The sequence below is a fragment of the Pacificoceanicola onchidii genome, assembly GCF_004804335.1.
In the GTDB taxonomy this organism is placed as follows: Bacteria; Pseudomonadota; Alphaproteobacteria; order Rhodobacterales; family Rhodobacteraceae; genus Pacificoceanicola; species Pacificoceanicola onchidii.
Window position 1 is genome coordinate 11,306 of record NZ_SRXY01000002.1, and the last position, 457,623, is coordinate 468,928.

General features: G+C 61.3%; 419 protein-coding genes, 6 tRNA genes, 1 other RNA gene and 4 pseudogenes (1 of these 430 running past the window's edge). 180 read left to right on the forward strand and 250 right to left on the reverse strand.

Going from position 1 to position 457,623, the window contains the following annotated elements; all coding sequences use genetic code 11:
• From E4662_RS24295 to E4662_RS05390, 17 genes are all read right to left on the reverse strand, one after another.
• The coding region (locus tag E4662_RS24295) for a hypothetical protein (RefSeq protein ID WP_240705130.1) at positions 1 to 331 on the reverse strand (331 nt) is incomplete at its 3' end.
• Between the two features lie 73 nt (positions 332 to 404).
• Positions 405 to 1,658 carry a phage major capsid protein gene (locus tag E4662_RS05315; RefSeq protein ID WP_136440312.1) on the reverse strand — a complete coding sequence of 418 codons (1,254 nt, stop codon included), beginning with the start codon at positions 1,656 to 1,658 and terminating at the stop codon, positions 405 to 407.
• 11 nt (positions 1,659 to 1,669) lie between these two features.
• Positions 1,670 to 2,356, reverse strand: coding sequence for an HK97 family phage prohead protease (locus E4662_RS05320; RefSeq protein ID WP_420819258.1), 687 nt, complete (start codon positions 2,354 to 2,356; stop codon positions 1,670 to 1,672).
• A complete protein-coding gene (locus tag E4662_RS05325; RefSeq protein WP_136440314.1) occupies positions 2,349 to 3,542 on the reverse strand; it encodes a phage portal protein in 1,194 nt (397 codons plus the stop codon). Before E4662_RS05325 ends, E4662_RS05320 begins: the two co-directional genes overlap by 8 nt.
• Positions 3,542 to 5,266: a terminase large subunit gene (locus E4662_RS05330; protein ID WP_136440316.1), complete on the reverse strand. Its 1,725-nt coding sequence runs from the start codon at positions 5,264 to 5,266 to the stop codon at positions 3,542 to 3,544. Before E4662_RS05330 ends, E4662_RS05325 begins: the two co-directional genes overlap by 1 nt.
• Positions 5,247 to 5,771, reverse strand: coding sequence for a hypothetical protein (locus E4662_RS05335; protein ID WP_168797900.1), 525 nt, complete (start codon positions 5,769 to 5,771; stop codon positions 5,247 to 5,249). Before E4662_RS05335 ends, E4662_RS05330 begins: the two co-directional genes overlap by 20 nt.
• A 102-nt stretch (positions 5,772 to 5,873) precedes the next feature.
• Positions 5,874 to 6,239, reverse strand: a complete 366-nt coding sequence (locus tag E4662_RS05340) for an HNH endonuclease (RefSeq protein WP_136440320.1) — start codon at positions 6,237 to 6,239, stop codon at positions 5,874 to 5,876.
• A gap of 2 nt (positions 6,240 to 6,241) precedes the next feature.
• Positions 6,242 to 6,496 (reverse strand): hypothetical protein, encoded by a 255-nt coding sequence (locus E4662_RS05345; RefSeq protein ID WP_136440323.1) that lies wholly within the window; start codon positions 6,494 to 6,496, stop codon positions 6,242 to 6,244.
• 135 nt (positions 6,497 to 6,631) lie between these two features.
• A tRNA-Met gene (locus tag E4662_RS05350) sits at positions 6,632 to 6,710 on the reverse strand.
• Positions 6,711 to 6,942: 232 nt separating this feature from the next.
• Positions 6,943 to 7,650, reverse strand: coding sequence for a hypothetical protein (locus tag E4662_RS05355; RefSeq protein WP_136440325.1), 708 nt, complete (start codon positions 7,648 to 7,650; stop codon positions 6,943 to 6,945).
• A gap of 472 nt (positions 7,651 to 8,122) precedes the next feature.
• On the reverse strand, positions 8,123 to 10,027 hold the full coding sequence (locus tag E4662_RS05360; RefSeq protein ID WP_168797901.1) for a DNA primase family protein: 1,905 nt from the start codon (positions 10,025 to 10,027) through the stop codon (positions 8,123 to 8,125).
• Positions 10,024 to 10,710 (reverse strand): hypothetical protein, encoded by a 687-nt coding sequence (locus E4662_RS05365; protein ID WP_136440329.1) that lies wholly within the window; start codon positions 10,708 to 10,710, stop codon positions 10,024 to 10,026. The genes E4662_RS05360 and E4662_RS05365 overlap by 4 nt, the downstream gene beginning before the upstream one ends.
• The gene (locus E4662_RS05370; RefSeq protein WP_136440331.1) at positions 10,710 to 11,849 is read right to left on the reverse strand and encodes a DUF7146 domain-containing protein; all 1,140 of its coding nucleotides are present in this window, start codon (positions 11,847 to 11,849) and stop codon (positions 10,710 to 10,712) included. Before E4662_RS05370 ends, E4662_RS05365 begins: the two co-directional genes overlap by 1 nt.
• On the reverse strand, positions 11,846 to 12,034 hold the full coding sequence (locus E4662_RS05375; protein ID WP_136440332.1) for a hypothetical protein: 189 nt from the start codon (positions 12,032 to 12,034) through the stop codon (positions 11,846 to 11,848). The genes E4662_RS05370 and E4662_RS05375 overlap by 4 nt, the downstream gene beginning before the upstream one ends.
• Positions 12,027 to 12,353, reverse strand: coding sequence for a hypothetical protein (locus tag E4662_RS05380; RefSeq protein WP_136440334.1), 327 nt, complete (start codon positions 12,351 to 12,353; stop codon positions 12,027 to 12,029). The genes E4662_RS05375 and E4662_RS05380 overlap by 8 nt, the downstream gene beginning before the upstream one ends.
• The gene (locus tag E4662_RS05385) at positions 12,350 to 13,057 is read right to left on the reverse strand and encodes a DNA-methyltransferase (protein WP_136440336.1); all 708 of its coding nucleotides are present in this window, start codon (positions 13,055 to 13,057) and stop codon (positions 12,350 to 12,352) included. The genes E4662_RS05380 and E4662_RS05385 overlap by 4 nt, the downstream gene beginning before the upstream one ends.
• A complete protein-coding gene (locus E4662_RS05390) occupies positions 13,054 to 13,278 on the reverse strand; it encodes a hypothetical protein (protein WP_136440338.1) in 225 nt (74 codons plus the stop codon). The genes E4662_RS05385 and E4662_RS05390 overlap by 4 nt, the downstream gene beginning before the upstream one ends.
• 923 nt (positions 13,279 to 14,201) lie before the next feature.
• On the opposite strand from E4662_RS05390, the gene E4662_RS05400 reads away from it, so the two are divergent.
• Positions 14,202 to 14,978 carry a helix-turn-helix domain-containing protein gene (locus E4662_RS05400; RefSeq protein WP_136440342.1) on the forward strand — a complete coding sequence of 259 codons (777 nt, stop codon included), beginning with the start codon at positions 14,202 to 14,204 and terminating at the stop codon, positions 14,976 to 14,978.
• Here E4662_RS05400 and E4662_RS05405 read toward each other — a convergent pair.
• Positions 14,914 to 15,639, reverse strand: a complete 726-nt coding sequence (locus E4662_RS05405) for a hypothetical protein (RefSeq protein ID WP_136440344.1) — start codon at positions 15,637 to 15,639, stop codon at positions 14,914 to 14,916. The two genes, E4662_RS05400 and E4662_RS05405, sit on opposite strands and share 65 nt — an antisense overlap.
• Positions 15,640 to 15,865: 226 nt before the next feature.
• Between E4662_RS05405 and E4662_RS24005 the strand changes: the two genes are divergently transcribed.
• The 8 genes from E4662_RS24005 to E4662_RS05445 all read left to right on the forward strand — a co-directional run bounded on the left by E4662_RS24005 (position 15,866) and on the right by E4662_RS05445 (position 20,625).
• On the forward strand, positions 15,866 to 16,333 hold the full coding sequence (locus tag E4662_RS24005; RefSeq protein WP_168797902.1) for a hypothetical protein: 468 nt from the start codon (positions 15,866 to 15,868) through the stop codon (positions 16,331 to 16,333).
• Between the two features lie 114 nt (positions 16,334 to 16,447).
• Positions 16,448 to 16,963: a hypothetical protein gene (locus E4662_RS05420; RefSeq protein ID WP_136440350.1), complete on the forward strand. Its 516-nt coding sequence runs from the start codon at positions 16,448 to 16,450 to the stop codon at positions 16,961 to 16,963.
• Positions 16,960 to 17,247, forward strand: a complete 288-nt coding sequence (locus tag E4662_RS05425; RefSeq protein WP_136440352.1) for a hypothetical protein — start codon at positions 16,960 to 16,962, stop codon at positions 17,245 to 17,247. The genes E4662_RS05420 and E4662_RS05425 overlap by 4 nt, the downstream gene beginning before the upstream one ends.
• Positions 17,244 to 17,441: a hypothetical protein gene (locus E4662_RS05430; protein WP_136440354.1), complete on the forward strand. Its 198-nt coding sequence runs from the start codon at positions 17,244 to 17,246 to the stop codon at positions 17,439 to 17,441. The genes E4662_RS05425 and E4662_RS05430 overlap by 4 nt, the downstream gene beginning before the upstream one ends.
• A 292-nt stretch (positions 17,442 to 17,733) precedes the next feature.
• Positions 17,734 to 18,606 (forward strand): hypothetical protein, encoded by an 873-nt coding sequence (locus E4662_RS05435; RefSeq protein ID WP_136440356.1) that lies wholly within the window; start codon positions 17,734 to 17,736, stop codon positions 18,604 to 18,606.
• Positions 18,607 to 18,621: 15 nt separating this feature from the next.
• Positions 18,622 to 19,185 (forward strand): ASCH domain-containing protein, encoded by a 564-nt coding sequence (locus E4662_RS24210; protein ID WP_206080257.1) that lies wholly within the window; start codon positions 18,622 to 18,624, stop codon positions 19,183 to 19,185.
• A gap of 122 nt (positions 19,186 to 19,307) precedes the next feature.
• Positions 19,308 to 19,433: a hypothetical protein gene (locus E4662_RS24405; RefSeq protein ID WP_276606300.1), complete on the forward strand. Its 126-nt coding sequence runs from the start codon at positions 19,308 to 19,310 to the stop codon at positions 19,431 to 19,433.
• Positions 19,434 to 19,644: 211 nt separating this feature from the next.
• On the forward strand, positions 19,645 to 20,625 hold the full coding sequence (locus E4662_RS05445) for a tyrosine-type recombinase/integrase (protein WP_136440358.1): 981 nt from the start codon (positions 19,645 to 19,647) through the stop codon (positions 20,623 to 20,625).
• 156 nt (positions 20,626 to 20,781) lie between these two features.
• Here the strand turns inward: E4662_RS05445 and E4662_RS05450 are convergent, their stop codons facing one another.
• The 4 genes and pseudogenes from E4662_RS05450 to E4662_RS05465 form a co-directional block, all read right to left on the reverse strand.
• Positions 20,782 to 21,411 (reverse strand): HEPN domain-containing protein, encoded by a 630-nt coding sequence (locus tag E4662_RS05450; protein WP_136440360.1) that lies wholly within the window; start codon positions 21,409 to 21,411, stop codon positions 20,782 to 20,784.
• Positions 21,395 to 22,582 (reverse strand): DUF262 domain-containing protein, encoded by a 1,188-nt coding sequence (locus tag E4662_RS05455; RefSeq protein WP_206080258.1) that lies wholly within the window; start codon positions 22,580 to 22,582, stop codon positions 21,395 to 21,397. Before E4662_RS05455 ends, E4662_RS05450 begins: the two co-directional genes overlap by 17 nt.
• Before the next feature lie 610 nt (positions 22,583 to 23,192).
• Positions 23,193 to 23,929: pseudogene (locus E4662_RS24460) on the reverse strand (IS5 family transposase).
• Positions 23,930 to 24,007: 78 nt separating this feature from the next.
• Complete coding sequence (locus E4662_RS05465; RefSeq protein WP_240705133.1) at positions 24,008 to 24,685, reverse strand: GntR family transcriptional regulator; 678 nt, start codon at positions 24,683 to 24,685, stop codon at positions 24,008 to 24,010.
• A gap of 128 nt (positions 24,686 to 24,813) precedes the next feature.
• On the opposite strand from E4662_RS05465, the gene E4662_RS05470 reads away from it, so the two are divergent.
• From E4662_RS05470 to E4662_RS05485, 4 genes are all read left to right on the forward strand, one after another.
• Positions 24,814 to 25,812: a TRAP transporter substrate-binding protein gene (locus E4662_RS05470; RefSeq protein ID WP_136440366.1), complete on the forward strand. Its 999-nt coding sequence runs from the start codon at positions 24,814 to 24,816 to the stop codon at positions 25,810 to 25,812.
• 77 nt (positions 25,813 to 25,889) lie between these two features.
• Entirely contained in the window at positions 25,890 to 26,375 is a 486-nt protein-coding gene (locus tag E4662_RS05475; RefSeq protein ID WP_136440368.1) for a TRAP transporter small permease, read from the forward strand.
• Positions 26,376 to 26,385: 10 nt separating this feature from the next.
• Positions 26,386 to 27,669, forward strand: a complete 1,284-nt coding sequence (locus E4662_RS05480) for a TRAP transporter large permease (protein WP_136440370.1) — start codon at positions 26,386 to 26,388, stop codon at positions 27,667 to 27,669.
• Positions 27,670 to 27,716: 47 nt separating this feature from the next.
• Positions 27,717 to 28,862, forward strand: a complete 1,146-nt coding sequence (locus E4662_RS05485; protein ID WP_136440372.1) for an alpha-hydroxy acid oxidase — start codon at positions 27,717 to 27,719, stop codon at positions 28,860 to 28,862.
• Between the two features lie 51 nt (positions 28,863 to 28,913).
• Here E4662_RS05485 and E4662_RS05490 read toward each other — a convergent pair whose 3' ends face one another.
• The 13 genes from E4662_RS05490 to E4662_RS05550 all read right to left on the reverse strand — a co-directional run bounded on the left by E4662_RS05490 (position 28,914) and on the right by E4662_RS05550 (position 39,613).
• Positions 28,914 to 29,312, reverse strand: a complete 399-nt coding sequence (locus E4662_RS05490; protein ID WP_136440374.1) for a methylglyoxal synthase — start codon at positions 29,310 to 29,312, stop codon at positions 28,914 to 28,916.
• On the reverse strand, positions 29,290 to 29,808 hold the full coding sequence (locus tag E4662_RS05495) for a 2,4'-dihydroxyacetophenone dioxygenase family protein (protein WP_136440376.1): 519 nt from the start codon (positions 29,806 to 29,808) through the stop codon (positions 29,290 to 29,292). Before E4662_RS05495 ends, E4662_RS05490 begins: the two co-directional genes overlap by 23 nt.
• Positions 29,809 to 29,820: 12 nt before the next feature.
• Positions 29,821 to 30,522 carry an SDR family NAD(P)-dependent oxidoreductase gene (locus E4662_RS05500; protein ID WP_136440378.1) on the reverse strand — a complete coding sequence of 234 codons (702 nt, stop codon included), beginning with the start codon at positions 30,520 to 30,522 and terminating at the stop codon, positions 29,821 to 29,823.
• Positions 30,519 to 31,145: a 2-dehydro-3-deoxy-6-phosphogalactonate aldolase gene (locus tag E4662_RS05505; protein WP_136440392.1), complete on the reverse strand. Its 627-nt coding sequence runs from the start codon at positions 31,143 to 31,145 to the stop codon at positions 30,519 to 30,521. Before E4662_RS05505 ends, E4662_RS05500 begins: the two co-directional genes overlap by 4 nt.
• Entirely contained in the window at positions 31,142 to 32,062 is a 921-nt protein-coding gene (locus E4662_RS05510; protein ID WP_136440394.1) for a 2-dehydro-3-deoxygalactonokinase, read from the reverse strand. The genes E4662_RS05505 and E4662_RS05510 overlap by 4 nt, the downstream gene beginning before the upstream one ends.
• Complete coding sequence (locus E4662_RS05515; RefSeq protein WP_136440396.1) at positions 32,043 to 32,732, reverse strand: RraA family protein; 690 nt, start codon at positions 32,730 to 32,732, stop codon at positions 32,043 to 32,045. Before E4662_RS05515 ends, E4662_RS05510 begins: the two co-directional genes overlap by 20 nt.
• Before the next feature lie 12 nt (positions 32,733 to 32,744).
• Positions 32,745 to 33,776 carry a C-terminal binding protein gene (locus tag E4662_RS05520; RefSeq protein WP_136440398.1) on the reverse strand — a complete coding sequence of 344 codons (1,032 nt, stop codon included), beginning with the start codon at positions 33,774 to 33,776 and terminating at the stop codon, positions 32,745 to 32,747.
• Positions 33,769 to 34,263 (reverse strand): lactoylglutathione lyase family protein, encoded by a 495-nt coding sequence (locus E4662_RS05525; protein WP_136440400.1) that lies wholly within the window; start codon positions 34,261 to 34,263, stop codon positions 33,769 to 33,771. The genes E4662_RS05520 and E4662_RS05525 overlap by 8 nt, the downstream gene beginning before the upstream one ends.
• 21 nt (positions 34,264 to 34,284) lie before the next feature.
• Positions 34,285 to 35,073 (reverse strand): SDR family NAD(P)-dependent oxidoreductase, encoded by a 789-nt coding sequence (locus E4662_RS05530; RefSeq protein WP_136440402.1) that lies wholly within the window; start codon positions 35,071 to 35,073, stop codon positions 34,285 to 34,287.
• Between the two features lies 1 nt (position 35,074).
• The gene (locus tag E4662_RS05535; protein WP_136440405.1) at positions 35,075 to 36,076 is read right to left on the reverse strand and encodes an ABC transporter permease; all 1,002 of its coding nucleotides are present in this window, start codon (positions 36,074 to 36,076) and stop codon (positions 35,075 to 35,077) included.
• Positions 36,073 to 37,596: a sugar ABC transporter ATP-binding protein gene (locus E4662_RS05540; protein ID WP_136440407.1), complete on the reverse strand. Its 1,524-nt coding sequence runs from the start codon at positions 37,594 to 37,596 to the stop codon at positions 36,073 to 36,075. Before E4662_RS05540 ends, E4662_RS05535 begins: the two co-directional genes overlap by 4 nt.
• An 86-nt stretch (positions 37,597 to 37,682) precedes the next feature.
• Entirely contained in the window at positions 37,683 to 38,717 is a 1,035-nt protein-coding gene (locus E4662_RS05545; RefSeq protein ID WP_136440409.1) for a sugar ABC transporter substrate-binding protein, read from the reverse strand.
• A 26-nt stretch (positions 38,718 to 38,743) separates the two neighbouring features.
• Complete coding sequence (locus tag E4662_RS05550; protein WP_136440411.1) at positions 38,744 to 39,613, reverse strand: SMP-30/gluconolactonase/LRE family protein; 870 nt, start codon at positions 39,611 to 39,613, stop codon at positions 38,744 to 38,746.
• Between the two features lie 110 nt (positions 39,614 to 39,723).
• On the opposite strand from E4662_RS05550, the gene E4662_RS05555 reads away from it, so the two are divergent.
• From E4662_RS05555 to E4662_RS05585, 7 genes are all read left to right on the forward strand, one after another.
• Positions 39,724 to 40,395, forward strand: coding sequence for a GntR family transcriptional regulator (locus tag E4662_RS05555; RefSeq protein WP_136440412.1), 672 nt, complete (start codon positions 39,724 to 39,726; stop codon positions 40,393 to 40,395).
• Positions 40,396 to 40,548: 153 nt separating this feature from the next.
• Positions 40,549 to 42,111 carry a sugar ABC transporter ATP-binding protein gene (locus E4662_RS05560; RefSeq protein WP_136440413.1) on the forward strand — a complete coding sequence of 521 codons (1,563 nt, stop codon included), beginning with the start codon at positions 40,549 to 40,551 and terminating at the stop codon, positions 42,109 to 42,111.
• 2 nt (positions 42,112 to 42,113) lie between these two features.
• On the forward strand, positions 42,114 to 43,100 hold the full coding sequence (locus E4662_RS05565) for an ABC transporter permease (protein WP_136440416.1): 987 nt from the start codon (positions 42,114 to 42,116) through the stop codon (positions 43,098 to 43,100).
• Positions 43,101 to 43,150: 50 nt separating this feature from the next.
• On the forward strand, positions 43,151 to 44,146 hold the full coding sequence (locus E4662_RS05570) for a substrate-binding domain-containing protein (RefSeq protein WP_136440418.1): 996 nt from the start codon (positions 43,151 to 43,153) through the stop codon (positions 44,144 to 44,146).
• A 57-nt stretch (positions 44,147 to 44,203) separates the two neighbouring features.
• A complete protein-coding gene (locus tag E4662_RS05575; RefSeq protein ID WP_136440420.1) occupies positions 44,204 to 45,094 on the forward strand; it encodes a hypothetical protein in 891 nt (296 codons plus the stop codon).
• Positions 45,082 to 45,891, forward strand: coding sequence for an NAD-dependent epimerase/dehydratase family protein (locus E4662_RS05580; protein ID WP_136440422.1), 810 nt, complete (start codon positions 45,082 to 45,084; stop codon positions 45,889 to 45,891). Before E4662_RS05575 ends, E4662_RS05580 begins: the two co-directional genes overlap by 13 nt.
• A gap of 835 nt (positions 45,892 to 46,726) precedes the next feature.
• The gene (locus E4662_RS05585; protein WP_168797903.1) at positions 46,727 to 47,224 is read left to right on the forward strand and encodes a VPLPA-CTERM sorting domain-containing protein; all 498 of its coding nucleotides are present in this window, start codon (positions 46,727 to 46,729) and stop codon (positions 47,222 to 47,224) included.
• A gap of 241 nt (positions 47,225 to 47,465) precedes the next feature.
• Here the strand turns inward: E4662_RS05585 and E4662_RS24310 are convergent, their stop codons facing one another.
• From E4662_RS24310 to E4662_RS05610, 6 genes and pseudogenes are all read right to left on the reverse strand, one after another.
• Positions 47,466 to 47,618 (reverse strand): hypothetical protein, encoded by a 153-nt coding sequence (locus E4662_RS24310; protein ID WP_338113499.1) that lies wholly within the window; start codon positions 47,616 to 47,618, stop codon positions 47,466 to 47,468.
• Positions 47,619 to 47,664: 46 nt separating this feature from the next.
• Positions 47,665 to 48,489, reverse strand: a pseudogene (locus tag E4662_RS05590) (class 1 fructose-bisphosphatase); the annotation flags it as partial.
• A gap of 106 nt (positions 48,490 to 48,595) precedes the next feature.
• On the reverse strand, positions 48,596 to 49,873 hold the full coding sequence (locus E4662_RS05595; protein WP_136440426.1) for a TRAP transporter large permease: 1,278 nt from the start codon (positions 49,871 to 49,873) through the stop codon (positions 48,596 to 48,598).
• A gap of 1 nt (position 49,874) precedes the next feature.
• Complete coding sequence (locus E4662_RS05600; RefSeq protein WP_136440428.1) at positions 49,875 to 50,438, reverse strand: TRAP transporter small permease; 564 nt, start codon at positions 50,436 to 50,438, stop codon at positions 49,875 to 49,877.
• 62 nt (positions 50,439 to 50,500) lie between these two features.
• The gene (locus tag E4662_RS05605) at positions 50,501 to 51,484 is read right to left on the reverse strand and encodes a sialic acid TRAP transporter substrate-binding protein SiaP (RefSeq protein WP_136440430.1); all 984 of its coding nucleotides are present in this window, start codon (positions 51,482 to 51,484) and stop codon (positions 50,501 to 50,503) included.
• A gap of 46 nt (positions 51,485 to 51,530) precedes the next feature.
• On the reverse strand, positions 51,531 to 52,628 hold the full coding sequence (locus tag E4662_RS05610) for a mandelate racemase/muconate lactonizing enzyme family protein (protein WP_136440432.1): 1,098 nt from the start codon (positions 52,626 to 52,628) through the stop codon (positions 51,531 to 51,533).
• Positions 52,629 to 52,765: 137 nt separating this feature from the next.
• Between E4662_RS05610 and E4662_RS05615 the strand changes: the two genes are divergently transcribed.
• The 3 genes from E4662_RS05615 to E4662_RS05625 all read left to right on the forward strand — a co-directional run bounded on the left by E4662_RS05615 (position 52,766) and on the right by E4662_RS05625 (position 55,757).
• Positions 52,766 to 53,500, forward strand: coding sequence for an FCD domain-containing protein (locus E4662_RS05615; protein ID WP_136440433.1), 735 nt, complete (start codon positions 52,766 to 52,768; stop codon positions 53,498 to 53,500).
• A 448-nt stretch (positions 53,501 to 53,948) separates the two neighbouring features.
• Positions 53,949 to 54,983, forward strand: a complete 1,035-nt coding sequence (locus tag E4662_RS05620) for a zinc-dependent alcohol dehydrogenase (RefSeq protein WP_136440435.1) — start codon at positions 53,949 to 53,951, stop codon at positions 54,981 to 54,983.
• Positions 54,984 to 54,986: 3 nt separating this feature from the next.
• Complete coding sequence (locus E4662_RS05625; RefSeq protein ID WP_136440437.1) at positions 54,987 to 55,757, forward strand: SDR family oxidoreductase; 771 nt, start codon at positions 54,987 to 54,989, stop codon at positions 55,755 to 55,757.
• Positions 55,758 to 56,006: 249 nt separating this feature from the next.
• Here the strand turns inward: E4662_RS05625 and E4662_RS05630 are convergent, their stop codons facing one another.
• From E4662_RS05630 to E4662_RS05645, 4 genes are all read right to left on the reverse strand, one after another.
• Positions 56,007 to 56,510 carry a TetR/AcrR family transcriptional regulator gene (locus E4662_RS05630; protein ID WP_136440439.1) on the reverse strand — a complete coding sequence of 168 codons (504 nt, stop codon included), beginning with the start codon at positions 56,508 to 56,510 and terminating at the stop codon, positions 56,007 to 56,009.
• Between the two features lie 102 nt (positions 56,511 to 56,612).
• On the reverse strand, positions 56,613 to 57,677 hold the full coding sequence (locus E4662_RS05635; protein WP_136440441.1) for a flavin monoamine oxidase family protein: 1,065 nt from the start codon (positions 57,675 to 57,677) through the stop codon (positions 56,613 to 56,615).
• A 3-nt stretch (positions 57,678 to 57,680) separates the two neighbouring features.
• Positions 57,681 to 58,364: an SDR family NAD(P)-dependent oxidoreductase gene (locus E4662_RS05640; protein ID WP_136440443.1), complete on the reverse strand. Its 684-nt coding sequence runs from the start codon at positions 58,362 to 58,364 to the stop codon at positions 57,681 to 57,683.
• Positions 58,364 to 59,032 carry a cupin domain-containing protein gene (locus E4662_RS05645; RefSeq protein ID WP_136440445.1) on the reverse strand — a complete coding sequence of 223 codons (669 nt, stop codon included), beginning with the start codon at positions 59,030 to 59,032 and terminating at the stop codon, positions 58,364 to 58,366. The genes E4662_RS05640 and E4662_RS05645 overlap by 1 nt, the downstream gene beginning before the upstream one ends.
• Positions 59,033 to 59,413: 381 nt before the next feature.
• Here E4662_RS05645 and E4662_RS05650 point away from each other — a divergent pair, with 381 nt between their 5' ends.
• The 3 genes from E4662_RS05650 to E4662_RS05660 all read left to right on the forward strand — a co-directional run bounded on the left by E4662_RS05650 (position 59,414) and on the right by E4662_RS05660 (position 62,062).
• Positions 59,414 to 60,760 carry an aminotransferase class III-fold pyridoxal phosphate-dependent enzyme gene (locus E4662_RS05650; RefSeq protein WP_136440447.1) on the forward strand — a complete coding sequence of 449 codons (1,347 nt, stop codon included), beginning with the start codon at positions 59,414 to 59,416 and terminating at the stop codon, positions 60,758 to 60,760.
• 11 nt (positions 60,761 to 60,771) lie between these two features.
• A complete protein-coding gene (locus E4662_RS05655; RefSeq protein WP_136440449.1) occupies positions 60,772 to 61,497 on the forward strand; it encodes a haloacid dehalogenase type II in 726 nt (241 codons plus the stop codon).
• Between the two features lie 73 nt (positions 61,498 to 61,570).
• Positions 61,571 to 62,062, forward strand: coding sequence for an Lrp/AsnC family transcriptional regulator (locus tag E4662_RS05660; RefSeq protein ID WP_136440451.1), 492 nt, complete (start codon positions 61,571 to 61,573; stop codon positions 62,060 to 62,062).
• Between the two features lie 64 nt (positions 62,063 to 62,126).
• Here E4662_RS05660 and E4662_RS05665 read toward each other — a convergent pair whose 3' ends face one another.
• The gene (locus tag E4662_RS05665; protein WP_168797904.1) at positions 62,127 to 65,150 is read right to left on the reverse strand and encodes a VWA domain-containing protein; all 3,024 of its coding nucleotides are present in this window, start codon (positions 65,148 to 65,150) and stop codon (positions 62,127 to 62,129) included.
• A gap of 166 nt (positions 65,151 to 65,316) precedes the next feature.
• On the opposite strand from E4662_RS05665, the gene E4662_RS05670 reads away from it, so the two are divergent.
• From E4662_RS05670 to E4662_RS05690, 5 genes are all read left to right on the forward strand, one after another.
• Positions 65,317 to 67,038 (forward strand): sensor histidine kinase, encoded by a 1,722-nt coding sequence (locus E4662_RS05670; RefSeq protein WP_136440455.1) that lies wholly within the window; start codon positions 65,317 to 65,319, stop codon positions 67,036 to 67,038.
• Complete coding sequence (locus E4662_RS05675; protein ID WP_136440458.1) at positions 67,035 to 68,324, forward strand: sigma-54-dependent transcriptional regulator; 1,290 nt, start codon at positions 67,035 to 67,037, stop codon at positions 68,322 to 68,324. The genes E4662_RS05670 and E4662_RS05675 overlap by 4 nt, the downstream gene beginning before the upstream one ends.
• Positions 68,325 to 68,446: 122 nt before the next feature.
• Complete coding sequence (locus E4662_RS05680; RefSeq protein ID WP_136440460.1) at positions 68,447 to 69,457, forward strand: C4-dicarboxylate TRAP transporter substrate-binding protein; 1,011 nt, start codon at positions 68,447 to 68,449, stop codon at positions 69,455 to 69,457.
• Positions 69,458 to 69,524: 67 nt separating this feature from the next.
• Entirely contained in the window at positions 69,525 to 70,148 is a 624-nt protein-coding gene (locus E4662_RS05685; RefSeq protein WP_136440462.1) for a TRAP transporter small permease subunit, read from the forward strand.
• A complete protein-coding gene (locus tag E4662_RS05690) occupies positions 70,148 to 71,548 on the forward strand; it encodes a TRAP transporter large permease (protein ID WP_136440464.1) in 1,401 nt (466 codons plus the stop codon). The genes E4662_RS05685 and E4662_RS05690 overlap by 1 nt, the downstream gene beginning before the upstream one ends.
• Positions 71,549 to 71,613: 65 nt before the next feature.
• On the opposite strand, the gene E4662_RS05695 is transcribed toward E4662_RS05690, so the two are convergent.
• From E4662_RS05695 to E4662_RS05760, 14 genes are all read right to left on the reverse strand, one after another.
• Complete coding sequence (locus E4662_RS05695) at positions 71,614 to 71,916, reverse strand: nitrile hydratase accessory protein (protein ID WP_136440466.1); 303 nt, start codon at positions 71,914 to 71,916, stop codon at positions 71,614 to 71,616.
• On the reverse strand, positions 71,903 to 72,559 hold the full coding sequence (gene nthB / locus E4662_RS05700; RefSeq protein ID WP_136440468.1) for a nitrile hydratase subunit beta: 657 nt from the start codon (positions 72,557 to 72,559) through the stop codon (positions 71,903 to 71,905). The genes E4662_RS05695 and nthB overlap by 14 nt, the downstream gene beginning before the upstream one ends.
• Positions 72,556 to 73,167: a nitrile hydratase subunit alpha gene (gene nthA / locus E4662_RS05705; protein WP_136440470.1), complete on the reverse strand. Its 612-nt coding sequence runs from the start codon at positions 73,165 to 73,167 to the stop codon at positions 72,556 to 72,558. Before nthA ends, nthB begins: the two co-directional genes overlap by 4 nt.
• 69 nt (positions 73,168 to 73,236) lie before the next feature.
• Positions 73,237 to 74,931, reverse strand: coding sequence for an ABC transporter ATP-binding protein (locus E4662_RS05710; protein ID WP_136440472.1), 1,695 nt, complete (start codon positions 74,929 to 74,931; stop codon positions 73,237 to 73,239).
• On the reverse strand, positions 74,928 to 75,869 hold the full coding sequence (locus E4662_RS05715) for an ABC transporter permease (protein ID WP_136440474.1): 942 nt from the start codon (positions 75,867 to 75,869) through the stop codon (positions 74,928 to 74,930). The genes E4662_RS05710 and E4662_RS05715 overlap by 4 nt, the downstream gene beginning before the upstream one ends.
• A complete protein-coding gene (locus E4662_RS05720) occupies positions 75,866 to 76,837 on the reverse strand; it encodes an ABC transporter permease (RefSeq protein WP_136440476.1) in 972 nt (323 codons plus the stop codon). Before E4662_RS05720 ends, E4662_RS05715 begins: the two co-directional genes overlap by 4 nt.
• Positions 76,838 to 76,896: 59 nt before the next feature.
• On the reverse strand, positions 76,897 to 78,453 hold the full coding sequence (locus E4662_RS05725) for an ABC transporter substrate-binding protein (RefSeq protein WP_136440478.1): 1,557 nt from the start codon (positions 78,451 to 78,453) through the stop codon (positions 76,897 to 76,899).
• Positions 78,454 to 78,582: 129 nt separating this feature from the next.
• Positions 78,583 to 80,163 (reverse strand): ABC transporter substrate-binding protein, encoded by a 1,581-nt coding sequence (locus E4662_RS05730; RefSeq protein WP_136440480.1) that lies wholly within the window; start codon positions 80,161 to 80,163, stop codon positions 78,583 to 78,585.
• Positions 80,164 to 80,431: 268 nt separating this feature from the next.
• Complete coding sequence (gene otnK / locus E4662_RS05735) at positions 80,432 to 81,652, reverse strand: 3-oxo-tetronate kinase (RefSeq protein ID WP_136440482.1); 1,221 nt, start codon at positions 81,650 to 81,652, stop codon at positions 80,432 to 80,434.
• Positions 81,649 to 82,446, reverse strand: coding sequence for an N-acyl homoserine lactonase family protein (locus E4662_RS05740; RefSeq protein WP_136440484.1), 798 nt, complete (start codon positions 82,444 to 82,446; stop codon positions 81,649 to 81,651). The genes otnK and E4662_RS05740 overlap by 4 nt, the downstream gene beginning before the upstream one ends.
• Complete coding sequence (locus tag E4662_RS05745; protein WP_136440486.1) at positions 82,443 to 82,733, reverse strand: putative quinol monooxygenase; 291 nt, start codon at positions 82,731 to 82,733, stop codon at positions 82,443 to 82,445. Before E4662_RS05745 ends, E4662_RS05740 begins: the two co-directional genes overlap by 4 nt.
• Positions 82,730 to 84,244, reverse strand: coding sequence for a tripartite tricarboxylate transporter permease (locus E4662_RS05750; RefSeq protein WP_136440488.1), 1,515 nt, complete (start codon positions 84,242 to 84,244; stop codon positions 82,730 to 82,732). The genes E4662_RS05745 and E4662_RS05750 overlap by 4 nt, the downstream gene beginning before the upstream one ends.
• A gap of 1 nt (position 84,245) precedes the next feature.
• A complete protein-coding gene (locus tag E4662_RS05755; protein ID WP_136440489.1) occupies positions 84,246 to 84,989 on the reverse strand; it encodes a hypothetical protein in 744 nt (247 codons plus the stop codon).
• Between the two features lie 77 nt (positions 84,990 to 85,066).
• A complete protein-coding gene (locus tag E4662_RS05760; RefSeq protein ID WP_136440491.1) occupies positions 85,067 to 86,074 on the reverse strand; it encodes a Bug family tripartite tricarboxylate transporter substrate binding protein in 1,008 nt (335 codons plus the stop codon).
• 129 nt (positions 86,075 to 86,203) lie between these two features.
• Here E4662_RS05760 and E4662_RS05765 point away from each other — a divergent pair, with 129 nt between their 5' ends.
• The 3 genes from E4662_RS05765 to E4662_RS05775 are packed head-to-tail and all read left to right on the forward strand — an operon-like array spanning position 86,204 to position 88,997.
• On the forward strand, positions 86,204 to 87,295 hold the full coding sequence (locus tag E4662_RS05765) for an isocitrate/isopropylmalate dehydrogenase family protein (protein WP_136440493.1): 1,092 nt from the start codon (positions 86,204 to 86,206) through the stop codon (positions 87,293 to 87,295).
• Complete coding sequence (locus E4662_RS05770) at positions 87,292 to 88,323, forward strand: Gfo/Idh/MocA family protein (RefSeq protein WP_136440495.1); 1,032 nt, start codon at positions 87,292 to 87,294, stop codon at positions 88,321 to 88,323. The genes E4662_RS05765 and E4662_RS05770 overlap by 4 nt, the downstream gene beginning before the upstream one ends.
• Complete coding sequence (locus E4662_RS05775) at positions 88,320 to 88,997, forward strand: GntR family transcriptional regulator (protein ID WP_136440497.1); 678 nt, start codon at positions 88,320 to 88,322, stop codon at positions 88,995 to 88,997. Before E4662_RS05770 ends, E4662_RS05775 begins: the two co-directional genes overlap by 4 nt.
• Before the next feature lie 368 nt (positions 88,998 to 89,365).
• Here E4662_RS05775 and E4662_RS05780 read toward each other — a convergent pair whose 3' ends face one another.
• On the reverse strand, positions 89,366 to 90,301 hold the full coding sequence (locus E4662_RS05780) for a hydrogen peroxide-inducible genes activator (protein ID WP_136440499.1): 936 nt from the start codon (positions 90,299 to 90,301) through the stop codon (positions 89,366 to 89,368).
• A 149-nt stretch (positions 90,302 to 90,450) separates the two neighbouring features.
• Between E4662_RS05780 and E4662_RS05785 the strand changes: the two genes are divergently transcribed.
• The 5 genes from E4662_RS05785 (at position 90,451) to E4662_RS05800 (ending at position 93,296) form a co-directional block, all read left to right on the forward strand.
• A complete protein-coding gene (locus E4662_RS05785) occupies positions 90,451 to 90,687 on the forward strand; it encodes a YdcH family protein (RefSeq protein WP_136440501.1) in 237 nt (78 codons plus the stop codon).
• An 11-nt stretch (positions 90,688 to 90,698) separates the two neighbouring features.
• Entirely contained in the window at positions 90,699 to 90,860 is a 162-nt protein-coding gene (locus E4662_RS24010) for a hypothetical protein (RefSeq protein ID WP_168797905.1), read from the forward strand.
• Positions 90,861 to 90,967: 107 nt separating this feature from the next.
• Entirely contained in the window at positions 90,968 to 91,768 is an 801-nt protein-coding gene (locus E4662_RS05790) for a fatty acid desaturase (RefSeq protein ID WP_136440503.1), read from the forward strand.
• A gap of 85 nt (positions 91,769 to 91,853) precedes the next feature.
• Positions 91,854 to 92,162, forward strand: a complete 309-nt coding sequence (locus tag E4662_RS05795; RefSeq protein WP_136440505.1) for a non-heme iron oxygenase ferredoxin subunit — start codon at positions 91,854 to 91,856, stop codon at positions 92,160 to 92,162.
• A 30-nt stretch (positions 92,163 to 92,192) separates the two neighbouring features.
• Positions 92,193 to 93,296 (forward strand): glycine cleavage T C-terminal barrel domain-containing protein, encoded by a 1,104-nt coding sequence (locus tag E4662_RS05800; RefSeq protein ID WP_136440507.1) that lies wholly within the window; start codon positions 92,193 to 92,195, stop codon positions 93,294 to 93,296.
• A gap of 296 nt (positions 93,297 to 93,592) precedes the next feature.
• On the opposite strand, the gene E4662_RS05805 is transcribed toward E4662_RS05800, so the two are convergent.
• Positions 93,593 to 96,733, reverse strand: coding sequence for a PAS domain S-box protein (locus E4662_RS05805; protein ID WP_136440509.1), 3,141 nt, complete (start codon positions 96,731 to 96,733; stop codon positions 93,593 to 93,595).
• A 622-nt stretch (positions 96,734 to 97,355) separates the two neighbouring features.
• On the opposite strand from E4662_RS05805, the gene E4662_RS05810 reads away from it, so the two are divergent.
• Positions 97,356 to 97,907 carry a thioredoxin family protein gene (locus E4662_RS05810; RefSeq protein WP_136440511.1) on the forward strand — a complete coding sequence of 184 codons (552 nt, stop codon included), beginning with the start codon at positions 97,356 to 97,358 and terminating at the stop codon, positions 97,905 to 97,907.
• Positions 97,907 to 98,578, forward strand: coding sequence for a phosphoglycolate phosphatase (gene gph / locus E4662_RS05815; RefSeq protein ID WP_136440513.1), 672 nt, complete (start codon positions 97,907 to 97,909; stop codon positions 98,576 to 98,578). The genes E4662_RS05810 and gph overlap by 1 nt, the downstream gene beginning before the upstream one ends.
• Before the next feature lie 12 nt (positions 98,579 to 98,590).
• Here the strand turns inward: gph and E4662_RS05820 are convergent, their stop codons facing one another.
• The 6 genes from E4662_RS05820 to E4662_RS05845 form a co-directional block, all read right to left on the reverse strand.
• On the reverse strand, positions 98,591 to 99,256 hold the full coding sequence (locus tag E4662_RS05820) for a hypothetical protein (protein WP_136440515.1): 666 nt from the start codon (positions 99,254 to 99,256) through the stop codon (positions 98,591 to 98,593).
• Between the two features lie 10 nt (positions 99,257 to 99,266).
• Positions 99,267 to 100,664 carry a selenium-binding protein SBP56-related protein gene (locus tag E4662_RS05825; protein ID WP_136440517.1) on the reverse strand — a complete coding sequence of 466 codons (1,398 nt, stop codon included), beginning with the start codon at positions 100,662 to 100,664 and terminating at the stop codon, positions 99,267 to 99,269.
• Positions 100,665 to 101,008: 344 nt separating this feature from the next.
• On the reverse strand, positions 101,009 to 101,995 hold the full coding sequence (locus E4662_RS05830) for an oxidoreductase (RefSeq protein WP_136440519.1): 987 nt from the start codon (positions 101,993 to 101,995) through the stop codon (positions 101,009 to 101,011).
• Positions 101,996 to 102,012: 17 nt separating this feature from the next.
• Positions 102,013 to 103,116 carry a dimethylsulfoniopropionate demethylase gene (locus E4662_RS05835; protein WP_136440521.1) on the reverse strand — a complete coding sequence of 368 codons (1,104 nt, stop codon included), beginning with the start codon at positions 103,114 to 103,116 and terminating at the stop codon, positions 102,013 to 102,015.
• A gap of 21 nt (positions 103,117 to 103,137) precedes the next feature.
• On the reverse strand, positions 103,138 to 103,767 hold the full coding sequence (locus tag E4662_RS05840; RefSeq protein WP_136440523.1) for a DUF1326 domain-containing protein: 630 nt from the start codon (positions 103,765 to 103,767) through the stop codon (positions 103,138 to 103,140).
• A 16-nt stretch (positions 103,768 to 103,783) separates the two neighbouring features.
• Positions 103,784 to 104,515 carry a DUF2182 domain-containing protein gene (locus tag E4662_RS05845; RefSeq protein WP_136441033.1) on the reverse strand — a complete coding sequence of 244 codons (732 nt, stop codon included), beginning with the start codon at positions 104,513 to 104,515 and terminating at the stop codon, positions 103,784 to 103,786.
• Positions 104,516 to 104,610: 95 nt separating this feature from the next.
• Here E4662_RS05845 and E4662_RS05850 point away from each other — a divergent pair, with 95 nt between their 5' ends.
• Positions 104,611 to 105,375 carry a FadR/GntR family transcriptional regulator gene (locus E4662_RS05850; RefSeq protein ID WP_136440525.1) on the forward strand — a complete coding sequence of 255 codons (765 nt, stop codon included), beginning with the start codon at positions 104,611 to 104,613 and terminating at the stop codon, positions 105,373 to 105,375.
• Between the two features lie 22 nt (positions 105,376 to 105,397).
• Here E4662_RS05850 and E4662_RS05855 read toward each other — a convergent pair whose 3' ends face one another.
• Complete coding sequence (locus tag E4662_RS05855) at positions 105,398 to 105,868, reverse strand: PaaI family thioesterase (protein ID WP_136440527.1); 471 nt, start codon at positions 105,866 to 105,868, stop codon at positions 105,398 to 105,400.
• A 491-nt stretch (positions 105,869 to 106,359) separates the two neighbouring features.
• Here E4662_RS05855 and E4662_RS05860 point away from each other — a divergent pair, with 491 nt between their 5' ends.
• Positions 106,360 to 106,755, forward strand: coding sequence for a (R)-mandelonitrile lyase (locus E4662_RS05860; RefSeq protein ID WP_136440529.1), 396 nt, complete (start codon positions 106,360 to 106,362; stop codon positions 106,753 to 106,755).
• Between the two features lie 77 nt (positions 106,756 to 106,832).
• Here the strand turns inward: E4662_RS05860 and E4662_RS05865 are convergent, their stop codons facing one another.
• Complete coding sequence (locus E4662_RS05865; RefSeq protein ID WP_136440531.1) at positions 106,833 to 109,625, reverse strand: bifunctional aconitate hydratase 2/2-methylisocitrate dehydratase; 2,793 nt, start codon at positions 109,623 to 109,625, stop codon at positions 106,833 to 106,835.
• Between the two features lie 527 nt (positions 109,626 to 110,152).
• On the opposite strand from E4662_RS05865, the gene E4662_RS05870 reads away from it, so the two are divergent.
• Positions 110,153 to 111,769 (forward strand): c-type cytochrome, encoded by a 1,617-nt coding sequence (locus E4662_RS05870; protein ID WP_136440533.1) that lies wholly within the window; start codon positions 110,153 to 110,155, stop codon positions 111,767 to 111,769.
• On the opposite strand, the gene E4662_RS05875 is transcribed toward E4662_RS05870, so the two are convergent.
• The 7 genes from E4662_RS05875 to doeA all read right to left on the reverse strand — a co-directional run bounded on the left by E4662_RS05875 (position 111,766) and on the right by doeA (position 119,949).
• On the reverse strand, positions 111,766 to 112,740 hold the full coding sequence (locus E4662_RS05875; RefSeq protein WP_136440535.1) for a hypothetical protein: 975 nt from the start codon (positions 112,738 to 112,740) through the stop codon (positions 111,766 to 111,768). The two genes, E4662_RS05870 and E4662_RS05875, sit on opposite strands and share 4 nt — an antisense overlap.
• Before the next feature lie 214 nt (positions 112,741 to 112,954).
• Positions 112,955 to 114,040, reverse strand: coding sequence for a GNAT family N-acetyltransferase (locus E4662_RS05880; protein ID WP_136440537.1), 1,086 nt, complete (start codon positions 114,038 to 114,040; stop codon positions 112,955 to 112,957).
• Positions 114,037 to 115,218, reverse strand: a complete 1,182-nt coding sequence (locus E4662_RS05885) for a hypothetical protein (RefSeq protein ID WP_136440539.1) — start codon at positions 115,216 to 115,218, stop codon at positions 114,037 to 114,039. The genes E4662_RS05880 and E4662_RS05885 overlap by 4 nt, the downstream gene beginning before the upstream one ends.
• A gap of 10 nt (positions 115,219 to 115,228) precedes the next feature.
• A complete protein-coding gene (locus tag E4662_RS05890) occupies positions 115,229 to 116,101 on the reverse strand; it encodes a HesA/MoeB/ThiF family protein (RefSeq protein WP_136440541.1) in 873 nt (290 codons plus the stop codon).
• Entirely contained in the window at positions 116,098 to 117,051 is a 954-nt protein-coding gene (locus tag E4662_RS05895) for a hypothetical protein (protein ID WP_136440543.1), read from the reverse strand. Before E4662_RS05895 ends, E4662_RS05890 begins: the two co-directional genes overlap by 4 nt.
• A 134-nt stretch (positions 117,052 to 117,185) precedes the next feature.
• Entirely contained in the window at positions 117,186 to 118,697 is a 1,512-nt protein-coding gene (locus tag E4662_RS05900) for a malonate--CoA ligase (RefSeq protein WP_136440545.1), read from the reverse strand.
• Positions 118,698 to 118,764: 67 nt separating this feature from the next.
• Positions 118,765 to 119,949 carry an ectoine hydrolase DoeA gene (gene doeA, locus E4662_RS05905; protein WP_136440547.1) on the reverse strand — a complete coding sequence of 395 codons (1,185 nt, stop codon included), beginning with the start codon at positions 119,947 to 119,949 and terminating at the stop codon, positions 118,765 to 118,767.
• Between the two features lie 170 nt (positions 119,950 to 120,119).
• Between doeA and E4662_RS05910 the strand changes: the two genes are divergently transcribed.
• A complete protein-coding gene (locus E4662_RS05910; protein WP_136440549.1) occupies positions 120,120 to 120,884 on the forward strand; it encodes an SDR family NAD(P)-dependent oxidoreductase in 765 nt (254 codons plus the stop codon).
• Positions 120,885 to 121,088: 204 nt separating this feature from the next.
• Here E4662_RS05910 and E4662_RS05915 read toward each other — a convergent pair whose 3' ends face one another.
• Entirely contained in the window at positions 121,089 to 122,039 is a 951-nt protein-coding gene (locus E4662_RS05915) for a 2-hydroxyacid dehydrogenase (RefSeq protein ID WP_136440551.1), read from the reverse strand.
• 13 nt (positions 122,040 to 122,052) lie between these two features.
• Positions 122,053 to 123,222, reverse strand: coding sequence for a pyridoxal phosphate-dependent aminotransferase (locus E4662_RS05920; protein WP_136440553.1), 1,170 nt, complete (start codon positions 123,220 to 123,222; stop codon positions 122,053 to 122,055).
• 216 nt (positions 123,223 to 123,438) lie between these two features.
• Between E4662_RS05920 and E4662_RS05925 the strand changes: the two genes are divergently transcribed.
• The 3 genes from E4662_RS05925 to E4662_RS05935 all read left to right on the forward strand — a co-directional run bounded on the left by E4662_RS05925 (position 123,439) and on the right by E4662_RS05935 (position 125,842).
• Positions 123,439 to 123,924, forward strand: a complete 486-nt coding sequence (locus E4662_RS05925; RefSeq protein WP_136440555.1) for a MarR family winged helix-turn-helix transcriptional regulator — start codon at positions 123,439 to 123,441, stop codon at positions 123,922 to 123,924.
• A 43-nt stretch (positions 123,925 to 123,967) separates the two neighbouring features.
• Positions 123,968 to 125,242, forward strand: a complete 1,275-nt coding sequence (locus E4662_RS05930; protein WP_136440557.1) for a flavin-dependent oxidoreductase — start codon at positions 123,968 to 123,970, stop codon at positions 125,240 to 125,242.
• 168 nt (positions 125,243 to 125,410) lie between these two features.
• Positions 125,411 to 125,842 carry a CBS domain-containing protein gene (locus E4662_RS05935; protein WP_168797906.1) on the forward strand — a complete coding sequence of 144 codons (432 nt, stop codon included), beginning with the start codon at positions 125,411 to 125,413 and terminating at the stop codon, positions 125,840 to 125,842.
• Positions 125,843 to 125,885: 43 nt separating this feature from the next.
• Here the strand turns inward: E4662_RS05935 and E4662_RS05940 are convergent, their stop codons facing one another.
• Together E4662_RS05940 and E4662_RS24215 are read right to left on the reverse strand one after the other, a co-directional pair.
• Positions 125,886 to 126,539, reverse strand: a complete 654-nt coding sequence (locus E4662_RS05940; protein ID WP_136440561.1) for a VPLPA-CTERM sorting domain-containing protein — start codon at positions 126,537 to 126,539, stop codon at positions 125,886 to 125,888.
• A gap of 111 nt (positions 126,540 to 126,650) precedes the next feature.
• Positions 126,651 to 128,714 carry a PIG-L family deacetylase gene (locus tag E4662_RS24215; protein ID WP_206080259.1) on the reverse strand — a complete coding sequence of 688 codons (2,064 nt, stop codon included), beginning with the start codon at positions 128,712 to 128,714 and terminating at the stop codon, positions 126,651 to 126,653.
• Between the two features lie 463 nt (positions 128,715 to 129,177).
• Here E4662_RS24215 and E4662_RS05960 point away from each other — a divergent pair, with 463 nt between their 5' ends.
• Positions 129,178 to 129,801 (forward strand): nucleoside triphosphate hydrolase, encoded by a 624-nt coding sequence (locus tag E4662_RS05960; protein ID WP_136440568.1) that lies wholly within the window; start codon positions 129,178 to 129,180, stop codon positions 129,799 to 129,801.
• A gap of 100 nt (positions 129,802 to 129,901) precedes the next feature.
• Positions 129,902 to 130,660, forward strand: coding sequence for a substrate-binding periplasmic protein (locus E4662_RS05965; RefSeq protein WP_168797907.1), 759 nt, complete (start codon positions 129,902 to 129,904; stop codon positions 130,658 to 130,660).
• A 105-nt stretch (positions 130,661 to 130,765) separates the two neighbouring features.
• Here the strand turns inward: E4662_RS05965 and E4662_RS05970 are convergent, their stop codons facing one another.
• Both E4662_RS05970 and E4662_RS05975 read right to left on the reverse strand, forming a co-directional pair.
• Positions 130,766 to 131,593 carry an avidin/streptavidin family protein gene (locus E4662_RS05970; RefSeq protein WP_136440572.1) on the reverse strand — a complete coding sequence of 276 codons (828 nt, stop codon included), beginning with the start codon at positions 131,591 to 131,593 and terminating at the stop codon, positions 130,766 to 130,768.
• Complete coding sequence (locus E4662_RS05975) at positions 131,590 to 132,759, reverse strand: pepsin-like aspartic protease (RefSeq protein WP_136440574.1); 1,170 nt, start codon at positions 132,757 to 132,759, stop codon at positions 131,590 to 131,592. Before E4662_RS05975 ends, E4662_RS05970 begins: the two co-directional genes overlap by 4 nt.
• Before the next feature lie 163 nt (positions 132,760 to 132,922).
• On the opposite strand from E4662_RS05975, the gene E4662_RS05980 reads away from it, so the two are divergent.
• The 3 genes from E4662_RS05980 to E4662_RS05990 are packed head-to-tail and all read left to right on the forward strand — an operon-like array spanning position 132,923 to position 136,265.
• Positions 132,923 to 134,602: a sensor histidine kinase gene (locus E4662_RS05980; RefSeq protein ID WP_136440575.1), complete on the forward strand. Its 1,680-nt coding sequence runs from the start codon at positions 132,923 to 132,925 to the stop codon at positions 134,600 to 134,602.
• A gap of 2 nt (positions 134,603 to 134,604) precedes the next feature.
• Positions 134,605 to 134,991 (forward strand): response regulator, encoded by a 387-nt coding sequence (locus E4662_RS05985; protein WP_136441034.1) that lies wholly within the window; start codon positions 134,605 to 134,607, stop codon positions 134,989 to 134,991.
• Between the two features lie 5 nt (positions 134,992 to 134,996).
• Entirely contained in the window at positions 134,997 to 136,265 is a 1,269-nt protein-coding gene (locus E4662_RS05990; RefSeq protein ID WP_136440577.1) for an adenylate/guanylate cyclase domain-containing protein, read from the forward strand.
• A 12-nt stretch (positions 136,266 to 136,277) separates the two neighbouring features.
• On the opposite strand, the gene E4662_RS05995 is transcribed toward E4662_RS05990, so the two are convergent.
• Positions 136,278 to 137,258 carry an SLAC1 anion channel family protein gene (locus E4662_RS05995; protein WP_136440579.1) on the reverse strand — a complete coding sequence of 327 codons (981 nt, stop codon included), beginning with the start codon at positions 137,256 to 137,258 and terminating at the stop codon, positions 136,278 to 136,280.
• 172 nt (positions 137,259 to 137,430) lie between these two features.
• On the opposite strand from E4662_RS05995, the gene E4662_RS06000 reads away from it, so the two are divergent.
• Complete coding sequence (locus E4662_RS06000; RefSeq protein ID WP_136440581.1) at positions 137,431 to 137,793, forward strand: hypothetical protein; 363 nt, start codon at positions 137,431 to 137,433, stop codon at positions 137,791 to 137,793.
• A 113-nt stretch (positions 137,794 to 137,906) separates the two neighbouring features.
• Here the strand turns inward: E4662_RS06000 and ychF are convergent, their stop codons facing one another.
• The 4 genes from ychF to E4662_RS06020 form a co-directional block, all read right to left on the reverse strand.
• Positions 137,907 to 139,004 carry a redox-regulated ATPase YchF gene (gene ychF, locus E4662_RS06005; protein WP_136440583.1) on the reverse strand — a complete coding sequence of 366 codons (1,098 nt, stop codon included), beginning with the start codon at positions 139,002 to 139,004 and terminating at the stop codon, positions 137,907 to 137,909.
• 97 nt (positions 139,005 to 139,101) lie between these two features.
• Entirely contained in the window at positions 139,102 to 140,070 is a 969-nt protein-coding gene (locus E4662_RS06010) for a LysR substrate-binding domain-containing protein (RefSeq protein WP_136440585.1), read from the reverse strand.
• 18 nt (positions 140,071 to 140,088) lie between these two features.
• Entirely contained in the window at positions 140,089 to 140,934 is an 846-nt protein-coding gene (locus E4662_RS06015; protein ID WP_136440588.1) for a fumarylacetoacetate hydrolase family protein, read from the reverse strand.
• A gap of 49 nt (positions 140,935 to 140,983) precedes the next feature.
• A complete protein-coding gene (locus tag E4662_RS06020) occupies positions 140,984 to 141,670 on the reverse strand; it encodes a GntR family transcriptional regulator (RefSeq protein ID WP_136440590.1) in 687 nt (228 codons plus the stop codon).
• A gap of 226 nt (positions 141,671 to 141,896) precedes the next feature.
• On the opposite strand from E4662_RS06020, the gene E4662_RS06025 reads away from it, so the two are divergent.
• The 10 genes from E4662_RS06025 to E4662_RS06070 all read left to right on the forward strand — a co-directional run bounded on the left by E4662_RS06025 (position 141,897) and on the right by E4662_RS06070 (position 153,011).
• Positions 141,897 to 142,916 carry a TRAP transporter substrate-binding protein gene (locus E4662_RS06025; RefSeq protein ID WP_136440592.1) on the forward strand — a complete coding sequence of 340 codons (1,020 nt, stop codon included), beginning with the start codon at positions 141,897 to 141,899 and terminating at the stop codon, positions 142,914 to 142,916.
• 104 nt (positions 142,917 to 143,020) lie between these two features.
• A complete protein-coding gene (locus E4662_RS06030) occupies positions 143,021 to 143,839 on the forward strand; it encodes a TRAP transporter small permease subunit (RefSeq protein WP_136440594.1) in 819 nt (272 codons plus the stop codon).
• Positions 143,839 to 145,470 carry a TRAP transporter large permease gene (locus tag E4662_RS06035; protein WP_136440596.1) on the forward strand — a complete coding sequence of 544 codons (1,632 nt, stop codon included), beginning with the start codon at positions 143,839 to 143,841 and terminating at the stop codon, positions 145,468 to 145,470. Before E4662_RS06030 ends, E4662_RS06035 begins: the two co-directional genes overlap by 1 nt.
• A gap of 109 nt (positions 145,471 to 145,579) precedes the next feature.
• Entirely contained in the window at positions 145,580 to 146,665 is a 1,086-nt protein-coding gene (locus tag E4662_RS06040) for a mandelate racemase/muconate lactonizing enzyme family protein (protein WP_136440598.1), read from the forward strand.
• Positions 146,662 to 147,612, forward strand: a complete 951-nt coding sequence (locus E4662_RS06045; RefSeq protein ID WP_136440600.1) for a phytanoyl-CoA dioxygenase family protein — start codon at positions 146,662 to 146,664, stop codon at positions 147,610 to 147,612. The genes E4662_RS06040 and E4662_RS06045 overlap by 4 nt, the downstream gene beginning before the upstream one ends.
• A gap of 92 nt (positions 147,613 to 147,704) precedes the next feature.
• The gene (locus E4662_RS06050; protein ID WP_136440602.1) at positions 147,705 to 149,195 is read left to right on the forward strand and encodes a UxaA family hydrolase; all 1,491 of its coding nucleotides are present in this window, start codon (positions 147,705 to 147,707) and stop codon (positions 149,193 to 149,195) included.
• A gap of 121 nt (positions 149,196 to 149,316) precedes the next feature.
• Positions 149,317 to 150,381, forward strand: a complete 1,065-nt coding sequence (locus E4662_RS06055; protein ID WP_136440604.1) for a Gfo/Idh/MocA family protein — start codon at positions 149,317 to 149,319, stop codon at positions 150,379 to 150,381.
• Between the two features lies 1 nt (position 150,382).
• Positions 150,383 to 151,273, forward strand: coding sequence for an NAD(P)-dependent oxidoreductase (locus E4662_RS06060; protein WP_136440606.1), 891 nt, complete (start codon positions 150,383 to 150,385; stop codon positions 151,271 to 151,273).
• Positions 151,270 to 151,992 carry an SDR family oxidoreductase gene (locus tag E4662_RS06065; protein ID WP_136440608.1) on the forward strand — a complete coding sequence of 241 codons (723 nt, stop codon included), beginning with the start codon at positions 151,270 to 151,272 and terminating at the stop codon, positions 151,990 to 151,992. The genes E4662_RS06060 and E4662_RS06065 overlap by 4 nt, the downstream gene beginning before the upstream one ends.
• Before the next feature lie 107 nt (positions 151,993 to 152,099).
• Complete coding sequence (locus tag E4662_RS06070; RefSeq protein WP_136440610.1) at positions 152,100 to 153,011, forward strand: DMT family transporter; 912 nt, start codon at positions 152,100 to 152,102, stop codon at positions 153,009 to 153,011.
• Positions 153,012 to 153,041: 30 nt separating this feature from the next.
• Here the strand turns inward: E4662_RS06070 and E4662_RS06075 are convergent, their stop codons facing one another.
• Together E4662_RS06075 and E4662_RS06080 are read right to left on the reverse strand one after the other, a co-directional pair.
• Entirely contained in the window at positions 153,042 to 153,776 is a 735-nt protein-coding gene (locus E4662_RS06075) for an SDR family oxidoreductase (protein ID WP_136440612.1), read from the reverse strand.
• Positions 153,777 to 153,871: 95 nt separating this feature from the next.
• The gene (locus E4662_RS06080; RefSeq protein WP_136440614.1) at positions 153,872 to 155,653 is read right to left on the reverse strand and encodes an IlvD/Edd family dehydratase; all 1,782 of its coding nucleotides are present in this window, start codon (positions 155,651 to 155,653) and stop codon (positions 153,872 to 153,874) included.
• Between the two features lie 271 nt (positions 155,654 to 155,924).
• Between E4662_RS06080 and E4662_RS06085 the strand changes: the two genes are divergently transcribed.
• Entirely contained in the window at positions 155,925 to 156,626 is a 702-nt protein-coding gene (locus tag E4662_RS06085; RefSeq protein WP_136440616.1) for an RraA family protein, read from the forward strand.
• A gap of 343 nt (positions 156,627 to 156,969) precedes the next feature.
• Here E4662_RS06085 and E4662_RS06090 read toward each other — a convergent pair whose 3' ends face one another.
• The 5 genes from E4662_RS06090 to E4662_RS06110 form a co-directional block, all read right to left on the reverse strand.
• A complete protein-coding gene (locus E4662_RS06090; protein WP_136440618.1) occupies positions 156,970 to 158,013 on the reverse strand; it encodes a DUF2332 domain-containing protein in 1,044 nt (347 codons plus the stop codon).
• Positions 158,014 to 158,080: 67 nt separating this feature from the next.
• Positions 158,081 to 158,977 carry a phytanoyl-CoA dioxygenase family protein gene (locus E4662_RS06095; protein ID WP_136440620.1) on the reverse strand — a complete coding sequence of 299 codons (897 nt, stop codon included), beginning with the start codon at positions 158,975 to 158,977 and terminating at the stop codon, positions 158,081 to 158,083.
• A gap of 149 nt (positions 158,978 to 159,126) precedes the next feature.
• Positions 159,127 to 160,047: an NAD(P)-dependent oxidoreductase gene (locus E4662_RS06100; protein ID WP_136440622.1), complete on the reverse strand. Its 921-nt coding sequence runs from the start codon at positions 160,045 to 160,047 to the stop codon at positions 159,127 to 159,129.
• 10 nt (positions 160,048 to 160,057) lie between these two features.
• Positions 160,058 to 161,434 (reverse strand): FAD-binding oxidoreductase, encoded by a 1,377-nt coding sequence (locus E4662_RS06105; RefSeq protein ID WP_136440624.1) that lies wholly within the window; start codon positions 161,432 to 161,434, stop codon positions 160,058 to 160,060.
• Entirely contained in the window at positions 161,431 to 162,030 is a 600-nt protein-coding gene (locus E4662_RS06110) for a LysE family translocator (RefSeq protein WP_136440625.1), read from the reverse strand. The genes E4662_RS06105 and E4662_RS06110 overlap by 4 nt, the downstream gene beginning before the upstream one ends.
• Before the next feature lie 217 nt (positions 162,031 to 162,247).
• Between E4662_RS06110 and E4662_RS06115 the strand changes: the two genes are divergently transcribed.
• The 4 genes from E4662_RS06115 to denD are packed head-to-tail and all read left to right on the forward strand — an operon-like array spanning position 162,248 to position 166,043.
• The gene (locus E4662_RS06115; protein ID WP_136440627.1) at positions 162,248 to 163,009 is read left to right on the forward strand and encodes an SDR family oxidoreductase; all 762 of its coding nucleotides are present in this window, start codon (positions 162,248 to 162,250) and stop codon (positions 163,007 to 163,009) included.
• Positions 163,010 to 163,018: 9 nt separating this feature from the next.
• On the forward strand, positions 163,019 to 164,170 hold the full coding sequence (locus tag E4662_RS06120; protein ID WP_136440629.1) for a fumarylacetoacetate hydrolase family protein: 1,152 nt from the start codon (positions 163,019 to 163,021) through the stop codon (positions 164,168 to 164,170).
• Positions 164,167 to 165,084 (forward strand): sugar kinase, encoded by a 918-nt coding sequence (locus tag E4662_RS06125; protein ID WP_136440631.1) that lies wholly within the window; start codon positions 164,167 to 164,169, stop codon positions 165,082 to 165,084. The genes E4662_RS06120 and E4662_RS06125 overlap by 4 nt, the downstream gene beginning before the upstream one ends.
• A complete protein-coding gene (gene denD, locus E4662_RS06130; protein WP_136440632.1) occupies positions 165,081 to 166,043 on the forward strand; it encodes a D-erythronate dehydrogenase in 963 nt (320 codons plus the stop codon). Before E4662_RS06125 ends, denD begins: the two co-directional genes overlap by 4 nt.
• A 460-nt stretch (positions 166,044 to 166,503) precedes the next feature.
• On the opposite strand, the gene E4662_RS06135 is transcribed toward denD, so the two are convergent.
• Entirely contained in the window at positions 166,504 to 167,088 is a 585-nt protein-coding gene (locus E4662_RS06135) for an HNH endonuclease (RefSeq protein WP_136440634.1), read from the reverse strand.
• Positions 167,089 to 167,354: 266 nt separating this feature from the next.
• On the opposite strand from E4662_RS06135, the gene E4662_RS06140 reads away from it, so the two are divergent.
• The 4 genes from E4662_RS06140 (at position 167,355) to E4662_RS06155 (ending at position 172,438) form a co-directional block, all read left to right on the forward strand.
• Positions 167,355 to 168,446 carry a carboxynorspermidine decarboxylase gene (locus E4662_RS06140; RefSeq protein WP_136440636.1) on the forward strand — a complete coding sequence of 364 codons (1,092 nt, stop codon included), beginning with the start codon at positions 167,355 to 167,357 and terminating at the stop codon, positions 168,444 to 168,446.
• Positions 168,447 to 168,484: 38 nt separating this feature from the next.
• Complete coding sequence (locus tag E4662_RS06145) at positions 168,485 to 169,732, forward strand: saccharopine dehydrogenase family protein (RefSeq protein WP_136440638.1); 1,248 nt, start codon at positions 168,485 to 168,487, stop codon at positions 169,730 to 169,732.
• A 473-nt stretch (positions 169,733 to 170,205) separates the two neighbouring features.
• Entirely contained in the window at positions 170,206 to 172,245 is a 2,040-nt protein-coding gene (locus E4662_RS06150; protein ID WP_136440640.1) for a DEAD/DEAH box helicase, read from the forward strand.
• Positions 172,246 to 172,362: 117 nt separating this feature from the next.
• Positions 172,363 to 172,438: transfer RNA gene (locus E4662_RS06155), tRNA-Thr, on the forward strand.
• 941 nt (positions 172,439 to 173,379) lie between these two features.
• Here the strand turns inward: E4662_RS06155 and E4662_RS06160 are convergent.
• Positions 173,380 to 174,033, reverse strand: coding sequence for a GntR family transcriptional regulator (locus E4662_RS06160; protein WP_136440642.1), 654 nt, complete (start codon positions 174,031 to 174,033; stop codon positions 173,380 to 173,382).
• Between the two features lie 171 nt (positions 174,034 to 174,204).
• On the opposite strand from E4662_RS06160, the gene E4662_RS06165 reads away from it, so the two are divergent.
• The 12 genes from E4662_RS06165 (at position 174,205) to E4662_RS06220 (ending at position 188,489) form a co-directional block, all read left to right on the forward strand.
• Complete coding sequence (locus E4662_RS06165) at positions 174,205 to 175,284, forward strand: Gfo/Idh/MocA family protein (protein ID WP_136440644.1); 1,080 nt, start codon at positions 174,205 to 174,207, stop codon at positions 175,282 to 175,284.
• 101 nt (positions 175,285 to 175,385) lie between these two features.
• Positions 175,386 to 176,393 (forward strand): TRAP transporter substrate-binding protein DctP, encoded by a 1,008-nt coding sequence (gene dctP / locus E4662_RS06170; RefSeq protein WP_136440647.1) that lies wholly within the window; start codon positions 175,386 to 175,388, stop codon positions 176,391 to 176,393.
• A 32-nt stretch (positions 176,394 to 176,425) separates the two neighbouring features.
• Positions 176,426 to 176,986: a TRAP transporter small permease gene (locus tag E4662_RS06175; protein ID WP_136440649.1), complete on the forward strand. Its 561-nt coding sequence runs from the start codon at positions 176,426 to 176,428 to the stop codon at positions 176,984 to 176,986.
• Positions 176,983 to 178,278 carry a TRAP transporter large permease gene (locus E4662_RS06180; RefSeq protein ID WP_136440651.1) on the forward strand — a complete coding sequence of 432 codons (1,296 nt, stop codon included), beginning with the start codon at positions 176,983 to 176,985 and terminating at the stop codon, positions 178,276 to 178,278. The genes E4662_RS06175 and E4662_RS06180 overlap by 4 nt, the downstream gene beginning before the upstream one ends.
• Positions 178,275 to 180,161: a bifunctional sugar phosphate isomerase/epimerase/4-hydroxyphenylpyruvate dioxygenase family protein gene (locus E4662_RS06185; protein WP_136440653.1), complete on the forward strand. Its 1,887-nt coding sequence runs from the start codon at positions 178,275 to 178,277 to the stop codon at positions 180,159 to 180,161. Before E4662_RS06180 ends, E4662_RS06185 begins: the two co-directional genes overlap by 4 nt.
• Entirely contained in the window at positions 180,158 to 180,970 is an 813-nt protein-coding gene (locus tag E4662_RS06190; RefSeq protein WP_136440655.1) for a citryl-CoA lyase, read from the forward strand. Before E4662_RS06185 ends, E4662_RS06190 begins: the two co-directional genes overlap by 4 nt.
• Entirely contained in the window at positions 180,963 to 182,147 is a 1,185-nt protein-coding gene (locus tag E4662_RS06195; RefSeq protein ID WP_136440657.1) for a Gfo/Idh/MocA family protein, read from the forward strand. The genes E4662_RS06190 and E4662_RS06195 overlap by 8 nt, the downstream gene beginning before the upstream one ends.
• On the forward strand, positions 182,144 to 182,803 hold the full coding sequence (locus E4662_RS06200) for a hypothetical protein (protein WP_136440659.1): 660 nt from the start codon (positions 182,144 to 182,146) through the stop codon (positions 182,801 to 182,803). Before E4662_RS06195 ends, E4662_RS06200 begins: the two co-directional genes overlap by 4 nt.
• A 3-nt stretch (positions 182,804 to 182,806) precedes the next feature.
• Positions 182,807 to 183,985 (forward strand): Gfo/Idh/MocA family protein, encoded by a 1,179-nt coding sequence (locus tag E4662_RS06205; RefSeq protein ID WP_136440661.1) that lies wholly within the window; start codon positions 182,807 to 182,809, stop codon positions 183,983 to 183,985.
• A gap of 389 nt (positions 183,986 to 184,374) precedes the next feature.
• Positions 184,375 to 185,253, forward strand: coding sequence for a sugar phosphate isomerase/epimerase family protein (locus tag E4662_RS06210; protein WP_136440663.1), 879 nt, complete (start codon positions 184,375 to 184,377; stop codon positions 185,251 to 185,253).
• Positions 185,254 to 185,286: 33 nt separating this feature from the next.
• Positions 185,287 to 186,696 (forward strand): aldehyde dehydrogenase family protein, encoded by a 1,410-nt coding sequence (locus tag E4662_RS06215; RefSeq protein ID WP_136440665.1) that lies wholly within the window; start codon positions 185,287 to 185,289, stop codon positions 186,694 to 186,696.
• Positions 186,696 to 188,489 (forward strand): thiamine pyrophosphate-binding protein, encoded by a 1,794-nt coding sequence (locus tag E4662_RS06220; protein ID WP_136440667.1) that lies wholly within the window; start codon positions 186,696 to 186,698, stop codon positions 188,487 to 188,489. Before E4662_RS06215 ends, E4662_RS06220 begins: the two co-directional genes overlap by 1 nt.
• Before the next feature lie 65 nt (positions 188,490 to 188,554).
• Here E4662_RS06220 and E4662_RS24505 read toward each other — a convergent pair.
• A pseudogene (locus tag E4662_RS24505) lies at positions 188,555 to 188,815 on the reverse strand (site-specific integrase); the annotation flags it as partial.
• 1,315 nt (positions 188,816 to 190,130) lie between these two features.
• Between E4662_RS24505 and E4662_RS06230 the strand changes: the two are divergent.
• The 3 genes from E4662_RS06230 to E4662_RS06240 all read left to right on the forward strand — a co-directional run bounded on the left by E4662_RS06230 (position 190,131) and on the right by E4662_RS06240 (position 193,877).
• Positions 190,131 to 191,705 (forward strand): inorganic phosphate transporter, encoded by a 1,575-nt coding sequence (locus tag E4662_RS06230; RefSeq protein ID WP_136440669.1) that lies wholly within the window; start codon positions 190,131 to 190,133, stop codon positions 191,703 to 191,705.
• 15 nt (positions 191,706 to 191,720) lie between these two features.
• A complete protein-coding gene (locus E4662_RS06235) occupies positions 191,721 to 193,553 on the forward strand; it encodes a Na/Pi cotransporter family protein (protein ID WP_240705134.1) in 1,833 nt (610 codons plus the stop codon).
• A gap of 69 nt (positions 193,554 to 193,622) precedes the next feature.
• Positions 193,623 to 193,877: a hypothetical protein gene (locus E4662_RS06240; RefSeq protein ID WP_136440671.1), complete on the forward strand. Its 255-nt coding sequence runs from the start codon at positions 193,623 to 193,625 to the stop codon at positions 193,875 to 193,877.
• Between the two features lie 47 nt (positions 193,878 to 193,924).
• Here the strand turns inward: E4662_RS06240 and E4662_RS06245 are convergent, their stop codons facing one another.
• From E4662_RS06245 to E4662_RS06280, 8 genes are all read right to left on the reverse strand, one after another.
• A complete protein-coding gene (locus tag E4662_RS06245; RefSeq protein ID WP_136440673.1) occupies positions 193,925 to 195,106 on the reverse strand; it encodes an OsmC family protein in 1,182 nt (393 codons plus the stop codon).
• A gap of 64 nt (positions 195,107 to 195,170) precedes the next feature.
• Positions 195,171 to 195,638 carry a cupin domain-containing protein gene (locus E4662_RS06250; protein ID WP_136440675.1) on the reverse strand — a complete coding sequence of 156 codons (468 nt, stop codon included), beginning with the start codon at positions 195,636 to 195,638 and terminating at the stop codon, positions 195,171 to 195,173.
• On the reverse strand, positions 195,635 to 196,390 hold the full coding sequence (locus E4662_RS06255) for an SDR family NAD(P)-dependent oxidoreductase (RefSeq protein WP_136440677.1): 756 nt from the start codon (positions 196,388 to 196,390) through the stop codon (positions 195,635 to 195,637). Before E4662_RS06255 ends, E4662_RS06250 begins: the two co-directional genes overlap by 4 nt.
• Before the next feature lie 17 nt (positions 196,391 to 196,407).
• The gene (locus E4662_RS06260) at positions 196,408 to 197,229 is read right to left on the reverse strand and encodes a glutathione S-transferase family protein (RefSeq protein WP_240705135.1); all 822 of its coding nucleotides are present in this window, start codon (positions 197,227 to 197,229) and stop codon (positions 196,408 to 196,410) included.
• Positions 197,226 to 198,665 carry an aldehyde dehydrogenase family protein gene (locus tag E4662_RS06265; protein WP_136440681.1) on the reverse strand — a complete coding sequence of 480 codons (1,440 nt, stop codon included), beginning with the start codon at positions 198,663 to 198,665 and terminating at the stop codon, positions 197,226 to 197,228. Before E4662_RS06265 ends, E4662_RS06260 begins: the two co-directional genes overlap by 4 nt.
• 20 nt (positions 198,666 to 198,685) lie before the next feature.
• Positions 198,686 to 200,047: a TRAP transporter large permease gene (locus tag E4662_RS06270; protein ID WP_136440683.1), complete on the reverse strand. Its 1,362-nt coding sequence runs from the start codon at positions 200,045 to 200,047 to the stop codon at positions 198,686 to 198,688.
• Positions 200,044 to 200,580, reverse strand: a complete 537-nt coding sequence (locus tag E4662_RS06275) for a TRAP transporter small permease (protein WP_136440685.1) — start codon at positions 200,578 to 200,580, stop codon at positions 200,044 to 200,046. Before E4662_RS06275 ends, E4662_RS06270 begins: the two co-directional genes overlap by 4 nt.
• 203 nt (positions 200,581 to 200,783) lie before the next feature.
• Positions 200,784 to 201,794 carry a TRAP transporter substrate-binding protein gene (locus E4662_RS06280; protein ID WP_168797908.1) on the reverse strand — a complete coding sequence of 337 codons (1,011 nt, stop codon included), beginning with the start codon at positions 201,792 to 201,794 and terminating at the stop codon, positions 200,784 to 200,786.
• Positions 201,795 to 201,987: 193 nt separating this feature from the next.
• Between E4662_RS06280 and E4662_RS06285 the strand changes: the two genes are divergently transcribed.
• Complete coding sequence (locus E4662_RS06285) at positions 201,988 to 202,743, forward strand: GntR family transcriptional regulator (protein ID WP_168797909.1); 756 nt, start codon at positions 201,988 to 201,990, stop codon at positions 202,741 to 202,743.
• Positions 202,744 to 202,814: 71 nt separating this feature from the next.
• On the opposite strand, the gene E4662_RS06290 is transcribed toward E4662_RS06285, so the two are convergent.
• The gene (locus E4662_RS06290) at positions 202,815 to 203,231 is read right to left on the reverse strand and encodes a nuclear transport factor 2 family protein (RefSeq protein WP_240705136.1); all 417 of its coding nucleotides are present in this window, start codon (positions 203,229 to 203,231) and stop codon (positions 202,815 to 202,817) included.
• 109 nt (positions 203,232 to 203,340) lie between these two features.
• A complete protein-coding gene (locus tag E4662_RS06295; protein WP_136440691.1) occupies positions 203,341 to 204,183 on the reverse strand; it encodes a nuclear transport factor 2 family protein in 843 nt (280 codons plus the stop codon).
• On the opposite strand from E4662_RS06295, the gene E4662_RS24550 reads away from it, so the two are divergent.
• Together E4662_RS24550 and E4662_RS06305 are read left to right on the forward strand one after the other, a co-directional pair.
• Positions 204,182 to 204,742 carry a hypothetical protein gene (locus tag E4662_RS24550; RefSeq protein ID WP_476703881.1) on the forward strand — a complete coding sequence of 187 codons (561 nt, stop codon included), beginning with the start codon at positions 204,182 to 204,184 and terminating at the stop codon, positions 204,740 to 204,742. The two genes, E4662_RS06295 and E4662_RS24550, sit on opposite strands and share 2 nt — an antisense overlap.
• Positions 204,735 to 205,649, forward strand: coding sequence for a LysR family transcriptional regulator (locus tag E4662_RS06305; protein ID WP_136440693.1), 915 nt, complete (start codon positions 204,735 to 204,737; stop codon positions 205,647 to 205,649). The genes E4662_RS24550 and E4662_RS06305 overlap by 8 nt, the downstream gene beginning before the upstream one ends.
• A 7-nt stretch (positions 205,650 to 205,656) precedes the next feature.
• On the opposite strand, the gene E4662_RS06310 is transcribed toward E4662_RS06305, so the two are convergent.
• The 7 genes from E4662_RS06310 to E4662_RS06340 all read right to left on the reverse strand — a co-directional run bounded on the left by E4662_RS06310 (position 205,657) and on the right by E4662_RS06340 (position 213,778).
• Positions 205,657 to 206,280 (reverse strand): DedA family protein, encoded by a 624-nt coding sequence (locus E4662_RS06310; protein ID WP_136440694.1) that lies wholly within the window; start codon positions 206,278 to 206,280, stop codon positions 205,657 to 205,659.
• Positions 206,277 to 206,681: a hypothetical protein gene (locus E4662_RS06315; protein ID WP_136440695.1), complete on the reverse strand. Its 405-nt coding sequence runs from the start codon at positions 206,679 to 206,681 to the stop codon at positions 206,277 to 206,279. Before E4662_RS06315 ends, E4662_RS06310 begins: the two co-directional genes overlap by 4 nt.
• A gap of 70 nt (positions 206,682 to 206,751) precedes the next feature.
• The gene (locus E4662_RS06320) at positions 206,752 to 207,312 is read right to left on the reverse strand and encodes an RICIN domain-containing protein (RefSeq protein ID WP_136440696.1); all 561 of its coding nucleotides are present in this window, start codon (positions 207,310 to 207,312) and stop codon (positions 206,752 to 206,754) included.
• 279 nt (positions 207,313 to 207,591) lie between these two features.
• The gene (locus tag E4662_RS06325; protein WP_136440697.1) at positions 207,592 to 208,542 is read right to left on the reverse strand and encodes an ABC transporter substrate-binding protein; all 951 of its coding nucleotides are present in this window, start codon (positions 208,540 to 208,542) and stop codon (positions 207,592 to 207,594) included.
• Positions 208,543 to 208,578: 36 nt separating this feature from the next.
• Positions 208,579 to 210,402 (reverse strand): ABC transporter permease, encoded by a 1,824-nt coding sequence (locus E4662_RS06330; protein WP_136440698.1) that lies wholly within the window; start codon positions 210,400 to 210,402, stop codon positions 208,579 to 208,581.
• Positions 210,399 to 211,457, reverse strand: a complete 1,059-nt coding sequence (locus E4662_RS06335; RefSeq protein WP_136440699.1) for a quaternary amine ABC transporter ATP-binding protein — start codon at positions 211,455 to 211,457, stop codon at positions 210,399 to 210,401. Before E4662_RS06335 ends, E4662_RS06330 begins: the two co-directional genes overlap by 4 nt.
• On the reverse strand, positions 211,454 to 213,778 hold the full coding sequence (locus E4662_RS06340; RefSeq protein WP_240705137.1) for a DUF1989 domain-containing protein: 2,325 nt from the start codon (positions 213,776 to 213,778) through the stop codon (positions 211,454 to 211,456). The genes E4662_RS06335 and E4662_RS06340 overlap by 4 nt, the downstream gene beginning before the upstream one ends.
• Positions 213,779 to 213,882: 104 nt before the next feature.
• Between E4662_RS06340 and E4662_RS06345 the strand changes: the two genes are divergently transcribed.
• The 12 genes from E4662_RS06345 to E4662_RS06400 all read left to right on the forward strand — a co-directional run bounded on the left by E4662_RS06345 (position 213,883) and on the right by E4662_RS06400 (position 227,566).
• Positions 213,883 to 214,911, forward strand: a complete 1,029-nt coding sequence (locus E4662_RS06345; RefSeq protein WP_136440700.1) for a LacI family DNA-binding transcriptional regulator — start codon at positions 213,883 to 213,885, stop codon at positions 214,909 to 214,911.
• Positions 214,912 to 215,157: 246 nt separating this feature from the next.
• On the forward strand, positions 215,158 to 215,994 hold the full coding sequence (locus E4662_RS06350; protein WP_136440701.1) for a bestrophin family protein: 837 nt from the start codon (positions 215,158 to 215,160) through the stop codon (positions 215,992 to 215,994).
• A gap of 205 nt (positions 215,995 to 216,199) precedes the next feature.
• Positions 216,200 to 217,480, forward strand: a complete 1,281-nt coding sequence (locus E4662_RS06355) for a metal-dependent hydrolase family protein (RefSeq protein WP_136440702.1) — start codon at positions 216,200 to 216,202, stop codon at positions 217,478 to 217,480.
• Between the two features lie 35 nt (positions 217,481 to 217,515).
• The gene (locus E4662_RS06360) at positions 217,516 to 218,646 is read left to right on the forward strand and encodes a substrate-binding domain-containing protein (protein ID WP_136440703.1); all 1,131 of its coding nucleotides are present in this window, start codon (positions 217,516 to 217,518) and stop codon (positions 218,644 to 218,646) included.
• A gap of 67 nt (positions 218,647 to 218,713) precedes the next feature.
• Positions 218,714 to 220,231, forward strand: coding sequence for a sugar ABC transporter ATP-binding protein (locus E4662_RS06365; RefSeq protein ID WP_136440704.1), 1,518 nt, complete (start codon positions 218,714 to 218,716; stop codon positions 220,229 to 220,231).
• On the forward strand, positions 220,228 to 221,172 hold the full coding sequence (locus E4662_RS06370; RefSeq protein ID WP_136440705.1) for an ABC transporter permease: 945 nt from the start codon (positions 220,228 to 220,230) through the stop codon (positions 221,170 to 221,172). The genes E4662_RS06365 and E4662_RS06370 overlap by 4 nt, the downstream gene beginning before the upstream one ends.
• Positions 221,169 to 222,137: an ABC transporter permease gene (locus E4662_RS06375; protein ID WP_168797910.1), complete on the forward strand. Its 969-nt coding sequence runs from the start codon at positions 221,169 to 221,171 to the stop codon at positions 222,135 to 222,137. Before E4662_RS06370 ends, E4662_RS06375 begins: the two co-directional genes overlap by 4 nt.
• A gap of 14 nt (positions 222,138 to 222,151) precedes the next feature.
• On the forward strand, positions 222,152 to 223,501 hold the full coding sequence (locus E4662_RS06380; protein ID WP_136440707.1) for a substrate-binding domain-containing protein: 1,350 nt from the start codon (positions 222,152 to 222,154) through the stop codon (positions 223,499 to 223,501).
• Positions 223,498 to 224,127 (forward strand): IclR family transcriptional regulator, encoded by a 630-nt coding sequence (locus E4662_RS06385; protein WP_136440708.1) that lies wholly within the window; start codon positions 223,498 to 223,500, stop codon positions 224,125 to 224,127. The genes E4662_RS06380 and E4662_RS06385 overlap by 4 nt, the downstream gene beginning before the upstream one ends.
• Positions 224,128 to 224,129: 2 nt before the next feature.
• On the forward strand, positions 224,130 to 224,912 hold the full coding sequence (locus E4662_RS06390; RefSeq protein ID WP_136440709.1) for an alpha/beta hydrolase: 783 nt from the start codon (positions 224,130 to 224,132) through the stop codon (positions 224,910 to 224,912).
• On the forward strand, positions 224,909 to 226,057 hold the full coding sequence (locus E4662_RS06395) for a fumarylacetoacetate hydrolase family protein (protein ID WP_136440710.1): 1,149 nt from the start codon (positions 224,909 to 224,911) through the stop codon (positions 226,055 to 226,057). Before E4662_RS06390 ends, E4662_RS06395 begins: the two co-directional genes overlap by 4 nt.
• A gap of 12 nt (positions 226,058 to 226,069) precedes the next feature.
• Positions 226,070 to 227,566 (forward strand): aldehyde dehydrogenase (NADP(+)), encoded by a 1,497-nt coding sequence (locus E4662_RS06400; protein WP_136440711.1) that lies wholly within the window; start codon positions 226,070 to 226,072, stop codon positions 227,564 to 227,566.
• A 188-nt stretch (positions 227,567 to 227,754) separates the two neighbouring features.
• Here the strand turns inward: E4662_RS06400 and E4662_RS06405 are convergent, their stop codons facing one another.
• The 5 genes from E4662_RS06405 to E4662_RS06425 all read right to left on the reverse strand — a co-directional run bounded on the left by E4662_RS06405 (position 227,755) and on the right by E4662_RS06425 (position 233,637).
• A complete protein-coding gene (locus tag E4662_RS06405; RefSeq protein WP_136440712.1) occupies positions 227,755 to 228,075 on the reverse strand; it encodes a carboxymuconolactone decarboxylase family protein in 321 nt (106 codons plus the stop codon).
• Positions 228,076 to 228,098: 23 nt separating this feature from the next.
• Positions 228,099 to 229,109: a GTP 3',8-cyclase MoaA gene (moaA, locus tag E4662_RS06410; RefSeq protein ID WP_136440713.1), complete on the reverse strand. Its 1,011-nt coding sequence runs from the start codon at positions 229,107 to 229,109 to the stop codon at positions 228,099 to 228,101.
• Complete coding sequence (locus E4662_RS06415) at positions 229,099 to 229,626, reverse strand: DUF2478 domain-containing protein (protein WP_136440714.1); 528 nt, start codon at positions 229,624 to 229,626, stop codon at positions 229,099 to 229,101. Before E4662_RS06415 ends, moaA begins: the two co-directional genes overlap by 11 nt.
• Positions 229,623 to 230,882: a molybdopterin molybdotransferase MoeA gene (locus E4662_RS06420; RefSeq protein ID WP_136440715.1), complete on the reverse strand. Its 1,260-nt coding sequence runs from the start codon at positions 230,880 to 230,882 to the stop codon at positions 229,623 to 229,625. Before E4662_RS06420 ends, E4662_RS06415 begins: the two co-directional genes overlap by 4 nt.
• 85 nt (positions 230,883 to 230,967) lie before the next feature.
• Complete coding sequence (locus E4662_RS06425) at positions 230,968 to 233,637, reverse strand: molybdopterin-dependent oxidoreductase (RefSeq protein ID WP_136440716.1); 2,670 nt, start codon at positions 233,635 to 233,637, stop codon at positions 230,968 to 230,970.
• Positions 233,638 to 233,747: 110 nt separating this feature from the next.
• Between E4662_RS06425 and E4662_RS06430 the strand changes: the two genes are divergently transcribed.
• Positions 233,748 to 234,452, forward strand: coding sequence for a response regulator (locus tag E4662_RS06430; RefSeq protein ID WP_136440717.1), 705 nt, complete (start codon positions 233,748 to 233,750; stop codon positions 234,450 to 234,452).
• Here the strand turns inward: E4662_RS06430 and E4662_RS06435 are convergent.
• Positions 234,422 to 237,247 (reverse strand): ATP-binding protein, encoded by a 2,826-nt coding sequence (locus E4662_RS06435; protein ID WP_136440718.1) that lies wholly within the window; start codon positions 237,245 to 237,247, stop codon positions 234,422 to 234,424. The genes E4662_RS06430 and E4662_RS06435 overlap by 31 nt on opposite strands.
• Between E4662_RS06435 and torT the strand changes: the two genes are divergently transcribed.
• A complete protein-coding gene (gene torT / locus E4662_RS06440) occupies positions 237,201 to 238,238 on the forward strand; it encodes a TMAO reductase system periplasmic protein TorT (RefSeq protein WP_168797911.1) in 1,038 nt (345 codons plus the stop codon). The two genes, E4662_RS06435 and torT, sit on opposite strands and share 47 nt — an antisense overlap.
• A 520-nt stretch (positions 238,239 to 238,758) precedes the next feature.
• Here the strand turns inward: torT and E4662_RS06445 are convergent.
• The 8 genes from E4662_RS06445 to E4662_RS06480 form a co-directional block, all read right to left on the reverse strand.
• Complete coding sequence (locus E4662_RS06445; protein WP_206080261.1) at positions 238,759 to 241,086, reverse strand: S8 family peptidase; 2,328 nt, start codon at positions 241,084 to 241,086, stop codon at positions 238,759 to 238,761.
• 97 nt (positions 241,087 to 241,183) lie between these two features.
• Positions 241,184 to 242,200, reverse strand: a complete 1,017-nt coding sequence (locus E4662_RS06450) for an AAA family ATPase (RefSeq protein ID WP_136440721.1) — start codon at positions 242,198 to 242,200, stop codon at positions 241,184 to 241,186.
• A gap of 112 nt (positions 242,201 to 242,312) precedes the next feature.
• Entirely contained in the window at positions 242,313 to 242,714 is a 402-nt protein-coding gene (locus tag E4662_RS06455; protein WP_136440722.1) for a hypothetical protein, read from the reverse strand.
• Positions 242,715 to 242,771: 57 nt separating this feature from the next.
• A complete protein-coding gene (locus E4662_RS06460; RefSeq protein ID WP_136440723.1) occupies positions 242,772 to 243,347 on the reverse strand; it encodes a recombinase family protein in 576 nt (191 codons plus the stop codon).
• A gap of 224 nt (positions 243,348 to 243,571) precedes the next feature.
• On the reverse strand, positions 243,572 to 246,520 hold the full coding sequence (locus E4662_RS06465) for a hypothetical protein (RefSeq protein WP_136440724.1): 2,949 nt from the start codon (positions 246,518 to 246,520) through the stop codon (positions 243,572 to 243,574).
• A 97-nt stretch (positions 246,521 to 246,617) separates the two neighbouring features.
• Entirely contained in the window at positions 246,618 to 247,730 is a 1,113-nt protein-coding gene (locus E4662_RS06470; RefSeq protein WP_136440725.1) for a tyrosine-type recombinase/integrase, read from the reverse strand.
• Between the two features lie 12 nt (positions 247,731 to 247,742).
• On the reverse strand, positions 247,743 to 248,069 hold the full coding sequence (locus E4662_RS06475) for a helix-turn-helix transcriptional regulator (RefSeq protein ID WP_240705138.1): 327 nt from the start codon (positions 248,067 to 248,069) through the stop codon (positions 247,743 to 247,745).
• Complete coding sequence (locus E4662_RS06480) at positions 248,066 to 248,611, reverse strand: hypothetical protein (RefSeq protein ID WP_136440726.1); 546 nt, start codon at positions 248,609 to 248,611, stop codon at positions 248,066 to 248,068. The genes E4662_RS06475 and E4662_RS06480 overlap by 4 nt, the downstream gene beginning before the upstream one ends.
• A gap of 111 nt (positions 248,612 to 248,722) precedes the next feature.
• On the opposite strand from E4662_RS06480, the gene E4662_RS06485 reads away from it, so the two are divergent.
• Entirely contained in the window at positions 248,723 to 249,616 is an 894-nt protein-coding gene (locus E4662_RS06485) for a hypothetical protein (protein WP_136440727.1), read from the forward strand.
• 8 nt (positions 249,617 to 249,624) lie between these two features.
• Here E4662_RS06485 and E4662_RS06490 read toward each other — a convergent pair whose 3' ends face one another.
• The 4 genes from E4662_RS06490 to E4662_RS06505 are packed head-to-tail and all read right to left on the reverse strand — an operon-like array spanning position 249,625 to position 257,367.
• Positions 249,625 to 252,282: a DUF1064 domain-containing protein gene (locus E4662_RS06490; RefSeq protein ID WP_136440728.1), complete on the reverse strand. Its 2,658-nt coding sequence runs from the start codon at positions 252,280 to 252,282 to the stop codon at positions 249,625 to 249,627.
• The gene (locus E4662_RS06495) at positions 252,275 to 254,026 is read right to left on the reverse strand and encodes a DNA-methyltransferase (protein ID WP_136440729.1); all 1,752 of its coding nucleotides are present in this window, start codon (positions 254,024 to 254,026) and stop codon (positions 252,275 to 252,277) included. Before E4662_RS06495 ends, E4662_RS06490 begins: the two co-directional genes overlap by 8 nt.
• A 12-nt stretch (positions 254,027 to 254,038) precedes the next feature.
• Positions 254,039 to 256,927, reverse strand: a complete 2,889-nt coding sequence (locus tag E4662_RS06500) for an ATP-dependent helicase (protein WP_136440730.1) — start codon at positions 256,925 to 256,927, stop codon at positions 254,039 to 254,041.
• Positions 256,924 to 257,367 carry a helix-turn-helix domain-containing protein gene (locus E4662_RS06505; RefSeq protein WP_168797912.1) on the reverse strand — a complete coding sequence of 148 codons (444 nt, stop codon included), beginning with the start codon at positions 257,365 to 257,367 and terminating at the stop codon, positions 256,924 to 256,926. Before E4662_RS06505 ends, E4662_RS06500 begins: the two co-directional genes overlap by 4 nt.
• 611 nt (positions 257,368 to 257,978) lie before the next feature.
• On the opposite strand from E4662_RS06505, the gene E4662_RS06510 reads away from it, so the two are divergent.
• Entirely contained in the window at positions 257,979 to 258,782 is an 804-nt protein-coding gene (locus E4662_RS06510) for a heparin lyase I family protein (protein WP_136440732.1), read from the forward strand.
• A gap of 76 nt (positions 258,783 to 258,858) precedes the next feature.
• Positions 258,859 to 259,203 (forward strand): hypothetical protein, encoded by a 345-nt coding sequence (locus E4662_RS06515; RefSeq protein WP_136440733.1) that lies wholly within the window; start codon positions 258,859 to 258,861, stop codon positions 259,201 to 259,203.
• Positions 259,204 to 259,479: 276 nt separating this feature from the next.
• On the opposite strand, the gene E4662_RS06520 is transcribed toward E4662_RS06515, so the two are convergent.
• The 3 genes from E4662_RS06520 to E4662_RS06530 form a co-directional block, all read right to left on the reverse strand.
• Positions 259,480 to 259,665 (reverse strand): hypothetical protein, encoded by a 186-nt coding sequence (locus E4662_RS06520; protein WP_136440734.1) that lies wholly within the window; start codon positions 259,663 to 259,665, stop codon positions 259,480 to 259,482.
• Positions 259,666 to 259,745: 80 nt separating this feature from the next.
• Positions 259,746 to 260,501, reverse strand: a complete 756-nt coding sequence (locus tag E4662_RS06525) for a hypothetical protein (RefSeq protein WP_136440735.1) — start codon at positions 260,499 to 260,501, stop codon at positions 259,746 to 259,748.
• 165 nt (positions 260,502 to 260,666) lie between these two features.
• Positions 260,667 to 260,741 (reverse strand) — tRNA-Phe (locus tag E4662_RS06530).
• A 146-nt stretch (positions 260,742 to 260,887) separates the two neighbouring features.
• Between E4662_RS06530 and mnmH the strand changes: the two genes are divergently transcribed.
• Positions 260,888 to 261,967 carry a tRNA 2-selenouridine(34) synthase MnmH gene (mnmH, locus tag E4662_RS06535; RefSeq protein ID WP_136440736.1) on the forward strand — a complete coding sequence of 360 codons (1,080 nt, stop codon included), beginning with the start codon at positions 260,888 to 260,890 and terminating at the stop codon, positions 261,965 to 261,967.
• Here the strand turns inward: mnmH and selD are convergent.
• From selD to E4662_RS24020, 37 genes are all read right to left on the reverse strand, one after another.
• Positions 261,928 to 264,087 carry a selenide, water dikinase SelD gene (gene selD, locus E4662_RS06540; protein ID WP_136440737.1) on the reverse strand — a complete coding sequence of 720 codons (2,160 nt, stop codon included), beginning with the start codon at positions 264,085 to 264,087 and terminating at the stop codon, positions 261,928 to 261,930. The two genes, mnmH and selD, sit on opposite strands and share 40 nt — an antisense overlap.
• 109 nt (positions 264,088 to 264,196) lie before the next feature.
• Positions 264,197 to 264,730 carry a chemotaxis protein CheD gene (locus tag E4662_RS06545; protein ID WP_136440738.1) on the reverse strand — a complete coding sequence of 178 codons (534 nt, stop codon included), beginning with the start codon at positions 264,728 to 264,730 and terminating at the stop codon, positions 264,197 to 264,199.
• Positions 264,727 to 265,785, reverse strand: a complete 1,059-nt coding sequence (locus tag E4662_RS06550; protein WP_136440739.1) for a CheB methylesterase domain-containing protein — start codon at positions 265,783 to 265,785, stop codon at positions 264,727 to 264,729. Before E4662_RS06550 ends, E4662_RS06545 begins: the two co-directional genes overlap by 4 nt.
• Before the next feature lie 70 nt (positions 265,786 to 265,855).
• Positions 265,856 to 266,218: a hypothetical protein gene (locus tag E4662_RS06555; RefSeq protein ID WP_136440740.1), complete on the reverse strand. Its 363-nt coding sequence runs from the start codon at positions 266,216 to 266,218 to the stop codon at positions 265,856 to 265,858.
• Positions 266,215 to 266,601 (reverse strand): response regulator, encoded by a 387-nt coding sequence (locus tag E4662_RS06560; protein WP_136440741.1) that lies wholly within the window; start codon positions 266,599 to 266,601, stop codon positions 266,215 to 266,217. The genes E4662_RS06555 and E4662_RS06560 overlap by 4 nt, the downstream gene beginning before the upstream one ends.
• Positions 266,602 to 266,613: 12 nt before the next feature.
• Entirely contained in the window at positions 266,614 to 267,492 is an 879-nt protein-coding gene (locus tag E4662_RS06565; RefSeq protein WP_136440742.1) for a CheR family methyltransferase, read from the reverse strand.
• A complete protein-coding gene (locus E4662_RS06570) occupies positions 267,492 to 267,956 on the reverse strand; it encodes a chemotaxis protein CheW (RefSeq protein WP_136440743.1) in 465 nt (154 codons plus the stop codon). Before E4662_RS06570 ends, E4662_RS06565 begins: the two co-directional genes overlap by 1 nt.
• Entirely contained in the window at positions 267,949 to 270,114 is a 2,166-nt protein-coding gene (locus tag E4662_RS06575; protein WP_136440744.1) for a chemotaxis protein CheA, read from the reverse strand. Before E4662_RS06575 ends, E4662_RS06570 begins: the two co-directional genes overlap by 8 nt.
• Positions 270,114 to 270,488, reverse strand: a complete 375-nt coding sequence (locus tag E4662_RS06580) for a response regulator (RefSeq protein WP_136440745.1) — start codon at positions 270,486 to 270,488, stop codon at positions 270,114 to 270,116. The genes E4662_RS06575 and E4662_RS06580 overlap by 1 nt, the downstream gene beginning before the upstream one ends.
• Positions 270,485 to 270,769: an STAS domain-containing protein gene (locus E4662_RS06585; RefSeq protein ID WP_136440746.1), complete on the reverse strand. Its 285-nt coding sequence runs from the start codon at positions 270,767 to 270,769 to the stop codon at positions 270,485 to 270,487. The genes E4662_RS06580 and E4662_RS06585 overlap by 4 nt, the downstream gene beginning before the upstream one ends.
• A 575-nt stretch (positions 270,770 to 271,344) precedes the next feature.
• Positions 271,345 to 274,221 (reverse strand): hypothetical protein, encoded by a 2,877-nt coding sequence (locus E4662_RS06590; protein ID WP_136440747.1) that lies wholly within the window; start codon positions 274,219 to 274,221, stop codon positions 271,345 to 271,347.
• Between the two features lie 11 nt (positions 274,222 to 274,232).
• On the reverse strand, positions 274,233 to 276,407 hold the full coding sequence (locus E4662_RS06595) for a hypothetical protein (protein ID WP_136440748.1): 2,175 nt from the start codon (positions 276,405 to 276,407) through the stop codon (positions 274,233 to 274,235).
• Position 276,408: 1 nt separating this feature from the next.
• Complete coding sequence (locus E4662_RS06600; protein ID WP_168797913.1) at positions 276,409 to 279,072, reverse strand: putative baseplate assembly protein; 2,664 nt, start codon at positions 279,070 to 279,072, stop codon at positions 276,409 to 276,411.
• Positions 279,069 to 281,603: a baseplate J/gp47 family protein gene (locus E4662_RS06605; protein ID WP_136440750.1), complete on the reverse strand. Its 2,535-nt coding sequence runs from the start codon at positions 281,601 to 281,603 to the stop codon at positions 279,069 to 279,071. Before E4662_RS06605 ends, E4662_RS06600 begins: the two co-directional genes overlap by 4 nt.
• Complete coding sequence (locus E4662_RS06610; protein ID WP_136440751.1) at positions 281,600 to 281,962, reverse strand: GPW/gp25 family protein; 363 nt, start codon at positions 281,960 to 281,962, stop codon at positions 281,600 to 281,602. The genes E4662_RS06605 and E4662_RS06610 overlap by 4 nt, the downstream gene beginning before the upstream one ends.
• Positions 281,959 to 282,285, reverse strand: a complete 327-nt coding sequence (locus tag E4662_RS06615; RefSeq protein ID WP_136440752.1) for a hypothetical protein — start codon at positions 282,283 to 282,285, stop codon at positions 281,959 to 281,961. Before E4662_RS06615 ends, E4662_RS06610 begins: the two co-directional genes overlap by 4 nt.
• Positions 282,285 to 282,785, reverse strand: a complete 501-nt coding sequence (locus E4662_RS06620; protein WP_136440753.1) for a phage baseplate assembly protein V — start codon at positions 282,783 to 282,785, stop codon at positions 282,285 to 282,287. The genes E4662_RS06615 and E4662_RS06620 overlap by 1 nt, the downstream gene beginning before the upstream one ends.
• 3 nt (positions 282,786 to 282,788) lie before the next feature.
• Positions 282,789 to 283,925, reverse strand: coding sequence for a hypothetical protein (locus tag E4662_RS06625; RefSeq protein ID WP_136440754.1), 1,137 nt, complete (start codon positions 283,923 to 283,925; stop codon positions 282,789 to 282,791).
• A gap of 4 nt (positions 283,926 to 283,929) precedes the next feature.
• Complete coding sequence (locus E4662_RS06630) at positions 283,930 to 284,223, reverse strand: LysM peptidoglycan-binding domain-containing protein (RefSeq protein WP_136440755.1); 294 nt, start codon at positions 284,221 to 284,223, stop codon at positions 283,930 to 283,932.
• Between the two features lie 6 nt (positions 284,224 to 284,229).
• Positions 284,230 to 284,874 (reverse strand): CIS tube protein, encoded by a 645-nt coding sequence (locus E4662_RS06635; protein WP_136440756.1) that lies wholly within the window; start codon positions 284,872 to 284,874, stop codon positions 284,230 to 284,232.
• Between the two features lie 14 nt (positions 284,875 to 284,888).
• The gene (locus E4662_RS06640) at positions 284,889 to 290,126 is read right to left on the reverse strand and encodes a phage tail protein (protein WP_136440757.1); all 5,238 of its coding nucleotides are present in this window, start codon (positions 290,124 to 290,126) and stop codon (positions 284,889 to 284,891) included.
• Entirely contained in the window at positions 290,123 to 290,359 is a 237-nt protein-coding gene (locus tag E4662_RS06645) for a hypothetical protein (RefSeq protein WP_136440758.1), read from the reverse strand. The genes E4662_RS06640 and E4662_RS06645 overlap by 4 nt, the downstream gene beginning before the upstream one ends.
• Positions 290,356 to 292,260, reverse strand: coding sequence for an ATP-binding protein (locus E4662_RS06650; RefSeq protein WP_136440759.1), 1,905 nt, complete (start codon positions 292,258 to 292,260; stop codon positions 290,356 to 290,358). Before E4662_RS06650 ends, E4662_RS06645 begins: the two co-directional genes overlap by 4 nt.
• On the reverse strand, positions 292,260 to 293,531 hold the full coding sequence (locus E4662_RS06655) for a Pvc16 family protein (protein WP_136440760.1): 1,272 nt from the start codon (positions 293,529 to 293,531) through the stop codon (positions 292,260 to 292,262). The genes E4662_RS06650 and E4662_RS06655 overlap by 1 nt, the downstream gene beginning before the upstream one ends.
• Before the next feature lies 1 nt (position 293,532).
• The gene (locus tag E4662_RS06660) at positions 293,533 to 294,276 is read right to left on the reverse strand and encodes a hypothetical protein (protein WP_136440761.1); all 744 of its coding nucleotides are present in this window, start codon (positions 294,274 to 294,276) and stop codon (positions 293,533 to 293,535) included.
• Positions 294,273 to 294,935 carry a hypothetical protein gene (locus E4662_RS06665; RefSeq protein ID WP_136440762.1) on the reverse strand — a complete coding sequence of 221 codons (663 nt, stop codon included), beginning with the start codon at positions 294,933 to 294,935 and terminating at the stop codon, positions 294,273 to 294,275. Before E4662_RS06665 ends, E4662_RS06660 begins: the two co-directional genes overlap by 4 nt.
• A gap of 1 nt (position 294,936) precedes the next feature.
• The gene (locus E4662_RS06670) at positions 294,937 to 295,464 is read right to left on the reverse strand and encodes a phage tail protein (protein ID WP_136440763.1); all 528 of its coding nucleotides are present in this window, start codon (positions 295,462 to 295,464) and stop codon (positions 294,937 to 294,939) included.
• Positions 295,465 to 295,487: 23 nt separating this feature from the next.
• Positions 295,488 to 297,554, reverse strand: coding sequence for a phage tail sheath C-terminal domain-containing protein (locus tag E4662_RS06675; protein ID WP_136440764.1), 2,067 nt, complete (start codon positions 297,552 to 297,554; stop codon positions 295,488 to 295,490).
• 23 nt (positions 297,555 to 297,577) lie between these two features.
• Positions 297,578 to 297,784: a hypothetical protein gene (locus E4662_RS06680; RefSeq protein WP_136440765.1), complete on the reverse strand. Its 207-nt coding sequence runs from the start codon at positions 297,782 to 297,784 to the stop codon at positions 297,578 to 297,580.
• A gap of 63 nt (positions 297,785 to 297,847) precedes the next feature.
• Positions 297,848 to 298,693: an AfsR/SARP family transcriptional regulator gene (locus E4662_RS06685; RefSeq protein WP_168797914.1), complete on the reverse strand. Its 846-nt coding sequence runs from the start codon at positions 298,691 to 298,693 to the stop codon at positions 297,848 to 297,850.
• A 172-nt stretch (positions 298,694 to 298,865) separates the two neighbouring features.
• A complete protein-coding gene (locus E4662_RS06690; RefSeq protein WP_136440767.1) occupies positions 298,866 to 299,378 on the reverse strand; it encodes a DUF3299 domain-containing protein in 513 nt (170 codons plus the stop codon).
• On the reverse strand, positions 299,375 to 300,625 hold the full coding sequence (locus E4662_RS06695) for an ABC transporter permease (RefSeq protein ID WP_136440768.1): 1,251 nt from the start codon (positions 300,623 to 300,625) through the stop codon (positions 299,375 to 299,377). Before E4662_RS06695 ends, E4662_RS06690 begins: the two co-directional genes overlap by 4 nt.
• Positions 300,622 to 301,314 (reverse strand): ABC transporter ATP-binding protein, encoded by a 693-nt coding sequence (locus E4662_RS06700; protein ID WP_136440769.1) that lies wholly within the window; start codon positions 301,312 to 301,314, stop codon positions 300,622 to 300,624. The genes E4662_RS06695 and E4662_RS06700 overlap by 4 nt, the downstream gene beginning before the upstream one ends.
• Before the next feature lie 3 nt (positions 301,315 to 301,317).
• Positions 301,318 to 302,010 carry a zinc uptake protein ZrgA gene (zrgA, locus tag E4662_RS06705; protein ID WP_136440770.1) on the reverse strand — a complete coding sequence of 231 codons (693 nt, stop codon included), beginning with the start codon at positions 302,008 to 302,010 and terminating at the stop codon, positions 301,318 to 301,320.
• Between the two features lie 67 nt (positions 302,011 to 302,077).
• Entirely contained in the window at positions 302,078 to 302,335 is a 258-nt protein-coding gene (locus E4662_RS06710) for a DUF6525 family protein (RefSeq protein ID WP_136440771.1), read from the reverse strand.
• 186 nt (positions 302,336 to 302,521) lie between these two features.
• A complete protein-coding gene (gene hemP / locus E4662_RS06715; RefSeq protein WP_136441039.1) occupies positions 302,522 to 302,680 on the reverse strand; it encodes a hemin uptake protein HemP in 159 nt (52 codons plus the stop codon).
• Positions 302,681 to 302,685: 5 nt separating this feature from the next.
• Complete coding sequence (locus E4662_RS24020) at positions 302,686 to 302,862, reverse strand: hypothetical protein (protein ID WP_168797916.1); 177 nt, start codon at positions 302,860 to 302,862, stop codon at positions 302,686 to 302,688.
• Positions 302,863 to 303,106: 244 nt separating this feature from the next.
• Between E4662_RS24020 and E4662_RS06720 the strand changes: the two genes are divergently transcribed.
• Both E4662_RS06720 and E4662_RS06725 read left to right on the forward strand, forming a co-directional pair.
• The gene (locus E4662_RS06720) at positions 303,107 to 303,265 is read left to right on the forward strand and encodes a chitin-binding domain-containing protein (RefSeq protein ID WP_136440772.1); all 159 of its coding nucleotides are present in this window, start codon (positions 303,107 to 303,109) and stop codon (positions 303,263 to 303,265) included.
• 166 nt (positions 303,266 to 303,431) lie between these two features.
• Positions 303,432 to 304,490, forward strand: coding sequence for a flagellar motor switch protein FliG (locus tag E4662_RS06725; protein ID WP_136440773.1), 1,059 nt, complete (start codon positions 303,432 to 303,434; stop codon positions 304,488 to 304,490).
• Positions 304,491 to 304,538: 48 nt separating this feature from the next.
• On the opposite strand, the gene E4662_RS24410 is transcribed toward E4662_RS06725, so the two are convergent.
• Together E4662_RS24410 and acnA are read right to left on the reverse strand one after the other, a co-directional pair.
• Entirely contained in the window at positions 304,539 to 304,667 is a 129-nt protein-coding gene (locus tag E4662_RS24410; protein WP_276606301.1) for a hypothetical protein, read from the reverse strand.
• A gap of 223 nt (positions 304,668 to 304,890) precedes the next feature.
• Positions 304,891 to 307,641 (reverse strand): aconitate hydratase AcnA, encoded by a 2,751-nt coding sequence (acnA, locus tag E4662_RS06730; RefSeq protein ID WP_136440774.1) that lies wholly within the window; start codon positions 307,639 to 307,641, stop codon positions 304,891 to 304,893.
• A gap of 204 nt (positions 307,642 to 307,845) precedes the next feature.
• On the opposite strand from acnA, the gene E4662_RS06735 reads away from it, so the two are divergent.
• Entirely contained in the window at positions 307,846 to 308,565 is a 720-nt protein-coding gene (locus E4662_RS06735) for a DUF1223 domain-containing protein (protein ID WP_136440775.1), read from the forward strand.
• Here the strand turns inward: E4662_RS06735 and E4662_RS06740 are convergent.
• Positions 308,529 to 309,467, reverse strand: a complete 939-nt coding sequence (locus E4662_RS06740; protein ID WP_240705139.1) for a lysophospholipid acyltransferase family protein — start codon at positions 309,465 to 309,467, stop codon at positions 308,529 to 308,531. The genes E4662_RS06735 and E4662_RS06740 overlap by 37 nt on opposite strands.
• 112 nt (positions 309,468 to 309,579) lie before the next feature.
• Positions 309,580 to 311,232 carry an ABC transporter permease gene (locus E4662_RS06745; RefSeq protein WP_136440776.1) on the reverse strand — a complete coding sequence of 551 codons (1,653 nt, stop codon included), beginning with the start codon at positions 311,230 to 311,232 and terminating at the stop codon, positions 309,580 to 309,582.
• Positions 311,233 to 311,351: 119 nt separating this feature from the next.
• Between E4662_RS06745 and E4662_RS06750 the strand changes: the two genes are divergently transcribed.
• Positions 311,352 to 312,233, forward strand: coding sequence for a hypothetical protein (locus E4662_RS06750; RefSeq protein WP_136440777.1), 882 nt, complete (start codon positions 311,352 to 311,354; stop codon positions 312,231 to 312,233).
• A gap of 13 nt (positions 312,234 to 312,246) precedes the next feature.
• On the opposite strand, the gene E4662_RS06755 is transcribed toward E4662_RS06750, so the two are convergent.
• The 5 genes from E4662_RS06755 to E4662_RS06775 form a co-directional block, all read right to left on the reverse strand.
• Complete coding sequence (locus E4662_RS06755) at positions 312,247 to 313,644, reverse strand: FAD-binding oxidoreductase (RefSeq protein WP_136440778.1); 1,398 nt, start codon at positions 313,642 to 313,644, stop codon at positions 312,247 to 312,249.
• Positions 313,641 to 314,432, reverse strand: a complete 792-nt coding sequence (locus tag E4662_RS06760) for a DUF4198 domain-containing protein (RefSeq protein WP_136440779.1) — start codon at positions 314,430 to 314,432, stop codon at positions 313,641 to 313,643. The genes E4662_RS06755 and E4662_RS06760 overlap by 4 nt, the downstream gene beginning before the upstream one ends.
• A gap of 137 nt (positions 314,433 to 314,569) precedes the next feature.
• Positions 314,570 to 315,031: an SRPBCC family protein gene (locus tag E4662_RS06765; RefSeq protein ID WP_136440780.1), complete on the reverse strand. Its 462-nt coding sequence runs from the start codon at positions 315,029 to 315,031 to the stop codon at positions 314,570 to 314,572.
• 61 nt (positions 315,032 to 315,092) lie between these two features.
• The gene (nudC, locus tag E4662_RS06770) at positions 315,093 to 316,064 is read right to left on the reverse strand and encodes an NAD(+) diphosphatase (protein ID WP_136440781.1); all 972 of its coding nucleotides are present in this window, start codon (positions 316,062 to 316,064) and stop codon (positions 315,093 to 315,095) included.
• Positions 316,065 to 316,228: 164 nt separating this feature from the next.
• Positions 316,229 to 317,335: a THUMP domain-containing class I SAM-dependent RNA methyltransferase gene (locus E4662_RS06775; protein ID WP_136440782.1), complete on the reverse strand. Its 1,107-nt coding sequence runs from the start codon at positions 317,333 to 317,335 to the stop codon at positions 316,229 to 316,231.
• Positions 317,336 to 317,415: 80 nt separating this feature from the next.
• Here E4662_RS06775 and ffs point away from each other — a divergent pair.
• The 10 genes from ffs (at position 317,416) to ilvD (ending at position 328,032) form a co-directional block, all read left to right on the forward strand.
• Positions 317,416 to 317,514: signal recognition particle sRNA small type (gene ffs, locus E4662_RS06780), an RNA gene on the forward strand.
• Between the two features lie 211 nt (positions 317,515 to 317,725).
• Complete coding sequence (locus E4662_RS06785; protein WP_136440783.1) at positions 317,726 to 319,066, forward strand: protein kinase domain-containing protein; 1,341 nt, start codon at positions 317,726 to 317,728, stop codon at positions 319,064 to 319,066.
• Positions 319,067 to 319,068: 2 nt separating this feature from the next.
• Positions 319,069 to 320,007 (forward strand): FHA domain-containing protein, encoded by a 939-nt coding sequence (locus E4662_RS06790; RefSeq protein WP_136440784.1) that lies wholly within the window; start codon positions 319,069 to 319,071, stop codon positions 320,005 to 320,007.
• On the forward strand, positions 319,994 to 320,887 hold the full coding sequence (locus E4662_RS06795) for a PP2C family protein-serine/threonine phosphatase (RefSeq protein WP_168797917.1): 894 nt from the start codon (positions 319,994 to 319,996) through the stop codon (positions 320,885 to 320,887). The genes E4662_RS06790 and E4662_RS06795 overlap by 14 nt, the downstream gene beginning before the upstream one ends.
• Positions 320,884 to 322,026, forward strand: coding sequence for a hypothetical protein (locus E4662_RS06800; protein WP_136440786.1), 1,143 nt, complete (start codon positions 320,884 to 320,886; stop codon positions 322,024 to 322,026). The genes E4662_RS06795 and E4662_RS06800 overlap by 4 nt, the downstream gene beginning before the upstream one ends.
• Before the next feature lie 34 nt (positions 322,027 to 322,060).
• Positions 322,061 to 324,061 carry a dynamin family protein gene (locus E4662_RS06805; RefSeq protein WP_136440787.1) on the forward strand — a complete coding sequence of 667 codons (2,001 nt, stop codon included), beginning with the start codon at positions 322,061 to 322,063 and terminating at the stop codon, positions 324,059 to 324,061.
• Positions 324,061 to 324,897 (forward strand): dynamin family protein, encoded by an 837-nt coding sequence (locus tag E4662_RS06810; protein WP_136440788.1) that lies wholly within the window; start codon positions 324,061 to 324,063, stop codon positions 324,895 to 324,897. The genes E4662_RS06805 and E4662_RS06810 overlap by 1 nt, the downstream gene beginning before the upstream one ends.
• Before the next feature lie 119 nt (positions 324,898 to 325,016).
• Positions 325,017 to 325,331 carry a hypothetical protein gene (locus tag E4662_RS06815; protein ID WP_136440789.1) on the forward strand — a complete coding sequence of 105 codons (315 nt, stop codon included), beginning with the start codon at positions 325,017 to 325,019 and terminating at the stop codon, positions 325,329 to 325,331.
• Positions 325,328 to 326,083 carry a hypothetical protein gene (locus E4662_RS06820; protein WP_136440790.1) on the forward strand — a complete coding sequence of 252 codons (756 nt, stop codon included), beginning with the start codon at positions 325,328 to 325,330 and terminating at the stop codon, positions 326,081 to 326,083. Before E4662_RS06815 ends, E4662_RS06820 begins: the two co-directional genes overlap by 4 nt.
• A gap of 119 nt (positions 326,084 to 326,202) precedes the next feature.
• Positions 326,203 to 328,032, forward strand: coding sequence for a dihydroxy-acid dehydratase (gene ilvD / locus E4662_RS06825; RefSeq protein ID WP_136440791.1), 1,830 nt, complete (start codon positions 326,203 to 326,205; stop codon positions 328,030 to 328,032).
• 86 nt (positions 328,033 to 328,118) lie between these two features.
• Here the strand turns inward: ilvD and E4662_RS06830 are convergent, their stop codons facing one another.
• Complete coding sequence (locus E4662_RS06830) at positions 328,119 to 329,000, reverse strand: DUF1353 domain-containing protein (protein WP_136440792.1); 882 nt, start codon at positions 328,998 to 329,000, stop codon at positions 328,119 to 328,121.
• 167 nt (positions 329,001 to 329,167) lie between these two features.
• Here E4662_RS06830 and E4662_RS06835 point away from each other — a divergent pair, with 167 nt between their 5' ends.
• A complete protein-coding gene (locus tag E4662_RS06835) occupies positions 329,168 to 329,347 on the forward strand; it encodes a CTP synthetase (RefSeq protein WP_136440793.1) in 180 nt (59 codons plus the stop codon).
• On the opposite strand, the gene E4662_RS06840 is transcribed toward E4662_RS06835, so the two are convergent.
• The gene (locus tag E4662_RS06840; protein ID WP_136440794.1) at positions 329,338 to 329,784 is read right to left on the reverse strand and encodes a low molecular weight protein-tyrosine-phosphatase; all 447 of its coding nucleotides are present in this window, start codon (positions 329,782 to 329,784) and stop codon (positions 329,338 to 329,340) included. The genes E4662_RS06835 and E4662_RS06840 overlap by 10 nt on opposite strands.
• Positions 329,785 to 329,830: 46 nt before the next feature.
• Here E4662_RS06840 and E4662_RS06845 point away from each other — a divergent pair, with 46 nt between their 5' ends.
• Positions 329,831 to 330,517: an NAD-dependent deacylase gene (locus E4662_RS06845; RefSeq protein WP_136440795.1), complete on the forward strand. Its 687-nt coding sequence runs from the start codon at positions 329,831 to 329,833 to the stop codon at positions 330,515 to 330,517.
• Between the two features lie 54 nt (positions 330,518 to 330,571).
• Here the strand turns inward: E4662_RS06845 and E4662_RS06850 are convergent, their stop codons facing one another.
• The 4 genes from E4662_RS06850 to meaB form a co-directional block, all read right to left on the reverse strand.
• Positions 330,572 to 331,045, reverse strand: a complete 474-nt coding sequence (locus E4662_RS06850) for a copper chaperone PCu(A)C (protein WP_136440796.1) — start codon at positions 331,043 to 331,045, stop codon at positions 330,572 to 330,574.
• 86 nt (positions 331,046 to 331,131) lie between these two features.
• Positions 331,132 to 331,485, reverse strand: a complete 354-nt coding sequence (locus E4662_RS06855; RefSeq protein ID WP_136440797.1) for a hypothetical protein — start codon at positions 331,483 to 331,485, stop codon at positions 331,132 to 331,134.
• Positions 331,486 to 331,637: 152 nt separating this feature from the next.
• Entirely contained in the window at positions 331,638 to 331,925 is a 288-nt protein-coding gene (rpmB, locus tag E4662_RS06860; RefSeq protein ID WP_136440798.1) for a 50S ribosomal protein L28, read from the reverse strand.
• 148 nt (positions 331,926 to 332,073) lie between these two features.
• Positions 332,074 to 333,051: a methylmalonyl Co-A mutase-associated GTPase MeaB gene (meaB, locus tag E4662_RS06865; protein WP_136440799.1), complete on the reverse strand. Its 978-nt coding sequence runs from the start codon at positions 333,049 to 333,051 to the stop codon at positions 332,074 to 332,076.
• Between the two features lie 170 nt (positions 333,052 to 333,221).
• On the opposite strand from meaB, the gene hrpB reads away from it, so the two are divergent.
• Positions 333,222 to 335,666, forward strand: a complete 2,445-nt coding sequence (hrpB, locus tag E4662_RS06870; RefSeq protein WP_136440800.1) for an ATP-dependent helicase HrpB — start codon at positions 333,222 to 333,224, stop codon at positions 335,664 to 335,666.
• 1 nt (position 335,667) lies between these two features.
• Here hrpB and gndA read toward each other — a convergent pair whose 3' ends face one another.
• Positions 335,668 to 337,068, reverse strand: a complete 1,401-nt coding sequence (gene gndA, locus E4662_RS06875; protein ID WP_136440801.1) for an NADP-dependent phosphogluconate dehydrogenase — start codon at positions 337,066 to 337,068, stop codon at positions 335,668 to 335,670.
• Between the two features lie 133 nt (positions 337,069 to 337,201).
• Between gndA and E4662_RS06880 the strand changes: the two genes are divergently transcribed.
• Positions 337,202 to 337,396 carry a hypothetical protein gene (locus tag E4662_RS06880; protein WP_136440802.1) on the forward strand — a complete coding sequence of 65 codons (195 nt, stop codon included), beginning with the start codon at positions 337,202 to 337,204 and terminating at the stop codon, positions 337,394 to 337,396.
• Between the two features lie 9 nt (positions 337,397 to 337,405).
• Here E4662_RS06880 and argF read toward each other — a convergent pair whose 3' ends face one another.
• Both argF and E4662_RS06890 read right to left on the reverse strand, forming a co-directional pair.
• Positions 337,406 to 338,332 carry an ornithine carbamoyltransferase gene (gene argF, locus E4662_RS06885; RefSeq protein ID WP_136440803.1) on the reverse strand — a complete coding sequence of 309 codons (927 nt, stop codon included), beginning with the start codon at positions 338,330 to 338,332 and terminating at the stop codon, positions 337,406 to 337,408.
• Between the two features lie 93 nt (positions 338,333 to 338,425).
• Positions 338,426 to 339,601, reverse strand: coding sequence for an aspartate aminotransferase family protein (locus E4662_RS06890; protein ID WP_136440804.1), 1,176 nt, complete (start codon positions 339,599 to 339,601; stop codon positions 338,426 to 338,428).
• Positions 339,602 to 340,091: 490 nt separating this feature from the next.
• On the opposite strand from E4662_RS06890, the gene E4662_RS06895 reads away from it, so the two are divergent.
• From E4662_RS06895 to E4662_RS06905, 3 genes are all read left to right on the forward strand, one after another.
• A complete protein-coding gene (locus E4662_RS06895; protein WP_136440805.1) occupies positions 340,092 to 340,709 on the forward strand; it encodes a hypothetical protein in 618 nt (205 codons plus the stop codon).
• A gap of 88 nt (positions 340,710 to 340,797) precedes the next feature.
• Positions 340,798 to 341,778, forward strand: coding sequence for a membrane dipeptidase (locus tag E4662_RS06900; protein ID WP_136440806.1), 981 nt, complete (start codon positions 340,798 to 340,800; stop codon positions 341,776 to 341,778).
• A gap of 154 nt (positions 341,779 to 341,932) precedes the next feature.
• Positions 341,933 to 342,271 carry a hypothetical protein gene (locus tag E4662_RS06905; RefSeq protein ID WP_136440807.1) on the forward strand — a complete coding sequence of 113 codons (339 nt, stop codon included), beginning with the start codon at positions 341,933 to 341,935 and terminating at the stop codon, positions 342,269 to 342,271.
• A gap of 15 nt (positions 342,272 to 342,286) precedes the next feature.
• Here the strand turns inward: E4662_RS06905 and tdh are convergent, their stop codons facing one another.
• From tdh to E4662_RS06930, 5 genes are all read right to left on the reverse strand, one after another.
• The gene (tdh, locus tag E4662_RS06910; protein WP_206080275.1) at positions 342,287 to 343,312 is read right to left on the reverse strand and encodes an L-threonine 3-dehydrogenase; all 1,026 of its coding nucleotides are present in this window, start codon (positions 343,310 to 343,312) and stop codon (positions 342,287 to 342,289) included.
• An 8-nt stretch (positions 343,313 to 343,320) separates the two neighbouring features.
• On the reverse strand, positions 343,321 to 344,511 hold the full coding sequence (locus E4662_RS06915; protein ID WP_136440809.1) for a glycine C-acetyltransferase: 1,191 nt from the start codon (positions 344,509 to 344,511) through the stop codon (positions 343,321 to 343,323).
• Between the two features lie 127 nt (positions 344,512 to 344,638).
• Positions 344,639 to 345,655, reverse strand: a complete 1,017-nt coding sequence (locus tag E4662_RS06920; RefSeq protein ID WP_136440810.1) for an ABC transporter substrate-binding protein — start codon at positions 345,653 to 345,655, stop codon at positions 344,639 to 344,641.
• Positions 345,625 to 347,001, reverse strand: coding sequence for a sensor histidine kinase (locus E4662_RS06925; protein ID WP_136440811.1), 1,377 nt, complete (start codon positions 346,999 to 347,001; stop codon positions 345,625 to 345,627). Before E4662_RS06925 ends, E4662_RS06920 begins: the two co-directional genes overlap by 31 nt.
• Positions 346,998 to 347,663 (reverse strand): response regulator transcription factor, encoded by a 666-nt coding sequence (locus E4662_RS06930; RefSeq protein WP_136440812.1) that lies wholly within the window; start codon positions 347,661 to 347,663, stop codon positions 346,998 to 347,000. The genes E4662_RS06925 and E4662_RS06930 overlap by 4 nt, the downstream gene beginning before the upstream one ends.
• Positions 347,664 to 347,772: 109 nt before the next feature.
• Here E4662_RS06930 and E4662_RS06935 point away from each other — a divergent pair, with 109 nt between their 5' ends.
• The 3 genes from E4662_RS06935 to E4662_RS06945 all read left to right on the forward strand — a co-directional run bounded on the left by E4662_RS06935 (position 347,773) and on the right by E4662_RS06945 (position 350,842).
• A complete protein-coding gene (locus E4662_RS06935) occupies positions 347,773 to 348,753 on the forward strand; it encodes a Bug family tripartite tricarboxylate transporter substrate binding protein (protein ID WP_136440813.1) in 981 nt (326 codons plus the stop codon).
• Positions 348,754 to 348,828: 75 nt separating this feature from the next.
• Positions 348,829 to 349,320 (forward strand): tripartite tricarboxylate transporter TctB family protein, encoded by a 492-nt coding sequence (locus tag E4662_RS06940; protein ID WP_136440814.1) that lies wholly within the window; start codon positions 348,829 to 348,831, stop codon positions 349,318 to 349,320.
• Position 349,321: 1 nt separating this feature from the next.
• Positions 349,322 to 350,842 (forward strand): tripartite tricarboxylate transporter permease, encoded by a 1,521-nt coding sequence (locus E4662_RS06945; RefSeq protein WP_136440815.1) that lies wholly within the window; start codon positions 349,322 to 349,324, stop codon positions 350,840 to 350,842.
• On the opposite strand, the gene truA is transcribed toward E4662_RS06945, so the two are convergent.
• The gene (truA, locus tag E4662_RS06950) at positions 350,839 to 351,615 is read right to left on the reverse strand and encodes a tRNA pseudouridine(38-40) synthase TruA (protein WP_136440816.1); all 777 of its coding nucleotides are present in this window, start codon (positions 351,613 to 351,615) and stop codon (positions 350,839 to 350,841) included. The genes E4662_RS06945 and truA overlap by 4 nt on opposite strands.
• Before the next feature lie 125 nt (positions 351,616 to 351,740).
• Between truA and E4662_RS06955 the strand changes: the two genes are divergently transcribed.
• The 6 genes and pseudogenes from E4662_RS06955 to E4662_RS24510 all read left to right on the forward strand — a co-directional run.
• Positions 351,741 to 353,156, forward strand: a complete 1,416-nt coding sequence (locus tag E4662_RS06955; RefSeq protein WP_136440817.1) for a YcjX family GTP-binding protein — start codon at positions 351,741 to 351,743, stop codon at positions 353,154 to 353,156.
• Positions 353,153 to 353,614, forward strand: a complete 462-nt coding sequence (locus tag E4662_RS06960) for a GNAT family N-acetyltransferase (protein WP_338113496.1) — start codon at positions 353,153 to 353,155, stop codon at positions 353,612 to 353,614. The genes E4662_RS06955 and E4662_RS06960 overlap by 4 nt, the downstream gene beginning before the upstream one ends.
• Positions 353,607 to 354,623: a YcjF family protein gene (locus E4662_RS06965; protein ID WP_136440818.1), complete on the forward strand. Its 1,017-nt coding sequence runs from the start codon at positions 353,607 to 353,609 to the stop codon at positions 354,621 to 354,623. The genes E4662_RS06960 and E4662_RS06965 overlap by 8 nt, the downstream gene beginning before the upstream one ends.
• A gap of 73 nt (positions 354,624 to 354,696) precedes the next feature.
• Entirely contained in the window at positions 354,697 to 357,384 is a 2,688-nt protein-coding gene (locus tag E4662_RS06970; RefSeq protein ID WP_136440819.1) for a DUF2339 domain-containing protein, read from the forward strand.
• A gap of 64 nt (positions 357,385 to 357,448) precedes the next feature.
• Entirely contained in the window at positions 357,449 to 358,168 is a 720-nt protein-coding gene (locus tag E4662_RS06975) for a VIT1/CCC1 transporter family protein (RefSeq protein WP_136440820.1), read from the forward strand.
• Positions 358,169 to 358,288: 120 nt separating this feature from the next.
• Positions 358,289 to 358,537 (forward strand): annotated as a pseudogene (locus tag E4662_RS24510) (CBU_0592 family membrane protein); the annotation flags it as partial.
• Positions 358,538 to 358,580: 43 nt separating this feature from the next.
• Here the strand turns inward: E4662_RS24510 and E4662_RS06985 are convergent.
• The 3 genes from E4662_RS06985 to E4662_RS06995 form a co-directional block, all read right to left on the reverse strand.
• Positions 358,581 to 359,753 carry an FAD-dependent oxidoreductase gene (locus E4662_RS06985; protein ID WP_136440821.1) on the reverse strand — a complete coding sequence of 391 codons (1,173 nt, stop codon included), beginning with the start codon at positions 359,751 to 359,753 and terminating at the stop codon, positions 358,581 to 358,583.
• A 48-nt stretch (positions 359,754 to 359,801) separates the two neighbouring features.
• Positions 359,802 to 360,233 carry a group III truncated hemoglobin gene (locus tag E4662_RS06990; protein WP_136440822.1) on the reverse strand — a complete coding sequence of 144 codons (432 nt, stop codon included), beginning with the start codon at positions 360,231 to 360,233 and terminating at the stop codon, positions 359,802 to 359,804.
• A gap of 63 nt (positions 360,234 to 360,296) precedes the next feature.
• Entirely contained in the window at positions 360,297 to 360,644 is a 348-nt protein-coding gene (locus E4662_RS06995) for a hypothetical protein (protein ID WP_136440823.1), read from the reverse strand.
• A gap of 257 nt (positions 360,645 to 360,901) precedes the next feature.
• Between E4662_RS06995 and ileS the strand changes: the two genes are divergently transcribed.
• Both ileS and E4662_RS07005 read left to right on the forward strand, forming a co-directional pair.
• Positions 360,902 to 363,802 (forward strand): isoleucine--tRNA ligase, encoded by a 2,901-nt coding sequence (gene ileS, locus E4662_RS07000; protein WP_136440824.1) that lies wholly within the window; start codon positions 360,902 to 360,904, stop codon positions 363,800 to 363,802.
• Between the two features lie 381 nt (positions 363,803 to 364,183).
• Positions 364,184 to 364,663 carry a histidine phosphatase family protein gene (locus E4662_RS07005; protein WP_136440825.1) on the forward strand — a complete coding sequence of 160 codons (480 nt, stop codon included), beginning with the start codon at positions 364,184 to 364,186 and terminating at the stop codon, positions 364,661 to 364,663.
• A gap of 3 nt (positions 364,664 to 364,666) precedes the next feature.
• On the opposite strand, the gene E4662_RS07010 is transcribed toward E4662_RS07005, so the two are convergent.
• The 3 genes from E4662_RS07010 to E4662_RS07020 form a co-directional block, all read right to left on the reverse strand.
• A complete protein-coding gene (locus tag E4662_RS07010) occupies positions 364,667 to 365,323 on the reverse strand; it encodes an SDR family NAD(P)-dependent oxidoreductase (protein WP_136440826.1) in 657 nt (218 codons plus the stop codon).
• Between the two features lie 84 nt (positions 365,324 to 365,407).
• Positions 365,408 to 366,301 carry an alpha/beta hydrolase gene (locus tag E4662_RS07015; protein ID WP_206080263.1) on the reverse strand — a complete coding sequence of 298 codons (894 nt, stop codon included), beginning with the start codon at positions 366,299 to 366,301 and terminating at the stop codon, positions 365,408 to 365,410.
• 27 nt (positions 366,302 to 366,328) lie between these two features.
• Positions 366,329 to 366,880 carry a nuclear transport factor 2 family protein gene (locus E4662_RS07020; RefSeq protein ID WP_136440827.1) on the reverse strand — a complete coding sequence of 184 codons (552 nt, stop codon included), beginning with the start codon at positions 366,878 to 366,880 and terminating at the stop codon, positions 366,329 to 366,331.
• A gap of 104 nt (positions 366,881 to 366,984) precedes the next feature.
• Here E4662_RS07020 and E4662_RS07025 point away from each other — a divergent pair, with 104 nt between their 5' ends.
• Positions 366,985 to 367,899 (forward strand): LysR family transcriptional regulator, encoded by a 915-nt coding sequence (locus E4662_RS07025; protein ID WP_136440828.1) that lies wholly within the window; start codon positions 366,985 to 366,987, stop codon positions 367,897 to 367,899.
• Here E4662_RS07025 and E4662_RS07030 read toward each other — a convergent pair.
• Positions 367,890 to 369,200, reverse strand: a complete 1,311-nt coding sequence (locus E4662_RS07030) for a serine hydroxymethyltransferase (protein WP_136440829.1) — start codon at positions 369,198 to 369,200, stop codon at positions 367,890 to 367,892. The genes E4662_RS07025 and E4662_RS07030 overlap by 10 nt on opposite strands.
• 100 nt (positions 369,201 to 369,300) lie before the next feature.
• On the opposite strand from E4662_RS07030, the gene E4662_RS07035 reads away from it, so the two are divergent.
• Positions 369,301 to 370,173, forward strand: coding sequence for a LysR family transcriptional regulator (locus E4662_RS07035; RefSeq protein WP_136440830.1), 873 nt, complete (start codon positions 369,301 to 369,303; stop codon positions 370,171 to 370,173).
• Between the two features lie 553 nt (positions 370,174 to 370,726).
• Here the strand turns inward: E4662_RS07035 and E4662_RS07040 are convergent.
• From E4662_RS07040 to E4662_RS07070, 7 genes are all read right to left on the reverse strand, one after another.
• Positions 370,727 to 371,641, reverse strand: a complete 915-nt coding sequence (locus E4662_RS07040) for a LysR family transcriptional regulator (protein ID WP_136440831.1) — start codon at positions 371,639 to 371,641, stop codon at positions 370,727 to 370,729.
• A 73-nt stretch (positions 371,642 to 371,714) separates the two neighbouring features.
• Positions 371,715 to 373,301 carry a hypothetical protein gene (locus E4662_RS07045; protein WP_136440832.1) on the reverse strand — a complete coding sequence of 529 codons (1,587 nt, stop codon included), beginning with the start codon at positions 373,299 to 373,301 and terminating at the stop codon, positions 371,715 to 371,717.
• A 31-nt stretch (positions 373,302 to 373,332) separates the two neighbouring features.
• Complete coding sequence (locus E4662_RS07050; protein ID WP_136440833.1) at positions 373,333 to 374,343, reverse strand: Hint domain-containing protein; 1,011 nt, start codon at positions 374,341 to 374,343, stop codon at positions 373,333 to 373,335.
• 731 nt (positions 374,344 to 375,074) lie between these two features.
• Positions 375,075 to 375,149: transfer RNA gene (locus E4662_RS07055), tRNA-Glu, on the reverse strand.
• 174 nt (positions 375,150 to 375,323) lie between these two features.
• Positions 375,324 to 377,069 (reverse strand): single-stranded-DNA-specific exonuclease RecJ, encoded by a 1,746-nt coding sequence (gene recJ, locus E4662_RS07060; RefSeq protein ID WP_136440834.1) that lies wholly within the window; start codon positions 377,067 to 377,069, stop codon positions 375,324 to 375,326.
• 81 nt (positions 377,070 to 377,150) lie between these two features.
• Complete coding sequence (gene glpX / locus E4662_RS07065; protein WP_136440835.1) at positions 377,151 to 378,116, reverse strand: class II fructose-bisphosphatase; 966 nt, start codon at positions 378,114 to 378,116, stop codon at positions 377,151 to 377,153.
• Positions 378,117 to 378,205: 89 nt separating this feature from the next.
• Positions 378,206 to 379,492 carry a homoserine dehydrogenase gene (locus E4662_RS07070; RefSeq protein ID WP_136440836.1) on the reverse strand — a complete coding sequence of 429 codons (1,287 nt, stop codon included), beginning with the start codon at positions 379,490 to 379,492 and terminating at the stop codon, positions 378,206 to 378,208.
• Positions 379,493 to 379,696: 204 nt separating this feature from the next.
• Here E4662_RS07070 and E4662_RS07075 point away from each other — a divergent pair, with 204 nt between their 5' ends.
• Positions 379,697 to 380,125, forward strand: coding sequence for a cupin domain-containing protein (locus tag E4662_RS07075; protein WP_136440837.1), 429 nt, complete (start codon positions 379,697 to 379,699; stop codon positions 380,123 to 380,125).
• A gap of 424 nt (positions 380,126 to 380,549) precedes the next feature.
• On the opposite strand, the gene E4662_RS24220 is transcribed toward E4662_RS07075, so the two are convergent.
• Complete coding sequence (locus tag E4662_RS24220) at positions 380,550 to 380,885, reverse strand: hypothetical protein (RefSeq protein WP_206080264.1); 336 nt, start codon at positions 380,883 to 380,885, stop codon at positions 380,550 to 380,552.
• Positions 380,886 to 380,963: 78 nt separating this feature from the next.
• Here E4662_RS24220 and E4662_RS07085 point away from each other — a divergent pair, with 78 nt between their 5' ends.
• Entirely contained in the window at positions 380,964 to 381,551 is a 588-nt protein-coding gene (locus E4662_RS07085) for a TetR/AcrR family transcriptional regulator (protein ID WP_136440838.1), read from the forward strand.
• A 122-nt stretch (positions 381,552 to 381,673) separates the two neighbouring features.
• Here the strand turns inward: E4662_RS07085 and ykgO are convergent, their stop codons facing one another.
• Positions 381,674 to 381,799 carry a type B 50S ribosomal protein L36 gene (gene ykgO, locus E4662_RS07090; protein ID WP_007792261.1) on the reverse strand — a complete coding sequence of 42 codons (126 nt, stop codon included), beginning with the start codon at positions 381,797 to 381,799 and terminating at the stop codon, positions 381,674 to 381,676.
• Positions 381,800 to 381,886: 87 nt separating this feature from the next.
• A tRNA-Val gene (locus tag E4662_RS07095) sits at positions 381,887 to 381,961 on the reverse strand.
• A gap of 268 nt (positions 381,962 to 382,229) precedes the next feature.
• Between E4662_RS07095 and E4662_RS07100 the strand changes: the two genes are divergently transcribed.
• The 4 genes from E4662_RS07100 to E4662_RS07115 all read left to right on the forward strand — a co-directional run bounded on the left by E4662_RS07100 (position 382,230) and on the right by E4662_RS07115 (position 384,894).
• Positions 382,230 to 383,090: an N-formylglutamate amidohydrolase gene (locus E4662_RS07100; protein WP_136440839.1), complete on the forward strand. Its 861-nt coding sequence runs from the start codon at positions 382,230 to 382,232 to the stop codon at positions 383,088 to 383,090.
• 42 nt (positions 383,091 to 383,132) lie between these two features.
• A complete protein-coding gene (locus E4662_RS07105; protein WP_136440840.1) occupies positions 383,133 to 384,248 on the forward strand; it encodes a pyridoxal phosphate-dependent aminotransferase in 1,116 nt (371 codons plus the stop codon).
• Between the two features lie 96 nt (positions 384,249 to 384,344).
• Positions 384,345 to 384,584 (forward strand): histidinol phosphate aminotransferase, encoded by a 240-nt coding sequence (locus E4662_RS07110; protein ID WP_136440841.1) that lies wholly within the window; start codon positions 384,345 to 384,347, stop codon positions 384,582 to 384,584.
• 94 nt (positions 384,585 to 384,678) lie between these two features.
• Positions 384,679 to 384,894, forward strand: a complete 216-nt coding sequence (locus E4662_RS07115; RefSeq protein WP_136440842.1) for a histidinol phosphate aminotransferase — start codon at positions 384,679 to 384,681, stop codon at positions 384,892 to 384,894.
• Here the strand turns inward: E4662_RS07115 and E4662_RS07120 are convergent, their stop codons facing one another.
• On the reverse strand, positions 384,895 to 386,100 hold the full coding sequence (locus E4662_RS07120) for a pyridoxal-phosphate-dependent aminotransferase family protein (protein WP_136440843.1): 1,206 nt from the start codon (positions 386,098 to 386,100) through the stop codon (positions 384,895 to 384,897).
• A 129-nt stretch (positions 386,101 to 386,229) separates the two neighbouring features.
• On the opposite strand from E4662_RS07120, the gene E4662_RS07125 reads away from it, so the two are divergent.
• Positions 386,230 to 386,955, forward strand: a complete 726-nt coding sequence (locus tag E4662_RS07125) for a phosphatase domain-containing protein (protein ID WP_136440844.1) — start codon at positions 386,230 to 386,232, stop codon at positions 386,953 to 386,955.
• Positions 386,952 to 388,721, forward strand: coding sequence for an ABC transporter ATP-binding protein (locus E4662_RS07130; RefSeq protein WP_136440845.1), 1,770 nt, complete (start codon positions 386,952 to 386,954; stop codon positions 388,719 to 388,721). The genes E4662_RS07125 and E4662_RS07130 overlap by 4 nt, the downstream gene beginning before the upstream one ends.
• A gap of 124 nt (positions 388,722 to 388,845) precedes the next feature.
• On the opposite strand, the gene E4662_RS07135 is transcribed toward E4662_RS07130, so the two are convergent.
• The 5 genes from E4662_RS07135 to E4662_RS07155 form a co-directional block, all read right to left on the reverse strand.
• Positions 388,846 to 389,790 carry a dihydroneopterin aldolase gene (locus tag E4662_RS07135; RefSeq protein WP_136440846.1) on the reverse strand — a complete coding sequence of 315 codons (945 nt, stop codon included), beginning with the start codon at positions 389,788 to 389,790 and terminating at the stop codon, positions 388,846 to 388,848.
• Between the two features lie 94 nt (positions 389,791 to 389,884).
• Entirely contained in the window at positions 389,885 to 390,442 is a 558-nt protein-coding gene (locus tag E4662_RS07140; RefSeq protein ID WP_240705140.1) for a cell wall hydrolase, read from the reverse strand.
• 167 nt (positions 390,443 to 390,609) lie between these two features.
• Positions 390,610 to 391,788 (reverse strand): BaiN/RdsA family NAD(P)/FAD-dependent oxidoreductase, encoded by a 1,179-nt coding sequence (locus E4662_RS07145; protein ID WP_136440848.1) that lies wholly within the window; start codon positions 391,786 to 391,788, stop codon positions 390,610 to 390,612.
• Between the two features lie 98 nt (positions 391,789 to 391,886).
• Complete coding sequence (locus tag E4662_RS07150; RefSeq protein WP_136440849.1) at positions 391,887 to 393,260, reverse strand: L-serine ammonia-lyase; 1,374 nt, start codon at positions 393,258 to 393,260, stop codon at positions 391,887 to 391,889.
• Positions 393,261 to 393,356: 96 nt separating this feature from the next.
• Positions 393,357 to 394,082 carry a glutathione S-transferase family protein gene (locus tag E4662_RS07155; protein WP_136440850.1) on the reverse strand — a complete coding sequence of 242 codons (726 nt, stop codon included), beginning with the start codon at positions 394,080 to 394,082 and terminating at the stop codon, positions 393,357 to 393,359.
• A gap of 129 nt (positions 394,083 to 394,211) precedes the next feature.
• Here E4662_RS07155 and E4662_RS07160 point away from each other — a divergent pair, with 129 nt between their 5' ends.
• The 3 genes from E4662_RS07160 to E4662_RS07170 all read left to right on the forward strand — a co-directional run bounded on the left by E4662_RS07160 (position 394,212) and on the right by E4662_RS07170 (position 395,987).
• The gene (locus tag E4662_RS07160) at positions 394,212 to 394,631 is read left to right on the forward strand and encodes a hypothetical protein (RefSeq protein ID WP_136440851.1); all 420 of its coding nucleotides are present in this window, start codon (positions 394,212 to 394,214) and stop codon (positions 394,629 to 394,631) included.
• Between the two features lie 88 nt (positions 394,632 to 394,719).
• On the forward strand, positions 394,720 to 395,499 hold the full coding sequence (gene rpiA, locus E4662_RS07165; RefSeq protein WP_136440852.1) for a ribose-5-phosphate isomerase RpiA: 780 nt from the start codon (positions 394,720 to 394,722) through the stop codon (positions 395,497 to 395,499).
• Complete coding sequence (locus tag E4662_RS07170) at positions 395,499 to 395,987, forward strand: hypothetical protein (protein WP_136440853.1); 489 nt, start codon at positions 395,499 to 395,501, stop codon at positions 395,985 to 395,987. The genes rpiA and E4662_RS07170 overlap by 1 nt, the downstream gene beginning before the upstream one ends.
• A gap of 124 nt (positions 395,988 to 396,111) precedes the next feature.
• Here the strand turns inward: E4662_RS07170 and E4662_RS07175 are convergent, their stop codons facing one another.
• The 5 genes from E4662_RS07175 to E4662_RS07195 all read right to left on the reverse strand — a co-directional run bounded on the left by E4662_RS07175 (position 396,112) and on the right by E4662_RS07195 (position 402,574).
• Positions 396,112 to 397,203: an ABC transporter ATP-binding protein gene (locus E4662_RS07175; RefSeq protein ID WP_136440854.1), complete on the reverse strand. Its 1,092-nt coding sequence runs from the start codon at positions 397,201 to 397,203 to the stop codon at positions 396,112 to 396,114.
• Between the two features lie 12 nt (positions 397,204 to 397,215).
• Complete coding sequence (locus E4662_RS07180; protein WP_136441043.1) at positions 397,216 to 398,856, reverse strand: alpha-glucosidase; 1,641 nt, start codon at positions 398,854 to 398,856, stop codon at positions 397,216 to 397,218.
• Positions 398,857 to 398,963: 107 nt separating this feature from the next.
• Positions 398,964 to 400,127: a carbohydrate ABC transporter permease gene (locus E4662_RS07185; RefSeq protein WP_136440855.1), complete on the reverse strand. Its 1,164-nt coding sequence runs from the start codon at positions 400,125 to 400,127 to the stop codon at positions 398,964 to 398,966.
• 49 nt (positions 400,128 to 400,176) lie between these two features.
• Positions 400,177 to 401,178 (reverse strand): carbohydrate ABC transporter permease, encoded by a 1,002-nt coding sequence (locus E4662_RS07190; RefSeq protein ID WP_136440856.1) that lies wholly within the window; start codon positions 401,176 to 401,178, stop codon positions 400,177 to 400,179.
• Between the two features lie 130 nt (positions 401,179 to 401,308).
• Positions 401,309 to 402,574, reverse strand: coding sequence for an ABC transporter substrate-binding protein (locus tag E4662_RS07195; protein WP_136440857.1), 1,266 nt, complete (start codon positions 402,572 to 402,574; stop codon positions 401,309 to 401,311).
• A gap of 336 nt (positions 402,575 to 402,910) precedes the next feature.
• Between E4662_RS07195 and E4662_RS07200 the strand changes: the two genes are divergently transcribed.
• The 7 genes from E4662_RS07200 (at position 402,911) to E4662_RS07230 (ending at position 411,570) form a co-directional block, all read left to right on the forward strand.
• Entirely contained in the window at positions 402,911 to 403,936 is a 1,026-nt protein-coding gene (locus E4662_RS07200) for a LacI family DNA-binding transcriptional regulator (protein ID WP_136440858.1), read from the forward strand.
• 8 nt (positions 403,937 to 403,944) lie between these two features.
• Positions 403,945 to 405,264 (forward strand): GH1 family beta-glucosidase, encoded by a 1,320-nt coding sequence (locus E4662_RS07205; protein WP_136440859.1) that lies wholly within the window; start codon positions 403,945 to 403,947, stop codon positions 405,262 to 405,264.
• A 1-nt stretch (position 405,265) separates the two neighbouring features.
• Positions 405,266 to 406,228 carry a glucokinase gene (locus tag E4662_RS07210; protein WP_136440860.1) on the forward strand — a complete coding sequence of 321 codons (963 nt, stop codon included), beginning with the start codon at positions 405,266 to 405,268 and terminating at the stop codon, positions 406,226 to 406,228.
• A gap of 111 nt (positions 406,229 to 406,339) precedes the next feature.
• Positions 406,340 to 407,536 (forward strand): bZIP transcription factor, encoded by a 1,197-nt coding sequence (locus tag E4662_RS07215; protein WP_136440861.1) that lies wholly within the window; start codon positions 406,340 to 406,342, stop codon positions 407,534 to 407,536.
• A 104-nt stretch (positions 407,537 to 407,640) separates the two neighbouring features.
• Positions 407,641 to 408,906, forward strand: a complete 1,266-nt coding sequence (locus tag E4662_RS07220) for a hypothetical protein (protein ID WP_136440862.1) — start codon at positions 407,641 to 407,643, stop codon at positions 408,904 to 408,906.
• 37 nt (positions 408,907 to 408,943) lie between these two features.
• The gene (locus E4662_RS07225) at positions 408,944 to 410,173 is read left to right on the forward strand and encodes a hypothetical protein (protein ID WP_136440863.1); all 1,230 of its coding nucleotides are present in this window, start codon (positions 408,944 to 408,946) and stop codon (positions 410,171 to 410,173) included.
• Positions 410,174 to 410,397: 224 nt separating this feature from the next.
• Complete coding sequence (locus E4662_RS07230; RefSeq protein WP_136440864.1) at positions 410,398 to 411,570, forward strand: hypothetical protein; 1,173 nt, start codon at positions 410,398 to 410,400, stop codon at positions 411,568 to 411,570.
• A gap of 57 nt (positions 411,571 to 411,627) precedes the next feature.
• Here the strand turns inward: E4662_RS07230 and ndk are convergent, their stop codons facing one another.
• Both ndk and E4662_RS07240 read right to left on the reverse strand, forming a co-directional pair.
• Positions 411,628 to 412,050: a nucleoside-diphosphate kinase gene (ndk, locus tag E4662_RS07235; protein WP_136440865.1), complete on the reverse strand. Its 423-nt coding sequence runs from the start codon at positions 412,048 to 412,050 to the stop codon at positions 411,628 to 411,630.
• Between the two features lie 86 nt (positions 412,051 to 412,136).
• Entirely contained in the window at positions 412,137 to 413,297 is a 1,161-nt protein-coding gene (locus E4662_RS07240; protein WP_168797918.1) for a multidrug effflux MFS transporter, read from the reverse strand.
• Positions 413,298 to 413,364: 67 nt separating this feature from the next.
• On the opposite strand from E4662_RS07240, the gene E4662_RS07245 reads away from it, so the two are divergent.
• From E4662_RS07245 to E4662_RS07265, 5 genes are all read left to right on the forward strand, one after another.
• On the forward strand, positions 413,365 to 415,221 hold the full coding sequence (locus tag E4662_RS07245) for an ABC-F family ATP-binding cassette domain-containing protein (RefSeq protein ID WP_136440867.1): 1,857 nt from the start codon (positions 413,365 to 413,367) through the stop codon (positions 415,219 to 415,221).
• A gap of 51 nt (positions 415,222 to 415,272) precedes the next feature.
• A complete protein-coding gene (locus tag E4662_RS07250; RefSeq protein WP_136440868.1) occupies positions 415,273 to 415,824 on the forward strand; it encodes a hypothetical protein in 552 nt (183 codons plus the stop codon).
• 166 nt (positions 415,825 to 415,990) lie between these two features.
• Complete coding sequence (locus tag E4662_RS07255; protein WP_136440869.1) at positions 415,991 to 417,037, forward strand: metallophosphoesterase family protein; 1,047 nt, start codon at positions 415,991 to 415,993, stop codon at positions 417,035 to 417,037.
• A gap of 91 nt (positions 417,038 to 417,128) precedes the next feature.
• Complete coding sequence (locus E4662_RS07260; RefSeq protein ID WP_136440870.1) at positions 417,129 to 417,755, forward strand: MarC family protein; 627 nt, start codon at positions 417,129 to 417,131, stop codon at positions 417,753 to 417,755.
• A gap of 54 nt (positions 417,756 to 417,809) precedes the next feature.
• A complete protein-coding gene (locus E4662_RS07265; RefSeq protein ID WP_136440871.1) occupies positions 417,810 to 418,391 on the forward strand; it encodes a retropepsin-like aspartic protease family protein in 582 nt (193 codons plus the stop codon).
• 343 nt (positions 418,392 to 418,734) lie between these two features.
• On the opposite strand, the gene E4662_RS07270 is transcribed toward E4662_RS07265, so the two are convergent.
• Positions 418,735 to 419,193: a DNA polymerase III subunit chi gene (locus E4662_RS07270; protein WP_136440872.1), complete on the reverse strand. Its 459-nt coding sequence runs from the start codon at positions 419,191 to 419,193 to the stop codon at positions 418,735 to 418,737.
• A gap of 214 nt (positions 419,194 to 419,407) precedes the next feature.
• Positions 419,408 to 420,877: a leucyl aminopeptidase gene (locus tag E4662_RS07275; RefSeq protein ID WP_136440873.1), complete on the reverse strand. Its 1,470-nt coding sequence runs from the start codon at positions 420,875 to 420,877 to the stop codon at positions 419,408 to 419,410.
• A 158-nt stretch (positions 420,878 to 421,035) separates the two neighbouring features.
• Between E4662_RS07275 and lptF the strand changes: the two genes are divergently transcribed.
• The 5 genes from lptF to pdxA all read left to right on the forward strand — a co-directional run bounded on the left by lptF (position 421,036) and on the right by pdxA (position 428,030).
• On the forward strand, positions 421,036 to 422,151 hold the full coding sequence (lptF, locus tag E4662_RS07280) for an LPS export ABC transporter permease LptF (RefSeq protein ID WP_136441044.1): 1,116 nt from the start codon (positions 421,036 to 421,038) through the stop codon (positions 422,149 to 422,151).
• Entirely contained in the window at positions 422,148 to 423,242 is a 1,095-nt protein-coding gene (gene lptG / locus E4662_RS07285; RefSeq protein WP_136440874.1) for an LPS export ABC transporter permease LptG, read from the forward strand. The genes lptF and lptG overlap by 4 nt, the downstream gene beginning before the upstream one ends.
• A complete protein-coding gene (locus E4662_RS07290; RefSeq protein WP_136440875.1) occupies positions 423,239 to 425,410 on the forward strand; it encodes an LPS-assembly protein LptD in 2,172 nt (723 codons plus the stop codon). The genes lptG and E4662_RS07290 overlap by 4 nt, the downstream gene beginning before the upstream one ends.
• Positions 425,398 to 426,636 carry a peptidylprolyl isomerase gene (locus E4662_RS07295; RefSeq protein WP_136440876.1) on the forward strand — a complete coding sequence of 413 codons (1,239 nt, stop codon included), beginning with the start codon at positions 425,398 to 425,400 and terminating at the stop codon, positions 426,634 to 426,636. Before E4662_RS07290 ends, E4662_RS07295 begins: the two co-directional genes overlap by 13 nt.
• Positions 426,637 to 427,049: 413 nt before the next feature.
• Complete coding sequence (gene pdxA / locus E4662_RS07300; protein WP_206080265.1) at positions 427,050 to 428,030, forward strand: 4-hydroxythreonine-4-phosphate dehydrogenase PdxA; 981 nt, start codon at positions 427,050 to 427,052, stop codon at positions 428,028 to 428,030.
• Here pdxA and E4662_RS07305 read toward each other — a convergent pair.
• On the reverse strand, positions 428,027 to 428,704 hold the full coding sequence (locus E4662_RS07305; RefSeq protein ID WP_136440877.1) for a TIGR04283 family arsenosugar biosynthesis glycosyltransferase: 678 nt from the start codon (positions 428,702 to 428,704) through the stop codon (positions 428,027 to 428,029). The two genes, pdxA and E4662_RS07305, sit on opposite strands and share 4 nt — an antisense overlap.
• Positions 428,705 to 428,776: 72 nt before the next feature.
• Here E4662_RS07305 and ygfZ point away from each other — a divergent pair, with 72 nt between their 5' ends.
• Complete coding sequence (gene ygfZ / locus E4662_RS07310) at positions 428,777 to 429,514, forward strand: CAF17-like 4Fe-4S cluster assembly/insertion protein YgfZ (RefSeq protein WP_136440878.1); 738 nt, start codon at positions 428,777 to 428,779, stop codon at positions 429,512 to 429,514.
• A 263-nt stretch (positions 429,515 to 429,777) separates the two neighbouring features.
• Here the strand turns inward: ygfZ and E4662_RS07315 are convergent, their stop codons facing one another.
• Positions 429,778 to 430,245 (reverse strand): GNAT family N-acetyltransferase, encoded by a 468-nt coding sequence (locus E4662_RS07315; protein ID WP_136440879.1) that lies wholly within the window; start codon positions 430,243 to 430,245, stop codon positions 429,778 to 429,780.
• Between the two features lie 92 nt (positions 430,246 to 430,337).
• Positions 430,338 to 430,901, reverse strand: a complete 564-nt coding sequence (gene efp, locus E4662_RS07320) for an elongation factor P (protein WP_136440880.1) — start codon at positions 430,899 to 430,901, stop codon at positions 430,338 to 430,340.
• 216 nt (positions 430,902 to 431,117) lie between these two features.
• Between efp and E4662_RS07325 the strand changes: the two genes are divergently transcribed.
• Positions 431,118 to 431,441, forward strand: a complete 324-nt coding sequence (locus E4662_RS07325; protein ID WP_136440881.1) for a DUF6280 family protein — start codon at positions 431,118 to 431,120, stop codon at positions 431,439 to 431,441.
• Positions 431,442 to 431,641: 200 nt separating this feature from the next.
• Here the strand turns inward: E4662_RS07325 and E4662_RS07330 are convergent, their stop codons facing one another.
• Together E4662_RS07330 and E4662_RS07335 are read right to left on the reverse strand one after the other, a co-directional pair.
• Complete coding sequence (locus tag E4662_RS07330; RefSeq protein WP_136440882.1) at positions 431,642 to 433,141, reverse strand: prolipoprotein diacylglyceryl transferase; 1,500 nt, start codon at positions 433,139 to 433,141, stop codon at positions 431,642 to 431,644.
• A gap of 135 nt (positions 433,142 to 433,276) precedes the next feature.
• Positions 433,277 to 433,930 carry a protein-L-isoaspartate O-methyltransferase family protein gene (locus tag E4662_RS07335; protein ID WP_136440883.1) on the reverse strand — a complete coding sequence of 218 codons (654 nt, stop codon included), beginning with the start codon at positions 433,928 to 433,930 and terminating at the stop codon, positions 433,277 to 433,279.
• 170 nt (positions 433,931 to 434,100) lie between these two features.
• Here E4662_RS07335 and E4662_RS07340 point away from each other — a divergent pair.
• Positions 434,101 to 434,174 (forward strand) — tRNA-Cys (locus E4662_RS07340).
• A gap of 153 nt (positions 434,175 to 434,327) precedes the next feature.
• Here E4662_RS07340 and E4662_RS07345 read toward each other — a convergent pair.
• Genes E4662_RS07345 through E4662_RS07355 form a run of 3 tightly spaced genes read right to left on the reverse strand, consistent with a single transcriptional unit; the run spans position 434,328 to position 437,422 of the window.
• Positions 434,328 to 434,879: an OsmC family protein gene (locus E4662_RS07345; protein ID WP_136440884.1), complete on the reverse strand. Its 552-nt coding sequence runs from the start codon at positions 434,877 to 434,879 to the stop codon at positions 434,328 to 434,330.
• Positions 434,879 to 436,195 (reverse strand): trans-sulfuration enzyme family protein, encoded by a 1,317-nt coding sequence (locus E4662_RS07350; RefSeq protein WP_136440885.1) that lies wholly within the window; start codon positions 436,193 to 436,195, stop codon positions 434,879 to 434,881. The genes E4662_RS07345 and E4662_RS07350 overlap by 1 nt, the downstream gene beginning before the upstream one ends.
• Positions 436,196 to 436,216: 21 nt before the next feature.
• On the reverse strand, positions 436,217 to 437,422 hold the full coding sequence (locus E4662_RS07355; protein ID WP_136440886.1) for a methionine gamma-lyase: 1,206 nt from the start codon (positions 437,420 to 437,422) through the stop codon (positions 436,217 to 436,219).
• Between the two features lie 92 nt (positions 437,423 to 437,514).
• Here E4662_RS07355 and E4662_RS07360 point away from each other — a divergent pair, with 92 nt between their 5' ends.
• A complete protein-coding gene (locus E4662_RS07360; protein WP_136440887.1) occupies positions 437,515 to 437,994 on the forward strand; it encodes an Lrp/AsnC family transcriptional regulator in 480 nt (159 codons plus the stop codon).
• Here the strand turns inward: E4662_RS07360 and E4662_RS07365 are convergent.
• The 8 genes from E4662_RS07365 to dctP (E4662_RS07400) are packed head-to-tail and all read right to left on the reverse strand — an operon-like array spanning position 437,991 to position 446,530.
• Positions 437,991 to 438,680: a TetR/AcrR family transcriptional regulator gene (locus E4662_RS07365; RefSeq protein WP_168797919.1), complete on the reverse strand. Its 690-nt coding sequence runs from the start codon at positions 438,678 to 438,680 to the stop codon at positions 437,991 to 437,993. The genes E4662_RS07360 and E4662_RS07365 overlap by 4 nt on opposite strands.
• A 22-nt stretch (positions 438,681 to 438,702) precedes the next feature.
• A complete protein-coding gene (locus E4662_RS07370) occupies positions 438,703 to 439,311 on the reverse strand; it encodes a hypothetical protein (RefSeq protein WP_136440889.1) in 609 nt (202 codons plus the stop codon).
• A complete protein-coding gene (locus tag E4662_RS07375) occupies positions 439,304 to 442,096 on the reverse strand; it encodes an FAD-dependent oxidoreductase (RefSeq protein WP_136440890.1) in 2,793 nt (930 codons plus the stop codon). The genes E4662_RS07370 and E4662_RS07375 overlap by 8 nt, the downstream gene beginning before the upstream one ends.
• Positions 442,093 to 442,359 (reverse strand): sarcosine oxidase subunit delta, encoded by a 267-nt coding sequence (locus tag E4662_RS07380; RefSeq protein ID WP_136440891.1) that lies wholly within the window; start codon positions 442,357 to 442,359, stop codon positions 442,093 to 442,095. The genes E4662_RS07375 and E4662_RS07380 overlap by 4 nt, the downstream gene beginning before the upstream one ends.
• A 12-nt stretch (positions 442,360 to 442,371) precedes the next feature.
• Positions 442,372 to 443,625, reverse strand: a complete 1,254-nt coding sequence (locus tag E4662_RS07385) for a sarcosine oxidase subunit beta family protein (protein WP_136440892.1) — start codon at positions 443,623 to 443,625, stop codon at positions 442,372 to 442,374.
• 7 nt (positions 443,626 to 443,632) lie between these two features.
• Complete coding sequence (locus tag E4662_RS07390; protein ID WP_136440893.1) at positions 443,633 to 444,922, reverse strand: TRAP transporter large permease; 1,290 nt, start codon at positions 444,920 to 444,922, stop codon at positions 443,633 to 443,635.
• Positions 444,919 to 445,482, reverse strand: coding sequence for a TRAP transporter small permease (locus E4662_RS07395; protein ID WP_136440894.1), 564 nt, complete (start codon positions 445,480 to 445,482; stop codon positions 444,919 to 444,921). Before E4662_RS07395 ends, E4662_RS07390 begins: the two co-directional genes overlap by 4 nt.
• A 58-nt stretch (positions 445,483 to 445,540) precedes the next feature.
• Positions 445,541 to 446,530, reverse strand: coding sequence for a TRAP transporter substrate-binding protein DctP (dctP, locus tag E4662_RS07400; protein ID WP_168797920.1), 990 nt, complete (start codon positions 446,528 to 446,530; stop codon positions 445,541 to 445,543).
• 648 nt (positions 446,531 to 447,178) lie between these two features.
• On the opposite strand from dctP (E4662_RS07400), the gene E4662_RS07405 reads away from it, so the two are divergent.
• From E4662_RS07405 to E4662_RS07420, 4 genes are read left to right on the forward strand one after another with little or no spacing between them, the layout of a single operon-like run.
• Complete coding sequence (locus E4662_RS07405; protein WP_136440896.1) at positions 447,179 to 448,429, forward strand: sarcosine oxidase subunit beta family protein; 1,251 nt, start codon at positions 447,179 to 447,181, stop codon at positions 448,427 to 448,429.
• Positions 448,430 to 448,444: 15 nt separating this feature from the next.
• The gene (locus E4662_RS07410) at positions 448,445 to 448,732 is read left to right on the forward strand and encodes a sarcosine oxidase subunit delta (protein WP_136440897.1); all 288 of its coding nucleotides are present in this window, start codon (positions 448,445 to 448,447) and stop codon (positions 448,730 to 448,732) included.
• A complete protein-coding gene (locus tag E4662_RS07415) occupies positions 448,729 to 451,683 on the forward strand; it encodes a sarcosine oxidase subunit alpha family protein (RefSeq protein WP_136440898.1) in 2,955 nt (984 codons plus the stop codon). The genes E4662_RS07410 and E4662_RS07415 overlap by 4 nt, the downstream gene beginning before the upstream one ends.
• Complete coding sequence (locus E4662_RS07420) at positions 451,676 to 452,236, forward strand: sarcosine oxidase subunit gamma (protein WP_136440899.1); 561 nt, start codon at positions 451,676 to 451,678, stop codon at positions 452,234 to 452,236. The genes E4662_RS07415 and E4662_RS07420 overlap by 8 nt, the downstream gene beginning before the upstream one ends.
• 29 nt (positions 452,237 to 452,265) lie before the next feature.
• Here E4662_RS07420 and E4662_RS07425 read toward each other — a convergent pair whose 3' ends face one another.
• Entirely contained in the window at positions 452,266 to 453,264 is a 999-nt protein-coding gene (locus E4662_RS07425) for a GlxA family transcriptional regulator (protein WP_136440900.1), read from the reverse strand.
• Positions 453,265 to 453,432: 168 nt separating this feature from the next.
• On the opposite strand from E4662_RS07425, the gene E4662_RS07430 reads away from it, so the two are divergent.
• Positions 453,433 to 454,059 (forward strand): helix-turn-helix domain-containing protein, encoded by a 627-nt coding sequence (locus E4662_RS07430; protein WP_136440901.1) that lies wholly within the window; start codon positions 453,433 to 453,435, stop codon positions 454,057 to 454,059.
• A 54-nt stretch (positions 454,060 to 454,113) separates the two neighbouring features.
• Here E4662_RS07430 and E4662_RS07435 read toward each other — a convergent pair whose 3' ends face one another.
• The 4 genes from E4662_RS07435 to E4662_RS07450 all read right to left on the reverse strand — a co-directional run.
• Positions 454,114 to 455,181, reverse strand: coding sequence for a heme-dependent oxidative N-demethylase family protein (locus E4662_RS07435; RefSeq protein ID WP_136440902.1), 1,068 nt, complete (start codon positions 455,179 to 455,181; stop codon positions 454,114 to 454,116).
• A gap of 11 nt (positions 455,182 to 455,192) precedes the next feature.
• The gene (locus E4662_RS07440) at positions 455,193 to 456,179 is read right to left on the reverse strand and encodes a PDR/VanB family oxidoreductase (protein WP_136440903.1); all 987 of its coding nucleotides are present in this window, start codon (positions 456,177 to 456,179) and stop codon (positions 455,193 to 455,195) included.
• Complete coding sequence (dmmA, locus tag E4662_RS07445; protein ID WP_136440904.1) at positions 456,176 to 456,784, reverse strand: dimethylamine monooxygenase subunit DmmA; 609 nt, start codon at positions 456,782 to 456,784, stop codon at positions 456,176 to 456,178. The genes E4662_RS07440 and dmmA overlap by 4 nt, the downstream gene beginning before the upstream one ends.
• 62 nt (positions 456,785 to 456,846) lie before the next feature.
• Positions 456,847 to 457,623, reverse strand: the 3' portion of a protein-coding gene (locus E4662_RS07450) for an aminomethyl transferase family protein (protein ID WP_136440905.1). 375 nt of this gene lie beyond the right edge of the window; 777 of the gene's 1,152 nt are visible here — the last part of the coding sequence; its start codon lies beyond the right edge, outside the window; its stop codon occupies positions 456,847 to 456,849.

The following is a 457,623-nucleotide window of genomic DNA, read 5'->3' on the forward strand; positions in this document are numbered from 1 at the left end:
CAGCGGCCTTGTCAGCAGCGGCCTTGTCAGCAGCGGCCTTGTCAGCAGCGGCCTTGTCAGCAGCGGCCTTGTCAGCAGCGGCCTTGTCAGCAGCGGCCTTGTCAGCAGCGGCCTTGTCAGCAGCGGCCTTGTCAGCAGCGGCGCCGGTTTGGTCTTCGCCCAAACCGAGCGCCTCACGAACCGTCACCACGTCTTCTTCGCACAGATACCCAAGATCCAGCGCAGCTTTGGCAGCAACCGAGTTTGGCTTGAGCTCGCTTTCAGGGGTGAAGGTCACGGGATATGCCGAACCGGGGATAACTGCCCGGAAAGATTTGATTGGTTTGATCATGTCATTTCCTCACGAAAAACCCCGCGAAGACCGGCTTCGCGGGGCGGATGAACTTAGTTCCTTGGATGCCCGATCAGGCAGCGCATTTCAGGAACTTGGCGGCGTCGTCATTGGTTGGCGTGCCACCCAGACGCTGGCGGATATGCCACTTCTTGTATCCGGGTTTGGTGATTTCGTCCGGAGTGATGCGCAGATCGTGGCGTTCGACCAGGGTATAGGCCTTTTCGAAGTCACCAAACGCGATCGGCGTACTGTTTGCCGCGATATCGGGCATCGCTTCGGCGGTCGCGACCGGATAGCCCAGCAAGGAAGCCGGCTGGCCGACCACCAGGCTGTCGGTCCACAGAAAGCGGTCGTTGCCGTCCTTCATGGTGCGAACCTTGCGGGTGCTGAACGAATTCAGCAACCAGTTGGCGTTCATCCGGTATTGCGCCTTCAGCAGATAGACCAGCTCGATCAGTTTATCGGCCGTGCCGATATCGTCGGCCACACCGGACGCCAGGAACTGATACACCATGTCGGTGCGCGACCCGTCCGGATCGGCCACCGGCGCGGTGCCCAGCATGCCCAAGGGCTTTTTGGTGCCGTCGCCGTCGATGATGGCGACATCGCGGGCATTGGCGAAAGCCACACGAGCCGAATCCGCCAGCCAGTTTTCGATATTGAAGAACACGTCGTCCAGTTGTTCTTCTTGTGCTTCCGGATAGGCATAGACCGTGCCCATAGCCGGTTCGGCCTCGTAGACATCCGGCTTACCGGTGGCTGCGCGTGCATCGCCAGCGCCAACCCAGCCGAAGCCCATACCGCCCTTGTCAACGAGTTCCTTGTAATCGCTGGTGCCGACCTGAACCACTTTGACCAGGCCTGCCATGACGCTGTCGTCATTGGTCTTAGTCTGGATTTCTTCCGCAATCATTGTCGGAACGCCCACACCAGAACCCGAGCCGGTGGCCGACCCCAAGGCCTTCTTTTCGGCCTCTTTCACATCGGCTTCCAGCGCTGGCACACCGCGGCCGCGCATGTAGTCGATGAAGGCCGTCTTGTGGGCGATCTGATCTTCATTCGGGCCGTCATCAGTGCCGGCACCGCGGCGACCAGCTTTCAGAGATGCCTCTTCGGCCAGTTCCTTGGCTTCCTTCAGCTCCGCAAGATATTCGGTTTCCAACTTCTGGCGCTTTTCGTCCAGATCGGTCACCAACGCTTCCAGCTTGGCAAACGATTCCTTGTCCACGGAATCGCCTTGAAGCTTCTTCACTTCGTCGCGAAGGGTTTGCGTTCCAGAGGCCTGCGCTTCAATCGCGGCCTTCACTTCTGCAAGAGTTGCCATGTGTTTTCCTCCTATGACAACGAGTTCATGAGGCTGTCGGCCTGAACGGCTTCCAGCAGTTCCGAGAAGTCCTCATCGCCCGAGTCACTCAGGGCCTGAACACCTTTGAAGCCGTCCCGCATCAGGGCGCTGACGACACTGCGCGACATCTTCGAATCCCTCAGAAGTTGACGCTCAAATTCCCGTTGCGACATGGCTGCGGCCTTCACCGCGTCGATGGTCGCTTCGGGGTTCATCGGAAAGGTCACTAGCGACACTTCCCAAAGTTCTGCCTTTTCGATCACGCGGACCCAACGGTCATCCACCTTGGCTTCGCGGAATTCCAATGTGCGGTAGCCGATCGACAAACCGTCGATAGCTCCGGCTTTCACCAGTGCGGAAGCTTCGCGACCCCGTTCAACGTCGCCCAGAATCCGCCCCTTGACCCAAAGACCCTTGTCGTCCTCTTTGACCTCTTCCCACACTCCGATCGGATTGTATGGGTCATGCTGCCAAAGCATTTTGATCTTGGCACCACCGTTCAAACTCTCAGCGAACGCACCGGCTTCAACAATGTCATGCCCGCGGTCAATATTGCCGAAAATGGCACCGTACCCTTCCACGGTGCCATCCTTAGCGGCCTTGAATTCCGGGACTGCAAGTCCCTCAGCCACTTCAACGGCCGACTTGCTTTCCATCGGGTTACAACGATCAGTCATCTTCGTCGCCGTCCTTTTCTTCTTTGGGATTGGGGTTTGTCAAAAGCGGGAACGCTGGATCGTTGCTGACGCCTTGGGTTGGCAAGTCCTCAAGCTTGGCAACGGTCAGCGGTGACATCGCGCCGACCGTTCGAAGAGCAACGTAGAGTTTACCTCTTTCGGCCGGCGAACCCTGCAAGAGGCCCTGCAGAGCAACGTCGCAATAGTATCCCTCGCGCACTCGATTTTCGCCCAAAGCGTCCTTCTCAAACGTCTGCTTGAAGCGTTTTACCCAAGGCAAAACGCAGTCCTGCACATGAATGATGTTCCAGGTGTAGGCACTGGCGTTGTTGTGGTCGGTGATGGCGTGCATGAGGCGAGCAGGCTGCACCCGGTAGGCACTTGCAATTTGAGTTACGACCCGAGAGTAGGTTTCATCCTGCTGGAGTTCCCCGGGCGTCATGCTCAGACGGATGTAATTCAGTTTCCCAAGGTCAACGGGCATAAGACCGCCATCGCCAGACTGGCCGAAATAGCTTTTGATCCGGCGAACAAATGTGTCGGCCTTGTCCTGCGATGTCAGTCCTTCTGAACTGATAATTCCGTTTGGACGCCCTGCCTTCCTGGCGATGCTGGTCATCATCAGATCAAGGCGGCGGGCCAGATCAATGGATTGGCGCGCCGCCTGGGTGATGTTCAAACCCAGCTGCGGACCGCGCAACACGATAAGCTCGCTGCGCGGAACGTTTTCCCACTTCCCATTCTGAAGCCGGATAGACCATTGGTTCCTTTCACAGCGCCACGATCCGTGAGGAACCGGTGTTGCCTCACGGGCTTTCCCACCGACTCTGTTCAGATGCGTAACTCCAATGCCGTGGAGCGCTGCCGCCGCGACAAGCGCTTCGATCCACTCCATTGATGTGAAACCATCATCAACTTCATTGGCTTGTTTCCCAATTCGGCTCAGCAGGATGTGTTCCGGCTGGTCGTGGGCTGTCTCACTGCCCTCATCCGTTGATCTTTTGAGCTTTGCCGGCAGTTTCGCCACATCTTCGGATATCACACGCACCGCAGCAAAGACCGCCATCACGCCGAAGGCTTGACGAGCCGACACCTTGATGGCCGGCGCGCCGCCAGCCACACCATTGTCGATGGCCTCAAGGATTCGCGCCTCCACGGCTGATTTTCTCTGAAAAAAACGGAACATCAGACAAGCACCTCTTCCATGTCCAAGAGCAAGGAGCCGTTGCCTGCCGCCTTCGGGTGCCAAGACATCAATTCCGCTGCGTCCAAGGTCGACATCAACCCGTCGATTTTGCCCGCTCCACTCTCTTCTTTGGAGGGATACTGGGCGTTTCCGCGTTGATAGACGCGAGTGTTCTCGACGCACCACGCCATGATGTCTTGACCAGCATGTCGGAAAGTTCGTCCCTTCAACTTCACTGCTACGGTGCCTGCGATGTTGTTCAGCTTGTAGCCTTGCGAAACCCCCTGAAGGTCAGACGCTGCGTCAAAACCCGCGCTCTCCAAAGCGTCAACGGCCAGGTTGGCACCCCCGCCTGCGGCATCGACACCGATCTTTTTCCCTTCCGGGAAAAGCCCCAATGCTCTGATTTGTTTGCAAGTCTCCGCAATCTCCGCATAGGCTTCCGCCTCAAGATCGTGGACCATGACAAGGTCCTGCGCCTTTTCAAAGTCTTCCAAAGCCGAGGCGATCGACTTGCGCCGCTCCAAGACAATCCAATCCGCCCACAGCTTTGACCAGCTCAACCAGATGTCCGTCCCGGTCTTTCGGCCAACCAACGAAAACGCCAGCAAGTCATCCTGTCCGCCGGGATCAATTCCCGCCGTGATGACCTCGCATTCCGAAAGCAAACTCTCAAAGGTCAGATCCGGCTCCACCGCGCCAAGCCAAAAGTCCGCGCCAGTCCAACGATCATTGTGCAGACCAACACCGATCTCGATGTTCAAGTGCTGGCTGACCCAGATTTGCTCGGCTTCTTTCGATGCGGCGCCATTGTTTTCATAGTCCGCGACCAGACGCGCGAGGCTTATCGACTTGTGCAAATTCGGTAGGACCAGAGGCCAGTTTTTCTGATCCCGCCAAAATGTCTCGTCTTTCTGAAGTTGCACCGGAAACTCGTACAACACCGGCAACATAATCGGGTTCGGCCCCGACCTGCCGTCACGAATTTTCCGAGCCTTGTCGAGCTCCGCTCGCCAAATTCCCGCAGGGCGTTCATCAGACTGAGTTGTGATGAACAGCACTTGCCCGCCGGTCATGGTGATCCCACCGCCACGAATCTGCTGCATCACCTTCTGAGCCTTCGGCTTCTTTCCCAGTTCGTGAAGTTCATCAATGATTGTGAGAAGGGGAATTTCGCCGGTGATAATCCCTGTATCAAAGGTCTTCACCTGCAGCTCTGTTCCCGTCTTGCGGCGCTTGATCGACTTGACGTTGTCCGTGATGTGGAAAATGGCATCGAGGTCAGGATCCAACCTGATCATAGCCTGCGCCTGGTCAAAGCACCTTGCCGAGATGTTCTGGCTCGGCCCAATCAAGAGCATCTGCCCGTTCGGCGTTTCCTCCATGTAAAGTGCTGTGATCCCCAAGGCCGCACTATACGTTGATTTCGAACTCTTCTTTGGAACGAGACACAACAGTTCCCAGACCAGCCGTTCTTTCGTTTCCGGATCCTCGCTGGCCAGAAATGCCACCAAGACATCCCGGAACCATTCTCCGCACGCCTCGGACAAAGGAGGATTTCCTTGCACGTCAGGCAAACGCAGGCGGTTGAAGAAGGTCAAAGCCTTCGCGGCCCGCTCTTCATTCAAAGGGATTTCCGAAATCGGAGTTTCGCCGCGTTGGATTTTTTCCCACCAATCAGGGCAGGAAAAACGCGGCAAGGTTTCAGTGGCGTCGAGTGGCATTTGCCTCGCCCTGAATTTGCTCCAAGAGACGTTGTTCGGCATCCTGAGCAGCCTGTTTGTCTTGGTCTTTCTTTCCCAGTCGCTCTTGTTTTGCAGGGGCTTGCTTTTCCCCCAGCCCCGGTCGGCCCACCCTCGTCTCGGCCATCATCAAATCGTTCTTTTCGACCAGATTTTCGAAGAAGCGCATCGCACCAACGTTGCCTGAAGAAGCGGCAGAAAACGCCATCATCAATTGACGCGCCCGCAGCTGATCTCGGGCGAAATCCCGAGTTTGGAGCTCGGATCTAAAATGCCGTTTGAGCGTAGGTTCCGAGATGGTCTTGCCAGTGCGCGGATCCCGAATAACGGAAGCGATGCGCGAGTTCGACCAACCCATGGCCAGTAACATACTGACTTTATGCGCATTTTCCTCCGTCCTTTCAAAAGGCGGGCGTCCCTTCGTTCTAGGCTTGGCAAAAACGACATTCCCGAACAGGTCTACGCTGGTCGAATTTTCATCTGGCAAGAAAAAAATCTCCGAAAGCTAGGGATGCGGGTCTAGGGTCTGGCACCTTCCAGACTTTTGACCGCCCCCCCCCTTCATTGATGGTTGGTGATGCGCCGGGCGTCAGTATTGCCCGCGCTTCTCGATGCTTTGCTTGACCCTGTCATGGTAGTCCTTGGACACCGCATGCAGGTTGTCTTCGTCCCAGAACAGCTCCGGGTCGCCGCGATGGGGCCTCTTGTGGTCCACCACCGGGCTATTCGGCGCGGGATACTTGCCGACCAACGCCACACCGGTGGCTTGGCAAATGTATCCGTCGCGCTTCAGCACTTTGCGCCGCAGCTTCTGCCATCGCGCCGTCTTGTACCAGCTCCGCCACGCTTGGGTTTGATCCCGGTGGCGAGACCGTTCTGCCTCTGACTTCGGTGATCTGCCCAAGCGCGACGGCATGGAACCCAGACGCGGCTGTGCCGCAGACAAGCGACCCACCGTCAGACCGGGTCAGGCTCCGGGCCAACACTCAGCATCATCGGTGCTGGCGTCGTGCCGTCGATATGAACGTGGATCGCGGCACCGGCATTCAGAGCCTTCAGCTCTTCCGGAGACGGGAACCAAGCGCTGGTCATGGTTGGAACCTCGCCGCCGGCGACGTCGCAGTGTCGCGTCCCGTCACGCAATGGCAACCCAAGGAAGCCTTGGGACTTGCCGCAGATGCGGGTCACGCCTTCGATTGTTCCAATGTCCATTGTTGCCGTCCTCATTGTCGCAGCACAGCCCCTATCCCGATCAGGGCTGTGCCACTTGCCTGCGGTTTCAGCCGACTTACTGGCCCAGCGGTTATCTGGCTTCCGGTGTGATCCGGCGGGATGCCTCTCTGGTATTGGTTGCGCGGGCCGGATTTGAACCGGCGACCTCTTGGGTATGAACCAAGCGGGCTGACCAGACTGCCCCACCGCGACACACTTTCAGGTGGGCCGGACGCTAACCCGGCTATGATGGTTTAGGACAGGCGTTGCTCTCGGCTTACCGCCCTCATTCGTCTACCTCACGGCTCTGGTCCGTCCGTGACCGGCTCCATCTGCGATCCTGCGTGTCTGCTTTCCACGCCGCCACCTGAAACGAAAACGCGCCCGACAGTTTCCTGCGGGCGCAATTCGGTTCGCTGCCATAGAGTCAAGATATTGAACTTGTGTCAACGGTTATTTTGCCAAGGGGCCATCGGCGGCATGTGATCCGACAGGACGTAACGGCTCAACTCCACGCCTCTCAGACCCGCTGAGACCGCCAACAGCCCACCCCACCAATCCAGATATGCTCGCCGCGCACTGGCGATCTGGCAGGCGCTCGGCACCCAATGACACGGGACATAGAGTTCTTCGCGGCGACGGCGACGGCCTCGCAGGACGTATTCCACCACCTGAAGCACCGCAGTCTTGCCATGCTGCCCCGCTCGGGTTCGCTTGCCCCATTCCTTTGGCTGAAGACGCTGCTCCCCCAAATCCCAGTTTGGGATCGTGCAGGCGCGGGCCAGCTCCGCCATTCGGACAGCAAGATGAAACGGCACGGCGTTGCGCAGGATCGTCGCGACCAGTTCGGCATCATCATGTGGATTGCTTCGGCCGAACGAAGTGTCGGGACGCACGCCCTCTCCTCTTCGCCTCCCCAATGCCAACTGTTGTGACACCCGATATTCCGCCCCGGCGGCAGGCAAGCCTATCCCGAGGGCAGCGCCCACTTCATCGAAGTCGAGCGTGGCGCATTCCGTCGCGAAGGCCCATTCCAGCAGGCTGCGCACCGATATGATTTCCCGCCCGCTGTCATCTAAGGCCCGCGTTGGACCGTCCGCCAATTCCAGTGCGCGAAGCGCCGCTTCACCCTTCCCAACTGCTTGAAGCTTCATGCCTGCCCCCTTTTTACCAGATTTTGTTGTTTCGATTGATGAGGAAACGAGATGTTGATTCTCGATGGAATAGACAGGGTCGGACGGGTCTGAAACGCCAAAGACAGGGTCCGAAATGATCGGAACATGCAGCCCGCCAACCGCCTGACATTGCGTGACAATATGGGCGGATCACGGCCCGAACGGCCCGAACGGCCCGAGACGGCAGGTAACGCATGGGGCTGCTCTTTTTCCCCAAACCCCGGATTGTCAGTCGCGCGCGCGTTAGGCCGCATTTCGGACCGTTCGGGCCGGTCCAGCCGAAACCGACCGACAAGGCGTTGACTTGCAAAGATCTTCCCCAAACCCCGCATCCGAACTTTCGGACCCGACAAGGCAGTTTCAGACCGGTCGGACCGGCCTGTTTTCCGAAGGAAGGTAAAGGGGTGCGGGGTGCGGGCGGCGGCGCGGCCGAGGCTATGCCGCCGAAGCGTCATGTGGTGTAGTCCTCGCCACTCGACGAAGAGCCGCCGGACGATGCGGTGAATGCGACAGGGCGTCCCTGGTTGTTGCGCGGCGCGTCATCATAGGCGCGGCGGAACATGTCGGTGAAGCAAATGCCCCGATAGCCCGTCACGTCGCGCTTGCCCTTGGTAAAGGGGCGGTTCGTGGTCGGGTCGCGGTAGCGGCCTGCCTCGGCCTTGAACTTGAGCGATACGGTGCGCTGGCCCCACATGCCTTCGCCGCGCTGATCCATCCACAGATTGAATCCGTCGATCAGCTCGCGGGCAGACAGAAAGTCATCACTGGCGCCGCTGACAACGCAGCATTCGGCCAGGAAGGTGCCGATCGGGTCGCTGTCAGCGCGATAGTCCTGCGTTGCTTCCAGAACCTGATCGGGTTCCTGCAGGCCACCTTCAAGAAAGGCCATCAACCCTTCGATCAGCCAGTTCAGGATGCCGGCGCGCTCTTCCCACAGCTTGTCGATCAGCTTTTCGTCGCGCTCGGCCTCGGGGATTTGCACGTCGAAGGGCACCAGCAGCACCCGGCGCCAGATGCCGTCATCGGTGCCCCGGATATCGGGCTTGTGGTTGCCGCTGATCGTCAGCTTGAAATAGGGGCGCACTTCGATGAAGTCGGAATGCAGCTGGCGCACCAGGATCGGTTCGCCGCCCGTCATCTCTTTGATCATGCCTTCCTGCAGCCGGTCGCCTTCCTCGGGTTCCGACGCCAAGGCGGCACGCGCGCCCACCAGGGGCATCAGGTCGGGCGTGGCATCGGCCCCGCTCTTGTTGTTGCGCCCGGTCAGCGACTTGATCTTCACCGTGGTGGCATAATCCCCCAACAGGCGGTTCATCAGGTCCGACAGGACGGATTTGCCGTTCGCGCCCTTGCCATACTGGAACACGAATTTCTGCACCGGGGTCGCGGTCATACACAGACCCCACCAGCGCTGCAGGAAAGCCCGCATTTCGGGATCGGGCTGCACCCGCCGCATGAAGGCATCGAACCTCGGACAGGTCGCGTGCCTGTCGAATTCGGCCGGCATCAGCTTGGTGATGAACTGCGGATGGTTCCGCCCCTCGACCGGCACTTCGCGCGCATGATCGATGATTTCGACATCGGCCACCTTGCCGCTGCTTTCAGGTCGCAGATCGGTCACGCGAAACCGCAGAATGCCGCTTTCGGTGTTCACAGTCAGCGGGTCGGCGTCCAGGTCTTCGACCTCGCGGCCGAGACTGGTGGTTGCCTCTGTCAGCAGCGCATCGATCCGGCCTTTGTTGCCGGTCGATTTGGCGAAGCTGCGGTGGTCCGACTTCATGCCGGCCCGTCGATCTTTCAGCTTGTGAATCCACTTCATCTGCTGGTCGAGATCATCCAGTTCGATTTCCTCTTCGACGGTCAGCTTTTCGCCACCGTCACCCGCCTTGTCGGCCATCGCCTTTTTCAGGCGCAGCTGGTCAAGGCGCGGCCGCACGATGGATTCGCGCTCGATTTGCTCGAGCTGCCAATCTTCCAGCACCACATGCGGGATTTCTTCGATGATGCGGCGCTGGATCGACTGCGCGTGCCGGCGAACGGCGATGCCGTCAGGGTCCAGCTTCCAGCGCTTTTCATCCCAGATGTGCCAGCCGACGCGGGGCACATACATGGCGTGATCGCCGCAATAGAGCGCAAAGCGCGACCCGTTTCCGGTATCGTTCAGCGGAAGGCGCGCGCCCTCGATCGACGGGCCTTGATCGTCATCAGGGTCGGAATATCCGCCGAAATCATCCGGGGTGCGGGGCGGCGGGCCATCCATGTGGCCACCATCATCGGGCGGCGCAAGACCTTCGGCCGGCGAGATATCTTCGGCCGCATCGAAGGTCTTGCGGACATCATCAATATTGCCTGTCATGCTGCCACCTTCCTTGCGTGCAAGCCCCATTGTGCGGCCGCGGCCCGTGCCACACCGGGATAGGTCTTGCTGCGTAGCTTCGCCCGGTTTGGCCCCGGCGGCATGCGGAACACCTGTTGCCATTTTTTGTATTCGTCAGTGCCCCGCTTCGGCGGGGTCAACGCCCTGTCGGGCACCAGCTCGGGCAGACCGTGCAGATAGAACCCGGTCGCCTTGAACGCCGGATCGCCGAACTGGTGCGGCTGCACGATCTGCGGCTTCGGCAGGCCGCGAATGCGTTCCCGTGCCCATTTGTGCATGATCGGATTTTCGATCGCGCGCAGCGGGATCGGCGCGTGAAGACAGGCTTCGAACAGATCGCAGGCCGCATGGAACTCAGCAATCATGTCCGGCCAGGTCCGCCCCTTGGGAAGCTTCTTCGGATGCGTTTTATCGGGGCCATAAAGCCAGCGCTGGCCGGCCCGGCAAAGGCGGGTGCATGGCGGATGGGCGACGCACAGCAAGTGCCAGAACGGATCATCCAGCTGATCGCGGATGTCGCCCCGTATATGCCGGTTGGTCGGCGTGTCGGCCGGGTCTACGTCGCATGACCAGGCGTTGAACCCAAGCGCCCGGAAAGCCTCGCGCATTTCGCCACTGGTTTCGCAACCAATCAGCACGTTGATTTCCGAGGCATCGCGCATCAGTCGTCACACCCTTCGCCATCCGGCGCGCCGTCCATCAGCACGTCATTCAGATCGACCCCGGCGCCGGCATGCACGATCTGGCCCTGCAAGCCGGGGTTCAGCGCCATGGCCCGGCGAAGGCCGCATTCCAGCTTGGCGCGGGTCATTTTCGGATCGCTGTCGCCATCCATGATGAAGACCAGACGCTTGACCCAGAGCGGCGGCACGAAGGCGTCGGCGTCTGACATGTCGGGCAGACCGGAATAGCGCCTGCCCTTCACCCTCTGCATCCGGCCGGCCATGTTGCCCAAATCCACCCCGGCCCAATAGGCCGCATTGGCGAAAGGCTGTGCCGCCATGGCGGTCAACGTGGTCTCAACCCCTTCGCCCATGACCAGCGTGTCGGCGCCCTTTGGCGTAAGAAGCCGGATTGCACCGGACTTCTTCGACCCGCGGACCAGCTTGGCAGGCAGGCTTTCGCCCTCAAGGCTGATCCGGGCCTTGCCATGCGGCGGCGCGCGATCCACCCATGTCTGATGCACCGCGGTCAGCTCGCCGGCCGGCGACAGGATGCCCGCTACCATGCAGGGGCCGCGATGGGCCGTGACATATTCGCGGCCGACCTTTTTGACATAGGGGTGATCTACTATGAAGCGCAGGGCCTCGGGTATCTCAGGCAGCATGTCGGACGTGATGCCGCGCGCGAGCAGATAGGCCCGCACCACGCCCAGGCGACCGGGGCGCGCTTTCTTCCAGATCAAACGCGCGTCGGACACTGCCCGGCGACGGTAGCGATCCGCCTCTTCGCGCTGTTTCCGCTCAGCCTCGGCAGCAAGCTGGCGGCGGCGCTCCACTTCGCGCGGGTCCAACTCCGCTGGCTGGTCACCACAAAGCCACGACAGAGCGCCTTTGAAATCCAGGTTCAGCACCCCCATCGCCAGCGCGATTTGATCACCTCCGCGCAGATCGCACTTTCGGCACAGGAAAGCATTGGACCGCAGATTGATCCCGAACCGGTCGCGGCCGCCGCACAATGGGCACGGGCCAACCATTTCATTCGCCATCCGCTTCAGGCCCGCGATGCCCAAACGGTCGACCATTTCAGTCATCGGAATGGCCTTTGCTTCGATCAACCGCGGGTCTTCGGGGAAGCTCATTTCGCACCGCCTAATTCGCAACGTCGGCGCGCCAGGGCGGCTTGCTCATCGGCAGTCAAATTGCGGCTTTGCATCCGCAACCCGCCCACAAAACCCTGCCACTCGGCGATGGTCTCTAAACTGTTGATCTTGTCGGTAAGCGTGATCTTTTCGCCCCGGCGGAACTTGGCCATAAGGTCAACCATTGATGTCTGCCCTCCTCTGCCAAGCGAACAGGTCAACGGCATCCGAGCCAGCCAGTACCACTTCGGCTTCGCGCGGTGACACGCGATCGAGCCAGTCGGACAAAAACGCCTGCAGCTTTTCCGCCGCGTTGGCTGGGGCCAGCTCAACCGTCGCAAGGAATTCGGCGACCGCGTGGCAAGCCTCTTCGTCATGCGGCACCTGACGCAGCGCCGCGACGGCTAGGTCAATCCGGTCTCGCAATCCGCACTGGCCACATTTCGCCTTCATGGCCGCAGTGGTGACACACAGGCCGAAGGATATGACCGGGCTGTCGCTCATGTCAGCGCCTCGCGCACTCGCCTGCAGGCCGTGTCGAAATGCTCGCGCTCGATCTCGATGCCCAACCCGGCGCGCCCCGCCTCGATCGCGGCGACAAGCGTCGTGCCCGACCCCATGTAAGGATCCAGCACCACATCGCCGGGTTCACTGGAATTCTCGATATAGTGCCGCATCAGAGCGACCGGCTTTTCCGTCTTGTGGTTCCCAAGCCCCGGCCGATCAGCACGGAACAGCTGCTTTGATCCCAGGTTTCGGATCGGTCGCCCCTTGCCTTTCCAGAGATACAACACGAACTCGAGATGCTTCATATACCAGCGGTTCGGCGTCGGGCCGTGCTTGTCCCAGACCAGCAGATTATGGAACTTGAACCCAGCCCCCAAAAACGCACCAGCCGCCAGCATCAGGTTCTTGTCATTGACCATCACATAGGCGTCGGCATCGGGTTTTAACGCGCGATAGATCGGCCCGCCTGTGCGGTTCCATTCCGCCATCACCATCAGATCGCCAGAATTATCGTAGTCTTCGGGATCGAAGATCCCGGTCATGGTCTTGCCGTCAGTCTGACCTCGCCCGCCCGAAGTCAGGCGATAGGGATGATCTGTGCAAAGCAGATCAGCCGCGCCTCGATAGTCGGCCAAAACCTCTTGGGCATCGCCATGAATGAGTGTCACCGGCCCGATCTGAACCACGTCAGGCGCGCTCATCTCAGAACCTCAATCGCCTTTTCGCAGGCCCGGACGCGCCCGACATAAAAGCGCGCATATCGCCCACCATCCCGATCACGCAGCCCGCGATAGAATTTCAAACGGGACTGCCAACCGGCCAGATCAAGCTGTTCACTGTGATACCGCCCGGCTACGGTGACAAATCCCGAGCCTTCCGTGTGCAGGACGGAAAGCGGACCGATCTTGCAAACTTCGCTCACGCCGCACCCCCAAAAAAGAGAAAGGCCAGAAGAAAGGGGCGAACCTTCATGTGGCACCCCTTTCGCCAACGGAACGCCCTTGTCTTGGCTGCGGCCTTTGCTCGATGTTTCGGGTCGTTGGCGGGTCTTGTGTTTCTGTTTTGGTTTCGTGCACAAACTGTGCCGAGAAATGCTCCGGGCGCAAATCCACCCCACGCTCCCCAGCCTTAGCAAGAAGAGCTTTTTTGGCTGTCCGAGGAACCTCTCCATCGGTGCCGCCTTTTTCGGAGCCAAGCATCCACCGATACACGGAGGATCGGTTGCGCCCGGCCATCTCGGCGGTAGCGCCAACCCCCCCACATATCTTGATTACAGTTTTCGCAGGATCAAGCATGTTGCCTTTATTGCGATTATCGCGATAAATGGCAAGTATAGATTGTCGCGATTTTCGCGATAGAATGCTGATTGCGAATATCGCACATTGACCACTATGGACGTTATTGATGCAGAATGGATCAAGCGGCACTTGCCGAAAGAGCGTGGAGCGCAAGCAGCTCTAGCGCGGGCGACCGGCATTAGTCCGGATCACCTTTCTAAGATTCTTACTGGGGATAGGGCGGTTCAGGGACACGAAGTTCCGAAAATCTATCAGTACTTCTACCCCAATGAACAACCAGCTATCAGTGATCCCCGGCTTTCAGAACTCGTTGATCTATGGCACAAACTAGAGCCGGCAGAGCAGGATTTTCTGCGAAACGCTGCAAAAGCGCAGCTCGCTTCGCGGGATCCTTCTCGCGACTGATTGCTCTTAAGTCACTGACAATGTCTTCCAGATCAAACATCTTCAACCTACCTCTGGTTGAGGAACTTGATTGACGCCACCAATATCGTCAACTAATTTCCCCAGAAATTGTTTAAAAACCATTTCGCGGGAAAGAGAAGCTATGCCCAAGAAAGAAAAGCTAAGTCAGCTTGCCTTGAATCGTATCGCCTACTGCGCAGACGCGTCGGGCTTGGGGAAATCGTTTATTAGCGAGAGTGTGGGACAGGAGAAATCTTATCTCTCCGGCTTACTGCGTACAGGTCGAGAGCCTGGCGCTTCGACCCTTCATCGAATGGCTAAGCTGTTTGGTGTGTCTACTGACTTTCTATTGGGCTTCGACGACGAATTGAAAGTCTCAGCCAAAGAAACTACCGATCAATACGCTGCACGCCTGCTCTCAGACATCACTTCGGCCGCCGCGCGCTTAGCCGCAGCCAACGGGCAGCGACTGAATTTCAATCAAATACTTGAGTGGTGGCGGACTTCCGACCGGAAAATCAGCGGCTGTTCTGACGTGGAAGAACAGTTCGACCTGATCGAAGTTCCGGCTCAATGTGACGACTACGTAAAGCCACACAAAGTCGGCAAGCTATCCATGGCGGGCACTAGGGTTGGCCACACCGCAGACAGCCTGCAACGCGTAGTTTGGGCAATGCCTGAAGGAATGAGACGTCAACTTGTTGCGTCATACTATGACGCCTCCATCCAAGGCGAGAACTACAAAATCACCCCTCACCACATGGTTCTTGAAGTTCCGGAAATCGAAGCGACCATTCCTCTTTGCTACGACCGGTTGCTCTTGCCAGTAAGTGCTGGTGATGGCCGAAAATTCATCATCTCGCACTGCTATCCGGCGTCAGAAAACGGTGCAGAATTTCAGGGTCGCGTACGAATCTAGAAGCGATGTGCTCCAAGGTTCTTAAGTCATTTGCGACAAAGTATTCAGTCGAGAACCTTCTTTCGGGTGGGTCGCTCCAAATCTGTGCGCAAGGCACAATTGTGGTAAAGCCGTATTCACAAGGCTTACTTCTGTTTCCATCTTCCTCCCGGACAAAGGCGTGTATCCAATTCGGCCTCCAAAACAACGCAGAAAGCGCCTGAATATATAACAGAATTGCTCCAGAGACTCCGGGGATCCCCCGTGGTCCAACTGGAGCTTTCTCCAAGAAAAACTCGGCCAGATAAACGGTCGGTCCACGGATGGTGTCGGCGATCACAGGTGCCGGGTCCATCACATGCCCATGATCTTCCCCATACAACCTAAGGTAAGACGACTGCATGTGCCGACCGAGCGTGCGATCTCCAAGATCATAGAAATATGCACCGATGCCTCCTACGCATTTTCCGTTCATGTACGCGAGGATGCCGCCAGCGTCGTTCTCCCTGAAATCGAAAAATGCCGGATCAAACATGGGATGAGGCGGCAGTTTTCCAGCAGCCGTCATCAGTTCGTCAAATTCCGATACACTTTCAGAGTACCTTATTGAGATATCCAGATCGCCCAACCACTCACTGAGAAGAGCCAGGAGCGAGACCAAATCGTGTCGCTTCTTGGTCAAGGCGCGCACCTCTTTGTTGCGATCAAGGCGGCCTTCTGCCGCTCTCCATGTATGAACAATTTATTACCACGTTTGCAATGATGCGATTTTCGCAATTTTTGCTTTGACTTTATGTTGCGAATTTCGCAATAAATGTCTCGCGGTGCTGTACTTCGCTCACCACTCTCAGCTTTCAGCAGTTTGCGTAGACGAAAGCCGTGCCGCAGCGACCCCGATGGAGGCCCCCATGCAACACGATCCCCACACGCACACACCACGGCCGCTAAGTGACACCGGCCCCAACCAGCAGCTCAGCGCCAAAGGCACCGTCACCCTGACCGTCCAGCAGCTTACAGAAATCTGCACCAACGCCATGTTCGAGGCGCTGGCCAAGAAAGATCGGCAGGAGGCCATCGCAAGCACCCTGGCCGATGAACGGGAAATGGTCGAAGAAATCGCCAAAGCCGAGCGTGGGGAAACGCGCGGTCGGCATTCGCTGAGAGCGGAGATTGTCAGTAATCGTCTGGAATATCGAATCCTTCCGGCAAATCCCAGCTTTGAATTTCAGCGCGAAGAGCCTCCGGCACGTGTTCTTGGCATCGCCGCAGAAGCGCGGCGGCATCTTCAAGTTGACCTGTCAAGTTTTCTACCTGCTCGGATGCCTCGGAAAGCTCGGTCTCAAGACCTGAAACCTCCGTCTCAAGCCTCTGAGTGAACTCAAACAATTCGCTCTTGGGCCAAATCTTCAGCGCCTTCTGCCTCATACCTCTTCACCTTTCGAATCTGAAAACGCGGTCAGTTTGCGCCACAACTTGACGGGAGTCACCTCATGCATCACGACCCTCTAAACCTCGCCCAAACCGGCTTCAGAACCGCTGCCATGGCAGCGGCCACCGCGGCTGCAGTTCCGATCAAGCCACTTACCGCTCGCGAGGCTGTTCCAGACGACGCCCTGCGGCTCTTTGCAAAGGGAGAGCCATGCTGGTCGCAAGGCGTTATCTCGGAACAGTTCAGCGCCATGCTGGTCATGAGCCTCCCCGACATATGCGGCGAACTGCTGGCATGGCGCGCCGCCGGCCGCCGCGATCCGCAGCCCTTCCCCAACCCTCGCAACCACGCCGAAGAAATCGCAAACGCCCGCGCGGAAGCGGCGGCGGAGGTTGACGCCGATCCAATCGAACGGATCGAAGGGCTGGCCCAGCATGCCAGTGACGAACTCGCGGACACGAACCTGCACTTGGTCAACCTGACCGACGCCAGCATGCGGATTGAAGCCATGCTGTCCCAAGTGCTGACCGAGCTGACATTCAGGCAGGAAGGCAAGACGGACGGAGAAGTCGCATGATCCCGCATCAGGGCATCCCGCTGGACATCCCTCGCATTCAGGCCGCGTCAGAGCTGCTGTCCCAGATCAGCCCGGACGCCCAGCTGATCCAGCTTCAGAACCTTTGCGAAAACAACGGTATCTGGACGGTGCCCGACGATCACAGCCGCTATAGCCCGGTTCTGTTTGAGGTCTCGCTGTTTGGCGTTCCCGCCATCGCAGATACCGCCGAGGACCTGCCCAGAAACTGGCTGCGCGCGGCGGGCAACATCTTGAAAGACCAGCCGCAAGGATCCGGCCTATGAACGATGCGACCCGCCAAGCCCTCGCAAACGCAGCCGAGGAATGCGCACAGGTCGCGCAAACCTTCGCCAGCTCGACTGCCGAAAAACGGATCGCGCAGCTCTGCGAAGAGCGCATTCTCAACCTGATCACCGCCGCAGAACCAGCCGCAGTCTCAGCCGTCTCTCGGATCATCAACGAAAGAGACGCGCTATGAACAGTTGCTCCCCTCAGCGCCCTCGCAGCCCGCATGGCTGCGCCTCCGCCTCGGGCACTGAGAACCTGCCGGGGGCTTCAACCGCCCCCGGCCTTTTCTCTCTTCACCGCGGGCCGTTTGGGGACGGCCCGGCCGAGGCGCGCACGGTCGCCACCACTCACGACAAGAACAGACCGTGCGCGCCAAAACTTAGCCGCCGATTTCCCGCAGGTTGGTGGTTTCTGCCTTGCGTCATCACCGGCGCGGCCGGTTGGGCAACCGTCTTCGCGATTGCATTCTGAAAGGTACACAAATGGCTACTACCCGTCCGCGTGGCTTCATCAACACATGGTCGCCACAACGCGACACTCTCGAACTGGTTTCAAACGTGCAGGCGATCTTGCGCGAATACAGCGACATCACCCCTCTGACCCTGCGACAAATCTTTTACATGCTGGTCAGTGGCTATGGCTTCGACAAGACAGAGAAGGCCTATAAGCGACTGTGCGAGACCATGAACCGCGCCCGGCGCGCGAAGCTGATCGACATGGATGACATCCGCGATGATGGCCTGCGCCGGCAAACACCCCACGGGTGGGAATGCGAAGCCTCGATCCTGGCCACCTTCCGAAGCTATGGCCGGCGTTTCCGGCTAAACCGCCAGCAGAACCAGCCGGTGCATCTGATGGTCTGGTGTGAAGCCGGTGGCATGCTGCCCCAGCTCGCCAAATATTGCGAGGACTACGGCGTTCCCGTCTTGTCATCGGGCGGCTTCGACAGTGTCACGACCAAGCATAACTTCGCGCGCGAGGCCTGCGACTATGACGCGGTAGAAATTCTGCACATCGGCGATCATGACCCCTCTGGCGTGCATATGTGTTCCAGCCTTGACGAAGACCTGTCGGCCTTCGTCGATCACTATGGCGGCGACATCACCGTGACCCGTCTTGCTGTCACCCCGTCGCAAATCCGCCGGATGGACCTGCCGAAGGCACCGGCAAAGCGCACCGACAACCGGTCATTTAAGGGCCTGACCACTCAGGCCGAGGCTATCCCGCCTCGAAAGCTGCGCGAAATCGTACAGGACGCCCTGTCGGATCGGATCGACGCCGCAATCTACCAGGAAACGCTGGCAGAAGAGGAAGCTATTCGCGCTTCGCTCACCGAAAAGCTGGCCAGCCTTTAAACAAGAGGTCTGCTGATGCCCCGCAACATGTCATTCGCCCTGACGCTCGACCAGGTGCATAACCGGGAAAAGGACGTGACCCGCAGGTTCGGCTGGCGGTTCCTGAAACCCGGCGACGTGGTCAATGCCGTCGAAAAGGGCATGGGCCTGAAGCCCGGCGAAAAGATCAAGCGCATCTGCCAGATCGAAATCGTCAGCACCCGAACCGAGCCGCTGAACGCGATCACCCACGAAGACTGCGCCCGCGAAGGCTTCCCCGATTTCTACCCGGCCGATTTCGTCGGGATGCTGACTAGCCACTATGGATGCCCGGAAGACAAGACGGTCAACCGGATCGAATTCCGCTATCTGGGGGCGGATCAGCCGGGGGTCGTGGCTCAGATATTGGAAGCTTTGGGCAACGCGATCGAGAACGGCTACTCGCATGACTACGATCGACCAGCACGGGACATCGTTCTGGAAATTCACGACTGGTCGGGGATCGCAGGCTTTGACCATGACAGCCCCGTGGATGTCGAAACGGGCGTCGCGGGCGTTCTGCAATGGCGCCAGACCAACCCTCAGCCGTCAGAGACCTGAGAAGGGAACGCCTATGCCCAACAAATTCCTGCACGGCAACGGATACCACTGCCCCGCATGTCAGCTGCGCAGGGATGCGGCTGCGCGGGATTTTCCATGGGGCGGCAGGGGGGGGGGAATCAATGACCTGCAACCTGTGTAACGGCACCGGGCGGATCGCTCGGTGCACCACGGACATCATTGCCGAAACCGTCGCAGAAGCCGCCCGTTTTCACTGGAAAACAGACGACGAAAAGGGGGCAGCATGACGGCCGAAAGCAACATCGCTGCAGGTCAGAGCTGGGCCGCACCACCCCTGACCATCGTTCAGGCTGCGGCCGCGCTCGGCATTTCCCGAAGCACGCTGGACCAGCATTTGAAGGGGAAGGAAACCCGACCGGGCGTTCATTATGAGTTGCGCGGGAACAGAAAGGTCTTCTACCGTGAGAATATTTTACAGATGCGTAGGGTTTTGACGGAATGCGCTTGCAGATCAAATGGAACAACGGATGGGCCTATGCTCACGGCACCGGCCCCGATGGCAAGCGAATCCGACGCGCTCTTAAGACTAAGGACCATCGCCGCGCAGAGGAACTCCGAGCGCACCTAGAGGCGAAGCTGTGGGCCGTTGATCTATATGGCCCACAATCTGTCGTCACCTTCGATCAGGCGGCGCTAGCCTATGCCGAGGATGACGGCGACACCCGATTTCTGGTCAAGATGACGGAACAACTGGCCGGCCAGCTACTGCGCGAAATTACTCCCCGCGGTGTTAGGGAAGCCGCGAAAAGGGCCTATCCCACTGCATCAAACGCCACCCGCAACCGACAAGGCATCACCCCAGTTCGCGCGGTGATAAACTATGCTCATGATCAGGGCTGGTGTGCTCCGATCAAGGTGAGAGCCTTCCCGGTCGAAAAAGCGAAGCGCAAGGCGGTGGGTCATGACTATCTCGCCAAGCTACAGCCGCATCTGCCGATCAACCTCTTCGCACTAATGCTGTTCCTGAATACGACAGGACGGCGGGTCGGTGACGCAGTGGGCCTGACACCCGATGACATCGATTTCGGCGAAGCCACCGCGCACATCAGCAAAACGAAGAACGGTGAAGAGGCGACAGCGCACCTTGTTCCGATGCTGCTAGACATTCTGAAAGAGATCATGCCGGAAGACGAAGCCGCCCCTGTCTTTGGATACAGGGACAGACGCAGCATCTATGGCACGCTGAAACGGGCCTGCAAGAATGCTGGCGTTGAATATCTGGGCACCCACCAACCAGGCCGCCACAGCTTCGCTACATCGCTGGAACGCGAGGGCTGGTCGGCTCGCGCTATCGCCGATGCAGGCGGCTGGAAGTCCGTTAGACTGGTCGATGAAACCTATATCCACACCAACGACCCGGCCGGGCGCGCAGCTAGCGTCATTGGAGCAAAACTGGCCAAGACGATCCGAAAGAATTGACTGGCGAGTTTCCCTCGGCAGCAAAGGCCGCGATGCACAGGAGGCGGACTTCAAAAGCCTCAGCGAAGAGCCCTTCGCCCACTTTGAGCGATGCAAACAATGCTTCGCCCCCCCCATTGCCACCATTGGTACAACCAACGGCCTAAAAATCCGGACTTACTTCGACATTCCCTCTTGGAGCTGCAGGCAAGCGGCGGCATCAAATGCGGTCAAACCAGTAAGGATCTGAGTTGTCTCTGACAAAACAGAGCTTCGAGTTTCCGAAGTCTTCATTTTAACTTTGTGGGCGATAGAGCCTCTTTTAGTTCCAAAAGCATTCAACGCAGCCGATACGGTCAGATCAACGTCTTCGGGATCAATTCCGATTTGCAAAAGGAGCTTTCTCTGATCGGCAGTGGTGACCCCGTGGTTCGCTTGAACATCGAGGGTAAGGTTTGACACTGCGCTTGAAGCAAAGCCAAGTAGGTCGGACGCCACCGAAGATTTAATCTTCCGACGAGCTACATTGTCATCAACTTGTTGCATCGCCTCAGAGGCAACAAGGCTCAACATTGCACGACATACTCTATCGTCTTTTTTTAGTTGCGCGTGCGCTTCCCTAGATACAACCGTAACAATTTCTTCAATGTACTGCTCAAAGGCTGCATGCGCCAAAAGCACGTAGGACTGCACTTTCAGATGATCAAGCGGGCTAACGCATTCGTTCTCTGGTACTCGCGCAAGAATCTTTCGAACGTTGCCTAGAGACGCTTTGAGCGCTTTGTACGGCTTAGTTGGCGGCTTCATTTGCAATCGCCGGCACAATCAGTGGGATACCTGACATTTCAGTCACTTTGTCGTAAAAACTAGCGAACCTCGTCCGTGTAGACGTAACTGATTTAGTAGTTGTTTCAACTGCTCTTCTGAAGGCATCGGTTGAGGAGGTTTGCTCAAAACCATCAACAAATTCAGCTGGCTTCTCGAGTGCCCATTCTCGAACGGCAGGTTTTGCCAATGCTCCAACCAGGACATCAAAAAGCGCCCTGTTGAACCTCTTCTCGTATACTCCGTCAACAAATTTCCGACAAAATTTCTTATCAGGAAAAATACTCATACCAGCGTCAATAGCGGCATTCATGTTATTCAAACGTGACGTAACATCTTCGACAACGCCGCCGTTTTCAGCCATCGTCGCGTTGTAGCGAGTACATAATTCATCAAGAAATTTTTTGAGGTCGCCGGCGTAGACAAGATTTTGGTCAGAAAAAGCGAGAAATCGCGCCGCTAACTCGACATCGTTCATTCTCGGGTCAGGGCTCTTCTTGGAAATCAGCTTGTGCAGCGGTCCAACTTCCTCTGTCCATTGGATGATGAACTTCAAAAATTCTCCAGGATATAGAGACATCCGCAGTTCCATGGGGGACAACTTCACTGAGCCAGAATTGAGGCGATGAAAAATTTCATAGAGGATTCTGTCATCTTCCCACCCCCGGATAACTGCTGTTCGTTGAGTTTGGTTCAACAGTTCGAAACGCCAATCTTCGTTCTTTTCGATTTCTTCCCAAGTCTGCCCCTCAAGATCAGACAGCACTCGAAGATCCTTTAATCGGAATTTTTGCCCGCTAGGAAACTTTCCATCTATAAACTCTTTTATAGTCAAAAGCCTTTGCTTTCCGTCCAAAACTAAGAAAGACCTACTACTACCGCCACTGGCCGATAGCAAAATCTGCGGAATTGGAATCCCTAGAAAGAGCGACTCGATGAAGCTAATTTTTGCTTTAGGGGGCCAAACATTTCGGCGTTGAAATTCCGGAGAAAGGTTTATTTGGCTTCCGATCTGCCTATACAGAGTTTCGATTGTCCAGTCGGTCGGTGAGATCAAAAGTGACGAGAACTCCTCCGCGCTAACGTTCGAGCTTTCACCCTCTTCCGTTGGTTCCAAATCTTCGAACTGCTCGTCTCTGTCTTCGTAGGTCAAATCAACCTCCTGCGTGTTCGAAGTCACTCTAAATGTAACCGGCTATCAGTCAATCAACAGTCTTGATTATGCAATGTCGCGAACTTCTGCTGCGGGTGGCTGAGGTCTTAAAAAAATAGCATACGCTGCGAGTGACTGGTTTGCGCACGACGAGCAGACTCGTCATGATCGCTTCGGGCCGTGAACGAGCACATCCTATCTGCGAAAGGCTGGGTGAAAAGAGTGTCCATTCCTGTCACTGACAAAAAATTGGCGGAGAGCACCCAGCGCAACTGGCAAGTTATTGAAATAATTTTGCTATTCTGAGTCACCTTCTGCCCTGCTAAGGGAGTAGGCGGGAAACCGTCTCGAGGGTTCGAATCCCTTCGTCTCCGCCATTTGTTCGATCAATGCGTTGATTTCAAAATATCTTCGCGATTTTCGCCCAAGCCGAGAAACACTTCGGGCTGCTTTGTGCGCCTAGACGTGCGGTTCTGCCTCCAAAAGCTTGAAGCCGTGATGAGCTTCTCCATGAGCCGCTTCACGTCGAGCTATTCAAGCCCGTGGCGGAGATGGAACGAGACGGCATTCTTGCCAGCCCGGTCACGTTAGGGGCCAGACTCATTGAGTTTCATAGCCAGAAGATGACAAGCGCAGCGAGGGTGATGACCGAAAGGAACACCTTGGGGCATCGGTCATAGCGTGTTGCGACGCGTCGCCAGTCCTTGAGCCTGCCGAACATGATCTCGATGCGGTTGCGTCGTTTGAAGCGCCGCTTGTCGTATTACACGGCCTTCTTGCGCTGCTACCGTCCCGGGATGCGCGCGTATCCCTTTGCCTTTCAACGCGTCTTTGAACCAGTCAGCATCGTATCCGCAAACACCAAATAGCCAGTCAACCTTGGGCAAGCTGCTCACTATAGCGCGGGCACCGATGTCGTCACTGACCTGTCCCGCTGACACAAACAGGTTCAGTGGGCGGCTTTTGTTGTCGCAAATCGCATGAAGCTTTGTGTTCATGCCGCCCCTGGTCCGGCCCCTCTCGGGACATTGCTGCGCAATGCCCTGCGGGTCAGTGAACTAGGGGTCCATGCCCCCCCTTTTCGACGCCCATGCTGGTCGCTGTTCGGTGGGCCTTTAGATAGGTGGCGTCGATCATGACGGTCTTTTCTACGCCGTTCTCGGCAGCCAAACCGACCAGCATCGCAGCGAAGACACCCTCATCGCACCATCTCAACCCATTGCGATTGTTGAAAACAATGCCGCTCAACAGACGTCGACCATCAACGCATGGCTTACCGTGGGACTTGGGGAAGCAGGGTTCAAGTCGCGCCATCTGCGCATCCCTCAGCCAGAAAAGATCAGACATGTTCACCGCTCATTTTGCGAACCGTGAATCACGCTGCCAGTTACAACTCAATGGGTCCTGACCCTAGCACTGTGACGCTTAATTTCGCTTGTCGATATGTTCAGCACCGACCAAGTCCGAGTAAGAACGTTCGCCCCGCGTGATTTGCCGTTTCAAAACCGTCTTGGCAGCTTTGGCCTTTCCCTCGCGAAGGAGTGCCGCGATTGCCTGATGTTCTTTGAACGACTTTTCCGTTCGTTCAGGGCGCTTGGACAAATGCGTTCGCATGGTACGGACCATGTCGCTGACTTTTTGGTATCCGTCCTGCAAAAATCCATTGCCACAATGATCGAAAAAAGCGTCGTGAAAATCTGCGTCCAGTTCGAGGTAGTCATTAAACGCATCAGCCTCCCTGGCGACGGCCATTTTCGCAACAATGCCATCGAGCTCGCTGAGCAACTCCGTTCGATTTGCTTCAAGCGCCTGATCCACTGCGGCGGATTCAAGTATGAACCGGTAGCGGCAAAGCTGCGCCACATCCTCTTGCGACAGCGTGAAAACAAAGGCGCCGCGTTGAGGAATTATCTGGACGAGACCCTGGAGTTTCAGAGCTGAAAGCGCCTCGCGAATCGGCGTTTTACTGATGCCCATGGCCTTGCTCAACTTGGCTTCCTGTAGCGACTCGCCCAATTCGAATGTGCCATTTGCGATGGCTTCCCTGATGTGATCTTCAGCGATTTTACTTAATGATTTCGGTCGCTTGATCTGCATGCTCATGACCATCGTTCTCCTGTCGATCTCGCAATCTAACCACGAACTTCAGCCGCTGTCTTGATTTATATTTTGTATCTGATATCTCAGATCCCACGATGAATGTCTCATCACGCAATCTTTGGGAGGAAACTTTGCTCTATAAATCCACACTTGCGCTCGGCGCTGCCTTGTCCGCAGGGCTTGCGTTTGCGGCCTCAGCTGAAACTGTCATCAAAGTCGGTCACGGCGCTGCCGAAGCGTTTCACATGCATCGCGCATTGTTGAAATTCGAGGAGTTGGTCGAAGCTGGCTCGGATGGCGAAATTGACGTGCAGATTTTCCCGTCGTCGCAAATGGGTCCTGATCGCGAGATGATCGAAGGCGTCCAGACCGGCGTTCTCGAAATGGCGATCCCGCCATCCTCTTTCTTTGCTGGCTGGGATCCCGCATTTGCAGTTATCGAACTTCCCTACATGTACGCCTCCAAAGACATCGCCTTTGACGTGCTTGACAGCGAAGCGGGCGACGAGATGCTCGCGCGGATCGGCAATCAGGGTCTGGTTGGGCTTGGCTGGCTGGAATTGGGCGTTCGCAACGTGACCAACAACGTCCGGCCGATCGCTTCGCCGGAAGACCTCGACGGAGTGAAATTGCGCACCATGAAGGTCCCCGCCCATGTGGCGACTTTCGAAACGCTTGGCGCAAATCCGACCCCGATGAACTTCGGCGAAGTCTATTCAGCCCTGCAACAGGGTGTGATTGACGGACAGGAAAACCCACTCGCCATCATCACTTCGCAGCGTTTCTACGAAGTGCAGAAGTACCTCTCGACCACGGCTCACCTCTTTGCGGTCTATATTCCGGTCGTGTCCAAACCCTTCTTTGACGGGTTGTCCGAGGAGCATCAGGCCCTTGTGCGGGAATCCATGGCGGCGGCGCGTGTCTATCAGGCCGAACTGGTCGCAGCCGAAGACGCGGCACAGCTCGAACAAATCCGTGCTTCGGGTGTCGAAGTTCTCGAACTGACCGCAGAACAACGCCAGGCCTTTGCCGACAAGACCGAAAGCGTGCGGCTGCAATATCGCGACGAAGTCGGTGCCGATACCTTTGATCGCTGGGTTGCCGCAGTGAACGCTGCGAGCGGTATGTGATTGTCAGGCTGACGGAATAAGGCTGCGCCCGGACCATCAGGGTTTGGGCGCATGCCGACCTTTGGGAGGAGGAAAACATGGCGGCTTTGAAATGGCTCGACCGTAACGCAGAAAAAGCTCTTGCGAGCTTTCTTCTGGGGGCAATTGTTCTGCTGATTTTTGGCAATGTCTTCATGCGTTACATACTCAATGCATCGCTGTCGTGGGGCGAGGAATTGACGCTTTGGATGTTCGTCTGGTTCGTCTGGCTTGGCGTGAGCTATGCTTTTCACACCGGCGACCATGTGCGCATCACCGTCCTGCGCGATCAGCTGAGCGAACGCACGCGTCTTTTTGTGGACGTTGCCATTGCGCTTCTGGTCCTCATTTTTCTGCTGGCTCTCACCTATGAATGCATCAAGCTCATCAGAATGCCGTTTGTGGCAAGCCAGCGGTCCGTGGTTCTGGGGCTTCCCATTCCGATCCTGTATGCCTCTGCACCCGTCGGTGCCAGCCTGGCGGCAATCCGAGTCGTTCAGCATCTCAAACGATCCCTGCGACTAATCGCAGAAACCAAGTCGTGAGGACATTCCAATGATTGCAGCAACACTCTTTCTGACACTCTTCGCACTTCTGCTTTTCAGTGTGCCGATTGGCATCTGCCTTGGCCTTGCCACCATGATCGTGATGGTGTTTGTCGACGGAACACCGCCGATGGTGCTTCTTGCCCGTTCTGTGGTGACAGGGGCGGACTCCTTTCCCCTGATCGCCGTGCCATTGTTCATTCTGGCTGGCGATCTGATGCAGCACGGCGGCATGTCGCGCCGATTGGTCGGCTTTGCCAACGCGTTGATTGGCCACATTCGCGGCGGGCTTGCCTATGTGAATGTTCTGGCCTGCGTGTTCTTTGCCGCCATTTCCGGATCTTCGCCCGCGACCGTGGCGGCGATTGGGTCGAACATGATCCCCGAGATGGAAAAGGTTGGCTATACCCGCAAGTTCAGCGGTGCCCTTACCGCGTCTTCGGGCATGATCGGCGTGATGATCCCGCCGAGCATCCCCTTCATCATCTATGGCGTCACCGCCGAGGTTTCGATTGGCAAGCTTTTCCTTGCCGGTGTCATTCCCGGCGTCCTGTTCGCCGTGATGTTCATGCTGGTGGCCCGCTTCCTGCTGCGCAATGACAGCGTTGCTCAAGAGGCCGCAACCACCTTTTCCGGGCCGGGTGTCTGGAAGAGCTTTCGCACATCGATCTGGGCGCTTCTGGTGCCGGTGATTATTCTGGGCGGTATCTATAGCGGCGTGTTCACTCCGACCGAAGCCGGGGCCGTCGCCGTTGTCTACGCCGCCTTGATCGGGATTTTCGTCTATCGCGATATCACGGTCAAAGACCTGCCTGAAATCCTGGCAGGCAGCGCCAAAACAAGCGGAACCATTCTGGTTCTGGTCATCATGGCAACAGCCTTTGGCAGGCTGATTACCCTTGCCCGGATACCGGCAGATCTGGCCACGTCCATCACCAGCCTGTCCGACAATCCAATCATCATCTTGCTGTTGATCAACCTGCTGCTTCTGGTGATCGGGATGTTCATGGAAACGATCTCGTCGATCATCATTATGACGCCGATCCTGTTGCCGGTTGCCACGGCGCTGGGTGTTGATCCAATCGTGTTCGGGGTGATCCTGACGGTCAATCTGGCCATTGGGTTCTGTACGCCACCACTTGGTGTAAACCTGTTTGTGGCCAGCAGTATTTCGAATGTTTCGATCGAGAAGCTAAGCCACGCGATCCTTCCATTCTTTGTCGGCATGCTCATTCTGCTGATGCTCGTCACCTATGTGCCCGCAATTTCTCTGGCGCTGCCATCACTTTGGTAGCGTCCCGGAAACCGGCATTCTCAAGTCAACAAAAGTAGAGGAACCAGATGGATCTGGACCTGTCATACCCGTCGATAGAAGACTTGCGCCAAGCGGCCCGAAAACGGCTTCCGAAGTTCGCGTTCGAGTACCTCGACAGCGCAACTGGTCGCGAGCTGGGGCTCAAGGTGAACCGGGATGCACTCGACGCAATCGGTTTCATGCCCAGTGTTTTGTGCGGGCGCACCAAAGCCGACCTGCGGACATCGCTGCTTGGCCAAGACTATGATCTGCCCTTTGGAATAGCGCCAGTGGGCATGTCCGGCATGATGTGGGCGGGCGCAGAACGCAAGCTGGCCAAGGCCGCGGTCACGCATAACATTCCGTTTTCGCTGTCCAGCGTCGCGGTTGCCTCGCCCGAGGATGTCGCCCCCTACATTGGCAACAACGGGTGGTTTCAGCATTACCCGGTGAACTCGGCGGAGTTGCGACGCGCGATGTTGCCAAGGATCAAGGCTGCGGGCTTTCATACGCTCATCATCACCGTGGACGTTCCCGAAGAAAGCAGGCGCGAACGCCAGCGGCGGGCAAACCTGACTGTGCCGCCCAGAGCCGATCTCAGGACGCTGGTTGAGATGGCGAAATGCCCTGCATGGTGTCTTGCCCATCTGCGCGAAGGTATCGTTCCGCGGATGCGGTTTTTTGATGATTATGTGCCCCAGCGTGGCCGCGAGAGTTTCACCCACGCGGGCGCTCTGATCCGGGGCATTCCGGACTGGCAATACCTGCAGGAACTGCGCGAAGAATGGGACGGGCATTTGGTTGTCAAGGGGGTCTTGCGACCCGACGATGCCGAACGAATGGTTTCAGAGGGTGCCGATTGCATCTGGGTTTCGAACCATTCTGGACGTCAGTTCGAAGCCGGGCCTGCTGTGATTGATCAACTGCCGAAAATCCGCGACGCTGTCGGGCCGAATGTTCCGCTCATTTACGATTCCGGTGTGGCATGGGGTTTGGATATTATGCGGGCACTGGCAAAAGGGGCGGATTTTGTCATGGTAGGGCGCGCGTTTCAGTATGCGGTCGCCGCATTCGGAGCGCGCGGCATCGACCACCTGATCCATATCCTGAAAGCCGATATCGAGGCCAATATGAGCCAGCTTGGAGTCGAAAAGATCGACCAGCTTGCAGATTATCTTTTGAAGGATTCCTGACACGCGCCGTACAAGTGTGGCGCGCGTCGTTTTGGGCCCCTGCCCGTTGGCCTATTTGCCCAACAGCCCGTTTACAACTAAATCCGCAGTCGAACGCGAACAGGCCATTGGCAGGTCATAGACCGTTGCCAAGCGTGTCAGCGCTTTGACATCGACGTCATGAGGCATCGGCGACAGAGGGTCGACGAAAAAGATCAGGGCGTCCAATTCTGCTTCGCAGATCATCGCGCCGATCTGTTGATCGCCGCCAAGCGGGCCGCTTTTGAGACGGGTCACATCCAGCTCCGGATGTGCCGCCTTGATCCGGCCGCCAGTCGTGCCAGTGGAGACAATCTGCACACCCATCAGGCGGTCATGGTGGCGGCCAACCCATTCGACAATCTCGTCTTTTCGGGCGTCATGCGCCACCAGCGCAAACCGTGGTGTGCTATCGGATGAATTGCTCGACATAGTCCTCTCCAAGGCCGACTTCGGCAAAATGTTTGCGGCACAGGTCAATCTTGGTGAAGACATCCTCGTAGCCTTGCACCTTACCCCATGGGTCAACGTAGCACATCACGCCATTGACCTGGAAATAGGTGATCATCTCTTCGACATCATCGGGCACGACAAGTGTATGTGTTTCGCCGGGCGGTTCGTAGACATAGCCCCCTTCTTCAGCGACCCAATCGTGCTCCAGATAGTGCCAGCGCCCCTTGAGAACAAAGCCATGCACGGGCTGTGGGTGACGGTGGCGGGACAGAACGCCGGCTTTGCGCACCTTCAGAAGATTCATCCAATACCCCTGCGAGCGGTTCAGGCACAGCGGGCGAAACCAGACATTTTCAGCCTGCGGCACCCAAAGCCGTTCGTCTTCGGTCACTGCATTGGGGATCACGATCTCTTCCTGCGCATCCTTGGGGAATGGCAGCTGATAGGGCATGCGGGCGGTATCATCATCGGTCATGTGTTTCTCTCCTCATACGGCAAGATAGCCGCCGTCGACCGGATAGATCGATCCGGTCACAAAGCTGGCGGCGTCGCTTAATAGCCAATGCACCAGCGCGCCGACTTCCTCGGGTTTTCCCCAGCGTTTCATGGGTGTACGCGCCATGATGCCTTGGGTTCGGGCCGCATCATCGCGCAAGCCTTGCGTCATCTCGGTTTCAATCCAACCGGGGGCGATGGCGTTGACGCGAATACCCTGCTCTGCCCAATGGCCCGCAAGCGCCTTGGTCAGTTGCGACACGCCGCCTTTTGACGCGGAATAAGCCGGAACCAGAGGGCCACCGAACGTGCTGAGCATCGACGCGGTGTTGACGATTGCGCCGCCCGATTTCGCCAGGAGCGGCTGAGCGGCAAGGCAACAGCGCATCGTTCCCGTCAGGTTTACCTCGAGGACACGGGCGAACACGTCGATGTCGTATTCGTCTCCGCGCCGCAGGATTCCGGCGCTGTTCACCAGCGCATCCAAATCGGGTAAGCCGCCAAATACCGCATCAACCGATGCCTGATCGGTCACGTCCATGAGTTGCGTCGAGATGCCCTTTTGCGGGCGGAACCCTTCCAGTTCGGCTTGGGATGCAGAGACTGCGATAACCGCCCACCCCGCGTCGGCAAGCGCCCGCGAGACGCCAGCGCCAATCCCGCGGGTGCCTCCGGTGACAAGGGCGCGTTTCATTGCAAATCCTCCCAAGCAGAAGCGAAAGCGCTCGCGCGCGCGGCAATGTCTTCCAACGTGTAGCCCGGTTTGAACAGCGCCGAGCCAAGCCCGAAGCCATCCACGCCCACAGCGCGATACACGCCCATGGTACCCGGTGTGATGCCACCAACGGCGGCAACAATCGCGTCTTTCGGCAGGACGGCCCGCATGGCAGCAATGGCAGCAGGTGGCACCATTTCGGCAGGGAAGATTTTCAACACGCTTGCTCCTATATCCAGCGCGGCAAAAGCCTCGGTCGGGGTCATGACACCAGGACACCAATAGAGCCCGCGCGCAACAGCGGCGCGTCCTACGTCCGGGTTCATGTTTGGGGACACGATGACACGCCCACCAGCGTCTGCAACCGCTTTGACCTGATCAACCGTCAGCACCGTTCCGGCCCCGACAATAGCCTGCTCGCCATGGCTTTCAGAGATCCGGGTGATTGACGCAAGAGGGTCCGGCGAGTTGAGCGGCACCTCAATGATCCGAAACCCTGTCCGGATCAAAACATCTGAGACCGGCCCGGCCTGAGCAGGGTCGAGACCCCGCAGAATTGCAATCAGAGGGTTGGCGGCCATAGCCGTGACAAGATCAATCATTCCAGTAATCCAGCAGCTTTCGCGATCATGAAATGGCCCTTGGCGACAATGTTGTCAGGGGCCCGGCGACTTGCCAGACCTGCCGCGCGCAGGGCGATTTCGTAGAGGTCTGTCAAATCATTGCGCCCCACGATGGTCACAGCGGTTGCAATGTCCGTTTTGCGGGTGGCCGATGCGATTTCGGTGCCAATCAGAAGACCGGACAAATAATCGCCTGTGGCCGTCGTTGGGATTTTCTCCAGCAACGGAAGTGTCCGGACGTGGAACAGGTTATGGAGAAGGTCTTCGGGGTCTTGCAGGCCGGCTTTCACGCCCGCTTCAAATACCGCACCGTTGAAATCACCGTCTTCGATCTGCGTGCCCAGGATTGTGTGCCCCTTCAGCGCAGCGAAGATCTCGCCGGTCATATAGGTCGAGAAATCAGTGATCTTTCCGTCCGAGACCTGCACCCATTTGCTATGAGTTCCGGGCATCACGAAGAGGCCATCGTTCAAGCCCAACGTCGCTGCGCCGACAATCTGGGTTTCTTCCCCCCGCATCACGTCCGGCCCGCCCGAATGCTCGGCCGAGGCCCCGGTCACAAAGTGGATGAAGCGGCCGTTTGTCAGGGTGTGCGGCACAAGGCAGCGCGCAAGCCCATGGGCATCGAGCGGCATCTCTGCATAGTCCGTTTCGACCCAGCCATTGCGGCTTGTGATCATGCCGGAGGCGAGGATCGGAAGTGTGTTTTGCATGACCCAAGGGCCAATGAGGCGGTCAAGAACCGCCTCAAAGGAGTTGTCAGCCACCTGCATTATGCCCTCCGGGGACGATACGCCGTCAAGCACATTGCCCTTGGTATCGATCAGAAAGGCCCGCAGCGAAGACGTGCCCCAATCGACGCCGATGAGCGCTGGCTCAGATGCGGCCGAATTCATTCAACAGATCCTCGACCGTTTTGCCCTGTGCAACCCATTCGCGGGTCTTCTCTTCGCGGTCTGCCTGCTCCTGGGCAAGGCGCACGGTCTCTTCGGCGATCTCCTGCGGGATCACGACAACGCCCATCAGGTCAGCGACGATAAAATCGCCGGGATTGACGACCACGCCGCCACAAGCGATCGGCACGTTGATCGACAGTTCGTCTTTGCGTTCCGAGAACATCGTATGTGTACCGCGCGGGGTGATGGCGCGGGTCCAGATCGGCCAGTTGATGTCTTCCAGCTCATCCGTGTCGCGCCCTGTGCCATCGACAATCATGCCACGAATGCCACGGTTCTGGGCCAAGCCGCCCATCAGGCCACCACACACAGAAGTCTGCTGATCACCACCGGCGTCCACGACGATCACATCGCCGGGCTGCGCCATTTCCAGCGCCTTCAAAGGGTCGACCAGATCGCCCTTGGACAGTTGGACGGTCACCGCCTGCCCTGTGACCTTGGACCGGAACGCGGGCTTGATGGCGCTGTCCATCACGCCGGTGCGGTATTGCACATCGGCAAAGATGGCGGCGGCGGAATAGGCTTCCAGCACCTTGTCGAATTTCTTGAGCAACTCGGGCTTGCGCTCAAAGTCGTTAAAGACCCGTAGATCTGTGCTCACGTCTGGCATGGGTATCTCCTGTTATGCGGTTGTGACGGCCAATGCCTCGGCATTGACGGTGTAATCTGGTTTCTGTCCGGTCAGGACCTTGGCCACCTGCGTGGCTGCGGTGACACGCGCCGCGAGAATGGATTCCTCGGAGTAGTAGGCGGCGTGGGGTGTCACCAGAACGTTGGGCAGCGTGAAAAGCGGGTTATCGTCCGGTGTCCAATTGGCCCGTTTGGCGGGCTCTTCCTCGGGGTCATCAAGACCCGCGGCGGCCAGATGCCCTTTGGTCAGCGCACGAAAGAGCGCCTTGTTATCAACAGTCGGGCCGCGCCCGGTGTTCACAAGAATTGCCCCCGGCTTCATCGCAGCGAATTCAGCATCCGACAGAAAGTGATGCGTGTCCGGCGTCATGGGCGCCTGCATCAGGACGTAATCGGACCGTGCCAGCAATCCCGGTTTGTCCACCAACTCCACACCGATATTTTCGGCCACTTCGGCAGGGAGAAACGGGTCATAGGCAATGACTTTGACGCCAAAGGCCTGTGCCCGCGCGACGATGGCTTGCCCGATCTTGCCCAAGGACACCACGCCCATCGTGCGACCGCGCAGCCGATAGACCGGCTGACCGCTTTGCCACTGCCAGATACCGGCGTGGGTGGCACGGTCATAATCCGGAAGCTTGCGCGCAAGCGTCAGCCAAAGCGAAATGGCGTGGTCCGCGACTTCCTCGGTGCAATAGTTCTGCACGTTGGTCACAAGGATGCCTTTGTCCGTCGCTGTATCGACATCGACAATGTCCACCCCAACGCCGTACCGGGCGATCACCTCGCATTTCTGCATCCGCGTGATCGTGTCCCGGCCAATTTTGGCATATTGGTTCATCATCGCCGCGCAATGCGGTGCGACCTCAAACAGGTCTTCTTCACGCTTGGCCTGAAGTGCGATGACTTCCGCGCCGGCGGCTTCCAGAATTTCCGTCTCGACGCTGACATCGCCAAAATCGTAGTCGGTGATCACGACTTTTGGCTTGTCGGTCCTGGGTGCGACGTTGGCGCGATCAGTCATAAGCGCCTGCCGAATAGGTCAGCTCGTAGGAGTGGCTATAAAGCTCGAAAATATTGCCAAACGGGTCTTCCATATAGACCATGCGGTATGGCTTTTCGCCGGGGTAATACTTGCGCACCTGTTGCATGCGCTGCTTCCCACCCAGCGCTTCGATGATCTTGATGCGCCCTTCCAGATCTTCGTCCTGAACACAGAAATGGAACAGGCCGCGGCGCCAGTATTCAAAGGGGCGTTCTTCTTCGATGGTCTTGGGGAATTCGAACAACTCGATGCCGACACCATCGCCCATGGACAGGTGCGCAATGCGGAAACTGCCCCAGCCGGTCCCAAAGACGTCATCACACATCTGACCGATGGCGCTTTCGTCATGCAGGATTTCGGTGGGTTCCATCAACACATAGAGATCGAACGCCTTGGAGTAGAACTCGACAGCCTTTTCAAGGTCCGGAACCGTGATGCCGATGTGAGAGAATGTAAGTGCAACCATGGTTGGCTCCTTGCTTTAAAGTCAGAGAATGTTGCGAACGATGCCGCCTTCGATCCGGTGTGCTGCGCCGTTGGACGCTGTGCTGGCGGAAATCGTGACGATCATGCGGGCGACTTCGTCGGGCTGGACGAAACGCTGGATGAGAGATGTGGGCTCATCGGATTTGAAGTAGTTGTCGACGATCGCGCCCAGCGGTTCGCCTTTTTGTTCGGCGAGCCCGTCAAAATAGGCTTCGACCCCCTCGGTCCAAGTCGGACCCGGCAAGATCGAGTTGACGCGCACCTGTGTGCCCTTGGTCAGCTCCGCCATGCCCCGACTGAGACCTAACATGGCAGTTTTGGTCACCGAATAATGCACCATCTGGGGCAAAGGTTTGACCGCAGCTTCGCTGGCCATATTGATGATCGCCCCCTGCCCCCGTTTCAGCATGGCAGGCAGGAAAATCCGGCTCATCCGCACGGCGGACAAGACGTTGATGTTGAAATAATGCAGCCAATCGTCGTCTGTCAGATCTTCGAACGGTTTGACAGAGAAGATGCCGACATTGTTCACAAGCACATCAACGTCGCCCTGCGCCTGTGCAAATTCTGCCAATGCGGTTGCATCCTCGGATTTGCTGAGATCGGCGGCAAAGCCTGTGACATCGCCAAACTGCGAAAGATCATCAACGCAGGCCGCAACTTCGGCCTTAGTCAGCCCGTGCACAATCAATCGCGCGCCTTCGTCGAGATAGGCTCTTGCCGTTGCCTTGCCGATGCCAGAGCCGGATCCCGTCACGAGGACAAGCTTGTTTTGCAATCCCAAATCCATCTCAGGCCTCCTTTTTCACTGCGGATGTCTTGCCGGGTGATGCACGCCCAAAAACGCGGGCCATCAGGGCCGAAACCTCGGCACGCCACATGTCGATACCGACGGCGAGCAGGATGATCAGACCCAGCACGATGTTCTGGACGGATGAGGGCGCGGCGTTGAGGTTAAGCCCGTTCTGGACAATCACGATGGTCATCGCCCCCATGAGCGTCGCAAGGATATTGCCGCGTCCGCCCGCAAGGCTCGCCCCACCCACAACGGCGGCGGCGATGGCCTGCAATTCCAGTGTCTGGCCATAGTTCGGCGAGCCGGAGTTCAGGCGCGCTGACATCAGGATCGCGCCGACAGCGGTCATGAAACCGGCGATTACAAAGGTCGTCGTCTGCACCTTGCGCACGTTGATGCCTGTCAGGACGGCGGCAGCCGGGTTGCCGCCCACCGCGTATATCTCGCGCCCCAGTTTGGTGAAATTCATCGTGAACGCGGCCAGCGCATAGAAGAAGACGAGATAGAAAAACGGCAGCGGCACGCCGAGCAATTTACCGTAGAAAATGGGTTCCAGCGCCGGATCGAGCGAGAAGATAGGCGAGCCATTGTTGAAGGTCAGCGCCAACCCGCGAAAGGCAATCAGCGCGGCCAAGGTCGTGATGAAGGATGGGATGCGCCCATAGGCCGTGATCAGTCCGATCAGAAGCCCCAGCAAGCCGCCGGCAAACAGAATGAGCGGCAGCGCCAGCACCAGCGGAATGCCGATGAATTTCAGCATCTGCGCGAGGATCATGGTCAGCAAGGCCACCATCGACCCCGAGCTCAGATCAATGCCAGCGGCAAATATCACGATGGACGAACCAATGGCGATCAGCGCAACAATGCTGACTTGCAGCGACAGGTTCGAGAGGTTCCCCGGGTTCAGAAAGCGCTCTGTCGTCAGCGCGACGATCAAAGCAACGATAACCATGGCCGCAAAGGGCCCGATCAATTGCGTGTCAAAGATCCGCTTCATGCGAAAACCTCCGTGGGTTCGGTTTGGTGAGCCTCGGCAGAGGCACGCACTAGGTCGTTGTGGGTCAGATTAGCGGCATCAACGGTGCGCTTGATTGCGCCGTGCTGAACGATTGCGATCCGGTCGCTCATCGCCAGCAATTCGTCATGATCCGAGCTGATCAGAATGATGGATTTGCCCGCGCGCGTCAGTTTGTTGATCAGCCGGTACACGGCGATCTTGGCGCCGATATCGATCCCCTGGGTCGGTTCATCGAGGATCAGTATGTCCGAATCCGAGAACAGCCAACGCGCAATGACGATCTTTTGCTGGTTGCCGCCAGAGAGGAAATTGACAGTCTTTTCCTCGGCTTGCGATGAAATCTCCAAATCGCGGATCAGATCATGCGTTGCCTGTTCTTCGGTCCTCAGATTGAGCACACCAAATCGGGCCAATCCGCCAAGGCCAGCCGCCGTTATGTTGCCGCTGGCACGGAAGTTGAAGAACAAGCCATCGAATTTGCGGTTCTCAGGCACCAGCGCCAACCCGGCACGGATCGCGTCGATCTCGCGGCGGAAACGGACGGGTTTTCCCCTGAGCGTCAATTGCCCGGCGGTCAGCTCATCGGTGCCAAACAGGGCGCGTGCAATCTCGGTCCGCCCGCTGCCCAACACGCCGCCAAGCCCCAGAACTTCGCCTTGATGCAGGGTCAGAGACGCATCTATCACGCCTGCGTTGGTCGCCAGACCGCTCGCCTCAAGCACTGCGTCTTCGGTGGCGTTGCGCTCTTTTGGATAATGCTCGCCGATGTCTTCGCCAACCATGGCGCTGACAATCTCGCCAACGTTGATTTCGGTTTCGCCGCTGGCGCGCACAACGCGCCCATTGCGCAGGATCGTGACCTCGTCAACGATCCTCTCCACCTCATCCAGCCTGTGCGACACGTAAAGAATGGCCGTGCCGCGGCTGCGCATGTTGCGCAAAAGCTGGTGCAGACGTTCGATCTCGTCCTCACCCAAAGCCGCTGTTGGCTCATCCAGGATGATCATGCGGGCATCCATGGCGATGGCTTTGGCAATCTCGACAAGCTGTTGTTCGCCAACAGAAAGCGTGCCCGTGATGGCGTCGGGTGACACATCCACGTCCATTTCCGCCAGAACCCGCGCCGTGTCGCGGTGCACCTTGTTCCAGTCAATCACGCCGAGCCGGGACCGGGGCATGTTGCCCAGAAAGATATTCTCGCCAACGGACAGGGTCGGAACGATGGAGAACTCCTGAAAGACGGTGGCAATCCCGAAGTCCCGTGCCGCCTGCGGATCATTGATCGTGACTGGTGTGCCATTGTGCAAAATCTGGCCGCTGTCGGGCTGTTGTACGCCAGAAAGCGTTTTGATCATCGTGGATTTGCCACAGCCGTTTTCACCAAGCAGTCCGTGAATGGATCCGGGCATAAGCTTGATACAGACTTTGTCGTTCGCCAGAACGCCAGGATAAGCCTTGCTGATGTCGACAAATTCCCAAAGGGGTGCTGCGCGGGTCATGGCGGTTGCCTCGGTTAGAGTACGAAATCAAATGCATCGCGCCCCCGGCAGCACACAAAGGCGCCACCGGGAAGCAGGGAGAAAGCTCAGTACTCTTTGGACGGCTGCGGGAAGAGCTTTTCAGGCTCTTGCAGAACGCTGATGGCACCCTCTTTGTCTTCGATGGATGTGGGCGTTTCGATCCAACCACCGGGATAGGACCCGTTCAGGGCATCAATGGTGGCGTGCATCGCGGCCTTTCCCATCAGGAACGGCGAGGTGTTCACGGTGGCGGTGATGTTGCCCGCTGCGATTTCTTCAAGACCGGAGGTGTCGCCGTCATTGCCCAACAGAACAATGTCGCGACGGCCCAACGCCTTGGCAGCAAAGGACGCGCCAATGATCATGTAGTCATTGGCCGCAAAGATCATGTCGAGATCAGGGTTGGACTGCAGAATATCCATACCAGCAGTGTTGCCGCCTTCGACGTTCCATTTGCCGTCGATCGACACAACCACTTCAAAGTTCTCGTTGCCGTCGATGCCATCAAGGAACCCACCAACACGTTCGGTCGAATGATAGCCGGGCTGGCCTTCGATCACGCCAACCTTTACCGGCGCGTCGCCATAATTCTCGATGGCCCAATCCGCGATCTTATGGGTTCCGTTGCGCTGCGAGTATCCGACAACACCATGGATCGGCGTCGGAAAATTCGGGATGTCCGAATTGATCATCAGCACGGCCATACCCTTGTCGACCGCCTGTTTCAAAAGCGGCGCGGCGGCAAACTCATCATGGGTGCCAAAGATGATGGCATCGACGTTCTGGGTCAGCACGTCCTGGATCATGCCCATCTGGCCGTTGATGTCGGCGCCTGATTGTGGCGCAAGCATAAAGACGTCAACACCGGCTTCCGCGGCGACCGCTTTGATGCCTTCGCCGATAGCGATGTAGTAGTTGAATTCGGTCGCGGGTGGCATGTAGGCGACGCGGAAGGTCTCGTTCTTGGGCGCAATTGCGTCAATCGGGGCCTGTGCACCCTCCTGAAGCGGAACCGGGGTCGGATAGGTTTCGGCAACTGCGGCGGTCGCCAGAGCGGCAAAACCTGCGGCAATTGTCGTATTCATTAGGGCTTTCAACATGGTTTTCTCCTCCAGAAAGTCGTTGATTATCCGTTGAATGGCGTGTCGATCACGCCGCGTATTCCGGGTTTGGCGGCGAACAGTCCGCCTGATGTCGGCTCTTGTGCCAAAGCCGTCTCATCGCTCATCAAACGCGATGTGGTGATGAACAGCGTATCGAGATCGGGGCCGCCGAATGCGCAACAAGTGGGCTTCCAGACGGGTACATCTATGACGCGGTCTATGGTTCCGTCGGGGGCCACGCGCACCACGCGATGCCCCTCCCATTCGGCATTCCAAACGCCGCCGTCGGCATCAACGCAGGACCCGTCGGGCAATCCGGGCTCGCCCCTGAACCCGGCATGCACGCGCCGGTTGGCGACCATTCCGGTCTTGGTGTCGTAGTCATAAGCCACGATTTCCCGGTCCGGGGTGTCGGAAAAAAACATTGTGCGGCCGTCGGGCGAAAAGCAGGTGGAGTTAGCGCAGGACACACCCTTGATCAGGGTTCGGACAGAGAGATCTGTGTCGATGCAAATGACGGACGAACTGGCAGCGCCGGTCACTTCGTTCATGCCGCCAACAATCAGCCTGCCCTGACGATCAGTGCGGCCATCGTTCAACCGTGTCTCGGGATTGTCGTCTTCGAAACGCGCAACGAGCGTTTCCGACTTGGAGTCCGGATCGTGCAGAACAACCCGATCGGCATAGGCGATGATCAACCCGCCAGTGGCGCGCGGCGCAAAGCAGCAGACCCGCTCTTCCATCTTTTGACAATGGCTCTGTTTCGCTGCCGGGTCATAGGACCAAAGCGCGCGACCTTCGATGTCGGTCCACCAAACACGCCCGTCTCCCGGGTTCCAGTAGATCCCTTCGCCGTGTTCGTTTTTGCAATCGAGAACGAGCTCTGCACGCATGTCGATCCACTCCTCCCAGGTTGCATCTGGTATCTGATATTCCAGCTTGCGTTAGCTGGTGTATCAGATATCGTCATCCTTGCAACACTTTTTTTTGGGAGACCCGATTTATGGCGCTGGAACGACCGAAGTCTCTTCGAGAACTCGCCCTTGAGCATTTGAGAAATAGTATCGTCGACGGTTCGCTTAAGATGGGCCAAGTGCTGTCAGAGCGGAAAATCTCCGAAGAACTGGGTGTTTCAAAGTCACCGGTTCGCGAGGCCCTTGCCCAATTGCGCGACGAAGGATTGGTCAGCATTGAACCGCAAAAAGGCGCGCGGGTGTTTACGCTGTCTGATTCGGAAGTGACGCAAATCTGCGATTTCAGGCAGGCCATCGAAACGGCCGCTTTCGAGCTGGCGCTTTCCAGAGATTCGGACGGGCTCGCCTCCAATATGTCTCGCGTGGTGGAAGACATGGAGCGCGCGCGCGCGCGCGGCGACGAAAAAGAGTACCTGGCGCTGGATACGACCTTTCATCATCTGATCTTTCAGCATGCGGGCAATGATTACCTGACTGCCAGCTACACGCGTTATGTCGGCAAGATCGCCGCCCTGCGCACACATTTGGCCAAGCTGCCGCAACACACGAATCTCTCATTTGAAGAACACCAGAAAATCGCCGCTGCCGTCCGGCGCGGTGACATGACCGAGATCAGAAACCTTCTTATCGAACACATTGATCGCACCCGGCAGGCCTATAAAAGCGCGTCAATTGTGTTGGAAGGCATGGACGCGCCTTAATTCAATCCTCTGAAATCAAACAACAGTTTCCAAGGGCGGCCCAATATCGGGTCGCCCTTCTGCATTGCACGGGCGCGACCCTGTTCTGCGGTTCCCCTCAATACTAATTGACATCTGATATTTCAGATGCCACCTAGGCGATGGGAGGAAGACATGTCGACAAAAGAGAATCCTATTCAAAGGGATGCGCCGCCCCTGATCCAATTGCAGGGGGTCGGCAAAAGCTTCGGGGCCAATGACGTCCTGAAAGGCGTGGATTTCGAACTGCGTCCCGGTGAAATACACGCGCTTTGCGGAGAAAACGGTGCGGGCAAATCCACCTGCCTTGGCCTTTTGTACGGCCTGCACCAGCCGACAGCCGGGAAAATCCTGTTGGACGGCACGGAGAAAAGAATCGAAACACCGGCGCACGCGCAATCGCTTGGCATCAGCTGCGTTTTCCAGGAGCTCAGCCTCGCCGGCGCGCTTTCTGTGGCCGAGAACATCTATGCGGGACGGGCGCCGACAAGACTTGGCGTTGTGGACTGGCCCGAATTGCGCCGACGCGCAGAAGGACTTCTTGCTGAGTTCGGGTTGGATATTGATGTGTCCCGCCCCGTCGACAGCCTGCCGATCAGCTCCCGCCAGATCGTTGAAATCGCCAAGGCGCTTTCGCTCGATTCGCGTGTTCTGTTGTTGGATGAACCAACCTCTGCGCTGGCCCCCGATGAAGTCGATTCCTTGTTTGCCGTGCTGCGAAACCTGACGCGCCGCGGGATCGGGATTGTTTATGTCAGCCACCATATGGCGGAAATCTTTCGCATTTCCGACCGCGTGACCGTGCTTAGAGATGGTCGTCAGATCAGCATGTTGCCCGCTTCCGAAACCTCGCAGGACCGCGTTGTTGCAGAAATGATCGGCGGCGCGCACCCCGACGAGATCAGCCGCAACCGTGCAGCCGCCGGAGACGAGGTACTCGCCGTCGATGGCTTGTCCCATCCGGGTCACTTCGACGACATTTCGTTTTCCGTCAAAGCGGGTGAAATCGTTGGCATGGCCGGGCTCATGGGCGCACGGCGTAGTGAAATTGTCCGATCCATCGTAGGGCTCATGCCGGGGGCCACAGGCGAGATAAGGCTGAACGGCGAGACAGTTCGCTTTAAATCACTGCGCCACGCCATGCGTGCGGGCGTTGGCTTTGTCCCGGAAGAACGAAAGACCGAGGGTCTGTTTCTCGATCAGTCTCTCAGTGACAACCTGATTGCCGCCAGCCTGTCGGATCACACAACGCTTGGGGTCATGCGCAACGGGTCGATCAAACACGCCAGCGCAGCGGCCATCGATGCCTTTAGTGTCAAAGCCAGCAGCATCGACGAGGACGTGGGCGCGCTTTCCGGCGGCAATCAGCAAAAGATCATGTTGGGCAAATGGCTCAAGCGGTCGCCCGATTTGCTGATCATCGAAGAACCCACCAAAGGCGTTGACGTTGGCGCCAAATTTCAAATTCACACCGAACTCTTGCGCCGCGCAGCAGAGGGGATGGCCATCCTGATCGTGTCGTCCGATTTTCCCGAGCTGGTGTCGCTTTCTACCCGCATTCTCGTCGTTCACGAGGGCCGCCAGATGGGCGACATCCCAGCACGGGACGCAAGCGAAGAGGTGCTGCTGCAAATGGCGGCGGGCACATCCATTGCCCCGGCCTCTCACCCATCCACGTTCACAGGAGACGCGTTTTGACCATGAGTGTTCAAACCGAGATATCTGAAAACCTGCCGATCATGCGCCGTGTTCTGCAAGCCTTTGTTGACATTCGTGAACTCACGCTGGTCGTGCTGATCGCCGCGATTGTTATCGTTATGGCAAACGTGAACCCCTATTTTTTCAGCTTCTCCAACTTTCGCGCGGTCGCCGTGGGCATGGCCCCAACGGCAATTATCGTGATTGGCATGGCGATCCTATTGGCGTCGGGTGGATTCGACCTTTCGGTTGGCTCGGTCATGGCCTTGTCATCGACGGTGGTCGCCATGTTGCTGTTGGCTGGGCTGCCGATTCCGCTGGCGGTGATTTGCGGCCTGATCCTTGGCGCTTTGGTTGGGATCGTGAACGGGGTGCTTGTCACCGGTCTTGGCATCAATCCCTTGATCGCAACCCTTGGCACCATGTCGATTGCGCGCGGGATCGCATTGGTTCTGACCGAGGGCTTTTCGGTTTCCAGCCTGCCACCCTCCTTCGCCTGGATCGGTAAAGCCGACATCGGCGGTTTGCCGGTCATCGTCTTGCTGACGATCGTTTTGGTCATCCTGTTCGATCTGGCGGTGCGCCATACGCGTTTCTTCCGCCAAGTCTATTTCATCGGGGCTAACGAAAAGGCCGCGCTGCTGTCCGGCATCCATGTAACCCGCGTGCGTATCATACTTTATGCGCTAACCGGCGTCTTGGCTGCGCTGGCTGGCGTTCTGCTTGCCTCCCGCTTGATGAGCGGCACACCCACAGCCGGCAACGGGATCGAGCTGCAGGTGCTTGCAGCAGCCGTCATTGGCGGCGCATCGCTGCGCGGGGGAGAGGGCACCATTCTGGGTGCATTCCTTGGGGTCGTGTTCGTCGCGCTCATCAACAACACGATGACGATGCAAGCGGTGTCCATCTACTGGCAGATGATTGTCATCGGTGGCGTTCTCGTTTCCGCCGTTGCCCTCGACATGCTGATCCGAAGCAAGCGCGGTTGATCCAATTTCACGAAAATCAACAACCAACGATCCAAAACAGGGAGATCACGATGACTGAGATGAGTGTAAACCGGCGCAGGCTGTTGACGGCGGGCACGACCGCAGGACTGGCAGCCGCCTTTGGCCTGCCCGTGCTGTCCAAGGCCGCGATGGCACAAGCCGCTGGCAAGGAATATGTATTCCTCTCCATCGTCACGCAGGTGCCCTTCTGGGTCGATTACCGCAATGCGATGAAAGACCTCGAAGAGCTGATGGGCATCAAGGCCACCTTCACAGGGCCGCTCGACTTTGACATCGCGGCTCAGGCGCGGCAGCTGGATGAACTCATCGCACGCCGCCCTGCAGGCATCCTGATTTTCCCCGGCGATCCCGCCACATTGGCCCCCGGTGTGGAACGCGCCGTCGAAGCCGGTATTCCGGTTACATGTTGTATCGGCGACATTCCTGACAGTCCCCGGTCCACCTTCCTTGGCATCAACGGTGTTCAGGCCGGACGTGTTGGTGGTGAAATGCTGGCCGAGGCGATTGGCGGCAAGGGCAAGGTCATCCTTGGCACCTTCCCGGCACCGTCCACGCTGGAGCGCGTCGAAGGGTACAAGCAGATCTTTGCGGAAAAATACCCTGACATCGAAGTGGTCGATGTGGTCAACGACAAGGCCGACCCGTCTTATGCACCCACCGCCTATCTTCAAGCCATTCAGGCAAACCCGGATATTGTCGGCATTGGTGGCACCGATGGTGACAGCGGCAAAGGCGCGGCAATCGCGGTCAACGAAGCGGGCCGCAAGGACATCAAGATTGTCGCGATGGACCGCAACGACGATATGCTGCCCTATATCGAAGACGGCACGATCCATGGGGCTGTGGCACAGAAATCCTATCTGGAAATCTTCCTCGCCTTCCACATGATGCATTGGCAAAATACCGACGCGCTGAAGGTTTTGCCGGACTGGAAAGCCGCCGGAATCAATCCGCTGCCAGAACGTGTCGAAACCGGGGTCATGCCGATCACCGCTGCCAATGTCGACCAATTCAAGCACGTCTAATCAAGCTTTCCGGCGCGGTCAAACTGCGCCGGAACCCCGCCCGAGGAGCAAGACCTCATGTCTGATCGGTGGAGGCTTTTGCGGCTTCAAAACAACGAACTGGAACTGGTGATCCTGCCTGGCATCGGCGGGCGCTTGTGGGATGTGGTGTTTCACGGGCAATCCTTGTTGTTTCAGAACCCCGATCTGAACGGTATCGCGTTTGACGACACGGACCTTGCGGATTTGCCAACACGCGCGCCGCAGTATGGCTTTCCGCTTTGGGGAGGCGAAAAAACATGGATCGCACCGGACACACTTTGGCATAAGGGCAGCCCGTTTCCGGCACTCGACAGCGGCCCCTATCAGGTCACGTCACAGAGCGACTTACATGTCGAAGTCATCAGCACAATCTGCCCGATCTCTCAGCTTTCAGTTACGCGCCGCATCACGCTCACCTCATCCACCACATGGCGGATTGCGCACACGGTGACCAATCACGGCGCTGGCTCTCGCACCGCCGGCATTTGGTCGGTCATGATGATCGATACACCCGCCACAATCGGCGTTGCCATGGACAAGCCCGAAGTATCTCCAGTCTTTGGCGTGGCGGGCAGTCAGGTCATGCCAACCCCAACCGGCGTTGTCGCCCAATGTGCCGTCCCGCAGGAATTCAAGGTCGGGCTACCCTGCCCCGATGGCCAAACCTTCATCACGTTCGGCAAGACAGGCCCGTTATTGACCTGCACAACCCCACCTCCGATGCCGGAAGACAACTTTGCCCACGGCCATCCCGTCGAAGTCTTCAATTCGGGCGATTACCCCTATTGCGAAGCAGAGTGGCACTCACCAGCGCGCGACTTGAAGCCCGGTCAGCACCTTCAGTTTCGCCAGGACTTTGAACTTTGGCCCAATGACGCCCCGCCGTCCTCAACAAGGCACAAGGACCTTCTGTCATGCATGTTCTGATCACTGGCGCCGGTGGCCATCTGGGCCGCAAGCTTTTCGATGTGCTGGAAGCCGACCCGGAAATGTCGGTGTCCGGGGTCGACATCCGCCCCGTCGATCACCCGGACATTCACACGGCAGATTTATCGGGTGCGCCGGATTGGGCGAAGTTGCTCCATGGCGTCGATGTCATTGTGCATCTGGCCGGGGATCGCGAACCCGCCGCCTCCTGGAACTCAGCGATTGAACACAACATGGATGCCACGCTGTCGCTGTACCACCATGCCGCCGAACACGGCGTGAAACGTGTCGTTCTGGCAAGCTCGAACTGGATCCATGGCGACAAGCGGTTCACAAGCGACACTTTGAACAGCGCCACGCCCCCCGGACCGGTGAACGCCTATGGTGTGTCCAAACTGTTCTGCGAACGCACCGGGGCCTATTTTGCCAAACACCATGGTCTTTCCGTGATCTGCCTGCGCATTGGCTGGACGCAATGGACGCACGACAACCAGCCCGGCCCTCATATGGCCATGGGGCGTTGGGGGCAGGAAATGTGGCTAAGCGACCGGGACTTCCTAAATGGGGTGCGCGCGGCGGTGGACGTTAAAGACGTCCAGTTCGCGGCCCTGAACCTGATGTCGGACAATCCGGGGATGCGCTGGGACATTGAAGAAACAAGGCAGGTTATCGGGTACAATCCGCAAGATGGAAGCCCGGCAAAGATAACCCCAATGATCGCGATGAAATCGGCCTTCAAGGCGGTATTTTCCTTCAAGATCCCTCGCTTCCTCGAAAACCGATTTCCGCATTGGTGAGAAGATGCCAAAACGAACATCCGTTTGGTGACTAGCACTGCTACAAGAATGAAGGGCTGCCTCCGCTAAGAACAGCCCGAAGCTGAGTTTCATTAAGGTGGCTGCGGAGGTCCCAAGCGCGGGACGAGGCGGGCGTTTCCAGCGAGCGATCCCGATGTCGAAAGTGGCCTTGAGCGGCCCTTCATCTCACCTCGGGCGCGGAAACAAGGCCGCAGGCCGCCGCGCCCATCGACGGGCCGTCCCCGCGGCACGGCGATTGGGTTGTTGGCGGACGCCACACCAGCCTAGCGCGCTAGTGGTTGGGATAAATCGAGGGGATCAACAGTTGGATCGCCGCACCACGGCCCGTCGATAGGCGCGGCTTGTGCTCTAATACTGAGGTCCCGACGGGGTGAACTCAATGACTGCTCAAGGCCATTTGAGCCGGATCCTCCCAAACCCAAACTCGGCACTCTGGGCCCCAAGCGGTCTTAGGCTGCGCTCGATACCCATGACCGCTTCGGGCTGGCTACTGACCTAGGGGACACACGCGGCGCAGGTCGGGGCGGTGAAGGTTTTCTGATGCGGGCCAGAGTGCGCGTTTTCGGCTTGGCCTGAGTGTGGCCCGCGTTGGAAAATCTCTCAGCAAGGAAGCCGCGTGAGCCGGGCGTAGTCTCTGGGGAAAGTGCGGGCCCGGTTGGGCCTCAGGCCGTTTCGCGCGCGACTGTTCCCTGGTACCTTGGGCAATGGCGGTTCTTGCACGAGTCTTACGCGAAGTACTGATGTTTGCATTTAGTGCACGCCGCCACCTGCCGGCCAAGCGCCTCTGTTCGGCAGGTCCCTTTCCGGCGACGTGTTGCGGTTTTCAGCCGAATTCACCGCCATCGGGATCGAGAACCGCCTTGATCCTCTGATCTCCGACGCGCTGCCGCTGGAGGCTACGATCTGGATCGCCGACACCGCACAGGCTGGTCCGGTTCGCACGCCCTATACCATTTACGCGGAAACCTTCGAGATTCAGCCGCTCACGGCTTATGCGTACGGAGTCGAAAGCGTGGCCGCGGAGATGTTGCAACGGTTCAATGTTGCCGTGGAGGTCACGCCGGAAGACATCTTCCGTCCCGGGGACGTGTATCCCGATGGCTGGCCGCTGGTCTATCACGAACTGGAATATGGCTTTGCCGTCCGGGCTCAGGACAGTTTCAAAAGCACGATCTTTCTCGACCGACTGGCCTTTGAAAGCCTCTCTGAAAGCATTGCCCCGGTGCCGTTGCCCGCAGGCGCGGTGCTGTTGCTGACGGCCTTGGGTGGCTTGGTGTTCGCATCGAGATCGCACGCTCGCATTAGTCGCTAGCATAGAGCCTTCAACGCACTAGGGCGCACCGTCCTTGATGACGGTTTAGGTCTCTAGAATTCTACCGTCTCGGCGCTCGCCAATCCGGCCTTGAGTGCGTCAACACCATACCCTTCACCGCGCAATCGATTGGCGGCAAGGCAAAATCCAGGCGCGCCAAGATCACTTGAAAGGAAGGAACTCGTCCGGTTCGACCGTCATCGCGGTATCATTGATACTGAAATTCAAGCGACATCTCGCTTTACGGACTGTCCGAAGCCATCAAGCCCACCAGATAATCAACCTCGTTTCTTGAACCCAGGATCGTCCCGACCCGCTGGTGCGGGTCCTGTGGTTTCAGATCCAGAATGCGGCTGTGACCGTCGGATGCCGCGCCGCCGGCCTGCTCGATCAGCCGCGCCGCCGGCCTGCTCGATCAGCATCGCCATCGGGCTCGCTTCGTACAGCAGCCGCAACTTGCCGCCCGCGCTGCTGTTCTGGGAATCGACGGGGTACATGAAAATGCCGCCCCGCAGCAAAACCCGATGGACTTCCGCGACCATCGAGGCCACCCATCGCATGTTGAAATCCCGGCCACGTGGCCCCTCCCTGCCTGCCATGCAGGTTTCGACATAGGATTGAATTGCGCTGGGCCAGAAACGCATTCTGGCGGCGTTGATTGCAAATTCACTGGTGTCTTCTGGCACCCGGATGTTTGTGTTGGTGTGACGAAATTCGCCGATGCTCCCGTCAAAGGTGAAACCGTCAACACCATTCCCGGTGGTCAGCACCAGCATGGTTGACGGACCATAGAGGGCATAGCCCGCAGCCACCTGTTCGCACCCCGGTCTGAGCACCGTTTCATAGGTGATTTCGTCCGGCACCTCGTCGAGCCTGAGGATGGAGAAGATCGTGCCAACGGAGACGTTGACGTCGATGTTCGATGAGCCGTCCAGCGGATCGAAGAGCAGAACATAATGTCCTTTCGGGAAACGCTCCGGGATCTCGTAGATCTCGTCCATCTCTTCGGACACCATCGCCGCCAGAACGCCGGAGCATTCGCATCTGTGCAGGAAAATGTCGTTGGCAATCACATCTAGCTTCTTTTGTGTTTCGCCCTGAACGTTTTCGCTGTCGAGGCTGCCCAGAACATCGGCCAGGGCCCCGTTCTTCAGATTGTTGGAAATTGCTTTGCAGGCTGTCGCAATCGAATGCAGCAAGGTGGTCAGATCACGCGGGACTTTCCAGGAAGACGTGCAGGATCCTGATGCCGGGCCTTCGGGCATCCGTCCGCGCGTGCGCGCAGGTCTTCCTCCGAAGTCTTCCCGGGGGTGGCGACAGCCGCGAAACCGCGGCTGTGCCAATTTCTAATGAGCGGGCAACCGGCCTGCTCTAGCGGTACATCGCCGATGGCAACCATAGTGCGATTTCCGGAATGAAGGTGATCATCAGCAGAACAATCACCAACGGCACCAGGAAGGGCATCGTCGCCTTGACACATTGCTCGAACTTGACCCCCGACACGTCCGACAGGACGAACAGGACCATGCCAACCGGCGGGGTCAGCAGACCCAGCATCAGGTTCAGGATGAGCAGGATACCAAGGTGGACCGGATCAATTCCGGCGCTGATTGCGATGGGCATCAACACGGGCACAAGGATCGTGATTGCGGCAATCGTCTCCATGAACAGGCCGATCAGCAGAACGATGAACATCATGATCAGCAGCAGGATATGCTTGTTGTCCGTGATCCCCAGAAGGGCGTCACCCAGCAGGGTTGCGACTTGCTCTGCTGTCAGGATCCAGGCGAACACCGCAGCCGAGGCGATGATCATCAGGATCGCAGCCGAGGTCTGGATCGTGTCCATGGACACGCGCACAAGATGGCGCCAGGTCAGTGACCGATAGACCACAAGCCCCAGGAACAGCGCGTAACACACGGCGGCCACGGCGGCTTCTGTCGGGGTGAAGATCCCGGTGGCAATCCCGCCCACGATGATGATCGGTGTCATCAGCGGAAGCAGCGCGGCCTTGAAGGTTTCCCAGATGTAGCAGGGGTTGATCCGGTTATCGCGCGGATAACTCCGGCGCCACGAGTACCAGGCAACCATGATCATCAGCGAGAACGCCATCAGCAATCCCGGCACCAGTCCCGCCGTGAACAGCTCGCCGATGGATACGGACGCCATCACGCCATAGATCACCAGCGGCAGGGACGGCGGGATAATCGGGCCGATTGTGGACGAGGCCGCGGTCACACCAACCGAGAAATCGGTGTCATAACCCGCTTCGCGCATCGCCTTGATCTCGACGTTGCCCAGACCGCCTGCGTCGGCCACAGCCGCCCCGGACATGCCGGCAAAGATCACGCTTGCGCCGACATTCACATGGCCCAATCCCCCCGGCAGCCATCCGACGAGGGACCGCGCAAAGGCAAAGATCTTGGTGGTGATGCCGCCTGTGTTCATCAGGTGGCCCGCCAGGATGAAAAACGGAATGGCAAGCAAGGGAAAGCTGTCGATACCGCCGATCATGCGGTGAATGAGCAGCACATCTGGCAGTCCCTTGATCATGATATAGGCCAGCGATGCCGCGCCAAGCGCCACGGTGACATGAACCCCCATGATCAGGAACACGGCGAGCAGGGCAAGAAGAACGGTAAGAGCCATGTTATTGTGCCTCCGCAGCTTGCTGAAGTTTTTCGCGAACGATCTGTTCGGCCGGTTTTCTGGACTCGCGCAGCAGATTGCGCGCGGCAAACACCGCCATCAGGAAGCATCCAACAACCACCACGTAGTAGAGATACGCCTTTGGCATATCGATCGAGACCATGTTGGATTTGGTGCGTTCGGCCAGCTGGATGCCAAGGTATCCGGCATAGGCCCAGAACGCTGTCACGATGGTTTCGACGCTCAGGACAATGGGCTTGATCGTCTTCACCGGCAGGTAGTGATAGGCGAATTCCAGAAAGATGTGCTTGTTGTTCCGGACACAGGACACGCCACCGATAAAGCCCAGAAGGATCAGGAAATAGCGGGCGATTTCTTCTGTCCAGCCGAGGCTGTCATTCAAAACGTAACGCGTGAAAAACTGCAGCGCGACGATGAAAAACAGAGCGCTGAAGATGATCAGAACGGGGATGTCCATGACGCTGACATCAGAGATATCATCGGTGACTTCCTCCAGTTCCTCGATAAGTGCGGCGGTCTTGTCGACCGGGTCTTCGTCAGTCATTTTCTTCCTCCCAAGTCAAAAAGGGCCCGGCCGCGAAAGGCAGCCGGGCAAGGCGCGCCGACTTATTCGGCGTCCGGGAGGGTTTGGAGTGCGTTGTAGAGATCGGTCGGGAACGGCAGATCACCGGTTGTCAGCGCCGGAGCGACGGCTTCGATGAACGGGGCGCGGTCCACTTCGTTGACGTTCACGCCCTGATCGCGGAACCACCCGACAAGCTCGGCTTCCGAGGCAACGATGGCCTCCGTGACCATGTCCGCGGTTTCGTCCAGAACGGCATCGAGGATCTGCTTGTCCTCATCGCTGAGCATCGAAAGACGGATGCCGGACACAACCGTGTAGGTCGAGTTCGTGATATGGCCGGTCAGGTTGATGTCGGACTGAACTTCGTGGAACTTCTTGGCCTGAATGGTCGGCAGCGGGTTCTCCTGTGCGTCCACAACTCCTTGCTGCAGGGCCAGGTAAACCTCGGCAAAGGCCATCGGGGTCGGGTTGGCGCCAATCGCTTTCGGGAAGAGGACGTAGGCCGGCGCATTGGGCACGCGGATCTTCAGGTCTTCCATGTCGGCAGGGGAGTGGATCGGCTTGTTCGACGTCACGTGGCGCGAGCCGTAGTAGCTGACCGACGCGATTTCATTGCCGCCGCTGGCATCCGCATAGCCTTGCGCCACTTCGCCGAACACGTCGCTGTTGAAGTAGGCTTCCCAATGCTTGAGATTGCGCAGGGTGAACGGGAAATCGGTCATTGACGCCGGGCCGTAGATCGAGCCTGCAAAACCCGCGCCGGTGTAGATGATGTCGACGGTTCCAAGCGACAGGCCTTCGTTCAGATCCGCTTCCTTGCCAAGCGCCGAAGCCGGGAACACCGCGATGGAATGGCGGCCTTCGGTGCGCTCCTCAAAAAGCTCGGCCGCTCTTTCGGCTGCTTTGTGCAGCGGGTGGTTGACCTCGTAGACATGTGCGAACTTGAGCTCGTCGGCGTAGGACATGGTGCCAATGGCCAGGGCTGCGACCGAGACTGTCGGTTTGATTGCTTTGAAAAGGTTCATGGTTTCCTCCTATTGCTGAACCTGTGAATTGCGGTGCTGCGGCCGGTTAAGCGGCAGCGGTGCTCTCTTCTGTGAGCTTGTCCCAAAGGAACGTGACCCCGATGCCGGGGGTGTCGGGCGCGACAGCCATGTGATCCTCGATCACCAGGGGCCGTTGCGTGTATTCGTCGATCGGGAAGCTGTGCACCTCGATCCAGCCAGCATTCGGCTGGGCGGACACGAGGCTGACGTGCAACTCCTGCATGCCATGGCTGCAGACGGGAATCCCGGCTTTGCGCGCCATATGGGCCGCTTCGAGCCAGCCGGTGATGCCCCGGCAGTTCGACGCATCCGGCTGCAGGAAGGAAAGCTTTGAGCGCTCCATCGCGTGCTCGAACGCGCGTGCCGTGTGAAGGTTTTCGCCCATCGCCAGCGGGCAGCCGGTGGCCTCGGCGATCTTGCCATAACCGGCGTAGTCATCCGGATCGATGGGTTCTTCGAACCAGACGATGCCCAGCTCCATGAAGCCGCGCGCCGCCTCGATGGCCTGCTCAACCGACATGGAATAGTTGGCGTCGACCATGAAATCGACGTCCGGGCCAATCAGCGCGCGCACCGCACGCGCCCGTTGCAGATCTTCGGCCAGATCGGGTTTTCCGACCTTGATTTTCACGCCGTTGAAACCGTCGGCCAGATAGCCCCGGACATGATCGAGCAACTTCGGAAGCGGAAAATTCAGGTCGATCCCGCCTCGATACGCCCGGCAACGATCCGAAGTACCGCCGACGACCTGCCACAGCGGCTTGTTCAGCGTTTTGCAATGCGCGTCCCACAGGGCGATGTCGATTGCCGAGATCGCAAACGAGTCGATCCCGCCGCGCCCCACATAATGGATCAGCTGGCCCATCTCGGTGTTGAGCGCCTGAATCTGGCTGGCGTCCCGACTAATCAGCACCGGGGCGAGGTCGTGCTCGATCATCGCAAGGATCGCGTGGCCGCCGCGCCCGCCTGTGTAGGTGTAGCCGCAGCCCGAAAAACCGTCGCCCCGTTCCACGGTCACAACAACAAGTTCGAAATGCGTGTGATCCCCGTGCATGGCGTCGCTCAGAACTTCACGAAGCGGCAGCCGGAACAGCTGCGCGGAGATGTTGGTAATCTTTGGCATAAGTTTTCTCCTCACTTTTGGCCTTACCAAAATTGAAGATCAAGAGTCAATATTGCAATTTGCGCGTATAATTCTCAGTTTTGGTAAGTCCAAATATCCCTCTTGAGCTGACAATAAAAGCGTGGAATTCTCGGCGCATGAGTGAAAATCAGCGCCCCAAACCTGTGAGCGATGCGACCGCCCGAGATAGCGCGGTCGATCGTGTCGTGGCGGACATCGAGGGCAAAATTCTCTCTGGTGCCCTGAAAGACGGCGATTCGCTCCCAGCTGAGCGCAGCATTGTCGAGGCCATGGGAGTCAGCCGCCCCGTTGCGCGAGAGGCCATCAAGGTTCTGAGCAGCAAAGGGCTGGTTGAGGCGATCCCGCGCCATAGACCGATTGTGCGCCGCCCGAACGTAACCACTGTCATGGACGTGCTGGGCGGATTGGTGGGTCATCTGACAGGCCGCCCGGGCGGGATCCGTCAGATCTTTGATATCCGGATTTTCCTGGAAGCGGGTCTGGTTCGGATGGCCGCAACAAGCGCCACCAAACACGACATCACGCGGCTCAAGGAACGGCTGGCCGAAAACGAAGCCAGCATTTCGGATTCGCTGCTTTTCTACGAAACGGACAATGCGTTTCACGGCGCCTTCTACGAGATCCCGGGCAACCCGATTTTCCCGGAGGTTCATCGCGCGTTCAACGAATGGCTGGATGCCAAGTGGCGACAGATGCCGCGCCTGCCTGATCGAAATCGCCAGAACTTCGAAGATCACAAGGCCATTCTGGACGCCGTTCTGGAGCGCGACCCCGACAAGGCCGAAGCGGCGCTTCGTAACCACCTTGAAAAGGCGTGGCGGCAGGTCGAGAGCACGTTCAACGATCTGTAGGCCGAGGTCTGCGGGTTAACGCCTCGGAAAATCGCACCGCTTTGCGGAATGACCTCGCGGGCCAGCGCATGGGCTGCGGAAACGCCTGAGAACCGCCCGTGCGCCTTGATCGACGAACAGCGCCCTTTTGCCCTCATCAGAAGGCAGGGCGATGTTGCAGGCTCGCCAGAAGCGCGCGACCCACTGCCGGGCGGTGTCATGGCTTTCCGGAACACGCGGCAAGGCAATCCCGCGCCTCTGGCAGCTTCGTTGCGGCAACCTCAAATATGGACTTACCAAATAATGCTAAAACATGGCGAACGCCTCAAAACTTGACAATGAAGTCGGTTTTTGGTCTTACCAAATAAAGGATGCCGCTGAGTCGCCGAGAGCGCCCCTTGCGGCAAGACGGGTGCCGGACCTGAAGGTGCCCGGCATACGCACATTGTTGGATAGGGAGGCACACATCATGTCAGACACATCAATCTCGGCGGCCGTTTACCGAGGCGACCGGACATTCTCTGTTGAAACGAAGACGGCCCCGGCGCCCGGCCCCGGAGAGGTTTCCGTCCGCATCGCCTATTGCGGCATCTGCGGAACCGACCTGCATGTCTTCCATGGGAACATGGATGCGCGCGTGGGCTTTGAACGGGTCATCGGGCACGAGATGTCGGGAACCATTGATGCCATCGGCGCAGGTGTGAAAGATCTGGCAGTGGGGCAGAAGGTGGTTGTGCGCCCATTGGATCACTGCGGCAACTGCCCGGCCTGCAAGGCAGGACACACACATGTCTGTCACAATCTCAAGTTTCTTGGGCTCGATTCCGAAGGGGCCTTTCAGGAAATCTGGACCGTCCCGGATCACACGATCCATGTCTTGCCTCAGGACATTCGCCTCGATCATGCCGCGCTGATCGAACCGGTTGCCGTTGCAAGCCATGATGTACGGATGTCGGGTCTGCAACCCGGTGAAGATGTTGTGGTGATCGGTGGTGGCCCCATTGGCGTCCTCGTGGCAGCCGTGGCGCGCGAGGCTGGCGGCAACGTGGTCATTTCAGAAGTGAACGAGAACCGTCTGGCCATTGCCGAGACGCTTGGCTTTGCGACGGTCAACCCCGCCAGCGAAGACCTTGTTGCGGCCATCAATGACCGCACCGGCGACAAGGGGGCCGATGTGGTCTTTGAAGTGTCGGGATCGAAGCCCGGGGTTCAGGCGATGACCGATGTCGCCGCCACGAGAGGCCGCATTGTCATGGTTGCGATCCATGCAACGAAACCGGAGGTCGATTTGTTCCGGTTCTTCTGGCGCGAGTTGAAGCTCATCGGCGCGCGGGTGTACGAACCGGCGGACTATGAAAAAGCGATAGAATTGATTTCCAATGGCGCGATCGACGCCGATACCATCATCACGGATGTCAGCCCGCTCTGTGACATCCAGCAAGCCTTTGAGGCGCTTGATGCCTCGCCGACCGCTCTCAAATGCCTCATCAAAGTGGGAAGCTGATCCATGTCTTTTCTCGATACGTTTGATCTGAGCGGCAAGACCGCTCTTGTAACCGGCTGCAAGCGCGGCATTGGTCGCGGCATGGCCGAAGCGCTGGCCGCGGCAGGCGCGGACATCGTCGGCGTGAGCGCATCGCTGGAACCGACAGGCAGCGACGTTGAAAAAGCGGTTCGCAGCATGGGCCGCGCTTTCACGGCCTATCAGTGCGATTTCGGCGACCGTCAGGCGCTGAACGCCTTCATCGCCCAACTCGAAAAGGACGGCGTCGCGCCGGACATCCTCGTCAACAACGCCGGAACCATCAAGCGCGAACCCGCCGCCACGCATCCCGATGCGATGTGGGACGAGGTGATCGAGGTCAACCTGTCAGCGCAGTTCGTTCTGAGCCGGGAGATCGGACGAGGCATGATCGAGCGTGGCTCGGGCAAGGTTATCTTCACCGCGTCGCTGCTGACCTTCCAGGGGGGGATCACCGTGCCGGGATACGCCGCGTCCAAAGGCGGGATCGGTCAGCTGACCAAGGCGCTGGCCAATGAATGGGCCGGCAAGGGCGTGAACGTGAATGCCATTGCCCCCGGATACATCGCCACAGACAACACCGAAGCCCTGCGCAATGACCCTGATCGTTTCAAGGCCATCCTCGAACGCATCCCGGCGGGCCGTTGGGGCACGCCAGAGGACTTTGGCGGCCCTGCGGTGTTCCTCGCGAGCAAGGCCTCGGACTATGTCAACGGAGAGATCCTCACCGTCGACGGCGGTTGGATGGGGCGCTGAGCCATGACGACTATCCCTCTGCCGAACCCACGGCAGAGGGGATCTTCGCCGGTGCGCTCCGTCACGTGAGCTTTGACCAACCGGCGGTGTCAAACCGCAAAACCTGTTGGTCGCTTACGCCCCGCCAAACTTGACATACGTACTGGCCAGTCGGCTGGCACCCAAATGGCTGGTGTCTACAGGAGACCGGTCTTCAAGAAAGCACGCGGCAAAAGCCATGGCTCAGCCGCGCATCGGATTTGAAGGCGCCTAGGCCGCCACGAGATCCTCTGTCGCTTCGATGAAGACACGCGGGTCTCCGGCGGACCGGGCGATCAGCATGGCGCCTTCGAGCTGCGACAGGATTCGCACGCCCCGGCCCGGCTCTGCTTCGTTCAGGGACGCGATGCCGAACTGCAGGAAAGCGTAGGCTTCCGTAGCCACTTCGGCCGGAAGGCTGTCGCCTTCAGCCGCCAGAATTCCGCACAGACACATCAGCCCGTCATGCTCCAAAGCCTTCTGGAACAGCCCACGCCACGCCGTCACACGATCCGCGCCCCCTGCCTCTTCACGGTCAAGCGCGTCGGAAAACCGCTCCCGGTATCGTTTGGCGACAGCCGCAGCCAGATCCGGCTTTGTCGGGAAATGGTAGTGGACGCTGGCGGATTTTATCCCGACTTCATTGGCGACCTCTCGAAAGGAAAAGCCACTGTAGCCATGGGAGCGGATGAGCCGTTCGGCGACATCTAGAATAGCATCCCGTCGGTCTGACATCACAGCGCCCTCCGCACCCTCAAATCTGCTACCTGCCGATAGATAGAAAACCCCTACCCGTCAACGTCGACAGCCCCTGGCCCCTTCATGCCCGCAAGGCTTCTACAGCCCCGCTGGCGCTTCTTCATCAAGCCGCAACAGAGCCGCCTCCGCCGCCTCCAGCGCCCCTTCGATGTAGCCACCGAAGTCTTGCCCGACCTCGGTTCCTGCAAAGATCAGATTGCCGTCCCACAGATCCTGCATGGCCTTCGGCAGACCGTAGGCTGGATGGCTGTATTGCGGGGCTGCGTCGGCTGATGTGGCCGTGAACGGATCGGCTGCCCAGTCCTTTACGAAAAGCGCACGCGGCTCTGCCGCCGCTTCACCAAAGAGCCGTACCAACTGGTGTTGAACCGCCTGTTTCAATCGGTCCGTGTCGGCGCGCGCAGCGGGCGGCACACCAATGAACCCAAACAGGGCATAGGGCCCCTGTTCAGCCGGAGAGGCGTCGTGGATTTCAACCATCGGCCCCCGGCGGCTCATGGCGTCCCCCGAAAGCCCTGCCTCGCGCCAAAAGGGGCTGTCATAGACTGCCACGGCTTTGGCCTGGCCAGCCATCCATGTGGGCACATTGGCCATGGCTTGCGTGGCCCCCGCGGGCAAGGCCGGGGCAAAGGCCAAACCGGCGGCGATCCGGGGCGGCATTGCAAGCACTATGCGATCGGCCTCGACTACAGAGCCATCCTGCAACGTGGCACGGCACCGGCCGCCGCTGCGCTCAAGGCGCACAACAGGCGCGTTGAGACTGCGTTTCGCTTCGGGCACTCGCGTCGCGAGGGCCTCGGTCAGCCCGGTCAACCCGCCCACCAACCGCCAGGATCCTTCCATGGACGCAAACCCGTAGCCGCGTTGCACCCGGCCGTTTTCATCTTCAAAGCTCAGATCGCCCGCGGCGTATTGGTCGAACTTCCGCAGCCCCAAACGGTTTATGAGCGCGGCAATGCGCGGCTGACCGGGCCAGAACCAGGCAGGCCCCATGTCAAAGACGCCCTGCCCGGCCCGTTCGGTCATGATACGCCCGCCAAACCGGTCACGCGCCTCCAGCACGTGGTACGCGCGCCCCTGCGCCTCAAGGCGCTCGGCAAGATAGAGGCCGGAAAGACCACCCCCGATGATCAGTGTTTTCATGGTTCAAAAGCCTTCTGAAGCCGGACGCAGATCCAGTTCGTGGGTCCAGGTGGATTTGGGCTGATGGGCGAGTTGCCAATAGACCTCGGCAATCTCTTCGGGTCGCATCATCTTCTGAGGATCGAGGCTGTGCAGCGCCCGCGAGCGCGCCGTGTCGATAATCCCGTCAAGGATCACGTGGCTGACATGAACCCCGGCTGGCTGGAACTCGCGCGCCAGCGATTGGGTCAGGCCGCGCAGGGCGAACTTGGCGCTGGCAAAGGCTGAAAACCGGGCGCCGCCCCGCAAGGACGCCGTGGCACCCGACACGATGAACGCGCCGCCCCCGGCCCGCACCATGGGTTGCAGGGTTGCCTGCGCCAGCAGGATCGCGGACTGCACCATGGAGGCCCATGTGCGTTGATAATCGTCGAGGTGGCCATCCACGAACGGACGGATCACAAGCTCCGACGCATTGTGGATCACCACGCGCGGCGGGCCATGTTCGGCGATTATGGCCGCGAGGGTTGCAGGCATCGCCGCCTCGCCATCCAGATCAACCTGATGGAAAGCCCCGACAGGCGCCTCAGGTTTGCTGCGCCCAAGACCAACCGGGATGAAGCCGCCATCGCGAAACCGGGCGAGCAGCGCCTGCCCCAAACCCGCGCCCGCACCGGCCACGATCACAAGAGGAGGTCTGCCCGCCATCACAGAACCGGCGCACGAGCGTGGATGAGATGGCCCGTCTTGACCCAGACCTTTGCCCCCTCTTCGCCTGCGGTGGCCGAAAGCCTTTGCCCGGACGGCAGCCGCAACCATCCGCCCTTGCGCAGGACATCGCCCCCTTCGGTAAGACTGCCGGACAGCACAAGAAGCTCGGTTCCACCGTCCGCATCACTCGACAACGTCGCACCGGGATCGACGTGATGATACGTCACCGTTTCACGGGCATCTTGGTGAAGCAAAGCCGTCGCCACGCCGCCTACAGGCTCGCCAAGTTCCTCGGCCATGGTTTTTCGGAACTGGGTCCGGTCATCCATGTCGAACTGCCAGAGCTTTACAAAGATCGTGCAGCCGTCGTCCGAGCCCGGAGTATGCGCCGAGGTCGGCGGGTTGCGCACATAGGTGCCTTCCGGAAAATCGCCGTGTTCGTCCTGAAAGACCCCTTCCAGAACGATGAACTCCTCGCCGCCCGTATGCGTGTGTTCGGAGAAATGGCTGCCGGGCGCGTAGCGGACGATGGTTGTGGCACGCGCCACCTCATCCCCGATCCGGTCCAGCATACGCCGATCCACACCCGCCATGGGGGACTTGACCCAATGAAGGTCATCCGAATGAACCACGACGCGGGCCTCAAAATCTGCATTCAGTTCCATTGTGCATCCTGTGTTGATCGGCGGCGGGGTAAGTGCCGGCCTTTTGGGAGAACCCAGCCACGGCACAGCCGACTCGCCTTGCATGCCTATCTACCACTAGATAGACAAATAAGGCAACATCGAAGAAACCAGAGACACGCCGTTATAATCGAAGCCGACACCCCTTGGGGCACTGACCTCGCGCACTTCGTGAATCTGCTGCCTACCCCCCCTCCAGAGCCTGATCTTCTTTAAGCCCCTGAAAGACCGCCGATAACTCACGGCACATTATGCTGTGAATTTGCGTTTATCGGCTGAAAATGCTATTTCCACCGTTAAAACGCAGTTTCCTCTTGGCGCGTTCCCTTACCTTCGATGCAAAGCCAACACGAGGAACGACAGATGCTCTCGAACACACTGATCGAAAAAGATCGCGCCCATTACGTCCACCCCGTGGTGCCGATCCGCGCGCATGAGCGCCGTGGCGTGACGGTGCTGCAATCGGGCAAGGGTGTTTTCCTGACCGACATGGAAGGCAACGAACTGCTCGATGGATTTGCCGGGCTTTGGTGCGTGAACGCGGGCTACGGCCATGAAAGCGTGGTCGAAGCAGCGGCCGAGCAGATGCGCCGCCTGCCCTATGCCAGCGGCTTCTTCCACTTCGGCAGCGAACCTGCCATCGAACTGGCGGCCAAGCTGGCGGAGCTGTCGCCGGGTGATCTTGATCATGTCTTCTTCACGCTCGGTGGATCGGACGCCGTCGACACGGTTATTCGCATGGTGCGCTACTTTTTCAACGCGCGCGGCGAGACCGCCAAAAAGCACTTCATCGCATTGGAGAAGGGCTACCACGGGACCAGTTCAAACGGCGCGGGCCTGACCGCCATGCCCGTCTTTCACGCGCATTTCGACCTGCCCATGCCTTGGCAGCACCACATCCCGTCGCCCTACCCGTATCGCAACACGGCCAGCTCGGATGAGGAGATCATCGCGCAGGGTGTGGCGATGCTCAAGGCCAAGGTGGCCGAGTTGGGGGCAGAGACTGTCGCGGCCTTCATCATGGAACCGGTGCAAGGCTCCGGCGGCGTGATCGTCCCTCCCGAAGGCTATGCCAAGGCGATGCAGGACACCTGCCGCGCGCTTGGCATCCTGTTCATCGTCGATGAGGTCATCACCGGCTTTGGCCGCACCGGACCGATGTTTGCCTGCGAGCACGAAGGGCTGACACCGGATTTCATGACCACCGCCAAAGGGCTGACCTCGGGTTACGCGCCGATGGGGGCGGTTTTTGTCTCGGACCGGATTTATCAGGTCATGGCCGATGCGGTGCCCGATGGCGTGCCCTTCGGCCATGGTTTCACCTATTCCGGCCACCCGGTGAGCGCCGCTGTCGCGCTGGAGGTCATCAAACTCTACGAAGGCGGCATGATCGACAACGCCAGGACCGTCGGGGCCTATTTCGAGACACAGCTCAAAACGCTTCAGGATCACCCGCTGGTCGGCGACATCCGCTGCAAAGGCCTGCTCGCCGGGATCGAGATTGTGATCGACAAGGCCAACAAGACCAAACCGTCCAAAGACATGACCATCGCGGCCCGGCTTGCCAAGGCTGGTTATGAAAACGGTCTTCTGTTCCGCGCCTTCGCCGATGACGTGATCGGTCTGGCCCCGCCCATCTGTATCACCGAGACCGAGGTCGATTTGCTGATCACCCGGCTTCGTGCCACGCTCAACGCAATTTCCGCCTGAAAGGAAACCCGATGAAACTGTCCGATTTCAAAGCCCTGACCTTCGACGTCTATGGCACGCTGATTGACTGGGAAACCGGCATGGTCACGGGGCTCAAACCCCTGACCGACCGCGTCAGCCGCAGGCTGACCCGCGACGACATTCTCGAAGCCCACGCCTACTATGAAAGCACCACCCAGCGCTACACACCGTCCAAGAAATACCATGAACTTCTGCCCGTGGTGTATCGCCGCCTGGCAGAGGAATGGGGCGCCGAGGTGACATGGGAGGAATGCGACGCCTACGGCAAATCCGCCCGCCACTGGCCCGCTTTCGATGACACCATCGAGGCGCTGACCTACCTCAAACAGCACTTCAAACTGGTGGTTTTGACAAACACCGACAATCTCACCTTCTCCGGGGCCAACACCCGGCTTGGGGTGCATTTTGACGGGGTCTATACGGCGGAGGACATCGGCAGCTACAAACCGGCGGACCGCAATTTCGATTACATGCTGGAGACACTGGCGCGGCAGGGCATTCAGAAAGGCGACATCCTGCACACCGCCGAAAGCATGTTCCACGATCACGCCCCGGCCAACAAACACGGCCTCGCCAATTGCTGGATCTATCGCCGCCATGACAAGGAAGGCTTTGGCGCAACGATGAACCCCGGCGACATGCCAACCTATGACTTCCGGTTCAACAGCATGATCGACATGGCAAAAGCCCATCAGGCCGAATTGGCCGGGTCGTAAGCGCAATCCGAAAAGTGGGAACCGGTTTTCGGACCAAATTGCGCGACAAACAAAGTCGCAGGGAGGAAAGACTATGGTGGGAACGCCGAAACTCGACCGGATCGACATCAACATTCTTTCCACCCTGCAACAGCAGGGCAACATCACCAACGTGAACCTGGCTCAGGCTGTGGGACTGTCCCCCAGCCCCTGCCTTCAACGGGTGAAACGGCTTGAAAAAGCTGGATATATCCAGAACTATCGGGCGGTCATCAATGTCGGAAAACTGGCCGAACATGTGACCGTCTTCACCGAAGTGACCCTGGCCGATCACCGGCGCAAGGACTTCATCAAGTTCGAAACCGAAATCCGCAAACATGACAATGTCGTCGAATGCCACCTGCTCAGCGGTGGCTATGATTACCTGCTGAAATTCGTGGCGCGCGGCGTGTTGCAGTATCAGGAAATCATGGAAGGCCTGCTCGACGCCAACCTCGGGATCGACAAGTATTTTTCCTACATCGTGATCAAACCGGTGGTCGAGAAACACGCGGTTCCGATCCACGATCTGGTGAACCGGGACTGAACGGCAACAACGCCTCCTCCCCCCAAAAAAGCCCCCTCCGGCACTGCGCCGGAGGGGGCAGGGATCATTCCACGACGATGGAGACCGATCCGATTTCCTTGCGATCCTGGTTGAGGAAATAGCGGATCATGTAGGTGCCCGGCTCATCCGGCATTTTCAGCATCACCGGGTTGCCGTTCCGGGTATGGGCATAGTTGCGCCACTGGCCCGAGCCTGTCGCATCCGCCTTGCCGATCCCCAGATAGTCGTCCTTGTAGTTCGGCCCGGTCCAGCCCACCTCGATCTCGCTTCCCGCCGCCGCTTTGGCCGGGGCCGTGAGCTCCGCCGTGACGCCTGTGACTGTCATCCGGGTCACCGCCAGCGGCGTGCGATCCTGCGAGGCAAAGTAGGTCACAGTGTACGCGCCCGGCTCCACCGGCACCTTGATGTTCGCGGGCGCGCCATCCTTGGTGTAGGCAAAGGTCTCCCATTGGCCCGAGCCCGTCGCGCCGTCCCGTCCGATCCCGACATAGTCATTCTTGTAGTTCGGACCGTCCCAGGCCACCTCGATGGTCGATCCGGCAACCGCGCTGGCCGGGGCCGTCACGCTCGCCTCGACCGCCAGAACCTCCAGCGGCACGGTCGCCTTCGCGGTCCGGCCCTGCCCGATGAAGTAGGTCACCTCATAAGCCCCCGGCGTGATCGGCACCTGAATGTCCAGCACCGCGCCATCCTTGGTCGAGCCATAGCGCTCCCAGCGCGCGCCGCCCGTTGCCCCAACCTTGCCGATGCCCACGTAGTCACCGGCGTAGTTCGGCCCGGTCCAGGCCACTTCAATGGTCGAGCCCGCCGCCGCGCTGGCCGGGGCGCTGACAGAAATGGCGGGCTCCGTCACCGTCAGGGTCTCACTCACCAGCGCCTTGCGATCCTGGTTGGTGAAATAGGTGATCTCATACTCCCCCGCCTCAGCCGGAACACGGATCTTGAGCGGCGCGCCCTCGCTGGTGTGCGTGTAGGTCTCCCAACGCGCCCCGCCCGTGGCCCCCGCCTTGCCGATGCCGATGTAATCACGCGCATAATCCGGCCCGGTCCAGGCCACTTCGATGGTCGAGCCGGCCTCCACGCTGGCAGGCGCGGTGATCGACGCCACCACATCGGTCAGCGTGATCGTGGTCGAGGCCGCCGGCATACGGTCCTGATTGGTGAAGTAGGTGATCACATACTCGCCCGGTTCCGCCGGTGTCAGCAGGGTCAGCGGGCTGCCTTCGCGGGTCTGGGTATAGTTCTGCCAGCGCATCCCGCCACTCGCCCCCGCCTTGCCGATCCCGATGTAATCATTGTGATAATCCGGCCCTTCCCAGACCACCTCGATGCTCGATCCGGCCACGGCGGTTTCCGGCGCAGTGACGCTCACGGCAAAGTCGGTCACTTCGATCACCATGGAAGTGAGCGGCGTGCGATCCTGATTGGCGAAATAGGTGATCTGATACTGGCCCGGTTCGGGCGGCACCTGCAGATCCTGCACCTGCCCTTCGCGGGTTTGGAAATAGTTCTGCCACAACCCGGACCCCTTCGCGCCGACCTTGCCGATGCCCACATAATCGTTGTGGTAGTTCGGCCCTTCCCAGGCCACCTCGATGGTCGAGCCCGCCACGGCGGTCTCAGGCGCGCTGAGGCTGGCGGTGACCGGGGTCACCATGATTGGCGCCGTGCCAATCGGCTCGCGGCCATCGGCCTTGAAATAGGTGATCACATGCGCGCCCGGCGTCATCGGCACAACAAGATTCAACGGATTGCCCTTGTCTGTGCCTTCGTAGTTTTTCCACTGATCCGGGCCGCGGGCATCCGCAAGACCTATGCCCAGATAGTCGTGTTTCTCGTTCGGGCCGTTCCACGACACCTCGATGGTCGATCCGGCCACAGCCGTTTTCGGCGCAGTGATCGTGGCGGTATCCCTGGGCTCTTCAAAGACAATGACAATCTCGCGCGGGTTGGCGGTGGCGATGAACTGGCGCTCCGCCGAAACCTCCTGCGCGGTCCAATAGGCGGTGACCACATGGCTGCCCACGGTCAGCTCTGCCACATAGGGGTTGCCCGGCGCGTCCTCGCTCGCCTGCCCCGCATCGCTTGTCACGCTCCACAGCACAGGATCGGTGATCAACGGGCCATCTTCCGTGCCGATCCGAGCAGTAAAGGTCACCTCCGCCGTCTCCGGTTCCGGCTCGGGGAAGACAACCTCGACCCGCAAGCCATTGTTTTCCGTGACAGACGCCACAGTGAAGTCCAGCGTGGCCTCAACCCCGTCCTCGACACGGGTGCCGCGCACAGCACCCTGCCCGGCCATCAGGTCCAGCGCATAGCCCGGACCGCTGCCCTCTGCCGACTTGTCGCCAAGACGCACGGACCAGTTGATCTGATCGGTGATCTCCGCCCCGCCCGGTTCCAGCACCGCAACAATGCGCACGGTTTGCGGCACCGGCACGGGCTCTGGCTCGACCGTGACGGCGGCCAGCGCCGTGGTCAGCTCGGCTGCGTTGGATGCGGTGGTAAAGGTGCCGCCGGTCTCACCTGCAAGGCATTGCATCTGCGCCAGCGCCGCCGGATCGGTCACGTCAAAGCCCACCACATGGGCAGTAAAATCAACGCCGGTCTCTTCCAGCGCGCGCGCCGCGGCGCATGGGTCCGGGTGGCAGGTCTCGATGCCGTCGCTGACCAGAATGACCGTCGCCGCCTCTTCGGTGAACCGAAGCGCCTCTGCGGCGGCGATCACCGCATCAGTCATCGGCGTCTTGCCCTTGGGGCTGATCCCGTTGACCGCCTGTTCAATCGCCCCCGCAGTGCCAAGTCCCGGCGCCACAACCGTTTCAATATCCGCGCAATTGCCCTTTTCGCGGTGGCCATAGACCGTCAGCCCGAGGTTTTCCTCCGCCGGAAAGTCTTTCAAAATCTCGCCCACAACATCGCGCGCAATGACAATCTTGTTCACCCCGTCAATCTGCCCCCACATGGAGCCGGAGCCATCCATCACCAGAATGGTGTTTGGCCTCTCCTGCGCGCAAAGCGCGGCGGGAAACAGGAAAACGGCGGACAAAAGGGCTGTGAAACGCATCTGGGACCTCAAAGCTTTGGCAATATGGCGCATGATAAACACAAGGCGCTCGCGCGTGCAAAGTCAGCAATCCCACACCTTTTGAAGGTTTTTCTTATCGCCCTCTCCCCGGTGCCGCGCCCTCTACGGGATTGATTTCCCCGCCCGTTCCACGCCACAAACCAACATGCGCCTTGCCTACACCTTCACCCTCTTCCTTGTCCTTGCGGTATCGCTCGCCCTGTTTCAGGGGGCATTTCTCTACTTCACGGCCCAGCAATCGGAACAGGCCGCTGCCCGGCTGACAGTCTATCAGAACACGCTTGAATCGGAGATCCGCCACTTCGCGCACCTGCCATTCCTGCTGTCCCTCGACCCGATGGTCACCGAAACGCTCAAAGGCGCGGATACCGGCGCGCTCGACAAGCGGCTCGCCCGGTTTTCCCAAAGCGCCGGGGTGGATGCGATCTACCTGATGGATCACACCGGCCACACCCTGTCCGCCTCCAACGCCAGAAGCGCCGCCTCGTTCAAAGGCCAGAACTATGGCTACCGCCCCTATTTCAAAGCTGCGCAAAATGGCGAGCTGGGTGAGTTCTACGGCATCGGGGCCACCACCGGCGAGCCGGGGTATTTCTATGCCATTGCCGTGCGCCACCCGGACGGCGGGCCCGATGGCGTCATCGCCATCAAGGTGGACCTCTCGCCCATTCAGGACGTCTGGCAGGCCTCCGGCGAGCGCGTGCTGCTGGCCAACGCCGACGGTGTTGTGCTGCTGGCCTCCGATCCCGCCTGGCGCTACCGGACACTGACCGCGCTGAGCGCCGGGCAAAAGCAGCGGATTGACCTGTCGCGCCAATTCGCCGGCGAGGCTCTGGACCCGCTCGACTGGTCCACAAACGACGACGCCCAGACCGCTGACATCGGCGGTGACACGCTTTTGCACCTGAGCGCGGGCGGCCTGCCCAACAGCTGGTCGCTGCATTTCCTTGAGCCGCGCGACACCGCCATCACCCGCGCCGGGCTGACCACCGGCGGCTTTGTCATGCTGGCGATGATGAGCTTCATCCTGTTTCAGACCAACCGCGCCCGCCGGGTCAGCCTCGCCTTGCGAAAGTCCGAACGTGAAGAGGCGCTGCTGCGGCAGGCCAACGCCAAGCTGGCCATCGAGATCGAAGAGCGCCGCCTCGCCGAGCGTACCTTGCAGAAAACCCAGGCCGAGCTGGAACAGGCCGGGCGGCTGGCGGCGCTGGGGCAGCTGGCCTCCTCCGTCACCCATGAACTGGGCCAGCCGATCGCCGCGATGCGCAACCAGCTGACCGCCGCCGAGATGACCCAGGGCGCGACGCCGCTCAACGACAAGATGCAAGGCCTCGTGGCGCGGATGGAGAACATCACCAAGCAGTTGAAGTTCTTCTCTCGCAAAGGCCGCGACAAGTTCGAGCCGCTGGATCTGCGCGAGGTCGTCGCCGCCGCCCGGGACCTGAACGCACCCAACATCGCCCATATCGGCGCGCAGCTCACCATCGCGGAACCGGGCGCGCCGCTGATCCTGAAAGGCAACCGGATGCGCCTTGAACAGGTTGTCACCAATATCCTGCGCAACGCGCTGGATGCGGTCGAAATGCAGGCCGAAAAACGCATCGACATTGCCATGGGCGCGGGCGACGGTCAGGTCTGGCTTGAGGTCAGCGACAGCGGCCACGGGCTCGGGGATCAGTCCTTTGACGAGCTGCGCGAGCCTTTCGCCACCACCCGCGAAAGCGGGCGCGGCATGGGGCTGGGCCTGACCATTTCCGCCGGGATTGTCTCGGACCACGGCGGCACCATCACGGCGCAGAACCGCGCCTCGGGCGGCGCGGTGTTCCATATCGCGCTGCCCCAAGACAAAGAGGCCGCCCCCACATGACCAAGCCCCGCGTTCTGATCATCGACGACGATCTGTCGATGCGCAATTCTCTCGTCGATCTGGTCGAGGCGGCGGGCTGGACGGCCAAGGCGCTCGCCCGCGCCACCGAAGCCGCGCGCTGGATCACCCAGTTTCAGCCCGATGTCATCCTGACCGATCTGCGCATGCCGGAGATGTCGGGGCTTGACCTGCTGCGCAGTCTGGAGGCCGGGCCGCCTCTGGTGCTGATCTCGGCCCATGGCGACATTCCCGTCGCGGTCGAGGCGATGAGCGCCGGGGCCTACAGTTTTGTTGAAAAACCCTATGATCCCAAACGCCTGCTGCTGATCCTGTCGCACGCTGCCGAGCAGCACCAGATGCGCCAGAGCAACCACCGCCTGAAGGAACGCCTGCAGGAGCTGTCCGGGCTGGACCGGGTTCTGCTGGGCCAGACCACCGAAATCGTCGAGCTGCGCCGCACCATTGCCATGCTCGCCCAGGGCCCGATGCCGGTGCTGATCCGGGGCGAGACCGGGACCGGCAAAGACCTTGTCGCCCGTGCCCTGCACGACACCTCGGACCGCTGTGACGGCCCCTACACCGCGCTCAATGCCGCGCAGATCAGCGTGGCGCAACTGCCCGCCGTTGCGCAGGGAGCCTCCGGCGGGACGCTGTTCCTTGACGAGGTCTGCGCCTGCCCGCTGACCGTGCAGCCCGCCTTGCTCCGGCTCATCGAAGCGCAGGAAATCCTGCCCGAAGGGGCCGCGGTCCCCGAGAAAGTCGACCTGCGCATTCTCTCGGCCACCAATGAAAACACCGATCAGGCCATCGCGGAAGGGCGCCTGCGGCAGGACCTTTTGTTCCGGCTGGAAGGCTTTGCCCTGCACCTGCCGCCCCTGCGCGCGCGGCTCGATGACATCCCGCTGCTCGCCAACCGCTTCTTGCAGGAAAGCGCGGCCAGCATGGGCGGCGCGCCGGAGCTGTCGCAGGACGACATCAGCCTGCTGATGGGCCACGACTGGCCCGGCAACGTGCGCGAGCTGCGTTATGTGATCGAACGCTTTGCCTTTCTGTCGCGCATGGGCGCGGGCCGCATCTCCGATGCGCTCTCCAGCCTGTCGGATTTCACCGCCGCCCGCCCCGGCCTGCGCGAGGCTGTCGCGGCCTTCGAGCGGCAGATGATCGCCCGCGCCATTCAGGACCACGCCGGGCGCATGGACGAAGCCGCCGAGGCTCTGGGCATCGGGCGGCGCACCCTCAACGAGAAAATTGTCAAGCTGGGTCTGGACAAGGACGCCCTGCTCTAGCGCGCACCATACCCCTGCGGAAATCCGCAGGGCACCCCATCCGGGCCCCGCGTTTTTCTTCATGAGTCCTCCGCCTTGAAATCGGGTTTGCTGTGGCCACCGATTTTCAGGGAGGAAGACCTATGAACAAGTATCTCAGCCGCGCCGCCGTTGCGGGCCTCATTGTCGCCTTTGGCTCCGAAGCCATGGCTACCGAATGGAACGTGTCCCTCTGGGGCAAGCGCCGCGCCTTCACCGAACATGTAGAGAAACTGGCCGAGCTGGTCAGCGAAAAGACCGGTGGCGAATTTACCATGAACATCAGCTACGGAGGTCTGTCCAAGAACCGCGAGAACCTCGACGGCATCTCCATCGGCGCGTTCGAGATGGCGCAGTTCTGCGCGGGCTACCACCGCGACAAGAACCCCTCGATCACCGTGCTGGAACTGCCCTTCCTCGGTGTGACCACGCTTGAGCAGGAGGTTGCGGTGTCGATGGCCGTCTACGAGCACCCCGCCACCGTGGCCGATCTCGCCCGCTGGAACGCCAAACTGCTGATGCCCTCGCCGCTGCCGCAGTACAACATCGTCGGTGTCGGTGACGCGCCGTCGAGCCTCGCGGATTTCGACGGGCTGAGCGTGCGCGCCACGGGCGGTATCGGCGCAGCCATGGAAGCGGTTGGCGCGGTGCCGACCTCCATGTCCGCCACCGAGGTGCGCCAGTCCATGGACAGCGGTGTGATCAAGGCGGTCAGCTTTGCCCCCCATGCGCACATGTCCTTCGGCACCATCGAGAACGGCACATGGTGGACCACCAACCTCAATCCCGGCACGGTGAACTGCCCGGTGGTGGTGAACACCGATGCGCTGGACGACCTGAGCGATGCGCACCGCGAGGCGCTGATGAGCTCCGTCGGTGAGGCGCTCGACCACTACATCGCCAATTACAACGGGGCCACCATGGAAGCCTGGGGCCCGGCGCTGGAAGAACGCGGCATCACCAAGGTGACCTTCTCGGACGAAGAGCTCGCCGCCTTCAGGGACGCCGCCGCAGCGCCCGCCGCCGCCGCCTGGATCGAACAGAACACCAAGGCCGGTCTGCCCGCTCAGGAGCTGTATGATCTGGTCACCGGCGTGATTGCCGCCGGCAACTGACGCCCCTTCTTCTACAGGCCCCGCGCGCAATCCGTGCGGGGCCCTTTGCCTTCACAGGATTCCCACCATGGCCACCTCTTCGCTTGTGCTGCACGATGGCAGCGCACTCAGCAGGCTTGACCGCAAGCTTCTGACCCTCGAACGCTTTTTCGCCCTGCTCAGCGGCCTCGCCGTCTTTTCCCTGATGGTTCTGGCCGTGATTTCGGTTTCGGGCCGCAACGTGCTGAACGCGCCCCTGCCCGGCTACGTCGACTGGATCGAACAGGCCATGCCGCTCATTGCCTTCATGGGCATTTCCTTCGTCATGCGCGAAGGCGGGCACATCCGCATGGACATCCTCGTCGGCCAGCTACGCGGGCGCACGCTGTACCTCGCCGAACTGGTCACAACCTTGCTGATCCTGCTCCTGATGGTGCTTCTGGTCTGGGGGTCCTGGGCGCATTTCGCGCGAAGCTTCGACTTTGCCGCCCCGCTCTGGAGCCGCGACAGCTCCATGGACATCTCCCTGCCGATCTGGCCCGCCAAGCTTCTGGCCCCGGTCGCCTTCGGCCTGCTCTGCCTGCGACTGTGCCTGCAGGTCTGGGCCTACGGGCGCGGCGTTCTGACCGGAGACACCGTGGCCGTTCCGATCATCGCCGACGCCGCCAAACAGGCGCAGATGGAAGCCGATCAACTGGAAGGACAAAGCTGATGGAACCGATTGACATTGGTCTTTGGGTGACAGGCGGGCTGCTTGTCATGGTGATCCTTGGCATGCGCGTGGCCTTTGCCGCCGGGCTTGCGGGGATGATCGGGCTGATCTGGATCTTCTGGGCCAAGAAAAGCTATGGTCTGGACGATTTCGGCTGGGCGCTTGGCGTGGCGGTCAAGACCGCTGGGCAAGTGCCGCACTCCAAAGTCTCCTCACAGGCGCTCAGCCTGATCCCCACCTTCATCCTGATTGGCTACCTCGCCTATTATGCCGGTCTGACCAAGGCACTGTTCGAGGCTGCCAAACGCTGGATTGCCTGGGTGCCGGGCGGGCTTGCGGTCTCGACCGTTTTTGCCACCGCCGGGTTCGCCGCTGTCTCGGGCGCCTCCGTCGCCACCTCCGCCGTTTTTGCCCGCATCGCCATCCCGGAGATGCTCAAGATCGGCTATAACAAGCAGTTCGCGGCAGGCGTTGTGGCCGCAGGCGGCACGCTGGCCTCGCTCATTCCGCCCTCGGCCATCCTCGTGATCTACGCGATCATCGTGGAACAGGACGTGGGCAAGCTGCTGCTGGCGGGCTTCATCCCCGGCGCGTTCTCCGCGCTGATCTATGGCCTGCTCATCATCGGCATGGCGTTGACAATCAAGGACTTCGGCCCGCCGGTGCGCGGCTATACGTGGAAGGAACGGCTGGTCTCCCTGCCCCCGGCCCTGCCCATCGTCTTTGTCGTCGTCACGATCATCTGCTTTGTCTACAACCCGTTCGGCGGCGATGCCTGGGGCACGCCCACCGAAGGCGGCGCAATCGGGGCCTTTGTGGTCTTCCTCATGGCGCTCTATCAGGGCATGCGCTGGCCGCAGCTGCGCGATGCGCTGCTGGAGACCGCCAAACTCAGCGTGATGATCTTCACCATCATCTGGGGCGTGCTGATCTACGTGCGGTTCCTTGGTTTTGCCGACCTGCCGGGGGCCTTCTCCGAATGGATCACCTCGCTGACCATGTCGCCGATGCTGATCCTGATCTGCATCCTTCTGGCCTATGCGGTGCTCGGCATGTTCATGGATGCCATCGGCATGCTGCTGCTCACCCTGCCGGTGGTCTACCCTGCGATCATGGCGCTCAATGGCGGCGAGTTCGTCTCGGCGGCGGACAGCACCTTTGGCATGTCGGGGCCGATGTGCGCGATCTGGTTCGGCATTCTGGTGGTGAAAATGGCGGAGTTCTGTCTGATCACACCGCCCATTGGCCTCAACTGCTTTGTCGTGGCGGGTGTGCGGGATGACCTGACCGTGCAGGACGTGTTCAAAGGTGTGACGCCTTTCTTCATCGCGGACGCCATCACTATCGCGCTGCTCGTGGCCTTCCCGTGGATCGTTCTCTGGCTACCCAGCCTCGCCTGATCCCGGCCAGCCCTCAAGCCAAGCCGCCCGGTGCCCCGCGCCGGGCGGTTCTTCGTTGGAGGGCGTCAGGCCCCGCTTGCCGAAAGTTCAATCGGCGCGCCATGTGGCGTGGCCCGCGCGGCCTCCTGCCAGCGGGTCTTGAGCACTTCGACCGCGCCCATATCGGTGATCCCGCGCGCCTCCAGAAGCGCAATCAGCGCCTCCGACCAAACGTCCCAATACGCCTCTGCCGGGGCGTTTTGCACGCGCGGCCCAAAGGTCTCCGCCCAGTCAGGCCATGAAAACAGCCCGGCTTCGTTCAAGGCGACGGTCAGGCCAAACAGCTGCGCCTGCCACGGCGCGTCAAACGGGGCTTCAGGCTGGTTCAAGGTAAGGCTCCCAGGCTTCGATGCTGACGGTCAGATCCTCTTCCGCATCCGCTCCGAACAGCTCCACCGCGTCAAAGGCAATCGTGTAGAGCGGCTGCGGGTTTTCGCCCTCGAACCGCGCGTTGCTGTCGGGATAAACATGCGCGCCGTGCCGCGCCGTCACTACCCCGACCCGCCCCCGCGTATAGCCGGGAAGCCGCGTGTGCCCCGCGGGCTGATGGTTCGCCATGCGCACCTTGTCCCCGACACCAAATAGGGGCGCAGGCCCCTCCCGATCCGTCGGACCGCCCGATGCCAGCACCATAGGCACCGCCTCCGCTTTCAGACAGCGCTCGGGCCGAAGCCCCGGCACCTGCGCGTGCCCGGCAGAAAGCTCGTCCGGCGTGACCTCACCGGCGCGGGTCAGAAGCCCTTCCAAGGCCCTGAGCCAGATCTCGTAATAGCTGGAGCCATAATAGACCGCAGGCGGCAGGCTCTCGCGCGCGTGGCGCGAGGCATCAAGGTTCCAATGCCCCAAGGCCCCCGCCGCCAGCGTCACGCCCAGCACGCGCTTTTCCCAATCCGCGTGAAACCGCGTGGCTTCGTCCTCCGGGACCACCGCGCCAAACCCATGGCGACCGCCCACATCCTGCGGGCCGTTCATGCGGCACCCGGACGGCGGGCCAGACCGCAGCCAATCATGCTGTCCCGCGTCACCAGATCCGCCAAACCCGCCTCGTCCAGCCCTTCGCTGCCTTCCGGGCGCTGGGGGATCACCAGATAGCGCACTTCGGCGGTCGAATCCCAGACCCGCACCCGCATATCCTCGGGCAGGCTCACACCAAATTCCGCCAGCACCGCACGCGGCGTACGCACCGCGCGGGCGCGATAATCGGGTGTCTTGTACCACGCAGGCGGCAGGCCAAGCACCGGCCACGGGTAGCAGGAGCACAGCGTGCAGACGACAAGGTTGTGCTCTTCGGGCGTGTTGAAAACCGCCACCATGTGCTCCCCCTGCCGCCCGGCAAACCCCATGGAGGCAATCGCCTCTGTCGCATCCTTGCGCAGCCAGTCCGCAAACGCCGGATCGCTCCACGCCCGCGCCACAACCTCCGCGCCGTTGCGCGGGCCGACCTTGTGCTCATAGGTGTCGATGATCGCATCCACGGCCGCCGGATCAATCAGGCCTTTCTCGGTCAGAATGGTCTCCAGCGCCCGCACCCGCGCGGTCATCTCGTCCAGCTCGCTGCCGTGATGGGAATGATCGTGCATCTCGCCTCTCCTTGTACGCCCACTATGCCCGCGCGCCGCCCTCCGGCCAAGCGCCGCGTTGCCCCCGGCTCACGCCTCGTCCAGCTGTGCCAGATGCGGCATCAGGGTCAGAAGCTCTGCCGTATAGGGATGCTCCGGCGCTTCAAACAACGTCTCCGCGTCGTTCACCTCGATCAGCTGACCGCTCTTCATCACCGCCACCCGGTCGCACATCTGCCGGACCACCGGCAGATCGTGGCTGATAAACAGCATGGTCAGGCCGAGATATTCCTGCAAGTCCTTCAGAATGTTCAAAATCTGCGCCTGAATGGACACGTCCAGAGCCGAGGTCGGCTCGTCACAGATCAGGAACCGCGGCTGCGTGGCAATCGCCCGCGCGATGGAAATTCGCTGCCGCTGGCCGCCCGAGAATTCATGCGGATATTTCTGATCCGCGCCCCGCGCGAGGCCGACCTTGTCCAAAAGCTCGCGCACCCGCGCATCGGTCTGACCCTTGGGCAGGATCTTGTGGTGGATCAGTGGCTCTGCCACGATATCCCCCACCTTCATGCGCGGATTGAGGCTCGAAAACGGATCCTGAAAAATCATCTGGATCTGCTTGCGATAGCCCGCCAGTTGCTGCGCATCCATCGCCGTCACATCTTCGCCGTCAAACAGGATCTGCCCGCCGTCGGTCTTGTGCAGGGTTGCGATCATGCGCGCGACCGTGGATTTACCCGAGCCGCTTTCCCCAACAATCCCAAAAACCTCGCCATCCCTGATGTCAAAGCTCACGTTGTCGACGGCGGTGAAATAGGTTGTGCGGGACGGGATGATCGAGGATTTCTCGACAAAGCGCTTGGTCAGCCCTTTGACCTCCAGCATCTTGCCCGATTTCGACGGCTCCGATTGCGGCCAGTTGCGGGCGAGATCGTCGATCTTGAACACCGTCTCGCGCCCGCCATAGCTCACCTGCGGGAAGCGATGGCGCTTCTTGTGCGGGCGCGGCACGGCGGCGATCAGCGATTGCGTATAAGGATGCTGCGGCGCGCCCAGCACCTGATCGGTGGTGCCCATCTCCACCACTTCGCCCGCATACATGACCGTCACCTGCTCGGTCGTATCGGCAATGACACCCATGTCGTGGGTCACAAGGATCACCCCGATGGAACGCTCCCGCGCGAGGCTCTTGATCAGGTCGAGCACCTGCGCCTGAATGGAGACATCCAGCGCCGTTGTCGGCTCATCCGCAACAATCACCGACGGCTCCGAACAGAGCGCCAAAGCGATGACCACCCGCTGCCGCATCCCGCCGGAAAACTGGTGCGGGTATTGGTTGAAGCGCTCTTCGGGGTTCGGAATGGCCACCGCGTCCAGAAGCGCGATTGCGCGGGCCTTCGCCTCGCTCGCGCCAAGGTTCAGATGCAGCTGGATCGTCTCGACCAGTTGCTCGCCCACGGTGAACAGCGGGTTGAGCGAGGTCAGCGGGTCCTGGAAGATCATGCTGATCTCCTTGCCCCGGATCCGGCGTTTCTCCTCCGCTGGCAAGTTGTCGATGCGCCGCCCCTTCAGCCAGATTTCGCCCTCGGAAATATAGGCCGGATCATCCAGCAGCCCAATCACCGCATTGCCGGTCATCGACTTGCCCGCACCGCTCTCGCCGACCACACCCCGGATTTCACCGGGCTTGATGTCATAGCTGACGTTCTTGACCGGTTTGAAAATGCCGTGCCGCGTCGGGATTTCGACGGTCACGTTGCGGATGGACAGGATCGCTTCGGTCATTTCAACCTCGGGTTCAAAGCATCGCGCAGCCAGTCGCCCAGCAGGTTCACGCTGAGCGCCAGCACAAGCAGGGTGCAGGCGGGGAAGAAGAGGATCCACCACTCGCCCGAGAAGAGGAACTGCTGTCCAATGCGGATCAGCGTGCCGAGCGAAGGCTGTGTCGGCGGCGCGCCGACGCCGAGGAAGCTCAGCGTGGCCTCCGCGATGATCGCCAAAGCCAGCGAGATCGTGGCAATCACCAGAACCGGCGACAGCACATTCGGCAGGATATGGCGGAGCATGATCGACAGCGACGGCCGTCCGATCAGATGGGCGGCGGCAACATAGTCCTTGCCCTTTTCCACCATGGTGGCCCCCCGCACCACGCGGGCAAACTGCACCCAATCCGACAGGCCAATGGCCAGGATCAGCACCCAGATCGCCATCTGATCGCGGTACTCAATGGGGGTGATGCCCTTGGCAATACCAAAGATCAGCATGGCCACAAGGATCGACGGGAAAGTCAGCTGCACATCAGCAGCGCGCATGATGATCGTGTCGGTCCAGCCGCCGACATAGCCCGCCAGAAGCCCCAGAACGATGCCCAGCACCATGGCAAAGAGCACCGCCGTCACCCCGACAAACAGCGAAATGCGCATGCCATAGAGGATCGTCGAATAGACATCCCGCCCCTGATCGTCGGTGCCGAGCAGGAAGCTTTCCCCGGTGAAGGCATTGGGCTCCATCGGCGGGGTGAACCCGTTCATCAGGTTGAGGCTCGCCGGATCAAACGGGTTGGTCGTCGCCACCAGCGGCGCAAAGACCGCCGAAAGGATCAGCAAAAGCGCCACCAGAGTCGAGACCATGGCCACGGGCGAGCGGCGGAAGGCGTAAAACAGATCGCTGTCCAGCATTCGGCGCAGGCGCGATGGCGTTTCAATTTCGCTCAAGTCACTCATTTTCCAGCCACCCGCAGACGAGGATCAATAAAGGCATAGAGGATATCCACCAACAGGTTGATCCCCACGAACATCACGGAAATCAGCATCAGATAGGCCGCCATCACCGGGATATCGACGAACTGGATCGCGTTGATGAACAAAAGGCCCATGCCCGGCCATTGGAAGACCGTTTCGGTGATGATCGCAAAGGCGATGATCGCGCCAAGCTGCAGGCCGATGATGGTCACCACCGGCACCATGGTGTTCTTGAGCGCATGGCGGAAATGGATCACCCGATCGCTCAGGCCGCGCGCGCGGGCAAAGCGGATGTAATCCTGCCGCAGCACTTCCAGCATCTCGGAGCGGACCAGCCGCATGATCAGCGTCATCTGGTAAAGCCCCAGCGTGATCGACGGCAGCACCAGCGATTTGAGACCCGAAGCGGTGAGCAGCCCCGTGGTCCAGCCGCCCAGATCCACCACATCCCCGCGCCCGAAACTGGGCAGCCAGTTCAGCTCGACCGAGAACAGGTAAATCAGCAAAATGCCAATGAGGAAGGTCGGCAGGGACACCCCGATCAGCGACGTCGACATGATGAAATTCGCGATGAACCCATCGCGCCGGATCGCCGTGTAAACGCCCAGAGCGATGCCCAGAAGAATGGCGAAAATCGCGGAGACGGCAGCAAGCTCCAGCGTCGCAGGCGCGCGTTCGAGCAGGATCTCGGACACTTCCCGCCCCTGCCGATAGCTCACGCCGAAATTGCCCTGCACCGCCTCTTCGAGGAACTTGAAGTATTGCACCGGGAACGGCCGGTCGAGACCAAGCTGCTCCTTGAGGCGCTCCACATCCTCAAGCGTCCGCTCCTGGCCCAGCATATTGTCCACCGGATCGCCCACGAAGCGGAACATGGCAAAGGCCACAAGACCGACGATCAGCAGCACAAGCGCCGACTGCCCGATCCGTCGGAGAATGAATGTCAGCATGACGTCCCCAGTCCCTGTCGGGGCGCCACATGCGCCCCGATCTGATTGTTTTTATGCGATTATTCGACGGTAACCCAGCGCAGGATAAAGAAGTTATCCGGGCGCTGCGTCATAGAGATGTTGGAGCGTGTGCCCCAAACCAGCGGCTGTACGTAGAGCGGCACATAGGCCACCTCGTTCTGCATCGTGCTGGCCACCTCATCAAGCATCATCTGGCGCTTGCCATCGTCGATCTCTGACTGGATCATCGGCAGAAGTTCGTCGATGCGCGCGTTCGAATAACCGCCAAAGTTCCACGAGCCAAGCTTCTTCTCGCTGTTCGGCGTGGAGCCGAGGAAGCGGATCGGATGCTCTGCGTCAAGGGTGCCCGGCGACCAGCCAAGGAGGTACATGTCGAAATTGTCGGCCCGCAGTTCCGGCCAGTAGTTCTGCACCGGCATCGCGTCCAGAACCGGATCAAGCCCAACCTGCGCCAGCATGCTGGTGATCGCCTGACAGACGCTCTCATCGTTCAGATAGCGGTTGTTCGGGCATTTGAAGCTGATCTTCGTCCCCGCAAGCCCGGCCTCTTCAACCAACGCACGCGCCGCATCCGGGTCATAGGCATAAGGAGACACCGCGTCGGAATAGCCGCGCATCGCCGGGCTGACCAACTGGCTCGCCACTTCCGCATTTCCGCGCATGATGGTCTGCAGGATGGCTGGCACGTTCACTGCCTTGGCCACCGCTTCGCGCGCGCGCGCATCAAGGAAGACGTCAGAGCCGCCCTGCCCGCTTTCCGCAGCGCCCGCCTGCTGGTCAAAGCCCAGCATGATCACGCGCGCCTCGATCCCCTGGATCACATTGACGTTCGGGTCCTGCTGAAGACGCGCCACGTCCTGGATCGGCACCGGGTTGATGAAATCCACATCCCCGGAAATCAGCGCCGACAGCGCGGTGGCGGCGTTCTGGATCGGGGTGAGCTCGGCGCGGGTGATGTTGTGCTCTGCCTCATCCCACCAGCCGCCAAACGGCTCCAGCACCGTGCGCAAATCCGGCTCACGCGTGGTGACCATAAAGGCACCGGTGCCGTTGGTGTTGAGCGTGGCATAGTTGCCCGCCTCCTTGTCCGGCAGAGCCGCGTCATTCGCCGCCGCCCAATCGCTGTCCATCATCATCCAGTTGGCGATGCTGTCAGGGAAGATCGGGTTCGGGGCATTCGTCATGATGTCGACGGTATAGTCGTCTACCTTGATGACGTCCGAAACTGGCGCGAACCAGCTGCGCGTGTCCGAGGCTTCGCTGGAAGCGCGCTCGTAAGAGAAGACCACATCATCGGCGTTGAAGGCCGCGCCATCGTGGAAGGTCACACCCTCGCGCAACTTGAACCGCCAACCTTCACCGTCGCCGATCGGCTCCCAGCTGACAGCCAGAGCAGGCTCGATCGCCATATCCTTGCCGCGGCGCACGAGGCCTTCATAAACGTTGTTGAGAAACCCGAGAACCGGCGCAGAGTTGACCGCATGCGGGTCCATGGACTGCGGGTCCGTGGTGACGGCGAACTTGAATTCCTTGGCAATCGCTGGCGCCGCCAGCACGCTCATCAGCGCGGCGGTGGAACATAGTGTCTTGAACATGTCTTTCATCCCTGTTGCAGGTCTCAAACGCTAGGGCACGCGCCGCCCTGTGCAAAGCGGCGACCCCGGCGGATCGCAGTCATGTGATCAAAGCGGCCGCCCCGATGATCACCGGAGCGGCCAGCCCTGTCAGTTCATCGAGAAGTGCTTCACCTTCGGCTGATCGTTGGGATCAACGTCAATGCCAAGCCCCTCTTCCATCGCCCAGTTCAGAACCTGGTGGTGGATCGGGATGTAAAGCTGCTCGTCCTGAACAACACGCCAGATCGCGGCGATATCCGCATTGCGGGCGTCGAGATCGGTGTTGGAGGCAAGGCTCTTGATCTTGGCATCGAGGTCATCGTTGTCAAAACCGGTGCCGTTCCATGTGCCGATGTCGCTTTCGCGGCCATGCACGAGGAAGTTGAAGATGTACTCCGAATCGTAGGTCGGAACACCCCAGCCAAGCATGTAGAAATCGGTCTTGCCGTCGGTGATCTTCGGGAAGTGCTGCGCTTTCGGGATCGCCTCTAAGTTCACGGTGATGCCGATCTGGCCGAGCATGCCAACGGCGGCCTGACAGATCGGCTCATCGTTGATGTAGCGGTCATTCGGGCAGTCCAGTCGGATCGAGAAGCCGTCCCCATAACCCGCCTCGGCCATCAGCGCCTTGGCCCCGTCAATGTCGGTGCCGCTCTCGCCATCCATCTCCGCGGTCCAGCCGTTCACAAACGGCGGCGAGATCATGCCCGCCGGTTGCGACTGCCCGCGCATGACCACCTGTTGAATGGCGTCGCGGTTGATCGCCATGGCCATCGCCTTGCGCACCCGCACGTCCGCCAGCGGGTTGGCCCCGTCGATATTGTCGCCTTCAAGATCCGCCGCGCCCTGGTTCATGCCAAAGAAGATCACGCGGTTCTGCGCCGCCTGCTTGACCATCTTGCCGCCGGTGCCGTTCACACGCGTGATGTCCTGAACCGGCATGTCCTGCAGGAAGTTCACCTCGCCCGAGAGCAGCGCCGCGACGCGCGTCGCGTTGTTCTGGATCGGGGTATAGACGATTTCCGAAATGGCCAGCGGGAACTGATCGCGGCCCCAATAGTCTTCGTTGCGGGTCATGACGGTTTTCACGTCCGGCTCGCGGCTTTGCAGCACATAGGCCCCGGTGCCATTGGCATTTGTGGTGGCATAGGTGATCTCGCCGCCCTCGAAATCCTGCACGTTGACCGTGTTGTTCGCCTCGCTCCAGCCCTTGTCCATGATGAACAGGTTCGTCAGGTTGTTGGGCAGGATCGGGTTCGGGCCGTCGGTGACGATCTCAACGGTGAAATCATCCACTGCGCGCACTTCAGTGATCGAGTTGATCAGCTCTTTCATGTCCGAGTTCGGCTGCTTGGCGCGCTCGAAGCTGAACACCACGTCTTCGGCGGTGAAGTCCTCGCCGCCGTGGAATTTCACGCCCTCGCGCAGCTTGAACACCCAGACATTCGGGTCATCCGCCTTCGGCGCCCATTCGGTGGCCAGCGCCGCCTCAAACGCGCCGGTCACGTCGCGAATGATCAGGGGCTCATACATCTGGTGGCGCACCGTGTGTGTCGGCCCTTCGTTCTGGGCGTGCGGATCGAGCGTCAACGCATCACCCGAGCGCGCCCAGCGCAGGGTTTCGGCATGGACCAGAGCCGTCGACGACAACAGCGCCGCCGCGGCCAGCAGGGTTGTGGCTTTCTTCATGGTTCTCTCCTTGTTGGTCGGCGGATCGTTTGTGGTCCGCCCAAAGCGCCAATTGTTTTGGCTTGTCTTGTGGCGTGATCTTGCATCAAGCCGCGACCGCTAACAATGCAAAGTTTTACCAAGCGGTCACATTTCTTGAAATCGATTACGCAACGGAACAGCCATGGAACGGCAACGGAACAATCAAAGGCGCAGGCAAAAGAAACCCCCACACCTGACGGCGCGGGGGGCTGACGGCATGCGCCCGGCTCACGCCGGCCTCCGGGTATCAGTGATCCGTTTCCATCAGCGCGAGGGTCTCCCGGAAGAAGTCCGGGCCGCCGAAATTGCCGGATTTCAACGCAAGCGCGATCCCTTTCGCGCTGACCAGCGGCACGCCGGGCGCGGCGCGCGGTCCGATGGTGAGCGATGTCAGGCCCAGCGCCGTTGTCACCGCCCCCGAAGTCTCGCCCCCCGCCACCACAAGCCGCGTAAGCCCGCGCGCCACAAGGGTGGCCGCCAGCTCGGAAAACACCGCCTCGATGGCATCCGCCGCGCGGGTTCGGCCAAACGCGGCCTGCGCCGCGCGCACAACTTCGGGGTCGGCCGAGGAATAGACCAGCGGCGCGCGCTCCTGCGCCAGAACCCAGTCCGCCAACGCCGCGATGTCGATGCTTCCGTCAACGGCCTCCTGCGCCGTCACTTCGCGCGATGGGGCGTCTTGCAGATACCGCGCCACCTGCCCCCGCGTCGCCCGGCTGCACGAGCCGGACAGGACAACCCCCTTGCCCGGGGCCGCATGCCACGCAGGTTGGCGCGGGCCGAGACCAAAGTTGCCGGGCAGACCCAGCGCGATCCCCGACCCGCCGCACAGCAGGGGCATGCCCCGCGCCGCACGGCCGATCTCGATCAGGTTTTCGTCGGTGATGGCATCCACGATCACGAAGCCCGTCTGCGGCATCGCCGCCCGGATTGCATCCGCACCGGCCAACACCGTGCCAGCCGCCACATGCCCCACCGGGCGCGTGGTCTGCGCCGCCAGCACCCGCCGGATGTCCGCATCCTTCATCGGGGTCAGCGGATGGTCTTCCATGCCGCTTTCGTTCAGCAGCCGATCCGCGACAAACAGATGCCCCTGATACACGCTGCGCCCGTTTTCGGGAAAAGCCGGGCAGACCGGCACGGCCCCCGCCCCCAGCTTGTCTGCCAGCGCATCCAGCACCGGACCGATGTTGCCCGCCTCCGTGCTGTCAAAGGTCGAGCAGACTTTCGAGACGATCTGCGCCGCCCCCTGCCCCAACAGCCAGTCACAGGCCGCGAGCGACTCCGCCACGGCCTCCTGCACCGGCGCGGTGCGCGATTTGAGCGCTACAACGCCCGCATCCAGCCCCGCCGCCGCGTCGCCCTCCGGCACGCCGTTGAACTGCGCCACGCGCATGCCCGCTTCGGCCAGGGTCAGGGCAATGTCGGAAGCCCCGGTAAAATCATCCGCAATGACACCGATCTTCATGGCAGCACAGGTTTGCTCGGGCCAAGATCCAACCGATGAATGTCCGGCGCGATGGCCTGCGGAAAGTACGCCCGCACCAGCGGATCATGCCCCGGTATGATCAGCCCCGGCTCCGAGGCCAGCCGGTGCAGCGTTTTGAAACCGTCGAGCATGTTCTGCAGATCGACCACAATCGGGAACGGCTTTTCGGCAAAAACATTTTCATAGTAATGCGACGCATCCGAAGCCAGCACCAGCCAACCCGCCTGCGTGCGCACCCGCACGCACTGCAGCCCCCGGCTGTGCCCGCCGATGCAATGCACGGTCACGCCTTCCGCCACTTCCGCATCGCCCTCGTGGAAGATCACCTTGCCGCTGTAGAGCCGCTTGACCACTTCGCAGATGTGCCCGGCGGTAAAAGGTTTGCGCAAGGTCTCGTGGCACATGCAGGGGCCAGTGGCATAGGCCATCTCCGCCGACTGCACATGCAGCGTTGCGTTGGGAAACAGGTGCAGCCCGCCCGCATGGTCATAGTGCAGATGCGTGACAATCAGCTGCGTGATCTGCTCCGGCTTGATCCCCAGAGGCGCCAGCGCCATGACCGGATGGGTGCGGATGGGCCGTCCACGCGCGGCGGCCTCTTCCTCGTCATAGCCGGTGTCCACAAGGATCACCTCGTCGCCCCGCCGCAGCACCCAGATGAAATAATCCATCGCGTGGGGCGCATCGTGGTTGTCGTCAAAGATGAAACTGTCTGCCCGCGTCCGCGCATTCCGGTCCGCGTATTTGATCGCGTAGACTTCCCAGGCGCTCATTGCACAACCTCACCAAAAATCCGCACTGTCTTGTCCGCCACCATATCCGCCACCTGCGCGTCAAACGCCTTGAAATGCGCGGTGGCCAGATGATCGTCAAAGGCCGCGCGGCTGTCGTAAAGCTCGTAGAGGAACACCTCTCCCGGGCGCGCCGCATCATGACAGACATCGAACTGCCGGCACCCCGGCTCGTCCTCCAGCGAGGTGCGCGCATTGGCCTGAACCAGCGGCAGGAACGCCGCCTCCTGTCCTTGATGAAGCTCGAAGGTCACGGTGACTGCAATCATGAGACGGCTTTCCTTTTCAGTCTTTGAAACATCCGCTTGGCCAAGGGAATCTGGCTGGCGATCAACGCCAGGTTCAACCCTAGCAGGATCGCGGCCACGGGGCGCGAAACAAATACCGACAGATCGCCATTCGAGATCAGCAAGGACCGCCGGAAGGTCTCGTCAAACAGGCTGCCAAGGATCACCCCGATCACCAGCGGCGCAATCGGGAACTTCTGCAGGTTCATGAAATAGGCCACAAAACCCACCCCCAGCATCAGGTACAGATCGTTGATGCCGCCGCCCACGCTGAACGAGCCGATGGTGGTCAGCACCATGACGATGGGCAGGAACACCACCTTGGGGATCTGCAGGATCTTGATGAAAATCCGCGCGGTGAACAGCCCCATGACAAACATGGTCAGCGAGGCCAGCACCATGATCGCCACAACCCGCAGGATGATCTCCGGATCAATCGTCGGACCGGGGATGATGTTGTTGATCTTGAACGCCCCCATCAGCGCCGCCGCCGGAGGTGATCCGGGAATGCCGAGCACCAGAAGCGGGATCAGCGCGCCGCCGATGCAGGCGTTGTTGGCGGTCTCCGATGACAGCAGCCCTTCGAGCGAACCTTTACCGAACTTGTCGCCTTCGCGGCTCACCGATTTGCCGACGCCATAGCTGACCCAGCCCGCCACGTCCTCGCCCACACCCGGCAGCGCGCCCACGCCGGTGCCGATCACGCCGGAGCGCGAGATGGTCGGCAGATACCGGCGCACCTGCCGCAGGTTGGGCACGATGCGCCCTTTGAGTTCGGTGACCTGCCCCAGTTCCATGTGGCGCATGCCGTCCATGATCTGCGGCACCGCAAAGGCCCCCATCAGGACCGGCACCACCTGAAACCCGCTCAGCATGTAGGACCAGTCAAACGTGTAGCGCGGCTCGCTCAGCAGCGGGTCGAGGCCCACCATCGCCATGGCCAGCCCGATCAGCCCGGAAATCCAGCCTTTGACCACCAGATCTTCGGACATCAGCGTCCCCGACAGAAGGATACCGAACAGCGCCAGCAAGGCCTTCTCCGGGCTGGCAATGTTCTGCGACAAGAGCAGCAGCAGCCAGACAAAGATCAAAAGCGCCAGCGTCCCGATCAGCGTGCCGATGAAGCTCGCCGTGGTGGTCAGCCCGAGCGCCTCTCCGCCGCGCCCCGCCTTGGCCAGCGGATAGCCGTCCATCGCCGTGGCGGCGCTGGCGGCGGTGCCGGGAATGTTCAGCAGGATCGACGGGTAGGACCCGCCATAGATCGCCCCCACATAAGCACCCAGCAGGGCGATCAGCGAATAATCCAGCGGCACCTTGTTGCCGAAAAAGCCGGTGAGGATCGTCACCGCCAGCGTCGCCGTCAGCCCCGGCAAGGCGCCAAAGGTGATCCCGAGGAACACCGAAACGATCAGGTAGATGTAGGTCAGCGGGTCGATGATCAGCGCACTCATCGCAGAGCCGAAGCCCGCCAGTTGGGTCAGTACAAAGTCCAAGTCATGGCCTCCAGAGCGGGCGCAGGGTCACGTAGTAATGGTATTCGATCTGGGCAAAGATCAGCCCGCCGCGGTTCGGCACGTTCTGGCGAAATCCGAAGGCCATGGCACAGACCAGCAGCACCGGCGCGACGACGGCAATCACAGGCAGCGCTTTCAGCACCCTATCGCCCTTCGCCTGCATCGCCGCCCAGAGCGTCAGGCCCAGCCAGATCCCCAGCGCCAGCACATCATCGTCATGGGCGCGCCATTCCGCCTGCGGCAGATGCCGCAGCAGCGCGTAAGCCCCGCAGATCGCCACGGCGAGCGCCGACAGGATCATGCGGCGCGGCTCTCCCCTGTAGAAGCCAAAGGTCAGCGCAGTGATCAGAAGCCCGCTGCTGATGATAAAATCCACACGCGGCACCAATCCGATGATGTAGAAAAACAGGATCACGGCAATCGCGCCGAAACGCAGCGCCTCCGCCCCGTCCCAGCCAATCCCGATCCGGCTCAGGGCCGATCTGGCGCCACCAGCGCGGACCGCGATGACCATCAGGATCAGCGAGAGCACCAGCATCGCCGAGAAGATGCCCAGCGGCACGATGGCCGCCGAATTGTACCATTGCGCAGAGCTGACCCCCGCGCGGTTCTCACCCCAGAGCGGAATGTCAAACGTGCGCCAGAGGAAAAATAGCGAGAGCCCTGTCAGCACCAGGGATCCCCAGAAATCCCGGGCGCGCAGGGTGGCGATATCGTCTTGCATGGACAATGCCTCAAACAGTCGTTCGGGCCGTCATGCGGGCGCGCGCTGCGCCCGCATGGGGAACCCGTGATTGGGGATCAGGGCTTGTCGATGCCGAGCGAAGCCGGATCAACCGTGGTCGCACCCAGCTCCTTGAGCGTGTAGGCAAAGTTGGCTTCGAGCGTCTCGAACAGCGCCTGTGCCTCTTCGCCGTACTGGCCGCCCACGTCGTAGTTGTTGGCCGAGGCCCAGTCCGCCACCACGTCCGAGGCGATCGCCGCCTCGAAGGCCGTGCCAAGCGCCGATTTGACGTCATCGGACGCGCTGTTGTGCACCGCAAAGCCAATCGCTTGCTTGAGCGGCAGATAGGCGTCCAGCCCGTCATAGATGTCGAAAGCCGACGGCACCGTCATGCCCGCGATCTCGGCGGTTTCCGGGGTCAGCATGGCCAGCGGCTTGAGCTTGCCGCCTTCGATCAGCGCCGCCTGCTCCGCCAGCGAGGTCACCACAAGCGCCACTTCGCCCGCCAGCGCCGCTTCCTGTCCCGGCGCAGAGCCTTTGTAGGGGATGAAGTTGAAGGTCACATCCGCGCCGTTTTCGATCGCCAGCAGGTTCAGGTGGTGGATCGAACCCGCGCCGGAAGCGGCGGCGGGAATGGTGCCCGGCGCGGCCTTGGCCGCATCGACCAGCTCCTGCAACGTGCCATAGGGGCTGTCCGCCGGAACCGAGATCAGATCAGGCGAGCCGCCCACGATGAACGGATACCAGTAGTCGAACTTCTTGTCCCAGCCGCCCTGCACCGCGGCGGTCACGTTGGATTCCGACAGGCCAACCAGCGTGTAACCGTCGTCGGGCTGGTTCATCACGTAAACCATGCCGTTCGAGCCCGCCACGCCACCGGTCTGGTTGATCACGTTGATCGACACCGGCAGGTGCTTTTCCATTTCCGCCATGATCATGCGGTTGATGGAATCCGTGCCGCCGCCTGCGCCCCAGACCACCGCGGTGGTGATGTCGCGGTACGGGTAATCCTGCGCCGCAGCCGCACTCCCAAGGCCAATCATCATTGCCGCCACGGCGGTCAGCTTGCCAATTCCTCGTTTCATCCGTCTTCCTCCCAAAGGTTATGGATTCGTGTTTGCATTTATTTGCGTATGCATTAATACATCCATTGTCAACTTATGTTGCGAAACCTCTGAAAAACAGGCTTGATACGGCACGAAGGAAGGCCCCGAATGACACAGACTTTTGAGATCGCGGTTTTTGACGGGGATGGAATCGGCCCTGAAATCACAGCGCCGACAGTGAAAATCCTCGAACGGCTGGCCGGGGCATCGCCGGATTACGCGCTGAGCTTTACCGCCGCGCCTGCCGGGGCCAGCCTCTATGCCGAAACCGGCGAATCGCTGCCGGATCGCTCGATGGAGATCGCCCGCCGCGCCGATGCAATCCTGCTGTCTGCCATGGGCCTGCCGGATGTGCGCTACCCCGATGGCACGGAAATCTCGCCCCAGATCGACCTGCGCAAGGCGCTGACCCTGTTTGCCGGGGTGCGGCCCGTCTCCGTGCGCGCCGGACAACGCTCGCCCCTGAACCTGCCCGAAGGCCAGTCCATCGACTTTGTCCTGATCCGCGAAAGCACCGAAGGGCTGTTCTTCTCGCAGGGCAATGGCGAGGTCACCAAAGACGAGGCGCGCGAGACGCTGCTGATCACCCGCGACATCTCGGAAAAGCTCTTCCGCTTCGCCTTCTCCCTCGCCGCCTCCCGCAAGGCCACGGGGCGCGGGCCGGGCAAGGTGACCTGCGTCGACAAGGCCAACGTGTTCCGCGCCTTCGCCTTCTTCCGCGAGATTTTCGATGCCGAGGCCAGCCAGAATCCGGACCTGATCGCCGATCACGCCTATGTGGACGCCGTGGCGCTCTGGATGGTGCAGAAACCCTGGGCCTTCGACGTGCTGGTGACCGAAAACATGTTCGGCGACATCCTCTCCGATCTTGGCGCCGGTCTCATGGGCGGGCTCGGGCTTGCGCCATCTGCCGACATTGGCCTCGATCATGCGGTCTTCCAGCCCTGCCATGGCTCCGCGCCCGACATCGCGGGGCAAGGGCTGGCCAATCCGCTGGCCATGATCCTTTCGGCCGCGATGATGCTCGACTGGCTCGGCACCAAACATCTGAATACCGCGCTCAGCGCCGATGCCGCGCGCATCCGCGATGCGGTGGACCGCGTGGTCTCGGATGGCCAGAGCCTGACCCGCGATCTTGGCGGCACCGCAGGCACCGAAGAGGCCGCCCGCGCGGTCGCGGACATTCTGTTCGCCGCATGACCGCCGCCCCTCCCGTCCGCGTCGCCTGCGTCGGCGCCGGCTACTTCAGCCAGTTCCACTATGGCAGCTGGGCGCGCATGACGCGCGCCCGGCCCGTTGCCGCCTGCGATTCCGACATTGCCAAGGCACAGGCCACCGGCCTGCCCGCCTATGACGACCTCTCCGCCATGCTGGCCGCGCAAAAGCCCGATCTTCTGGACGTGATCCTGCCACCCGTGGCGCAGGCCGAGGCGCTGCGCACCGCGCTTGCCGCCGGGGTCAAATGGATCATCTGCCAAAAGCCGTTCTGCACCGGGCTGGACGAGGCCCGCACGATTGTCGCCGAGGCCGAGGCCGCCGGGGCCACCATCATCGTGCATGAAAACTTCCGCTTCCAGCCGTGGTATCGCCGGATCAAGCAAAGCCTCGACGCAGGCGAGATCGGCGCGGTGCATCAGATCACCTTCCGCCTGCGCCCCGGCGACGGGCAAGGCCCCCGCGCCTATCTTGACCGGCAACCTTACTTTCAGACCATGCCGCGCTTCTTGGTGCATGAAACCGCCGTGCACTGGGTGGATACGTTCCGCTACCTGCTGGGCGATCCGCTGTCGGTCTATGCGGACCTGCGGCGGCTCAACCCGGCCATCGCGGGCGAAGATGCCGGGCATATCCTGTTTGAACATCCGGGCGGGGCGCGCGCGCTGTTTGACGGTAACCGCCATCTCGACCACGCGGCGGACAACCTGCGCCGCACCATGGGCGAGGCCCTGATCGAAGGCACCGCTGGCACGATCCGGCTTTTGGGCGACGGCTCTGTCCGGCTCCGCCGCTTCGGCGAACAGGAGGAAGAGACGCTTCTGCCTCCCGACACATGGGACGGGTTTGGCGGCGATTGCGTGCATGCCTTGCAAAGCCACGTGATTTCTGGCGTTTTGGACGGAACACCGCTGGAAAACACGGCGGCGGATTACGTGACGGTCACGCGCATCGAACAGGCGATCTACGCGGCGCAGGAGACCGGCCAGAAACAAGAGGTGAGACAGACTTGAGCAAAGCGCCAGACAAGCCGGTTTCCAGTTCCCAACGCGCCCTGCATGAACTCCGCGAAAAGATCTTTGCCGGAGACCTGCCCGCAGGCTCCGACCATCTGGAATCCGAACTGGCTGGCCTGCTCAACATGTCCCGCACCCCGGTGCGCGAGGCGGTTCTGACGCTGGAAGGTCAGGGCCTTCTGGAACTGCGCCCGCGCAAGGGCGTGCGCATCCTGCCGGTTTCGCCCGAGGACATGGCCGAGATTTACGATGTGCTGACCGAGCTCGAAAGCCTCGCCGCCCAGCGCGCCGCCGAAGCGGGCTATGACGCGGACGCGCTGCGGCTGCTGACCGAGGCCATCGACGATATGGACGTGGCCATCGCCGAACAGGATCTCGAAGCCTGGGCCGCCGCCGATGACCGCTTCCACGCAGAACTGGTGCACCTGGGCGGCAACAGCCGGATCGCCGGGATCGTCGGCATGATGATCGATCAGGTCCGCCGCGCCCGCAAAACCACACTTTTCATGCGCCCGCTGCCGACCCAGTCGAACGAGGACCACCGTCAGGTGCTTCAGGCCATCGCCTCGGGCGATGCCACCCTCGCCCGCGCGGTCCACCGCCGCCACCGCCAGCACGCCAAGTCGATCATCGTCAGCCTGCTGGCCAAACACCGGCTGCGTTACCTGTGAGCGGCGGGGCCGGGCCCTAGGGGGCGTCTGCGTTTGCCACGCGCCGCCTGCGCGAGACGGATTTTGCTCTGAGCAAGGGTAGGCGGGTAAACAAACGATCCAGTGGATCGTTTGTCCGCCGTACGGCGCGCCGAAGTATCCATACTTTCAGCGACAGAAAACGCGGCGCAGGGCAAAATCCGCCGCGCCCTTACAGGGTTTCGCCAAGTTCAGCGGATCAGAAAACAGTCCGGGGGACTGTTTTCCCGCGCAAACGCCCCTCCCTGCGTTATTTGAGCTTGCATGTGCGGGCTCGTCCTGCGCTCGAATGCCTTGTGAGGAGCAATTTTGGACTGAAACAGGCGGCGCGTGGCAAATGCAGACGCCCCCTAACCTTCCGGCGTGACATGCCCGGCAAACACCTCGCGCACCACGGCGCCGATCACGTCCGACATATGGTGGATCACCCGGCGATGGGCAGACCGTTTGCGCCAGGCCAACCCGATGCTGCGCGTCACCGCATCGTTGCGGAACGGGCGCACCGCCACGTCCCCCGCCTCCTGTGAGGCCTCGGACCGCACGTAGAGCGCGGGCAGGAAGCTGACCCCCATGTTGAGCGCTGTCATCTGGCGCAGCGCATCAAGGCTGGTGCCCTCGTAGTCGCGCCTGAGCCGCGCGCCAAGTGTCTCACACAGCTGCGCCACCTGCGCGTGCAGCCGGAACGCATCGGGCAAGGACAGTACGTCCTGCCCCTCCAGATCCGCATCCGCGATGTCCGCCTTTGCCGCCAGCGGATGGTCGCGCGCCATGGCCAGTTTCAGTGGCTCGCGAAACAGCCGCAGCACCTCCGTATCGCCTGACGCCACCGGCAGCTGCGTCAGGATCAGGTCCTGCTGGCCGCTCAGCAGGTCCTCCTGCAACACCGCCGGGGCCGCATCGCGCACGATCACCTTCAGGTCCGGGAAGGCCCCGTGCAGCCTGCGCATCACATGCGGCAGCAGATACGGCCCGAGCGTCGGGGTCGAGCCAAGCCGGATCGTGCCGCTCACCCCGTCGCGCGCGTCCTGCGCCAGCGCCTGCAACGCGCGGGTCTCCTCCAGCACGCGCTGCGCCTGTGCCAGAATGGTCCGCCCCTGCGGCGTCAGAACCGCCCCGCGCTGGCCGCGCTCCACGAGGCTCACGCCCAGAGCCGCCTCCAGCCCGATGATCTGCTGGCTCAGCGACGGCTGGCTCACCCCCACCCGCTCTGCGGCGCGCCGGTAATGGCGCGCCTCGGCAAGGGCGGCGAAATAGGTCAGCTGGCGCAGGGTAATGTCACCGGACATGGCAGGCTCCTCGGGGTCTTTCCCTGCAATATAGGAAAAGCCGATCAAACTTTCAGGCTTCTCTGCCTTCTTCCGATCAACAAAAACACCCAGATCATGGGGGCAGGCCCGGTGGCCCGCCTTGTTCCGTACCGCAAAAGGAGTTCCCGATGGAAACGATCCCCGCCAGAAAAATTCACGCAATCGCGGCGAAAGTGGCAGAGCTGCGCCGCCGTCATCACAGCCTGGCGGTCAAGATCGACGACGAGCTGCAACGCCCCGTGCCCTGCAGTTCCGTCCTGCAAAGCCTCAAGCGCCAGAAGCTGCGGCTCAAGGATCAGATCGCCTATTACTCGGCCCTTGTGCGCAGCCCCGACCGCACACGCCTGCCGGTGCAAAGCGCATAAGGAGACCCAAGATGTTTACCTTTGTCTTCCGCAACAGCGGCTTGCGTCTCATGCACAGCCCGGATCTGGACGATATGCGCCGGGCGATGGAGGACGATGATCAGGCCGGACCGGACGGCGGCACCCCGCATGTCCGCCGCCAGCCCCCCTCTCATCCCGTGCTGGCGCCCTGATCAGCGTGGCGAAGGGGCTTCGGTCCCTTCGCCTTAATCATTCCCCGCCCGTTCCTCGGAGAGCCAGTCCTGAAACGCCCGTGACGCGTCGGTCTGGACAAAATCCGATGGCGAGAGCAGGAAATACCCTTCGGTTAGGGGCCGCGCGCTGGATCAATGAGACCGTGCTCTGGGTGACCTCGCTGATCTACATGGAAGAGCCGCTACATCGGCGTTTCACCCACACCAATCACCACACCCACACATGGCACGTGGGCAAGGACAGCCAGATGCCGTTTGACACGCCCATGGGCTTTGGCGGCTGGCTGGCGGAGATCAGCGGCTTTGCGCTGCTGCGCTTTCACATGCAGGTTTTTGTCAGCCTCGCCCTGCGGCGCTATTCGCAGACCATGCGTATGGTCACGCCCGAAGCGGAATTCCCGAAAATGACCCGCAATGCGCGCATCATGCTGGCCCTTTATGCGCTGATTGCCCTCTCGCCTTTTGCAGGCCTCTGGTGGCCGATCTGGTTCCTCGCCATCCCGCGCGTGCTCGGCGCGCCGGTGATGCTGCTGTTCACGCTCATCCAGCATGTGGAACTGCAGGAAAACGCGCCGTCCATTCTCGACAGCACCCGGTCCTTTCGGGGCCACTGGCTGAGCCGTTTTCTCTATATGAACATGAACAACCACGTCGAACATCACCTCTATCCCAACGTGCCGTTTCACGCGCTGCCCAAGCTGGCAGAGGCGGTGAAGGATCAGGTGCCGGAGCCGGATCCCGGCTTTGTCCGCACCAATTGGGAGGTGCTGGGGGTCACGCTGCGCCGCTCTCTGGGGCTGCCCACCAAAGCGGCCAGCATCCGGCAGGCCCCGCATATGATCACCAAAGGCGGGCCGGTGCAGCAGGTTGCCAAACGGACGATGTGAGATGCGCCGGACCCATGACCTCAGCCACCCGTCAGACACGCCCGGCTTAACCACGCCGACCCGCAGCCAACCTCAGGAGCCCATCATGCGCCAATGGATAGACGCCTGCGCCCCCGATGACATCGACACAGAAGACCTGATCGCCTGGGAATACGCGGGCCGCAGGATCGCGATTTACAACACCGACCAGGGTTTCTTTGCCACCGATCTGATGTGCACCCATGAGGATCAGAGCCTTGAAGACGGGCTGGTCATGGACTGCGTGATCGAATGTCCGCTGCATGGCGGGCGGTTCGACATCTGCACCGGCAAGGCTCTCTCCGCCCCCGCCTCCACCGATCTTGCCACCTACCCGGTCAAGGTTCACGGTGGCCGTGTCTGGGTTCAGATCTGATCTCCGTCGTTCCTACCGAAAGAAACGCCCATGTTCCAAGTTTTCCCCAACGCCCGCCTGAAGCCTTCGCCGTTCTATGACATCTGTGTCGAAGAGGGCATGACCTCGGCCTCGCTCTATAATTCGATGATCATGCCGTCGTCTTTCGGCGACCGGGAGGCAGAGTACTGGCGGCTGATCGAAGGGGTGTCGCAATGGGACGTGGGCGTGCAGCGGCAGGTGCAGCTCAAAGGCCCGGACGCCGCCCGCCTCGCCCAGCGCCTTGCCATGCGCGATCTGTCGACCTGCGCCATCGGGCAAGGCAAATACGTCGCCCTGTGCAATGCCAAAGGCACGATCCTGAACGATCCGATCATCATGAAACTGGCGGATGATCTCTATTGGATGTCCATCGCCGACAGCGACATGTGGCTCTGGTCCGAGACCATCGCCATGTCGGCGGGGTATGACGTGGAGGTCTCGCACCCGGATGTCTCGCCCATGGCGTTGCAGGGGCCAAAGGCAGAAGACGTGGTGGCGCATGTGCTGGGCGACTGGGTGCGCGATCTGAAATATTTCTGGTTCCGCGAGACCGAGATCGCGGGCATCCCGGTGGTGGTGCAGCGCTCGGGCTACTCGAAACAGGGCGGCTTCGAGATCTACCTCTGCGACGGCACCAAGGGCAGCCAGCTTTGGCGCATTTTCAAGGAGGCCGGGCAGCCCTGGGGGATCGGGCCGGGCAGTCCGCAAACGCCGGAGCGCACCGAAAGCGGGCTGCTGTCCATCGGCAGCGACACCGATGCCTTCACCAACCCGTTCGAGGTGCGCATGGCGCGGTTCACCGATCTGACCGTGCCGGAGGATACCATTGGCCTTGAAGCCTTGCAGCGGGTCCGCGAAACCGGCCCGGCGCGGCAACAGCTGGGGCTGGTGCTGGAGGGCGACACCCCGGCCCCGCTCGGCTTTGCCTGGGAAGGGATCACGCTGGACGGGGACAAGATTGGCGACATGACGAACTGCATCTGGTCACCGCGGATGAAAGCCAACATCGGCTTTGCGCTGATCTCTTCGCAGATCGCAGTTGGCACCACCGTCACCATCCAGCGCCCGAGCGGCCCCTGCGATGCCAAGCTGGTGACGCTGCCGTTCCTCTAGGACGTACCTGTCCGTGAGCAGAGACGCTCTGGGTTGGGGGCCGGAAGTTTTGAGCGCTTGGCAACTGTTCTCCGCACCTCGGGCGCGGAATCAAGGCCGCAGGCCGCCGCGCCATCGACGGGCCGTTCCCGCGGCACGGCGATTGGGTTGAGGTATCGAGCTACACATGGTTAGCGCGCCAGCGGCTGGGATAAATCAAGGAGAACTGAGGGAAGATCGCCGTACCACGGCCCGTCGATGACGCGGCTTATCTGCTGATCAAGAGGTCCCGGATCAAGTCCGGGACACCCCCGCAATCACGCTGCGACCAGCCTCAGAGCCTGTTCCACCGCATCAAGCAGCGCGGTCTTGGCCACCGGCTTCATCAGCCGCAGGCTGCCAGGCGGGACGGCCGGGCCGTCGCCCTGCGCGTGGGCGGCGTAGCCCGACAGGAAGATGATCGGCAGATCAGGGCGCCGCCTGTGCAGTTCCGCCGCAAGGTCCGTGCCCTGAAGCTTGCCCGGCATGACGATGTCCGTGATCACGAGGTCCACGGTTTTGATCTGCTCCCACTGTGCCAGCGCCTCGTCCCCGGATGTGGCGGTGGTGACGGTGTAGCCCGCCCGCGACAGCATCCGGGTCAGCACGTTCAGCACCTCCGCCTCGTCCTCCACAAGGAATATCCGCCCCGACGCGGCGCGGTGCGGCGGGGTTTCGGGCTTTGGCGCGCGGTCCACGCGCGGCTCTGCGCCCGTGGCAGGGAACAGCAGTTCAAACACCGCCCCCTTCCCCTTCGGGGAATAAGCCCGCACCGCGCCTCCGGACTGCTTCATGAAGCCATGTGCCAGCGACAGGCCAAGGCCGGACCCGGCACCGGGCGGTTTGGTGGTGAAGAACGGCTCGAACACCTTGCCAAGATCGGCGCGGCTGATCCCGCTGCCGGTGTCGCGCACGGTCAGGCGCACATAGCGGCCCGGCGCAATATCGTCGCCGTCCGCATCCTTCTCGGCTGTCTTGAGATGCACATTGCAGGTCTCGACAAAAAGCCTGCCGCCTTCGGGCATGGCATCGCGCGCGTTCAGGATAAGGTTCAGGATGACGTTCTGCGTCAGGGTCGGATCGACGCTGACCTCCCAGAGCGCCGGCTCCTGCCGGGTGTCGAGCGTGATGGTCTCGGGCAAGGTGCGCGTGACCCAGGAGGCGGTGTTGTCCAGCAGATCGTTCAGATTGACCTCTGCCGGTTGCAGCCGCGACTTGCGCGCAAAGCCGAGCATGTTGCGGACCAGATCCGCGCCGCGCTGGGTGGCGGTGATGCCCGCCTCCACAAGCTCGCGCGCTTCGGGCGCATCATAACATTCACGGATCAGTTCGAGATTGCCGAGGATAATGGTCAGCAGGTTGTTGAAATCATGCGCAACGCCGCCGGTCAGATTGCCGATCGCCTCCATCTTCTGGGCCTGCCGCAGCGCGTTCTGCAACTCGACCCGTTCGTGAATGTCGGTCAAAACGCCGGTGGAGCGCACGGATTTGCCATCGGCGTCGCGCTCCGTCTGCCCGATGGCGAGGAACCAGCGGTAATCGCCGTCCCGGGTGCGGAAGCGGTGTTCGTTCACAAAGGTTGAGGCCGGGTTCACGAGGTGATGTTCAAGCTTTTCGCAATAGCTCTCCACATCGTCGGGATGGATGATTGTTGACACGCTGTCAGCCTTGATCGCGGCAAATTCCTCGGCGCTGTAACCCAGCCGCTCGGCAAAGCCCGGCGACATGTACAGAATGTCCTCGTCAACATCCCAGTCCCAGATCGACAGCTGCTGGCTGGCCATCGCAAGGCGCTCTTCGCTGGCGCGCAGCGCGGCTTCGTTGCGTTTTTGCTGGGTGATGTCCTGACCGGTGGTGATGATCCCGCCTTCCGGCAGGCGCTGTTCGTTCAGCAGCAGAACGGTGCCGTCCGTCCGTTCAACCTCGAATGGCCCTGAATCCGGGGCATGGCGCCGGGCGAGGCTGTCGCGGATGAACTCTTCCTCGCAGCCTTCGAGATCGGGCATGTGACCGGCCTGCACCCCGGCGCGCAGGTAGTCTTCAAAGCGGGTGCCCGGCACCGTGACCTCCGGGATCGTGCTGTTCAGCTCTCGGAAAATGCGGTTGCCAAAGACCAGCCGGTCGTCTTCGTCCCACAGGCTGAACACCTCGTTTAACCCTTCCACCGCCATGGCCAGCCGTGCGTTGGCGGTCTCTGCCGCGCCGCGGGACCGCACCAGATCGGTGGTGTCAGAGCCAGCCCCCCGGTAGCCCTGGAAGGTGCCGGATCTATCGAACACCGGCACGCCGGACACCCGCACCCAGCGTTGCTCGCCGCGCACGCGGGTGGCGTAGATATAGTCACGGAAAGCGCGATGCGCCCGAAGATCCGCCTGATGCGCGGCCCAGGCTTCCTCGTCGTGACCTGCTTCCCGAACGTCCGCGCGGGTCTTGCCAATCAGAGCGTGCCGGGACTTGCCATAGAAAGCCTCGATACCCTTGGAGACCCAGGTGACGCGCCCTTGCACGTCCGTCTCCCAATACCAGTCCGAGCTGACTGAAGAGAAATCCCGAAAGCGGCTGCGGCTGTCGTGCAGCGCCGATTGCCGGGCGATCAGCATGTGGCTCAACATGCCGAGGAGCACCGCGAGCAGCGCGCCGCCCAGCAAGATAGCCTCATCCACGTAGCTGCCTGCCGGAGCGGCGGCGGCCGGGTTGCGGGCCACCTGCAACTGCCATGCGCGCCCCGCCACCGGGATCGTGCGGAGTGCGTAGGAGCCCGGCCGGAACATGGCCCGCCCGGAGGTGAACAGCGGCGCCTCGCCGTCCAGAACGCGCACCGCAAAAGCCCGCGCCATATCCGGCCCCACGGCGTTGCGGATCAGCGGCTCGGCGCGAAAGACAATATTGATGAAGCCTACACTGGCTTCGGCATTGGACACCGGCACGTACGCCACGAAACCGGTCCCACCCTGCGCCAGCGTGAGCGGCGGTGTGACCTGCAGGGTGCCGGTCTGCGCGGCGCTTGCGAGGGCCTGCGCGGGCACCGGCAGAAGCCGCAGGTTCAACCCGAGCGCCGCGCCATTGCCCTCTTCGGGCGTGACGATCCGGATGATCCCGCTCGAATCCACCCAGTTCAGGGCTTGGAAATCACGGAACAATTCATGCAGCAGAGCGGTTTCGGCACGGAAGGTCTCGGCGGTGGCGTCTTCCTTCTCAACAAAGCGGCGGCCAAGCAGTTGCCCGGCGTTCAGGCGCGCGGTGACATGGGTCTCCAGCCGCGCGGCAAAGCTTTCTGCCGCCACACGGACCTCAGCAGAGCGGCGCTCCTCCTGGATGCCGCGATAAGCCGTCTGAAACACCGCCGTGACCACGATGACGATGAGGAACACCCCGGCCGGAACGAGGCGTTCAAGGCTCATGTCTGGGCGTGTCGTCATCGATGCTCTGCCTCTCGCAACATGGGCGCGCCGGGTTAACGGACCCTGTTGCGGCGCAGCGGCTGCGCCTTGCCCAGGATCTCGCCCCGATCAGCGCCGCGCGCCTCAACCGGGCGTCGCGGGCGTGCCGTAGATGGGTGCCTCTGTCACGCAATGTCCTCCCCTGAAACCCGGATTTTTGGCCGACAAAAAGGTTAACACCGAAAAGGTTAACAAATCCTAACCGAACACTCTCAGAGCCATGCGCCGACGCCCGCCACGGCGATGCTCGCCGGACGGGGATTTGCCTGATTTTGATGTCAAAAGCCTGAAAAAGGCGGCCGCCAGTGACGGATCATCATGGCCGGGGGTGTTTATCTCCCGGCTTATTCGTCTGATCAGATCGAATATCCCCCTTTGGGGCAGCCCGCTTTGGCCTTGTCAGGGCCGATGCGGATCAATCCGAAGGTCTGTTGGTACCGATGCCAAACCTGCCGGGCAAAGGTTAACGCCCGCTTGCACCACCGTGCGGCCTTGCCCGCGCCGCCAAGGCCAAACCGGTTAACCGCTTGCCACCCCATGCCGCCCGGCTATACCGATTGTAGCCTGACACCCCACGCGTGTTCCCAGAAGGAGACCTGACATGGCCGCCACACCCCCCGTCTGTGATTTTGGCCGGAAAGCCCCGAGCTTTTCGCTGCCCGCAACCGATGGCCGGGTTCTGAGCCTGGACGAGATCAAAGGCCCGCGCGGCACGTTGGTGATGTTCATCTGCAACCATTGCCCCTTTGTTCTGAACACGCTGGACCGGATCATCCGCGATGCCCGGGACCTGGCAGAGATCGGCATTGGCGTGGCGGCGATTTCTTCGAACGATGCCACGCGCTACCCGCAGGACGGCTTTGACCGGATGCAGATGATGGCGCAGCAGCACAGCTTTCCTTTCCCCTATCTCTACGACGAAAGCCAGGAGGTGGCCCGCGCCTATGACGCGGTGTGCACGCCGGATTTCTTTGGCTTCAACGCCGATCTTGAGTTGCAATATCGCGGGCGGCTGGATGCGGCGCGCATGGGCGATGATCCGAGCACCGCGCGGCGCGATCTGTTCGAGGCGATGCAGCAGGTGGCCGAAACCGGGCGAGGCCCGGCGGAGCAGGTCCCGTCCATGGGCTGCTCGATCAAATGGAAACCATAATGCCCGGCGCGATTGTTTTTGACCTTGATGGCACGCTGATCGACACCGCACCGGACATTCACGCGGCGGCCAACCGGATGCTGGCCGACGCCGGAAGCGACCCGATTGATCTGGCCACGGCGATCAGCTTTGTCGGCCACGGCATTCCGAATTTCGTGCGGCAGGCCATGGCCCATTGCGGGCTCGATCCTGCGCGCGAAGAGGAATGGCGCGCCAGCATGCTGGCCCATTACACCGCGCATCCGGCGGATCTGTCGGCGCCTTTTCCGGGTGTTGTCACCGCCCTGGAGCAGTTGAAGGGGGCGGGATACAGCCTTGGGGTCTGTACAAACAAACCGCATGCGCCGTCGCTGCAGATCCTGGACCTGCTTGATCTGACAAGGTTTTTCGATGTGGTGATCGGAGGGGACAGTCTTGCGGTGAAGAAACCCGATCCCGCGCCGCTGCACGCCAGTTTCGACGCCCTGCCCGGCCAGCCAGTGCTTTATGTGGGTGACAGCGAGGTGGACGCGGAGACGGCGGTGCGGGCCAAGACGCCCTTTGCCCTGTTTGAACGCGGCTATCGCAAAACGGCGGTTGCGGACATGCCAAGCACGGTCAGCTTTGACGACTTCCATGCCTTGCCGGGGATCGTGCAAGGGCTTGGTCAACGCGTTTCAGGGTTGGCTTGAGGCGCCGTCAGGTCAGACGGCGCTGCCCCGGAGCGCCTCGAACAGCCCGATCCCGCCGACCACGCAGAGCGAGACCGCCCAGAGCAGATCGAGGTTGAACCACGTCTTCGACAGGAACTTCAGCCCAAGCCAGAGGTAGAACAAAACCGCCAAAGCGCCGCCTGCCACAACCATGGCGGCGGTGTGCACGGCGGCGACCATCAGGGCCGTGCCGACGTTTGAGGCCATCAGCGACAGGGCCGCCTGATGCCCGGTGTCGAGCGCGTCGATCTCGCACAGGCCAAGATACATCGGCACAAGCATCAGCCCCGCCCCATGCGCCAGCGCCGCCAGAAACGACCAGAGCGCAAGCTTGGAGGGCGGCACGCGCGACAGGAACTTCGGGTGCCGCCGATAAATCAGCAGGAACACCCCCATGCTGATCACCACCAGCGCCGCAACAATGCGGATCTCGCGTTCCCAGTCGATCAGCGCCACCATCAGCGAAAATGGCAGCAGGATCGCCGTCATCGACACGAAATGCCCGCCCGCCAGCGCCGCCAGTGCGCCGGGCAAGGCCGAGGCGCGGCGCTCCATCAAGGCCGAAGACACGGCCAGAGGCCAGCCCATGCCGGGGTTGATCCCGTGATATATTCCGATGCCGACGACGGCCCACCACAGGGCCGCCGTCTCTGTCATCCATTCCACGTCAAGCGGAGGGGTAGCAGAAGCTGTCGGTCGAGCAATCGCCGCCCTCAAGCCGGATCTGGTGGCTGCGGTAGCCTTCGGGGAACTCGACCCAGAACGCCGGATCAAGCGCAAAGCCGTCGCCGTCGTTCTTGGCCATCACCATCGCCGCGCCGCGCTCGCCCGGATAGAACTGATCGTCCCACGTGGAATAGAGCGAGTTGGTCCAGTAGACGCGGCTTCCGTCGCGGCTGATCTCGACCATCTGCGGGCCATAGCCGAACTCCTTGCCGTTCGGGTGTTTGGTCTTCTTGACGATGCCGCCAATCTCGACCTTGCCCGCCAGCACTGGATTCATCGGGTCGGAGACATCGTATTGATGCATCTCCCCCGTGCCCCAGCAGGCGACGTAGAGGTACTTGTCGTCCAGCGACAGGTCGATGTCCGTCACCAGAGGCGGCACCGCCGAAAAGCCCTTGAGCAGCTCCGGCAGATCGTCCGGGTCCGCGGGCTGCGGGTCGATGGTGATGGTCTTCTTGGCCTCGAAGGTGCCATCGTCATTGCGCCACCAGGTGAAGATCGCGCCTTGCAGGTTGGTTGTATCCACCACCACGCCGCAGAAGCCGTATTGCTTGGCCGGATCATGCGCCGGGCGGATTTCCAGCGCCATCTGGTGGTTTTCGCCCAAGTCGATGGTCTGCACGTTCTTGCGCCCGCGCAGGTCCCAGAAATGGATGGAATGGCCGTATTTGTTCGACAAGAGGTCTTCGGCGACAATGCCGTTTTCGAACTGCGGCGGCAGGCCCCATTCGGAGCTGACCATGTAGTCGCGTGGCAGGTTCCACCAGAAGTCATAGTGCTTGTCCTGAATACCCCGGTCCATCTCGTAGCGGCCAAGGATATCGAAGGTCTCGCAATCCATGATGAAGATGCCCGGAGGCCCGTCGGTGCCATCTTCGCCCGCGCCGCCGAGCGTGCTGACATAGATGCCTTCAGGACCGCAGTGGATGGTGTGCGGGCGGGAATATCCCGTCTTTTCAAACAGTTCTTCGGGCTCGATGATCTTGTGGATCTTCGCCTTGAGCGGCTCCTTGACGTCGATCACGTAGATCCGGCTGGAGCGGATGCCAGGAATGATCAGGTAGCGCCGTTCGAGGAAGGCGTGGCCGGTCAGCGGCGACAGGGCCGACGAACAGGCGTTCCAGCCGAAGTGATGAAATTCGTCTCCCTTGTTGGGCATGAAAAGCGAATGAACGATCTCGCCGTAGGTGTCCGAGGTCGGGTCCACGTCGACCACCGCAAGCCCATCGGGCTGGCTGCCATCGGGCGACAGCATGAGGGTAAAGGCCAGCGTTTCCGCCGGGGCTTCCATGGCGAGCTTGGGGGTCGCATGGAATGTCGGATCAGGTCTTAAATTCATTGGGTCCTCCCTTAATGGCGCGTGACTATTCTTGTCTTGAGGCCAGAGCCGCGCCGCCTCCGGTCCAAAAAAAGGCCCCCGGGGGGTGTCCCCCGGAGGCCGTCTTGTTCAATCCAGTCCCATGGCGGGCAGAAACGCCGCCTCTGCATCCCGCACCCGGCGGCTTGCCGCGCGGATGCTTGTGCAGAATGCGCCTTTGCGTCCCGTGACAGGCAAACCTGTCATCCTTCCCGGTATCCCGGCCATGGGTCTTCCTCCCTGTTGTCCCGCGGGTTTCTCCCGCTGGGGTTTGGTGTCGTTGGTCTTGTCTCCGTTTGTGTCCTCGGATTGGGGTTTGGCCGCGCTTACGCGGTGACGTCCACCACCACACGGCCTTTCACCTGGCCCTTGAGAATATCGCTGCCCAGTTGCGGCAGGTCGCCCAGCGTGGCGGGCTGGATCATGGCTTCGAGCACATCCATCGGCAGGTCAGAGGCAACCCGCTGCCACGCCGCCTGACGGTTCTCAAACGGCTGCATGACGCTGTCGATGCCCAGAAGGTTCACGCCGCGCAGGATGAAGGGTGTGATCAGCGCGCCGTCGATGGCCGCCCCGCCCGCAAGGCCGATGGCCGCAACAGAGGAGCCGTATTTCATCTGCTTGAGCACACGGCCCAGCATGGCACCGGCCACTGCATCGACGCAGCCGCCCCAGACTTCGGCCTCAAGCGGTTTGCGGGTCACTTCGGTCAGCTCTTCGCGCGCCACGATCTGGCTTGCGCCAAGGCTCTTGAGATAGTCGGCCTGATCGGGCCGCCCGGTGACAGCCGCCACCTCATGGCCAAGCTTGGCAAGGATCGCCGTTGCGACGGAGCCCACGCCGCCCGCCGCGCCTGTCACCAGAACCGGGCCATCCTTGATGCCCTGCTTTTCCAGCGCCATGATCGCCAGCATCGCGGTCAGACCGGCGGTGCCCACGGCCATGGCGGCACGCGTGGTCAGCCCGTCGGGCAGCGGCACCAGCATGTCGGCCTTGACCCGCGCTTTCTCGGCATAGCCCCCCCAACGGTTCTCACCCACGCGCCAGCCGGTCAGCACCACCTTGTCGCCGGGCTTGTAGCGGTCGTCATCGGAGGACTCGACGGTCCCGGCAAAGTCGATCCCCGGCACATGCGGGTAGTTGCGGACCAAACCGCCGCCCGGCCCGATGCACAGCCCGTCCTTGTAGTTCACGGTGGAGTATTCCACCGCAACGGTCACATCGCCTTCGGGCAGCTGGTCTTCGCTGACCTCTGTGACGCTTGCGGAGGTTTTACCCTCTTCGTTTTTCTCGACGAGCAGTGCTTTGAACATGGGGGCTTCCTTAGAGGTTAATTCCAGAATGTTTCGTGTACGGTGACGGGGCGCAGGCCATCGGGGGCCTCCACGATTAGCTCGGTGCCCGCGTCCCAATGGGTCATGCGGACCATGCCGATGGCGACATTGGTGTTGAAGTCCGGCGACCAGGCGGCAGAGGACACCCGGCCCACGGTTTTGGAGCCCGCCTTGATCGGCCACCAGCGGTCACAGCCGGGCACCGGCCCGCCGCCGATCTCCAGAGCGCGGATCTGCTTGACCGGGCCTTCGCTGGCCACGCGCAGCAGGGCGTCGCGCCCGATGCAGCCAATGGCGGTCTGCGTGTTGCAGAACTTGCCAAGCCCGCATTCGTGCGGCGTGTTGTCGTCGGTCATGTCATTGCCGTAGCTGAGCAGCCCGCTTTCGATGCGTTCGATCAGGTTCGGACAGCCCGCGTGCACATCAAGATCGCGGCCCGCTTCCATCAGCGCGTTCCAAAGGTCCATGCCGATGTCGCTGCCTTCGACGTAAATCTCGAAGCCGCCCTGCTTGGAGTAGCCCGAGCGCGCCACAACAAGCGTGCGGCCCTGGAAATCCAGCGGCATGAAGCGGAAGAAGCGGATGTCGCGCACCTGATCGCCAAAGACCCGCGCCATGAGATCATCCGACTTCGGCCCCTGAATGGCGAGCGGCGAGACGTCCGGCTCATCGACCAGAACATCAAGCCGATAGCCATAGGCCAAGCCTTTGATCCAATAGAGAAGATCGCTGTCCGCGATGGAAATCCACCAGCGGTCCTCGGCCAGTTTCACCGCCACCGGATCGTTCAGCATCCCGCCGGTCTCATCGACGATGGGAATGTAGTAACACTGCCCCGGCAGCATGGAACGCAGATCGCGCGGCGTGAGCAGCTGGACCAGACGCGCCGCATCCGGCCCGCGCAGTTCCACCTGCCGCTCGCAGGACACATCCCAAACCTGCACCGCCTCCTTGAGGTGGTGGTAGTCCTCCTCCACGCTGCGGAACATCGTGGGCAGCAGCATGTGGTTGTAGACGGTGAAGGCCTTTACCCCGGCGGCTTCGACGCCATCGGAGAAAGGGGTGCGCCGCAGGCGGCGCGAAGGCGATATCAGAGCCATGATCCTGCCCCCTCTTGCGCGTCAGCGCGGTCCGCGCCAGTCGATCTGGCAGATCTCGGCCGAACGGCCATCGAAATCCCAGACCCGGCCAAAGGCGCGCACGCGGCCCTTGGTGGCGGTGGCAACGGTGATGTCGGGACCCATCCAGTATTCGGTGTTGGTCACCACGATGTCTTCGCCGCCGTGGCCTTCGACCGGGACAACCTCACCCTGGATCTTCTTACCGACCATCAGACGGCGGGCCTTGCCTTCGGTCTCGAAAACCACCGGCGCGCGTTCGGCGCCGAGGAACTCGGACACGAGCAGCGAGAACAGCCCGGTGGTGCCGCGCGCCGCACCGGAGAAGATGGCGACCAGCGCATCATAGGCTTCGTCGCTGGCGCGATCGTCGATATAGGCTGCCGCTTTCCAGTTGCCGCGCGCCATCAGACCCGGAATTTCCAGCATCAACCCGACGTTCAGACCGGACAGGTCCACATCGCCGAACGTGCCTTCGTCGATGCGCACACCGGACCACGCCTGGCAATAGCCTTCGGTGGGCGGGTGTTTGCCGAGGCTGACCACGCAGGGGCAGAACACGGTGCAGTTGCAGTTCAGGATCAACTCGCCCTTGATGGACCAGTCGGGGATGCTTGCGGCGTCAAATGCCATGGGGTGTCTCTCCTCCCTAAGAAAACAGCGGCAGAGCAAGGCCCGATGCAATCAGCACCACGCCCAGCGGCCGGGTTATGTAGCGCCCGATATCGGGCAGTTTTTCCAAAGCCATCAGCAGCATGGCCAGCCCCATGAACATCAGGTTCATGGTGCCGCCGACGAAGGCCAGCGCCATTAGCGCCCAGCAGCAGCCGACGCAATCAAGGCCCAGCCGGACGCCGTTGCGGAACGGGCCTTCGTCCCAATGCTGCATGAAAAAGGTCAGCGGTGCGCGGCAGCGGGACAGGCAGGCGTCCTTGAGCGCGCTGAACTGGTAGAGCCCCGCGCCAACAAGCAGACCGGCGGTCAGCGGCACAGACAGGCTCTGCCCCAGCGCCCCGATCAACCCGGCGCGGTACAGCCCGACCTGCGCCAGCGCGGCCAGCGCGGACAGGCCAACCCAGACCAGCAGGTAGCCGCCCAGCAGCCGCCAGAAGCCGGTTGCGGTGACATGGCCGAGGTCTTCGTAGGTGGCCAGCGCGGGCAAGGCCGTCGGCGCCATCATCGCCGCGCTCATCAGCACCCACATGGCAAAGGCCCCGCCGAGATCCGAGGTGGCAAACAATCCAGAGCAGAGCGCCTCGATCAGTGCCCCGCCGTAGGTTGCTTCAAGCATGCGCAGCTCATCCGGCACCGCCATGAAAAACAGCAGCAACCAGCACACACCCAGCCCACCAAAGAACGCAATCCAGTGCGTGCGCCGCATTGATCTGATAGAGATGGCCAGCAAGTCGTTCCTCCCGCCCGGTTCCGCTGCCCGGGTCTTGAAACCAAAATGCCTGACATTTAAATGTAAGACAAATGAAAACAGACAAGCAAAAACAAGGCACTGACCTTCCTGCGCAAATTGCCAAGGCGCTCAGGGATGCGATTCTGACCGGGGAGCTGACGGCGGATGAGCGGCTGCCGTCCGAATCGGATCTGGCCGAGCGATTTGATGTATCGCGGCCCACGGTGCGGGAAGCCTTGAAGAAACTGGCGGCGCAATCGCTGATCCGCACGGAGCGCGGCGCGTTCGGCGGGGCCTTTGTGCGGCGCTTGTCCTACACCGAGGCGCAGGCCTTGCACGCCACGTCCTCGACACTGCTTTTGTCGATCAACGAAGTGAGTTTCGACGTCGCCTGCGAGGCGCGCTTTTCGCTCGAACGCGCCTGCACCGCGCTGGCGGCCGAGCGCCGCGACGACGGCGATCTGGCGCGGATGCGGGCGGAAATCACGCGGCAGAGCGCGCCGGGCCTGTCGGACGAGGCTTTCTGCGCCTCGGACGTGGCGCTGCACCGGGCGCTGGTGGATGCGGCCAAGAACCCGATCCTGTCCTACCAGCTCGCGGGCGCGGTTGAGGCGATGCAACCTCTTATGAACATGATCACTTTCTCTGCCCGTTCGCGCGAGCGCATCGTCGGGTTTCACACCGCGCTGACCGATGCCATCGCTCGCCGGGAACCGGCGGCGGCGGATGCGATCCTGGGCGAATTGGAGCTTTACACGCTGGCCCTGGGCAAAGGCATCATCGCCGCGCGCAAGGCGCGGGGCGGCATGTTCAAGGCGCAGGATCAGGCCGGATAGGCCCGCCCTCCCCTTTCAACCCTTACAAGATCAGACAGGTGGTTGTTCCAAAGGCCACCACACGCCCCTGATCGTCTGTCAGCTTTGCCTCTGACGTGGCGGTCCGGCGACCCAGCGTGATCAGACGCCCTTCGCAGCGATAGGTCTGGCCGATCTTCGGCGCGCGGGTCATATTGGTTTTGACCTCGACCGTGGTGTACCCCTGCCCCGCTTTCAGCGCCGAGTGCACCGCGCAGCCCAAGGCGCTGTCGAGCACCGTCATCGCCCAGCCGCCATGCACGCCGCCCATGGGGTTGGTGAAAGCTTCGGGCGGGCTGCATTCCCAGACCACGCGCCCTTCTTCGGCCTCGACCACCCATTGGTTCGACACGCCGCAGACCCCGGGCGCGGGCAGATCGCCGTTCATGATCTTGCGAAACAGGTCCATGCCGGACATCGACAGGATCACCTCCATCGGGATTGGGCCAAGGGCGGTTTTGTCAAACGGGGGCATGGCGGGGCCTTTTCGTGCTGGGCGCGCCCGCGTCTCGTGGCGCGCTGGTGTCTGGTGGCGGGTTGCACATGGCATTTGGGCCCCGGAACGCCGCGCCTTGGCAAGCCGAAACCCGCGATCTTCTGAAGTTCCGTTGTGTCACAAAACCGATCTGCGCCCCGCGATGGACAGACTGCGTTTGGGCGTGTTCTAGGGGGCGTCTGCATTTACCACGCGCCGCCTGCGCGAGACGGATTTTGCTCAGAGCAAGGCATCTGGCGCGCCGAAGTATCCATACTTTCAGCGCCAGATAACGCAGCGCGGGGCAAAATCCGCCGCGCCCCTTTGGGGTTTCGCCAAAATTGCCCCTCCCTGCGTTATTTGAGCTTGCATGAGCGGGCTCGTCCTGCGCTCAAATGCCTTGTGAGGAGCAATTTTGGGCTGAAACAGGCGGTGCGTGGTAAATGCAGACGCCCCCTGGTTTCGGCAGAGCAAGACGATGAGGACACCCCATGAAAATCACCCGTTCCGGCCAAGTGCCGTCCAGACGTGGCCCCGAAGACTGGTTCACCGGCGCGGTCCGCCTTGATCCGCTTTTTGACGGCGACGCGCCGAGCCGGGCGTCCGGTGTGCATGTCACCTTCGAGCCCGGCGCGCGCACCGCATGGCACACGCACCCGGCCGGCCAGACCCTGATCGTGACCTTCGGGCGCGGGCTGGTACAGCGCGCGGGCGGCCCGGTGGAGGAAATCCGCGCCGGGGATGTGGTCTGGTTCGAGCCGGACGAAAAGCACTGGCACGGGGCCGCGCCGGACACGGCGATGAGCCATATCGCCATCCACGAGTCCGTGGACGGCTCGGCTGTGACATGGATGGAGAAGGTGACGGAGGCGGAGTACGGGGGTTAGAGCTGCCCTTCTAGGCAGGCACAAAAAAACGCCCCCGCGAACTCGCGGGGGCGTCTTCATTTCAGATCAGGCGCTGATCAGAAGTGCGCGGACTTCGTGGTGCTCGGCACGGCCAGGGGCGGTGCGAACTTGGTCAGGTCGATGCCTTCCACGGCTTCCTTGTACTCGTCGAGCGTGGGCGTGCGGCCAAGGATGGCCGACAGAACCACAACCGGGGTCGAGCCCAGCAGGCTCTCGCCTTTCTTGTCCGGCGCATCGGCCACGACGCGGCCCTGGAACAGGCGGGTCGAGGTGGCCAGAACGGTGTCGCCCTTGGCGGCCTTTTCCTGGTTGCCCATGCACAGGTTACAGCCCGGACGCTCGAGGTAGAGAATGTTCTCGTACTCCTTGCGGGCCTGCTCTTTCGGGAAGAGATCGTCGAACTCGAAACCCGAATACTTGTGCAGGATTTCCCAGTCGCCCTCTTCCTTCAGCTCATCAATGATGTTGTAGGTCGGCGCGGCGACAACCAGCGGTGCCTTGAACTCGACCTTGCCGGTCTTTTCCTCAAGGTTCTTGAGCATTTGAGCGACGATCTTGATGTCGCCCTTGTGCACCATGCAGGAGCCCACAAAGCCCAGATCCACGTGCTTTTCAGCCTTGTAGAAGGAGATCGGACGGATCGTGTCGTGGGTGTAGCGCTTGGAGACATCGGCGTTGTTCACGTCCGGGTCCGCGATCATCGGCTCGACGATCTGGTCCAGATCCACCACCACTTCGGCGAAATACTTCGCGTTGTCGTCGGGCACCAGAGCCGGGTTCTCGCCGGACTTGATCTCGGCAATGCGCGCATCGGCCTTGTCGATCAGGCTTTGCAGCATGCCATTGTCATGCTCCATGCCCTTGTCCTTCATGATCTGGATGCGGGACTTGGCCAGTTCCAGCGAGCCGATCAGCGTCTCGTCGTTGGAGATACAGACGGAGGCCTTGGCCTTCATCTCCGCGGTCCAGTCGGTGAAGGTGAAGGCCTGGTCCGCGAGCAGCGTGCCGATGTGCACTTCGATCACGCGGCCCTGGAAGACGTTGTCCCCATGCTGGTCGAGCATCTGCGCCTGGGTGGCGTGCACCACGTCGCGGAAGTCCATGTGATCGGCCATCTGGCCTTTGAAGGTCACCTTGACCGATTCCGGGATCGGCATGGAGGCCTCACCGGTTGCCAGTGCCAGAGCGACGGTGCCCGAGTCCGCGCCAAAGGCCACGCCTTTGGACATGCGGGTGTGGCTGTCGCCGCCGATGATGATGTCCCAGTCGCTGACGGTGATGTCGTTCAGCACCTTGTGGATCACGTCGGTCATGGCGTGGTATTCGCCCTTCGGGTCACGGCCAGTGACCAGACCGAAGTCATTCATGAACTTCATCAGGCGCGGCGTGTTGGCCTGTGCCTTCTTGTCCCAGACCGAAGCTGTGTGACAGCCAGACTGATACGCGCCATCCACGCTCGGCGACACGACCGTGGCGGCCATGGCTTCAAGCTCCTGCATGGTCATCAGGCCGGTGGTGTCCTGAGAGCCCACGATGTTGACCTGAACGCGCACGTCGGACCCGGCGTGCAGGGTCTTGCCCGGCGTGGTACCTTTGGCGTTCTTGTTGAAGATCTTTTCGACGGCTGTCAGGCCTTGACCTTCGTGGCTGATTTCCTTCGACGGCGCAAAGACCAGCGGCGCTTCGACACCGAGGGTTTCGGCGGCAAATGTCTGGAGCTTCTTGCCGAAGACAATGGCGTAAGAGCCGCCCGCCTTCATGAATTCCATCTTTTGCGGGGTGAAGGAGCCTGCCATGTCCACCAGCTCTTCGGAGCTGTCTTCGTTGAACAGGGCTTTCTTCTTGGTGTTGATGGTCAGAACGGTGCCGGTCTCGACGGAGTATTTCTCTTCGAGGATCGGATCGCCATCGTTGTTGAGGATCGGGTTGCCGTCCTCATCGGTTTTCTTGACCCAGTTCTTGAGATCGACGCCGATCCCGCCGGTCACGCCAACGGTGGTCAGGAAGATCGGGGAGATGCCGTTGGTCCCGGCCACAACCGGGGCGTAGTTCACGAAGGGCACATAGGGCGATGCCTGCTTGCCGGTCCAGAGCGCCACGTTGTTGACGCCGGACATGCGGGACGAACCCACACCCATGGTGCCCTTCTCGGCGATCAGCATGACGCGGGCGTCGGGGTGCTTGACCTTCAGCGCTTCGATCTCTTCCTGAGCGGAGGGCGAGATCATACACTTGCCGTGCAACTCGCGGTCGGCGCGGGAGTGCGCTTCGGCACCCGGCGAGAGGAGGTCGGTCGAGATGTCGCCTTCGGCGGCGATGTAGGTGACAACCTTCACCTCTTCGTCAAGCTCGGGCAGCTTGGTGAAGAATTCGGCCTGCACGTAGCTTTCAAGGATGTCCTTGGCCACAGCGTTGCCTGCCTTGTAGGCTGCTTCCAGACGGTCGGTGTCGGCCTCGTAGAGGAAGACCTGCGTTTTCAGCACGTCGGCTGCCTTGGACGCGTTGGCCGCATCGTCGCCCAGCGCGAGATCCAGCAGGACGCGCACGGAGGGGCCACCCTTCATGTGGGACAGCAGTTCAAACGCGAAATCCGGGGTGATTTCCGCCACGGTGGCGCTGCCCAGGATGATCTCCTTGAGGAACTCTGCCTTCACGCCCGCCGCAGAGGTGGTGCCCGGCAGGGTGTTGTAGATGAAGAAGTTCAGCGAGTCGTCGCGGTGTGCGTTGCCCGCATCCTTGATCTGTTCGATCAGCTCAGCCACCAGCGCGCCGTCATCAATCGGCTTGGGGTGCAGGCCTTCGCCTTTGCGGGTTTCAATTTCGGCTAGGTAGTCGGTGTACAAGCTCATGACAGTCCCTACGGTTGCGTTCTCGTTTCACTTGCGGGCCGGACCAGAGGGGTCCCGGGCTGGCCGGATCAAGCAATTGTATGCGGCAGTATACCAAAGTTGTCCTTCGGGCAAGAGGGTCGCCAAACGCAATTGCCTCGGATTGCGGCGGTCTGACGTGCAAACCGCTTTGTGTCCAGTTGACACGGTGCCTCACCTCTTGATCCGCTTTACAGGACCGGGCGCGATTTCGCCACGGTCATTCCCGGCCCATGTCATTGAATTGCTTTGCTTTGCACATAGCTGTTTTGGCAAAGGCCATGGGTCATGAAGGTGCGTGTGTTGGAAAACCGGTTTGCGAAGAATGTGTTTGGGGCCTGTAGGCCGCCTTACGGCTCTGACGGCAGCAGAGGCGGCGTGGTTCCGGGCGCGCCGAGCGGGCTGGTGGAATATCGCCAAAACCGAAGCCGAGTGATTCCGCCGCTGGCCGGACGGTTACGGGAAAGCTTCAAGCACCCAGCCGGGGCCAGCCCTGAAAGGATCACGGGATGAAAACGCTTGTCGCTTTTACTGCCGGGATCGCCCTGCTGGCCACCGGGCTGTGGTTCGGTGCGAAACATGAAGCGGACACCCGCGCCGCGCCGCGGGTTGCAATGGACCCCGGGGCCTCTGCGCGCGGGGCGGCTGCCTTCGTCGGAGAAGACTTCGGCGGGCTGAGCCTTGCCGCGCTCGAAAGCCACGCCCTGCCCTGGAAGCTGGTTTCAGCGGCGCTGGTGCTGGAGGCGCAGGCGGATGATCCGGACCGGCCCGCCACGCGCGGCACGCTGAACGCACGGCTGGCGGAGTTCGGCCTGCTGCCCGGAGCGGCGGTGGTCAACCTGCCCGCAGGCACCGGCCCGCGCCCGCTCGCCAAACCGCTCGGCGTGACCTTCGGCGAGATCAGCCCCATCGCAGGCGCGCCCGTGGAGGTCGCCAACCTCGGCTGCGCCGCCTGCCACGCGGGGGTCACCTATGACGCAGAGGGCTTCCCGCGCCCGGAGGCGGCGTGGATCGGCATGCCGAACACCTCGCTCAACCTCGAAGCCTACACGCTGGCGCTCTTTACCGCGTTGAAAGCCCATGCGGACGCGCCGGAGCGGTTGCTTGGCATGGTGCAGACGCTCTACCCGGACACCGGCTGGCGCGAGCGTCTCACCTTGCGCTGGCTTGTGCTGCCGCTGGTGCAAAGCCGGCTGGCCGAGACGCCGGAAGACCGGCCCCTGCCCTTCCCGAACGGGGTGCCGGGGGCGACCAACGGGGTGGCCGCGCTGAAACATGTCTTTGGCTTGCCGCTGATCGGTGGCGGGGCGGCAGACGCAGGCATTGTCTCGATCCCCGATCTGGGACACCGGCACTGGCGCAGCAGCTTGCTGGCGGACGGAGCCTATGCGGTTCCGGGCGCGGCACGTCAGGTGGAGACAGGCCCGGCAGACAACACGCCTGAGAAGCGCGCGGCGCTGGCGCAGATCACCACTTTCTTCACCGTGCCGAGCATGGGCGTGCATCCGGGTGCCGCCAAGGCTTTCGCGCAAGAGGCCACGGACATCTTCGAGTTCCTGAATGCCGACTATGCACCGCAGGGTTTTCCGGGCCTCACGGACCCGGCGGCGGCGGCGCAGGGCGCGGCGCTCTATGCGGCGGAATGCAGCGCCTGTCACGGGTCCTATGAGATCACGGACGGGCGCGCCCGGCTTCTGTCCTTCCCCAACTGGATCGGCGATGTCGGCACGGATCCTCTGCGGGCCGAGGCTTTCTCCGAAGGTCTGACGGCCAGCATCGCGGGCACGCAATACGCCGAAACCATCGCTGTGGAGACCACCGGCGCTTACGTGGCCCCGCCCCTGACCGGCCTCTGGGCCTCCGCGCCTTACCTGCACAACGGATCTGTGCCGACGGTTTGGGATTTGCTCTCCCCTCAGGCCCGGCCAGACCGCTTTGACGTTGGCGGCCATGCGCTGGATTTTGACCGGCTTGGTCTGGCTTACCCCGGCGGCTACCAACCGTTTTCACGGCCCACCCTTTATGACACGCGTTTGCCCGGTCAGGGAAACGGCGGGCACGCGTTCGGCGCAGACCTCAGCGATGCGGAGAAGCGGGCGTTGATTGGGTTTTTGAAGGGGCTTTAGACAATCACCTCGTCCAAGCTCCTGCGCGCCCGTGCGAACGGTGTGTGGTCCGGACGCGGGCCGATGCGGAAGGCAGAGACGAGGCGGCGGTCTTCGGACAATCCGGCCTCGGCGCTGATCTGTTGGGCAGTCTGCGGGTCATCGGCCAATGCGGCCAGCACGGCGGCCCCGAAACCGGCGGCCTCGATCCTCAGCCAGGCGCGATAGAAGGCGCGGCCCGACGTGAAGGGGTCCTCGTCCTTCGGCCGGTGAAAGAGCAGGATGGCGGTCGCGGTTCTGGTCTTGGGGGCTTCGGCCATCAGCGTCTCGGCCAGACCAAAGCGATTGAGCAGGCCAAAGCCCGGCCCCATGACCACCCCTGCCCCGAGGCTCTCAAAGCGGCTGAGCCGCATGGCCTCCGAGTTCATCCCGTCCCGCGCCCAACGCGCATGCCCGCGCCGGAGCCGCATCCAGGCCAGCAGTTCCTTGCGAAACGCAGTCTGTTTGAGAAAGAGTAAGCTGGCCTTGTCCAGCACCTCCGCGATCTCGGCGATCTGGTGCGGGTCAGTGATGGCGGTGCAATCCTGCCCGTTGAGCGTTTCGGCGGTCTGTCTGTGGACATCTGTGGCAGGCGCAAAGCCTCCGCGCCAGCTTTGACGGGTGGGGACGTGCCTAGCCAGCGGATCGGGGTCCGCGCCTTTGCTCAGGCGCACCTCCGCGATGGGGCGCAGCGGGCCGTCCGTAGCGGCGGGCGGGGTTGTCTGAACGGTCAAGCCCGCCTCGGAGGCCGCGAGCGAGAACCCTTCAAACGCCGCGCCAAGGCTCTTGGCCACATCGGCCCCGGTGGGATCGGCGGCGGGCAGGCTGTGCCGCGTGTCCTGCAACAGCGTGACGGTCTCCCCGCTCAGCCGCCAACGCGCGGGCTGGACGTTGTGCACGCTTGGGGCCATGGCGGCTTTTTCGACGAGGGTGCGGAAGAGATCGGGTGTCATTTATTGGGGTCTCCCTGTTGAGGGAACGCAAGAAGCGCCCAGGGTCGCGCCCGACCTCGAGGGCGGGCCGTGCTTTGTGTGTTGCCGGTTCTCAAGAACGCTTTTGCCGCGACTATTCGGGTCGTCCCGCCATTTCGCGCCCGCCCTGGGGGGCGAGGTCGGGCGCGAACCGGATCGGCAAGCGATCCGGGGGAAAGATGCCCATGTGCCGCACTCATGACAGCCCCTTTCGAAACAAGTGCAGCCGGTGGAGCGGCTCTGCGCCGAGTTTCTCCATCATCCGCAAGGACCCGGCGTTCACGTCTGCGATCCATGTGATGCCAAGGCTCTCATAGCCCGCGCCTTTCAGAGCCGTGATCGTATGGGCCAGCATGGCGCTCATCAGCCCCTTGCCGTGGCTGCTTCGCGAGACCGAGTAGAAGATGATCACCGCCCGCCGCCGCCGGAGCCGGTAGCGCAGGAAATGCCATGGGGTCAGCAGCGAGAACCGGGAGCGTGAAGCCCGCAGGAAGCCGTTCAGGTCCGGGATGCAGATCACCACGCCAACCGGCGTCTCGCCGTCCTTCAGAACCGAGGACAGACGCGGGTCGATGATCGTCATCATCTCTCCCGCCTGAAAGGTGAACTCTTCGGGCGTGAGCGGCACGAACATCGGGTTCTCGGCGAAGCCGTCATTCAGCACCTGCCGCGCCTCTTCCATGCGGGGTTTGAAGGTGCGGCGTTTGACCGGGGCGAAGTGGTGGCCGTCGGGCAGCGCGGCCTGCGGCAGGCGCGCCTGAGCAAGGTCAAGCTCAAAGGTTGTAACCGGGAAGACGGGCGCGTAGCCCTGCCCGCGCAGAAGATCCGGGATATGCGGCGGGTTCAAAACCATATCCGTATAGCCGGGCCGGTCGAACCCGTCCGTCTGCACCCCCATCTGTTGCATGGCCGTGAGGTTGAAGTTCCCTGCGATCTCGTCAAAGCCGCGTGTCCGCGCCCATGTCTCAGCGCGGGTCAGGAGGGCCCCGGCCACCTCCGCATCATTGGCGCAATCAAAGAAGCCAAAGGAGGCGCGATTGGTGCCGTGCTTTTCGTTGGAGGCGGCGTGGGCATGGACCACGATCCGGCCCAAAGGCTGCCCGTGTTTGAAGGCGGTGAGATAGGTGAAGCTGTCTTCGCTGGGAAACAGCGGGTTTGTCCCGGCGGTCAGGAAGCGTTTGAGGTCCGATTTGAAAGGGGAGACGTAGGGCTGCTCCGTGCCGTAAGCCTCGAAGGGGACCGCAAAAAAGCTCTCGAAGTGCTTTTCCTTGAGGGTGATCATGGGCGCGCCTCATTGTCTTTGAGCAGGACCGCCATGCGCCGGGCGAGGCGGAATTCCTGCTCTTGTCGCTCGGATTGCGCCAGCCCCGGCACGGTGAGCGCCATGATCTGGAACGGGGACTCCGAGAGCAGAAAAGCGTGGGTTGCGCCGAATTTGGTGAAGAGCCAGTTGGCTTGTTCTTTCAGGCTTGCGTCCGCGATGGTGGGCACGTCCTGCGCGCGCAGGAGACCCGTCTCATTCAGATACGCGCGGAAGCGGGCGTCGAAATCAGTCAGGCTAGCGCCCTCCAGCCGGGTCATGCCTGCCGCCTCAAACGTTTTGACAAGATCGCCCAAAGTCTGAGCTTGAGACAGCTTGGCGAGGAGCGCGCCGCGCGCCTGCCTTCGTGCGCGTTTGGCGGCCACAAAGACCAAGGCGAGCATGGCAGCGGCGAGCGTGATGGCGACAACCTGAACCGTGGCGCGCGCGTCGAGCGTGGCGAGTGCGGATATGGCGAAGGCGGCGGCGAGCACGATCCCGGTGGTCACCGCGAGAACAGAGAACGACAGGCGGGACTGATCCGCGCCGCTGCGCAGGCTGAGCGCCAGCCAGCAAAGCGCGAGGATGGCGAGGCCCGACAGGCGGACCGGCATGTCCAGTGCGCCGATGCGGAAGTCGGTCAGGGCCAGCGGCAGGATCAGGGCAAGGGCCAGCAGCAACCGATCCAGTGTTCTGTTTTCCGATGGGGAGAGCGCGCTGCGGTCGCGGGTGAGGACCAGCGCCACAAGCGCGGCAAAGGTCAGCGCCTGATACGCCGCCATGATGACAAGCGCAGTGCCCGCGTGCTGGCCGGGCGTAAACAGGGCGGCCAGCGCCAGAAGCCCGGCCCCGCCGGCCGTCCAGAGTTTCAAGGGCGCAGGCGCATGACGGCGCATCAGCGCCTCGCTCACCAGAAGGGCTGCGAGCGGGATCAGCCCGGCGGCAAGGAAGGTCAGGCGTCCGATGCCCTCCCATCCGGTCAGCCATTGCACCAGACGCGCCGCGAGCATCAGTGCGACCACGCGGATGGCAAAGAGAAAGCGGCGCGTCACGGGCTCGCGCGGGTACTGGGCGCGCAGCACCTGTCCAAAGAAGAACAGCCCCAGGAGGCTGGACAGGCTGACAAAACTGTCAGCGATGATCTCTGGCGCTAAGGTCATGGCGAGAGGCTCATCCGGCCATCATCTTTTGCAGGAACCGCCGCACCAATGGGCGCATGAGGGCGCCGATCAAGGCGTTGCGCGGATGCTCCACTCGCGCCTTGTACGGGTTGAAAAACCAGCCGCGATGATCCGCGCCGGGCGGGCGGCTGAGGATGGCATTGGCCACCTCATAGGCCATGAGATTGCCGGTTGTGAGCACCATCGGGGCAAAGGACATGCGGCTGCGTTTGCCCGCTGCAACTTCCCCGGCGAGGTCCAGATCAATGTGGTGGCGCGAGGAAGAATGCAGGATGACGTAGAGCGCCTCCTGCAGGAAAGCCGCGTCGCGCTGCTCCTGTGACAGCGCATCCCACGCGGTGCCAAGGGTCGGATAGCTGAGCCGCTCTTCGGGCATCGGATCCCCGGCTTGGGTGACATAGACCGACGGCAGCGGCGAGGCGTAGGCGTCAATCACCGCGCGGCCCTGCGCTTTGGCGGTGCGGTAGAGCAGGAGTGAGGCCCCAAGATCGTCGGTGCCGTTGACCACGATTGCACTGTCCGCCACGGCGCGCTCCACGTGCTCCGGCCAGTCATCATGATAGACGGTGATCTCCATCTCCGGGTTGATCGTCAGGCACAGATCGCGCGTGGCGTCGGCCTTGTGACGGCCCACCGTATCCTGAAAGGCAAAGGCCTGGCGGTTCATGTTGGAGGTCTCGAATTCGTCGATATCCGCGAGGATCAGCCGCCCCACACCCATCCGCGCCAGCGCAAAGACACAGGCCCCGCCCATGCCGCCGGTGCCGCAGACAAAGACCTGCGCGCCGCGCAGCCTCTGCTGCTGCTCGGGCGTGACAAAGCCGATGTTGCGGTTTGTGAAATCAGCGTAATCGAAACTCATGGGGCGGGCTTTCGCGGTCTGAGAATGCCGAAATGGCGGCTGCTGTCGAACCAGTGCAGCACCGGCAAGACGAGGCGTTGCAGCATCAGCAGGACCACGGTCAGGCTGATCCCGGCGAGCGAGGCCTTGGGGACTTGCGTGCGCAGGTAGCCTGTCCCGGCCACGAGGTCGATCTGGCCGATCTGCAGGATGTCGTCGCCGCGCTCGTAATCGAGCGCGTCTCGGCAGAAGGCGTTGTACTGATCGTCGCGGTGCTTTTGCGCCTGATCAAAGGTCTTTTTCAGATCATCCGAGCCGCCGGTGTAAGCGTTTGTGATCACAAAGCGGTCCTCGTCAAACCCCGCCTCCGCGCCGACCCCGAAGACATGGCGATGCTGGGCCATGATCTGCCGGGCGAGCAGCAGGTGGCGCAGGGCGCGTTCCCTGGGGCGCGCGGGCGTGGGAAAGACGTCAGAGAAGGTTTCACTGACCATGCCAACCACCGCAGGCACCTGTGTGACGTTGGAAATATGCAAGGGACGCAATTGGTTGCGGAACAAAAGCAGTAGGCAGGTCAGACCGTAGAGCACCCAGCTGAGCCCGCGCGATTGCTGATCCGGATCGACCATGACAAGGCCGAGATGCAGCACCTCTGTCGGCTCGGGCATATCCGCAATGTCCATGATGGCGAGCGCGTTGAAGGCCACGGGCTGGCCGGTGTCCTTGCGCCGCACAAGCGTGACAATGGTGGCTTTCATCCGCTCCGGATCGCCGGAGAAGACGCCGTAATTGAGCGAACCACGCGCGAGGGTCTTGGCGGCGATGTCTTTCAGGTCTTCGGTCAGGGCGGCGAGATCCTCGGGGGCCATCCACAGGCCGGGGCGCTCGACAATCCGCGTCTCGAACTGCGCGCCGGTGGCAAGGGTCAGGTCAAGATGCGTCTGAAACAACGCGCGGATCAGTCCGGCCATGCTCACCCCTTAATGAAATTTACCAGTTCTGACAGAGGTAATGCCCCATTTGGTCAACTCCAAGAGGAAATGGCGGATGGCCAGCCGGTTGCGCCGCGTTTTCCCAAAGGCTGCCGGGATCCGCATCAAAGCGGCTACCCCTCAAACGCGCCCTGATAGGCCTCGCGCAGCACATTCTTTTGCACCTTGCCCATGGTGTTGCGCGGCAGTTCCGGCAGGACGACAAACTTGCGCGGATGTTTGAACCGGGCCAGTTCCTTTTTGCACAGAGCCGCCAATGCGGCCTCATCCGGGGAGGCCCCCGCTTCCGGCACCACCACCGCAATGACGCTTTCGCCGAAATCCGGGTGCGGCGCGCCGATCACCGCACTTTCCAGCACCCCCGGCGCATCATCCAGCACCAGCTCGATTTCCTTGGGATAGATGTTGAAGCCGCCCGAAATGATCAGATCCTTGCCCCGGCCCACGATGGTCACATAGCCATCTTCCCCCTGGGTGGCCAAATCCCCGGTGATGAAGAAGCCGTCCGTCCGCAGTTCCGCCGCTGTCTTCTCCGGCATCTGCCAATAGCCCTGAAAGACGTTGTCGCCGCGCACTTCCAGAATGCCAACCTCACCGCGCGGCAGTTCCGCGCCGGTTTCCGGATCGCAGACCTTCACCTCAACCCCCGGCAACGCCAGACCAACCGTCCCGGCCCGGCGCTCGCCGTCATAGGGGTTCGAGGTGTTCATATTGGTTTCGGTCATGCCGTAGCGCTCAAGGATACGGTGCCCGGTGCGCTCTTCAAACCGCACATGTGTCTCTGCCAGCAGCGGCGCCGAGCCGGAGATGAACAGACGCATGCCTTTGGTCAGATCCCGGTCAAAGCGCGCATCCCCCAGCAGGCGGGTGTAGAAAGTCGGCACACCCATCAGGCTGGTCGCGCGCGGCATCTGCGCAATCATCTGATCGAGATCGAATTTCGGCAGGAAGATCATCGCCCCGCCCGACAGCAGCAGGATGTTGGTCGCCACAAACAGCCCATGCGTGTGGAAAATCGGCAAGGCGTGCAGCAAGACGTCCTCTGCCGTGAACCGCCAATGCGCCAGCAGGGTTTCGGCATTCGACAGCAGGTTTTTCTGGCTCAGCATCGCGCCTTTGGAGCGCCCCGTGGTGCCGGAAGTATAGAGGAAAGCGGCCAGATCATCCTCGCTGCGCGCCACGGTCTCGAACGCTTCTGGCTGACCTTCGGCCTCAGCCATCAAGGTGCCGGAGCCGTCCCCGCCCAGCGTCATCAGAGCCGCGCCAAGGCTCTCGACCATCGTCTTCAGATCTTCCGCGCGGCCCGGATCCCCTACGACCAGCTTCGCCCCGGAGTTCTCGATGAAATAGGACAGCTCGCCTTCGGTATAGGCGGTGTTCAGCGGCAGAAAGACCACCCCCGCCTGCGCGCAAGCGGCATAAAGCGCCAGCGCCTCGGGCGATTTCTCGATCTGCGCCGCCAGCCGGTCACCGGGCGCAAGCCCCTGCGCGACCAGTACATGCGCCAGCTTTGCGGCCATGCGCAAAAACGCATCATGGGTGATGGTCTCGCCCCCGGCCAGATGCAGAAACGGGGTGTCCTTGCCGGCGTGAATGCCAAAGAGGCGATCATAAAGCGGGTTCATGGCAGGGTCCTTCCGGCAATACAGCGTCACAGGGGTTTTGCGATACGCGGAGCCGATGGTAAAGACCTCAGTCCTTGATCAGCATCTTCCTCGGCACATCGCAGAATATCTCCGGTGCGCCGTGCGTAATGGCAATGGATTCCGTGGTCTCATAACCCCAGTTCTCCATCCACAGCCCGGTCATGAAATGGAAGGTCATGCCGGGTTTCAGCTCTGTCCTGTCGCCGCGCCGCAAGGACATGGTGCGCTCGCCCCAATCGGGGGGGTAACTCAGACCAATGGGATAGCCGCAGCGGTTGTCCTTCACGATGCCGCGCGCCTCAAGCGCGGTGAAGAAGGCGTCAGCCATGTCGTGGCAGGTGTTCCCGGCCCGCGCCGCCTCCAGCCCCGCTTCCATCCCTTCGAGCACCGCCTCTTCCGCATCGAGAAAATCCTGCGGCGGCGTGCCAAGGAAAACCGTGCGCGAGAGCGGCACATGATAGCGATGCACGCAGCCCGCCACTTCGAAAAACGTCCCCTGCCCGGCCTGCATCGGCGCGTCATCCCAGGTCAGATGCGGCGCGGCGGCGTCAGGGCCGGAAGGCAACAGCGGCACAATCGCCGGGTAATCGCCGCCAACCCCCAGCGCCGCGTCATAGCGCAGCCCGGCGTCATAAATTTCCGCCACCAGATCACATTTGCGCAGGCCAACCTCGGCTTTTTCGGCGATCCTTTGGTGCATCCGTTCGGCAATGCGCGCGGCCTGTCGCATGTAGGCCAGTTCCTGATCCGACTTGACCGCCCGCTGCCAGTTCACAAGGCTGGCGGCATCCTTGATCGTGGCATTCGGCAGGCCATGGCTCAGCCGTTCATGGGCCCGGGCGGAGTACCAGTAGTTGTCCATTTCAACCCCGATGGTGCCCTTGGCCAGTCCCCTGTCGGTGAGCTGCTGACACAGGTACTCCATCGGGTGGCGCTCGTTCGATTGCACGTAATGATCCGGGTAGCCGATCACTTGATCCGCAGGCATCCAGACGGTCCGATACGCGCCCTGCGCATCCTGCCCTCGCCCGAACCAGAACGGCTTGCCGCTGGACGGGACGATCACACATTGATGCACGTAGAAAGACCAGCCATCATAGCCGGTAATCCATGCCATGTTTGACGGGTCGGACAGGATAAGCAGATCCAGCCCCTGTTGCGCCATCGCGGCCTGTGTACGGCCGAGGCGCGCCTGGTATTCCTCTGCGGCAAAGCGGTTTTGTCGGGTCATGATGCGGGCCTTTGTTGAGGGTTCCGCGATCCTGACGCGCCCGGCGACACAGCGCAAGCGCGCCGTTCGAAACGGGTGCGTACTCAATACCCGATATTCGACCTATTCCCCCTTCCCAACCGCACTCGCCTGCCCGACTATGTCCAAAACCATCCGCCCGGACACCCGCCATGACCGAATTTGCCACCTACCCCAGCCTCAAAGACCTGCCGGTCCTGATCACCGGCGGTGCCTCGGGCATCGGCGCAGCAACGGTCGAAGCCTTCGCCCGGCAAGGCGCAAAAGTCGGCTTTGTCGATTTTGATGAGACGGCCGCGCAAACGCTCCTGGCCCGGCTCGCCCCGCTGAACGCTCAAATCGCCTTCGCTGCCTGCGATCTGCGGGACCTGGACAACATGAAGGCGGCTTTTGCCGAGATCAAAGCCCGCATCGGCGCACCGCTGGTTCTTGTCAACAACGCCGCCCGCGACGACCGGCACGGCTGGGAAGACGTCACGCCCGACTATTGGGACGAGCGCATGAACACGAACCTGCGCCACCAGTTCTTTGCCATCCAGGCGCTGGCTCCGGGCATGATCGCGGCAGGGCAAGGCTCGATCATCAATCTGGGCTCGATCAGCTGGATGCTCTCCATGGGCGGCATGCCCGCCTACACCACGGCCAAGGCCGCGATTCAGGGGCTGACCAAAAGCTTCGCCGCCGATCTGGGCAAACACCACATCCGCGTCAACTGCATCGCGCCGGGCTGGATCATGACCGAGCGCCAGAAGGCGCTCTGGCTGACCCCGGAGGCCGAAGCGGCCTACCGCGAAAAGCAGATCCTGCCGGAGCTGATCGATCCGGTCTATCTCGCCAACATGGTCCTGTTCCTCGCCTCCGCCGATTCCGCGATGTGCACGGCGCAAACTTTCATCGTTGACGGCGGTATGGTCTGAGGAAGGGTTTCGCCCCGCTGCGCGGGACGACCAACGCGCCTGCGGCGCGAATTTGGGGCGCTGCCCCCGCCCCGTTGGGGCGTCCCCGGGATATTTTTGGCACAAAGAAAGTGCCTCGGCGCCTTGTTTTCTTTGTGCCTGAAATATCCCGGGGGAGGCTCAGGGAGCCGTGGGGGCAGCGCCCCCGCACAGGCGCAGCCTGTTCTAGTTGACCGGTGTTTTCAACGGCTGGCCTTCGAGGCAGGCGGTGACGTTCGCCAGCTGCAGCATTGCCATGGCGCGGCGGGTTTCCACGGTGCCGGAGCCCTGATGGGGCTGGAGATGAACGTTGTCCAATGCGAAGAAGCGCGGGTTGACCTCGGGCTCCCCTTCGAAGACGTCGAGCCCGGCGCCGGCGATGGCGCCTGCTTCCAGAGCGTCCAGCATGGCCGCTTCGTCGATGGTGGTTCCGCGCGAGATGTTGACGATCACGCCGCGCGGGCCGAGCGCCTCGATGGCCGCGCGGCTGACAGTTTTCTCCGTCTCGGGTCCGCCGACGATGGCCACCACCAGGAAGTCCACCGCGCGGGCGAGGCTGACCACGTCGCTGCCGTGGTAGGTCCAGCCCGGTGTCTCTTTCTCGGTGCGCGACGTGTAGTGGATCTCCATCTTGAAGGCCGCAAGCCGGTCGGCGATCTCGCGTCCGATGCGCCCCAGTCCGACGATCCCGGCGGTGGATCCGGTGACCTTGCGGTTCAACGGCAACTCGCCTTTCGCAGGCCATTCGCCGTTGCGCACCCGAGCGTCCCCGGCGACCATGTTGCGGCATTGCGCCAGCAGCATCGCCACCGCCAGATCCGCCACGTCGTCGTTCAGAACATCCGGCGTATTGGTCACTTTCACGCCGCGCGCGGTGGCGTCGGAGACGATGATCTGATCGTAGCCAACCCCGAAGTTGGCAATCACTTCGAGGTTCGGCAGCAGGTCCATGCCGGTGCCATCAAAGCGGTAGTGGCCACGGTAGGCCACGGCGCGGATGCCTGCGCGCGTCTCGGCATCCAGCGCGGCCAGTTCGTCAAAGTTCGACGCAAAAACAGAAGGATGCGCGGCTTCCAGCCGGGCGCGGTCTTCGGCCGTGGTGCCGCCGCCCATGATCAAAAGAGGGGTGCGTGTCATGATCGGTCCTTTCTCAGAGAAGGCTGGCGATGCGGCGCAGCGCCTCGCGGATGTTGTCAGCGGAATTGGCGTAGGAGAAGCGCAGATAGCCTTCCCCCCAGGCCCCGAAGGACGTGCCCGCCACGGTGGCTACCCCGGCCTCTTCGAGGAAGCGGTCCTGCGCCTCGGTCGCGGAGAGCCCCGTGCCCTCGATGTTCGGGAAAGCATAGAACGCCCCTGCTGCATCGGCGCAACGCACGCCCGGCAGAGCGTTCAGCCCGTCCACGATGATCTGACGCCGTTCGTCAAAGGCCCTGAGCATGTCATGCACCGCATCCTGCGGCCCTTCCAAAGCGGCAATCCCGGCGAATTGCGTGGGCGCGTTCACACAGGAATGATCGTTGATGCAAAGCCGCGTGACGGGGTCGACGCAAGGCTCCGGCCAGACGGCGTAGCCCAGCCGCCAGCCTGTCATGGCGTAGGTCTTGGACCAGCCATCGAGCACAATCAGCCGGTCCCGGATTTCCGGGTATTGCAGCAGCGAGACATGTTCGCGCCCGCCGTAGAGCATGTTGGAATAGATCTCATCCGACATCAGCGCCACAGACGGATGCGCCTCCAAGCCTTTGACCAGCTTGTCAATTTCCTCGCGCGGGGTAACACCTCCCGTCGGATTGGCCGGAGAGTTGATGATGATCAGGGAGGTCCGCTCGGTGATCTGCCCCAGCACCTCTTCGGCGGAAAAGGCGAAGCCGTTTTCCTCCCGGAGGGCAATCGGCACCGGTGTCGCGCCGGAGTATTTGATCACCGATTCATAGATCGGAAAACCGGGGTTGGGGTACATGATCTCCGCCCCCGGCTGGCCGAACATCAGGCAGGCAAAGAACATCGTCGGCTTGCCGCCGGGCTGGACCACCACGTTGTCCGGGTTCACCTCGACCCCGTGCCGCCGGTTCAGGTCGGCCGCAACCGCTTCGCGCAGCTGCGGCAGCCCGTTGGCGGGCGTATAGCCGTGATGGCCGTCGCGCAGCGCCTTGATCCCGGCCTCGACGATATGCTCGGGCGTCTGGAAATCCGGCTGGCCAATGCCGAGGTTGATGATGTCCCGCCCTTCCGCCGCGAGCTTGCCCGCGCGGGCGAGCACCATGAAGGCGGATTCCGTGCCGAGCCGCGACAGGCTGTCGGCGAATTTCAGTTGTGTCATTGATACCCTCCCCGCGCCTGTTCCGGCGGTCTGGAATTTTGGTATACCAAACGGAAGGGGCGTTCCAGTGCGAATGCAATCTGGTCCGGGATCGGAGGCCGGATTGCCGGGAACAGCCTCGGTCTGCGCCTTGGGCTGCGTTGACTCGAGGTGGTCATTTTGTTTACTTGGAAACAATATGCGCCCTCTGGATCGCCGGACGGGAGGAAGGTTTCAATGACGCAGAACGCGGGCAAGGACAGCGGCGCCCAGACCGGGGAGGCCATGGACCTCGGGGCGATGACCGGATCTTTGGGGTTTCTGCTGCGCCTGTCCCAGCTCAAAAGCTTTGATACGTTCTTTCATGAAATGAAGGGGTTGGAGATCCGCCCCGGCGAGATATCCGTGCTGATGCTTCTGGACCGGAACCCGGGAATCCGGCAAGGCGTGCTGGCCCGCGCGCTGATGATCAAACGCGCGCATATGACCAAGATGGTGCACGCCATGGAAGGCGCTGGCCTTGTCTGCCGGACCGTGCCGGACGCGGATCGCCGGTCGGTGCAGCTCTGGCTGACCGATGCCGGTCGTGCGCGGCTTGAGACGGTGCAGGGCCCGTTTCTGGCCTTTGAAAACCGCAACACCTCGGGGCTGAGCGATGCGGATGAGGCCATGCTCAAGACACTTCTGCGCCGCTATCTCGGCCTCGACAGGCCCAATGCCTGACCCGGACACACAAAACCCCAAGGCCCAAGCAAAAGGACATCCCATGACACAGCCACGCGTTTTGATTGCCGGAGGCGGCATTGGCGGGCTTGCAACCGCGCTCACGCTGCACCAGATCGGCGTGCCGGTTTCGGTCTTTGAAAGCGTGCGTGATCTCAAGCCGCTTGGGGTCGGGATCAATCTGCAACCCAACGCGGTGCGCGAACTGTTCGATCTGGGCATTACCGCAGAGCAGCTTGATACGGTGGGTGTCCCGGCGCGGGAATGGGCGCTGGTCGGGCTGAATGGCAATGACATTCACGCAGAGCCGCGCGGCACGGAGGCCGGGTACAACTGGCCGCAATACGCGGTGCATCGCGGCGGCTTTCACATGCTGCTGTATCGCGTGCTTTCGGACCGCATCGGCGCAGAGAACATCCACCTCGGGCACCGTGTCACCGGCTATGTCAAAAACAGCGATGGTACGGTGACGGCGCAGATGCAGACCGAACAGGGGCCGGTTCAGCACAGCGGCACGCTCTTGATTGACGGCATGGGCATTCACTCCCCGATCCGCGCCCAGATGCATCCCGATCAGCCCCCCATCCACTGGGGCGGCGCGCTGATGTGGCGGGGCACAACGCGGGCGAAGCCCATCCGCACCGGCTCCAGCTTTGTCGGGCTTGGCACGCACCGCCACCGCATGGTGATCTACCCGATCTCGCATCCTGATGCGGAGGGTCTCGCCCAGATCAACTGGATTGCGGAATACACGCTCGACGACACCAGCGGCTGGGAAAAGACCGGCTGGTTCCGCCCGGTGGAGATCGACAGCTTTGCCCACCATTTCGACGCCTTCCGCTATGACTGGCTGGACGTGCCCCAGATGCTGCGCGGGGCGGAAATCGCCTATGAAAACCCGATGATCGACCGCGATCCGGTGCCCACATGGGTGGACGGGCCGGTTGCGCTGATGGGCGACGCGGCCCATGCCATGTATCCCACCGGCTCCAACGGCGCATCGCAGGCGGTGATCGACGCGCGCACCATTGGTGCGGCGATGCTGGAGCATGGCGTGACCCCCGCCGCCCTTGCCGCCTATGACGCCGCGCTCTGCGGGCCGGTGTCGGACCTGATCCTGCGCAATCGCGGCGCGGGTCCCTTTGGCCTTTTGAACATGGTGGACACGCGCTGCGGCGGCCTGTTCGACGACATCGATGCGGTTATCCCCGCCGCCGAGCGCGCCGAGTTCATGGCGAAATACAAGGCCGCGGCGGGCTTCGCCAAGGACACGCTCAACGCCGCCCCGCGCCGCATTCCACAAGGCGCGCGGGTCTGAACCCTGCGGACTCGGCAAGTTTACGTAATCTGACGCAGCGTCACTGTTTTACAACGCACGGGTGCGTGTTTACGACCGGTTTTCCCCATGTCCGGGCCGGGCGCGGGCCTTAGCTACGCTCCATCGCCCGGTTCATTGAGACCGCTGTCAGAAAAAGGGACGCCCGCAATGCAGGCCAAGGACATCATGACCTCTCGGGTCATCAAAGTCAGGCATGACGCCGCCATTTCAGAGGCGATCAGCCTGATGCGGCAACATCACATCGGCTTTCTGCCGCTGGTGCGCGATGGCTGGATCAGCGGCGTTGTCACGGACCGGGACATCCTTGTGCGGGGCATGACCCATGCCACGCTCGACACCTTTGCGCGGGTCTCTGCCGTGGCCACGCAGCCGGTGCAGTTCGTTGATCCTGAAACGCCGCTGGCCGAGCTGGCCGCCACGATGGTCCGGCACAAGCTGCGCCGCCTGCCGGTCTGCGATGCGCTTGGCTATATCGTCGGGGTCATTTCGCTGACCGATCTGGCCCGGCACGGCGCGCGCGACGCCCTGACCCAGGTCTATGCTGCCATGACCGAAAACACCGCCCCCGCCACGGCCTGACGCGGCAAGCCCTGCCCTGCCGCGCCTTTCGTTCTGTTCTTGATCAGCCGCGCTTGCGACGGCGCAGCGCCGCGAGGCCACCCAGCCCGGCGAAAAGCAGGCCCGCGCTTGCGGGCAGCGGCACCGGCGCGGTGTGTTCAGGGTCCGGCGGCGGGGCCGGAATGGCATTGGTCAGGGCAAAGCTGTTCAGAAGCAGTGCGCCCGGGAAATACGTTCCGTCGCCGCTCGTATAGAGCACTTCAAAAGACAGCGATGTAAAGCTGCTCCCGGTCCAAATCATGGTACCGGCACCGAGATCGTCTCTTCTTGTGGTGCTCACTCCTAAAAGCCCGGGCCCCGACAGATCTCCTGTCACGCTGTCCGGGTCAGCGATACTGCTACGCGTGACGCCGTCGATTGTGAATCGGTCGATGTATTCACCAAGATTGATGTAAGACACATCAATGGTGAACTCCGTGATGGCCGTATCAAACGTGAACGAAACCGTCGCCCATTCATTGGCGGCTGTCGGCCCATTCCAGATGCTTGTTGTCCCATGCGCCGCGAAACCGGTCGTGGTGAGCGTCACGCCCACCCGATCCACCGTCGTGGTCCCACCGATTGTCGTGCCATGTGCAAAGGAAAAGTTCGACGCCGTGAGCGCCTGTGCCGCCGGAGCCAGCAGAGCCAGGCCCATGGTCAGAATTGCAGATTTCATATACACCCCCAAAATAACATACATTCGAAGGTTTTTTTAAAATTCGGATATATCGTCAAGAGCCGCGCACGCTTACGTAACGTGAGCCTGCGCCGCACCCAGCCGAGCCGATCAGGCAAACGCCGCGTCGTCTTCCTCCGCCTCATCCTCTTCAGCCTCCAGATACTCTGCCTCCAGCGCGTCCAGGATCCCGTCTGTCAACATGTGCTGAAACGCAGACGCCGGCTCCGCAGCCTGTTCATAGACGGTTTCCGACTGCACATATTCGCGCATCATCCATTCGCGGTAGGCGTCGATCAGCGTGCCGTCCGGGGCAAAGACCTTGTAGTCATAGGAGGCATACTCAAGGAACGCCGAGCGCACCGCGTCCAGCGTGTCGCCCTCGACGTTTTCCTCGAAACCCCAGGTGGCATAGCCGGTGTAGCTGGTCAGGGTGAAATCCGCCGCATAGCTCTCCGCCGCCTCCACCGCGAAATGCGCGCCAAAGACGTGATCGGAGTGTTCCAGATCCGTGTGCGGCGAGTCGAAATCCTGAATGTGGATGTGGTCAGGCTGGTGCAGCGCCATCAGCCCGGCGGTCAGCGCGGTCATGTCCTCGGCGGTATAGGTCGCGGCCCCGTCCACCGTGGTGACCTCGGGGATGGTGCCTTCCCAGAGCTTTTGCAGGCTCTGCCCGTCCTGCGCCTCCGAGCCGCTGCCATCGCCAAAGCCATCGGGCGTGCGCAGGAAATAGAGCCGCACCTGCGGCGCGTCTTCGAGGTAGGAACTGGCCAGCGCATAGGTCTGCCCGTCCTGCGAGACCTCGACCGTCTCGTCGATCCAGGCGTTCTCGACCCCGGCCATATTGGCATAGGCCGCCTTCATCCCCGCTTCGCGCGCGGACCAATACGCCTCGTCCTCGCCCGCATCGCCAGCGGTCTGGTAGACGGTTGTCACCGCCTCGCCGGATTCAATCTGCGCCAGCAGCGTTGGATTCATGAAGAGCAGATCGTCATCCTGATGAGCCACGATGAACATCTCGCCGCCGGTGCCGATCGGGCCGGGCGCTGTAGGGTCCTCCGGCTCTTCCGGATCCTCAGGATCTTCCGGCTCCTCCGGGTCTTCTGGATCTTCCGGCTCTTCGGGGTCCTCTGGATCTTCCGGCTCCTCCGGGTCTTCAGGATCCTCCGGATCTTCCGGCTCTTCGGGTTCTTCCGGCGGCGGGGCGGTGGCCACGCTGATGTCCAGAACCGCGCCAATCAGCGGCGAGTCCTCGGGCCAGTTGCTTTCGCCGACGAGCATCCCCTGCCGCACGGCCTCTTCCGGCACGATGCCCTGCGCTTCGGCCAGCCGGACGCCATCCTTTTCGATGTACATCACGCCATGCGCATCCACGCCGGACACCCACTCTGCCTCTTCGCCTTCCACAATGGCGCCCTCGGCGACCACGCGGTAGGCCACGCCGTCCTGCCAGAACTCCAGCATCATGTCAGAGGTGTTCTCCACCTGACCAAACAGGATGTTGTTGCTCGCCGGACCATCACCGAAATCATAGACGCGCTGCCACGAGCCGCCCTGAATGTCATCGAACCGCGCCGTGGCGGTTATCGCAAAGACCCCACCCGTCACGCCCGGTGTACCGGGGTCCGGGGGATCCACCGGATCGGGCACAGGCTCTGGCTCTGGCGGCTCAACCGGATCCGGCGGCGGTGGTGGCGGAGGGGGCGGTGGTGGATCATCCGGCACGTCGCCTTCGTTCACCAGATCAAAGGACAGGATCTCCCCATCCAATGCCGAGCCCCCGGCCCAATCGGTCATCCCGACCAGTTGCACATCGCGTGGCACATCCAGCGGCACCGCCCCCGGCCCTTCGGCCAGCAGCGTGCCGCCGCTTTCGATCCACATGCGCCCGCCCGCGTCGACGCCTACGGAGAACGCCTGCTCCGCGCCTTCGACCAGGGCATCGTTGGCCACCAGCCGATACGCCTGCCCGTCTTGAAAGATGTAAAGCAACAGATCCGCGCTGTTTCCGACCTGCATGAGGCTGACCGTGTTCGCCCCGGTCGCCGTGCCGAAGTCAAACACCGTCTGCCACGCCGATCCGGACAGATCGTCAACGCGCAGGGTGACCGTCAGCGCAAAGGCGCCATCAATGTCCGCGCCGCTGTAGGGCGCCAGAGGATCAACCGGGGGCATCGTGCCTCCTTGGGGGTTAGAACCGCGCATCACTGCGCCGAATTGGGCGCGCAGGAAAACGGGGCGCGCGTCGAAACGCTAAAAACCATTCAAAACTGCAATCTTACGTTGATTAAACACGTTAAAGGCGCAAATGCGCAGGCTTTTGCGGTTTCAAAATGCGAAAAGCTGCGTTTCCAAGCCCGAACCAATCAAATTCTCTCTGTTATACCATGAACTTACGTTACGTTAACCGGAAAAAACACCTTTCTTAACAATGCCGCATTGTCCGCGAACAGAGCTGATCGTGTCGATTTTTTCGGCATCGGGTTCTGATTCGGCTTGGGATTCGGGCAGGTTGCCTGCATCCGCAGCCCGCCATGGGCGAGAAGGCGGACCACCGCCGCAGCCTAAAAGAGCAAGGCTTTGCAAGGGGTGCACGCAGGCTCTAAGATCAGGCTCCTGCGCCAACGCCAGAGGCCTCATGTCGATCCAGAAAAACGCCGACCGTCTGACCAAGGAAATCGCCGCGCTCCCGGCGCGGCAGGGCCGGACCCTTGTCGCCATCGCCGGTGCTCCGGGCTCCGGGAAATCCACGCTGGCCGAAACCGTTGTCGCTCTTCTGAATGCGGCAGGCATGGCAGCCGTGATGATGCCCATGGACGGGTTCCACCTCGACAACCGGCTGCTGGAAAGCAAAGGGCTGCTCGCGCGCAAGGGCGCGCCGGAAACCTTCGACTTCGGCGGGCTGGAGGCGGCGCTGCACCGGGTGCGCGCCGGGGATCAGGTTTTTTTGCCGGTGTTTGATCGCTCCCGCGAAATCGCCATCGCCGCCGCCACGGAAATCCAGCGGGACACGCGCTTTGTGGTGGTAGAGGGCAACTACCTGCTGCTGGACGAGCCGCCCTGGACCGCCCTCGCCCCGCTCTGGGACATGACTGTGTTCCTCGATGTGCCGCTGGTCGAGCTGGAGCGGCGTCTGATCTCGCGCTGGATCGGCTTTGGCTATGACATGAGCACCGCCCGCGCCAAGGCGGAGTCCAATGACCTGCCAAACGCCCGCTGCGTGACCGCCGGATCGCGCGCCGCGGATCTGGTCCTGACCTGAGCACTTCTCGACATTCTGCACATCCGGGGGTTGAGCTTTGTGGCGAAACTTCCGCCCCTGCCCTATCAAATACATGGGGACAGGAAGAGAGGGCACATCCATGCGCAAGCTGATCGCGGTGGGGTTCATGGTTTTCGCCGGTTGGGCGGGCAGCGGTCTGGCAGAGGACAAGATCACATCGGTCCTGCATGCCACGCCGGAATGGACCGGCTTCACAAATGCGGACGGGAGCGGCATCTACAACGAACTGCTGGCCGAGATATTCGGCGCGGCGGGCATCACCGTTGAGCGCCGGACCGTGCCGATGAACCGCGCCGTGGCGCTGGTCGAGCGCGGCGAGGCGGATCTGACCGGTGGCTTTCGCCCGGATGATCGCAACTTTGCCAATGTGCCGATCTACGAGACCACCTTTGCCGCCATGTACCGCGCGGACAGCGGGCTGGACCTGACCAGCCCGGAGCACCTCAAATCCCTGCGCGTCGCCACCGCGCCGCAGGTCAGCACCACGCTGGGCGAGGACCTCAACGAGGTCGACAGCCGCAGCCAGGCGGCGAAGCTGCTGGTCTCCGGGCGGGTGGATGCCTATGTGGACCTGCGCCTGCCGCTGGAGAAATTCCGCAGCACCGGTGAGGCGAACCTCGATGTGGCCAATGCCTCGGACACGCGGTTTGACATCAACCCGGACGACTGGGTGATCAGCACCATCGCCTCGACGCAGCTCTATATGCTCTTCCCCGACACCCCGCGCGGCAACACCCTGCGCGCGGTCTACGAGGACGGCACCCGCGCACTGGCCCGCTCCGGTCGGCTGGCAGAGCTTTATCAGCAGTACGGGCTGGAAATTCCGACCGTGGAGTGAGTTTGGACGGGGAGAAAATTTTGCCGGGGCAAAATTCTTGTTGGGGGCCAGCCCCCGTCCTGCGGACTCCCCCGAGGTATTTTTGGCCCAAAGAAACCGGGTGGGTCAGCCCGGCGTGAAGGTTAGCCCCCGGGTTCGCACGCCAGCGTAGCGCGCCGCCCATGTGGTGCCGCAGGACCGCATTTCCAGCACCTTGAGCGCGCCGGAGGCAGGGTCGATCCAGCCTGCGAGCGTGATTGTTTCGGGATTGCCGGTGGTGGGATCGGTGTTCAGGGTTGAGAGCGTGTAGCTTTGGTAGAGTGCGCCATCGCCGGGGTAGGCCTTGTCATATTGGCCGAGCAGGCTGCTGGTGACGCCGTTGGCGGTGTAGCTGCCGCCGAAGAGACCTTCGAAAGGCTGGTTCTGGGTGAAGCTGATCGAGGGGTCTTCGGTGCAGGTCCATGTTTGTGCAGGCACATCCGCGAGATCCGGTTTGCAGGGCTGGGTTTCGGCCCCGCTGTCTGCCGCGCCCGGCGGGGTGCGCGTGTAGACCAGCTTGTCGCTGCTGATGCCGGTCTGGAATTGTTGCGTACCGCCGAGCGGTACCGGGTTGGGCGCAACAAACTGGTGGATCAGGTTGAGCACCGTGTTGCCGTCCGCATCCATCACGTATTGCCCTGCCAACCCGCTCACGCAGGACCAGCTGGGATCGCCCTGCCCGCCATCCAGCGAATGCCAGCCGATGTTCAGGCTCACCGTGAAGCCGTCCGATCCGGCAACCGGCGCGGCGCTGGAGGGCTGGGTGTAGCCCAGCACCTGGTAGGTGCCCGAACTGCCCGTGGTGGAGGCGTAGGTGCCGAGGATCATGCCGGTCTGCGGATCGGAGGCCAGCGTCATCTTGGAGTTGTAGACGTTGTACCAGACCCCATCGATTGCGTTTGCCACAGCGCTCATGCCCCTGCCCCTTTTCCTGTCAATTCATCAAAGACCGCGCGCAGATCGTCCGACCCCTTGATCGGCGTGACCGCGTTGTCGTTCTGGATCACCGCCGGGCTGCCGATCTTGTTGAAGATCACCACGCCCACGCCCTGCGCTTTCATCTCGCCATTTACTTCAACGTAATCATAGACATAGACCGTGTAGAGATAATCCATGATCACCGAGCCCACCAGCAGCAATTGCGGCAACTCTCCCAGCACCGCGAACTGCGGCAGGGTCTCGCCCGCGTTTTCGCCCTCTTCGATGGTGCGCATGTAAAGCTCCGGCGGGACCACCAGCGTGCCGCTCTCCGCGCCCAGAGCATTGCCGACCTTGATCGTCAGTGTGTTGGTATTGCCGCCCAGGTTCGCCTTGATCTTGTCGATCGTGTCCGGCCCGCCCTTGAACCGGGAAGAGCCGCTGTCGAGGCAGAAGAACACATCGTCCAACGTCAGATCACCGATGCTCACCGTCGCACCGGCCGTGGTCCAGATGTAATCCACCGACGGGATCGGCGTGTAACTGTCGAACGGAAGGGCGATGAACTGCGATGTATCAATCCCGCTCCAGTCCACATCGCCGATCAGGCAACTGCCCTGTTTGGTCTCGCGGTTCCAGTCGAAGCAGACCCAGGCCTTGTTCGGATCAACCGCGCCTTCGTCCAGCATCGCCTGCATCATGTTGGTGAAGCCTTGCTGCATCTCTCCCTGCGCAGGCAGGGCGAGGCAGGCGCTCCAGTCGATTTCTTCGAACTGCGGGCCGCTGTAGGACACCGCCACGCCGAAGGTCAGGCTCTGCGACAGACCGCCGGGCAGGTTCACCACATCAGTGCCGATCTTGGCCTGCAGGCTGCCCCAGGGGCCGTAATCCAGATCGACAACCTTGCCCTCGTCGTCCTGTTGGTAGGTGCTGGACAGGCCCGGATCAAAGCGCGGATGCATCAGGCAGGCTTCTGTGTTGCACAGCGTCGAGGTCACCCAATCCATGTTGGTCCCCGTGTCCAGCGCGAAATACTGCACCTGCGGATTGTCCGATGTGCCCACGGACAGCGGCGCGTACCACGGCGCGGCGCCATTGTCCTGATACGGTCCGCAAAACATCGCAATGTTGAACGACCCGGGCGAATCTGGATGAACTGCCATTCCCTCACTCCCTGAAAGGTTGATTTTTTAACCATTAGTGAAGCGACATTTACCGTTGGTCAACTTCCAGCTATGCCGGTATGCAGGAAATTCTTGCCATCAATGCCCGTCTTGCGGGTATACCAAGGCAAACGGCAGAGCGAACAGGCGGGGCACGGCAGGCATGAGCAAGAGCAGGATCGGGATCTGGTCCAATGCATCCCTGACCCTGAAGTTTCTCGCCATTGCGGTGCCGCTCACGCTGGTGGTCACCATGACAACCTTTGCGCTGATCGAACGCGAACGCCGCTCCGGCGCGGCGCAGGCGCTCGATGATCGCATCTCGAAACTGGCAGAGATCCAGGGCGACGCGATTTCCGGGCCGGTGTGGAATTTCAACCAGACCCAGATCGACCTGATCCTCGAGGCCATCGTCAATGACCCGGACCTCATCGGCATCACGGTGCGCGACGAGCGCGGCGAACCGTTGGGGCGTATCGGCCTGACAAGCGGTGATGCGGTGCGCGCACAGACGGCTCAGATCTTTCGCGTGAAGGACCAGCCGGAGCCGCTTCTGATCGGGGATATTGCGCTGCATTATACCCAAGGCAGGCTCGACTCCGCGGCACAGCAACAGGTGCAGAACGCCATTTTGCTGACCGCCTTCATGGCGCTGGCGCTGACGGTTTCGGCGCTTGTGGCGCTGCAATACGCGGTGCGTCAGCCGCTGGTGCGCTTTGGCAAGGCGATTGATGCGGCGCAGGAAACCAGCCGCTACATCCCCGTGGAAGTGACCACCGGGGACGAGATCGGCAATCTCGCCGGGGCCTACAACACCCTGCAACAAAAACAGAAATCTGACGAAGCGGAACTGCGCCGCATTCAGGACAACCTTGAAACCCTCGTCGAGGATCGCACCGAGGAACTCAAGAATGCCATCGACACGCTGAAGGCGCGCGAGCGTGAGATCCTGCGCGCCCGCGATGATGCGCGCAACGCGCTCAACAGCCTGCAACGCACGCAGGACCGGCTGGTGCAATCGGAGAAAATGGCCAGCCTTGGCCAGCTCACCGCCGGGATCGCCCATGAGATCAAGAACCCGCTGAACTTCGTCAACAACTTCTCCTCGCTCTCCGAGGAACTGCTGGAAGAGCTGACGGACATCGTGCAGGCCTGCGCGGACAAGATCGAGGCCGAGCAGGCCGAAGACGCCATCGAGCTTGTCGAAACGGTGTCCGGCAACCTGCACAAGATCCAGGAACACGGCCGCCGCGCCGACAGCATTGTGCGCAACATGCTGCTGCACTCGCGCTCCGGCCCGACCACCCTGCAGGACGCCAACATCAATGCCATCGTCGATGAGGCGCTGAAGTTGTCTTTCCACTCCGCCCGCGCCGAAATCGACGGCTTCAACATCGAGATGATCTCTGAACTGGCCGATGGCCTGCCGCCGGTGCCCTGTTTCCCGCAGGATCTCAGCCGGGTCTTCATCAACATCCTCTCCAACGGCATGTATGCCACCCACGCCCGCCGGACCTCGGGCGAGCCGGACTACGCCCCGGTGATCCACGTCAGCACCCGCGACACCGGCACCGGAACGCTTGAAGTGATCATCGAAGACAACGGCCCCGGCATGAGCAAAAGCGTGATCGAACAGATCTTCACCCCGTTTTACACCACCAAACCGGCGGGCGAAGGCACCGGCCTTGGCCTGTCCATCTCTTACGACATCGTCGTCACCCAGCACGGCGGCGACATTGTCGTGACCAGCACGCCCGGCAGCGGCGCACGGTTTGTCATCACCCTGCCCCTGACAGGACGGGAAGACACCCCGCCCGGCGCGAACAAGGAACCCACCTCGTGACCATGACCCCCGTCAGAATTCTCGTCGTCGATGACGAGCCGGACATGGAGCCGCTGTTCCGCCAGCAGCTCCGCCGGGACCTGAAGAAAGGCCGCTTCGAGCTGTCCTTTGCCACCTCCGGGCGCGACGCGCTGAGCCTGATGGACGAGGACGAGCCGCCAAGCGTGGTTCTGGTGCTCTCGGATGTGAACATGCCCGGCATGTCCGGGCTGGAACTGGTCGCCCGCCTGCGCCCCCTGCGCCCGAGCCTGACAATCTCCATGGTCACCGCCTATGACGATGACGAAACGCTGGCCGAAGCCCGCGCCCGCGGCGCTGATCGCGTGTTTTCCAAGCCGATCGATTTCGCCCTGCTCAAGGATTACCTCAACGATCTGATCGCGGCCTGACACCTATGACGAACACCCCTCCGCGCATTCTCGTGGTCGATGATGAACCCGACATCGAAAGCCTGATCCGCCAGAAATTCCGCCGCGAGATCAAGGCCGGCACCTATGACATCCGCTTTGCCCGCGACGGGGTCGAAGCGCTGGAGAAACTCGCCAGCGATGCCCCCATCGACGTGGTCTTCTCCGACATCAACATGCCGCGCATGGACGGGTTGAGTTTCCTGTCCGAGCTGGTCCAGAGCGCCGAGCCGCCGGCGGTGGTCATGGTCTCCGCCTATGGCGACATGCCCAACATCCGCGCCGCGATGAACGGCGGAGCCTTTGACTTCCTGACCAAACCCATCGAGTTCGACGACCTCTCGGCCACTTTGCAAAAATGCCTGTCGCACCGCGATCAGCTGCACCAGTTGCAGGAAGAGACCACCCGCGCCCGCGCCGCCGAGGCCACCCTCGCCCGCTACTTTGCCCCCGCCGTCATCCACCAGCTGACTGCCAGCGGCACCGCCTATTCCCCGGCCTCAGAACGCCGCACAAGCACCTTCCTCTTCACCGATCTGGAGAACTTTCTGCCGCTGGTGGAGCGCGCCGAGCCGCAGCCTGTCATCGACCTATTGAACGGCTATCTCGACGGCATCACCCGCTGCGTCTTTGACCACGGCGGCACCATGCTCAAGATCATCGGCGACGGGGTGCATGCGGTCTTTGGCGCGCCCTTCGATCTCGACGATCACGCCCGCGCCGCCACCCAGTGCGCACTGGCCATTGATGCCTTTTGCGAAGACTTCCGCGCCAGACAGGAGGCCTCCGGCGTGCCTTTGGGCAAAACCCGCATCGGCGTGCACACGGGCGAGGCGATCCTCGGCAATTTCGGCGGTGACATGTATTTCGACTATGCCGCCTACGGCAGCGCCGTGAACATCGCCTCCCGGCTCGAAGGGGCCAACAAGGTGCTGGGCACACGCATCTGCGTGTCTGAAACCACCGTGGCCGCCTATCCCGATTTCACCGGACGCCAGATCGGCGCGCTGCGCCTGCGTGGCCGCGATGCGCCCCTGCGCAGCTTTGAGCCCCTGCCGCCCGAGGCCGCCTCTCCCGAGGCGCTCACCCACTATGCCGAGGCCCTGGAGGGGTTGCAGGCGGGCGATCCGGAGGCGCGCGCGCGGCTCGTGGCGCTGATCGCCGCCAACCCGGACGACGCCCTCGCCGCCTTCCATCTGGCGCGTCATCTCGCGGGCACCTGGACCCCGGAAATCGACGTCAGCGCCCTGAGCTGACCGGGCGCAGGCTTACTCCGGCCTGCAAATCTCACCCCGGGCCGCGCCCAGCCCGGTACGCCAGATCAACCCGGCCACCAGCGCCACCAGCAAGGCCAGCAAAGCCCCGCCCGCCAGATCATGCGCACCGGACCCGGCCAACGCGCCAAACCGCAGCGTCGCCACGGTCAGCGCCGCCACCGGAAAGCTCAGCGCCCACCACGACAGCGCAAACGGCAACCGCATCAGCGCCGGCACCTGCATCAGGACAACCCCGGCAAAACTCACCGCCGCATAAAACAGCACCCGGGCAAAGGCATCCAGAACCCCGCCATTGAGCGACAGCCAGGCAAGGAAACCCACCGCAGGCGGCGCGATCAGGATCACCAGCGTCGGATAGAGCCGCCCCGGCAAGGGATCGTGGAAAATCAACCGGTTCATCACCAAAGTGAGCAGCACGATCCAGAACGTCAGGCCGGTGGCAAAGAACAGCCAGCTCAGCTCGACAAACCCCAGCGGCACCCCCGCAATCGGGGCCACCACGTTGCCCACCGCCGGAATGAACCACGCGGGCGAGATATGCATCGGCTGAAAGCTGCGCCGCCCGATCCAGCCGGACATGACGCTCAGGAACAAAACGATCTGCAGGCCCGCCCCAATGAGCCAGACCACCCGCGCCACCGCCTCGAATTCCGCGCGCAGCGCCGTGCCGATCAGCATCAGCGAAATCGACATGGCCGGGAAGAAGGCCATCTTCACCGGATGCCCCCATTCCGCCGTCACCGCCGCCCTGTGCTGCAGAAACTTCACCCCGTAAATCCCTGCTACGGCGAGAAAATCCGTAACCGTCAGCCAGAGCGCAACCTGCGCAAGCCCCGCCCCCATGCCAAACCGCTCGGCAGAGAGATGCAGCGCCAGTGTCAACCCCGCCAGCCCCATGACGGTTGCAAAAAACGTCACCGGAAAATGCGCCAGACGCGCCTCTTCCGGGGCCATATGAACAGAATCGGACATCGCGCGTCCTCCGTCTGAAAAGATACATCACACTTCTGGAATATCTCTTACACCCGCGCGTTGACCCAGATCAACCATCCTCAGGTCGCGCCCTTCTTGACCCGGCGAAGCCGATCTTGACCTCCTGCGCATCAGTCAGCATACAACGGTATACAATTCAGGAGTCATCGCGATGCCGCCAGTGGAAACATATTCGGAATGCCTCGGCATCGCCCGCGGCGAACTCCAGCTCGGGCGCGATCTGATCAAACGCGCTTTGCGCGATCACGACAACCATCGCGGCGATCTGCTCTGGCAACTGGCATCGGTTGACAAGGCGCTCGCCGCGCTGTCCCAAACGCCCCCACCCTCACCCTCGCCCCGGCGCATCACCGAAACCATCGTCAAAACCTGCCGCACAGCAGGCGCCCTGTTCACGGCGGCCCGGGCGATTGACCATGCAACGCGCGGCGCAGACCTCTTCTCGCCGGACACCCACGCCCGCCTCAAACAGATCAGCGATGACCTGTTCCAACGAACCGGACCAAAATCCTGATCCACCGCAGGTCCAAAACCGCGCCGCGCCCTGCTTCTTCTCTGTACAAATATCCAAAAACAAAAAAACGCGCGGGATGTCCCGCGCGCTCCACTCCAGACTCGGCAAAAACCTCAGGTGTTAAACAGGAAGTGCAGAACGTCGCCGTCCTTCACCTCGTAGCCTTTGCCTTCCGCGCGCATCTTGCCCGCGTCCTTAGCCCCCTGCTCGCCATTGGCCGCGACATAGTCGTCATAGGCAATGGTCTCGGCCCGGATAAAGCCTTTCTCGAAATCGCCGTGGATCACACCCGCCGCCTGCGGCGCCAGCGTGCCGGTCCGAATGGTCCAGGCCCGCGCCTCTTTCGGGCCAACGGTGAAATAGGTCTGCAGGTTCAAAAGCGCGTACCCGGCCTTGATCAACCGGTCGAGACCGGCCTCCTCCAGCCCCAGTTCCTCAAGGAATTCCGCCGCTTCCTCGGCCTCTAGCTGGCTGATCTCTTCTTCGATCTTGGCAGAGATGACCACGTGGGAGTTGCCCTGTTTGGCGGCCATCTCGGCAACCTTTTCGCTCAAAGCATTGCCCGTCCCGGCCTCGCTCTCATCCACGTTGCACACGTAAAGAACCGGTTTCGAGGACAGCAGTTGCAGCATCTTCCACTGCTTCGCGTCCTCTTCGTCCACTTCGACAACCCGCGCGGGCTTGCCGTCTTCCAGAGCGGCCAGCGCCATCTTCATCAGACGCTCCTGCTGCACCGCTTCCTTGTCGCCGCCGCGCACCTTGCGCACAATGTTCTGGAGGCGCTTTTCAAGGCTCTCCATGTCGGCAATAATCAGTTCCGTTTCAATGGTTTCCGCATCCGCCACCGGATCAACGCGGCCATCGACGTGGGTCACGTCATCGTCTTCGAAACAGCGCAGCACATGGGCAATGGAATCCGTCTCGCGGATGTTCGCCAGAAACTGGTTGCCCAGCCCCTCGCCCTTCGATGCGCCTTTCACCAGACCGGCAATATCGACAAAGGTCATGCGCGTCGGAATGATCTGTTTGGAGCTGGCGATCCCCGCCAACGTGTCGAGCCGCGCATCCGGCACGGCAACCTCGCCTACGTTCGGCTCAATGGTGCAGAACGGGAAATTCGCGGCCTGCGCGCTGGCCGTCTTGGTCAAGGCGTTGAAAAGTGTTGACTTTCCCACGTTGGGCAAGCCCACGATACCCATCCGAAAACCCATGTTCTGCGCTCCTGCCGATCTGAAAACCCACGGGCCCAAAGCCCGCCGGGCGGTCTACTCCGCAGCGCCGCCTTGTGCAAGTCCGCAGCTTTGGTGCTCAGCCCTGCACCAGCCAGTCCGCCGCCGCGATACTCTCGACGCGCAGCCCATGGTCCGAAACGATCCGCGCCAGCCCCGCGTCATGCGCCGCCGCCTCCCCCTCCAGCCAATCGAGGAACAGCCGCACCGCACGGCGCGAGAGGTTGCGCTCCGGGCAGAGCGCCCAATAGGCCGGGAAACGCACCACCGGCAGCTGCGGTGTGACCGGCACAAGGCGCCCCGCTTCCACTTCCCCCGCACAGAGCGCCAGCGATTCAAGGCAGATCCCAACCCCGTCCAACGCCAGTTGCAGCGCCATCGAAGAACGGTCCATCAGGATGGATTTGCGGTTCGCGGGCGTCTCCACGCCCATCCGCCAGAGCCAGACGTCCCACTGGCACAGCGCGCGGGCGCTGTCGATCAGCCGGGCGTCCTGCAATCGCCGGGCCGGATCATCGGGGAGTTGTTCGAGATAAGCCGGGCTGCACAGCGGCAGAACGCAATCGTCCAGGACGGCACGCTCGGGAAAGCCGCGCCAGCCGCCGGGGCCATAGCGAATGTCCAGATCCATGATTTCGCGGTCAAAATCCGTGGGATCGGGCGCGGCATCCACGCGCAGATCCCAGTCGGGATAGCGCTGCACAAAGCCGGACAGGCGCGGCCCGAGCCAGCGCACACCAAAGCTCGGCGTGACCCGCAGGTTCAGCCGCCGTGCGTCGCGGTTCTGGCCCAGATGCGCCTGCGCGTCGCGCAACATGCGGATCGCGGCAGAGGAGGCCTGAAACAACTGTTCCCCCTCCAGCGTCAGCCGCAAGGCGCGCCCCTGACGGCGGAACAGCTTGACGCCCATCTGCTCTTCCAGCTGGCGGATCTGCTGGCTCACGGCCGAAGGGCTGACCGACAATTCATCGGCGGCGCGGCTGAGAGAGCCGCGCCGCGCAACGCATTCAAAATGCAGGTAGGCATTCAGGCTGGGTGGACGGGCCATGCCTCAGCCTTGCCCCGATCAGTCCGCGGCCACGGTTGTCTGTTTCTGACGGCCCAGCCCTTCGACCTCGACCTCCATCACGTCGCCGGGCTTGAGAAAGCGCTGCGGCTTCATGCCCATGCCCACGCCGGACGGCGTGCCGGTGGCGATGATGTCGCCGGGCTGCAGAAGCATGAACTGGCTCATGTAGCTGACAATTTCCCGCACGGAGAAGATCATGTCGGAGGTGTTGCTGTCCTGAACCGTCTCGCCGTTGAGATCGAGGCTCACACGCAGGTTCTGCGGATCCCCCACCTCGTCCGCCGTCACCAGATACGGGCCGGTCGGGCCAAAGGTCGGGGCGGATTTGCCCTTGATCCACTGGCCCAGCTTCTCGATCTGGAACTCGCGCTCGGAGACGTCATTGATCGTGCAATAGCCCGCCACATAGTCCAGCGCATCCGCTTCGGAGACGTAAGAGGCGGTCTTGCCGATCACCACGCCAAGCTCCACTTCCCAGTCGCCCTTGGTCGACGTGCGCGGGATGATCACGTCATCATAAGGGCCGGACAGCGCCGAGGAGGCTTTGGAGAACAGCACCGGCTCGGTCGGCGCGTCCATGCCGCTTTCCTTGGCGTGCAGCGCGTAGTTCAGGCCGACGCAGAAGAAATTCGGCACCGAGGCCAGGCAGGACCCGATGCGGCCCGGGTCTTCGACCACCGGCAGGCTGGCCAGATCCAGCGCGCGGATCGCGTCCAGCGCCTCCAGCGAGACGCCCTCGCCCGCGAAATCCGGCACCACGCCGCTGAGGTCGCGCACCTTGCCATCCGCATCCAGAATGCCGTGCTTTTCCTGACCCTTGGGGCCAAACCGCAGAAGTTTCATCTCGTGTCTTTCCTTGTTCGAGGGTGTGTGTCGCCGCCTAAACCTTGGTCTACGCAGCAGAATGTCCAGTCGCGGAGGTCTCTTCCGCGTGCACTTCCTGTTCGAAATAATCCTGAACGTTGATCACGAGGTGCTCCAGATGGTCGCTCAGGTTGTCGTGGATCAGCGCCGCATCCCGCGTCTGCAGCCCTTCGACAATCGCGTTGTGCTGCCGGATGACCCGATCGCGCGAGCGTTTGCGGTTGGCCGACAGGTAGCGCGCGCGCCACAGGCGGGACAGGATCGATCCATGCGCCTCGGCCAGCACCGGGTTGTTGGCGGCGCGCACGATGGCGCGGTGAAATTCCATGTCGAGCTCAAAGACGTCAATCATGTCGATCTCGTCATAGAGCGTCTCCATCCGGCCTTGAATGGCCGCAATCTCCGCCAGCTGTGCTTCGCTGGCGCGCTCCACCGCGAGCCGGGCCGACATCAGCTCCAGCGAGATCAGCACTTCGAAATTGTCGGAAACCTCGCGCAGGGTCAGCTGCACCACAACCGGGCTGCGCGCGGGCCGGAGCATGACCAGCCCTTCCTTGGCAAGGATGCGAATCGCCTCGCGCATCGGCGTGCGCGACACCCCCATCTCGGCGGCGTTGTCGCGCTCCTTGACCGGGGCACCGGGGGCCAGCGTGCCCCTCAGAATGGCCCTGCGAAGCTGATTCGCGATCTGTTCCGGTAGTGTCTCGTCCGACATGCAGCCGCCTTTTTTGGCAGTCCTTTTACGGTGTTTTACCGCGTTACCCCACCCTCAAAGGGCGGCTTTTCGTGTTCAAAATTTGGTATACCAAAAATCCTTGCCTGTCGACCTCGCTTTGGTTAGCGTACCTCACGAGATGGTATACCATCCAAAATCGGCGGGGAGATTTCCGCCAAAATCAAATCGTCGGTCGCAGGAGGAGGCGGCCTTCGGGGGAGGAAAAATGAAGATCAAATCACTATTGAAATCCGCAGCTGTCGCTGCGGTGGCCGTCACCGGCACGGCCGCTTTCGCTCAGGACGTGACTCTTCGCATCCAGACACACTACGCCACGGAGCACCCGACAGGGCAGATGCTGGCCAAGTGGATCGACGACGTGCAGGTCATGTCGGGCGGCGAAATCGCGGTTGAAATGTTCTACAGCTCGTCCGTTGTGGCCACCACCGAAACCTTTGACGCCGCGATCAACGGCATTCTCGACTGTGACGCCACCGGCGGTGCCTACCAGACCGGCAAGAACCCGGCGTTCCAGTTCGTCGGCGACATCATGGGCGGCTATGACACGCCCTGGCAGCAGTATAGCTGGCTGTATTATGGCGGCGGCTATGACGCGGCCCAGGAGCTGTACAACGCACAGAACATGCAGCTGATCGGCTGGGCAATCTACGGCCAGGAAAGCTTTGCCTCCTCGCGTCCGATTGCAGGCCCAGAGGATCTCAAAGGCTGGAAGTTCCGCTCGCCGCCGGGCATGGAAACCGAGATCTTCGAAAAGCTGGGCGCCTCGCCCATCGTGATGGACTTCACCGAGATCTTCACCGCGCTGGAAACCGGCATCATCGACGGGGCGGACGCCTCCGGCCTCGCCAACAACGTCGGCCTTGGCCTCTATGACATTGTCAAGCACGCCAACTACCCCGGCTTCCACTCCATGCCGTCGGACCACCTCGCCTGTAACAAGGACGTGTGGGAAGGCCTGTCGGAGAAGCATCGCCGCATCATCGAGACCGCGTGGCAGAAGCTTGGCTTCCAGATCGCCATGCTGAACGAAAAGGCGAACACCGAAGCGGCCTCCGCGCTGCAGGAACAGGGCGTCACGCTCTATGCCTGGTCCGCCGAGGACCGCAAGGAATTCCGCGCCGCCGCTCAGGCCGCATGGGATGACTGGGCCACCCGCAGCCCCGAAGCCGGCGCGCTTGTGGAAAGCCACAAGACCTACCTGCGCCAGCTCGGCCTGATCGACTGATCCCGGCTGACACGTCCCCGCCTCTGACCTGAGGCGGGGCACAGGCGGGGCACAGCGACCCCGCCATTTTTTTCTCGCGACACCCCCATGGAAGGAGACCGCGCATGGAAGGCAATAGCCTGTGGCTGGGCGGATTGAGACAGCCGATCAAGCAAGCCATGATCGGATGCACGGCACTGACCGCAATCCTCTATGTCTGGCTCGTCGGGAACCGGATCTTCGTCGAAGGGGCCATCGGCATGCACCAGATGATCCGCCCGGCAGAAGGCGGTCCGCTGGTCACCGTCATGCTGACGCTGATCGCGCTGACGCTGCTGTTCACCTCGCTGTTCCTGTCGGACACGCGCGGCGCCATCGAACAGGAACCGGACGGGTTCTTCGACATCCTTTCGCTGGTCTGCTCGCGGCTGGCGATGATCTCCATCGCGCTGATCGTCATCGTGATGTTCTACGAGGTGGTCTCGCGCTACGTCTTCTCGCGCCCGACGCTCTGGGCCAACGAACTCTCGCTCTGGATCGCGGCCTTCCTGTTCCTGTTTGCCGGGCAATACGCCATGCAGCAGCGCAGCCACATCCGCATCTACGTGATCTATGACATGATGCCCCGCTGGGCACAGAAAACCTCTGATGTCATCTCTGTCGTGCTGATCTGCGCCTTCACCTTCGCGCTGATCTGGGGCGGCTACAACGACGCCATGCGCCGGATGCTGCGGATGGAGACCTTTGGCACGGCCTGGGATCCGGCAATCCCCGGCACCGTCAAACCGGCGATCCTGATCATCATCATCCTTGTGACCATTCAGGCGATCTCGAACCTGATCGCCGACTGGAACAAGGCCCCCGAACACCACAACCCCGCTGACGAGATCGACGAAACCGAGATCGAGAACATCCGCAAGACACTGGAAGAGGACAAACGCTGATGGCTGATCTCATCGACCTGATCGCCGCCACGCTGGGCTGGAACGAACTTGGGCTGATCTCTCTGGTCCTGCTCTTGATGATGTTCTTCCTGCTCGCCATCGGCATGCCGCTGGGCTTTGCCTCCGCCTTCCTCGCGGTGGTGGTGCTGATGATGAAGTTCGACAGCAGCATCCTGTTCCGCACATGGGGCCAAGGGCCGTTCAACGTGCTGGGGCAAGCGGTCTATCGCCAGATGACCAACTACGTGCTGATTTCCGTGCCGCTGTTCATCTTCATGGCCGCGCTGCTGGAACGCTCCGGCATTGCCCGCGACATGTATTCTTCGCTGAACCAATGGCTGTCCCGCACCCGCGGCGGCATCGCCTTTGTCACCTCGATCATGGCCGTCATCATGGCTGCCATGTCCGGGATCATCGGCGGCGAAGTGGTGCTGCTGGGCCTGATCGCCCTGCCCCAGATGCTGCGCCTGAACTATGATCAGAACCTCGCCATCGGCACGATCTGCGCCTCCGGCTCTCTGGGCACGATGATCCCGCCGTCGATTGTTCTGATCTTCTACGGGCTTGTCACCGAAACCTCGATCAAGGCGCTGTTCACCGCGTCCTTCCTGCCGGGCTTCATGCTGGCCAGCTTCTTCATCATCTACATCTTCATCCGCACCCGGATCACCCCGTCGCTTGCCCCGTTGCCGCCCGATGACCCGAACGATCCCAAGGGCCGCGAAAAGGGCCTGCGCTTTCTCGGCTTCCTCGCCAAGTTCGGCGTCTGGGCCACCGGCGTTCTGTTTGGCCGCGCGCTGTTCTTCACCGTCACCGGGCAGAACGCGATTGTCGAAGGCGTCGATCCCATCGCGCTCGGCATGGTCTCGCACCTGCCGTGGCTCGCCGGGGCCTTTGTGCTCTGCTTCGCCACGATCTTCCTGGTCGGCCGCGAGCGCACGGCGGAAGGCTGGGAAATGGGCAAGGGCCTCGTCGCCCCGACCATCGTGATCGGTGTGGTGCTCGGCTCCATCTACATGGGCATCACCGGCATCACCGAAGCGGCGGGCATGGGGGTTGTGGCGGTCTTTGTCATCGGCCTGCTGCGCCGCGAGATGTCCTTCGACATCGTCTGGGACTCGCTCATGCGCACACTCAAATCCACCGGCACGATCATCTGGGTCACCATCGGCGCCTCGGCGCTGGCAGCGGCCTATACTCTGGCGGGCGGGCCGACCTACGTGGCCAACATGATCGTCGGCGCGGACATGCCGACCATGGGGGTGATCCTCGTGATGATGTTCATCTTCCTGATCATGGGGATGTTCATGGACTGGGTCGGCATCGTGCTGCTGATCATGCCGGTGTTCCTGCCGATCGTGGTCAAGCTCCCGGCGGAAGAGATCGGCTTCTTCGGCCACGTGGACGCGCGCTACATCCCGATCTGGTACGGCGTGGTGTTCTGTATGAACATGCAGGTGAGTTTCCTCTCGCCACCCTTCGGACCTGCGGCCTTCTACCTCAAGTCCGTGGCCCCGGCGCATATCTCGCTGACCGACATCTTCCGAGGCTTCCTGCCCTTCATCTGCCTGCAGCTTCTGGCGCTGGCGGTGCTGCTGGCCTGGCCGCCGATCGTGACGATCTTCTTGTGACGTCTGGCGCGGGCGATCCACGGGCCGCCCGCGCCACCCAAATTCCGGTCCCGGAATTTGCAAATTTCATCGATGAAATTTGCCCCGCCCCGATCAAATGGAGGACCCCATGCCCGCCATCGCCCATCTGAAAACCGATCACTACCGCATCCCCCTGCCCCGCGCGCTGGAGGATTCCATGCACGGCAGCATGGCGGACTTCGAAGTGATCACTGTCACCGTGACGGACACGGATGGCGGGACAGGGGTCGGCTACACCTACACCTGCGGCGAAAACGGTGGCGCGATTGCCGACATCCTTGGCCGTGAAATGCCACCGCGCGTTGCAGGCCGCGATGCGGACCTGATCGAGGCGCTCTGGAAAGACCTCTGGTGGTCCTTCCACTACGGCGGGCGCGGCGGGCCAACCGTCCTGGCGCTCTCCGCCTTTGATATGGCGCTCTGGGATCTCAAGGCACGGCGCATGGGCCTGCCGCTCTACCGCCTGCTCGGCGGCTATGATGCGCAGGTGCCGGTCTATGCCGGCGGGATCGACATTGATCTGTCTCCCGCCGAACTCGTTGACCAGACCCACGAGAACTTTGCCAAGGGCCACCGCGCCATCAAGATGAAGGTTGGCCGCGAACGCCTCTCTGAGGACGTCGCCAAGATGGCCGCCCTGCGCGAGACCTTCGGGCCGGACATGCCGCTCATGGCCGATGCCAACATGAAATACACCGTGGACGCCGCCATCCGCGCCGCCCGCGCCTTCCGCGCGTTTGACCTCACCTGGTTCGAAGAGCCGATCCCGCCCGATCACCCCCAAGGCCACGCCCGCATTGCCACAGAAGGCGGCATCCCGCTGGCCTCGGGCGAGAACCTGCGCAGCACCTGGGATTTCCGCACGTTGATCGAAAGCGGCGTGACCTTCCCCGAACCGGATGTGACCAACTGCGGCGGCGTCACGGCCTTCATGAAGATCGCCCACCTGGCCGAATGTTTCCACCTGCCTGTCACCTCCCACGGCGCGCATGACGTCACCGTCCACCTGCTCGCCGCCTGCCCCAACCGCACCTTTATGGAAGCGCATGGCTTCGGGCTCGACGCCTATATCGAAACCCCGCTTGCGCTCAGCGACGGCACGGCCCGCGCGCCGGAAACCCCCGGTCACGGCATCGTCTTCGACTGGGAGAGGCTGGAAAGGCTGCGGGCATGACCCTCTTCCTGACACCGGAGCAGATCGCCTTTTTCGACAGCCAGGGCTACCTGATTGTCGAGGACGTGCTGGATCAGACCACTCTGGCGGCGGTCAAATCCGAATACAGCGCCCTGCTCGATCAGATGTATGACCGCTGGCACGCCGACGGACAGGTTCCGCCCGCAGGCACGCAGGACTTTTTCGAAAAACTGCTCACCGGATACAAGGCAGGCTGCGAATGGTTCCAGCCCATGGACATCTCCCTGCCCGGCTCCAAAATCGAAGCAGACACGCCTTTCCACTGCGGGCCAGCGGTCTTCGACATGCTCACCAACGCGCGGCTTCTGGATATGGTCGAGGACCTTCTGGGGCCAGAACTCACCTCCACCCCGATCCAGCACGTCCGCCTCAAACCGCCCTCAAACATCCTGCGCGACACGGAAACCACGGCCCATATCATGGCCACAGACTGGCACCAGGACCGCGCCGTGGCCCACGCGGAGGGCGACGCGACCCAGATCGTCACGGTCTGGCTCGCCATGATGGACGCCACGCCGGAAAACGGCTGCCTCAAGGTGATCCCGGGCAAGCCTCACATGTACCCGCACTGCCCCAAACGCCAGACCGCCATCGCTGACGGCTTTATCGATGAGGCCGACGCCATCCCACTGCCGGTCAAGGCGGGCGGCGCGGTGCTCTTCCACCCGCTCACCCCGCACGCCTCGCTCGACAACACATCGGGTGTGTTCCGCTGGAGCTTCGACATCCGCTACAACGTCACCGGCCAACCGACAGGGCGCGCCCACTTCCCCGAATTCATCGCACGATCCCGCGCCACGCCGGAAACCGAACTGCGCGATTGGCGCGCATGGCAAGACAGCTGGATCCAGACCCGCGCCACCCTCGCCCCGCAAGACCACATCCCCATCCACCGCTGGACCCATGATGCGCCCGCCTGCGCCTGAACCCATGCTTCTTTTCTGCAAAAATATCCCGGGGAGTCTCGCTGCGCGAGACGGGGCAGCGCCCCAGCCCCCTTTGACGCCAAAGACACGCCATGAACACTGTCCGACTTTCTGATGCAGACAATGTGATCACCGCCATCACCGCGCTTGCGCCCGGGCAGGATGGCGCGACGCAGGCCATCCCGCGCGGTCACAAGCTTGCCACGCAGGACATCCCGAAAGGCGCGCCGGTGCTGAAATACGCGCAGGTGATCGGCTACGCGGCCGAGGACATTGCCGCAGGCTGCCATGTGCACACGCACAATCTCGAGTTTCGCAACGTCGACACCGAATACACCTTCGGCACCAACCTGCGCCCGGCGCCTGCGCCAAAAACCCGCGACACCTTCATGGGCTACCGCCGCGCTACGGGCCGGGTTGGTACGCGCAACTACATCGCCGTCCTGACTTCGGTGAACTGCTCGGCCACCGCCGCGCGCAAGATTGCCGAACATTTCACCGACGCACGGCTTGCGGCGTATCCGAATGTTGATGGCGTTGTTGCCTTTGTGCATGGCACGGGCTGTGCCATGGGCGGCGATGGCACGGGGTTCGAACTGCTCCAGCGCACGCTCTGGGGCTATGCGCGCAACCCGAACGTGGGCGGCGTGCTCATGGCCGGTTTGGGCTGCGAGATGATGCAGATCGACTGGCTCATCGAGGCCTATGGGCTGAAACCCGGCCCGCTGTTCCAGACCATGAACATCCAGGATGTTGGCGGGCTGCGCCGCACGGTGGAGCTGGGCATTGCCAGGATCGAAGACATGCTGCCGCGCGTGAACGAAGCGCGCCGCGAAGAATGCCCCTCGTCCGACCTGATGGTCGGCCTCGAGTGCGGCGGCTCCGATGCCTGGTCCGGGATCACGGCCAATCCGGCGGTGGGTTATGCCTGTGATCTGCTGGTGGCGCAGGGTGGCACGGGGGTGCTCTCCGAGACGCCAGAGATCTACGGGGCCGAACATATGCTGACGGCCCGCGCCGCCTCGCGCGCCGTGGGCGAGAAGCTGATTGAACTGATCAAATGGTGGGAGGGCTATACCGCCGCCGCGGGCGGCTCGATGGACAACAACCCCTCCCCCGGCAACAAGAAAGGCGGTCTGACGACGATTCTGGAGAAGTCCCTCGGCGCTTCGGCCAAAGGCGGCACCACGCCGCTCATGGGGGTCTACAGATACGCCGAACCGGTGACCGCGAAGGGCTTCACCTTCATGGACAGCCCCGGCTATGACCCGGCGTCGGTGACGGGCATGATCGCCTCTGGCTGCAATCTGGTGTGTTTCACCACCGGGCGCGGCTCGGCCTTTGGCTCGAAACCCTCACCGTGCATGAAAGTCGCCACAAATTCAGAGATGTACGGTCGCCTGCACGAGGACATGGATGTGAACGCCGGGACGATCCTGACGGAGGGCAAGAGCGTCGAAGAGGTGGGGCGCGAGATCTACGAGATGTGGCTACGCATGGCGTCGGGCGAGAAGACCAAGTCCGAGCTGCAGGGTTTGGGCGACTACGAGTTTGTCCCGTGGCAGATCGGAGCGGTGATGTGAGCGCGGGTATCGGCCGGGCGAAAATTTTGCCGGGACAAAATTTTTGTTCTTGGGGCGCTGCCCCGTCCCGTTGGGACTCCCCGGGATATTTTGAGCACAAAGAAACGGGGAGCGCGCGGACATGAGCCGGGCTTTGCCGCTGTGTGTTATAGGCGCGGGGTCCATCGGGCAGCGGCATATCGACGTGGCAGGGGCCTCGGCGCATGTGGAGCTGGTTGCCGTGGTGGAACCGGCGGCGGACTTGCGGGAGATGTTGGCGGGCAAGGGTCTGCCGGTTGTTGCAAACCTGGAGGCGGTGCCCGAGCGCGTGCGCGCAGCGGTGGTGGCGACGCCGACGCCGGATCACTTTGGCTCGGCGCACAGGGCGCTGGAGCGCGGCTGGGGCGTTCTGGTGGAAAAGCCGATTTGCGCGACGCTGGATGAGGCCAAGAGCTTGATTGAGGCGGCGCAGGCAAAGCGTTTGCCCCTGATCACCGGCCATCATCGGCGGTGCCATCCCTTTGCCATCGAGGCGCGGCAGGCGCTGGAGCAGTTCGGCGATCTTGTTGGCGTGCAGGGCCTGTGGTCCCTGCGCAAACATGACAGCTACTACGAAGCGGATTGGCGGCGCGCGCCCGGTGCGGGGCCGCTGATGACCAATCTTTCGCATGAGATCGACCTGTTGCGCTTCCTCGTCGGCGACATGGTGGAGGTCAGCGCTTTGCTTTCTTCGGCCCGGCGCGGGTTCGTGATCGAAGACAGCGCCAGCCTCGCCTTCCGCTTTGGAAACGGCGCGCTCGGCTCCTTCCTGATTTCGGACGCGGGCGCGTCGCCCTGGTCCTTTGAAGCCGCCAGTTTCGAGAACCCTGCGATTGCCGGATCAGGCGAGGATTACCTGAGGTTTGTTGGCACGGAGGGTGCGCTGGCCTTCCCCTCTCTGACCCGCTGGGGCCGCAGCGACGCTGGCGAGATCGAATGGTCCAAGCCCCTGCGCCGTCATGAGGGGCTGCGGTTCAGAAAAATCGATCCGCTGCAAGCGCAGATCGACCGTTTCGCGGCCGTGATGGCGGGCGCATCCGACGATGTGCTTTGCACCGGGGCGGACGGCCTGGCCGCATTGGAAATGACACTGGCCGCGGCGCTTTCGGGCCGAACCGGCGCGCCGGTCAGAGCGGGCGCTGTGCCCGGGGATTATACAGGAGTGTGACATGACCAAGCAGACCATAGGGTTTATCGGATTGGGGCTGATGGGGCGCGCCATGGTGGGATGCCTACAGGACAACGGCTATCCGGTGATCGGGCTCGGCAACCGGGATCGCACCGGCCTTGACGAACTGCTCGCCCGCGGCGGGCGCGAAGCCCAAAACGCCCGCGATCTGGCACAGCAGGCGGATATGGTGATGCTCTGCGTCGGCACCTCAGACCAGGTCGAAAGCCGCATCTTTGGCGCGGACGGCGTGCTGGCCGGGGTCAAACCGGGACAGATCGTGATCGATTTCGGCACCTCCCTGCCCGGCTCGACCAAGGCTATCGGCGCAGCATTGGCAGAGAAGGGCGCAGCCTACCTCGACGCCCCGCTGGGCCGCACCCCTGCCCATGCCAAGGACGGGCTTTTGAACATCATGTGTGCCGGGGACGCGGCGACCTATGCGCAGGCCAAGCCGGTGCTGGACGTGCTGGGCGAGAACGTCTTTCACCTCGGCGCGCTTGGCAACGGGCATACGATCAAGCTGATCAACAACTTTTTCGGTATGACCACCGCCGCCGCCATGGCCGAAGCCTTTGCCATGGCCGAGGCAGCGGGCATCGAAAGGCAGGCGCTGTTTGATGTCATGGGCGCGGGGCCGAACCGGTCAGGCATGATGGAGTTCATCCGCAACTATGCGGTCGACGGGCAGGTCGACCTCGCCTTCTCCGTCGCCAACGGCGCAAAAGACATCGGATATTACCGGCAAATGGCCAACGATCTGGGCAAACACAGCCGCATGTCGGGCGCGGCGGACGCCACCCTGCGCGAGGCGCGCGATGGCGGCGCGGGAGAAATCATGGTGCCGGAAATGGTCGAATGGATGGTTCAGAACCTGGGGAAAGAGACATGAGACTACAGGGCAAACGCGCCTTCATCACCGCCGCCGGTCAGGGCATCGGACGGGCAATCGCAGAGCATTACATCCGCGAGGGCGCGTCCGTCACGGCAACCGATCTGAAAGCCGACCTGCTGGACGGGCTGCACTGCACACACTTTGCGCTCGACGTGATGGACAAGGCGGCGCTGACACAGGCCATCGAGGACGCCGCCCCGGACATCCTCGTCAATTGCGCAGGCTTTGTGCATGGCGGCACGATCCTCGAAGCCACGGACGAGGACTTCGAATACGCCATGCTGCTCAACGTCCGCTCGCAGTTCCATGCCATGCAGGCCGTGCTCCCCGGCATGCTGGCGCGCGGCGGCGGCGCCATCGTCAACGTGGCCTCCGTCGCGGGCAGCATCCTCGCCGCCCCGGGGCGCTGCATCTACGGCACCTCCAAGGCCGCTGTCATCGGCCTGACCAAGTCCGTGGCCAAGGACTACGTGACCCAGGGCATCCGTGTGAACAGTATCTGTCCCGGCACCGTGGACAGCCCTTCGCTGCATGACCGCCTGCGCGCAACCGGCGATTACGACGCCGCAAAAACCGCCTTCATCGCCCGCCAGCCCATGGGCCGCATCGGCACGCCCGAGGAAGTCGCACTGCTCGCGGTCTACCTCGGATCGGACGAAAGCAGCTTCACCACCGGGCACAACCACGTGATCGACGGCGGCTGGGCCAACGGATAACACCTGAAAACCTCACCGGATTTTGTCAAACCCTGTGCTTCTTCTCTGTCCAAATATCCACCGGCGCTCACGCCCGTCCGGGCGATCCCGCCCTTCGAAAGCCCCCCATGTCCGAAGCCCAACCCAGAGAAAACCGCACCGGCGCCGGCGTCCTCCTGATGGCGCTCGCGGTGGTCGGCTTCACCTGCATCGACAGCTCGGCCAAATGGCTGATCCTTGGCGGCCTGCCCGCGCTTCAGGTGGTGTTTGTGCGTTACTTCGGGCATTTCCTCGTGGCCGTAGCGCTCTATGGCGCACGGGAAGGACGCGGCGCTTTTGTCTCGAACGCGCCCGCAAGACAACTCCTGCGCAGCCTGTTCCTGCTCGGCAGCACAGTGCTCAATTTCACCGCGCTGCAATACCTGCCGATCACCGTGACCACGACCATCATGTTCGCCAGCCCGATCGTGATCACCCTGCTGGCCATCCCGATCCTTGGGGAGACGGTCGGCCTGCGCCGGATCATCGCGGTCTGCACCGGCTTTGTCGGCGTGCTGGTGGTCATGCAGCCCTGGGGCGTCGCCTTTCACCCGGCCATGTTCCTGAACCTCGGCGCGCTGACCTTTGCCTCGCTCTACTTCGTCATGACGCGGCTGCTGGCCGGCGTCGAAGGCAACGCCACGCAGCAGATCTGGTCCTCCGGCTTTGCGGCGGCGGCGCTTGTCCCCTTCGTGATGGGCGGATGGATCTGGCCCGAAGGCGTCGACTGGATCGCCTTTTTGCTGATCGGAGCGTTTGGCGCGGGCGGGCATATCGCGGCGACCACGGCGCATCGCTGGGCGGATGCCTCGATCCTTGCGCCGGTAATCTACATCCAGATCTTCCTCGCCGCCCTCGCCGGTGTCCTGCTGTTTGACACCTGGCCAACTGTCTGGACGCTGGGCGGCGGCGCGATCATCATCGGCTCGGGCCTCTACATCTGGCAGCGCGAACGCGCCGTGCGCGGCCGGGTCAGGCGCCCGGTGCCGCACACCCGCTGACGTTAGCCGGGGTTACACCCCGGCGCTTTCTCAGCCACGCCCGATATAAGGCATGGCGCTCGCCATCACCGTCATGAACTGCACGTTCGCCTCTAAGGGCAGCGAGGCCATGTGCAACACAGAGGACGCCACGTTGGACACATCCATCACAGGCTCCACTGCGATCTCGCCATTGGCCTGCGGCACGCCTTTGGTCATTTTCTCGGCCATGTCGGTCAGCGCATTGCCAATGTCGATCTGCCCGCAGGCAATGTTGAACGGCCGCCCGTCAAGCGAGATCGACCGGGTCAGCCCGGTGATCGCATGTTTCGAGGCGGTATAAGGCGCAGAGCCCCAGCGCGGCACATAGGCCGAGACAGACCCGTTGTTGATGATCCGCCCCCCTTGCGGCTCCTGCCCCCGCATCCGGGCAAAGGCCGCGCGGGCGCAGATAAACGATCCGGTCAGGTTGATGTCGATCGCCCGGCGGAAATCCGCGACAGAGGTCTCGTCAATCGTGCCGCCCATCACCGAAATCCCGGCGTTGTTGAACAGGCAATCAAGATGCCCCCATTCCGCCAGAGCCTTGTCAAAGGCCGCATCGACGCTGTCCTCATCCGAGACATCGCAGGGCAGTGCGAGCACAGCCTCATGCTCCGCCGCCAGCGCCTCCAGAAGCTCCGCCCGGCGGCCAACGATACCGACGTTCCAACCGGCCTGAACAAAGGCCAGCGTGCAGGCCTTGCCAATGCCCTGCCCGCCGCCGGTGATGATGATCGTCTGCATGTCCTCTCCCCTCCTCAACACAAAGCGCACCCAAAAGTCTTGCAAGACTTTTGCAAATTTCTTCCAAGAAATTTGTCCCGCGGGTGGCTATGGCTTCAATGATTGTCGCGCGGCAGGTTCCTTGCGATCTTCTGGTACGCCGTCGCCAGTTCCAGGCAGCCGCCTTCGGCCAGCTGGCCCACGTGCTTGCGGTAGATCTCCTGCCACGGCGTCTGGTTCACGATCTCCGGCGCCTCCCAGGCCTCGATGCGCGCCTGCCACTCGGCGTCGTCCACCAGGGCGTTCATGGTCGAGTTGTTCAGGTCGAGCCGCACCCGATCGCCGGTTTTCAGATAGGCCAGCCCGCCGCCCACCACCGATTCCGGCGAGGCGTTGAGGATCGAGGGCGATTCAGACGTGCCCGATTGCCGCCCGTCCCCCACCGTCGGCAGGTGGTTGATGCCCTGCTTGATCAGCGCATCGGGCGGCTGCATGTTCACCACCTCCGCCGAGCCGGGATAGCCGACACAGCCGACGCCGCGAATGAACAGGATGCAGGTCTCGTCGATGGCAAGCGCGTCGTCGTTGATCCGGTCGTGGTAATCCTCCGGCCCTTCAAAGACCACCGCGCGCGCCTCGTGCACGCCTTCGCGGCCCGGTTCGGACAAAAAGCGTTTCTGGAAATCCTCGGAGATCACCGAGGTCTTCATCAGCGCCGAGTCGAACAGGTTGCCGGACAGCACCTTGAAGCCCGCATTGGACCGCATCGGCGCGTCGTAGCTCTTGATCACGTCGTAATCTTCGCTTGCCAGACCCGCGAGGTTCTCGCCCATGCTTTTGCCCGAGGCGGTCATCGCGCCTTCGTGCAGGCGTCCCGCTTTCATCAGCTCCGCCATGACCGCCGGAACGCCGCCCGCGCGGAAAAAACTCTCGCCCAGGTATTCGCCCGCGGGCTGCATGTTGACCAGAAGCGGCACGTCAAAGCCGTGGGTCTCCCAGTCCTTCACGTTCAACTCCACACCCGCGTGCCGGGCCACGGCCTGAAGGTGCGGCGGGGCGTTGGTGCTGCCGCCGATGGCGGCGTTGGTCACGATGGCGTTCTCGAAAGCCTCACGCGTGAGGATATCCGAGGGTTTGAGATCGTCGAGCACCATCTGCACGATGCGCTTGCCGGTCTCATAGGCGGCGGCCATTCGTTCGCGGAACGGCGCGGGGATGGCGGACTGGCCCGTGAGGGTCAGGCCCAGCGCCTCTGCCATGGCGTTCATCGTCGAGGCGGTGCCCATGGTGTTGCAATGCCCCAGGGACGGCGCAGAGGAGCAGACGCGGGACATGAACTCTTCGTAGTCGATGGTCCCTTCCGCCAGCAGACGGCGCGATTCCCAGACGATGGTGCCGGAGCCGGCCCGCTTGCCTTTCCACCAGCCATCAAGCATCGGCCCGCCGTTGAGCGCAATCGCCGGCAGGTCCACCGTGGCCGCGCCCATGAGCATCGCCGGGGTTGTCTTGTCACAGCCGGTGGTCAGCACAACCCCGTCGATCGGGTAGCCATGCAGCACCTCGACAAGGCTCAGATAGGCCAGGTTGCGGTCCAAAGCCGCCGTCGGGCGTTTGCCGGTTTCCTGGATCGGGTGCACCGGGAATTCCATCGGAACGCCGCCCGCCTCGCGGATGCCTGCCTTGATCCGGTCCATCAGGAAGACGTGGATCTTGTTGCAGGGCGCCAGATCGCTGCCGGTGTTCGCAATGCCGATGATGGGCCGCTCGCTCTGCAGCTCTTCTCGCGTGAACGTGCTGTTCTGATAGCGCTCAAGGTAGAGCGCCGTCATACCCGGGTTGTTCGGGTTGTCGAACCACTCTTGCGAGCGGAAACGCTTGTTGGCCCGTGTATCTGACATCCTGTTCTCCCGGTTGGCACGGGCGCGCGATTCCCGCGTCTGCCCATTCGCTTGCAGCAGCATTTCAATTTGGTATACCAAAAGCAAGGGCTACGCGCACTCCTGCGGTATCCAATGCTCGGAGTTCTGTATAGGGCTGTGTCGTGGCAGGATGAAGCCCCGAATTTGCGACGGCTGTTTTCCGGCTGAGGCCGGACCTGTGGCTGCGCCGAATGCGCCATGGTGCGGCCCGTGCTGCACCTCGAAACCATATGAATCGAGGAGACCAGACATGATCGAAGAGCCGCCCCTCCTGACCCTGATCAAGAACGCCCCGCGCCCGACACAAGCGCAGATTGACGCGTTTCAGGGCATTCCCACCGGATTTGTCTGCGACGCGATGATGGGTAAGGGCGCGCTGTCCACGGCCATCGGCCCGATTGGCTTTGGCCGCGACTATGACTGCGTGGCCGCGGGTCCGGCGCTGGTGGCGGACAACGGGCCAGCGGATATTCTGGCGACCCTCGCCGCTGTTCACATGCTACAATCCGGCGATGTGGTTGTGGCGGCTTTCGGCGGCTTTCAAGGCTGCGCGGCCTCCGGCGATCAGCTCATGGGCATGATGAAGAACGCGGGCGCGGCGGGGTTCGTCACCGACGGGCCGATGCGGGACTACGAAGGGATGGTTGCGGTTGGCCTGCCCGCTTTCTGCGCCGGACTGAACGCCAACTCCCCCTATGCCAACGGCCCCGGCACAGTGGGCGGCGCGGCGATGGTGGGCGGCATGCAGATCGCCACGGGCGACATGATCATCGCGGACCGCAACGGGGTTGTGGTGGTGCCTTTTGCCGAGATCGACACGGTCATCGCCAAGCTCGACGAGGTGAAGGCGATGGAAGATGAGCTGGAGGCCAAGGTCGCCTCGGGTTTCTGCACGCCTTTGGATCTGGACGCGATGGTGGCCGAAGGGAAGGCCGTGGTGAAGGGCGGCTGAAACGGTCCTTCCTCACCCCAGGCGCGGAATCAAGGCCGCAGGCCGCCGCGCCATCGACGGGCCGTCCCCGCGGCACGGCGATTGGGTTGTCATTGCGCGCCACACTGGCCTAGCGCACCAGTGGCTGGGATAAATCAAGGGTTTCACAGTTAGGATCGCCGCACCACGGCCCGTCGATGACGCGGCTTGTTCTCTGGTCATGAGGTCCCGGATCAAGTCCGGGACGGCCCGTCATGTCGGAGACGTGCTTCCAGCATGATAGGCGCGGCGGCCTGCGGCCTTTGCTCCGCGCCCGAGGTGAGTCGAACGGTCGTTTCAAGCCAAACTACACAAACACCGCCCCTCAAACCTGCCACTCAATCCAATCCACATGGAAATGCGCACGCCCCAGCGCTGCTGTGATCGGCGCGCTGCCTGCCCAGAGCGTGGCCGTCAGCCCCGCGCCCGGCGTCTTCTCGTCCGGTTCCATGGCAAAATGCAGCAGCGGCGCGTCTGCCGTTGCGCGGGCCCCGGCTTCTGCAAGAGACCCCGCCACGGCGGCTTGCGTCTCGGGCGGGAAATACTGCGCGGCGATGGTGCTGTAGACCATGTGCAGCGCGCCCGGGACACGGCCCCGCAACCGCTGCTCCAGCCACCCCGCCGCATCCCCGGCGTCGAGCCGCGTCTCGCACAGCGCAATCGCCGCGCGGGTGCGCGCGAGCCGCACAGGCTGATCGGGCCAGAGGTAGGACAAGAGCCTGTGCGCGCCCTCGGGCGATGTCGGATCAAGCGGCATGAGATCCACCCCGCCCCGGTCCTGCACTCGGATGGGCAAGGGCACCGGCCGCCCTGCCCCGCGCCACTCCGGCGTCAAGGCCACCTCGGCTTCGGCTGGCCCATAAACCGCCCCGTCCATCGCAACCGAAAACCGGTCCAGTTGCAGGTTCAGCCCGGCGCTGCCGCCAAGTTCGGACAGGACCACCGGGCGCGGTCCGACCTGCCCCAGCCCCCACCACAGCCCCGCGATCACCGCCGCCGCGCGGCGCACCTCGTTGGTCTGGGGCGGGTTTTCCAGCCATGCCTGAAGGGTCGCCTCATGCCGCACAAGGGCCTCTGACACCGCCTGCCAAATCGCCGCGTCCGAGGCGGCGTTTGGTGGATAGACCGCTGCCAGCTCCGGCGCTTCGCCGCTCAGGACCAGCCCGTGCAAGGCCCCGGCCAATCGCAAGGGCACGGACTGTCCCGATGGCCCAAGCACGCCCTGCCAGGCATGGCAGCGCGCGCCCACCGCTGTCTCCGGGCCAAGCCGGTCGGCGCAGAGCGTCATCAGCCTGTCCATGAAAGGCGAGCCCAAAGCGGCGCAGCTTTGCGCCTGCTGCAAAAACGCGTCCTTAATTGTTTCACCCATGACAATCGCTCCCTCAAATACACGCAAAAAGTGTATTGTGCAGGCGCAGCATCGTCAATGCGGGCCGTCACTTGCCGGAAAACGCGCTCTTCGCCCCGCCCGATTGCTGCGTCTTGAAGATCGAGGAAATATCTTTGGCAGGCGGCAGCGGCAGGGTGACGGGCACGTCTGCCAGACGCGGGGTCAGACAGGGTGTGCCGGTGACCATCCGCTCCTGAAAATCCGCCCAGAATCGCTGCTGACCCAGCTCGTGAATGTAGCTGGACGCGCCCAGAAGCGGCCAGGCATCGGCGGCGGCCAGCTCATAAAACAGGATCAGCCGCGCCCGGTCCGAGACGTTTGGAGCAGAGCCATGCAGAAGGCGCACGTGATGCACCGTCATGTCCCCCGCCTTGCCGGTCAGGGTCACAGCCTTGTCCATGTCGAAAAGCGGATCATCCGGGTCAATCGCCCCGCAGAAGGTGCCGTCATGATGGTGGCTCAGGATCGGGCCTTTGTGTGAGCCGGGGATCACCATGAGCGGCCCGTTCGCCGCGTCCACATCCGCAAGGTTCAGGCCAAAGGCGAGCAGACTGTCATTGGTGTGCGGGTAGAACGCCCAATCCTGGTGCCACTCCACCGCCGCCCCGCCGCCCGGAGCCTTGGTGTTGAGCTTGGCAGTATTGATGTAGGTGTCAGGGCCAAGCAGATCGTTCAGCACCGCGCGCACCTTCGATTTCGTCAGGATGTCCCAATAGTAGGGATCAATCTTGTGCGGCAACTTGATCCGCGTCAGCCGCGGAACGTCCGGGCCATGGCCGGTGTCGAGGTCGTAGCGGTCATTGCTTTCGGTCACGTCACGCGAGGCGTCGATCAGCTGATGGGTGATCTCCTGCAGCCGTGCCAGCTCCTGCGCTGTGACCACGTTCTCGACCTTGAGATAGCCGTTTTCGGCGTAGAAATCCTTTTGCTCCTGCGTCAGCATTCTGTCTGTCCTCCCCTGATGGTGCGTGCCGGTTCATCCCTTGCCGCGTGGAAAAATTTGCCGGAGCAAATTTTTGTTTCGGGGCGCTGCCCCGGACCCCGGGATATTTCCGGCACAAAGAAACCCTCTGGCACCAAAAAAACGCCACGTCAGGCGCCTTTTTGCACCTCTTTTTCCATGTCGATCCCGTTCAGCCGCGCGATGTGGTCGGTCAGGAACGGCACGTAGTCTTCGGAGTGGCCGGTGGCTTCGACATGCGCGAAATACTGCCGCGTGGCCGAGGCGATCAGCGTCAGCGCGCCCGCGTCCGCCGCCATGGCGTTGGCATAGCGCACGTCCTTCGACGCGTTGGCGATGGAGAACTTGTGCGCATCGCGGTTGCGGTCGACGGCGTAGCTCATGAAGGTGTCAAAAAAGCCGTTGCCGAGCCGCGAAGAGCCGATGACCTTCTGCACTGTCTGAGGCGCGATGCCGACCTTGGCGCCGAGCACCGTGGCTTCGGCGTAGAGCGCGGCGTAGGACATGGCGATCAGGTTCATCAGGAGTTTCATCTTGTGGCCTGCGCCGGTCTCGCCCACGTGGTTGATATTGCCCGCCCAGCACTCGATGATCGGCAGAACCCGCGCATAGCTTGCGGCGTCCGCGCCGACCATGGCGTCGAGCGTGCCGGCCTCTGCCTCCTTTGGCGTGCGGCCGAGCGGCGCATCGACGATTGTGCCGCCCTTTTCTGCCAGCTCCCCTGCCAGCTTCATGGTCGAGACCGGATCCGCCGTGGAGCAATCGACGACAATCAGGCCGGGGCGTGCGCCCGCGAGGATACCATCGGCTCCGTGGTAGACCGCCTCGATCTGCGGTGAGTTGGACAGGCACAGGTGGATGACATCGCAGCGCGCCGCCATCTCGCGCGGGCTTGTCACTTCCGTGGCCCCCATACTCAGAAGGCTCTCGACCGGCGCGCGGTTGCGGTTGCCCTTGATCACCAGCGGGTAGCCGCCCGCGAGGATGTTCCTGGCCATGCCATGGCCCATCAGGCCCACACCGATAAAGCCGACGGTTGGTTTGTCTGTCATCGCGATCTCCTCATGTTTCCGGTGGCAGCAGTTTGCCGGGGTTCAGGATGCCCCTGGGGTCGAGCGCCTGTTTGATGCTGCGCATGTAGGCCAGCGCCGCGCCGTGTTCGGCGGCCATGAACTTCTGTTTGCCAAGGCCCACGCCGTGCTCTCCTGACACCGTGCCGCCCAGCCGCAGCGCGGTTTGGGCCAGAGCCCCGGTGAAGGCCTCGGCGCGCGCCATTTCATCCGCGTCCCTAGGATCGACACTGAGCCCGGCGTGAAAATTGCCGTCGCCCACATGGCCGACGATGGTGCTGGTCAGGCCGAGCCGGACCGCATCCTTCTGCGCCTGTGTCACCGCTTCGGCCAGCGCGCTGATCGGAACGCAAACATCCGTGGGCCAGATGTGCTTGCCTTTGCCCAGCGCCGCAGAGGCGTAATGGGCCGAATGGCGCATCTTCCACAGCGCGTTTCGGTCCTCGGCGCGGGTGGCGGTTTGCCAGCCGTCCGCGCCGAACTCGCGCGCGATTTCGCCAAAGAGTGCCATCTGTTCGGCCACGCCCGCCTCCGTTCCGTGGAACTCGACAAACAGATGCGGCTGTTCGGGCAGGCCAGCCTGTGCATAGGCGTTGAAGCCGCGCACCATCATGTGGTCCAGCAGTTCGATCCGCGCCATGGGCAGGCCGGACTGGATGGTCAGGATCACGCAGTTCACCGCCGTTTCAACCGATGAAAAGCGGCAGGTTGCGGCGGCGGTGGCCTCGGGGATGCCCTGCAGGCGCAGGGTCAGTTCGGTGATGACGCCAAGCGTGCCTTCGCTGCCCACCATCAGATGCGTGAGGTCATACCCGGTGGCAGATTTGCGCGCCTGTGTGCCCGTGCGGATCACCGTGCCGTCGGCCATGACCACCTCCAGAGCGAGGATATTCTCGCGCATGGTGCCGTAACGCACGGCCGTGGTGCCCGAGGCGCGCGTCGCCGTCATGCCACCCAGCGAGGCATCCGCGCCGGGATCCACCGGGAAAAACAGCCCGGTGGTGCGCAACGCCTCATTGAGCGCCATGCGGGTGAGACCGGGCTGGACCACCGCGTTCAGATCTTCGGCATGCACCGCCAGAACCCGGTTCATGCGGGTCATGTCGAGCGACAGCCCGCCATGGGTCGCAAGGTGCTGGCCTTCGAGGGACGAAGCCGCGCCGACCGGCGTGACAGGGCAGCCTGCCTCATGGCAGATCTTCAGGATCGCGCTGACCTCTTCGGTGGTCTCGGGATAGGCGACGGCCTCGGGCGGCGTGTTGGGGTAGTAGGTCTCGTTCTGGCCGTGCAGACGGCGCTCGGCCTCGCTGGTGGCAAGACGGCTGCCCAGCAGCGCTTCGAGGTGCGGCAGAGCCGTGGTGATCGTCATGTCTGTTTCAATCCGGAAAAGAGGGCGAGGCCGACGACGATCAGCATCGCCGCCGCCATCGCGAGGTTGATGCGGCGCTGCACCCTGTCGCTGAGGTTGAGACGGTGCAGGCTTGCCCCGGCCTTGAGCCAGCCAAGGTGGATCGGAATCCAGATCGCATTCACGATGATCAGCTTGGCAAGGGTTTCGAACAGCAGGTTGTCCGGCGCAAAGGGGAAGCCGGCGAACAGCGTGGTGTTGACCGTGTAGGCCTTGGGGTTGATGGCTTGCAGCGCGAGGCCCGCGAGCACGGCGGGCGGGGCTTTGGCCGCGATGAAGGCGATCTTTGATCCGGCAAAGGCAATGCGCGCGGCGAGGTAGATCAGGTAACCGATCGAGGCGACCATCAGCACCCAGCGCACCACGGGAACCGACAGGACAATCGCCGCCACGCCGCTGATCACCGCCAGCGCCACGAGGTTGGTGCCGATGAACAGCCCCAGCACGTAGCGCAGCCCGGCGCGGAATCCGTAGGCCGCGCCAAGACCCGCCGTCGACAGGACGCCGGGGCCCGGGGTGATGATCAGGAAAAACACGGCGACGGCAAAGGTCAGCATGGGCCGCAGGTCCACGGGCCGGGCATGTCAAAACTCCTCCCACAGGGCGGCTTGCATCGCCCAAATTTTGGTATACCATTTGTGATAAGACGGGCTCCGCCCCGGAATGTCAACGCTTCGGCCCGGTCTCGCGCGGCCAAATTCCCTGAAGGGAATTTGCAAGAGTTTTGCAAAACTCTTGCCCCGCGAAGCCCGATCCGCAGGCGAAGGAGGAAACATGCAGCTATTTGATCTGAGCGGGCGCAGGGCGCTCGTGACCGGCTCTTCCATGGGAATCGGTCGGGCCCTGGCGCGCGGGTTGAGCGAGGCCGGGGCCAGTCTCGTACTGAACGCCCGCAACGCGGAGCGGCTCGAAGAGACCGCCGAGTCCCTGCGCGGCGAAGGGGCGCGCGTGGACACCCTGCCCTTTGACGTCACCGACAGCGCAGCGGCCCGCGCCGCCATCGACGGTTATGAAGCCGAGCATGGTGCGATCGACATTCTGGTGAACAACGCAGGCATGCAGCACCGCACGCCGCTGGAAGACTTTCCGGCTGATGCCTTCGACACGCTCATGCGCACCAACGTCAACTCGGTCTTCTACGTGGGGCAAGCGGCGGCGCGGCACATGATCAAGCGCGGGCGCGGCAAGATCATCAACATCGCCAGCGTTCAGACCGCCCTCGCCCGCCCCGGCATCGCGCCTTACACAACCTCCAAGGGCGCCGTGGCGAACCTGACCAAAGGCATGGCGACCGATTGGGCCAGGCATGGGCTGAACTGCAACGCCATCGCGCCGGGCTATTTCGACACGCCGCTGAACGCGGCCCTTGTCGCCGACCCGGAATTTTCCGCATGGCTGGAAAAGCGCACCCCTGCCGGGCGCTGGGGCCGGGTCGAAGAGCTTGTCGGGGCCTGCATTTACCTCTCCTCGGATGCGGCCAGCTTCGTGAATGGCCACACGCTGTTTGTCGACGGCGGCATCACCGCCAGTCTTTGAAAGCCGAACATGCTGCCTCATCAGAACCCTGATCCAAACGCCTGTCTTGTCGGGCGCGTCTGGCGCGCGGGCATTGGCCCTTGCCTTGTCACCCTGCGCGGCGACGACGTTGTCGACATCACAACGCGGCAGGTGCCGACCATGTCGGACCTGCTGGATCTGGACGATCCCGCCGCTTACGCGCGCTTTGCGGACGGTGAGACCCTGTGCACCCTTGCTGATCTGGTTGCAGGGTCTGTGGAGACCGCCAGCGAAGACACCTTGCACCTGCTTTCTCCCGCAGACCTTTCGGCCATCAAAGCCTCTGGCGTGACCTTCGCCGAGAGCATGGTCGAACGGGTGATCGAAGAGCAGGCCGCGGGCGATGCAGAGCGGGCCGAGGCGATCCGCGCCAAGGTCAAAGGCGTGATTGGCGACAGCCTGTCGGGTATTGAGCCGGGCAGCGAAAAGGCGATGGAGGTTAAGCGCGTGTTGCAGGCCGAGGGCCTGTGGTCCGCTTATCTGGAGGTCGGCATCGGCCCCGATGCGGAAGTGTTCACAAAGTGTCAGCCCATGGCCTCCGTCGGCTGGGGTGCGAGCGTCGGTCTGCATCCGATCAGCACTTGGAACAACCCCGAACCGGAGGTGGTTCTGGCGGTGAACGCGCGCGGCGAAATCAAGGGCGCGACGCTGGGCAATGACGTGAACCTGCGCGACGTGGAGGGGCGCTCGGCGCTGCTTCTGGGCAAGGCCAAGGACAACAACGCCTCTGCCGCGCTTGGCCCCTTTGTGCGGCTGTTTGACGAAGGCTATGGCATGGCGGACGTGGAAGCGGCCGAGCTGACCTTGACCGTCACCGGGACCGATGGATTTGAGCTGAACGGCCATTCCTCGATGAAGAAGATCAGCCGCCGCCCGGCCGATATTGTCGCCCAGACCATCGGGCGGCATCACCAGTACCCGGACGGTTTCTTCCTCTACCTCGGCACGCTCTTTGCGCCCATTCAGGACCGCGATGCGCCGGGGCAAGGGTTTACCCACAAGATCGGCGATGTGGTGCGCATTGCAGAGCCGAAACTGGGCGTTTTGCAAAATACCGTGCGGCTGAGCACGGACGCGCCGGAATGGACATTCGGGGCGCGGGAGTTGATGCGCAATCTAAACATGAGGGGGCTGCTGTGAGCACGTTTCTGAGCCTTGGAGAAATCATGGTCGAAATCGCCCCGGCCGAGGGCGGGCTTTTCCGCAAGGGCTATGCCGGGGATACGTTCAATACCGCGTGGTATGCGCGCAGGCTTCTGCCCGAGGATTGGGAAGTGTCTTACGGGACGGTTGTCGGCTCCGACGCCGTGTCCAATGACATGCTGCGGTTCATTGCCGATCAGCGCATCGGGACGGAGCGGATCCGGCGCGATGAGACCCGCACGGCGGGGCTTTACATGATCAGCCTTGAAAACGGCGAGCGCAGCTTTTCCTACTGGCGCGGGCAGTCGGCGGCAAAGACGCTGGGGAACGATCCGGCCTGGCTCGACGAGATCCTGAAAGGTGTTGATCTGGTGCAGTTTTCCGGCATCACGCTGGCCATTCTGCCCCCCGAGGGGCGCGAGGTGCTGTGTGATGCGCTGGCGCGCGCGCGGCAGGCGGGCACCCATGTGGCCTTTGACACCAACCTGCGGCCAAGGCTGTGGGAGAGCGCCGAGACCATGGCGGGCGGGCTGCGCATGGGGGCTGCGGTTTCGGACACAGTGATGCCGAGTTTCGACGAAGAGCAGCTGTGTTTTGGCGACACTTTGCCCGATGAAACCATCGCCCGGTATCGCGCGCTGGGGGCGGGCTGTGTTGCGGTCAAGAACGGCGCCGAGATGTGCCATGTCTGGTCCGATGGTGAGGGCGATTACCGCTTTGATCCGCCCCCCGTGGCGCAGGTGGTCGACAGCACCGCAGCGGGTGACAGCTTTGGCGCCGGGTTTCTGGCGACACGGGTCTTGGGCGGTTCGGTGGCCGAGGCAACGCAGGCAGCGGCGGGTCTTGCGGCGCGGGTCATTCAGAAGCGCGGCGCGCTGGCGCCGGAGATATTCGAGGGAGACGAGACATGAAGGTTCTGATCATTGGCGGCGGCGGCATGGTGGGCCAGAAACTGGCGCGGCGGCTGGCGGATCTGGGCGCGCTGGACGGCAAACCCATCACCGGGCTGACGCTGGCGGACATCAACGATCCGGCGCCGGTTGAGGCCCCCTTCCCGGTCTCCTGCGTGACCTGCGACATCTCCGATCGCGCTTCCGTCGATCAGATCATCGCGTCAGACGTGGACATGATCTACCTGCTCGCGGCGGTGGTCAGCGCCCATGCCGAAGAGGACTTCGACTTCGGCTACCGGATCAACATGTACGGCACGATCAACGTGCTGGATCGCGCCCGCGCTCTGGGCACGCGCCCGCGCCTCGTCTTTACCTCGTCGATTGCCGTCTTCGGTGGCGAGGTGCCGCAGCCTTACGGCGACAATTCGGCGCTGAACCCGCAAATCTCCTACGGCACGCAGAAATTGATCGGTGAGCTTTTGGTCGAGGATTACAGCCGCAAAGGGTTCATCGACGGGCGTGGCTTTCGCCTGCCGACGATATCCGTGCGCCCCGGTGCGCCGAACCGGGCGGCTTCGGGTTTCATGTCGTCGATCTTCCGCGAGCCTTTGCAGGGTGTGGCGGCGAACTGCCCGGTGGACCGCGATTTTCCGCATTTCTACCTCTCGCCGCGCCAATGTGTGGAGAACCTCGTGCGGGCGGCGGAGATTGACGAAGCGGCCTTTGGCAAACGCCGCTGCATGACCATGCCGGGACGGGTCTGGACGATTGGGCAGATGATCGACGCCATGACGGCGGTGGCCGGGCCGGAACCGGCCAGGCTGATCACATGGGAGCCGCAGCCGGAAATTGCGGGCATTCTCGATGGCTGGCGGCTGGACATTCGACCTGAGAAAGCGGCGTCCTTGGGCATGAAGGCGGATGACAGCTTTGAGGACAACATCCGGTATTTCCTGGAGGATGATCTGCCGGGATAAACGCGGCCCCTGACCCAGCCTGTTTCTTCTTTGTGCTCTAAAGTATCCCGGGGGAGTCTGCAGGACGGGCGCGTCGTCCTTTGACGCTCGGACCAATGGCGCGAACAATGGTCGACCCCCAAGAAATTTTTGCCCCGACAAAAGTTTTCCCCGGCCAGTATTATCGCCCGCCACGGCAGGTTTGCCGGACGGGGGTTTGCGGAACTGTGATATGAAGTCTGAAAATGGCGGCCGCCAGTTTCGGATCATCTTGGCCGGGGCGTTTAATCCCGGCTTGTCAGTCTGATCAGATCGAACATCCCCCGATGGGGCTGCCCGCCTTGGCCTTGTCAGGGCCAGAGCGGATCAATCCGAGTGCCTGTGGTACCGCGAAGAAGCATCAGCGCAGTAGGTTAAGCAAGTCTTGCCGGAGCGCGCGGTGGTGGCTCAGCGGCCCGTATGGGCCGCCTCGCAATACACTCTACGCCTCCAGTTCCGCATCCCAATAGAGGAAATCCATCCAGCTTTCATGCAGATGGTTCGGTGGGAACTTGCGGCCCAAGTTCAGGAGTTCCTGCGCCCCCGGCTGACGGGGTGGTTTGCGCAGGGAAAAGCCGACCTGCCGCAGGCTTTTGGAGCCTTTGCGCAGGTTACACGGCGCGCAGGCCGCCACCACGTTTTCCCAGGAGGTCACGCCTCCCGCCGCGCGCGGGATCACGTGATCAAAGGTCAGTTCCTTGCGGCTGCCGCAGTATTGGCAGGAGAACTCATCCCTCAAAAAAAGATTAAAGCGCGTGAAGGCCACGCGCTTTCTCGGTTTTACGTAATCCTTGAGGACAACGACGCTGGGTATTCGCAAGGTCATGCTCTGGGAGTGCACCACCTCGTCATATTCGGCGACGATATCGACCCGGTCGAGGTAGACCGCCTTGATCGCCTCCTGCCACGGCCACAGGCTGAGCGGATAGTAGGACAAGGGCCTGTAATCCGCGTTCAGCACAAGCGCCGGGTTCTGTTTCAATGCGCCCGGTTCGCGGACAAATGTCGTTCTGAAATTGCCGTCCATTGGGGGACTCGTCCTCCGCCCTGTCTGCCTTTTCATTCAAGACCAGGGCGGGACACCCCGCCCCAGCTGCTTATCACTATATATCGTGTTTGGCCTCTGGCAAGTCCTACGACATACAGTATGCGCCCCCTTCTCTATCCGCGTCATGTTACGCCTATATGACGGGCACCGGGCACGGTGGCATGTTGCGGCCCGCAACAAACCATTGCCATGTGCGATTATGGGCACTAGGTGCAGGCCACCCTCGTTGATAAGGTCTGACGCCCATGCAAACGCCCTATTATCTGGTCGACAAGTCGCTGCTGCTTCCGAACATGGAAAAGATCGCCTGGCTGCGTGAGCACTCCGGTGCGAAGGCCTTGCTGGCGCTGAAGTGTTTTGCCACGTGGTCCGTCTTTGACATGATGAGCGAGTATATGGACGGCACCACCTCCTCCTCGCTGTTCGAGGTGAAGCTGGGGCGTGAGAAGTTTCCGGGTGAGACCCATGCCTATTCGGTGGCCTGGGCACCGGATGAAATGGGCGAGGTTCTGGCCTCTTCGGACAAGGTGATCTTCAACACCGCGCAGCAATTGCAGCGGTTTGAGGCTGTCAGCCGCGATCATACGCGCGGGCTTCGGGTCAATCCGGGCGTGTCCACCTCTGACTTTGATCTGGCCGATCCGGCACGGCCGTTCAGCCGTCTTGGCGAACATGCGCCCGAGGACATTGAACCGGTGGCCGATCTGATCAGCGGGTTCATGTTCCACAACAATTGCGAGAACGCGGATTTTGAGCGCTTTGACGCGATGCTCGGCATGATCGAGCAGCGGTTCGGCCATTTGATCCGCAAGATGGAGTGGATCAGCCTTGGAGGCGGTATTCATTTCACCGGCGAGGGCTATCCGCTGGACCGGCTGGCGGAGCGGCTCAAGCGCTTTGCGGGCCAGAATGAGGTGCAGGTTTACCTTGAGCCGGGAGAGGCCGCGATCACCGGGTCCACCACGCTGGAGGTTACGGTGCTCGACACGCTGTTCAATGGCAAGAACCTTGCCATCGTCGACAGTTCCATCGAGGCGCATATGCTTGATCTGCTGATTTACCGCGAAAGCGCCAAGATGAAGGAGGCCGGAGATCAGGAGTGGATGGTTTGCGGCAAGTCCTGCCTTGCGGGGGATATCTTTGGCGAGTTTCGCTTTGAAAAGCCGCTGAGCCCCGGCGATCGTTTGTCCATTCAGGACGCGGCGGGCTATACAATGGTCAAGAAAAACTGGTTCAATGGCGTAAAAATGCCAAGCATCGCCGTACGCGAACTCGACGGACGCGTGCGGATGGTGCGGGACTTCACCTACGCGGATTTCTCGGCAGCCCTGTCGTGAACCCATCCTGACTACCCAACGAACGGAGGTCTTATTCGTTGAAAAAGAACGTGCTCATCATCGGCGCTGGCGGCGTCGCACAGGTCGTGGCGCATAAATGCGCGCAGAACAATGATGTGCTGGGCGACATTCATATCGCCAGCCGGACAAAGTCGAAATGCGACGATATCATTGCCTCCGTGCAGGATAAATCCGCGATGAAGCAGGATGGCGTCCTGGCCGCCCATGCGCTGGACGCAACGGATTCCGCCGCTGTGGCTGCGCTGATCCGGGAGACCGGCTCCGAGATTGTCATCAATGTCGGCACGGCTTTCGTGAACATGCACGTTCTGGACGGCTGTATCGAGACGGGCGCGGCCTATATCGACACGGCGATCCACGAAGAGCCGGACAAGATCTGTGAGACGCCGCCGTGGTATGCGAACTACGAGTGGAAAAAGCGCGATCTCTGCGCCGAGAAAGGCGTGACCGCGATCCTTGGCGCGGGGTTTGATCCGGGCGTGGTGAACGCCTATGCGCGCTTTGCCATTGACCAGATGGACGAGGTCAAAAGCATTGATATCGTTGATATTAATGCAGGCTCGCACGGCAAGTACTTTGCCACGAACTTCGATCCCGAGATCAATTTCCGCGAGTTCACAGGCGTGGTGTACTACTGGGAAGACCAGCAGTGGAAAGAGACGAGCATGTTTGCCTCTGGCCATGTCTGGGATCTGCCGGTGGTTGGCCCGTCTCAGGCGTACCAGTCCGGGCATGACGAGGTGCACAGCCTCGCCACGAACTACCCGCAGGCCGATGTGCGCTTCTGGATGGGTTTTGGCGATCACTACATCAATGTCTTTACGGTGCTGAAGAACATCGGCCTTCTGTCCGAGCAGCCCGTGACCACCGCCGAAGGGCTGGAAGTGGTGCCTTTGAAGGTGGTGAAGGCCTGTTTGCCCGATCCGTCCTCGCTCGCCCCCGATTACACCGGCAAAACCTGCATCGGCGATCTGGTGAAAGGTGTGAAGGACGGTCAGGACGTCGAGTACTTCGTCTACAACGTCGCGGATCACAAGGAGGCCTATCTGGAGGTCGGCTCCCAGGGGATTTCCTACACCGCCGGTGTGCCCCCGGTGGCGGCGGCGATGCTGGTTGCCTCGGGTGAGTGGGATGCCAAGACGATGAAAAACGTCGAAGAGCTGGACCCCAAGCCGTTCTTTGGCCTTCTGGATCAGATCGGTCTGCCGACACGGGTGCAGGTTGGCGGCCTCGGCGGTGAAGACAAGGCCTGGACCGAGGTCTGAGCCGGATTGACCGGGATCGCGTTTCGGGATCCCGGTCCCCCCCCCCGGCTGACCGAAGTTCCGTGCAACGCGCTGGCGTGGGATTTGCTGTGAATGGTTTTGGCCTTTGGGGGACATTTGAGCCAAGAACCTTAGCGCGGAATCAAGCCCGAAGGGCGCCGCGCCATCGACGGGCCGTCCCCACGGCACGGCGATTGGGTTGATGCAGATAAATGCGCTTGGCTAGCGCGCCAGTGGCTGGGATAAATCGAGGGGATCTGAGGGAACATCGCCATGCCACGGCCCGTCAATGGCACGGCTCGTTCCCTGCACGGTCAACGTCCCTTTCGGGCCACTCTCGCCCGCCATTCTCTTTCCGTCCCTCCCCCCTTTGCGGCGGTTTGTCCGCAAATACGCGATGGACATGCGGCGCGTGATCCTATATCGCGACCCCTTGCCGTTCCCGGCCTCCTTTCCTTTCGGACACGCCTCCCATGATCCCTACCCTTTCCGATGCCCTCGCCGAGCGGGGCTTTGACCAGTTGACCGATGTGCAGGAAGCCGTCACCGAAGAGGGGCTGGCGGGTGCGGACCTGCTTGTCTCTGCACAGACCGGATCGGGCAAGACCGTGGGCTTTGGCCTCGCCATCGCGCCGACGCTGCTGGGCGAAGAGGCCCGTTTTGGTCCGCCCGCTGCCCCGCTGGCGCTGGTTGTTGCGCCGACGCGCGAGCTGGCCATGCAGGTCAAGCGCGAGCTGGACTGGCTCTATGGCAAGGCCGGCGGGCGCATCACCTCCTGTATTGGCGGCATGGACGCCCGTGACGAGCGGCGGGCGCTCGACCGCGGCGCACATGTTGTGGTCGGCACGCCGGGGCGTCTGCGCGATCACATCCAGCGCGGCTCGCTGGACCTTTCGGATATTCGCGCCGTGGTGCTCGACGAGGCCGACGAAATGCTCGATCTCGGCTTCCGCGAAGACCTTGAATACATGCTCGGCGAAGCACCGGAAGAGCGCCGCACGCTGATGTTTTCCGCCACCGTCTCGCCTTCGATTGCGAAGCTGGCCGAGCAGTATCAGAACGACGCCGTGCGCATTTCTACCGTTTCGGGCAAATCGCAGCACGCGGACATCACCTATCAGGCGGTGCAGGTCACCCAGCGCGATACGGAGAACGCCATCATCAACCTGCTGCGGTTTCATGATGCACCGACGGCGATTGTCTTTGCCAACACCCGCGCCGCAGTTGCGCGCCTGACCGCGCGTTTTGCCAACCGGGGGTTTTCCGTGGTGAGCCTGTCGGGCGAGCTGTCTCAGGACGAGCGCAGCCACGCGCTGCAGGCGCTGCGCGACGGGCGCGCACGGGTGTGTGTGGCGACGGATGTGGCCGCGCGCGGGATTGATTTGCCGAACCTTGGCCTCGTGATCCACGCTGATCTGCCCACCAACACCGAAGCATTGCTGCACCGCTCGGGCCGCACCGGCCGCGCCGGGCGCAAAGGCCTGTCCGCGCTGATCGTGCCGGACAAGGCCTCGAAGAAAGCCGCGCGCCTGCTGAAATGGGCGAAAATTCAAGCCGAGTGGACCTATCCTCCGAGCGCGGAAGAAATCCTCGCCTCTGATGAGGCGCGTCTTTTGGCCGATTCCGCATGGGAAGAGGAAATTGGCGAAACGGACAAGGCCTTTGCCTTGAAACTGCTCGAAGAACACGGGGCCGAGAAAGTCGCCGCCGCCTGTCTGCGCCTGTTCCGCGCCGGTCTGTCCGCCCCCGAAGAGCTGAACAAACCCGGCGAGAAACCCGAGCATGGCCCGCGCGCGCCCTTTGGCCCGTCACTGTGGTTCTCGCTGAGCATTGGCCGCGACAAGGGGGCCGAAGCGCGCTGGCTGCTGCCTCTGCTCTGCCGCGTCGGCAACCTGAGCAAAGATCACATCGGGCGTATCCGCGTGCAGGACGATCAGACCTTCGTGGAACTGGCCGAGGGCGCGGTGCCGGATTTCGAAGACACGCTGGGCAGCGAAGGGCATCTGGAAAAGGACGTTTTTGCCACCCGCGTTGACGGCGAGCCTGCCTTTGCCAGCGCCCCTCCTCGCGGACCGAAGCCGGGTGGCAAACCCGGCGGCAAACCGCATCGCAAGGGTCCGGGCGAACGGCCCGAACGGCGCGATGGCGACAAGCGCCCGCCGAGGCGCGTTCTGGACGAAGCGCACAGGCCGCTCAAGGGCTCGAAACCGGCGCAGGATGGCGCGGGCAAGCCCAAGGACAAGGCCCCCGGCAAACCGGGCGCAAAACCCAAGTCCTTCGGGAAACCAGAAGCCGGCGGCGGCAGCAAGGCGCCCCGCAAGCCATCGGGCAAACCGGGCGGCAAGCCGTCTGACAAGGCACGCAAAACCTTCGGCAAAGGCCCCGGAAAACCGGCCGGGGCAGCGGCTGGCGCTGCGAAAAAGCCCTCCCGCGCCGCCGATCCCAGCAAGCGCATCAAACGTCCGGTGAACCGCGGCGGTGACGCCCCTCTGCGGCGGCCGTCGAAACCGTGAATTCGGGCAGATTTCTCTGCGTTTGCCCTATTGTCCTTCGAAAGCGGCTCGGTTAAATGAGCCATACGGACCGCTTCGCGGCCGTCACCGATGGCACCCAGCAGCCATCAGCCCGGTGCCCCTATAGCTCAGCTGGTAGAGCAACTGATTTGTAATCAGTAGGTCCGCGGTTCGAGTCCGTGTGGGGGCACCATTCAAATCAATCACTCACATGATAATTTCTGAGCCCTTTAATTCCAAGTTGGCGCTTTGCGGGACAATTATGCCGCGCTTGGGTGCCCCGCCGCGCGCCGTCTTGGGCCTAGAAAGCGCCTGCATCATGGCGAGCGCAGAGTGGCTTTTCCTCGCCGATGGTAGGGGATCCGCGCTGTCGGGACGGGCTCCGATTCTGTGAAGCGATTGAGGGGGCGTGGCATCAGGCCGGGGCGAGGCAGGCTCAACTGACCCAATTGGGTAAGTCCTGTCTCAACACGAAAAGGTACTTTTGCGCGAAACAGAGTTCTGAGGGGCCACTGCATCGCGATTCCCCCCCGATTTTTGGCAAAAGAATTTCACCTGCGAACCGAGATAGCCCCCTCCGCCACGCGGCTTCGGCGTCGTCTGCGAGGCGGAAAAAGCGTGCGCACTGTTGTACCGTTTGAGATGGTCGAAACGGCGACACCTGCCATTCCGCGAGACAAGGACGCTCGCACAGATTGCTGCGAAGCTGTCAGCAAAGCCCACTTTAGAGGTGTTGCGCGGCGAGTGATTTGCTTCGAAACAAGTAATACTACCGTTGGTCATGGCCATAACGGCGTAATGCGGACATTCGTCTGATTGGTCAGGTCTGCATTACAGCTTTCCAATAACGGACATCCCGCGGGCGCTCACAAGCCTGCCAGTTCAACACGATGGACATCCTTGAGCTCAGGATGGCTGCTCGTCGTGCCACTCCCTGATCGTTCGAGTAAGCTGTGACAATCCAAAACCGCGCCTGGTTCCTATAGGCGGAAAGCCTCATTGCGGGACAAACTGGCCTTTTGCGGCTGCAGCTATTGCTGACGCAGCATTCGCTCCCGGTTGTCTCAGGGAATTTCTATCTGGCAGCCGCTAAACGGCCTGAGACGATGAGGGCTGGTGACAGAGATCAAATCGCTAGAATGCCGCCAGCGTGTGTTCCAACCCTTTGTCGATATGCGTCTTCAGTGTCTCGGCGGCAGTGTCGATGTCGCGCGCGAGGGCAGCTTCGAAAACCTTTCGGTGCTCTTCTACCGCCTCTTCACCGCGATATGTCAAAACCAGCATCTGGTAGCGCAGGTATTTGTCGTAGAGCACAGAGTGTAGTGAGAGCAGGTTTTTTGACCCGCATGCCTCGATCAAAGCAAGATGGAATTCCCAGTCATAGCGCTTCCAGTCTTCCTTCTGACTGTCGTCCCCCTGCAGCATCTTCTGTTCCATCAGGTGCAGCTTGTGATGCGCAGCGACGAGGTTGCCTTCCCAATCGGTGTCGCCGTTTTCAATCGACAGCCGCAGTGCATGGCATTCGAGCAGCACGCGCAGGTTGGCGATCTCGATCAGGTCTTCGCGAGAAACAGGGGTCACGAAAAAGCCCCTTTGATCCTGCGCATCGACAAAGCCTTCGCTCGCAAGTCTGTTCAACGTCTCGCGCAGCGTGGACATAGACGCCGAGTAGCGTTCGCGTAACCCGTCCAACTTCAGCTTCGATCCCGGAGCGAGGTCACCGAAGATGATGTCGCGCTTGATGCGCTGGTATGTCGAAGCCCCTACGACGTTGCGGGATTTTGTCATCGAGTTTCATCCGGTGGTTTGGGTGTATTTCCGACAAAGTACCTGAATGCGGCGCAAGCTGCAAATCAGCATATTATATGTTGCATCACAAAATATCTGATATTATGAACTTCATGCGTCGATCCTGCGGGATACGCGAAACACAGAGTCGCACGGTAGGAAGGTCTGGGCATGTCACAGAAAACGCGGATTGCCGTCGCAGGGTTTGGTCTGGTCGGACGGCGTCATGCCGAGGTCATCAGGCGTGCTCCCGACATGATACTTTCAGCGGTCGTAGAGCCCAGCCAGGAAGGTCAGGCCGCAGCGGGTGCTCTTGATGTGCCCGTGTACGCTTCGCTTGAAGAGATGCTGGCAGCCTCCATGCCGGACGGCGTGGTCCTTGCGACGCCCACCCCTGCACACCTGGACCAAGGGCTCGCCTGCATCACATCCGGCTGTCCGGTTCTGATAGAGAAACCGATTGCGGTGACATCGGACGATGCAAGGCAGCTTACCGATGCCGCTGATAAAGCCGGTGTTCCACTGCTGGTGGGCCATCACCGGCGTCACAATGGGATGGTGAAAGCCGCGAAACAGGCTTTGATGGAGGGTGCCGTCGGGGACATTCGCGCCATTCAGGCGACATGCTGGTTCTACAAGCCCGATCATTATTTCGACGCCGCACCGTGGCGCACAAAAAATGGGGCAGGTCCGATTTCGGTCAACCTTGTCCATGATGTTGATCTGCTGCGTCACTTTTGCGGAGAAGTCACATCGGTTCAGGCCATCGCGGTTCCGTCGCGGCGGGGGTTCGAAAATGAAGACCTCGCAACCGCTGTTCTCACGTTTCAATCCGGCGCCATTGCGACGATCTCAGTCTCGGACAGTATTGTTGCTCCGTGGAGTTGGGAGCTGACGGCCCGAGAGAATCCCGCATATCCGGCCACTTCCGAAAGCTGTTACCTGATTGGAGGCTCCATGGGAGGGCTGTCTTTGCCCGACTTGCGAGTCTGGCAGCACCGGGACGCGCCAGATTGGTGGACGCCGATTTCGGCCCAAACCCTGACCTGCAGTATGGACGATCCGCTTGCCGTGCAAATGGCCCACTTCGCCGCTGTGATCGCTGGTCGCGAGGCACCGTTGGTGTCTGGCTGGGAAGGGTTGAAGTCCCTTGAAGTTGTTGAAGCTGTTGCACGTTCTTCGGAAACCGGGCGTGAGATTTCTCTCGGCGACGACACCAAGTCCGCCGCGTCTCAGTTTGCCTGCGTATAATAAAAATATCTGATACTTTGCAAAACATATTGCAAAATTAGAAAAATCGATCATAAACGCTGCGACGCCCATTGCGGCGCAAAACCTAAGGGAGGAACCTCATGTTGAAACTCACGCGCCGTGCCGCAATCACTTCAGTTGCCGCACTTGGTCTGGCGATGTCTGCGATCCCCGCAGTTGCCGATGGCCACAAGATGACCTTTACGCTTGCGACTTCCGGCTCTGAGACAGACCAGCGTTCTGTCGCAATGGCCGAAGTCTTTGCACCGATGGTTGCAGGCTTTGCCGACTATCAGGCTGGCTACAACGGTACGCTCTTTGCGCAAGGTACAGAGCTGGAAGCGATCGCGGGTGGCAACTTGACCATGTCGATCGCCTCGGCGCAGGAACTGGCACAGTTCTTCCCCGAGTTCTCGATCTTCGCGACCGGTTATGTCCATCAGGACGCCGCGCATCAGGTCCGTGTATTCAACGACCCGCTGATGGATCCATTCAAGCAAAAGGTTGAAGACGAGCTTGGCGTGAAGCTGTTGTCGGTCATGTATCTGGGCCGCCGCCATGTAAACCTGCGTCAGACCCGTGAAGAACTGGATGTTCAAACGCCCGCCGATCTGGCCGGTGTCAACCTGCGGATGCCGGGCACCGATGCGTGGCAGTTCCTGGGGGCTGCACTGGGCGCCTCGCCGACCCCTCTGGCTTTCTCCGAGGTCTACACGTCGCTGTCGTCAGGCGCGATTGACGGCCAGGACAACCCGCTCCCCACCGTCGTTGACCAGAAGTTCTACGAGGTCACAAAACAGATCGCGCTGACGTCGCACCTTGTCGACCTGAACTATATCGCTTTCTCGGCCGAGACTTGGAACAGCCTTGATGCCGATCAGAAGATCACTGTTCAACGCGCCGCTGATGCCGCCGCCGCTTATGGCCGCCTGAAGCAGCTCGACAAGGAGAACAACCTGGCCGATTTCATCCGCAGCCAGGGCGTTGAGATCTACACGCCCGATCTTGCGGCGTTCCGCACCCACGTGCAGGGCCAGTACGTTGGCAGTGAAGCTGCAGCGTCGTGGCCCGAGGGTGTGCTTGAGAAGATCAACGCACTCGGCAACTAAGCCTCAACAACGGACGTCGCGGGAGAACGAAAATGGGCACACTTCGCAAATGGTTCACCCGCGGCGCAGAATTCATCGCCGCCATGGCTTTGGCGGCGATTTTTGTCACTTTCCTTCTGCAGATCCTTTTCCGCTACGTCCCTTTTCTTGAGCCGATCGGCTGGTCGGTGGTTCTGATCTCGCTCCTGTGGGTCTTTGTCATTTTCTTCGGCTGCGCGTTCATCGTGCGCGAGTCCGACCATGTGACGTTCGATGTGCTCTACCTTGGCGTACCGCGACCGGTGCGCAAGATCCTCGCTTTGGTCACGGCGGTCTTGATGATTATTGCGATGCTCTATTCGCTGCCTGCGGTGTGGGAAACGGTGTTCGACAACCGCCTGATGAACCTAAAAAAAATCCAGACTATCCGGATGCCAATCACAGGCGACAAGATCGCGATCAAGTGGCTCTTTGCGCCTTTCGTGATGCTGATGATTGTCGTCACGCTCCGCTACATCTGGCGCATTTACACCGTTGTTCGTTTCGGCCCGCCCGAGACCGAGATGGAGATGCTTCTCGGTGGCGAGACTGATGGCGTGGAGTTGGAAAAATGAGCTTCGAACTTATCCTCGGCATGATCGCGCTCTTTGGCATGGCTGCGATCGGAACGCCGGTCGCCTATGCCATTCTCGTCGGTGTGCTGGTCTATCTGGGTGTCTCCGGGCAAGACCTTGCGATTGCCGGGACAACCATGGTGCAGCGCCTGTTTGACGGGTTTTTGTTGCTCGCGGTGCCCTTGTTCATCGCCTCGGCCAACATCATGAACGCGGGCTCGATCTCGGACAGGCTTTTGCAATTCTGCATCGCGCTTGTGGGGCGGTTTCGCGGTGGTATGGGCCACGTCAATGTCGTGGCCAGCCTCATCTTCTCGGGGATGTCCGGCTCCGCCGTGGCGGATGCGGCCGGAATCGGCAAGATCATTATCGATATGATGGTGAAATCGGGCCGCTATACGCGCGGTTATGCGGCGGCCATCACGGCTGCGACAGCGACCATCGGCCCGATCATTCCTCCGTCGATCCCCATGGTTCTCTATGCGCTCGTTTCAAACGCGTCGGTTGGTGACCTGTTTCTGGCAGGCATCGTGCCGGGCCTTGTGATGGGTCTCGTTCTGATGGGCATGAATACGGCAATCTCGCACCGGCGTGGGTTCGGACAGGAAGAACCCGTGCCATTGCGAGAACTGCCCGGGCTGACCGTACGTGCATTCCCGGCATTGTTGATGCCGGTCATCCTGTTGGGCTGCATTTACTCCGGTGTGACGACACCGACCGAAGCCGCCGCCATCGCAGCCCTTTATGCGCTGATTGTTGCAGCAGGCCTCTACCGCGCCATCAAGATCAAGACGCTTTACCAAATCTTCGTCGAAAGCGCGCGCTCAGCTGCTTCGGTCGGTTTGGTCATCGGCGCATCAATGATCCTGACCTATGTGGTCATTCAGGAAAACGTGCCGCAGGCGATCTCTGACATGTTTTCAGGCGCAGACATAAGCCCACTGATGTTCATCCTGCTTGTGAACATTCTGGTCCTCCTCTTGGGCTGCATTCTGGACGCGACGGTCATCATCCTCGTCATCATCCCGCTGTTCATTCCGACCTGCCGGGAACTGGGCATTGATCTGGTGCATTTCGGCGTGCTGATCGTGGTCAACTCGATGATCGGACTGATCACACCGCCCTACGGCATTCTTCTGTTCGTCATCAATGCCGTCACGGGTATCCCGCTGAAAGAGATCATCGCGGAAATCTGGGCGTTCCTTGCGGTTCTGCTGGGTGCACTTCTTCTGATGATCCTCGTGCCGGACATCGTCCTGTGGCTGCCCCGTCTGTTCGGGTATCAGGGATGACCCCGCTTTCGATCTCAACGACAAACGTGCCCGGTGACCTGCCTCAAAAGCTGGAGCGGATTGCGGCGGCGGGATTTACTGGCATCGAGCTGTATGAGCCCGACCTGACAGGGTTTTCGGGCAGCGCCGAAGAGGTCGGCAAACTGGCGCGCTCCCTTGGTCTGGACATCGAAGTTCTCCAACCTTTCCACGATTTCGAAGGACTGAGTGGAGATGCGCGCAAGGCCGCGTTCGCGCGCCTCGACCACAAGCTGGACATCATGAAAGCGCTTGGCGCACGCACGCTGCTGATCGGGGCGAGCACCCGCCCGGATGCGGCATCTGACATCGCCCGGATCGCTGCGGATTTCCGAGAGCTCGCGGAGCGGGTCGACCGTGCCGGGTGCCGCGCTGCGCTGATTGCGCTGCCTTGGGCGCGGCATATCACGACCGAATTGCAGGCGTTGGAGATCGTGGAGGCGGTGGACAGCCCTGCCTTTGGTCTCGCGCTCAATTCGTTTTTTGCGCTTGCTGGCGGTGCACAGGCGGCGCGACTGCGCGACATTGCCGGAGACCGCGTATTTCATGTTCAGCTGTCGGATGCGCCCTCCCTTGATTTCGACATTACCCGGCTCAAGAGCCATTTCAGCCTCTTGCCGGGGCAAGGGGGGCTGAACCTTGCCAGTTTCGTCCGGATCATCGCGCGGTCAGGGTACCGCGGCCCCTGGTCGATTGCGCGCGTCGGCGCGACAGCGGAAGGCGGGCGCGAGGCCCATGCGCCCGATGCTTACCGGGCGCTGGTATCGCTTCTGGACGAAGTCGCTGCGCGGGAACCTGCGCTGGCGCGACCGCTTGAAAACCTGCCGCCGCGCATCACGCCGACCGGGCTGGAGTTCATGGAGTTTGCCGCCAAAGGGAGCGACCGAGACCGCCTGACAAGCCTTCTGGAAACGCTGTGCTTTCGGAAGGAACGCCAGCATCGGTCGAAGTCGGTCGAGCTTTGGCGGCAGGGCGCGATCAACATCGTGGTCAATTCCGAGACCAAGGGTTTCGCAGCCGAGGCGCGGGCCGAGCATGGTCCTTGCGTCTGTGACATGGGCCTGCGCGTGCGCGATGCAGAGCAGACGGTAACACGGGCAACGGCGCTTGGCGCGCCGGCCTTCTCCCAGCCAGTGGGAACAGGCGAGTTGGGCATTCCTGCCATCAAGGGCGTGGGCGGCTCTGTCGTGCACTTCATTGACGAGAAGTCCGATCTTCATCGTGTCTGGGACATCGAGTTCGAACCGGTTCCCAAAGAACGCGCCGCCCAACCCGCGGGTCTGAGGCGTATCGACCACGTCGCCCAAACCATGCGCTATCAAGAGATGCAAAGCTGGCTGACCTACTACCTGTCGACTTTCGAGATGGAAAAAGCGGACGTCGTCGACGTGGCGGATCCTTCGGGCATTATTCTCAGTCAGGCGCTGGCAAGCCCCGAAGGCGAGGTGCGTCTGAACCTCAACGGTGCAGGCGAGCGGCGGACTTTTGCGGGGGCTTTCCTCGCTCAGGGCTTTGGCGCGGGTGTGCAACATCTGGCGTTTCTGAGTGACGACATTTTTGAAACCTCCGATCTGCTCGCTGACGCCGGATTTGACCGGTTGATCATGCCCGCGAATTACTACGACGATCTGCGCGTCCGTTTTGATCTGCCAAAAGAGATGATCACGAAGTTGAAGGATGGAAATATTCTCTATGACCGTGACGGTGTGGGGGAATATTTTCAGGTCTATTCAGTTCCGATCTGGGGTGGGTTTTTCTTTGAGATCGTCGCGCGCAAGGGCGGCTATCAAGGCTACGGCGCCCGGAATGCGCCAATCCGGCTGGCAGCGCAGATGCGTCACCTGAAAGAACTGGAAACAGCATGAGTAAAGACGCCAACGCGGTGCGCCACTGGTGGCGCACGTCGATCATCGACATGGCTCCGGGGCGGATTGCCTTTCGGGGGCATCCTATCGAGGACCTGATCGGCAATGTGTCCTTTGGCCAGATGATCTGGATGATGACACAGGGTGAATTGCCATCGCCTGACCAAGCGGCGCTTTTGGAATGTGCTTTGGTTGCCGGTGTCGATCACGGGCCTCAGGCACCGTCGATTGCCGCCGCGCGGATGGCGGCGACCTGTGGTGTGGGGCTCAACAACGTTTTGGCGACGGGCGTAAATATGCTGGGCGATGTGCACGGCGGGGCCGGAGAACAATGCGCCGAGCTATATGAAGATATCGCGGCGCGGATCGACGCCGGTGACGACCTTGAAACCGCTGCCCGCGATGGCATCGCCGCATGGCGCGCGACACATGGCAAGATCGTCTCCGGTTTTGGCCACCGGTTTCACAAACCGGTTGACCCCCGAGCGCCCCGCCTGATGGCGCTGGTGCGCGACGCGGCGAATGCGGGAACTGTCTCGGGCCGGTTCGCGGATATCGGCGAAGCCGTTCAGGCCGAGATTGGACGCCAGCGCGGCACGCCTATTGCGATGAACATCGACGGGGCAACGGCGGTGATCTTTTGCGAGCTTGGCTTCCCGCCCCCTTTGTCACGCGGGCTCTTTTGCCTCAGCCGCTCCGTCGGCGTGCTGGCCCATGGCTGGGAACAGATGCAGCAAGGCGGACGCAACAAGGGGCCGATGCCACCTGCGTACCTGCCAGAGTACAAACCACAGGAGAAAGATGAGTGATCCCGCGAAAACCTTCCGGGTCGGTCTGATAGGCACCGGTCGCATCAGCGACATCTATCTGAAAAATATGAAAGGGTTTTCCGGGGTCGAGATTGTCGCCTGCGGCAGCCTGAACATGGACGAAAGCCGCATCAAGGCGGCAGAGCATGGCGTGGCGCGCGTGGCGCGACCGGACGAGATCATCGCCGATCCCGATATCGACGCCGTACTGAACCTGACCATCCCGGCTGCCCATGCGGACATCAGCTTGGCGGCGCTAAAGGCAGGCAAGCATGTCTATTCCGAAAAACCCTTTGTCACCGATCTGGATGATGGGCGGCGTGTTCTTGAACTGGCGGCAGCAAAGGGGTTGATGGTGGGCAACGCGCCCGACACGTTCTTTGGCGGGCGCTGGCAGACTCTGCGCAAACTGCTCGACGGGGGCATCATTGGTGCGCCTCACAGCGTGTCGGCCTTTGTGCCCACCAGTGGGGTCGAACGGCACCACCCGAACCCGGATTTCTACTATGCCAAAGGCGGCGGTCCCCTGCTGGATTTGGGCCCCTACTACCTTGCGGCAATGGTGTTCTGCCTGGGCCCCATTGCCCGAGTGGCGGGCCTCGGCCGCAAGCGCGAAGCGTCCCGCATGATCGAAAACGGCCCGCGTCACGGTGAGATGATGCCGGTCGAGGTTGATACCCATAGCCTAAGCCTGATCGAGTTCGAAAGCGGTGTGACGGGTCAAATGATGGTCAGTTTCGACGTCTGGGAAAGCGAGACCCCCCGGCTGGAAATCTACGGAACTGAAGGCACGCTGTGCATCCCCGATCCCGATCCGGGCGACGGAGCGAACATCTTTCAGGGACCGGTTTGGGTGCGCACCCGTGACACCGCGCGTTGGACCATGCGGCCCCGGCCCAAGGCACCGGCAGATTGGCAGGTGGCGGAAAACACGCACGGTCTGAACTTCGACGCCCGTGGTGTCGGGCTGGCGGACCTGGCCGTTGCCGTCCGCGAAGGGCGCGAGCCGCGTGCCAATGGCGCGCTTGGACTGCACCTCTGCGAAGTCATGGACGGCATGTTGCACAGTCCCGGCCTCGGCCGCTTTGTCAACATCGCAAGCACCTGCGCCCGTCCGCCCATGCTGGCCGAGACCTCCGAGCAAGGTCTGAACGTTGATCTGAGAACCATGACATGACCACTGAAACACTGACCATCGGCGACCCGTTCTTCGCCGTCCGCATCCTAACGGACGAAAACCGTCACGCCATCACCGGCAAGACCATCGTTCTGAACCTTGCCGAGATGCCCCTGCAAGTGCGCGAACAGTCCTTGGGCGCGCTGCAATCGGTGATCCTGAAGGACACTGAGATTCGTGGCGTTCGTCATGCCGTTCTGATCGAGGGTTTTGCCGATCATGCCGACGAAGCCGTGCTTTTGGCACAAATCCGCGACACCTGGCCCTCGGCCTTTGAGGTGCGTGGGGAGGAGCGGTTGCGCGGGGTCGAACACTACATGTCCCCCAAGGTCTGGGTCGGGCAGTTCGGTTTTACTCTCTATCACTCCGCCTCGGTGCCGCTGAACGTCGGGCTGCACCGCGACCACGCTTTTTGCCCGGTGCCGGGGTTTCGCGAGGTGCACACCCAGATCGTCGGTTTCGGGAAGATGCAGCAATGCCGTGAAAGAAACGTCGACACGCTCTACCTCGAAGAGCCGATGGCGCCCGGCACGACCCACCGCCCAATGTATGACGCCGAGGGCAACTTTCCCTGGCACCAATTTGAAACCATTACCCCCTCGGTCTTTATGGCTGTTGAAATGTTGCCCGAAGGGGCAACTCCGCCGGAGGTTTGACACATGCTATTGCCCGAAAAACTTGATTTCGAAGGCCCTTTTCCCCGCCTCGCTCGCCGGTTGCGGCTGGGCGTGGTCGGCGGTGGGCGCATCTCGGGGATGCAGGCCACCGCTGCGCGGATGACCGACCGGTGGGAGGTGGTCGCGGGCGCGTTCTCCTCTGATCCGGCCCGGGCCAAGGCTTCCGCGCCGGAATGGTATCTGCCAGAGGATCGCTGTTACGCGTCGTTCGCCCAGATGGCTGCCGCTGAGGCCGCGCGTGAAGACGGGGTCGATGCGGTGATGATCACCACGCCGAACCACCTGCATTTCGACTGCGCCAAAGCTTTCCTTGAGGCCGGGATTGACGTCTTGTGCGACAAACCTCTGACCAATGAGGTGGCCGAAGCCGAGGCGCTCGTCGCACTGACACATGAAACCGGCTGCGTTTTCGGCGTCTCTTATGTCATGTCCTGCTTTCCGATGATCCGGCAGGCACGTGAGATCGTGGCTGGCGGTGGCATTGGCAAGATCAACCAGATCCATGTGGAATTCATGCAGGACTGGATGACACCCGAGGAAGTGGCCGACGCGCCCCACGTGAAATGGCGGCTTGATCCGGCGAAGTCCGGCAAAACCAGTTGCGTCGGCGACATCGGCACCCACGCCGCGCATCTGGCAAGCTTTGTCAGCCACTTGGACCTGACAGAGCTTCGCGCCGAGTTCCATGTTTGTGGCGCGCCGAAGCCTCTGGAGGATACGGTCTTCGCCTGGACGCGCCACGGCGATGTACCGGGTACGCTGATGGCGACACGGCTCGCCCCCGGCAATCGCGGTGGCCTGAGGTTGCGCATCTACGGCTCCGAAGGCGGGCTGGAGTGGGATCTGGAGGACTGCGACCGTTTGAAGTTCAATCGTTTCGGGGAACCGGACCGTGTGATCAGCCGTGGCCATGGGCATGGGGTCTCGCTTGCCACCGAAAGGCTTGTCCGCACCGCTCGGGGTTTCCCCGAAGGCATCATCGAGGCGTGGGGCAATCTTTACACCGAATTCGCAATGGCGGTCGCAGCGCGCAAGGATGGGCGAGAATTACCGGACGGGTGGCTTGGGATGCCGCGTGTGACCGATGGGGCTGAAGGCGTCCGTTTCATAGATGCATGTGTCCGTTCCAATAGCAGAAGCGCTTCCTGGGTATCTCTCTGAATATCAAAGCACGTAGCGCAATGCGCCCATCGTGAAGAGCGACAGAACTGTCATGCGGAACATGGCGGTCGATGCGGTTTCGGCATCTCCATTTTTGCTGCGCCAGCCGTGGATAGATCGACGTTGCCGGTGCGGCCGCCATGATGATCGCCACACTTGACGACGTACGAATGTCGATGGTGCGGGTGCGAGTCAGGCATAACCTACTGAAAAATGTATATTTTCGCGCTCGCAGCGAGGGACACATGATCCTCGGAACTCCATTCACAAATGGATGCGGCTCGTTTTGGGATCAGAAACTCTCTGCGATTTCTAAAATTGATGATTTACAAAATATCTGATATTTTTTATTACGTAGGAAAAAGTGACTCGGACCGGGGAGGCCGCTCATGTCAATTGCAGAAAACCGCGACGTCGAAGAACCCCTGTACTCTCTGGCACATCTGACGCTGATAAACTGCACCCCGGCGGAACTGGTCTACGTCGCGGCGCGCGCAGGCTATGATGCCGTGAGCCCGCGTTTCATCACCATGAACGTGCCCGGCGAATTCACCCATTCGCCGCTGGACAAGGCTCAGGCGCAGGCGACGAAAACAGCCCTTGAGACGACCGGGATTCAGGTTCTCGATATCGAGCTGGCCAGGATCACCGAGGATTGCGATCCTCGTGATTTTGAAGCGGCGCTGGAACTTGGTGGCGAATTGGGCGCACGCCACATGATCATGTCCGCTTGGACGACGCGGCGGGACGATCGGAATTTCCTCTTGGATGTCTATGCCGAGACCTGCGATCTGGCCTCGCCATATGGCTTGAGCATTGATCTCGAGTTTCCCTCTTTCTCGCGCCTCAGAACGCTGGACGAGGTGCTCGATATCGTGCGTGCCGCTGACCGGCCCAATGGCGGTATTCTGGTGGACACGCTTTATCTGCACCTCAGCCGTGTCGATCTTGGCGAACTCCTGCACGTGCCCCCCGAGTGGCTGCATTTCCTGCATATCTCGGACTGCCTGCCCGGCATTGCCGACACCCGCGAAGGCATGATCCAGCTCGCCCGCGATGCGCGCCTTTACCCTGGCGAAGGGTGGATCGATTTTGAGGGAATTATCGAGCGCTGCCCGCCGATGAACTACTCCATTGAACTGCCGAACCAAAGCCGCGTGGCCGAGCTTGGATACGAAGAGCACGCCCGCCGCTGCCTGACACACGCCAAGAAGACCTTTGGCGCCGCCCGGTCCAAACGCCGCGCGCCCGAAGCGATCGCGGCTTGATCCTGATTTTTTGAACCCGAGAGGAAGCCTTGAATGGCACGTGAGTTGACAGAAGACGAAAAGACCCTTGCGCATGAAATGCTGGCGCGCGCCCGTGCCGCACAGTCCCAGATCGAAGACTGGAGCCAGGAGCAGCTTGACCGGCTCAGCCAGGCGATTGCCTGGTATGCGGGCAACGAGAAGACGTTTACGCGGTTGGCCGAACAGGGCGTTGACGAAAGCGGCATTGGCGATCGTGTGGGCCGCCCGGCAAAGCGGTTCAAAATTCAGATGGTCTTGCGCGATGTCTTGCGGACGCCGTCCACTGGCATCGTCGAAGTGGACGAAGCGAAGGGCCTGGTGAAATACGCCAAGCCAGTGGGTGTCATCGCTTCGCTGATCCCGATGACCAACCCGGCGATGACACCACCTGTGACCGGGGTGTCTTCGGCAAATGCGCGCAACGCGGCGATTTTTTCACCACATCCGCGCACCGCACAGACCACATGGGAGATGACCGAGGTCATGCGCGCGGCCTGCCGCGCGGTGGGTGCGCCGGAAGACCTGTTTCAATGTGTGCGCACGCCGTCCATTCCGCTGACGCAATATCTGATGACGATCTGCGACCTGACTTTGGCCACAGGCGGCAAACCAATGGTACAGGCCGCCTATTCCAGCGGCAAACCCGCTTATGGCGTGGGCGCGGGCAATTCGTCGATCGTCATTGACGAGACCGCGGATATCGAGATTGCCGCACAGAACACGCGTATCTCCAAAACATCTGACTTCGGCTCGGGCTGTTCGGCGGATGGAAACATCATCATCCAGCAATCGATTTACGATCAGATGGTTGCAGCACTGGAAGCCGAAGGCGGTTACCTGTGCAGCACCGAGGAAAAGGCCATGCTGGAGGCGGCGATGTGGGATGAGAAAGGCAACCGAACCTTCCCGACAATTGCTTGCAAACCGCAACAAACGGCCGAAGTCGCAGGGTTCTCCATCCCCGATGATCGTAAGTTCCTGATGGTCGAAAATCAGGACCAGATCGGGCCCGAGCACAAGTTCAGCAAGGAGAAGCTGACGACGCTTATGGCGCTGTACCATTTCAAGACCTTCGATGACGCGCTGGAAACCGTGCGCCGGATCTACAACACCGGCGGCAAAGGCCACTCTTGCGGCATATACAGCCACAACGACGAAAACATTGACCGTCTGGCCCGCCTTGCCCCGGTCAGCCGCATGATGGTGCGCCAACCTCAATCAAAGGCCAACGCGGGCGCGTGGACCAACGGGATGCCAATGACCTCAAGCCTCGGATGCGGCGTTTGGGGCGGAAACATCACCAACGAGAACGTCACCATGAAACACATGATGAACTACACTTGGGTCGCACGTCCCATTCCCGAAGATCGCCCCTCGGAAGAAGAGCTGTTCGGTGAGTTTTACGGTCAGGAGGTCGCGTGATGGACGGCAGCAAAGTGGACGGCAAGACCGTCGCGGAACACATCGTCGACGTCCTTGAGCGGCGCGACGTGAAGCACGTCTTCGGTCTTTGCGGCCATACGAACATCGCGGTGCTGGCGGCACTGGCCGAAAGTCCGATCGACTTTGTCACGGTGCGCCATGAACAGATCGCCAGTCATGCGGCGGATGCCTATGCTCGCGTGCAGGGCCGGGCCTCAGTCGTGCTGTCGCACCTTTCTCCCGGTCTTACAAACTGCGCCACTGGTGTCGCCAACGCGGCGCTGGACTGCATTCCGATGGTCGTAATCGCGGGCGATATCCCGACGCACTACTACGGCAAACACCCGCACCAGGAAGTCAATCTGCATGCTGATGCCGCGCAGTGGGAGATTTACCGCCCCTTCGTAAAACGCGCCTGGCGCGTCGACCGGGCCGATCTGATGGCTGAGATTCTGGAAAAGGCATTCCACCTGGCCGAAAGCGGTCAGCCGGGCCCAGTTCTGGTGAATGTCCCGATGGACATCTTCAGCGAAGTGATCCCGTCTGACACGTTCGATCGTGTGGCGCTGAATACGCGTGCGCTGAAGAAGCCGTCCATGGACGACGAGACCGCGCGTGAGATCGTGAAAGCACTCGCCAATGCCGAGAACCCCGTCGCCTATGTCGGCGGCGGTATCCTTTTGGCACAGGCCAGCGAAGAATTGCGGGAATTTGTCGAGCATATGGGACTGCCCGTCGCACACAGTTTGATGGGCAAGGGCGCGTTGCGCGATGACCACCCTCTCGTCATGGGAATGACGGGGTTCTGGGGGACCTCTCTTGTCAACCAGACCTGCCTGAATGCGGATTACGTCTTTGCAGTTGGCACCCGCTTCAAGGAGGCTGACTGTTCGAGCTGGTATCCCGGTTACACGTTCAACATCGGGGCGGATGGTGACATTACCAAGGTCATCCATATCGACATAGAACCGCAGGAAATCGGTCGAAATTACCCGACCGAGATTGGTGTCGTGGCCGACGCGAAAGCGGCACTGCGCGTCCTGCTCCGTGTGGCAACACAGATGTATCCGGACGGTTTTGCCCGGTCCGAAAAGAAGGCCGAGATTGCCGAGTTCCGGACAGCCTTCAAGGCATCAAACGAAGAGATGCAAACCTCGAGCGCTTTCCCGATGATGCCTGAACGCATTCTGGCAGACACCCGCAAGGCGCTACCTGAAGACGCGATCATCACAACGGACGTTGGCTGGAACAAGAATGGCGTCGGCCAGCAATTCGACATCCTGACACCCGGCTCCATCCTTACACCCGGCGGCTTTGCCACGATGGGCTTCGGCCCTCCGGGCGCGATTGGCGCGAAACTTGCCGCGCCTGACAGGGTCGTCCTCAGCCTCGTTGGCGACGGGGGCTTTGGCCAGAACCCTTCGATGCTGGCCACTGCGGTCGAACTCAATCTTGGGATCGTCTGGCTGGTGATGAACAACAACGCCTTCGGCACTATCGCAGGGCTGCAAAAAGCGCATTACGGGCTGACCTACGGCACGACCTTCCCCGGCTCACCGGACAGTCCGACGAACGGTCCGGGTTATGCCGAGATCGCCCGGGCCTACGGAGCAGAAGGCGTGCGGATCAGTTCAGCCGACGAACTGCTGCCAGCGCTGGAGGCCGCCATTGCAAGCGGCAAGCCTACGGTTCTGGACGTCCCGATGATCAACAACCCGACGCCCACCACCGGTCATTGGAATATCCTCGACATCTATTCCCCGGACAAAGATGTGAGCCACGTTTCGACGTGAGACCGTTCGGTTTGGAACGCGTAAGTTGATATGGGCGCGAACGGCGCAATCCGTTCGCGCCCGCTTCAAATGTCTATCGCCTCTGCAATGCTCGCCGCATCCAAAAGCTCGACGCCAAGATAGCCGACTGTGATTTCTGCTTTATTGAGGCCAAGCAGCAGCTGGACGGCACGCAGGTTTCCGGTTTGTCGGCAGATCCTGATTGCCTCCGGCCGGCGAAGCGAATGGGTTCCATAGTCACCGGGTTCAAGACCAATTGTGGCGATTCAGTCCTGAACAGGACGACCATACTGGCGCGTTGAACTATGAGGGCGACCGTGACACCGCGCCAGTTGCCTTTCCATTCGAGCCGCGTTGGGTCGCCCTGCCCTGTCCAAGGAACAATGGACGTTTATTTCGACAATCCGGTCCTTGTTCCAGGCTCTGCGTTGCGGGGTGACAGCAGGAATCTGGACTCTTGGCGAGATCAGCCCTCCGCTACCCACGTCAGCACCGCGCCGACGACAACAGGCCATAAAAAAAGCCGATAACTCGTTCGGTTGCGGACTATTCTCAGCGACCTTAACGGTGTTGAATGGGTGCATCAGCCATTGCAGCGAATGTCTGGTCTTGCTCCTCGAAATTGAACCAGTTGATGACGCAGTTGCAACAATTCCTGCGCTGCGCGCGCACACAGCAAAGATATTAAGTATACAGCTATGGGCTCACTGCCGACCTTGGCCTCGCTGAGTTCCAAGGTTAGTTGCAAGCCCGAAGCGGACTTTCGTCTAGGTGGTTGCGGAGGTCCCAAACGCGGGACGAAGCGGGCGTTTCCAGTGAGCGATCCCGATGTCGAAATGGCCTAAAGCGGTCATTGAGAGGACGCGTCCCGGACTTGATCCGGGACTTCTCGGCTAAAGCACAAGCCGCGCCTCTGGTGAGGGGAATGTCCGCTCAAGGCCATTTGAGCGGGATCCTCCCGAACCCAAACTCGGCACTCTCGGCTCGCCCCCGACCTTCGCCGCGTGTGTCCCCAAGGTCAGTAGCCAGCCGGAAGCGGACATGATCCACCAGTTGCTTCGTGCTGGGATAGCGCATCAACGTTGCCTTCGATATCCGGTACCGCCACCGCACGCCGATCTCCTTTGGCGATATCAAAGCCACGGTTTTGCAAGTTTTTATGAGCGATCTTCTATCATCCGAACCCGCCCATGCGGCCTACAAAGTCAATTTGGTCTCGCGCGGATCAATCCGCGGGCATTCATCAAGTGATCGACCAGGGTAATCGCTGCGCTGCGATCCCACGAGAACCATGGCCGCGTATGCCCATTGATCCCAAAGCGCCTCCTCGTCAGATCTAAACACCGCGCTCCAACCCTCCAACTCATCCACAATGGCTTTCGAACTCGGTCCGCTTGAGCGCAGCACGACTTCTGTCATGAACATACCAGGGTCGGCGTGTGCGGTGGTGCGGGCAGGCTGTTGTGTGCTGCAAAGCGCTGCGGAGAAATCCGTGTGGGGACGCTTTCGTTGATCTGCATCATGGGCGGGATGCGGCCGATTTGTCATAATTTCGTTACATCACTGTTACGCGCGCGAACCCCCGCTCTGTCGTCGAGCCAAGGGGGCGCATTCCTGCAGTCTCTCACGGAGGACACGCCCTTGAAGGCCAAGGACTATCTGAAAATCGAAAGCGCAACGAACCTGAGTCGCTCCGAAGTTGGACGGCTCGGAACCGCGATCCTGTTTGTCGTTGCCGTCATCATCTACACCGGCTCGACCTTTGCGCATGTGGATCAGCTGTTCCTGCTGATCGCGGCGGCGGTGATCGGGGCCTATATGGCGATGAACATCGGCGCCAATGACGTGGCCAACAACGTCGGCCCGGCGGTAGGCTCCTACGCGTTGACCCTGACCGGGGCGATTGTGATTGCGGCGATCTTCGAGGCCGCGGGCGCGATCATTGCAGGCGGAGACGTGGTCTCGACCGTGAAGAAGGGGATCATTGACCCGGCCAATGTGTCGGATCCGAATGTCTTCATCTGGGTGATGATGGGGGCGCTGATCGGGGCGGCGCTCTGGCTGAACGCGGCGACGTGGCTGGGCGCGCCGGTCTCGACCACCCATTCCATCGTGGGCGGTGTGATGGGCGCGGGCATCGCGGCCGTGGGCTGGGACGTGGTGAACTGGGATTCGATGGCCAAGATCGCCCTGAGCTGGGTCGTCTCGCCGGTCACCGGCGGGATTATCGCCGCCGCCTTCCTGTACATGCTTAAAAAGACGATCTTTTTCAAGGATGACCCGATCGAATCCGCGCGCCGGGTTGTGCCCTTCATGATCGGCATCATGACATGGGCCTTCACCACCTATATCGCGCTGAAGGGCATCAAGAAGATCATCAAGATCGACTTCCCCATGGCGATGCTGGTCGGGTTGGTGGTGGGCCTTGCGGTGATCATCATCGTGCGCCCGATGATCAACAAGGCCGCGCCGACGCTGGAGAACAACCGTGATGGGGTGAACAAGCTGTTCACCATCCCGTTGATCCTGTCGGCGGCTTTGCTGAGCTTTGCCCACGGCGCCAATGACGTGGCCAATGCGGTGGGGCCGCTTGCCGGTGTGGTCGACGCCTTGACCAGCTCTGAAGGCGGCAGCACCAAGGTGGCCATCCCGCTGTGGGTCATGGTGATTGGCGCATTGGGGATCTCGATCGGGTTGGCGCTGTTCGGGCCAAAGCTGATCCGGACCGTCGGAACAGAGATCACCGAGCTTGATCGCTCCCGCGCCTTCTGCATTGCGCTGGCGGCGGCGATTACGGTGATCATTGCCAGCCAGCTTGGCATGCCGATCAGCTCCACGCACGTGGCGCTGGGGGCGGTGTTTGGCGTGGGCTTTTTGCGTGAGTTCCTCGAAACCCGGCTGGGCAAGACCGTCGAAGACGTGCTGAGCCAGCACCAGGGGGACAAGGATTTCGCGGTGGTCGAACAGGTTCTGATGACCTTCCGCAACGCGCCCGCAGAGGACAAGCAGCGCATTCTGGACGAGATGAAGAAGATGGGGCCGGATGCGGTGATCGACGCGGCGCAGCGCAAGGAGTTGCGCAAGGCGCTCAAGCGGCAGCTGGTGCATCGCTCGTCGTTGTTCAAGATCGTGTCCGCCTGGATCATCACCGTGCCGGTTTCGGCTTTCCTCGCAGCGTTGTTCTACTTCGTGCTGCGTGGGATCATGCTGCCGTAAGCGCGCGTTCAGCCCATGATGAAAAAACTGCTGTTGCCGGTTATCCTGCTGATCCTGACCCTCGGGTTCTGGGCCAGCAGTGATTTCCAGGAGATCGCCGCCGGCGTGGCGATTTTCCTGTTTGGCATGCTGATGCTGGAGGACGGGTTCCGGAGTTTCAGCGGCGGGTTTCTCGAAGCCATGCTGGCCAAGGCCACCGGCTCGGTTCCGCGCGCGCTGGGGTTCGGCGTTGTCTCGACCACCATCATGCAGTCCAGCTCGCTGGTCTCGGTCATCACCATTTCTTTCCTGTCTGCCGGTCTGATTTCGCTGATTGCCGGGGTCGGGATTATCTTTGGCGCCAATATCGGCACCACCACCGGGGCATGGCTGGTGGCGGGGTTCGGGTTGAAGGTGAAGATCTCGGCCTTTGCCCTGCCGATGCTGGCCTTTGCCATCGTGCTGGTGTTCCAGAAGAACAAGTACCTGCGCGGCGCGGGTCTTGTGCTGGCCGGGCTGGGATTTCTGTTTCTGGGCATTCACCACATGAAAGAAGGCTTCGAAGCCTTCAAGGATCAGTTCGACCTCAGCCGCTTTGCGCTGACCGGGCTGATCGGGCTGGTGATCTATACGCTGATCGGCGCGGCGGCGACGGTGGTCATGCAGTCGAGCCATGCCACGATGACGCTGATCATCACTGCGCTGGCCGCAGGTCAGATCACCTATGAGAACGCGTTGGCGCTGGCCATCGGCGCCAATATCGGCACCACGATCACCGCGATCATCGGCGCGCTGACGGCGAATTATCAGGGCAAGCGCCTTGCGCTGGCGCATCTGGTGTTCAACCTGGTCACAGCCGGGGTGGCGCTGGTCTTTATCGGCCCGATCCGGGCGACGGTTGATTTCATATCAGCCGGGGTTGGTATTCCGGCGGATGATTTCACGCTGAAGCTGGCGGTGTTTCACACGATCTTCAACACGCTGGGCGTGGTGATCATGCTGCCGCTTCTGAAATGGTTGATCACCATGCTTGAGCGCAGCATTCCGCAGCCGGAAGAGGATCTGAGTGAGCCGAAGTTCCTGTCCGGGGCGGTGGACGAATTCCCGCAAACCGTCGAATACGCCATGCGGCTGGAGGTCAAGCACCTCTACGACAACGCGGTTGAACTGATCGCGCACGGGCTGAACCTGCACCGGCAGGAGATTTTTTCCGCGCAGGACGTGGAGGCCGCGGTGCGAACGAGCCGTGCCCCTGTCGAGTTCGACATCGACGATCGCTACGAGACGCGGGTCAAGACGCTGTATTCGGCCATTGTCGAATTTGCCACTCGGGTCGGGGCCAAGGACATTCCCGCCGATGTGATGGAAGAGGTCTATTCTCTGCGCGACGTGGCGGGGCGGATCGTGCGGGCGGTGAAGGCGGTCAAACACCTCCGGCGCAATGCCACGCGCTACACGCAGAGCGATCAGGGGGCGGTCACAGAGCTCTACGATCAACTGCGCATCGAGATCGCGCGCATCCTCGTGGAAATCAACAGGTTTGATTTGTCGGGACCGGATGAACGCTCCAGCCTCTGGCTCGATCATGAACGGGCGCAGGTGGTCAGCGATGCCCATGACACCAACGCCCGGATCGACACGCTGATCCGCAACCGGACGCTGGATGCCAGCATGGCGACCTCGTTCCTGAACGACTCGCGGTATGCCTATGCCGCCATGCGCGATCTGCTGGATGCGGCGCAGGCGTTCCATATCGAACCAGAAGGGGCGCTGGCGGAGGTCGAGCGCATCCTGTCGCTGGACGACGCGGATCTTGAAGACCTGCTGCCGCGCGCCGGGGGCAAGAACGATGGGGGGCGCGGGATATGACAAACCGGGTTCGTCATATTAGGTTTACATGCGCGCGGCATGCTGCGCTGTCATCAACCGGGGGATGTCATGGGACTTGAGAACGCGGTCGAGAAACTCGACAAGTATTTCAAACGCCTCGAAAAAGGCAAAGCTCAGAAGATCAAGCCGGATCACGTGCAAAAGGTGCGGCGCAAGCTCGAAGCCAAGGCGCAGCGCCTGACGCTCGAGATTGCGGACACGCCCAAGGACGACAAGAAAACGCGCCTGCGCCAAAAACTGGCCTTGGTGCACGAACAGCTGGAGCGCGCGGCCTGGCTTCAGGACAGGATCGACGGGCTTTGACGCCGCCCTGAGCGGGCGGCGACATGCACGATCGCCCGAGGGCTGCGCTACACCCGCACCACCTTCAGTTTGGTTTTCAGATCGGTGCGGCAGAACGCGTGAAGGAAGCAGGTTTGCTCGGAGATATCCAGCATTTCCTGCGCCGTCGCATCGCTTTCGGAGGTTTCGAGGTAGACGTGGGTTTCGATCGGGTCGGCCTCCCCTGCCCGGCCCGTGCCGCCCGACGCACCGCCGAGGCTGAAGTGCGTGTCCTGCACGATCCGGTAATCCGGCAGGTCCAGTTTCAGCATCGACACGAAGCGCCCGAACTGCGTCATGAAGCAAAAGCCGATGCCCGCAGAGATCAGCGTGTTGGCGTCCGGCGCGCGCCCGTCTTCGGACGACAGGAAGCGGAAAGAGGTTCCGTAGGGCGAGTATTGCATCTGCTGGATGTCCTTGATGCCATCCTCGCGCAGCACCGCCACCGCACCGATGTTCAACCGCCTGTCCTGCTCGTCCGAGAGCGAAGAGCCGCCCGCCGTGGTGCCCAGCACAACGTCCTTTTTCGGCGTTGGCCCGACCGGCTCCATCAGCGCCATGTCGCGTGCCTGCGCCTCTGCCTTGGCAAAGTGATTGCCGGGATCGGGAAACAGCGGCCCGTCCAGCTCGGCGACCTTGGCGGTGGGCAGTTCCTGCCCGTTGCGGCCCAGCTTGAACAGGCTTTCGAGCTGCCCGCGCATCAGCCCGTTCAGCGGCGAGGCATAGGTGGCGTTGATCAGGAATTCATGCAGTTTCGCATCGTCGAGATCGCAGTCGATCTCCACCTGAAGATCAATGTTCTCTGCACCGCCGACCATGGTCCGCTTCGGCATCGACCCTTTCATCGTGTAGTAATTGTCCTGGATCAGCTTGAGCTTGCGGATCTCGACGTTCTGGAGTTTGGCCAGCGCGAGGATCTCGTTCATGAAGCTCGCCGCCATACCGGTGGAGAGGAACGCCAGCGGACAGGGCGCGGCGTCATGGCCGTTCAGATACGGCCCTTCATCGCTCACCAGCCGCCATGTGTCGCCGGTTTTGGCCGAGCGCACCAGCGCCTCTTTCTGAAAGCCGCTGAGACTGCGCACCCATGTCCGCAGGGCATCACCCTTGCGGTTCTCGGGCGCGTCAATCCCCACGTCCTGCGCATTCGCCACCGCAAAAAACGGCGCAACCCCTGCGCTCCCAATGATGTCTTCGCCCAGTTTGCTCATGTCACCTGTTCCGAAATTCGCTTGTGTGTTGGCGGGCCGCAGAGCGGTCCGGATGTTATGCCTGTCAGCCCCGGTCCGGCACGGGGCCGAGGTTGACGATATCGTATTTGTCGTTCAACGCGTCCATCTTCGCCGTGTCGGCAAAGTCCGCCTCGGTCATCTGGGCCAGTTCGGCAAGATACTGATCAAAACCAGAGGGTTGGTAGATCATCAACATCCGCCCACCCTCGCAGCCGTCCGCGAGCGTACAGGCATGGGGCACGCCGGGCGGGACATGGATGCAGCTGCCGGGCGTGGCGGTCATCCAGTCGCCGTCGATGTAGAAATCGACGTCCCCCTCCAGGATGTAGAAGGTTTCGGCATGGTAGCGGTGCAAGTGAAGACCCAAGGCAAACTGGCTCTTCAGGTTGTCTTCCATGAGCGTGTACTGCCCGCCGGTGTCTTCCGCCGAGACCTTCACGTAGGTATGGTCCGCGCTCCAGTCGTAGTTCGGACCGCCCATCGGGGCGACGAAGGAATACCGCTTGGTCATAGGTTCACCTTCCCGCCGTCGACGTTGATGGTTTGCCCGGTGATGAAGTTGCTGTCTTGCGTGATCAGGAACATCAGAGCGCCGAGCAGATCTTCGGGCAGCATTTCACGTTTGATCGAACGGCTGGCGACGGTTGGCGCGCGGGCCGGGTCAAAGCCGGTGTGCCCTTGCAGCGCCTCCGATTCCGTCAGGCCGGGGGCGATGGCGTTGATCTGGATGTTCTTGTCGCCGAGCTCGCGCGCATGACCACGGGTCAGCGCAATCACGGCGCCTTTGGACGCGGTGTAATGCGACAGCCCCGGCGGGCCGTAGTAGAAAGTGCCCGAGGCAATGTTGACCACCTTGCCGCCACCGGCGCGCAGCATGGCCGGCACAACAGCCTTGGTGGCCTGATGCACGCCGCGCGCGTTGACCGTCATGACCTTGTCGAACTCGTCATTGTCGATCTGCATGAATGGCTTGGGCTCCAATGCTGCAAAGATCGAGGCGTTGTTGACCAGAATGTCGAGGCTGCCGAACGCCTTCTCGGTGGCCTCTACCATCGCGTTCAGATCGTCATCCGAGGTGATGTTGACCTGTTGGCCGATGGCCTCGCCGCCCGCCGCCTTGATCGCCGCCACCGTGTCGCTGGTGTCGAGCACATCCGTGACCACCACGCGCGCGCCTTCGTCGGCCATGTGTTTGGCCATGACCGCGCCAATGCCCCGTGCCGCGCCGGTGATGACGGCGGTTTTCCCGTTCAATCGTCCCATGATTTGCTCCCCTTCGGTCAAATGTCGATTCCCAGAATTCTTGCAACGTCCGGCCAGCTCATCGCGCCATTGTCACGCAGATCATTGGTCAGATCTTCCGGCACCCAATCAAGCAGGCATCCCTTGAAGTTTGGCAAGGCCTCAATGCGGGCGAACCATTTCTCCAGGTACGGATAGCGCCCACCTTCCCAAAGGCCGCGCATGGACATCATGGCGAGCCGGTTCACATAGGGTGTCATCGCCACATCCGCGATGGTCATACGCTCGCCGACCAGCCAGTCGCGGCCATCAGAGAGGGCCGTGTCCATCTTGCGCAGGTAGCTGTCATAGAGCCGGATCTTGATCGGGGCCTCCGGTGCGTCGAAACCGTCGCGCACGAAGATCTGCTTTTTCGTGTTCCAGTCGGCGGTGACCGAAAACTCCGGCGTCGATTCCAGGAACTTCTTCACCCCTTCCGGGCCGAGGTTGCGGGCCACCGTGTGGCGGTGGGAACAAACAAAGGTGACCGCGCCGCAGGCCGGGTGCAGGTCTTCGTCCACCGCCTTGGTCCAATACCGCACCTGCGCATAAAGATAGGGATCCTCCGGGTGCAGCGCCGTCTCAGGTGCGATGCGGTCGAGGTATTCGCAGATCACCGTCGAGTCCGTGATCACCAGATCGTCGTGCACCAATGTCGGGACCACCGATTTGGGGTTCAGCTTCTGGTATTCGGGATCGAACTGTTCGCCCTTGAGAATGTCGATATAGACCCCGGTCCAGTCGAGGCCCTTTTCGGCCATGGCAAAGCGCACCTTGGCGGCACAGACGGAGGATCCGTGGTGATAAAGTGTGAAGCTCATAGCTGTACCGTAACCCATTTCAGTTCTGTCATTGCTTCCATGTCCGCATCGGTCCCTTCGCGGCCCACGCCGGATTCACCGTTGCCGCCAAAAGGCACATGGGCCTCGTCATGGATGGTGGGGCCGTTGATGTGGCACATGCCCGCGCCGATGTTGCGGGCGAAGTGAAAGGCCTTGTCGATGTCGCGGGTGAAGATGGCCGAGGACAAGCCGAAGGGCGTGTCGTTTGCTTTCGCGAGCCCCTCTTCGTAGCTGTCGATCGGGTAGATCGCGCTCACCGGGCCGAAAGTTTCGGATTTGCAGACGGTCATCTCTTCGGTCACGTCGGTCAGCAGCGTCGGCTGGCAGCGATTGCCTTCCCATGCACCGCCCGCGGCCACTGTCGCCCCCTTGGCCACCGCATCCGCGATGTGGTCCTGCACGCGGCTGCGCTGGCGTTCGGAAATGATCGGCGCGATCACCGTGTTCGGATCCCGCAGATCCCCCATGCCGACCTTGCCCGCGATCATGGTGAAACGTTTGACGAATTCGTCATAGAGCGGGCGTTCGACGTAGAAGCGGCTGGATCCAATACAGGCCTGCCCGGCAAACATGAAGATCGAGCGCGCGGCGAGCGGCATCACCTTGTCCAGATCCGCATCCGCCAGCACGACTGTCGGACTTTTGCCGCCCAGTTCCAGCGTGTTCGGCGTCTTGTTCCGGGCGCAGATTTCATTGATATGCTGCCCCACCACCGAAGAGCCGGTGAAGGTGACAAAATCCACATCCGCATGACCGGTCAGATCGTCGCCGATCTCTGCCCCCATGCCGGTCACAACGTTGTAGCTGCCCGCCGGGAAACCCGCCTCGGCCACGATCTCGGCAAAGAGCACGGTCAGATGCGGGGCCATTTCAGACGGCAGATGCACCACGGTGTTGCCCACCGCCAGCGCATTGGCGACAAGCCGCGTGGTCTTGATCAGCGGCACGTTGAACGGGGTGATGACCGCCACGACCCCCAAGGGCTCGCGCACCGACATGGAAAACGTGCCGGGCCGGTCCGAGGGGATGGTCTCGCCCCGCACATTGCGGCACATCCCGGCGGCGGCGCGGACCATGGTCAGGCCCTTGGTGAATTCGAACATCGCCTTTTGCACCGGCGAGCCGATTTCGTCGATCAGGCAGTCGACCAGCTCTTTCTGCCGCGCCTCCATCAGCTCGGCCACGCGCAAGAGCCAGCGTTCACGCTCGGTTGGCGTGGTTTCGCGGTAGCCTGCAAAGGCCGTCTTTGCCGCATCCACCGCCCGGCGCATATCCGCGCCGGAGCCTTTGGCCGCGTGGCAATAGAGGCTGTCGTCCAGAGGATTGAGCACCTCGAAGGTTGCGCCCTGTTCGGCGTCGCACCACTGCCCGCCGATGAAGTGCTGCAGGGTTTTGGTCTCGGTTTTGGCGTCCATGTCTGGGCTCCTGTCTTGTGCTAGCCGCCGACCACCTGTTCAGGCAGGAAGAGCGCGATTTGCGGGAAAAGGATGAGAAGGCCGATCATTGCGGCCATGGCGAACCAGAAAGGCCAGATGCCGCGGAAGATCTTGGCCATCGGCACATCGGGTGCGATGGATTTGACGATGAAGACGTTGATGCCGACGGGCGGCGAGATCATCCCCATTTCCAGAACGATCACCACGATGATGCCGAACCAGATCAGGTTCCAGTCCATCGCAATGGCAATCGGGATCACCACAGGGATGGTCAGCACCAGCATGGCCATGGCTTCGAGGAACATCCCGAGGAACATGTAGATCAGCACGATGACCAGCAGGATCCCGATCTCGCCAATCGGCAGGGATGTCAGGAGCGTGACCAGCTGCGCCGGAAGCTCCGTCAGCGACATGAAGGGGATAAAGACAAACGCGCCGATGATGATCATGAAGACGGTTGCGGTGGCGTTCATGGTCTCAAGGATCACCGCCTTGGATGCATGCCAGTTCAGGGACCGGCGCATGACCGCCACGACAAAGGTCAGGAACGCGCCGACAGAGGAGGCCTCGACCGGTGTGAAAAAGCCGGTGTACATCCCGCCAATGGTGGCCAGCACGACAATCAGGATCGGCAGGGCGCGCCAGAGCGAGGCCAGCTTTTCCGCGCGATCGAACACCTCGCCGCGCGGGCCGGCTTCGGGGTTGCGCAGAACAACCCAGTAGATCGCGCCAATGAACAAAAGGGTCAGGATGATGCCGGGGAAGACACCAGCCATGAACAACCGCCCGATGCTCTGCTCGGTCAGCACGGCGTAGATGATCATGCCGCCAGAGGGCGGGATCAGGAACCCCAGAGTGCCGCCCGCCGCCACCGATCCGGTGGCGAGGCTGTCGGCGTATTTGTACTTCTTCATCTCCGGCAACGCGACGCGGCCCATGGTGACGGCGCTGGCCAGCGAAGAGCCGGAGAGAGCGGCAAAGCCCGCACAGGCGGCGATGGTGGCCGAGGCCAGACCGCCCCGCAGGTGCCCCATCCAGCGATAGGCCGCCGCAAAGAGATCGTTGGACATGCCCGACACCCCGGCGAGATTGCCCATCAGGACAAACATCGGAATGACGAGAAGGTTGTAGTTCGAGGCCGCCTCGAAGGTTTCGCCCGCGATGTTGGAATAGGCGATTTTCCAGCCTCGCGCCCAGGCCTGATCCTCGGCCATGCCGATCAGCATGAACTTGTTGGCATTGGCGATGACGGTCCCGACAAAACCGACGCCGAGCATCGACAGCGCCACCGGCATCCGCAGCGCCAGCAGGATAAACAGGGACAGAAGGCCCAGCAGGCCAAGCAAAGTCATGGAGATCATAGCGCGCCCCCGATCTTCAGAGTGACGACCCGGGAGGACCGCAGCAGTTGCCAGATATCGAGCACCAGCACCACCGCGTAGATCGCGGCAGAGGCGGAGAGCAGGTAGTAGAAAGGCTCAAAGGAGATCAGCAATTGCTGAGTGGTTTCGCCAAACTTGTTCGCCGTACCGCCCGCGTGCCAGAGCCGCCATGCCATGAAAACAAGCAGGATCACCCCGGTCAGCTTGACCGCGATCATCGACCATTTGGCGAACCATGCGGACATGCGGGCTTCGAGCACTTCGATTTCGATATGCGCCCCGGTCCGCGCGCCCAGCGGGATCGAGAGGGCGACGATCACCACCAGCGACAGGATCAGCAGGTCCTCGGCCCCAAGGATCGGGCTGTTCAGCGCCTTGCGCATGATCAGCACGTTCCAGACCGAGTACCCGGTCATGAAGATCAAGGTTGCGCCGCCGCAAATCAGGGACACCCACGTCAGGGCTTTGTCCAGTATCTGGATCGGTCGTGGCAGGTCGGGTTTCCTGGTCACGGGTTGACCTCCGGGTTGTCCGGGCACGCAGGTGCGATGCCCAAAAGAGAGCTGTCGTGCCACCTGTGACAGGCGGCGCGGTTTTGCGGGATGGTGGGGAGGCAGGGCCAAAAGCGTATGCAAGGCTCTGCCGGATTGGGTGGCGCTTCAAGGCGAGGCGGGAGGTCCCCGGCCCCGAAGCGCCTGCGCTCATGTTCGGAGCGTCACTTGTTCAGCGCGTCGTAGATCGCACGCACGTCCGAAATGCCGCGGCTTTCATAGTCGCTGAAGATCACCTCCAGCCCTTCTGAAACCGCCGCATCCATTTTCGCGCGCTCTTCGTCCGAGACAACAACCCACTGAAAGTTCTTGTCCGTCGTGTTGGCGATCAACTCCTTGGAGCGCTCATCCGCACCGTCAAAGGACCGCGCCAGTTCGATTGACATGGGCAGGCCGGAAACCTCGTCGATGATCGCACGGTGCTCGTCCGACAGGCTCATGTAGCGTTCCATGTTCATCACCGCATAGGTCACTGCGAAGGTTGTCGGCACGTTTTCGACAATGTGGCTCGACACGTCCCAGAAGTTCCAGGGCATGGTGATGTTATTGTAGGAGGCCGTGGTCGCGTCGATGGTGCCGGTCGACAGGCCGGTGTACATCTCCGTCACCGGCATTTGCACCGGCACCGCGCCCAGCGCCTCGACAATCGGCGTGGTCATGGCGGCAAAGGGCACCAGCTTGGCCCCTTTGAGCCCTTCCATGGTAGAGACATCGCGGGTGGATGCCAGCAGGTTGCCTGCGACGGTGCCCACCGCGAGCACCTTCACGTCCTCGTATTCATCGGCCAGATGCTCGTCGAAGACGGACCAGATCGCGCGGGTGGACTGATCGGCGGTTTCCGCCTTGCCCGGCAGGATCGCCAGCATGGTCTTGGGGAACAGCTTGGGCGTATAGCCCGACACGCCGAAGGTGATGTCGGCAACCCCTTCAACGGCCCGCTTGTATTGCTGAACCGGTCCCGCGCCCAGCTGTCCGGCCGGGTAGAGCTTCATGGTGAGCGAGCCGTTTGAGCGGCGTTCGATCTCTTCGGCGAACCAGGTGAACATGCCGGTGTTGGTGTGGTGCTGCGGCGGCAGGAACGTGGCCACGCTCAGCTCTTCGGCGGCGGCGGTTTGCGCCCCGAACCCAAGGGCAGAGGCCAAGGCGGCGGCAAGGCTTAGACGAGTGAATGACATGTGTTTCTCCATTTCCCTGGGCAGTGGCTGAGCGCGGTTCGGGATCCCAAACAGAATCAAAACCGGCCAGATTGCCCCCTCCATGGCCAACAACTGGCACATTAGGGATCCCATTTCAACAAAAATGCGCGATTTTCACATCGGGGCAGCGGGATTTCTTGACTTTGGGATCCCATTTCGGGCCTATGAGGGTATGGAATCCATTGATACAGACCTTGCCGACCAGATCCGCCGCGACATCATCCATGGCGCGTACCGCGAAGATGAACGCCTGTCGGAGTCCCGATTGTGCGACATTCACAAGGTGTCCCGCACGCCGGTGCGGCTGGCGCTGCGCATGCTGGAGCGTGAAGGCATCATCCGGCGCGGCGAAGGGCGCGGTTATTTCGTGCATCCGCCAACGGTGACCGACATCCTGCAGGCGGTTCAGGTGCGCGGCCATCTGGAAAGCCTCGCTGCGCGGCTCATGGCGCAATCGCCGGGCCGGCATAACGTGCTGCCCACCCTGGAAAAGGCCATCGACGAGATAGACCGGCTGGTGACGCGCGGCTCCTTCGAGGATGAGGACCGGCGGTTGATGCAGCAGCAGAATGCGCTGTTCCACAAGACGATCCTCGACAACTGCGGCAATGATTTCGTCGGCTACACCTGCGGTCAGATCAGCCATCTGCCGATGCTCGAGGTTGGCTCGATGGTGTTTGACAAGAAGGTGCTGTCCACCGCCGAAGGTGTCGACAAGAGCCTGTTCCGGCTGAAGATCGGCAACGCGCAGCACAAGGTCATCTTTGAAGCGATCCAGCGCGGTGACGCGGTGCGGGCGGAAGGCATGATGCGCGAACACTCCAACACGATGGTCGAATACATCGAGATGTTCGAGAAACGCGAAGAGGCGCTGACGATCTCGGAACTGATCAGCTACTCCGGTGGTGAGACCGCTGAGGGCAGCTAGAGGCAACGCGTCCAGAGCGGGTACACCGCCCTGCCCCGGCTTAAGGGACAAGGCGGTGCGATTCACTGCCGTCAGCCGCGTTTGTGATAGGCCTGGCTGAGCGCAAAGCTGTCTTCGAACCAGTGCCAGAGCACCACCTGCCCGTCCCGCACCTTGGCGCGCAGGGCGAAGGAAAACTCGCCGATTTCCTGGCCCGAGGCCGTGGTGATGCCGTTCATCACGCCGAACACGGCCACGGTGTCACCGGAGGCAAAGGCGTCTGTGTTTTCCCATTTGGTGGTCTGAAGGCCTGCGCCGAACACCCCGAGAAATTCGAAGATCGCCGCCTTGCCGACCTTCTCGCGGCCGATCCACGGCACCGTGTTGTCGCCTTCGTTGTGCCAGACCATATCGTCGGCCATCAGCGGCGCCATGGCGTCCGGTCCCTGCGCCATGGCGCCCATAAAGGCCATGACCGTGTCGAAGGATGCTTGCGATGTTTCGTCCATTGTCTGTGCTCCTGCATGTTGTGCGAGAATTGTGGCGAGCGCTGTCGCCAGTGAGGTTTTCAGAAGAGTTCTGCGGTCCAAGGGGATGCCTCCAAGGTCTTGTCAGGGATCAAAATTTGCCGGATGTGTTATGCTTTGCATCCGGGCCGGGCATCGGTGCGATGATGTCCCAATGCTCGACGATCAGCCCGTCTTCGAGGCGGAACAGATCGTAGAAAGCCTGCGGCGCGCCGCCAAAGGAACCTTCGGACATGGAGAGCACGAAGTTGCCTTCGCCGATCACCTTGTGGACGGTGCTGTACTCCATGGTGATGCCCTTCGCGGCCATCTCGCCCATGAACGCGCCGAACCCTTCGAGCCCGTCGGCCACCATCGGGTTGTGCTGAAGATAGGTCACGGGGCTGATGTAATCGGTGATGTTCACCTCTTCGTGACGGATCATCGACCGGACGAGGAAATCCTCGACCTTGGCCTTGTTCGCCTCTGTCTGGTCCAGGTCGGTGATCTCGGTCGCGCCGTCGATCTGGGTGCGGCCCGACGGGTTTGGATCCGCCTCGGGCAGCAGGTTGTCCCAATGTTCGGCGATCTTGCCGTCCTCGACGCGGAAAACGTCAAAGCCGATCACCGCCTTGGGGCCAAAACCTTCGTAGCGGGCGTGGATGGCCACAATGTCATCATCGGCGAGAACACGGATGTATTCAGCCTTGAAGCCCGGCGCGCCGCCAACGGCGGCGACAACGGCTTTCTGACCTTCGATACCATCGGGGAAGTCCGGGTTATGCTGGATGTAGTCTTCAGCGTAATACTGATCGACCGCATCGGCATTGCCGGACAGCAACGTTGCTTCGAGCGCTTCGAGCACCAGCGCCTTGCTGGCGGCGCTGTCGGCAAGGGCCGCAAAGGGCACAGCCGCGCAGAGCGCCGTGGATACGAGGAGAGTTTTCAATGACATGGCGTTTTCCTTGTTCGAGTTGCGGTTATTCGGCTGGATGCCAATCCAGCTGTGGGTTCTCCCGGAAGGCGAACCGTTCGAGATGGCGGGTCACGACATCGACAACCACGTCGAGCCGGGCCTTGTCTTCGGCCTGAGCCGAAAGCTCCAACTGCTGATCCGTGGCGGCCAGGTCGCATTGGCCAAAGGCAAAAACGATCTGCGCGCGCCCCGCGTCGCACCGGGCCTCAACCTTGCGGCCGAAATGATGACACAGGGTAGTGAGGTGCCGGTTGGCCTGGTCTGTCTGAAAAATGGCAAAAGCGCGCATTGTGCCCGATGTCCGTCCTGTTGGTTCGTGACCAGATCCTACGCCGGGACGCGCGCCGCGATTATTGCCTCATTCCAGCGTTCAGAGTTCGGCCCAGCCGATCAATCGCGGCTGTGGTTTTGTGCGGTCAGGCCCGGATCCACGAAATACGGGATCCCAAGTCTGCGTGTCGGGGCTGGTTCGGAGGCAAGAGTTCGGCTATTCATGATTATCCACGGAGTTTATTCCGCAAGGGCGAACAATGATTGATCACCTCAGACAGATGGCCGTTTTCGCGCGGGTGGTGGACGAAGGATCGTTCCGGGCCGCAGCGCGAGAGGTCGGGCTGTCGCCGTCGCGGGTCAGCGAAACGGTGTCAGAGCTGGAAGACTATCTTGGCGTAACGCTGCTCTACCGAACCACGCGGAAAATCGCCCTGACCAACGAAGGGCGGATCTTCTACGGGCGGGTTGTCGAGATGTTGCGCAGCGCCGAGGCCGGCCTGAACGAGATCAGCGCGCTTTCGGTGGAGCCGGTTGGGGCGCTCCGAATTTCGATCCCTGCCTTCATGGCCACGGGGGCCCTGTCCACAGCCGTGGCGGAGTTTGCCCGGCGCCATCCGAATGTCGCCCTGTCCATCCGCTATACGGACAATGAGGTCGGGCTGATCGACGACGGGTTTGATCTCAATATCCGCGTGGGCTGGCTGGATGACAGTTCGATGATGTCGCGCAAGCTGGCGGTGGGCCAGCGGGTTCTGGTTGCCGGATGTGACTACGCCAAGGCGCGGACCCTGCCAGAGCGCCCCTTGGATCTGGAAGACTGGGACTGGATCCGATACCGGAACCGTGCGGACACAACGCCGCTCACCGGCCCTAACGGGATCGAGGAAAAGGTGACGGGGCGCGCGCAGATCGAGGTCGACAGTGTCGATGCGCTCTACCATCTGGCCTGCCGCGACATGGGGGTGACCATCCTGCCGTCCTACCTCGGCGAGCGGGGCATCGAGGCCGGGCATCTGGTGCGGTTGCTGCCGGACTGGAGCCTGCGCGAGTTGGGCATCTTTGCGGTCTGGCCGGACAAGTCCCGACGCGAGAGCCTCACGCTGCTGTTTGTGCGGTTTCTGGCGGATCAGGGGCTGTGCGATGACACGGCGGAGGAGCGCGGCGCGCCGTGACCGGCGTTCAAGCGACGTGCCGCGCCGCGTGGCGGGCATGGGCCTTGGCACGCAGCACGCCCTTGATCCAGAACACCATCGCCAGAACAACCGCCAAAGACGCCAGCAGACCTATGATGTCTCCCATGATCTCCGCCACGGTTGAGACTTGATCCATGAACACATAACCGAGGCCGACATAGATCGTGACCCAGACGGTCTCCCCCAAAACATCCGCGACGGTGAAGCGCCGCCACGACAGCCCTGTTGCGCCTGCGACGAAGTTCACCCAAGGCCCGAGCGGCGCCACGGCCCAGGTTGACAGGAAAACGCCCATCCCGCCGCGCCGGTCCACCAGCGCGCGGGCGCGTTTCAGCACCGCTGCGCGCGCCGGAGAGCGAGCCAGCCGGTCCACAAGGGTGCTCCCCCCGGTACGGCCTATGAAATACCCCGTCTGATCGCCGAGCACGGAGCCGGCATAGGCCGCAAGGCTCACGGTCCAGAACGTCAGATCCCCCGCCGCCACAAAGGCCCCGCCGGTGAGCATCATCAAAGACGTGGGGATCGGCAGGGCAAGGCAGGAGAGAAAAGCCGAGGCAAAGATCACATAGACCCCGTATTGGGTAACGAGACCAAAGACGGTTTCGGTCATTCGTCCGCCCCCGTTTCGGGTTTAGCTTCGGGCTTTGGCCCGTGCTCGGCCTGAAATGCCGCGATGGCGGTTTCGATATCCGTGATCACCTGCGCGACCGGCACGCCGCGCAGTTCGGCAATCTCCGACAGGCTGACCGGGCCGCCCGGAAGCGGGCGCTCAAGCAACAGAGCATCGAGAACCACCTCGCGCGGGACACGCCAGCTGCGCACGACATAACGCGGTGTCATCCAGCTTTCGATCGGTTGCTGGCGTTCGGCAATGGGGGGACGATTGACCCAGTAAACCGCCGAGCGCACGCCGAAAAACAGGCTGGCCCCAAGCGCAACAACCAGGATGACCGTGGCGATGGGGGCGGCCGCCCAGAGTTTTCTGGCAAAGGCGCTCAGTTTCGCAATCATGTTGTCTTCCTTGGTGCGCGGTTCGGGCCTGTTCGACTATCGCGCAATGCGCGCGCGATCTTAAGAGGTATCAGTTCAGAATGACCCAGCGGGTGTGGGTTTCAGGTGTTGCCCCGCAGTCCGACAGCAGCAGATCGCGCGACATGAACGGCCCGGCGCGGCGGCTATCCGCCCCAACGGCAAAGCAAAGCTCCGGTGTCTCGGCAGGCGAAAACTGCCCCGCATCCGGCACATGAACGAAACGCTGTGCAACGTCCTGCGCGTCACAGGGCGCAAGCGCCAGATCGGTGGTTTCCCCGGCGCCCGTGGTCACGCAGTGGCTGTCAAAGGCAACCGAGCGGATCGCGCCGGAGGACGGATCGAAGGAAAACTGCACATCGCCGCCCTGCGGTTTGCACGAATGGGCGTGCAGGGCGGTGTTGAAGCCGCGCCCGACCGTGTCGATGCACCAGCCCAGCCCATCCACCTCGTCCAGATTGTCAGCAAGAACGATTGCAGGGGCCGGGACACGCAAGCCCGGCAGCCCTTCGGCGGTCTGCGCCAACGTCTTCGATGTGGAGATAGCGGCAATACAGAGCGCTGCAAAGACGATCAGGGCCGCTGGGGGCAAAATAGATTGGAACAGACGCATGGCTGGCCTCGGTGTTTGCGGGTCTTGAGACTATAACGCATGGGCCTGGGCCTTTCCGTCGCGGGTTTTGCAAAAAACTTGCCGGCTGGAAAAAGAAGGGGCAACGCGGCTCACCCGGCGTCTCTCAGGCCTTCGACAATGCGTCCGCCACAGGTCTCAAAGACCATCCGCGCTTACCTGAACAGCATCGCTGAGTGACGTTATTGCCGCCGGCTAAGACCGGATGAAAAAAGGCCGCGCGAGAAGCGCGGCCTGTCCAGTCAGGGGAATTGAAACAGGTCAGCCGTTGATCCAGCGGTTCACCGTGTCCTGGTTGTCTTCGATCCACTCTTCGGCCACCTCTTGCGGGTCGCGCTTATTCTCGAACATTTCAACAATCCAGCCGTTGATCTCGTCGCCGGTGAACTGAACGTTCTTGAGCATCTGGGCCACTTCGGGGTTGCGATCCCAGAGGGACTTCGAGAAGGCGACAAAGACGTCGTTCGGCGCAATCACGCATTCGAACTCGGACACTTCGAGCCAGTTCTCGGCTTCAAGATCCACGTCCTCGCAACCGTCGAAACGGTCCGGCTCGCCAACCACGGAGAGGTCGTACTGCACGTGCAGCGCTTCCGGCGTCCAGTGGTAGAAGAGCTGCGGTTTGGAGGAGGCATAGGCGGCGGCAAGGCCCGCCTTGAAGGTGTCGGCCGAGACGATGTTCGGCTCCCAGAGGGAATCCAGCCCATAGGACTTGAACTTGATCTGCCAGCGCTTGGTCGAGGCCCATGTCACGTCACCCGGCCAATACTCGCCCAGCCCGTCGCCGTCCGTGTCGAACATCGCGGCAATTTCAGGGTTCCGGAGATCCTCGATCGAGGACACCTTGTCCGACATGTAGCTGGGCACATAGAGGTTCGACGTGCCCTGATAAGGCGTGTTGTGATCCACCGTATCCTTGTCGACGATGTATTCGTCCCAAGCAGACTGCCAGTTCGGCATCCACATGTCGGTGTGCACGTCGATGGAGCCATCGCCCTTGTCCATGCCGGCGTAGATGACCGGCTGCTGGTTCATGCCGGAGACGATTTCCGCCTCCCCGCCCATTGGCCCGGTGATGATGGCCTTGAGCACGTGGCCGATGGCCTTGGCGCCGTTCCAGCTCAGATCGGGCAGCATGATCTTTTCTTGCGCCTGCGCAGCACCGGTGCTGGCCAGCAGCGCGATTGCGGCGGCTTTGCTAAGTGTCCTCATGATAGTCTCCCTTATGTTGAACACAGTTTTTTTTGTTCAGATCCGGCTGAACGACGCGCGGATCCCCTTCAGAATTCTGTCGATCATCATCGCCACCAGCGCGATGGCGAGACCGGCCAGAAGCCCCTTGCCCGCCTGCGCATCGCCCAGCGAGGCGGTCACAAGCGCGCCGAGGCCTTCGGCTCCGATGAAGGCCGAGATGGTCGCCATCGAAAGCGCCAGCATGATCGTCTGGTTGAGCCCAGCCATGATCGACGGGATCGCCATCGGCAGTTCGACCTTGCGCAGGAGCTGGCGTTCGGATGAGCCGAAGGCGAGCGCGGCTTCCTTGGTGCTCTCCGGCACCTGCCGGATGCCCAGCGCGGTCAGCTTGACCATCGGCGGGATGGCGAAGATCACGGTGGCGATGACCGCCGGGGGCTGCGAGATGCCGAAGAAGGCAACCGCGGGCACAAGGTAGCTGAGCGACGGAATGGTCTGCATCACGTCCAGAATTGGCTCGGTGATAACCCGGGCGACCTTGTTCTTGGCCATCCAGATCCCGACCGGAAGGCCGACAAGGATACAGATCGCCGTAGCCACCACGACCAGCGCCATGGTCTGCATCGCCACCTGCCAGAGTTCAAACACGGCGAGGAAAGCGAGGGACGAGGCGACAAAGATCGTCGTGCCTTTGCCGGTAAAGGCCCAACTGAGCGCGATGAACAGGAAGGACACCACCGGCCAGGGCGTTTGCATGAAGGCCACTTCCACCCGGATCAGCGACTGGCGCAACACGTGGGTGATGGCGTCGAAGATGCCCGCGAAGTTGGCGCGCAGGTAGTTGATCGACTTGTCGATGCTTTCCGAGCTGTAGGTGAAGATGTTCACGACGCGGCCTTCGACCGGATCCTTGACGATGCGGATCACCTTGGTGGCGTCTTCGTCTCCTGCCGCGATGGCCTCTTCGTCGGGCACGCTGCGGTAGACCACATCTTCGGGCGGGTCGATGCGGGCCACGGTCGGGAAATCGTCGATGAACCAGCAATCGAAGCGGTCACGGCGGCTGATCGCCACAAAGTCTTCGGCTGTGGACAGGTCCCGCTCGGCCCCGCGCAGCTCCTTGCGAATGCCGGAGCGACGCGTGTTTTGCGCCTCCGTCCGGTCGCTGATGGCGTCAAGGCTGGCTTTCTCGGCGGCCAGATCGTCTGCGCGCGCGGACAGCTTTGGCAGCAGCTCTGCCACGTCGCTCACCCCGTGCTGCGCCAGCAGCGCGGTGACGGTTTCGCCAGCACGGATCTGGTTGAGACAGGCTCGCTCGTCCAGCCGTTGCTGCGAGGCGCGGTAGATGGTCAGCGGCGCCACCAGCGCGATGATGACGGCAGCGAGGATCACGCGGCGCATGTTCACGCCGTTTGCCACGCCCTTGTCTGTCCGCCAGCGGGTGTATTGCCCATAGTAGAAGCGGTTTGCGCTGCTCCCCATCCAGAGCCGCCCGGCAATCAGCGCAATGACACCGACGGTGCCAAAGCTCTGAATCCAGCCGGAATAGCGCGCGATCAAAGTCACGTTGTCCGCCGCATTGGCCTGCGCCTCCGCCAGCAGCGGTGAGAATTTGACCACCTGCATGAGGCAGACAATCGCCAGAACATCCAACGCAAGAGCGATCCAGAACATTATCCAGGTGCCGCGCATGGCCGCCCAGAACCAGGGCAGCAAAAGCCCCCAGATATTCATGTGCCAGCGCGGCAGTTTTCCGCGCTGCAGCAGTTCGAAGATCGGCGTGTAGTAGTCCGCTTTCTCGACGACAAACGCCTCGACCGAAACGTCGCGATCATCGACGATGCGCTGCTCTGCGCCTGTTCCTGCGTGAATGCTCATTCTTCTGCACTCCCCTGTAGGCCGCGCAACAGCGTGTTCTTGTCGACCACGCCGACAATGGTGTCTCCGTCTGCCTTGATCAAAACCGGCAGCTCGGAATGCGTGGACAGGCCAACCAGCGTGTCGAGATCATCTTCGGGCCGCGCCACGGGATGGTCCTGGCTCATGTCCAGCGGCCCGCGTTTGGACTGATACTTGTCCAGCGGCACCATGATCTTGGCCGCCGACACCAGTTTGAGGCGCGAAATTCCGGCAACAAAATCCGCCACATAGTCATCCGCCGGGGCGGTCACGATATCTTCGGCGGTGCCGATCTGGACAATCTCCCCGTCCTTCATGATGCCGATGTGATCGCCCATGCGGATCGCTTCATCGAGGTCGTGGGTGATAAAGACCGTGGTCTTTTTCAGGTTGGCGGACAGGCCGAGGAATTCGTCCTGAAGGTTGCGGCGGATGAGCGGGTCCAGCGCGGAAAACGGCTCGTCCATCAACAGGATTTCCGGATCCGCCGCCAGCGCACGTGCGAGGCCGACCCGCTGTTGCATCCCGCCCGACAGCTCGGACGGCAAACGGTCACCGTAGCCATGCAGGGACACGGTTTCCAACGCCTGATCCGCCAGTTTGGAGCGGTGGTAGGCGTCCATGCCGCGCAATTCGAGCGCAAAGCCGATGTTGTCGCGCACCGAGCGGTGCGGCAGCAGGGCCATGTTCTGAAACACCATGCCGATCTTGGTGCCGCGCACGGCGCGCAGCGCGTCGGGCTTCATCTTGCCAATGTCATCGCCCAGAACACGGATGGTGCCGGCGGAAGGCTCGATCAGGCGGTTGATGTGCCGCACAAGCGTGGATTTGCCGGAGCCGGACAGGCCCATAAGGCAGAAAATCTCGCCCTCGCCCACGCGGAAGCTCGCGTCCTTGACTCCAACGACCGCCCCAAACTCATCAAGCACATCTGCCTTGCTCAGGCCTCTGGTTCGGATCGCGTCCATCGCGTCTTTGGCGCGTTCGCCAAAGACCTTCCAGACACCGTCAATTTCGACGACTGCTTCGCTCATGCGCGGGCCCTTTCTCGTTTCGGGTCAAAGAACGGAATGTCACAGACCGTTGCGGTCAGGCGTTTCATCCGTCCGTCCATCTGCCCGACTTCCAATGTGCTGCCGACATCGGCGTGCTCGACGGCAAGCCGGGCCATGGCGATGGTTCTTTCGAACATCGGCGACCGGGTGGCAGACGTGATTGTTCCGACGACGCGTTCGCCTGCGTAAACATGCGCGCCGTGCAGCGGGACATCGTTACAGTCGAACATCAGCCCCTTGAGGACGCGGCGCGGATCGCGGGCGTTGCGCTCCAGAGCGGCCTTGCCGATGAAGTCGGTCTTCTTGAGATCAACCGCAAACCCAAGCCCCGCTTCATGCGCGTCGATCCCGGCAGCAAACTCCGCACGCGAGGCCAGCCCGGCCTCGATCCGGATGGTCTCCAGCGCAGCCGAGCCCATGGGTGCGATGCCGAATTCCGCCCCCGCGTCCATGATGGCGTCCCATAGCTCGGGCGCATCGGTGGCCGCGCAGAACAGCTCATAGCCAAGCTCGCCCGTATAACCGGAGCGCGCGAGCATGAACGGAATGCCCTCGCGGTTGTGCAGACGTGCGATGGTCACGCCAAACCATTTCAGGTTTTCCAGCGAGGGATGCGACGGCTGGGTAAAGACGATCTTGCGCAGGACGTCCCGCGACCGGGGGCCTTGCAAGGCAAGGTTCGGCATGGCGCCGTCCATGCCGTGAATGCGGACCTGCAGCCCCTCTTCTTCGGCAATCGCCTCGAACACACGGCCGCTCTCTTCGCTGCCGCAACACCAGCGGAACAGATCAGGCCCAATGCGGAACAAGGTGCCGTCATCCACGACGGTTCCGGCCTCGTCGCAGATCAGCGCATAGGTGCCGCGCCAGACGCTGAGCCGCGCGATGTTGCGGGTCATGGCGCGTTGAAGCAGCGTTTCGGCGTCCGGCCCGACGATGTCGTATTTGCGCAGCGAAGACATGTCCTGAAGCGTCACTTTCTCGCGGCAGGCCCAGTACTCCCCAACTGTCCCGACCGACGGGAAGCTCACCGGTGCCCACAGATCGCGTGCGGGCGCGAAATGGCTGGTGAGTTTCGACGTCGCGGGGTGAAAGGCGCTCTCCTCGCTGATGGACATGGGCGCGTCTTCCTTCTCTCGGTAAGCCACCGCGCGGCGGATTGGCGTGTCGGGGCGATAGATGCGCACATGCACATCCGTTGGGTTCCATCCATTGATCGGGTCAAGATCGTCCGGGCAGGCGGTGGTGACACAGACAAGCTCTTCGATTGCTTTCATCGCGACGTAATCGCCGGGGCGCGAATAGCTCTCTTCGGTCATGATCCGGTGCGAATGCGCATCGATCCAGGTGTTCCAGAAAAAGTTGATCGCAGGCCAGGCCGGACGGTAGGCCACACTATAGGGATCAAGCGCCATGGATATATTGTCGGAGCAGTTCAGGTGCCCCGGGTAACCCCGGTCTTCGTAGCCCCGGGCCGTGCAGGCCATGCCAAAGGTGTCATGGCGGCCGCAGGTGTCCTGCAAAACCCGCATCAGGGGCCGCAACTCGCGGTCATAGAATTTGTCGAACAGACCCGGCCCCGGATAGGCCCCGCGCACCATGGAGCGCGTGGCGGTGCCGTCGATGCCATGCTCAACCCCGGCATCAAGGCTGTCGCGCCGCAGAGCCATGAAGTCCGAGCATTGCTGCCCTTCCACATCGATGACCTGAAGGATTTCACCGGGGCGCAGTTCATAGGCCATCGCCGATCCGCGTTTGACCGTGAACTCGTCGCGGGTGTCGCCCAAGAGCGGCGGCAAAGGCGCGCGCGCGCCTGCGCCTCCCGGTTTGACCGCAAACTCGACCGCGCCCAGAGACGCCGACGCGACAAGATCCATTGCCCCCTGCGGCATCAGCAGCCAGACGGTGCAGCGCGCCGTCGCCTTCAGCGCCACGAGATCATCCAGCGGCACGTAGGCGGCCGCCAGCGCAGACTTGGGATCGCCGCCGTTGCTGGCAATCCAGCCAAGCAGCGGGGCGCTCGAAAATGCGTCCGGCGCAACTTCGGCGTCTTTTTGCAGACCCAGAAGTCCGGGATCCTGCTGACCGGCCTCACCGAACACCAGAAGCGACACGGACTGCCCTTTGGCCAGCGGACGGATTGACAGCAGATCACCAGCTTCCAGCTGACAGCGCTTGGCGTCCCGCGGGGCGAGACGGGCGCGCAGCGTTTCGGACTTGGGCGGAAAACCGGGGAACATACGCCCCGCGCCGGAAAATCCGACATTGTTGAAACTGCGGTGTATCGCCTTGTCGAGCACAGAATCCCCCTGTCCCACATGCCATGTAACTAGTTACACAGTAGCTTTCCGCGATGAGTCAAGGATTATTGTAACCAGTTACATTATGTGCTTAATCTTTGATCATGGCTCCCAAGCGCGAAAAGAAACGGGCAAACCTTCGAGATGTGGCACGGGTCGCCGAGGTCTCGGTTGCAACCGTGTCCCGCGTCTTGAACTCCCCCGATGTCGTGCAGAAAGAAACCCGCGAACGGGTTGAAAAAGCGATTTCGGAACTCGGCTTTCACCCCAGCGCTGCGGCACGGGCCATCAACAGCGGGCGCACCAAGATCATCGGCGCGCTGGTGCCAACGCTGGACAGCGATATCTTTGCCCTGACCATCGAAGCGGTCGAGAACCGGTTGGAAGACTTCGGCTTTTCTCTGGTTGTCGCCACCACCGGTGAAGACCCTGACAAAGAAGCAAAGCGGGCCAAGGAACTGCTGGATATCGGCGCGGAAGGGTTGATCATGCCCGGAACAACGCACTGCGACGCCCTTTACGACTTGATTGAGCGCACGCGGGTCCCGGCTGTTGTCATTTCCTACTATGATCCCGCGTTCCGCTACCCGACGATCGGCTACGACAACCGCGAGGCGGCAGCACTGGCAATGTCTCATTTGTTGGAGCTCGGGCACAGGAATATCGCGGTGGTCCATGGCCCGGCACAAAACAACGACCGAACGCGCGCCCGTGTGGCTGGGGTCGCCACAGATCGCGCGGACGTGCAGCTGACCTTCCTCGAAACGGATCTGACGATTGCTGGCGGAACGGATGCGGTGAAACAGGCATCCGGCGAGAGCCGGGTTTTTGACGCCTTCCTCTGCGTCTCTGATGTGCAGGCTTTTGGCGTTCTGTTCGAGCTGCAACGCCGAGGGATCGCCGTCCCGGACGATGTGTCTGTCATGGGGCTTCACGACCTGCCCGGCTCCAGCTCGACCTTCCCCAGCCTGTCGACCATCCGGCTGCCCGCGCAAAAGATGGGGCGGTTGGCGGCCGAGGGGCTTGCGAAATGGGTGGAGAGCGGTACCAGGCCCAGCCCCGCCTGCCTGCCCAACGCCCTGATGGTTCGCGAATCCACCGCGCCGTCCCGGCTTAAGGCCAAACGGAAATGACCTTGCTGAATGGGCCCGCTGGCTTGCAAAAAATCTGAACCCAACGTGCGCCTAGCATCCAAGGTCTAGACCACGGTAATACGGCGGAAATTCAAGGGCATGGCGGGCGCATGATGGTGCGCTGTGGTACGCAAAACCGGCCTCGCGGCACATTTGAACTGCGTGACGCCCTCCCAGTTGCCCTATTGTCAGTGCGGCGCGGGGCGGATAGCCAAACCGTCATTCTCCTGCTGCAGGTTGCGTCACATGATTGTTCGGACACCTCGAAACTACCTTGATCTGCTGATCGCCATGCAAGGCTCTGTCCTTCCGCAGGTTCTTCCGAAGATCATTGGCTTTGCGCTCCTGTCCGTGCTGTTGGAGGCGCTCTTCCTCGCCGGTGCACACCTGCCGCAACTGCCGCTCGGTCCGATGGCCGGTATCGGTATCGCGTTGTCGCTGTTTCTGGGTTTTCGAAACAACGCGGCCTACGACCGTTGGTGGGAAGGCCGGAAGCTCTGGGGGCAGATCGTCGGGGACATCCGCAGTTTCTGCCGGGAAAGCGATGTTCTTCTGACGGACGGTGCCGTGCGCATTCGGACGCTTGAGACCCTGCACGACTTCATCGGTGCCCTCGCCGCGCCCAAAAGCCCCGGCGCCGAAGTGGCGCTTGATCGGGTCGCGGCGGTGCTGGCGGCAGAAACCCGAACAGGCCGGTTGAGCGAGATCGGAGCCATGACGCTGCTGAACAGGCTGGCCGGATTGACCAGCGCGCAGGTCGGGATCGAACGGTTGAAAGCGACGCCCCTGCCCTTTGTCTATTCGCTGCTGATACACCGGACCGTATTCGTGTACTGCACCTTGCTGCCTTTCGCGGTCTTTGCCGGCGCGGGCTGGTTTTCACCGATTTTGACGGGCGTCACCGCCTATGTGTTCCTGGGATTGGCGGCGGTCACCGATTGCCTTGAGGACCCGTTTGCCGAGTCCGATCACGCCGTGCCGGTGAACGCGTTGGAAGCCATTTGCAAACGCAAGCTCGAAACCGCCATGGGCCGGAGCGACCTGACGCCGCTGGTTGAAACCAAAGATTACGTTCTGAAATAGCCAAAGGCGGTCCTGACCGGGAATCGGAAACCGGAAAATGTGGGCCTCACGCCGTGTTCTCGGTCCATTTCGCGAGCAACAACCCCTCATTCTGGAATAGTCCAATATGTGGGCTTATCACCGGATTATCGGGCTACTTCCAACCGACATCTTCGCTCACCTTGCCTGCAATGGGTGCCCTGGCGCTCACACAAGGGAGGAAGCAATGTCACAGATTACGATCACGGGTGCGTCCGTTTGGGATGGGGTTTCGGAGGCCGCGTATCCGGCTACCGTGACCATCGAAGGCAACAAGATCAAAAAGATCGCCAAGGGCGATGGCCCCGTAGATACCCAAGGCACAGTCATTGACGGCAGCGGCCATACGTTGATGCCGGGCATGGTCGAAGGCCATTGCCATCCGAGCTTTACCGGCGTGGGCGAGCCTTGGGAGCTTGGCCAGCTGTGTCCTGAAGATCATATGCTCAAAACCGCGCAGAACCTGCGCCTGTTGCTAAGCCACGGCTTCACCTCGGTGTTTGAGGCTGCCTCAGCCAAGCCGATGCTCGGCGTGACCGCCCGCGACGCGATCAATGCCGGTGTTCTTGACGGCCCCCGTATGCGCGCCTCGAGCCCCGAGATCACGACCACGGCCGGTCTGGGAGATGAGCGCAAGCGGCACATCTACCAGGAGAGCTTTGGACTTGTGGCGGATGGCCCGCTTGAAATGCGCCGCGTTGCGCGCGAATGCGTGCGCGACAACGTCGACAACATGAAAATCAATATCTCTGGCGACGAGTTCGTCAGCTTTGCCCGGGCGGAAATCACGCCGCTGGAAGACGATGAACTGGCCGCCTTCATGGCCGTGGCCCGCAAATACGGCAAGACTGTCGCCGCCCATGCCCGGTCCTCGGAATCGGTGAAGATGGCGGTGCGCCATGGGGTCGATTGCATCTATCACTGCGATTTTGCCGATGAAGAGGCGCTCGACATGCTGGAGGACGCCAAGGATCGCGTCATCCTCGGGCCCGCTTTTGGCCTTGTTCACAACGCCACCCGCGAGGGTGAGATTGCGGGCATTACCAAGGAAGTTGCGGAAGAACTCAACCTCAACCGCAAGTTTGACGCCACCTGCGCGACATATCACGAAATCCGCAAGCGCGGTCTGCGTGTGGCTGTCGGCGGGGACTATGGGTTCGCGGTGACGCCCATGGGCCAGAACGCCCGTGATCTCGAACACTTTGTGACCTATTTCGGCTACGCGCCGGTCGAAGCGTTGAAATGCGCCACCCATGTGGGTGCCCAGCTGATGCAAATGGAAGACCAGATCGGTCAGGTCAAGGAGGGCTTCCTCGCCGATCTTCTATTGGTCAAAGGCGACGTGACCAAGGATGTCAGCCTTGTGCAGCATCAGGACAACCTGACGATGATCATGAAGGACGGTGTGCTGTTCAAGGATCCGCGCACCGGCTTCAACAAAGGCGGGCTGATCCGCGCCGCCGAGTAAGTCTCAGACCACATATTACGCAAGGGAGGAAACGCATGCGTATCTTGAAATCAGCGGCTGTCGCCGCATCCATTGGTGTGCTCGCCAGCTCGGCTTTCGCCGACAATTACGAAGGGGTGCCGCGCACATTCCTTTGGAATCCGGGATCGACCGATATCGTCGACGCAGCGGAATACAAGAAAGACGGGCCTTATGTGATCGGCTTTTCCAACGCCTCGATCTCGAACCCGTGGCGGGTTGCGATGCTGCATGGCATCGAAGCGGCTGCCGAGCGCAATGCAGACAAGCTGGAACGCTTTATCATCACCGATGCCAATGACGATCCGTCGAAACAGGCCGCGGACGTTCAGGATCTGATCGCGCAGGGTGTTGATATTCTGCTGATTTCCCCAGCCACGGCCGAGGCAATGGATCCGGTGATCCGCCGCGCCAAGCGCCAGGGCGTGCCTGTGGTTCTTGTCGATCGGTCGGTTCCGTCAAAAGAGAACTTCATCAGCTTTGTCACCGCATCGGACCAGGCATTGGGACGGATTTCCGCGCAATGGCTGGCGGAGACGCTGAACTTTGAAGGCAAGGTTGTCATGCTCGGCGGTCTGGCTGGGGCCTCCCCTGCCGAGAACCGGATCAAGGCCGCGCTGGAGGTGTTCAACCAGTACCCGGGGATCGAAGTGCTCGAAACCCAATACACCAGCTGGTCCCCCGCCAACGGCAAGACCATCATGTCGGCGCTGATCCAGAAATACGGCAGCGAGATTTCCGGCGTCTGGGCGGACTCCGGCTTGCAGGGCTCAGGCTCGGTCGAGGCTTTCCTTGCTGCGGGCTACGCTGCAGGCACGATCCCGCCGCACACCGGGGGTGACTTCAACGCGATGTATCAGCTGAGTGTTCAGCATGACGTGCCGATGGTCGGTGTCGATTATCCGCCCGCGATGGGAGCCAAGGCCTTTGAAGTCCTGTTCGACGTGCTCGACGGCAAAGGCATCCCGCAACGGATCGAGGTCAATCAGCAGGTTGTCGTGTCCGAAGGCCACGAAACCGCCAGCGTGCAGGCTGACGTCTTCGTCAAGGACTACGCGCTGATGGATAAGCCCGGCTCGGTCATCATGTCCTCCGGTGTCGGCGCTGACTACGACCCGGCGACCTTCTCGGCGGTTTACCCGAAATAATCCCCCAAACCCCCGGACCGGGGCGGCCCCTACTCCGCCGCCCCGTCCTCAGACGGGAGGAAAGGCAATGGCTCAGCCATATCTGGCCGCGCGCGGTCTGAACAAATCGTTTGGCCCCAACGAGGTGCTGAAGGGCATCGAGTTCGAGGTTCACGGCGGCCACGCGGTGGCGCTGTGCGGTGAAAACGGGGCGGGGAAATCCACGCTCATCAAACTGCTGACCGGGCTCTACACGCCCACGGGCGGGCATGTGGAATTCGAAGGCCAGCCTGCGCGCTGGACTGATCCCCGGCAAAGCCTCGCCGCCGGAATTGCGGTGGTGCACCAGGAATTCTCCGTGCTGGGCGCGCTGTCGATTGCCGAAAACATTTATCTGGGCGCGGAGCCGCGCACCCGCCTCGGCCTGATCGACCGAAAGGCGCTGACCGCCGACGCACAGGCCTTGCTGGACGAGCTGGGCATCACGCTGGATCCGAACGCGCTGGTTGAAACGCTGTCTGTGGCGGACAAGCAGATGGTCGAGATCGCCAAGGCCTTGCGCTCTGAGGCCAAGGTGCTCATCCTTGACGAGCCCACCGCCGTGCTCAGCCAGAATGAAACCCGCCACCTCTTTCGCATCATCAACGATCTGCGCGCCAAGGGGTTGGGGTTGGTCTATGTCTCGCACAGGCTGGACGAAATATTCGAAATTTGCACCGATATCACGGTGATCAAAGACGGCGTGGTCACCTCCAAGGGGCCGACCGCCGATTACACCCATGACAGCGTTGTTGCAGCCATGGTCGGTCGTGAGCTGGGCGATCTTTTCCCGGCCAAAGCCGCCACGCCAACGGCAGGCGAAGCGGTGCTGGAAGTCCGCGATCTGGTTGTGGCCAGTGGACTGCCACCCGCCACCCTGCAAGTGCACGCAGGCGAGATCGTCGGGCTGGCCGGGTTGGTTGGATCGGGACGCACCGAACTGGCGCGCGCGCTTTACGCCGGCGAGGCCGTATCGGGCGATGTCAGCCTGATGGGGGAGCCGATGCCGCACCGCGATCCGGCCGGATCCATCGAGGCGGGCATGTTGATGCTGACGGAATCGCGCAAGGATGACGGGCTGTTCCTCAACTCCTCGGTCGCGCGCAATTTCTCGGCCACGACACCCGGCTTGGGCGCGCATCACAACGCCATCCCGCCGGGCCACGAGGAACGCCGGGCCTCGGTTCTGAAGGAACGCCGCGGCGTGGTTGTCGATCATGTCGGCTTGCCGATCTCGGCCCTGTCCGGCGGCAACCAGCAGAAAGTGCTTGTCGCCCGTTTGCTGGAAAACCGACCCAAACTTCTGATCCTCGATGAGCCGACACGCGGCGTCGATGTCGGCGCGAAGGCCGACATCTACAAAGCCCTGCGCCAACTGGCCGACGACGGGATGGCGCTCTTGGTCATTTCGTCGGAACTCATTGAAATCGTTGGCCTGGCAGACCGCGTCCTCGTGATGCGCGACGGCGAAATCGCCAAAGAGCTGCGAGGCGAGGACATCACCGAGGCGGCGATCATCACCGTTGCCGCAGCCGAAACCGCTAGCCATCACGGAGTAGCCGCATGAGCACGCTTGTCCGCGCCACGCGCGCCCAACCCGTCCATCTTGTTGTTCTGGCACTGATTGCCATTGTCTTTGCCCTGGGCATGTCAACGTCGGACCGTTTCGCAACGCCGCTGAACATCGCCAACGTACAGGACCAGATGGTCACATTGGCCATCGTCGCGCTGGCGCAAACCATCGTTATTCTCTCAGGCGGTATCGATCTGAGTTACGCTGGCGCGCTGAGCTTTCTCGCGGTCGTCTTTGCCGCTCTCGCCGGAGACAGCGGCGGAACGCTGCTCCTTGCCATGGCGGTGGTCATTGCGCTCGGGGTCGGCATTGGCATCGTCAACGGCGCAATCACAGCCTATGTGGGCGTGCATCCGTTGATCACGACGCTGGGCACATCGACCATCCTTGCCGGGGCAGCCTTGCTGATCACCCGCCAGCCGTCTGGCTCGGTGCCGCTCTTCTTCGAAGATCTCACCTATGGCCGCATCGGCGCGGTGCCGTTTGGCATGCTGTTTGTCATCGCGCTGTATCTGCTGGTGGGCTTCATGCTGTGGCGCACCGGGTTCGGCACCCGCATTTTCGCCATCGGCGACAACGAGGCGGCCTCGGCGGTGTCCGGCCTGCCGGTGCGCCGCACCAAGGTGGCGATCTATGCGCTCTCGGGCCTGCTTTGCGCGGTTGCCGCGATGCATATGACCGGTCGTTTCGGCGTGGGAGACCCGCGCGCAGGCGTCGGGTTCGACCTGCGTTCGATCACACCCGTGATCGTCGGCGGCACACTCCTCGCGGGCGGCAAAGGCGGCGTTCTGGGGACAGCGCTTGCGGTGATCCTGCTCGCCCTGCTTGCCAATGTTTTGAATTTCATGAACGTTTCCAGCTTCTACCAATGGATCGCCGAAGGGGTGATCATCATTGCGGCTGTGTCGTTCTTTATCGGGAAGGACAAGTCATGACCGCGACCGACACCAATGCCCCCGCCACCCCCAACCGCAACACCGTGCGCGCGACGGAACGGCGCGAGTTGCTGTTGCTGGTCGGCTTTCTGGTGGTGATCTGGGCCGTCACCACAGCGCTGTCGCCGCGTTTCCTGACCCCGGCGAACCTGAAGGACATCCTGATCCAGGCCGCGCCGCTCGGCTTTGTCGTGATCGGCCAGATGATCGTGATCATCGTGCGCGGACTTGACCTGTCGGTGGCCTCGATCATGGCCACGGTCGCGGTGCTTTCGACCTCGCTGATCGATGTGACCCCGGTCATTTTTGCGGTTGGCCTTTTGCTGGGCGCGCTAATCGGCGCTTTGAACGGCTACCTGGTGGCCTATCGCAAGGTCACGCCCTTCTTGGCCACGCTGGCGACGATGATCGTTCTGCAAGGCATACGCTTTGCCTATACCAAGGGCGCGCCCGGCGGCGCATTGCCCGAGACGTTCCGCTGGCTCGCGACCGGGGACATCTTTGGCATTCCCGTGGCGTTGATTGCATTGGCCATTGTCGCTTTTGCCGCCCATTGGATGCTGGAACGCTCGGTCTTTGGCCGTCTTCTCAAGCTCTACGGAGACAGCCCCGACGCGGCCTATATGACCGGTGCGCCGACACGGCTGCTGGTGGTCATGGCCTTCGTGATCTCGGGCGTGATGGCGGCCATCGCCGGGCTGTTCCTCGTCGGCTATGTCGGCATTGTCGATAACTGGACCGGGCGCGGCTACGAGCTGGACAGCATCGCCGCAGCAGTGATCGGCGGCGCGGCCCTGTCAGGCGGCAAAGGCTCGGTGCCCGGATCGTTGCTGGCCGCGCTGATCCTGGTGTCGCTGTTCAACATCGTCGTGATCCTCGGCCTGTCGATTGAACTGCAGTTGGTGATCAAGGGCACCCTGATTATCCTCGCCGCTGCCGTTTACATGAAACGGTCGCAAAACTGATCGGGTGGCCCAGGATGTCCAGAGACGATAAATCCAACGTGCAGCGCATTGCCGAGATCCTGAAAGGGTTCGACGGTAACAACACCCCGCGCCGCACGCACGAGATCCTCGATGATCTGGGCGTCACCCGGTCCACCGGTTTCGGCTTGATCCGCGCGCTGGTTGCCGCAGATTGGCTGGAGCGCTTTGATCACGGGCAGTTGCGGCTCGGCCCCAAGGCGCGCGGACTGATCTTTGCGGGGCTGGAAGCGCCGGAAGCCGCGGACGACAAGACCCTGTCCGTCACTGCGCGGCCCGGATCCGGCGCGGCAGGTGCGGCCCGGCCCGATCTGGAATGGGACCCGGCGCTTGTGCGCACGGTTGATGCCAGCCGCTTCCGCAAATCCGCCCCCTACCGCATCGGCTTTTCCAATGCCTCCACAAGCAATCCCTGGCGCAGGGCGATGCTGCAAAGCCTGTACTACGCGGAAAAGATCGCGCAGGCGCAGATCTCGGACCTGCTGGTGCTGGACGCGGAAGACGATCCCGCCCGGCAATTGCAGCAGATCGACGCGCTTGTCGCTCAAGGGATCGACCTTCTGATCATCTCGATCACCTCGGTCAACGACACCGCGCTCAGTGATCGCCTTGGCGCGTTGGCCCGGCAGGGGCTGCCGATCATCGCGGTTGACCGTAGGCCAAACGATCGCTCGTCCCTTGTCTCTTTTGTCACCGCATCGGACCATCGGATCGGGCGGATTTGCGCGTTGTGGATGGCAGAGCATCTTGCCGGACAAGGCCGGGTCTGGATGCTGAGCGGGCTGGAAGGCGCCAGCCCGGCTCTGCGGCGTCAGCAAGCCGCCCTCGCGACCTTTTCCGACTTCCCCGGCATCCAGGTGGAAAACGTCAGCTACACCGATTGGACCGAACAGGGGGGCTATCAGGCCATCGAAAAGGTTCTGGCCGAAGCGGGCCGCCCGCCGGACGGCGTCTGGTGCGACAGCGGGTTGCAAGGCATCGGTTCGGTGCGGCGGTTTCTCGACAGCGGCTTGGGCATCCCGGCCCATACCGGCGGGGATCTGAACGAGATGTACAAGCTTTGCCTGCACCACAAGGTGCCGATGGCTGCGCTGGATTATCCGGCCAGCATGGGTGCCCGCGCGTTGCAACTGGCGCTCGATGTGCTGGGCGGGAACACGGTGCCGCAGCGCGTCGAAGAACCGGTGCAAATCGTCCTTCCCCGCGGCTGTGAGACTGCCTCGGTCAAGGCCGACAGCTGGGCCGAGCTGCATGTCGAGTGGGATCTGCCCGATGACGCCATCCTGTCGCAAGGGCCTGCCCTGCGCAGCACGAAGCCGACCCCTGAAAGGAGTGTTTCAGCATGAAAGACAACGCTTATACCCGCGCCGTCGATTCCTTCGAGGCGCTGATCGCGGCGCCGCAACAGGCTTTGCACGCAACCCCGGCGGGTCTGTTCAACGCGGCAGGCATCCCGGCCAGTTCCGGGTATCGACACGTGGCGGCGCTTGAGGCGGAGGGTCTGTTGCGCCGCGATGCCGGAGGCGGCTATCTGCCCGGGCTCACGGCGCTGCGCACCGGGTTTCACGGGTTTGGCCTCGGCCGGCTCGCACCGATGGCCCAGCCGATCCTGGTGCAACTGCGCCAAAGCACCCAGCACACCGCCTTTGTGGCCGTGGTCGAAGACATGGACCTGACCATGGGGCCACATTCCATTGGCCGCGAGAGTCAGAAGACCCAGATCAGCCACAACTATAGCTTCGACGCCATCCCGGATTTTACTTTGGGCGCCGTGTCCGAGGTCGCCCTGCGCTCCGTCAGCGAGGGCATTGCGCGGCGCACCGCGGCGCTTGTCGTGCCGGTGATGTCGACCGAACGCTTCATCGTTCTGGTCGGGCTTTTGCTCAACCCGCGCCGCAGCGTGCCGCAAAACCTTGAAGGCGCTCTGGCGCACGCCGCAGAGCAAATCGTTGCCAGCGGGGCCGATGACTGACGATGCAACGTTTTTGGGACAGCCAATTCAAATTCTCCGCCATCCTTCCGGGTTTCGGCGATGCGCTGGAACGCATGGCGCGGGACAGCGCAACGGTGACAGAGCAGTTTGCGTTTGAGAAAGCGCCTTACGGGCCGCATCCGCGCCAATGGGTTGAATGGGTCTCAGGCACTGGCCCCAAAGACCTGCTACCGGTGATCATCCACGGCGGTTATTGGCGCGCACTTGAGGCGGAAAACCACCGCTGCATGATGCCCGCCTTCACCGGCCACGGCGCGGCGGTGGGCAATATCGAGTACCGCCTCATGCCCGAGGTCCGACTGGCCGATCTGGTGGCGGATGCGCAGGCCGGATTGCACCGGCTGGCTGAGCGCTTTCCCGATACCCGTTTTTTGCTGGTTGGCCATTCTGCGGGAGCGCATCTGGCGCTGTCGGCGATGACCGATTCGGCGTTGCGGGCCCGCACAGCCGGTGTTCTCGCCCTGAGCGGGGTTTATGATCTGGCCCCGGTGGCCCTGTCATTCCTACAGGCCGAACTGCGCCTGACACCTTCTGAAATAGACACCTTCAGCCTGCGCCCCTCGACGGATCGCCCGCCCACGGTTTTCGTCAATGGCAGCGCCGAAACCCAGGAGTTTCTGCGCGGCGGCGCGCTTATGGCGAGCTCCGGCCCTGCGCAATGGCAACTTCTCGAAGGGGCCGACCACATGTCCCTGATCGGCACAGCCTGTGCTCAGGCCGATCACCTCCTTTCCCAACTTCTGACGATGGACACCCACACATGACCCTAGATCTTCCACAGACCGGCACCTTTGTCGGGCGTGTCTGGCTGCCCGAAGCGGACGGCCCCGCCATAGTCGTCCGCCGGGGGGCCGAACTGGTAGACATCACCTCGCGCGAAATCCCGACAATGCAGGCACTGCTTGAACTGGATAACCCGGCGGACGCCGCCCTTGGCGCTCCGGGGCAGAGCATCGGCAGCATCGAGGCCGTTGCCGCCAACTCCAAAGAGACCCCGGAGAGCAACAAACCCTACCTTCTTGCCCCGTCGGACCTGCAAGCGATCAAGGCCTGCGGCGTCACCTTTGTGTCGTCGATGCTGGAGCGGGTGATCGAGGAAAAGGCCAAGGGCGACGCCGCCGCCGCTGACAAGATCAGAGAACGGTGCACCGCCATCTTGGGTGACAGCCTGCGCGCGGTGGTTCCCGGATCAGACAAGGCGATGGCACTCAAATCGGCGCTGATCGCAGAGGATGTCTGGTCCCAGTATCTCGAAGTGGGGATTGGTCCGGATGCGGAAGTGTTCACCAAATCACAAGCCATGTCGGCGGTTGGCCGGGGCGCGAGCATCGGGCTGCACCCGATCTCGACCTGGAACAACCCCGAGCCAGAAGTGGTTCTGGCTGTGGACAGCCAGGCCCGGATCAAAGGCGCGACGCTGGGCAATGACGTGAACCTGCGCGATGTCGAAGGACGCTCGGCCCTGCTTCTGGGCAAGGCCAAGGACAACAACGCCTCATGCGCCATTGGTCCGATGCTGCGGCTCTTCGATGACAGCTTTGGGCTGGACGACGTGCGGCGGGCCGAACTGACCCTGAGGGTCAGCGGCGAAGACGGCTTTGTCCTGAACGGTCAAAGCGCCATGACCGAGATCAGCCGCGATCCGACCGATCTGGTTGCTCAGACCCGCGGCGCGCACCACCAGTATCCGGACGGCTTCTTCCTGATGATGGGCACGCTTTTTGCCCCAACCCAGGACCGCGACACGCCCGGCCATGGCTTTACCCATAAACTGGGCGACCGGGTGGAAATTTCCAACCCGGCGCTCGGCACGCTGACCAACACCGTGCGCTTGTCGACCGAATGCCCTCCCTGGGTCTTCGGAACCAGCGCCCTGATGAAAAACCTCGCAAAGCGCAACCTGATCTGAGGACAAGACACCATGGATGGAAAGAACCTGATAGCCGGCGAGTGGCTCGCCGGCCCCGAAAGCTTTGTCTCAACCCCCGCCACCGGCGAGCCTGTAAGCTATTGCAAAGGCACGCCAGAGCTGGTGGATCGCGCCTGCGAAGCGGCGGAAGAGGCCTTCTGGTCCTTCGGCTACTCCAGCCGCGACGCGCGCGCTGATTTTCTCGACCGCATTGCCGATGAAATCGAGGCACGCGGCGCCGAGATCACCCGTATTGGCACAGCCGAAACCGGACTGCCCGAAGCAAGGCTTGACGGTGAACGTGGCCGGACAACCGGCCAGCTGCGGCTCTTCGCAGAGCATATCCGCAAGGGCGACTATCTCGACCTGCGCCATGATCCGGCGCTTCCGGATCGTCAGCCTCTGCCCCGTCCGGACCTGCAAATGGTCCAACGCCCGGTCGGCCCTGTCGCCGTGTTTGGCGCTTCGAACTTCCCGCTGGCCTTTTCCACCGCCGGCGGTGACACCGCCGCGGCGCTGGCGGCCGGTTGCCCGGTGGTGGTCAAGGGACATCCCGGCCATCCCGGCACCGGCGCTCTTGTCGCAGAGGCGGTTGACGCCGCCCGCCGGTCCTGCGGCCTGCATCCCGGCGTTTTCAGTTTCGTGCATGATGGCGGCAACGCCGTTGGCGGTGCGCTGGTGCGGCACCCGCGGATCAAGGCGGTTGGCTTTACAGGCTCTTTGCGTGGCGGGCGGGCGCTCTTTGATCTGTGCGCGGCCCGGGACGAGCCAATCCCGTTTTTCGGCGAGTTGGGCTCGGTCAATCCGATGTTTCTGCTCCCCGGCGCCCTGTCAGCGAGGGGCACCGAGGTTGCCAAAGGCTGGGCGGCATCGCTGACCATGGGCGCCGGTCAGTTCTGTACCAATCCCGGCCTTGTATTGCTGCCCGCCGGGCCTGAGGCGGAGGCCTTTATCGCAGCCGTTGCCGCTGCGCTTTCGGAGGTTCCGCATCAGACCATGCTGACCGAAGGGATCGCTCAGGCGTTCAATCACGGGTGCCAGAAGATGTCTGAAACCAAAGGCGTGAGCGCGCTTGTGTCCAGCGCGGCAGAACCGCGAGCAGCCGGGCCGCATCTGCTGTGCGTCTCACAGTCCGATTTCAGCGCCAACCCTGCGCTGGCCCACGAGGTTTTTGGCCCGCTGGGCCTTGTCGTGGTGATCAACGACACGGACAGCTATGCGCAAATCGCGCGCAGTCTGGACGGACAATTGACCGCGACCGTCTTTATGGAGAGTTCCGATGCAGCGCTCGCGACGGAGCTTTTGCCGGTGCTGGAACGGAAGGCCGGACGGGTGTTGTTCAACGGCTTCCCAACAGGCGTCGAAGTCGCCGACAGCATGGTTCACGGAGGCCCCTACCCCGCTTCGACCAACTTCGGGGCGACGAGCGTCGGAACCCTGTCGATCCGCCGCTTTCTCAGGCCGGTGTGCTATCAGAACATGCCCGAGGCACTGGATCTGATGAAATAGCGCTCCTACCCGGGTTCGCGCCAAGCAAGCGATCGGTGCAGGCCGATCCCCATGACGCCGGCGGCCATGGGAATGGCCTGCCCCGCGAAGGTTGGCCTTTCTCGGAACAACCATCGCCTCCTGAAAGGCTTCGCTCTGGCAGGAGCCAACCCATTGTTGGCTCTTTCCTGTCACCGGATTGCAAGCAGTCAGGTGTTTGCGGTCACATCCTTGATCCAGGTCCAACCGGCAACCGAACGGGGGAAACCCAGTGGACCGATCGCGAGGAACGCGATTTGGTAGAGGTCCACCGTCGGGATATTCTCGTCCATTGCACGGCGGGCATGAGAGTGGACCGCGCCTTCGGACCCGGCGCCAATGGCCAGTGCAAGCTTCACCAGACGCTTTTCCCGCTCACTCAGATCACCGGAGGCTGCGATGGCCGCGCCGAGTTCGGAATAGGCTGCCCAGATCTCAGGGTGCAGCTCTGCCAGATCACCGGCTGCGCCGGGAAGGGTTTCTTGGGTCATGGTCTTGCTCCTTTCAGGATTGGTTAGCCGCCCAGATCGGACATGAATCGCCGGACCGAAGGTTGGGAAACACTTTGAGATTCGAAGTCATGGCCACGGGGTTTTGCGGCGATGGCCTTGCGCAGAAGCGGGCCCAGTTGGGCCTTGTCCCCGCGCAGCGCCGGTTTGAGATCGACGGACCCTTCCTGGCCCATGCATGTATAGAGCCGCCCCGTAGCGCTCAGCCTGACGCGGTTGCACAGGGCGCAGAAATTGCAGGACATCGGGGATATGAACCCGAGCCGACCGCCGGTTTCAGCCAGCCGCACATAGCGGGCCGGGCCGCCCGTCGTGTGACGCAGATTGGTCATTGCCCAGCGCTGAGCCAGAGCCATGCGCAGATCATCCAAAGCCAGGAAACTGTCCGAGCGGTTCAGCCCGGTCGCGCCCATCGGCATTTCCTCGATCAGCGTCAGATCCATGTCGCGACCATGGGCAAAGCGGATCAGATCGTCGACCTCCGCTTCAAACGGCCCGCGACTGGCCAACGCGTTCAGCTTGACCGACAGCCCTGCCGATTGCGCGGCATCCAACCCTTCGAGCACCTTTTCAATGGAGCCAAGACGCGTGATCGCGGCGTACCGGGCTGGATCGAGCGTATCGAGGGAGACATTGACCCGCCGCACCCCTAGACGCGCCAGCGCCTCGGCGTGGCGCGCCAACTGAGTGCCGTTGGTGGTCAAGGTCAGCTCGTCGAGCGCGCCGGTCCGCAAGTGTTTGGAAAGATCACCCATCAGGTCCATGACACCCCGGCGCACCAGCGGCTCACCCCCGGTCAGCCGCAGTTTGCGCACGCCACGGCGGATGAAGGCATCCGCAAGCCGGGCCATCTCATCAAGGCTCAGCAAGTCCTTTTTGGGCAGGAAAACCATGTGCTCGGCCATGCAGTAGGTGCAGCGCAGATCACAGCGATCTGTAACCGACATGCGCAGGTACGTGACCGCGCGGCCAAAAGCGTCCACCAGCGGCGCGTTTTTCTGTGCATCAAGCGGCATGGCAGAGCGTCCGTGTGTCGGCGAACCATTCGAGTACAGCACTCTGTGTCATGGGCAGATCACGCGCCAGCTCACCCCCGAATGCGGCCCAAGACTCACAATAGGTTGGGCGCAACGCGGTAAGCACGGGGATACCCTTTGACAGGGCCGATGCTATCAGATCGCGGAAGCCCCGCCCCTCACTTTCGCCGCGACCAAAGCGGTTGAGCACCAGCAGATCGACATTGTCATCCAGTTCGGCTTGCAAAAACGCAGCGCAATCGGCCAGTGCGCCGGGATGCAGGCGGCACCCTCGCGATCCGTTGCCGAGAGGCTGTGAAATCCGAAACACGCGGTCCTGTCCGATCACATGCAGATCCATATCGGCACAGTGGCACTCCCCGCCCGTCTCGCCACGCGTTTGCAGCGCACCGCGTACCGTGTGGCCTTGGCTCACAAGCGTCTTGACCGTCTGCTCCAGCAAGCTGTCGACATCCGCGTCATCAAACCGGATTGCCGCAAGAGTGGGATGGCTCATCGTATGTCTCCGGTGTCTTCAAATGGGTGCCATTGCAATCGATCCCCTGGCGCGACGTGAGCGGTTTCGGCCGGGACGATGGCCAGACCGTCGGCATCGGCCAGGGGAAAGAGCGTTGCCGAAACACCAGCCCCAAGCCGTTCGAGCTTTGCCACGCCTTGCGCGTCAAAGCCTTTAAGCTTTGCGGGAAACACTTCGGCTCTGCCGGGCTTGCGCTGCCAGTCGAACGCCGCGCGCGCCGGGCGGCGCGCAAATGGGCGGTATGGGGCGCCGGACAGACAGGCGATCTGCGGTCCGGCAAAGAGGTGAAAGCCGACATAGGCCGCAAAGGGATTGCCGGGCAGCCCGGTAAACACGGTGGACCCCAAACGGCCGAAGGCGACGGGCTTGCCGGGCTTGATCGCCACCCGCCAGCCCCCCAGCGTACCCCCGGCAGCGTGCAGTGCAGCGCGTATGTGGTCGCGCCCGCCGATGGACACCGCGCCTGTACTCAGCACCAGATCAAACCGATCTCGGATTTTGGCCAGCGCAGTGGCGGTTTGTTTCAGATCATCAGGCAAGACACCCAGGTCAGTGACCTCGGCCCCGGCCTGCGCCGCAAGCGTCAAAAGCATCGGGCGGTTGGCATCGTGGATTTGTCCGGGGTTCAGCGCACCCTGCGCCAGTTCGTCCCCGGTCGACAACACCCCGACACGCACTCTGCGGTGCACAGAGCACTGCCCAATGCCGTTCGCGGCGAGCAGCCCGATATGGCGCGATCCCATCCGCTGGCCTGCCCTGAGCAGGGTCGCCCCTGCGGCCATGTCGCTGCCCGCGCGGCGAATATTATCGCCCGGTGCTGGCGCATTGTGCAATGTCACATGGCCATCAGAGGCATCGCAATGCTCAGCCATGACCACCGTGTCAGCGCCTTCAGGGATCGGCGCGCCGGTGTAGATGCGCATGGCCGTTCCGGGTGTCAGCTGCGTGGGCCCATCGCCTGCTGCGACGGTGCCCGAAATCGGAAGCGAGAGGGCCCTTGCGCAATCAGCGGACGCGAGCGCAAACCCATCCATCGCGGAATTGTCGAAAAGCGGCATCGCGCGGGATGCGAGGGCCGGTGCGGCCGCGACCCGCCCTGTGCACTCCTGCAAAAGACGTGTTTCGGTTTCGCGCACCGGCCGCACCTGCTCCAGCGCCACCGTGATCGCCGCATTCAGCGGCATGAAACGCTGTTTGAGGCTGTCGCATCCACAGTTTCCGGTTTGATCCAACATGGCCCTCTCCAATACGTCGAAACTGTTGGCTCCTTTCGGGAGCCGGGGGTTGGGCGGGCCGGAAAACCGGCCCGCCAGCTTGAGGTCAGTTCGCGTCAGCCGCGTTTGTCATCAGGTATTCCATGACAAGCGCCTTCTCGGCTTCGTCGAAACCTGCCCGCTCGAACATCGACGGCACGATGCCCTTCCACTGCTGCTGGGTGTAGTGGGTCACCTCACGCGGTGCGTGACAGACCGTGCAGCGTTCAAAGAACATCTTCTCGCCCGGCGTCATGTCCGCGTAGAGCGCAGCCGTCAGGGTTTCCAATCGGTCGATGCCCAGCGCATCGTCATCAATCGCGGCGATCTCCATGTCATCGATGATGGCCGGCTTGTCATAGGCCGTGTTCGGGCCTTCGGGGTCTTCACACTTGCGCATCTCCACCAGAACGGTGTTGGCCGAAGTCGCCTGGCTGAACCCCGAAGAAGGCTGCGTCGAGGTCAGGAAGTTCACCAGACCGGAGTTGCAGCGTCCCTTGCTGTCAAGCTGCGGCCAGCAGCCTTCGTAGATCGACACGACGCCCGGCATGATGTCATCGCTGACCACCGCGCCCGCGATAACGGTGCCGCGCGTGTTGTAAAGCTCGACCAGATCGCCGTCTTCGATACCGCGTGCTGCGGCGTCTTCGGTGTTGATCCGCACCGGTTCCCGGCCCTGCACCTTGTAGAGATCTCGCAGGCGGCTGGACTGGTCCATCTGGCTGTGCAGACGGTGCCACGGGTGCGGCGAGACCACGTGCAGCTGACCTTCCTTGGCATTGCCCAGATATTCGTGCTTGGGCATCCAGACCGGCATACCCGGGCAGTCCTCGATCTCCATATTGGCAATGTTGTCGCAGAACATCTCGATCTTGCCTGTGGCTGTGTGCAGCGGGTTGGCCTCCGGGTCTTCGTAAAAGGCACCATGGCGGGTCCACTTGCGGGCCTCTGGCGGCACCGGCATACGGGCATAGCCCTGTTCCCAGAACTCTTCGAACGGCATGTCTTGCGCTGCGCCGGACGCTTCATACGCCAGCTTGATGTGATACATCTTGTCTTCGGTGTCGGTGAACTGCGCCCACAGACCCAGCTTGTCGGCCAGCCCTTCGAAGATCTCGTAGTCCGGCAGGCTGTCGCCCACGGGTTCGATGATCTTCTTCATCGCATAGACCTTGTCGTTGGAGTAGGTCCCGCCCGAGGTGATGTCGTCCTGTTCCAGCGTCGAAGACGCGGGCAGCACGATATCGGCCCAGCGGGTCGCCGCCGTCCACCACACATCGACGCACACGACGGTGTCGACCTTGTTCAGGGCGCGGATCAGACGGTTGGTATCCTGCTGGTGCGACATGAAGTTGTTGCCCGCGTTGAACACCATCTTGATGTCCGGATAGGTGTTGGTCTGGCCGTTGTAGAAAAACTCCATACCGGGGTTTTCCAGCGCCTCGGTGATCCGCGATGCGGGAACGATCTTCTTCACGAAGTTGCGGCCCTGGCTCATGCCGACAGGTGTCTTATTGCCGCCCTGCGGCATGCCGCCGTTGCCATAGTGCCAGCTGAAGCCGACGCCCTGGCCCGGTTTGCCGATCTTTCCGGTCAGCGCCTGGAAGTTGACAATCGACCAATAGGCCATTTCGCCGTGCTGGGCGCGCTGGATGGCCCACGAGCCACCAATCGCCGTTCTTGACGTTGCGAACAGTTCGGCCAGCTCCTTGATCTTGGCTTCTTCGATGCCGGTGATCTCGGCTGCCCAGGCCGGGGTTTTCGGAGTGCCGTCCGTCTCGCCTTTGACGTAGGCGATCCACGAGTCCGCGCCGACCGTGTACTTGTCCATATAGGCGCGGTCTTCGAGGCCCTTGTCGAGCACGTGATAAGCCATCGCCAGGAACAGCGCGGTGTCGGTGTTGGGGATGATGCGGGTCAGCTCGGAGCCGAGGTATTCATCCGATGCGGTGCGCTGCGGGTTGATCGAGATAAACTTGACGCCAGCGTCACGAATTTCTTCCCAATGGGCATACATGCCGTGGTCGGCAACGCGGTATTCGATGCGGTTGTTCTTGATCGGGTCACAGCCGACCAGCACGAAAACCTCGCAATTGTCACGGATCGTTTCCCATGCGGATTGCGCCGAATAGACTTCCATGTCGCCAATGACGTGGGGCAGAAGCACCTGACCGGCTCCGGCCGACCAGTCGCCTGCGGTGTTGGTGCAGCCACCCATCAGGTTGATCAGACGACCTTGAAGCACGTTGGGGCGGAACACACCGGCATTGGACCAGCCGCCATAAGACGAGCTGAAGATAGCCTCGTTGCCGTAGTTGGTGGCAGTATCGAGCAGCGCCTTCGCGGTCAGGCTCCAGGCAGTGTCCCAATCGACCTTGACCCACTCTTCCTTGCCCCGAAGTTCAGGTTTGATGTCGCCGGTTTCCCAACCTTCCAGATAGGATTTGCGCACCATCGGATAATCGACACGCGACTTGTCATAGGTGCGGTCAACCACACCATAGGCCAGCATTTCGGTCGGACGGGCATCAAGCTGGATCATCGGCGAAATGCCGACCAGCTTGCCATCGCGCACTACCGCTTCGAACGGGCCATAGTGGGTGGCGTGGAAAATGCGGCCCGAAAACGAGTTCGGGTCAATGGAGGCAAGCGCGGTTGTTCCCAGCAGCGAGGTCGCGCCAAATGCGGCGGCGCCCCCTTGCAAAAAGGCGCGGCGGGTTGGGTTCGTGAATGTCATGGATGTCTCCTGTCATATCTCGAACACACCCTGACGCTTGGTCACGTTGATCGCGTTGACCCGCCGCAATTTGCTTTGTTCGAACTTGTAAATGAATGTAAACTGCGCCCATGACCGACCACATTGTCATCGTCGAAGACGACCGCGTGTCGCGCATGCGCTTGGCAGCCTATCTTCGCCAGCTTGGCTATCGCGTGTCCGAGACAGAGGATGCCGAGCAGATGGAATTTCTGCTTGACCATGATCCGGCCGAGCTTTTGCTGGTCGACATAAACCTTGACGGCAAGGACGGGCTGACAATCACCCGCGAACAGCGGGCCAACTCCAAGGTCGGGATCATCCTGCTGACCGCGCGCGACGACCAGATCGACAAGATCGTCGGTCTGGAGATGGGCGCGGACGACTACGTGACCAAACCTTTCGACAAACGCGAGCTTGCGGCGCGCGTCAAAAACCTGCTGGCCCGGATTGGCGATATCGGACAGGCGCCCGAAGGCCCGCCACCCGTCAGCGATTTCGGCCCTTGGTGCTTTGATCGCATCCGCCGCCGACTGGTCAGCCAGTCCCGGACAGAACCTCTGACCAGCATCGAGTTCGGCATTCTGAAGGCGTTGATGGACCATCCGGGGGTGACGTTGAGCCGCCTGCGCATCTCTGAAATCCTCGGGCGTGCAAGCCAACGGTCCACCGACCGGACAATAGATGTCGTTATTGGCCGGTTGCGCAAGAAGATCGAAGAAGATCCGTCACAGCCGAACTGGATTCTGACGGTCCATGGCGAGGGCTATCGCTTCGTGCCGCCCGATCCAACCTGAAGACCGGCCTGCGCCGCCGCCTGTTCCAGCATGTCGCAGGCCTGTTGCCCCGCCTGCCGGAGATGACGCATCTGGTCTTTTGAAAGGGAGCCGTGGTCCGTTTCGATCTGCGCCAGTTCAGCGCGAAATGCGCCCAGTTGATAGTTCGAAACCGCGCCTTTGAGCCGGTGGGCAAGCCGTTTGCGTTTCTCTGGCTCCGCCTCTTCGATCTCGGCCAAGGCTGTTGGAATCTCGGCCAGCAGATCGCGCAGAACCTCTGCCGTGGTTTCCGCGCCAAGATCGCGAACATCCTCGCGCACACTGGCCAAAACGGCAGAATACCCATTAGGAGCTTCCTCTGCATCGCCGTCACCAAATGCCTTGGTCTCCCTTGTCTCGCCGCCACCAGATATGGTTTCCAGAAGGTCGATCAACGCACGCGGCGAGATTGGTTTCAACAGGACACGGGCAACGCCAAGATGGCTGCGCTCGGCTTCACTGTCTTGCAAAGGCTGGGCGGTGAGCGCCGCGATCAACGCGCCCCCGCCGCCCTGCACAAGGGTGCGGATCACCTCTTCGCCCGAGACGTCCGGCAATCCGAGATCGACCAGAACCAGATCAAATGCAGTAGCCGCCGCCGCTTCCAAACCCGCCGCGCCGGTTTCGGCTTCGGTCACGGCGCATCCCAGCCGTTCAAGGTAGCCGCGTGCCACAACCCGGTTCACCGCATGGTCTTCGATGACCAGAACGTTGCAATCGAATTCACGTGACGGCAGGGTGGTTTCTTTCTGGATCAGGTCGGGATCCCCGATTTCAACGGGAAGGGTCAGGGTAAAGCGGCTGCCGACCCCCGGATCGGTTGCCACACTCAATCCGCCCCCCATCGCCTCTGTCAGGTTTCTCGAAATCGGCAGGCCCAGCCCGGCGCCTTCCGTCCCGCTCTGCGCCTCGGATGTGCTGCGGGTATAGGGATCAAAGGCACGCGCCAGAAAATCACGCGTCATCCCGATGCCGGTATCGTGCACCACGAAGGACAGGACGGCAGGGGTCTCTCCGGCTGCATCCGCGAAATCCACCAAAAGGGAGACCGATCCCCCTTCGGTGTATTTAACGGCATTTGACAGCAGGTTGATGATCACCTGCCTGATCTTGACAGCATCTGCAAAAAGAACCGGAGGCACGTTTGCGCCCAGATCGACAACCGGAGTGAGCTGTTTCGCCTCGGCGAGCGCCGACAGGTAGTGCCCCAATTGCCCAACAAAATCACGGATGTTGAAATGCACCGGCTTGGCGCGGGCCGACAGAGGTTCGCTGCCGGAATAGACAAGGATGTCATTGCTCAGCTCCAGCAGTTCCCGCGCCGCCGTCAGCGCGGTTGTCACGCGATCACGCTCGGCCTGTGCCGCCGCCTCGGCCTGCAACAGCTCAAGCATGCCGATAACCCCGTTCAGCGGAGTGCGGATCTCGTGGCTCATGCGGGCCAGAAATTCGGACTTGCCCCGATTGGCGGCCTCGGCTTCTGCGCGCGCGTCATCCGCGGCCCGCATTTCCTGAACCAGATCGCCCGTGCGCGCCACGACAGCCTGTTCCAGGGAATTGCGCAGATTTGTTGCCTCAATTGCCCGGCGCCGCAGGACATTCAGCGCCTTTTCCATGCGTCCGATCTCGTCACGATTGGTGATCGCTGCCGCTTCGCCAAACTCCCCGCTCGCCACGCCGATCATCCGGTCCGCCACCAGCCTGAGCCGCACAATCAACTCGCGCCGCGCGTAGAACCAGATCAACGCGCCCAGGCCCGCAGACACCAGAACCAGCCCCAAGAGACCGTTCGCAAGACGCGCGGCAAAGGTGTTTGCGCGGTCGATCTGCAACAGGTTCGCAGCCTGTACCCTTTGCCGGACGTCCTGTGCATGCCGGGACAGCGCATTGACCTGAACAAGGAGCTGCGCATTGTCGTTTCTGACCTGTCGTCTCAGGCGCAAACTCCGCAAGGCGTGGTCGAACATCCCGTCAGGGTCCGCGGCTTGGCTCAGCACCGCCAAGAGGCTGGCGGCGTCCTGCCGCCCAGAACGCGTGGGAAGGAACGGCACCCGGCGCGCGAAAAGCGATTGGTCTTCCGAAAACCGTGTGTACGATGCGGCGATCTGCTCTTCGAGGGTCAACTGAGGCACTTCGCGCAGGGTTCGTTGAATGGCCTCGGCCACGCGCAACAACTCCGTCATCCGGTCAAAGGCAAAGAAATCACGATCCGCCAACGCATCAAGCCCTGCGCGCCTGTCCACATCAGACCCGGCATAGATGTCCGTGATCCCGGCAGTAATCTTGAGCCGCGCCAGATCCAGCTCCGCTTCGAGCAAAACGCTCAACTCCTGACCGGTCTCTTTGAACAGCGCCATCTGCGCTTCGATCCGCGCCTCAAGCGAGAGAACCTGTTTGGCGGTGCGCGACAGATCTTCGGTCATCCCCACGAAGTCAGGCATGTCGAACCCGGTTCGAGGCTCTGCGGAAATCCTGTCCAGCGCCTGCGTGTCAAGCTCAAGCCGCTGAACCGTCAGGGATAACGACGCCGTCAGTTCATCCAGTTCGCCCGCGCTTTCCGCCTGAACAAAGGACGAAGCCAGAGACCGCACCAGTTCTGCTTCGCCCGCGATGCGCCCCGACAGCTCCATGACGGTGCCGTTCTGTTCGATCAGACGCTCGTTTGTGCCAACCATATACCGGTTGACGCCTACGGCAGCACCGCCCACCATGATGGTCAGCAATCCCATCATGGAGAACACGAGCATTAGCTTCTTGTCGAACGTCTGCCGTCGCATTTTCGCAGCCTACGCAAGGCTTTGTGCAACTGCAATTGCCGTTACGGCAGCTGTTGTTCTGACAGCCACGCTGCTCGCCGCTCCGGCCAGGGCGGCCGATCCGGTCAAGGCCTGCGTGCTGGTTCCGCATTTCAAGGACGAGTATTGGCTCAGTGTCGGGTACGGGCTGGAGCAGGAGGCCAGCCGCCACGACATCACGCTCATGTTCTTCGAAGCTGGCGGCTATCAGTCGCTGACCGAGCAGATTGCACAACTCGCCGATTGCGCAAAACGCGGTGTCGATGCCGTTTTGCTTGGGGCGGTTTCCTCGGATCATCCCGAATTGTTGTCCGCAATCCAAACCGTCTCCCGCGACACCCCTGTTTTCGGCCTCGTTAACGAACTCTTCAGCACAGACCTGTCCGGGCGCATCGGCGTTGACTGGGAAGAAATGGGGCTGGTGCTCGGTCGTCACCTGACCGAGGTGTATCCCACTGGTGGAGCCAAGCAGGAGGCCGTCCTGATCTCCGGCCCCGCCGAAGCCGGCTGGATTGGTCCGCTGGAAAAGGGGCTTCGCGCGGGCCTCCTCAACAGCAGCATAGAGATTGTCGAGGTTTTCAGGGCAGACACCGGGCTGCGCCAGCAGTTGAGTGCCGTGGAAGATGCGTTCTCTGCCTTCCCCGAGGCCGATCTTCTGATCGGAAGCGCGCCCGCCGTCGAAGCGGTGATCGGCCTGATGCAGGCCACGAACCGGCACACGGAGGTCGCTTTGGCTTCAACCTATATCAGCCACACCATCAAACGCGCCGTGATCAACGGGCGAGTTCTGGCCGTCCCATTCGACGATCCCCGGCAGCAGGGCGTTCTGGCCATTCGACAAATGCTGCGGGCTCTTGAAAATGGCCGTCCGGCGGGGTTCGACGGGCCGGACATCCTGTTGATCAGCCGGGCCAACAACCGCATCGGATCCGTTGTTCTGTCCCCGGCCGACTATTTCCCGATCATTCAATAGACGGCGCGGAATGCGCCTTACGACAGGACGTGGTACCGACTTGGATTGAGTTATTCTCCTCGGTCAGGAATTTCTTCCCGTCGTCCGGGTGCCCTTTGTTGCGCAGATGCCAAGTCACCTGCCGAACACCGAAGAACTCAGCCTATTGAAGACTGTCGAGCAAAGAGCGCGCATCTGGCTCGTTCTCGATAGCTTGCGTGCCTGTCCGCCCTGCCTAAATCGACCTTTAGAGCCAGTGAACGCCGCCAAAGCCAAAATTTACTGTGCCAAATCTAGTGAAAATCTGCGTCAAAGCCGACAGCGCGCCACAGCCACGCACAAAACTCGCAAATTTCTGCTTGTTTTAAATGGTGCCCGGGGGCGGGATTCAACTAACACTATTTATCAATGTCTTAGCTGAAAGTGGGACAGCGTAGAACAGCATTTTCGGGCCTCAAGTGTCCCACTCCTGACCCGATGTGCCATGGGGAAGTTGCGACAGGGTTGGGATGTGCTCGGCCTAGGCTGACAGACCTTGGCATCACACCTTGATGGCTGCGGCAACAGGAACCTTCGCTTGCACCTCTGCATAGAGGTCAACGTCGGCCTCATCGGCATCAATCTCGACCACCAATGAGAACCGCGCGACGCACCGCTCTGGGTCTACGTTGCGGTTCTCTTTCCACCAACCGCCCACGGGATAGACAGCAATAACACCCCGTTGTGCCAAGTCACTTGCCGCAATGGTCAGTGTATCAATGTGCATCGAACCCACGCTGCGGCGGTTGTAGCCAAAGTCCCATTCGCCGCTGTCCGGCCCATTGTCGTCCTGGAAGTCATCGACGGCAGTTCGACCAACGCGACGAGTGAATTCATTAACATCCTCATCCGCACCCTTCAGGGCGAAGCGGAGCCCGTGAGAGGCGTATCGGTTCTTTCGGCCACGTGCGACTTCGGACGGATTTGGTTCAATGAATGTGCTAAGGGCGATGCGTAACGTAACATCTTGCCCGATCATCCCACGGAGAACCTCCGTCGGCCAGGGCAACTCGAATAGCCGCATCTCATTCAGCTTTCGACCTGACCCCTTGTTCTCATAGGGTCGGATGTGGTCTTCGGCGATCAGGGTGACCGCGCTACTTGCGCTCTTCAGCGCCCGGTCCATGTTCGGCTGTCCGTAGCCATATCGCGTAAACATGACATCATAAGCACCCTTCTTGTTCCGGTCCGCAGGGGCAATATGAGACCACATCTGGTCCGTCCACCTCGCTGATCCAACATACAAGGCACGGATCGTTTCCGGCCAAAGGTTGGGATAAGCAGATCGCAGAATTGCGATATCACGGGCTGCAAGAGCAGTCGCGGCACTTGTATCAGCAATGTGTGTGAAGGAGCGGGCTGGATAGTTCCGGCTGGTTGTCACCAGCATAAGATCAGAATGCTGGTTCGGCGTTGTGGAATACCCGTCATTGAACCAGTTGCCCCCTTCCAGCACGATGTCCGGCTTGATCGGCCAGGTCTTGGTCCAACTGGCCGTGCGCGACATTGGGGCAAGGTCGCCAAGCACAGCCAGTGTGGAGCCGTGGGTAGGCCCGCCAACATCATTCATTTCTGTCATCGCACCCACGGCAATCGTATTCCATGCTTGGGCAGGAGACTCGATCTCGGCTTCGTCAATGTCATCGCATTTTGCGAGGTAATCGATTGTTCCGTCATGTTGTGGGGATAGGTTGCCCGCAGACACCACCATGAGTCTCTGTTGCTTCACATCACCTGATCGACCAACCGCAAGCTGATCCAATTCGGTTGACCACGACGTAGGTGCACCACTGTGCGGCGTGTCATCCTCAGTGGTCGTCGCCAGCGCAAACGTTCGCAAACGATCAGGCTCAACCTCCACAGCGTTGATCGCCTTCTGGGTCCGGTCGCCCAGAAGATGGTGTGGATTCTGCCCGGCGTCGGGGATCACCTTCGATGACTCGAGACGATGTGGGACGTGGATCGCCACGGTGCTCTGAAGATGTGATCTTAGGTCACCAAACAAGGCGATACCTGCCATCCTCGACCCATGACCGTCCAAGTCTTCCAGGTCCCAACCAGGAACGGCAGCATGACGATCAGCCGCATCCAGTGCTGGCTGGATCAGCGGATGAGCAAGTGTGATACCCGTGTCGAGGAGAGTGACATAGGACGCGACCTGTCCGGTATCAGGTTCATAATGGGTTCGGCTAAGCACATCTTGAACCCACTCGGCCTGCTCTTCGGCTTCCAACCCTTCAACGAAATCGATTGGCACTCCTGGTGGGGACACGGCACGGACGGAGCCAGTTCCAACGGTGGTTGTGGCCATTTGATCCGTGGTTCCTTCGACCAGAACAACCGTGTCTTCAGGAAACTCCAGACGGTCAGGATATACGGTCATCCCCTGATGCACAGCCGTGGCCACGAAATCATCGACCTCGGTGGGCTCCAACCACACTTCCCACGCGATGGGGTCGGCGGACTGTGGAAAAGGCTTTTTGGGGTGTCGCCACAAATCCCGCAGTTCGATCTCAGCAAACATACCGACACTGTTTGCAAGATCAGCGTTGTAGGGATTCCTAACCCCATTCTTGTTTGGTGGCCGAAGCTCACCCGCAAACTGGTTCAGCTTTCCTTTGAGGTTCTCAAGCCCACCACTTGCACGATTTGCCTTGACGATGGCACGTCCTGCAATCTGTTGGTCGATGTCAGCATCCTGAGTGGAAAGTAGAGATAATCCGCTCACATTGAACTTGTCTGCAATCAGCGGCTCACCAGGACGGCCCTCGACAGCAAGGTAGGTTGATTTCGCAGTTTCAACGACCGGAATAGCGTCCAGTGCTGTCACCAACCGTTGCGCATGAGCTTGGCGATTCTGGACTAGGGATGGCCTAGGACTTCCACCACCGCTCCGACCTTTGAACTCTTTAACTGAGGAGACACCGTTAAGAACGAAGTGAGGAAGAGTCCGGTCCGCCATTGTTTACACCCAACGCCTGTAAGTCACGTCGGCGACCAATTGAACGGAGAAGGTCATCCGACGATATGCTCGTTTTCGAGTCTAATACGGCTCGTCGCGCTGCATCCATTGCGGCCTGAATAACATCAGAGGATGAAAGACCATGAGCCTGCTCAACCACATCGTCCCAGATTACTTCTGACAAATCAAACCCGATCAGGCGTCGGGACATCGCCTTCTGCATCGCATCTGCCGTTGGCAGATCATACATGAGCACAAGGTCGAACCGCCGAAGGATCGCTTTGTCCAGGATGCGTGGCAGGTTGGTTGTTGCTATGATCAGCGACGGACCTGTGTCCTCTTCCATGAACTGGAGGAACGAGTTCAAGGTGCGGCGGGCCTCACCAACGTCGTTGTCCCCATCCCTGGCTGCCGCCAGGGCATCGATTTCATCGAACAGGTAGACGCCACGTTGAGTGCGGACAGCCTCGAATATCGCATTTAACTTGGATGCGGTTTCACCCATGAACTTTGAGATCAGGCCGTGGAGTAGCACGGAATACAGTGGAAGCTTCAATTCGCCCGCCAGTGCTGACGCACTCATGGTCTTTCCTGTGCCAGGTGGGCCAGCAAGAAGAACACGCTGCCGAGGAGACAGCCCGTGCTTCTCAAGCATGTCACGCTTACGGAACTCTGTGACCAACTGGTCAAGCTCGGACGACACTGTCTCAGGCAGAATGAGGTCATTGAGCCGCGTCTCTGGGTAAGCAGTGCCAATGATGGCACCAAGTTCTCCGCGAGGCTTCGCAATCAGGGTTGGAGACGTTGACGCAGGTTTCGGCTTCTGACCAGCTTCGACCCATTGACGAAGTTGTTCGGCCAGTCGCGTATGCCCCTTCTGCTCTTCCGATGACGCGAGCTGAAGCGCGAGATCGAAGAATCGTTCTTCGTTCCCCTCCACGTGACTCTTTAAGAGTCCAATGAGTTGCTTGGCGGTGGCCACGACTATCGTCTCCCTGTTGTCAAGAGTTTACACTGTTTGACTGGGATTGCGACCGCGACGTGACGCCACCGGAACGTCTGTTTGCGACTGTTGCATGGCCTGACTGGCGCGATCAGGGCAGGCCCTCTGTGGAATAGATTTGCAGGAACGTTGCAAAGTTGAACAACCGTTCCTCTGACCTGACTTCACCAGTCTCCTGTTCCATCATTTCACTGGCGCGGGCATACACATCTTTCAGTTGGGCCAAACGCCCACCGACGCCTGGTGATCCTTCATTCTCTTTGTATGCAGCCTTCACATACGGCCAGAGCTTAATCTCATAGATAAGGTCCGCCATGGTCATGGGATGATCGGATTGATGCCATGCTACCATCGGAAGCCTGCGCATGAACTTCAAAAGGTCTTCGTCACCAACACGATCAAGAAAGGCCATCGTGCCAGTGGGGTCCACCATAGCGTTTGCGAAGGCGTGTTCGCTGTCGCCGAGAACCAAAATGTCTTGCTGTTGTGTCATTATTTCCCCTTCTGCTCTGTTTGTATGAGTATTTAGGGAAGACGGCAGACAAGTCCGTCAGGTTTGTTTGACCTCTGAGAGATACCGATAGACCGATGATCTGGCGATGCCCAACTGCCGGGCTATCGACGATGGACCCAGACCAGTGTCTGCAAGCTCCTTAACCTGGCTCCCATCGATTGTGGCCGGACGACCTTTGAAGGGGCTGTCGTCACCCTTAGCCAATGCTGCATCTATCCCCTCTCGTTGACGCTCAGCGCGGATGCTGGCCTCAAACTCACCAAACGCACCGAGGAGCGTGAAGAACAATCGACCCGTTGGACTGGAAGTATCGATAGGCTGGTCCAGCACCTTCAGATTGACGCCCTTGTCCTCAAGTATGTCAGCGATCCGTAGCAGGTCACGTGTGGACCGGGCAAGTCGGTCTAGGCGGGTAACTAATACAGTGTCACCCTTCCTGATACCACGAGTGAGCATATCTTCGAGGGCATCGCGCCCATCGCGACTGCGACCCGATACCTTCTCCATGTAAAGGTGTTCGGTCTTCACACCCGCACGTGTCAACGCTGCCTGCTGGATATCGAGTTGCTGATGACGTGCACTGACCCTCGCGTAACCGATTAGCTCTCCCAAACCTAACCTCCTGTCCTGTTTGACTGTCCCACAAACCAATACTGTCCGATAAGTGATTCTGGAAGTCTAATAGGACATCATTTGGATCATTTCCCATGTAGCGCCGGAGTAGACACAAATCGGACATCTTGGTTGGCACATCAGGGGCCAATGTGCCTCCGACAGGGGGGGCGGGGGGACATCCTTAATAGATACTATTAGTCCTGTTGTTCTGATCCCCCTACCTAATTGAAATTCTCATCTGAAAGGACAAACTGGTAACGGGGCGTCCCACCTTGGGGAACAGATTGGCCCCCAAGACCATCCAAATCTCGATAGAGACCAGATTTCATCACAACGACATGCGCGTCATCTCGCTGTCCACTCGTGTATCTGAAACCGAGGTTTCGGCCCAAACTCTGATGAATCTGATCTCGGTAGGCGACAACGTGAGGGTTGGGAATGTTGAATGCCATGCCTAAGGCGCAGAGTTCCGCAAATTGGCTTGGCGCGGGATAGAGAAGGATGGAGGCAATTTTCTTGCCAACCAAGTCATTCCTGCCTCGCGCACCTTCATGTGCCGCGACCTTACCCTGCCATCTCTTGTCCCCTGGGTTGAGCTTATTTGAAATGACAAACTCGAAACCTGCTGCCAACAGGCTTTCAGCGAGATCGATTACCGACTCCTTTTCGCCCCTGGGATTTCGTGCCCTACTGTCAAAAACAAGAGGCACAGAATCGCGGTGCAAATGGGGGGTATGTGTCATGTTGATGACTCGGAAAACCTTTTCCTCATTCGGCCCTCGTTTCTGATTCATTCCTGAAACCACAAGACGCGGCAGGTCTTCGGTGGTGAGCACCACGACGGGGCATCCCATAGACGAAAACCACCTTTGCGGCTTGCAGTAGTATTCACAACCATCGACCTGTGTCACGTAGACGTTCTTTTCGTCAGTGCCATTGCCGAACGGGAACAGACTCGCATCAACGGTGATCTTGTCTTTCTTCAACCTGATCCTTTGCCGGATGATCTGGTCACACGTATCAAAGTCGAATTTCGTATCCGGTTCTGCATTTGCCGCTATTATGGTTTCAAAGGCGGCAACCCTTGTCTGCAACGGAACTTCGTCCCAACGTTTTCCGCTGATCGATTTGCACTTCTTTCGTGCTTTGTCTGAGAGCTTCACCTGCCACGCCGGAAGAACTGAAACCAAGTCATCAACCGAGACTTCGTCATAGATCACACGACGGAAACTCATCTGATCAGCACATGCTTGCAGCTTCTGTGGGTCGAGGTCAGACGGACAGTCGGGATGAAGGAAGGCACGTGTGAAGATGGCATGTGGCCAAACTTTCAGCAGCCCGTGGACCAGAAAAACTACCGCGTTTGGCTGAAAGATCGTGGCCCCGTTTTCTGTGCGCCAAAGGTCGTCACGCAGTCTTTCCATTTCTGAAAAAACTTCCGGCTGTTGTTTCTTGATGAAATGCAACAGTGAGAGTTCGCCAGCTGATCCAGCATCCGCTCGGCTGTATTGCTTGGACGTTCCCGTTGCGTTCAGCGCCTGAGCATAGAGACTGGAGAAGGATGGCAATGAGATGGCATGATTGGTTGGATGCAGTGAATGAAACTCGCTCAGTTTCTCAGAGAGTTGTGCCTCGCTTCGTGCCGAAAACCCAGTGAAGCCACGTGACGGATTAGACAGCGACATGGCTGGAGCCGCCACTCCAAACAGATGAACATCGTCGTCCATCCACAGGTCATAGAATGACTCCATCAAAGAATACGTCTTGCCCAAACCTTCGGGCCCCTGGATCAGCGTTGGCCCTGGTTGGGTAGCAGCATGATGGAACACGGAAGCTGCTTTGCCTCTCGCAGAGGACGTGTCGATTGCGCCAAAGAGAGGTTGGCCCATCTTGGGCAGTCGGGTGACGCTTCTTGTATTCGTTGGGGTGGTTGCCGCAACTGAGGGAAGCAACTCCAACGTTTGATCGAGGGTCAGATTGTTCGGAAGAAAGGCAGGCTTCGGGGATGCGCCACGACCAGCAGCCAACAACCGTCGGTAGTCGCCGCGAACAATGGTAGATGGATGCACATCTGACGCATCGTTCTTGAAGAAAACGATATTGTGTTCGCCATCGAACCTCAGATCGACGGGTTTTGGGTAGTCGCACCAACCGTAATTCTTCAAGTAGCTTTGCAACTCAGCCAGAACCTGCTTGGCATTCACTGACTGAACACGATTGGCACTCGGCATCCTGGTTAACGTTCGAGCCACAGCAGAAAAGCCCTTGATTTTGTCCGCGTCGAACAAGGCAGGAGCACCCAATGGAGCCAATGTTCTGTTGGCCAATCGTTCTTGAAGAACGACCTGCCCTACCTGATCGCCTACAGAAAACCCTTGAAGCTTTGATGGCTTGATCAGAGTGCGAACACCCCATGGGCTCCGGCGTTTCTGAATGTAGCTGCTCAGCTTCGGGTCAAATTTGGCTTGAGTGTTCAACTGCGCCTGGATGATACCCGCTGCTTCCAGCCAAACCAGACGATGCAACTCGGCCAAGGCGGCACCTGAAACATCCTTCTTCCATAGGGCGCGATACCTTCTCTGGTGTGGAAGAAGTCCTTTCGACAAATGCCTGATGTCGAAAACAATATGGATATGTAGGCTTTTGTTCCCACTGAATATCACTGAGTATCCACGGTAGTCAGCATACTTTGACAGAGCGGCGTGAACTTTGGAAAAAGCGCAGATATCCGGTTTCCCCGCAAACCAGTCAAGCTGCATCTCAAGTTCGCCAATAGTCGTGGAGTCCACCTCGAAGGTCAGAACCAACCAGCCGCCGTTCACAATCCTCTGGCTGGGTGGAGTGCCACCTGAGTGCTTGCCTGGAACACGTTTGTTTGGGTCGTATTCTCCCTTCGCCAGTGGGTTGGTGAACAGAACCGCATCTGAAAAGAATGCAGGCCAGTCAAGTTCCATTTCTCCGATCCGGTGTTCCTGGATCATCTCATCGAGATCAAAATCGAGGAAGGAGCCACCCTCACGGCGGAAGAGATGTGGGAAAGCCGCCGCATTACTCTTCAGCCCTCTGGCGATCCATTTGAGACCCAGATCATTTTGTTCCCGAACCCTCGCACGGCGGAGTTGCGATTTATGCGCTTCGGAGATTTTCAGATCGTCGATTGACCGCATCATGGCTTGGCTCCTTTCTTTACATCGAAGGTATTTACGGAATTGGGCTGACTCGTCTGACAGTGGCCGAGGACGATACGGATGGTTTCCTGAACAGATTTCATAAGTCTGTCTCTCGGTCATTTTTTTCAGGATTTTTGTTAGCCTGAGCGGGACGCGGATTGATCTTCTCGACAGCATTCACCGCACGAGTTTTTTGTTCAGCCGAGCGCGTATAGCGGATGACCTCTTTAGATGTCCGGTGCCCCGTGATCGCCATGATTTCCTGTTCGGTGCAGCCATTTTCGGCCAGCACGACACTGGCTGTTTTGCGAAGGCCGTGGGCCGATAGTCCTTTCAGACCCGCCTCATCACACCAGTCACGAAATCGATTCCCGAAGCTTTCTGCGGTCATTGGCCTCCCACGGGCACCGACAATATAAGTCGGACCATTGGTCGGGGTGACATCGATGATTGCCCTAAGTTCTGGAACAATCGGAACCCATAAGCTCACCCTTTTCTGCTTGTTGTTTCGGTTCTTGAATTGAACAAACTCAAGCCCTTCACGACCGTGATATGTCTTCTCCAAACCTGGACCGAGAAGCACGAGATCACTCCGCCTCTGGCCAGTGCACAGGGCCAAGGAGAGCGCAAGTCGTGCCATGCTGCCAATTGGATGGCGCTTCTCAAACTTTGCGACATCATCAAACGTCCAAGGAGGAAAGCCATCTTCCGAGCCAGTGAGCATCGGCACCCTCATCGCCGGATTGTCGTCGCAGTAGCCGTATTCCACGGCGAACTTGAAGACTTGCCGAAGCGCCTTGATCATGCCGTTGGCCGCTTCCGGTCGGTCCGCCATGACATCCCTGCGATGCAACAGGTGGCGCGTTTGCAGAGATGCGAAGGGCTTGTCACCGTCATTTATGTTGCAGCAGAACCGATCCAAAATCTGTCGCCGCACGTGACGAGTGCGTGGGGCCAGCGTCGTGAAAGCGGCACATCGGTAATAGTGCTCGATCAGTTCACGCATCGAACCATTCTTCGTGGTGCTCAGCTTTGCTTGACCCTGCTCTTTGGGGACATGGCCTGCCATCGCAAGTTGATAATCCACGAGAAACTCTGGTGACCCAACGGGGCCGCGCAACCGGAACTTCTTGCCGTGACGCCGATAGTAAAGGCGTTCGTTGCCGTTTCGATCTCGGTCCTTGGTGACATAGGGAAGTGAAATGCTCATACGACCATCCCCTTAGTTCCACGGATTTTCATCGTCGGTGGCCGCAAACCTTTCGAATGCATTGTCCAACGCATTCAGGTCCCAGATGGCACGAGAGAATTTCTTGATCGGCTTCGGCATGACCCTCTGTTGCACCAACCGATCAAAGGTCTTGACGCTGACGCCGATGTAATACGCGGCCTCGTTTCGTGTCAGTCCACGCTTCGGTGTTGATGGTTTGTGACTGCGTTCCTGCACATTCCCGACACGCACCAGAGCTTCGGCAGCGGCTGAGAGGCTGCTTGCAGCATTGGTGAGAACCATTTCCGCGTTGATGGGCTTCTGTCCGCTATCGATCATGCCGCCACCTGCGGGTTCAGGTCGATCTGCGCATGGAACTGAGTAACGAGCATGACGTGCTCACAAACCCGCTCAACCATCTGGCTATAGCGGTCGTTGAGGTCCTGGACATCCAGGCTGAAATGGTCGCGCTTTCTGCCAAGATGATGAGACACCGCGTAGTCAAAGTAGACCGGTGCGTCGTCACCTTGCACAACATGCACGATGATCGGATCGGCCTGTTTGATGCCAACTTCGGCGGACCAAGCGATTGCAAACTCGAACTCTGACGTGATGGAGGGCCTGGATGCAACTTTGGCCCCCAGCAACTTGTAGTGGACGAATGTCAGTGCATCACCGCCAGGCCAGGCTTGGACCAGCAGGCATGAGTTCGCTTTCTTTCCATGTTCGAGTGGTTCGGTCGCATCGACCATCACACCATTTGTGCTGATGAAAGCACGGTAGTCTGCGGTCCTGATGTATTGACGCGCGACGGCATCGGAGGCTGCACATGCATTGACGATGCGATCAATGTCGGCCACGTTATAACTGTCTGATTTCAAGGGCGTTCTCCTTTCTTGTTGGAACGCCTCTTTGATATCGGGAGCAGTTTCTTTCTGCGTCGGGGAGAAAAACCCCTTTCTTTTCGGTATTACTATCTGTGGGTGGAGCCCATGACCTTTGACACCCGAAAACACACGCCGAAACACCTTGCACGTAATCTGCATGAGGATTTTGTGGGTGTGTGTGAACGCATTAGGCTGGCCTACGCACCGAAGCGCCAGCCTCGCAACTGGCCTTCGCCATCGCTAAGGCGGCTGTTGGGACATCTGGGGCGTGGTGACGATCAGCCTGAGGAGCAGACGAGAATTGCTGAAGAAATAAGCGAAGTCACGGTGAGGTTCTTGGCGATCAAAAAGACAATTGATCAGACAGTGCCAGTTCAATCGACTCACGATACTCTCAAGTCTCTACTGAATGCTCTGAGAAAAACATCAGTAAGTCTGGAAGATGCAGATCGGGATGTGATCGTGACGGCCCTTAGGGCAAGTCAGGATCAGCACTCCCGTGCGCCCACTGCCGCTCAAATCTGGAAGGAAGAAAGCCTGATCGAGAAAGTCGATGCGACCGCAAAGTATATTCAGGCAACTATGGATGACTTGTCTGCGATTGTTGATCTGTTCGACTACAAAAACGATATCCGTGGGCGTGGTCGGCCATCTCTCTATGCGAAGGTTTTTGCGGTCCATGCATTGGCTGCAATCTATGAGAAGGAGAATGCCGACGGCCACAAAGCCCAAGTCAACGAAGTGGTGAATAACGGGCGGAGCGATCTATTCAACGAACGCCGATACACTGGTGGCTTTTTGCGATTTGTCACCGAGTTTTATGTAAGCGTCGTGCCGGAAGAGGTTGTGGGGCGTCACAACGATGGCTTCGCAGATCACGTTCGCCAACTAGCTCGAAACAGAGACAAAGACCCTAATTTGATCTCACTCATGATGGGTCAAACGGTGACAGTGGAACAGACCTTAGAGTTCATGAAACGCGCTGATGCTGTGAAGTGACCGAGGGTCTATGTATCGAGAACGGCGTCTGGTTCGTAGCGATCCCAACCATCAGGCTTCAGGAATCCATCGAACTGTTCCCTAGTGACCAAAGCATACTCAAATTGGTTTCCCACAGCCAGTAGCTCCGCCGCTTCCTTCTTGGCCAACACCACCGGATCGTCTTTCTTCCAGTTTGACTTTACCTCGATCAGGTGCGCCTTCCCGTCATTACGATAAACAAGGAAATCGGGATGATAGTTGCAGACGGTGTGGGACTCTGGGTGGATATAGTAGACTTGGAACCCAGACTGCCCGTGAACTAGCATTCCTGTGAAGTAGATTTTCTCGGTCATCTCGTCCTTGATTACCCTTTCGAAGAACTCGACCTCAGGTGCGCTGTCGAAGCAATACGCGTCCAGGTGGAACGACTTTGCACGGGTCCCGTCGTATTTCGGATAGTCTCGACGTTGAACCAGGTGCTCCTGCGCCTTAAACGTGAACTCCGGCAATCTGTTGGAACTGTCGTTGTATCCTCGGATCAGTTCCACTTCCTCTTCTTCTGACTTCTGGAACTTTTTGACCTCAAAGAAGGCATGGAAAATATGTGGGACCAAGACATCAAAGATGATGTCGTTGGCAATGTTCACGGCTTCCAAGATGCCTTCCAGACCGTATTCCGTGTCGTCCAGAACCTCTTCGATATCGAATGCTGAGATATCGTCGCCAGAGAAATATCGTGCCAGTTCGCCGATCAAGGTGAGCTTAGTATAGTTCTTATGCGACTGCCGTTCTGTGATGTCTTCAACCGACGTTGCTTTGTCCTTCAGGTGGGTGCGTCGTTCAAGCTTGATACGGAACTGTTCCATGGCCTCGTCTGACAGATCGACTTGAATGTTATCCGGCTGTTCCTTCTTCACCGTTTGATAAAGTTCACGGTGACGCTTCAGCTTGATGATCACTGGTGGCGGCACTGCCGTCACTTCCACGGTGACCGATGTGTCATCCTTCTTGGGGCCCAGTTCATCTGTTGTCACACGGAAGTTCTGCTGCAACTCATCATCCAGGATCGCCTGGTTCTCAGCCGACAGGTAAATGCGACCAGTTTCCTGTTGCGGTCCAATTGCCCGAAGGCATCGCATGGTGGACTGCAACACAAAGATGCGGGACTTGGGCTTTCGGTAGAGGGCCACGCCGAAGAGTGACCGACAATTCCAACCTTCGCCGCCCTTTCCGACCAGCAATATGAACTGCTTATTGGAGTCTTCAGTGTCGAGGCGGTTGAACTCACGGATTTCCTCGTTGGTCGAGTCACCCGTGTTTCTCAGGATTTTGTCGGTTGAAACACCCAACTCGGCCAGGACAGTTTCAATCGCTGGTCGCAGGTCCTTTTCAAGCTCCTCCAGGGTAGACGCGAACAATGCCAGCTTCGGCAGCATCCCCTCATGGCGGGACTCGCCCAGTTCAGTCCAGAAGTCGGTGATGACCTCACGGATGAAATCGTTCGACTTGATATTGCCCGTGTAGGTGAAGAAGTCCGGCTGCTTGAGATACTTGTTGTCGATGGCCGCCTTCAGCCCATAGGCATAGACCACCTCCGGCATGATCCGGTCTTTGACGTAGGGCGTTCCCGTGAAATTGTAGCATCCAACAACACTGGTCTTACGGGCTTCTAGGGCTCGTGCCAGTTCATCAATGGTCGTGCGCAGGGCCGAGATTTGTTTGGCCTGGCCAAGGTCTTTCTCAAGGGACGCCCCCATCGAGTGGTGGGCCTCATCGACATAGATACCAAGCTGAGGCAGCCTGGCAATCCGCTGGAATCTTGCGTTCACGGCAAGGTCGGCATCGGTCTCAGGGGCATCCTCGCCCAGCATCTCGTAAAGGTCACCATAGACCTCGGACAGGGTGCCCTTCTTCTCGGCGAACAGCTTGTCGGTCGCGGTTGGCTCGGCCTTACTGCGTTTCAGGATGATCTTCTGCGTGTTTGAGATGATGATGTTGAACGACGATCCGTCCTGAGCACCGATGGTCGATGCGGTGTCATCCAGGAAATGGAACTTCAGGTTGGTGCGCAGGAAGTTGGCATACTCAGGTGGCACAACCAGTGACAGGTCGAAGGTCTGGATTTCCTTGAGCGACTGAAGAACCGTCTTGTCCGGTGCGAACACCAGGGCGTTCCGGCAATACTTGGAGTCCTTGCCGAACTTGTTGGCCAGCAGGAACTCATAGAAGATGCACGTGGCCATGAGGATCGTCTTCCCCAGGCCCATGGTCAGCGCGAAGATGTAGTTGGGGTAAGTGCGGGCCCGTTCACTCATCTTGGCAAACAGGGCGTCGTATTGATCCTGACCGATAATCTCTTCGAAGCCCAACAACAGGCCCTGACCGGACTTGGATGCGTCGGCGGTCACCAGCCCTTCAAAGATACCTTCGCCCTTCGCCCACTCGCTGAACACCTGATGCACGTGGCGGTTCTCGGCGAACTCCTTCAGGAAGACATACATCTCCAGGGCTTCGAACTGGGGACGCCGCAGGTAGGCGTCCGTCCGCAGGTCAGGGTCGTTGAAGTCCAACAGGTGCTTGGACAGCTTGCGATACTTCTGACGCACCCGCCCCCTGTTGGTCTGCACAAAGTGGTAGAGCGCGTTGAAGAAGGCGAAGTCCTGGTTGATCTTCTTCTTAGCCATTTTCGATTTCACCTTCCCAGGACTCTGACAGCAGGTCGGTGATCTTCACACGAATGGTCGATGCATCGTCGGGGATTGGGTAGCGGCCCGACACAAGATCGTTTTTGTCCGGTGCATCAATCAGTTCAGGGCTGAGGACGGCACCATCATAGTTCCAGTCCACCTTGATCGTCTCAACCAACTGCCGCCAGTCTTCGACCGCATCCGTGTCCATAGAGAGCTTCTGAAGCAGGTTGAGCGGGTAGAACCCTGCGATCTCAAGGTGACCGTCCTTGATGACCAGCTTGGCGTCTGACTGACGTTTGAAGTGCAGGTTGGCCTTGTCACGGATCAGGTCGACGACTTCGACTTCGATGTTGTCAGGCTTTACCGCTTTCACAAGTTCTGGGCCGATATCAGGCTCATGCCCCATACAAACGAGCATAATCCTTTCAACAACCTTTGACGGGGCTTCAGCCCTCATCCGTTCAAATTTCTTGTAGTCGAGACCACTGATAACCTCATTCAAGTCCTGGCGGGTGGCGATCCGGTTCACTGGCATGATCTTGACCAAGAATTGATCCCTCTGCCCATCGAAGACACTGCTGGTCGGCAAGGGCTGAAGCTCCATCGCTTCCTTGATCAGTTCCTTGGCTTCGACAGGGTTACGGAAGATGTCATAATCATTGACGTTGTAGACCTCGAAGCCAGCTTTGCTCCACGTAGAAGTATCGTCTATCGCGATACCGCCAGATGCACTACGTGAAACAATCGCTGAAATGCGTTTGGTTGTCGTTTCGACTGCTCCAAGGTTGATGTCCGCGCCCAAGAAACGCCTTCCCATCTTCAGTGCGACTGCCTGAGCGGTGCCAGAACCCATAAAACAATCAAAGACCAAATCGCCTTCATCAGTGTGCATTTGAACGATACGCTCAAGAAGCTCCTCTGATTTTTGGGTGGGATAATACAGCTTTTCAGGGTCAGTGGGGCTAGTGATCTTTTTTACATCGCTCCACCAATCGTTTACTGGAGTGCCGTCCTCCCTCAATTTGGCATTCTCTCCCTTCACGGCAGTTCGTCCTCTTTGGAGAGTGCCTTCGCTGTAAGCACGATAGACCGCGTTAAACTTCCACTCCGATGACTTTGTATACCAATATAGGTTGTCGTGCTTGCGCGGCAGTTCATTGGTCGGAACTCCGCCACCGGAATAACACCAGATGATCTCATTTCTGAAGCCCGGCGAAGATTGGGAAAGTGCTGCTCCAGCCCCAAATACTTCATCTAAGATTAGTCGAATGTGCGATGACTTGTGCCAATCAACATGCAGATAGATTGAGCCAGTCGGAGACAGCAGTTCTCTGCAGAGCACAAGTCTTTCGTATATGAACTGAAGGTATCCGTCATTGCCCCAAATATCATTATATTGTTTCTCCTCGAAGGAGTTCTGATCCCCATCGGCCTTCCCGATCTTGAGCCTTACTTTCTTCTTGTATTCAGCCTTGCTGTCAAAAGGCGGGTCCAAATAAATTAGGTCAACTGAATGTCTGAAGTCCCTCAACAGGTGAGACATCACCTGGATATTGTCACCCCAAAAGAGCTTGTTCATCCAACCGCCTACGGGGTCTCCATAGCTTTCTTTCCTCTGAGCAGGAAAGAACTGTGTGGCGGTAAAGGCGCGTTTGCCTGTCCACCTTAACTCAGGAAATCCTCGAATAGGCTCCAGATCAAAATCAAACGTCTCAAACGCTTCCTGCTTATCTGCCATGCTCAAATCCCCTTATACCTTACAAAACGTCATGTCGCAGAACGCCTGGAAGTCACAGTTCTTGCAAAGCCGTTCTGGCCGCTCTGATAAGCCGTAGTTCTTTTCAACGATATCGTGGATGACTGCATCGACTTTGGCAATTGTGCCTTCAACATCAGTCGTTTCACGGCTGAACGTGATACGCGGAGTTCCAGCCTCTTCGCCCGTGTAATACAGCGTCATCCGGCTGACCTCGACCTCCCGCTTCTCTTCCAGCAGGTGCGCATAGATTTGAAGCTGACGGCGATAGCGGCTCAGCCGATCCGCCTCATCAATCAGGTCCGGCTTCTTCTCGGACTTGAAGTCGATGATCTCATATGACCCGTCATCGGCCTGCACCAGGTCCACGGTGCCCGTTAGGATGTAGTCTTCCTTGAGCAGGGACAGTTCCACCTCCGCGTCCCGCAAGCGGTGCCAATGGGCCCGTTCCCGATCCACATAGCTGGTCACGTGTCGCTTCGCGATCTTCAGCACGGGCTCCGCCAGGTAGACCCGTTCCTTCTTGGTCAGGTTGGCGTAGTTGAGGTCGAACCAGGATGTGATCTGGTCTGATGTGACCTTGCTTTCCTCGCCCCGTAGGACGGCCTTGTGGATGTCTTCGATGGTCTGGTGGACCAAGGTGCCAAAAAGGATCGCGTTCGTCCTCACGGGCGCAAATTCGAGGTCTTTGAACAGGCGATACTGTTGGGCACATCCTTCGAAGACCAACACGTCGGACGTGAACGAATAGCTTTGTTTGATGTCCACTTCTTTGACCTCGGTCAAGTCGATGGTGCCGGGGTCGAAGGTCAAGTCACGCCAGGACTTCAGGCCATCGTAAACGGGGCGGAAATAGGCGGCGGGCACGTGACGCTGGCCACGGCCCTTGGGCGTGTTCTCCTGGCAGGTCAGCACCAGCATGTTCTGTGCACGGGAGAACGCGGTGTAGAACAGCCGCCAAAAGTCAAAGGTCTTGATCCGGTCCATGGGTTCGAACGGTTCGCGTCCACTGAACTCCTGCTCCAGTATGACCTCCATATCAGTGTATTGCTTGCGCGGAACGGCATCCAGCGAACCGACGATGACAATCGGGAACTCCAGCCCTTTGGACTGGTGTATCGTCATGAACGATACGCAGCCCGATGGGGCGTATTCGCTTTCATCCTCATACTCTTCGATGCCGCCGTCCCAGAGGAAGCGGAAGAAGTAGTTGAAGAGGGTCAGCAAGTCGCGTTCCAACCGATCAGGCCGGATCACGATGACGTTGTAGAGATACTCGTATTTGCTCAGCAGCCGCGACAACTTCGACAGGTTACGGGCGGGGCGGCTGTCCCTGACACCGCTATGTGCGATCCCCTCGTCCAGAAATCGGCTGAAAGTCGGGAACTGCATCAGGTCATAGAACAAGCCAGAGAAGGGGTAGTTGGTGTTCTCTGATAGGGTCATGTGCGACTTGGCCATGCCTGTCGCCCAGGCTTTGATCTGCGGGTCTTCACCGGACTTCAGATGTTCAAGGAACTCGGCCAGACACGCATCGTAGAACGACCAGACCTGAAGATTCATTCCCTCTCTTGTTTCGCGGATCGAGCCATACTGAGGGAAGAGGAACAGCAAGGCCCCAATCATCAGCCGCACTTCGGTTCGTTCGAAGAACATGTTGGATCGGGGGGCGTAGATCGGTATGCCAGCCGCCTCCAGATCATTGGCAAAGGCGACGACCTTGGGATTACGGACCGACCTGAATAGGAACGCGACCTGGTTCCAATCCTTGATGATTCCTTTGGACCTGAGGTCTTGAAGAAACCCCAGGGTTTCCTCCGCCCAGTTTTCTTCCCCATCATCACCAGAAACCTTGAAGACAGTTGGATGCGCTGTGGATCGTTCAACCGCAGGCTCGATGGTTTTGTCGAAGCGGAAGGTTTGCTCATCTTCGGACCAATCGGTGGTGTCCATCCACCTGTTATAGAAGTCGATGATTGGTGGCTCGGATCGGTAGTTCTTCGTTAGTCGAACCTGTTTGCACAGCCCCGATGGAAAGCGCGATGGAAACTCAAGGATGTTCCTGATCGACGCGCCACGGAACCGATAGAGAGCTTGATCATCATCTCCGACGACACAGAGGTTTTGATGGCCGTCAGCAAGCTTCAGGACGATCTTTTCCTGGATCGTGTTTGTATCCTGATACTCGTCGATCATCAGGTAGTCGAACCGCCCTTGGATTTGAGAGCGGACATCAGGGTTGTCGAGAAGCCTGAGCATCTCAACCTGGATCGTAGAAAAATCGAGGTAGTTAAACTCGGACAAGAGACGCTGGTAGGTTTGATAGGCTTCACCCGACGCCTTCATTTCAGGTGTTGCGCTGACCAACAGATCGCTGGCCGAAATACCTTCTTCACTGATCTTGTTCAGCCAGGACATTAATGCACCAGCGAACCGCCACGATGATTGTGGCCCTCTCAGACCCAAGGCATCTTCGATGCCTTCAATACTCTTGAACTCACCAGCCTGTTGAAACAGGAAGTATTGCTGATCAAACTGATCAAGGACGGTGTAGTTCTTCTGAATGCGCGTGTAGGCGCGGAACTCTTCCAGTAGGCTAAGGAAAATTGAGTGCAATGTGCCGACGGTCAGGTCTAACGGATTGCCAAGGTTCTCGATGCCACCAAGCCTCGATGTAATCCTGGTGACGAGCTCCTTAGCGGCCTTCTCCGTGAATGTTGAAATCAATACCCGCTCCGGCGCAACACCTGTGCTTCTGAGGATGTTGGCAACACGTTCGACCAGACAAAACGTCTTTCCCGATCCAGGACCAGCAACGACCAAGAGTGGTCCAGCTATGCTTTCGATGACCTGTTGTTGGGCCTGATTTGGTGAGGCTTTCACGATGCCTGCCCCAACATGCTGGAGACCATGGCGTCATAGCGGGATGGATCGAAGGTGCTGCCAGGCGTTTCCAGGACGCGGGTCGTTTCCAGTCGCAGCACCTCAACGACTGCCGTCCGCAGAGCTTTGGGGTTCGGACGCACCGACAGCCCCTGAATGATGAGTTCGATGTGTTCGACCACATCGCCCAGTCGGTCAAAGTCCGTCTGTGTAGGGGCCTTCAAGATTTTGCCCTCGAAGATCGCTGAGATCGACAGACCGTAGGCCGCAGCGATGTCCACCAACCGTTGGGCGTCCACCTTCGTCTCGTTGTTCTCCCATCGCCACAGGCTGGTCTTGGGCACACCAAGCAGCTTGGCAGCATCGCCAAGGGACATGCCTTTTGACTCACGGGCATCGACGAGGATCGCGCCGAAGGACTTTGAGGTCGCATTTTTCATAGCTCCCATTTTTCCACGTTACGGAACGTGAGGGAAGGCGAATACCACCTATCACACAAAATGAGTTGCGAATCGTTCCATAAAACGGAATACGGAACACATGAAGCTTGGGCAATACCTTGAACAAAATGGATTAACCCTCGGTCAGCTTGCCAGCCAATGCGGGACCAGTGCCAGCACGATTCTTCGGATCAAGGATGCAGAGGTTGCCCCATCAAAGCGGGTGGCACGGGCGATCTGGGAAGCGACAGGCGGTCAGGTCACACCGAATGACCTCTACGCGCTCCACCACGCCGAGGGGCATTGCCCATGTAGGTCAGGTTCAGCTGGGAACGGGCGATTAGGGAGGGACATTGCATGAATAGCGTTGTGACAGGGGCGCTCATCTTCGGTGCGGGATTCTTGGGCTACCTCGCCCTCAGCGGTGGCAGCCTAGAGGGCAAGCTGCGTCAATGCCTGGAGCAGCACAGCCGCCAATACATCGGTGGGCAAGATCACGTCTACATGACCGAGGCCCTAAGTGAGGAGATATGGCGCTCCTACCCCGATGGCACGGCAACACGGTTCGTGAAGTATCGAGTGCAAGGGTCGAATGACGTGAAGACGGCGACGTGTCGGTGGTGACGATGCGGTTGATCTTACACCACTTGGCAGCACTGATCTGCCTGCATGTTCCAGACCTGGCAATCGCCGAAAACTACCGCGTTCCAGCCGCAGTGGAACGACAGGTCTCATCTGTGTTGGGCGTGGACATCGAGGCCACCCAACGGCTCCCACGGCAGACCTCAATGCAAGTCATGCAGCAGGGCGGCGTTCCATTCGTCCGTTTCACCATTGCTGATGGCGACATCGGTGGTGCACCGACGGATAACGACCCGACCCACAACCGCATCTTCGACCGACGCTACAGCGAAAGGGCGGAGATCAGGACTGAAGACACCCTGCAACGCAACTCCCGCTATGAGATCACCTTTGAAGCCCGCTTTGTGGAAGGCTTCTTTGGTGACAACGAGACCTTCTTTCAAATCCACACAGGCCAGAAGCCGCCCCTGATGTTCTTCTTCCGGCAGTTCGGGCGGACGCATCTGCTGGCCAACGTCCTGCAAGGCTGTGAGAGAACCTGCGGCCACAACGACCAGCCGGAGTATCAGCGTCTCAAGGCCATTTTCCCACGGTCAAGGATGCTCGGTCGGTGGCACCAGTATCGCGTCGTGCTTGACACCAGCAATCGGGGACGGATGTCCATCTATCTAAACGGCGCACCGCTGTTCGAGCACCAGCCCGTGACCTTCCCATCACAGCACCGTCCTTACCTCAGGTTTGGCGTCTATCGGTCCGGTTCCGAGGATGGGAACGCGACCAGCGTGGTGGACTATCGAAACATCACGATCACTCGGACCGGATCGTCTGGCTGATCCGATCCGTGCGCGTGAAGGCACATCCCCTCACGGCCATTGCCAGACCATCACTCAACCGAAGGAGATTTCATTTATGACAAATCGAACCCTGGTCACTGCTACCACACTCATCGTTTCTCTGGCAGCCTGTGCCGAGACCCAGACTGTCGATCCAATCTCCCAGGCCGTGTCAGGCCGCACATTGGTAGCGGGTGACACCCGACTGACCGCAGGGGCCAATGGGGCCCTGGTAGGCACTCTGGCGAGCGGGGACACGCTGTCAGGCACATGGCGTATTTCCAATGGGAAATGGTGCCGGACACTGACCCAGCCCGCACGATTTGCAGGCCCCGAAGTCTGTCAGGACGCAGCCCTCGCCGATGGGCAACTGGTCATTGTCGGCTCCAGTGGTGCACCAACGACCTATACCATCGAGTGACGGCTAGGGTCGTTTCACAGCGGCAGGCCATCCTAGAACGGCTTTGGAAGCGCAACAGCATCCGCGTTCGGTTGGGTCTGCCGCTATTGGATGTCCGTCTCTGGTATGACCGCAAGACACGACAGAAAGGCCGCTCAGCCTGGATCAGAGAGGCGTCCTCCACACCGAAAGAACGGCCTGGCGACCACGACGATACAGTCGTGCTGTTGACCATGGCATTCCCTGACACCAATGGTGCTCGTAAGCCCTCGTGACCTCGCAGGTCGGACGAAAGCATCACGCCGTCATTAGCTGGTCCTTGTCCACCGCAACCTCCTCCACAAACTCAGCTTCATTCATGAAGAACTCCAAACTGTGATTGATGAGTTCGCCCATGGGCATGCCGTTCTCGACCGCCATAACCCGTGCACGGCGATAAAGCGTTCTGTCGATATTCCGAATGGTCATACGTGTGTCAGACATGGCTGATCCTCCTGAGTGTATTTAGGGATGGAACAGCCAAGGGACGTTTGCTGTGATCGTTATGGAATAGGATTGACTAACTACTGGGCGGCTTGAGGTGCCAGGTGCATGTGACCATCGGCAACAAGTCCCTTCGCAACCAGTTCTCGGTCAAACGCATCGGCCAATGCCAATACTGCATCCCGAAGACTTCTTACGAACTGGTAGTTGACTAAGACCTTGCCATTCTGCTCAGTAACTGTCGGATACTTGTTACGAAAGTCTTGATTGATCGCGCCGTCTACATGGACCAATAGGTGACGCGCTTCCAAATATGGAAGAGCCGCATCAATCAGTGCCTCATCAAACGCGAGGTCCAGTTTGGTCCTCATTTTCCTCAAGAGCGCGGGGGTGCTTCGCTCGGCCTCCAAGGATTGAAACACGTTTGCGGACAATTCTTCACAGAGTTTCTCCCAAGAACCTAGTTGCAGAACCGTCCGAATATCCATCTTCGCTGAGTGCTCTCCGACCAGTCGACCACCGTCAAACCCAACCAATGCTGCCATCGTCAAAATTCTTCTTAGGTATTCAGTGAGTTCCTCATAAATGTCCTTTGTATATGACGTGTAAACCGTCTTCCGAAGATGATTGATTGTCAGCAAACGGTTGTGATCCGAGTTCTGTCGCCGAGACAAATGCGTATGAGCCGCTGGATCAACCCGCGAAAGAATGCAAGCATCGTTCTCATCGGAAAGGTCACCACCGAGCACCGACCTCCGCAAAACGTCAAACAATTCGAGGTCGTCATCGAACATGTCGATACGACGCTGCAAGGCATGGAAGTGTTTGGTGATCATGAAACGTCCTCAAAAAGCCGAACAAACTTGAGGTCTCATTCTGGCACAAAGGCGCTTGGTTGGCACCAAACGGTGGGACGATTGTCCCACTTTTTGGCGATCTAGACAAAAGTGGGACAACTTTCCCACCTAACCGATTGATTTTATTTATAAATTTATAAATAATGGTGCCCGGGGGCGGAATCGAACCACCGACACGAGGATTTTCAATCCACTGCTCTACCCCTGAGCTACCCGGGCACGGGAAGGGCAGCGCCCTTCGGGTGGAGGCGGTTTAGTCGAGGTACAAAGAAGTGTCCAGAGGCTTTTTTAGCCTTTCGCACAACATTTTTCATTCCAGCCACGCCCCCTTCCGCACAGCCACCGCAGCCTTTAAAGATGAAACCATGGCGCTTTCGTTCGAAACCTTCGATACCCTCTTCGATCATGGCTTTGACACCGTCATTGACGTGCGCAGCCCCGCTGAATTTGCCGAAGATCATGTGCCCGGTGCGATCAATCTGCCGGTGCTCGACAACGACGAACGCGCCCGCGTCGGGACCATGTATAAACAGATCTCCCCGTTTCAGGCGCGCAAGATCGGAGCAGCGCTGGTTTTTCGGAATGCTGCATCGCATATCGAAAATCACTTGTCACATCACGACGGACGGTGGCGTCCGCTTGTCTATTGCTGGCGTGGCGGACAGCGGTCCGGCTCGTTTGCCTGGATGCTCAGGGAGATTGGCTGGCGGTCGGACACGATTGAGGGCGGGTATCGTTCGTTTCGGCGCCTGGTAAGCAAGGCCCTGTACGAGACCCCCCTGCCCGTTCGGTTGGTTCAGCTGGGCGGCTATACCGGAACCGCGAAAACCGAGCTGTTGCATCGGATCGCGGCGCGCGGGGTGCAAGTGCTCGATCTGGAAGACCTTGCCCGCCATCGAGGCTCGCTGCTCGGCGCGCGCCCGGAGGGGCAACCGAGCCAAAAAGCCTTTGAGACGGCTTTGGCGTCTCAACTAAACCGCTTTGACGCTGCGCGACCCGTGATCGTTGAGGCGGAAAGCAGCAAGATCGGGCAGATCAACCTCCCACCGAGCCTGTGGGACGCTATGAAACAAGCGCATTGGATCGAGATATCCGCCCCCCTCGCCGCGCGCGCGCATTATTTGCGAGACACTTATGAGGATGTTCTGACTGACACGGACGGCCTGCGCGACAAGCTTGAACCACTCCGGTTTCACCGAGGTCACGCCTTGGTTGATCACTGGAATGCGTTGATTGATGCGCAGGACCAGCTTGCGCTGTGTGCTTCACTGGCCGATCAGCACTATGATCCCGCCTATCGCCGGTCGATGCGGGCGGTCGCGCCTCGTTTCCTTGCAAAGCTCGAAGCAGACTCCCTCGCGCCTCAAAATCTCGACAAGCTGGCTGATCAGATCGCCGAAACCCTTCACTCGAACGACAGCGTCGCCTCTGCGTCAGTCATCTGACCAATGATGGCAGCCGTGTACCCGGCGGCTTGCAACGCTGCCAGCGCATCCTTTGCTTCGGATTCCCTCACGCAAGCCAACAGTCCGCCCGCGGTTTGAGGATCAAACAGCAAGTCGTGGAGCGGCGTGTGCGGAGCGCCGGGCATGGCTGCGCGATTCTCTTCAAATATCGTGGACCGGATCCCTGCTGTTGCCATCTCAACAGCACCCTCCATGACTGGCACCTCCGAAAGCGCAATCGTCGCACCGAAGTTTGACGCTTCGCAGATGTTCAGAAGGTGCCCTGCCAGACCAAAACCAGTCACATCGGTCATTGCATGTGCGCCCGAGAGAATGCGCGATGCCTCAGCCTGTGATTGAACCATCCAGTCAAACGCCGCCGCGATCCATGCGCCCGCCGCCGCGCCCTGCATCTCGGCGGCCATGAGCACGCCAGACCCGATGGGTTTGGTCAGGATGATGATGTCCCCCGCCTTTGCTCCCGACACAGAAATCGGAGGCGCTTCGCAGAGCCCTGTCACCGTAAACCCGATTGTCATTTCAGAGCCTTGCGACGTATGTCCGCCAACGATCTCCGCCCCGGAATCCGACATGACCTCATGCGCGGCTGTCATGATTTCGGATACCGTCCGCTCTGCGAGACTGGCTGTCATGCGAGGTAGGATCACGGTCGCCGTCGCGGCCTGCGGGGCCGCCCCCATCGCCCAGATGTCGCCCAACGCATGGGTCGCTGCGATGCGCGTCATCATGACCGGTTCCTGTGAAAATGCGCGCAAATGATCTGTGCTGATCACCTGCCGTACGCCGCCAAAGCTCAGAAGACCGGCGTCGTCGCCCGAGATCATCGACACATCGCGCCTGGTCGGCGCGGGCAGGCGCGTCAGGGCAGCGGACAATGCGCCACGGCCAACTTTGGAGCCGCATCCGCCGCACATTGGCGTGTCGCTCTTTGCTTCCAGGATCCCGGCGGCATGTAACTTGGGCAAAGCCTCGGGTTCCATTTTGGGCAGCGTCCGAAACTTCTCCATGAAAGCCTGATCAATTCGGTCTTTCCAATTCCAGAGCTTAGGCCCGGACAGGGCAATGCCAAAACGATCCGCCAAAGCGGATTTGCCTCCCAAAGAAATGAGCTTGAGGAAATCAATTTGTGGTTTGTAAGCGCGATACTTGCCTTTGTCCGCCAAAGCCGTGCGCAAGTTGTCGTACAGAACAGGGGCTTGGCGGACCGCAAAAACACCAGCCTTGGGTCGCGGCGATTGCAACATGTGGGCGCAGTCCCCGACGGCAAAAATCGATGTGTCCGACGACCGCAGCGTTTCGTCCACGTCGATGAACCCATCGGTCAAGGCAAGACCTGTTTTCGCCAACCAGTCCTGCGGCCGGGCACCCGCAGCGCCGGTCACGAACACGGCCGGGATCAACGTGCCGTCGTCCAACCGGACACCCGAAGCCTCTACTCCTGCAACCGGCCGGTTCTCGAAAACATCGATTGCATGGGCCTCCAGCGCCTGCCTCAACTTGGCGGTCGTCCGCTCAGGAAGCCCTTCAAGAATTCTTCCCCGGTCAACCAAAGAGACCATTCCGGAATGCCCCGCGTTTCGGGACGCAAAGGACAAAGCCATTGCGATTTCGGCACCGGCGACACCGCCGCCGATCACCGCGATATCTCCACCAGAGTTTTCACTCAAGAACGCGCGCCATCGGGACGCGAAAGGACCCAATGGCTTCGCAGGCACAGCATAACGACTGAACCCCGGCATCTGTGGCATCTCACTCGTGATACCGATGTCGATCGACGCGACGTCAAAGCCAATCGGGGGCCTTCCGGCCACCTGGATGGTGCGACTCAACAAATCGATGCCGCTTGCCTTACCCAAGATCACGCGCGCTCCTGCAAATCGCGCAAGCTTGATCAGGTCTATGTCCAGTGCATCCCGGTCGTAATGACCCGCGAGATGTCCAGGCAGCATACCCGAATACGGCGCAGTCGGCGCAGGGTTCACAACTGTCACTCGAACCCCGGCAAGGGGCGCCATGCCCCATTTGCGCAACACCAACGCGTGTGTGTGTCCGCCACCGACAAGTACCAAATCTCTGGAAACTGAAAACTTCCGGTCCATGGACCCTCCCGCCTGCAAGCCGTTCTGGACATACATTGAGAAATGCCACAATGAAAATCGGGAGTCTCGGGGTGCGCTGTCGCAGACAGATAATTCGGTCCGGGTACGTTTAGAACAGGACGATATCGTCTTTGGTTTTGGCGCGGTCCTGTATTGGCCTCGCTGGGGCGACCTGGTCTAGTTTACCCTGAACGGTCAGTTGCCGGACGAGACCTGTCGTGGGCCAAAACCGGATACGACGCGCCGCGGTGCCACCGACGCTTTCCGCGATACAGGGTATGCTTTCGTCTCTCAGAAACTGGTGCGCAAAAACCGCATTTGACTCACCGATATTTCGAAGGTTTCCCATCATCTTGGCGCCTCCGAAAATCTTTGCTTCCAGCAGATCGCGGTCCGCGCCCGCTTTCAACAACCCGTTGATCAACAATTCCATCGCATTGGCACCATACCTTACGTCGCTGGTGTCGCTTCCTTCCCCTTCTGGCAACAGAAAGTGGTTCATGCCACCCACTTGCTTTTCAGGATCGTAGAGACAAACCGCAATGCATGACCCAAGTACCGTTGTAAGAACAACCTCAGGATCGTCGGAAATCATGAAGTCGCCTTGAATGACGTTTACCAGCCTCTCACGCATCTCCGTCATGGGCTGACCCTTTGTCTTGATGTCTCGGGATTGAGCAAAGCGCGTCCGATACGGTGAAGTGGTAGTACCGAGGATGCTGCGCCCAACTCGATTGCCGCACGCGGCATTCCAAAGACAACCGAAGTGGCCTCGTCTTGCGCAATCGTGTGTGCACCAGCTTCCTTGAGTTCCTTCAAGCCTTCTGCACCGTCTCTGCCCATTCCAGTAAGCAAAGCGGCCGACACCTGCACGCCGAGGGAAGATGCAGACCGAAAAAGCATGTCCACCGATGGCAAATGCCCGGAAACCGGCGGCGCGTCGATTAGTTTGGCACAAACCTCGCGACCACCTTCCAACACCAGATGGGATTTGGTACCCGCACCCACCAAAATTTCGCCTTGAGACAAAGGCCGCGGACTGGTGACTAGAGAAACCGACGCGGCGCATTGACGATTCAAAAGGCTCGCCAGACTATTCCCAAATCCGGCACCCGTGTGCTGAACCACGACCGTGGGAGGGCAATCGGCACCAAAATCTGACAGAATCGAAATCAATGCATCTACGCCGCCAGTACTGGATCCAATAAGCACCAAACGTTTCGGTTTTGAGGCCGAATCTGTCAGGAGCGACATCGAATTCGAAGTGTTGCGCCTAGTGGATTCAGGCATTACCTCCAGCACACACGACGAGTCCGTTCGCGTCAAACTCCTCAACTGGCTTGCTATCAATTGTGCCTGGGCTCCAACATCGACGGCAAACAGATCCGACCCCTTAGGCGCACCCGCTGCAATGGGATTCAAACAACTCAGATCACCAGTACGATCGTTCACAACCAGCCAGCGCACATCCAAGGCTGAGAAAAGTCCGCGCATAACCTCAAACTCGGGAAGTTGCGCCAAGTTGCTGGAAATCAAAACAGCTTCCGGCAGGGTTTCTTCCACAGCATTGTATGTGTTCATCAAATCAGCGGTGCATGCAATCACCTTGAAGTCAGGTAAGCTTTCAACAAGCCCGGTCAGCCTGTTTCTCTGGACTCTGTCCGAAATTGCAACAATTGTAGACTTGGCAACCGGCACTTTCCTGCTCCTCCCACACCTTCGCTATTTCCTGTCAAAATTGCTTTCACAAGGTCCGACAGGGGCCACCTCAAAACAAAACTGCATGATTTGTTCTGGAAACGTTTTCGTCGCACGCCCCTTTCAGGCGAGCCGCCATGTCTCGAAGCGTCAGTGTTGACAGAGCATCGCGCACACAAATCTCACCCATGCCGGCAGTGTTCTCCGACAACTGCTCGAGGTACTCTGACAGTGCCGCGATGGATTGAAGCAAGAAGTCTACATCCTGTAGCGCACCAATAGAATGGCCGTCCAATTTAACGTTCGGATTTTGATACATAACCTCAAGTGTATCCTCCAATCGCTGTAACCTGACTTGAAGCCCCCGCAACTCAGCCGCGACCCTACTCGTCGCTACTGAGAGAGACTGCATTTCCTTGTCAGGTTTTTTCATAGCCTTCCTACAACGCTCTCTATACACTGCTTCATCGACGCTGATGTGAACGGTTTTTTGATCATGTTGTTGAGACCTAGGCGCTTGGCTTCGTTTACAATCTCTGGAGTTGGACGCCCGGTAACAAGTATGAAACCGAGTTTTTGGGTTGGAGGGGAAGTCCGTACTGCCTTGAGCAATCCTAAACCGTCTAGACCGGGCATGTTGAAATCAGACAAAACAAGATGAACAGGGGTCGAAGACAACCTTTCAAGCGCACGATTACCATCATTTTCAGTAACGTAGTTCTTAATACCTATGTCATCCAAAGCCTGAGTAATCAATCCCCGGCTGGTCGCCATATCATCAACCACCATTATTCGCAAAGATTCTTTCAAGCCCATTGTGCTCTCCTACTAGTTATTTTTCGGGTCGAACAAAGTCGACTTTTGATAGCTTGTTACACCGACGCCAGTCAGCACATTGACTGCATCCCCACTTACACGCTCCGAGTGGCCGATGAACAAAAAACCCCGCTCTGCAAGAATCTTCGATAATTTAACCCAGAGTTTCTGTTGGGTCTTCTGATCAAAGTAGATAGCGACGTTTCGGCAGAAAATTGAGTCGAAGGGACCTGAGAATGGCCAATCCGACATCAGATTCAACTCACCGAACGTAACAAGATCACGAACCGCGTCTAGAACCTGAAACTCTCCCATTCCGTCGTTACAATTCTTAGTCCACTTCCTTCTAAATTCATCGGGAATAGATTGGAGTTCTTCGAGCGAGTAACGGCCAGATTTCGCCTTGGAAACTATCTTTGGGTCTATATCGGTCGCCAACACTTTGACATCATAATCATTGGCGTCCGGCATTGAACCCAAAATCTCCATAGCGATACTGAATGGTTCTTGACCTGACGAGCAGCCCGCTGACCACACTCTGAACCTTTTTCCAGAACGTATCTTTTCGATTTCACGGCTCAGGCAGTCGCTACGCAGCTTTTCAAAATGATGATCCTCTCGAAAGAAACTTGTAACATTGGTTGTTAGGGCAGAAATCAGCTCAAGTCGCTCCGAACTTTCTCCCGGCACATCCAAGATCCTTAAGTAATCAGGAAAGCTATGTATCCCTCTGGCTTTTAGGCGCCTGGACAGCCGGGAATAAACAAGCGGCTTCTTGCTTTGAGACAAACTCAGACCGAATTCTCGATGAGCTAAAGCAGCTAGCGCTTCAAAGTCGCGGTCACTAAACGGTAGGCTCTGATCAGGACCAGTTCTGGCAAGCTGACCCATCAGGACATACCTCTCTCAGTTTCTAGAACTGCATCCAGGTTGACAACCCGCACCATTGTTTCGTCTACGGAGATCATTCCAAGGATACTGTGTTTTGTAGCGTCAGATTTTATGTCCGGCGTTTCCTGGATCGCGCTTTTTTCTACAGACAAAATCTCCGAGACAGACTCAACGAGCAGACCGATGGTTGTACCTCCGACCGCCGCCACAATTACGACATTTCTTTCATTTGCAGGAGTTGATCCTAAACCGAAACGCGCAGCCAAGTCGAAAATCGGTATAACTGCCCCTCTTAGGTTCATAACACCCAAAACATCTTCGGGAGTGTGCGGAAGGGCCGTGACTGGTGTCCAACGCCTGATTTCACGAATTTGTGTAATCTCCAAACAGAAGCTTTGCCCGCCAGCAGAGAACGTAATAAACTCGAATTGCGTTTCACTTCTTACTTCCGCTGTGTCAGCCATGACGAAGCTCCATTTTGTTTTGCGGCATCAGCGGATCAGCACATCCACTGTGGCCAAGTCTTATGAGTTCTTCTGGATCCAAGATGAGCGCGATCTTCCCGTCACCCAAAATTGTCGCAGCGGAGACGCCTCGGATTGCGGTATAATTGCTTTCCAAACTTTTTATGACCACTTGCCTCTGATCGTGGATCGACGTAACGCGCAGTGCGGTCAATCCGTTTCCTTCTGTGGAAACAAGGAGCAGGATACCATTTCCGCGACTTCCCTGCCTTTCTGTTAAACCCAATGACTCCGCGACGTCTACGATGGGCACATAAGATCCGCGGACACTTACAACTTCGGAGTCCGTTCCAATAATATGAACATCACGCGCATTTGGCCTTATCGTCTCCAGGATTGAAGCGATAGGAATGACCATTGTCTGATCGGAAACCGAAATAACAAATCCATCCATGACAGCCAGTGTCAAAGGCAAAACAATTGTAAAAGTTGTCCCCTTTCCAGGAGTAGAACTTATCGACACTCGCCCACCGAGCGCTTGTACTGCGTTTTTTACGACATCCATGCCGACGCCGCGTCCCGAAAGATTTGAGACCTGTCCCGCCGTTGAGAAGCCAGGCAAGAACAATAGGTTGTCGATTTCCGGTTCCGATAGTTCAGCGTCCGCAGCGACAAGATCCTTTTCAATTGCTTTAGCCAAAATGCGTTCACGGTCCAGCCCAGCACCATCGTCGGCAATCTCAATAAAGACGCTTCCTGACCTATGGGATGCGGAGAGGCGAATGGTGCCTGTTGGGTCTTTGCCGACCGCTTCTCGATCTTTGGATTTCTCCAAGCCGTGATCAACCGCATTTCTAATCATGTGCGTCAGCGGATCGGCCAACCTTTCTATAACAGTCTTGTCAACTTCAGTTGAATCACCAACCGTAACCAGCTTGGCCTTTTTGTTTGTCGCATCAGATGCCTCTCGGACAATGCGGGACATACGTTGGAACAAAGGTTTGACGGGTTGGGCTCTGATCGCCATGACACCTTCTTGGATGTCCCTCGCCAGAAGCTTGTACGCTTCCAACTCGTTCGTGAGGTGGGCGACGGTCGGCAGATCCAACTCTTCGATACGCTGCGAAATCATTGCCTGATTGATAATCAGCTCACCCACAGTATTGATCAACCGATCCACGCGATCCAAGTCAACTCTCAGGGTCGGTTTGGGGCCGCGGTTCTCCTTGGGCTGAACTGGAGGCGCGCCTGCCTCCTGTTTTTCGGATGCTGTGGATTGAGGCGTCGCATTTGGTTCGGTTGTGGAAGAAGCCGTACCGTCACCAGAACTCGCTGTGCCAATCGCCTTTTCTTCGGCTTCCCGCACTGGTTCCAAAACGGTCGGCTTTCCAGCTTTTTCGGTGCCTGCCTCACCCTCCGAGATTTCAAGAACACATAGTCCTTCAACGAACTCAAACACCTCGTGCAAAGTAGTTTCCGGCTCAGATGTTGTAAGCCGCAGTTTCCAGGACAGTATTGAATCGGACGGATCAAACTCGTCAAAAGACGGGATGCCACTGAGATCCACTTCAGATGTCAGGTTCCCCAGTTCGGCTAGAGCATCGAAAATCAGGATTGGTTCGTGACCGTTCTCATACAGTGTCTTGAACGGCTTAAAGTGAATATCGAAACAATGCTCCGAACTCGCGTTTTCGGAGGGCAGATCAATCGCGATCGGTGAAGGATCATCGATATCCAGGGTCATTGCTTCGAAGGAGAACTCTTCCTCCTCTCCGCCAGGCCCCAAATAGCTTTCCAATTCCTGAAAAAGGCTCGCTTCGTTGGTATCGTCAAGCTCGGTTTCATCTCTCGCCGAAGCGACGAGGTCTGATAGCATGTCCCCAGAACGGTGAAACAAGCCGATCAGCTTTTCGTCCACCGCCAGTTCCCTGTCTCGGACCTTGTCCATGACAGTTTCGAAAGTGTGCGCAAAATTTACGAGGCGGTCGAGACCGAAGGCGCCTGCACCACCCTTGATCGAATGCACGGATCGGAAGACTGCGTTGACCACCTCGGTGTCGTCCGGGGCCTCTTCCAATTGGGCGAGCCCCTCAACCAGCGCCTCAAGGAGCTCTTCGCATTCCTCGAAAAACGTGTCGCGGATCGAGTTCATCGACATCAGCCCACATGCCCCGTCAGTCGCTTAAGAACGGAAACCAGCGACGCGTCGTCGAATGGTTTGACGATCCACCCTGTGGCCCCGGAACTGCGCGCCCGTGACTTGAGATCGTCCGAACTTTCCGTGGTCAGAACCAGGATTGGAACGTTGGTCTTGTTTGGGCCACTTCGCAAAGTGTCAATAACACCAAACCCGTCCATGCGTGGCATGTTGATGTCGGTAATGACAACGTCTGGATCTACATCAGGAAACACTTCGACGCCTTCCTGCCCGTCTTCCGCAGAATGAAACTCGAACCCGGCACCTTCGAGTGACACCCGCAAGAGATTTCGAATTGTGCGCGAGTCATCGATGGCAAGAACCTTGGTTGTCATTGCGGCATCTCCTTGTCGAAATGGTCCGGGGCGAGCCCCAGACGTTCCAAACCTTCCCGAAAAATCGGAGTTAAGTCAGTTACTTGGAAGGGCGCCCCGTCGGCCATCCACTGCTTTTCGGCGACTAGAAGAAGCTGAAGCCTGTGGGCGTCTATGCGCTGCACGTCGCGCGCCGAAATCGTTACAGGTCCGTTTCTTGCTCCGAGCAGGAAAGGGATGAGAGGGTCTTCCCCCGATCGCGCCCGAGCCGCTCCAAGAGCATGAAAACTTATGTCCTGCATTCCAAACCGCTCCTTCTTGCCTTCATGGCACCCATTGCGTCGACTGCACCGATGTACAGCGCGACTGAATGGCAGCAGGAATACGGGACCGTCCCTTAACAAAGTGTTCCAGCTCTGTCGGTTTTCGCAGGTTGAAAACGCGACCGCCTGTCTTCGATTTCGGTCGGAACTGGAGGAATCGCCAAAGCATAGCCGCTCTTCGGCCAACACTTTTTCTCGTTATTTCAGAAGGTTGAGATCACCATCCGAGTGATGGTTGGTACATGTTCAGAGCAATCTCCCGGCCCGCCGGCGTACACGCTTGCGTAAGCCCGAAATGCCGAGAATTCGATCTAGATTAGTGCCGAATTGGAGCGGCCAATTGGCCCGCCGTTTCATCCGAACAGTGCGCGCATGCGCTCCGGAATAACGAGCCGACAAGGGACCGTAGCCCCCTGCCGACCAGTACCTCGCGCCCAGTCAAACTTAGGCGCACCTCCGAGCATAATGATTGGGAAGCAATGCTGAACCCAATCCTTCGCTCAAGAACCACGATATCAAAAATTCGTTCAGATCACAAATAAAATCAGCGGATATCAGAAATCAAAATAGTTCGAAGCGATAATATCACCCGAATATAACGTGACCAATCGATGCTTCATTATATCGAACGTGGACGCGGATAGCGAGAGCTGAAGACTAAGACCTTGTGGCCTGCGCGAGAAATTAACCAAAAGCGGAATACCGCCTTCCTCATCGACGCGCGTGGCCGGATTTCGGCTGGTGCGACCGTGCTCCGGGAAACCCATATTTCCCTCCAACGATGACCATTTACTGACAACCATACCCACACTATACCAAGGCTTTAGCCGAGCCCCCTTCTTCCCTCCTTTGTAGACAATGGAGTTCCATTCATGCGCTCCGAACGGCAACCCCTGAATAACTTCCTTCAAATTACCGCCATCCACATAATCCGGGCCGAACTGCGTAAATCGACTGCTTTGGATTGACACCGTTTGGGCTACAAAAATGCTATTTCCGCGTTTGAACTCCGAATCTGATATTTCGATAGATCGAAATGGCGTCTTGGCATATTCGGCAATTCGGTCTGAAGTCACCTTGAGCACAAAACCGTCCGCAGCGATACGCGCCCAATCAATATCCAATTCCGGCCTATTGTCATCAAAGTAGTCAAATCTTGGACGCTTGGTTTCCGGGTCCACAACCCTGTTGGCGTGATCTGCGACACTGATGACCCAATCGGTGATGCGCGCGCCGGCGTCACTGGACCAGGCCAGAAGCTCTTCCATCATCAACGCATCCGGCAGGAACCGCCACAATTTGCACCCTGTAAGCCGGAACGTCGGACCCGATTGCTGCGCGCCCCCTTTGTGCGGTTTGTTATTCACCGGACCGAAGATGCCAAGATCGCCTTCCATCATGCCGAACAGAATCGCAGCCGATGGGTCTGCTCCGAATTTCGGAAGAATAGGCCCGGTGATAACACTGCCATTGCTACTGACGTTCTCGAACAGTACCTGCGCCCGCGCATCCACGATCTGGATGGCAGGACGCAGCGAGCCCTCCTTCGGAATGATATCAAGATTGACGCGGGTTTCGCGCAATGTGATCCGGCGTTTTGCGGACAGCTTCAGAATAGGACTGCCCTCATCGTGCGAACGACGGAAGAGGCAGTTGGTCACCTCAACGGATTTGCCACCCATCGTCGACACACCCGAAAAAGGCTGCGTGCACTTAACCGTCATCCCGTCGAGCACCACGTTCAGGCAACGGTCGGCGGTGAGCCATTCGCGCAAGTTCAGAACAACCGGCGCGCCGGTGCAGGCCGTTAGCGCAAGGGAATGCACATCCTGAACCACCGGCATGGCGTCAAAATCCCAAGTGTATTCGCCTTGGGTAAACCGGATGGCGAGCCGTCTGTTATAGGCCTTGCCAGCGCTGGGTTCCGTATGCGCGAGCATCATTGCGTAAAGCTCCAAGGCTTCGCTCAGTGTCGGCATCTCTTCAAGTTCGGGGCGCAAGGCCGTCAAATCCGGGTCCAACTGATCGGGGCGGACTGTGATTGCGCAGCTGTCACGGGTCAGCATGCACAGCCGATCCAGCGCTTGCTGCACCGTCATTCCAGCGCTGAGACCACAGGCCGGAATACCGGAAATCGTCACATCACGGGCTTCGAGATGGGTCAGGTCCGGGAAGATCGGGCGCAGATCGCGCACATCAATCGCCTCGCCATTGTTGATCTCGAACGAAGCCAGCCCCACGCAACGCGGCCCCCAGTTGAACGGCGGAACATAGGTTTCGGCTTCCGTATTCGGCGGCCAAAGAAGCGCGCCGGTGCGCACGCGCGCCGCGCAGTACCAGAAATCGCCCGTGTGGTGCGTGCCGGTGAAGGCGACCGTGGCATTGTTTTCCAGATGGATGGGCAAGCCGTCATCGGTGATCAGAACCCCGTGTTTGTGATCCTCGTCAAAGGGCTGATGCCACCGGGTGATTGTCAAGGGCAGAACAACGTTCTTCAGCGCGTCCAGCACCTCCGCCGAAAGCTGCGCCTGTCCTGTCTCAGGATCGTAGTCTTCCAGCACGCCCAAAACACCCGGCCGGTTTTCTGCCCGCTGCCGCGCGTCGCGCACTTCAATCGTGTTCCCTGCTCCAAACCGACGTTCATCATCTTGCGGCGCATCGGTCAGGACCCATCCGTCGCCTTCGGCTCTGAGACCCGCGCGAATGTCGTCGCGGGCCCATTTGAACGTGGCTTCCTTGGCGGGTCCGCCCTTGTGGATCTGAACGAGATAGTTGAAGTTGCCGCGCCGGTTGTATCCGCCTTTCTGGGAAATATGGCACAGATTATCTTCGGCCGGGGGCGCTTCGCTGAGGGCAAAGCTGGCCTTTCCATCGCGCGGGGCGGCGTCCGGACAGAGCACCAGCTGCCCGTCCTTCATCATCGCTTCAAGACCTTCATGCGTGGTCTCGTTCACCTCCTGCAACGCTTTGCTGGCAACGGCCTTCAGCCTGACGAAACCGCTGCGCCGCCCGGCTGTGTCCGGCCCGCCCAAGGCATCGTCCCGGATGTAAGGAAAGTCGAGAAAATCCCGCTCCGCCTTGTCGCAGCAGGCAATCAGGAACGCCTGATCTTCGCCAGCAAGCCCCGGGTGTTCGTCCAAATGCACGCGCCGTGAGGCGTCCAAACCAAAGCAGGCACCGCTCACGTACATCCGCCCCGGGTTCACCTCGATTTCATCGCCATCGGACACCACGGCAAACCCCGGCGCCTTGCGCGGAAACCCAACATGCCCGATCACATCGACCAACGCCTTTTCCCGCAGTGCTGTCTGCCGGTCGAGGCTTTCATTCAGATCAGAGGCCAGAATGGGCCTGCCGCTGTAGAAAACCGGCGTTTCGAGGTCTTCGGCCTCGGCGAAGACCGATGTCTCTCTGCCTTTGTCGCCAATCATCTGCCGTCCTCCTAAGTCTCGTATCGCGCCCCGGCGGCAAAGCCGAAGCGCACGTAGTCGTCGATGCTGCGTGCAAAATTGTTGCGCCGCGCGGCGGTGCGCAGGCGATTGCCAACCCCCATCTCTTGCCCGTCCTGGGCGCCAGTTAGGATCTCGGCCGGTGTATCCGGCATCATCTGAAACAAGCCGGGATGGGGTAGCCTGAGCGAGGCAAAGTGCGGGCGCATGATCAGCGGGTTGTCCGTGTCGCGGGGCACGCAGGCAAAACGGCGCGGCACAATGGACCCGGGCGGGATGTAGGAATACCGCACACAGCCTTGCTGAAGCCGGGCCACCTTGATCGGGGGCTGGCTTGGCCCGGCAGCTTCTGCAAGGATCACGCTGTCTTCGATCCCGGCAAACTCTTGCCCGTCCAGAGCCACTTTCAGCGGTCCACGGTCCATCGGCGCGCCGCCAGCCAGCGCGGTGCAGATCACCCGTCCCAGAACCGAGCAGCGCCGCAGGCTGATCGTGTCGCCCGTGTGGTTCGACGTTTGCGGTTTGATCGCGGGCACAGTGGCGCTTCTGGCCATGATGATGCTGTCTTCGGCATCAAAAACCGCGTCATTGCGGGTGTAGATCCCTTCGCTGATGCACCGCCGCATCCGCCAGGTCTGCCGGTCCGCCATCCAGATTGCGGTGTTTGACCCAATGCCGATCCCATCTTCTGTAAACCGCTGCTTGGTAGAAAAGGTGCAGTCTTCGGCCAGCACAACCGGCGGCACCTTGAGCCCTGCCCCGGGCGCGGCCTCGACCCGCAGAAGATGCGTGCGCAAGAACCGCACTCCGGAGAGCAGGAACGCCTGGGAATGAGTGCGAATGCGCAACCGCCATCCCCGGCAGTCGATCTCCGGGCACGCGCCTTCGGTTGCAACGATGCCGTCGATCCCAGGTTTCAGGGTCAAAGTGATGGTTTTGCCGGCGGCATCAAGCTGAATACCATCAATCCCGGGAAATGACGCAGGGGACATGGTGCTCGCATTGATGCGGCGCGTCGCGGTCAGTCGCAGCGCCGTATCAGCTTCTGCCGGGACTTCCTCTGCCGGGCGCTCGTGCCCGCCCACCGTATGGGCACGGCCATAGTACCAGCGCACAAACGTGCTGCCCGCGCCGCTGAACGTGCCGTTCAACGGCAAAACAAAACGGCCCAGTTCCGGATCGACGAGGATCTTGGTTGCGTGCCGCCCGTGTTGCCAAACCTCTGTCGCGCCTTCGCCGCTCACGGTCGACAGATCTGCGGCGATAATGTCCGCCGGGCTCGCCACAACGAAACCCTGACCATCCTCCGCAATAATGTCGAAACTCTGCCCGACATAGCGCGCCGGATCGTCTTCCAGCATCCAGCGGCTGATCCGCATCGGCAGATCACGCGCCTCCGGGCGGCTGTCGAAATCGAGATCCGTCGGGCTGGGACGCTGGAACAGCGGCTGATCCGCGCCAAGACTGCCAAACCGGAACTTGCCGCCACTTGCGAGGCTTCCAAAGCCGTCGATCCCCGGCGAGATACCGGATGCCGTCCCATGCGGGCGGACCTCCTTGCGGTAAATGTGCAAACCGATGTTCGGCAGGTTCCAAAGCCCGTGACCGGTTTCGACCCGGCCCATTTCTGCAGAACGCGGCGTATCGTCGAAGGCTGTGCCAATCCGGTCCATCGCCACAGGATCCCGCAGGTTCGCCGTCCCGCCGGGCAATACCCGAACCCGCCGGAGACTTTCGGTCGTGGCCAGGCGCTGCCAGTATTCCACGCCAATCACGGGCCAGCCCACCGCAGCCCGCACGGAATACTCCAGCGCCGCCATCGTTCCCTTGCGCTGGCGCAACGCGAGGGTAGAGGCGACTTGCTGACGGCTTGATTGGACGCGCCCTATGTCCTCCATCTCCCGCGCACCGATCAAATCCCCGATGTACGAGAGCGCCCACGGCGCGCAGGTCTCTATGAAATGATCGTCATAGAGCTGGGCAATGTCTTCGGCGACGATCTGCCCTTCGCGCACCAATACGGAGAAAAGTGAACGCAGCGGGCCATAGTCCGCCACGTCATCGAGCGTCCCGCCATGTTCGCGCAGCGCGTTCTGTCCTTCGGCAACGTCCCGCAACCGGTACAGGGCCGGGAGCAGCTCGAAAATCTCGTCAAGCCGCGCGGACATCTCAGAACACCCCCAAGGTCACGGGCTCGTCTGACAAAAGCAGCAGCTCTGCCCCTTGCAACATCCCCTGCCCGCCCTGTCGCGGCACTTCGGCCAGCAGAACGCTGTTTGGATCAACGGCATCGCCCAGCCGGTGCAAAGCATCGAGATCCACCGCGATAACACCGGGGACACTTTGCATCAGGGTAATCACTTCGGACGCGCGTACTGGTTGACCAATCCTCCTGTTTTCAAAGGCGAAATGCGCACGGAGCGCGGCGCGCACCGCATCCCGAACCGGCTCGCTGCCCGGCTCGGCGGCGGCGGTGTAGTCCGGATCAATCCTAAGCCGGGCAGACAGGGTAAATCGCACGATCCGCGCGTTGCCCACCACCACCTGCGTGCCTTCCGGAGCAACCCCGGACATGGCGCTGACCAGGTTTGGAACAACCCCGGTATCAAGCGCCAAAGGCGTCTGCGTGTCGCCAGTGACCGTGACAAAGGCCCCCTTGCTGCCAGCAAGCCAACTCCAGTTCGCCAGCGCCTTGGAAATCCCGGGAAACCCACGCGCGAAGTCACTGAAATCGCGCAACGACACGATCCGATCCAGTGTCAGCATGGCCATCGGCGCATTGCGGCGCGCGTCTTCCATCGCCTCACCATCGCTGCCGCCTTGAGCAGGAAGCGGGTTTGTGACGGATTTCAGGGCACGCGGTTTACTGTCGATGATGCTTAGCTGGCCGGCGCGCAATTGCCCGGCGAGCCCCGCCCCTTTGCGGTAGCGCGCGGTGATATTGTTCTCGCCGGTTGGGAGGCGCGCACCGATCTCGCCATTGCCAAACGTGATGCGGCTTTTTCCATCGCTGAGCGTTGTGATCACGTAGACCCGCGCGCCCGGTTCCGTTTCATCAAAGGCACGCACCGGATGCCAGAGCACCCCGTTTACAAACACCTCAAGCTGCGGCGCGCTGCCAGATGGCGTGTCCGCCGACAGATAGGTCAACGGAGACTGCTTCAGGGTGAAACTCTGGAACACACGCCGCGCATCACCGGAGCCGAGCGTTTCCTCAACCGTTTCACCATGCGTGGCACGCGCAACATTGGCGTTGATGGAAACCGTCTCCCGCGTATAGGCCTGCTGCAAACCCGGGCTCAGAACCAGACGCGTTACCGTGCCACTAATCTCGACATCGTCAATTTTCTGGCGCTCGGATTGCACCACCCCCGGCAGATCCACGCGCTCACCACTGACAAAGACCATTTGCCCCGATGCGAGATCGAGATCCGGTTTGGCCAGTGTCAGACTGGTCCCGCGCACCGCGTCAGACAGGGGCAATTCAGGCAGGTCCAGCGCTTCTGCCCCGGTGAACAGCGCAACGGAGCGCACCGTCAAATCACTGATATCAAGGGCACCTTCGGCGGTGCGCCAGTCCTTGGGGACGATCAACCGCGTCACCTCGGCACTGTTGCCGAACCCCTCGACGGACAGCGTTTCCGCGCTCTCGATCTTGGCCCAGCATTCCTGCATCTCGCCGCCCGAACGCGCCCGCAAGATCGCAACCATCCCGGCCGCCAATCCGTCATAGGCGCGATCAAGATAGAGTGCGATCTGGCCGGTCGGCAGCGTCAGCCCCTGTTCAAGCGACACCTCCGACAGCTTGCCCGGGACCGGCGTCACCGCCATGTCGCCCCGCTGCGTGACCGCGTTATGCCCGAAAAGCCGACAGGCTTCGGTCAATCGATGCGGCGTTGCGCCCGCAGACAGGTACGGCAGGCTGCGCAGGCTCAAGTCCAACAGCCCCGAAGCCAGCCCGACATGCCCGGCCCCGTCGAGGACCTTGGCCCGCGGCCATAGATACGCCCCGAGCGCAGAGGTCATCGCCGTGACACTGCTGTGGCGCAGACTGGCCTGCGGATCAGAGGGCGGGCTGGCCACGCTGGCTTCGGTTGGAAGCGCCTGCACCGGGGTGTCAGGATCAAAGGCAACGAAGTCCAGATCCTCAACCGGCGACACCGCGCTCGCCCGCCGCATCAGCCGTTTTTTCACCGGGTCAGCCAGCGGCGCACCCGCGCTGTCGAGCAGCAAAATGCGCGTGCCGGTTCCGATCCGCGCCTCCGCCGCCCTGACAAAAAAGCCGGTGGCACTCTGTGTCAGCTTTTGCGGCCAGACCCGCAGCGGCGGAATGGCGTTCCAATCCGGTTTGACCCTGAGCGGCTCGACTGTTTCGAAATGCTGAGGGCGTTCATCATCAAGCGGGATCGATTTGATCCCAAGCCCCGGCGCCACCTCGGTTATCTGCTCGCCTTCGGTTTCATCAGCGGCATCCGGATCGGCCTCAAAGGCCAGATACACCTCAGCGGCGGTGGGCGGGGCAAGCTGGTAATCCACCATGCCTGCCAGCGCCTCGACCGAAAAAATCTCCGTCGCGGTGCGTAGGTAAGCCTCCTGGCTCAGCCGCTCGCTGTAGAAACTCAAGGTATCGCAAGTCGCCGCCCAGGCGTCGATCAGTGCCCGCGTCCAATCCTCGTCGGTCTGTCCCGTATAGCTGAGCAGACCGGGTCTGTGGCGCGAGCGTAAACCGCGCAGCATGGCTTCGCGGAACTCCGCGTGCCGCCCGATGCGGCGGCTGATTTGCGGCAGTCCGGGACGGTTCTCCAATTGGCGCGGGGTGGGTTTTTCGATCATGCCGCGCTCCATTCCCGGATGCGCAACACGCCGCGTTCGGGGTAACTGGGATCGTTCATCAGGATCGGAATTTCGTCGGGCTCCACCTCGATCACCCCCGCCTCCAATGTGGCGCGCCCTTCGCCGCGCCAGCGCCGGAACGCGGTCATTTCGACATCGCTCACCCCGGGCACGGCGCGGATTTCGGCAATGAGCGGGCTCAGGTACACCGGCGCGCCAAAACTCATCCTGTCGGGGTGAAAGAACCCCTGTCGCCCGTCGGCACGCAGCCCGGCACCCAGCCGATCCAGAACCGCCGCGCGCACATCGCTGACGCGGAAGTCTTTGCAAACACAAAGGGATATTTCGATCTCAAGCGGCGCAAACCGGGGCCGTTCCACCACGAAATCCTGTCCCATGAGCCGAAACCGTTCGAGCCATTTCGTGACATCTTCGAGCAGCGCATCCGAAACCTCGACGCCGCCAACCGGATCAATGGCAACATGAAAAACGTCCCACGATCCATGAAAGGTTGAGCGCACATGCGCACGAGACACTTGCGGATGTTCCTCGGCCAGCCGCACCCAATCCTGCCGGATCACTGCGCGGCGGTTGTCATCGAGTTGCGCCAAAGCGCCCGCCCGGATTTCCGGAACTGTCTCCCGGTCCCGGCCGCCAGTCCCGCCAATTGGATTGCGTGCGGCGCTTGGTCCGGGCGCGCCGGACAGGATCACATGGGCAATCGCGTCCGCACCAATGTTGCCCGGACGGCCAACACCGATCCGGTAGTGCGCCGTCAACCGGCGCAAGGGATCCGCAAGAGGCCGCATTCCGCCCTTGTCTTTGCCACCAAAGCGCAGGGTCGTGGTGCCGTCCTGTTCCGTTTCAGGAACAAAGACCCGGTCATTTTCACCAGCGAAGAGCAAGGTGTTGAGTGCATCCCAGCGTTTCTGATCCTGACCCGTCCGCCCTTCGAGCAGCCAGATCGCCTTGCGCGCGCCGCGTGTCCCCTTGGCCGAGAGCACTTCGCTGGCCGCCATGCCAAGGCCGGTGTCTTGCCGCAGCTCTGCGCCCACCGAGATATCGCGATGCCGCAACACCGGCGCGTAGCGGCGGGAGCGGTCCAGATCTGAAAGCGCGGTGATGCTGTCAGCCGCTTCCGGATCATCGTTCGGGTCGGGGTCCGGCAGAGGCAAATCCTCGCCGTCCGGCACGCTCAACCCGTGATCCACCGGAACAAGGTTACCAAAGCACAGAGCCATGACCGCGGGCCCGGCGTCGAGCCCGGCCAGATTGTCGACCGTGCCCACAGGCAGATCAAACCGCAGCGCATCATCCGAATGCCAGCGCAGACGGTAGAGCGGCTGCACCGGATTGGCGACGGAATCCACCTCCGGGATCGGGTCTTCGGCCAGGCATACGATCTGCCGCATGGACCGGTCGGCATCCGCCACCCGCCGTGTCACCGGATCACGCTGCAACTCCAGCGACAGGAAATCCCCGGCCTTCAGAGGTTGCCCATGCGCCGGGCGATGGACCCAAGCCTCCGTCGCCCCCTTGGGCAACACCGCGCGCGGGTCACCCCAATCATGCAACACCATGCTGTTGAAACCGGGATCGAGCCGAAACGGCTGCTCGCTCCAGGTTGTGTGCGGATCCCCCGGGAAATCCGGATGCATGACCGGCAAGGGTTCAAAGAACTGCACACCTGCCGCCAGTGCAGCCCCGAAATTCACTTCGGACGCGGAAAGAGCCGATCCGCTCACCGCCTCATTGCGGGTCATGAACAGCAGTTGATCCCGCGTCCAGACCCCGCTTTCGGCGGTCTGCACCTGCACAAAGCTGCGTGCGGACAGGCCGTCATGCACCTCATAACCCAAAAGCTGCGCATGTCTTCGGACGGACGCCCGCCGCCGCGCGGTGCTCAGATACGCCTCGCTCGCCGCCGCATCCTGCGCATAGCTCAGATGATCGGCCCAGAGCGCGAGCACCTCCACCAAAGCCATGCCGGTGTCCGCCACATCGCCCATGGCAAAATCCGGTGCGCTGCGGGCGATCCGGTCAAGCATGGTCTGGCGAAAGCTGTCATAGTCCTTTGCCATATGATCCATGCCGTCTTCGGGCGGGGCCGAGATCACCTCAAGATCAGCGGTTTTGCAGTCGAAATCGGAGAAGCACTCATTGCGGAAGCCAAAGCGCATTTCGCGCAGGATCGGGTCCATCCCGGGATGATCCACTTGCATCGTATAGGCCGAGAAATCACCCAAAGACGCAACGGTCAGCGCGATTGTGTGCGGGTCCGTGATCGTGGTCGACAGGACTTTCACATCCCGGATGCTGTCCCCGCCGATGATGCTGAAACGGTTCTTGTTGAGCGCCGGGGCTGCGGGCACCCCGCCCGGCTGGCCCGGCATCGGGTGGACAAAGTGCACCGAAACCTTTCGCGAGCCCGCATCCACCTCTACCCGGTCAATGCCGTTGACCTTCGGCGCGACGCGCGCGCGCAGCGCTTCGCGCCGCTCTTCGAGGAAGCTTTCGGTGAGCTGCATCATGATGGCCGCCGCACGTCCTGGCGCAGGCGCTGACCGGTGGCCAGCACTTCGTATTCCAGCGCTACCACAAGAAACCCTTCATCATAGGTCACTGCCAGGTCGATCACCCGTGCAACCTCGGCCAGCCAACGCTGCATGGCGGCGCGCACCATGGCGTCCATCGCGCCAGTCAAGGCTTCCGATCCCGGCTCGAACACCAGATCGTTGAGCCCCGCACCAAAATCCGGCCGGTTCACCCGCTCGCCGGGTGCGGTGAGCAAGGTCTGCTCCACAAGATTGGCCACATGCCGGTGATAGCTGTCCACCTCCGCCGTGCGCCCCCGACTGTCAAAACGATATGGAAAGGCGAGCGTGGTCACTGCGCCGAGACCCGGCTCTGCACGCCCTGAATGCTGGCGCTGCCCTGCACCCCAAGAGGGCCGTTGGCGATGGCTTTGGCGGTATCCAGCAGCAGCGGCTTCTGGTCCGATTTGACGCGAACAGTGCCTTGCGAAAACTGCAGCGTCGCGCAAGGCACCGGGCTTGACCCGGATTGCAGCGGACAGCCGGAAACGCTCATCGTATTGGGCACGATCACGGCAAACTGGCCGTCGACCTTGACACGGGAAGAAACCTGCTGAATCGATGCCTGCCCCTGATGATCACAGGCGATCACAGCGGTTTTCTGTACGATATTCGCCATCACGTCACCTCCAGACCGCCATCGTTGATTTTGGTCGTCTTGCCGTTCAGTTCTACTGTCGCGCCCCCGGATGTCTTGATCGTCACAGCGCCGTCACTCAATTCGACGGTGTGTTTCTCCGTCGTGATGCTCACCGTGTTTTTGCTGTCCGCGTGAAACTTGATGGTTCCCGAGGGTGTCTTGATCAGCATCTCCTTGTTGTCCTTGGTCGGCGCGCCACCTTCGGCCCAGGCAAATCCGCTCCAGATCGGTTTCTTGAGATTCCCCCCTTCGAACTCGATCCAGACGTCCGTCTGGTCCGGCGGCATCATGAAGAGTCCCTGATCCTTGCCTGCATAAGGCACGCAAGGGTCTGCCCATGGCTCCTCTCCCATCAGCACATCGGCCGTAACCTGAATACGGCCAGAGAAGGTTGTGTCCTTGGTCGAGACCACCTTGGCCCGATATTTGCCGAAATAACCGGAGGTTGCGCTTGTTTCGATGCGTTGATCGTCTGGCATGGGTCAGGGCCTCACTGTCAGCGTTGTGGTGCCAAGCCCGTCGCGCACCAATGTAAAGGCCTGCACCCAGCGGCCTCTTGCGATGGTGTGCACAACGTCCCGCACGTAATAAAATCCGTCATGGGCCAGCCCCGCCCCGCGCAGACCCACCAGGTCCCGCGTCCGCAGCACATGGCCATACCGGCCAAGGTCCAGCTCGCCCTTGACCGTCACCGTGTCCGAGGTCTGCCCCGATTGCGCGGCGGCCTGGGCCAGGGCCTGCCCCGCGCTTTGACCAGGGGCGTTTTTCAGAAGCTTCTTGCCCACGGTCATCGGATTGAGCAGTGAAGGCGCGGCAGAGAGCGGCGGGCGCGTGGGAGCGCTGGATTGCACCGGCACAGCCTGCCCCGTTGTCTTGTCCGTGACCTGACCTGAAACCGTCGCCGCCGCCCCCGGCGCACTCTCGAAACTCAAGCCAGAGGCATTGCTTTCCGGCCCCATGTCCACGGTAATCGCCGCCTGCACGGTACCTACGCGCGGCGGCGGCCCCCAATAGGCGGTCGCGGTGAGCGGCACCGGCCCGGGCGTGATCACAAACACATGGTCAAACTCCTTGCCAAGCTCCGTCAGGAAGGCAAGGTCCGTCCCTTTCTGCATCGGCAGGGTCACCGCAGGGTTCTCCCGGTCTGCCCCGGCGGGCGGGCGGACGTCGGGGATGATCCCGTGCCCCGCGTACCGCGCAATCACTTCGAGCGCGATATCACCCGCTGCCATTCCGGGATACGAGGCCATGACCTCATCCTTGCCAAACAAGGCGGTCAGATCGCGGCCCATCAGTGTCAGCGTGCCGCCGCCACCACCCTCGCCCGGCTTGCTGTCCGCCTTCTCGATAATGCCATCCATGAGAACCGAGACCTTCGGCCCGAGCATCCCCGTGATCACGACGCGGCTGCCGGCCTGCATCGCCGGATGGGTCAGCATCGGCAGATCACCGGGGATCTTGCCGCGTCCGAGTTTGAAGACCAGCGAGAAACCCGAAGGCTCCTGATCGGAAATGGCAATCTCCGCGCTCTCAAGCGCCTCCATGACAAAGGGGGGCGGCGGGACCGGCACGCCCGCGCCCATCAACAAATTCAACCGAACCCCGCTCATCCCAAGCATGCCATCACTCCGGCATTGCCATGGGGATCCGCAGCCGCCTGCCCGTCTCTTCGGTCAGCTTGCCCGGCTCGGGTTCCAGTGTTGCGTCAACAATCCGCCAGTATTGCGTTGGATCGCCATAGGCCCGCGCGGCGATCTGATCGAGCCGGTCCTGAGGCTGCACCTCCTCGAACCCGGCAGTGGTCAGATCATCCGGATGTGGCAGGAAACGGCGGGCAACATAGGTCTGCTTCGTGCCGTCTTCGGCTACATGGGTTTTTACGGCAAGCTTGGCGTAGCGACTGTTTTCCTTGAACATTTCCCCTTACCCCGTACTAATTTTCTGAGAAAGAATGGCTTCCGGCACCGATTTGCGCGCCAGTTGCCCCATGGTCTCGCGCACGATCTGATGACCGAGGTACATGGCATAGCCCGGATGGGTGACCTGAAGGTCCGAGTAGGTCAGCACCATCATGTCGAGCGCGATCTTGGCCCGCACCGGGTTGAGGTCGATGTCAAACGCCTCTTCCGTCACCGACAGGCCGGAAATGCGCACCGGCAAAACCCGTTGCCCCCAGACCAGCACGGTGAACGGCGCGGTGGCGGGCAGGATTTCAATGGTGCCGGACGCCAAGGCAATCGTATTGGCAATCACCGTCGCACTCTTGGGCGCCAGAAGGTTCTCGAATGCCGCGATCTCGCCAAATATCCCGCGCCCGCCTACCGTCTCACCAGCCACCAAAGCGTCCGTGGCGTCGAGCATCACCTCCACTTTCCAGGTCTCCGGCGGCGCGCCGGTCAGGCGAAATGCGTCCGATCTGTCCCCGCCTTCGACCGCGCTTGCCTTGATATCGCGCGACACGGTCTCGGGGTTGTACTGGAAGGTGATCACTGAAGGGATATTCGCGGGCGGCTCGAACACCACGATCGCGGCCTTGGCCACCTTGGGCAATCCGGGTAGTCGGCTCATGATGCGGTCTCCTGTCAGAAAGCGCCGATGACGGCGGTGATGTCCTTGCGCAGCTTGTCTTCGGCGGCGTCGGATGTGGCGATGAGGTCGGTGAGCAGCCCGGCGAAAGGCTTGCTGGTCTCCCCCCCGGTGGAAAACTTGTATATCTCGAACGGTGTGCCGGAGCCGGTGTTCTGCACATCTGCAGCCTCGGACGCCTTGTTCAGAACCGAGGTGTTGAAATACTTCACCGTCTCCTTGGCGAAGGTCTGCATGGTCTTCTCCGTCACCGCGCCGCTGAACAGATCCAGCGCAATGCCAAAGACACCATCCTTGCTGGACGCATTGCCGTGCCAGGCCGAAGACGCCCGCTGCGATTCCTTGAACTTCGGCTCAGGCTTGATTGTCTTGCCGCCGGTCTTCTCGAAGCTGCCAAAGTAAATCCCGCCCGAATGGCCCTGAAAAACCCGGATATCCTTGTAGAATTTGTTCTGCGGATAGAGCGTGCTCCAAGCAGTCTTGTCCGGGACCGCGCCCGGATTGTCCTTGGTCCATTTGACATGGGCCTTTGAGACATAGGGCGCGAGTTGGGTCAGCTTGCCCGTATCCTTGATCCACTTCGGTGAGAAAACGATGAAGGAGGTATCCGTCCGGACCTTGTGCTGGAAATAGACCAGATCGGCAAAGCCCTGCGCCGCTGTCCCGAACTTGTGCGGGTCCGTGCCTAAAAGCCCGATCGTCGCGTTCATCGCCTTGACCGCCATCGAGGAGGGAATCCACTCGTGTTTGCCCTTGTCCGCGGCGCGAATGCGGTTGGCCATGTGGGTGATGTTGTCCTGAAACCGCGCGGTGTGCGCCTTGTCCATGAACTCCACCAGCTTCAGCGTCTTTTCCTTGGCGTTCGGCCCGACCTTCCCGTCCGGTGTCTGCACGCTGTAGTGCTTCATCGTCTTGGTCTTGTAGTCGCCCGTCTCAAAGATCCCGCCTACTTTGAACGGGCTGCCAGCCACCGCTTCCTTGAACTTGATGTCAGGCTGCGTGCCGCCGCCCGCGCTTTTGGTGGCAAGCGCCTTGAGCGCCTCTGTGAGTTTGGCTGTAAAGCCGCCATCATTGACGAAACCGCCGAAATCAAATGCACCCGGCGACAGCGCCGCCGTGACAAAGCGTTTCTCGTAGCCCGTGCCGGACAGAACCTTCAGCAGATAATGCGTGATGAAATCGCTCTTGGCGTCTTTGTCCGCAAAGAGCACCTGATAGGTCTTGTTGTTGAACTCCGCTTCCTTGCCTTGCATCAAAGCCTTGGCCTTGATGAACAGCGGTCCTTCAAAGCTGTCGTTGCCGCGCAAAAACCCGGATTTGTGCAACGGTTTGCCCATCACGTCAGGCCAGACCTGCGGGCTGGCCAGAATGGTGGCCCGCGCCTTTGACCAGTCCTTCGTCATGGTCTGCAGCTTCGCCAGAATTGGCTTGTCCTTTTGCAGGTTGGGAAACAGCTTGGTCTTCACCACGCCTTGCAAAACCGGATCCAGCTTGGCGATCTCAGCCGCGAAATCCGCAACCAGATTGCCACCATCCGCGATACCCAAGGCGTTCAGTACGATCTCTAGCGCGCTGATCGTCTGTACCGCCTCCTTGCTCACATCGGCGGTTTCCTTGGCCTTCGATTTGGCGGAGGCGGCCTGTGCCTGATCCCCTTCGCGGTCGAGATCGGCGACTTCCTTCTCCGCCGCCGTCAGATGCTTGGTGAGCGTTTGCGAGCGAACCCGGGCCGCTTCCTTCAGCGCTTCGCCCTTCAATCCCGGCTGCATCCGCGCAACGTAAGGCTCCACGTTCGCAGGAACCCGCAAGGACCGCAGCCATGTCACCACCGGCGTTGGCGCTGATCGCATCATCGGCACCACGCCCTTGCCTTGTGTCTCAAGGTAGAGCGTGTGCGTCTCGCCCGCGCCCTTGAATTTCTTCGGCGCCATCAACGCGCCGCCCTTGGCCTTGGTCTTGTCGTCCTTCTTGCCTTTGCCGCCGCCCTTCCCGGTGAATTTTGCCAGCACCTTGCGGATTAGCTTGACGATGGCGTCTTCAATGGTTTTTCGAACCTTTTCGATGATCTGCTTGACCCGCCCCGCCACATTCCCAAGCCCCAGCAGCCGCGCCAGCAGGTCAATCGCCGGGGCTAGAAGGTTGCCCAGCACCTTCTCAATCGCTTTGGACGCAGGCTCCGTCTTGCCATTGGCAATGTCGATCATGCCGTTCACAACCGTTGTGATGATGTCGACAAACCGCTTGAGGTTGTCCTTCATCCACATCACCAGATCCCAGATCATCAGAACCAGCTTGGCCAAAGCCCCCGCCGGGTTGATCAGACTGGCGACCCAGACGATCCCGGCCTTGACCACTTTCTCGACAATGAACGTGGTGATCTCCCCGGCGACCATCTGGAACAGCCCGCCAAGATCGCTCTTGATCTTTTCAAACAACGCGCCCCAGCCTTTGGTCAGCAGCTCCGTCGCATAGCCGAGGAAAAACTCGATCTTTGCCACCGCCGCTTCGCCGAGGATCCGCACGGCGATCTTGCGGATCATCTCCATGGTCAGCCCGAGGATCTGCCGCGCCAGATCCAAAACCCCCATCAGATCCCAGGTCTTGGGGATTTTCAGATCGCTGCCCAAAGCCCCGGTCAGCCAGCCGATGATGCCCTTGATCAGATGATCAAGGATGTTCTGACCAAAGAGCTTGAACCCACCAACCACTGCGCCAAAGAGGTTGCTGAGGAACCCCAAGGGATCGTCCACGATTTTGCCCAGCGCATCCACCGTTTTGCCGATGAACTGATAGAAAACCGCCTTGTCGATGCCGAGCATCTTGAGGATCGGTTCGATAACCAGCCGGGCGACCTCCCCCCAGTCCCCCTTGAGCGCCGCCGCTGCCACCGCCAGCACCGTGTTCAGCGCGCCTTCGACAAAGGACAGGATGGCCTCAAGCGCTTTCTTGTAGGTGTCGACAATGAAGTCCACCGCCGCCTTCAGCCCTTTCGCGGCTTTGTCGACAAGCGCTTTGGCCGCTTCGACCTTGTCGTCGATGAACTTGTTCAGCTTCGCCGCCGCTTCGGGAAACACCGCGCCCACCACATGGGTCACCAGCGTTTTCAGCACCGCCGCATAGGCTTCGATCATACCTTTGATCGCAGCAGCGGCCGCATCGATCACCGCATGGGCCAATTTTTTCACCCCGTCGAGGATCGCCCCGACCACGCTGCGGACCGCATCGAAAATCTTGCCGATGACCTTGCCGAGCGCCTTGAGCGCTTCAGCGACAAAATCGATGGCCTTCTCATACCACGCCTTGTTCGCGGCCTCTTTCTCGGCCTTGGCCTTCTCCGCCTCCGCGTCCTTTTCGGCAGACTGGACCTTGCTTTCGGCCTTGGTTTCCGCCTCTTTGAACTTGGCGTCGATATGCGCCTCATCCTTCTTCACCCGGTCCGAAATCTTGGCTTGCGCCTCCTTGTTCTTGGTCTGCGCCTCCTTCTCCATGTCCGAGGTCGCCTCGGCCTGCGTGTTCAGCGTCGCCTGTCGCTCGTCCTGTATCGACTGACGTGCCGCGCCCACGTCGCGCTTTTGATCGTCGTTGGCCTTGGCCTCGGCCTCGCTTAGATCCTTGCGCGCCTTGTCGGTCTCCGCAGTCCGGCGCGAATCCCGCTCCGTGACCATGGCGGTCATCTGGGTTTCGGTTTCTGCCAAAGACGCTTCCATCGCAGGGCCGTGATGCGCGTCAAAAAGCGCCTGCGTCTCGGAATCGAGGTCCTTGTTCAGAAACTCCTGCGCCCCCTCAACAGGTGGCTGTGTGTCGAGCGCGGTTTTGCTGGCGTCGATCTCAACCTTCGCCGCTTCCGTCGCCTCCTGCATCCGAACCTGTTCCGGTCCTTTGCCCTGAATGACCGCTTGCGCGGCCTCGCGCTCCTTGGCTTTTGCTTCGCCTTTGGCTTTCTCCTGCGCCTCTGTCGCGCGTTTTGGATCGGACTCGCCTTTAAGCGGCACCTTGGGCGATGGCCCCGGAGAGGTCTCCACGCTTTCGTCTTTTGTTGACACACCGCTCAGCGTCTTGGCGAGTTGCTTGCCGTCCACCTTATCCGCAAACGGCGAACGCCAGTTGGTCAGATCGTCATTCCCTTCGAACCGCCCAAGCGCCTGCGTCGGCGCAATCTCCGGCTCTGGCGCAGGCAAAGGCGCGCCATCTTCCAGCTTAGGCTCTTCGGCACTGGGCGGCTTGATCGGCTCCGGCGCGGGCGGGGCATCCTTGTCGCCTTTCAATTCAGCTGTGAACTCCGGCTGATCCTTGGCAAACCCGTCCGCCTCCTTGCCCGCCAGCGCGGCCATATCCTGATCCAGGGTCGCGGATTTTTTCGCCTTCAGCGACGGCGGCGCCAGTTTGAATGCAGCCATATACGCCTCGGGCGTCGCCGCCGCCGCAAGGGCCGCCGTGCTTTGCTCAAGCGCCTTTTTCGCCGCCTCCGCCTCTGCGGGAAGTGGCGGCAAGGCGCTCTCGATCTTCGGTGCGGGCTCACCATCCTTCGCCTGATCGCCCGTCTGATCACCCGCCTGATCCTGAGCCTGCACCGGCTCTTTTGCCTGTCCATCCGCTGGCTTTTTTGGCTCTGCCGATCGATCACCAGAGCCCGCTTTCTGCGCCTGCTGCTCGGCCCGAAAGTCCCGCGCATCCGGGTCCGCGTCTGAAACCCTGTCCAAAGACGTATCGCGCAGCGCCACCACCTCGGCTGAAAGCCGTTCCGCCACGTCCCCCGGCGCGTCCACACGCGCCTCGGCCTCCGCCTCTGTCGCGGCTTCGCCAGAGTCCCAGCCGCCAAACCCCTGAACAACCTGCAACAAATGCGCCGTTTCATGCGCAAGCGTCTCGAAACTCACATCCTCGGACGGCAGCGCCATACGCTCACCAATCACCGCCGCCTCCGCCCCCATCCAGTGCAACAAAGCGGCAATTTCTGCCGACCAGACCGCGCTGAACTCCGCCAGAGACCGATCAAAATGCGCTTCCAATCGGGCCTGTTTCGGCAAGTCATGTGGAGCCGCGCGATCCATCGCCCGCGCTAACGCTTCTGAATGATCGAAGACCGGCAATGCCCCGTCGAACCCCTGCCGCTCCTGCACAGCTTTGGGGAAATCCAGAACCTGCGCGCTTTTCTTTTGCGGCTGCTTTGGTTTTGCACGCGGCTTGGCGCGGGTTTTTGCCGGTGTCTTTGTCTGTACTGCGGCGCGGCTCATCGGAAAACCTCGCGCAGCAAAGCTTTGGCAAGCGACTGCCCCAACCGCTCCGGCGTGCGGTAATCCAACCCGTCCAGAACCAGAAGCCCGAGGCTGCGATCCGCCAGGTCGCGCGCGTCCATCTCAGCAAGCCCCGCGTTCAAGGCGCTCTCGAACGCGGCCCCCGCTGCATTGGCGAATCCCGGCTCGAAGCCTTCAAACCGAAGACCCGCAATGCTCAGATCGACGCTCATAGCAGCCACCGAGCCAGTTCGCGCTCCGGGCTTGGCTTTTCCAACTTGGCAAACTCAAGCCGCGCCGCCTGCGCGAGGTGCCGCATCTCGAGCCGCCCGCCCTCACCCGCCGCCATATAGGCACCGTTCAAAGCCACCGAACGAATGCTGCCACCCGAAAGCGACAAGGCCGAAAGCGCTTCGAAATCCAGCGCCCCTTTGGGAAGCGCAGGCGGCAATACCCTCTGCCAGATCAGCGCCCGATGCGCACGATCCGGGAAGGGGAAATCAATGGCAAAACGGAACCGCCGGAAGAACGCATCGTCGATCGCCGAGCGCAGGTTCGTGGTCAGAATGGCGATCCCCGGATAGCTCTCAAGGCATTGAAGCAAAAAACCAAGTTCGGCGTTTGAATGCTTGTCCAGCGTATCGCGCCCTTGGCTGGAGCGACGCCCGAACAACCCTTCGGCCTCGTCAAACAAAAGCGCCGCGCCGCTGGCCGCGCCCGCTTCAAACACGGTGCGAAAGTTCTTGGACGTCTCGCCGATATACTTCGACACCAGCGCCGCGACGTTCACCCGATAAAGACGCAGCGTGCCCGCGGTCTCGCCCTGAACACGCGAGATCAGCGCCTCCGCCGCGCTGGTCTTGCCGGTACCACTGTCGCCATAGAAAAGCGCCGCCATGCCAAGTCCGCGCGGGCTTTTCTCGGAAAAGCCCCACGTTTCATTGACCAGCGCGCGCCGCCGTAGAAAACCTGCCATCTGTTCAAGCGCCATCTGCTGCGGGCGTGGCAGCACCAGATCATTCCAATCGGTGGGCTGCGTCACCGGCTGTGCCAGACCGCCCATATCGCCAGCCGCCTCGGCCTGCGCCGCCTGCCACAGGTCCGGGGCCAGCCCGCATGCCAGCGCCGTTGCCGCCCGTCGAGCCTGCGCCGGGCTGAGCGCAAAGGCCTGCGCCACTTCGGCCGCCTCCAACGATACGAAGCCTTCCTCGCCCAGCAGATCGGCCCAAACCGCCCCGGCGTCCCGCCTGTCTTTTGGCGGCACAAGGCGCACCGCGTCGCCTTTGCTTTCGCTGATAACCACCGTCGCACACGGTAGCGTGGCGGCCACCCGCCAAACCGCGCTATCCCCCTGCAGGATGGGCAGAAAACCGGTCAGCAGGCAGTCCCGGCGCAAGGCGCGTATGGCCATGGCCTGCTCCCGCGGGTCCATCGGCATATCATCCAGGGCAATCACCCGAACCGGGATCGAGAGCGCCGCGCCGACCATCCCGCACGCGGCTTCGATCTGTTCCGCGTCTTCCGGCACAGCATGGAACCGCTGCGGGCGCGCTTCTCCCATCAGGCTCTGAACCGCCGACCCAAACCGTTCTACAAAGCCGCGATCCAGCGCGCCATCGTCCCCCGCCCGCGGCGCGCGCGAAGCATCCGCCCAGACCGGGTCAAACGCCACGCGCCCCTGCATTAGTTCGAGCGCCGGGCGGCACAGGCTTAATGGACGTTCAAACACCCGCCCTTCCGTCCCTGCCTCGACCAAACCCGAAGCCAGCAAGGGCGCACCCGGTGCCATTGCCTCTTCCGCCTGCGATCCAAGAATGTCGCAGAGCAGTGCCAGAGTGGCCCGCCCGCCGCTCGCCAGATCATGCTTTTGCAGGGCTGCGGAGCGCACAGGGGCCTGATCAGCCAGAGCGATCATCTCAAGACAGGCACAGGCGGTCTCGTCCAACCCAAAGAGTGCCGCGATCCGCGCAAGCGCAGGTGGCCCAGGCATCCGCTCGGCAATCACCGCGATCTGACGCTCGAAGCGGTGCCCATCGGTCTCCTCACCGGAAACAAGCAAGGCTGCGCGGTGCAACGAAAGGGCCGTGATCTCGGCGTTTCCGGTTTCCCAGTCGAGCGGTTGCACCTCTGCCATCAGGGTGCCTCGAAAGTCTTGACGGTCGGCGCTGTCTCTGCACCGTCGATCTCGAGTTGCCAGTCGTAGTCGCCTTTGATCAGGTCGGTCAGATCAAAGGTCAGCACCGTCCCTGCTCCAGCATTGCTGCGTTTGAAAGCGCGGCGCGGCAGAACTCCGGCGGGATCGCTCAAATGCAGCCGCGCCGATTGGTTCTCGGTGACGGCGTTGACAAGGGTCGCAGTCGCCGTGCCGTTGAAGACTGTTGTCTGAACACCGTCGATGTCGATTTGGGACTCGGCTCCGGCAAGCGCCAACCCCGCCGGTGTCAACGTCGGAGCGACCCGCAGCATCACCGCATTGGAGCATTCGAGCGCCATGTCCGGCGCGCCATTGCGCGCCCTGCGATGTTCGACCACAACCATCTGAACCCCGGGGGGCAGGTCTGCGGGCAAGGCCACGATGGCCTGCTGTGCGCCGCCCGACGGCACCACTTCTTTCTCACCAACCCGCACCACCGCCTTGTCTGAAATCAGCCCTGAACCAAGCAGCGCCACGCTCGATCCTGCCACCACCGGCACCCCCGGCCTCAGGGCGTTGCCAACCCATGGCACGATGCGCGACACAGTCGGGCGGCGCAGGGTCAGAACATCGACATTGGCCTCTCGTACAGGAGGTCCGGGCGTAAATGTCCGTTTTTTCTCAATAAGAAGCACCGATATTCGGTAGAACGCCGACATTCGCAACGGCACGTTGAACGCGGGCCAGATCCGGCCAAGATCCTCATCGCCCGCGGGCATGGGCGCAATCCGGATACGTTCGGTCTGATCCGCCAGATCTGACGCCGCCAACAATTGCAAAGCCTGCGGCAGGATCGCGGGGTTGAGCGGGTTTGGCGCGGCGTTCAACGCATCACGCAGGTTCTTGGGCGACAGGCCAGGGTGCTCATGCAAAACCTGCATGCCGTGGCCCAGAAGCAGTTCGGCGTTCATGTCCGCCGCCCCTGTCGCGGTCATGACGTAATACAGTTCCAAAGTAAGACGCGGGCTGTCCACGCGGTTGCCGCTGCCGTCAAATGCAGGCAGGCACTCGTTGCGAAAGGCACTGCTCTGGGTGATTTTCCACGGGTAGATGTTCAGACGGTTCTTCTCGTCATCGCCAATGATCAGGTCCGGCGGACGCGCTGTCACCTCGATCGGGCCGAGCGTTTCCAGCCCGCCGTTGACCACGCCGTCATCGAGCAAATCCTTAAGCGTGGCGGTGATCCCCGCGATGGCGAGCGCGTTGGTCATGTCACCGGCTCCAACCTAAGTAAGAGCGCAAGGACGATCCGCCTGCCGACTGTGCCGTGCTTTGCGGCGCGGAGGACGAAGATCCAGACTTCGGCGGCGCTTTGGCCGGAGGCTGCGCCGGTATGACGGGCGCTTTGACCACGATCTGGCCGATTTCTACCCGTACGGGCGGGCTTTTGGCTTGCACAGCCGCGGGCGCAGGCTCCGCACGAGATGTCAAAGGTTTTGGTCTCTGCCCCGATGGTTCTGTACGCACAGCATGGGCCGGTTTCAGAACTGCTGGCTTGGGAACTTCCTTGGCCTGCTGCTGTTCCTTGACGGCTTTTGCAGCCGTCTCCAATTGCGTGTGTGTCTCGATCCGCCGCACGTCTGTTTCCCGCGTCACCCGCTCGATCCTTTGCACAGCAGGCGGCTCTGGCTCCTGGCTTACGGTTTTGGTTTCAGGAATCGGCGACGCAGGCACAACCGGAGCCAGTTTTGGCGCGGCTTGAGGCAAGGATTCTTTTTCCTTGAGTGGGGGGTGGCGGGGTGTGACCGGGCGATCCGGCTCCGACTTAGGCGCGGGCTTGCGCAGATACCGCGCCACCTCAATCGGCTCGGCGCGTGGGAGTGGGTCGGGCATCAATGGGTCCTCGACCCTGTCCTCGCCCGGCAACGCCCAGTGGGCTGCCTCCACAGTTGGCCTGAGCAGCGCGGCTTCCCCGGACCCCGCCTTCACCGCAAGCCTGTCAAACAGCCCGCTCATGCCAGCATCTCCAGATAACGCGCCCGGCGCCTTGGCGACAGCGCAAGCGTTTGCTCTTCGGTCCAACCAAAGTTCTGCGCCAGCAGAGCCACGTCCGAAAACGCCCGCTGTGCTGCCGCTTCCACATCGGCCCAGACCATGCCCACCACGTCGAGCGCGCTTTCCGTCACCGAGCCGCATTCTGCGCAGGTCACGTCAAAGACCACGTCGATCGCCGGGTCCGCCGCATCAATTGCCGCCTCGGCCACGCGGGCAAACGCCGGATCATCCCATGGAGCCTTTGTGTTCAACACGCTCGGCGAAAACCCCTGCCGGCCCAGATCCCCCTGACGCGGCAAGCGCAAGGCCCAGTCCTTGCCATCGAACAACACCGAGACGTCCTCGGACACCTTCTGAGGCAGCTCAAAGCCATCGCCCAAATGCAGCGCCGCCCATTCACCGCAGCCCGAGCACTGAACCTTGGCCATCATCTGCGTGCCACGCCCGAACTGAGTTCGTTTGAAGGCCCAGAGCAGCCGGTCCCGATCGCCAAGCTCCATGAACGAGACGTCCTCGCCCGGCCGCAAGGCCTCAAGCAATGCCGCCGCCTGCCGCGCTGGTCTCGCGCCATCGCCTGCGTCATAGACGGCGATCAGATCGGCCTCCTCCAGATGCATCACATCACGCCGCCGGATCGGCGAAACTCGGCTCTGTCGGGGCCTTCACATCGTAATCGCGGATGAAGCCCTCATGTTCGAGCTTGATCATCTCGACCGCCACTGCCGCCGCGCTGGCGTCCAATTCCGGGGTCTGCTGAAACTCCGAAACCCAGGCGTTGAAGATGTTGTAGCGCAGCACCAACTGCCCGGCTTCATTGAACATTTCGAGCTGAATGTCCTTGCGGAAATCGGCCAGGGACGCCTCCGCCTCCGGCTGGTTGCGCAGGTTCCAAGCCTTGTTCGCCCATTGCTCGAACTCGATCGAATGGGTGATCCCGCGCTCCAGCGTGATACCTTCGTATTTCACGATTCCCGGCGTCTTGTAGGGCGTCGAAGGGTCTCCGCCAGAGCGGAACTCCACTACCTCTTGCGTGCGCTTGAGCGGTGAAACCTTTGAAATCCCCGCCACCGGCTTGCCGTCCCAGATCAGGCGGAACTTGTAGTTCAGGTACGGATCAAGCCGCTGTCCGTTTGCAGATACACGTGCCATGCTATTCTCCTGTAATCGCGCCCTTATTCGGGCAGACGGGCCAGCTGCTTGAAGTTCAGAACGACAAATTCGGCGGGTTTGAGCGGGGCAAAGGCGACCAGAATGTTCACGATCCCAAGGTCAATATCCGCCTGCGTGGTCGTCTCCGCGTCGCATTTCACGAGGTAGGCGTCATCCGCGATGGAGCCCTGAAACGCGCCCTGCCGGTGTAGCCCTTGCATGAAGGCTTTGACGTTCATGCGGATCTGGCCCCAGAGCTTTTCGTCATTGCCCTCGAAGACAACCCACGTCAGCCCCTTTTGCAGCGACTGCTGGATGAACAGCGCGGTGCGGCGCACGGCGATGTACTTGTATTCATCCGCCTGAGCATCCGCCCCGGCTCGGGTGCGCGCGCCCCAGATGATATCGCCATACACGGGGAAAGACCGGATCGCGTTGATCCCCAGCCGGTTCAGCGGCTCTTGTTCCAGATCGGTCAGCCCGTATTCCGGACTGCCCCCCGCATAGCGCGTTTCCGTCCCGGCGGCGCTTTTCCAAATGCCGCGCGTGGCATCAATCCGGCTCATCATCCCCGCAACCATGCCCGAGGGGCCAAGGTTGCGTGTCTTGGTCGGATCAAGCGGATCCTGAAAGCTCAGCCGCGGATAGTACCCGGCTGTATTGCGGGAGTTGGCTGCACCGAGGTTGTTGTACCAATCCGCATAAATGTTGGTGTGTGCAACGCCCTCGCCGGGATCGAGGATCAGAAAAGCAAACCGGTCCCGGCAGAACTTCTCGGCCGCCTCGTACAGGCCCTTTGCCGTGCCGTGCGGCATCTTCGAAGCCACCGGCAGACACATCAGGTTGAAGATATCCGGAACGATGTTTTCCAGCGCATGAAGCCCCGTGCGGTTGGCGCCGCTGCCTTGCAAAGCGGTTGAAATCGGCGCTTCCCAGTTCGCGACGCCGGGAACCAGACCATCATCGCCGCCACCCGGTTTCAGCAAGTCTTCGGGTTTGGCTTCCTTGAGCGCTTCGAGGTTCACTTCGTTGAGAACGTTTTGAGCATCCGGAAGACCGAATTTCGGTCTGCGCGATACATCGTTCAGTCCCGGATCGGTGGACACGGTGACCTCGATGAAGCGCGAGGCGGCATTGATGACGTTTTCCGCCATCGTTTTCACACCCTTGTCAGCTGTCGAGGTGATGCCCTGAAAAATCTCCTCCCCCACCAGCGTAGAGCCGGAGAACAGGCGTACCATCAGATCATAACCATTGGCCACGGAAGCATTCTCGGCGATGCCAATACGCAGGTCGTTGCCCCAACTGCCGGGGTTTTTGGCCTTAACCGTCAGGACCTGCGGCGCGCCGACATTCGCCTGGTTGACATCATTGCGGATGTTCAGCGTGCTCTCAACGAACTGCGGCTCGGGCAGGCCGCCGATCAAGGGGATCAGATCGTCCTTGCCCAAGTCCAGAAGCGCTGCGAGATCAGGCTCGTTGCCGCCCGAAGAGAACGCCGGCAATCGGGTCGCCACGCCGCCTTGGGTACGCGGGGTCACGTCGATCAGGGCCGAGGTGTTGTTCACCCGCGTGATGACGTTGTTGTTCGCGCCGCCATTGACGGTAATGCCCTCATAGACCTCTTCCGCCACGACGGTGGTGCCGCTGTATTGTCGGACCAGCAGATCGTAGGTGTTGGGCTCATTCCGCTTGCCGATGCCGATCCGCAAGCTGTTTCCCCACGCGCCGTCGCTCGCGGCATCAACCGTGATCGCATCATCGCCGCCCTGTTGGTCCGCCTGGCTTTTCACCACGCCAGACGCCTTCGCCGCCCCCTGCGCACCGCCCGCACCAACGCGGATGACAAAGGCAACGTTGCCACCGTTGAGGAAATACTGCTGAATCGCGTAGGACGCCTCGCTCAGTGCCCAGAGCCCGCCGAACGTGTCCTCGAAATTGGCCCAGCTGGTGAGCCGGACCGCTTCATTCACCGGACCGCGTTTGAAGACGTCGGCAAAAACCGTGTTGGAGGTGGAAATCGAGGCAATGGGGCGCACGCCGCTGGGTATTTCTTTGACGTGAACGCCCGGAAACTGATTGGCTAACATGGGAACTCCCCTGTGACTGTTGCCTAGTGCCGCCAACCGCCGAGGCCCTTGGCCACGCCGGTCTCCAGCAGTTGCGTGATGCGGGCGAGCACATCGCCCTTGCTGTCATGAAAGGTGGTGAGGCCTTCGGTCACGTCTTCGACCTCTGCAAAGCAATCCGCACCCGGCAGACGCAGGACCAGAACCCGTGCGGGGCTCTGTTCGTTCTTGCTGTCATTTGGGTTGACCAAGGCACCGTTCCTTTCGATGCCTTGAGGCTAAATCAGCGCCGGGTCCGCGCTGTCACAGCTGCGTCACGGCTTCATGACATGCGCCGGGATCGGAGCCTGGCTCGACATCGGCATGAGCGCCACCCGCCCGGACCGATGTGTGCGCTGGCCCAGGATTTCATCGCGCAAGGCCCGGGTTTCCGGGTCTGGCGCCACCTGCAGCTCTTCGTGCAAGACACGGCGCAGGGTCTCATAAGTCAGGATGGCCTGGTTGCGCTCCCCCATGGCCACGAAGAGCCGCATCAGATCGTGGTACGCGCTCTCACGCAGAGGATCGAGCGCCAGCATCGCCTGCCCCCAGTCCACCGCATCTTCAAAAGCTCCCTGCGCCTCCGCATCACGCATCAGCAGGTCAATGGCCCGCATGCGTCGCTGCTCCATCGCGGCGCGCAGGGTCAAGGCCCAGCCGCCATCACAACCTTCGAGGTAGTCGCCCTGCATCCGGCGCAAAAGGTCCCCCAAGGCCCGCCGCACAGCGCGCGGCACCGCCCCCTCATCGCGCAGGCCCCTGCGCGCCTCGGTGCTGAGCCGTTCAAGTTCCGGCCCGTCGATCACCACCCCTTGTGCGGTTTGAAGCAGAACCAGATCATCAAAGCTCTGCACAGTCAGCCCCGGCACCTTTGCCAGCAATTTGTTGATCCGCCACAGCGCCGTGGTCAGAGCAGAGCGCCCCTTGGCCTGCGCCGCATCGGGCCAGAGCAGCGCCACCAGTTGTTCGCGCCGCTGTGCGCTGCCGGGATGGGCCAGCAGTAAAGTCAGCAGCGTGCGGGTCGCACCATTGAGGTTCAACGGCACCGGTCCCGCATGGTGCCGGAGAACTACGGGGCCGAACAAGGACACGGATAACGGAGAGACAATGGGAGTGGTCATTTTCAAAGGCTTTCTGATCATGTCGCAATAAGACACGCCGAAAAATGGCGCGAAGGCGCTGCCTGAAATACACGCGACAGCAGAGCCAGCGTGGCGCGATTTGCGATTCTATGCAACCCTGAGGGTATTGACGCGAAGCAGCCTTGCGCGGATCACCGCCCGCCGGGATGCTTCACCAGCGGTAAAGTTCCATCTTTTCCGCGACCAGCGAGTAGCCGACTTCAGCCACATCCGTGGAACGAATTTTCGTGCTCATCCGCCCGGAAACCCAGACCGCCTGCCATGGCTCGTTCGACGCCCAAGGTGTCTTGGTGGTTACAAAAACCAACTGGTTCGGAGGGGGCGGAGGGACATGGACGCATGCGCCTTCATACGGAACTAGGATGAAAGACGTCACACCTTCGGCGGTCATTTCCATCGGCAAAACGAAGCCCGGCATGCGGATCGCCGCGCCTTCGAGCACCTCGTTGAACTTGAAGGCATTGGCATCAAAAATCGGCTTCCAGGTGTCGGCAACCTCGTCCATTTCCCCTTCACCAATGATCTCGGAATAGGGCACGCCGGGCGGAATCAGATCGTCCCATGTGATGGTTGAAAAGCCATCTGCCCTGCCCTCGCGCGGCAGCAGCGTGGCGGCAAGTGACAGGCCAAAGGTCCGCCGGGAAAATGTCAAACGATCCGTCATGTCCGCACCATCATGCCATCGGCGAGCGACAAGCGGTAGGCCCGCAGCGCGGGGAGCAGGCTGCTGAGCGCCGCCGCTCCGATCACAACCGCGAGAGTGAACGCTTCGCGCCCGCTGGGCGGATCAATCGGCAACCACAGGCCAAAGGCGGCGTCGATCGCGGGCCGCGCCAGCGCCAGCCCCGCATAAAGCAGCAACGCTCCCAAAAGCGCGCCTGTCGCCGCCATCAACACGGCCTCCAACACCAAAAGCCCCAGAATTGTTCGAGGGCGAGCACCCATTGCCCGCCAGATCGCCATTTCCCGGCGGCGTTCGTTGAGCGAGGATAAGATCATCGCCATCATGCCCAGAAGCGCCGTAACCACCACCATGGCCGAGACGCCGATCAGCGCCCGTTCCGCCACGCCGACGATTTGCCAAAGCTCCTGCAAGGCCACGCCGGGCAACACCGCCAAAAGCGGCTCCTGACGATAAGTGTTGATCCAGCGTTGCAGACCAAAAATGTCCAGCCGCGATTTGGTCCCGATCAGGGCCGCCGTGATCGCTGTGGGTGTCAAATCCATCTGCCGGATCTCTTCAACCGGTGTGGTCTGACCGGGCCGTTTCGCGGCGCCCTTCCAATCCACATGAATCGCCTCGATTGCCTCAAGGCCGACGATCACCGTGCGGTCTACCGGCGTGCCCGTCTTTTCCAGAATGCCTGCCACTCGGAATGGTTGATCGTCGTGATCACTGAATGAAGCCAACCCATGCGAGACGACAATGGGATCATCCAATGCATAGCCAAGGGCCTCGGCCACATCAGCACCGATCACCGTGTCATAGAGATCGTCGAGGCTCTGCCCTGCACCAAAGGTCAAAGACCGCCCGCCGCGGTATTTGTAACGTTCGAAAAACGCCGGTGTGGTGCCCATCACGCGGAATTGGCGATGGCTGTCGCCCAGAGAGATAGGCACGATCCAATCCACCTGAGGCCGCGCCGCAATGTCCTGATAGCTCTCCCACGTCACATTGTTTGTGACGTTACCGATGCGGAACACGGAGTAGAGCAGGAGCTGAACCGAACCGGAGCGTGCACCGACAATCAGATCTGTACCGCTGATGGTATCGGCAAAGCTCGCCTTTGCGCCGGTTCGCAGCTTCTCGACGCCCAGAAACAGGGCTACGGAGAGGGCAATCGCCAAAACCGTCATGCCAACAGTCAACGCACGGGCCATCAGCGAGCGAAAGGCGAGACGCAGGATCATACTGCCACCTTTTGCGCTTGAAGAATGTTGTCAATCTCCACCACGCGGTCAAACCGCGCGCCAAGCCGCGCGTCATGGCTGACCATCAGCAGGGACGATCCCGCCTGTGCCACCTGGGCAAACATCAGGTCCAGAAATCTTTCCTGGGTTGATGCGTCCAGCGCTGACGCCGGCTCATCAGCAACAATCAGCGGCGGCGCTCCGATCAAGGCCCGCGCCACGGCCACGCGCTGTTGCTGTCCGACGCTGAGCCGCTCTGCGCGCTGGTCCATGATCCCGTCCGGCAAATCAAGCGCGCGGCAGAGCGCCTCTGCCTCCATGGCCCCCTCCGCCCGGTCGCGTCTTTTTGGTGCAAAGCTCAGGGGCAGAAGAATATTGTCGGCTACGCTTGCATAAGGAAGCAGGTTGAACTGCTGGAAAATGACCCCGATCGCTTCGCCTCGAAACCGGTCCCGCTGGCCCGCGCTCAGGCTGCCCAGTTCGGTACCTGCCACGCTCACCTGTCCGCTTTCTGCCGCCACGATCCCGCAAATCAGCGACAGGAGCGTGGATTTCCCCGATCCGCTGGCCCCTAGCAGCAAAACACGCTCGCCTTGCGCCACGGTGAAGGCCGGGCAAGACAGAGAAAACCCGCCCTTCCCCGGCCATGCAAAGGTGACATCAGACAGGGAGAGCGCGGGTTTTTCCATGCGTTACTTCAAAGTCAGGACAGCTGTATCACGTGTCAGTTCGACCATGCCCGCGCCGGAAGCGGTCACATAGTGCGCGTCGATTTCCTGTGCGTTCGTAAACGTGTCGAAGAAGGGAAAACGGAGGCTGGTCAACGCTTCGGGCCGGGCGCATTCGAAGACGTAGTTCGCGTGAAATTCGCTATGCGATGCTTCTTCATCATCGGCGTGGTCTTCATGAGCATGCTCATCATGTGCATGATCTTCATGCCCGTGTTCATCATCAGCGTGGTCGTCGTGGGCGTGGTCGTCATGCCCGTGATCGTCGTGGCCATGGTCTTCATGCGCATGATCTTCGTGATCATGTTCATGGCCGTGATCATCATGATGCCCGCCCTCGTCCGCCCCCCGCAGAGATGCGGAGGCCGATACCAGCTTGCAGGCTGCCGCCTCCGGCAAGATCACAACGTTCTCAGGCGCTTGAAGTGTCTTGATGCCCGCCTGAACAGCCGCCACGTCTTCAACGCTCGCCGCCTGATACTCAAAGCCGACAATATCCGCACCGGGCGCGAAAAGGGCCAATTCCAAGGTTCCGCCGTCGATCGCGATCTCGACCTTTGACACGCCGTGAACATGCGCTTCCATGGCCCGCGTGTCTTCGGCAAGCGTTGGCGTCGCCGCACCGACAAGGCTCAAAACCAAAGCAGTCTTTTTCATTCCAAGTCCTTCCAATTCCGATTCTTGGGCGTTCGTCACGTAATTTGCAACCATGCGGGGCCGCGGATCAGCGCAGCCCGCCAGTCCGCAACCCGTCTCTTGCCAGCATCTGGGCCTCTGCCCGGCTCAAGCGATCCAAAATCGCGCTGTGATCTGCACCCTCGGCAATGCCCTTCTGCCAGATGCGGCGGTAAGACGCCGGAGACCAGGGCAACGCCGCTTGCGCCATCCATTGACGCAGCGGGCTCGGCAATTCGTCGAACTGCCGCATCGGATCTCCCGGTCGACGGCGCCGGGGCAGACTGGATGCATGATTTCGCCGCATGAACTGGCCTCTATGCCGTTGGTGCGTGTGCCGAATTTGGCCCGGTTTCGATCCGACCCCGACAGGACACATCTCATTCGATACTTTGTTATGATATAACACGGCATCTACGCAAGACCGCAGACTCCGACAATGCAAAAACCCCGCCGATGAGGCGGGGTTCCGGGCCAGATCGTGTATGCTTGCTCACTTCGTCAAAATGAGCTTGCCGGCGCGTGTGATCCGCAGCGTGTAGACCTGACCGTCCAGATCAATCTCCGCTTTCACCCCGTCAGGGATCAGCGCACGCGCGTTGTGGGTTTGGGTTTCCTCCGAGATGTCTGTCTCGCTGGGAATTCTCTGCATCAGGGTCATGCCGTCCCTCGTTCTGTCTTGCCCGCAGCCGGGGCGTTTGTGGTCAAATCGATGAGTTGCTCAAGTGCGAGGCCGTCGATGCTCACAGTCTCACCGCCGGAAAAAACCACGTCCTGCCAGGCGGAAGACCGCTCGCCTTGACCATTTCCCCGCTCTGCTGTTTCCACTGTCATCGAAGCCTTGCTCCATATCGTTGGGTATCCGGGCTTCCCAAGACGGGTGGCTAAGACATGCGCCAAGGGGCGCGAATAACGTGACAATGCATTACCCGACTATTTTAGTCAATCATAAATCATGGATCCGATTCCAGCATTCTGAACGAAATCCAATCCGACCAGGACGCACACAATTCCGTGAATTTTGAAAGGGCCCCCAGTCGTGCTACCTTTTGTGCGTTCAACAAGAGGAAACACACGTATGACGTTCAAGACTCTTATGACCGCCGCGGCCCTCACGCTCGCGTCCACCGTATCAACCTTCGCGGCCTGTTCCGGCTATTCGCATCAGGCCATGACCTGCGCTGAAGGCTCGGTATACGATCCTGAAACCAACACCTGCACCGTGGTGTCCGGCTAAGACCATTTGCGCGGGCCCCGTGCTTTGCGGCCCGTGCCATCTCTCTCATCAAGCGAAAAATAAATACCTTTTACGGACAGTTTTAGCGTTTGGTTTAACCGGCGAGAAACCCTGCTGGCATAATGCTCTTGTGGACACATGGACGTGAGACCGCCGGAGTTCTTCAATGACCCAAATGCCTGCCCTTGCCCTGCCAAGCCCCGACCGATCCGGTGGCAAAGGGCCCCTCTCCCGCCGGGCAAAGGCCGCGATCATTGTCCAGTTCCTGCTGAACGAAGGCGCGGACATCCCTCTTTCGTCTTTGCCGGATGAGCATCAAACCGAGCTGACCTTCCTTCTGGGCAACATGCGCTATATTGACCGCGAGACGCTGAACTCCGTCATCATGGAGTTCTCGGACGAGCTGGAGAAGGTCGGCCTGTCCTTCCCCGGAGACATGGCTGGCGCGCTCACGGCGCTTGATGGCAAGATCAACCCGCGCACCGCATTGCGTCTGCGCAAAGAGGCGGGCGTGCGCCAGACAGGCGATCCCTGGGACCGGATCAATGCGCTTTCAGTTGAGCGGCTTGAAGAATTGGTCAATTCCGAAAGCACCGAAATCGCTGCCGTCATGCTGTCCAAGATCGATGTGGCCAAAGCCGCACAGGTTCTTGCCTCGCTGCCCGGCGACAAGGCGCGCCGCATCAGCTACGCGGTTTCCATGACCACCGGCGTCACGCCCGAAGCGGTCGATCGGATTGGGCTTTCTCTGGCTGCACAGGTCGATGCGGAACCGCCCCGCGCCTTCAGCGCCATGCCCAACGAACGCCTTGGCGCAATCCTGAATTATTCCAACAGCGCCGTTCGGGACGAACTTTTGCAGGGGTTGGAGCAGGAGGACGCCGCCTTCGCGGACGCGGTTCGCAAATCCATCTTCACCTTCGCCAACATCCCCGAAAGGCTCAACGCAATCGACGTGCCGAAAATCACCCGGGACATCGAACCGGACACGCTGGCCACGGCCATCGCTGCCGCGACTTCCGAAGAGGAGCGCAAAACCGCAGATTTCCTGCTTAGCAACATGTCAAAACGCATGGCCGAAAGCATTCGCGAGGATGCGGACGGCAAAGGCTCCGTCAAGCCGAAGATCGGGGAAAAGGCGATGGGCGAGGTTGTTGCGGCGATTCGAAACCTCGTCGACGTGGGCGAGATCGAGTTGCTCAATCCGGACGAGGCGGACGAATAGACAGGCGAGCCATCTCCATCCGACAGGCCTCTCGACCCGTCACGCGTTTTACAACTCGCAGGCTTCCGAAGCGGGGCTCATTCCAACACAGGGCGCAGCGCCTCCCACTCCGGCAGAAGCGCCATAGACAGCCAGAACAACCAGCGCCAATGCCTGAAGTATCGTGATGGTTTTCATTTTTCTGCCTGCCGCTTGTCTGGTTTTTCTGAAGTCTAGATAGGTCCCCTGTGTCGTCCGTAAAGGCCCCGTTAAAACCGACGAAGCGGCATAAACCGAGCATTCTCATAAAGTTGAGCCGAGAAGCGCCGACAGGCGGGCATTTGAGCAAATTCACGCCTGTTGTCGCATTTGTGAGCAATCGGCCTCATTTTTCACCTATGAAAAACGAGGCCGCCTGCGATCACCCTGCCTTGGCCAAATCGCGCAGCACATAGTGAAGCACGCCGCCGTGTTCGACGTACTCGATCTCGATCCCGGTATCGATCCGGCACTTGATCTCGATTGTCTTCGACGACCCATCACCAAAGGTGATCATGCACGGCACCACCTGGCCCGGCTCGACCGTGTCCAACCCGGCGATGTCCACCGTCTCGTCACCCTTAAGGCCCAAAGACTTGCGAGTGTCGCCGCCGGTGAACTCGAAAGGGATCACGCCCATACCGACGAGGTTGGACCGGTGGATGCGCTCAAAGCTCTCGGCAATGACAGCCTTGACCCCCAAAAGGTTGGTCCCCTTCGCCGCCCAATCCCGCGACGAACCCGCGCCGTATTGCTCGCCGCCGAAGATCACCAGAGGCGTGCCCTCGGCCTGATAGGCCATCGCCGCGTCATAGATCGAGGTCTGTCGCCCGTCCGGCCCAAGCGTATAGCCGCCTTCAACACCCTCAAGCATTTCATTCTTGATGCGGATGTTGGCAAAGGTGCCGCGCATCATGACCTCGTGGTTGCCGCGGCGCGAGCCGTACGAGTTGAACTCGCGCACTGGCACCTGCCGCTCGGTCAGATAGTGCCCTGCGGGCGTGTCCGGTTTGAACGAGCCAGCAGGGGAGATGTGATCGGTTGTGACCATGTCGCCAAGGATTGCCAGCACCCTTGCTCCGCTGATGTTCTCGATGGACCCCGGCTCCGGGCTCATGTCCTTGAAATAAGGAGGGTTCTGGACATAGGTCGACTGCGGCGGCCAATCGTAGGTTTCGCCGCCGGTGACTTCCACGCCGCGCCATTTGTCGTCGCCCTTGAAAACGTCGGCGTATTTCTCCTGAAAGCTTTCCCGCGTCACAGTCTGATCCACCAGTTCTGCGATTTCCGCATTCGACGGCCAAATGTCTTTGAGGAATACATCGTTGCCATCTTTGTCCTGGCCAATCGGCGCGCGGGTAATGTCCACATTCATGTCACCGACCAGCGCGTAGACCACCACCAAGGGCGGCGAGGCCAGATAGTTCGCCCGCACGTCCGGGCTGATCCTCCCTTCGAAGTTGCGGTTGCCTGACAAGACCGAGGTCGCCACCAGATCCGCCTCATTGATGGCCTTGGAAATCGGCGCATCCAGCGGCCCCGAGTTGCCAATGCACGTGGTGCAACCATAGCCCACAAGATTGAACCCTATGGCATCGAGATGCTCCTGCAAGCCGGAAGCCTCCAGATAATCGGAAACAACCTGCGAGCCCGGCGCGAGCGAGGTCTTTACCCACGGCTTGCGATTCAACCCCAACTCATGGGCCTTCTTCGCCACCAATCCGGCACCGATCATCACGTAGGGGTTCGAAGTATTGGTACAGGAGGTGATCGACGCGATCACAACAGACCCGTCGTGGATCTGATAGGCCGCTTCATCACTTTCGACAAAGCCGCGTTTGTGGCTTCCCGCATCGCCGGGAATGTCGCGGGTCTCGGCTCGCGCCTCAGAAGCCGAAACCGACTCACCGGACCGCACTTCTTTGATATGATTATGAAACGCCTCCGCAGCGCCGTTCAAAGGCAGGTAATCCTGCGGCCGTTTCGGACCGGAAATCGCGGGCACAATCGTGCCCATGTCGAGCTCCAAAGTCGAGGAATAGACAGGTGCGTAATCCGCATCGCGCCACATGCCGTTTGCCTTGGCATAGGCCTCGACCAGTTCAATGCGCCCCTGATCGCGGCCCGACACATGCATGTAGCGCAGCGTCTCACCATCAATTGGGAAGAAGCCGCAAGTCGCGCCATACTCCGGTGCCATATTTGCGATGGTCGCGCGCTGCGAGAGCGGCAGATTGTCGAGCCCGTCTCCGTAGAATTCGACGAATTTCGAAACCACGCCATGGGCGCGCAGCATTTCGACCACCTTCAGCACGAGGTCCGTGCCAGTGGTGCCTTCGATCATCTCGCCGGTCAGCTTGAAGCCTACAACTTCCGGGATGAGCATGGAAATGGGCTGACCAAGCATCGCGGCCTCAGCCTCGATCCCGCCCACGCCCCAACCCAGAACGGCCGCACCATTGACCATGGTTGTATGCGAATCCGTGCCGACAAGCGTATCGGGGTAGGCCACTATTTCGCCGTTCTGATCGGTGTCGGTCCAGACCGTCTGGGCCAGGTACTCAAGGTTCACCTGATGGCAAATCCCTGTCCCCGGCGGCACCACGCGGAAGTTGTCAAAGGCGCTCTGCCCCCATTTCAGGAAAGCGTAGCGCTCCATGTTCCGCTCATACTCGCGATCCACGTTCATCTGGAACGCGCGCGGATTGCCGAATTCGTCGATCATCACGGAATGGTCGATCACCAGATCCACCGGGTTCAGCGGGTTGATTTTCTGAGCATCGCCGCCAAGCGCCTTGATGCCGTCGCGCATCGCCGCAAGGTCAACAACCGCCGGAACGCCGGTAAAGTCCTGCATCAAAACCCGCGCCGGGCGATAGGCCAGTTCCCGGTCCCCTTGGCCCCCGTTCGCGGCCCAGTCTGAGAATGCCTTGATGTCGTCCAACGTGACCGTCTTGCCGTCCTCGAACCGCAGCATGTTTTCGAGCACCACTTTCAACGCGGCGGGCAACTTGGAGAAATCGCCAAGACCCGCCTCTTCCGCGGCGGCGATCGAGTAATAGGAAACAGTCTGTTCGCCGGCTTTCAGCGTTCTGCGAAGTTTGGCGCTGTCGCGGCCTACGGTGATGGGCATGGGTCCCTCCGATGGGTGACGATTTGTCTCGGTATACCATAAAATTGTGCCGTTTCCCCTCTGGTTCAAGATCTTGAGAAAATTTAGTATACATCGGCATACAATCGCGTTGATCACACGCGCTCTCGCAAATGATTGATTGGTTATTTCAACACCCGTCGCTTAGAACGACTCTAGGGATTTTTTTTGACACTCGGGACACGCATGCGCTTTTCATCGCTCAAAACCGCCGCATTGGCCGCGCTCTTCTCCGGGCTCTCTGTATTGGGAGCCTCTGCTCAGAACAGCGCCGTGGACAATCCAGTTGTGGTCGAGCTGTACACCTCGCAAGGCTGTTCTTCCTGTCCTCCGGCGGATGCTCTGTTGGCTGACATGGCCGGGCGCGATGACGTGATCCCGTTGGCTCTGCACGTGGACTACTGGGATTACATCGGCTGGAAAGACAGCTTTGCCATCCCCGGATTCACCAAACGACAAAAGGGCTATGCTCAGGCGCAGGGCGAGCGGATGATCTATACGCCGCAGATGGTGATAAACGGACGCGAACACGCGGTTGGTTCGCGCCCGATGAAAGTGGCTGACCTGATCCGCAAGGAATCCCAGCGCCCCTCGCCGGTTTCCATCATACTGGAGCGCAACGGCTCCGACGTTCTGATCACCATTCGCTCAAAGCCGGGCCAACCGCCCTGTGATATTCATCTCGTGCGCTACATGCCTGAACGAAAAGCCAAAATATTGCGCGGCGAGAATGCGGGCCATACGCTGACCTATACCCACATCGTTAATGACTGGCAGGTCATCGGGAAATGGAAGGGCGAAGGCGACATGGAAAAGAAGATCCGTGTCTCCGGCAATGAGCCTGTCGTTGTGCTACTCCAGCAGGAACGTCACGGCCCCATCGTCGCCGCCGCGCGCTTGCGCTGACGTCGCTCCTGCCGTTTGGGTTTCCAACGGCGATGTATCCAGAACCATTGACCGGGATCCGCTTCGATCCGCGCCTCCAGACGGCGCGTGACCTCCTGCATCATGTCCACCGGGTCACCGTGCGGCACAGGTTTCTCGAAAACCGCGTCAAACCCCAGCCCGTCTGAGCGTCTCAGGCCAAAGAATGGCACCAGCAATGCACCTGTGCGCAGCGCAATGTCCGCCGCCGAGGTCAATGTCGGAGCGGGCTGCCCCATGAAGTCAAAGACCACACCATTGCTGTCGTAGACATCAAACAGCAGCACACCCATGCCGCCATCCTTGATGTGCCGGATCAACCCCATGGTCCCACGCCGCCCCTGTTCGAAGACCGGGTCACTCAGGGCATGCATGTTGGCCGCGTAATGGGCGTTGAAATAGGGGTTCGCCATGGGCCGGTAAAGCCCGCCAATCCGATACCCTCGGGCCACCAGCGCCGCGCGCGGCGCTTCGTGATTGCCATAATGACCGGTAACAAAAAGCACCGGACGGCCTTCGGCCTTGGCCTCTTCGATCTCGGCCAGGCCCTCGCCGTGAAGGTCTGCCCCTTGCATCCGTTTCAGAAGCCCCGGCACATCGTAGTTCTCGATCGTGGTGCGCCCGGCGTTGTTCGCCACCTGCCGCGCGATCCAGCGCCGCTCGGCCTCGGACATCTCCGGCCAGACATGGGCGAGATTGGCCATGGCGCGATCCTGCCAGCCGGCCATTGGCGCCACAACCCGCGCCATCAGCCCACCCATCAGCGGCACACGCCAGCGCCACGGCAACAGCAACATGGTGCGGATCAGCCCGCGGATCACCCGATCCGAAAGCCAGTCTTTCGCACCGCCGCGCGGCTTGTTTTCGCGTTTTGTCTTGGCCACGTGTCTTGCCTCGAGGTTTTCCCCGTCTTACGGCGCGGCTCTCACCCCGGCAAGTCCGGGAGCCAAAAGCCTTGCAAGGCTTTTGCAAAAGTCATCGATGACTTTTGCCCGCCTACCGCATCGCCCGCGCCAGGAGCCCGACGGCCAGCAAACCCACGGCGCTCACCAGAAGGGCTGGTGGGGCCGCGCCGCCGAGGTTCTCGAGCGAGGCCTGCTCATGCACCCGCGTCGCCAGCGTCTCATAGTTGAACGGTCGCAGCAGCAGCGTCGCGGGCAGCTCCTTGACGCAGTCTACAAAGACCAGAAGCAGGGCAGACCCGACAGAGCCGCGCATCAACGGATAATAGATCTCTCGCAGCACCTGCCCCTGATTGCGGCCAAGCGAGCGTGCGGCCGCCGACAGATTAGGCGAAACGCGTCCCATGGCCGCATCCGCCGCGCCCTGTCCAATGGCAAAGAAGCGAACGCAATAAGCGAGGACTAGCGCAAAGGCAGTGCCCGTCATGAAAAGCCCGGGATCCCAACCGGTTGCGCTCCAGATCGCATCTGCCACCGTGTTGTCCAGTGCCGCCAGCGGGATCAGGATACCAACGCCCAACACGGCACCCGGCGCCGCGTAGCCAATTGTGGTGATCGGCATCAAGAGCCCCGGAAGACGCGCGCGGGACAAACGCACGCCATACACCAGGAACACCGCTGCGAGGACCGTCAGCACCGCCGCGATGCCGCCCACAGTCAGCGTGTTGATTCCGGCCTGCCACAAATCCGCGTCGCGCCAATGCTCCGTGTTGTCCAGCGCATGGCTCGTGATCACACCCGCGGGCAGCAAAAAGCCCAACGCAAAGGGCAAGGCGCAGACCACCATCATCCCCCAGGAATACGCGCCGGACAGCACCTTGCGCTCAATCGGGCGGTGCCGGGTGGACAGGTTGAAAAACCGCATCTTCCGGCGCGAAAGCTTTTCCATGGCCACCAGCATGACCACCAGGATCAGCACCACGGAGGCAATCTGGGCTGCGCCTCCGGCATTGTTCGCTTGCAACCAAACGCTGAATATCCCGGTCGTCAAAGTCTGCACGGCGAAATAGTCCACGGTGCCGAAATCATTGACGCTTTCCATCATGGCAATGGCCGCGCCCGCGACAATTGCGGGCCGCGCGAGCGGCAGGCCAACCCGCCAGAACCGACCAAACGCCCCAGCGCCCAACGACAAGGCCACCTCGTCCGATGCTGCCGATTGCTCGCGGAAGGCCACGCGGGCCAGGAGATAGACATAAGGGTACAAAGCGGCCGAAAGCACGAGAATTGCTGCGCCCATGGACCGCACTTCAGGGAACCAGTAGTCGCGCGCGGTCTCCCAGCCAAACACCCCGCGCATCGCAGTTTGCACGGGTCCAGCGTATTCAAAGAAGTCTACAAGCGCATAGGCCCCCACATAGGCCGGAATCGCCAAAGGAAGCAGCAGGAGCCACTCAAGCCAACGCCGCGCCTTGAAGTCATAACGCGATACGAGCCAGGCCGCCCCCGTGCCCATCATCGCGGAAAACAGGCCGACACCGATCATCAGGATCGCCGTATTCGCCAAATAGCGCGGCAGGGTCGTCGAAATCAGGTGTGGCCAGATATTGTCCGTCGGGAACAGGGCGATCCCGAACACCGAGATGATCGGGGCCAGCACAAGCGCCGCGATGGCCAGCGCGCCAACGGACCACGGGCTGATCCGGATGCGACGTGCGGTCTGCGGCGTGGTTTCAGTGACACTCATGGATCGGCCTTCCGGGCGAGGTGGTTTGCTTTGCAGCCATTGGCCTTATAGTTCACGCAGACATAGATCAAAAGACACGGTCCGACAAATAGAGTCAGGAACGGAAAAGAGGCGGCATCATGCAAGTTATCCTGCACCTCGGCGTGCATTGCACCGATGATGACAAGCTCCTGAAAGGCTTGCTCAGAAATGCCGACGCCTGGCGGCACGAGGCCATCGCCATGCCCGGACCGTCCCGCTACCGCCGCCTGTTGTCCGAAGCGGTCAACTCGATTGCCAGCGGAGCGCCAGCGCCGGAAGCCCGAGAGGTGCTGCTGGACGCCATACTGTCCGAGGATCCCGAAGGCGTGAACCGCCTGATCCTGAGCCATCGCAATTTCCTGTCCGTGCCGCGTCTCGCGCTGAACGAGGGTTTGATCTACCGCCTGGCGGAGCGCCGGTTGCGCACGTTTTGCAGCCTTTTCGCTGAAGACTCGGTCGAGCTTCACATCGGTCTGCGCGATTTCGCGACCTGGATTCCGGCCATGCTCGAAGAAGCGCCGGACGAGGACCTGAAGTCCCTTTTGCATGGCGCGGACCCAATGCATTTGCGCTGGTCCGGCCTACTGCACCGCATCCGCGCGGAACTGCCGGACGTGCCAATCACCGTCTGGGCAAACGAGGACACACCGCTGATCTGGGGGCAACTCCTGCGGCGGCTTGCCGGCTTGCCGCTCGATCAGAAGATCACCGGGGCGTTTGACATGCTTTCGGCGGTAATCGCCCCTGAGGGCATGCGCCGGTTTCGGGCTTTCCTGAAGGAAAACCCGGATCTGCCGGAGCCGCAGAAGCGCAAGGTCATGGCGGTCTTCATGGACAAATACGCGCTGGACGAGGAGGTCGAGGAAGAACTCGACCTGCCCGGATGGGATGCCGCTTACGTGGACATGCTGACTGAGCTGTACGAAGAAGATCTCGGGCGCATTGCCGGGATTGATGGGGTGGTCTTCGTGCAGCCGTAAGACGCGGCTGCGTTCAGCCGAGCACCTTCCCCGGGTTCAAAATCCCCTTCGGATCAAGCGCAGTTTTGATCGCTCGCATCATCTCCAGCGCAACAGGGTCCTTGAAACGCGTCATGGCAGGCTGTTTGGCAAGGCCGATCCCATGCTCCGCCGAGAAACTGCCGCCCAAGGCCAGCGCCTCTTCTTCCACGGCCTCCATGATCTCGCCGCGGGCCTCCCCGGTTTTCTCTGTCCAGACCGCATAGTGCACGTTCCCGTCACCGAGATGCGCCACGACCACTGTCAAGGCATCCCGGTCCATGCCCGCCAGACGCGCATCGGCCCGGCCCAGGAACTCTGCCACCCGGTCAAGCGGCACGGCCACATCGCAGATGATCGCAGGCCGCGCGGTACTCACCTCTGCCGCCGCTTCCCGCAAAGCCCAGAACGCGCGCCGCTGTCCCTCGTTCTGTGCCACGACCGCATCGGTCAGTTCTTCACGTTCCAGCATCTCGCCCAGCGCTTCTTCCAGCGCGCCCGCAATCGGCGGCTGACCATCTGGTCCCGCCTCCACATCACGTGGCGCCGTCGCGCCCAGTTCGACAAGGATATTCACGTCATACTGGTCATCGAAGGGAAGGCGTGCCTCCGGGTGAAGTCGCGCGTATTCCTCGACATAGCGGCGCGGCATGAACTCGAACGCCTCCACCTGCCCGCCTGTCACCTCCTGCAAACGGTTCAGAAGCCCCAGCGCCGCGCCGACATCGTCCATGCCAAGAAAGGCTGTCGCATAGGCTTTGGGCTGCGGCACCAGTTTGACCACCGCCGCCGTGATCACGCCGAGGATCCCTTCGGAGCCAATCAGCAGGTTGCGCAGGTTCAGACCGGTGTTGTCCTTGTGAAGCTCGCTCATCAGATCAACCACGCGCCCGTCGGCCAGCACCGCCTCGACACCCAGAACCAGATCGCGGGTATTGCCATAACGCAGCACGTTGGACCCGCCCGCGTTGGTCGCCAGAATACCGCCCATGGTGCAGGATCCCTTGGCCCCAAAAGTCATCGGAAAACTCAGGCCCTGCGCCTCCACTGCCTCGTGCAGAGTGCTGAGGATCACCCCGGCCTCAACCACGGCCAGCCGCGCCTCCGGCCGGATCTCGCGAATGGCATTCATGCGGTCGAGCGACAACATGATCGAGGCGTCCCCCGACGTGCCCCCCGAAAGCCCGGTGTTCCCGCCCACCGGAACCACGGGCATGCCCGCCTCATTCGCAATGCGCAGCACCGCTGCCACCTCGTCCCGGCTGCGCGGACGTACCACGCAAAGCGGCGCCCAGGCGTAGTTTCCGGTCCAATCGCGGCACCAGGGCGCCATGGCCTCTCCGGTCAGGACCGAGGCTTCTCCCAAAGCCGCGCACAGCGCCTCTACGGTCATTGCGGCACCCCGAAGGTCAACGAAGCCCACAGGCTTTCCCAGACTGCATCTTTCTCATCCATCGGCTCGCTCTCCCGCATGACCACGTGATCGACGAGGTAGAAATGGCCCGCTTTCACGTCCAAAACCGCCCGGCCCTCGCCGTCCGTGCGATAGTTGTTTTGAACCACGGTTCGATCCGGCGCGCGTTCGAACAGCGTGATCTGCACATCTTTACGCGGCTGCCCCAGATAAAGCGCCTGCACCGGAAAACCGCCCGACACATCGTCGGTGTAAGGGTTTTTCTCTGCCACGATTTCAACCGTCAGCCCCGCCTCCGTGTCTGCCCCTTTGGCATCGCCAACACCGATCAGGCTTTTGGCATAGCGCACATACCGCTCGCGGAACTTCGTCCGGGGCAGCCCGCGCTCCAGATGGCGAGGCAAAGCCCACTCAAAGTCTTTCTCCGCGCAGAACGCTTCGAACTTCTCCCACTTGGCATAGGTCAGCAGGTAGTCGCGGGTTTCATGTACGATCACCGCCAGCCCCTCACCCGCGGCCTCCATGTTCAGCGCGGGCTGATCCCCTGCACGTCCCGGAACCGCCCGCGTGCCGTCCAGGATCGTTTCGAACCGCCGAAAATTGCGCGGGATGTAGGAATAGGTCGACCCTTTGAGATCGGTCCCCACCCGTATGTCCGCCTCCAACCGGCCGCCTGCGGCAATCTCGGTCCGGATCGGTTCGATCCAGAACTCATGGGCCGCCAAAGGGCTGGCCAGCAAGCTGGCAAGCAGGATCATCGTTCGCATGGGGTCTCCTCCGAAGCCACGGTACTGTGGGATTGAAGGGGATGGTAGGGGGCTTTCACCGCAAAGCACGTAACGCGTGCCGCCACGGTACGCCAGTTCCGGAAAGTCCCGGATCATCTCCGGGACGCGCATGCGCCCTACCCTTTAAGGCGCAGCTCCAAATCGCGCGCGAAAGTCGCCATACGGTGCCGGAACCGCTTGTCGATTCCGCCTTTGGCCAGTTTCAGCGATTGCACCAGAAGCCGCGCGGACAAGGTTTTCGGCATCAATTCGGTGACAAGATTGATCCGCGTGCGCGATCGCGACAGCGCAACCGTTTCGATCCGTGTCTGGGCCTCAAGCCCGCCCGAGACCGACTGGAACACCATCTGTTCCGGCACTGCAAAATCCGTCAAAGTAATGTCCGCATCGCGCTTCTTGCCGCGAAACGAAAACCCGGCGGTCCATTCAAGGCCCGCGTCCGGATTGTCCACCTCGCCTTTGCGCGAGATCTCGACGCCACGCCGCATGGCCTGCCGTTCCACCGCCTCGAAATCCGACAATGCGGCGAACACCTGGTCAATCGGCGCTTCAATGTCTTCGCTTGCCTTGAGTTCCATATCTGACTGCCCTTTTTGCCTGCCCGATGCCTTACACGGCAAATCTGGCCAGAAGGTGACGTCAATCGAGCCGATCTGCAAGCCAGTTGCGCAACAGGAAATGCGCAATCGCACCGCGCCGGGCGGGCAAGATGTCTTCGCGCAGACCGGCAAAGGAATCCGCCAGTTCTTCGCGTGTGACCCAGCGCGCATCCTCGATTTCGACCGGATCGATAACGATCTCGTCGCTCAAGGCCTCGCCATGGCAGCCGAACATCAGCGAAGAGGGGAAAGCCCATGGCTGGCTCGACAAGTAGCGCACCGCGCCAACCTTGACCCCCGCCTCTTCCCAAACCTCGCGCCGCACCGCCGCCTCGATCGGCTCACCCGGCTCGATAAACCCGGCGAGACAGGAATACATGCCCTCCGGCCAACCGGGCGACCGCCCGAGAAGGCATTTGTTGCCCCGTGTGATCAGCATGATCACCACCGGGTCCGTGCGCGGGAAATGATGTGCGCCGCAATCCGGGCAGATTCGTTCCCAACCGGCCTGATGGATTACGGTCTGCGACCCGCATTTGGCGCAGAACCCATGGCTGGCATGCCAGCCCAGCAGCGCCTTGGCGGTGGTGGTCAGTTCCGCGTCCCGCGCATTGAGCCGCGTGAGCATGGTTCGAAGTTCGCGGAACCGCGTGCCTTCGGGCAAATCCGGGTGAACCTGCTCCGACATGTCGAGGAAGCTGCCCGGCTGCGTCTCGTCCAACGCCTCCGGCACCCAGCCCGAGATGTCATGGGCAAAAACCGCCGCCCCGCTTTCCTCGCGCCCCAGCAGGATCGGCTCTTCGCGGGTCTCGGCCAGAATCGGGTGATCCATCGGCAATCGGACCAGATCAAAGCCCCCCTCACCTTCGATCAAGGGCTTGCCACGCCAGAATAAAATGCACCGAGCGCGCGCATCCTGCAAAGCCGCCGCCAGCTTTGGCACATCCCCGCGAATCTCCGCCGCCCGGTCGAGCCCAGAGCCGCCAAACGTCACCTGCTCTGCTATTTTCATATCCAGCCTCCGCGCGGTTTTCGGCACCATGCATCCCGTGCGCGGGAATGGCAAATGGGTTGAAACCGGGTGCGAAGGGGAGTTACGCACGCCCGTCCCGGACTTGATCCGGGACCTCATGGCCCATAGTCTCGATCATTGGAAATACCGAAACAGGCCGCCCCTTATCCCAGCGCCCCGGTCTGGTAGAGCTTGATCTTCAGCCCGCCATGCGGGATCGGCGCAGAGACCTTGGAGAAGGTCAACCCAGTCGCCTTCGCCAGCCCGCCATCTGCCGTCACCATGCCCAGCCGCCAGCCCACAAAGCGCTCCCGCGCCACCTGCCCTAAGGCGGCGTAGAGCGCAAAGAGCAGTTTTCGGTTGCCGATTCGAGCACCGTAAGGAGGATTGACGATGATCAGCCCCGGCGATCTTTCGGGCCGCTGCACCTCGCTCACCGGACAGCGCAGGAACTCCGTCACGCCCGCAACTCCGGCGCGCTCCGCATTGGCCGTACTCATACGGATGGCGCCGTCATCGCGGTCAGAGCCGTAAAACCGCACCGTTGTCTCGTGCGGCACAACTTCCGCCTTCATCGCACTCCATGCGGCCGCATCGAAACTGGCAAAATCTTCGAATGCGAAGGCCCGCGTTCGTCCCGGCGCCAACCCCAATGCCATCTCCGCCGCCTCCAGCACAAAGGTGCCAGAGCCGCACATCGGATCATAAACCGGTTCTGTGCCGTCAAAGCCGCATTCGCGCAGGAACAGAGCGGCCAAAGTCTCGCGCATCGGAGCCTTGTTCACGGCTTCCTTGTGACCCCGGCGATGCAAAGGCGCGCCGGAGGTGTCGAGGCTGATCGTCACCAGATTGTCCTCGATCCGCGCCATCACCCGGATTGGCGCATCCTCTGCCAGCGGTACGCCAAGCGTTTCCGTCAAGGCGCGCTCAATCCGCTGTTTTGCTGCCCGATCGTGATAAATCTTTGATGCCTTGCAGGTCACTTCGACGCGCACAGGGATGTCAGCCCGCAAATGCGCGGCCCAATCGAACTTGCGCGACCGCTTGTCGAGCTGCGCCAGATGAAAGGCCCTGAACGATCCGATCCGCGCCAGCACACGGCTCGCCCCACGCAGGTGCAGGTTCGCGTGCCAGACCGTGCGCCAATCCCCGCGCAGCGTCACGCCGCCGGGCACGGCCTTTGGCGCAGGCAGGCCCACGGCTTCGGCTTCGGCCTGCAAGGCCGGTTCAAGCCCCGGAAGGGCGGCGAGGAAGATTTCAAACGGCTCCATCCGCCCCGCTTACCCGCTTGGCCGGGATTTGCAACAGCGAGGAGGTTGAAACCATCGCTGAACTGCCTTACATGCCGAGTCGAGGGGTTGGCGCGGGCAAGCGCCTCGCCAACCTGGTCAGGTCCGGAAGGAAGCAGCCACAACGAGCCCCGCTTGGGTCGATGTCCAGCCTCTCACCAGTCAAACGGCTGCGCTTCAAAGCGCGGCCGTTTTGCTTTTTTCCGCCCTCTTTTGCGCAGGCAACCGCTAAAATCCGAGCCTTTTGTCGGGCTGTAGCCCGGGCGAAGTCACTTTTCCGCCCGATTGCAGCGGTGTTTTGGTCAGGCTCTGAATTCTGCTCGTGAAGCCCGTCACGGCAGCGCAACAGTCCCAAGACAGGAGGCTGCCATCATGACTGATCCGTTGACCTCCGATCTGGCCGCATTGCCATCGGTGGGTGATGAACTGCCCCCCGGCACCGCGCTGTGCCAGGGGCAATACACCGTTGTCCGGTATCTCAATTCCGGCGGTTTCGGGGTGACTTACCTTGCTCATGACAGTCTTGGCCGCAAAGTGGTGATCAAGGAATGCTACCCCGGTGCCATGTGCTGCCGGACGCAAAAAACCGTGCGGTTGCGTTCAATCTCGCATGAGACGGATTTTGACCGGGTCGTCGCCCTGTTTGAACGCGAGGCGCGCGCGCTGGCGCATCTGAGCCATCCCAACATCGTCGGCGTGCACCAGATTTTCGAAGACAACGGGACCGCCTACATGGCGATGGACTTCATCGAAGGGCCGGATCTGTTTGACCTGCTTGAGAGCGACCCTGACCGGTTCGAACCGGCGGAGGTGGTGCGCATTGTCAAACACCTTCTGGGCGCGCTGAGCTACGTGCATGACAACGGCATGCTGCATCGGGATATTTCCCCCGACAATATCCTGCTGGCCCCTGGTGGGCTGCCGGTCCTGATTGATTTCGGCGCGGCGCGGGAGGATGCAGCACGGGCGACCCGGGTGCTCAGCCGCATTCATACGGTGAAGGACGGCTACAGCCCGCAGGAGTTCTATCTCGCGGGCAGCGCACAGGAAAAGTCCAGCGATCTCTATGCCTTGGCCGCCACAGCTCATCACCTCATCCGCGGTCACGCGCCGCCAAACAGCAACATTCGGCTTGCCGCCGTGGCGCAGGATCAACCGGATCCTTACGTGCCACTTTCCGGCACTGTGCCGGGGTATGATCCAGCCTTCCTGGCCGCGCTTGACCAATCCTTGCGCCTGTTTGCGCGCGACCGGATCAAGACCGCCGACGACTGGCTGGCAATGATCAGCGGCAAGGCTGCGCCGGGCCGCGCGGCTGCCTTGGATGACGACATGCATCTGAAAATCTCGCAACTGGTGTCCGAAACCGACAGTTTCCTTGAAGACGCGCCCGGTGACCCGCGCGAAGAGCGCGCGGCGCGCGAAGCCATCCCCGATCCACTGGCCGCGCAGCGCGCGGCGGAGCGGGCTTATTGGGCCGAGGTCAACGATGAGCTTGAGGCAATCCGCAAGGACATCGAACGCGAAGAAGCCATGAAGCGCCAACAGGCTCAGGAAGAAGCGCGCCGTCTCGCGGAGGCGGAAGCGCAACTGGGTGGACTGGGGGATGCGCGCACAGCGCGCGGCGGACGTTTTACCGGATGGGTCAAAGACCTCTTTGTCTCGCGCAAGTCCGCCGGAAAAGACACGCCGCTACAGCCTATGGAGGACTGACTATGTCAAGTTTCCGAAACATCATCGCCCGCCGCCGCCCCTCTGTCGAGCCAGAGCCTGCGCCGCCGGAGACCTCGGACGATGCGGCGTTTGATCCCGGTCAGATCGCGGATCTGATCGAAGACATCGGACCTTCTGAACACCCGGTTCGGGACGGTGATCCGCTCCGAGACCAGCCGCGCGCTGAACTGGAAGCGCCGCGTTGGGAGGTGGCACCGCCTCCACCCACGATGGGCGAGAGCCTGCTCAAATCAGAGCCGCAAGCGGATTCCGCACCCGCCACGCCCCCCGAGCAAAAGGTCTCGCGACGGCGTATCTGGGATATGGAAAACAATGCTGCCGCCCCGGACACACCCGAAGAAGCCCCGCAAGACAGCGACCCGCTGTTGCTGACGCCGGACATCAGCGCGCCGGAGATTCCCGCACCGATCGCAACCTCTCCCGCCGCACCCGCGAAACCTGTTCCGGCCCGAGGCGGTCGGGTCAAGACGCGGCTTCTGGGCTTTCATTCGGAAGACGCGGCGGGTGATCTGTTTTCTACCGAACGCGCCGGAAAGACTTCCGCCTCGGTGACATGCCCCGTCGGCTGGCTGGTGGTCGTGGACGGGCCGGGGCGGGGCGCGAGCTTTGCACTGTCCCAAGGTTTGTCGACGTTGGGGCGCAGCGCGGATCAGAGTGTGCCTTTGGACTTTGGCGATGACGCCATCTCACGCGACAACCACGCCTCGATTGCCTACGACGAGGAAGAAAACACCATCCTGATCGGTCATGGCGGCAAGTCAAACCTTGTCCGCCTGAATGGAAAACCGCTGGTGTCGACCACGGCCCTGTCCAACGGCGATGAGATCCGGCTGGGGAAAACCACGCTGCGCTTCGTGGCACTTTGCGGACCAGATTTCAGCTGGACCGGGGACGAAAGCGGGGAAGATGCTGATGGCTGAGGGCGCGCCAGACGTGGCAACGGCCTTGGCCTTGGGGCAGCGCGAGCGTCAGGAGGACGCCATCCTTGCCCAGTTCGCGGGTGGGATGGAGGGTGGCTTTGCCATCCTCTCGGACGGGATGGGTGGTCATGACGACGGCGATCTCGCCTCCCGCCTGATCGTCGCGGAAATGTTCCGCGCCTTGAGCATCGCAGAGCGCGATGGCCTTGGCGATCACCCTAATCTGCGGCCGCTGCTACGAGACGCGATCCTGGCCGCCAACCAAAGCCTGCGCCACGCCGTCGAAGCCGGGGACGGTCAGGACGGCATGGGCGGAACCGTGATTGCCGCCGTGTTCCATCAAGACCGTTTGAGCTGGATTTCCATCGGCGATTCAGCGCTTTACCTCTATCGAGACGGCGTTTTGCAACGCCTGAACGAAGTGCATTCCCTGGCGCCTCAAATCGACATGCTTGTGCAAAAAGGCGAGATTGACGCGGAAACCGCGCGCCGCCATCCGCAGCGCAGTTGTCTCACTTCCGCGCTTGTGGGCGGGGCAATCAACAAGATCGACTGCCCCGAGCAACCGCTGGACCTGAGACCCGGCGACGTGGTCGTGATGGCGAGCGACGGGCTTGAGGTTCTGACCGGCGCGCGGCTTGGGGCCATGCTGGGCCGCCACGCCCACGCACCGGCCAGCACGATTTCTCAGATGATCATGAGCGCGGTCGAGGCCGAGGACGCCCCGGATCAGGACAACACCTCCCTGATCGTTATCAAACCGGACCTGCCCGAGACCGCTGCCGCATGCTCCGAAACGGCGACGCCGGGCACGCGCGGCAGTCTTGCGGATATGTGCGGGGCTTTCATGGCACAGGTCACGCGGGGGTCCGCCCTATGAAAGCGCCCCTGCCCCGCCTTGAGGCCCTGCTGGCCACCGAAAGCCTGCCGCCCCGCGCTGCGAAACGTTGCGCTCATCTCGTGGAACGGTTGCGCGCACCGGTGCGCATTGGCCTGTTCGGCTTTCCCGGCGCGGGCAAGTCTGCCGTGCTGCATGCGCTGGCCAAAGGCGCTGTCTTTGCAGCCGGGCATCTGACGACGCCCTGCCTGTTGCGCTATGCGGAGCGCGGCGAGGTAACCCTGACGGACCCGGAGGGCAACTCCGTAACCGAGGCCGCAAAAATGCCCGTCAAACTGCCGCAGGACGCGGTTTTTGCCGAAGTGACGCTGGCGCTGGCGTCGCTGCGCAAGATGTCGCTTCTCTGTGTTGTGGCCGATTCCGATCCGGTTGACATGGCATCGGCGATGCGATGGGCGACACCGCGGTGCGATATTGCGATCTGGTGCTCGCGGGACTGGACGCTGAACGAACAGCATATCTGGCACGGCGCGCCGGAGCGCTTGAAGGACCATGCGTTCGTTGTGCGCAGCGGGCCGAAAGCCCCGCCTTTGACGGCCCTGGACGACGGCCCGGAGCAAATCCATTGCCCGACACTGAAGGGCGCAGAAGGCGAAGCGCTTCTGGTGCCCTCAGGCGACGTTTTGCGCGCGCATCTGGACAAGATCATTGCCGAAGCGCGGGCAGAGGACATCGACGCGGCGCATGTCTTTCTGGCGCAATATGACGCAGACCCCACCCCAGAGACCCCGGCTTTCCAGACCAAGCCAGACACCCCCTCGCCCACGCCACCGTCCCGGCCCAAAGCCACGCCACAAGCCCGCGCGGTGCTGGACCGTCTGTTCCTGCAAACCCGTCAAGGCGCGCGCGATCTGGCGGCGCAGTTTCAAAATCCAGTTCTGCGCGACGATCAGGCCGCCGAGGCCTTGCCGCAGGTCCAAGAGGTGCTGGAGACCCTGCTGGAGACTGCAGAGGCCGATTCTGCGTTTTCCGAAGCCTGGCCCGAACTGACGGACACGCTGCGCGATGCGGGCGAGCTTTCCCTTTTGATGGGCCTCGAAGGCGGCGCCGCCGGGCTGGAAGACGCCGCGGTCCTGCTCGCCCAGATCAGACAAGACATGGAATGTGCCCTGGCGGCCTGAGGCACGCCGGACACCAAGAAGGAGACACCTTGCAATGACCCGCCAAGATCCCGCGCCTGCCCCCTTGTTGTCCGGGGCGTTTTCCGGCTTCCGCCCGCTGGCGGATCGGCTGGCGGCGCTGGACTCGCGGCTTGAAGAACACGCGGCCTCTCAAAACGCGGCAATCGCAACCCGGGCGCGTCAGATGCGCCAGAAAATCCGTGAGTTTGAACCCAGCGTGACGATGATCGGCCAGGTCAAGGCAGGCAAGACCACCCTGGTCAACGCCATGACCGGGTGGCGTGACATGCTGCCTGCGGATGTGAACCCCTGGACCTCCGTAGTCACCGCGCTGCATCTGCAGACCGGCAAGACCCGGGCCACACGCAACGCCTCGTTCCGCTTCTTTACCGAAGACGAATGGACCCACCTGTTGCAACGCGGCGGGCGCATGGGCGAGCTGGCGCATCGGGCCGGCGCGGACGAGGAAGTGGACAAGGTGCGCGCGCAGCTTGAGGTCATGCGCGAGAAATCACGGGAACGGCTTGGCCGGCGGTTCGAACTGCTGCTCGGACAATCGCACGACTATGACAACTTCAACGCCGAACTGATCGAGCGTTATGTCTGTCTGGGCGACGACTTCTGGGAAAGTGACGAGATCAGCGATCAACGTGGCCGTTTTGCCGATATCACCCGCACCGCCGACCTGTGGTTCGCCCAGCCCGATCTTCCCCTGAACCTGTGCATTCGTGACACGCCCGGCGTCAACGACACGTTCATGATCCGCGAACAGATCACCATCAACGCCCTGCGGGGCAGCCGGCTTTGCGTGATGGTTCTGGCGGCGACACAGGCGCTCACGACGGTGGATCTCGCCCTGATCCGGATGATCTCCAACGTGGCGTCCCGTGACGTGATCATCTTCGTGAACCGCATCGACGAACTTGCCGATCCGGCGCGCGAGGTGCCGGAAATCCGGACCAGTATTCTTGATACCCTGCGCAAACATGGCGGGCCCGCCGAGGCAGAAATCATCTTTGGCTGCGGAGCATGGGCAAGCGAGGCCATCGCGGGCGGCATCGAAGGATTGGCGCAGCCCAGCGCCGAAGCACTTCTGAACTGGGCTGAACACCATTGCGCCGATCACAAACCATTTGAATCGCTGGAAGAGATGGTCTGGATGCTGTCCGGCCTACAGGCGCTCGGTCAGGCGATCGCAACCCGGATCGAAGCCGGAGCCGGGGCACAGTTGTTGCAAGAGCTGGAAACAGAAGCGGGCAACCTCGATCAGAGCCAGACTGTCGCCGAACACCTGCAGACAAAAACAGAAGGCGCGGCGCGCGGATGCACCATGACGCCCGACACGCTGGCCACCGCTTTTGATGCCGTGGAGCAAAGCGCGCGGCAGGCCCTGATTGCCGGTATCGAGCCCTTGCAACACGCCTTCATCGACAGGATTGATGCGTCCCGCAAAACCTTTGTTGCGCGCGCCACGGAGGCTGTGATCCGCCATCTCGAAATGTACGGCGAGCTTGAGGTCTACACCTATGACCCTTCCGGTCTGCGGGTGCTGCTGCGCTCTGGTTACCAGCGCCACGTGCGCGCCGTGGGCAAGCATGGGGTCGCCACCATGGCCGCCGCCGCCGCCGAGATTTCCGCGCTCTATGAGAAGGCTTTCGATCTTGGCGCTGTTCCGCCCGAAATGGACCCGCCGCCGCTGCCGCAAGCCGCGCCGCCGATTGTGCTGGGCCAAACCATCGCCTTGGACTTGCGAGGCACTTGGTGGTCACGCTTCTGGCGGCGGCGCAAGGGCTACGACGCCTGCGCCGATGATTTTGCGCGGCTGATCCATGACGAAACCCAGCCGATGCTGAACCGGCTGGTGAGTGAGAATGCGCAGCATTTCGAAGACGCGGTGATCGAGACGCTGGGTGATTATCTCGCCACGCACCGCAAGATCCTGCTTGGCATGGCAGAGGCGGCATCGGATGCGCCGACCCCTGCACCGCAGCGCCGTACCGCATCCGGTGTGGATTACAGATTGGAGGCCTCCTGATGACCGCAACCCCCACCACCCGCCGCCCGCGCATCGCCCTGATGGGCGAGTTCAGCGCAGGCAAGAGCACGCTGGCCAACCTGTTGCTGGGCCAGAGAGTTTCGCCGGTAAAAGTCACCGCAACCCAACTGCCACCTGTTTGGTACAGCTTTGGTCATGAGAGCATTCTGCGCGTGGACAATAGCGGCCAGACCAGCGCCATCGCGGCATCCGCGCTGAACGGCATATCGCATCATGACACGCAGGCTGTGCGGGTTTTGCTGGAGGCTGAAGTGCTGGAATTCTGCGACGTGATCGACATGCCCGGCACCTCTGATCCAAACATGCCGTCCGAGGTCTGGCAGCGGGTTCTGGACCGCGCGGATGGCGTGGTGTGGTGCACCCCCGCAACCCAGGCCTGGCGGCAATCCGAGGCCGCGCTTTGGGAGCAATTGCCCGCGCGCCTGCATGAAAACAGCCTGCTTCTGATCACCCGCATGGACGCGTTGAAATCTCAGACCGACCGCGATCGGGTAACCGCGCGGGTTCGGCGCGAAACCGAAGGGTTGTTCCGACACGCCCTGCCAATCTCGCTGACCGACGCCCTGTCTGATCCTGACAACCCGGACGTTCTGGAACAGAGCGGCGCGGATCGCTTTGTTGAAAACCTTGTGGAGCTTGTCGAGGCACTTGGCACGCCGCAGGCCGATGGCGGTGCCGCGCGGTTCGAGGCGATTGGCAAACCCGAGCCAGCCCCGGCCCCGGTGGCCCCCGCTCCGCCCCCCGTGGACGGCGTGGTGCCTCGGCGTGTGATCCCTAAGCGCGTTCGCCGCGCGCCGGTTTCAGCCCGGCCTTGACCAAAGGTTTCGAAACCGCTTCTTAACGCGTGCCGTGTCACACAGAGGTGTGTAACCCCAGAGGGCAAATGACGGCTACTTCACTCACGGCGTTCAGGCAAGCGCATGCCGGATGCGAAATGACGGTCCTTGCAGACATTTCCGCAGGGTCCGTTCTGGCGTGGGACGGCGCAGTCAAATGGCCACAGGAACACCTCGACGCGCTCTGCGCGCGCGCGAAAGCGGCGTTGAGCCTTGGAACCCCCAAACCACAGTCCGCCGTCCTGACCCAACCTTTCGGAACAGAGATTTTCGTGCGCGCCGAACAGGACGCGAGCGAGGTATTATGCAGCGTTTTTGCCCCCAAGGCGGCGCTGGACACGGTCATCGAGCAAAGCCGCATGTTATGCACCGCGATCCTGAGCCCGGAAAACGACCGGCGGGTTGGATCATGACCGGCACCGGCGTGCATAGCGCGCTTGCCCGCGCCGGGGCTTATGGCGTTGACGGGGTTCCGAAAATGTTGGTTCAGGGCGCAGATATCGCGCTGGCCTACGTCCACGCGCAGATTGGCGGCATCGTCCTGCCGCGCATTCTGACCGTGCGCCTCGACGGCAAGACGATCCTCAGTTGTTCTGTCAGCGGGCGCCGCCTTTTGTCCGTTGAGGCTGGGGGCAAGCACTGTGCCATCGCCGGAACAGAGGACAAGGCCGCGGCGCTGGACATGCTTCGCCAGGCAGTGACTCAGGCCTGTTCAACGCCAGGCGTTCTGACAGCGGACACCTGCCCGTTGCGCCCTGCCCCACCCGCCGGACAGGCCGGGATCAGCGCCGACGAGATTGCGCGAAGTCTGGCGCTTGCGCGATCTGATGCAGGCACTGACCGCCTGACCGCCTTTGTAGACAGTGCAGGCGATGCGATCCACGCCGCTGCCTGCCTTCGCGAAGACATGCTATTTCCGCTGAAAGGATCAGAGGACGCCATGGATCGGCTTGCGGATGTGGTGGATGCCTTGCTTGAAGATCTCGACTCGCTGCACGCATCTTTCGCTCCATCCCAGAACACCCCAAGTCTTCTGATGTTTGAACGCCCCCCGAAAGACTTCGGACTTTGTGCCGCTTTTGATGGCGCGCAGATTCTTCTGGCTGAAACCCAGCCCCGGTCAGAGGCGCACCTTGCACACGCATGGGGAGAGTTAACCGGGTAAATCCGAAGGACATGGCAAACAGGCCCCGCTTGACCGCGCTTGAATCGTCTCCATCTCTTGTGGACCGCCCACAAGCCGTGGCAAGAGAAACGCCAGGTACAGCGAAAGGAAGCCAACCCATGCCTCGTTTACGTTCCTTCACCACGACCCATGGCCGCAACATGGCCGGGGCCCGCGGATTGTGGCGTGCCACCGGGATGACGGACAGCGATTTCGGCAAACCCATTGTCGCCATCGTCAACAGCTTTACCCAATTCGTGCCCGGCCACGTACACCTCAAGGATCTCGGCCAGATGGTGGCCCGTGAGGTCGAGGCAGCGGGCGGCGTTGCCAAGGAATTCAACACCATCGCGGTGGATGACGGCATCGCCATGGGCCATGACGGCATGCTCTACTCGCTGCCTTCGCGCGAAGTGATCGCCGACAGCGTGGAATACATGGTCAACGCCCATTGCGCCGATGCCATGGTCTGTATCTCGAACTGTGACAAGATCACCCCGGGCATGCTGATGGCCGCCATGCGGCTGAACATCCCTGCGGTATTCGTCTCCGGCGGGCCGATGGAAGCGGGCAAGGTGATCTGGGACGACGAGGAAAAGGCGCTGGATCTGGTAGATGCCATGGTCGCCGCTGCGGACGATTCTTACACGGACGAACAGGTTCAGGCCATCGAAGAGGCCGCCTGCCCGACCTGCGGCTCCTGCTCCGGCATGTTCACCGCGAACTCGATGAACTGCCTGACCGAGGCGTTGGGCCTGTCCCTGCCCGGCAACGGCTCGACTTTGGCGACCCACGCGGACCGCAAACGCCTTTTCATCGAAGCGGGTCATCTGATCGTAGACATCGCGAAACGCTACTACGAACAGGACGATACGTCGGTCCTGCCGCGCAATGTGGCGAACTTCAAAGCCTTTGAGAACGCCATGTCGCTGGACATTGCCATGGGCGGATCCACCAACACGGTTCTGCACCTGCTCGCCGCAAGCCACGAAGGCGAGATCGGCTTCACGATGGAAGACATTGACCGGCTGAGCCGCAAGGTGCCCTGCCTGTGCAAGGTCGCCCCGGCGAAGAACGATGTGCATATGGAAGACGTGCACCGCGCAGGCGGCATCATGGGAATTCTGGGCGAGTTGGACCGCGCGGGCCTGCTCCATGGCGATCTGCCGACGGTTCACAGCCCTTCGATGAGCGATGCGCTCAAGCGTTGGGACGTGAAACTGACCGACTCCAATTCGGTGCACGAGTTTTATTCCGCAGCGCCCGGCGGCGTGCGGACCACCGAGGCTTTCAGCCAGGAGCGCCGCTATCCCGAGCTTGACCTCGACCGCGACGCGGGTGTGATCCGCAACAAGGAAAACGCGTTCAGCCAGGACGGCGGCCTCGCGGTGCTGTTCGGCAATATTGCCGAGCAGGGCTGTATCGTGAAAACCGCCGGTGTGGATGACAGCATCCTCAAGTTCACCGGAAAGGCTTATGTGGTCGAAAGCCAGGACGACGCGGTCAACGACATCCTGACCGGCAAAGTGCAGGCGGGAGATGTGGTTGTGATCCGCTACGAAGGACCGCGCGGCGGGCCGGGTATGCAGGAAATGCTCTACCCCACGTCCTACCTCAAGTCGAAAGGCCTCGGCGCGGCTTGCGCATTGCTCACCGACGGGCGGTTCTCCGGCGGGACATCGGGCCTCAGCATCGGCCACGTCTCGCCCGAAGCGGCAGAAGGTGGCGCGATTGGGCTCGTCGAACATGGCGATGTCATCGAGATCGACATTCCCAATCGGACAATCCACCTCGCCGTTGATAACGCCACCCTTGCGGAGCGTCGTGCGGTACAGGATGAGAAAGGTTGGCAGCCCGCCAAACCGCGCAAGCGCAAGGTTTCGACCGCGCTCAAAGCCTATGCCAAGCTGGCGACAAGTGCCGCGCAGGGCGCTGTCCGGCAGCTCTGACGCGGCTCAAACAGAAGCACTTCTGATCCGGCGCGGGACCCAAATGGGTTCCGCGCCTTTTCATTGAGCAGCGCAGCGATAAAGGATCAGATCCCGCCGCCAGTCCCGCCTGCGGCCGGAAGGCCCGGACCAAGCGCCGGATCGCCGTAGCCATTGGGGTCATAGGGGTCATACCAATCGCCGAAATCGTAATCCCCATACCCGTACTCCCCGTATTCCTCTTCGACCGAGGCATCCTGCGGGTATTCGGACTGGGTTTTGCGCTCCATATTGGAGGCGGCAGCCGGTCTGGGATAAGACGTCAGCATCGCCGTATCCTGAATTTCAAGGAAGCGGATCAACTGGCCCAGAGACGGATTGTTGCGCACGATGAAGGATTTGGCCTGGCGCATCGCACGCTGTTTGCGTGCAACGGGCACGTGATCGATGATCCGGCTGGTTTCCCAACGCGGCCCGCCCAGCCAGACGGCGGCAAACATCAGCTTGGCCACACCGGCATCGGTCCCGCCCACGACAAGCCCGTCGTAGAACATCTTGTGGACGTCTTGCCAGCGGGCCTGGTGGAACATGATGCCAGTCTCATTGCCGACCCCGCAATAGGCATCGTGCATAGCGGCGGCATTGATGAACTCGGGACTGGTCGGATCGCCCACAATCGAAATGAAGATGCGTGGAATGGAGGCGCCGTCGGTCAGCGTGCGGCGCGGCGCGAGCCATTTAGTGCCATCCGCGTCCACAAAATTCAGTTGGCTGGCTGTCGGAAAGAACTCATATGGGCGGCTGCCGATCCGCACCGGTTCCTGCAAAACCCGCAAAGGCGCCTGATCAAAGGCACAGCGCGCGCCGGAATACCCCTCGCAGCTGACAACAGGCGCATCAACGTTCTGTGCCTTTTGCAGGACGGCCAAGGGCGCACATCCGGTCAGAGCAACGGCGGCAAGCGCCGAGAAAACAGCCAATCTCTTCATGATAAATTCCGTACAAAAAGCCTTTTGCAGAGGTTTACCCGAGGCCGCGAAGCCCGATCAAGAGATTCGCGGTATTTCGATCCGCACAGTCCCTTTCCTGACGCAGATCAAGGCAGTTACATCCCGGATCTCCTATGTGTCGGGTCAGCCGTACACAGGAGGACATCATGCTGCGACTGGCCGGGATTCTCTATTCCATTATTTCCGCATCCCTTGCGGGCACGTTTATCATTGCCGTTCTGGTGATGGGCTATGGCACCTTGATGCCGATTCTCTGGGCGGCGGCGCTTGGCTTCATCGTCTCTCTGCCGGTAGCTTGGGTCGTTGCCAAGGCGATCTACAGCTGATCAAGCAGCCCTTTGGCGCAGGCTTCGATCACGTCGAGCGTGCCGTCAAAATCACGGGTGTAATACGGGTCCGGCACCTCCCGTGTGCCGGTCTCAGGCGCGTAATCGGTAAACAGCGTCAACGGCGCGCCGCCTTCGGGCCGTAGCGCCTGCAAATCCTTCAGATTGCTGCCGTCCATCGCCACGATCAAATCAAACCGCCCGAAATCCGCGGGACTAACTTGGCGCGCGCGTTGACCAGAGAGATCGTAGCCGCGTGCCTTGGCCGCCTGCTGCATCGGACCGTATGGTGCATCGCCCACATGCCAGGCACCGGTGGCGGCACTGTCGAGGGTCAGCTCTATCCCCCGTTTCGCCGCCATGTCACGCACCACGCCTTCGGCGCTTGGGGACCTGCAGATATTGCCCAGACAGACAAATAAGATACGCTTGCTCATACTGCCGGGGTAACCGGGCGGAGCACATGAGGCAAGGGGCGCTGATATGGACAAGATCGTCATTCTGACCGGCGCGGGGCTATCCGCAGAGAGCGGGCTTGGCACATTTCGAGACGAAGGCGGGCTCTGGGCACAGCACCGCATTGAAGACGTGGCCACACCGGAAGGCTTCGCGCGCGATCCCGCGCTGGTGCACCGCTTTTACAATGCGCGCCGTGCTCAGGCGCAGGAGGCGCAGCCGAACGCCGCTCACGAGGCTCTGGCGCGTCTGCAAAGTGACTTCGACGGCGAGGTGATCCTTGTCACGCAAAACGTGGATGGGCTGCACGAAAAGGCGGGTTCAAAGACAATCCACATGCACGGCGAATTGGCCCGCGCGCTCTGCTCTACCTGCGAGCACCGCTGGGATGCGGATTTGGAGATGGATGGAGACACCCGGTGCCCGGCCTGCGGGCAGACCACGGCACGCCCTGATGTCGTCTGGTTCGGCGAAATCCCCTATCATATGGACGAGATCGCAGATCATCTGGCCACCTGCACGCTTTTTGCAGCCATTGGCACCTCCGGGCAGGTCTACCCGGCGGCCGGATTTGTTCAGGAGGCACAGTATGCCGGGGCGGAGACGGTGGAACTGAACCTGAACGCCACCGACATCTCCCGCGCCTTTGCCACACATCACATCGGCCCTGCCAGCCAGATCGTGCCGGAGTGGGTCGACAGCCTTTTGGCATAAAAACGCCCGGCTCTGCGCAAGAGAGCCGGGCGGTCTCATCTTGTTCCGACGGGTTTAGTGGCCGTGGCTGTGATCATGCGCCATGCCGTGTTTGGCCTTGCGCTCCAGATCAACGGGGATCTCGATGACCTTCTCACCGGCCTTTTCGAAGACAAGCGTCACGGAAACGCTCTCCCCTTGCACCAGCGGCTTTGTGAGCCCCATGAACATGACGTGATCCCCGCCGCGGGCGAGCATATGGGTCTCCCCTGCGGGCAAGGCAAACCCCTCTTCGACGTGCATCATCTTCATCACGCCGTCGCCTTGGTCTTCATGCGTGTGCAGCTCCACCTTGGCCGCGAAATCCGCGCGCGCATCAATCAGCCGGTCCGCCTCTGCGCCGGTGTTCTCGATCATCATGAAGGCCGCGCCTGTCTTGGCACCGGGCATGGCAGAGCGGGCATAGGCATCCATGATCATGATGTCTGCGAAGGCCGGTGCGGCAAAAGTCAGAGAGGCGGCTGCGGCTGCGAGGCTTTTGTAAAACATGTGTATTCCTTCCTTAAGGGACCACAGGACGGGGCTCACGGCCGCCTTGCCCCTGTGGCATCAAAGTCTGTCATTCTGAGGGGAATTCAGAGAAAGGAAGGGGGTCCCCGCGCCTGCGAGGCTGGCGCATCGCGGCTCAGGCCAAGGACACTGCTCAGATCGCGTGGCTGGCGCAGCCAGAGGGTTTCGGGGTCGGCAGGGACGAAGCCGCTCCCCTCACCCGCAAACAGCGAGATCGCCACGTCCGGGCAGAGATGAACCGTGCCATCGGTCGGCTGACCATCCGCGTCAACCGAGACCGTGACAACGGTTTGACCGACACAGATCACCATGGAGCCAACAGCCGGCGCATGACCGCGCGCTGCCGCCACCTGTACCGAGGTAAAGGCTAGCAACATCGCAAGGGCAAAGCCGAACCATCTGCGAGGTGCGCATGTCATACGTGAGATGTAGGCTTCGAACCTCGCAAACAAAAGCCCTAAACGACGCGTCGTTTCGCCCCGTCGGCGATGTTTCGCAACCCGGGTCCCGACAAACGAAAACAGCCCCTGACCATCGGTCAGAGGCTGCAAATTCGTCGAGACGAAAAGGATCAGGCGGCGGCCTGTGCCTTTGCGATTTCTTTCTTGACCTTCAGGGCGCGGTCGGACAGCTCGGTGTCCTTCGCCTTGGCCAGAAACTTGTCGAGACCACCACGGTGATCAACCGAACGCAGCGCGTGCGCGGAGATGCGCAGCTTGATGCCGCGGCCCAGCGTTTCGGACTGCAGGGTCACATCGTTCAGGTTCGGCAGGAAGCGCCGCTTGGTCTTGTTGTTGGCGTGGCTGACATTGTTGCCAGTCATCGGGCCTTTACCAGTCAGTTCGCAAACACGCGACATAGGTCCATCCTCATCTTCGGGGCGCCTGCCGCCATATTTGCCGGTTACGCCAATATCAAAGGGCGCCACCTCGGCGCCCGGAATCTCGTTCGCTGGTCTTTAGGCAGATGAGTCTCCCCCGTCAAGGGCAATCCCGCCTCAGACCCGCTCACATCATCAGGTATTCGCGCATCAATTGATCCGCCGCCGCCGTGGCACTGACCGCGCCATTCTCGACCTGCCCCGCCAGCGTCGTCATCGCACCTTTCACCGGCTCGCGATTCAACCGCGAAAGCAGCGCCTCGCGAACTTCCGCCTCGAACCAATACCGCGCCTGCGCCGCACGGCGGGCGGCAAAATGCCCGTTCTCATGCCGCCAGTCGGACAGCGTGCGCATCTCCTCCCAGGCCTTCTCCAAACCATTCTCTTCAACGGCCGAAACGGTCAGCGCCTTGGGGAAATCTCGGGGATCCTGCGGACGTTTGCGCAAAAGCCGCAAAGCGCCGGCATAGTCGGCGCAGGTGCGGATTGCCGTTGTCTTCAGATCACCGTCAGCCTTGTTGATAAGCAGGATATCCGCCATCTCCATGATCCCGCGCTTGACCCCCTGCAACTCGTCGCCCCCGGCAGGCGCCAACAGAAGCAGGAACAGATCGGCCATCTCGGCCACCATGGTCTCGGACTGGCCAACGCCAACGGTCTCAATGAGAATAACGTCGAAACCCGCCGCCTCGCACAGATCAATCGCCTCACGGGTGCGCCGCGCCACCCCGCCAAGCTGGCTTTGCGACGGCGAAGGGCGGATAAACGCATTGGGATCACGGGCCAGCCGTTCCATCCGGGTCTTGTCACCCAGAATGGAGCCGCCAGAGCGCGCCGAACTCGGGTCCACCGCCAACACCGCAACTTTCAGTCCCTGCGCCGTCAGCATGCAACCAAACGATTCGATAAAGGTCGATTTGCCCACCCCCGGCGTACCGGAAAGCCCAACCCGCAGCGCCTCGCGCCCATGCCCGCGCAACCGTTGCAGCAATTCGCCCGCTTGAGCCCGGTGATCCTCACGGCCTGATTCAACCAAAGTGATCGCCCGCGCCAAGGCCCGGCGCTCCCCCGCCAGAAGGCGCTGTGTCATATCATCCATATCCATGGCGAATGTCTTCCCCCGCCGCGCCGCGAATGTCCAGAACCACGGCCGATGTTCGCGCAAACCTGGTCTTCTTTGGGCCGCCAAATACCTCGGGGGAGTCCAAAGGACGGGGGCCGCGCCCCCAACCTCTGCCCTTCCCAAACCCGCCGCGCTTGCTCATAAAGCGCCTCATGATCAAAGCCTTGCCTATAGATGCCGCCCTGCCGGACCTGATTGCCGCCCTGCGCGCCCATCATCGTGCGGTCCTGCAAGCCCCGCCCGGGGCAGGCAAGACAACGCGCGTGCCGCTTGCGATGCTGGAGGCTGGGCTGACCAGCGGCAAGATCGTCATGCTCGAACCACGGCGTCTCGCCGCCCGGGCTGCCGCGCAACGCATGGCCGAAACACTGGGCGAAGAGCCCGGGCAGACCGTTGGTTACCGCATCCGGGGTGAGAGCAGGATCGGCAAGTCCACGCGGATCGAAGTGGTCACCGAAGGCATCCTGACCCGAATGATCCAATCGGATGCGGAGTTGCCCGGCATCGGGGCGATCGTCTTTGACGAATTTCACGAACGCAGCCTGAATGCCGATCTCGGTCTGGCGCTCTGTCTCGAAATAACCGGGGCACTGCGCGACGATCTGATCCTGCTCGCCATGTCGGCCACGCTCGATGCGCAGCCTGTCGCCGATCTGATGGAGGCCCCCATCATCACCTCCGAGGGCCGCGCCTTTCCGGTGGAAACCCGTTGGCTTGATCGCCCTCTGCCCAAAACCGCCCGGTTCGATCAGGCGATGACAGATCTTGTCTGCTCCGCCTATGGCGAGACGACAGGCGGCTTGCTTGCCTTCCTGCCGGGCGAAGGCGAGATCCGGCGTGTTGAAGGATTGCTCAAGTCGCGTTTACCGAAGGACGCCGTGATCCGCCCGCTTTATGGCGCCATGCCTTTCGCCGAGCAGCGCGCCGCAATCCGCCCGGAAGCGTCGGGCCGCAAGGTCGTGCTGGCCACCGCCATTGCCGAAACGTCGCTCACCATCGAGGACATCCGCGTCGTCGTCGACGGCGGCAAGGCGCGGCGCGCGCGCTTTGATCCCGGCTCCGGAATGTCGCGCCTTGTAACGGAAAAAGTCACCAAGGCCGAGGCCACGCAGCGCGCAGGCCGCGCGGGCCGCGTGGCAGAAGGTGTGGCTTACAAACTTTGGGCAAAGGGTGAAGAAGGCGCTCTAAGTTCTTATCCCCCAGCAGAAATCGAAGCGGCGGACCTCTCCGGCTTGGCGTTGGAACTGGCTCAGTGGGGGGCTGATCCCTCAGAGCTTCCATTTCTCACAAAACCGCCCGTTGGTGCATTTGCAGAGGCTCAGGCGCTCTTGCAAATGCTGGGCGCGCTGGACGAAAAACACCGAATAACGGCCCATGGACGCGCTCTGGCGCGGCTTCCTCTCCATGCTCGCCTTGCTCATATGCTGCAAAAAGCCGGACCGGACGCGGCAAACTTGGCCAGCCTTTTGTCTGAACGCGATCCACTCACCAAAGCATCCACAGATTTGACGCTGCGCCTCGAAGCCATCCGTGATCTGCGCGCATTCTCAGAGCGCAGGCCGTATGTGGCCAACAAAAACATCATCCATCGCATTAAGGATGAGGCGAAACGTCTTAAAAAATCACTGAAATCTGCAAACGCCAATCTCAGCGCCCCGGAAATGGCCGCTTTGGCTTATCCTGACCGTATTGGATTGCGCCGAAAAGGCGATGCGCCGCGCTACCAGCTTTCGGGTGGCAAAGGGGCGTTGATGGACGAGGCAGACGGACTGGCGGGGGCGCGTCTGATCGTTGTCACCGACACCGACGGCAACCCGCGAGAAGCGAAAATCCGGCAGGCCATCGAGATCAACGAGAGCGCGCTCCGCGCCCTGTTCGCTGATCAAATCACCTGGGCCGACAGCGTCACATGGTCCAAACGCGAGCGCCGGGTTATCGCCCGCAGGCAGGAACGGCTCGGTGCGATTGCGCTTGATGATCGCATTTGGAAAGACGCCCCGGACGAGGCCTTGGCAGAAGCGATGCTGGACGGGGTCCGTGATCTGGGGCTGGTGCTCTCGGAAGCGGCCAAACGCTTTACCGCGCGGGTCGCACTGGCCCGCGAGGCCGGGCAAGACTTGCCGGAAATGACGCCTGAGGCGCTGATGGAGCGGCTCGAGGATTGGCTTCTGCCCTACCTCAACGGTGTGAAAACCGCCGCCGATTGGAAGAAATATGACCTGTTGCCAGCGCTGCGCGCCATGCTCGACTGGGGGCAGATGCAGGCCCTCGATAGCGCGATCCCGGCGCATTTCAGCACCCCTCTGGGCCGCCAGATTCCCATCGACTACTCCGGGGATCACCCGGAAATCGCGCTCCGTCTTCAGGAGCTCTTCGGGCAGCGCACGCATCCGATGGTCGGGAAGACCCCGCTCAAGGTGACGTTGCTCTCTCCCGCACAACGCCCGGTGCAGACCACAATGGATCTGCCCGGTTTCTGGGATGGTTCTTATGCGGATGTGCGCAAGGACATGCGCGCGCGCTACCCCCGCCACCCCTGGCCGGAAGACCCGCGCGAAGCGGACCCGACGTTGCGCGCGAAACCTCGGGGGACCTGAGTCAGGTCCACCAGGGCCCGTGGAAATCGCCTTCCTGATCGGTCCGTTCAAAACCGTGTCGACCAAAGAAATCGCGCTGCGCCTGAATGAGCGACGCGGTGCCGCGCCCTTGCCGCATCACGTCCCAAAAAGTCAGCGCCGCCGAGAGCACCGGCGTGGCATAGCCTGCCTGCCCGGCCCGCGTCACCACCTCGCGCAGCGCCGGAATGCCTTCCATCAACACCCCGCCAAAGCGCGGCGCGAGGAACAGCTGCCCCTCTGGAGGGCCATCCGCGAAGGCTCCGGCGATGTCATCAAGCAAACGCGCCCGGATGATGCAGCCTGCGCGCCAGATCTCGGCAATGCGTTTGGGATCGAGGTTCCAGGCGTACTCTTCCGAGGCCGCTGCGAGGATTCGAAACCCTTGGGCGTATTCGAGCACCCGCGCCGCCAGCATGGCCCGCTCCAGAAGCCCTACATCGAGATCCAGGTCAGCCCGATCCGCGCCGAAGGTCTCCTCTGCCATACCGCGCAGCGGCTTTTCCGCAGACCAGGCGCGCGCGGCGACGGCGGCTTCGATCATCGTGGCGCTCTGGCCAAGTTTGACCGCTTCGATCACTGTCCAGCGCCCGGTGCCTTTTTGCCCTGCCCGGTCCATGATCAGATCAATAAACGGCAGGTTCGTGGGCGCGTCGGCGTAGGAGAGCACCTCGCCGCTGATCTCCATCAGATAGCTCTCGAGCCGCCCTTCGTTCCAGCTTTTTAAGATGCCCGACACCTCCCGCACATCGCGGCCCGCGCCGAACCGCAGGAGGTCATAAACCTCTGCGATCATTTGCATATCCGCGTACTCAATGCCGTTGTGCACGGTTTTAACGAAATGCCCGGCACCGTCGGGACCGCAGCGGTCCACGCAAGGATCGCCCTCATGGGTCGCAGCGATGCGCGTCAGGATCTGCTTCAGCCCCGACCAGCTCGCCTCCGAGCCACCCATCATCATGGACGGGCCATTGCGCGCGCCCTCCTCGCCGCCAGACACGCCCAGCCCGACAAAGTGCAGGTCATGCTGTGCGAGCCGTTCAGATCGGCGACGGGTAGAATGAAAATCCGCATTTCCCGCGTCAATGACCGTGTCGCCGGGGGCAAGCTGAGGGATCACGTCGTCGAGAAAGGAGTCCATCGGCGCGGTTGAGGGGATCATCGCAACCAGCAAACGCGGTTGCGGCAGAGCGGAAATCAGACCTTCAAGGTTCTGATGTCCCACGATCTTTTCCGCCAAAGGCCCGGCACCCTCCATGAAGCGCAGCACGGCGGAGGCGGTCCGGTTCGCCACATGCACCTGAATGCCATTGTCGGCCATATTGAGCGACAGCGCCGCGCCCATGGTGCCAAGGCCGTAAAGGCCAATCGTCGGATGCGTCATGGTGTTCGCCTTTCCTGCCGCGTTGTTAGGGGTAACATGGGCCTTCACGGCGGCAAAGGCAAACGGGCTTAGCCGAGCCTTAAGACCTCTCCACTACGATGAAAAATTATCTCAAAACGCGAAGAGGCCTGTCATGTCCGTCTCGACTGACCCGAAAGACATCGAAAACTCCCGTTTCGCCATCGCGCCTTATCAATACCGCAGCCAGCTCGCGCATCGCCGGTTTTCACCCCATCTAGGGCTGCCGCTGGCATGGGGCACAGTGCTGATCGCGGTGCCGCTGTTCTGGCTGACCGCGATCGCCTGGTTCACGCGTATGGTTTTCTGAGAGCGGACTTTAGCCGCCGACGCACCAGCGCATGATGGCTTTTTGCGCGTGCAGACGGTTCTCTGCCTCGTCCCAGATCACCGACTGCGGGCCGTCCATGACCTCCGAGGTCACTTCTTCGCCCCGGTGTGCGGGCAAGCAGTGCATGAAGAGCGCCTGTTCCCCTGCCGCTTCCATCAACTTTTCGTTCACCTGGAAAGGGCGGAGCATGTTGTGCCGCCGCTCGCGCGCGCTTTGCGCGTCATGCATGGAGACCCAAGTGTCGGCGACCACGATATCGGCCCCTTCGACGGCTTTGAACGGATCGCGTTCGATGGTGACGGTGCTGCCCTTGTTGCGGGCAAAGCCGACAAATTCCATTTCCGGATCAAGCTGCACGGGGCCGGTGAAAGTCAGGTCAAAGCCGAACTGCCCGGCTGCATGGAGGAAACTGGCGCAGACATTGTTGCCATCGCCGCACCAGACCACCTTCTTGCCTTCGATCGGGCCGCGATGCTCTTCGTAAGTCAGGATATCAGCCATGATCTGGCACGGATGGGTGCGGTCCGTCAGGCCGTTGATGACCGGAACAGAGGCAAATTCGGCCATCTCTTCGAGCACGCTCTCATCGAAGGTGCGGATCATGATCATGTCGACATACCGGCTGAGAACGCGGGCTGTATCGGCGATGGTCTCACCATGGCCAAGCTGCATGTCGTTGCCGGAGAGCACCATGGTCTGCCCGCCCATCTGCCGCACGCCCACGTCGAAGGAGACGCGCGTCCGGGTTGAGGGCTTTTCGAAGATCAGGGCGACCATGCGGTCCTTGAGCGGCAGATCATCGTCAAGCGCCGCCTTGGGGCGGCCATTGCGCGCGCCTTTGATAGATTTGGCGCTGTCGATGATCTCCCGCAGGGCGGTCGTTTCGGTTTTGTGGATATCAAGAAAGTGGTTCATATCGTTTTTCTTTTTGTTCGAGCCGGGGATTGGGGCGCTGCCCCGCCGCAGCAAGCTGCGACTCCCCGGGATATTTTTGGCACAAAGAAACGCTCAGGCGCTCTCAAGGGCGGTTGCTGCCCTGTCGAGACGGTTTATTGCCTCTGCGATTTCCTCTTCGGTGATGTTCAGGGGCGGCAGCAGGCGAACGATGTTGTCTGCCGCCGGGACGGTGATGACGGCGGCCTCATAGCCGGCTTTGACCACGTCGGAGGGCGCGATCTTGCAGCGGATGCCGAGCATGAGGCCGGTACCGCGCACGCCTTCGAAGACATCCGGATGAGCAGCGACCAACCCTTCAAGCTTTTGACGCAAAAGGCCGGCGCGCGCGTTGACAGCGTCGAGGAAGGCAGGGTCGGAGACCACGTTGAGCAGCGCCAACCCCACCGCGCAGCCAAGCGGGTTGCCGCCATAGGTGGAGCCATGCGTGCCAAGCGTCATGCCAGAAGCGGCCTCTTCGGTGGCGAGCACCGCGCCCAGAGGGAAACCCCCGCCAATGCCCTTGGCGACCATCATAATGTCCGGGGTCACCCCAGCCCATTCATGGGCAAAGAGTTTGCCGGTCCGGCCCACGCCGCATTGCACCTCGTCGAGGATCAGCAGCACGCCCTTTTCATCGCAAAGGTCGCGAAGACCTTTCAGGCACTGATCCGGCAACGGTCGAATGCCGCCCTCGCCTTGCAACGGTTCGATCAGGATCGCGGCGGTCTTCTCGGTGATGGCCGCGTTCAGAGCATCGTGATCCCCCCACGGCAGGTGCACGAAGCCTTCAAGCAAAGGGCCAAACCCTTTGACCATTTTCTCGGCCCCGGAGGCCGCGATGGCGGCGGATGAGCGGCCATGGAAGCAGCCCTCGAAGGTGAGGATCTCGATCTTTTCGGGATGGCCTTTCTCATACCAGTACTTGCGCGCCATTTTCACGGCAAGCTCGCAGGATTCGGTGCCGGAGTTGGTGAAAAACACCGTATCGGCAAAGCTTTCATCCACCAGTTTGGTGGCCAAAGCCTCCTGCTGCGGGATTTCGTAGAGGTTTGACAGGTGCCAGATCTTGCCCGCCTGTTCCGTAAGGGCCGAGACCAGCTCAGGCGCCGCATGGCCGAGCGCGTTCACCGCGATGCCGCTGCCCAGGTCAAGGAAACGTCGCCCGTTCTCATCGGTCAGCCAGGTGCCTTCGCCGTGAGTAAAATGCAGCGGCGCACGCGCATAGGTCGGCAGAACGGGAGAGATCATGTCACGGTCCTCGTGTGATAGGAAGCCTTTGGGTGCCAAGGCACTTGGGGCCTGTCAAGGTTTTAAGGGGGTTGGGATGCAAAAGCGGAGCCTCGTGCGCGGGCGGCACAGGCTTGGAGAGGAGCGTCAGGCTCGTCGGATTCTGCTCTTGGTCATCATGGGCGGCTGTTTACGGCATCGCCGGCAGAACACAAGCCCTTTTCTCTGAGCCGTGTTCCGAAGTCGAACCGGCCGATGCTGTTTCCTCAAAATGCAAGCACGGTCAGAGAAGCCATTGGTACCGTCCGATTGATCTGTTTTGGGAATGCCAGGATCGGTTCCAACACCTTTCCAGCTATCTACTTTAAGTTGCAGAATCGCAAAACATCCGAAACTCTGAGCGTACAAACTCAGACAAGCGTTTCGGATTTTGGGTGCGGCGGTCGATAGGCCCACCCGCTCGTCAATCGCGGGTGATCGTCTGGGTTTTCACTCAAAACTGGAGAGTTACATGACGTTTCGAACTGCATTTCTGGCACTTGTTTCCGCGCTACTTCTGGGAACTTCGGCAAGCGCCGCCACCGTTTCGCTCTATACAACCTCTACTGGCGCATCGAATCCCCCTCTTTTGAACCAATCTACTTATATCAATGGAGATTTTCTGGTTCAGCGGTGCTGCGGGGACGCGACCATCAACAATGCCACCGAAGAATACGTGCGTTGGAGCATGGATGTGAGCAGTCAGTTCACCGGGACTGTGACCTCGATCAACTCCGCGACCTTGCAACTGCAGTTCAGGACTGGCGGCGATACACCTTGGGACGATGAGTTCAGCTTGTCCAATGGCATGATCAACCAAATCAGGACTCCATTTGGCTTCACGAACACATTCACCAACTACAACCGTTCGTTGAACCTTGTCTCCTTGTTTGGCGAAGCGTTTTTGGTCGACCTGTTGAATGGAAATCCTGTACTTACGTTCCGGACCTCCAATGACAGCTACTCTTATGGGGCGCAGCTGTCGATTTCCGCAGAGGTCGCTGCGCCCGTTCCGCTGCCTGCCTCCGCGCTTCTGCTCGTTTTCGGCCTGTTTGGGCTTTTTGTCCTGCGGCGGCGCGGCACAGCTTGAGCCAAACGGCCTTCTTTGCGGGCGGCCGACGGGTGGCCCGCAATCATCTTCCATTGCGAGCCGGTCTTAGGCTCGCTAGCGTCGGGCCATGAAAGCGCCCCTGATCGACAACCTGCAATACTGCAACTTCTCCGAGACCGTCTTTCGCCAACTGCGAGCGGGCGGCGTGGATGCGATCCATGTGACCATCGCCTACCACGAGAGTTTCCGGGAAACCGTACTCAATCTCGAACAGTGGAACCGTTGGTTCGAACAATTCCCGGATCTCATCATGCGCGGCACCGAGGCTCGGCATGTGCGCGAGGCGCAGGAGAGCGGGCGGACGGCGGTTTTCTTTGGTGCGCAGAACCCGAGCCCGATGGAGGATGACATCGGGCTCATAGAAATCCTGCACCAGCTAGGGCTGCGCTTCATGCAGTTGACCTACAACAATCAATCTCTGCTCGCGACGGGGTGTTACGAAAATGAGGACACCGGGCTGACCCGTATGGGGCGGCAAGTGGTGACCGAGATGAACCGCGTTGGGCTGGTAGTGGACATGAGCCATTCGGGCGAACGCTCGACCCTGGAGGCGATTGAGCATTCCACGCGCCCCATCGCCATCACCCATGCCAATCCCCATTGGTGGCACGCCGCCTTGCGCAACAAGTCCGATACCGTCTTGAAGGCTCTGACCGGGTCCGGCGGCATGCTGGGGTTTTCGCTTTATCCGCATCATCTTGCGGGCGGGACGGGCTGCACGCTCGAAGGGTTCTGCGAGATGATTGCCGAGGCTGCGGAGCGCTATGGCGCGGAAAATCTAGGTATGGGAAGCGATCTTTGCCAAGGCCAGCCGGACAGCGTGGTGACATGGATGCGCGTGGGACGCTGGTCCAAGGAAATGGACTATGGAGAAGGCTCCGCGGCTGCGCCGGGCTTTCCCGATATGCCAAACTGGTTTCAGGACAATCGGGACTGGGACACCATTCGCGGCGGCCTGCGTGCGGTCGGCCTGAACTCTGAAGAGATCGACGGGATCATGGGCGGCAACTGGCTGCGGTTTTACGAAGAAAGCTTCGGGCCTGCGTAAAGCCGGGTTGCAACCCTGGACGATGTAAAGATAGAAAACCTTTGTTGCGCCGATTTGAGCTTCAGCTTGCGGGCGCGTGAATAAATGCAGCTAAAGCGGAGAAAGGGCACGCTTTCTCCCGTCAGACAGGCCACATGGGCCAAAGGAGAAAACGATGCGAGATCTCGTCGCCGTTCGCGATTGTGCGAAGACCAAAACCCCGTCCGTCCCCGTCGATCAGATTGTCGAAGCGCGGCGCGCCTTTTCCACGTTGCCTTTGTCGTTCGAGATTTTGCTGGATGCTGATGAGGCATGGCAGGCCTTGGAGTTCTGCTCGAAACTGGCCAGGTCAGAGTTTGGTCTTGCCCATGTGACGTACCGGGACGGCAGCGCGGTGTTCCTGCGGCTGCTCGACAATCCTGTGGCCCCCGCACAAGAGCTGGGCGCGCTGTTCGCCGCCAACCCGCAGGTCTCGCTTCTACGCTGGACCAACGTGATCGGCGGCAATTCCTGAGGCACAGGACGCGCCTCAGGTCCAGTCCATGACCACCTTCCCGGCCTCGCCAGAGAGCATCGCGGCAAAGCCGGTCTCGAAGTCGTCGATGGCGATGTGGTGCGTAATGAGCTCCGACAGGTCGAGACCGGACTGCACAAGGGCGATCATCTTGTACCAGGTCTCGAACATCTCGCGTCCATAGATGCCTTTGACGGTCAGCATCTTGAAGATGATCTCGTTCCAGTCGACGGCAAATTCCGTTGGTGCGATCCCCAGCAAGGCAATCTTCCCGCCGTTGTTCATGCGGTTGATCATTTGCCGCATGGCCGCAGAGGCCCCGGACATTTCAAGCCCGACATCGAAACCTTCGGTCATGCCGATGTCGCCCATCACGTCGCGCAGCGGCTTGTTGCTGACATCGACCACGTGTTGCACACCCATCCGGCGGGCAAGCCTCAGCCTGTAGGGCGCAATATCGGTGATCACCACCTTGCGCGCGCCCACCTTCTGCGCCACGAGCGCGCCCATGATGCCGATCGGGCCTGCGCCCGTCACCAGAACGTCCTCACCCACCAGATCAAAGCTCAGCGCTGTGTGAACCGCGTTCCCGAACGGGTCAAAAATCGCCGCGATTTCATCAGGGACGTCATCCGGGATGGGCACGACGTTGCTTTCGGGAATGCAGACATATTCTGCAAAAGAGCCCGGGCGGTTGACCCCGACCCCAAGCGTGTTCCGGCACAGATGCCCGCGCCCGGCCCGGCAATTGCGGCAGGTGCCACAAACCACGTGGCCTTCGCCGGAAACCCGCTGGCCAATGCTGTATTTGATGGCGGCGCGGCCGCAATCAACGATCTCGCCGCAGAACTCATGGCCCACGACCATCGGGACAGGCACGGTTTTGGCGGACCATTCATCCCATTTCCAGATATGCACATCCGTTCCGCAGATCGCGGACTTGCGGACCTTGATCAGCACTTCGTCGGGGCCCGGCTCCGGGACCGGAACGGTTTCCATCCAAAGCCCCGCCTCTGGCTTTGCCTTTACCAGCGCGCGCATTTCGTTGCTCATGAGAGGATACCCATGTCGTGACCAACGGCGATAAAGGCGTCGATGGCCTTGTCCAGTTCCGCACGGCTGTGCGCGGCGGACATCTGGGTGCGGATGCGATCGTGCCCGCGCGGCACCACGGGGAAGCTGAATGGAGCAACGTAAACGCCTTTCGCATCCAGACGCGCCGCCATGTCCTGTGCCAGCTTGGGATCGCGCAGCATCACCGGTATGATCGGATGCTCGCCCGGCAGCAGATCAAACCCGGCGGCCGACATGCGGTTCCGGAAGTGGGCAGCATTCTCCATCAGATGGTCGCGCCGCTCGGTCGAGGCTTCCAGCATGTCCAGAACCTTGATCGACGTCTGCGCAATCACCGGCGCCAGTGTGTTGGAGAACAGGTACGGGCGCGAGCGTTGACGCAGCCAGTCCACCACCTCCCTGCGCGCGCAGGTATAACCGCCGGACGCGCCGCCCAGAGCCTTGCCCAAGGTGCCGGTGATGATGTCAACGCGGCCCATGACTTCGCAGTGTTCGATGCTGCCGCGCCCGGTTTTGCCGACAAAACCCACGGCATGGCTGTCGTCCACCATGACCATCGCGCCGTATTTGTCAGCCAGATCACAGATCTCGCCGAGCTTCGCGATATAGCCATCCATGGAAAACACGCCGTCGGTGGCGATCAGCTTGAACCGGCAGCCCTCCGCCGCCTGCAACTGCGCCTCAAGGTCCGCCATGTCCGAGTTTGCGTAGCGGAAGCGCTTGGCCTTGCACAGCCGCACCCCGTCGATGATGGACGCGTGGTTCAACGCATCGGAAATGATTGCATCCTCGGGGCCAAGCAGGGTTTCGAACAGCCCGGCATTGGCGTCAAAGCAGCTTGAATAGAGGATCGTATCTTCAAAACCCAGAAAGCGCGAAAGCCGCTCTTCCAGCTCTTTGTGTTCCTGCTGCGTGCCACAAATGAAGCGCACCGAAGACATGCCATAGCCGTAGCGGCTCAGAGCCTCGCGTCCGGTTTCGATCAGCTCCGCATTGTCGGACAGACCAAGGTAGTTGTTGGCGCACAGGTTGATGACCTCTTTGCCGCTGTCCAGCGCCACGGTGCCCGCCTGCTTCGAGGTGATGACGCGCTCATCCTTGTAAAGGCCAGCGTCCCGCAGCCCGTCCAGTTCGGTGCGCAAATGCTCGACAAATCCGTTACTCATGCTTCTCCTCCAAAGCAAATGGTTCGCCCGGTTGGGCAAGCTCAAAGGGTGGGTTTCACGCGGTGGCAGGGGAATCGCCGCCCAGCCCGCGCCTTCCTATCTGCGTATCCTGACAGGACGCTGGCGGCTACTCCTGCAATATCGCGTTTTCCCATTCCGCAAGAAAACTGCGGTTCTTGAACTGGTCGAGGTAAACCAAAAGACCCGGCCCCAGACGAATGCGGTGCAGCGCACTTTCGTTGGCCTGTTCGAGCGAGTTCGATTGCAGCAGGGGTGAAATCCCGCGTGGAAAGGTTTGCCCAAGGACAAAATCCAGGAATCCAGCCGCCAGTTCCGGGTCCTGCGACGACTTCGGGATCAGCATGGAGCGCAGCATGACGATGGCGAAATCCGACGGCAGAATGATCGTGAAAGCATCCGCGTGCTCGCTCTGCTCCGCGTAACTGGCCAGCACGTTGTAGGCGATGGCGAGCTTGCCGCTGGCCACATCCTCAATCATGTCCGACGTGCAGCAATACAGCTTCGGCGCCAATGTGCCCATGACCTCCGTCAGCCGCCAATAGGTGTCAGAGGTGCGCGCATCCTGCGTCGCAAACAGGTAGCCCGAACCGGACGCGCGAATGTCGTAAGTGCCAACGCGACCATGGAAAATCTCCGGGTTCTGACGCAGGATCGTGATCAGCTGCTGGCGGCTTTCCGGGCGCGGCAGATCCGCGAAAGCCTCGTTTGATATGACAAATGCCGCGGGCTCTTGCGTGAAGGCAAAGACCATCTCGTTCCACACCGCCCAATCCGGCAGGTCCTGCGTCTGGTCCGAGCTATGCCGGAGCGCCTGACCGTCATTGGCAAGCTTGGTCTGAAGGTCCATCGCGCTGGAGATCGCGAGATCAAAGGACAGCCCTTCATCGTAAAGCGCGCGCATCAACTCGGACGATCCGGCCACGGTGTAGTCCACCGCGACCCCCGGATGGCTTTCGAGATAGGACAGGATCATCGGCTCGAAGAACGCGATGTCGGCGGTCGAGATGATCCGCAGCACCTGACCGGCGTCCTGATCGCCAAACACCGCGTGGTCTTCGACCTCGAACGCGGACGACAAACTCGCCAGCCAGATCAGGCCAATGGAAAGGATAAGACCACGCATGCGCCGCCCTCTTCGTTGTTTTTCAGCTCCATCTCACCGCCGTGGGCAAGAACGATTTCCTTGACGATGGTCAGCCCAAGCCCCGAGCCCACCACGCTACCGGCATTGTCGCCCCGTGCGAACCGGTCCAGAAGCTTCACCGAGCCCCCATCCGGAAAGCCGGGCCCCGTGTCCGAAACGGTGATCGTCGCCTGCGACGGGCTGCGCGCGAGAGAGACTGTCACGCGGCAATTGCGGCTGGCGTATTTGATCGCGTTGTCCAGAAGATTGTGCAGCGCGTTCTGCAACAGGATCGCATCACCGGGCACCACGGCCTCGTCCAGACGCGCGGTCTCGATGCTGACCTCCTTCAACTCCGACAGTGGCCCCAAACGATCAACCGTGTCCTGCACGAGCGCATGCAGCGCCACATCCTCGCGCGACAAGCTGTCTGTCCGAAAAGTCACCATCGCATGGTCGAGCAACTGACCCGCCGTGCGCGAGCTTTCATCAATGGCGCGGATCATTTCGCGCACCGCCTGCCGGTTCTCGGGCTTTTCGACCCTTCGGAGCGTGATTTCAGCCTGCGTGCGCAGAATGGCCAAAGGCGTGCGCACGCGATGGGCCGCCTCCGCGATGAAATCCTCGGAGCGGGTCAGCGAGTATTGCAGCCGCGCCATCAGCTTGTTCAGCGACAGAACCAAAGGTGCCATCTCACTGGGCACAGGGGCCGCGACGGGCCGCAAATCGCTTGGCCCCCGGCGCGAAACGGATTCCGTAAGGCGGTGCAGCGGGCGAATGGTACTGCGCGCGATGAACAGCGCCATCAGCGCCGAAAGAACGAAGAATCCGAACCCGACCAGCAGCGATATTCGCGTGATCCGCGCCAGCGTGCGGTTCATGCCCGCAAGCGTCTGCGCCACGGATATCTCCAGCAGAGCCTGCCCTTCGTCGGTCGAAAAACTGCGTCTGGTCGATGCGATGCGAATGTCCTCGCCAAGGTAGGTTGCAGAGCGAAACGCGGTGGCGGCCCCGCCGTAGTCTCCGGACACCGGCAGATCCTCATAGCCGGACAGGAACCCATCGTTCAGGCGGATGGCATAGAACGCGCGTTCGTCGGTCACACTGCCCAGCATGGACAGCGCCGAGTACGGCAGATCAATCGACAACTCGCCGCCCTTCACCCGCGTGCTGTCCAGGATGGAAATAGCGGAGGCGGCGAGGATGTTGTCCTGGCTTTCCTGTGCAATCTGGCGCGCGACCGATTGCACCACGAGATACAAAAGCACCGCAATCACCGCCGCGCCGAGCAGGAGCAGCACCAGAAGCCGTTGCCGGATCGAGCCTGTTGTTCTCGGCCCGCTCATCGTTGTTCCAGCTTGTACCCCAACCCGCGCACGGTTGTGATGGACACGTTTGACCCTTCCAGCCGCCGCCGCAATCGGCCCACGTAAACCTCGATCGCGTTTTCCGACGCTTCCTCGTCATAGGAAAATAGCCGATCGACGAGTTTCGATTTGGAGAAAAGCTGGTTCGGCGCGTTGATGAATATCTCGAATAGCCGCAACTCGCGGGTGCGCAAACTGGTCTCGGAGCCGTCGATTTTCAAGGTCCCGGCCAGCGAATCAAACTCCAGATCACCAAAGGAGATCACGTTGCGCGCCTCACCACCGCGCCGCCGAAGCACAGCGCGGCAGCGTGCTTCCAGCTCGGAGAAGTCAATAGGTTTGACCATGTAATCATCCGCCCCGAGATCCAGCAAGCCGACGCGATCCGACACCTCTGAACGGGCGGTCAGAACGATCACCGGCGTGCGGGATTTCGCGCTCCGCCGCTGCGCGAGGAAGGTTCTTCCGTCCCCATCGGGGAGCATAATATCCAACAAAATCAAATCGTAATCCGTGGTCGCTGTATAGTCCGCCGCTGTTGCGAGGTCTTCGGCATGATCGACCACATGCCCATCCAGAACCAGCCTGTCCACAACCGCGCGCGCCAGGGTTTCGTTGTCTTCGATCAGCAGGTAGCGCATCGGCTTTTTCGGGCCTCTGGGGACGTGTCAGGTTTGTGTCAGAAAGGACTGCCACTCTTCCCGAGCATGAGCGGCCAGAGCCGCCGTTGTCAAATGGGAGGACAATCGAATGACAATCAAGATGGGCCGTCGCGCCCTATTCGCAGCCGTGGCATCCATGGGCCTTGTTGGCCCGGCCTTTGCCGATGGGCATCAAGTTGTTGACAGCATCCACTTCCTGATCCCGGGCGGCGCTGGCGGCGGTTGGGACGGCACCGCGCGCGGCACGGGCGAAGCCCTGACCGGCGCCGGTCTGGTTGGATCCGCGTCTTATGAAAACATGTCCGGCGGCGGCGGCGGCAAGGCCATCGGCTACCTGATCGAAAACGCAGCGAGCAACCACGGCACGCTGATGGTCAACTCGACCCCGATCGTGATCCGCTCGCTCACCGGCGTGTTCCCGCAAAGCTTCCGCGACCTGACGCTCGTCTCCGGCACCATCGGCGACTATGCCGCGCTGGTCGTCTCGGCCGACAGCGACATTCAGGACCTGAACGGTCTGATCGACGCCTTCAAGGCGGACCCCGGCAAGGTTGCCGTGGGTGGGGGCTCCGTGCCCGGCGGCATGGACCACCTTGTGGCAGCCATGGTCATGCAGGCTGCGGGTGCCGATCCGGTTGCGATGAAATACGTGCCCTATGACGGTGGCGGCGCCACCATGGCGGGTCTGCTCTCCGGCGAAGTACAGGCGGTCTCCACCGGTTTCTCCGAAGCCGTCGAACTGGCCAAGGCCGGTGAAGTGCGCATCATCGGCGTGACCGCGGACGAGCGTGTTTCGGCGTATGCCGACGCCCCGACCATGGTCGAGCAAGGCAACGACACCACCTTCGTCAACTGGCGCGGCTTCTTCGCGGCTCCGGGTCTGCCCGATGACAAACTGGCCATGTACCAGGACGCCATCGCCAAGATGTACGACACGCCCGAGTGGGAAGAGGTGCGCGCGCGCAACGGCTGGGTGAACATCCACAACCCGGGCGATGATTTCCGCTCCTTCCTGGAAAACCAGGAACAGGTCATCGGCGATCTGATGAAGAAGCTCGGCTTCCTCTAAGCACCTAAAACCAATAACAAAACGCGATGCGGCCGGATCTTTCCGGGCGCATCATTTCAAACAAGGGAGGGGAAGATGGCGATAGATCGCTGGATTGCGCTTGTCATCTTGATGCTGTGTCTGGCCTATGGCTATGCAGCTTATTTCACCATGGACCAGTTGCTGCCACCCATCATGAAGCAACGGCCCATCTGGCCCTCAACCTTCCCGAAGGTTCTGGCGATCGGTGGTATCCTGATGTCGCTCAGCGTGCTGCTGAACCTCGAAAAAACGCCCGAGAAAACCGATCCGGCTGACATCAACCTGTCGCGGCTGGGCGAATACAAGGTTGGTCAGGCGCTCATGCTTCTGGGCCTGATGGTGGCTTACGCGCTGCTCCTGCGACCGCTGGGGTTCCTTGGGGCCACGTTCCTGTTCCTGACCGCCGGCAGCTACATCCTCGGCGAGCGTCGGTATGTGCTCATGGCCGTGGTTGCTGCCATTGCTGCAGGGTTCATCTGGTATCTCGTCGATGCGGTGCTCGGCATCTTCCTGAGCCCGCTGCCTTCCTTTATGAACGGGGTCTGACATGCTCGAAGGACTGATGACAGGCCTCGCAACGGCCTTTACCTTTACCAACATCCTCATGGTGATCGGCGGCTGTCTGATCGGCACATTCATCGGCATGCTGCCGGGCCTCGGCCCGATGTCGATCATCGCAATCATGATCCCTGTCGCCATCACCATCGGAGATCCCTCCGCTGCGCTGATCCTCTTGGCGGGCGTCTATTACGGGGCGGTCTTTGGTGGCTCGACCTCGTCGATCCTGATCAATGCGCCGGGCGTTGCCTCAACCGTCGCGACGAGTTTCGACGGCTACCCGATGACCCGGCAGGGCAAGGCGGGCAAGGCCCTGACCGTCGCCGCGATCTCCAGTTTTGCAGGCGGCACGGTGGGCGCGGTTCTGCTCATGGTGTTTGCCCCGGCGCTGGCCTCTGTCGCCCTGCTGTTCCATTCGTCCGAGTATTTCGCCCTGATGGTCGTGGGCCTGTCCGCCATCGCGGCCTTTGCCGGGACGGGACAGGTCTCCAAGGCGCTTTTGATGACCTTTCTCGGGCTGATCATGGCCACGGTTGGCGAAGGCGTCCTGTTCAACGCCCCGCGTTTCACCATGGGCATCATGGACCTGCAATCGGGCTTCGGCTTTATCACGCTGGCCATGGCCATGTTTGCCCTGCCCGAAGCGATCTACCTGGTCCTGGATCCGAACCGCTCCAAAACCGGCGACGGCGCCAGCAATGAGATCAAGGACCTGCGGATCACGAAGGACGAAGCCAAGCGCATCACCCCGGTCATTGGCCGGCAATCTATTCAGGGTTTCTTCATCGGGGTTCTGCCGGGCGCTGGCGCGACCATCGCGTCTTTCCTCGGCTACGCCGTTGAGCGCAACATTGCCTCGAAGGAAGAGCAGGAACAGTTCGGCAAAGGCTCGGTCAAAGGCATCGCTGCACCCGAAAGCGCCAACAACGCGGCCTGCACCGGCTCGTTTGTGCCGCTGCTGACGCTGGGCATCCCCGGTTCGGGCACCACGGCCATTCTGCTCGGCGCGCTGATCGCGCTGAACGTCTCGCCGGGGCCGCGCCTGATGATCGACGAGCCGCAGATTTTCTGGGCCGTGATCATCTCCATGTACCTGGGCAACCTCGTCCTGCTGATCCTGAACCTGCCGCTGATCCCCTACATCGCCAAGGTGCTGGCGGTTCCGCGCAACTACCTGATCCCCTTCATCCTTTTCTTTACGCTGATGGGGGCCTACATCGGGCAGAACAACGCGACCGAACTTCTGATCCTTGTCGGTTTCGGGGTCTGCGCCACGCTGCTGCGCTTTGCGGACTATCCGCTGGCGCCGCTGCTGATCGGCTTCATTCTGGGGCCGTTGCTGGAGAACAACTTCTCCCGCGCCATGCAGCTCTATGACGGGATCGGCTTCATCTGGGAGCGCCCCATGACACTGGCCCTTCTGGTTCTGGCCGTGATCCTCGTGGTCCTGCCCAGCTATCGCCAGCGTCGCGCGCGCAACCGTGCAGAAGGCGTGGCTGACGGGGATTAATCCCCGGTCTCAAAGACCGGATCAGGGTATCCAACCCCCATTAGGTACAATCCAAACGGCGGACAGACCGGGCCACATGCGGCCCGGTCTTTTGCATTTAAAGCCTTGCGCACATCGTCCGCTTCCCAAGCCCCAGCACCAACGCGTTCCAATGTGCCCACGATGCTGCGCACCTGATTGTGCAAAAACGAGCGCGCGCGGAGCGAAAAATGGATTTCCGGCCCGCCAAAATCCTCGACGCGCTCCACCCGAATTTCGTCCATCGTCTTCACCGGTGATTTGGCCTGGCACATCACCGAGCGGAAGGTGGTGAAGTCGTGTTGCCCGAGCAGAAAATCCGCGCCGGCCTGCATCGCCTTTGCATCGAGATCGTGGTTCACCCGCCAGACCGTTCCGTCTTCCAGCGTCGCAGGCGCGCGGCGCATCAGCAGGCGAAAGAGATAGCGGCGCTCTACGGCGGAGAACCGGGCGTGCCAGTCATCCGCCACCTGTACGCAGGCGCGGATCGCCACCGGGGCCGGTTTGAGATGGTAGTTCAAAGCTTCAGAGAGCCGGAACGGGTCCCAGTCTTTTTCCATATCGCAATGGGCCACCTGCCCCCGCGCATGAACGCCCGCATCGGTGCGCCCGGCGGCGGCAATAGTGTGCTCGCGTGGCTCCAGCCGCGCCAACGCGGCTTCGATCGCCCCCTGAACCGAAGGCTGATCTGCCTGACGCTGCCATCCGGCAAAGGGGCGTCCGTCATATTCCACGAGCAAAGCATATCTGGGCATGGCCCGCGCCATAACGCGCCCCATCGGGCAAGGCAACGGCGCATTTCCCCCTCGCCCGCCTCTGGTGTGTCGCTGCGTCCGTGCCTATCTTGCCACCGAAGGCAGAAAACGAGGGGCAGCCACCCGTGGTCATTGGAACCATCGCCGACACGCTCACACGCAGCGTGGAAAACGTCACGGATACCGTTTCCGGCGTGTTGTTCGAGCCGGTTATCCGGCTCGGCGTCACCGGCCTGTCGCGCGCAGGCAAGACGGTGTTCATCACCTCTTTGGTCGCCAATCTGCTCGATCGTGGGCGGATGCCGCAGCTCGTCGCGCAAACGGAATCGCGCATCCTCGCCGCCTACCTGCAACCCCAGCCCGACGACACGCTGCCCCGGTTTGATTATGAAACGCACCTCGGTGCGCTGACCTCTACATCGCCGTCGTGGCCAGACAGCACACGCGCGGTCTCGGAACTGCGTTTGTCCTTGAAAATCAAGCCAAACGGCATGCTCTCCGGCCTGCAGGGCCCGCGCACAGTGCACCTTGATATCGTCGATTACCCGGGCGAATGGCTGCTAGATCTTGGGCTTCTGGAAAAGTCTTACGCCGATTGGTCGAAGGACATGTTGGAGCGCATGGCGCAAAGACCCGACGGGCCGGAGTTTGTCGCCATGGCGCAGGCCGAAGACGCTACAGCCGGATTTGAAGAGACCCGCGCGCGGGCGCTCGCGGAAACCTACACGAAGGCGCTGAACACCGCGCGAGAGGCCGGGTTTTCCGATTGTTCGCCGGGGCGGTTCCTGCTTCCCGGCGATCTGGCTGGCTCGCCTGTGCTCACCTTCGCCCCGCTGCCACCTCAGGACCGTCCGCCGCGCAGAAGCCTCTGGCGGGAAATGGAGCGGCGGTTCGAGGCCTATAAGTCTCGGGTTGTGCGGCCCTTTTTCCGCAATCACTTTTCTCGCATTGACCGTCAGGTGGTGCTTGTGGATGCGCTTGGCGCGATCCATGCCGGACCCCGCGCGGTGGAGGACCTGCGCCAGACCATGGCCGACATTCTCGGCGCGTTTCGCCCCGGGGCAAATGCCTTCCTGACCCAGCTTTTGCTTGGCAAACGCGTGGAAAAAATCCTGTTTGCCGCGACCAAGGCGGACCATCTGCACCACACGCAGCACCCCCGGCTGACAGGCATCATGGAAGCCTTGGTGCGCGACGCGCGTGATCGCGCTCGGTTTTCGGGGGCAGAAACCGAAGCCATGTCCATCGCCGCCTTGCGCGCCACCACGGAACAGACAATTTCCCATTCCGGGCAAGAGCTTGACTGCGTGCGCGGCACGCTGCTCGACACCGGAAAACAAGCTGCCTTCTATCCCGGAAACCTGCCCGAAGACCCCGGCCATCTGCTCGCGCCTGCGCGGGAAGGTGCGGAGAGCTGGCTCGATCAGGACTACAAGATCATGCGCTTTGCGCCCTCGCGGCTGACCCTGAAACCGGGCGAAGGCCCGCCGCATATCCGGCTTGACCGCGCAGCCCAGTTCCTGATCGGAGATCGGTTGTGATCACAGGCCACCTCCGTCCCGGCGAACCACGTGACGCGCTGCGCCTGGGGGCGATCCTCTCCGGCTTCACCGATGAAACGGACTGGATGCCACGCCTGCATTCGCGCGCTGAAGATATCAGCCATATGGGCGGTTTGATTGATCGGGGTTGGGTCACCGTGGCGGACCGTGGTGATGGGCCTTTCGGCTTTCTGGCCTGTGATCACAAAACGATCCACGCGCTTTACGTCGACCCCGAGCAGCGTGGGCAAGGTGCCGGCAAGGCTCTTCTCGACCACGCCAAGGAGAGCGCATCGTTGCTGGAACTCTGGACCTTTCAGGCCAATACCGGGGCGCAGCGGTTCTATGAACGCGAAGGGTTTTCCGAAGCCGAGCGCACGGACGGAGCTACAAACGACGAAAAGCTGCCGGATATCCGCTATGTCTGGCAAAGGCCCAATGGAGGCGTAAATGACTGATCCCAAAGGCCCTGTTCTGATCAACCTCGAAGAAGACGCCGGTTCCCCCTCGCCATCCGAGGCCCCGCCTGTCCCCGAATTGCGCCCCATGGATGCCCCAACCGGCCAGGCCATGGCCACGGCAGCGGCGCTGGCGGCGCGAGAGCCTTCTGTTCTCGCGCGGTGGTTCTGGCGGCTCTTGGTGGCGCTGATTGGGACACTCACCTCGATCGCTGCCTGGACTTACGTCACCGGCCTGATCGCGACGACACCACTGCTTGGCTATGCGGTTGCGGTGCTCATGGGCCTGTTTGTGATCACACTTGCGCTGATCGCCATCAAGGAACTCGCCGCTTTCTCCCGCCTCGCCCGGATTGACGCTCTGCACCACGAGGCGGAGACCGCGCGGGCAGCGCAGGACATGAAGGCAGCAAAGGGCACCGTGACCAAGCTCAAGGCGCTGTATGCAGGGCGTGACGAGACACGCTGGGGCCGCGAACGGCTTGCAGAGCGCGAGGGCGAGGTGTTTGACGCCGGAGCCTTGCTCGATCTGGCCGAACATGAGCTGCTCACCCCGCTCGATGCCGCCGCCCGCACCGAAGTCGAAGCCGCCGCGCGGCAGGTCGCGACGGTCACAGCTCTGGTGCCTCTGGCGCTCGCTGATGTCATGGCCGCGCTCACGTCAAACCTGCGGATGATCCGGCGCATTGCAGAGATCTACGGCGGCCGCTCCGGCACGCTTGGCTCCATTCGCCTGACCCGCGCCGTGATGTCCCATCTTGTGGCCACGGGCGCGGTTGCGGTTGGAGACGACATGCTAGAGCCAATTCTGGGTGGCGGTCTGTTGGGCAAGCTGTCCCGCCGGTTCGGCGAAGGTCTGGTCAACGGCGCATTGACCGCCCGTGTGGGGGTTGCCGCCATGGAGGTTTGCCGCCCGCTGCCTTTCTCCGAAGACAAGCGCCCATCGGCGCGCGGCATTGTGCGCACGGCGTTGAGCGGTCTGTTTTCCAAGGAAAAATCCACCAGCTGAGGTGTGGAAAAACCGACCTTTCGGCTGCGGGGGCTTGCGATAAACTCCAAGGCACACGGCCGGAGGGTTCATCGTGAGTGACGACGCCATCATCGCCCTGATCATCATAGCGCTTCTGGCTGTGCCGGTGGCGATCATCTACCTGTTGATCGCGGTAAGCGGCCTAAAACGGCAGGTCCGCGCATTGCAGGCGCAGCTCGGCGGCGCGCCAAACGCGGTGCTCTCCCATACACCGGTTTCCGACCCCACTGTCGCTGATGAGCCCAAAGCACAGGCCTCCGAAGCGCCTCCATCTATCTCCCCTGCCCCCGAAGACGCCGCCCCGTCGCCGTTTGAGCGGGCCGCCAAGCCGAGCAAAGCGACCGTTTTCCGCCGTGACCGGTTGAATGCGTTGCAATCATGGCTGCGCGAGAACTGGTTTTATGCCGCCGCTGCCGCTTCACTTGCTCTCGCCGGGTTGTTTTTCGTGCAATACGGCATCGAACACGGGCTGCTTCCGCCTGCCGCGCGGGTTGCCGCTGCGTTGGGCTTTGGCGCAGTGCTGATCGGCGCGGGCGAGTGGATTCGCCGCCGGTTCGGTGATGATGAGACCAGCAGCACGGCCTACTTGCCGTCTGTCCTGTCCGGTGCAGGGCTTGTCTCGCTCTTTGGCGGGGTGACCGCCGCGCGGCTTTTGTACGATCTGATAAGCCCGATGCCAGCCTTTGCGACCCTTGCGGCCATCGCCGCCGGGGGGCTGGTACTGGGCTGGATCCACGGGCCGCTTCTGGCGGCGATCAGCCTGATCGGCGGCATGGCCGCGCCTTTCCTCGTGGGAGGCTCGTCTGACATTCCCGAAGCCGTCTTGCCCTACTTCGCTCTGATTACAGCGCTTGGTCTGGGGATCGACACGCTGCGCCGCTGGGCGTGGATTTCGGTCCTCTCCCTTGCGCTTGGCATCGGAGCGGGTTGGCTTCTGCTCGCCGGTGTTCAGGAGACAGAGTCGTTTGCCATAGCTTTTGGCGCCTTTGCTGCCGCCTTGACCCTGCTGGCCACGCTCATCCCGGCGCGCAGCCTTGCGCCGGATCATGGCGGCCCGAGTTTTCTGGAAACCGTCCTGCGCCGTGCCGACTGGCCGATCTTCCCGGCAAGGCTGTCGCTCGGCACCGTGCTGGCGGCGATCCCGGCGCTGCTGCTCATCAGCCAGACCAGCGTTGCCAGCTACTGGACCGCGCTTGGCCTTACCGCCGGACTTGCCATGCTCTTTGCGCTTTGGTCGCTGAAGGCTCCGGCGCTGCAGGATCACGCCCTGCCGCCCGCCGCGCTGGCCGTCGCATTGATCGGTCTGGACAACCTGAACGGGCCGGTGTTCCGAGCGCTTTCAGACCATCTGGCGGAGACTGCAACGCAAACCGAAAACCCCTTCCCCCTGACGGTGACGCTTCTGGTTGGCATCGCCACGCTGATCTCCGCGACCTTCGCCCTGCGCGCTTTGCGGGGCAGCGAAAACCGGATCATCTGGGCCGGGGCCGCCGCGCTGATCGCGCCGCTGGCAGGGCTGCTGCTGGAAGCCATGCGCGCGCCGTCGGAGTTCATCGGCGCCTACCCCTGGGCGCTGCACGGTCTTGCCCTTGGCGCGGTCATGACCCTGATGGCAGAGCGCTTTGCCAAGCAGGACCCTGCGGATAAGGCCCGCATATCGCTGCCCATCCTCTCGGCTCTGGCCTGTCTTGCCTTTGCGCTGGCGATCACGCTGACGGACACGGCCCTGACCCTCGCCATCGCTGCCACCATTCTGGCCGCAGCGGCGCTCGACCGGCGTTTTGATCTGCCCCTCATGGGGGCCTATATCGCCGCCGGGGTGGTCGGGCTGGGCCTGCGCCTCACCATCGAACCGGGCCTGCCCTGGGCCACCGAGACCGGGATATTTCCCATGCTGCTGGCCTATGGCGGCAGTCTTGCGGCGTTACTGACCGGTTTCGTGCTGCTGCGCGCTCGGGAGCGCCCGAAAGCCACGATCTTCCTGGAAAGCGCCGCCTGGTCGACCGCCGGCATGACGCTCAGCCTGACGCTGTTCCACGTGATCCGCGCCTTTGCCCCGCAGAGCGGGCTGGACACCCATTGGGGCCTTGGCCTCATGGCCGCGATCTGGATTGGCGTGGCCATGGCGCAGTTGTTCCGGCAGGAAATCGGCGGTTGGCTGAAGCCGCTGCGCATCGCGCTGGCCGGGCTATTCGGCCTGATCGCGGGGGTGTTGCTCTTTGTGATTCTGACCGATCTGAACCCGCTTTTGTCTGATGAAACCGTGCTCGGCCAGCCACTGTTGACCACGCTCATTCCGGCCTACCTGCTGCCTGCCGCTTTCCTCGGCCTGACGGCCTGGCGTCTGACGGCGCAGCCGCGCAATCTGCGCATCAGCCTTGCCGGGGCTGGCGGGCTTCTGGCGACAATCTGGGCGGTGTTGACCATCCGCCATGTCTGGCAGGGCGGCGCGGGGATGAACCTGGAAAATGGCATGGGGCAACCGGAGCTTTATACCTACACGGTGGCTCTGCTGCTGACCGGCGCTTTGCTGTTCTATCAAGCCCTTGCCAAGCGGTCCGACGCGCTGCGCCACGCGGGCGTTGCCATTATCGCGCTTGCGGTTGCCAAGGTGTTTGTGATCGACATCTCCGGTCTGTCCGGGCTGGTGCGGGTGTTCTCTTTCCTGCTTCTGGGGCTATCCTTGGCCGGACTTGCGTGGTTCAACCGCTGGGTTCAGACCCGCGCGACAGAGGATTGACCTGTCTCAAGGCGGCTCCGGACGCCACGAGACTAAGGTGACACAAACAACGTGAGCCAGCCCCATGAGCCAGCCAACGGACCACGGCCACAGTCAGGCCGAAATCGACGCCCGCCTCAGCGCTCCGCCCGGGCGCGGCGATTTGCGCGATGTCGTCTATGGCGCTATTGATGGCGCAGTGACTACCTTTGCCATTGTCGCCGGTGTCGCAGGGGCCGGTTTGTCACCGCTGATCATCGTGGCCTTGGGGTTGGCCAATGTTCTGGCCGACGGGTTTTCCATGGCTGCCGGGAATTACTCCGCGACAAAGGCGGAACTTGACGACATCAAACGCCTGCGCGCGGTCGAAGAACGCCACATCCGGGACAACCCCGAGGGCGAGCGGCGCGAGTTGCGCAGCATTCTGGCGCAGAAAGGCCTGTCCGGTCAGACGCTCGAGGACGCCACGGATCAAATCGCGGGCCAGCGCGAAAAGTGGATCGCGGCAATGCTCGAAGGGGAATATGGCCTGTCACAGGTGGACCCGCAGCCCATGCGCGCGGCCCTTGTCACCTTTGCGGCGTTCCTGATCGCCGGGGCTATCCCGCTGCTGCCATTTCTCGCCTCCGCCGCCAGCGCCTTTCACTGGTCCGTTGGCCTGACCCTTGCCAGCTTTTTTGCCATCGGCACGCTGAAGGCCCGCTGGTCGCTCAGCCCCTGGTGGCGTTCCGGGCTTGAAACCCTGTCTATCGGGGCGGCGGCGGCGGGGATTGCCTATGCGGTTGGTTCGCTCTTTTCGATCTGAGCAATAGCGCGCTTCGTACGGAAAACCTGACTTGGGCGGGCCCCGCGTACTGCGTAGGCTCAGAGCATATTTTTAAAGACTTCCTACTCAAATCATTCGAACCCTATTTCAGGTATTGCGATGACAGATTTCTTCCCCGTGGCGCTGGACGCCGCGCACTACCAATTTGTCGGCCTTTTGGGATTTGCCCTTTACGTGGCAATGTACACCTGCCTCAGCCTGCGCATCGTCCATTCCGATCAGATCCGCTATTTCCTCGGCAATCTCACCGCGGCCACCATGGTGCTCATCTCACTGTCGCACGAGTTCAATCTCGCCTCCGCCCTGATTCAGATGTTCTGGATCACCATGAGCATTCCTGCCATCGTCCTGCGCCTGGCGCATCGGCGCTCTGATCGACGGGCTGATGCGGCTACGCGCGCAGCGAGCCGTGCGGCGGCAAAAGATCCCCGCAGACCAGCCGCGTCAGAATGGACGGCACAGGCGCCACGCGCGACAACGGGAAGAGAATGCGATCCCGAAGAACCGGCAGCACGCGGCTATCGGATTGATACTGCGGCGTAAACGCCCAGCTCATCAACTGGTAGCCCCGCACATGCCAACGGCGCGCGCGGGCGTAATAGGTCGCGGCCAGTTCGGCATCGCCGCGCGCCACTTTCAGCGCCAGAACCACCGCCCAGGCATCCAGCAACGCCATGTTCGCGCCCTGACCCAGCTGCGGGCTGGCGCGGTGCGCCGCGTCCCCGATGTGAATGATGCCGTCCCCATCGGGATGGGCCAGCGTGCCGTGGCTGTAGCGGGCCATGGTCATCTGGTCCGGATCGGTGATCTGCTCGGCAAAGGGTGCGAAATCGGGCCAAAGCGTCTCGGCCTCCTGCCGCCACGCGGCCAGCCCATCCGAGCGCCATTTGTCGTGATCCGCTTGCGGCAAAGACCAGAAGATCGCCGCTTTGCGCCCGACCTGCCCCGGTACGGTGCCAATGGGCAAAACCCCCACCATCCTGTCGGCCCGGCGGTACATCTGCCGAAGCTCATTGCGCGGCAAAACCGTTTGCGGCCAGTACACCGTGGCCCAAAGCGCGCCATAGTCCAAAGGCCGGGCCTTCAGCGTGGACAGCGGCGAGCCTGCGCCGCAGGCGTCGATCACCAGATCAAACGGACCTTCCGAGGTGCCATCTGCAAAGTCCAGTCGTCCGTTTTCAGCGGCGGTGACACGCTTGCCCGGCATGACCTGGGCGCCTGCGGCCTTGGCCGTCTCGAACAGGGCTTCGAACAGCGCGGCGCGGTGAATGGCCAGCCCAAAGCGCGCGCGGCGTTTGGAAACATAGGACACATCAAGCACCGGGCGCCTGCTGCGCGCCTCATGCCCGAGCATGCGCTTGATCTTGTTGCCGCTGGCCAGCGCCGCCTTGCTCGCGCCCAGCCATTCCAGCACGGTCAGGCCGACCGGCTGGATCACCAGCCCAGACCCCACCGGTGCGGGCGCCTCGAACTGGTCAAAGATCGTGGTATCGTGGCCTGACTGCGCCAGACCCGCCGCCACTGCCAGCCCGCCGATCCCGGCTCCCGCCACGGCTATACGCACGCTCTCCTCCTTTCGTACCGGCCAAAACCTCCCAAGAGTTTCAGCCCATTACCGCAAAATCGGCACCCCGCCCGGCCCCTGCATCTTTTCCACCACGCCTGCGCGCAGCGATCGCCCGATGCGATGCGCCAGTGCTGACCAGGACGCTGCTTGATCCGCGCGCAACTCCCGCCGCAGAACGCTATCAAACAGGCCAAGCCAGATCTCGAACATGCCCGGCCGCACGTTCCCCGCGTCGCGGTGGACCGCCACCGGATTGCCGTCATAGACCCGCTCGTGCAGGATCGCATTGGCCCAGAAATCCGCCACCTTGGCCTCATGGCTCGGCCAGTCTTCCACGTGCACGGCAAACACTGGTCCAAGCCCCGGATGCTGCCGCACCGCGTCATAGAAGGTTGCCACGACCTGTTCGATCTCGGCACGGGAGATGTCAAATTTGGGCGGGATCGTAGCCAAGACGGTTTCCTTTGCCGGACTCATGCAGACTCGAATAGACCCGCCCGGAAAACACCGCAAGAATGCCGATTGTCGCGTTGCCGAAGGTCAGTTCGTTTTCGATCCGGTGTAATGATTGCCGTTGCTTGGGATGAACCGCACGTCGCCGCCTGTCAGGATCACCACTTTGACACAAGCCCGTCCCGTGTTCGGAAACGTCTCGCACAGCCGGTTCCTTTCGACAGTCCAGGACCCGTTCACAACATCCCGGCCGGAACTCGAATAGAAGGTCGCAACGGTTTTTCCATTGGAGAGCCATTTCTGGTCGCCGTCTTCAAAGACCACCGTCGCCCCGGACAAATAGCGTTTGATGTCTTTGCCCGAGAGCGTGGTATCCGCCCAGGCCCCCTGCGCGACAATCTGCAGCGCGATCAGGAAAACCCCTAGTCTCTTCATAGCCTTACCTTCCAAACCAATGGGCCGGCGCAGCCCCTGCCCGAAACTAGGAAGGTTTGTGCAATTCGGCAATGGTCTAGACACTGGACCCCGGCTCAACACGGGCCTATAACGCCCCCCATGATGGCACGGCACCTGATCATCATTCGAATTATATGCCCGGCGCTCTGACGACACGAGCCGCCGGGACAAGGCGTATGGACCACCGCGCCGCCTCCACTCCCTGACAGAACTGCGATATCCGAAGGACGCCCAAGATGTGCGCCGAAACGCCTGACTACAAAGACACCCTCGCCCTGCCGAAAACCGATTTCCCGATGCGCGCGGGCCTGCCCAAGCGCGAGCCCGGCTGGCTCGACCGCTGGGAAAAGATCGGCATCTATGACCGCCTGCGCGCCAAAGAAGGCCGCCCCGATTTTGTCCTGCACGATGGCCCTCCCTATGCCAACGGCAACCTGCACATCGGCCACGCGCTGAACAAGGTGCTCAAGGATTTCATCGTGCGGTCCCAGCAGATGCTCGGCCATGACGCGCGCTATATCCCCGGCTGGGATTGCCACGGCCTTCCGATCGAATGGAAGATCGAAGAGCAGTACCGCAAGAAGGGCAAGAACAAGGACGAGGTTCCGGTCATCGACTTCCGGCAGGAGTGCCGCAAGTTCGCCGAAGGCTGGATCGACGTGCAGCGCAAGGAATTCCAGCGTCTGGGCGTGACGGGCAACTGGCCCGATCCCTACCTGACCATGAACTTCCACGCCGAACGGGTGATCGCCGAAGAGTTCATGAAGTTCCTGATGAACGGGACTTTGTACCAAGGCTCCAAGCCGGTGATGTGGTCCCCGGTTGAGAAAACCGCGCTGGCCGAGGCAGAGATCGAATACCACGATCACAAATCGCACACGATCTGGGTGCCGTTCAAAGTGGCCTCCGGCTCTGATGCGCTGGCCGACGCCCGCATCGTGATCTGGACCACCACCCCTTGGACAATCCCCTCGAACAAGGCCGTCGCCTATAACCCGTCCATCTCCTATGGCCTCTATGAGGTCACCGGCACGCCGGAGGAATCCTGGGTCAAGGTTGGCGACACTTACGTTCTGGCAGATGCGTTGGCAGAGGATGTTCTGAGCAAATCCCGCCTTGAATCCGGCCAGTGGACCCGCCTGCGCGATGTCACCGCCGATGAGCTTGGCGCGCTGACCCTCGCCCACCCGTTCCGGGGCCTCGCCGAAGCCGACGGCTTCTGGGATTACGACGTGCCGATGATCGACGGTGATCACGTGACCGACGACGCGGGTACAGGTTTTGTACACACGGCGCCAAGCCACGGTGCGGACGACTATGAGTGCTTTGTGAAGCGCAACTGGATCGACCGCATGACGCATAACGTCGGCGAAGATTCCGAGTTCCTGCCGCATGTGCCGATCTTTGCGGGCCTGCAAGTCTTTGACCGCAAAGGCAAAGAGGGCAAAGCCAACACGGCCGTGATCAACAAGCTTGTCGAAGTGGGCGGGCTGATCGCGCGCGGCCGCATCTCGCACAGCTACCCGCATTCGTGGCGCTCCAAAGCCCCGGTGATCTTCCGCAACACGCCGCAGTGGTTCGCCGCCATCGACCGTGACGTGAACGACGGGCAGGACACCTACGGCAAGACGATCCGCGAACGCGCGCTGACCTCCATCGACCAACTGGTGGAATGGACGCCGCAAACCGGGCGCAACAGGCTCTATTCGATGATCGAAGCGCGCCCGGATTGGGTGCTCTCGCGCCAACGTGCCTGGGGTGTGCCGCTTACGTGCTTCGTCAAGAAAGGTGCACTGCCGACGGACGAGGACTTCCTGCTGCGCAATGAGCAGATCAACGCCCGCATCGCCGAAGCCTTCGAGGCCGAAGGCGCGGATGCGTGGTATCAGGAGAACGCCAAGGAGCGGTTCCTCGGCAATATCGTGAACCCGAACGACTACGAGCAAGTCTTTGATATTCTTGACGTCTGGTTCGATTCCGGCTCTACGCACGCCTTTGTTCTGCGCGATCGCGAAGACGGCTCCAAGGACGGCATCGCCGATCTGTATCTTGAAGGCACGGACCAGCACCGTGGCTGGTTCCACTCCTCCATGTTGCAGGCCTGCGGCACCAAAGGACGCGCGCCTTATCGCGGCGTGCTGACCCACGGGTTCACGCTCGATGAGAAGGGCAACAAGATGTCCAAATCCTTGGGCAACACCGTCGCGCCCGAGGATGTGACCAAGCAATACGGCGCGGATATCCTGCGGCTTTGGGTGGCCCAGTCGGACTACACCGCCGATCTTCGCATCGGTCAGGAGATCCTCAAAGGCGTCGCCGACAGCTATCGCCGCCTGCGCAACACCATGCGCTACATGCTCGGCGCGGTCTCGCATTACGACGAGAGCCAGAAGGTTGCTCCCGAGGATATGCCGGAGCTGGAGCAGTATATCCTGCACCGTCTGGCGGAGCTGGATGTGGTGGTGCGTGAGGGCTACAAGAAGTACGACTTCCAAGGCGTGTTCAGCCAGATCTTCCACTTCTGCACGCTGGACCTCTCGGCTTTCTACTTCGACATCCGCAAGGATGCCCTGTACTGCGATGGCGACACGCTGCGCCGGCGCTCGGCCCGCACGGTCATGGACATCCTGTTCCACCGCCTGACCACATGGCTCGCGCCGATCCTCGTGTTCACGATGGAAGAAGTCTGGCTGGAGCGTTTCCCCGGTGATGACAGCTCCGTGCACCTGACGGACATCCCCGAGACCCCCGCCGCTTGGCTGAACCCTGACCTGGCCGCGAAATGGCAGAGCATCCGCCGCACGCGCCGCGTGGTGACGGCGGCTTTGGAAGTACAGCGCACGGACAAGGTGATCGGGTCGTCGCTTGAGGCCGCGCCGGTGGTGCATGTCTCGGAAGACATGCTGGCGACACTCAAATCCGTTGATTTCGAGGATGTCATCATCACCTCGGATGTCAGCCTGACCTCTGATCCCTCCCCGGCAGAAGCCTTCCGCGTGCCGGAAACCGAAGGGGTCGGCGTGGTGTTCGAAAAGGCCGAAGGGGCAAAGTGCCAGCGCTGCTGGAAGTTCCTGCCGGATGTCGGCCAGCACAAACACCCGGGCACCTGCAAACGCTGCAGCGACGCTTTGGGATAAGAAAGAAAGCCCCGCGATGCCAAGTGTCGCGGGGCTTTTGGTTTGAAGCGGTCATTCGACACACCCCCGTCCCGGACTTGATCCGGGACCTCACGACTAGAGAACAAGCCGCGCCATTGACGGGCCGTGGTGCGGCGATCCTCCCTCTGATCCCCTCGATTTATCCAAGTCACTGGCGCGCTCGTCACGTGTCGCTCAATACGACAACCCAATCGCCGTGCCGCGGGGACGGCCCGTCGATGGCGCGGCGCCCTTCGGGCTTGTTCCGCGCCTGTGGTGAGTGGAAGGGCTGCTCAAGGCCAAACCCTTCCCCACACCCTTCCCATCCTTTCCGAGCGGCGCTACGCTTCCCTTACGTCAAAGCCATTTTCGGAGACCCCAATGCGCCGCCGTCATTTTCTCGCCCTCAGTTCCGCAACCCTTCTTGCTGCCTGCGCGACCGGCGGCGGGGGCAGCCTTGCGCCCAACTCGACCATCATCATCACCCGGCACGCCGAGCGCTCTGGCGAGGATCTGAACGATGCGGGCCGCGCGCGGGCGCAATTGCTGGTCTCGGTGCTGGCAGACACCCCGCTCGACGCGATCCACAGCCCCGGAATTCAGCGCAACCTCGACACCGCCGCCCCGCTGCTGGCGGCGCGCGGCCTCGAGATCGAGCGGATAGCGCAGGAGAACCCCACCCCTCGCCTGACCCGGTCCGCAGCCGGGCGCACGGTGATCTGGGTTGGCAACAAGGGCAATATCGCGCAGATCTGGGAAGACCTCGCCCTGCCCGGTAACGCCCCGCTGGAATATGGCGATCTGGTCTTCATTCGCAGCGATGCGGCGGGCAACGTCACCGTCGAGCGCCAGACCTACTGACGCCTACCACGCGATTGGCGTGCGGTCCCGGAAGAACCCGCCCGACGGGCCGTCCGGGCCAAGCGTCGCCAGCCAGATGGCTGTATCGGCGCCTTCCTCGGGCGTGCGCGGCGCGCTGGCTCCGCCCATGCGGGTGTGCACCCAGCCGGGACACATGGCGTTGACCTTGACCGTTTCGGGCAGGGTCCGCGCCGAGGCCACCGTCAGAGCGTTCAAAGCGGCCTTGGCCACGCCGTAAGACGCAGGCCCTTCGATCCCATCCGAAAACGCGCCCCAGCCGGAGGACACATTCACAACCCGGCCAAAGCCGCTCTGCACCATATGCGGCGTCAAATGATGCATGAGCCAATAAGGCCCGTTCAGCATCACCGCCATACAGGCTTCGAAATCATCGGGATGGTCGAGCACATTGCCCGCACCCAGAACCCCGGCGTTGTTCACCAGAACATCGACAGCGCCCATCGCTTGAACAGCCTCGGCGATGCTTCGCGGATCTGCCACGTCCAGCCGGACGACCCGTGCACCAACGCGCGCCGCCGCCGCCTCGCCTGCCGCGCCATCACGTGCGCCGATAATGACCTCGAAACCCGCGTCCACAAGCCCTTTGGCAATGGCCAGACCGATCCCCCGGTTGCCCCCGGTTACAAGCGCACGTTGCATGCCCCGCCCTTTCTTGCTGATCCTAAGGCCAAGATGCCCCGGTTCCGGCTGAAGCGAAAAATGGAACCGGGGCTCTTGTGTTTGTCAGGCCTGGAAGAAGTCCGCCACCGCGTCAGCCGACGCTATGACCACATCCGCCCGGTCGTAGAAATCGAACTGGGTGACGTCTTCGCCCAGCCAGACCTTCTCCAACGGCGCCTTGGTGCGCGCCTCATAGGCGGCCGCGCCGGCGGGCAAGGCGATGGCGGGAGAGCCGACCATCAGCACCGGTTTGTCCAACTGGTCCGCGGAGGCCTGCGCATCATAGGTCAGCCAGGGCTTCCACGAGGCCACGGCAAACTTGTTGTCATAGGCCGCGATCAGACCGCGATCCGCCTCGGTGTAATAAGGCGCGCCAAACATGACAGAGCTGTTGTCGGTCGGGCTCGCCGCCAGGAGCACATTGCCGTCATCAGCCTCGCTTGCGGCGATCAGGCCTTGTGCCGCCTCCGCGCCGCCGTAGATCTCTGCCGCCATAGCCGGATCATGCAGCCACGGGGCCACGAGCGCCAACCTGCCAAGCCGCGCATCATTGGCGACAGCATCTGCCATGTATCCCGACGAGGCACAGATCCCGAGGCCGGACAGCGCGCCGACATCCGCGCGCGCATTCATAAACGCCGTGGCCGCCAGAATGTCCGCGGTCTTCACCGCCGGATCCTCGACATAACGCGGCGCGCCGTCGCTTTCGCCCCAGCCGGTGAAATCAAAGGCCAGCGCCGCAAAACCCCGCGCAGCCAGTTCGCGCGCATAGGTGCCCGCCATCTGTTCCTTGACGGTGGTCCAGGCGCCGGTGACGATCGCGCCGGGCAATGCGCTATGGGCGTCTTCTGGCTTGTAAAGCGTGCCTATTAGGGTCACGCCGTTGCTGTCAAAACGAACGATCTCGCGGGCAACGCCAGCCTTCTGTGGAGTGTTTTGCAGGTTGATAAGGGTCATGCTGTGCTCCCGTGCATGTCAAGAAAATCAGAGGCCCGGCGTGTTGCGGACAAAGGTGTTGCCGCGTTCGGCGGTGGCATGGAAGGCCATGAAATTCACTTTCCAGCCCTCTGCGGTGCGGACAAAGCCATGGGCATAGCTGCCCCAGACCTCCCAGAGCGGATCGCCTCCGTTCTCTTCAAGCCCGCCGCGCGCCATCCTGTTCCAGGCGTATCCGCGCGAAACCAACATCGCCGCATCTGCGCCTTCGAAGGTCACGCGATGGTTGCCGCGCAGGTGAAAGCTCTCTTTCTCCGCCGTCAGGTTCCCGGACCATCCGGCAATCAACTCTTCCGCCGGAATCAAAGCGGGCGCGCCGCCAACCAGCGAGGTGAAATCCACGCGGATCTCATCGGTGAAGAAGCTGCGCGCGAGGGTCCAGTCCTTGGCATCCACCGCCCCGTCCAGAGCATCGGCGATCCGCGTCATCTCGGCCACGTCAACAATGGTGTCGGCGGTGATGGGATCCCCTTGTGGCAACGGGCCATCGGCAAAGGCAGCGGAAGCCGCCAGCGTGCTGGCCAGTAGAAGCGATTTCATCGGTCTCTCCTTTCGTCCGTGTTTCGTTGAAAAGAGAGATATCCCAAGGCGCATTCTGCGATAATATGGAGATCAGGCAGCACACAGATGTATGAAATCGCATAATGAGACTACCTCTTACCACGCTTGAAGTGTTTGACGCCATCGCCCGCGAAGGCTCTTTCAAAGGGGCCGCCGCCCGCCTGGGCCTGCAGCCTTCGACCGTCAGCCATCAGCTCAAGGCACTGGAAGAGCGGCTTGGCACAGCGCTGATCATCCGCACCACGCGCGCGCTCAGCTTGACCGATGCCGGCCGCACGCTTCTGCGCGGCGCGGGTCCGGCTTTCGAGCAACTCAATGATGCGGTCGAGAATGCCCGATCCGAAGGCGGCACGCCGCGCGGCACGTTGCGGCTGGCGATGCCGGAGTTTGTCTACAAACTGCTTGTCGGCCCGGCGCTAAGCCCGTTCAGGGAAGCTTACCCGGAAATCGAACTGGAACTGTCGCTGACCGATGCTCTCTCGGACATTCTGGGTGAGGAAATGCACGCGGGGTTTCGCCTCGGCGACCGGATCGCGCAGGACATGGTCGCCATTCGCCTGACCGCTGCCTTGCCCCTTGCCGTATTGGGCAGCCCGGAGTTTCTCGCGTGTCACGGCACGCCGGAGCACCCCGCCGACCTGCTGGATGCCCCTTGTATCCGGTATCGTTTCCAGACCGCGCGCCGCATTGCCCGTTGGGACTTCCAGCAGGACGGGCGCGGGTTCTCCGTGGATGTTAAGGGCCCGCTGGTGGTCAATACGATCCCCACGGTCATTGACCTCGCCCGGAAAGGCGCTGGTCTGGTCTACACCTTCCGGGACTACTGCAAGGACGAGATCGCAACCGGGCAGTTGGTGCCGGTTCTCGAGCGTTTTCTGCCGGACACGCCGGGTATCTACGTCTATTTCCCGCGCGAATACCGCAGCATGGTGCCGCTGCGGCTGTTCACCGAGCATCTCAGAGCCTTCGCGCGGGCCGGGGTCAACGATCAGGCGTGAACGAAGTGCAGCCGGTCGAACGTGCTGCGCCATGCGGCGGTCTCGGCAGCGATGTCTTCGCCCCGCAACCCACGCTGTATCAGCCCCGCTAACCGGTCCGCGTCCGCCGCGGTCATGCCCCAGCGCACCAGTTCCGGCGTACCGATGCGCAGACCGTTCATGTCTCCCGCCACCTCTGGCACCGGCAAGCCGATCCCGCAGGCCAGGAACCCCGCCTTGCGCAGCGTTTTGGACGCTGCCTGACCGCCGCCGAACGGCTCAGCCAGAACCGCAAACTGATGCGAGTTGGTAAAGCCTTCACGGCCTCCAAACACCGCAACGCCCCGATCATCCAACCCCCGCGCAAGAGCCTGCGCCATGGCGATCATCTCCGCCGCATAGGCCTGCCCGAAGTCGCGCCAATCGAGCATCGTCACCGCCAGCGCCGCCGATTTCGCCGCGTCAAAGTTCGCCGTCATGCCGGGAAAGGCGATGGCGTCCAAAGCCTGCGCAATCTCTGCGTCATTGCTGACAATCAGCCCACCCGCCGGACCGCCAAGGCTCTTGTAGGTGCTCATGGTCATGAAATGCGCGCCCTCGGCCAGAGGATTGCGCCAGGCCCGCCCCGCGATGATCCCGCATTGATGCGCCGCGTCGAACATGACCTTCGCACCGATCTCATCGGCAATGGCCCGGACCTCCTTGACAGGATGCTCAAACAGGTTGAGGCTGCCTCCGATGGTGATCAGCTTGGGCCGCTCCGCACGCGCCATCGCGCGCAAGGCCTCCAGATCAACCGTATAGCCATCCGCATCTGTTGGGGCCTCCAGCGTGCGCAGCCCATACAGCCCTGCACAGCCCGCCCCGTGGTGGGTCACATGGCCGCCAATTGACGCGGGCGGCGCGATGATCGTATCGCCCGGCTGACAGGTCGCCATGAAGCCATAGAGATTGGCAATCGCCCCCGAAGGCACCCGGATCTCCGCGAACTTCGCGTCGAAAACCTCTGCGCAGAGTTCGGCGGCGATCACTTCGATCTCTTCAATGGCCTCGAGCCCCATTTCGTATTTGTCGCCGGGGTAGCCCACCGACGGGCGCGAGCCGATGCCCGAGGCCAGCAAAGCTTCTGCACGCGGGTTCATCACGTTGGTCGCGGGGTTGAGGTTGAAGCATTCGCGCTCGTGGATGTCCCGGTTCTGCTGTGCCAGATCTTCGATCCGGGCCAGCACGGCGCGCGACTCCGCCTCTGCGGTGCCTGCGGCAATCTTCTGAACCAAGGTCTCGCACTGCGCTGGCACCCAGTCTCTGGCTTCTATCGTCATCGCTCATCTCTCCTGATCTGTGCCCAGATTGACCACATCGAATGACAACGCAAATCAGTTTTGCTATTTCTTGGCCCAGAAAAACTAAGCCTGAGTTGCCATGCCCGTCACCCCCCGCCGCCCCAAAGGCCCGCCTCTCAACGCCCTGCGCGCCTTCGAGTCGGCTGCGCGGCTTGGCAGTTTCACCGCCGCCGCCGAAGAACTGGGTGTCAGCGCCGGGGCGATTTCACAGCATGTTAAAACCATCGAGACATGGGCTGGCATTGCGCTGTTCGAGCGCCGGGCGCAGGGGGTCGCACTGCTGCCCCACGCTCAGAAACTGGCGCTGTCTTTCACCGATGCCTTCGACCAGCTTGCCGCTGCCACGCAAAACCTGCGCGGTCTTGCCCCGCACCCGGACGTCCACATCGCCGCTTTGCCCTCGATCGCGCAACTCTGGCTGCCAGCACGGCTCGGCCGGTTGCGCGCGGCGCGCCCCGATCTCAACATCTCCGTCACCGCCATGGAGACGCCGCCCCACCTGTCGCGGGAACTCTTTGATCTGTCGATATTCTTCGGTGTTCCGGATGAAACAGCTGATCAGCTCGTCCTGTCCGAAGACAGGCTCTTCCCGGTCGCGTCGCCCGGTCTCGCCTCCGAGTTGGATATGCAAAGCGCGCCGTTGCTGCATGATCAAACCTGGGCAAGCGACTGGCAAATCTGGGCGTGCGAGACCGGCACCGCGATCGGCAATGCCGCACGCGGACCGCGATATTCGCTCTATGCTCTCGCTGTCGAAGAGGCCAAGACCGGTGCCGGGGTTCTGATGGGCCACGCCAACCTGATCGAAGCGCCACTCCGCTCCGGGCAGCTCGTTCGGGTTTCAGATCAGGACTGCCCGAGCGGTCAATCCTTGATCATCAGCCTGCCGCACAGATCCCGCCGCCATCCGGACACCGACACCATTTTGCACGTTCTGACAGCGGACGATTGAACGAACCGCACTCGGGCTTCATCAATCAGGCTTGACTTGAAGGAAGAGATAGGGGCAGCCCGTAGGGGCGCTCACTAATTGTGAAAAATCAGAAGGTTACACTGTACCAGTATCGGCTTTGAGAGCACGGGAAATCAATGGGTTACATTTGCATTTGTATCACGCAATCGCTCAGGCATCTTCGGCAGATGTTCAGGCCCATCGACGCCATGCGCGATCGGCCCGAAGCAGACATGACCAATCTGTACGTCAGCCGAAAATCGGAAGTTTGATGTGCGCGCTAAGTATTTTCTGCTCCGATTAGAAAGTAGCCTTTCTTGGCGGCCTCTGGATTCGTAGGCGAGAACCCGACATTCTCTGAGAAACTCTCTTGCGCCGAGCCATCCGCCTGAATTAGGCGCCGAAATTGGGTGATGGCGGTTTCGCTGGTGCTTTCGATGCTGACATGAAAGAGATCTCTCGCGAAATATTCTTGGCATATGTGCAAGACGAAGACGCGGCCGGGGCCTTTTGAAGCAATCCTGCAGGTCTTAATTAGAAGCAAAACTTGGCTTCAATTTCCTTGATCGGCAAAGGTCGAAAACGACTCTCTTGCTGCATGTCTCAACCACCGGTGCGCTGAATCGTGCTCGAACTTTCGATGCCAGGAAAAATACATTTTCTGAACAAAGAAGTTTTTCGGGAGCATTGTTATCGAAAGCCCGTAAATCGGCGCGATATATTCTGCAAAAGTCACAGGCACCATCGCGATCAGGCCGGTCCCTTTGACCAGGCCGGGGGCGGATCTGAGGCTGTGATAAAGTACGCTGTGCGGCCCCTCTTTGTTCGACATGTTCACCTTTGTCAGATTCATGACCGCACCAGCCCGCAGGTTCAGGGAGGCTTTGCTCATCGAGAGGAAATCAATCAGCTTTTTGTCTGACCGTTCGATAGGATGGCCTGGGTCGTGGATAAGACAAAGATCAGTTTCATGCACAAGTTCGAAAGCGATCTCGTGCATCATCTCGGGTGCAAGGTGGAACACCAGATCCGCAGAACCATGCAGCAAGACTTCCATGATCGGTTCTGATCGGGGGGACACCAGTTCAAACGTCAGGTCAGGATTCCCGGCCGTTTCCCGAATGAGCGGTGGGACGATAAAATCTTCCGACCAATCCATGATCATCAATTTGAAATGGCGGGTCGCGGTTTTTGGATTGAAATCGCTTTCAATCGATAGGTCTTCCTGAAGAGCAAGCATGGCGCGTCGAATGGGGGCAGCAATCCGGTCAGCATAAACCGTCGGCTCGACCCCGTTACCACGACGCACAAAAAGCTTGTCACCCAGCTGCTCACGCAGCCGTCTTAACGCATGCGACATACCAGGTTGGCTTAGGTCCAATTGTCGGGCTGCGGCGCTGACTGACCGGGTTTCATAAATCGTGTGGAACACAGTCAGAAGATTAAGATCGACCTTAGATAAGTCCATAATATTCCATCAAAAAAAGGTGCCGCCACAAGGGAAGCGGCACCGACAATGATTAGGGTGAAATTTCAATTTGTTAATATAAGAGCTGCACGTCAACCTCGTATTTCACGTCGCTCCCCTTGTAGATGAATTCATAGGTCAGTGTCTTTGAAACGCCGGGGCTGCCAATGAATGTCGACTTTGACGGATCAAGCGTGCAATGATGAATGCCCACGATTGCCCGATTGTCATGTGTGTCTCGCTCGTTCGGCGGGCCTTTGGCCGCGTGTAGATCAACATAAAAGCTGTCATTGAACTTGATAACAGGACCCGGCCCCCATGTGGTGTCGCTGTCCTTGTCCATTTCACGAGAATTCCAGATTGGAAAGCGATACTGCCCGGTTATTTCGGAGGGATCGTCCGTCGCATCATAGCGATTGCTGCCGGTATCGGAATCGAACGTGTAGGGCGGACAATCGCCATCAGCGAAGTAGTGCATCATGACATTGTCGTTGTTGTTGTTTGACCACGAACTGATGCAGCGGATTTCGGTCACAATCGCGGCATGGTCATAGTCACCTGACTGGTAACAAGGAGTGTTGCCCGGCAATGCGCCCGCAAAGAAATGCGCTTCTTGCACATCGGCACCATCGCCCAGGCCGATGCCTGTCCCAACAAAGGTGGCCTTGGCTTTGTCGCGGATTTTCGCGACGTCAAATTCGCCATCAGTCTTAAGGTCTTCGTTTTCCTCATCGTCGTCTGAGTAGCTCGCATAGGCCACGCCTTCGACATCCAGACCATCGCCAATATCTGCATCGACACCAATAACGCGACCGGAAAAGTCTTTGGGCTCAACATACCATATTCCCAGGGCAAGCTCTCCATCCAGCGCGACATCAGCGCCTTCCAGAAGGCCACCACCCGCATAGATTGCCGAGTCCAGGTCCTCCTTGTCACCACCCATGCCGACAAATTGGAAATCATCGCGCGCCACAGCGATGCCAAAGGCACCGGTGACTCCAAAACAGATGTCTGCTGTCGCCATGACACCCAGAGAGATGCCTTTTATCTTGGTGTCGAGGACGGTGGATTGAAGCGCCTCACCGATGTCTTTGAACGCGGTGGAGACGATTGCCTCTTTCAACAGATCTTCAAGGTCTTGCGGGTCCGTTGTCGCAATAATCTCTTGTCCGGCAGAGCTTGTCGCCCAGGCCGCCACGTTGGATCGGATCGCAGATATCAGCGTGTCCGACGGCGTTTCGTTATCCGGCGCGGGCAACTGTTCGACGGCACGGATCGTATAGGTGATCTCGTAATCCGCTTCACATGCGTTTTTGTCGTCGCGTTCGGTAAACGTGCCAACGATGTCCGGGCCGCCGTTCTGCGCCCGAAAACACCCGAAACTGGCCAAAGGATCGGCGGAGTCGATTTCATTGGTGGCCCCGTCGCGGTCGTAAAGCTGAACGGTTATGGCGTTGGAGAAATAATAGATTTGTCCTGACACCGTACCGTTGTCGGTCAAATCCCACGCATCGCCAGAGCCCATGCTATGCGCGCCGAACACCGGGTACCGACAAGGCCCGTTGCCATCGGATTGCACAATGATTTCAACGTCGTCTTCGATGCGCCCGCTGTCACCTGTGCGATTGCAGGTCACCGTTTGGATTTCGATACTATACATCTGATTTCTTTCTATTTTTGTAAAACAAGGCTCAGGCGGACAATTTGACTTCACGCGTCACGCCTGCCGAGGGCGCAGTCTTTGCAGCCAAGCGATCTGAAATATGTGCGGGCACCAAGCGCGCAGCCACGAGGCGCAGCATCTTCAGTTCCGGGACAATGCGTTCTACCCCGTAGAGATCCAAGTATTCCGCATAGTTGTCAAAGCCTTGACGCCCAGGGCAGTCGATAAACGTCTCTGATGCCGCGCCATTGGCAAGGATCACTTCATGCGCTTCGGTTTCAATGTGATAGATGCTGTAACTGTCCGGAAAGTCCGCCAGTGGCACCCAATCAATAGTGTCGCCATTCACCAGCGCGGAGGCGTTGATCACCAGCCCATCCAAAACCATGCCATGATCGCCGGTCACAAGCAGGTCCGAGTGTGGCAGCCCCTTGCCAAAGGCCCCGGCACGGATGCGCACCAACTGCCCCTTCCACCCTTTGAAACACTTGTGAATGGTTTGATGACCCAGCCAAAGAACCGGAACATTGCGGCCATCAACCGTTGAGACAAGATCGCCAATCTTCAGATCCTCGACATTGCGTTCACCTTGCGGTGTCGCAATCTGGGTGCCCGCCGCGTAGCAGAAGGTAAAAGGATCAGTTGTGTTGACGGTAAAGGTCTGATTGTGCAGCCCGTTCACGGGGGTCAGCAGAAAATAATGCCCGGTGACATCGTTTTGAACGATCGGATAGCCCTCTGTGGTGGCGCCAGCCAACACAACCTTTTGGCTCGTAATGGCGCTCCAGTCCAATTCGGCCCCTATGGCCAATATCCCGTCATCGGTGCCGTCCTCCGTGTCAGACAACGTTGTCGTGACAGAAATTGGTGGAATAAACGGCACGGTAACTGTCCCAGTCGACAAATTCACCCCGGAAAGGCCGTAGTAGTAATCATAAGTTGTGGTGACCATGTCATCCCCTTCATTCTTAACAAAGCTAGGGAACGGTGTATTCAAGACATTGCGATGCGGATATCCAACCGGAAGAATGCGCAACATTCCTTTCGCGAATAACCTTGAACATGTCCATCAAACGGACGGACCCACTGGTACGCCCGCGCGGAACACTTCTTATGACCACTAGTATATAGCGCGCACGGACATGACTTTCGGAGATCACAATCGTTCAACTTGAGATAGGTGAAACCGAGAATCCGATGTTTCCGCATCCGCCGCGAACGGTAAGTTCAGCGGCCCGCCCCGCCACATTCTTGGGCCCGTTCAATGACCGAAAAGTGCCGTGCGCGAAACATTGCAAACTCCGCTTTCTGCGCAAACTGGACGCTACCTTCTGCTGCAAGCTCTACGGAAAGACGACTAGGTCCCAGTGTCAGCCGAATCTCAACCGTCCACGACCAACAGTTAAAATCCTGATCAGGTTCAAGGGGCGACCACCTTGTGCGGTATTCGGTCGGCAAGCAAGCGTGATACCCTAGGCCTGCGCTACAAGGCGGGTATTGGTGACCGCCACGTGGCCTCCCGTCCTGATCAGGTTTTCCAAGTTAACACGACAAATCACATCTGCGGCGCGTTGCGTTACGCGTCTTTCAGGCCGAGATATGCAGCGTCGAGCCGGAAGCCCTGCACAGCGCAAAAGGCCTGAACTGTCCCCAAAGGGGATGACATCGGACAGCTATGACCCAGGAACAGACAGGGAACAATGAACCACCTGCGATTCCTGATACAAAACCGGTGAAAAAGTGAATGATTTCAACGCTATTTTTGGATAGTGGCAGCCCGTAGGGGAATCGAACCCCTCTTTCCAGGTTGAAAACCTGGCGTCCTAACCGATAGACGAACGGGCCACTCTGGTGCGCTGCGTTGTTGGCGTGTTGTCCAACCCTGCGGCGTGAGGCGGTTTCTATGAAAAGCGCGGCGCGCTTGCAAGCGGAAAGTTGAACTTTTTTCGCGCCGGACGAAGAATTTTTAAGTTCAATTATGGAAGCGAAAAAAATGAACCTTTTCAGGACTTTATTTTATCACCCCGCCGCAGGGGCCGCGTCCTCAAGTCTAAGTTGAACAGAGCGCCGCCCGCCCCACTCGTTTATGTCGAGTCGCCCGGCCAAATGGAATCGCCGCCCGCCGTGGTTGGTCAACGCTTGGCCAAGCGGTCCGTCGAAGGCGCCAAACGCGATCCCTTCGAGCCGCCCGCCCAATCCATCGTCACAGGCGATCTTGAGATGGCCCGTGCCCACCTGCCGCGCATAGCTGATCCGTGCATCCGCGATGGCAAACCTTGGCCCCGGCGCGCCCTGGCCAAACGGTCCGGCTTTCTCCAGCGCTTCGACAAGGTCAAGGCTGGCCGCGCCGGGCATGAGCATTCCGTCCACCCGCAAATCCGCCGGGCCCGCGTTGCCTGCGCCTTGCTTGCCCAACAGCTCTGCCAGCCGGTCCATGGCGGCCTCCAGCTTGTCCTCGGCCACGGTCAGCCCCGCCGCCATCCGGTGCCCGCCGCCTTTGATCAGCAGCCCTTCGCTCGCCAATCGCTGTACCGAAACCCCCAGATCGACCCCAGACACGGACCGGCCAGAGCCTTTGCCTTCGCCGTTCTCCAGCCCGATGACCACCGCCGGACGGTTGGTCAACTCCTTGATCCGGCTTGCAACAATGCCCACAACACCCGGATGCCAGCCCTCGCCCGCCGCCCAGACCAAAGGCGCATCCAGCCCGCGCTCCTCCGCCTGCGCCAAAGCCGCCGCGCGCACGGCGGCCTCGATCTCGCGCCGCTCGGCGTTGAGCATATCGAGGCGCTCCGCCATGGCCTGCGCCTCGTGCGGGTCATCGGTCGACAAAAGCCGCGCGCCAAGGTCCGCCTGCCCGATCCGCCCGCCCGCGTTCACACGCGGTCCCAGGACAAAGCCAAGATGATAGGCCGCAGGCGCGCTTTCGAGCCGCGCCACGTCCGACAGCGCCACCAGCCCGGGCCGCGCCCGTGCGCCCATGACTTTCAGCCCCTGCTGCACCAGAGCCCGATTCACTCCTTTGAGCGGGGCCACGTCCGCCACCGTTGCCAGCGCCACCAGATCGAGCAACGCCATGAGGTCCGGCCCTTTGGCGCCTGCCTCCCGCAGCTGCCTTCCGGCTTCCACCAGCATCAAAAACACCACCGCCGCCGCGCAAAGATGCGCCAGATCGCCGGTTTCATCCTGCCGGTTCGGGTTCACGCAGGCCACGCAGTCCGGCAGGGTCTCGCCGCCAAGGTGGTGATCGAGGATCACCACATCCGCGTCCTTGGCCGCCGCAATCGCGTCATGAGACAGCGTGCCGCAATCGACGCAAAGGATCAGATCATGCTCTGCCGCCAGCGCCGCCATAGCGGGCTCGTTCGGGCCATAGCCTTCGTCGATCCGGTCCGGAACATAGAGCGTCGCTTGCCGCCCCATCTGCCGCAGCCAGTGAATGAGCAGAGCCGCCGAGCTACCGCCATCCACGTCATAATCGGCAAAAACCGCGATCCGCTGCCGCCCGCGTACAGCCTTCAGAAACCGCGCCGCCGCGGTTTCCATGTCTTTCAAAGAGCGCGGATCCGGGAGCAAATCGCGCAGCTTGGGTTCAAGGTATCCCGGTGCTTCTTCGGGCGCGACGCCAAGCCGGGCCAGCACCATGGCCAGCCCGCGCAAATAGCCATGCGCCTGAACCAGCGCTTCGGCCTGGCGTTCCACCTCGACAGATGGCCCAACCCAGCAGCGCCCGGTCAGGCTGGCTTCAACCCCAAGATACCCCAAACAACCCCCTGTTTCTTTGTGCTCAAAATATCCCGGGGAGCCCAGGCAGCTATGCTGCGGCGGGGCAGAGCCCCATCCCGCTTAGCTCGCCGGGTTGCGGTAGGTCATCCGCCGCACGGAACCGGTTTTGGACCGCATCAGCAGCGTCTCGGTTGTGAGCCAGCCCACCTCACGCTTGATCCCCGGCAAAAGCGAGCCGCCGGTTACGCCGGTGGCGGCAAAGATCACGTTGTCGGTGACCATCTCGTCGCGGGAGTAGATCTTGTCGAGATCGGTGATCCCGGCCTTCGCCGCGCGGCCCCGCTCATCATCGTTGCGGAACAGCAGGCGGCCAAAGATCTGACCACCCATGCATTTCAGTGCCGCTGCCGCCAGAACACCTTCCGGCGCGCCGCCGGAGCCCATGTACATGTCGATACCGGTGATATGCGGCTCCGCGCAGTGCATGACGCCCGCCACGTCACCGTCGGTGATCAGGCGAATGCCTGCGCCGGTGGCGCGCACTTCGGCAATCACGGACTCGTGGCGCGGACGCTCCAGGATACAAACGGTGATGTCGTTCGTGGTGCAGCCCTTGGCCTTGGCAAGCGCTTCGACACGCTCTTTCGGGGTCATGTCGAGCGTAACAACACCCGGCTCGAAACCCGGACCAATGGCCAGCTTGTCCATGTAGACGTCTGGCGCGTGCAGCATGGTGCCGCGCGGGCCCATGGCGATCACGGTCAGTGCGTTCGGCATGTCCTTGGCGGTCAGCGTCGTGCCTTCCAGCGGATCAAGCGCGATATCCACACCGGGGCCGTCGCCGTTGCCCACTTCCTCACCGATGTAAAGCATCGGCGCCTCGTCCCGTTCGCCTTCCCCGATGACCACAACACCCTTGATGTCGAGCTGGTTCAGCTGATCGCGCATGGCGTTGACGGCGGCCTGGTCTGCGGCTTTTTCGTCGCCACGGCCTATCCAGTCCGCGCTGGCGATGGCGGCTTGCTCAGCCACACGCGCCAGCCCGAGGGAAAGCATGCGGTCATTGAAATCGATGGGGGTGCTCATGGGCGGTGTCCTTTGGTGCAAATGCTTGGCCGTGGTTTAGCCTGACCCCGCCCCAAGCAGCAAGGGTTGCTGGCGCTAACGGGCCTGTCTCAGACTTCCTCGATGCGCAGGGCGACAGGTTCGGAAGAGATCACGCCGGTTGTGGCCATCCGGGCCAGCGCATCATCCAGCGCGGAGCGCGTGGTCTTGTGCGTGACAATCAGGACCGGCGCGCTGTTGTCCGCGTGATCGTACTGGCGCATGCGGTGAATGGAGAGGCCCGCTTCGCCCAGCGCGGTGGCGATCTTGGCCAGCGCGCCCGGTTTGTCCATCAGTTCCATGCGCAGGTAATACGGGGCCGGGGCCGCCGCCTGCGCCGGGGTACTCTTGACCAGCGTGCTGGCCGGTTGGCCAAAGGTGGTCACGCGCAAGCCGCGTGCGATATCCATCACATCGCCCATCACCGCACTGGCCGTCGGGCCTTCGCCGGCACCTGCGCCGCGCAGTACAACCTGCCCGACCTGATCGCCTTCGACCACCACCATATTGGTGCCGCCCTCAAGCTGGCCCAGCGGCGAGCTGGCGGGCACAAGGCAAGGCGCCATGGATTGCTCCAGCCCGCGCCCGGTCATGCGCGCCACGCCGAGCAGCTTGATGCGATAGCCCATGTCGGCGGCCTGCCGGATGTCTTCGATGCTGACGCGCTGGATGCCTTCGAGCTCAACCGAGTCGAAATCCACCTGCGTGCCAAAGGCGATGGAAGACAGCAACGACAGCTTGTGACCTGCGTCGATCCCGCCCACGTCGAGGTTCGGATCCGCTTCAAGATACCCCAGCTTGTCAGCCTCGTCGAAGAGCGCGTTATAGCCCTGCCCCGTCGCCTCCATCCGCGTCAGGATGTAGTTGCAGGTGCCGTTCATCACGCCCATGACGCGGTCGATGCCGTTGCCAGCCAGACCTTCGGTCAGGGATTTGATGATCGGGATGCCCCCGGCCACAGCCGCCTCAAAGCGCAGCACGCAGCCTTTTTCCTCGGCCAGTTCCGCCAGTTCCTGCCCGTGATGCGCCAGCAGTGCCTTGTTCGCCGTGACCACATCCTTGCCCGCCTTCAGCGCCGCTTCGGTCGCCGCCTTGGCCGGACCATCGCTGCCGCCCATCAGTTCGACAAAAACGTCCACATCGTCGCGTGTGGCCATGACCACCGGATCGTCTTCCCAGGCATAGTCGGCCAGCGACACACCGCGATCCTTGTCGCGGTTGCGGGCAGAGACGGCCACGATCTGAACCTTGCGCCCGCTGCGCGCCTCCAGAAGCGCGGCCTTCTGACGGATGATCTTGACCACCCCGATTCCGACAGTCCCAAGACCGGCAATGGCAAGGCGCAGAGGACTGGACATGAGGAAGGCTCCTGATCTGAAAGAGGTGTTGCGCTCCCGTTATCCTTCTGCGCGCCGAGAGGCAACGGGACTTTGCCGGACTGCGTGATTTGCGCAACTTTTACGGTAGTCTCACGATGCATTCACAGCCCTTAGGCAATCTACCCCTGCCAGTATTTCGGCAACGCAACAGACCCACCATTTGAACAGGAAGGAAATTGACCCATGGCCTTTAATCCAAACCGCTCCACCATTGCGAGTTGCATGGCAGAACTGCGCGAGATCCAGAAAGAGTTCGGCATTGACCCGAAGCGCATCGTGACCTCGCGCGATCCGGCGGTGCGCAAGCTGGCCTATACCAAGCTGGATGTCTCAAACGTGCCGGACGGTTTCACCAAGACCCGCCTGCCGGTGTTCTTCGAAGAGCCAACGACGATGTACATTTCCGCCGGGGCCCCGGGCGCGAAAGTGCCGCGTCACAGCCACGACGAAGGCGATGGCATCCGCTTCATGATCAGTGGCTCGATCCGTTACGGTGACAATGAGCTGACCCAAGGCGACTGGATGTTCATCCCCGCCGGGGCCGATTACGAGTTCGAGGTCGGCCCGATGGGTGCGGTCATGTGCTACTGCTACTGCTGCTGCTGCGCCTGACCAAACCTCTCTCGCGCCGTGTTGCTCCCACGCGGCGCGGGATCATTCTTCTCTTATTTCAGACGCGACATCTGCCCTGCTGGGCGAAGCAGGCGTTACCCGTGGGAGGGCCCGACTTCGAGAGTGGCCTTGAGCGGCTCTTCATCTCACCCCAGGCGCGGAATCAAGGCCGCAGGCCGCCGCGCCTATCGACGGGCCGTCCCCCCGGCACGGCGATTGGGTTGTCGTATCGAGCCACACCTGTCTAACGCACCAGTGGCTGGGATAAATCGAGGGGGTCAAAGGGTGCATCGCCGCACCACGGCCCGTCGATAGGAGCGGCTTATGCACTGACAATGAGGTCCCGGATCAAGTCCGGGACGGGGTGAACTCAATGACTGCTCAAGGCCATTTGAACCAACTTCGCCCGGCGGAAAACCCGCCCCTACTGCATCGCCCGAAGCGCCGCCGCCTTCTGCCGCAGCCGCGCCAAACGGCTCCCAACACCGCGTGGCGCGGCGGAGAGGCGGCGCAATCGCGACGCCCGCGCCTGAAGGCCTGCAATCCGTCCTTCGATGCCCTGCGCCATTTCAACCGTAGCCCGCGGCTCCGGTCCGGTCAGCAAGCCATCCAGAGGCACCAGCTTTGGAAATGCCGCGTTCTCGACACCCGGCGTCTGGGCCGCGTCCAGTTCAGGGAAGGTCGTGCAGGCGCTCAGCGTCACGGCCAGCGCCATGGCGGCCGCCGTGATCTTGCCTCGTGTGCTGCTCTGCCCAGTCATGTCACCCTCATGCCGCAATGGCGCGGGCCGCGCAAGCGTATCGCTTGATCTGAACGCACGTTCAGTTACCCTACCCCCATGGCACGAACCCAAGGCAGTCACTCCCAGATCACCGGCCCCCGCGTGCGCGAGGCGGCGTTGCATCTCTTTGCGAAACACGGCTTCGCCGCCGTCTCCATGCGCCAGATCGCCCGCGAGGTCGGCGTGCAGGCCGGTGCGCTCTACAATTATACCCCTGACAAACAAGCGCTGCTGTTTTCGTTGATGAAAGGGCATATGGACGAGTTGCTGACCGACTGGCGCGCCCTGCCCGAAGGCGGCAGCGCTTTGGAGCGGCTCGAACGCTTTGTACGGTTTCACATCGGGTTTCACCTGCCGCGCCCGGAGAGCGTCTTTGTCTCTTATATGGAGCTGCGCAATCTTTCGCCGGAGAATTTCGCGGTGATCGAAGGGCTGCGGCGCGATTACGAGGATTCGCTGGAAGCGATTCTGCGGGCCGGGCTGGATGACAGGCTGTTTGACGTGCCGGACCCGAAGATCGCCACGCTCGCCGTGATTGCCATGCTGACCGGGGTGACCACCTGGTATCGCCCCGATGGCCGCCTGTCCGAGGACGAGGTTTCGGATCAATATTGGGCCATGGTGCGCAAATCCGTCGGCGCCTAGCCCACTGTTCCAAAACCACCCGCCAGCGCTTGACCCGGGGCGCGACGTTCGGTTCCCGCCGGCCAAAAGAAAAGGCCACCCCGAAGGATGGCCCCAAACATCTGTCGATGCTGTGCTGCGGTTCAGCCCTGACGGGCTTTAAACCGACGCTGCGTCTTGTTGATAACGTAGACGCGGCCCTTGCGGCGCACAACGCGGCAATCGCGATGGCGCTTCTTGAGCGAGCGGAGCGAGTTTGCGACCTTCATGATGGTCTCCTCAGTTCGTCGCGGCGCGCGAGCGCCATGCGGGTTGTTGCCAAACCTGCGGGATCATCCCGGAGGCGGTGAATTCCATGGTGGGCGATACTGGGATCGAACCAGTGACCCCTTCGATGTCAACGAAGTGCTCTACCGCTGAGCTAATCGCCCATGTTATGGCCTGCGCTGCCCCTTTTGCCCCGCATTCCCTGGTCTCCCAAACAAACGGGGCGCGGATGACCGCGCCGGTGGAGCGCTCTATAAGTGGAGTCGCAGAGGGGATCAAGCGCTTTTGAGAACAAGTTTTGCCCTCGTGCAAAAATTGCGTTTGATTTGGTCCGGGCCGCATGTCTTCATGCTCTCAAACCGCTCAACTGGCAGTCAAATAGCGCTTCTTTCGTGGAAAATCACGCTATATGCTCAGGTCAAAGGATCGTTGATGCCCAAAGTTGCCTATACCGAGTCCCTGCCTGACGTGACGACCTCGCCCACGGTGTTTGCCTCTCCACATTCGGGGCGGGATTATTCGTGGCATTTCCTGCGCAGCACGGTGCTGGACGAACGCCTGATCCGTACCTCCGAAGACGCCTTTGTTGATCGCCTGTTCGACTGCGCTCCGCAGTTCGGCGCGCCGCTCCTGCGGGCCGGTGCGCCGCGCGCCTATGTGGATCTGAACCGGGCGCTGGACGAGCTGGACCCGGCCCTGATCGAAGGTGTGCGGCGCGGCGGGCACAATCCGCGCGTGGCCAGCGGGCTGGGCGTGGTGCCGCGCGTGGTTGCGGGCGGACGTGCGATCTATCGCGGCAAGCTGACCCGGGCCGAGGCCGATGCCCGGCTCACACGCATCTGGAAACCCTACCACGCGCGGTTGCAACAATTGCTCGATGCCGCCCATGACCGCTTTGGCGAATCCATCCTGATTGATTGCCATTCCATGCCGCGCGAGGCGCTCGACAGCAGTGTCCGCAATGGCAAACCCCGCCCGGAGATTGTCATCGGCGATCGGTTCGGCGCCTCCGCCAAGGGCGAGATTGTCGATCATATCGAAGCCGCCTTTGTCGCGGCGGGCTTGCGCGTGGTGCGCAATGCGCCTTTCGCCGGGGCCTTCACCACCCAGCACTATGGCCGCCCGTCCAAAGGCCAGCACGCGGTTCAGATCGAAATCGACCGCGCCATCTACATGGATGAAGTCACGATTCGCCCGAACCAGAATTTCCATGACTTCCGCAGGTTGCTGCGGGGCGTCATCGCGGAAATCGCGGCGGTCGGGCGTCAGGATCAAACGCTCGCGGCAGAGTAACGCCCCCCTTGCGTTGACCGGCTTTCGTTGCATAGTGCCGCCATGACAGCCGGACCCAGATACCCCGCCCTCATCGAAAACCTGCCCTCCACCGTGCCGTTTGTCGGCCCCGAAGTACAGGAACGCCAGCGCGGCGCGCCATTTCTGGCCCGGGTCGGGGCGAACGAAAACGTCTTTGGCCCCTCCCCCAAGGCCATCAGCGCCATTCAAAGCGCGGCGACGGACATCTGGATGTACGCCGACCCCACGCACCACGAATTGATGGGCGCGCTTGAGGCTCACATGGGCTGCAGCCGCGATCACATCGTGATTGGCGAAGGCATCGACACGCTTCTGGGCTATCTGGTCCGTCTTCTGATCGAACCGGGTGACGCGGTGGTGACCTCGGACGGCGCCTACCCGACCTTCAACTTCCATGTGGCGGGCTATGGCGGCGCGCTGCACAAGGTGCCGTTCAAGGACGACCGGGAAGACCTCACTGCGCTGATGGCCCGCGCGGCCGAGGTGGACGCCAAGATCGTCTACCTCGCCAACCCCGACAATCCCATGGGCACATGGCACAGCGGTGCGGATATCGTGGCGGCTTTGGACGCCCTGCCGGACGGCTGCGTTCTGGTGCTTGATGAGGCCTATATCGAGTTCGCCCCCGAGGGCACCGCGCCGGACATCGCCGTGGACGACCCGCGCGTGATCCGTTTCCGCACCTTCTCCAAGGCCTACGGCATGGCCGGCGCGCGCGTGGCCTATGCTGTGGCCGACACAGGGCTGATCACCGCCTTCGACAAGATCCGAAATCACTTTGCCATGAACCGCGCGGCCCAGGCTGGCGCATTGGCAGCTCTGCAGGATCAGGACTGGCTGAACGACACGCTACGCCGCGTCACAGAGTCCAAGACCGAAATCAACCGTATTGCCGCGGCGAGCGGCCTGACCTGCCTGCCCTCCGCCACCAACTTCGTCGCCATCGACTGCGGCAGGGACGGCGATTTTGCGCGCGCGGTTCTGAAAGCCCTGATCGAAGAGGGCGTCTTTGTCCGCATGCCTTTTGTGGCGCCGCAGGACCGCTGTATCCGGGTCAGCGCCGGACGGCCCGAAGACCTCGCGATCCTCGCCGAAAGCCTGCCCAAAGCGCTGAAAGCCGCGCAAAATCCGGCTTGAACCCGCCCACGCGCGCCCGCCGCGAGAAAAAGTGAACTGACATCGCAGCATTCTGCGCTACCCTTCTGATCCAGCCTCAAGGCACAGGAGCGCAGGATGGACAATCGACACCCGAATGCCGTCGAAGATTACACGGTGACGAATCTCGTCCTGATCTTCGTGAACATGCTCTGGGTGTTTGCGGCGATCTGGACGGTCTGGGGCTTGCCCGTGGTGGTGCTGCTCGCGCTTGTGCTCAACCACATGATCACCCGGCTGGAATACCGAAAAGCGCGCAATGAGGCGCGATTCACCCGGTTCGAGCGGCCATCTTCCCGGAATTCGGGCCGCGATTAACCAAAAATTCAGGGCTTTGTCGGATCGTGGATGGGCGGCGCTCCCGCACGGGCGTTGCGCGAATAACAGATTTTCGCTGTCGAAAGGCCAGCCCATGGACCACCAACGCCCGCCCCTCGTCGAAGATCAGACAACGGCGCATCTGTTTCTGGTCCTGGTCAATCTGCTCTGGGTGTTTGCCGCAATTTGGTCAGCATGGGGCCTTGGCCCGGTGCTGATCCTCGCCGCCGTACTCAATCACCTGATCACCCGCCTCGAATGCCGCAAACGGCGCAAGGCCGGGCGCTTGCGCCCGACCGAGGAAATCTGATCAGGCGCCGAAACAGCCGGACAGATGTTCTGCCGCCGCCGTCACGCCGCCTTTGCGGTGCGGAATCTCCATAGCGGACAGCCCTGCCTCCACGGTGCCAAGCAGCCCGAGGATCATTGCACCGTTCACATGCCCCATGTGGCCAAAGCGGAAAAAACCCGTCCCTCCGGGATCATCCGGCTCTGACATGCCCAGACCAATCCCCAGCGTCACCGCCATTTTCTCGTCGGTCCAGGCCCGGAGCCGCGCCCCGTGTGGCGCGCCAAGGCGCAGGCTGGTCACCGCATGCGAGCGCAAAGCCCGATCCGGGATGTTCAGTGTCAAAGGCCCTTCCGCGCCCCAATGCTCCACCGCCGCCCAGATTGCGCCGGCCAGATCCGCGTGGCGCTGCCAGACGGCTTCGATCCCTTCCTCGCGGATCATGTCCAGTGCCACGCGCAGCCCGTAGAGGTGGTGCGTTGGCGCGGTGCCGTTGAAGAACTGATAAAACATCTCCGGCGCGGCCCGCTTTGTCCAATCCCAATAGCCCGACACCCGCGCCATGCCGCGCCGCACCTCTGCCGCGCGATCATTGAAAAACGCAAAACCCAGACCGGGCGGTGTCATCAGCCCTTTTTGGGACGCGGTGATCATCACATCGACGCCCCAGGCATCCATGCGAAACTCATCGCAGCCCAGCGAGGCAATGCAATCGGCCATCAAGAGCGCCGGGTGGTTCAGGTCATCAAGCACCGCCCGAAGCGCCGCCACATCGCTGCGCACGGAGGTTGACGTGTCGACATGCACCGCCAGCACCGCCTTGATCTCATGCGCTTTGTCCGCCTCCAGCGCCGCGCGCACCCGCTCCGGGTCAATGGCTTCGTGGCGATCATGGTCGATCAGGTCCACCTCGATACCCATCGCCTCAGCCGTCTCCGCCCAGCCATGACCAAACCGCCCCGAGGCCGGCACCAGCACTTTTTCACCCGGCGCAACCGTGTTGGCCAAAACCGCCTCCCACATGCCGTGCCCGTTGCAGATATAGATCGCCACGTGGCCATCGGTCTGCGCCACGTATTTCAGATCCGGCACCATGCCATGGACCATTTCCGGCAGCGCGCCTTCGTAAATATTGGGGGCCGCGCGGTGCATGGCCTGCAGGACCGCGTCGGGAATAACGGACGGGCCGGGAATCGCGAGGTACGGGCGGCCGTTGGCAAGTGTCATGGGGAACTCCATCTGCCCTGAAGTCAGGTCGCGCGAGCCTACTCTCATAGCCCCCGGCGTCAATGCCGCGCTTGCAACAAGGCCCCGCAGTCTCTACATCCGGCCCCTGAAATAAGGAACAGCCTCGCGATGTTGCGCAAACTTTGGACAGACTTGGAAAACGCGGAACGCCGGTTTCGCCGGTCCTGGGGCAAGGACATCTCCACCCCTGCCGAACGGCGCAAGGCGGTGTGGCATTACCACCTGTTTGACCATGCCATTCTGCGCACCTTCTGGACCAACTTCTGGCCCGTCGCGCCGGACGTCTGGCGCTCGAACCAGCCCACGCATGGGCGGTTCAAGAAATACGCGGCCATGGGTATCAAGACGGTGATCAACCTGCGCGGCGAGGACAAGTTCGCGCATTACCTGTTTGAAAAAGAGAGCACGGACGCGCTTGGCCTGACATTGGTCAACACCAAGCTCTGGGCCCGCGAAGCCGCCCCCCGCCGCCGCATCGTGGCGGTGATCGACGCCCTGCGCGCAGCGGAAAAGCCGCTGTTGTTCCACTGCAAAAGCGGCGCGGACCGGGCCGGGTTTGTCTCGGCGCTCTATCTGCTGGTGTTCGAAAACGCGCCGGTGGAAGAGGCCAAGAAACAGCTCAGCCTCAAGTTCATCCATCTCGATTTCACCGCGACAGGGGTGCAGGACTACATCCTTGAAATCTACGAAGCCCGCTTGGTTCTCGGGCAGATCGGGTTCGAGGACTGGATCCGCACCGAATATGAGGCCAAACCGATTCAGGCCGCCTGGGAGCGCCGCGCTCTCCCGCTCGACATCGCCCGCAGCCTGATGACCGCGAGCGCCGCCACATGAGCAAGAAGTTCAAGGAGCCTGAAAAGCCGGAGAACCCGGATGCGGTGCGCGGCCTCTTTGTCTGGCTCTGGCGTGGCTATCTGAAGCGCTACACCGGGCTGATGCTCGTTGCGATGCTCTTCATGTCCATCGAAGGCGCCATGTCCGGCCTGCTCGCCTACATGATGAAGCCGATGTTCGACGATGTCTTTGTCGGCGGCAATGCGGACGCTTTGTCATGGGTGGCTTTCGCGGTGCTGGCGATTTTTGTCACCCGCGCCGTGACCGGGGTCATCCAGAAAGTCCTGATCACCCGTGTCTCGCAACGCTCCATGGGCGATCTGCGCGAGGACATGGTCGATCACATCATGGACATGGACCACAGTTTTCACCAGGTCAACGGACCGGGGCTGATGATGCACCGGGTCGAAGGCGACGTGGGTGCGATTGCCAAGGTCTGGACCTTGCTGATCACCGGCGGCGGGCGCGATGTGGTGTTGCTTGTCTCGCTGTTCTGGGTTGCGATCACCATTGACTGGCGCTGGACGCTGGTGGCTCTGATCGGCCTGCCGGTCATGGTGGTACCTTCCGTGCTGCTGCAACGCTATGTGCGCCGGACAGCGCGGCGTCTGCGCGACGTGACCGCCTACATGTCCACCCATCTCAACGAGGTGTTCCACGGCATCACCCCGGTCAAGCTGAACCGGCTCGAACGGTATCAGTCCAAGCGTTACCGCGTTCTGACGCGCGGGCGCGTGCGGGCCGAGACCGAGGCGACTGCAGGCAAGGCCTCCCTGCCCGGCCTGATCGACATCATGAGCGGCATCGGCTTTGTCGGCGTTCTGCTCTACGGTGGCGGCGAGATCATGGCGGGCGAGAAAACCGTCGGCGATTTTATGGCCTTCTTCACCGCCATCGGCCTCGCATTTGAGCCGTTGCGCCGGCTTGGCGCGATCAGCGGCGCGTGGCAGCAGGCCGCCGCCAGCATCGAACGGATCAAGGGGCTGATGGACATGCAGCCCGGCCTCAAAAGCCCCGCCAAACCCGTCCCCCCGCCACAGGGTGTGCCCCAGATTGACCTGCGCGGTGTGTCGCTCAGCTATGGCGATGCGCCTGCTTTGCGCGATGTGACATTGGTGGCCGAACCCGGGCAAACCACGGCGCTTGTTGGCGCGTCAGGCGCGGGCAAATCGACGATTTTCAACCTGCTGACCCGCCTGGTCGATCCTGACACAGGCTCGGTTCAGATCGGCGGCATCGAGACGTCTGACATGGACCTTGGCGCCCTGCGGAACCTGTTTTCCGTGGTCAGCCAGGAAGCGCTTTTGTTTGACGAAACGCTGCGCGAGAACCTCGTGTTCGGCAAGGATGTTCCGGACGAGAAGCTCATGCCCGCGCTGGAAGCGGCGCATGTGACGAACTTCCTGCCCCGGCTCGAGCAAGGGCTGGAGACACCGGTGGGGCCGCGCGGCTCCAGCCTGTCAGGTGGCCAGCGCCAGCGCGTGGCCATCGCCCGTGCCCTTCTGCGCGACACCCCGATCCTGCTGCTCGACGAGGCGACCAGCGCTCTGGACACGCAATCCGAGGCGGTGGTTCAGGCCGCTCTGGACCGGCTCAGCCAGGGCCGCACAACGCTTGTCATCGCCCACCGGCTCACCACGATCCGCAACGCCGACAAGATCGTCGTCATGGATCAGGGCCGGGTTGTGGATCAGGGCAGCCACGACGATCTGATCACCCGCGACGGGCCGTACAAGGACCTCTACAAGCTGCAGTTCGACAAGTAGCAGGGAGGGCAGGTTCCGGCCTGCCGCAGTCACCAAGCACCCCGCGTCCCGGACTTGATCCGGGACCTCATGAGAGATGCGCAAGATGCACCTATAGTGAGCGGAATAATGAAACCCGCGCGCTTCAGTCGCTGAACAAGGCCTCTCCCGGCGCAAGGCTGCGCATCGGCACACCCGCCTCTTCCGAGCAATCCTCGCCGATCACCAGAAGCTCGCAGGCTTCCATTTCTCCCGCGAACCATGCCGCCAGCGCCACGGAATCGCGCGGCTGCACCTTGGGGCCTTGCGTTGCATCCAGCACCATCTTCGACGGGGCCCAAACGCAGATCTGACCGTTCTTCATCGCCCAGTCGAGTTCCGTCCGCGTGCCGACCACTTTGCATCGGTGATCGCGGGCCGCCAGCGTCCAGCCGTTCTGTTCAATCGACAGCAGATCGATCCGCCGTTGTGTCATCGTGTGACCGGTCTGCGGAACCGCAAGATCCGGTTGCCCGACGCAGAGGATCACCGGCGCGCGGCGTTCGGCCAGAACGTCGATCCACGCGCTCAGCCCCTCATGCGCAATCGCGTCGTTCGACAGATAGGCCACCCTCGGATGCGGCTGCTCCTGCGCCAGTTCTTCGGCGAGCGCATTCAGGTGATCGCCAAAATCATGCCGGGTGCGCATGATCTCGACGCCCAGCGCACCGGGGCCCCGGTCCAGCTTTTCCACCCGGACAAAGGTCCGCGCCGCCTGCGGCTCCAGCAGGATACGCTCTGCGATACGCTCCGCGAGGGTCTCCAGCAAGTTCAGACGCTCCGCCGCCAGCTCATGTGCGATGGCCTCGGTGACGCGGTCATAAGACAGGATCCGGTCCACATCGTCTTCGATCGTGCCGGTCATGGGCACCACTTCAACCACCACGTTGAAGCGCAGGCGTTGCGTTGTGCCGCGCTCGGCCTGAAACGCCCCGATCTCTGCCTCGACGATATGATCCCGCAGGCTGATGCGGTCTCGGGGGTCTTCGCCAGCCGTGGCGATGGCCCGTTCGGACGGATGCGCAAAGGCTAGGCGGATTTCATCGGCCATGGATAGCTCCTGGATTTCGGCTGAGCATTGTTCAACGGCCACGGGGCCGTTCGGGCCGCGAGGCTATGCGCACTGGCGCGGGAATTGCAACGCTTCAGCGCCGATAAAACAGATGCACACCAATCTTCGCGGTACGACGAAACTTTTTTGCCCAAGAAGGGCGCACAGCAGTTGTGTGATAGAAGGTCGCCCCCTGCGTCAGGTTGCGCGGTGCGCCCTGCAGCATCAGCTTGGCCACCTTGCCAACACGCTCCCACGCGGCAGGCTCGTTGATGTGTTCCGGGTGACCGTCGCAGGTATAGGTGAACTGGCAGGCGTATTTCCGGCCTGTGCCCTGATGCACCACGCCGCACACGGAATTCGGATAGCGGGGGCTGTCCACGCGGTTCAGAATGACCTCGGCCACTCCGACAAGCCCCTTCACCGTCTCGCCACGCGCTTCGAAGTAAAGCGCCTCCGACAGGCAGCGCCACTCGGCGCCTCCGCTGGCCTTGGGCTGACGCGACAACCAGTCATTGGTATAGGTGATGTTTGGCCCGGCCTCGCCCATGTCGAGCGCCGTTGGCGTGACCAATTGACCCAATCGCGCGGCCCCGGCCCGCTCCAGAGCTTTCTGCTCAAGCAGGTAAAGACGCTTGGCGCTGGTATTCATTTCGGCTGTTGCGGGAATCGCCGGAATCGCTAGGGCTAGTGCTAAGGAAAGAACGCGCCACATGGCTTGGTATCTCATCACAGTTTCGCGCCCCGAAACGGAGAATCGAGACCTCAGCGCTATATCCTAAAGGCTAATTTGCGTAAAGTTTGAGCGCTTGCGAATGCTCACCTTGCGGCAATATGACGGCCCGCCGCCACCGCCGAGGACCAGGCCCATTGGAAGTTGTAGCCGCCCAGCCAACCCGTCACATCCACCGCTTCACCGATGAAGAACAACCCCGGCACACGGTCCGACATCATGGTTTTCGAGCTGATCGCTTCGGTCGACACCCCGCCCAACGTGACCTCCGCAGTCCGGTAGCCCTCCGATCCGGTGGGCTTGAGGTGCCAGGTTTTCAGGGTCTCCGACAGTGCCTCGATCCGCCGGTCCGGCAGGTCCGCAAGATTGCCTTTCAGGTCCATCTCATCGCTCAGCAGTCCTACGAGCCGTGACGGCATCAGATTGCCCAGTTCCGTCGTCAGCGCCCTGCGCCCCTGTGCCTTGCGCTGCGCCTTGAGATGCGCTGCGAGGTCCTGACCGGGGAGCAGATCGACGGCGATCTCCTCGCCCTCACGCCAATACGATGAAATCTGCAGGATCGCCGGACCGGACAAACCGCGATGTGTAAAGAGCAACGCTTCTTCGAACCCGGCCTGGCTGTTGAAGACGCGCACCGGCAGCGACACGCCGGAGATCGGCGAAAACCGCGTCTTGTCGAAGGTCAGCGGCACAAGCGCCGGGCGGGTTTCGGTCACCCGATGGCCAAACTGCGCAGCAATGTCATAGGCCAGCCCGGTCGCCCCCATCTTCGGGATGGATTTGCCACCCGTGGCGACGATCAGGTTCGCCGCACTCACCGTCTCGCGCCGCCCTTCGCGGTCCAAAGCTACACGAAAGCGCCCATCCGCATGGGCAATGCCCTTGACCTCGGTCTTGAGCCAAAGCTGCGCCCCGGCTTTCTCCATCTCCTGCCGCAACATGGCGACGATCTGCGTCGCCTTGTCATCGCAGAACAGCTGTCCCAGCGTCTTTTCGTGCCAGGCGATCCCGTGCCGCCCGACCAGATCGAGGAAATCCCACTGCGTATAACGCGCCAGCGCGGATTTATGGAAATGCCGGTTTTCGCCCAGGAAAGACCCCGGCTCACAGTGCATATTGGTGAAGTTGCAGCGCCCGCCGCCGGAGATCCGGATCTTCTCGCCCGGGTTTTTGGCATGATCAATGATCAGCGTGTCCGGCCCGGCCTGCGCCGCCGCCATGAGACCCGCCGCCCCGGCCCCGAGTATGAGTGTCTGCACCATCATGCACGCGGCCTGTCACGAATGACCAACCCGCGCAAGGGGCGGGCAAATTCCATCCATGGAATTTGCAAAACTCTTCGAAGAGTTTTGCCGCGCACCAATCAGCAGTTCGGCACGTTGACCGCCAGCCCGCCGAGCGAGGTTTCCTTGTAGTTCTCGTGCATGTCCAGACCCGTCTGGCGCATAGTCTCGATCGCCGAGTCGAGCGGCACGAAATGCTGGCCGTCACCGCGCAGCGCAAGGCTCGCCGCAGAGACCGCCTTGATCGCGCCCAGCCCGTTGCGCTCGATACAGGGCACCTGCACCAGTCCTTTCACCGGATCGCAGGTCATCCCCAGATGATGCTCCAGCGCGATTTCCGCCGCGTTTTCAATCTGCTCCGTGGTGCCGCCCATCACCGCGCAAAGGCCCGCCGCCGCCATGGCCGAGGCGCTGCCGACCTCCGCCTGACAGCCCGCCTCTGCGCCGGAGATTGACGCGTTGTACTTCACCAAACCGCCGATTGCCGCCGCCGTCAGCAGGAACTCGGGGATGCGCGTGCGCGTCGCGCCCGGCACATGGTCCAGCCAGTAGCGGATCGTCGCCGGCACCACGCCCGCCGCGCCATTGGTCGGGGCAGTGACCACCTGGCCACCGGCGGCGTTCTCTTCGTTAACCGCCATGGCGTAAACGCTCATCCAGTCATTGATCGTATGCGGCGCAACGAGATTCATGCCGCGTTCCGCCTGCAACTGGTCATGGATCGCCTTGGCCCGCCGCCGGACCTTCAGCCCGCCGGGCAGGATGCCGTCGTGTTGCAGGCCACGCTCGATACAATCGTTCATCACCTCCCAGATCCGGGCCACGCCCGCATCCAGATCCACAGAGGCCCGGCGCGACAATTCATTGGCCAGCTTCATCTCGGCAATGCTTTTGCCCGACCGCCCCGCCATCTCCAGCATTTCCGCCGCCGAATGGAACGGGAACGGCACCGGCGCGCCGTCATCCGTATCCTTGCCGGCCGCCAGCTCGCTCTCGGTCAGGACAAAGCCGCCGCCGACGGAGTAATAGGTCTCCTGAAGGATCACATCGCCCTGCGCATCCAGCGCCATGAGGATCATCCCGTTGGCATGCCCGGGCAGCGCCGGTCCAAAGTCGAACTTCAGGTCGGTCTTGGGGTCAAAGCGCAGTGCGCTCAGACCCGCCGGCTTGACCAAACCCGTCTCGTTGATCTCCGCCAGTGCGGCTTCGGCTTTCTCGTGGTCATAGCTCTCGGGAACGAACCCGGCGAGCCCCAGCACCGTCGCGCGGTCTGTCGCATGCCCCACGCCGGTGAAGGCCAGCGAGCCGTGCAGCGAGGCCTTCAGCCCATGCGCCTCGAACGGCGCTGCGCGCAGCCTGTCAAGGAACATGGCCCCGGCCACCATCGGCCCCATGGTGTGCGAGGAGGACGGGCCGACGCCCACCTTGAACATATCGAAAACGGACAGAAACATCCGCGCTCCCTTTCCTGTCTTGCAAAGTCAGGTTTAGCGCGCAGCATTGGTCCGCCACATGCGAAAAACGACCGGCCACGCGCAAAAGGCGCTGTCTCAGGTGGCAGAGCCTTCGGGCGGATTGCACGGTTCGGGCGCGGTGAACGGGGCTGCGCCAAGCCCCTCGGCCTGTGCCACGCGGCGCGCCGAAGGCCGCGCCTCCATGCGCCCAACCATCGCCTGCAACGCCGGATACGCGCCAAGCGCGAACCAGCCTGTCTCTCCCTTCGGGTAAATCGCGCACCAGCGCACAACCGGGGCCAGGTAACAATCCAGCGCCGACGGCCTGTCTCCAAAGAAAAACGGCGTGCCCTGCCGCGCCAGTTCCGCGTCCAGCAGCGCCAGGGCCCCCTGCAAGGTCATGGCCGCCCCACCTGCGCCCTGAACCGTTTGGCGCAGCGCCGCCTGCGCCGCCGGGTCAGGCCCCGCGTATTTCTTGGGATAAAACGTCATCCGCAGCATCGGATGCAGCGTGTTCGAGACAAAGAACAGCCATTTCAGAAAGTTGCCCCGCTCCGGCGCATCCACGCCCGGCCCAAGCCCGCCATGCCTGTCCGCCAGCCACAGCAAAATCGCCCCGGTCTCGAACAGCGCCCCTGCCTCGGTTTCGGTTTCGAGACAGGGAATCAACCCCGCCGGATTGAGCGCGCGATAAGCCGCGCCGTCCTGCGCCCGCGCGGCTCGGTCCACCAGACGGGTCTCGTAAGGCAGCCCCAGCTCTTCGAACGCGAGCCGCACGATCATCGAGGCATTGTCGGGGGCGTAGTGCAGAATGAAACGCATGGCGTCATGCTAACGACAATCCGCGCGCCGCCGCCAGAGCGAAATCCTCAAGCCGGTTCCGCTTGCAGCCCCCCGCCCCTGATGCTAACCCGAGACACATCACGAGTATTGAATTTATTGGAGAACTTCGTGCGTATTTTTGTTTCCGTCCTGACAGCTGCAATCCTCACCGCCGGTCTGGCTGCCGCCGCTGACACCCCAACGATCCCCGTAACCAAAGACTTCGTCCAGGGCACGTTGCGCTGGTCGCAATCCGGCAGCATGGAGCTGCGCTGGTCGGTGGTCCCGATACAGGGCAAAGCGCATCTGTGCGGGGCCGTCGCCCATTCGCAGGCCACCACCAAACGCCTGAACCGTGTCGCTCTGCGCAAGGGGTGGCTGCGCCAGGAGGGCAACAAGAAGAAACTGATCACCGATCTGAGCTTCTTCACCAGCGTCGCGCGCAATACGGACATCGGCAACGCCAAGGCATCCTGCAAGCCCATCGCCTATCAGGGTGGCAAGACGGTCTTTGAACTGGGGTTCGATCCGGTCCGCGTCCGCATGTAAGACATTCTATGCGGTTTGCCCCTCGCTCGGGGCGGCGCTTACCCTTATACCGGGTCTCAACACCCCGTATTCAGGCAGGAGCCGCCCCATGTCCGAACTCTCTCCCATAGACAAGGCCAAGTTCGTCGCCGCCAAACGCGCGGCAGAGTTTGTCGAGGACGGCATGCGCGTGGGTCTTGGCACCGGCTCCACCGCCGCGTGGCTGGTGCGCTGCCTTGGCGAGATGGTCCGCGAAGAGGGCCTTCGGATCAAGGGCGTGCCCACCTCCACCCGCACCGCCGATCTGGCGCGGGATGTGGGGATCGACGTCATGTCTCTGGACGAGGCGAAATGGCTCGACGTCACCATCGACGGAGCCGATGAGTTCGACAGCAACCTCAACCTGATCAAAGGCGGCGGCGGCGCGCTCCTACAGGAGAAGATCGTTGCAACCGCCTCTGACCAGATGGTGGTTATTGCCGATGCGGCCAAGGAGGTCGAACATCTCGGCAGCTTCCCCCTGCCGCTCGAAATCATCCCCTTTGGCTGGCGCACCACCCAGACCTTGATCGAAGAAACCTTGGTCTCCATGGACGTCATGGGCCGCCAGACCAGCCTGCGGATGAACGGCGATCGCGCCTATATCACCGATGAAGGCAACCACATTCTGGACCTGCACCTCAGCCGCATCGGCAACCCGCGCCAGCTTGCCATGGTGCTGAACCAGATCCCCGGCGTGGTGGAGAACGGCCTGTTCATCGACATCTGCGATACCGTGGTCATCGGCTACGGCGACGGCCGCGTCGAGGTCCGCGACATCAACAACGGCACGGTCTCCGAAGGCCGCGTGGATTTTGTCGAGGACGACAATCTGTTCCGGGATATTTGATGACGCTTGTCACAGATTTCACCCTCTTCGCCGACTACTTCTCACTCTACCTGCTCGATGATGCAGAGATAGAGATCGCGCCGGAACGCTGGACCACCGATGACATGCTGCGCAAATGCGTATTCGGCGGCGACTATCTCGTGGTCTGTACCGCCCGCAACATGGATGTGCCTCTACGTGTGGAGGTGCTGCCCGAAGCGCCGCCGCTGGATCTCACTGGCTGGCAGCACATCGTCGACGGGGCGATCAAGACAGAAACGGGGCAACTGATCATCATGGGCTGCACCGATTATGAACCCGACGCCGCGCGATTGAAGCTTGCCCCCGGCACGTACCGGGCGCGGATCTCGATGACAGGTCTCGATTCGCTCAGCGAAGATCACCTTGAAGGGGAAGACCGCTACCGCATTCAGCTTTGGCCGGGACCATGGCAGGAGGTTCGCGCCAGACGTCTCTATGACCCCGAAGACAGCGCAGACGCTCCGTAGGGCGGGGCTTTGCCCCGGCCCCTGATCGCGTTTCGAGAAACGTCTGACTCACCCATGCTCTGCCGCGCCTGCGGCGCTCTCAAGCCATTGGCGATACTCAACTTCAAGCACTTCTCGAAACGCATTACCGATACAGCAGCGAAACGCCATTCGCGAAGAGATGCACCTTGGACGGATCCGCCGTCAGCCGCACGGACTGGCCGCGCACGTCGCGGTGAATGCCCGGCAGTTTGCCGATCACCGCCTCGCCGCCGCCCTGCTTTTCGAAGTAGAGCAGAGTCACCTCGCCCAGCGCTTCGGTGATCGCCACTTTGCCTTCGAAGATCGCCCCATCGTCGCCTGCAGCCACAAAATCCTCGGGCCGCACGCCGACATTGACCTTGAGCCCCATGTCCGCCTCACTCGTCGGATAATCGGACAGGGCCTCGCCGCCGCCCGCCAGCCTCACCCGCGTCTGCGCGCCGGTGCCGATCACCTCGCCCGGCATCAGGTTCATGGCAGGTGAGCCGATGAACTGCGCGACGAACTCGCCATTGGGCCGCTCATAAAGCTCCAGAGGCGTGCCCACCTGCGCAATGCCCTTGTTTGCGAGCACAACGATGCGGCTCGCCAGCGTCATCGCTTCGACCTGATCGTGGGTCACGTAGATCATCGTGCGATCGGGCATCTGCTCCTTGAGCTGCGCAATCTCGATCCGGGTCGCCACGCGCAGCGCCGCGTCGAGGTTCGAAAGCGGCTCGTCAAACAGGTACACCTTGGGATCGCGCACCAAGGAGCGCCCGATCGCCACGCGCTGCCTTTGACCACCCGAAAGCGCCTTGGGCAGTCGGTCGAGATACTCTTCCAGTTGCAGCATCTTCGCGGCCCGGCTCACCGACGCGTCGATCTCTTCCTGCGATTTCTTTGCCAGTTTCAAGGCAAAGCTCATGTTCTCCCGCACGGTCATATGCGGGTACAAGGCGTAGCTCTGGAACACCATCGCAATCCCGCGCTGCGCGGGCGGCACGTCGTTGACCACCGTCCCGTCAATCTGCAATTCGCCGCCGGTGATCTTCTCCAGTCCGGCAATCATCCGCAGAAGCGTGGACTTGCCGCAGCCCGAAGGGCCGACGAAAACGATCAGCTCCCCCTGATCAATCTCAAGGTTGATATCCTTGAGAACATTGACCGTTCCGCCATAGGTCTTCTCGACATTGGTCAGCTTCAAATTGGCCATGACCGTCCCCCCTTACGCCTTTGTCTTGTGTTTGAGTGCCAGCGCAGGCTGCCACGGTCCCAGGTGCAGCTTGCCGTCCGGCGCAGGGCCGGTGCTGCCCAGTTCGATGCCGATCTGGTGCCAGTCTCCCTTCGGCATCTCGATCGTTGCAGGCTCGCCAGACAGGTTCACCGCCACAAAGATCTCTTCCTTGGCGCAGCTGCGCGTGAAGTGAACGATGCTGCCCTCTGCGCGCACGGTGCCATGCGCCCCTTTGCTCAGTGCCTCGTGGTTGTGCCGGAAATGGATCGCCTTCCGGTAGTGGTGCAAGAGCGCGCCCGGATCCTTTTCCTGCTCCGCCACGGCGCGCGGCAAATGCTCATGGCTGACCGGCAACCACGGGTTCCCTTCGGAGAATCCGCCGTTCTGGTTGCTCTTTTCCCAGACAATCGGCGTCCGGCAGCCATCGCGGCCCTTGAACTCCGGCCAGAACTGGATGCCGTAAGGATCCTGAAGGTCTTCGAAACTGACATCCGCCTCCGGCAGGCCGAGTTCCTCGCCCTGATAGATGCAGACCGAGCCACGCAGGCACATCATCAGCGTCGTATAGGCCCGCGCCGCCGCATCCGGCAGGTTCCAGCGGCTGATGTGGCGCGGCACGTCGTGGTTCGAGAACGCCCAGCACACCCAGCCATCCGGCGCTTTTTCATCGACCCGCGCCATGACATCCGCCACGTAATCGGCTGTCGGCGGCACGGAAGAGAGCAGCTCGAAGGCATAGCTCATCTGCACCTTGTCATCGCCGGATGTGTATTCCCCAAGAATATCAAGCCCGTAGAGATCATCCCCGACCTCCCCCACGGCGGCCGCGCCATAGCCATCCATCAGGCTCCGCAGCTTGCGCAGGAACGCCAGGTTCTCCGGGCGGTTCTTGTCATAGAGGTGCTCTTGCCAGGTGTACGGGTTCACCGCCGGCGCGCTGATCGGGTTGCGCTTGTCCTCCGGCAGCGCCGGGTTGTCGCGCAATTCCTGATCGTGGACATAGAAGTTGATCGTGTCGAGCCGGAACCCGTCAACGCCGCGGTCCAGCCAGAACTCCGCCACCTTCAGCAATGCGTCCTGCACGCGAGGTTCGTGGAAGTTCAGATCCGGCTGGGTGGTCAGGAAGTTGTGCAGGTAATACTGGCAGCGCTGCGGCTCCCATTGCCATGCCGAGCCGCCAAAGATCGACAGCCAGTTGTTCGGCGGCGAGCCATCGGGCTTTGCATCCGCCCAGACGTACCAATCCGCGCGGGCATTGTCCTTGGACTTGCGGCTTTCGGCAAACCACGGATGGTCAATCGAGGTGTGCGAAAGCACCAGATCAATCATCACCCGCAGCCCCAGTTGATGCGCCATTTCAATCAGCGCATCGAAATCCGCGAGACTGCCGAACATCGGATCAACGTCGCAGTAATCGCTCACGTCATAGCCGAAATCGCGCATGGGCGACTTGAAGAAGGGCGAAATCCAGATCGCATCCACGCCAAGGCTCGCAATATGCGGCAGGCGCGTGGTGATCCCGTTCAGATCGCCGATACCGTCGCCGTTGCTGTCCTGAAAGCTGCGCGGATAGATCTGATAAATCACGGCACCGCGCCACCAATCGGGATCGTCTAAGTTGGGTTTCAGCATGGAAGCGCCTTCGGTTTGTCGTTCTGTTGTGTCCCGAACCTGATCCGGGAGCCCGCCCCGGACGCGATCCGGGGCCTCGTACGTCATTTTGCCTGCAAAGAGATCCATCATTTCACCGATCCTGCCAGAAGTCCGCGCACCAGGTATTTTTGCATGGCAAAGAACACCATGAGCGGCACCGCGATAGAGACAAAGGCCGCCGTCGCAAGGATTTCCCAGTTGCCGCCGCGCGTGCCCAGAAGCTCGACGATCTGGTTGGTCATCACCGTGGTCTGACCGGTGGCGTCGATCAGGAACACCTTGGCCACGAGCAGGTCATTCCATGTCCAGAGGAACTGGAAGATCGCAAAGCTGGCCAGCGCCGGGAAGCTGAGCGGCAGGATGATCTTGGTAAAGATCTGGAAATCCGTCGCCCCGTCCACGCGGGCATTCTCGATAATGTCGCGTGGCAATCCGACCATGTAGTTCCTGAGCAGGTAAATCGCGAGTGGCAGTCCAAAGCCCGTATGAGCCAGCCAGACACCGAGGTAGCCTTTGCCAATGCCAATCCCCAAATGCAGCTTCAGCAGTGGGATCAGCGCCAGTTGCAATGGCACCACCAGAAGCCCCACCACAAAGGCCACCAAGAGCGCCCGCCCCGGAAAATCCATCCACGCCAAGGCATAAGCGGCAAAAGCGGCAATGACGATAGGGATGATCGTGGCCGGAATGGTTACGGTCAACGTGTTGAAGAAGGCCTTCGCCATACCGTCCGTCGCATTGCCGGAGAACAGCACCAACTCATAGTTTTCAAGCGTGAACTCCGGTGGAGACGTCACGGTGACAAACACCCTCTGCCCGCGCCCGGACATCTGATCCTCATCGCCGCGCCATTCATAATCGCCGCTGCCTGAGACCGTGATCGTCTCGCCGCCTTTCATCTCGGCCACAGCACCGGCTTCATAGGCGGACACCGCGCGGGACGAGGTGCCCCAGGTGCTGATCGCCTTGCCGCTGGCATCCTCGCCCGCCTCGGCAAAGATGTTGCCCCGCACCACAAAGACGTCGCCGTCAGCCACCCGGTTCTCATCCGGGTCCGCCGCGCGGTATTGCTCTGTCTGCTCGGACGGGAAAAGCGATTTCCACCAGCCCGAGCCGCTGATCTGATCCGCCGTCCGGAAGGAGGAGACAAACAGACCCACGGTCGGGAAAAGCCAGAGCGCCACAAGCAGAACCGTGGAGATCTGCACCGCCCAGCTCAAAGAGGATTTGGTACCTGCAATATTATCCATAATTTCCCTTTCGCACTACCGCTTCGCTACTTGAGCGCAGTAGCTCCTCTCAGCGCATCTCTTTGCGCGCATTGCGCACGTTCCAGACAAGGATCGGCGTGACCAGCAGCATGATGATGATCGCGCTCGCGCTCCCCACGCCCCAATCGAGCGACCGGAACAGCTTGTCGTACATGTAATTGGCCAGAACCTGCGTCTCCCACTGCCCGTTGGTCATGGCAAAAACGATGTCAAAGACCTTCAGCACCACCAGCGTGATCGTCGTCCAGACCACCATGATCGTGGACATGATCTGCGGCACCTTGATCTTGAAGAAGATCTGGAACGGATTGGCCCCGTCCACGATGGCCGCCTCGATGGTCTCTTCGGGAATGCCGCGCAGCGCGGCGCTCAGAATAACCATGGCAAAGCCGGTCTGGATCCAGATCAGCACCACCATCAAGAAGAAGTTGTTCCAGAACGGCACAGTCAGCCACTGCTGCGGGTCGTTCCCGGTGAACCAGACATAGACCGCGTTCAGGATGCCGATTTGCTCTGCGCCGGGCGGGCGGGCGTCATAGACCAGCTTCCAGATCACAGCCGCCCCGACAAAGCTGATCGCCATGGGCATGAAGATCAGCGATTTCGCGATATTGCCCCACTTGATCCGATCCGTGAGCTGCGCAGCGAGCAGGCCGAACGCCGTGGACATGGCGGGCACCACGATAAGCCACAGCATGTTGTTGCGCATGGCTTCCCAGAATTTCGGCTCCGCGAACATCTGGGTGTAGTTGTCGAGCCACACAAAGGCCCCGCCCTGATCGCGATCCGTCAGGGACAGACGCAGGGTCTCCAGGACAGGATAGGCGAGATAGACCGTCAGAGCGGCCATCGCCGGAAACAGGAACAACCAGGGGCGGATCATGTTCGCCCGGTTGATATTGCGCCCCGCGTTCGGACCTTTTGCCGGATACAGAACCTTGTCGAGGAACTGATTGGAAAAGTAGAAATACGCGAGACATCCGCTGACACCGATGACAATCGTCAGGATGCCCTGAAACGCCGGATGCATGGCCCCTCCTTCGCCACACGCGGTGGCAAAAATCTTTGAAGATTTTTGCAAAACCCGTCCACGGGTTTTGCGGCGCACCGCTCACAAGGGTGCAAAAGGGGCGGCCCCACGCCGGGGCCGCCACCTCGACTTACTTCAGCGCGTCCCAGCTGTCCTGGATCTCGCCCGCAACCGTTGCCGCGTCCTTGCCGCCTGCATAGTCGACCATGCCGGTCCAGAAGGTGCCAGCGCCCACGCCGCCCGGCATCAGGTCCGATGCGTCAAAGCGGAAGGTGGTCGCGCCCAGAAGAATCTCGTTCATCTTCTTCAGCGTCGGATCAGAGAAGGCATCCGGGTTCACACCCTTGTGCGGCGTCAGGAACCCTTTCTGCGCCATCCAGGCTTCATGTGCTTCCACCGACTGCAGGAACTCGACGAACTGATGCGCCGCGTCGTTCTCGTTGGTGATCGCCCAGAGCGTGCCCGCCCCCAGAACCGGTGCGCCCAGATCCTTGTCCGCGAAAGCCGGGAAGTAGAAGAAGTCTACGTCTTCGCCAACCGAGGTGCCGTCCGGGAAGAAGGCCGGGATAAACGATGCCTGACGATGCATGTAGCACTGCGGCGGTGCGTCAAACAGGCCCTTGGGGCTGTCGCGGAAGTCGGTGGAGGCCACCGCGCCCTGCCCGCCTGCCACGCGCGCATCTTCGATGAACCAGCCGAATTCCTCAATGGCCGCAACCACTTTGGGGTCGTTGAAGGCCATCTCGTTGGCCACCCATGCGTCGTAATCCGCCGGGGATTGCGTGCGCAGCATCAGGTCTTCGACCCAGTCGGTTGCCGGCCAGCCCGTCGCGCCGCCAGACCCCAGACCGATGCACCACGGCGTCTCGCCGTCGGCCACGATCTGATCGGTCAGCGCCTTCAGCTCTTCCATGGTTTCAGGCACGTCGTAGCCCGCATCCTCGAAGTTCTCCGGGATGTACCAGACCAGCGATTTCAGATCGACCTTGTAGAAGAAGCCGTAAAGCTTGTCCTCGCCGTTCTCATCCGCGTAGGTGCCCAGATCAACCCACGACGAGCCCGCCGCGTAGTTCTCGTTGATCCAGTCGCCAGTGCCATCCTTGAGCGGCGTGAGGAAGCCGCGGCTTGCCATGGTTGCGGCCAGACCCGGCTGCGGGAATACGGCGACGTTCGGCGCGCTGCCCGCTTCGGCATCCACAACGATCTGCTGCTCGAAGCTGTCGGAGCCGACATAGCTCACGTCCAGTCCGGACTGCGCGCGGAACACGTCCAGAACCTTTTGAACCTGCACCTCGTCCGGCCCGGTCCAGGGACCGGCAATGGTCAGATCAGCTGCCTGTGCCGAGCCTGCCGTGATGGCCAGTGCGGCAACGCCCATAAGATAGTTGCGTTTCATTGAAGAAGGACCTCCCGATGTCTTTTTCCAAAGGCCGCCGCGCAAGCACGCGGCGCGCCATGTTTTCTCCCTGCGCAAGGCGAACCCTCCTCCCGAAACCTGCGAACCCAAAATCAGGCAATGTGCCTGGGGTGCGGGCTATGAGCAGATTTGCCAAAGCGCTTTGAATAATCCATCCAATGCGCGATTCTGACGCGCCTGTCAATTGTTAGCGTGCAAAATAAGCTGAAAACTTATGCGCCTTTGGCGTCCTTCCGTGCAGGGGCGCAAAACTTTTTTGCATCAATGGGCCATGAAAACCTTTACAAATCCAAACCGCTTTGGTTCGTTTGAAACATGAATCTCAAAGAACTCTCTTCTCATCTCGGCCTTTCGCCCACCACCGTCAGCCGCGCACTGAACGGCTATCCGGAGGTGAGCGAAACCACCCGCGCCCGCGTACTGGAAGCAGCCAAGGCGGTGGGCTACAGCCCCAACGCCCGCGCCCAGGGGCTGGCAACCGGGCGGGCGCGCGCCATTGGTCACGTGCTGCCCATGTCCACCCGGCACGAGATGGTGAACCCGATCTTTGGCGATTTCATCCTTGGGGCCGGGTCCGTCTATTCGCGGCAGGGCTACGAAGTGGTGATCAGCCTCGTCGAGGACACGGGCGAAGAGGCGGCCTATCGCGCGATCAAGGCGCGCGGCAACGTGGACGGGGTGCTTGTACACGGGCCGCACATGGATGATCCGCGCATCGGCCTTCTGCGTGAATTGCAGATGCCCTTCGTCGTGCACGGACGCGCCTCCTACGTGACCGAGGACTACTCCTGGCTCGACACCAACAACGGGCGCGGCTTTCGCCGGGCCACGGACTTCCTGCTGGATCTGGGGCACAAACGCATTGCGCTGGTGAACGGACTTGAGGCCATGGACTTCGCCCACCGCCGCCGCGCCGGATACAGCGATGCGCTCGCGGCGCGCGGCCTTGCGGCCTCGCCTGCCCTGATGCGCAGCGGCGAGATGACCGAGATCTACGGCCACGCCTCCGCCTCCGAAATGCTCGATGGTCCGGAGCCACCCACGGCCTTTCTCGTGGCCTCGATGATCTCCGCCATCGGCGTGCGCCGGGCCATTCAGGAACGCGGGCTGACCATGGGGCGTGATGTCTCCGTGATCACCCATGACGACGATCTGAGCTATATGCGCAACGGGATCGACGTGCCCATCTTCACCGCCACCCGCTCATCGGTTCAAAACGCCGGGATGCGCGCGGCGGAAATGCTGCTGTCCCTGATCGAAAATCCCGGCCAGCCCCCGCTCACAGAACTGTTCGAAGCCGAATTGATCATCGGCTCTTCCACCGGCCCCGCGCCAAGCTGAGAGACACCATGACCTACACCCGCGCCGATTTCCCCGAAGGGTTTGACTTCGGGGTCGCCACCTCGTCTTACCAGATCGAAGGCCACGGTTTCGGCGGAGCCGGCCCCACCCATTGGGACGACTTCGCCGCCACACCGAGCAATGTGAAAAACGCCGAAAACGGCCGCCTCGCCTGCGATCATTATCACCGCTTTGAGGCCGATATGGATCTCGTGGCCGGGGCGAACTTCGACTGCTACCGCTTCTCCACCTCCTGGGCGCGGGTGATGCCCGATGGGTTCACCGTGAACCCCGAAGGTCTTGATTTCTATGACCGTCTGACCGATGCCATGCTGGCGCGCGGGATCAAACCCTGCGCCACGCTCTACCATTGGGAGCTGCCATCACCCATTGCCGACCGGGGCGGCTGGCGCAATCGCGACATCGCCGATTGGTTCGCCGATTACACCCATGCCATCATGTCCCGCATCGGGGATCGGATGCATTCCGTTGCGCCGATCAACGAGCCGTGGTGCGTGGCCTGGCTGTCGCATTTCGAGGGCTATCACGCCCCCGGCCTGCGCGACATCCGCGCCACGGCGCGCGCCATGCACCATGTCTTGCTCGCCCATGGCAAGGCGATCCAGACCATGCGCGGGCTGGGCCTGAGCAACCTCGGCGCGGTGTTCAATCTCGAATGGGCCGATCCGGCGGATGACAGCCTGGAGGCCGCGGAGAAAGCCGCGCTTTATGACGGCATCTACAACCGCTGGTTCCTTGGCGGCGTGTTCAAGGGCGAATACCCGCAAAACGTGCTGGGTGGGCTAGAGCCGTACATGCCGGACGGTTGGCAGGACGATTTCGGCACCATCGGCACACCTGTCGACTGGTGTGGATTGAACTATTACACCCGCAAGCTCATCGCCCCGAGCGGCGGTGCCTGGCCCGGTTTCAAAGAGGTCGAAGGCCCGCTGGAAAAGACCCTGATGGGCTGGGAGATCTATCCCGAAGGGCTCTACAACTTCCTCACCCGCACCGCGCGCGAATACACCGGCACGCTGCCGCTGATCGTCACGGAAAACGGCCTCGCCTCGCCCGATGTGATCGAAAACGGGGCCATCGAAGACCCCCAGCGCCTCGCCTATATCGACGCCCATATGCACAGCCTGCAACGCGCGCTGGCCGAAGGGGTGCCGCTGCGGGGCTATTATCTGTGGTCGCTGATGGACAATTACGAATGGGCCTGCGGCTATGAACAACGCTTCGGATTGGTCCATGTGGACTTCGAAACCCTTGAACGTACGCCCAAGGCGTCTTACCACGCTCTTGCAAAGAGGTTAGGGCGCTAACATGAGTGACAAACTGGCGGTTGTGGCGGACATCGGTGGCACGAACACCCGCGTGGCCTTTGCCCGTGGCACCACGGTGCAGACACACACGATCAAGCGCTACCGCAACGCGGACCAGAGCGGCATCGAGCCGATCCTGCGCGATTTCCTCACCGGCACGGACGCCCGCCCCGAAGCGGTCTGCATCGACATGGCCGGTCCGGTAAAGAACGGCACCGGCCAGATGACCAATCTCAGCTGGACCATCACCAATGATGCACTGGCCGAGACCACCGGCGCGCATACGGTGTCGATCCTGAACGATCTGCAGGCGCAGGGCTTTGCCGTGGCGCATCTCGAAGCCAGCTCGCAGCGCCCTGTCCTGCCCGGCCGCCCGGCCGAGCCGGATGCGACGCGGCTTGTGGTCAATGTCGGCACCGGTCTCAACGTCGCCCCGGTGTTCCGCATCGACGGCCGCACCGTTGTCACCCCCGCCGAAGCCGGTCACATCGCCATGCCAGTCCAAAACGAAGAAGAGCTGCGCCTGCGCGATTGGGTTGCCGCCCAACATGGCACGCCCAGTATCGAAGACGTACTGTCAGGCCGAGGTTTTGAACGCATCCATGCTTTCCTCAGCCATGAGGACGGCGACGACAGCCCCGCGCTTGATGCCGCCGCCATCATGAAAGCCTTCGAGACCGGCGATCCCCGCGCCACCCACGCGGCCAAGCTCTTTGTACGCTTCATGGGCCGGTATGCCAGCGATCAGGCGCTGATCGCCCTGCCCTTTGGCGGCATCTATCTTGTGGGCGGCGTGGTGCGCCATTTCGGTCCGCACCTGTCGCGGCTCGGCTTTGCGGAAAGCTTTGCGGACAAGGGCCGCTTCGGCCCCTACATGACGCAATTCCCGGTGCATCTGGTCGATGACGATTATGCCGCTTTGACCGGCTGCGCGAGCCATCTCGCCGAACGTCTCGCAACGTAAACCTATAAAATCGTTGACTCACGCAACGTCAGGTTCCAGCCTGCCGCCAAATTCTTTATCGTCTGGTCAATTTTTGGTCAGACGCACAAGCAAATTGGTTAAGGAGCCTTCATGCCTGACTTTGCCCGTCCGTCTTTCGTTTGCCTTTTCAGCCTCAGCCTCTTCGCCGCCCCGGCTTTCGCCGAAGAACTTGTCAACGATGATTTGCGGGTCACCGGCGACGCGCGCATTCAAAGCTCCGGCTGTTTCGGATCGGGCTGTCAGGCCATCGCGAACATCAAGGATGCGGACATCACCATCAGTTCGCCGACGCCGCAGATCGATGTGTTCGATACCACCGGGTCAAGCCCCGGCTCCCGCGACTGGTCCTTGCTGTTCAACGACCCCATCGCGCCGCTGGACTACTTCGCCATCAAGGACCAGGACGCCAATTCGGTGCCGTTCCAGATCGAGGGCGACGCTGCGAGCGGGTCTCTTTACGTCGGCACGCTCGGGAGAGTCGGCGTTGGAACCACTGTTCCGCAAGCCAACATGCACATCCTCGGCACTGGCGGCGCAACGTTGCGATTTGAATCGGGAGGCGCAGCCCCCCAGTCCTGGCAAATGGCCGCAACGCCAACGTCTTACTATCTGTCCGACATAACGTACGGTTCACTCCCGTTCCAAATCAGGCGCGACTCTCCGGACTACTCCCTCTCGGTGCACCTCGGTGGCAACGTTGGTATGGGCATTCTGAGTGCTGCGGATGCCCTGCACGTATACCGCGAGACCGGCACTGCCGGGATCACGGTCGAAAACGCACCTGCAAGCGGCCACGCCGTGCGCGAGATGTTCAAGATGGTGAACCACGGCGGCTCCTATTTCACGCTGGCCAACACGGTGACCAACAACGAGTGGTATTTTGTCCACGAAAACAACACCCAAGGGCGTTTCATGATCAACCACTCGGACGGCGGTCTGCAAATGGGGCTGACCAAGGAAGGCAATCTGACCTTGCTGGGCGAGCTTTTCACCGCCGGGTCCTGCGCGGCAGGCTGTGACCGGGTCTTCGACGAAGACTACCCGCTACCCACCATCCCCGAACAGGCCGCGATGATGCGCGAGAGGAAGCACCTGCCCAACGTCGGCCCCACGCCGGAGGACGGCCCCTTCAACATCACCAAGATGACCGGCGGGATGCTCAATGAGCTTGAGAAAGCGCATCTCTACATTGCCGAGCTCGAAGAGCGCCTGAGTGCGCAGGAACAACGCAATGTCTCGCTCGAAGCACGGCTCTTGCGGCTCGAAGAACAATCCGCGCGCCCCTGACAAAAACCTGCCTCTGGCAGGCTTCGGCAGCGGGCATCACCCTTTATTGACGGCCCTGAAGGTTTCCCTGAGGGGCCGCAAACCCATTTGAGGAGCCTTTTGTCATGACCCTGAAATCGCAACTTTTCTGCGCCATCTCCCTGTCATTTTACGCGGGCTCACTGGCCGCTCAGGGGGTGCAATCGGGCAACTCCTTTACCGATGGCGTCGCCATTTCCGACACCAACACCTTCAGCGCCGATCTCTTCGTCGCGGGTGACACGGTGCTGGATGAGGCGGTCTGCATCGGTGAGGCCTGCACCGAAGGCGAGGCCTTTGCCGATTCAACCCTGCTGAAACTGAACTACACCCAAATCCGCCTGCAAGCGCGCGACACCTCAAACGGCGATTACCCGTCCACCGACTGGACCCTGCGCTTCAACGATACGGAACGCTACGGTCTCGACCGGTTTTCCATCGAAGATTCCACCTTCAACACCATCCCCTTCAGCGTCATGAGCGCCGCGCCGGACAACTCCATGTGGATCAGCCAGGTCGGCTATGTCGGCCTCGGCACCATGCTCCCGCAAATGCCGCTGCACGTTGTCGATGACAACTCGGCGACGGTGCGACTGGAGACAACCGGGGCTTCGCCGCGGATCTGGGACATGATCACCTCGGCCTCCGGCTTCTTTCTCAAGGACACCACGGCTGGCACCTTCCCGTTTTTCGTGAGCGCCAACGCCCCGTTTTATGCGCTCAACGTCAACCCGACCGGGTTGGTCGGCCTCGGCACCAGCCTGCCGCAGGCCGGCCTGCACATGATGCGCAACGACGGCACGGCCCGGATCCTGGTTCAGGAAAACTCCGGCCAGAAAGCCGTTCGCGAGATGTTCAAGATGGAGAACAACGGCGGCTCCTACTTCACGCTGGCCAACACGGACACCGGGAACGAGTGGTATTTTGTCCACGAAAACAACACCCAAGGGCGTTTCATGATCAACCACTCGGACGGCGGGCTGCAAATGGCTCTGACGCGGGACGGCAACCTGACGATCCTCGGATCGCTCTTCACGGCAAGCGAATGTTCGGCAGGCTGTGACCGGGTCTTCGACGAGGACTACCCGCTGCCCACCATCCCCGAACAGGCCGCGATGATGCGCGAGAGGAAGCATCTGCCCAACGTTGGCCCCACGCCCGAAGACGGCCCCTTCAACATCACCAAGATGACCGGCGGGATGCTTAATGAGCTTGAGAAGGCGCATCTCTATATTGCCGAACTGGAAGAACGCGACAGGATGCGCGCGGCGGAAAATCAGGCGTTGATTGCGCAGAATGCAGACATCGAGGCGCGGCTGGCCGCCTTGGAAGCCATGATCGCGAAACACTAAAGACGAACAGACTATGCTTGAAGCGAAGGACGAGACCATGCGAACTCACACTCACCTGCACCGCACAGCGTGGCTTGGCTTCCTGATCGGAACGGCCTTGATGGCACTGGCTCAGATGGCGTCAGCACAGACAAGCCTGTCTTCTACGGACTCCTATATCAGCGACGAGCTCTGCGTCGGGTCCGCCTGCGATGGCAGCGAGGCCTACGGTGATGATACTCTGACGATCAAGCACGCGCGTCCGGTCCTTCTGTTTAAAGACTCCTCTTCGTCAGCCGTATTTCCGGACCGCAGTTGGTCGATTCAAATTGGCCAATCGAGCACCGAAGAATTCGGCCTCTACGACGAAACCGCCACGACAACCCCGTTCCAAATCGAAGGGGGTGCGCCGGAATCCACGTTTTATATGACAAGCAACGGAGATCTGGGCCTCGGCACAAGCATTCCGGCCGCAGACCTGCACATTGTGGAACCCACGGTGACGCGCGCCGTGCTGCGACTGGAAACGGCGACAGGCAATGCGGCCTATGACGAAACCTTCGATTTGAGCGTCGATGCAACTTGGATGGCCTTCAGCAATCCCAACGGCCCCAGTTACCCCCTGCAAGTCCACGTCGATGCCCCCTCGAATGCCTTTGTAGTCAGAAGCAGCGGCGATGTCGGCATGGGTGTGATCGGAGCCTCCGACGCGCTCCACGTTCAACGCACCGATGGGACAGCGGGCATCACGGTCGAGAACACCGCGGCCAGCGGCCAGGCCGTGCGTGAGATGTTCCGCATGGTGAACGAGGGCGGCTCCTACTTCACGCTCGCCAATACGACCACAAGCAACGAGTGGTATTTCGTGCATGAAAACAACACGCAGGGCCGTTTCATGATCAACCACTCGGACGGCGGTATTCAGATGGGACTGACAAAGACCGGCGATCTGACCCTGATGGGCGAGCTTTTCACCGCCGGATCCTGTTCGGCGGGATGTGACCGGGTGTTTGACGAGGATTACCCGCTGCCCACCATTGCCGAGCAATCCGCCATGATGAAAGCCAACCGCCACCTGCCCAACGTAGGCCCCACGCCCGAGGACGGTCCGTTCAACATCACCGCGATGACCGGCGGGATGCTGAACGAGCTGGAGAAGGCGCATCTGTATATCGCCGAACTGCATGAGCAAAACGCCAAACAGGCGAATGAGATTGCCGATCTGCGGGCGCAACTGGCCGCCCTGCCGGGGATCGTCGCAAGGCTCGAGGTGCTGGAAAGCCGCTGATCAGAGTTGGGCGGCGGCGTTACAGCGTCCCGCCTTTAACCTGAATCGCTCTCAAGACACGACTGTCCCCGAGCGCCGCAGACGCGGCAGCGTATGCGTGTCTCAAGTTTAAGGCGGGGCGGTTTAATTTTTACTCTAGGTCGATGGCGACCCTCGACATACAAAGGTTAAAAAAAACACGTGCCGTCCGGGGGCTCCCTGGCCGATTAACTTGGGAGAATACCATGACCAGACCCTTTACCATGCTCGCCCTTCTGCTGCTCGCCCCCGCGTCCGGCGCCACAGCGCAAGTGCTCGAATCCGCCTCGGACGCCACCATCCGCCGCTCGCTCTGTCTTGGCCAGTTGTGCCCGGACGATCCGACCGGGACCTTCTCGCTGGACACGGCGGGGGGCGCGACCTTGCGCCTGCACGACGGCAACACGCGGATCGACTTTGACGACAGCACAACGAATCCGAGCTTTCCGCAGAACAAATGGTCGCTTGTGGCCAACGACACGGCCCCGTCGGGCGCGGACTATTTCGCAATCGAGGACGTCACCGGCGGCGGTGTGCGGCCGTTTGTCGTGGAAGCCGGTGCGCCCGCGAACGCGCTTTATGTGGCGGATGATGGCAAGATCGGGCTGGGCACCATGCTGCCAGAGGCCGATCTGCATATGATATCGGCAAATGTCTCAAAGATCCGCATGCAGGAAACCTCCGGCGCGGATTGGGACATCAACATCGGGAGTACCGGGTTCGGGCTGCTTGAACGTCCGGATGTTAACGAGCCCTTCTTTGTGGAAACGGGCGCACCAACCTACGCATTCTGGATCGAAGACACCGGTGATCTGGGCTTTGGCACAAACACCCCCGAGGCGTCTGTGGACATTATCCGCAGCGACAACAGCGCCCGCATTCGGGTCCGGGACACCGGCTCGTCCGGCGCGCAGGAGATGTTCGCCATGGTCAACAACGGCGGCTCTTACTTCACGCTCGACAATACCGATGCCGGGACGACCTGGTATTTCGTGCACGAAAATGCTGCGCCGAACCGGTTCATTATTTCCGATGCGGTGGCGGACGGGCCGGAGATGAGCCTGACGGCGGATGGCGATCTGACGATCCCCGGTCAACTTTTCACCGCCGGAAGCTGTGCGGCAGGATGTGACCGGGTGTTTGACGAGGATTACCCGCTGCCCACCATCCCCGAACAGGCCGCGATGATGCGCGAGAGGAAGCACCTGCCCAACGTCGGTCCCACGCCCGAAGATGGCCCGTTCAACATCACCAAGATGACCGGCGGGATGCTCAATGAGCTGGAGAAAGCACATCTCTACATTGGCCAGTTGCATGACCAGAACGCCGCCCTCGAGGCGCGCGTCGAAGCGCTCGAAGCGCTGCTGCTGAAACAGTAGACCAAAAAAAAGCGCCCCGAACCGGGGCGCTTTCTTTTTTCGCAATAGGCAGAGGCCTTAGCCGACCAGCTCGAGGCCGGAGAAGAAGTAGGCGATCTCGACAGCGGCGGTTTCCGGCGCGTCGGAGCCGTGCACGGAGTTTTCGCCAACGGATTCGGCGAACTCGGCGCGGATGGTGCCGGCAGCGGCGTCGGCCGGGTTGGTGGCGCCCATGACTTCACGGTTCTTGGTGATCGCGTTCTCGCCTTCGAGAACCTGCGCGACGATCGGCGCGGAGGCCATGAACTCGCACAGTTCGTCGTAGAAGGGGCGCTCTTTGTGCACGGCATAGAACTCACCGGCCTGCGCCTTGGTCAGGTGGATGCGCTTTTGCGCGACGATGCGCAGACCCGCGTCCTCGAACTTGGCGTTGATCTTGCCGGTCAGGTTGCGGCGGGTTGCATCGGGCTTGATGATCGAAAAGGTGCGTTCGAGGGCCATGATCTTGCTCCTGTGGGTGGGCCGGCTGTTCCGGCGGGTCGAAAATTCCGCGCACGCGTATCACGGGTCTTCTTGCTTGGAAAGACTTATGCGTACCGCGTCTCGTCCGGCTCCAGAAACCGGCCAACCGCCGCCGCCATGAGCGAGGCCAGGGCCGCCGCGATCAGCAGGGCAAAGAGCCGCGCCGCGCTGGCGTCCTGTGCCAGCACCGCCGTTGTCACAACCGACAGCGCCGCAATCGTCAGATTCCCCAAAGCTCCCGTCAGCCCCGACGCCGTCCCGGCAAGCCGTGGCCGCACCGCAAGCGCCAGCGCGTTGGCATTGGCCAGCGTCAGCCCGTTTCCCACGCCGACCCAGACGGTGGCCGCATAAAACGTCCAGACCGGCGGCGCCCCGCTGGAGAAGGCGATCAGCCCGGCGGTCAGGCCCAAGAGGGAGATCGCCCGCCCCGCCACGATCAGCCGAAACGGGCCAAAGCGATGCACCAGCCGCGCAGACAGGGCCGAAGCCAGCATGAACCCCATGGTGACCGATCCGAGCCCGATGCCGATCTGCCCCGAATCGAGCCCGAAAAGCGCAAGCGCGACAAACGGCGATCCCACCAGAAAGATGTAAAAGCTCCCCGCGCCCAACGCCTGACAGGCGGCATAGGCCCAGAAACGCGGCTCGCGCAGAATGGCGCGGCGCGGCTCGGGCGGGCCTTCCCGCGCGTCAGGCCGGGTCTCCCCCAGATCGCGCATGACCCAAAGCAGCAGACCCGCCCCCGTCACCGCATAAAAGACAAAGATCGACCGCCAGCCAAACTGCAGTTCCAGAAAGCCGCCCAGAACCGGCGCCATCATCGGCACAATCGCCATGGCTGAGGCAATCGTGGCCAGCGTCGCCGCAGCCGCCGGCCCCTTGTGCAGATCCCGCACAATCGCCGCGACCAAAATGCCCGCGCTCATCGCCACCGCCTGCACGGTCCGGGCCATCAGGAACACGGCAATGTCCTGCGCCACGAGACAGACCAACGAGGCCGCGCAATAGACCGCCAGAACACCAATCACCACAGGCCGCCGCCCGACACGGTCAGACAAAGGCCCCAGCACCAGCTGCAAAATCGCCGCCGCAATCATGTAGACGGTCACCGACAGCCCGATCACCGCTTCGCTGACCCCGAAATCCGCCTGCATCGCGGGCAAGGCCGGCAGGAACATGGTTGTGCTCACAACCGTCAGGGCCGTCAGCAGAACAAAGGTTATCAAGGATGGCGATGTCCCGGGCATGCAAAGGCGCTAGCATGCCCGTCGCCCCTCTGCTAGAGCGCGGCTCATGTTACGCATTCAAGATATCGCCTATTCCGTCGAAGGCCGCCCCTTGTTCGAAGGGGCCTCCGCGACCATTCCCGAAGGTCACAAGGTTGGCCTCGTCGGTCCCAATGGCGCGGGCAAGACGACTTTGTTCCGCCTGATCCGGGGGGAGCTTTCGCTCGACAATGGTGACATCTCCCTGCCCTCCCGCGCCCGCATCGGCGGTGTCGCGCAGGAGGTGCCTGCGTCGGAGACCTCGCTGATCGACACGGTGCTTGAGGCGGATCAGGAACGCCACGCCCTGATGGCCGAGTCCGAGACCGCCACCGACAGCGCCCGCATCGCCGAAATTCAGACCCGTCTTGCCGACATCGACGCATGGTCTGCCGAGGCCCGCGCCGCCACCATCCTGCGTGGCCTTGGTTTTGACCCCGAACAGCAACTCATGCCCTGCTCCGCCTTCTCGGGGGGCTGGCGGATGCGCGTGGCGCTCGCCGGGGTTCTGTTTGCCCAGCCTGATCTGCTCCTGCTCGACGAGCCAACCAACTACCTCGACCTCGAAGGCGCGCTCTGGCTCGAATCCTACCTGCAGAAATACCCGCACACGGTCATCGTGATCTCCCACGATCGCGGTCTTCTGAACCGCGCCGTCGGCAGCATTTTGCACCTCGAAGACCGCCAGCTGACCTACTACGGCGTGCCTTATGACGGCTTTGCCAAGCAGCGCGCCGAAAAGCGCGCACAGGCCGCCGCCATGGCCAAAAAACAGGATCAGCGCCGCGCCCATCTACAAAGCTTTGTAGACCGCTTCCGCGCCAAGGCCTCCAAGGCCAAGCAGGCGCAATCGCGTCTGAAGATGATCGAACGCATGGACATGATCGCCGCCCCCGAGGATGCGGCCAAACGTGTCTTCAACTTCCCCCAGCCTGATGAGCTGTCCCCGCCCATCGTGAATATCGAAGGCGGCTCAACCGGTTACGGCGAAACCGTTGTTCTGAAGAACCTCAATCTGCGGATTGATCAGGACGACCGCATCGCGCTTTTGGGCAAGAACGGTCAGGGCAAATCCACCCTGTCAAAACTGCTCTCGGACCGCTTGCCGCTGATGACCGGCAAACAGGGGCGCAGCAGCAAACTCAGGATCGGCTATTTCGCCCAGCATCAGGTGGACGAGCTTCACCTCGACGAAACACCGCTCCAGCATCTGCAACGCGAACGCCCCACCCACACGCCCGCAAGGCTGCGCGCGCAACTGGCCGGGTTCGGCCTCATGGCCGCGCAGGCGGAGACCGAGGTCGCGCGGCTGTCGGGTGGTCAAAAGGCGCGTTTGTCGCTGTTGCTGGCCACGCTCGATGCGCCGCATATGCTGATCCTCGACGAGCCGACCAACCACCTCGACATCGAATCGCGCGAGGCGCTGATGGAGGCGCTGACCGCCTATTCCGGCGCGGTCATCCTCGTCAGCCACGACATGCACCTCCTGAGCATGGTCGCGGACCGGCTCTGGCTGGTCTCAAACGGTACGGTGAAACCTTACGAGGAAGACCTCGACGCCTACCGCGCCATGCTCCTCGCCCGAGACACCCCGGCCCGGGGTGGCAAGGACAAGCCCAAACCGGAAAAATCCAAACGCCCCTCCCGCGATGTGATCCTCGAACTGCGCGCCGAGGCCCGCAAATGCGAAGAGCGCGTCACCAAGATCGAAGAGATGCGCGAGAAGCTGGCGAAAAAGCTTGCCGATCCCGCGCTTTACGAGGACAGCCGCAAGGGTGAGCTTGAGACATGGAACCGCAAATACGCGGAAGTCATGGAAGGTCTGGGCCGCGCGGAGGCGCTTTGGGAGACCGCCATGGAAAAGCTCGACGCGGCCGAGAGTTGATCACGCGGCATGGGCTGTCCTAGGCTTGCATGAGCCTTTTTGGAGACCCCCATGCGCAGCCGCACTTTCACTCTGCCCAAAACCGCCCGCACCCTCGACGCCGCGCTTGTCGGTACATGGCAGGCGCCAGACGGGGCTTTGATCGAGATCGCCGCCGACGGAACCCTTTTCTCCATAGAACCGGCGCTGGTCTACACCCTCTCGGCGGATGACCAGACGCTGACCTTCCCGAACACCAATCCTTTGTGGCAGTTCACCCGTCTGTCCGGGTCCGGCAGCATCGTCGGCCTGTGGGAACGCTTCGAGACCGATGCCTATGGCACGTGGCGCGAAGAGACGCTGTACCGCTCCGACGGCACCTACACCTATCACTGGATGCTGAACGGCGCGTTCGATTCCGAAGGGATCGGCACGTGGGTGGATCTGGGCGGGACCCTGAACAGCCGCGAGCGGCGCGGCATCTTTGTCACCGGGCCGGGCAGCGACATCCTGCTCTCTGTCTTCTTCGGCGCGCCCGTGCTCGGCAGCTATTCCGTCGCGGCGGATGGCCAAAGCTGGACCCTGACCACCTCGGGCGGCAGCGCGACCTACACCAGGGTCTGAGCCCAGCGCGGCCTGCCTTGAGCCCGCGCCGTCCCGAAACGGTTGACAGCGGCCCACGCCCCTCCGCAAGATCACGGATAGGTTTGGGCCTTGGTGATCTTTTCAAGCCCTGATTGTCTCCAGCCGCGGCGTCTCCTGACCCGCCGCCAGCAAGAAAGGCGTCTCCATGTCCCCGATTTCAGGCCCCCGCTTCAACACCTATGACGGCACCGCCGATATGGCAGGCCCACACAGCCCCGATCAGGTCCCCGACGCGCCGCAGAACCTCAACCTGCACTACGACATTGCGCAGGTGCTCACGCAGGCGCAGCTTGACGATATCACCAACAGCAAGATCATGGGCTTCCACAGCTTTGGCGACAGCGGCACCGATCACAAATCATGGCACCACGGCACCCCCGCCACGCGCCTCGCCGTCGCCCATGCCATTGAGAAGGAATGCAAGGATCAGGCAGGACAGCCCGGCTGCCCGGCGTTCTGTTACCACCTTGGCGATGTGATCTACCCGCATGGGGCCGAGGAGCATTACGAAGACGAGTTCTACCAGCCGTTCAGCGCCTACGGGCCAGCCATCCTCGCCATTCCCGGCAACCATGATTACCGGGGCGATCACCTCGCGTCCTTTGCCAAGAACTTCCTCGCGCCCAAGCTGGTCCCGACCCCCGGCGGGCGGCCTGCGATGAACCTGCCGTGGTATTATTTCACGCTGGATACGCCCGTGGCCACGATCATCGGGCTGGGCACGGTGAGCAACTATGTCTCCCCCGAGCAGACCCATTGGCTCAAGACCGAACTGGCCGCCGCGCCCAAGGACAAAGCCCTGATCATCGCCAGCCACTATCCGCCCTATTGTTTCGACGGCTCCCACAACACCGGCCCCCGCGCCTCGATCAGCGGCGCGATTTCCGCCAGCGGGCGGATGCCGGATCTCGTCATCGCCGGGCACTCTCACACCTATCAACGCATGCGCACGCCACCGGGCTATCCGCTCATTGTTGTTGGCACAGGCGGTGTGACCCTCTCTGGCCTCGGCGGGTCCGCCGATGGCGCCAAGGAGGATTTCCTGAGCAACAAGGCCTACGGCGCGCTCACGCTCACCGTGGATGCCAACCCCGGCCAACGCGCGATCCACGGCCATTTCAAAGCCGCCGACAGCGAGGAGTATGCGGTGGGCACCGTCATGGATCAGTTTTCCTACGCATGGGGAAGCTGAGGAACAGCCCGTAGGGCGGGGCTGCGCCCCGCCCCCCACCTGCGTGATGACACCTCTTTACCCGCGCGTTTTGGCGGCATAAGGCTTGCCCATGGACAGCGCCTTTCTCATCACCTCCTTTGTCACGCTCTTCGTGGTGATCGACCCGATTGGTCTCACCCCGCTTTTCATCGCGCTGACGTCCGGCACGGACGCGAAACACCGCCGCGCGGTGGCCCTGCGCGCCTGCGTCATTGCCTTTGCCCTGCTGACGCTCTTTGCGTTCCTCGGCGAAGGGCTCCTGGGCTTTATCGGCATTTCCATGCCCGCCTTCCGCATTGCGGGCGGCATCCTGCTGTTCCTGACCGCCCTCGACATGCTCTTTGAGCGCCGCACCAAGCGGCGCGAGGATCAGTCCGAGACCGAAGACTTCCCCGATCCCTCCGTCTTCCCCATCGCCATCCCGCTGCTGGCAGGCCCCGGCGCGATTGCCACGATCATCCTGCTGATTGGCCAGACCGGCGATCTTCTGGGGCAGATTTCCGTTCTGGGCGTCATGGTTTCCGTCCTGCTGATCGCACTTTTGCTGTTCCTCTCCGCCGGGCTGATCGAACGCGCGCTCGGCAAGACCGGTATCACCGTCGTCACCCGCCTTCTGGGCATGCTGCTCGCTGCGCTGTCGGTGCAGTTCGTGCTCGACGGTCTGCGCGATTTCGGCTTTGCCACCGGCGCGGGGTGAAATCTGCCCGGCCAGCGCATAAGTGTTAACAGGTGACCCGGTGAGGAGTGTTTCATGGACGACTGGCAAATTGGCCGCTTTATCTATCTCGCCATTCTGGCCGGGGCGCTGCTCTTCTGGTTCCTGATCGAGAACCGCGACAGCCTTGGCACCAAGGTCAAACAGATGGCCGCCTGGGCGCTGATCTTCCTTGGCGTGATCGCGGCCATTGGCCTGTGGGGCGACATTCGCCAGACGGTTCAGCCACGTCAGGCCGTGTTCGAAGATCAGGGCCGGATCGAGCTGCCGCTCATGCCCGATGGCCATTATTACGCGGTGCTGGAGATCAACGGCGCGCCGGTCCGCTTCGTCGTGGACACCGGCGCATCCGGCGTGGTTCTGACCCAGAGTGATGCGGAACGGGTTGGTCTGAAAACCGAAGACCTCGCCTTCTACTCCGAAGCCATGACAGCCAACGGGCTGGTGCGCACCGCGCCGGTCCGGCTGGCTGACGTGGCGCTCGGGCCCTTCACGGACAGCGATGTGCGCGCCTTTGTCAACGAAGGTGAAATGGACACCTCGCTGCTCGGCATGACCTATTTGCAGCGCTTTGACCGGATTGAAATCTCGAACGGGCGGTTTGTGCTGGAACGGTAGCGGGTTGGCGCTTCCCCGCCCCGGACCTGATCCGGGGCCTCATGCCCACCGCACTGTGCTGTAACCTCCTGTTCACAAACAATAGGCAGGCTTGTCCCCGGTACCACTGACCTTCGGATTTTCCGCCGCGGCCCTGACAAAGCCAAGGCGGGCAGCCCCAAAGGGGGATGTTCGATCTGATCAGACGAATAAGCCGGGTTTGAACGCCCCGGCCTAGATGATCCGTCACTGGGCGGCCGCCTTTTTCAGGCTTCAAACAATAAAAACACGAAACCCCGTCCGGCAGATGTGTCGAGGCGGGCGCGGGGCATAGCCCCGCCCTACATCCGTGCGGAGCCTTAACTCACGACTCCGCCTTCATCTCCCAACGCCCGCTCTCTTCGGACCAGTATTTCGCCTTGCAGCCGGCCCCGGTCAGCGTGCGCCATTGTTCGCGCGCGATATGCACCGCCTCGCTGTCATGCCCGTCAAACAACACGCAAACCCGCGTCATGGCCTCCACCTCTTCGGCGGAAATCACCGCGCCATCGACACTCATCAAACACTGCGGATCGTTCGGCAAATCCGGCCCATAGGTCAGCAGGATCGGCTGCAAACCGTCATGCGGACCGCCCGCCTGCCCATGCGGCAAAAACCCGTCCTCCGGGCCAAGCCAGAGCTTTTGATCGAGCCAGTCTATCCGCCCCGGTTCCTGCCCCCGCACCGCCACGCGCCAACCTGCGCCGAGCGACTTTTCCAGAAGCACACTCAGCGTCTCATCCATCGGACGGCGGGTCAGGTGGTAGAAATAGGCCTCTCCCATTTCCTAAACGCTCCTCTGACGAAATCCTTTGGAATTGATCCCCGGCTCGCTTGTCGATCCGGTTCGCACCCGACCTCGCCCGCCAGGGCGGGTGCGAAATCTCGAAACGTTACACCAGGTGACGACTTTGGAGCTTTGAAGAACCGCCAGCACCTCACTCATGACCCGGCCCCGAGGCCGCGCGCGAACCTCTGTTGCACCAGCAGTAGCCATCTCACCCCTGCTCAAACTGATCCCGCACCAGCCGGTCCAGCGCCATGACGCCCCAGCCCGTCGCCCCCTTGGGCGCGAAAGTCGTCGCCTTGGCGACCTGCGCCACCCCGGCGATATCGAGGTGGATCCACGGCATGTCGTCCTCGATGAACCGCTCAAGGAAGACTGCCGCCGTGCTTGCACCGGCGGGACGCCCGCCGGTGTTCTTGATGTCCGCTTTCAGCGTCTTGATCTGGTCGTGATAGCCCTTGCCCAGCGGCAGACGCCATGCGCCCTCACCTTCGGCCTCGGCGGCCTTCAGGAACTTGTTCGCAAAGGCATCGTCGTTCGAAAATACCCCCGCGTTGTCATGGCCCAGCGCAATGATGCAGGCCCCGGTCAGCGTCGCCAGATTGATCACCGCAGCGGGTTTTTCCGTCTGCTGCGCGTGCCAGAGCACATCGGCCAGCACCAGCCGCCCCTCGGCATCGGTGTTCACAACTTCGATCGTCACGCCGCGCATGGAGGTCACGATATCTCCGGGACGCGTCGCCTTGCCGTCGGGCATGTTCTCGACGAGACCCACAAGGCCCGTCACGTTGGCCTTCGCCCCGCGCAGCGCCAGCGTTTTCATCACGCCGGAGACAACACCTGCGCCGCCCATGTCCATGGTCATGTCTTCCATGCCCGCCGCCGGTTTGAGGCTGATGCCGCCGGTGTCGAACACAACCCCCTTGCCGACCAGCGCCAGCGGTGCCTCGTCGCCGCCGCCTTTCCAGCGCATGACAACCACCTTCGACGGGCTTTCGCTGCCCTGCCCAACGGAGAGCAGCGCGCCCATGCCCAGTTCGGCCAGCTTGTCCTCCTCCAGAACCTCGACCTCGACGCCAAGATCGCGCAGCGCCTCAAGACGCGCGGCAAACTCGGTAGTGGTCAAAACGTTTGCGGGCTCCGACACCAGATCGCGGGTGAACACCACGCCTTCGGCCACCGCCAGCGCATCGCTGACCGCCTTGGCCTCCGCGCCCGGATCCTTGACGCAGATCACCGCGCCTTCCAGCGGATCACCCTTTTCGCTCAGGTGATCTGCGAACTTGTAGCCTTTCAGAGCCAGCCCGAGGGCCACATCCGCCGTGCGCGTGGTGTTCTCCGCCAGCAGCATCAGCGCCTTGGAGCCAACCGCAGACGCCAGTGCCGCCCCTGCCTTGCGCGCCATTGCGACCTGCGGCCGCCGCTCCAGCTTGACCAGCACAACCGCCTCTGCCTGAAGCCCCACCGGCATGGCCAGCGTCAGGGCGCTGCCTTCGCTCAGCTTCTCCCAGGCCTCGCTCGCGACCGCCTTGGCCACCGCGCCCTTGCTCAGGCGATTGACCCGCCGCGCGCCGGGGCTGAGCGTGCCGGCGGCATTGATCAGAACCCCGATCGCGCCTTCCACGGCGTCCAGCCCATCAAGATTGGTTTCGGCAAAAGTGATCTTGCGCAGCTGGGTCATATCGGTCTCCGTGTCGGGCTTGAGTGGCTTTCCGCCAAGAGGTAGCCCCCTGCGGGCACAAAGGCCAGAGTCAGCTTTCCCCTCCCCCCCTGATCCGCTAACCTGCGACCCAAGAAAACTGTGCTTGGGGGCGCTTCGTGCAAAGATTCGACCGCTATATGCTGTCGCAATTGATGGTGCTGTTCGGATTCTTTGCGCTCGTTCTGGTCTCCGTCTATTGGGTCAACCGCGCCGTGGTGCTGTTTGATCGTCTCATCGCGGACGGCCATTCGGCGGGTGTTTTCCTCGAATTTTCCGCCCTGTCCCTGCCCTCGGTGATTGCGCTTGTGCTGCCCATGGCGGCCTTTGCGGCGGCGGTTTACGTCACCAATCGCCTCAGCAGCGAATCCGAGCTGACCGTGGTGCAGGCGGTGGGCTATTCACCGTGGCGGTTGGCGCGGCCCGTGCTGATCTTTGGCGTGATGATCGCGGCAATGATGGCGATGCTGACCCATGTTCTGGTGCCCGCCTCTCTGGAGCAACTGCGTCTGCGCGAGCGCGAGATTTCCGGCTCCCTCACCGCGCGCCTGCTGCGCGAAGGGGTCTTCCTGCACCCGACCAAAGGCGTGACCTTCTACATCCGCGACATCTCCGAGCGGGGCGAGTTGCGCGATGTGCTGCTTTCGGATCGCAGACAGGCGGGGCGCGAGGTCACCTACACGGCGGACAAAGCCTATCTCCTGCGTGATGACGACGGGCCGAAACTGGCAATGCTCGAAGGCATGGCCCAGACGCTGGACCTTGAAACAGGGCGCCTCTCGACAACCAATTTCGGCGATCTGACCTATGACGTCTCGGCCCTGATCGAACAGAGCGGCGGCGGACGGCGCAAGGCCAGTTTCGTGCCCACATGGGAGCTTCTGACCAACACCGAAGCCGTCGCCATCGAGGTCCGGGACGATCCCGGCGAGGTGCTGGAAGAGGCGCATATGCGCTTTCAGAACCCGCTGCTTTGCATCGTTGCGGCGCTGATCGGCTATTCGGGGCTGATGGTCGGCGGCTATTCGCGCTTTGGCGTGACCAAACAGATCGTCGGTGCGATTTTCCTGCTGGTCGTGGTCAAGCTGGTAGAAAGCGGCGTGACCGATCCGGTGCGCGCCGATGCCCGGCTCTGGCCGCTGGTCTACCTGCCAAGCGCGGTCGGGCTGGTGATCGTCTGGTCCCTGCTGTGGACCGCCTCCCGCCCGTTCCGGCCCAAACGCGGCGCGGCGCAGCAGGAGGCGGCCCCGGCATGACCCTGCATTACTACTTCGCCCGCCGCTTTCTCTGGCTGTTCCTGTCGATCTTTGCGGTCTTTGCGCTGTTCCAGGGATTCGTGGACCTGATGGACGAAATGCGCCGTCTGGATGGCGATCCGACCATGGCGCAGCTGTTGCAGCTGGTGGCCTTCAAACTTCCCGAGGGGCTCTACCAGATCCTGCCGCTGGTGATGATCCTGTCCACCGTTGCGCTGTTCCTTGGCCTTGCCCGCTCATCGGAACTGGTGGTGGCGCGGGCGGCGGGGCGCTCCGGGCTGGTGGCGCTGATTGCGCCGGTTGTCATGGCCATGCTCATCGGCGGGCTGACCGTGGCGATGCTCAACCCGGTGGTGGCCGCCACCTCCAAACGCTACGCAGACCTGCGCGAGACCTATGAGAACGGCGGCGCCTCGGCGCTTTCGATCGGTCCCGAAGGCCTGTGGCTCCGGCAAGGCAGCACGCAGGGCCAATCGGTGATCCGCGCTGCCCGCGCCAATTCCGAGGCGACCGTGCTTTATGACGTCAGCTTCGTGATCTACGCCGCAGGCGGTGGCCCGGCGCAGCGGGTGATCGCGGACAAGGCCGAACTCGGAGACGCCGAATGGGTGCTGACCAATGCCAAGGCCTGGCCTCTGGCGGCAGGGCTTACACCCGAAACCGGGGCCAAGGCGCATGACACCCTGCGCATCCCCTCGACCCTAACGCGCGAGAGCATCCGCGACCGTTTCGGCAAACCGTCGGCCATCGCCATCTGGGACCTGCCCGCCTTCATCGACGATCTCGAAGAGGCCGGCTTCTCCGCCCGCCGCCACGTGGTCTGGCTCAACATGGAACTGGCGCGCCCCGTCTTCCTTGTCGCCATGATGCTGGTCGGCGCGGCTTTCACCATGCGCCCGACACGTCTGGGACGGACCGGCCTTGCGGTGCTTTCCGCCGTGCTTTTGGGATTTGGGCTCTACTATGTGCGGAATTTCGCTCAGATCCTTGGCGAAAACGGTCAGGTCTCGCCTTTGATGGCCGCATGGGTGCCGCCTGTCGCATCGGTCTTGCTCGCGCTGGGTCTGATACTGCATATGGAGGATGGATGACTCGCTGCCTCCATATCTTGGCCCTTCTGCTTGCACTGGCCCTGCCCCTGCCCGTCTTGGCGCAGGGCACACCCGCTGTGCCCGAGCAAACGCCGCCTGCGCTGCTCGTGGCCGATCAGGTCTTTGTCGAAAATGACACGCTGCTGATCGCCACTGGCAATGTTGAGGCGCTGCACGATGGCATCCGCCTGACCGCCACGCGCATCGTCTATGACCAGTCCACCGACACGCTTCAGATCGACGGGCCGATCCGCATCACCGACGAGGCGGGCAACATCCTGCTCGCGGACTATGCCCAGATGGATCAGGGCCTGCGCAACGGTCTGCTGAGCAGCGCGCGCATGATCATGGACCAGCAGTTGCAGCTGGCCGCCGTCGAAGCGCAGCGCGTCGAAGGCCGCTATACGCAGCTGTCCAAGGTCGCCGTGACCTCCTGTCAGGTCTGCGGCGACGACAGCCCGCCGCTCTGGCAGATCCGCGCCACCCGCGTGATCCACGATCAACAGGAGCGGCAACTCTACTTCGACCATGCGCAGCTGCGCGTGCTCGACGTGCCGATCTTCTACCTGCCACGCATGCGCCTGCCGGACCCGACCTTGAAGCGGGCGCGCGGGCTTCTGATCCCCTCGCTGCGCAGTTCCACCCTGCTCGGCTTTGGCATCAAGCTGCCGTACTTCATTCCGATCGGCGATCATCAGGACATCACCCTGACGCCGTATCTGTCGCCCAAGACCCGCACGCTGGAGTTCCGCTATCGCCGCGCCTTCCGCAATGGCAACCTGCTCGTCACCGGCGCGCTGACCGGCGACACGCTGCTGCCCGATCAGGCGCGGGGCTACCTGTTTGCCGAAGGGGCGTTTGATCTCAAGAACGATTTCAAACTGGCCTTCGATCTCAAGACCACCTCGGATGCGGCCTACCTCAATGACTACGGCATCACCGGGGCCGACCGGCTGGAAAGCAGCCTGACCCTGACGCGGGTCCGCCGCGACGAGTTCATCGAAGTGGGGCTGCTGCATTACGAATCCCTGCGCGATTCCGAGAACAACGACACCCAGCCCACGATTGTGGGCTTTGGCCGGATGGAAAAGCGCTTCTTTCCGCAGGCCTTCGGTGGCGAGTTGCGGCTGTCCGGCGAGGCGCACACCCATTACCGCTACAGCTCCATCCCCTTTGACAGCGCCGACGCCGATACGGTGGTGGACGGGCGTGACATTGCCCGCTTCAACGCCGAGGCCAGCTGGCGCAAGCGCTGGACGCTGGTGGGCGGCATCCGCGCCGGTGTATCCGGGCATCTTTGGCTCGATCACTACAGCATCCGGCAGGACAACACCGCCCCGGCGGAGGTTTCGCGGGCCACACCGGGCGTCTCGGTCGAGCTGCGCTGGCCGTGGGAGAAACGCGGACCTGCGGGCGGGCGCACCCTGATCGAGCCGGTGGTGCAGTTCGGCTGGGTTGGCGGCGACAGGCCCCTGAACCCCAACGACGAAAGCACCCGTGTCGAGTTTGACGAGGCCAACCTGCTCAGCCTTTCGCGCTTCCCCGCCGCTGACCGGCGCGAACACGGCTATACCGCCGCCATGGGCCTGCGCTGGATGCACGAGGCGCCCGCAGGCTGGTCTGCCGCGCTCACCTTTGGCCGGGTCTGGCGTGAAACCGCCGATGCGGATTTCTCCCGCTCCTCGGGTCTGCAGCCGCTTGCCAGCGACTGGCTGATTGCCGGACGCTTTGCCAATGCCTCGGGCCTCAGCCTCGTGGCGCGCGGCCTTCTGGATGGCGATTTCCGCTTTTCCAAAGCCGAGGCCCGCGCCGGTTGGACCAATGCCCGCATGGATCTCGGGGCCTCTTACCTGCTTCTGGTCACCGACCCGCAGGAAGACCGGACCAGCGCGCAGTCGGAGTGGAGCTTTGACGGCTCCTACCGCATGAGCCGCCACTGGACCGGCTCCACCAATTGGCGCTATGACCTTGCGGGACGCAATCTCGACCGGGTCGGTCTGGGGCTGCAATACCGCAACGAATGTGTTCAGGTGGATTTCGGGGTGGAACGCCGCTATGCATCCTCTACCACACTGGAACCAAGCACGGATTTCGATTTGACTGTCGCCCTGACGGGATTTGGCACCAGCGACAGCGCCAAGGAGTATCGACGCACATGCAAGTATTGACCCGCTTGATCGCCCCGCTGGCAACGGCCCTTTCTCTGGCCGTCGTGCCGCTCGGCAGCCTGCCGACACCAGCCGCGGCGCAGGGCCTGTTTTCGCCCGCGATCATCGTCAATGATGCCATCATCACCGGGTTCGAGCTGCAGCAGCGCGCCGAGATGCTGCGCCTGCTGAACGCGCCGGGGGATCTGCAGACCCTCGCCCGCGAACAGCTCATCGACGACAGGCTGCGCATGCAGGCGGCGGCGGAACTGGGCATCGTGCCGAGCTCCGAAGAGATCCTCGAAGGCATGACCGAGTTTGCGGCGCGTGCGAACCTGACCCGCGAAGAGTTCGTGAAGGTGCTCGAAGCCAACGGCGTCGCCGCCCAGACGTTCCGCGATTTTGTCCAGGCCGGCATGGCGTGGCGCGAAGTGGCCGGGGCGCGCTTTGCCGCGCGGGCGGTTGTGACCGAGGCCGAGGTTGACCGCGCGCTCGCCGCAGGCGGCGGCGGCAGCAGCGTCCGGGTTCTGATCTCCGAGATCATCATGCCGATGCCGCCGGGCCAGGAAGAGACCGTGCGCGCCCGCGCCAACCGCATCTCGCAGCTGGACAGCACCTCTGCCTTCTCCGCCGAGGCGCGGCGCTACTCCGCCACGCCCTCGCGCGGCAATGGGGGCCGCCTGCCGTGGCGCGACATCAAGGAACTGCCGCCGACCCTGCAGCCGCTGGTTCTCGGGCTCAAGCCCGGCGAGGTGACAGAGCCGCTGCCGATCCCCAACGCCATCGCCCTGTTCCAGCTGCGCGACATTGAAGAGACGGGCTACAGCGCCCCGGAAATCGCCGCTGTGGATTATGCCGCCTATTACATGCCCGGCGGGCGCTCGGCGGATACGCTGGCCAAGGCCCGCGTGCTGCAAGGCCGCGTCGACCGCTGTGACGATCTGTATGGCGTGGCCAAGGGCCAGCCCGAGGAAGTGCTGGAGCGCGGCACCCTGCCGCCTGCGGATATTCCGACCGACATCGCCTTTGAGCTGTCCAAGCTGGACCCCGGCGAGGTGTCCACCGCGCTGACCCGTGCGAACGGCCAGACGCTGGTCTTCCTGATGCTCTGCGGCCGGACCAATGCGATCAGCGAAGAGATCGACCGCCAAGAGTTCACCATTGGCCTGCGCAACCGCCGCATCGGCTCGCAGGCCGAAGGCTACCTCGCCCAGCTGCGCGCCGATGCACGGATCATCGAACGCTGAGACGCAGGGTCTGTTGACCGGTCCCTGAACGACCGCTCCGGGAAACCGGGGCGGTTTTTATTTGGGGGGGGAGTTATGAACGAGCCGCGCCATTGACGGGCCGTGGTGCGGCGATGCAACCTCTGATCCCCTCGATTTATCCCTGCCACTGGCGCGCTAGCCATGTGTAGTGCCCGGCACCAACCCAATCGCCGTGCCGTGGGGACGGCCCGTCATGTCGGAGACATGCTTCCAGCATGATGGCGCGGCGCCCTTCGGGCTTGATTCCGCGCTGGATGTGCAGAGGAATGACCACTCCAGCCTCCCTGAACTCTTCAGCCCTATCCAATACCCCCCAACCCAATGCGAAAAACCGATGGAACCCCGGCAGGCCAGATGTCACACTGAGGGGCGTCAAAGAGCAGGCGATCCATATGACTTCCCAATCCAATCTGACCCGTCCCATCGCCGTCAGCTGCGGCGAGCCCGCGGGCATCGGCCCTGAGCTGATCGAAGCCTGCTGGGCCGAGACGCGCGGGGCGCTGCCATTCTACTGGATCGGCGATCCGGCGCATTTGCCGGGCGCGGTGCCACATCATGTGCTTGAGACGCCTCAGGAGGCCGCAGGCGTGGCCTCGGAGGCCTTGCCCGTCCTGCCCCTCCCCTTCGATGGACCGCGCGTGACAGGCACCGCACAGCCCGCCCATGCGGCGGGTGTCATAGCCTCTATCGAACGCGGCGTGGCGGATGTGTTGGCGGGCAAGGCTGCGGCGCTCTGCACCTTGCCGATCCACAAGCAGGCCTTGGCCGAAGGGGCAGGATTTGCCCATCCCGGCCACACGGAGTTCCTGCAACATCTGGCGGGCGCGGATGAGGTTGTCATGATGCTCGCCTCCGAGCAATTGCGCGTGGTGCCCGTGACGATCCACATCGCGGTGGCCGACGTGCCGAAGGCTCTGACGCCGGCGCTTCTGGAACGCCGCATCCGCATCACCGAGGCCGCCCTGAAGACGCAGTTCGGCATTGCAAAGCCGCGCATCGCCGTCTCTGGTCTGAACCCGCACGCGGGCGAAGGCGGGCGCATGGGGCGCGAGGAGATCGAAGTGATCACGCCGGTTCTGGAACGCCTGCGCGCCGAGGGCATGGATCTGATCGGCCCCCTGCCAGGCGACACCATGTTTCATGCCGCCGCGCGTGCGCGCTATGACGTGGCGGTCTGCATGTACCACGATCAGGCGCTGATCCCGATCAAGACGCTGGACTTTGACCGCGGCGTGAACGTGACCCTTGGCCTGCCGTTTATCCGCACCTCACCGGATCATGGCACGGCGTTTGATATCGCGGGCAAGGGGCAGGCGAACCCGACCTCAACCTTGGCGGCTTTGCGGATGGCTTGGGAGATGGCGGGGAGCTAACGCCTGTAACGCGCGGCCAACTGTTCCACATCCGCCCCCGCAAAATACCGCAGCAGCGTCGCAAGGTTGCGCCCGCCGCGTTTGAGCCAGCCCTGACGGCGGTATTTCTCAGCGGATGTCACAGCCTCAATTGGCAACGCCTGCAACGCCTTGCCCAAAGCCCGCGCCAGCGCCACGTCCTCCATAAGCGGCATGTCAGGATACCCCCCTGCCGCGTCAAAAACGGAGCGGTGGATCAGCAACCCCTGATCGCCGTAAGGCAGGTGAAACAGCTTTGAGCGCAGGTTGGCCCAGCCTGCGACGAAGCGCGGTGCAAAGCCGGTGCCGTCAAACCGCAGTCGGAAATACCAGGCGCCGGGCTGGCCCAGCACGTCCAGAACCGCCCCGCTCCAGCCTTCCTCCAACACCGTATCCGCGTGCAAAAACAGCAGCCACTCGCCGCCCGCCGCCCTGGCTCCGCGCGCCAGTTGCCCGCCGCGCGAAGGCGGGCCTGTGACCACCTCCGCCCCGGCGGCCTCGGCGATGCGCAGCGTGGCATCGGCAGAACCGCCGTCGGAGAAGATCACCTCGCGGATCAGGCCCGCACTCAGCCCCTCCCCCAAAGCTCCGAGACAGCCCGGCAGGCCGGATTCGGCGTTGAAGGTCGGAATGACGATGGAAATCGGTGCGCGCATGGGGCCTGTTCGTGGGTTACCTGACCGCCTATATGGCAAGGACGGGCGCAGAGATCAAAAGAGGAAAGAGCCATGACAACCCAAAGCAGAGCGGTGTACCGCATCAGCGGCGAAGACCGGGTGGATTTCCTGCAAGGGCTGGTGACCAATGACGTGGCCAAGCTGGCGGATGGGATTGTCTATGCCGCGATCCTGACGCCGCAGGGCAAGTATCTGGCCGACTTCTTCCTGATCCCGGACGGCGAGGCGATCCTGCTGGACGCGGATGCGGCGCAGGCCCCGGCCCTGATCCAGCGCCTTTCGATGTACAAGCTGCGCTCCAGGGTCGAGATTGCCGAGACCGATATCACAGTCACGCGCGGCCTTGGCACGCCGCCGGAAGGGGCTTTTGCCGATCCGCGCGATCCGTCGCTGGGCTGGCGCGGCTATGCCGGGCAGCCGGGGCAGGACGTGGATTGGGACGCGCTGCGGGTCGCGGCCAGCGTGCCGCAGAGCGGCGTGGAACTGACGCCGGACACCTTTATCCTGGAGGTCGGCTTTGAGCGGCTCAACGGCGTGGACTTCAAGAAAGGCTGCTATGTCGGACAGGAAGTCACCGCCCGGATGAAACACAAGACCGAGCTGCGCAAGGGCCTCACCCGCGTCCATGTCGACGGCGCTGCCCCGGTTGGCACAGAGATCCTCGCAGGCGAAAAACCCGCTGGCACGCTTTATACCCAAAGCGGCGGCGCGGGCCTTGCCTACCTGCGGTTTGACCGGGCCAAGGGCGATCTGACTGCCGGGGAAGCGACGGTCACGTTCGACGGTTAGGGGGCGTCCGCTTTTACCACGCGCCGCCTGCGCGAGACGGATTTTGCTCTGAGCCAGGCATCTGGCGCGCCGAAGTATCCATACTTTCAGCGACAGATAACGCAGCGCAGGGCTAAATCCGCCGCGCCCTTGCTGGGTTTCGCCAAAATTGCCCCTCCCTGCGTTATTTGAGCTTGCATGAGCGGGCTCGTCCTGCGCTCAAATGCCTTGTGAGGAGCAATTTTGGACTGAAACAGGCGGCGCGTGGTAAAAGCGGACGCCCCCTAAAGCGCCTTGCCATAGACCTGCACCGCCAATTGCGCCCCGTGCCGCATCATGAGCGCGGCGGAGGCGGCGTTGAAGGCGTGCACCTGTACTTTCCAGCCGTCAAAGCTCTCGGCGATCTCCGCCTCGAACCGCGCAATCAGCCGCGAGGCGATGCCGCGACGGCGCGAAATCGGCGTGACATAGATGTGATCGAGCAGCGCCATGCGCTGCGGCTCCTGCAAGGCATCATCCGCACCCGGCACAGGCCGCGCCATCCAGGCAAGGTAGCCGCGCGCCACCCCTTCGGTGCGGTAGACAAGGAACTGCGTGCCGCTGGCCTGCGCCTCCGTCAGAACCCGCAGAATGGCGGCATCGCTGCCGCGCGTGTGGAAGCGTTCCGGCAGATGGCGCGCGTGCAGCGCGTTGAGATCGCGCAGAAGCGGCACGAGGTCCGGCAGCTCCTGCTCCGTGGCGGTGTTGATCATGAAAAAGGCCTCCTGGCTGTCTGGAGCCGGAGGCCTTTGCTGTTTCGAATTCGCCCCCGGCGGTTGCACGGGGAACGGATCGGCGCGCTGCGTTATGCGCGTTCCGAATACTCCATGGTTTCGGTGTTCACGACGATGTCCTCGTCCTGACCAACGAAGGGCGGCACGGTGATGCGCACGCCGTTGTCGAGCACGGCGGGCTTGAAGCTGTTGGCGGCGGTCTGGCCTTTTACAACCGGCTCCGTCTCGACGATCTTGCAGACCACTTTCTGCGGCACGGTCGCGTTCAGCGCCTCGGCCTCGTAGAATTCCACGACGATGGTCATGCCGTCCTGCAGGAACGGGCGACGGTCGCCAAGGATGTCCGCATCAAGCTGAACCTGGTCGTAGGTTTCGGTGTCCATGAAGATCAGCTGGCCCGCGTCCTCATAGAGGAACTGCATGTCCTTTTGCTCCAGACGCACGCGCTCTACCTTGTCGGCGCTTCTGAACCGTTCATTCAGCTTGGAGCCATTGCGGAGGTTCTTGAGTTCGACCTGAGCAAAAGCGCCGCCTTTGCCGGGCTTTACGTGGTCGACCTTCACGGCGGCCCACAGGCCGTCATTGTGCTCCAGAACGTTTCCTGGGCGGATCTCGTTACCGTTGATCTTGGGCATGTGGCAAAACTCGGGCGAAAGGTTGACGATAATTTAACCGCCCCTATATCTCGCAGGCCCCCCCGGTGCAAGACAACGATATATCGCGTCGCATTTGATGAAAGATATGCGCAAGCCGCATGGGTGCTATGCAGAAATGGGGTACCCGAATCAGAAGCGATAGGTCATAACGCCCCTCACGCCGGAAACACAAGAGCAATAATCAAAGGTCTCTCCATGAAAGATTTCGTAGACGGAACAGCCTTTAATGCCGAACAAGGCAACCGCGCGCGCAAGTTGTTTGCCGCCGTGGTACTGGCTGCTCTGGATGACGCCATCGCAGACGACAAGAAGTACGGAAACGGCCCCGAGCAGATCGCACGCTGGGCACGCTCCCGTGATGGCCGTGAAGTGCTGTCCTGCGCCGGCATCGACCCGAACGAGCGGGTTGTGTCCGGTCTGATGGACTTCGTTGGCAAGGGTGTGCGCACCTCTGTCGCACTGTCGCGCGAAGAAAGCGAGCGTCGCAACGCCGCTGCACAGCAGGCCGAAGCCGCCTGATCAAAAAACGTGCTGCCAAGCAGAAGAACGCGCCTTTGAGGCGCGTTTTTTGTTGTCTTGATGGGTGTTTGACGGGCGCAGAGAGTGTTGGCGAAGACCCGTTAGGTCCTGCCTTCAACCAGATAACGCATACGACACGAATGCCCCTGACCGCGGCTCGCGCGCAGAGACGTCGTATCTCAAATTTCAGGCGGAATGCGTCAGTCGAAGTCCTGAGAGACCATGGCCCGGTGGATTTCGCGGCGCACCAGCTTGCGCACGTTGCGGGTGATCCGCTCGCCCAGCGCGCCCTGAAGCTCCTGCCGGACAATCTCGGAGACGATCAGGCGCAGGCTTGCCTCGTCAATCGCCGCGAGCGCCTCGTCTGACGATGGTTCGACATGCTCCACCACGGCGGCAGCGGGCGTCTCCTCCTCGGGCTCCGGCAGGTCGGGCGTTACGGGCTCGTCCGCCATCTCCGGCAGGTCCGGCTCCGCAAAGGTTTCGGCCTTGGCAGGCACATCCTCTGTGGTGGCCACCGGGGTTTCTTCGGCCTCAAGCTCTTCCGGCACGGGATCCTGCCAGGCCATGGTCTTGGCCGGGCGGTGCACAAATGCCGGCTCATCCGCCGCCTCTGCATCCCACTCTTCCGACTGGCCGGAAACCATCTTTTCCAGCGCTGCGATCTTGCTTTCCAGCGTCTCCGCCGGGGCGGTTTCGCGCGGCGCTTCGCTGGCCATGTCCTTGGCCAGAACCGGTTTGGAGGCGCTGGCGATCAGCGCTTCAAACGGATCGCTCGGCGCAGGTTTCGGCGCGCCAGCGCTGTCCGCCTCGGCGGTTTCTTCGAGGCCCAAAGCCTCCGCTTCGTCTTCGTCGCCCTCGTCCAGATCATCGTCAAACGCACCGGAGAACACGCGCGAGACTTCCTGTTCGACCAGTTGGCCGAGAATGTCCGTGGCGGTGGTGGCCTCTTCGTCACCTGTGTCTTCGGCGAAGGTCTCTTCGGCTGTCTGCGCGTCCGCTGTGGTCTCGTCAAAGGGGGCTTCCGGCGGTTCCGCCTCTTCCAACGCCCCGATGAGCGCGTCTGCCTCCGGCAGGGCTGCCTCGGTTTCATCGGTTTCGGGCGCGGCGTCCGCTTCGCGCTCCATCCGCTCACCTGCTTCGGCCAGCTTGCGAGCAAAGGCCATCAGCGGCGTTGCCTCATCGCGCAAAGCGCTGATGGAAATATGTTCCGGGTCCGGCGTGTCGAGATCCGGGCTTTCAAGCTCTGGGGTTTCAAGCTCCGCGCCAGGGCTTTCGCTGTCCGCACCTTCACTTGCGGCCAGGGCTTCAGGCGCCGTCTCTGCAACCGCATCGCGCTCGACGCTGACCAGACGGGCATAGGCTTCGCTCGCGCCCGCGTCGTCTTCCGCCTTGTCTTCTACGATCTCCACATGGGCGTCCGTTTCCACTTCGGCCACCGCTTCCGGCGCGCTCTCCTCCGGCGCGGCTTCGGGTGTGACGAGGGTCGGGTTGGTTAGCAGGACCGGCGTCTCTTCCGGTGATTCATCCGCCACCGGCTCCGAAACATCGTCGACAACCCGGTGCGCCGGGGTCAGGACCAGACGATCGGGCTGCTGCTCTTTCGGCTTGGGCGTCTTGTGACGCGAGTCTTCCGAGACCAGACGCCGAATCGAGGATAGAACATCCTCTATTTCCAAGTTGGTAACAGGATCAGACATGCTCGTTTTTCCACTTTCGCCTCGGGCAAGAGTGTAGCTGCGCGCAGGAAGTCGCACAACAGACGCGGAAAAAGTTACGTTTTTCTTTGAGCGGTGAGACCCTGCGACAACGCCAACCGAGTCGGGCCAAAGACCTTACAGGGCGAAAGCCACCTGTTTTTCAAAGCCCGCAAGCACCGGCGCGGTGCCGTTGAAGGCGTAGCGCCAGGTGATCACACCGTCGATCTTGTGGCCAATTCGCACCGTGCCAAGCGCATTTTCCATGAAAATTGCAACGATGCGCCCACCGTCCTTGAGCTGATCGGTCAGAGCCTCCGGCAATTCCTCGACGCCGCCTTCGATCAGGATGGCATCATAAGGCCCGTGTTCCGCCGCCCCGGCCTGCAGCGGCCCGCCGTGCAGGATCACGTTGTCCGCGTGGTGTTCGGTGAGCAGCGACTGCGCCTCGCTGACCCGCTCCTCGTCTTCTTCGACCGCAACCACCGCTTCGGCGATGCGCGCGATGACGGCAGAGGAATAGCCAAGCCCTGCCCCGATATCGAGCACGAAGTCCGCGTTGCTCAGGTTCAGCGCGTCGAGCATCTTGCCAAAAAGCCGCGGCTCCAGCACCACACGATCGCCGCCGATATCGACATGGGCATCCGCGTAGGCAGCCTCGATTTTCTCACGGGGAACAAAGGCTTCGCGCTGAACCGTCAGCATGGCATCAATGATCGGAAATTCGGTCACATCGGAAGGACGCACCTGCGTGTCAACCATCATACGGCGGCGCGTGGCGAAATCAGTCATCAGCCCACTTTCTTGTCAGGATCAACGAAAACCTTGCTGCTGTCCTGCCACATCCGCAGGAAAACGGCAATGTCGGACGCGCCCGGCGAGACAATTGGCCCCGAAGAGATTTTCGCGGATTTTATCCGCTTGACGTCCCTCCCCGAACCTCATAATCAGGCCTCCACTCTGGCGAGTTGGCGGAGTGGTGACGCAGCGGATTGCAAATCCGTGTACACCGGTTCGATTCCGGTACTCGCCTCCATTTAAAATCAATGACTTAGACAAGAACCCTGACAGCGGCCTGCCGCTGTTGGAGCGGTTGATTGTGCGGGTCTGCTGCCCGTGGTCTTTGCCGCGCCGGGTCGGGAGAATTCCCGGCGCAAGCCTTTGAGTGTGTGTGATTTTCTGGCCGCGCTCAGCCGTCGATCTGGCTCACGATGATGTCGCCCGACAGGCTTACGGGGTTGATCATCGTCTGGGCGTTCGGGCTGTGTTGCACGGCTTTCCGGTGCAGCTCTTCGAACTGTTCGGGTGTGCCATCGCCGGTCACGTAGATCGAATAGCGGATTTCGGGGAAGCCCACCGGCGCATTGGTGCCCAGCCCCATAAAGCCGCGCAGATCCAGCGTGCCGTCAAAGTCGATCTTGACCGATTCCAGCTGAATGCCCTCGGCAGTCGCGCCAGCCACGAAGGCCACCATCATGCACGAGCCAAGACCGGACAGCAGCAGTTCCTGCGGGTTGGGGCCATGGTTGTTGCCCATCAACTGGCGCGGTTCATCCGCCTTCCAGACGAAAGACCGGCTGACCTTGTGCGGACCCACAAGCATCGGCTTGGTTGACGTCCGGGCGCGGGTTCCGCTTTCCCAGTCAACCTCGATGCCGTAGCTCATCAGCCCCTCTTCGGGATCATTTGCAACTTCGTTGACGAATTCGCTGAGCGCGGCGGTTGGGATGGCGTTGCGCATTATGCGGCCCCTTTCATGGTGGAAATGGCATTCAGTGCCTGATCGAAATCGGCGATGAGGTCGGCGGCATCTTCGATACCAACCGAGAGGCGCACGCAGCCGGGATAAATGCCGATCCCGGCACGCTGGCGGCTGGTCATCGTGGCCTGCGAAGAGTTGAACGGCAGGCTGATCAGGCTTTCGATCCCGCCGAGGCTCGTGGCCTGTTTCGGCAGGTGCAGGTGATCGAGCAGCGCAAGCGCCGCCCTGTCGCCGCCTTTGACAAAGAAGGTCACGTTGCCCGTCCCCATCTTCATCAGCTCTTTTGCGCGGGCGTGATCCGGGTGGCTGGGCAGCATCGGGTAGAGCACGCTTTCGACCATGGGGTGGGTTTCAAGGAACTCGGCCAGGGCCGTGGCGGATGCCTCATGCGCCTTCATGCGGATGTCGAGCGTCTTCAGGCCCCGCTCCAGAAGGAAGCAGGCATGCGGGTCAAGCGAGCCGCCATAGTTCAGAAGTCGCGGCCAGATCATGTCGACCAGCTTGCGCGAGCCACAGACAACACCGGCGATCAGGTCGGAGTGGCCGTTGAGGTATTTCGAGGCGGAATGCACAACCAGATCCACGCCAAGTTCCAGCGGCTTCATGACGGGCGGCGGGGCAAAGGTGCTGTCGACGATCAGTCGCAGGTTGTTCCGCGCCGCGATATCGACAAGTGCGGGAATGTCGACGACCTTCAGCACCGGATTGGTGATCACTTCGAAATACAGGATCTGCGTGTTGGGCTGGATCGCGGCTTCGATGGCTTCAAGATCATAGCTGTCAACCAGGGTGGCGGACATGCCCATCGACGGGAACTCCTGATTGAACAGGTTGTAGGTGCCGCCATAGAGGTCACTGGCGGCCACCACATGCGCGCCCTTGTCCACCATGGCCATCACAGCAGCCGTGATCGCGGCCATGCCGGAACTGAAGACGATTGCGCTTTCCGCGCCTTCCAGCGTTGCCAGCTTTTCCTGAACCGCCCATTGCGACGGGTTGCCGTAGCGGGTGTAGATGAAGCGGTCGCGCCCGAACCCCTCTTCGATCGAGCCGTAGGTCTCCTCGTGCAGGATGAAGGTCGAGGTCTGGTAGATCGGTGTGCCGACGGCGCCGGTGCGCGGGTCATCATGGGTGCCCGCATGGACCGCTTTCGTGGACATCCCCATCCTGCCCATCGGGTGCGTCCCAAGGAACGGGCCGGATGTGCGGGTGCGGTCAAGGTCGTTGATCCAGCGCCCGGGGTGGCGCTGTGGGGGCTGGCTCGCCGCGTCCCCAAAGAGTTTCTTGTCAGTCATGGTGTCCTCCGCGCGCAGGGTTTATTCGGCAGCGATTGCGTTATGTTGCGACAGCGCCGCCATGAGGTCTTCGATCAGGTCATCCGCGTCTTCGAGCCCGACGGACAGGCGCACCAGCCCTTCGGCAATGCCGTGTTCGAGACGCTCTTCGGGCGTGTAGGTGGAATGGGTCATGCTGGCCGGATGCTGGATCAGGCTTTCGGCGTCGCCGAGGCTAACCGCCCGCTGGATCAGTTTCAGCCGGTTCATCAACGCGATGCCGCCCGCCTTGCCGCCGACAACCTCAAACGGGATCATGCCGCCAAAATTGGACATCTGCCGCTCCGCCAGCGGTTTTTGCGCAAAACTGGCCAGCCCCGGATAGTACACCCGCGCCACCGCCGGATGCGCTTCGAGCGCCTGTGCAACGCGCAGCGCTGACTGGCAGTGCCGCTCGACCCGCAACTCCAGCGTCTTCAACCCGCGCAGGATGAGCATCGCCGTCAACGGCGACATGACAGCGCCGGTCATGTCCTTCAATCCGACCAGACGCACCTGCTGCATGTCTTCCGCGGACCCGGCAATCAGACCAGCCACCAGATCGCCGTGACCGCCCAGGTACTTGGTGGCGGAGTGCAGGACGATATCGGCCCCATGCTCCAAAGGCCGGGTCAGGACCGGCGTGGCATAGGTGTTGTCGACAACCACCTTGGCCCCCTGTGCATGTGCAATTCGGGAGATTGCGGCGATGTCGACAAGGCGATTGTTGGGATTGGCTGGGGTTTCGAAGTAGACAACCTTGGTCTGGTCCGTGATCGCACGGGTCAGATTGTCCGGGTCCGTCAGATCCACCGGCGTCACCGTGACACCGAACTTGGTCAGCCCGTGCGTGAGGAAGGCGAAGGTGCAGCCGTAGAGCGTCTTGTCGATGATGACCTGATCCCCGGCCGCCACGAGGGTCCACAGAACAGAGGTGATCGCCCCCATGCCGGACGCCGTCGCAAGCCCCGCCTCGGCCCCTTCGAGATTGGCGATGCGCTGTTCGAGCTGATCGAGGGTCGGATTGGAGATCCGGCTGTAGAAATGCCCCTCCTGCTCACCGGCAAACATCGCGCCACCGGCCTCGGCGGTCTCGAAGGTGAAGGTGGAGGTCAGGTAGACCGGCGGGTTCAGCGACCCCTGATGCTCACCCGCGTCGTAGCCATGATGAATGGCCCTCGTCGAAAAGCCTTTTCCGTTTGTATCCATGAAGCACCTCTTTTCTCTGGCGCCATATTGGAATGGATTGCCGGGCAAAAGGTTGCTAAGTTGACCCCTGTAACAATGGATTTTAGCATATTATGCCAACGGCTCCGAAAATCGACGCCACAGATCGCAAGATCATCCGGGCGCTGCAAAAAGACGGTCGCATGACGAATCTCGAACTGGCGGAAACCGTGAACCTGTCGCCCTCCCCCTGTCTGCGCAGGCTGCGAAATCTGGAGCAGAGCGGCGTCATCAAGGGCTACACGGCGCAGGCCGATGCCAAGGCCTACGGCTTCCCGATCACGGTGTTCGTGCGGGTGACGCTGAACGCGCATACAGGCGAGACCGTTCGGCGGTTCGAGGCGGAAATCCTGAACATCCCGGAGGTCATGGAGTGTTTTGTCATGACCGGCGCGGCGGATTTCTTCCTGCGCGTCGTGGTCTCGGATCTCGAGGATTACGAGCGCTTTGTCCGCCAGAGGCTGCATGAAATCGGCTGCATCAGTTCAATCGACACAAGCTTTGTGTACGGGATCGTTAAACAGACCAACGTGTTTCCTGATCTGCCGGCCTAGCGGCGGTTTGCAAGACCCCGGCGCGCGATCCGGTCAGCCACGCTTTGACGCCGGGGATAGTCTACCAACGCCGCCTTGATTTCGGCGGGTGTTTCAAGCGCGCGCAGCCACGGGTCCCCCGAGATGATCTCGGCATAATGCGGGATCTGCAAAAGCCGGTCGTCCGGGTCTTCATGCACACGCATGGCATAGTAGCCGATCTGGTGGAAATACATCGTACGGGCGCGGACGATGGCCGACATCGGATCATGCCCAAATCCCTCGAAAACCCACTGGTAGAGCGAAATTCGCCTGTGATCGACGTATTTCATGGTCCGCGCCGCAAGCTTGGACGTTTTCCCCCATTCGCGGATCGCCACGTCAAGAGCCGGGTCGAACTGCGGGCTGAGGACCCAGACATAGGCAAGCGCGAGGTATTGGGCGCGAGGCGTTTCGGCGGCATTGTCCAATGCCTCCAGAAAGGGATGCACATTGGTGGCAAGCCAGTCCTTCAACAGGGCTCTGTAGAGAGCATCCCTATTCTTGAAATGCCAATAGAAGCTGCCCGGTGTCACCCCCAGCTGTTTTGCCAGCGGCTCCACCTTGACGGCGGAGATGCCCCGCTTGATCAACACCGCGCGCGAGGCATCAACCCAGTCCTGGGCCGAGATCGATCCGGTTTTTGGTGCTCTCTTCTTTGCCGTCAAATACCCGCCCATCCCTCTTTCATCAGCTCGCCTCCCTGCAGGGGAAGCGCGTTGGTTCCGTTTGTCCCGCGGAGCGGCCCGAGGCGGCCTCTTCGGCCCACAGGCCGCTCAGGACATTGATTTGCCGCTCCAACATGTCCCAGACCGGGTCAAGGAGCGGGCTTCTGACGTGCATGCGAAACTGATCGTCGCGCCCGTACCGATAAAGCAGAACGCCATAGCCATGCCAGAGCCGGGAGGTTGAGGCCGACCTTTGCATGCCGTCAAATTCGGTGCCCGTTCTGATGATCTGCTCCACTCGTTCACCCGCCATTTCAATGACTGAATAGGCTGAGGTCATGTCCGATACAGCCACGTTTAGATCGGAATGCCAACCGTCCGCGATGTCCGGGCCGCCGACGACCAGAATGCGGTCTCTGCGCTGGCGGAGACAATAGGTCTGGCCCTGCGCCATGTCCGGCCCGCCGCCGATGGCAGCCGACAAACCGCACAGTGCGAGACAGTCCGAAACCGCGCCGCTGATGACCGTTTGGCGCGGTGCGGTAACAAGGCGAAGGGAAATGCCTTCGCGCACCAGATCCGGCCGGCCGGTGCCGGGAATTGCTGGCCATTTGTGACGATCATCACGCATCTATGCGCACCCCTTCCGGGTCGAAGGCACAGGCCGGTGCAATGGTCGCGGTATGCGACTGCCCGAGGTGCCAGATTTTGACAGGATTGCCCATGGCCTGCTGGCCCGCTTCGACAAGCGCAAGCGCAATGGGGCGGTTCAGGGTCGGGCTGTCGTGGCTGGTTGTGACATAGCCCAGGGAGCGGCGGGTGCCGCCTTCCTCAGCCACCACGTGAGCACCAATCGGCAGCTTGGGCGCGCCATCCGGCACGCTTAGCCCCACAAGCTGCTTGCGGGTTTCTTCGTTCGCCTTTGCCGTATGCAAACTGCGATCCCCGACAAAAGCGGCCGATTTCCGGGCGCGCGGCGCGGCGAACCCGAGGTCATGCGGCATGGTTTCGCCATCGGTATCCTTGCCCACGAGGATATAGCCTTTCTCGGCGCGCAAGACGGTCAGCGCTTCGGCCCCGACAGGGCCGCCGCCGTGCTGTGCGCCAACCTCAAGGGCCTTGCGCCAGAGCCTGGCGACGACAGTGTTGCGCACAGAGACTTCGTAGCTCGTATCCCCGGTGAAGCTGACCCGTGCCACCCGCGCCTCTTCGCCAGCAAAGGTGCCGAACCGAAGGGACATGTGCGGAAAGTCCGCCATGTCCTCCAGCACCCCAAGCGCCTTGAGGATCGTCTGTGCCTTGGGGCCCGCGATGGTGACGGTCGACCAGTTGGCGGTTGTATCGTGGATGTGCACGCGGCTTGGATCAAAGGAATCCTGCCGCCAGTTCTCCAGATGCGCCATTACGGCGTCGGCATGGGACGAAGAGCAGGAAATGATGAACCGGGTGTCATCGACACAGGCCATCACGCCATCGTCAAAGACCAGCCCGCTTTCGGCCAGCATGAAGCCATAGCGGATTTTACCCGGCTTCAGGGTGGACATGGTGTTGTAATAGACAAAATTCACAAAGGCGCGCGCATCGGGGCCGACCACCTCGATGGTTCCAAGCGCAGATCCGTCCATGATCGCCGCGGCTTCGCGGGCGGTTTGGCATTCGCGCCGAACCGCCACCTGCTCGGTGTCCGTGCCGTACCACGCCGGGCGCAGCCAGCCGCCGTACTCCCCGAAGGCCGCGTCAAGCGCGCGGTGTTCCGGTTCGAGCGCCAGACGTTTCAGCGGCTGCATCTGACGGTCGCGCCGCGTGCTGCGGTAGGCTTCGAGCGGGACCGGTACAAAAGGCGGGCGGAAGGTCGTTGTGCCGACGTCGGGGATGCTCTGCCCTTTCAGCTCGGCCATGGCCGACAGGCCCGCGATGTTCGACGTCTTGCCCTGATCGCCGGCCATGCCAAGGGTTGTGTACCGTTTGAGATGCTCGACCGAGACCATGTTTTCGCGGTGCGCCAGCGCGACGTCCTTGACCGTCACATCGTGCTGAAAATCGATCCACTGCCGCCCCTTGCTGCTGAGATCGGGCCGGAGCGGCGCAATCGCGTATGGCGCCCGCGCGGGCACGGGGGCCTTGATCGCGGCGGCGGTGGCCTCATCGAGTGCCGCATCAAGCGCGAAGGTCCCGGACGCGCCGCCGATGACCCGCATCCAGTCCGGCCCTTCGGATGGGACAAAGGTCTGACGCCCCTCATCCCATGCCAGCTTGCCACCGGCATGACGCCACAGATGGATCAGCGGCGTCAGCCCGGCAGACGCCAGAACCGTGTCGCAGTCAAACCTGTCCTTGCCAGCGATGAGGCCGCGCACGGATGCCCGGCCCAACGCCTTGAGACCGGCGCTTGCGGCATCCACCACCGTGACCAAAGCCCCGGCCTCCGAAAGCTGTGTTGCATAGGGCGTGGCGTCCGGTCGATTGCTCAGGATTGCTATCCTGCTGCCCGGGCGCACCCCGTAACGATTGAGGTACTCTGTTCCGGCCTCAAGCGACAGGATGCCGGGGCGGTCGTTGTTTTCGAAGGTCACGGGCCTGTCGATGGCACCGGTCGCAAGGATGACCTGATCGGCGCGGACCTTGCGCAGGACCGGCGCGGTGCCCAGACCGCGCTCTGTCACCAGCGACAGCATTTGATGATCGTACACGCCGATTGCCGTCGTCCTGTTCAGGATGCGACCGCCGTGTGACCGGATCGCAGCAAGCTGCTCCGCCACCCAGTCCGGGGCCTGCCACCCGGCCTGCCCGGCGATGCGATAGGCGCTGCCGCCCAGCTCCGCTTGGTCATCCACAAGCAGGACCGATTTGCCGGTCTGCGCGGCCTCGCGCGCGGCTGTCAGACCGGCAGGACCAGCGCCAATCACCAGCACCTCGCAGTGCTCGTGCAGAACCGCCGATTGAAAGCCGTCCGAAACCTCCTGCCCAAGGGTGCCGAGACCGGCCATTTTCCGGATCATCGGTTCAAACAGATGCCAGTCCGGCCACATGAACATCTTGTAATAGAAGCCTGCGGGCAGGAACCGATGGGCGAGGTCAAGCACCCCCTTCACGTCGCGCTGCGCGGACGGCCAGGCATTGATGGACCGGACGGCCATGCCTTCGGTCAGCGTGGTCGTCGTCGCCTGACAGTTCGGAAAAGAAATCCCGTCCAGCGCGATGTCGACAACCGCGTTGGGATCGTCAGACCACGCGCCCCAGACCCCGCGTGGCCGGTGATATTTGAAACTGCGCGCAAAAATCCGGACGCCTGCGGCCAGAAGGGCCGAAGCGACCGTGTCGGCTTCAAACCCCTGACAGGCCCGGCCATCAAAGGTGAAGCGGATCGGTTTGGACCGGTCGATCAACCCGCCCTTGTCGCGCCTGACCCCGCTCATGCCGGGACCTCGTGCAAAGCATGGGTGCCCAGAACGGCCATGGTCACCGTGTCCCGCGTCATGACAAAGTATTCCTGGCAGGTCGTGTGCACCCAGACCTCGTGCGACGCGCCTTTGGCGTTGGCGCAGTAGAACAGGTACTTGGCCCAGTCAGCGTCGCTGATGGGCTGGGTTGTATCAGGCCGTGGTTTTCCGGCTTCGCCAGCGAAATGAAATTCTCGCTCGTCACGCAAACCGCAAAATGGGCAGGGGAATTGTTGCATCGGGTGTGTTCCTTAGTGCGCGATGCCAGACCCGGAGGCCTCATCGATCAGGTGTCCTGTTTGGAAACGGTCCGGGTCAAAGGGGCGGCTGATGTCATGGTGGGTGCCCGTGGCCAGCAGGTGAGCAAACAGGTATCCACCGGCCGGGATGGCCTTGAAGCCGCCGGTGCCCCACCCGCAGTTGATAAAGATGCCATCGGTGCCGGAGGGGCCGATCAACGGCGAGCTGTCAGGGCTCACATCCACGATCCCGGCCCAGTGTCGCAGCAGTTTGACCTTGGCCAGCGCCGGAGCCATGTCGATGATCCCGGACAGGACCGTTTCCTGCACCGGGACATTGCCCCGTTGCCCGTAGGATGGAATGCGATCCAGCCCGCCGCCGATCACCAGACCGCCTTTGTCGGACTGGCTGAAGTAGCTTCCGGTCATCGGGGAAAAGGCCACCGTGTCCATGAAAGGTTTGATGGCTTCGGTCACGAAGGCCTGCAAGGCATAGGAATGAAGCGGCAGCTTGTATCCGCCCATCGCGGCCAGATCCGACGAATGGCCTGCGGTGGCGACGCCCACGCGGCCGGCCTTGATCAGGCCCTGGCTGGTCTCGACGCCTTTGCAGACGCCGCCCTCGATCAGAAAACCCGAAACCTCGCAGTTCTGGATGATGTCGACACCCAGACGATCCGCCGCGCGGGCATAGCCCCAGGCCACGGCGTCATGCCGCCCGGTGCCGCCCCGCCCCTGGAAAATCGCGCCGTGGATCGGATAACGCGCATCGTCCCGGAAATTCAGAACGGGCGCTTTTTTCTGCACCGCTCTGGCGTCCAGCAACTCCGCATCGGCACCACCCAGTTGCATCGCGTTGACCGTGCGCGCGGCCATTTCCATTTCCGCGTCCGAATGCGCGAGCACCATCATGCCGCGCTGTGAGAACATCACGTTGTAGTTGATGTCCTTTGACAGCCCCTCGTAGAGCCGCACCGAAAGGTCATAGAGCGCCGTGCTTTCGGGATAGAAATAGTTGGAGCGGATGACGGTTGTATTCCGCCCGGTGTTGCCACCGCCCAGCCAGCCTTTTTCGATGACGGCGATGTTTTTCAAACCGTGGTTTTTGGCCAGGTAATAGGCGGTTGCAAGCCCATGCCCGCCGCCCCCGACAATGATGATGTCGTAGGCGTCCTTGGGGGCTGGGCTGCGCCAGAGCGGTGCCCAGCCGGTATGGCCTTTGAGCCCCTCGCGGATAACGGAAAATGTGGAGAAGTGGCGTGTCATTGTTGGATCATCCAAGCAGAAGGTCTGGCAGCCAAAGCGCAACCCCGGGCACAAAGGTCGTCAGGGCAAGGGTCGGCAACCATGCGAATATGATGAAGATCATCGTCGGCCCGAGCATCCGCTGCACGGGCGCACCCGTCACGCGCGCGCCCAGGAACAAAAGCGGCGCGGTGGGCGGTGTGATGTTGCCCATGCCGAGGTTCACACCAAGGATGGCGGCGAAATGGATCGGGTCCACTCCGACGCTCTTGGCAATCGGCAAAAGCAGTGTGGCGCTGAGGATCAGGCCGCTGAAATCATCCATGATCATCCCGATGAGGATCATCGTGAGGTTGATCATCAGCAGAACAACAATCGGGTTGTCGGAGATGGAAAAGATCAGCTCTTCGGCCAGCGCGGGGATGTCTTCGAAGATGAGGAACCGGCTGACGATCAGGACCATGAAAATCATCACCATGACCACGCCGATGGTGACGGAAGATTCCTTCAAGGTCTCCAGAAAGATCTTCCAGGTCAGACCCTTGTAGACAAAGAACCCAATCGGGATCGCATAGATCACCGCAACGCCTGCCGCCTCTGTCGGGGTCATGATACCGCCGTAGATGCCGCCGAGAATGATGATGGGCATCATCAGTGCCGGAAAGGCGAGCATCGTCTTTTTGCTGAACGCCTTGACGAATTGTTCCTGGTTTTCGGGCAGGATGATGTCCGTTTGCTTGCGCATCATGATCAGGTTGATGAGGACAAGCAGCGACGCCACGATGAGACCCGGCAGAACCGTCGCAAGAAAACACTTCAGCACCGATTGCTGGGTCAGCCAGGCATAGATCAACTGTGCCGAACTTGGCGGTATCAGCAGGCCAAGCGGGCTGGCCGCAACCAGAAGGGCGGCGGAAAACCCGTCCGGGTACTTGGCTTTGCGAAGGTGCGGCATCATCACCGAGCCGATGCAGGTCAGCGTGGCCGCACCGCTTCCCGAAATCGCCCCGAACATGGCGCTGGCCACCACCGACGCGCCGGAAAGACCGCCTCGGATCCGACCGAGCAGCATCTCTGCCAGATCGACAATGGGCGCGGCAATCCGGCCGTTCTTCATGATGTCACCGGCCAGAATGAACAGCGGGATGACGAGGATCACCACCGTATTGAGTTTCCAGTGCCCCGTGGGCAGGAAGCCGGACACGTCATGGCCACCGGTATAGGCAAGAAAGATCAGCACCCCGCCAAAGGCCAGCGGGACGGAAATACCGGCGAAGAGCAGAACACAGATCAGGACAACAGACAGGGCGATAATCATTCTGCTGTCTCCTTGGCAGAGTCGGTGTTTTGCGTGACGGAGGCGGGGCCGAGTTTCAAAAGCACGTAGAGGTGCAACGCGCTGTAGAGCGCCATGAAGACAAGGCCGACACATATCCCGAGGCGCGGGACGAAGAACGGGATCCGCAGGGCAATGGTGGTCTGCCATTGTGGATACGAGGCGATCTCGTCCCGAAGCATCAACACGGCCCAATAAACGAGGAAAACGGACACGATCAGCTCGATCGACGTGATGATCACCCGCCGGAGCCAGATGGTTCGCGGGTTGGTGAACCACTCCTCAAGAATATCCGCCCTGATCTGGGTGTCGTCATAGGTTCCGACGGCGCTGCCCAGGAAAAACAGCCAAAAGCACATTGGCAAAAGCCACTCTTCGTAGGCGAACAGATCGCTTTCGAGCACGTACCGAAACACGACGACCAGGAAGAATGTGAGGGCGAGGATGAAGGTGGACAGGATCAGGAAAAACGACTTGATCTTCAAAAGGCGTTTGACTGTCAGCCCGATCCTTGGGGGCAACTGATCGGCAAGTTCTATCATGTGGACCGCTCCGGAATTGATGAAGCGGGACGCAGCGCGCGCCCCGCCTCAAGAGGCTTCAGTTGGCGGTCAGGCGATCCAGAATATCCTGGCCCACCACGTCCGCGACATTCGGCCAGACCGTCGCTTCGATATGCGCCTTGATGGCGTCCCGTTCTTCCTGCGAGAATTCGACGATCTCCCAGTCCGCCTCTTTCAGCTGATCGAGAAAGCCCTGGCTGCGCTCCCATGCGAGCCGGCTGATTTCGGCTGCCGCTTCGGAGGACTCTTTCTCGACCACGGCGCGCTGCTCGTCGGTCAGACCGTCGTAGAAGCGCTTGTTGGCATAGATCATCGTGCTTTCGATGAAGGCGTTATAGGGCACATAGGTGTTGCCGACGCCGCTGGCGGCAAAGGTGGTATAGGCCCATTCCGGCGTACAGCAGATGGCGCCGTCAATGGTTCCGGCCTGCACCGCCGGAAAGACCTCCGCCCAGTTGAGCGTCGTGACGTTATAGCCAAGCTCTTCCATCGTCTGCTTGGCGATCTGCGAGGACCAGGCGCGGACGTTCATGCCCTGGCTGGCAATCTTCGTGGGATCTGCCGGGCGCTCGGTTGCGATCATCCCGATCAGCCCTTCGCCAATTGTGCCAAGCGGCTTGATGCCAAAAGAGGTCAGGATCTCTTCGAGGATCTTGTTGTACTCCGAGCCCGGGTCTCCGTAGACCGCATCCAGCTCTTCCTTGGTTGTCACCATGAAAGGCAGGCTGTTGATTTCCAAACGAGGGTCCTTTTGCGCATAGACCGTCGCGTGAACCATCTGCACTTCGCCGCGGATGGCGCTTTCCAGCAGTTCCTCGCCCGATCCCAGCTGGCCAGCAGGGAAATACTTGACGTCAAGCCCGACGCCCGCGTCTTCGATATCCTTCGCCATTTGTTCGAGCACGGCATTCCCGAAATGCTCGGCTGGCACGGTTCCGGCAATACGCAGACGGGTGTCCGCCGATGCCGCTGTCGCCAGCAGAACTGCCGCGACTGACACCGTGGTGAGGCGTGAAGTGAATGACATAGGGACCTCCTGTCGGTCGGTTTGGGTATCTTTTGGGGAAGCGAACTTGAACATAGGCTACCCTACGTTCAAGCATAGGGACATAAACTTTGCTGTGGCAAGGATTTGTTTTCGAAACCGTGAAGCGGCGGTATTTTGATGGGCATCCTGACCAGGATGGGACGGAGAAAATGCCCCGCAAGCCACTGCAAATGCGTGGCTTTTCAGCTTTCCCACTGCGATCCGCCGGTGTTCAAAACATGAGCAGTGGTAACGCGCGCCATGACCTTCGCACCCTTTGGCACGGCCTGAGTTCGGGTTTTCCGAAGCCGAAAGCGAGTCGATGAAGGCCGCTCCTGGGGCCATGCGGGGGCCGGATGACAGGGCCCAAGGCCGCCCGGAGTTTGGCCCCGAGTCCGAAATTGTCTTGATGCAGCTTCAATCTGCTTGGTGGCGCCCGGCATCTGTGACTGACGCGCCGGGCGTGCGGCTTTGCCCCGGATCAGCCCACCTGCGTAGGCCGTCCACCTGCCCTGCCCGCCCACAAGCAACCCTGCACGCATTTTCATGCGAGTCCGAACTGTGCCCATTTTGGTCCGAAAGGATCGCGACTTTGCCCGGACGATTCGTAGAGTACATCCAAGTGTTCCCAATCATGGACAAGGCGTGATGCGTTATTCTGGACTGCGCGTAATCAAAGAGGCCCTGACAGGGCACAGAGGCTGGGGGCCAGCCTGGCGCGATGCCGATCCGAAACCCGACTATGACTATGTGATCATCGGGGGCGGTGGGCACGGTCTGGCGACGGCGTACTATCTGGCGAAAAAGTACGGAAAGAGCCGGATCGCGGTGTTGGAAAAAGGCTGGATCGGCGGCGGGAATGTCGGGCGGAACACGACGATCATTCGCTCGAACTACCTGCTTGATGGCAACGAGCCGTTTTACGAGTTGTCGCTGCAGCTCTGGGAAAACCTAGAACAAGAGCTGAACTACAACGCCATGGTCAGCCAGCGCGGGATCTTGAACCTGTTTCATACAGACGCCCAACGCGATGCCTTCATCCGGCGCGGCAATGCCATGATGCTCAATGGGGCGGATGCCGACCTGATGAGCACGGAGCGCATTCTGGAGAAATACCCGTTCCTGAACGTGCACAACGCACGTTTCCCGATCAAAGGCGGTCTCGCCCAGCACCGCGGCGGCACGGTGCGCCATGACGCGGTGGCCTGGGGTTATGCGCGCGGGGCGGACCAGCATGGCGTGGACATTATCCAGAATTGCGAAGTCACGGGGTTCAGGATCGAACATGGCAAGGTTCTCGGTGTGGAGACCTCGCGCGGGTACATCGGTGCCAAAAAGGTGGCGTCCTGCGTGGCCGGCTCTTCATCACGGGTGATGGAGAAAGCCGGGATGCGCCTGCCGATCGAGAGCCACGTTTTGCAGGCCTTTGTATCCGAAGGTCTCAAGCCCGTTCTGCCCGGCGTGATCACATTCGGCGCGGGCCACTTCTATTGCAGCCAGTCGGACAAGGGTGGTCTGGTTTTTGGCGGCGATCTGGACGGCTACAACTCCTATGCGCAGCGCGGCAATCTGCCGGTGGTCGAGGACGTCTGCGAAGGCGGCATGGCGATCTTCCCGATGCTCGGCCGAGTCCGATTGCTCCGCATGTGGGGCGGCATCATGGACATGAGCATGGATGGCTCGCCGATCATCGACCAGACCCATATCGAGGGGCTCTATTTCAACGGCGGATGGTGTTACGGCGGCTTCAAGGCGACGCCTGCCTCCGGTCTGGTTTACGCGCACCTGCTGGCAACAGACACCCCCCACCCGACCGCAACCGCCTATCGTTTCGACCGTTTCGAGCGCGGTTTGATGATTGACGAAAAAGGCATGGGCAACCAGCCCAACCTGCATTGAGGGAGCACTCAGACCATGATCATACATCATCCGATTTTGGGTCCGAGGGACTCCGCAGAATTCACCTACCTGGGCGACGCAAACCTGATCCATCGCCCTGATTGGCAGGCTGAGGACGCCTTGGCGCAGTTCACGGACTATGGCTATCAGCGCAAGAACCCGGCTGGCGTGCACCGCGAGCTGTGGTTCCATGAACAGGGGGATCGGTCCTGGCTGGTCGTGACCCGCAACACCGTGACCCATGAGATAACGAAGGTGGAGTTGGCACGGGACGTCGCCCGGGCGGAAGGACGTGACACATGACACAAGTGAACCGGCTGAGCGGCGGTCTGATTGACCGCAATGCCCCCCTCTCCTTCCGTTTCGACGGCAAGACCTATCAGGGTCACAAAGGCGATACGCTGGCGTCCGCGCTTCTGGCGAACGGGGTGCGCCTGATGGGCCGCTCCTTCAAATACCACCGTCCGCGCGGTGTCATGACCGCAGGCTCCGAAGAGCCGAACGCGCTTGTCGAGTTGCGCAGCGGTGCGGCGCAGGAGCCAAACACGCGCGCCACGACGGCCGAACTGTTTGACGGTCTGGAAGCGAATTCGCAGAACCGCTGGCCGTCGCTGGCCTGGGACGCTCTGGCGATCAACGACACCTTCTCGAACTTTCTGACCGCCGGGTTTTACTACAAGACCTTCATGTGGCCGCGCGCCTTCTGGGAAAAGCTCTATGAGCCGATCATCCGCAAGGCGGCGGGGCTTGGGTCAATCAGCTTCGAACCGGATCCCGATCAGTATGACAAAGGCTTCCGCCACTGCGATCTGCTGATCATCGGCGCAGGCCCAACCGGCCTTGCCGCCGCGCTGACCGCCGGGCGCGCGGGTCTGGACGTCATCCTTGCGGACGAGGATTTCGCATTGGGCGGGCGTCTGAACGCGGAACAGTTTGACGTTGGTGATCAGAGCGGCGCGCATTGGGCGGCGAACACGGTTGCGGAACTGGCGAGCCTGCCGAACGTGCGGGTGATGGCGCGCACATCCATCCTCGGGGCGTTTGACCATGGCATCTACGGAGCGGTTGAACGGGTTTCCGACCACCTCGCCCGCCCCGAAGCGGGCAAGCCGCGTCAAATCCTGTGGCGGATCTATACAAAGCGCGCGCTTTTGTGTGCGGGGGCGATGGAACGGCCCATCGGCTTTGAAAACAACGATCGGCCGGGGATCATGCTGGCCAGTGCGATGCGGGCTTATGCCAACCGCTGGGCCGCGACGCCGGCACAGGAGATCGCTGTCTTTACCAACAATGATGACGGCCACCGCACGGCGGCTGATCTGGCGGCCAAGGGCGTCACCGTGGCGGCGGTGATCGACACCCGCGAAAACGCGCCAAAGACCGGCAGCTATGAGGTTCTGGCGGGGGCCGAGATCACAGGCACGCAGGGCCGTTTGGGCCTGCGCTCTGTTGACGTCAAAATGGCCAATGGCCAGACCCGGCGGATTGCCTGTGGCGCTCTGGGCGTCTCGGGTGGCTGGAACCCGAACGTCCATCTCACCTGTCACCAAAGGGGCAAGCCGGAGTGGCGCGAAGACATTGCGGGGTTCGTGCCCGGCGCGGTTCTGCCGCAGGGCATGTCCGTTGCCGGGGCGGCGCAGGGCATTTTCCCGACCGCCGCCTGCATGATGTCGGGCGCAGAGGCGGCGACAGACATCTGTGCCGATCTTGGAGCCCCTACCCCGGCCATTGACCTGCCCAGCACCGAAGACGCGCCGGTCAACATCACCCCCTTCTGGCATGTCCAAGGCGCAAAGCGGGCGTGGCTGGACCAGCAGAACGACGTGACCGCCAAGGATGTGAAGCTCGCCCATCAGGAGAACTTCGTCTCGGTCGAGCATCTGAAACGCTACACCACCCTTGGCATGGCGACGGATCAGGGCAAGACCAGCAACATCCCCGGCCTCGCCATCATGGCGGAGCTGAGCGGCAAGCAGATCCCGCAGGTTGGCACCACGATCTTCCGCCCGCCTTATACGCCCACGGCAATCGGCGCTTTGGCGGGCCGGTCCCGTGACGAGGATTTCCGCCCGACGCGCAAAACCCCGAGCCATGTCTGGGCCGAAGAGCAAGGCGCGCAGTTTGTCGAGGTGGGCATGTGGCTGCGGGCGCAATACTTCCCGCGTCCGGGAGAGACCCACTGGCGACAGTCCGTGGACCGCGAGGTGCTGCAAACCCGGAACTCCGTTGGCATTTGCGACGTCACAACGCTGGGCAAGATTGATGTTCAGGGCGCGGATGCCGCGGCCTTCCTGAACAAGATCTACGCCAACGGCTTTGCGAAATTGCCTGTCGGCAAGGTCCGCTACGGCCTGATGCTGCGCGAAGACGGGATAGCGATGGATGACGGGACGGCGGCCCGTTTTGCCGAAGATCATTTCGTCGTGACAACCACAACGGCAAATGCTGTGCCGGTCTATCGCCACATGGAATTTGTGCGGCAATGTCTGTTCCCGAACATGGATGTTCAGCTGATTTCCACCACGGAAGCCTGGGCGCAGTTTTCGGTGGCCGGGCCAAATGCGCGCAAACTGCTGCAAAAGGTGGTGGACGCCGAGCACGACATCAGCAACGAGGCTTTCCCCTACATGGCCTGTGGCCAGATCACCGTGGCGAACGGGCTGCGGGCGCGGCTGTTCCGGATCTCCTTTTCCGGGGAGCTGGCTTATGAAATCGCCGTGCCGACCCGCTATGGCGACGCCATGATCCGTAAACTGGTGGAGGCAGGCAAAGAGTTTGATGCGGTGGTCTACGGAACCGAGGCGCTCGGCGTGATGCGCATCGAAAAAGGCCATGCGGCGGGCAATGAGCTGAACGGAACAACGACGGCGCTGAACCTTGGCATGGGCCGCATGGTGTCCAAGAAGAAGGACAGCATCGGATCCACCTTGTCGGAGCGCGACGGGCTGAACACCGAAGATGCCCTGAAGCTTGTCGGGTTCAAACCGGTCGACACCGAACACCCGGTGCCCGCCGGCGCGCATCTGATGACCAAGGGCGATCCGGTGAATGCGGCCCACGATCAGGGCTATATCACCTCGGCCTGCTATTCCCCGAACCTCGGCTGTCACATCGGCATCGGCTATCTGAAGTCCGGCGACACCCGGTTGGGCGAAGTTGTGCGTCTGGTCAGCCCCCTCACCGGCCTTGACCACGATGTTGAAGTTGTCAGCGCCCATTTCGTAGACCCCGAAGGAGAGCGTCTCCGTGCATGATTTCGTCGAAATAACCCCGCTTGGCGGAGGCGCGCCGCGCGTTCAGGAGATCAACGGTATCGTTTTGAGCGAAGTCACCGACCGCGCGCTTGCCTCCGTGGCGGCGCGGTTGGGCCAGGAAGATGAGGCCAAAGCGCTGGTGTCGGGTTTCATTGAGGCCCCGGCCCCCGATGCGGGGCGCCTGTCGGGTTCGGCCAAGTCCGCCTTCTGGACCGGGCCTGACCAATGGATGGTGGAGGCGCCGATTGAGACCCACGAGGATCTGGCGGCGGAGCTGTCTGAAAAGGCCGCATCGCGCGCAAGCGTGACGGAACAGACCGATGGGTGGTGCCGGTTTGATCTTGAAGGTGGCGATCTTGTCGCCGTGTTTGAGATCCTCTGTCCTGTTGACCTGCGCAAAGGTCAGAAAGGCGATGCTACGCGCACATCCATTGATCATCTGGGGTGCTTTGTGCTGCGCAGGGAAACCGATCTGGTCTCGGTAATCGGCCCGCGTTCATCGGCGGGTTCCTTGTTCCATGCCCTGGAAACCGCCGTGAGAGCGGTCCGCTGATCGCAAGGTCCTGACCTTCGGGTCAGGCCCTAAACAGACGGCACAGGCACGTTGCCCTTGACCCGGTACAGGTTGATCCGCTGACGGTCCTTGGCCGGGGTCATGCCAAAGGCGTTCTGGTAATGCAGATTGAAAGACTTGAGGCTGTTATACCCGACAACCGCTGCAATCTCGCTGATCCTGTCGTTGGAATAGAGCACGATCTGACGCGCCGCCTTCATGCGAATATCGCGAAAATAGGATGTCGGGTTTGAGCCGGTCGCCTTCTTGAAGCTGCGTTCCACATGGCGCGGAGACACGCCCAACGCTTCGGCAATCTCCGAGATCGGCATGGGGTTGGACAGATCGTTGGTAAACAGCTGGACCGCCTGCGCCACCAGTGGCGGCAAGGTTGTCCCGGATTGATCTTCGGACTGCAAGGGGACGGCCTGCGGCACGCCGGTCCGACGCATCATCGGATGCTGGAACCAACACGCCACTTCGGTCGCAATCTGATCGCCGAGATCGCGGTCAATGATGTGCAACGCCAGATCAAAAGCCGCGGCAGCCCCGGAGGCCGTCACCAGATTGGGTCCGATTTCGACCAGTTGATCCGAGGCTTTCGCCTTGGGAAACTGGCTGCGAAAGGCGGTGTCATAACACCAATGCACCGAGATGACGTCGTTTCCGACCAACCCGCTGCGCACGAGCGGGAACACCCCGCCGCTCACCGCACCAAGGCGCGTCCCGTGTCGTGACAGGAAGCGGAGTTTTGGCGCGGATTTCTCGGAAACAAATTCAGCCGTCGGGGGAGACAACAGGATCAGAAAATCCGACGCCCCCAGTTCTGCCAGTTGCCGGGTCGGATCGAACTTCACCTCGGCGCTGGAGGATACCCGCTCGTCGGTTTCCGACACGAGATCCCAGGCAAAGGCCGTGCGTCCACATATCTCATTGGCGGCGCGCAAGGGTTCGATCAAGGATGTCAGACAGGCCATGGGAAAGCCCGGGAAGATCAGAAAATTTACCTGAGTTACGCTGTCGATCATCTGGAGCAACTCCGTTTCTGCGTTTATTGCTCGACCGTCTCGCCGAGTCTATCTCCTGTCAGGAAACTTTTTGCATTCTTATGAAAAAAGATGCTTAATTGGGATAGTGACGCGCAATAGTTGATCAAGTTAGAAAAGGATTGAACATTGGTTCTGACGAAAACAGAGATGGTCACAAAACTAACGCAAGATCCACATGGCGTCCGCGACGCGCGCGAAAAAGTCCTTGAAGTGGCAATCGGACGGGTGGTGCGCGCCTATCGCAAGCAGCAGAACATCACCGTCGCTGAACTCTCCCAGTTGACGGATCTGTCGATTGGTATGCTGTCCAAGATCGAGAACGGCAACACCTCGCCGTCATTGAGCACGTTGCAGGCTCTGGCAAATGCGCTGTCCGTGCCGCTGACGTCGTTTTTCCGCGAATATGAGGAAAACCGCGAGGCGGTTCATACCAAGGCCGGGTCCGGCGTGGATGTTGATCGCGAAGGCACCCGATCGGGGCATCAATACAATCTGCTGGGGCATATCGGCGCAAACAACAGCGGCGTGATCGTCGAGCCGTATCTCATTCAGCTGACATCGGAGTCGGATACGTTTCAGACCTTCCAGCATGGCGGGATTGAGACCATCTATATGCTCGAAGGCGAAGTTGATTACCGGCACGGATCTGACATCTACAAACTGCAACCGGGCGACACCCTGTTCTTTGATGCGGACGCGCCGCACGGGCCGGAAACGCTCCGCGTGCTGCCGGCGAAATATCTCTCGATCATCAGCTATCCGCAGAAAGCCTGATCCCTGACGCGAAAAGCCCCGCAGTTTGCGGGGCTTTGTCTTGGTGATTTGCCGTTACTTGCTCAGGGCTGGCTCTGTGTCCAGATCTGGCCAAACGCCGGGCGACGTTGGCAGGCCATCATCATACTGGCTGAGATAATCCAGCATTTTCGGGCGGTTGTCGATGAAGCCCTTATAGGTTGCCAGCTCCTCCGGCAGGTCCCGAATGACACGGTGCAGGCGCCGCCCCCATTTGGGAACGCTGACGATGTCCTCAAAGGCGATCAGGTAGCACCGGATCGGAAAGGCCAGAGCGTTGGACCGCGGCAGACGGTAGAACGTCTGCAATTCCACCCGCAGAAACTGTTTCTGACCGATGTTTTCCGCCGTAAGCCCGGTCTTCTGGATGCCCCATTTGTGATAGTTCTCGGGGCTGGTATCCAGCAGCGGGTTGACTGTCATGGTCCAGTTCAGACGGCGCGCCGGAGCGCCCTGCTGAATGTTCAGAAGGAACTTCAGCGCCCGTTTGAAAATCCCCATTTCATGGGCCTTGGGAACCGGCGCGTGCCATTCGAAGAAGTTCATGCCGATGTCAAAATCCAGCGACCAGTCGGCCTGGGTGGTGACCATGCCTGCGTCCATCCACAGCATGTCATCGCGTTGATCCAGAACCGCAAAATCACCTTGGGACTGACGGGTGATATACTCCATCGGGCCAAAGGGCAGCGTCGTTTCGTCCAGGAAGGTGAAGGTATCATCAATGCCCAGAGGCTTGTTGATCCAGCGCCATGTGTTGCCGTCGCGGTGCAGTTCGAACAGATCAGGGTAGTCTTCAGACTTTGACACCATGATCAATTCCAGAAGATCCCAGCCCGCCAGGGTCATATGCGGCAAAGATTGGCAGCGCAGCGGGTCATCGGCCAGCACAATGGCACGGTCTTTCATTTCCGAGACGTAGTGCTCATCCACGTCAAACCGTTTTTCGTAAACCGACCCTTCCGGCCCGCCCCGGTGTTGCTCCATGTTGACCGAATACATGTAGCTGTCTTCGTGAAATGGAAACGGGAAACGCTTTACCGCCCAATCCGAATTGCGGAAGGTATAATCATCGCGGAACGTTTCGTCGTTGAATTGAATAGTCATTATCCGTTCTCCTACCGATCAATTTCCAACGACGCGCCGACAAAGCGGCTGACGCATGGCATGATCTTTTTGCCGGAGGCCTTGACCTCGTCTTCCAGCCAATGGTCGCGGTGCACAAACGCGCCGTCGTGTCGGATCACGTCGGTTTCGCATTGTCCGCAGGCACCGCCCCGGCACAGGTACGGGGCATCAACGCCTTCGCGCTCCAGCGCTTCGAGCAGGCTTTCGTGTTCGCCAACCGTGATGGTGCGGTCCGATTTGCACAGACGTACCTCGAAAGGCTCACCCGGTTGGGGCGCGGCAAATTCTTCGAAGTGGACGTTGTCATCGGGCCAGCCCGCCTGCTTGGCCGTTTGGCGCACCCAGTCGATCATGCCTTTGGGGCCACAGACGTAAACATGCGTGCCGAGCGGCTGACCGTTGAGCAGGGCCTCCAAGGCGATGGCCTCGCCTTTGTCGTCCTCATAGACGTGCACCTTGTTCGGATTTTTTGTGCTGAGCTCTTCAGCATAAGATCCCAGCGCCGCGCTGCGAACGCCGTAGTGCAGCTCCCAGTTGCCGCCGATCCGGTCGAGCTGTTTGCTCATGGCAACAAACGGTGTGATGCCGATGCCGCCAGCGAGGAACAGGTGCTTGCGCGCCCGCAGGTCCAGATTGAACAGGTTCACCGGGTAGGTGATGTTCATTTGATCGCCGACATTGACGAAGTTGTGCATGAACAAGGAACCGCCCCGCCCTTCGTCGTCCCGGCGCACGGAAATCGCGTAGGTTTCGGTGTCTTCGGGATCGCTCATCAGCGAGTAGGGGTTCAGGCGCGTGCGACCGGCGTCGTTCATCTCGACAACCGTGTGGGCCCCGCCCGAAAATGTCGGAAACGGTCCGCCGTCCTGACGCTTGAATTCAAACCGTGTGACCAGATCGTTCACCGGGACTTTTGCGCTGACCACAACGGAGATTTTCTCGGCACCTGCCTTGGCTTTGGTCGGAGACGCGCTCATGAGTAAAGCTCCACTGGGTCAGGGACATTTCCGGGGTCTTCAGCGTCGATACAAACGCCCTGGTAGGCCGCGAGGCGACGGGAATAATGATCCCGCACAAAGAGATTGAGGCCGCAGTGGCTACAGACAAAGGGATCGGTCATCACGTCTTCGGTGATGCCTTTGCAGTGCACGCATTGCATGCGGCGTGCCACGGATCCGCGGTGCTCGGTCTGGATCGCGGCGGGAGCGATACCGGCCTGCATGGCCTCGCTTTGCGCCTGCCCCATCAGGCCTTCGGTACCGCTCAGATAGACTTGCAGCCCCATGCTCGCATCCGAAAAGACGCGGCGCAGACGCGGCAGCGCCGCTTCATAGCTCGGGCCGGAGTAGAACTGCGCCGGGCGAAGCGCCTTGAGCTGCTCGACATAGGTCTCCCCGGTCGCGCGCGGAATAAAAATGATATGGGCGCTGCTCATCAGCCCCGGATCTTTTTTGGCCAGATCGAGGATCGCTTCGGCGCCCTCTGCGTCGGCAACAAACAGATGCGCATGTCCCAAACGCGGCTCAAGCGTGCCGTAAACAGGCCTGCTCATGATGCTTTCGGGGAATTGGAATTTGGACATTTTGGCGTCTTCTCCCTAATGCCAAAGAGGTGCCCGAAGGGGCACCTCAAGGGTTTGGTACATTAGCCTTTTGCGGTTCGGATCGTTTTGTCCTGATCGTAGAACGGCATTTCTTCGGCTGTGGCCGCAAGCTCGGTGCCGTCCGGCTGCACCACCGTCAACGCGGTGCCCGGAACGGCAACCGCCGGATCCAACCGGGCAATGGCAACCGAATAGCCGTTCAGCTCGGAAGACAGACCGTAGGTAATGACACCCACGTCTTTGCCATCGTGATGCACGCGCGCGTTCATCTCCATCTGATCCATGGCGGACCCGCTGAGTTTCACACCGAAAATCTTGAAGCGTTCCTTGCCTTCCAGAGCATAGTGGTTCTCGGCCCCGATGAAGCCCTCCTTGCCGGGCGATACGGTGAAGTCGAGGCCCAGCTCCCACAGGCTGTCGCCCGCCGGGGTGCCATCCGCAAAGGGGAAGGTTTCCGAGTTGTCGCCCGGATAGAACAGAAGGTAGGATTCGATCCGCAGCATATCCAGCGTGCTGAACTGCGTCGGGCGCACATCGTCACCGCCTTTTTCCAGAATGGTGTCCCAGATCTCGACCGCATCTTTGGCGCGGCAGAAGATCTCGTAGCCGCGCTCGCCGGTATAGCCGGTGCGGGAGATCATCACGTCCTTGCCATAGAGGCGGGTTTGCATCAGGCCGAAATAGGCCAGATCCCGGATGCCCGGAACGTCTTTCGCAAGGATGTCCACGGCCTTGGGGCCTTGCAGGGACATGTCGTGCAGGTCGTCATCGAAAATCACCGAGCAGTTCTTGCCCGCAGCGACGGTTGTCAGCTGCTC

Bases quoted from the DNA above. Each gene is read 5' to 3' on its own strand.
- E4662_RS05315 (WP_136440312.1), bottom strand. From the start codon at position 1,658: ATGGCAACTCTTGCAGAAGTGAAGGCCGCGATTGAAGCGCAGGCCTCT.
- E4662_RS05320 (WP_420819258.1), bottom strand. From the start codon at position 2,356: ATGACTGATCGTTGTAACCCGATGGAAAGCAAGTCGGCCGTTGAAGTG.
- E4662_RS05325 (WP_136440314.1), bottom strand. From the start codon at position 3,542: ATGTTCCGTTTTTTTCAGAGAAAATCAGCCGTGGAGGCGCGAATCCTT.
- E4662_RS05330 (WP_136440316.1), bottom strand. From the start codon at position 5,266: ATGCCACTCGACGCCACTGAAACCTTGCCGCGTTTTTCCTGCCCTGAT.
- E4662_RS05345 (WP_136440323.1), bottom strand. From the start codon at position 6,496: ATGGACATTGGAACAATCGAAGGCGTGACCCGCATCTGCGGCAAGTCC.
- E4662_RS05355 (WP_136440325.1), bottom strand. From the start codon at position 7,650: ATGAAGCTTCAAGCAGTTGGGAAGGGTGAAGCGGCGCTTCGCGCACTG.
- E4662_RS05360 (WP_168797901.1), bottom strand. From the start codon at position 10,027: ATGACAGGCAATATTGATGATGTCCGCAAGACCTTCGATGCGGCCGAA.
- E4662_RS05365 (WP_136440329.1), bottom strand. From the start codon at position 10,710: ATGCGCGATGCCTCGGAAATCAACGTGCTGATTGGTTGCGAAACCAGT.
- E4662_RS05370 (WP_136440331.1), bottom strand. From the start codon at position 11,849: ATGAGCTTCCCCGAAGACCCGCGGTTGATCGAAGCAAAGGCCATTCCG.
- E4662_RS05375 (WP_136440332.1), bottom strand. From the start codon at position 12,034: ATGGTTGACCTTATGGCCAAGTTCCGCCGGGGCGAAAAGATCACGCTT.
- E4662_RS05380 (WP_136440334.1), bottom strand. From the start codon at position 12,353: ATGAGCGACAGCCCGGTCATATCCTTCGGCCTGTGTGTCACCACTGCG.
- E4662_RS05385 (WP_136440336.1), bottom strand. From the start codon at position 13,057: ATGAGCGCGCCTGACGTGGTTCAGATCGGGCCGGTGACACTCATTCAT.
- E4662_RS05400 (WP_136440342.1), top strand. From the start codon at position 14,202: ATGCCCAAGAAAGAAAAGCTAAGTCAGCTTGCCTTGAATCGTATCGCC.
- E4662_RS24005 (WP_168797902.1), top strand. From the start codon at position 15,866: ATGCAACACGATCCCCACACGCACACACCACGGCCGCTAAGTGACACC.
- E4662_RS05420 (WP_136440350.1), top strand. From the start codon at position 16,448: ATGCATCACGACCCTCTAAACCTCGCCCAAACCGGCTTCAGAACCGCT.
- E4662_RS05425 (WP_136440352.1), top strand. From the start codon at position 16,960: ATGATCCCGCATCAGGGCATCCCGCTGGACATCCCTCGCATTCAGGCC.
- E4662_RS05430 (WP_136440354.1), top strand. From the start codon at position 17,244: ATGAACGATGCGACCCGCCAAGCCCTCGCAAACGCAGCCGAGGAATGC.
- E4662_RS05435 (WP_136440356.1), top strand. From the start codon at position 17,734: ATGGCTACTACCCGTCCGCGTGGCTTCATCAACACATGGTCGCCACAA.
- E4662_RS24210 (WP_206080257.1), top strand. From the start codon at position 18,622: ATGCCCCGCAACATGTCATTCGCCCTGACGCTCGACCAGGTGCATAAC.
- E4662_RS24405 (WP_276606300.1), top strand. From the start codon at position 19,308: ATGACCTGCAACCTGTGTAACGGCACCGGGCGGATCGCTCGGTGCACC.
- E4662_RS05445 (WP_136440358.1), top strand. From the start codon at position 19,645: ATGCGCTTGCAGATCAAATGGAACAACGGATGGGCCTATGCTCACGGC.
- E4662_RS05450 (WP_136440360.1), bottom strand. From the start codon at position 21,411: ATGAAGCCGCCAACTAAGCCGTACAAAGCGCTCAAAGCGTCTCTAGGC.
- E4662_RS05465 (WP_240705133.1), bottom strand. From the start codon at position 24,685: ATGAGCATGCAGATCAAGCGACCGAAATCATTAAGTAAAATCGCTGAA.
- E4662_RS05475 (WP_136440368.1), top strand. From the start codon at position 25,890: ATGGCGGCTTTGAAATGGCTCGACCGTAACGCAGAAAAAGCTCTTGCG.
- E4662_RS05480 (WP_136440370.1), top strand. From the start codon at position 26,386: ATGATTGCAGCAACACTCTTTCTGACACTCTTCGCACTTCTGCTTTTC.
- E4662_RS05485 (WP_136440372.1), top strand. From the start codon at position 27,717: ATGGATCTGGACCTGTCATACCCGTCGATAGAAGACTTGCGCCAAGCG.
- E4662_RS05490 (WP_136440374.1), bottom strand. From the start codon at position 29,312: ATGTCGAGCAATTCATCCGATAGCACACCACGGTTTGCGCTGGTGGCG.
- E4662_RS05495 (WP_136440376.1), bottom strand. From the start codon at position 29,808: ATGACCGATGATGATACCGCCCGCATGCCCTATCAGCTGCCATTCCCC.
- E4662_RS05500 (WP_136440378.1), bottom strand. From the start codon at position 30,522: ATGAAACGCGCCCTTGTCACCGGAGGCACCCGCGGGATTGGCGCTGGC.
- E4662_RS05505 (WP_136440392.1), bottom strand. From the start codon at position 31,145: ATGATTGATCTTGTCACGGCTATGGCCGCCAACCCTCTGATTGCAATT.
- E4662_RS05510 (WP_136440394.1), bottom strand. From the start codon at position 32,062: ATGAATTCGGCCGCATCTGAGCCAGCGCTCATCGGCGTCGATTGGGGC.
- E4662_RS05515 (WP_136440396.1), bottom strand. From the start codon at position 32,732: ATGCCAGACGTGAGCACAGATCTACGGGTCTTTAACGACTTTGAGCGC.
- E4662_RS05520 (WP_136440398.1), bottom strand. From the start codon at position 33,776: ATGACTGATCGCGCCAACGTCGCACCCAGGACCGACAAGCCAAAAGTC.
- E4662_RS05525 (WP_136440400.1), bottom strand. From the start codon at position 34,263: ATGGTTGCACTTACATTCTCTCACATCGGCATCACGGTTCCGGACCTT.
- E4662_RS05530 (WP_136440402.1), bottom strand. From the start codon at position 35,073: ATGGATTTGGGATTGCAAAACAAGCTTGTCCTCGTGACGGGATCCGGC.
- E4662_RS05535 (WP_136440405.1), bottom strand. From the start codon at position 36,076: ATGAAGCGGATCTTTGACACGCAATTGATCGGGCCCTTTGCGGCCATG.
- E4662_RS05540 (WP_136440407.1), bottom strand. From the start codon at position 37,596: ATGACCCGCGCAGCACCCCTTTGGGAATTTGTCGACATCAGCAAGGCT.
- E4662_RS05545 (WP_136440409.1), bottom strand. From the start codon at position 38,717: ATGTTGAAAGCCCTAATGAATACGACAATTGCCGCAGGTTTTGCCGCT.
- E4662_RS05550 (WP_136440411.1), bottom strand. From the start codon at position 39,613: ATGCGTGCAGAGCTCGTTCTCGATTGCAAAAACGAACACGGCGAAGGG.
- E4662_RS05555 (WP_136440412.1), top strand. From the start codon at position 39,724: ATGGCGCTGGAACGACCGAAGTCTCTTCGAGAACTCGCCCTTGAGCAT.
- E4662_RS05560 (WP_136440413.1), top strand. From the start codon at position 40,549: ATGTCGACAAAAGAGAATCCTATTCAAAGGGATGCGCCGCCCCTGATC.
- E4662_RS05565 (WP_136440416.1), top strand. From the start codon at position 42,114: ATGAGTGTTCAAACCGAGATATCTGAAAACCTGCCGATCATGCGCCGT.
- E4662_RS05570 (WP_136440418.1), top strand. From the start codon at position 43,151: ATGACTGAGATGAGTGTAAACCGGCGCAGGCTGTTGACGGCGGGCACG.
- E4662_RS05575 (WP_136440420.1), top strand. From the start codon at position 44,204: ATGTCTGATCGGTGGAGGCTTTTGCGGCTTCAAAACAACGAACTGGAA.
- E4662_RS05580 (WP_136440422.1), top strand. From the start codon at position 45,082: ATGCATGTTCTGATCACTGGCGCCGGTGGCCATCTGGGCCGCAAGCTT.
- E4662_RS05595 (WP_136440426.1), bottom strand. From the start codon at position 49,873: ATGGCTCTTACCGTTCTTCTTGCCCTGCTCGCCGTGTTCCTGATCATG.
- E4662_RS05600 (WP_136440428.1), bottom strand. From the start codon at position 50,438: ATGACTGACGAAGACCCGGTCGACAAGACCGCCGCACTTATCGAGGAA.
- E4662_RS05605 (WP_136440430.1), bottom strand. From the start codon at position 51,484: ATGAACCTTTTCAAAGCAATCAAACCGACAGTCTCGGTCGCAGCCCTG.
- E4662_RS05610 (WP_136440432.1), bottom strand. From the start codon at position 52,628: ATGCCAAAGATTACCAACATCTCCGCGCAGCTGTTCCGGCTGCCGCTT.
- E4662_RS05615 (WP_136440433.1), top strand. From the start codon at position 52,766: ATGAGTGAAAATCAGCGCCCCAAACCTGTGAGCGATGCGACCGCCCGA.
- E4662_RS05620 (WP_136440435.1), top strand. From the start codon at position 53,949: ATGTCAGACACATCAATCTCGGCGGCCGTTTACCGAGGCGACCGGACA.
- E4662_RS05625 (WP_136440437.1), top strand. From the start codon at position 54,987: ATGTCTTTTCTCGATACGTTTGATCTGAGCGGCAAGACCGCTCTTGTA.
- E4662_RS05630 (WP_136440439.1), bottom strand. From the start codon at position 56,510: ATGTCAGACCGACGGGATGCTATTCTAGATGTCGCCGAACGGCTCATC.
- E4662_RS05635 (WP_136440441.1), bottom strand. From the start codon at position 57,677: ATGAAAACACTGATCATCGGGGGTGGTCTTTCCGGCCTCTATCTTGCC.
- E4662_RS05640 (WP_136440443.1), bottom strand. From the start codon at position 58,364: ATGGCGGGCAGACCTCCTCTTGTGATCGTGGCCGGTGCGGGCGCGGGT.
- E4662_RS05645 (WP_136440445.1), bottom strand. From the start codon at position 59,032: ATGGAACTGAATGCAGATTTTGAGGCCCGCGTCGTGGTTCATTCGGAT.
- E4662_RS05650 (WP_136440447.1), top strand. From the start codon at position 59,414: ATGCTCTCGAACACACTGATCGAAAAAGATCGCGCCCATTACGTCCAC.
- E4662_RS05655 (WP_136440449.1), top strand. From the start codon at position 60,772: ATGAAACTGTCCGATTTCAAAGCCCTGACCTTCGACGTCTATGGCACG.
- E4662_RS05660 (WP_136440451.1), top strand. From the start codon at position 61,571: ATGGTGGGAACGCCGAAACTCGACCGGATCGACATCAACATTCTTTCC.
- E4662_RS05665 (WP_168797904.1), bottom strand. From the start codon at position 65,150: ATGCGTTTCACAGCCCTTTTGTCCGCCGTTTTCCTGTTTCCCGCCGCG.
- E4662_RS05670 (WP_136440455.1), top strand. From the start codon at position 65,317: ATGCGCCTTGCCTACACCTTCACCCTCTTCCTTGTCCTTGCGGTATCG.
- E4662_RS05675 (WP_136440458.1), top strand. From the start codon at position 67,035: ATGACCAAGCCCCGCGTTCTGATCATCGACGACGATCTGTCGATGCGC.
- E4662_RS05680 (WP_136440460.1), top strand. From the start codon at position 68,447: ATGAACAAGTATCTCAGCCGCGCCGCCGTTGCGGGCCTCATTGTCGCC.
- E4662_RS05685 (WP_136440462.1), top strand. From the start codon at position 69,525: ATGGCCACCTCTTCGCTTGTGCTGCACGATGGCAGCGCACTCAGCAGG.
- E4662_RS05690 (WP_136440464.1), top strand. From the start codon at position 70,148: ATGGAACCGATTGACATTGGTCTTTGGGTGACAGGCGGGCTGCTTGTC.
- nthB (WP_136440468.1), bottom strand. From the start codon at position 72,559: ATGAACGGCCCGCAGGATGTGGGCGGTCGCCATGGGTTTGGCGCGGTG.
- nthA (WP_136440470.1), bottom strand. From the start codon at position 73,167: ATGCACGATCATTCCCATCACGGCAGCGAGCTGGACGAGATGACCGCG.
- E4662_RS05710 (WP_136440472.1), bottom strand. From the start codon at position 74,931: ATGACCGAAGCGATCCTGTCCATCCGCAACGTGACCGTCGAAATCCCG.
- E4662_RS05715 (WP_136440474.1), bottom strand. From the start codon at position 75,869: ATGAGTGACTTGAGCGAAATTGAAACGCCATCGCGCCTGCGCCGAATG.
- E4662_RS05720 (WP_136440476.1), bottom strand. From the start codon at position 76,837: ATGCTGACATTCATTCTCCGACGGATCGGGCAGTCGGCGCTTGTGCTG.
- E4662_RS05725 (WP_136440478.1), bottom strand. From the start codon at position 78,453: ATGTTCAAGACACTATGTTCCACCGCCGCGCTGATGAGCGTGCTGGCG.
- E4662_RS05730 (WP_136440480.1), bottom strand. From the start codon at position 80,163: ATGAAGAAAGCCACAACCCTGCTGGCCGCGGCGGCGCTGTTGTCGTCG.
- otnK (WP_136440482.1), bottom strand. From the start codon at position 81,652: ATGAAGATCGGTGTCATTGCGGATGATTTTACCGGGGCTTCCGACATT.
- E4662_RS05740 (WP_136440484.1), bottom strand. From the start codon at position 82,446: ATGAGCGCCTGGGAAGTCTACGCGATCAAATACGCGGACCGGAATGCG.
- E4662_RS05745 (WP_136440486.1), bottom strand. From the start codon at position 82,733: ATGATTGCAGTCACCGTGACCTTCGAGCTTCATCAAGGACAGGAGGCG.
- E4662_RS05755 (WP_136440489.1), bottom strand. From the start codon at position 84,989: ATGCAAGACGATATCGCCACCCTGCGCGCCCGGGATTTCTGGGGATCC.
- E4662_RS05760 (WP_136440491.1), bottom strand. From the start codon at position 86,074: ATGAAACGAGGAATTGGCAAGCTGACCGCCGTGGCGGCAATGATGATT.
- E4662_RS05765 (WP_136440493.1), top strand. From the start codon at position 86,204: ATGACACAGACTTTTGAGATCGCGGTTTTTGACGGGGATGGAATCGGC.
- E4662_RS05770 (WP_136440495.1), top strand. From the start codon at position 87,292: ATGACCGCCGCCCCTCCCGTCCGCGTCGCCTGCGTCGGCGCCGGCTAC.
- E4662_RS05780 (WP_136440499.1), bottom strand. From the start codon at position 90,301: ATGTCCGGTGACATTACCCTGCGCCAGCTGACCTATTTCGCCGCCCTT.
- E4662_RS05785 (WP_136440501.1), top strand. From the start codon at position 90,451: ATGGAAACGATCCCCGCCAGAAAAATTCACGCAATCGCGGCGAAAGTG.
- E4662_RS24010 (WP_168797905.1), top strand. From the start codon at position 90,699: ATGTTTACCTTTGTCTTCCGCAACAGCGGCTTGCGTCTCATGCACAGC.
- E4662_RS05790 (WP_136440503.1), top strand. From the start codon at position 90,968: ATGGCGAGAGCAGGAAATACCCTTCGGTTAGGGGCCGCGCGCTGGATC.
- E4662_RS05795 (WP_136440505.1), top strand. From the start codon at position 91,854: ATGCGCCAATGGATAGACGCCTGCGCCCCCGATGACATCGACACAGAA.
- E4662_RS05800 (WP_136440507.1), top strand. From the start codon at position 92,193: ATGTTCCAAGTTTTCCCCAACGCCCGCCTGAAGCCTTCGCCGTTCTAT.
- E4662_RS05805 (WP_136440509.1), bottom strand. From the start codon at position 96,733: ATGACGACACGCCCAGACATGAGCCTTGAACGCCTCGTTCCGGCCGGG.
- E4662_RS05810 (WP_136440511.1), top strand. From the start codon at position 97,356: ATGGCCGCCACACCCCCCGTCTGTGATTTTGGCCGGAAAGCCCCGAGC.
- gph (WP_136440513.1), top strand. From the start codon at position 97,907: ATGCCCGGCGCGATTGTTTTTGACCTTGATGGCACGCTGATCGACACC.
- E4662_RS05820 (WP_136440515.1), bottom strand. From the start codon at position 99,256: ATGACAGAGACGGCGGCCCTGTGGTGGGCCGTCGTCGGCATCGGAATA.
- E4662_RS05825 (WP_136440517.1), bottom strand. From the start codon at position 100,664: ATGAATTTAAGACCTGATCCGACATTCCATGCGACCCCCAAGCTCGCC.
- E4662_RS05830 (WP_136440519.1), bottom strand. From the start codon at position 101,995: ATGTTCAAAGCACTGCTCGTCGAGAAAAACGAAGAGGGTAAAACCTCC.
- E4662_RS05835 (WP_136440521.1), bottom strand. From the start codon at position 103,116: ATGGCTCTGATATCGCCTTCGCGCCGCCTGCGGCGCACCCCTTTCTCC.
- E4662_RS05840 (WP_136440523.1), bottom strand. From the start codon at position 103,767: ATGGCATTTGACGCCGCAAGCATCCCCGACTGGTCCATCAAGGGCGAG.
- E4662_RS05845 (WP_136441033.1), bottom strand. From the start codon at position 104,515: ATGCGGCGCACGCACTGGATTGCGTTCTTTGGTGGGCTGGGTGTGTGC.
- E4662_RS05850 (WP_136440525.1), top strand. From the start codon at position 104,611: ATGAAAACAGACAAGCAAAAACAAGGCACTGACCTTCCTGCGCAAATT.
- E4662_RS05855 (WP_136440527.1), bottom strand. From the start codon at position 105,868: ATGCCCCCGTTTGACAAAACCGCCCTTGGCCCAATCCCGATGGAGGTG.
- E4662_RS05860 (WP_136440529.1), top strand. From the start codon at position 106,360: ATGAAAATCACCCGTTCCGGCCAAGTGCCGTCCAGACGTGGCCCCGAA.
- E4662_RS05865 (WP_136440531.1), bottom strand. From the start codon at position 109,625: ATGAGCTTGTACACCGACTACCTAGCCGAAATTGAAACCCGCAAAGGC.
- E4662_RS05870 (WP_136440533.1), top strand. From the start codon at position 110,153: ATGAAAACGCTTGTCGCTTTTACTGCCGGGATCGCCCTGCTGGCCACC.
- E4662_RS05875 (WP_136440535.1), bottom strand. From the start codon at position 112,740: ATGACACCCGATCTCTTCCGCACCCTCGTCGAAAAAGCCGCCATGGCC.
- E4662_RS05880 (WP_136440537.1), bottom strand. From the start codon at position 114,040: ATGATCACCCTCAAGGAAAAGCACTTCGAGAGCTTTTTTGCGGTCCCC.
- E4662_RS05885 (WP_136440539.1), bottom strand. From the start codon at position 115,218: ATGACCTTAGCGCCAGAGATCATCGCTGACAGTTTTGTCAGCCTGTCC.
- E4662_RS05890 (WP_136440541.1), bottom strand. From the start codon at position 116,101: ATGAGTTTCGATTACGCTGATTTCACAAACCGCAACATCGGCTTTGTC.
- E4662_RS05895 (WP_136440543.1), bottom strand. From the start codon at position 117,051: ATGGCCGGACTGATCCGCGCGTTGTTTCAGACGCATCTTGACCTGACC.
- E4662_RS05900 (WP_136440545.1), bottom strand. From the start codon at position 118,697: ATGAACCCGCTTTATGATCGCCTCTTTGGCATTCACGCCGGCAAGGAC.
- doeA (WP_136440547.1), bottom strand. From the start codon at position 119,949: ATGACCCGACAAAACCGCTTTGCCGCAGAGGAATACCAGGCGCGCCTC.
- E4662_RS05910 (WP_136440549.1), top strand. From the start codon at position 120,120: ATGACCGAATTTGCCACCTACCCCAGCCTCAAAGACCTGCCGGTCCTG.
- E4662_RS05915 (WP_136440551.1), bottom strand. From the start codon at position 122,039: ATGACACGCACCCCTCTTTTGATCATGGGCGGCGGCACCACGGCCGAA.
- E4662_RS05920 (WP_136440553.1), bottom strand. From the start codon at position 123,222: ATGACACAACTGAAATTCGCCGACAGCCTGTCGCGGCTCGGCACGGAA.
- E4662_RS05925 (WP_136440555.1), top strand. From the start codon at position 123,439: ATGACGCAGAACGCGGGCAAGGACAGCGGCGCCCAGACCGGGGAGGCC.
- E4662_RS05930 (WP_136440557.1), top strand. From the start codon at position 123,968: ATGACACAGCCACGCGTTTTGATTGCCGGAGGCGGCATTGGCGGGCTT.
- E4662_RS05935 (WP_168797906.1), top strand. From the start codon at position 125,411: ATGCAGGCCAAGGACATCATGACCTCTCGGGTCATCAAAGTCAGGCAT.
- E4662_RS05940 (WP_136440561.1), bottom strand. From the start codon at position 126,539: ATGAAATCTGCAATTCTGACCATGGGCCTGGCTCTGCTGGCTCCGGCG.
- E4662_RS24215 (WP_206080259.1), bottom strand. From the start codon at position 128,714: ATGCCCCCGGTTGATCCTCTGGCGCCCTACAGCGGCGCGGACATTGAT.
- E4662_RS05960 (WP_136440568.1), top strand. From the start codon at position 129,178: ATGTCGATCCAGAAAAACGCCGACCGTCTGACCAAGGAAATCGCCGCG.
- E4662_RS05965 (WP_168797907.1), top strand. From the start codon at position 129,902: ATGCGCAAGCTGATCGCGGTGGGGTTCATGGTTTTCGCCGGTTGGGCG.
- E4662_RS05970 (WP_136440572.1), bottom strand. From the start codon at position 131,593: ATGAGCGCTGTGGCAAACGCAATCGATGGGGTCTGGTACAACGTCTAC.
- E4662_RS05975 (WP_136440574.1), bottom strand. From the start codon at position 132,759: ATGGCAGTTCATCCAGATTCGCCCGGGTCGTTCAACATTGCGATGTTT.
- E4662_RS05980 (WP_136440575.1), top strand. From the start codon at position 132,923: ATGAGCAAGAGCAGGATCGGGATCTGGTCCAATGCATCCCTGACCCTG.
- E4662_RS05985 (WP_136441034.1), top strand. From the start codon at position 134,605: ATGACCCCCGTCAGAATTCTCGTCGTCGATGACGAGCCGGACATGGAG.
- E4662_RS05990 (WP_136440577.1), top strand. From the start codon at position 134,997: ATGACGAACACCCCTCCGCGCATTCTCGTGGTCGATGATGAACCCGAC.
- E4662_RS05995 (WP_136440579.1), bottom strand. From the start codon at position 137,258: ATGTCCGATTCTGTTCATATGGCCCCGGAAGAGGCGCGTCTGGCGCAT.
- E4662_RS06000 (WP_136440581.1), top strand. From the start codon at position 137,431: ATGCCGCCAGTGGAAACATATTCGGAATGCCTCGGCATCGCCCGCGGC.
- ychF (WP_136440583.1), bottom strand. From the start codon at position 139,004: ATGGGTTTTCGGATGGGTATCGTGGGCTTGCCCAACGTGGGAAAGTCA.
- E4662_RS06010 (WP_136440585.1), bottom strand. From the start codon at position 140,070: ATGGCCCGTCCACCCAGCCTGAATGCCTACCTGCATTTTGAATGCGTT.
- E4662_RS06015 (WP_136440588.1), bottom strand. From the start codon at position 140,934: ATGAAACTTCTGCGGTTTGGCCCCAAGGGTCAGGAAAAGCACGGCATT.
- E4662_RS06020 (WP_136440590.1), bottom strand. From the start codon at position 141,670: ATGTCGGACGAGACACTACCGGAACAGATCGCGAATCAGCTTCGCAGG.
- E4662_RS06025 (WP_136440592.1), top strand. From the start codon at position 141,897: ATGAAGATCAAATCACTATTGAAATCCGCAGCTGTCGCTGCGGTGGCC.
- E4662_RS06030 (WP_136440594.1), top strand. From the start codon at position 143,021: ATGGAAGGCAATAGCCTGTGGCTGGGCGGATTGAGACAGCCGATCAAG.
- E4662_RS06035 (WP_136440596.1), top strand. From the start codon at position 143,839: ATGGCTGATCTCATCGACCTGATCGCCGCCACGCTGGGCTGGAACGAA.
- E4662_RS06040 (WP_136440598.1), top strand. From the start codon at position 145,580: ATGCCCGCCATCGCCCATCTGAAAACCGATCACTACCGCATCCCCCTG.
- E4662_RS06045 (WP_136440600.1), top strand. From the start codon at position 146,662: ATGACCCTCTTCCTGACACCGGAGCAGATCGCCTTTTTCGACAGCCAG.
- E4662_RS06050 (WP_136440602.1), top strand. From the start codon at position 147,705: ATGAACACTGTCCGACTTTCTGATGCAGACAATGTGATCACCGCCATC.
- E4662_RS06055 (WP_136440604.1), top strand. From the start codon at position 149,317: ATGAGCCGGGCTTTGCCGCTGTGTGTTATAGGCGCGGGGTCCATCGGG.
- E4662_RS06060 (WP_136440606.1), top strand. From the start codon at position 150,383: ATGACCAAGCAGACCATAGGGTTTATCGGATTGGGGCTGATGGGGCGC.
- E4662_RS06065 (WP_136440608.1), top strand. From the start codon at position 151,270: ATGAGACTACAGGGCAAACGCGCCTTCATCACCGCCGCCGGTCAGGGC.
- E4662_RS06070 (WP_136440610.1), top strand. From the start codon at position 152,100: ATGTCCGAAGCCCAACCCAGAGAAAACCGCACCGGCGCCGGCGTCCTC.
- E4662_RS06075 (WP_136440612.1), bottom strand. From the start codon at position 153,776: ATGCAGACGATCATCATCACCGGCGGCGGGCAGGGCATTGGCAAGGCC.
- E4662_RS06080 (WP_136440614.1), bottom strand. From the start codon at position 155,653: ATGTCAGATACACGGGCCAACAAGCGTTTCCGCTCGCAAGAGTGGTTC.
- E4662_RS06085 (WP_136440616.1), top strand. From the start codon at position 155,925: ATGATCGAAGAGCCGCCCCTCCTGACCCTGATCAAGAACGCCCCGCGC.
- E4662_RS06090 (WP_136440618.1), bottom strand. From the start codon at position 158,013: ATGGGTGAAACAATTAAGGACGCGTTTTTGCAGCAGGCGCAAAGCTGC.
- E4662_RS06095 (WP_136440620.1), bottom strand. From the start codon at position 158,977: ATGCTGACGCAGGAGCAAAAGGATTTCTACGCCGAAAACGGCTATCTC.
- E4662_RS06100 (WP_136440622.1), bottom strand. From the start codon at position 160,047: ATGACAGACAAACCAACCGTCGGCTTTATCGGTGTGGGCCTGATGGGC.
- E4662_RS06105 (WP_136440624.1), bottom strand. From the start codon at position 161,434: ATGACGATCACCACGGCTCTGCCGCACCTCGAAGCGCTGCTGGGCAGC.
- E4662_RS06110 (WP_136440625.1), bottom strand. From the start codon at position 162,030: ATGCTGACCTTTGCCGTCGCCGTGTTTTTCCTGATCATCACCCCGGGC.
- E4662_RS06115 (WP_136440627.1), top strand. From the start codon at position 162,248: ATGCAGCTATTTGATCTGAGCGGGCGCAGGGCGCTCGTGACCGGCTCT.
- E4662_RS06120 (WP_136440629.1), top strand. From the start codon at position 163,019: ATGCTGCCTCATCAGAACCCTGATCCAAACGCCTGTCTTGTCGGGCGC.
- denD (WP_136440632.1), top strand. From the start codon at position 165,081: ATGAAGGTTCTGATCATTGGCGGCGGCGGCATGGTGGGCCAGAAACTG.
- E4662_RS06135 (WP_136440634.1), bottom strand. From the start codon at position 167,088: ATGGACGGCAATTTCAGAACGACATTTGTCCGCGAACCGGGCGCATTG.
- E4662_RS06140 (WP_136440636.1), top strand. From the start codon at position 167,355: ATGCAAACGCCCTATTATCTGGTCGACAAGTCGCTGCTGCTTCCGAAC.
- E4662_RS06150 (WP_136440640.1), top strand. From the start codon at position 170,206: ATGATCCCTACCCTTTCCGATGCCCTCGCCGAGCGGGGCTTTGACCAG.
- E4662_RS06160 (WP_136440642.1), bottom strand. From the start codon at position 174,033: ATGACAAAATCCCGCAACGTCGTAGGGGCTTCGACATACCAGCGCATC.
- E4662_RS06165 (WP_136440644.1), top strand. From the start codon at position 174,205: ATGTCACAGAAAACGCGGATTGCCGTCGCAGGGTTTGGTCTGGTCGGA.
- dctP (WP_136440647.1), top strand. From the start codon at position 175,386: ATGTTGAAACTCACGCGCCGTGCCGCAATCACTTCAGTTGCCGCACTT.
- E4662_RS06175 (WP_136440649.1), top strand. From the start codon at position 176,426: ATGGGCACACTTCGCAAATGGTTCACCCGCGGCGCAGAATTCATCGCC.
- E4662_RS06180 (WP_136440651.1), top strand. From the start codon at position 176,983: ATGAGCTTCGAACTTATCCTCGGCATGATCGCGCTCTTTGGCATGGCT.
- E4662_RS06185 (WP_136440653.1), top strand. From the start codon at position 178,275: ATGACCCCGCTTTCGATCTCAACGACAAACGTGCCCGGTGACCTGCCT.
- E4662_RS06190 (WP_136440655.1), top strand. From the start codon at position 180,158: ATGAGTAAAGACGCCAACGCGGTGCGCCACTGGTGGCGCACGTCGATC.
- E4662_RS06195 (WP_136440657.1), top strand. From the start codon at position 180,963: ATGAGTGATCCCGCGAAAACCTTCCGGGTCGGTCTGATAGGCACCGGT.
- E4662_RS06200 (WP_136440659.1), top strand. From the start codon at position 182,144: ATGACCACTGAAACACTGACCATCGGCGACCCGTTCTTCGCCGTCCGC.
- E4662_RS06205 (WP_136440661.1), top strand. From the start codon at position 182,807: ATGCTATTGCCCGAAAAACTTGATTTCGAAGGCCCTTTTCCCCGCCTC.
- E4662_RS06210 (WP_136440663.1), top strand. From the start codon at position 184,375: ATGTCAATTGCAGAAAACCGCGACGTCGAAGAACCCCTGTACTCTCTG.
- E4662_RS06215 (WP_136440665.1), top strand. From the start codon at position 185,287: ATGGCACGTGAGTTGACAGAAGACGAAAAGACCCTTGCGCATGAAATG.
- E4662_RS06220 (WP_136440667.1), top strand. From the start codon at position 186,696: ATGGACGGCAGCAAAGTGGACGGCAAGACCGTCGCGGAACACATCGTC.
- E4662_RS06235 (WP_240705134.1), top strand. From the start codon at position 191,721: ATGATGAAAAAACTGCTGTTGCCGGTTATCCTGCTGATCCTGACCCTC.
- E4662_RS06240 (WP_136440671.1), top strand. From the start codon at position 193,623: ATGGGACTTGAGAACGCGGTCGAGAAACTCGACAAGTATTTCAAACGC.
- E4662_RS06245 (WP_136440673.1), bottom strand. From the start codon at position 195,106: ATGAGCAAACTGGGCGAAGACATCATTGGGAGCGCAGGGGTTGCGCCG.
- E4662_RS06250 (WP_136440675.1), bottom strand. From the start codon at position 195,638: ATGACCAAGCGGTATTCCTTCGTCGCCCCGATGGGCGGTCCGAACTAC.
- E4662_RS06255 (WP_136440677.1), bottom strand. From the start codon at position 196,390: ATGGGACGATTGAACGGGAAAACCGCCGTCATCACCGGCGCGGCACGG.
- E4662_RS06260 (WP_240705135.1), bottom strand. From the start codon at position 197,229: ATGAGCTTCACACTTTATCACCACGGATCCTCCGTCTGTGCCGCCAAG.
- E4662_RS06265 (WP_136440681.1), bottom strand. From the start codon at position 198,665: ATGGACGCCAAAACCGAGACCAAAACCCTGCAGCACTTCATCGGCGGG.
- E4662_RS06270 (WP_136440683.1), bottom strand. From the start codon at position 200,047: ATGATCTCCATGACTTTGCTTGGCCTGCTGGGCCTTCTGTCCCTGTTT.
- E4662_RS06280 (WP_168797908.1), bottom strand. From the start codon at position 201,794: ATGTCATTCACTCGTCTAAGCCTTGCCGCCGCCTTGGCCTCTGCCCTT.
- E4662_RS06285 (WP_168797909.1), top strand. From the start codon at position 201,988: ATGGAATCCATTGATACAGACCTTGCCGACCAGATCCGCCGCGACATC.
- E4662_RS06290 (WP_240705136.1), bottom strand. From the start codon at position 203,231: ATGGACGAAACATCGCAAGCATCCTTCGACACGGTCATGGCCTTTATG.
- E4662_RS24550 (WP_476703881.1), top strand. From the start codon at position 204,182: ATGGCGTTTTCCTTGTTCGAGTTGCGGTTATTCGGCTGGATGCCAATC.
- E4662_RS06295 (WP_136440691.1), bottom strand. From the start codon at position 204,183: ATGTCATTGAAAACTCTCCTCGTATCCACGGCGCTCTGCGCGGCTGTG.
- E4662_RS06305 (WP_136440693.1), top strand. From the start codon at position 204,735: ATGATTGATCACCTCAGACAGATGGCCGTTTTCGCGCGGGTGGTGGAC.
- E4662_RS06310 (WP_136440694.1), bottom strand. From the start codon at position 206,280: ATGACCGAAACCGTCTTTGGTCTCGTTACCCAATACGGGGTCTATGTG.
- E4662_RS06315 (WP_136440695.1), bottom strand. From the start codon at position 206,681: ATGATTGCGAAACTGAGCGCCTTTGCCAGAAAACTCTGGGCGGCCGCC.
- E4662_RS06320 (WP_136440696.1), bottom strand. From the start codon at position 207,312: ATGCGTCTGTTCCAATCTATTTTGCCCCCAGCGGCCCTGATCGTCTTT.
- E4662_RS06325 (WP_136440697.1), bottom strand. From the start codon at position 208,542: ATGAGGACACTTAGCAAAGCCGCCGCAATCGCGCTGCTGGCCAGCACC.
- E4662_RS06330 (WP_136440698.1), bottom strand. From the start codon at position 210,402: ATGAGCATTCACGCAGGAACAGGCGCAGAGCAGCGCATCGTCGATGAT.
- E4662_RS06335 (WP_136440699.1), bottom strand. From the start codon at position 211,457: ATGAGCGAAGCAGTCGTCGAAATTGACGGTGTCTGGAAGGTCTTTGGC.
- E4662_RS06345 (WP_136440700.1), top strand. From the start codon at position 213,883: ATGGCTCCCAAGCGCGAAAAGAAACGGGCAAACCTTCGAGATGTGGCA.
- E4662_RS06350 (WP_136440701.1), top strand. From the start codon at position 215,158: ATGATTGTTCGGACACCTCGAAACTACCTTGATCTGCTGATCGCCATG.
- E4662_RS06355 (WP_136440702.1), top strand. From the start codon at position 216,200: ATGTCACAGATTACGATCACGGGTGCGTCCGTTTGGGATGGGGTTTCG.
- E4662_RS06360 (WP_136440703.1), top strand. From the start codon at position 217,516: ATGCGTATCTTGAAATCAGCGGCTGTCGCCGCATCCATTGGTGTGCTC.
- E4662_RS06365 (WP_136440704.1), top strand. From the start codon at position 218,714: ATGGCTCAGCCATATCTGGCCGCGCGCGGTCTGAACAAATCGTTTGGC.
- E4662_RS06370 (WP_136440705.1), top strand. From the start codon at position 220,228: ATGAGCACGCTTGTCCGCGCCACGCGCGCCCAACCCGTCCATCTTGTT.
- E4662_RS06375 (WP_168797910.1), top strand. From the start codon at position 221,169: ATGACCGCGACCGACACCAATGCCCCCGCCACCCCCAACCGCAACACC.
- E4662_RS06380 (WP_136440707.1), top strand. From the start codon at position 222,152: ATGTCCAGAGACGATAAATCCAACGTGCAGCGCATTGCCGAGATCCTG.
- E4662_RS06385 (WP_136440708.1), top strand. From the start codon at position 223,498: ATGAAAGACAACGCTTATACCCGCGCCGTCGATTCCTTCGAGGCGCTG.
- E4662_RS06390 (WP_136440709.1), top strand. From the start codon at position 224,130: ATGCAACGTTTTTGGGACAGCCAATTCAAATTCTCCGCCATCCTTCCG.
- E4662_RS06395 (WP_136440710.1), top strand. From the start codon at position 224,909: ATGACCCTAGATCTTCCACAGACCGGCACCTTTGTCGGGCGTGTCTGG.
- E4662_RS06400 (WP_136440711.1), top strand. From the start codon at position 226,070: ATGGATGGAAAGAACCTGATAGCCGGCGAGTGGCTCGCCGGCCCCGAA.
- E4662_RS06405 (WP_136440712.1), bottom strand. From the start codon at position 228,075: ATGACCCAAGAAACCCTTCCCGGCGCAGCCGGTGATCTGGCAGAGCTG.
- moaA (WP_136440713.1), bottom strand. From the start codon at position 229,109: ATGCCGCTTGATGCACAGAAAAACGCGCCGCTGGTGGACGCTTTTGGC.
- E4662_RS06415 (WP_136440714.1), bottom strand. From the start codon at position 229,626: ATGAGCCATCCCACTCTTGCGGCAATCCGGTTTGATGACGCGGATGTC.
- E4662_RS06420 (WP_136440715.1), bottom strand. From the start codon at position 230,882: ATGTTGGATCAAACCGGAAACTGTGGATGCGACAGCCTCAAACAGCGT.
- E4662_RS06425 (WP_136440716.1), bottom strand. From the start codon at position 233,637: ATGACATTCACGAACCCAACCCGCCGCGCCTTTTTGCAAGGGGGCGCC.
- E4662_RS06430 (WP_136440717.1), top strand. From the start codon at position 233,748: ATGACCGACCACATTGTCATCGTCGAAGACGACCGCGTGTCGCGCATG.
- torT (WP_168797911.1), top strand. From the start codon at position 237,201: ATGGAGAACACGAGCATTAGCTTCTTGTCGAACGTCTGCCGTCGCATT.
- E4662_RS06435 (WP_136440718.1), bottom strand. From the start codon at position 237,247: ATGCGACGGCAGACGTTCGACAAGAAGCTAATGCTCGTGTTCTCCATG.
- E4662_RS06455 (WP_136440722.1), bottom strand. From the start codon at position 242,714: ATGACACAACAGCAAGACATTTTGGTTCTCGGCGACAGCGAACACGCC.
- E4662_RS06465 (WP_136440724.1), bottom strand. From the start codon at position 246,520: ATGATGCGGTCAATCGACGATCTGAAAATCTCCGAAGCGCATAAATCG.
- E4662_RS06470 (WP_136440725.1), bottom strand. From the start codon at position 247,730: ATGAGCATTTCACTTCCCTATGTCACCAAGGACCGAGATCGAAACGGC.
- E4662_RS06475 (WP_240705138.1), bottom strand. From the start codon at position 248,069: ATGATCGATAGCGGACAGAAGCCCATCAACGCGGAAATGGTTCTCACC.
- E4662_RS06485 (WP_136440727.1), top strand. From the start codon at position 248,723: ATGACCTTTGACACCCGAAAACACACGCCGAAACACCTTGCACGTAAT.
- E4662_RS06490 (WP_136440728.1), bottom strand. From the start codon at position 252,282: ATGGCTAAGAAGAAGATCAACCAGGACTTCGCCTTCTTCAACGCGCTC.
- E4662_RS06495 (WP_136440729.1), bottom strand. From the start codon at position 254,026: ATGGCAGATAAGCAGGAAGCGTTTGAGACGTTTGATTTTGATCTGGAG.
- E4662_RS06505 (WP_168797912.1), bottom strand. From the start codon at position 257,367: ATGAAAAATGCGACCTCAAAGTCCTTCGGCGCGATCCTCGTCGATGCC.
- E4662_RS06515 (WP_136440733.1), top strand. From the start codon at position 258,859: ATGACAAATCGAACCCTGGTCACTGCTACCACACTCATCGTTTCTCTG.
- E4662_RS06520 (WP_136440734.1), bottom strand. From the start codon at position 259,665: ATGTCTGACACACGTATGACCATTCGGAATATCGACAGAACGCTTTAT.
- E4662_RS06525 (WP_136440735.1), bottom strand. From the start codon at position 260,501: ATGATCACCAAACACTTCCATGCCTTGCAGCGTCGTATCGACATGTTC.
- mnmH (WP_136440736.1), top strand. From the start codon at position 260,888: ATGGCGCTTTCGTTCGAAACCTTCGATACCCTCTTCGATCATGGCTTT.
- selD (WP_136440737.1), bottom strand. From the start codon at position 264,087: ATGGACCGGAAGTTTTCAGTTTCCAGAGATTTGGTACTTGTCGGTGGC.
- E4662_RS06545 (WP_136440738.1), bottom strand. From the start codon at position 264,730: ATGACGGAGATGCGTGAGAGGCTGGTAAACGTCATTCAAGGCGACTTC.
- E4662_RS06555 (WP_136440740.1), bottom strand. From the start codon at position 266,218: ATGAAAAAACCTGACAAGGAAATGCAGTCTCTCTCAGTAGCGACGAGT.
- E4662_RS06560 (WP_136440741.1), bottom strand. From the start codon at position 266,601: ATGGGCTTGAAAGAATCTTTGCGAATAATGGTGGTTGATGATATGGCG.
- E4662_RS06565 (WP_136440742.1), bottom strand. From the start codon at position 267,492: ATGGGTCAGCTTGCCAGAACTGGTCCTGATCAGAGCCTACCGTTTAGT.
- E4662_RS06570 (WP_136440743.1), bottom strand. From the start codon at position 267,956: ATGGCTGACACAGCGGAAGTAAGAAGTGAAACGCAATTCGAGTTTATT.
- E4662_RS06575 (WP_136440744.1), bottom strand. From the start codon at position 270,114: ATGTCGATGAACTCGATCCGCGACACGTTTTTCGAGGAATGCGAAGAG.
- E4662_RS06580 (WP_136440745.1), bottom strand. From the start codon at position 270,488: ATGACAACCAAGGTTCTTGCCATCGATGACTCGCGCACAATTCGAAAT.
- E4662_RS06585 (WP_136440746.1), bottom strand. From the start codon at position 270,769: ATGCAGGACATAAGTTTTCATGCTCTTGGAGCGGCTCGGGCGCGATCG.
- E4662_RS06590 (WP_136440747.1), bottom strand. From the start codon at position 274,221: ATGATTGGCGACAAAGGCAGAGAGACATCGGTCTTCGCCGAGGCCGAA.
- E4662_RS06595 (WP_136440748.1), bottom strand. From the start codon at position 276,407: ATGTCCGCGCGGCTTGACGAGATTTTCGAGCTGCTCCCGGCCCTGTAC.
- E4662_RS06600 (WP_168797913.1), bottom strand. From the start codon at position 279,072: ATGATCGAAAAACCCACCCCGCGCCAATTGGAGAACCGTCCCGGACTG.
- E4662_RS06605 (WP_136440750.1), bottom strand. From the start codon at position 281,603: ATGATGCAGCTCACCGAAAGCTTCCTCGAAGAGCGGCGCGAAGCGCTG.
- E4662_RS06615 (WP_136440752.1), bottom strand. From the start codon at position 282,285: ATGGCGAATATCGTACAGAAAACCGCTGTGATCGCCTGTGATCATCAG.
- E4662_RS06620 (WP_136440753.1), bottom strand. From the start codon at position 282,785: ATGCCAGACGATCAACGCATCGAAACAAGCGCAACCTCCGGTTATTTC.
- E4662_RS06625 (WP_136440754.1), bottom strand. From the start codon at position 283,925: ATGCTTGGGATGAGCGGGGTTCGGTTGAATTTGTTGATGGGCGCGGGC.
- E4662_RS06630 (WP_136440755.1), bottom strand. From the start codon at position 284,223: ATGTTCAAGGAAAACAGTCGCTACGCCAAGCTTGCCGTAAAAACCCAT.
- E4662_RS06635 (WP_136440756.1), bottom strand. From the start codon at position 284,874: ATGAGCCGACTACCCGGATTGCCCAAGGTGGCCAAGGCCGCGATCGTG.
- E4662_RS06640 (WP_136440757.1), bottom strand. From the start codon at position 290,126: ATGAGCCGCGCCGCAGTACAGACAAAGACACCGGCAAAAACCCGCGCC.
- E4662_RS06645 (WP_136440758.1), bottom strand. From the start codon at position 290,359: ATGAGCGTCGATCTGAGCATTGCGGGTCTTCGGTTTGAAGGCTTCGAG.
- E4662_RS06650 (WP_136440759.1), bottom strand. From the start codon at position 292,260: ATGGCAGAGGTGCAACCGCTCGACTGGGAAACCGGAAACGCCGAGATC.
- E4662_RS06655 (WP_136440760.1), bottom strand. From the start codon at position 293,531: ATGACCAACGCGCTCGCCATCGCGGGGATCACCGCCACGCTTAAGGAT.
- E4662_RS06660 (WP_136440761.1), bottom strand. From the start codon at position 294,276: ATGAGCGGGCTGTTTGACAGGCTTGCGGTGAAGGCGGGGTCCGGGGAA.
- E4662_RS06670 (WP_136440763.1), bottom strand. From the start codon at position 295,464: ATGGCACGTGTATCTGCAAACGGACAGCGGCTTGATCCGTACCTGAAC.
- E4662_RS06675 (WP_136440764.1), bottom strand. From the start codon at position 297,554: ATGTTAGCCAATCAGTTTCCGGGCGTTCACGTCAAAGAAATACCCAGC.
- E4662_RS06685 (WP_168797914.1), bottom strand. From the start codon at position 298,693: ATGACCACTCCCATTGTCTCTCCGTTATCCGTGTCCTTGTTCGGCCCC.
- E4662_RS06690 (WP_136440767.1), bottom strand. From the start codon at position 299,378: ATGACGGATCGTTTGACATTTTCCCGGCGGACCTTTGGCCTGTCACTT.
- E4662_RS06695 (WP_136440768.1), bottom strand. From the start codon at position 300,625: ATGATCCTGCGTCTCGCCTTTCGCTCGCTGATGGCCCGTGCGTTGACT.
- E4662_RS06700 (WP_136440769.1), bottom strand. From the start codon at position 301,314: ATGGAAAAACCCGCGCTCTCCCTGTCTGATGTCACCTTTGCATGGCCG.
- zrgA (WP_136440770.1), bottom strand. From the start codon at position 302,010: ATGAAAAAGACTGCTTTGGTTTTGAGCCTTGTCGGTGCGGCGACGCCA.
- E4662_RS06710 (WP_136440771.1), bottom strand. From the start codon at position 302,335: ATGCGGCGAAATCATGCATCCAGTCTGCCCCGGCGCCGTCGACCGGGA.
- hemP (WP_136441039.1), bottom strand. From the start codon at position 302,680: ATGCAGAGAATTCCCAGCGAGACAGACATCTCGGAGGAAACCCAAACC.
- E4662_RS24020 (WP_168797916.1), bottom strand. From the start codon at position 302,862: ATGACAGTGGAAACAGCAGAGCGGGGAAATGGTCAAGGCGAGCGGTCT.
- E4662_RS06720 (WP_136440772.1), top strand. From the start codon at position 303,107: ATGACGTTCAAGACTCTTATGACCGCCGCGGCCCTCACGCTCGCGTCC.
- E4662_RS06725 (WP_136440773.1), top strand. From the start codon at position 303,432: ATGACCCAAATGCCTGCCCTTGCCCTGCCAAGCCCCGACCGATCCGGT.
- E4662_RS24410 (WP_276606301.1), bottom strand. From the start codon at position 304,667: ATGAAAACCATCACGATACTTCAGGCATTGGCGCTGGTTGTTCTGGCT.
- acnA (WP_136440774.1), bottom strand. From the start codon at position 307,641: ATGCCCATCACCGTAGGCCGCGACAGCGCCAAACTTCGCAGAACGCTG.
- E4662_RS06735 (WP_136440775.1), top strand. From the start codon at position 307,846: ATGCGCTTTTCATCGCTCAAAACCGCCGCATTGGCCGCGCTCTTCTCC.
- E4662_RS06745 (WP_136440776.1), bottom strand. From the start codon at position 311,232: ATGAGTGTCACTGAAACCACGCCGCAGACCGCACGTCGCATCCGGATC.
- E4662_RS06750 (WP_136440777.1), top strand. From the start codon at position 311,352: ATGCAAGTTATCCTGCACCTCGGCGTGCATTGCACCGATGATGACAAG.
- E4662_RS06755 (WP_136440778.1), bottom strand. From the start codon at position 313,644: ATGACCGTAGAGGCGCTGTGCGCGGCTTTGGGAGAAGCCTCGGTCCTG.
- E4662_RS06760 (WP_136440779.1), bottom strand. From the start codon at position 314,432: ATGCGAACGATGATCCTGCTTGCCAGCTTGCTGGCCAGCCCTTTGGCG.
- E4662_RS06765 (WP_136440780.1), bottom strand. From the start codon at position 315,031: ATGGAACTCAAGGCAAGCGAAGACATTGAAGCGCCGATTGACCAGGTG.
- nudC (WP_136440781.1), bottom strand. From the start codon at position 316,064: ATGAAAATAGCAGAGCAGGTGACGTTTGGCGGCTCTGGGCTCGACCGG.
- E4662_RS06775 (WP_136440782.1), bottom strand. From the start codon at position 317,335: ATGGAGCCGTTTGAAATCTTCCTCGCCGCCCTTCCGGGGCTTGAACCG.
- E4662_RS06785 (WP_136440783.1), top strand. From the start codon at position 317,726: ATGACTGATCCGTTGACCTCCGATCTGGCCGCATTGCCATCGGTGGGT.
- E4662_RS06790 (WP_136440784.1), top strand. From the start codon at position 319,069: ATGTCAAGTTTCCGAAACATCATCGCCCGCCGCCGCCCCTCTGTCGAG.
- E4662_RS06795 (WP_168797917.1), top strand. From the start codon at position 319,994: ATGCTGATGGCTGAGGGCGCGCCAGACGTGGCAACGGCCTTGGCCTTG.
- E4662_RS06800 (WP_136440786.1), top strand. From the start codon at position 320,884: ATGAAAGCGCCCCTGCCCCGCCTTGAGGCCCTGCTGGCCACCGAAAGC.
- E4662_RS06805 (WP_136440787.1), top strand. From the start codon at position 322,061: ATGACCCGCCAAGATCCCGCGCCTGCCCCCTTGTTGTCCGGGGCGTTT.
- E4662_RS06810 (WP_136440788.1), top strand. From the start codon at position 324,061: ATGACCGCAACCCCCACCACCCGCCGCCCGCGCATCGCCCTGATGGGC.
- E4662_RS06815 (WP_136440789.1), top strand. From the start codon at position 325,017: ATGACGGTCCTTGCAGACATTTCCGCAGGGTCCGTTCTGGCGTGGGAC.
- E4662_RS06820 (WP_136440790.1), top strand. From the start codon at position 325,328: ATGACCGGCACCGGCGTGCATAGCGCGCTTGCCCGCGCCGGGGCTTAT.
- ilvD (WP_136440791.1), top strand. From the start codon at position 326,203: ATGCCTCGTTTACGTTCCTTCACCACGACCCATGGCCGCAACATGGCC.
- E4662_RS06830 (WP_136440792.1), bottom strand. From the start codon at position 329,000: ATGAAGAGATTGGCTGTTTTCTCGGCGCTTGCCGCCGTTGCTCTGACC.
- E4662_RS06835 (WP_136440793.1), top strand. From the start codon at position 329,168: ATGCTGCGACTGGCCGGGATTCTCTATTCCATTATTTCCGCATCCCTT.
- E4662_RS06840 (WP_136440794.1), bottom strand. From the start codon at position 329,784: ATGAGCAAGCGTATCTTATTTGTCTGTCTGGGCAATATCTGCAGGTCC.
- E4662_RS06845 (WP_136440795.1), top strand. From the start codon at position 329,831: ATGGACAAGATCGTCATTCTGACCGGCGCGGGGCTATCCGCAGAGAGC.
- E4662_RS06850 (WP_136440796.1), bottom strand. From the start codon at position 331,045: ATGTTTTACAAAAGCCTCGCAGCCGCAGCCGCCTCTCTGACTTTTGCC.
- E4662_RS06855 (WP_136440797.1), bottom strand. From the start codon at position 331,485: ATGACATGCGCACCTCGCAGATGGTTCGGCTTTGCCCTTGCGATGTTG.
- rpmB (WP_136440798.1), bottom strand. From the start codon at position 331,925: ATGTCGCGTGTTTGCGAACTGACTGGTAAAGGCCCGATGACTGGCAAC.
- meaB (WP_136440799.1), bottom strand. From the start codon at position 333,051: ATGGATATGGATGATATGACACAGCGCCTTCTGGCGGGGGAGCGCCGG.
- hrpB (WP_136440800.1), top strand. From the start codon at position 333,222: ATGATCAAAGCCTTGCCTATAGATGCCGCCCTGCCGGACCTGATTGCC.
- gndA (WP_136440801.1), bottom strand. From the start codon at position 337,068: ATGACGCATCCGACGATTGGCCTTTACGGCCTTGGCACCATGGGCGCG.
- E4662_RS06880 (WP_136440802.1), top strand. From the start codon at position 337,202: ATGTCCGTCTCGACTGACCCGAAAGACATCGAAAACTCCCGTTTCGCC.
- argF (WP_136440803.1), bottom strand. From the start codon at position 338,332: ATGAACCACTTTCTTGATATCCACAAAACCGAAACGACCGCCCTGCGG.
- E4662_RS06890 (WP_136440804.1), bottom strand. From the start codon at position 339,601: ATGATCTCTCCCGTTCTGCCGACCTATGCGCGTGCGCCGCTGCATTTT.
- E4662_RS06895 (WP_136440805.1), top strand. From the start codon at position 340,092: ATGACGTTTCGAACTGCATTTCTGGCACTTGTTTCCGCGCTACTTCTG.
- E4662_RS06900 (WP_136440806.1), top strand. From the start codon at position 340,798: ATGAAAGCGCCCCTGATCGACAACCTGCAATACTGCAACTTCTCCGAG.
- E4662_RS06905 (WP_136440807.1), top strand. From the start codon at position 341,933: ATGCGAGATCTCGTCGCCGTTCGCGATTGTGCGAAGACCAAAACCCCG.
- tdh (WP_206080275.1), bottom strand. From the start codon at position 343,312: ATGCGCGCGCTGGTAAAGGCAAAGCCAGAGGCGGGGCTTTGGATGGAA.
- E4662_RS06915 (WP_136440809.1), bottom strand. From the start codon at position 344,511: ATGAGTAACGGATTTGTCGAGCATTTGCGCACCGAACTGGACGGGCTG.
- E4662_RS06920 (WP_136440810.1), bottom strand. From the start codon at position 345,655: ATGCGTGGTCTTATCCTTTCCATTGGCCTGATCTGGCTGGCGAGTTTG.
- E4662_RS06925 (WP_136440811.1), bottom strand. From the start codon at position 347,001: ATGAGCGGGCCGAGAACAACAGGCTCGATCCGGCAACGGCTTCTGGTG.
- E4662_RS06930 (WP_136440812.1), bottom strand. From the start codon at position 347,663: ATGCGCTACCTGCTGATCGAAGACAACGAAACCCTGGCGCGCGCGGTT.
- E4662_RS06935 (WP_136440813.1), top strand. From the start codon at position 347,773: ATGACAATCAAGATGGGCCGTCGCGCCCTATTCGCAGCCGTGGCATCC.
- E4662_RS06940 (WP_136440814.1), top strand. From the start codon at position 348,829: ATGGCGATAGATCGCTGGATTGCGCTTGTCATCTTGATGCTGTGTCTG.
- E4662_RS06945 (WP_136440815.1), top strand. From the start codon at position 349,322: ATGCTCGAAGGACTGATGACAGGCCTCGCAACGGCCTTTACCTTTACC.
- truA (WP_136440816.1), bottom strand. From the start codon at position 351,615: ATGCCCAGATATGCTTTGCTCGTGGAATATGACGGACGCCCCTTTGCC.
- E4662_RS06965 (WP_136440818.1), top strand. From the start codon at position 353,607: ATGACTGATCCCAAAGGCCCTGTTCTGATCAACCTCGAAGAAGACGCC.
- E4662_RS06975 (WP_136440820.1), top strand. From the start codon at position 357,449: ATGAGCCAGCCAACGGACCACGGCCACAGTCAGGCCGAAATCGACGCC.
- E4662_RS06990 (WP_136440822.1), bottom strand. From the start codon at position 360,233: ATGAGTCCGGCAAAGGAAACCGTCTTGGCTACGATCCCGCCCAAATTT.
- E4662_RS06995 (WP_136440823.1), bottom strand. From the start codon at position 360,644: ATGAAGAGACTAGGGGTTTTCCTGATCGCGCTGCAGATTGTCGCGCAG.
- ileS (WP_136440824.1), top strand. From the start codon at position 360,902: ATGTGCGCCGAAACGCCTGACTACAAAGACACCCTCGCCCTGCCGAAA.
- E4662_RS07005 (WP_136440825.1), top strand. From the start codon at position 364,184: ATGCGCCGCCGTCATTTTCTCGCCCTCAGTTCCGCAACCCTTCTTGCT.
- E4662_RS07010 (WP_136440826.1), bottom strand. From the start codon at position 365,323: ATGCAACGTGCGCTTGTAACCGGGGGCAACCGGGGGATCGGTCTGGCC.
- E4662_RS07015 (WP_206080263.1), bottom strand. From the start codon at position 366,301: ATGACCCTTATCAACCTGCAAAACACTCCACAGAAGGCTGGCGTTGCC.
- E4662_RS07020 (WP_136440827.1), bottom strand. From the start codon at position 366,880: ATGAAATCGCTTCTACTGGCCAGCACGCTGGCGGCTTCCGCTGCCTTT.
- E4662_RS07025 (WP_136440828.1), top strand. From the start codon at position 366,985: ATGAGACTACCTCTTACCACGCTTGAAGTGTTTGACGCCATCGCCCGC.
- E4662_RS07030 (WP_136440829.1), bottom strand. From the start codon at position 369,200: ATGACGATAGAAGCCAGAGACTGGGTGCCAGCGCAGTGCGAGACCTTG.
- E4662_RS07035 (WP_136440830.1), top strand. From the start codon at position 369,301: ATGCCCGTCACCCCCCGCCGCCCCAAAGGCCCGCCTCTCAACGCCCTG.
- E4662_RS07040 (WP_136440831.1), bottom strand. From the start codon at position 371,641: ATGGACTTATCTAAGGTCGATCTTAATCTTCTGACTGTGTTCCACACG.
- E4662_RS07045 (WP_136440832.1), bottom strand. From the start codon at position 373,301: ATGTATAGTATCGAAATCCAAACGGTGACCTGCAATCGCACAGGTGAC.
- E4662_RS07050 (WP_136440833.1), bottom strand. From the start codon at position 374,343: ATGTTGCGCATTCTTCCGGTTGGATATCCGCATCGCAATGTCTTGAAT.
- glpX (WP_136440835.1), bottom strand. From the start codon at position 378,116: ATGAGCACCCCCATCGATTTCAATGACCGCATGCTTTCCCTCGGGCTG.
- E4662_RS07070 (WP_136440836.1), bottom strand. From the start codon at position 379,492: ATGTCCAGTCCTCTGCGCCTTGCCATTGCCGGTCTTGGGACTGTCGGA.
- E4662_RS07075 (WP_136440837.1), top strand. From the start codon at position 379,697: ATGGCCTTTAATCCAAACCGCTCCACCATTGCGAGTTGCATGGCAGAA.
- E4662_RS24220 (WP_206080264.1), bottom strand. From the start codon at position 380,885: ATGACTGGGCAGAGCAGCACACGAGGCAAGATCACGGCGGCCGCCATG.
- E4662_RS07085 (WP_136440838.1), top strand. From the start codon at position 380,964: ATGGCACGAACCCAAGGCAGTCACTCCCAGATCACCGGCCCCCGCGTG.
- ykgO (WP_007792261.1), bottom strand. From the start codon at position 381,799: ATGAAGGTCGCAAACTCGCTCCGCTCGCTCAAGAAGCGCCATCGCGAT.
- E4662_RS07100 (WP_136440839.1), top strand. From the start codon at position 382,230: ATGCCCAAAGTTGCCTATACCGAGTCCCTGCCTGACGTGACGACCTCG.
- E4662_RS07105 (WP_136440840.1), top strand. From the start codon at position 383,133: ATGACAGCCGGACCCAGATACCCCGCCCTCATCGAAAACCTGCCCTCC.
- E4662_RS07110 (WP_136440841.1), top strand. From the start codon at position 384,345: ATGGACAATCGACACCCGAATGCCGTCGAAGATTACACGGTGACGAAT.
- E4662_RS07115 (WP_136440842.1), top strand. From the start codon at position 384,679: ATGGACCACCAACGCCCGCCCCTCGTCGAAGATCAGACAACGGCGCAT.
- E4662_RS07120 (WP_136440843.1), bottom strand. From the start codon at position 386,100: ATGACACTTGCCAACGGCCGCCCGTACCTCGCGATTCCCGGCCCGTCC.
- E4662_RS07125 (WP_136440844.1), top strand. From the start codon at position 386,230: ATGTTGCGCAAACTTTGGACAGACTTGGAAAACGCGGAACGCCGGTTT.
- E4662_RS07130 (WP_136440845.1), top strand. From the start codon at position 386,952: ATGAGCAAGAAGTTCAAGGAGCCTGAAAAGCCGGAGAACCCGGATGCG.
- E4662_RS07135 (WP_136440846.1), bottom strand. From the start codon at position 389,790: ATGGCCGATGAAATCCGCCTAGCCTTTGCGCATCCGTCCGAACGGGCC.
- E4662_RS07140 (WP_240705140.1), bottom strand. From the start codon at position 390,442: ATGAATACCAGCGCCAAGCGTCTTTACCTGCTTGAGCAGAAAGCTCTG.
- E4662_RS07145 (WP_136440848.1), bottom strand. From the start codon at position 391,788: ATGATGGTGCAGACACTCATACTCGGGGCCGGGGCGGCGGGTCTCATG.
- E4662_RS07150 (WP_136440849.1), bottom strand. From the start codon at position 393,260: ATGTTTCTGTCCGTTTTCGATATGTTCAAGGTGGGCGTCGGCCCGTCC.
- E4662_RS07155 (WP_136440850.1), bottom strand. From the start codon at position 394,082: ATGCGTTTCATTCTGCACTACGCCCCCGACAATGCCTCGATGATCGTG.
- rpiA (WP_136440852.1), top strand. From the start codon at position 394,720: ATGTCCGAACTCTCTCCCATAGACAAGGCCAAGTTCGTCGCCGCCAAA.
- E4662_RS07170 (WP_136440853.1), top strand. From the start codon at position 395,499: ATGACGCTTGTCACAGATTTCACCCTCTTCGCCGACTACTTCTCACTC.
- E4662_RS07175 (WP_136440854.1), bottom strand. From the start codon at position 397,203: ATGGCCAATTTGAAGCTGACCAATGTCGAGAAGACCTATGGCGGAACG.
- E4662_RS07180 (WP_136441043.1), bottom strand. From the start codon at position 398,856: ATGCTGAAACCCAACTTAGACGATCCCGATTGGTGGCGCGGTGCCGTG.
- E4662_RS07185 (WP_136440855.1), bottom strand. From the start codon at position 400,127: ATGGATAATATTGCAGGTACCAAATCCTCTTTGAGCTGGGCGGTGCAG.
- E4662_RS07190 (WP_136440856.1), bottom strand. From the start codon at position 401,178: ATGCATCCGGCGTTTCAGGGCATCCTGACGATTGTCATCGGTGTCAGC.
- E4662_RS07195 (WP_136440857.1), bottom strand. From the start codon at position 402,574: ATGAAACGCAACTATCTTATGGGCGTTGCCGCACTGGCCATCACGGCA.
- E4662_RS07200 (WP_136440858.1), top strand. From the start codon at position 402,911: ATGAATCTCAAAGAACTCTCTTCTCATCTCGGCCTTTCGCCCACCACC.
- E4662_RS07205 (WP_136440859.1), top strand. From the start codon at position 403,945: ATGACCTACACCCGCGCCGATTTCCCCGAAGGGTTTGACTTCGGGGTC.
- E4662_RS07210 (WP_136440860.1), top strand. From the start codon at position 405,266: ATGAGTGACAAACTGGCGGTTGTGGCGGACATCGGTGGCACGAACACC.
- E4662_RS07215 (WP_136440861.1), top strand. From the start codon at position 406,340: ATGCCTGACTTTGCCCGTCCGTCTTTCGTTTGCCTTTTCAGCCTCAGC.
- E4662_RS07220 (WP_136440862.1), top strand. From the start codon at position 407,641: ATGACCCTGAAATCGCAACTTTTCTGCGCCATCTCCCTGTCATTTTAC.
- E4662_RS07225 (WP_136440863.1), top strand. From the start codon at position 408,944: ATGCGAACTCACACTCACCTGCACCGCACAGCGTGGCTTGGCTTCCTG.
- E4662_RS07230 (WP_136440864.1), top strand. From the start codon at position 410,398: ATGACCAGACCCTTTACCATGCTCGCCCTTCTGCTGCTCGCCCCCGCG.
- ndk (WP_136440865.1), bottom strand. From the start codon at position 412,050: ATGGCCCTCGAACGCACCTTTTCGATCATCAAGCCCGATGCAACCCGC.
- E4662_RS07245 (WP_136440867.1), top strand. From the start codon at position 413,365: ATGTTACGCATTCAAGATATCGCCTATTCCGTCGAAGGCCGCCCCTTG.
- E4662_RS07250 (WP_136440868.1), top strand. From the start codon at position 415,273: ATGCGCAGCCGCACTTTCACTCTGCCCAAAACCGCCCGCACCCTCGAC.
- E4662_RS07255 (WP_136440869.1), top strand. From the start codon at position 415,991: ATGTCCCCGATTTCAGGCCCCCGCTTCAACACCTATGACGGCACCGCC.
- E4662_RS07260 (WP_136440870.1), top strand. From the start codon at position 417,129: ATGGACAGCGCCTTTCTCATCACCTCCTTTGTCACGCTCTTCGTGGTG.
- E4662_RS07265 (WP_136440871.1), top strand. From the start codon at position 417,810: ATGGACGACTGGCAAATTGGCCGCTTTATCTATCTCGCCATTCTGGCC.
- E4662_RS07270 (WP_136440872.1), bottom strand. From the start codon at position 419,193: ATGGGAGAGGCCTATTTCTACCACCTGACCCGCCGTCCGATGGATGAG.
- E4662_RS07275 (WP_136440873.1), bottom strand. From the start codon at position 420,877: ATGACCCAGCTGCGCAAGATCACTTTTGCCGAAACCAATCTTGATGGG.
- lptF (WP_136441044.1), top strand. From the start codon at position 421,036: ATGCTGTCGCAATTGATGGTGCTGTTCGGATTCTTTGCGCTCGTTCTG.
- lptG (WP_136440874.1), top strand. From the start codon at position 422,148: ATGACCCTGCATTACTACTTCGCCCGCCGCTTTCTCTGGCTGTTCCTG.
- E4662_RS07290 (WP_136440875.1), top strand. From the start codon at position 423,239: ATGACTCGCTGCCTCCATATCTTGGCCCTTCTGCTTGCACTGGCCCTG.
- E4662_RS07295 (WP_136440876.1), top strand. From the start codon at position 425,398: ATGCAAGTATTGACCCGCTTGATCGCCCCGCTGGCAACGGCCCTTTCT.
- pdxA (WP_206080265.1), top strand. From the start codon at position 427,050: ATGACTTCCCAATCCAATCTGACCCGTCCCATCGCCGTCAGCTGCGGC.
- E4662_RS07305 (WP_136440877.1), bottom strand. From the start codon at position 428,704: ATGCGCGCACCGATTTCCATCGTCATTCCGACCTTCAACGCCGAATCC.
- ygfZ (WP_136440878.1), top strand. From the start codon at position 428,777: ATGACAACCCAAAGCAGAGCGGTGTACCGCATCAGCGGCGAAGACCGG.
- E4662_RS07315 (WP_136440879.1), bottom strand. From the start codon at position 430,245: ATGATCAACACCGCCACGGAGCAGGAGCTGCCGGACCTCGTGCCGCTT.
- efp (WP_136440880.1), bottom strand. From the start codon at position 430,901: ATGCCCAAGATCAACGGTAACGAGATCCGCCCAGGAAACGTTCTGGAG.
- E4662_RS07325 (WP_136440881.1), top strand. From the start codon at position 431,118: ATGAAAGATTTCGTAGACGGAACAGCCTTTAATGCCGAACAAGGCAAC.
- E4662_RS07330 (WP_136440882.1), bottom strand. From the start codon at position 433,141: ATGTCTGATCCTGTTACCAACTTGGAAATAGAGGATGTTCTATCCTCG.
- E4662_RS07335 (WP_136440883.1), bottom strand. From the start codon at position 433,930: ATGACTGATTTCGCCACGCGCCGCCGTATGATGGTTGACACGCAGGTG.
- E4662_RS07345 (WP_136440884.1), bottom strand. From the start codon at position 434,879: ATGCGCAACGCCATCCCAACCGCCGCGCTCAGCGAATTCGTCAACGAA.
- E4662_RS07350 (WP_136440885.1), bottom strand. From the start codon at position 436,195: ATGACTGACAAGAAACTCTTTGGGGACGCGGCGAGCCAGCCCCCACAG.
- E4662_RS07355 (WP_136440886.1), bottom strand. From the start codon at position 437,422: ATGGATACAAACGGAAAAGGCTTTTCGACGAGGGCCATTCATCATGGC.
- E4662_RS07360 (WP_136440887.1), top strand. From the start codon at position 437,515: ATGCCAACGGCTCCGAAAATCGACGCCACAGATCGCAAGATCATCCGG.
- E4662_RS07370 (WP_136440889.1), bottom strand. From the start codon at position 439,311: ATGCGTGATGATCGTCACAAATGGCCAGCAATTCCCGGCACCGGCCGG.
- E4662_RS07375 (WP_136440890.1), bottom strand. From the start codon at position 442,096: ATGAGCGGGGTCAGGCGCGACAAGGGCGGGTTGATCGACCGGTCCAAA.
- E4662_RS07380 (WP_136440891.1), bottom strand. From the start codon at position 442,359: ATGCAACAATTCCCCTGCCCATTTTGCGGTTTGCGTGACGAGCGAGAA.
- E4662_RS07385 (WP_136440892.1), bottom strand. From the start codon at position 443,625: ATGACACGCCACTTCTCCACATTTTCCGTTATCCGCGAGGGGCTCAAA.
- E4662_RS07390 (WP_136440893.1), bottom strand. From the start codon at position 444,922: ATGATTATCGCCCTGTCTGTTGTCCTGATCTGTGTTCTGCTCTTCGCC.
- E4662_RS07395 (WP_136440894.1), bottom strand. From the start codon at position 445,482: ATGATAGAACTTGCCGATCAGTTGCCCCCAAGGATCGGGCTGACAGTC.
- dctP (WP_168797920.1), bottom strand. From the start codon at position 446,530: ATGTCATTCACTTCACGCCTCACCACGGTGTCAGTCGCGGCAGTTCTG.
- E4662_RS07405 (WP_136440896.1), top strand. From the start codon at position 447,179: ATGCGTTATTCTGGACTGCGCGTAATCAAAGAGGCCCTGACAGGGCAC.
- E4662_RS07410 (WP_136440897.1), top strand. From the start codon at position 448,445: ATGATCATACATCATCCGATTTTGGGTCCGAGGGACTCCGCAGAATTC.
- E4662_RS07415 (WP_136440898.1), top strand. From the start codon at position 448,729: ATGACACAAGTGAACCGGCTGAGCGGCGGTCTGATTGACCGCAATGCC.
- E4662_RS07425 (WP_136440900.1), bottom strand. From the start codon at position 453,264: ATGATCGACAGCGTAACTCAGGTAAATTTTCTGATCTTCCCGGGCTTT.
- E4662_RS07430 (WP_136440901.1), top strand. From the start codon at position 453,433: ATGGTCACAAAACTAACGCAAGATCCACATGGCGTCCGCGACGCGCGC.
- E4662_RS07435 (WP_136440902.1), bottom strand. From the start codon at position 455,181: ATGACTATTCAATTCAACGACGAAACGTTCCGCGATGATTATACCTTC.
- E4662_RS07440 (WP_136440903.1), bottom strand. From the start codon at position 456,179: ATGAGCGCGTCTCCGACCAAAGCCAAGGCAGGTGCCGAGAAAATCTCC.
- dmmA (WP_136440904.1), bottom strand. From the start codon at position 456,784: ATGTCCAAATTCCAATTCCCCGAAAGCATCATGAGCAGGCCTGTTTAC.